This is a genomic window from Bacillus sp. DX4.1 (assembly GCF_030348195.1).
Lineage (GTDB): Bacteria > Bacillota > Bacilli > Bacillales > Bacillaceae_G > Bacillus_A.
Window position 1 is genome coordinate 445344 of record NZ_JAUCFT010000008.1, and the last position, 461373, is coordinate 906716.

337 protein-coding genes, 36 tRNA genes, 6 rRNA genes, 11 pseudogenes, 6 riboswitches and 1 other annotated feature (1 of these 397 cut by a window edge) are annotated in these 461373 nt (G+C 36.3%); of the genes and pseudogenes, 299 read left to right on the plus strand and 91 right to left on the minus strand.

All coding sequences use genetic code 11. From position 1 onward, the window contains the following. The first annotated feature begins 143 nt into the window (after positions 1-143). From mtnK to QUF99_RS05675, 3 genes are all read left to right on the plus strand, one after another. Positions 144-1373 (plus strand): S-methyl-5-thioribose kinase, encoded by a 1230-nt coding sequence (mtnK, locus tag QUF99_RS05665; RefSeq protein WP_289368974.1) that lies wholly within the window; start codon positions 144-146, stop codon positions 1371-1373. A gap of 13 nt (positions 1374-1386) precedes the next feature. Continuing rightward, positions 1387-2445 carry an S-methyl-5-thioribose-1-phosphate isomerase gene (mtnA, locus tag QUF99_RS05670; RefSeq protein WP_289368975.1) on the plus strand — a complete coding sequence of 353 codons (1059 nt, stop codon included), beginning with the start codon at positions 1387-1389 and terminating at the stop codon, positions 2443-2445. Positions 2446-2545: 100 nt separating this feature from the next. Further along, positions 2546-3187, plus strand: a complete 642-nt coding sequence (locus QUF99_RS05675; RefSeq protein ID WP_289368976.1) for an L-fuculose-phosphate aldolase — start codon at positions 2546-2548, stop codon at positions 3185-3187. Positions 3188-3246: 59 nt separating this feature from the next. On the opposite strand, the gene QUF99_RS05680 is transcribed toward QUF99_RS05675, so the two are convergent. Genes QUF99_RS05680 through QUF99_RS05690 form a run of 3 tightly spaced genes read right to left on the minus strand, consistent with a single transcriptional unit; the run spans position 3247 to position 6257 of the window. Beyond that, positions 3247-4251: a FecCD family ABC transporter permease gene (locus QUF99_RS05680; protein ID WP_289374575.1), complete on the minus strand. Its 1005-nt coding sequence runs from the start codon at positions 4249-4251 to the stop codon at positions 3247-3249. After that, positions 4251-5285: a FecCD family ABC transporter permease gene (locus tag QUF99_RS05685; RefSeq protein WP_289374576.1), complete on the minus strand. Its 1035-nt coding sequence runs from the start codon at positions 5283-5285 to the stop codon at positions 4251-4253. The genes QUF99_RS05680 and QUF99_RS05685 overlap by 1 nt, the downstream gene beginning before the upstream one ends. Positions 5286-5333: 48 nt before the next feature. Beyond that, the gene (locus QUF99_RS05690) at positions 5334-6257 is read right to left on the minus strand and encodes an iron-hydroxamate ABC transporter substrate-binding protein (protein ID WP_289368977.1); all 924 of its coding nucleotides are present in this window, start codon (positions 6255-6257) and stop codon (positions 5334-5336) included. A gap of 311 nt (positions 6258-6568) precedes the next feature. Between QUF99_RS05690 and QUF99_RS05695 the strand changes: the two genes are divergently transcribed. Both QUF99_RS05695 and QUF99_RS05700 read left to right on the plus strand, forming a co-directional pair. Further along, the gene (locus QUF99_RS05695; protein WP_289368978.1) at positions 6569-7618 is read left to right on the plus strand and encodes an NAD(P)/FAD-dependent oxidoreductase; all 1050 of its coding nucleotides are present in this window, start codon (positions 6569-6571) and stop codon (positions 7616-7618) included. A gap of 151 nt (positions 7619-7769) precedes the next feature. Further along, on the plus strand, positions 7770-8705 hold the full coding sequence (locus tag QUF99_RS05700; protein WP_289368979.1) for a DUF1963 domain-containing protein: 936 nt from the start codon (positions 7770-7772) through the stop codon (positions 8703-8705). A 299-nt stretch (positions 8706-9004) separates the two neighbouring features. On the opposite strand, the gene QUF99_RS05705 is transcribed toward QUF99_RS05700, so the two are convergent. Then, a complete protein-coding gene (locus QUF99_RS05705; protein ID WP_289368980.1) occupies positions 9005-9373 on the minus strand; it encodes a hypothetical protein in 369 nt (122 codons plus the stop codon). Positions 9374-9562: 189 nt separating this feature from the next. Between QUF99_RS05705 and QUF99_RS05710 the strand changes: the two genes are divergently transcribed. The 3 genes from QUF99_RS05710 (at position 9563) to QUF99_RS05720 (ending at position 12204) form a co-directional block, all read left to right on the plus strand. Further along, the gene (locus tag QUF99_RS05710) at positions 9563-9802 is read left to right on the plus strand and encodes a helix-turn-helix domain-containing protein (RefSeq protein WP_289374577.1); all 240 of its coding nucleotides are present in this window, start codon (positions 9563-9565) and stop codon (positions 9800-9802) included. A gap of 545 nt (positions 9803-10347) precedes the next feature. After that, a complete protein-coding gene (locus tag QUF99_RS05715; RefSeq protein WP_289368981.1) occupies positions 10348-11574 on the plus strand; it encodes an ATP-binding protein in 1227 nt (408 codons plus the stop codon). 249 nt (positions 11575-11823) lie between these two features. Continuing rightward, positions 11824-12204 carry a hypothetical protein gene (locus QUF99_RS05720; RefSeq protein ID WP_289368982.1) on the plus strand — a complete coding sequence of 127 codons (381 nt, stop codon included), beginning with the start codon at positions 11824-11826 and terminating at the stop codon, positions 12202-12204. 24 nt (positions 12205-12228) lie between these two features. Here QUF99_RS05720 and QUF99_RS05725 read toward each other — a convergent pair whose 3' ends face one another. Continuing rightward, on the minus strand, positions 12229-12861 hold the full coding sequence (locus QUF99_RS05725; RefSeq protein ID WP_289368983.1) for a cyclase family protein: 633 nt from the start codon (positions 12859-12861) through the stop codon (positions 12229-12231). Between the two features lie 91 nt (positions 12862-12952). Continuing rightward, positions 12953-13065, minus strand: a riboswitch (SAM riboswitch). Between the two features lie 153 nt (positions 13066-13218). Here QUF99_RS05725 and QUF99_RS05730 point away from each other — a divergent pair. The 3 genes from QUF99_RS05730 (at position 13219) to QUF99_RS05740 (ending at position 15897) form a co-directional block, all read left to right on the plus strand. Further along, complete coding sequence (locus QUF99_RS05730; RefSeq protein ID WP_289368984.1) at positions 13219-14328, plus strand: PRK06851 family protein; 1110 nt, start codon at positions 13219-13221, stop codon at positions 14326-14328. A 376-nt stretch (positions 14329-14704) separates the two neighbouring features. Beyond that, on the plus strand, positions 14705-15463 hold the full coding sequence (locus QUF99_RS05735) for a nucleotidyltransferase domain-containing protein (protein ID WP_289368985.1): 759 nt from the start codon (positions 14705-14707) through the stop codon (positions 15461-15463). Between the two features lie 32 nt (positions 15464-15495). Continuing rightward, positions 15496-15897: a (deoxy)nucleoside triphosphate pyrophosphohydrolase gene (locus tag QUF99_RS05740; protein WP_289368986.1), complete on the plus strand. Its 402-nt coding sequence runs from the start codon at positions 15496-15498 to the stop codon at positions 15895-15897. Here the strand turns inward: QUF99_RS05740 and QUF99_RS05745 are convergent. After that, complete coding sequence (locus tag QUF99_RS05745; RefSeq protein ID WP_289368987.1) at positions 15874-19029, minus strand: DUF3427 domain-containing protein; 3156 nt, start codon at positions 19027-19029, stop codon at positions 15874-15876. The genes QUF99_RS05740 and QUF99_RS05745 overlap by 24 nt on opposite strands. A 154-nt stretch (positions 19030-19183) precedes the next feature. Continuing rightward, positions 19184-20704, minus strand: a complete 1521-nt coding sequence (locus QUF99_RS05750; RefSeq protein WP_289368988.1) for an FAD-dependent oxidoreductase — start codon at positions 20702-20704, stop codon at positions 19184-19186. Between the two features lie 643 nt (positions 20705-21347). Between QUF99_RS05750 and desB the strand changes: the two genes are divergently transcribed. Further along, positions 21348-22433: a Delta(10) desaturase DesB gene (desB, locus tag QUF99_RS05755; RefSeq protein WP_289368989.1), complete on the plus strand. Its 1086-nt coding sequence runs from the start codon at positions 21348-21350 to the stop codon at positions 22431-22433. 71 nt (positions 22434-22504) lie between these two features. Here the strand turns inward: desB and QUF99_RS05760 are convergent, their stop codons facing one another. From QUF99_RS05760 to QUF99_RS05770, 3 genes are all read right to left on the minus strand, one after another. Beyond that, complete coding sequence (locus QUF99_RS05760; protein WP_289368990.1) at positions 22505-23197, minus strand: amino acid ABC transporter permease; 693 nt, start codon at positions 23195-23197, stop codon at positions 22505-22507. A 317-nt stretch (positions 23198-23514) separates the two neighbouring features. Next, a complete protein-coding gene (locus tag QUF99_RS05765) occupies positions 23515-24309 on the minus strand; it encodes an ABC transporter substrate-binding protein (RefSeq protein ID WP_289368991.1) in 795 nt (264 codons plus the stop codon). A 168-nt stretch (positions 24310-24477) separates the two neighbouring features. After that, positions 24478-25200: an amino acid ABC transporter ATP-binding protein gene (locus tag QUF99_RS05770; RefSeq protein WP_289368992.1), complete on the minus strand. Its 723-nt coding sequence runs from the start codon at positions 25198-25200 to the stop codon at positions 24478-24480. Between the two features lie 460 nt (positions 25201-25660). Here QUF99_RS05770 and QUF99_RS05775 point away from each other — a divergent pair. From QUF99_RS05775 to QUF99_RS05830, 12 genes and pseudogenes are all read left to right on the plus strand, one after another. Next, positions 25661-26545, plus strand: a pseudogene (locus QUF99_RS05775) (MSCRAMM family protein); the annotation flags it as partial. A gap of 241 nt (positions 26546-26786) precedes the next feature. Beyond that, positions 26787-27236, plus strand: coding sequence for an arginine repressor (gene argR / locus QUF99_RS05780; protein ID WP_289368993.1), 450 nt, complete (start codon positions 26787-26789; stop codon positions 27234-27236). Between the two features lie 427 nt (positions 27237-27663). Next, positions 27664-28896 carry an arginine deiminase gene (gene arcA, locus QUF99_RS05785; protein WP_289368995.1) on the plus strand — a complete coding sequence of 411 codons (1233 nt, stop codon included), beginning with the start codon at positions 27664-27666 and terminating at the stop codon, positions 28894-28896. Between the two features lie 30 nt (positions 28897-28926). Then, positions 28927-29925 (plus strand): ornithine carbamoyltransferase, encoded by a 999-nt coding sequence (gene argF / locus QUF99_RS05790; RefSeq protein WP_289368996.1) that lies wholly within the window; start codon positions 28927-28929, stop codon positions 29923-29925. A gap of 93 nt (positions 29926-30018) precedes the next feature. Then, the gene (arcD, locus tag QUF99_RS05795) at positions 30019-31434 is read left to right on the plus strand and encodes an arginine-ornithine antiporter (RefSeq protein WP_289368997.1); all 1416 of its coding nucleotides are present in this window, start codon (positions 30019-30021) and stop codon (positions 31432-31434) included. A 64-nt stretch (positions 31435-31498) separates the two neighbouring features. Then, a complete protein-coding gene (arcC, locus tag QUF99_RS05800) occupies positions 31499-32461 on the plus strand; it encodes a carbamate kinase (protein WP_289368999.1) in 963 nt (320 codons plus the stop codon). A 211-nt stretch (positions 32462-32672) separates the two neighbouring features. Beyond that, positions 32673-33362: a Crp/Fnr family transcriptional regulator gene (locus QUF99_RS05805; protein WP_289369000.1), complete on the plus strand. Its 690-nt coding sequence runs from the start codon at positions 32673-32675 to the stop codon at positions 33360-33362. Positions 33363-33746: 384 nt separating this feature from the next. Then, positions 33747-34418, plus strand: a complete 672-nt coding sequence (locus tag QUF99_RS05810) for an ABC transporter permease (RefSeq protein WP_289369001.1) — start codon at positions 33747-33749, stop codon at positions 34416-34418. A 374-nt stretch (positions 34419-34792) separates the two neighbouring features. Continuing rightward, entirely contained in the window at positions 34793-36457 is a 1665-nt protein-coding gene (locus QUF99_RS05815; protein ID WP_289369002.1) for a glycoside hydrolase family 13 protein, read from the plus strand. A gap of 188 nt (positions 36458-36645) precedes the next feature. Beyond that, positions 36646-38283, plus strand: coding sequence for a PTS transporter subunit IIBC (locus tag QUF99_RS05820; protein WP_289369003.1), 1638 nt, complete (start codon positions 36646-36648; stop codon positions 38281-38283). Between the two features lie 3 nt (positions 38284-38286). Beyond that, positions 38287-39078 carry an endonuclease/exonuclease/phosphatase family protein gene (locus QUF99_RS05825; protein ID WP_289369004.1) on the plus strand — a complete coding sequence of 264 codons (792 nt, stop codon included), beginning with the start codon at positions 38287-38289 and terminating at the stop codon, positions 39076-39078. Positions 39079-39385: 307 nt separating this feature from the next. Beyond that, positions 39386-42133, plus strand: a complete 2748-nt coding sequence (locus QUF99_RS05830) for a YhgE/Pip domain-containing protein (RefSeq protein ID WP_289369005.1) — start codon at positions 39386-39388, stop codon at positions 42131-42133. 169 nt (positions 42134-42302) lie between these two features. On the opposite strand, the gene QUF99_RS05835 is transcribed toward QUF99_RS05830, so the two are convergent. After that, positions 42303-44492 carry a DNA topoisomerase III gene (locus tag QUF99_RS05835; RefSeq protein ID WP_289369006.1) on the minus strand — a complete coding sequence of 730 codons (2190 nt, stop codon included), beginning with the start codon at positions 44490-44492 and terminating at the stop codon, positions 42303-42305. 428 nt (positions 44493-44920) lie between these two features. Between QUF99_RS05835 and QUF99_RS05840 the strand changes: the two genes are divergently transcribed. From QUF99_RS05840 to thiE, 6 genes are all read left to right on the plus strand, one after another. Further along, on the plus strand, positions 44921-45883 hold the full coding sequence (locus tag QUF99_RS05840) for an iron-siderophore ABC transporter substrate-binding protein (protein ID WP_289369007.1): 963 nt from the start codon (positions 44921-44923) through the stop codon (positions 45881-45883). Positions 45884-45917: 34 nt separating this feature from the next. Further along, a complete protein-coding gene (locus tag QUF99_RS05845) occupies positions 45918-46919 on the plus strand; it encodes a FecCD family ABC transporter permease (protein WP_289374578.1) in 1002 nt (333 codons plus the stop codon). Beyond that, positions 46912-47934: a FecCD family ABC transporter permease gene (locus tag QUF99_RS05850; RefSeq protein WP_289369008.1), complete on the plus strand. Its 1023-nt coding sequence runs from the start codon at positions 46912-46914 to the stop codon at positions 47932-47934. Before QUF99_RS05845 ends, QUF99_RS05850 begins: the two co-directional genes overlap by 8 nt. 16 nt (positions 47935-47950) lie before the next feature. Then, a complete protein-coding gene (locus QUF99_RS05855; RefSeq protein WP_289369009.1) occupies positions 47951-48754 on the plus strand; it encodes an ABC transporter ATP-binding protein in 804 nt (267 codons plus the stop codon). A gap of 447 nt (positions 48755-49201) precedes the next feature. Then, positions 49202-50011: a hydroxyethylthiazole kinase gene (gene thiM / locus QUF99_RS05860; protein WP_289369010.1), complete on the plus strand. Its 810-nt coding sequence runs from the start codon at positions 49202-49204 to the stop codon at positions 50009-50011. 15 nt (positions 50012-50026) lie between these two features. Then, positions 50027-50680, plus strand: coding sequence for a thiamine phosphate synthase (thiE, locus tag QUF99_RS05865; RefSeq protein WP_289369011.1), 654 nt, complete (start codon positions 50027-50029; stop codon positions 50678-50680). Between the two features lie 75 nt (positions 50681-50755). Here thiE and QUF99_RS05870 read toward each other — a convergent pair whose 3' ends face one another. Next, positions 50756-51181, minus strand: a complete 426-nt coding sequence (locus tag QUF99_RS05870; protein ID WP_289369012.1) for a VOC family protein — start codon at positions 51179-51181, stop codon at positions 50756-50758. Between the two features lie 263 nt (positions 51182-51444). Between QUF99_RS05870 and ilvA the strand changes: the two genes are divergently transcribed. Further along, positions 51445-52653, plus strand: a complete 1209-nt coding sequence (gene ilvA, locus QUF99_RS05875) for a threonine ammonia-lyase (RefSeq protein WP_289369013.1) — start codon at positions 51445-51447, stop codon at positions 52651-52653. Positions 52654-52737: 84 nt separating this feature from the next. On the opposite strand, the gene QUF99_RS05880 is transcribed toward ilvA, so the two are convergent. After that, positions 52738-54051 carry an anaerobic C4-dicarboxylate transporter family protein gene (locus QUF99_RS05880; RefSeq protein WP_289369014.1) on the minus strand — a complete coding sequence of 438 codons (1314 nt, stop codon included), beginning with the start codon at positions 54049-54051 and terminating at the stop codon, positions 52738-52740. Between the two features lie 1045 nt (positions 54052-55096). Then, positions 55097-55197: riboswitch (TPP riboswitch) on the plus strand. A gap of 103 nt (positions 55198-55300) precedes the next feature. Here QUF99_RS05880 and QUF99_RS05885 point away from each other — a divergent pair. From QUF99_RS05885 to QUF99_RS05905, 5 genes are all read left to right on the plus strand, one after another. Then, positions 55301-55621, plus strand: coding sequence for an MTH1187 family thiamine-binding protein (locus tag QUF99_RS05885; RefSeq protein WP_286123387.1), 321 nt, complete (start codon positions 55301-55303; stop codon positions 55619-55621). After that, on the plus strand, positions 55593-56369 hold the full coding sequence (locus tag QUF99_RS05890; protein WP_289369015.1) for an ABC transporter permease: 777 nt from the start codon (positions 55593-55595) through the stop codon (positions 56367-56369). Before QUF99_RS05885 ends, QUF99_RS05890 begins: the two co-directional genes overlap by 29 nt. Further along, positions 56366-57364: an ABC transporter substrate-binding protein gene (locus tag QUF99_RS05895; protein ID WP_289369016.1), complete on the plus strand. Its 999-nt coding sequence runs from the start codon at positions 56366-56368 to the stop codon at positions 57362-57364. The genes QUF99_RS05890 and QUF99_RS05895 overlap by 4 nt, the downstream gene beginning before the upstream one ends. Next, positions 57361-58110: an ABC transporter ATP-binding protein gene (locus QUF99_RS05900; protein WP_289369017.1), complete on the plus strand. Its 750-nt coding sequence runs from the start codon at positions 57361-57363 to the stop codon at positions 58108-58110. The genes QUF99_RS05895 and QUF99_RS05900 overlap by 4 nt, the downstream gene beginning before the upstream one ends. Before the next feature lie 425 nt (positions 58111-58535). Continuing rightward, on the plus strand, positions 58536-60089 hold the full coding sequence (locus tag QUF99_RS05905; RefSeq protein ID WP_289369018.1) for an ABC-F family ATP-binding cassette domain-containing protein: 1554 nt from the start codon (positions 58536-58538) through the stop codon (positions 60087-60089). A gap of 157 nt (positions 60090-60246) precedes the next feature. On the opposite strand, the gene QUF99_RS05910 is transcribed toward QUF99_RS05905, so the two are convergent. Next, positions 60247-60564 carry a hypothetical protein gene (locus tag QUF99_RS05910; RefSeq protein WP_289369019.1) on the minus strand — a complete coding sequence of 106 codons (318 nt, stop codon included), beginning with the start codon at positions 60562-60564 and terminating at the stop codon, positions 60247-60249. 289 nt (positions 60565-60853) lie between these two features. Then, a riboswitch (SAM riboswitch) is annotated at positions 60854-60972 on the plus strand. A gap of 86 nt (positions 60973-61058) precedes the next feature. On the opposite strand from QUF99_RS05910, the gene QUF99_RS05915 reads away from it, so the two are divergent. The 9 genes and pseudogenes from QUF99_RS05915 (at position 61059) to QUF99_RS05955 (ending at position 67057) form a co-directional block, all read left to right on the plus strand. Further along, a complete protein-coding gene (locus QUF99_RS05915) occupies positions 61059-61871 on the plus strand; it encodes a MetQ/NlpA family ABC transporter substrate-binding protein (RefSeq protein ID WP_289369020.1) in 813 nt (270 codons plus the stop codon). A gap of 12 nt (positions 61872-61883) precedes the next feature. Further along, on the plus strand, positions 61884-62924 hold the full coding sequence (locus QUF99_RS05920; protein WP_289369021.1) for a methionine ABC transporter ATP-binding protein: 1041 nt from the start codon (positions 61884-61886) through the stop codon (positions 62922-62924). Beyond that, complete coding sequence (locus QUF99_RS05925; RefSeq protein WP_289369022.1) at positions 62899-63567, plus strand: methionine ABC transporter permease; 669 nt, start codon at positions 62899-62901, stop codon at positions 63565-63567. The genes QUF99_RS05920 and QUF99_RS05925 overlap by 26 nt, the downstream gene beginning before the upstream one ends. An 88-nt stretch (positions 63568-63655) precedes the next feature. Then, positions 63656-64027: a DnaJ family domain-containing protein gene (locus QUF99_RS05930; protein WP_289369024.1), complete on the plus strand. Its 372-nt coding sequence runs from the start codon at positions 63656-63658 to the stop codon at positions 64025-64027. A 10-nt stretch (positions 64028-64037) separates the two neighbouring features. Further along, positions 64038-64365: pseudogene (locus QUF99_RS05935) on the plus strand (thioredoxin domain-containing protein). 205 nt (positions 64366-64570) lie between these two features. Continuing rightward, the gene (locus QUF99_RS05940; RefSeq protein WP_289369025.1) at positions 64571-64798 is read left to right on the plus strand and encodes a hypothetical protein; all 228 of its coding nucleotides are present in this window, start codon (positions 64571-64573) and stop codon (positions 64796-64798) included. Between the two features lie 179 nt (positions 64799-64977). Next, positions 64978-65118 (plus strand): histidine kinase, encoded by a 141-nt coding sequence (locus tag QUF99_RS05945; RefSeq protein WP_289369026.1) that lies wholly within the window; start codon positions 64978-64980, stop codon positions 65116-65118. Positions 65119-65200: 82 nt separating this feature from the next. Next, complete coding sequence (locus QUF99_RS05950) at positions 65201-65782, plus strand: TetR/AcrR family transcriptional regulator (RefSeq protein ID WP_286123400.1); 582 nt, start codon at positions 65201-65203, stop codon at positions 65780-65782. Positions 65783-65842: 60 nt separating this feature from the next. Continuing rightward, positions 65843-67057 carry an MFS transporter gene (locus tag QUF99_RS05955; RefSeq protein ID WP_289374579.1) on the plus strand — a complete coding sequence of 405 codons (1215 nt, stop codon included), beginning with the start codon at positions 65843-65845 and terminating at the stop codon, positions 67055-67057. Positions 67058-67320: 263 nt separating this feature from the next. Here QUF99_RS05955 and QUF99_RS05960 read toward each other — a convergent pair whose 3' ends face one another. Next, a complete protein-coding gene (locus QUF99_RS05960; protein ID WP_289369027.1) occupies positions 67321-68604 on the minus strand; it encodes an MFS transporter in 1284 nt (427 codons plus the stop codon). Between the two features lie 107 nt (positions 68605-68711). Then, positions 68712-70025 carry an alkaline phosphatase family protein gene (locus tag QUF99_RS05965; protein WP_289369029.1) on the minus strand — a complete coding sequence of 438 codons (1314 nt, stop codon included), beginning with the start codon at positions 70023-70025 and terminating at the stop codon, positions 68712-68714. A gap of 346 nt (positions 70026-70371) precedes the next feature. Between QUF99_RS05965 and QUF99_RS05970 the strand changes: the two genes are divergently transcribed. Together QUF99_RS05970 and proS are read left to right on the plus strand one after the other, a co-directional pair. After that, positions 70372-70656 carry a YesK-like family protein gene (locus QUF99_RS05970; protein ID WP_289369030.1) on the plus strand — a complete coding sequence of 95 codons (285 nt, stop codon included), beginning with the start codon at positions 70372-70374 and terminating at the stop codon, positions 70654-70656. Positions 70657-70758: 102 nt separating this feature from the next. Continuing rightward, positions 70759-70966 (plus strand) — a binding site (T-box leader). 42 nt (positions 70967-71008) lie between these two features. Continuing rightward, complete coding sequence (gene proS, locus QUF99_RS05975) at positions 71009-72439, plus strand: proline--tRNA ligase (protein WP_289369031.1); 1431 nt, start codon at positions 71009-71011, stop codon at positions 72437-72439. A 57-nt stretch (positions 72440-72496) separates the two neighbouring features. On the opposite strand, the pseudogene QUF99_RS05980 reads toward proS, so the two are convergent. After that, a pseudogene (locus QUF99_RS05980) lies at positions 72497-72648 on the minus strand (sortase domain-containing protein); the annotation flags it as partial. A gap of 285 nt (positions 72649-72933) precedes the next feature. On the opposite strand from QUF99_RS05980, the gene QUF99_RS05985 reads away from it, so the two are divergent. From QUF99_RS05985 to QUF99_RS06020, 8 genes are all read left to right on the plus strand, one after another. Beyond that, positions 72934-76017, plus strand: coding sequence for an SH3 domain-containing protein (locus QUF99_RS05985; protein WP_289369032.1), 3084 nt, complete (start codon positions 72934-72936; stop codon positions 76015-76017). 85 nt (positions 76018-76102) lie between these two features. After that, the gene (locus QUF99_RS05990) at positions 76103-76981 is read left to right on the plus strand and encodes an ROK family protein (RefSeq protein WP_289369034.1); all 879 of its coding nucleotides are present in this window, start codon (positions 76103-76105) and stop codon (positions 76979-76981) included. A gap of 128 nt (positions 76982-77109) precedes the next feature. After that, positions 77110-77706 carry a TerD family protein gene (locus QUF99_RS05995; RefSeq protein ID WP_289369035.1) on the plus strand — a complete coding sequence of 199 codons (597 nt, stop codon included), beginning with the start codon at positions 77110-77112 and terminating at the stop codon, positions 77704-77706. Between the two features lie 25 nt (positions 77707-77731). Continuing rightward, positions 77732-78316, plus strand: a complete 585-nt coding sequence (locus QUF99_RS06000; RefSeq protein ID WP_289369036.1) for a TerD family protein — start codon at positions 77732-77734, stop codon at positions 78314-78316. Between the two features lie 83 nt (positions 78317-78399). Continuing rightward, positions 78400-78978, plus strand: a complete 579-nt coding sequence (locus tag QUF99_RS06005; RefSeq protein WP_289369037.1) for a TerD family protein — start codon at positions 78400-78402, stop codon at positions 78976-78978. A gap of 71 nt (positions 78979-79049) precedes the next feature. Then, on the plus strand, positions 79050-79841 hold the full coding sequence (locus tag QUF99_RS06010) for a TerC family protein (protein WP_289369038.1): 792 nt from the start codon (positions 79050-79052) through the stop codon (positions 79839-79841). A gap of 129 nt (positions 79842-79970) precedes the next feature. Continuing rightward, complete coding sequence (locus QUF99_RS06015; RefSeq protein WP_289369039.1) at positions 79971-81602, plus strand: YceG family protein; 1632 nt, start codon at positions 79971-79973, stop codon at positions 81600-81602. A gap of 18 nt (positions 81603-81620) precedes the next feature. After that, positions 81621-82706, plus strand: a complete 1086-nt coding sequence (locus tag QUF99_RS06020) for a toxic anion resistance protein (protein ID WP_289369040.1) — start codon at positions 81621-81623, stop codon at positions 82704-82706. Positions 82707-82744: 38 nt separating this feature from the next. On the opposite strand, the gene QUF99_RS06025 is transcribed toward QUF99_RS06020, so the two are convergent. Beyond that, positions 82745-85411: a cation-translocating P-type ATPase gene (locus QUF99_RS06025; RefSeq protein WP_289369041.1), complete on the minus strand. Its 2667-nt coding sequence runs from the start codon at positions 85409-85411 to the stop codon at positions 82745-82747. Positions 85412-85604: 193 nt separating this feature from the next. After that, positions 85605-85829, minus strand: a complete 225-nt coding sequence (locus QUF99_RS06030; RefSeq protein WP_289369042.1) for a DUF1128 domain-containing protein — start codon at positions 85827-85829, stop codon at positions 85605-85607. A gap of 170 nt (positions 85830-85999) precedes the next feature. On the opposite strand from QUF99_RS06030, the gene QUF99_RS06035 reads away from it, so the two are divergent. The 3 genes from QUF99_RS06035 to QUF99_RS06045 all read left to right on the plus strand — a co-directional run bounded on the left by QUF99_RS06035 (position 86000) and on the right by QUF99_RS06045 (position 88008). Next, positions 86000-86464, plus strand: coding sequence for a low molecular weight protein-tyrosine-phosphatase (locus QUF99_RS06035; protein ID WP_289369043.1), 465 nt, complete (start codon positions 86000-86002; stop codon positions 86462-86464). Positions 86465-86667: 203 nt separating this feature from the next. Then, complete coding sequence (locus QUF99_RS06040; protein WP_289369044.1) at positions 86668-87132, plus strand: DUF4075 domain-containing protein; 465 nt, start codon at positions 86668-86670, stop codon at positions 87130-87132. 6 nt (positions 87133-87138) lie between these two features. Next, a complete protein-coding gene (locus QUF99_RS06045) occupies positions 87139-88008 on the plus strand; it encodes a YihY/virulence factor BrkB family protein (RefSeq protein ID WP_289369045.1) in 870 nt (289 codons plus the stop codon). A 182-nt stretch (positions 88009-88190) separates the two neighbouring features. Here QUF99_RS06045 and QUF99_RS06050 read toward each other — a convergent pair whose 3' ends face one another. After that, positions 88191-90116 (minus strand): heavy metal translocating P-type ATPase, encoded by a 1926-nt coding sequence (locus tag QUF99_RS06050; protein ID WP_289369046.1) that lies wholly within the window; start codon positions 90114-90116, stop codon positions 88191-88193. A 276-nt stretch (positions 90117-90392) separates the two neighbouring features. Here QUF99_RS06050 and QUF99_RS06055 point away from each other — a divergent pair, with 276 nt between their 5' ends. The 3 genes from QUF99_RS06055 (at position 90393) to lepB (ending at position 92988) form a co-directional block, all read left to right on the plus strand. Then, positions 90393-91340 (plus strand): DMT family transporter, encoded by a 948-nt coding sequence (locus QUF99_RS06055; RefSeq protein ID WP_289369047.1) that lies wholly within the window; start codon positions 90393-90395, stop codon positions 91338-91340. 275 nt (positions 91341-91615) lie between these two features. Next, positions 91616-92296, plus strand: a complete 681-nt coding sequence (locus tag QUF99_RS06060) for a lysoplasmalogenase (protein ID WP_289369048.1) — start codon at positions 91616-91618, stop codon at positions 92294-92296. 155 nt (positions 92297-92451) lie between these two features. After that, the gene (lepB, locus tag QUF99_RS06065) at positions 92452-92988 is read left to right on the plus strand and encodes a signal peptidase I (RefSeq protein WP_289369049.1); all 537 of its coding nucleotides are present in this window, start codon (positions 92452-92454) and stop codon (positions 92986-92988) included. Positions 92989-93043: 55 nt separating this feature from the next. Here lepB and QUF99_RS06070 read toward each other — a convergent pair whose 3' ends face one another. Then, positions 93044-95842, minus strand: a complete 2799-nt coding sequence (locus QUF99_RS06070; protein ID WP_289369050.1) for a dynamin family protein — start codon at positions 95840-95842, stop codon at positions 93044-93046. 366 nt (positions 95843-96208) lie between these two features. Between QUF99_RS06070 and QUF99_RS06075 the strand changes: the two genes are divergently transcribed. Beyond that, positions 96209-96808 carry a DedA family protein gene (locus tag QUF99_RS06075; protein WP_289369051.1) on the plus strand — a complete coding sequence of 200 codons (600 nt, stop codon included), beginning with the start codon at positions 96209-96211 and terminating at the stop codon, positions 96806-96808. A 10-nt stretch (positions 96809-96818) separates the two neighbouring features. On the opposite strand, the gene QUF99_RS06080 is transcribed toward QUF99_RS06075, so the two are convergent. From QUF99_RS06080 to QUF99_RS06090, 3 genes are all read right to left on the minus strand, one after another. Continuing rightward, on the minus strand, positions 96819-97247 hold the full coding sequence (locus QUF99_RS06080) for an EamA family transporter (RefSeq protein ID WP_289369052.1): 429 nt from the start codon (positions 97245-97247) through the stop codon (positions 96819-96821). Between the two features lie 433 nt (positions 97248-97680). Further along, positions 97681-97827 (minus strand): BH0509 family protein, encoded by a 147-nt coding sequence (locus tag QUF99_RS06085; RefSeq protein WP_000817786.1) that lies wholly within the window; start codon positions 97825-97827, stop codon positions 97681-97683. 155 nt (positions 97828-97982) lie between these two features. Next, positions 97983-98399, minus strand: a complete 417-nt coding sequence (locus QUF99_RS06090; protein ID WP_289369053.1) for a pyridoxamine 5'-phosphate oxidase family protein — start codon at positions 98397-98399, stop codon at positions 97983-97985. Positions 98400-98585: 186 nt separating this feature from the next. Between QUF99_RS06090 and cax the strand changes: the two genes are divergently transcribed. Both cax and QUF99_RS06100 read left to right on the plus strand, forming a co-directional pair. Beyond that, positions 98586-99641: a calcium/proton exchanger gene (gene cax, locus QUF99_RS06095; protein WP_289369054.1), complete on the plus strand. Its 1056-nt coding sequence runs from the start codon at positions 98586-98588 to the stop codon at positions 99639-99641. A gap of 386 nt (positions 99642-100027) precedes the next feature. After that, entirely contained in the window at positions 100028-100825 is a 798-nt protein-coding gene (locus QUF99_RS06100) for a YfkD famly protein (protein ID WP_289369055.1), read from the plus strand. A 49-nt stretch (positions 100826-100874) separates the two neighbouring features. Here the strand turns inward: QUF99_RS06100 and yfkAB are convergent, their stop codons facing one another. Beyond that, positions 100875-102002 carry a radical SAM/CxCxxxxC motif protein YfkAB gene (gene yfkAB, locus QUF99_RS06105; protein WP_289369056.1) on the minus strand — a complete coding sequence of 376 codons (1128 nt, stop codon included), beginning with the start codon at positions 102000-102002 and terminating at the stop codon, positions 100875-100877. A gap of 363 nt (positions 102003-102365) precedes the next feature. On the opposite strand from yfkAB, the gene QUF99_RS06110 reads away from it, so the two are divergent. Together QUF99_RS06110 and QUF99_RS06115 are read left to right on the plus strand one after the other, a co-directional pair. After that, positions 102366-102548, plus strand: a complete 183-nt coding sequence (locus QUF99_RS06110) for an SE1561 family protein (RefSeq protein WP_199667636.1) — start codon at positions 102366-102368, stop codon at positions 102546-102548. 450 nt (positions 102549-102998) lie between these two features. Then, entirely contained in the window at positions 102999-103985 is a 987-nt protein-coding gene (locus QUF99_RS06115; protein WP_289369057.1) for an NAD(P)-dependent alcohol dehydrogenase, read from the plus strand. A 259-nt stretch (positions 103986-104244) separates the two neighbouring features. Here the strand turns inward: QUF99_RS06115 and QUF99_RS06120 are convergent. Continuing rightward, positions 104245-104759 (minus strand): annotated as a pseudogene (locus QUF99_RS06120) (IS1595 family transposase); the annotation flags it as partial. A gap of 167 nt (positions 104760-104926) precedes the next feature. Here QUF99_RS06120 and fumA point away from each other — a divergent pair. The 4 genes from fumA to rlmD all read left to right on the plus strand — a co-directional run bounded on the left by fumA (position 104927) and on the right by rlmD (position 109831). Further along, complete coding sequence (gene fumA / locus QUF99_RS06125) at positions 104927-106450, plus strand: class I fumarate hydratase (RefSeq protein WP_289369059.1); 1524 nt, start codon at positions 104927-104929, stop codon at positions 106448-106450. A 285-nt stretch (positions 106451-106735) separates the two neighbouring features. Next, positions 106736-107518: a delta-lactam-biosynthetic de-N-acetylase gene (pdaA, locus tag QUF99_RS06130; RefSeq protein WP_289369060.1), complete on the plus strand. Its 783-nt coding sequence runs from the start codon at positions 106736-106738 to the stop codon at positions 107516-107518. Positions 107519-107577: 59 nt separating this feature from the next. Beyond that, positions 107578-108441, plus strand: coding sequence for a DNA-3-methyladenine glycosylase family protein (locus tag QUF99_RS06135; RefSeq protein ID WP_289369061.1), 864 nt, complete (start codon positions 107578-107580; stop codon positions 108439-108441). A 10-nt stretch (positions 108442-108451) separates the two neighbouring features. Next, positions 108452-109831 (plus strand): 23S rRNA (uracil(1939)-C(5))-methyltransferase RlmD, encoded by a 1380-nt coding sequence (gene rlmD / locus QUF99_RS06140; RefSeq protein WP_289369062.1) that lies wholly within the window; start codon positions 108452-108454, stop codon positions 109829-109831. A 131-nt stretch (positions 109832-109962) separates the two neighbouring features. Here rlmD and QUF99_RS06145 read toward each other — a convergent pair whose 3' ends face one another. Beyond that, positions 109963-111273 (minus strand): MFS transporter, encoded by a 1311-nt coding sequence (locus QUF99_RS06145; RefSeq protein WP_289369063.1) that lies wholly within the window; start codon positions 111271-111273, stop codon positions 109963-109965. A 502-nt stretch (positions 111274-111775) separates the two neighbouring features. On the opposite strand from QUF99_RS06145, the gene truA reads away from it, so the two are divergent. Next, the gene (gene truA / locus QUF99_RS06150) at positions 111776-112513 is read left to right on the plus strand and encodes a tRNA pseudouridine(38-40) synthase TruA (protein ID WP_289369064.1); all 738 of its coding nucleotides are present in this window, start codon (positions 111776-111778) and stop codon (positions 112511-112513) included. Positions 112514-112900: 387 nt separating this feature from the next. Here truA and QUF99_RS06155 read toward each other — a convergent pair whose 3' ends face one another. Continuing rightward, positions 112901-114319, minus strand: a complete 1419-nt coding sequence (locus QUF99_RS06155) for a sigma-54 interaction domain-containing protein (RefSeq protein ID WP_289369065.1) — start codon at positions 114317-114319, stop codon at positions 112901-112903. Between the two features lie 591 nt (positions 114320-114910). Between QUF99_RS06155 and QUF99_RS06160 the strand changes: the two genes are divergently transcribed. Continuing rightward, a complete protein-coding gene (locus QUF99_RS06160) occupies positions 114911-116332 on the plus strand; it encodes an amino acid permease (protein ID WP_289369066.1) in 1422 nt (473 codons plus the stop codon). A 235-nt stretch (positions 116333-116567) separates the two neighbouring features. On the opposite strand, the gene QUF99_RS06165 is transcribed toward QUF99_RS06160, so the two are convergent. Continuing rightward, positions 116568-116771, minus strand: coding sequence for a hypothetical protein (locus QUF99_RS06165; protein WP_289369067.1), 204 nt, complete (start codon positions 116769-116771; stop codon positions 116568-116570). Between the two features lie 154 nt (positions 116772-116925). Between QUF99_RS06165 and QUF99_RS06170 the strand changes: the two are divergent. After that, positions 116926-117889, plus strand: a pseudogene (locus QUF99_RS06170) (acetylornithine deacetylase); the annotation flags it as partial. 340 nt (positions 117890-118229) lie between these two features. Here the strand turns inward: QUF99_RS06170 and QUF99_RS06175 are convergent. Further along, positions 118230-118883: a DUF1232 domain-containing protein gene (locus QUF99_RS06175; protein WP_289369069.1), complete on the minus strand. Its 654-nt coding sequence runs from the start codon at positions 118881-118883 to the stop codon at positions 118230-118232. A 137-nt stretch (positions 118884-119020) separates the two neighbouring features. Between QUF99_RS06175 and QUF99_RS06180 the strand changes: the two genes are divergently transcribed. Continuing rightward, positions 119021-119632, plus strand: coding sequence for a manganese efflux pump (locus QUF99_RS06180; RefSeq protein WP_289369070.1), 612 nt, complete (start codon positions 119021-119023; stop codon positions 119630-119632). A gap of 117 nt (positions 119633-119749) precedes the next feature. Next, positions 119750-119908, plus strand: a complete 159-nt coding sequence (locus QUF99_RS06185) for a hypothetical protein (RefSeq protein WP_080743487.1) — start codon at positions 119750-119752, stop codon at positions 119906-119908. Positions 119909-119929: 21 nt separating this feature from the next. Here the strand turns inward: QUF99_RS06185 and QUF99_RS06190 are convergent, their stop codons facing one another. Continuing rightward, entirely contained in the window at positions 119930-120271 is a 342-nt protein-coding gene (locus QUF99_RS06190) for a DUF3969 family protein (protein WP_289369072.1), read from the minus strand. 227 nt (positions 120272-120498) lie between these two features. After that, entirely contained in the window at positions 120499-121428 is a 930-nt protein-coding gene (gene glsA, locus QUF99_RS06195) for a glutaminase A (RefSeq protein ID WP_289369073.1), read from the minus strand. A 437-nt stretch (positions 121429-121865) separates the two neighbouring features. Here glsA and nagE point away from each other — a divergent pair, with 437 nt between their 5' ends. The 7 genes from nagE to QUF99_RS06230 all read left to right on the plus strand — a co-directional run bounded on the left by nagE (position 121866) and on the right by QUF99_RS06230 (position 131920). Next, complete coding sequence (gene nagE, locus QUF99_RS06200) at positions 121866-123368, plus strand: N-acetylglucosamine-specific PTS transporter subunit IIBC (RefSeq protein WP_289369074.1); 1503 nt, start codon at positions 121866-121868, stop codon at positions 123366-123368. 288 nt (positions 123369-123656) lie between these two features. Beyond that, positions 123657-124841: a serine hydrolase domain-containing protein gene (locus tag QUF99_RS06205; protein ID WP_289369075.1), complete on the plus strand. Its 1185-nt coding sequence runs from the start codon at positions 123657-123659 to the stop codon at positions 124839-124841. A gap of 163 nt (positions 124842-125004) precedes the next feature. Further along, positions 125005-125655, plus strand: a complete 651-nt coding sequence (locus tag QUF99_RS06210; RefSeq protein WP_289369076.1) for a DsbA family oxidoreductase — start codon at positions 125005-125007, stop codon at positions 125653-125655. Between the two features lie 204 nt (positions 125656-125859). After that, positions 125860-126822, plus strand: coding sequence for an N-acetylmuramoyl-L-alanine amidase (locus QUF99_RS06215; protein ID WP_289369077.1), 963 nt, complete (start codon positions 125860-125862; stop codon positions 126820-126822). Positions 126823-127279: 457 nt separating this feature from the next. After that, complete coding sequence (gene pflB / locus QUF99_RS06220) at positions 127280-129529, plus strand: formate C-acetyltransferase (RefSeq protein WP_289369078.1); 2250 nt, start codon at positions 127280-127282, stop codon at positions 129527-129529. 66 nt (positions 129530-129595) lie between these two features. Continuing rightward, positions 129596-130327, plus strand: a complete 732-nt coding sequence (pflA, locus tag QUF99_RS06225) for a pyruvate formate-lyase-activating protein (RefSeq protein WP_289369079.1) — start codon at positions 129596-129598, stop codon at positions 130325-130327. A gap of 426 nt (positions 130328-130753) precedes the next feature. Beyond that, entirely contained in the window at positions 130754-131920 is a 1167-nt protein-coding gene (locus QUF99_RS06230; RefSeq protein WP_289369080.1) for a diglucosyl diacylglycerol synthase, read from the plus strand. A 400-nt stretch (positions 131921-132320) separates the two neighbouring features. Here the strand turns inward: QUF99_RS06230 and QUF99_RS06235 are convergent, their stop codons facing one another. The 4 genes from QUF99_RS06235 to QUF99_RS06250 all read right to left on the minus strand — a co-directional run bounded on the left by QUF99_RS06235 (position 132321) and on the right by QUF99_RS06250 (position 135925). Further along, positions 132321-132440 carry a YfhE family protein gene (locus QUF99_RS06235; RefSeq protein ID WP_286123447.1) on the minus strand — a complete coding sequence of 40 codons (120 nt, stop codon included), beginning with the start codon at positions 132438-132440 and terminating at the stop codon, positions 132321-132323. A 376-nt stretch (positions 132441-132816) separates the two neighbouring features. Next, positions 132817-133374, minus strand: a complete 558-nt coding sequence (locus tag QUF99_RS06240) for a GNAT family N-acetyltransferase (protein WP_289369082.1) — start codon at positions 133372-133374, stop codon at positions 132817-132819. 241 nt (positions 133375-133615) lie between these two features. After that, positions 133616-134746: an amidohydrolase gene (locus QUF99_RS06245; protein ID WP_289369083.1), complete on the minus strand. Its 1131-nt coding sequence runs from the start codon at positions 134744-134746 to the stop codon at positions 133616-133618. Between the two features lie 270 nt (positions 134747-135016). Next, positions 135017-135925 (minus strand): TIGR01777 family oxidoreductase, encoded by a 909-nt coding sequence (locus tag QUF99_RS06250; protein ID WP_289369084.1) that lies wholly within the window; start codon positions 135923-135925, stop codon positions 135017-135019. Between the two features lie 82 nt (positions 135926-136007). Here QUF99_RS06250 and recX point away from each other — a divergent pair, with 82 nt between their 5' ends. Together recX and QUF99_RS06260 are read left to right on the plus strand one after the other, a co-directional pair. After that, positions 136008-136820, plus strand: coding sequence for a recombination regulator RecX (gene recX, locus QUF99_RS06255; RefSeq protein ID WP_289369085.1), 813 nt, complete (start codon positions 136008-136010; stop codon positions 136818-136820). A 9-nt stretch (positions 136821-136829) separates the two neighbouring features. Next, complete coding sequence (locus tag QUF99_RS06260) at positions 136830-137147, plus strand: YfhH family protein (protein WP_289369086.1); 318 nt, start codon at positions 136830-136832, stop codon at positions 137145-137147. A gap of 62 nt (positions 137148-137209) precedes the next feature. Here QUF99_RS06260 and QUF99_RS06265 read toward each other — a convergent pair whose 3' ends face one another. Both QUF99_RS06265 and QUF99_RS06270 read right to left on the minus strand, forming a co-directional pair. Continuing rightward, positions 137210-137362 carry a YpzG family protein gene (locus tag QUF99_RS06265; RefSeq protein ID WP_289369088.1) on the minus strand — a complete coding sequence of 51 codons (153 nt, stop codon included), beginning with the start codon at positions 137360-137362 and terminating at the stop codon, positions 137210-137212. 58 nt (positions 137363-137420) lie between these two features. After that, a complete protein-coding gene (locus QUF99_RS06270) occupies positions 137421-137579 on the minus strand; it encodes a small, acid-soluble spore protein K (RefSeq protein ID WP_016112983.1) in 159 nt (52 codons plus the stop codon). Between the two features lie 223 nt (positions 137580-137802). Between QUF99_RS06270 and QUF99_RS06275 the strand changes: the two genes are divergently transcribed. Beyond that, complete coding sequence (locus tag QUF99_RS06275) at positions 137803-138069, plus strand: YfhJ family protein (protein WP_289369089.1); 267 nt, start codon at positions 137803-137805, stop codon at positions 138067-138069. Between the two features lie 30 nt (positions 138070-138099). On the opposite strand, the gene QUF99_RS06280 is transcribed toward QUF99_RS06275, so the two are convergent. Next, complete coding sequence (locus tag QUF99_RS06280) at positions 138100-139080, minus strand: metal-dependent hydrolase (RefSeq protein WP_289369090.1); 981 nt, start codon at positions 139078-139080, stop codon at positions 138100-138102. A gap of 152 nt (positions 139081-139232) precedes the next feature. On the opposite strand from QUF99_RS06280, the gene mutY reads away from it, so the two are divergent. Together mutY and QUF99_RS06290 are read left to right on the plus strand one after the other, a co-directional pair. Then, complete coding sequence (gene mutY, locus QUF99_RS06285; RefSeq protein WP_289369091.1) at positions 139233-140327, plus strand: A/G-specific adenine glycosylase; 1095 nt, start codon at positions 139233-139235, stop codon at positions 140325-140327. A gap of 115 nt (positions 140328-140442) precedes the next feature. Next, positions 140443-145722, plus strand: a complete 5280-nt coding sequence (locus QUF99_RS06290) for a lamin tail domain-containing metallophosphoesterase family protein (RefSeq protein WP_289369092.1) — start codon at positions 140443-140445, stop codon at positions 145720-145722. Positions 145723-145996: 274 nt separating this feature from the next. Here QUF99_RS06290 and QUF99_RS06295 read toward each other — a convergent pair whose 3' ends face one another. Next, positions 145997-146221, minus strand: a complete 225-nt coding sequence (locus QUF99_RS06295; RefSeq protein WP_289369093.1) for a hypothetical protein — start codon at positions 146219-146221, stop codon at positions 145997-145999. Between the two features lie 124 nt (positions 146222-146345). On the opposite strand from QUF99_RS06295, the gene QUF99_RS06300 reads away from it, so the two are divergent. The 4 genes from QUF99_RS06300 (at position 146346) to QUF99_RS06315 (ending at position 150214) form a co-directional block, all read left to right on the plus strand. Beyond that, complete coding sequence (locus QUF99_RS06300; protein WP_289369094.1) at positions 146346-146651, plus strand: gamma-type small acid-soluble spore protein; 306 nt, start codon at positions 146346-146348, stop codon at positions 146649-146651. A 384-nt stretch (positions 146652-147035) separates the two neighbouring features. After that, positions 147036-147290, plus strand: a complete 255-nt coding sequence (locus tag QUF99_RS06305) for a YgaB family protein (RefSeq protein ID WP_289369095.1) — start codon at positions 147036-147038, stop codon at positions 147288-147290. A gap of 261 nt (positions 147291-147551) precedes the next feature. Then, positions 147552-148082: a nucleoside tri-diphosphate phosphatase gene (gene ntdP, locus QUF99_RS06310; RefSeq protein ID WP_289369096.1), complete on the plus strand. Its 531-nt coding sequence runs from the start codon at positions 147552-147554 to the stop codon at positions 148080-148082. A 371-nt stretch (positions 148083-148453) separates the two neighbouring features. Next, the gene (locus QUF99_RS06315; RefSeq protein WP_289369097.1) at positions 148454-150214 is read left to right on the plus strand and encodes an ABC transporter ATP-binding protein; all 1761 of its coding nucleotides are present in this window, start codon (positions 148454-148456) and stop codon (positions 150212-150214) included. Between the two features lie 11 nt (positions 150215-150225). Here QUF99_RS06315 and QUF99_RS06320 read toward each other — a convergent pair whose 3' ends face one another. The 3 genes from QUF99_RS06320 to hemL form a co-directional block, all read right to left on the minus strand. After that, a complete protein-coding gene (locus QUF99_RS06320) occupies positions 150226-151314 on the minus strand; it encodes an aromatic acid exporter family protein (protein WP_289369099.1) in 1089 nt (362 codons plus the stop codon). A 659-nt stretch (positions 151315-151973) separates the two neighbouring features. Continuing rightward, complete coding sequence (locus QUF99_RS06325) at positions 151974-156410, minus strand: glutamate synthase-related protein (protein ID WP_289369101.1); 4437 nt, start codon at positions 156408-156410, stop codon at positions 151974-151976. Positions 156411-156621: 211 nt separating this feature from the next. Continuing rightward, positions 156622-157911: a glutamate-1-semialdehyde-2,1-aminomutase gene (gene hemL / locus QUF99_RS06330; protein WP_289369103.1), complete on the minus strand. Its 1290-nt coding sequence runs from the start codon at positions 157909-157911 to the stop codon at positions 156622-156624. A gap of 143 nt (positions 157912-158054) precedes the next feature. On the opposite strand from hemL, the gene QUF99_RS06335 reads away from it, so the two are divergent. From QUF99_RS06335 to perR, 6 genes are all read left to right on the plus strand, one after another. After that, positions 158055-159068 carry an ABC transporter ATP-binding protein gene (locus QUF99_RS06335; RefSeq protein ID WP_289369104.1) on the plus strand — a complete coding sequence of 338 codons (1014 nt, stop codon included), beginning with the start codon at positions 158055-158057 and terminating at the stop codon, positions 159066-159068. Beyond that, the gene (locus QUF99_RS06340) at positions 159061-159852 is read left to right on the plus strand and encodes an ABC transporter permease (protein WP_289369106.1); all 792 of its coding nucleotides are present in this window, start codon (positions 159061-159063) and stop codon (positions 159850-159852) included. The genes QUF99_RS06335 and QUF99_RS06340 overlap by 8 nt, the downstream gene beginning before the upstream one ends. Before the next feature lie 4 nt (positions 159853-159856). Beyond that, positions 159857-160642 (plus strand): ABC transporter permease, encoded by a 786-nt coding sequence (locus QUF99_RS06345; protein WP_289369107.1) that lies wholly within the window; start codon positions 159857-159859, stop codon positions 160640-160642. A 242-nt stretch (positions 160643-160884) separates the two neighbouring features. Then, positions 160885-161289, plus strand: a complete 405-nt coding sequence (locus tag QUF99_RS06350; protein WP_289369108.1) for a potassium channel family protein — start codon at positions 160885-160887, stop codon at positions 161287-161289. Between the two features lie 45 nt (positions 161290-161334). Continuing rightward, positions 161335-161790, plus strand: coding sequence for a thioredoxin-dependent thiol peroxidase (bcp, locus tag QUF99_RS06355; RefSeq protein WP_289369109.1), 456 nt, complete (start codon positions 161335-161337; stop codon positions 161788-161790). Positions 161791-162096: 306 nt separating this feature from the next. After that, on the plus strand, positions 162097-162525 hold the full coding sequence (perR, locus tag QUF99_RS06360) for a peroxide-responsive transcriptional repressor PerR (RefSeq protein WP_289369110.1): 429 nt from the start codon (positions 162097-162099) through the stop codon (positions 162523-162525). Positions 162526-162599: 74 nt separating this feature from the next. Here the strand turns inward: perR and QUF99_RS06365 are convergent, their stop codons facing one another. Then, the gene (locus QUF99_RS06365) at positions 162600-162956 is read right to left on the minus strand and encodes a YgzB family protein (protein WP_289369111.1); all 357 of its coding nucleotides are present in this window, start codon (positions 162954-162956) and stop codon (positions 162600-162602) included. Positions 162957-163329: 373 nt separating this feature from the next. Here QUF99_RS06365 and QUF99_RS06370 point away from each other — a divergent pair. The 32 genes from QUF99_RS06370 to QUF99_RS06525 all read left to right on the plus strand — a co-directional run bounded on the left by QUF99_RS06370 (position 163330) and on the right by QUF99_RS06525 (position 184700). Then, positions 163330-164881 (plus strand): 16S ribosomal RNA (locus QUF99_RS06370). A 142-nt stretch (positions 164882-165023) separates the two neighbouring features. Then, a 23S ribosomal RNA gene (locus QUF99_RS06375) occupies positions 165024-167945 on the plus strand. 100 nt (positions 167946-168045) lie between these two features. After that, a 5S ribosomal RNA gene (gene rrf, locus QUF99_RS06380) occupies positions 168046-168161 on the plus strand. The 16S, 23S and 5S rRNA genes sit together here with 15 tRNA genes alongside, the layout of an rRNA operon. 9 nt (positions 168162-168170) lie before the next feature. Then, positions 168171-168245 (plus strand) — tRNA-Asn (locus tag QUF99_RS06385). Between the two features lie 4 nt (positions 168246-168249). Further along, positions 168250-168341, plus strand: a tRNA-Ser gene (locus QUF99_RS06390). A gap of 10 nt (positions 168342-168351) precedes the next feature. Next, positions 168352-168426 (plus strand) — tRNA-Glu (locus QUF99_RS06395). A 4-nt stretch (positions 168427-168430) separates the two neighbouring features. Next, positions 168431-168506 (plus strand) — tRNA-Val (locus QUF99_RS06400). 24 nt (positions 168507-168530) lie between these two features. Beyond that, positions 168531-168607 (plus strand) — tRNA-Met (locus QUF99_RS06405). 2 nt (positions 168608-168609) lie between these two features. Further along, a tRNA-Asp gene (locus QUF99_RS06410) sits at positions 168610-168685 on the plus strand. Positions 168686-168695: 10 nt separating this feature from the next. Beyond that, positions 168696-168771: transfer RNA gene (locus QUF99_RS06415), tRNA-Phe, on the plus strand. A gap of 15 nt (positions 168772-168786) precedes the next feature. Then, positions 168787-168862: transfer RNA gene (locus QUF99_RS06420), tRNA-Thr, on the plus strand. 10 nt (positions 168863-168872) lie between these two features. Continuing rightward, positions 168873-168956: transfer RNA gene (locus QUF99_RS06425), tRNA-Tyr, on the plus strand. 14 nt (positions 168957-168970) lie between these two features. Further along, positions 168971-169044, plus strand: a tRNA-Trp gene (locus tag QUF99_RS06430). Between the two features lie 12 nt (positions 169045-169056). Continuing rightward, a tRNA-His gene (locus QUF99_RS06435) sits at positions 169057-169132 on the plus strand. Between the two features lie 64 nt (positions 169133-169196). Next, positions 169197-169271: transfer RNA gene (locus QUF99_RS06440), tRNA-Gln, on the plus strand. A 5-nt stretch (positions 169272-169276) separates the two neighbouring features. After that, a tRNA-Gly gene (locus QUF99_RS06445) sits at positions 169277-169351 on the plus strand. Between the two features lie 10 nt (positions 169352-169361). Next, positions 169362-169432, plus strand: a tRNA-Cys gene (locus QUF99_RS06450). 94 nt (positions 169433-169526) lie between these two features. Next, positions 169527-169609: transfer RNA gene (locus QUF99_RS06455), tRNA-Leu, on the plus strand. A gap of 428 nt (positions 169610-170037) precedes the next feature. Next, entirely contained in the window at positions 170038-170499 is a 462-nt protein-coding gene (locus QUF99_RS06460) for an NUDIX hydrolase (protein WP_289369112.1), read from the plus strand. Positions 170500-171081: 582 nt separating this feature from the next. Then, complete coding sequence (locus QUF99_RS06465; protein WP_289369114.1) at positions 171082-171672, plus strand: DUF6241 domain-containing protein; 591 nt, start codon at positions 171082-171084, stop codon at positions 171670-171672. Positions 171673-172830: 1158 nt separating this feature from the next. Beyond that, positions 172831-173607, plus strand: a complete 777-nt coding sequence (locus tag QUF99_RS06470) for a transglycosylase domain-containing protein (RefSeq protein WP_289369115.1) — start codon at positions 172831-172833, stop codon at positions 173605-173607. 191 nt (positions 173608-173798) lie between these two features. Beyond that, complete coding sequence (locus QUF99_RS06475; RefSeq protein ID WP_289369116.1) at positions 173799-174452, plus strand: DsbA family protein; 654 nt, start codon at positions 173799-173801, stop codon at positions 174450-174452. Positions 174453-174567: 115 nt separating this feature from the next. Continuing rightward, a tRNA-Gly gene (locus QUF99_RS06480) sits at positions 174568-174641 on the plus strand. Positions 174642-175010: 369 nt separating this feature from the next. After that, positions 175011-176150, plus strand: a complete 1140-nt coding sequence (gene queG / locus QUF99_RS06485) for a tRNA epoxyqueuosine(34) reductase QueG (protein ID WP_289369117.1) — start codon at positions 175011-175013, stop codon at positions 176148-176150. A gap of 47 nt (positions 176151-176197) precedes the next feature. Then, positions 176198-177085: an amidase domain-containing protein gene (locus QUF99_RS06490; RefSeq protein WP_289369118.1), complete on the plus strand. Its 888-nt coding sequence runs from the start codon at positions 176198-176200 to the stop codon at positions 177083-177085. A gap of 56 nt (positions 177086-177141) precedes the next feature. Beyond that, on the plus strand, positions 177142-177630 hold the full coding sequence (gene trmL / locus QUF99_RS06495; protein ID WP_286123479.1) for a tRNA (uridine(34)/cytosine(34)/5-carboxymethylaminomethyluridine(34)-2'-O)-methyltransferase TrmL: 489 nt from the start codon (positions 177142-177144) through the stop codon (positions 177628-177630). A gap of 165 nt (positions 177631-177795) precedes the next feature. Beyond that, positions 177796-178032: an EAL domain-containing protein gene (locus QUF99_RS06500; protein ID WP_289374784.1), complete on the plus strand. Its 237-nt coding sequence runs from the start codon at positions 177796-177798 to the stop codon at positions 178030-178032. A gap of 401 nt (positions 178033-178433) precedes the next feature. Further along, a complete protein-coding gene (locus QUF99_RS06505) occupies positions 178434-180329 on the plus strand; it encodes a PrkA family serine protein kinase (protein ID WP_289369119.1) in 1896 nt (631 codons plus the stop codon). Positions 180330-180818: 489 nt separating this feature from the next. Further along, a complete protein-coding gene (gene yhbH / locus QUF99_RS06510) occupies positions 180819-181994 on the plus strand; it encodes a sporulation protein YhbH (protein ID WP_289369120.1) in 1176 nt (391 codons plus the stop codon). A gap of 115 nt (positions 181995-182109) precedes the next feature. Further along, positions 182110-182334 (plus strand): hypothetical protein, encoded by a 225-nt coding sequence (locus QUF99_RS06515; protein ID WP_289374787.1) that lies wholly within the window; start codon positions 182110-182112, stop codon positions 182332-182334. Positions 182335-182576: 242 nt separating this feature from the next. Then, entirely contained in the window at positions 182577-183125 is a 549-nt protein-coding gene (locus QUF99_RS06520) for an NfeD family membrane protein (protein ID WP_289369121.1), read from the plus strand. Positions 183126-183137: 12 nt separating this feature from the next. Continuing rightward, positions 183138-184700, plus strand: a complete 1563-nt coding sequence (locus tag QUF99_RS06525) for a flotillin lipid rafts scaffold protein FloT (protein ID WP_289369122.1) — start codon at positions 183138-183140, stop codon at positions 184698-184700. A 193-nt stretch (positions 184701-184893) separates the two neighbouring features. Here QUF99_RS06525 and QUF99_RS06530 read toward each other — a convergent pair whose 3' ends face one another. The 3 genes from QUF99_RS06530 to QUF99_RS06540 all read right to left on the minus strand — a co-directional run bounded on the left by QUF99_RS06530 (position 184894) and on the right by QUF99_RS06540 (position 189183). After that, positions 184894-185835, minus strand: a complete 942-nt coding sequence (locus QUF99_RS06530; RefSeq protein WP_289369123.1) for a hypothetical protein — start codon at positions 185833-185835, stop codon at positions 184894-184896. Between the two features lie 80 nt (positions 185836-185915). Beyond that, positions 185916-187160, minus strand: coding sequence for a cation:proton antiporter (locus QUF99_RS06535; RefSeq protein ID WP_289369124.1), 1245 nt, complete (start codon positions 187158-187160; stop codon positions 185916-185918). Between the two features lie 244 nt (positions 187161-187404). Then, positions 187405-189183 carry an NAD(P)/FAD-dependent oxidoreductase gene (locus QUF99_RS06540; protein WP_289369125.1) on the minus strand — a complete coding sequence of 593 codons (1779 nt, stop codon included), beginning with the start codon at positions 189181-189183 and terminating at the stop codon, positions 187405-187407. 242 nt (positions 189184-189425) lie between these two features. On the opposite strand from QUF99_RS06540, the gene QUF99_RS06545 reads away from it, so the two are divergent. The 16 genes and pseudogenes from QUF99_RS06545 to QUF99_RS06620 form a co-directional block, all read left to right on the plus strand. Next, the gene (locus QUF99_RS06545) at positions 189426-190175 is read left to right on the plus strand and encodes a 4'-phosphopantetheinyl transferase superfamily protein (protein WP_289369126.1); all 750 of its coding nucleotides are present in this window, start codon (positions 189426-189428) and stop codon (positions 190173-190175) included. Between the two features lie 2 nt (positions 190176-190177). Next, on the plus strand, positions 190178-190855 hold the full coding sequence (locus tag QUF99_RS06550) for an MBL fold metallo-hydrolase (RefSeq protein WP_289369127.1): 678 nt from the start codon (positions 190178-190180) through the stop codon (positions 190853-190855). Between the two features lie 13 nt (positions 190856-190868). Further along, positions 190869-194177 carry an ACP S-malonyltransferase gene (fabD, locus tag QUF99_RS06555; protein ID WP_289369128.1) on the plus strand — a complete coding sequence of 1103 codons (3309 nt, stop codon included), beginning with the start codon at positions 190869-190871 and terminating at the stop codon, positions 194175-194177. 20 nt (positions 194178-194197) lie between these two features. Then, a complete protein-coding gene (locus QUF99_RS06560) occupies positions 194198-202054 on the plus strand; it encodes an SDR family NAD(P)-dependent oxidoreductase (protein WP_289369129.1) in 7857 nt (2618 codons plus the stop codon). After that, positions 202044-210107 (plus strand): SDR family NAD(P)-dependent oxidoreductase, encoded by an 8064-nt coding sequence (locus QUF99_RS06565; protein WP_289369130.1) that lies wholly within the window; start codon positions 202044-202046, stop codon positions 210105-210107. Before QUF99_RS06560 ends, QUF99_RS06565 begins: the two co-directional genes overlap by 11 nt. 51 nt (positions 210108-210158) lie before the next feature. Beyond that, positions 210159-221318, plus strand: coding sequence for an SDR family NAD(P)-dependent oxidoreductase (locus QUF99_RS06570; protein ID WP_289374580.1), 11160 nt, complete (start codon positions 210159-210161; stop codon positions 221316-221318). 31 nt (positions 221319-221349) lie between these two features. Continuing rightward, complete coding sequence (locus QUF99_RS06575) at positions 221350-232089, plus strand: SDR family NAD(P)-dependent oxidoreductase (RefSeq protein WP_289369131.1); 10740 nt, start codon at positions 221350-221352, stop codon at positions 232087-232089. After that, positions 232073-240733, plus strand: a complete 8661-nt coding sequence (locus tag QUF99_RS06580) for an SDR family NAD(P)-dependent oxidoreductase (protein ID WP_289369132.1) — start codon at positions 232073-232075, stop codon at positions 240731-240733. Before QUF99_RS06575 ends, QUF99_RS06580 begins: the two co-directional genes overlap by 17 nt. Then, complete coding sequence (locus QUF99_RS06585) at positions 240726-249368, plus strand: SDR family NAD(P)-dependent oxidoreductase (protein WP_289369133.1); 8643 nt, start codon at positions 240726-240728, stop codon at positions 249366-249368. The genes QUF99_RS06580 and QUF99_RS06585 overlap by 8 nt, the downstream gene beginning before the upstream one ends. A 152-nt stretch (positions 249369-249520) precedes the next feature. After that, positions 249521-250120, plus strand: coding sequence for a TetR/AcrR family transcriptional regulator (locus QUF99_RS06590; protein WP_289369134.1), 600 nt, complete (start codon positions 249521-249523; stop codon positions 250118-250120). Between the two features lie 20 nt (positions 250121-250140). Beyond that, positions 250141-253245, plus strand: a complete 3105-nt coding sequence (locus QUF99_RS06595) for an efflux RND transporter permease subunit (RefSeq protein WP_289369135.1) — start codon at positions 250141-250143, stop codon at positions 253243-253245. Between the two features lie 95 nt (positions 253246-253340). Then, positions 253341-254564 carry a cytochrome P450 gene (locus tag QUF99_RS06600; protein ID WP_289369136.1) on the plus strand — a complete coding sequence of 408 codons (1224 nt, stop codon included), beginning with the start codon at positions 253341-253343 and terminating at the stop codon, positions 254562-254564. Between the two features lie 100 nt (positions 254565-254664). After that, complete coding sequence (locus tag QUF99_RS06605) at positions 254665-255519, plus strand: ABC transporter ATP-binding protein (RefSeq protein ID WP_289369137.1); 855 nt, start codon at positions 254665-254667, stop codon at positions 255517-255519. After that, a complete protein-coding gene (locus QUF99_RS06610; RefSeq protein ID WP_289369138.1) occupies positions 255516-256223 on the plus strand; it encodes a fluoroquinolone export ABC transporter permease subunit in 708 nt (235 codons plus the stop codon). The genes QUF99_RS06605 and QUF99_RS06610 overlap by 4 nt, the downstream gene beginning before the upstream one ends. After that, a complete protein-coding gene (locus tag QUF99_RS06615; protein ID WP_289369139.1) occupies positions 256220-256942 on the plus strand; it encodes a hypothetical protein in 723 nt (240 codons plus the stop codon). Before QUF99_RS06610 ends, QUF99_RS06615 begins: the two co-directional genes overlap by 4 nt. 191 nt (positions 256943-257133) lie before the next feature. After that, positions 257134-257313 (plus strand): annotated as a pseudogene (locus QUF99_RS06620) (flotillin family protein); the annotation flags it as partial. A 31-nt stretch (positions 257314-257344) separates the two neighbouring features. Here QUF99_RS06620 and QUF99_RS06625 read toward each other — a convergent pair. Continuing rightward, complete coding sequence (locus tag QUF99_RS06625; RefSeq protein WP_289369140.1) at positions 257345-258166, minus strand: EcsC family protein; 822 nt, start codon at positions 258164-258166, stop codon at positions 257345-257347. Between the two features lie 471 nt (positions 258167-258637). Here QUF99_RS06625 and QUF99_RS06630 point away from each other — a divergent pair, with 471 nt between their 5' ends. The 3 genes from QUF99_RS06630 to QUF99_RS06640 all read left to right on the plus strand — a co-directional run bounded on the left by QUF99_RS06630 (position 258638) and on the right by QUF99_RS06640 (position 261736). Continuing rightward, on the plus strand, positions 258638-259327 hold the full coding sequence (locus QUF99_RS06630; RefSeq protein ID WP_289369141.1) for a DUF4274 domain-containing protein: 690 nt from the start codon (positions 258638-258640) through the stop codon (positions 259325-259327). A gap of 112 nt (positions 259328-259439) precedes the next feature. Continuing rightward, positions 259440-261044 (plus strand): ATP-binding protein, encoded by a 1605-nt coding sequence (locus QUF99_RS06635; RefSeq protein ID WP_483298590.1) that lies wholly within the window; start codon positions 259440-259442, stop codon positions 261042-261044. Then, positions 261044-261736, plus strand: a complete 693-nt coding sequence (locus tag QUF99_RS06640) for a response regulator (RefSeq protein WP_289369143.1) — start codon at positions 261044-261046, stop codon at positions 261734-261736. The genes QUF99_RS06635 and QUF99_RS06640 overlap by 1 nt, the downstream gene beginning before the upstream one ends. On the opposite strand, the gene QUF99_RS06645 is transcribed toward QUF99_RS06640, so the two are convergent. Continuing rightward, complete coding sequence (locus QUF99_RS06645; protein WP_289369144.1) at positions 261721-261999, minus strand: hypothetical protein; 279 nt, start codon at positions 261997-261999, stop codon at positions 261721-261723. The genes QUF99_RS06640 and QUF99_RS06645 overlap by 16 nt on opposite strands. Positions 262000-262049: 50 nt before the next feature. Continuing rightward, entirely contained in the window at positions 262050-263363 is a 1314-nt protein-coding gene (locus QUF99_RS06650) for a CitMHS family transporter (protein WP_289369145.1), read from the minus strand. 261 nt (positions 263364-263624) lie between these two features. On the opposite strand from QUF99_RS06650, the gene QUF99_RS06655 reads away from it, so the two are divergent. From QUF99_RS06655 to QUF99_RS06740, 18 genes are all read left to right on the plus strand, one after another. After that, positions 263625-263879 (plus strand): hypothetical protein, encoded by a 255-nt coding sequence (locus tag QUF99_RS06655; protein WP_289369146.1) that lies wholly within the window; start codon positions 263625-263627, stop codon positions 263877-263879. Between the two features lie 129 nt (positions 263880-264008). Further along, a complete protein-coding gene (locus QUF99_RS06660; protein WP_289369147.1) occupies positions 264009-264542 on the plus strand; it encodes a helix-turn-helix domain-containing protein in 534 nt (177 codons plus the stop codon). Positions 264543-264555: 13 nt separating this feature from the next. Then, positions 264556-265500, plus strand: coding sequence for an alpha/beta hydrolase family protein (locus QUF99_RS06665; protein WP_289369148.1), 945 nt, complete (start codon positions 264556-264558; stop codon positions 265498-265500). Next, complete coding sequence (locus tag QUF99_RS06670) at positions 265473-266276, plus strand: ankyrin repeat domain-containing protein (RefSeq protein ID WP_289369149.1); 804 nt, start codon at positions 265473-265475, stop codon at positions 266274-266276. Before QUF99_RS06665 ends, QUF99_RS06670 begins: the two co-directional genes overlap by 28 nt. Positions 266277-266820: 544 nt before the next feature. Next, positions 266821-267384 carry a glycerol-3-phosphate responsive antiterminator gene (locus QUF99_RS06675; RefSeq protein WP_289369150.1) on the plus strand — a complete coding sequence of 188 codons (564 nt, stop codon included), beginning with the start codon at positions 266821-266823 and terminating at the stop codon, positions 267382-267384. Then, entirely contained in the window at positions 267384-268481 is a 1098-nt protein-coding gene (locus tag QUF99_RS06680) for an ABC transporter ATP-binding protein (RefSeq protein ID WP_289369151.1), read from the plus strand. Before QUF99_RS06675 ends, QUF99_RS06680 begins: the two co-directional genes overlap by 1 nt. Further along, the gene (locus tag QUF99_RS06685; protein ID WP_289369152.1) at positions 268481-269413 is read left to right on the plus strand and encodes a carbohydrate ABC transporter permease; all 933 of its coding nucleotides are present in this window, start codon (positions 268481-268483) and stop codon (positions 269411-269413) included. Before QUF99_RS06680 ends, QUF99_RS06685 begins: the two co-directional genes overlap by 1 nt. After that, entirely contained in the window at positions 269410-270231 is an 822-nt protein-coding gene (locus tag QUF99_RS06690; protein ID WP_289369153.1) for a carbohydrate ABC transporter permease, read from the plus strand. Before QUF99_RS06685 ends, QUF99_RS06690 begins: the two co-directional genes overlap by 4 nt. 44 nt (positions 270232-270275) lie before the next feature. Further along, positions 270276-271652 (plus strand): ABC transporter substrate-binding protein, encoded by a 1377-nt coding sequence (locus tag QUF99_RS06695; RefSeq protein WP_289369154.1) that lies wholly within the window; start codon positions 270276-270278, stop codon positions 271650-271652. Positions 271653-272153: 501 nt separating this feature from the next. Then, positions 272154-272294 carry a hypothetical protein gene (locus QUF99_RS06700; RefSeq protein ID WP_289369155.1) on the plus strand — a complete coding sequence of 47 codons (141 nt, stop codon included), beginning with the start codon at positions 272154-272156 and terminating at the stop codon, positions 272292-272294. A gap of 196 nt (positions 272295-272490) precedes the next feature. After that, positions 272491-273162 carry a response regulator transcription factor gene (locus tag QUF99_RS06705; RefSeq protein WP_289369156.1) on the plus strand — a complete coding sequence of 224 codons (672 nt, stop codon included), beginning with the start codon at positions 272491-272493 and terminating at the stop codon, positions 273160-273162. Beyond that, positions 273159-274427: a sensor histidine kinase gene (locus QUF99_RS06710; protein ID WP_289369157.1), complete on the plus strand. Its 1269-nt coding sequence runs from the start codon at positions 273159-273161 to the stop codon at positions 274425-274427. The genes QUF99_RS06705 and QUF99_RS06710 overlap by 4 nt, the downstream gene beginning before the upstream one ends. Before the next feature lie 259 nt (positions 274428-274686). Further along, positions 274687-275472: a transporter gene (locus tag QUF99_RS06715; protein WP_289374581.1), complete on the plus strand. Its 786-nt coding sequence runs from the start codon at positions 274687-274689 to the stop codon at positions 275470-275472. A gap of 25 nt (positions 275473-275497) precedes the next feature. Next, positions 275498-276301 (plus strand): C39 family peptidase, encoded by an 804-nt coding sequence (locus tag QUF99_RS06720; RefSeq protein WP_483298591.1) that lies wholly within the window; start codon positions 275498-275500, stop codon positions 276299-276301. 898 nt (positions 276302-277199) lie between these two features. Further along, complete coding sequence (locus QUF99_RS06725; RefSeq protein ID WP_289369159.1) at positions 277200-278807, plus strand: sensor histidine kinase; 1608 nt, start codon at positions 277200-277202, stop codon at positions 278805-278807. Next, positions 278804-279511: a response regulator gene (locus tag QUF99_RS06730; RefSeq protein WP_289369160.1), complete on the plus strand. Its 708-nt coding sequence runs from the start codon at positions 278804-278806 to the stop codon at positions 279509-279511. Before QUF99_RS06725 ends, QUF99_RS06730 begins: the two co-directional genes overlap by 4 nt. A gap of 281 nt (positions 279512-279792) precedes the next feature. Continuing rightward, positions 279793-281139 (plus strand): 2-hydroxycarboxylate transporter family protein, encoded by a 1347-nt coding sequence (locus tag QUF99_RS06735; protein WP_289369161.1) that lies wholly within the window; start codon positions 279793-279795, stop codon positions 281137-281139. A gap of 65 nt (positions 281140-281204) precedes the next feature. Continuing rightward, entirely contained in the window at positions 281205-282416 is a 1212-nt protein-coding gene (locus QUF99_RS06740; protein ID WP_289369162.1) for an NAD(P)-dependent malic enzyme, read from the plus strand. 118 nt (positions 282417-282534) lie between these two features. On the opposite strand, the gene QUF99_RS06745 is transcribed toward QUF99_RS06740, so the two are convergent. Both QUF99_RS06745 and QUF99_RS06750 read right to left on the minus strand, forming a co-directional pair. Further along, complete coding sequence (locus tag QUF99_RS06745) at positions 282535-283074, minus strand: DUF4871 domain-containing protein (protein WP_289369163.1); 540 nt, start codon at positions 283072-283074, stop codon at positions 282535-282537. A gap of 110 nt (positions 283075-283184) precedes the next feature. Further along, positions 283185-284111: a DMT family transporter gene (locus QUF99_RS06750; protein ID WP_289369164.1), complete on the minus strand. Its 927-nt coding sequence runs from the start codon at positions 284109-284111 to the stop codon at positions 283185-283187. Positions 284112-284230: 119 nt separating this feature from the next. Between QUF99_RS06750 and pdxR the strand changes: the two genes are divergently transcribed. Next, complete coding sequence (pdxR, locus tag QUF99_RS06755; RefSeq protein ID WP_289369165.1) at positions 284231-285628, plus strand: MocR-like pyridoxine biosynthesis transcription factor PdxR; 1398 nt, start codon at positions 284231-284233, stop codon at positions 285626-285628. Between the two features lie 133 nt (positions 285629-285761). Here the strand turns inward: pdxR and QUF99_RS06760 are convergent, their stop codons facing one another. From QUF99_RS06760 to QUF99_RS06770, 3 genes are all read right to left on the minus strand, one after another. Then, a complete protein-coding gene (locus tag QUF99_RS06760; RefSeq protein ID WP_286123524.1) occupies positions 285762-286274 on the minus strand; it encodes a GNAT family N-acetyltransferase in 513 nt (170 codons plus the stop codon). Positions 286275-286537: 263 nt separating this feature from the next. Beyond that, positions 286538-287914: a sensor histidine kinase gene (locus QUF99_RS06765; protein ID WP_289369166.1), complete on the minus strand. Its 1377-nt coding sequence runs from the start codon at positions 287912-287914 to the stop codon at positions 286538-286540. A gap of 116 nt (positions 287915-288030) precedes the next feature. Continuing rightward, positions 288031-288702, minus strand: coding sequence for a response regulator transcription factor (locus QUF99_RS06770; RefSeq protein ID WP_289369167.1), 672 nt, complete (start codon positions 288700-288702; stop codon positions 288031-288033). A gap of 335 nt (positions 288703-289037) precedes the next feature. On the opposite strand from QUF99_RS06770, the gene QUF99_RS06775 reads away from it, so the two are divergent. Continuing rightward, positions 289038-289160 carry a hypothetical protein gene (locus QUF99_RS06775; protein WP_286123527.1) on the plus strand — a complete coding sequence of 41 codons (123 nt, stop codon included), beginning with the start codon at positions 289038-289040 and terminating at the stop codon, positions 289158-289160. Positions 289161-289944: 784 nt separating this feature from the next. Here QUF99_RS06775 and QUF99_RS06780 read toward each other — a convergent pair. Both QUF99_RS06780 and fdhD read right to left on the minus strand, forming a co-directional pair. After that, positions 289945-290451 carry a GNAT family N-acetyltransferase gene (locus tag QUF99_RS06780; protein ID WP_289369168.1) on the minus strand — a complete coding sequence of 169 codons (507 nt, stop codon included), beginning with the start codon at positions 290449-290451 and terminating at the stop codon, positions 289945-289947. Between the two features lie 400 nt (positions 290452-290851). Next, entirely contained in the window at positions 290852-291661 is an 810-nt protein-coding gene (fdhD, locus tag QUF99_RS06785; RefSeq protein WP_289369169.1) for a formate dehydrogenase accessory sulfurtransferase FdhD, read from the minus strand. 447 nt (positions 291662-292108) lie between these two features. On the opposite strand from fdhD, the gene fdhF reads away from it, so the two are divergent. The 17 genes from fdhF to QUF99_RS06870 all read left to right on the plus strand — a co-directional run bounded on the left by fdhF (position 292109) and on the right by QUF99_RS06870 (position 314764). Then, a complete protein-coding gene (gene fdhF / locus QUF99_RS06790) occupies positions 292109-295051 on the plus strand; it encodes a formate dehydrogenase subunit alpha (RefSeq protein ID WP_289369170.1) in 2943 nt (980 codons plus the stop codon). Between the two features lie 12 nt (positions 295052-295063). After that, positions 295064-295549 carry a helical membrane plugin domain-containing protein gene (locus QUF99_RS06795; protein ID WP_289369171.1) on the plus strand — a complete coding sequence of 162 codons (486 nt, stop codon included), beginning with the start codon at positions 295064-295066 and terminating at the stop codon, positions 295547-295549. Positions 295550-295897: 348 nt separating this feature from the next. Continuing rightward, on the plus strand, positions 295898-297769 hold the full coding sequence (locus QUF99_RS06800) for a glycerophosphodiester phosphodiesterase (RefSeq protein ID WP_289369172.1): 1872 nt from the start codon (positions 295898-295900) through the stop codon (positions 297767-297769). A 444-nt stretch (positions 297770-298213) separates the two neighbouring features. Continuing rightward, entirely contained in the window at positions 298214-299002 is a 789-nt protein-coding gene (locus QUF99_RS06805) for a DeoR/GlpR family DNA-binding transcription regulator (RefSeq protein WP_289369173.1), read from the plus strand. 166 nt (positions 299003-299168) lie between these two features. Further along, positions 299169-300035: a carbohydrate ABC transporter permease gene (locus QUF99_RS06810; RefSeq protein WP_098309009.1), complete on the plus strand. Its 867-nt coding sequence runs from the start codon at positions 299169-299171 to the stop codon at positions 300033-300035. 10 nt (positions 300036-300045) lie between these two features. Further along, positions 300046-300864 carry a carbohydrate ABC transporter permease gene (locus QUF99_RS06815; RefSeq protein WP_289374582.1) on the plus strand — a complete coding sequence of 273 codons (819 nt, stop codon included), beginning with the start codon at positions 300046-300048 and terminating at the stop codon, positions 300862-300864. A 24-nt stretch (positions 300865-300888) separates the two neighbouring features. Next, on the plus strand, positions 300889-302250 hold the full coding sequence (locus tag QUF99_RS06820) for an ABC transporter substrate-binding protein (protein WP_289369174.1): 1362 nt from the start codon (positions 300889-300891) through the stop codon (positions 302248-302250). Positions 302251-302348: 98 nt separating this feature from the next. Beyond that, positions 302349-303776 (plus strand): CehA/McbA family metallohydrolase, encoded by a 1428-nt coding sequence (locus tag QUF99_RS06825; protein ID WP_289369175.1) that lies wholly within the window; start codon positions 302349-302351, stop codon positions 303774-303776. Then, complete coding sequence (locus QUF99_RS06830) at positions 303769-304476, plus strand: HAD family hydrolase (RefSeq protein WP_289369176.1); 708 nt, start codon at positions 303769-303771, stop codon at positions 304474-304476. Before QUF99_RS06825 ends, QUF99_RS06830 begins: the two co-directional genes overlap by 8 nt. A gap of 68 nt (positions 304477-304544) precedes the next feature. Then, positions 304545-305645 carry an ABC transporter ATP-binding protein gene (locus tag QUF99_RS06835; protein ID WP_289369177.1) on the plus strand — a complete coding sequence of 367 codons (1101 nt, stop codon included), beginning with the start codon at positions 304545-304547 and terminating at the stop codon, positions 305643-305645. 662 nt (positions 305646-306307) lie between these two features. Then, positions 306308-307441, plus strand: a complete 1134-nt coding sequence (ald, locus tag QUF99_RS06840; RefSeq protein ID WP_289369178.1) for an alanine dehydrogenase — start codon at positions 306308-306310, stop codon at positions 307439-307441. A gap of 105 nt (positions 307442-307546) precedes the next feature. Next, on the plus strand, positions 307547-308962 hold the full coding sequence (locus QUF99_RS06845; RefSeq protein WP_289369179.1) for an amino acid permease: 1416 nt from the start codon (positions 307547-307549) through the stop codon (positions 308960-308962). Between the two features lie 703 nt (positions 308963-309665). Next, positions 309666-310043, plus strand: a complete 378-nt coding sequence (locus tag QUF99_RS06850) for an ArsR/SmtB family transcription factor (protein ID WP_289369180.1) — start codon at positions 309666-309668, stop codon at positions 310041-310043. Positions 310044-310070: 27 nt separating this feature from the next. Beyond that, positions 310071-312434, plus strand: a complete 2364-nt coding sequence (locus QUF99_RS06855) for a heavy metal translocating P-type ATPase (protein WP_289369181.1) — start codon at positions 310071-310073, stop codon at positions 312432-312434. Positions 312435-312813: 379 nt separating this feature from the next. Then, a complete protein-coding gene (locus tag QUF99_RS06860; protein WP_289369182.1) occupies positions 312814-313002 on the plus strand; it encodes a GNAT family N-acetyltransferase in 189 nt (62 codons plus the stop codon). Positions 313003-313113: 111 nt separating this feature from the next. Further along, a complete protein-coding gene (locus QUF99_RS06865; RefSeq protein WP_289369183.1) occupies positions 313114-314001 on the plus strand; it encodes a DMT family transporter in 888 nt (295 codons plus the stop codon). A gap of 406 nt (positions 314002-314407) precedes the next feature. Beyond that, positions 314408-314764: an ATPase gene (locus QUF99_RS06870; protein WP_289369184.1), complete on the plus strand. Its 357-nt coding sequence runs from the start codon at positions 314408-314410 to the stop codon at positions 314762-314764. 110 nt (positions 314765-314874) lie between these two features. Here QUF99_RS06870 and QUF99_RS06875 read toward each other — a convergent pair whose 3' ends face one another. Then, positions 314875-316338, minus strand: coding sequence for a nicotinate phosphoribosyltransferase (locus QUF99_RS06875; protein ID WP_289369185.1), 1464 nt, complete (start codon positions 316336-316338; stop codon positions 314875-314877). Positions 316339-316672: 334 nt separating this feature from the next. Between QUF99_RS06875 and QUF99_RS06880 the strand changes: the two genes are divergently transcribed. The 3 genes from QUF99_RS06880 to QUF99_RS06890 all read left to right on the plus strand — a co-directional run bounded on the left by QUF99_RS06880 (position 316673) and on the right by QUF99_RS06890 (position 319972). Beyond that, positions 316673-317950, plus strand: coding sequence for a tetratricopeptide repeat protein (locus QUF99_RS06880; RefSeq protein WP_289369186.1), 1278 nt, complete (start codon positions 316673-316675; stop codon positions 317948-317950). Further along, on the plus strand, positions 317947-318042 hold the full coding sequence (locus QUF99_RS06885) for an NprX family peptide pheromone (protein WP_289369187.1): 96 nt from the start codon (positions 317947-317949) through the stop codon (positions 318040-318042). The genes QUF99_RS06880 and QUF99_RS06885 overlap by 4 nt, the downstream gene beginning before the upstream one ends. Before the next feature lie 229 nt (positions 318043-318271). Next, on the plus strand, positions 318272-319972 hold the full coding sequence (locus QUF99_RS06890; protein ID WP_289369188.1) for a M4 family metallopeptidase: 1701 nt from the start codon (positions 318272-318274) through the stop codon (positions 319970-319972). A 50-nt stretch (positions 319973-320022) separates the two neighbouring features. Here QUF99_RS06890 and QUF99_RS06895 read toward each other — a convergent pair whose 3' ends face one another. Beyond that, on the minus strand, positions 320023-320571 hold the full coding sequence (locus QUF99_RS06895; RefSeq protein ID WP_289369189.1) for a TVP38/TMEM64 family protein: 549 nt from the start codon (positions 320569-320571) through the stop codon (positions 320023-320025). Positions 320572-320724: 153 nt separating this feature from the next. Here QUF99_RS06895 and QUF99_RS06900 point away from each other — a divergent pair, with 153 nt between their 5' ends. The 5 genes from QUF99_RS06900 to QUF99_RS06920 all read left to right on the plus strand — a co-directional run bounded on the left by QUF99_RS06900 (position 320725) and on the right by QUF99_RS06920 (position 324793). Then, positions 320725-321027 (plus strand): metal-sensing transcriptional repressor, encoded by a 303-nt coding sequence (locus QUF99_RS06900; protein ID WP_286123551.1) that lies wholly within the window; start codon positions 320725-320727, stop codon positions 321025-321027. A 16-nt stretch (positions 321028-321043) separates the two neighbouring features. Next, a complete protein-coding gene (locus QUF99_RS06905; protein WP_289369190.1) occupies positions 321044-323434 on the plus strand; it encodes a heavy metal translocating P-type ATPase in 2391 nt (796 codons plus the stop codon). Positions 323435-323602: 168 nt separating this feature from the next. Then, positions 323603-323806, plus strand: a complete 204-nt coding sequence (gene copZ / locus QUF99_RS06910) for a copper chaperone CopZ (protein ID WP_289369191.1) — start codon at positions 323603-323605, stop codon at positions 323804-323806. A 143-nt stretch (positions 323807-323949) separates the two neighbouring features. Continuing rightward, positions 323950-324468, plus strand: coding sequence for an RNase A-like domain-containing lipoprotein (locus QUF99_RS06915; RefSeq protein WP_289369192.1), 519 nt, complete (start codon positions 323950-323952; stop codon positions 324466-324468). Between the two features lie 52 nt (positions 324469-324520). After that, the gene (locus tag QUF99_RS06920; RefSeq protein WP_289369193.1) at positions 324521-324793 is read left to right on the plus strand and encodes a hypothetical protein; all 273 of its coding nucleotides are present in this window, start codon (positions 324521-324523) and stop codon (positions 324791-324793) included. A gap of 4 nt (positions 324794-324797) precedes the next feature. Here QUF99_RS06920 and QUF99_RS06925 read toward each other — a convergent pair whose 3' ends face one another. From QUF99_RS06925 to QUF99_RS06935, 3 genes are all read right to left on the minus strand, one after another. Further along, positions 324798-326051: a VanW family protein gene (locus QUF99_RS06925; protein WP_289369194.1), complete on the minus strand. Its 1254-nt coding sequence runs from the start codon at positions 326049-326051 to the stop codon at positions 324798-324800. Between the two features lie 294 nt (positions 326052-326345). Continuing rightward, positions 326346-327362 carry an LCP family glycopolymer transferase gene (locus tag QUF99_RS06930; protein WP_289374583.1) on the minus strand — a complete coding sequence of 339 codons (1017 nt, stop codon included), beginning with the start codon at positions 327360-327362 and terminating at the stop codon, positions 326346-326348. Between the two features lie 350 nt (positions 327363-327712). After that, a complete protein-coding gene (locus QUF99_RS06935) occupies positions 327713-328891 on the minus strand; it encodes a NupC/NupG family nucleoside CNT transporter (protein ID WP_289369195.1) in 1179 nt (392 codons plus the stop codon). Between the two features lie 91 nt (positions 328892-328982). On the opposite strand from QUF99_RS06935, the gene gloA2 reads away from it, so the two are divergent. The 3 genes from gloA2 (at position 328983) to aspA (ending at position 333134) form a co-directional block, all read left to right on the plus strand. Then, positions 328983-329369 carry an SMU1112c/YaeR family gloxylase I-like metalloprotein gene (gene gloA2 / locus QUF99_RS06940; RefSeq protein ID WP_289369196.1) on the plus strand — a complete coding sequence of 129 codons (387 nt, stop codon included), beginning with the start codon at positions 328983-328985 and terminating at the stop codon, positions 329367-329369. Between the two features lie 395 nt (positions 329370-329764). After that, positions 329765-331084, plus strand: coding sequence for a hemolysin family protein (locus QUF99_RS06945; protein ID WP_289369197.1), 1320 nt, complete (start codon positions 329765-329767; stop codon positions 331082-331084). Between the two features lie 619 nt (positions 331085-331703). Next, on the plus strand, positions 331704-333134 hold the full coding sequence (aspA, locus tag QUF99_RS06950) for an aspartate ammonia-lyase (protein WP_289369198.1): 1431 nt from the start codon (positions 331704-331706) through the stop codon (positions 333132-333134). Positions 333135-333293: 159 nt separating this feature from the next. Here aspA and QUF99_RS06955 read toward each other — a convergent pair whose 3' ends face one another. Further along, on the minus strand, positions 333294-334901 hold the full coding sequence (locus QUF99_RS06955; RefSeq protein WP_289369199.1) for a lactate permease LctP family transporter: 1608 nt from the start codon (positions 334899-334901) through the stop codon (positions 333294-333296). Positions 334902-335848: 947 nt separating this feature from the next. Here QUF99_RS06955 and QUF99_RS06960 point away from each other — a divergent pair. The 3 genes from QUF99_RS06960 (at position 335849) to QUF99_RS06970 (ending at position 336789) form a co-directional block, all read left to right on the plus strand. Then, positions 335849-336136, plus strand: coding sequence for an ArsR/SmtB family transcription factor (locus tag QUF99_RS06960; protein ID WP_289369200.1), 288 nt, complete (start codon positions 335849-335851; stop codon positions 336134-336136). A gap of 116 nt (positions 336137-336252) precedes the next feature. Further along, positions 336253-336432: an acid-soluble spore protein H gene (locus QUF99_RS06965; protein ID WP_289369201.1), complete on the plus strand. Its 180-nt coding sequence runs from the start codon at positions 336253-336255 to the stop codon at positions 336430-336432. 126 nt (positions 336433-336558) lie between these two features. Further along, positions 336559-336789, plus strand: coding sequence for a carbon-nitrogen hydrolase family protein (locus QUF99_RS06970; protein WP_289369202.1), 231 nt, complete (start codon positions 336559-336561; stop codon positions 336787-336789). A gap of 49 nt (positions 336790-336838) precedes the next feature. Here QUF99_RS06970 and QUF99_RS06975 read toward each other — a convergent pair whose 3' ends face one another. Together QUF99_RS06975 and QUF99_RS06980 are read right to left on the minus strand one after the other, a co-directional pair. Next, entirely contained in the window at positions 336839-338230 is a 1392-nt protein-coding gene (locus tag QUF99_RS06975) for a peptide MFS transporter (protein WP_289369203.1), read from the minus strand. 393 nt (positions 338231-338623) lie between these two features. Next, positions 338624-339589 carry an ABC transporter substrate-binding protein gene (locus tag QUF99_RS06980; protein WP_289369204.1) on the minus strand — a complete coding sequence of 322 codons (966 nt, stop codon included), beginning with the start codon at positions 339587-339589 and terminating at the stop codon, positions 338624-338626. Positions 339590-339763: 174 nt separating this feature from the next. On the opposite strand from QUF99_RS06980, the gene QUF99_RS06985 reads away from it, so the two are divergent. From QUF99_RS06985 to QUF99_RS06995, 3 genes are all read left to right on the plus strand, one after another. After that, positions 339764-340768, plus strand: a complete 1005-nt coding sequence (locus QUF99_RS06985; RefSeq protein ID WP_289369205.1) for a FecCD family ABC transporter permease — start codon at positions 339764-339766, stop codon at positions 340766-340768. After that, a complete protein-coding gene (locus tag QUF99_RS06990) occupies positions 340765-341823 on the plus strand; it encodes a FecCD family ABC transporter permease (protein ID WP_289369206.1) in 1059 nt (352 codons plus the stop codon). Before QUF99_RS06985 ends, QUF99_RS06990 begins: the two co-directional genes overlap by 4 nt. Positions 341824-342036: 213 nt before the next feature. Further along, entirely contained in the window at positions 342037-342864 is an 828-nt protein-coding gene (locus QUF99_RS06995) for an ABC transporter ATP-binding protein (RefSeq protein ID WP_289369207.1), read from the plus strand. A 259-nt stretch (positions 342865-343123) separates the two neighbouring features. Here QUF99_RS06995 and QUF99_RS07000 read toward each other — a convergent pair. Beyond that, positions 343124-343402: pseudogene (locus tag QUF99_RS07000) on the minus strand (SAM-dependent methyltransferase); the annotation flags it as partial. A 181-nt stretch (positions 343403-343583) separates the two neighbouring features. On the opposite strand from QUF99_RS07000, the gene QUF99_RS07005 reads away from it, so the two are divergent. After that, a complete protein-coding gene (locus QUF99_RS07005) occupies positions 343584-344774 on the plus strand; it encodes a glycine C-acetyltransferase (RefSeq protein ID WP_289369208.1) in 1191 nt (396 codons plus the stop codon). Positions 344775-344809: 35 nt separating this feature from the next. Next, positions 344810-345784: an L-threonine 3-dehydrogenase gene (locus QUF99_RS07010; RefSeq protein ID WP_289369209.1), complete on the plus strand. Its 975-nt coding sequence runs from the start codon at positions 344810-344812 to the stop codon at positions 345782-345784. Between the two features lie 88 nt (positions 345785-345872). Here QUF99_RS07010 and QUF99_RS07015 read toward each other — a convergent pair whose 3' ends face one another. The 4 genes from QUF99_RS07015 to QUF99_RS07030 form a co-directional block, all read right to left on the minus strand. Next, complete coding sequence (locus tag QUF99_RS07015; protein WP_289369210.1) at positions 345873-346151, minus strand: hypothetical protein; 279 nt, start codon at positions 346149-346151, stop codon at positions 345873-345875. 154 nt (positions 346152-346305) lie between these two features. Then, positions 346306-348189: a vWA domain-containing protein gene (locus QUF99_RS07020; protein ID WP_289369211.1), complete on the minus strand. Its 1884-nt coding sequence runs from the start codon at positions 348187-348189 to the stop codon at positions 346306-346308. A 3-nt stretch (positions 348190-348192) separates the two neighbouring features. Continuing rightward, complete coding sequence (locus QUF99_RS07025) at positions 348193-349086, minus strand: ATP-binding protein (RefSeq protein WP_289369212.1); 894 nt, start codon at positions 349084-349086, stop codon at positions 348193-348195. Positions 349087-349249: 163 nt separating this feature from the next. Then, positions 349250-350779 carry a cardiolipin synthase gene (locus QUF99_RS07030; protein ID WP_289369213.1) on the minus strand — a complete coding sequence of 510 codons (1530 nt, stop codon included), beginning with the start codon at positions 350777-350779 and terminating at the stop codon, positions 349250-349252. Positions 350780-351070: 291 nt separating this feature from the next. On the opposite strand from QUF99_RS07030, the gene QUF99_RS07035 reads away from it, so the two are divergent. Together QUF99_RS07035 and QUF99_RS07040 are read left to right on the plus strand one after the other, a co-directional pair. Beyond that, positions 351071-351313, plus strand: a complete 243-nt coding sequence (locus QUF99_RS07035) for a hypothetical protein (protein WP_289369214.1) — start codon at positions 351071-351073, stop codon at positions 351311-351313. Between the two features lie 90 nt (positions 351314-351403). Beyond that, positions 351404-351724 carry a hypothetical protein gene (locus QUF99_RS07040; RefSeq protein ID WP_289369215.1) on the plus strand — a complete coding sequence of 107 codons (321 nt, stop codon included), beginning with the start codon at positions 351404-351406 and terminating at the stop codon, positions 351722-351724. Positions 351725-352005: 281 nt separating this feature from the next. Here the strand turns inward: QUF99_RS07040 and QUF99_RS07045 are convergent, their stop codons facing one another. Further along, the gene (locus QUF99_RS07045; protein ID WP_289369216.1) at positions 352006-353430 is read right to left on the minus strand and encodes an amino acid permease; all 1425 of its coding nucleotides are present in this window, start codon (positions 353428-353430) and stop codon (positions 352006-352008) included. Positions 353431-353908: 478 nt separating this feature from the next. Here QUF99_RS07045 and treR point away from each other — a divergent pair, with 478 nt between their 5' ends. The 20 genes and pseudogenes from treR (at position 353909) to QUF99_RS07140 (ending at position 378377) form a co-directional block, all read left to right on the plus strand. Then, on the plus strand, positions 353909-354619 hold the full coding sequence (gene treR, locus QUF99_RS07050) for a trehalose operon repressor (RefSeq protein ID WP_289369217.1): 711 nt from the start codon (positions 353909-353911) through the stop codon (positions 354617-354619). A 373-nt stretch (positions 354620-354992) separates the two neighbouring features. Continuing rightward, a complete protein-coding gene (treP, locus tag QUF99_RS07055; RefSeq protein ID WP_289369218.1) occupies positions 354993-356420 on the plus strand; it encodes a PTS system trehalose-specific EIIBC component in 1428 nt (475 codons plus the stop codon). Between the two features lie 15 nt (positions 356421-356435). Continuing rightward, positions 356436-358094 (plus strand): alpha,alpha-phosphotrehalase, encoded by a 1659-nt coding sequence (treC, locus tag QUF99_RS07060; protein WP_289369219.1) that lies wholly within the window; start codon positions 356436-356438, stop codon positions 358092-358094. A gap of 669 nt (positions 358095-358763) precedes the next feature. Beyond that, entirely contained in the window at positions 358764-360596 is a 1833-nt protein-coding gene (locus QUF99_RS07065; protein ID WP_289369220.1) for a GAF domain-containing sensor histidine kinase, read from the plus strand. A gap of 1 nt (position 360597) precedes the next feature. Next, the gene (locus QUF99_RS07070) at positions 360598-361239 is read left to right on the plus strand and encodes a response regulator (RefSeq protein ID WP_289369221.1); all 642 of its coding nucleotides are present in this window, start codon (positions 360598-360600) and stop codon (positions 361237-361239) included. Positions 361240-361810: 571 nt separating this feature from the next. Next, a complete protein-coding gene (locus tag QUF99_RS07075) occupies positions 361811-366052 on the plus strand; it encodes a S8 family serine peptidase (protein WP_289369222.1) in 4242 nt (1413 codons plus the stop codon). 160 nt (positions 366053-366212) lie between these two features. After that, a complete protein-coding gene (locus QUF99_RS07080) occupies positions 366213-366812 on the plus strand; it encodes a TasA family protein (RefSeq protein WP_289369223.1) in 600 nt (199 codons plus the stop codon). A gap of 464 nt (positions 366813-367276) precedes the next feature. Continuing rightward, the gene (locus QUF99_RS07085) at positions 367277-368248 is read left to right on the plus strand and encodes a phosphotransferase enzyme family protein (RefSeq protein WP_289369224.1); all 972 of its coding nucleotides are present in this window, start codon (positions 367277-367279) and stop codon (positions 368246-368248) included. Between the two features lie 169 nt (positions 368249-368417). After that, the gene (locus tag QUF99_RS07090) at positions 368418-369878 is read left to right on the plus strand and encodes an alanine/glycine:cation symporter family protein (protein WP_289369225.1); all 1461 of its coding nucleotides are present in this window, start codon (positions 368418-368420) and stop codon (positions 369876-369878) included. Between the two features lie 138 nt (positions 369879-370016). After that, positions 370017-370745: an amino acid ABC transporter ATP-binding protein gene (locus tag QUF99_RS07095; protein ID WP_483298592.1), complete on the plus strand. Its 729-nt coding sequence runs from the start codon at positions 370017-370019 to the stop codon at positions 370743-370745. 12 nt (positions 370746-370757) lie between these two features. Next, a complete protein-coding gene (locus QUF99_RS07100; protein ID WP_289369227.1) occupies positions 370758-371591 on the plus strand; it encodes a glutamate ABC transporter substrate-binding protein in 834 nt (277 codons plus the stop codon). Positions 371592-371658: 67 nt separating this feature from the next. Then, complete coding sequence (locus QUF99_RS07105) at positions 371659-372315, plus strand: amino acid ABC transporter permease (RefSeq protein WP_289369228.1); 657 nt, start codon at positions 371659-371661, stop codon at positions 372313-372315. Next, complete coding sequence (locus QUF99_RS07110) at positions 372316-372960, plus strand: amino acid ABC transporter permease (protein ID WP_289369229.1); 645 nt, start codon at positions 372316-372318, stop codon at positions 372958-372960. Positions 372961-373311: 351 nt separating this feature from the next. Then, positions 373312-374736, plus strand: a complete 1425-nt coding sequence (locus tag QUF99_RS07115) for an amino acid permease (RefSeq protein ID WP_289369230.1) — start codon at positions 373312-373314, stop codon at positions 374734-374736. After that, entirely contained in the window at positions 374714-375091 is a 378-nt protein-coding gene (locus tag QUF99_RS07120; RefSeq protein ID WP_289369231.1) for an OsmC family protein, read from the plus strand. Before QUF99_RS07115 ends, QUF99_RS07120 begins: the two co-directional genes overlap by 23 nt. Further along, positions 375087-375215: pseudogene (locus QUF99_RS28485) on the plus strand (STAS domain-containing protein); the annotation flags it as partial. The gene QUF99_RS07120 and the pseudogene QUF99_RS28485, both read left to right, overlap by 5 nt. Before the next feature lie 113 nt (positions 375216-375328). Beyond that, entirely contained in the window at positions 375329-375751 is a 423-nt protein-coding gene (locus QUF99_RS07125; RefSeq protein ID WP_289369232.1) for a universal stress protein, read from the plus strand. A 143-nt stretch (positions 375752-375894) separates the two neighbouring features. Further along, a complete protein-coding gene (locus tag QUF99_RS07130; protein WP_289369233.1) occupies positions 375895-376014 on the plus strand; it encodes a DUF4027 family protein in 120 nt (39 codons plus the stop codon). A 268-nt stretch (positions 376015-376282) separates the two neighbouring features. Then, positions 376283-376741 carry a MarR family winged helix-turn-helix transcriptional regulator gene (locus tag QUF99_RS07135; RefSeq protein WP_289369234.1) on the plus strand — a complete coding sequence of 153 codons (459 nt, stop codon included), beginning with the start codon at positions 376283-376285 and terminating at the stop codon, positions 376739-376741. Between the two features lie 19 nt (positions 376742-376760). Then, positions 376761-378377: an MDR family MFS transporter gene (locus QUF99_RS07140; RefSeq protein ID WP_289369235.1), complete on the plus strand. Its 1617-nt coding sequence runs from the start codon at positions 376761-376763 to the stop codon at positions 378375-378377. Positions 378378-378429: 52 nt separating this feature from the next. Here the strand turns inward: QUF99_RS07140 and QUF99_RS07145 are convergent. Further along, positions 378430-379778, minus strand: a protein-coding gene (locus QUF99_RS07145; RefSeq protein WP_289368445.1) for an IS3 family transposase whose coding sequence is annotated in 2 segments (ribosomal slippage) — positions 378430-379322 and positions 379322-379778 — 1350 coding nt in all. Because the reading frame shifts where the segments join, the coding sequence is not laid out codon by codon here. A 180-nt stretch (positions 379779-379958) separates the two neighbouring features. Between QUF99_RS07145 and QUF99_RS07150 the strand changes: the two genes are divergently transcribed. The 9 genes from QUF99_RS07150 (at position 379959) to QUF99_RS07190 (ending at position 390953) form a co-directional block, all read left to right on the plus strand. Further along, on the plus strand, positions 379959-380930 hold the full coding sequence (locus QUF99_RS07150) for a LacI family DNA-binding transcriptional regulator (protein ID WP_289369236.1): 972 nt from the start codon (positions 379959-379961) through the stop codon (positions 380928-380930). 13 nt (positions 380931-380943) lie between these two features. After that, positions 380944-381840 carry a ribokinase gene (gene rbsK, locus QUF99_RS07155; protein ID WP_289369237.1) on the plus strand — a complete coding sequence of 299 codons (897 nt, stop codon included), beginning with the start codon at positions 380944-380946 and terminating at the stop codon, positions 381838-381840. Next, positions 381837-382232: a D-ribose pyranase gene (gene rbsD / locus QUF99_RS07160; protein ID WP_289369238.1), complete on the plus strand. Its 396-nt coding sequence runs from the start codon at positions 381837-381839 to the stop codon at positions 382230-382232. Before rbsK ends, rbsD begins: the two co-directional genes overlap by 4 nt. A gap of 18 nt (positions 382233-382250) precedes the next feature. Continuing rightward, entirely contained in the window at positions 382251-383735 is a 1485-nt protein-coding gene (locus QUF99_RS07165) for a sugar ABC transporter ATP-binding protein (protein WP_289369239.1), read from the plus strand. Between the two features lie 3 nt (positions 383736-383738). Continuing rightward, the gene (locus QUF99_RS07170; RefSeq protein ID WP_289369240.1) at positions 383739-384674 is read left to right on the plus strand and encodes an ABC transporter permease subunit; all 936 of its coding nucleotides are present in this window, start codon (positions 383739-383741) and stop codon (positions 384672-384674) included. A gap of 14 nt (positions 384675-384688) precedes the next feature. Next, positions 384689-385612 (plus strand): ribose ABC transporter substrate-binding protein RbsB, encoded by a 924-nt coding sequence (gene rbsB / locus QUF99_RS07175; protein ID WP_289369241.1) that lies wholly within the window; start codon positions 384689-384691, stop codon positions 385610-385612. A 34-nt stretch (positions 385613-385646) separates the two neighbouring features. Continuing rightward, positions 385647-386294 (plus strand): fructose-6-phosphate aldolase, encoded by a 648-nt coding sequence (fsa, locus tag QUF99_RS07180; protein ID WP_289369242.1) that lies wholly within the window; start codon positions 385647-385649, stop codon positions 386292-386294. Between the two features lie 408 nt (positions 386295-386702). Then, complete coding sequence (locus QUF99_RS07185) at positions 386703-389102, plus strand: immune inhibitor A (protein WP_289369243.1); 2400 nt, start codon at positions 386703-386705, stop codon at positions 389100-389102. A gap of 1008 nt (positions 389103-390110) precedes the next feature. Next, positions 390111-390953: an N-acetylmuramoyl-L-alanine amidase gene (locus tag QUF99_RS07190; protein ID WP_289369244.1), complete on the plus strand. Its 843-nt coding sequence runs from the start codon at positions 390111-390113 to the stop codon at positions 390951-390953. A 274-nt stretch (positions 390954-391227) separates the two neighbouring features. Here QUF99_RS07190 and QUF99_RS07195 read toward each other — a convergent pair whose 3' ends face one another. Beyond that, positions 391228-392373, minus strand: coding sequence for an MFS transporter (locus QUF99_RS07195; protein WP_289369245.1), 1146 nt, complete (start codon positions 392371-392373; stop codon positions 391228-391230). A gap of 219 nt (positions 392374-392592) precedes the next feature. Here QUF99_RS07195 and bdhA point away from each other — a divergent pair, with 219 nt between their 5' ends. Both bdhA and sph read left to right on the plus strand, forming a co-directional pair. Then, the gene (bdhA, locus tag QUF99_RS07200) at positions 392593-393645 is read left to right on the plus strand and encodes a (R,R)-butanediol dehydrogenase (RefSeq protein ID WP_289369246.1); all 1053 of its coding nucleotides are present in this window, start codon (positions 392593-392595) and stop codon (positions 393643-393645) included. A gap of 495 nt (positions 393646-394140) precedes the next feature. Beyond that, positions 394141-394830, plus strand: a pseudogene (sph, locus tag QUF99_RS07205) (sphingomyelin phosphodiesterase); the annotation flags it as partial. Positions 394831-395021: 191 nt separating this feature from the next. On the opposite strand, the gene QUF99_RS07210 reads toward sph, so the two are convergent. Beyond that, on the minus strand, positions 395022-395324 hold the full coding sequence (locus tag QUF99_RS07210) for an antibiotic biosynthesis monooxygenase family protein (RefSeq protein WP_289369247.1): 303 nt from the start codon (positions 395322-395324) through the stop codon (positions 395022-395024). A 550-nt stretch (positions 395325-395874) separates the two neighbouring features. On the opposite strand from QUF99_RS07210, the gene QUF99_RS07215 reads away from it, so the two are divergent. The 5 genes from QUF99_RS07215 to QUF99_RS07235 all read left to right on the plus strand — a co-directional run bounded on the left by QUF99_RS07215 (position 395875) and on the right by QUF99_RS07235 (position 400297). Further along, complete coding sequence (locus QUF99_RS07215) at positions 395875-397134, plus strand: 3D domain-containing protein (RefSeq protein WP_289369248.1); 1260 nt, start codon at positions 395875-395877, stop codon at positions 397132-397134. A 108-nt stretch (positions 397135-397242) separates the two neighbouring features. Then, positions 397243-397470, plus strand: a complete 228-nt coding sequence (locus QUF99_RS07220; protein ID WP_289369249.1) for a helix-turn-helix transcriptional regulator — start codon at positions 397243-397245, stop codon at positions 397468-397470. Next, a complete protein-coding gene (locus QUF99_RS07225; protein WP_289369250.1) occupies positions 397463-397936 on the plus strand; it encodes a DUF2178 domain-containing protein in 474 nt (157 codons plus the stop codon). The genes QUF99_RS07220 and QUF99_RS07225 overlap by 8 nt, the downstream gene beginning before the upstream one ends. Before the next feature lie 192 nt (positions 397937-398128). After that, positions 398129-399565, plus strand: coding sequence for a choice-of-anchor I domain-containing protein (locus tag QUF99_RS07230; protein WP_289369251.1), 1437 nt, complete (start codon positions 398129-398131; stop codon positions 399563-399565). A 96-nt stretch (positions 399566-399661) separates the two neighbouring features. Next, positions 399662-400297 (plus strand): class A sortase, encoded by a 636-nt coding sequence (locus tag QUF99_RS07235; protein ID WP_289369252.1) that lies wholly within the window; start codon positions 399662-399664, stop codon positions 400295-400297. Between the two features lie 33 nt (positions 400298-400330). On the opposite strand, the gene QUF99_RS07240 is transcribed toward QUF99_RS07235, so the two are convergent. Then, positions 400331-401716: a peptide MFS transporter gene (locus QUF99_RS07240; protein ID WP_289369253.1), complete on the minus strand. Its 1386-nt coding sequence runs from the start codon at positions 401714-401716 to the stop codon at positions 400331-400333. 708 nt (positions 401717-402424) lie between these two features. On the opposite strand from QUF99_RS07240, the gene QUF99_RS07245 reads away from it, so the two are divergent. Continuing rightward, positions 402425-404158 carry a DUF2339 domain-containing protein gene (locus tag QUF99_RS07245; protein ID WP_289369254.1) on the plus strand — a complete coding sequence of 578 codons (1734 nt, stop codon included), beginning with the start codon at positions 402425-402427 and terminating at the stop codon, positions 404156-404158. A gap of 177 nt (positions 404159-404335) precedes the next feature. Here the strand turns inward: QUF99_RS07245 and QUF99_RS07250 are convergent, their stop codons facing one another. Continuing rightward, positions 404336-405730, minus strand: coding sequence for an amino acid permease (locus QUF99_RS07250; RefSeq protein WP_289369255.1), 1395 nt, complete (start codon positions 405728-405730; stop codon positions 404336-404338). 278 nt (positions 405731-406008) lie between these two features. On the opposite strand from QUF99_RS07250, the gene QUF99_RS07255 reads away from it, so the two are divergent. After that, on the plus strand, positions 406009-407301 hold the full coding sequence (locus tag QUF99_RS07255; protein ID WP_289369256.1) for an NCS2 family permease: 1293 nt from the start codon (positions 406009-406011) through the stop codon (positions 407299-407301). Positions 407302-407350: 49 nt separating this feature from the next. Here the strand turns inward: QUF99_RS07255 and QUF99_RS07260 are convergent, their stop codons facing one another. Next, complete coding sequence (locus QUF99_RS07260; RefSeq protein WP_289369257.1) at positions 407351-407626, minus strand: hypothetical protein; 276 nt, start codon at positions 407624-407626, stop codon at positions 407351-407353. Between the two features lie 101 nt (positions 407627-407727). Between QUF99_RS07260 and QUF99_RS07265 the strand changes: the two genes are divergently transcribed. Both QUF99_RS07265 and QUF99_RS07270 read left to right on the plus strand, forming a co-directional pair. Further along, positions 407728-408483, plus strand: a complete 756-nt coding sequence (locus tag QUF99_RS07265; protein ID WP_289369258.1) for a prolipoprotein diacylglyceryl transferase — start codon at positions 407728-407730, stop codon at positions 408481-408483. Next, entirely contained in the window at positions 408473-409879 is a 1407-nt protein-coding gene (locus tag QUF99_RS07270) for a radical SAM protein (RefSeq protein WP_289369259.1), read from the plus strand. Before QUF99_RS07265 ends, QUF99_RS07270 begins: the two co-directional genes overlap by 11 nt. Before the next feature lie 63 nt (positions 409880-409942). Here the strand turns inward: QUF99_RS07270 and QUF99_RS07275 are convergent, their stop codons facing one another. From QUF99_RS07275 to QUF99_RS07310, 8 genes are all read right to left on the minus strand, one after another. Beyond that, positions 409943-410380: a GNAT family N-acetyltransferase gene (locus QUF99_RS07275; RefSeq protein ID WP_289369260.1), complete on the minus strand. Its 438-nt coding sequence runs from the start codon at positions 410378-410380 to the stop codon at positions 409943-409945. Positions 410381-410395: 15 nt separating this feature from the next. Next, on the minus strand, positions 410396-410629 hold the full coding sequence (locus QUF99_RS07280; protein ID WP_286123622.1) for a DUF4022 family protein: 234 nt from the start codon (positions 410627-410629) through the stop codon (positions 410396-410398). Positions 410630-410991: 362 nt separating this feature from the next. After that, the gene (locus QUF99_RS07285; protein ID WP_289369261.1) at positions 410992-412821 is read right to left on the minus strand and encodes a monovalent cation:proton antiporter family protein; all 1830 of its coding nucleotides are present in this window, start codon (positions 412819-412821) and stop codon (positions 410992-410994) included. 250 nt (positions 412822-413071) lie between these two features. Next, positions 413072-413383, minus strand: coding sequence for a cytochrome aa3 quinol oxidase subunit IV (gene qoxD / locus QUF99_RS07290; RefSeq protein ID WP_289369262.1), 312 nt, complete (start codon positions 413381-413383; stop codon positions 413072-413074). A 2-nt stretch (positions 413384-413385) separates the two neighbouring features. Further along, positions 413386-413988, minus strand: coding sequence for a cytochrome aa3 quinol oxidase subunit III (gene qoxC, locus QUF99_RS07295; protein ID WP_289369263.1), 603 nt, complete (start codon positions 413986-413988; stop codon positions 413386-413388). A gap of 13 nt (positions 413989-414001) precedes the next feature. After that, entirely contained in the window at positions 414002-415936 is a 1935-nt protein-coding gene (qoxB, locus tag QUF99_RS07300) for a cytochrome aa3 quinol oxidase subunit I (protein WP_289369264.1), read from the minus strand. 33 nt (positions 415937-415969) lie between these two features. Next, complete coding sequence (qoxA, locus tag QUF99_RS07305; protein WP_289369265.1) at positions 415970-416839, minus strand: cytochrome aa3 quinol oxidase subunit II; 870 nt, start codon at positions 416837-416839, stop codon at positions 415970-415972. A gap of 282 nt (positions 416840-417121) precedes the next feature. Continuing rightward, positions 417122-418540: an amino acid permease gene (locus tag QUF99_RS07310; protein ID WP_289369266.1), complete on the minus strand. Its 1419-nt coding sequence runs from the start codon at positions 418538-418540 to the stop codon at positions 417122-417124. 639 nt (positions 418541-419179) lie between these two features. Between QUF99_RS07310 and QUF99_RS07315 the strand changes: the two genes are divergently transcribed. The 8 genes and pseudogenes from QUF99_RS07315 to QUF99_RS07350 all read left to right on the plus strand — a co-directional run bounded on the left by QUF99_RS07315 (position 419180) and on the right by QUF99_RS07350 (position 425776). Further along, a complete protein-coding gene (locus tag QUF99_RS07315; protein WP_289369267.1) occupies positions 419180-419923 on the plus strand; it encodes a C39 family peptidase in 744 nt (247 codons plus the stop codon). A 152-nt stretch (positions 419924-420075) separates the two neighbouring features. After that, positions 420076-421251 (plus strand): amidohydrolase, encoded by a 1176-nt coding sequence (locus QUF99_RS07320; protein ID WP_289369268.1) that lies wholly within the window; start codon positions 420076-420078, stop codon positions 421249-421251. Position 421252: 1 nt separating this feature from the next. Then, positions 421253-421351 (plus strand): annotated as a pseudogene (locus QUF99_RS07325) (DUF3311 domain-containing protein); the annotation flags it as partial. 32 nt (positions 421352-421383) lie between these two features. Continuing rightward, positions 421384-421644, plus strand: a pseudogene (locus QUF99_RS07330) (sodium:solute symporter family protein); the annotation flags it as partial. A gap of 124 nt (positions 421645-421768) precedes the next feature. Then, complete coding sequence (locus tag QUF99_RS07335) at positions 421769-423238, plus strand: spore germination protein (protein WP_289369269.1); 1470 nt, start codon at positions 421769-421771, stop codon at positions 423236-423238. Between the two features lies 1 nt (position 423239). Next, positions 423240-424355, plus strand: coding sequence for a GerAB/ArcD/ProY family transporter (locus tag QUF99_RS07340; protein WP_289369270.1), 1116 nt, complete (start codon positions 423240-423242; stop codon positions 424353-424355). Continuing rightward, positions 424339-425517 (plus strand): Ger(x)C family spore germination protein, encoded by a 1179-nt coding sequence (locus tag QUF99_RS07345; protein WP_289369271.1) that lies wholly within the window; start codon positions 424339-424341, stop codon positions 425515-425517. The genes QUF99_RS07340 and QUF99_RS07345 overlap by 17 nt, the downstream gene beginning before the upstream one ends. A gap of 118 nt (positions 425518-425635) precedes the next feature. Then, on the plus strand, positions 425636-425776 hold the full coding sequence (locus tag QUF99_RS07350; protein WP_289369272.1) for a hypothetical protein: 141 nt from the start codon (positions 425636-425638) through the stop codon (positions 425774-425776). 337 nt (positions 425777-426113) lie between these two features. Here QUF99_RS07350 and QUF99_RS07355 read toward each other — a convergent pair whose 3' ends face one another. From QUF99_RS07355 to QUF99_RS07365, 3 genes are read right to left on the minus strand one after another with little or no spacing between them, the layout of a single operon-like run. Continuing rightward, on the minus strand, positions 426114-427514 hold the full coding sequence (locus tag QUF99_RS07355) for a nucleoside recognition domain-containing protein (RefSeq protein ID WP_289369273.1): 1401 nt from the start codon (positions 427512-427514) through the stop codon (positions 426114-426116). Then, positions 427492-428214: a FeoB small GTPase domain-containing protein gene (locus QUF99_RS07360; protein WP_289369274.1), complete on the minus strand. Its 723-nt coding sequence runs from the start codon at positions 428212-428214 to the stop codon at positions 427492-427494. The genes QUF99_RS07355 and QUF99_RS07360 overlap by 23 nt, the downstream gene beginning before the upstream one ends. Further along, positions 428211-428468 carry a FeoA family protein gene (locus QUF99_RS07365; protein WP_289369275.1) on the minus strand — a complete coding sequence of 86 codons (258 nt, stop codon included), beginning with the start codon at positions 428466-428468 and terminating at the stop codon, positions 428211-428213. The genes QUF99_RS07360 and QUF99_RS07365 overlap by 4 nt, the downstream gene beginning before the upstream one ends. A gap of 523 nt (positions 428469-428991) precedes the next feature. On the opposite strand from QUF99_RS07365, the gene QUF99_RS07370 reads away from it, so the two are divergent. The 3 genes from QUF99_RS07370 to pstA all read left to right on the plus strand — a co-directional run bounded on the left by QUF99_RS07370 (position 428992) and on the right by pstA (position 431772). Then, positions 428992-429888 (plus strand): phosphate ABC transporter substrate-binding protein PstS family protein, encoded by an 897-nt coding sequence (locus tag QUF99_RS07370; protein ID WP_289369276.1) that lies wholly within the window; start codon positions 428992-428994, stop codon positions 429886-429888. Between the two features lie 73 nt (positions 429889-429961). Beyond that, positions 429962-430852, plus strand: a complete 891-nt coding sequence (gene pstC / locus QUF99_RS07375; protein WP_289369277.1) for a phosphate ABC transporter permease subunit PstC — start codon at positions 429962-429964, stop codon at positions 430850-430852. A gap of 2 nt (positions 430853-430854) precedes the next feature. Continuing rightward, a complete protein-coding gene (gene pstA / locus QUF99_RS07380) occupies positions 430855-431772 on the plus strand; it encodes a phosphate ABC transporter permease PstA (RefSeq protein WP_289369278.1) in 918 nt (305 codons plus the stop codon). Between the two features lie 444 nt (positions 431773-432216). Here pstA and QUF99_RS07385 read toward each other — a convergent pair whose 3' ends face one another. Next, positions 432217-435261, minus strand: coding sequence for an efflux RND transporter permease subunit (locus tag QUF99_RS07385; RefSeq protein WP_289369279.1), 3045 nt, complete (start codon positions 435259-435261; stop codon positions 432217-432219). Between the two features lie 796 nt (positions 435262-436057). Between QUF99_RS07385 and QUF99_RS07390 the strand changes: the two genes are divergently transcribed. The 32 genes from QUF99_RS07390 to QUF99_RS07545 all read left to right on the plus strand — a co-directional run bounded on the left by QUF99_RS07390 (position 436058) and on the right by QUF99_RS07545 (position 450202). After that, positions 436058-437609 (plus strand): 16S ribosomal RNA (locus tag QUF99_RS07390). Positions 437610-437751: 142 nt separating this feature from the next. Further along, positions 437752-440673: ribosomal RNA gene (locus tag QUF99_RS07395) — 23S ribosomal RNA — on the plus strand. Between the two features lie 100 nt (positions 440674-440773). After that, positions 440774-440889: ribosomal RNA gene (gene rrf, locus QUF99_RS07400) — 5S ribosomal RNA — on the plus strand. Between the two features lie 5 nt (positions 440890-440894). Continuing rightward, positions 440895-440970, plus strand: a tRNA-Val gene (locus QUF99_RS07405). Positions 440971-440979: 9 nt separating this feature from the next. Next, a tRNA-Tyr gene (locus tag QUF99_RS07410) sits at positions 440980-441063 on the plus strand. Positions 441064-441084: 21 nt separating this feature from the next. After that, positions 441085-441159 (plus strand) — tRNA-Gln (locus QUF99_RS07415). Positions 441160-441164: 5 nt separating this feature from the next. Continuing rightward, a tRNA-Lys gene (locus QUF99_RS07420) sits at positions 441165-441240 on the plus strand. An 11-nt stretch (positions 441241-441251) separates the two neighbouring features. Beyond that, positions 441252-441332 (plus strand) — tRNA-Leu (locus tag QUF99_RS07425). A 29-nt stretch (positions 441333-441361) separates the two neighbouring features. Next, positions 441362-441436 (plus strand) — tRNA-Gly (locus tag QUF99_RS07430). Positions 441437-441452: 16 nt separating this feature from the next. Next, positions 441453-441541 (plus strand) — tRNA-Leu (locus tag QUF99_RS07435). 3 nt (positions 441542-441544) lie between these two features. Then, positions 441545-441618, plus strand: a tRNA-Arg gene (locus tag QUF99_RS07440). Positions 441619-441627: 9 nt separating this feature from the next. Continuing rightward, positions 441628-441701: transfer RNA gene (locus tag QUF99_RS07445), tRNA-Pro, on the plus strand. Between the two features lie 12 nt (positions 441702-441713). Continuing rightward, a tRNA-Ala gene (locus QUF99_RS07450) sits at positions 441714-441786 on the plus strand. A gap of 15 nt (positions 441787-441801) precedes the next feature. Further along, positions 441802-441894 (plus strand) — tRNA-Ser (locus tag QUF99_RS07455). 113 nt (positions 441895-442007) lie between these two features. Then, positions 442008-442100 (plus strand) — tRNA-Ser (locus QUF99_RS07460). A gap of 25 nt (positions 442101-442125) precedes the next feature. After that, positions 442126-442202, plus strand: a tRNA-Met gene (locus tag QUF99_RS07465). 2 nt (positions 442203-442204) lie between these two features. Beyond that, positions 442205-442280: transfer RNA gene (locus QUF99_RS07470), tRNA-Asp, on the plus strand. A gap of 6 nt (positions 442281-442286) precedes the next feature. Next, positions 442287-442362 (plus strand) — tRNA-Phe (locus QUF99_RS07475). Between the two features lie 15 nt (positions 442363-442377). Further along, positions 442378-442453, plus strand: a tRNA-Thr gene (locus QUF99_RS07480). A gap of 3 nt (positions 442454-442456) precedes the next feature. Next, positions 442457-442527, plus strand: a tRNA-Trp gene (locus QUF99_RS07485). A gap of 14 nt (positions 442528-442541) precedes the next feature. Then, positions 442542-442618 (plus strand) — tRNA-Ile (locus QUF99_RS07490). Positions 442619-442621: 3 nt separating this feature from the next. Then, a tRNA-Asn gene (locus QUF99_RS07495) sits at positions 442622-442696 on the plus strand. Between the two features lies 1 nt (position 442697). Then, positions 442698-442769 (plus strand) — tRNA-Glu (locus QUF99_RS07500). A 329-nt stretch (positions 442770-443098) separates the two neighbouring features. Then, on the plus strand, positions 443099-443806 hold the full coding sequence (locus QUF99_RS07505; RefSeq protein ID WP_289369280.1) for a 4'-phosphopantetheinyl transferase family protein: 708 nt from the start codon (positions 443099-443101) through the stop codon (positions 443804-443806). A 275-nt stretch (positions 443807-444081) separates the two neighbouring features. Next, entirely contained in the window at positions 444082-444663 is a 582-nt protein-coding gene (locus tag QUF99_RS07510; protein ID WP_289369281.1) for a TetR/AcrR family transcriptional regulator, read from the plus strand. A gap of 18 nt (positions 444664-444681) precedes the next feature. Further along, a complete protein-coding gene (locus tag QUF99_RS07515) occupies positions 444682-445386 on the plus strand; it encodes a hypothetical protein (RefSeq protein WP_289369282.1) in 705 nt (234 codons plus the stop codon). A 206-nt stretch (positions 445387-445592) separates the two neighbouring features. After that, positions 445593-446345: a DUF4097 family beta strand repeat-containing protein gene (locus QUF99_RS07520; RefSeq protein ID WP_289369283.1), complete on the plus strand. Its 753-nt coding sequence runs from the start codon at positions 445593-445595 to the stop codon at positions 446343-446345. A gap of 10 nt (positions 446346-446355) precedes the next feature. After that, positions 446356-446583, plus strand: a complete 228-nt coding sequence (locus tag QUF99_RS07525) for a hypothetical protein (protein ID WP_289369284.1) — start codon at positions 446356-446358, stop codon at positions 446581-446583. Positions 446584-446599: 16 nt separating this feature from the next. Further along, on the plus strand, positions 446600-446902 hold the full coding sequence (locus QUF99_RS07530) for a thioesterase II family protein (RefSeq protein WP_289369285.1): 303 nt from the start codon (positions 446600-446602) through the stop codon (positions 446900-446902). A gap of 23 nt (positions 446903-446925) precedes the next feature. Then, entirely contained in the window at positions 446926-447333 is a 408-nt protein-coding gene (locus QUF99_RS07535; RefSeq protein WP_289374584.1) for a thioesterase II family protein, read from the plus strand. Positions 447334-448028: 695 nt separating this feature from the next. Further along, positions 448029-448448, plus strand: coding sequence for a CBS domain-containing protein (locus QUF99_RS07540; protein ID WP_289369286.1), 420 nt, complete (start codon positions 448029-448031; stop codon positions 448446-448448). A gap of 602 nt (positions 448449-449050) precedes the next feature. After that, entirely contained in the window at positions 449051-450202 is a 1152-nt protein-coding gene (locus tag QUF99_RS07545; RefSeq protein ID WP_289369287.1) for a DUF3965 domain-containing protein, read from the plus strand. A 282-nt stretch (positions 450203-450484) separates the two neighbouring features. Here the strand turns inward: QUF99_RS07545 and QUF99_RS07550 are convergent, their stop codons facing one another. After that, the gene (locus QUF99_RS07550) at positions 450485-450823 is read right to left on the minus strand and encodes a hypothetical protein (protein WP_289369288.1); all 339 of its coding nucleotides are present in this window, start codon (positions 450821-450823) and stop codon (positions 450485-450487) included. 6 nt (positions 450824-450829) lie between these two features. Further along, positions 450830-451981 carry an SH3 domain-containing protein gene (locus QUF99_RS07555; protein ID WP_289369289.1) on the minus strand — a complete coding sequence of 384 codons (1152 nt, stop codon included), beginning with the start codon at positions 451979-451981 and terminating at the stop codon, positions 450830-450832. An 849-nt stretch (positions 451982-452830) separates the two neighbouring features. Next, positions 452831-452939: riboswitch (TPP riboswitch) on the plus strand. A 61-nt stretch (positions 452940-453000) separates the two neighbouring features. Continuing rightward, positions 453001-453103, plus strand: a riboswitch (TPP riboswitch). 182 nt (positions 453104-453285) lie between these two features. Between QUF99_RS07555 and tenA the strand changes: the two genes are divergently transcribed. The 10 genes from tenA (at position 453286) to thiD (ending at position 461208) form a co-directional block, all read left to right on the plus strand. Then, entirely contained in the window at positions 453286-453981 is a 696-nt protein-coding gene (gene tenA / locus QUF99_RS07560; protein WP_289369290.1) for a thiaminase II, read from the plus strand. Next, positions 453950-454699, plus strand: coding sequence for an ABC transporter ATP-binding protein (locus QUF99_RS07565; RefSeq protein WP_289369291.1), 750 nt, complete (start codon positions 453950-453952; stop codon positions 454697-454699). The genes tenA and QUF99_RS07565 overlap by 32 nt, the downstream gene beginning before the upstream one ends. Continuing rightward, positions 454696-455448, plus strand: a complete 753-nt coding sequence (locus QUF99_RS07570) for an ABC transporter permease (RefSeq protein ID WP_289369292.1) — start codon at positions 454696-454698, stop codon at positions 455446-455448. The genes QUF99_RS07565 and QUF99_RS07570 overlap by 4 nt, the downstream gene beginning before the upstream one ends. Beyond that, the gene (locus tag QUF99_RS07575; RefSeq protein ID WP_289369293.1) at positions 455445-456446 is read left to right on the plus strand and encodes an ABC transporter substrate-binding protein; all 1002 of its coding nucleotides are present in this window, start codon (positions 455445-455447) and stop codon (positions 456444-456446) included. Before QUF99_RS07570 ends, QUF99_RS07575 begins: the two co-directional genes overlap by 4 nt. Before the next feature lie 10 nt (positions 456447-456456). Then, positions 456457-457077 carry a thiazole tautomerase TenI gene (gene tenI, locus QUF99_RS07580; protein WP_289369294.1) on the plus strand — a complete coding sequence of 207 codons (621 nt, stop codon included), beginning with the start codon at positions 456457-456459 and terminating at the stop codon, positions 457075-457077. Beyond that, positions 457070-458194 carry a glycine oxidase ThiO gene (gene thiO, locus QUF99_RS07585; RefSeq protein ID WP_289369295.1) on the plus strand — a complete coding sequence of 375 codons (1125 nt, stop codon included), beginning with the start codon at positions 457070-457072 and terminating at the stop codon, positions 458192-458194. Before tenI ends, thiO begins: the two co-directional genes overlap by 8 nt. Positions 458195-458390: 196 nt before the next feature. Continuing rightward, positions 458391-458594, plus strand: a complete 204-nt coding sequence (gene thiS, locus QUF99_RS07590) for a sulfur carrier protein ThiS (protein ID WP_289369296.1) — start codon at positions 458391-458393, stop codon at positions 458592-458594. Positions 458595-458596: 2 nt separating this feature from the next. Next, positions 458597-459367 (plus strand): thiazole synthase, encoded by a 771-nt coding sequence (locus QUF99_RS07595; RefSeq protein ID WP_289369297.1) that lies wholly within the window; start codon positions 458597-458599, stop codon positions 459365-459367. After that, entirely contained in the window at positions 459360-460379 is a 1020-nt protein-coding gene (locus QUF99_RS07600) for a thiazole biosynthesis adenylyltransferase ThiF (RefSeq protein WP_289369298.1), read from the plus strand. Before QUF99_RS07595 ends, QUF99_RS07600 begins: the two co-directional genes overlap by 8 nt. Positions 460380-460395: 16 nt before the next feature. Further along, positions 460396-461208, plus strand: coding sequence for a bifunctional hydroxymethylpyrimidine kinase/phosphomethylpyrimidine kinase (thiD, locus tag QUF99_RS07605; RefSeq protein WP_289369299.1), 813 nt, complete (start codon positions 460396-460398; stop codon positions 461206-461208). Between the two features lie 94 nt (positions 461209-461302). Next, positions 461303-461373: riboswitch (cyclic di-AMP (ydaO/yuaA leader) on the plus strand; it runs 75 nt beyond the window's last position.

The following is a 461373-nucleotide window of genomic DNA, read 5'->3' on the forward strand; positions in this document are numbered from 1 at the left end:
AGCTATAATAAAAACGAGATATTCGTTTCAAACAAAATCTGATACAAAAAGAACAACGTATAACATAGATTGAACAAACACTTTCAATCTATTATTTTTACGTCTTTTAGAAAACGCTTACATTTAGTGTGGAGGGAGAAACCATGTCTAAGTTCACGAAGTATTTTTTAATGGAAGCTCATGATGTAATCGAGTATGTGAAAGAGAAGTTACCTGCATTTGAAAATGCACAAAACTTACGTTGCAAGGAAATCGGGGATGGCAATTTAAATTATGTGTTTCGTGTTTGGGATGAGGAGAATGGAACTTCTGTTATTGTGAAGCAAGCCGGGGATACGGCACGTATTTCGGATGAGTTTAAGTTGTCTACGAACCGGATTCGCATTGAGTCGGATGTGCTGCAGCTAGGGGGGAAGCTGGCACCTGGACTTGTGCCGGATGTGTATTTGTTTGATCGTGTGATGAACTGTTGTGTGATGGAGGATTTATCTGATCATACAATTTTGCGAACTGCACTTATGAATCATCAAGTGTTTCCGAAGCTTGCAGATGATTTGACGACGTTTATGGTGAACACACTTTTATTAACATCAGATGTGGTGATGAATCATAAAGAGAAGAAGGATCTTGTGAAAAATTATATCAATCCAGAGCTGTGTGGGATTACAGAAGATCTTGTGTACTCCGAACCGTTTACAGATCATAACAAGCGCAACGAGTTGTTTTCTTTAAATGAAGGCTGGATTCGGGAGCATATATATAGTGATGATGCATTTCGTATGGAAGTGGCGAAGCTAAAGTTTTCGTTTATGACGAATGCACAGGCGTTGCTTCATGGTGATTTACATACTGGGTCTGTATTTGTACGAAAGGATTCTACAAAGGTAATTGATCCAGAGTTTGCATTTTACGGACCAATGGGCTATGACATTGGAAACGTGATGGCCAACTTAATGTTTGCATGGGTAAATGCGGATGCAACGATGGCTGCTGGAGCAGAGAAAGATGCTTATATGAGCTGGTTAGAGTCTACGATTACAGATGTGATTGATCTATTTGGAACAAAGTTTTTAGAAGCTTGGGGCACTCATGTGACAGAAATCATGGCGAAAGAACCAGAATTTGATCGTTGGTATTTACAGTCTGTGTTAGAAGATACAGCGGCTGTGACGGGCTTAGAGTTAATTCGCCGTATTGTTGGATTAGCGAAGGTGAAGGATATTACATTAATTACAGATGACGAAGTTCGTGCAAGAGCAGAACGGATTTGCCTGCAAGCAGCGAAGGTGTTTATTTTACAAGCAAGTACGCACAAAACAGGCGCGGACTTTTTACAAACGTTAAAGGAACAAGCAGTACATAGCGCAAAGTAAGGGAGAGAAGATCATGTCAGAGCAATTGATACCGATTCAGTGGAAAGATGATGCTTTAGTTTTGTTAGATCAGACGCTATTACCGAATGAAGTTGTCTATGAATCTTTTACAACTGCTGAGGGTGTGTGGGATGCAATTCAAGTCATGAAAGTACGCGGGGCACCAGCAATTGGTGTTTCAGCAGCGTACGGTGTGTATCTAGGCGTGAAAGAAGCATCTGAAGATTCCATGGAATCTTTTATAAAAGAGGTGCAAAAGGTATGCGCTTATTTAGCGACATCAAGACCAACAGCGGTGAATTTATTTTGGGCGCTTGAGAGAATGGAGAGCGTGGCAAAAGAACATACTCATTTATCTATTGTAGATTTGAAAAATAGATTGTTAGAAGAAGCGAAAGCGATTCATAAAGAAGATGAAGAGATTAACCGCCAAATTGGTGAGCATGCATTAACGTTATTTCAAGATGGTATGGGCGTATTAACGCACTGTAATGCTGGAGCGCTTGCTACAACGAAATACGGAACAGCGACAGCACCGATGTATTTAGCGAAGGAAAAGGGCTGGGACTTAAAGATTTATTCTGATGAAACGCGGCCAAGATTGCAAGGGTCTACGCTAACGGCATTAGAATTGCAGCGAGCAGGGATTGATGTAACAGTGATTACCGATAATATGGCAGCGATGGTTATGTCACAAGGAAAGATTGATTCCGTAATTGTTGGTTGCGACCGCGTGGCAGCGAACGGTGATGTAGCGAATAAAATTGGAACGTTAGGTGTGTCAATTCTAGCGAAATATTATAACATTCCATTCTATGTAGCGGCACCGACACCAACAATTGATGTAAAAACAGAGACAGGAAAAGATATCCCAATTGAAGAGCGTGATGCTTCTGAGGTAATTAATCGTTTTGGACAATATTCAGCGCCAAAAGAAAGCAAAGTGTACAACCCAGCATTTGATGTAACGCCGCATGAGAATATTACGGCAATCATTACAGAAAAGGGGATTGTCCGTGCACCGTTTGCGGAGAATTTACAAAAATTATTACAGATGAGCTTGCACCACTGACACCGTTGCAGCAAGAATGTATGACGAGCTATAGAGAATATGGCACGATAGTCATGCTAGCAAACTAGCCGTAACAAGTCTCTTACCGAGGAGGATGTATATGTTACTACAACAAGAAAGAGAAGAAATTGTAGCGTACGGAAAGAAAATGATCGCTAGTGGATTAACAAAGGGGACTGGCGGTAATATTAGTATCTTTAATCGTGAACAGGGGCTTGTCGCGATAAGCCCAAGTGGTTTAGATTATTTTGAGACAAAAACTGAAGATGTAGTTGTTCTGAATTTAGATGGTGAGATTGTAGAAGGTGAGAGAAAGCCTTCAAGCGAACTAGATATGCATCTTATTTATTATAGAAAGCGTGAGGATATCAATGCGCTTGTGCACACTCATTCGCCTTATGCAAAAACAATTGCATCATTAGGATGGGAACTTCCAGCAGTATCTTACTTAATTGCTTTTGCAGGACCGAATGTACGCTGTGCACCTTATGAAACATTTGGAACGAGAGAATTAGCAGAAGCAGCATATGAGGGAATGGTAGATCGTCGTGCAGTTCTCCTTGCAAATCATGGATTAATTGCAGGCGGGCATAATATAAAAATGGCATTTACTGTTGCAGAGGAAATTGAATTTTGTGCGCAAATTTATTATCAAACGAAGTGTATTGGAGAACCAAAATTGTTGCCAGAGGAAGAAATGAAAACATTGGCGAAAAAGTTTGAAGGATATGGTCAACAATAAAACTAGTAATAAGAGAATAAAAAATCCCTCGAGAACAACTCCATTCTCAAGGGATTTTTCTATTTCTTCAACAACAAATACATAAAATAAGGAGCACCAATCAAAGCAACCATAATCCCCGCAGGAATACCACTTGGTTCAACGATATGACGGCCAATTGTATCAGCAAATAACAATAGCCATCCACCAATTAAAATGGCGACAGGGATGAAGAGTTGATGTCTAGGTCCTACTAAAGATTTGGCGATGTGAGGAGCCATGAGTCCGATAAAGGCGATTCCTCCTGTGACCGAAACGGCAGAAGCTGCTAAGGCAACGGCTGCTAAAAGGAGGGAGCGGCGTTCTTTTTCGAGTGCAACACCAACACCAATTGCCACATGTTCGTTAAGTGCAAGGAGGTTTAGTCGATTTGCTTTATAGAAAGTAAATGGAATCAGCACAGCTAACCACGGAAGGAGTGCTAAAACAAAGACCCAATCATCTCCCCAAATGTTTCCGGCGATCCATTTTGTGATAAAGTCTACTTTCGTGCGTTCAGCAGATGAAATCAGTACAATCATTGCGCCAGAAAGCGCGAATGAAAATCCAATGCCTGTTAATGTTAATCTTACAGGTTGAAGTCCAGCAGTTTTGCTGTATGAAAAGACATAGATGAGACAGGCAGTAATGAAAGCACCGATAAAAGCAATAAATGGTAGTAAATAAACAAATGAATCGGCTTGTATTGGAAAATATAAAAAGAAAATCGCAATTGCGACGCCTGCTCCGGAGTTAATGCCGATAATGCCAGGTTCAGCTAAATCATTTCGGGTAATGCCTTGTAATATAGTACCCGATAATGCAAGTGCCATACCCGCTAATAGTGTAATTACAATTCTAGGTAATCGAAGAGAAAATAAAATAAATTCTTCTTTAAACGTACCTTGACCAAGAAGGGTTGGTATCAGCCTATCGTAGGATAGAGAAGCATCCCCTAGGCCCATTCCGATTGCGATCGTAGCGATAATGAGTATGAGTAATGCCAATACAATGACGCGTTGTTTTTTTATTATAGATTGTTGAATCATGAGAATGCTCTTCCTCCTTTACGTACGATGAATAGGAAGAATGGTAGACCTATTATTGAGATAATCGCTGCGATTGGCGTTTCGTATGGAGCGTTAATTGTACGTCCAAGTGTATCCGCTAATAGCATGAGAGAGGCTCCGGCAATGGCAGACATCGGTATGACAAAACGATAGTCTGGTCCGACAATTGGACGAACCATGTGAGGAACCATTAAACCGATAAATGCCATGTTTCCAACAAGTGCGACAGAAGCACCAGCAAGTAGAATGATGACAACAAAAAGAATCGTTTTAATGAAGATGATCTTTTGACCTAATCCAACAGCTACTTCTTCACTTAGACTAAGAATAGTCAACTGTTTTGCAAATAAGAGGGCAATTAGGATACTAATTGAAATAACAGGAACGATGATTTGTAATTGACTCCATGAAGTTCCAATTACGCCTCCTGCAGTCCACATGGACACATCTTGTGAGATTTTAAAATAAATCCCGACTCCTTCTGAAATTGCGATTAAGAATGCAGAGACAGCAGCCCCAGCAAGGACAATTCGAAGAGGAGAAAGTCCGCCTTTTTTCATCATGCCGATTCCAAATACCATAATGGCTCCGACAGCTGCTCCGATAAAACAAGCAATCATCATATAAAAATAGTTTGCAGAAGGGATAAAGGCGATTGTAATTGCCAAGGCAGCATTGGCACCACCAGTTAGCCCGAGTAATCCTGGGTCTGCAAGTGGGTTTCGGGTTAGCCCTTGCATAATCGCACCAGAAACAGCGAGTCCAGCTCCTACAAAAATTGCTGCAATTTCACGTGGCAAGCGCAGTTCACGGATGACGGAGAGTTTTTCGCCGCTCGCGTTAGAAGTAAGTGCCATCCATACATCCTTCACCGTAGTATCTGCCGCTCCAAATACCATCGCAATCATAAAGATAATAAAGAACGCGAGGATACCAAAAATGAACTTATATATAAAGGAAGTGGAACGTAGATTATCTTTTTTCATCAGTTTCACATCTTTTCTTTTTATAGAATAAAGGAAGAGGAATTCTTATTTTAAGAATTCCTCTTCGTTGTATTATTTACCAAGAAAGCTTTTCTTAAAGAAATCTAATTGGAAATCTAATGTAAGTGGATCATTAAAGTAGAATTCTTTGTCATCTACTTCAAAAGCTTTATTGTTTTTAACTGCTGGAATGTTTTTATAGGATTCTGTTTCTTGGAATGAATTGTCTAATTTATTGTTTGTACTTATAATCATATAATCTCCAGCGTACTCAGGAAGAACTTCGGCAGATAATGCAAAGTAACCATCTTTTGCTGTTTTTTCTTTTACTTTTCCAGGCATTTTTAATTTCATTTCTTGATAAAGAATTTCTGTTCCATGGCCCCAGTTATCGCCGAGTACATAAAGTTGTTTGTCGAATTTGTTAAAAACAGAAACAGTTGTGTCTTCACCAATTTTTGCTTTAATATCTGTTCCTGCTGCAGCAGCACGTTTTTTGAAATCATCAACCCAAGCTTTTGCTTCTTTTTCTTTATTTAATAGTTTTCCAATTTCTAAGTGCTGTGTTAAGTAATCAACTTTTCCATATGTGTACGTTACAGTAGGAGCGATTTTCTTTAACTTATCGATGTTTTTAATGTTAGACAAACCAATGATTAAATCTGGATCTAGTTCAATAATTTTTTCAATATTTTCATCGGACACTTCTGCAACATCTTTTAACTCTTTTTCAAAACGTGGATTTATTTTAGACCATGAATCTACACCAACAAGATTTACGCCTAAAGACATTACGTTACCTGCGAATGAGGACAGGACAACAACGCGTTTTGGATTTGCGGGAACTTCAACTTTACCATTTTCAGATTGGTACGTAATCGTTCCTGATTTGTTTTCCTTTGCACTTGAATCGTTCTTCTTGTCTGTAGAGCCGTTACTACAAGCACTCATGACTAGCACGAATAGAACCGTGAGTGAAATGAATAGTTTTTTCATGTTGTATTCTCCTCTTAGAAAAGTTTATGTGATGCGTATGGCCGAATAATATGAGTGGTTTTTTTCATTGTAAATCTCTCGTAGTCATTTAGATTGTATACAATGAAATATCTATAATAGCAACTGTGTAAGCCATATAAAAATTGTTAATAGTTTACAAATTGATAATGATTATCAATATAGATTCTTTAATAATATAATTTCATCTTTTTCTATTGTCAATAGTTATTTTGATTGAAAATTAAAAAGAAAAAAGGTATATTTTACTGATAATGATAATCAATCGAATGGTGGCTGAGGAGTGAACGCAAATGAATCAAGAGGAATTATTTGATGTAACCGTGATTGGAGGAGGTCCGGCAGGGCTTTACTCAGCGTTTTATAGTGGACTTAGGGAAATGAAAACGAAGATAATTGAATTTCAACCACAATTAGGTGGGAAAATACATGTATATCCAGAGAAAATGATTTGGGATATTGGAGGGCAGCCACCTATTACGGGAGCAAAATTAATTGATCAGCTTGTGGAGCAAGGGCTAACATTTCATCCAGAAGTAGTATTGAACGAAAAAGTAGCGTCAATCACTCGGAATCAAGAGGGGATTTTTGTGTTAACAACTTCCTCCGGCCAAAAACATTTTTCAAAAACAGTTATTGTAGCTACGGGAAGTGGAATATTAAAACCGCAAAAGTTAGAAATAGAAGGTGCGGAGCGATTTGAAGTATCAAATTTAAATTACACAGTGAAATCTTTAAAGCATTTCAAAGATAAAATAGTCATTGTTTCAGGTGGAGGAAATTCTGCAATAGATTGGGCAAACGAATTAGAGCCTATTGCGAAAAAAGTTTATTTAACATATAGAAAAGATGCTTTAGCAGGTCATGAAGCACAAGTAACACAACTGATGAATAGTTCAGCTGTTTGTTTTTTGAATACGTCGATTACAAAACTTATTGCGTGTGAAAATCATGAAGCGATTGAACGTGTTGAACTGACGAATCATGAAACAGGAGAAATTTCGTATGTATCAATTGATGAGGTAATCATTAATCATGGTTATGAACGTGATATGACATTATTGGAGAATAGTGAACTAGATATTGCAATAGCAGATCATTATTATATTGCAGGTAATTCTATTAGCGAATCTTCGATACCTGGACTTTACGCCGCTGGAGATATTTTAAAGTACGAAGGGAAAGTGCATTTAATAGCTGGTGCTTTCCAAGATGCGGCAAATGCTGTAAATAAAGCAAAACAATTTATCGAGCCAAATGCAAGTGATCATGCAATGGTTTCTTCAAATAATGAAATGTTTAAACAGCGTAACCGAGAACTCGTTAAGCAAATGATGAAATAAAAGAAGCATATAGAGAAAAGAGCATTCGTAAAATAACGAATGCTCTTTTTTCTATGTTTTAATCGCTTACAGCGGTAGACGAAAGTGAAATTATGGTATGATTTTGTTAGTTGTATTTAACTGAAAATAACAATAATTAGGAGGGGAAGAAATGCTACCAAAAAATCTACAAATGGAATTAGATAATATTATAAAAGAGTACGGTCTTGAGGAAATAAAAGCTCAGCTTAACAAACATGCTGAAGCGAGTATTGAGCTTGTGCTAGGGGAACAAGAGAATTATGAAAAAATCGGTAACAGTAGAATTGCAGGATATCCAGATTTACCTTCTTCTATAGAATGGCCTTGTGATGAAGATGGGGAATATTGGACGTTTATTGCACAAATTAATTTGTCTGAACTTCCGCGAAATGTAGTAAATGAGCTACCTCAAGAAGGGATATTGTATTTTTTTCTAGGATTAGATGAGCCTGCTTACGATGTTGATCATAAAATCTTTTATTACAATGGCGATTTAAATGACCTACAAAAAACTCTTCCGCCAGAAGGTAAAGAAGAGATTGATTTTGAAAATAGAGATTTTATATCGCATCAAATTTCCTTTATAGCGAAGGTACATATACCATCTGAAAGTGAACTTGAAGAAATCCTATTAGAAGATTACGAAGATGTATATGAAATTTTATGTTATCATACTGATCGACTATGGGGGAATAGTGATACATACGCGGGTGACCCGAAAGAAGATGCTTACTTCTGTCGTAATGGATTAGAGGATTTGTTATTCCATTCTTACATGGAAGAAGAAGACCTTTTAAAAAAGATAGATAAAGTGGTTGCTGAAGGTAAAAAAGAATATGCAAAAACATTGGAAACTTGTGTGTTGCCACAATTAAGAGAATACAATTCTAATAAAGAAATGCATAAAAAGGGTATTGAGAATTGGCATTCCCTTATAAAAATAGGTTCTATAGATGAAGTAGGTATGTGTTGGTGGGATGCTGGAAATCTAGAATTCTTAATTGATACAAATGATTTAAAGAACAAGAATTTTTCTAATACATATGCTCATATTTTTACTAGTTAACCGGAATAAAGTTATCCGTAGTAAAAAAGAACAAGTAGAATGAACTTATGGAAGATAGTTCAATATCTTTCGTGATATATACAAACACCCAGTTACTTTTCTATTTTCAATAAGTAGAGAAGTAACTGGGTGTTTGCGTTTTGAATCCTGTTTTATCATTTTTACTACACCGGTTTCTTAGGTTCACGTCTTTTTGATGTATTTTCGAAAGAAGAGAATACGGAGACGTGAACTTTTTATTTGTAAATATCCCCAGAGTCCATGTAGCTTGTTCTGAATAAGTCGTGTCACTCAACAAATCATGCGGTTCCTTTTTCGCGGTGATTAGGAAATTGCTCATTTTGTATAGAAGCAATATATTGTTTCCCATGTCTTCTAGCGACTGCTTCTAGCATGTTACGTACACGTTTTGTAAGGTATCCTTGGTTTTGCAACGCTTCACAGTATGCATCATAATAAGCATATTTCGCCCACAGAAAGTCCTCCTGTTGGAATAAGAAATGGTTTGCGTACCATTCTCCAATTGTGTTGTAGTTAACATCTTCATTTGTATTCTCTGTTTGCTGAATAATACGATTCGGCAGAGCTTGAGATAACTTAGAAGCAGTGTGTTTTGTTTCAGACTGTAAAGATTGTTCTAATGTTGTAAGAATGTGATGCGTATTCATTTTTAACTCCCCTTTGTGTGAATGATGATTGTTATCTGTTTTTTAGGCTCACTATATTATTATACAATATCTGGTATGCTATCACCTGCATTTTGATTTGTATTTACAAAAACTTTTTATTTCATTTACAAAACTAAGTTATAATAAAGTGCGATGAATCATGTGGAAATAATAAAAAATAATAAAGGAATGACTCCATTGTATATAACGATAAAAGAAGCAGCGGAATATTTAAATCTTCCGGAATCTTATATTGAAGAATTAGTTCAGAAAAAGCGTATTCGAGCTTTGTATGACGGTGAGCAATATTTGCTTAATAAAGAACAATTCAATACGCACTTAGAGCAAATGGAAAAATATAAGCAGTTAGTGGAAGAAATATTAAATGAACCAATTCCAGAGGATATGGATGTGAAAGACGAAGACTAGATCATTTTGTATTCCTATATGAAATGTTATATGGTGTCATTTTTAAATACCGTTTTAAGATGTATAGGATAAACATCTTAAAACGGTATTTTCTTATGATGAAATAATCAACTTGAGTGAATGAAGGGCTAATATTATGCTAGGTATTGAAAAGAGCACTGCTATATAAATACAAATTAAAAAACCGAAATAAAACCCTTCTTTTTAGGCGGGAGAGAGCATCCGGCCGTGCATAGAAACGGTCAGATCCTTTTCCTGCCCCATGCCAAGTGAGAACAGAGAGAGAAAACGAGTGCAGGTCACCTGTTGTTATCCATAGCCACGGCTTATATGTCGAAAAAACAAAATGGATTTATATAGAAAAAGCAGTAGAATACTATATAGTTAGAGAATGCACGTACTTTGTGAGAGTAGCTGTATAATATAAGAATTTTAATATATTTAGACAGATGCATATTGTTCTGAAAGCAATTTCATAAGTATAATTTATAGCACTAGCAGGTGAGATGTAATATGCTGTTGCATTGCTTAAAAGGAGTATTCATATGAATAAGTTTCAAAGTTTGATTCAAGAAGAAAAGGAAGCTTTAAAGGTATTTTTAATATTATTTTATTTTATATTTTTGTTATATGACATTATATATTATTTTATATATCCTGCAATAGATATAAATGAGGCACAGATCGGATGGCCAGAAGGTGGATTGGGAATTGGAGTATATATTTTTATAGGTTCATTACTCCCAATTTCAATTTATCTCCAAAAAAGGAATCATACTTATTTTGTGAAATATTTATTTTTTATTGGGTATATGCTAATTGATTTGATTAATAATTTAATGATTTATTTACGCACGGATCGAGTATTTGAAAATGGAAACATAGTAGAGATGTTTTTCATACTTTTTGCACCAGTCTTTGTAAATAGAAAGTACTTTTGTTTAGTCTCTTTTGGTGTAATTGGCAAGTATGTTTTCTTTGCTTTATTATTATGGGATTTAAAAGTAGTCATTCCTCTTGTGCTATGCATCTTTTTTTTCGTTATTTCACGTTCTTTATTAAAGAGATTCCAATCGTATGTTAGCACAGTGGTGAAAGCATTGACGAATATCAAACAAACTGAAAATCTGGTACTAATCGGAAAAATGTCAACAGCAATTGGGCATGAAATTCGAAACCCATTAACCGCTTTAAAAGGATTTACTCAAATTCAAAAAGAACGTAATCCTGCTGATGTTGTTAGCTATGACATTATGTTACAAGAAATTGAGAGGATTAATGGAATTGTTAGTGAATTAATGTTACTTGGAAAGCCAAAACCAACAATGTATCAATTGTGTGATATGCAAAAGATTTTGTTATATGTTGTTCAATTGATGGAAAGTTATGCAATGCAATATGCTGTGAATATTCATATACAAATAGATGAGCCTTTACCTCATATAAATGGTGATGAAAAACAATTAAAGCAAGTTCTGTTAAATGTTATAAAAAATGGAATTGAATCTATGATGAGTGGCGGGAATTTAAAAATTCATGCGTATAAAACTGGTGAAGAAAACCTTTGTATTTGTATTCAAGACGAAGGGTGCGGTATGGATAGAGAGAAAATAAAGAAAATTGGTGAAGAGTTTTACACGACAAAGGAGAATGGAACAGGTCTTGGTCTAATGATTACATATAAAATTATTGAAGAACATCAAGGGGATATAAAAATTGAAAGTAGTGTAGGCATAGGAACAAAAGTTGAAATAATCTTACCGATTATATAATATATGAGAACAAGAGCACTTTGTCAGAAAAGTGCTCTTGTTGTGTAAATATAAACATTTTATAAAAGGTTCAAGAAGGCTTTTTTTTATAAAACACTTCGTTTATAATGAAGGAAAATATCGACATGTAGCATATAGCTAATGTACCGGTTTCAATGATTTAGATTTAAATAAAATTTGATTTTAAGTGAAAAAAGAGATGCGCACGCATCCTTTTTCTATGCTGATATTATGAAAGAGGTGGTATGGATGGAGTTAACATTATGGTCAAATGTATGTTTACACACAATTCAATTTCAAAAAGATGAAAAGAATTATATTGTAAAAGATACAGTTACAGGAGAAGCTTATAAAATGCCGCCGCTTTGTATTGATGCACTTGCGATGATGCGTGACGGATTTTTACTAGGGGAAATTGAAGAAAAGTTAAAGGAAGATTATCCAGAAGAAGAAGTGAATATTCTCGAATTTACGAGACAACTGTTAGAATTAGAGCTTGTTGGGATGGTTGATGGTGAAGAAATTATTTGTACGAAAAAGAAAGACAAAGATTATCTTTCATGGATCCGTCCTCGAATTGGACAGTTATTTTTGAATTGGAATAGAAAATATCGAAGCAGAGATCAATAATGGTCTCTGCTTTTTTGTGATGAACTAAAAGATAACGGCAAATGCTCTCGCGAAAGCACCGTCACTATTTTTAATTTTTAGAGGTGCTGCGGAAAAGAAGAAACGTTGCTTTCCAATCGCATCTAAATTTGTTAAGTTTTCGATTAAGTAAATATCATTCCCTAATAAAATATGATGGATAGGTGATGTTTCCGTTGTGACTTCATCTGGTGAAATGAAATCTAATCCAACAGATTTCACTTGTAATCGCACTAATTCTTCAGCAAGCTCTTCAGAGAGAGAGAATGCTTCTTCTGCATAAGCTTCTGTATTCCATTTTTCTGAGAGATTGGAATGAAAAATCACAATATCTCCTTCTTTCACTTCAACATCACGTAACACTTCTTTTGATAATTTTCTTTCTTGCACATGTGTTACATCAACGAGAATGGCTTCGCCTACAAACTGATCAAGCGGTAGTTGATCGATTGTTGTTGCTCCAGAAATAAAATGAGCGGGTGCATCACAATGTGTACCGACATGAACAACTGAATGAAAATCTGTTACTTGAAACCCGACTTCTTCCACGCTTGTAATCGGTTCTAGATGAATCGGTGGTGTTCCAGGAAATTGAGACATATTGTTTTCAAATGTTTGTGATAAATCGATAACTTTCATACCCGTATTCCTCCATTCGTGTTAGGTAAAAATAAAAAGCCCTTCTTTCAACCGAGAAAGAAGGGCTTTACATGCAGTTTTGTAAATTCATGTGTTATCTTCCAAAATGCAATACATTTTGCAGGATTTAGCACCTGTTCAGTTTGTATAAACTGAGGTTGCCGGGCTTCAAAGGGCCAGTCCCTCTGCCTCTCTCGATAAGAAGTTTTATTAAGTTTTAAAATTAAGAATTTTCGTTATTCTGATTGTAATTCATTTCCTTTTCTATTGCAAGATGAAAAAATAGGTGTTCACCCAATTGACGGGTGATGCATATTGTAGCTTATGTAAGTAAACTTCTGCAAAGGAGTGAGTGCAGTGACAGGGAGAATTTTAAATTATTATGCTGGTGGTAACACAGCGAGAGGTTTTTATAGCTTATATGAGGAAAATTTAATTGGGCTTGAAGGATTATTCATTTTAAAAGGCGGACCAGGGACAGGGAAATCATCATTGATGAAAGCGGTTGGCCGTGAATGGACTGAAAGAGGATATGATATTGAACTGCTACATTGTTCGTCTGATAATAACTCGATTGATGGCGTGATTATTCCAAAATTAAAAGTAGGGATTGTAGACGGCACCGCACCGCATGTTATTGAGCCGAAAGTGCCTGGCGTTGTGGAAGAATACGTAAACCTAGGAGCTGCTTGGGATTCAGAGAAATTGCGAAAGTATAAAGATGAAATTACACGTTATGTGTCAGAAGCAAGTGGTGCGTTCCAATCCGCGTATGCGTGTTTTCAAGAAGCGTTAGCGGTTCATGATGATTGGGAGAAAATTTATATTGATAATATTAATTTTCAAAAAGCGAATGAATTAACAGAAGAGCTCATTCAAAAACTGTTCGAGGATAAACAAGGGAAACATGCGGTTGTAAAACATCGTTTCTTAGGAGCGGCAACGCCAAAGGGTGCGGTTGATTTTGTTCCAAATTTAACAGAAGGTCTTCCGAATCGTTATTTTATAAAAGGGCGTCCAGGGTCTGGGAAATCAACGATGTTAAAAAAAATAGCAGTCGCAGCCGAAGAAAAAGGTTTTGATGTCGAGGTATATCATTGTGGATTTGATCCAAATAGCCTTGATATGATTATTGTAAGAGAATTAGGGTTTGCCATCTTTGATAGTACAGCACCGCATGAATATTTTCCGGTGCGAGAAGGCGATGAGATTATTGATATGTATGATCTTATTGTTACTCCGGGAACCGATGAAAAATACGCCACGGAAATTCGTGATGTTTCCATTCAATACAAGACCAAAATGAATGAAGCAATGTCTTTCTTAGCGAAAGCCAAAGCAGTACGAGATAAATTAGAGCATATCTATATCGCTGCGATGGATTTTACAAAGGTAGATGCCTATAAACAAGAAATACAGAGCGAGTTTGAGCGAATTGCCAAGCTTGTTGCTCAGGAGCAGAAATAGCGATAGCTGGACCACTTTTAAGGAGTGGTCCGTTTTGTATATAGAAAGCTGGATTCGGATTAGAATTTCCATAATCTTATATGGTATATTTTTCTAGATAAAAAAACGGTAGAAAATATATAAATACAAATTAAAAAACCGACATAAGACCCTTCTTTGTAGGTGGGAGAGAGCATTCGGCCATGCATAGAAGCGGTCAGACCATGGCAAGTGAAAACAAAGAGAGAAAACGAGTGCAGGTCACCTTTTGTTATCCATAGCCGCGGCTATATGTCGAAAAATCAAAATGGATTTATATAGTTTTCAACATAATGAAGGAATTCTATTATTTTTGTCGAATTTCCGGGGAAATGATCAGAAAATGAGAGTGATACATATGAAAGAGAAAATTCAATTTGAACTAGAGAGAATCGAGAAAGAGAATAACGTAAAAATCCTATTTGCAGTTGAATCAGGAAGCCGGGCATGGGGATTCCCATCGAAAGATAGTGATTATGATGTTCGTTTTGTATATATTCATCCAGTAGACTGGTATTTATCGATAAATGAAAAACGTGATGTCATTGAATACCCAATTAATGATGCTTTAGATATAAGTGGCTGGGATATTAGAAAAGCACTGCGGTTATTTGCAAAATCAAATCCAGCGCTATTAGAGTGGATTCGTTCTCCAATCTTTTATTCCAAGCAATCTGATTTTCCAGACCGCTTACAGGGGATGAGCGAAAATGATTTTGATCCAAAAGCAACGATTTATCACTACCTACATATGGCATCAAAAAATTATCGTGAATTTTTACAAGGTGAGAGAGTCAAATTGAAAAAATACTTCTACGTATTGCGCCCGATTTTAGCTTGTAAGTGGTTAGAAGAGAAAGGGACATTGCCACCGGTGGAGTTTGAGCGGTTGATAACTGAACTAACATTAGATTCAACAATCGTAAGTGAAATTGAAGATTTACTAGTAAAGAAAAAATCGGGTGTTGAGCTGGATGTTGGACCGAAAATTGTAGTATTAAATGAATTTTTAGAAGGGCAGATTACGTATTATGAGGAGTATGTGAAGGGGATTGAAAAAGGGATAGGAATAGATGTTGAGAAGTTGAATGTTTTGTTTCGGGATATGTTAAACTAGTAGGCGATAAATATATAATGAGGAGTAATAAAATGAAACAAGTTAAAGTTGTAGGAGCTATTATTCGAAATGAAGAGGGACTTATCTTATGTGCTTTACGATCTTCAGAGATGTCTTTACCTAACTTATGGGAATTTCCAGGTGGTAAGATTGAAGAAGGAGAGTCACCACAACAAACTTTAGTGAGAGAAATCCAAGAAGAGTTAGATTGCACAATTGAAGTTCATGGTTTTGTTGAAGAAGTGATGCATGAGTACCCTAACATAATTGTGAATTTATTAACGTATGAAGCAAAGATTACTGAAGGTAATCCAACAGCAAGAGAGCACGCCAAGCTAGAATGGTTAAGCCTTGACGAGCTCAAAACTTTAGAGTGGGCTCCTGCTGATATTCCAACAGTTGATAAATTATTATCGGATAAAGTCGGTAAATAAATTATTTGGCACGGGGTGGTGCAGTTTCCATTTAATGTTCATAGGTTTATCATTATGGCTACTTACGTAATCTACTTTACCTAAGTATACAAATGGAAGCGTCATCCCATGCATTTGGTTAAACTTTCGAACAAATAAATGGATGTGAATATCTTTTTCTTTATGGTAGATGTAATCTTTACCGCGTTCTGAACCATGACTTGTTTGATTTTGACTTTGCCAGTGGAAATGACCAGGATCAATAAAATAGTCGTGATAATGTAGATGATCTTCGATTTTTTCATCTTTATTTAAGTTGATAAATAATAAATAATGATTATGGACTCTACTAACACCTTCACGCCAAGTTCCTTCTTGAACCGCAGCGTTAAATAAGAAGATCAAATCATTTCTTGTATAATTTTGATAACGTATTAAACGCTCTCCTTGTTGAAGAAATTGGGTTGGTTGATAAGTACGACGATATTCAATTAATCCATACTCAATTCTTTCTTGAATCGCGGTTTTATTTTCTTTTAGAATAGATTGTAGTTCTAAAGGAATAATGAATGTTTCATTTTTTATATGTCCAAAACTCCACTTTTGTTTTTGGTAGGGTTCAGTTAGTTTTGACATGGCCCTTAAGATAAGATCTTTGTGCGTTTCACAATTGGTAGCTACATTAAATTGGTTTTCTAATTCTTTTAATACATCAGTAATAGCAATACAATTTTGTTTTAATGCAAGTCCCAATATAATAAATTCATAAGGCCATTTAAGTGGATACATATTTTCTAGCCGTTCACAAATTTCTATAGCATAGTTGTTTTGTAATAGTTTTTGATCTTCACTCGTTAGATCATTCATCTTCTCTTTTGTTTTTAACCATGATTTAAATTTGTTAATAAAGAACTGTAAGTTTGGTGCTTCTTCAATATATAAAAAATCAGCAATGCTAGGTGAACGACCGATGTCTTTTTTAAACTGATTGTAAATATCTTTTAACATAGCAATTGCATCCATGCGAATACTATCTATTTTATCTAATATTCTTTTTTGAGTAATAATGTCTAAGTCGACATATGAACCGCCGGGTAAATCTGCAAATTCTTGTTGAACAGCAATTCGAAGGCTGTCTTTGTCAAATGCTTTATGATTATGCTGGCCTGATAAAGCAAGAGGAACAATGAATGATTTTTGATGATTACCGATAAAATCAAGTATTGTAACAAATTCTTTATTATCGCTTTTACGTAAACCACGCCCCAATTGTTGAATGAAAATAGTTGGTGATTCTGTCGGGCGGAGAAATAGCACCATATTTAATTTTGGAATATCAATACCCTCATTAAAAATATCTACTGTAAATATGATTTGAAGCATATCTGTTTCATCTTCTAATCTTTCGATTACTTGACGGCGTGTATCTGGGGAATCATTGCCAGTTAAGTAAGTAGTATAATATCCTCGCTTATTAAATTCTTCACTCATATATTTGGCATGATCTATGTTGGTGCAGAAACCTAAGCATATAAGGCTATTTCCGCTGTATCCATATAAGTTCATCATGTTAATGATATAGTCTACACGTTCTTCATTTTTTAAAGCTCTTACAAGTAGGTTTTCATTATACAATCCATTGGTAAGAGAGATATCATTATAATTTATTGTGTCATCAGATACACCGAAATAATGAAAAGGAGCTAGTAGTTCTGCTTCAAGTGCATCTCTTAATCGGATTTCATAAACAACATTATGGTCACAGATTGCCAATACATCTTTACCATCTAAACGTTCTGGTGTTGCAGTTAATCCTAGTAAAAAGTCAGGATTAAAATAGTCTAATATTTTACGATATGTTTGTGCCTCGGCATGATGAAACTCATCTACAATAATGTAATCAAATGAGTTCCGAGAAAAATTGCTAAGTGTTTCATCACTAGATAGTGTTTGAACAGTTGAAAATAAAAAAGGGCTATCAAATTCCTTTTTAGTTCCTGTTAATAAACCACACCGAGCTGCATTTCCAAATACTTTTTCAAAAGTATGTTTTGCGCTTTGAAGTAACTCTTCTCTATGGGCTAAAAATAAAATTCGTTTCGGATTAAAATTTTTTACATCAAAGGCAGATAAGTAAGTTTTTCCGGTTCCAGTTGCCGCAATAACCACTCCTTTAGTTTTTCCAGATTTCCTAGTTTGGGAAAGAGCATGTAATGCATTCTTTTGCATGTTATTAGGAGATATACCGGTATGAGTATATTCATTTTGTTGCTCAGCGACCTTTGAAATATTAAAAGAACCGGATAGATCGGTTTTTCTATTCTGTAAAAATGCTTCATATTTTGAGAGTAGGTCATTATTTAAAGGTACAGCATGTGAGCTATCCCACATGAGGTTAAAACTCTTCTTTGCTTTGTGATAAATTGGAAGGTATGTTGTATCTGGAATTTTAACATTCCATTCATGTCCAGATTTTAAAGCAGCTTGTGATAAATTAGAAGAGCCTATAATAATTGTATTTAGATTTGAACATCTATGAAATAAATAAGCTTTTGTATGAAATGAATCATGACCAGAATCAAAAATTTTGACTTCTACATTAGAAAATTCTAGTAATTTTTTTAAAGCTTTAGCTTCAGTAATATTTAAATAAAATGAAGTTAGTATGCGAACCTTTTTACCTTGTCTTTCTAATTCTTGTAAAGGTTTAATCAACAACTGGAGTCCAGACCAGCGAATAAAACTTACCATAAAATCAATAGAATCTGAGGTGAGTATTTCAAATTTTAAAGATTTAAAGAAGTTTTGATTTTCTTTTTGATCATTCGAAATGAAATCAAGTTTTGATAAATAGAGCTCTTTATTAATTGGAAGTTGCTTATCGTCGTGACGATATAAAATAGATGACAATGGTAAATGTAAACTTTCCGTGTGTGGATGTATAATTTCAGTAATTTTAGAAGTTAAATTTAAAATCTCATCTATATTGGAACTTGTATATAATTGTTCAAACTTATCTCCTGTTTGTTTAGCTATATAATGAATAAGTGAATCAATGTATTCAGTAGGAGCTAAAGGGTGTTCAATATTGTTTTCAGGGTAATCTTTTTTTTGTTTCTTTAATTCTTCAAAAACGCTCTTAAGATTGTCCATACCTATCTCCCTAGTTGAAAATAATATAATTTATTGGTAATTTTATTCTCATTTTATCACGAAAAAGAAATAGTTTTATAAGGGCTGGCGTTTATATTGTTTAATGTTAAAACAAGTTATCCTCTTCACAAATATGAAGAGGATAACTTGTTTTCTATTCTATTTTTTTTAAATTTTTATCCGCTGGCCCCTCAATCACATCGCCATCAATCGAAAATCGTGATCCATGACAAGGACAATCCCACGTGCAATCACCGCCATTCCATTCCACCTCACAGCCAAGATGCGTACAAGTCGTGTCGACGATGTGTAGTTTTCCATCATCATCTTTATAAGCACCAGCACGCTTTCCATGTACTCTTACAACAGCACCTTCGCCATTTTCTAGGTCTTCTGGTTTGCGAAGAGCAAATTCTAATTTGCCTTCAATCAAATGTTTTGCGACATCCAGGTTTTGAGAAACAAATGTTTTAATATCTGGATCTGCATGGAATCGTGACGGAGCAAATAGTTCTTTGTAAGGGCTATCTACTTTTGTAATGGAAGCTTTCAGTAGTAGTGCTGCAGCTGTTCCAGTTGTCATGCCCCATTTTCGGTAACCTGTTGCGACGAATATGTTTGGGCTGTTTTCATTGATATGGCCGATGTAAGGAAGTTTATCTAGTGTGATTAAGTCCTGTGCTGACCATCTGTAAGGAATTTCATCTACTCCAAATGTGTCTTCTGCAAAAGAGTGCAGTGCTTCATAGTGCAGCATTGTGTTAATTCCTTGCCCCGTTTTATGACTTTCTCCGCCAATAAGAATGAGTTTTTCCCCATCCACTGTTGTGTAGCGTACGGAACGCTTTGGATTATCAATGTTTAAGTACATGCCCCCGGGATAGTCTTGTTTTGCTTTTATTGCGAGAACATAGGAGCGTTCGGCATACATTCTCGCAAAGAAAAAGCTGTTTGCATCATAAAATGGGAAATGTGAACAAGAGACTATATACCCACACGTGATGCGATGACCATCTTTTGTAATAACTTGTGGATAAAATCCTTTCTCTACATCGATTGCGGTTGTTTGCTCATAGATAATTCCACCAGCTTCAATAAATTGCTCTACAAGACTTTTTAAATAGCGAAGTGGATGGAATTGTGCTTGTTTTTTCATCACAAGTGCTGCTTGAATTGGGACAGGGAGGGAAATAGATTCGACGTATTCACAAGGGATATTTAGTTTTTTATAAGCTTCGTATTCTTTTGTCAACTTTCGAAGGTTCTCTGTATCGTTTGTATATAAGTAGGCATCTTCTTCGGTGAAGTCACAATCAATATTATGAGTTTGCACAGTTTTTTTTATAAATTGTAGTGCTTCGTCATTTGCTTCATAGTATAAACGGGCCTTATCGGCTCCAAAGTGATTCATAAGCTCATCATAAATGAGATCGTGTTGCGCTGTAATTTTTGCGGTTGTATGTCCCGTTGTTCCATTCAAAATGTTTCCAGAGTCAATTAAAGTAACATTCATACCTTCTTTTGCAAGCAAATAAGCGGTAGTAATTCCTGTAATTCCTCCGCCGATAATCGCAACTTCTGTTCTTATATTTTCTGATAGCTTAGGAAAAGTAGGCAGTGTAGTAGAATCTCGCCAGTACGGTTCCGGGAATTGGGGAAATGAATGTGTTTCCATAAGTATAATCCTCCTAGTTTAGATCAATGTGTTACTTAATTTTTCCAATTAATATAGAATTTATGTATATTGTTCTTAGTTCAGGAGAAGGAAAGGGTTTGATTTGCATAAAAGGAATTCATGAAGAATCTTTTGAAAATGCTAAAAATATTAAAATGTTTTTTCAAACGAAAAATTATTTTAATATAATAAAAAATGTTTTGTATTTTATAAATGCATTTTGGGAATATTCAATTTTATAAAGCGGAATTCATATTCATATATAAGGTATTCTTAAGTAAGGGTGGCTTTATTGTATGTGTAATTATTTATATATAGAGTGGATAGATGCCCATAAAATCTACGTTTTTCCTTTGGTGGAATACAAAGTAATTATAAAAATATAACCACATTTTATTACTAGGTCATAAAAGTTATTGACAATATGGAAAGTCTATTGATATGATTCATCATGTGGAAAGGTTGATAAAGAGTAAAAAGAGAAATGTTTTTCATTGATAATAAAAGCAAAAATGAGTGACAATAGAGTGAGTATGATTTACTTATTATAAATGCTTTTTGTAAGTACGTAGTGTTATCAATCTGGAAACAAGAATTGATTTATGCAAGTTGAGTAAGCTCGGCATAAGAAAGGGGCAAAAGGATGAAGGAGCTTCATACGTTTGGATGGTATGCAGCACGTGTATCGCCGCATTTGCCAAAAAAAGCATTTAAACCAGTTCCAACCCGTCTGTTTGGTGGACTGGCTTATTTACTTGTGGCAGTAGCTGGATTAGTAACGATTGGTTTATTCGATTTAAATGTGTGGGCAAATCTCGGGATTGCAATTGTTCTTGGGTTATGCTTTGCTTCACTTGGCTTTTTAGGACATGAAATTTTGCATGGTACAGTTGTGAGAAAAGCTTGGCTTCGCGACTTTTTAGGAGCGATTGCATTTATGCCGTTGTCTACTGGTCCAAAATTATGGAGAAAGTGGCATAATGCAACTCACCATGTGCATACGCAACATGAAGAGAATGATCCTGATGCTTGGCCGACGTTTGAAAAGTTAAAGAAGAGTAAATTTTTGAGCTGGGTATATCATTTGCCATTGCATGTGCGTTCTTTCTTTAGTTTTCTGTCTCTAACAATTCAATTTACATTGCATTCAACGCGGATGTTCTTTCATTTTATAAAAGAATTTAAGTCATCGAATCAAAAATCCGTATGGCTTCAACTTCTTTTGCCGTGGACAGTGTGGATTAGTTTACTATTTATTATGGGTCCTGGGAAGTGGTTTTTTGCTTATATCATTCCATTATTCATCGCAAACTTTATCGTAATGGGATATATTGCAACAAATCATCGCTTAAATCCAATCGTTCCTGTGAATGATCCACTAGCTAACTGTTTATCTGTAACAGTGCCGCGCTGGGTTGACGTTTTACATTTCAATTTCTCATATCATACAGAACATCATTTGTTCCCTGCTATGAGTTCAAAATATTATCCGTTAGTAAAAGAGAAGATTAAAGAAATGTGGCCGGAGCGTTATCATGAAATGCCAATGACGAAAGCAATGGTAGCGCTTTGGAACACGCCTCGTGTGTACTATCAAGGTAGTGAATTAATTGATCCTCATAGAGAACATTTCTACGGTTCTTTAGGGAATGGGTTAGACCCTCATAATATTTCCTATCGTCAGGAACACATTGAAGAACAGGAAGCTGTTAAAAAAGTGAATCAATGATTACTAAATAATAGTCTAGAAATCCTATAAAATAAAAGCAAGCTACAGAAAAAGTAGCTTGCTTTTTATTTTTAGAAAGAAACTGCTTTTTCTTTCTTCGTATTGACTTGCGTGGAATTATTTTGTTTACGCTGTAGTCGTTTTTCTAATTTGTTTACGAGATACGTAAACAAAAGTACGAGTGCAAGGTAATAGGTACCGACAACAATATACGTTTCTAATTGTTGGAAATTACCAGCAGCTATCGAGAGACCAGAGCCCCATAATTCAGGCATTCCTACGTATGCGACAAGCGAGGAATCTTTTAAACCAATAATAAATTGGTTGCCAAGCGGCGGGATAGAAAAGCGTAAAGCTTGTGGCAAAATGATGCGACGCATAGCGAGTGGGTAGGACATTCCTAAAGAACGTGCTGCCTCTAATTGCCCTCGGTCGACGGATTGAATGGAGCCACGAAAAATTTCTGTAATATATGCACCGTTATGAATCGCTAAGGCAATGGCACCTGCCCAAAATGGTGAGAAGACGATAACAGATGTAATACCAAAGTAAAGGATAGCGATTTGAACAATAAGTGGTGTGCCACGGATAACCGCGATATACACATTTGCAATGCTATTGAGCACTTTATTATTTGAAATACGAAAGAAGGCAAATAGAAGTCCAATTAACGAACCAAGAAGCAGTGAAGTTAATGTTAATTGCAGTGTAAGGACTACTGCTTTTAGAAAGGTTGGATACGTAGATACAAAGATTTCAATCATTACGGTCACCTCAATTTAAATAAATTATATTTTAGTAAATAGATGTAAATGCCCCACGGGTCAGGTGGGGCATCGCTTATTGAGTAAACATAGATCATTCTTTTTAAGGGTAATAAAGACTAAGTGATATAAGCACTTTCAAGTTATTAAAAGGATTGTGTCACTTTATCCCGCATTAACAGGCAGTAATACCCTCACCTCAAAGTTCAGCAAAAAGCAAAGAAGTTAGGTGGGGAATAAACTGCCTGTAAAAGCCCGATTCGTTCAACTAATGATCAGTCGGGATGGAGAAAACCCCTACTGATCAAAGTTTCACTTTATTTCGTCTGAGCTTCTTCCCCAAGAATATTACGACCAAACCATTTTTTACTAATTTTTTCATATGTGCCATCTTTAACGATTTCATCTAATGCTTTGTTAACTTTCTTCACCATTTCTTTATCATCTTTGCGAACCGCAATACCCATTTCATCAAGGTTCAACGGTTTGCCGGCTTCTTTTATATTGGATTTTCCCTCTTTTATCATGCGAAGACCTACCATTTGATCGGTAATAACAGCATCTACACGACCTGGCTCTAAGTCCATAAGAGCCGTAATATCGCTGTCGTATTCTGTAATTTGATCTGTATGCTTTTCAACAAGTGCTTTAAATGTGCTTGCTTTTACAACACCAATTTTTTTCCCTTTTAGATCTTCTGCTGAAGAGATAGCATTGTTCTTTTTGGCAACGAAAATTTGGGCGCCAGAGCGATAATATGGATTCGTAAAGTTAACGGCTTTTAAGCGCTCTTCTGTAATCGCCATACTTCCTAAAATTACATCATATTTTTTTGCTTTCAGTCCTTGAATTAATGTTTCCCAAGGATTTGTAACAGGAACAGGTTTCATGCCCATTTTTTTGGCAAGTGCTTCACCGATTTCAACATCAAAGCCGACGAGTTTTCCGTCATTTTCTTTATAATTAAAAGGTTTATATAAACCACTCATTGCATAGCGAAATTCTTTCTCTCCACTTGTCGAAGTTGAGCTACTTTCCTTACTACAGGCTCCCAGTATTAAAGATGTGCATAACGTAATCGCTGCAAAAACAGTAAACATTTTCTTTTTCATAAAGCCCCTCCTCTATATTTATCCTGCACATACGGGCAGTAAGGCCGTATTTTCAAGATGCTATGGAAAAATTTCTATGGGCGGGGAGGCTAATCTGCCCGTAAGCGTTTAAATCGTTCAACTGACCATCAGCGGCGAATGAAGAAACGTGTTAATGGAAGTTGCGTTTTATAAAATGTTTCGTAAAAACTGTTTTGCTCGTTCATTTGAGGGTGCTGAAAAAAATTGTTCTGGTGCTGTATCTTCCACAATTTGTCCATCATCCATAAAAATGACTCGATCCGCCACCTCTCGTGCAAAGTTCATTTCATGCGTAACAATTACCATTGTCATTCCTTCTTGAGCTAGATCTTTCATAACTTGTAATACTTCTCCAACAAGTTCGGGGTCAAGAGCCGATGTAGGCTCGTCGAACAGCATAATTTTTGGATTCATCGCAAGTGCTCTTGCGATTGCGACACGTTGTTTTTGACCACCAGATAAAAGGTGTGGCGTTACGTTCGCTTTATCTTGCAAGCCGACTTTTTCTAATAAGTCATTTCCAATTTCTCGAGCTTTTGTTTTTTCTAGTTTCTTAACGTGAATAGGTGCTTCTATGATGTTTTCTAATGAGGTCATATGAGGAAAGAGGTTAAAGTGCTGAAATACCATTCCAACATTTTCGCGGACTGTATTTAAGTTTGTATGCTTTGGATCAATTCGCTTTCCTTGTAAGTGTATTTCGCCTTCATCGTACATTTCTAAAAAATTGAGACAGCGGAGTAAAGTACTTTTCCCTGAACCGCTGGCACCGATTAAAACAACAACTTCTTTTTCCTTTACTTCTAAATTGACGCCTTTTAACACGTCTAGTGAGCCAAATGATTTTACTAGATTTTGAACCTGAATCATACCAATCCCCCAGTCAAAATTGTATTTTACAAATGCTGCCCCTTATTTCTGTTATTAGTCATAAAACGGCAAAACCCTTTATTTTTTGCGAAAAAACATTGTTTAGATGCAGAGGATACCGGAAAGGTTGGCCCATTTTTTACTATATAAATCCATTTTGATTTTTCAACATATAAACCGCGGCTATGGATAACAAAAGGTGACCTGCACTCGTTTTCTCTCTTTGTTTTCACTGTGTCTGGGGTAGGAAAAGGATCTGATCGCTTCTATGCATGGCCGGATGCTCTCTCCCACCTAAAAAGAAGGGGTTTATGTCGGTTTTTTAATTTGTATTTATATATGTACGACTTGCCGATAAGAGTATACGAGTAGGCCGTAAAGCTTAGAGTCTAAGGTAATAAGTTTTTATCTTAAATGATTGATGTTTGAATACATTTGTAATCTGTATGGGATAGTTATAGTAGGTAAGTACAAGTTAGTGGAAGTAGAAAGTTTACCAGGTTATAAGAAACTAGCAGAACCAGTATCATTCGAAATCAAAAAAGGAATGACAGAAGTTCTATCATTGAAAGTAGAAAACGAACTGTTAGATAAAGGAAATGTAGAAATTACAAAAGTGGACAAAGATAACAAATCACTGTTAGCAGGTGTAGTGTTTTCAGTTCAAGATGAAGCAGGAACTGAAATCACAAAAGTAACAACGAGTGAAGACGGAAGAGCAACAATTTCTGATTTATCTGTAGGTAAGTATAAGCTGGTAGAAGTAGAAAGTTTACCAGGTTATAAGAAATTAACAGAGCCAGTAACATTTGAAATTAAAAAAGGAATGACAGAAGTTTTACCATTGAAAGTAGAAAATGAAATGGTAGACAAAGGCTCTGTCGAAATTACAAAAGTTAATGCTGAAAGCAAGTCTGTATTACCTGGGGCTGTGTTTGAAGTTCGTGATCAAGACGGAAAAACAGTCATAAAAGTAACAACAGATAAAGCAGGAAAAGCAACAATTTCAGATTTACCTGCAGGTGATTACACACTTGTGGAAGTAGAGGCACCAACAGGATATGAAAAATTAACAGAGCCGATTTCAGTTAAAATTGAAAAAGGAATGGTAAATCCAGTTCAGTTAGAAGTTCTGAATAAATTGCTTCCAGGAGGATCAGGAACGGAAGAACCAGGAGGACCAGGAACAGAAGAACCAGGAAAACCTGGAACAACAGATCCAGTACAGCCTGAAAAACAATTACCAAAAACAGGACAGAAGTTACCTGTAGAACCATATATGGGAGCACTTCTTGTAATGATGAGTTTTGGGTTGCTTTTAGCAGGCCGAAGACGAAGCAAATAATTGAAGTTTAAAAGAGGGTATTCTCAAAGTATCGAATTACTTTGGGGATGCCCTCTTCTTCTATTAGAAAGTTATCTTAATAAAATTATGTACAGGAGAGAATATTTCATGGATTATAGATAAATTTGTTATAAAAAATATTTAAAACTATGAACGTTTCCGTAACATTTGTCTTCGTATCTTTTATATGAAAATTATAGCAAGATATAATAAAGTTATAATATTTGAAAGGGTGTCTTTTATGAAAAAGGAGAAAAGACAACAGTTAATTAAACAATTGGTGAGAGAGTATGAAATAGATACACAAGAGAAATTGCTAGAGTTGTTAGAGGAGCAAGGGGTATTAGTTACACAAGCAACTATTTCTCGAGATATTCATGAATTGAATTTAATAAAGGCAACCTCTTCAACAGGGATAGTAACATATAAGATTTTTACAGAAGATAGTCTACAAGTCGATATGCAGTTAAAGAAAAAGTTAAGAGAAGTTGTTGTAAAGATCGATTATGTAGATCAACTAACTATTATTAAAACAATGCCAGGTAATGCTCATGTGATTGGTGCTTTATTAGATTCTTTAAACTGGAAAGAAAAAGTAGGGTGTATATGTGGAAATGATACATGTCTTGTGATTTCTCAATCAAAAGCAGATAGGGAAATTTTGAAAGAGAGAATAAAGTTGATTATGTAAATGAGAAGACTGTTTCTAATTATAATTAGAAACAGTCTTTTTTATCCCGCTATTCGCGGGCAGTAATACCCCCACCTCAAATTTCTGCAGAAAGCAAAGGGGAAACTGCCCATGAAAGCCCGATTGGTTAGGGCTAATAATCAGCAGGGGATGAAGAAAACCCCCACTGATTGAAGTTTCACTTTATAAAGAATATAAAATTTTAATATAAAATAGTAAACCAGTATACATTTAATATACGTAATATACGGCTGTTATTTCATTTATGAGGTGAAATAACTTATAAAAATACGAACATATATATATTAAAAAAATAACCTGTGAAATATTTCACTTTAAAATGTTAGCGTTTTCACGGATGCGTATGTACATACCGTTTATTATGTAATTGTAAGGCAGCAAACAAATTTAAAAGGAGGTACAACAAATGAAACATCCGATACATGTTACTTCAGAAATTGGAGAGTTAGAAACGGTTTTACTAAAACGTCCTGGTAAAGAAGTTGAAAATTTGACACCAGAATTTTTACAGCAATTATTATTTGATGATATCCCATACTTACCAATTATTCAAAAAGAACATGATTATTTTGCACAAACATTACGCAATCGAGGTGTTGAGGTTCTTTATTTGGAGAAACTAGCAGCTGAAGCGTTAGTTGACAAAAAGCTTCGGGAAGAATTTGTTGATCGTATTTTAAAAGAAGGACAAGCAGATGTAAATGTTGCACACCAAACTTTAAAAGAATATTTACTTTCCTTTTCAAATGAAGAATTGATTCAAAAAATTATGGGTGGAGTGCGTAAAAGCGAAATTGAAACCAGTAAGAAAACACACCTTTACGAATTGATGGAGGATCATTATCCATTCTATTTGGATCCAATGCCGAATTTATATTTTACTCGGGATCCAGCAGCGACAATTGGTGACGGCTTAACTATTAACAAAATGAGAGAACCAGCACGTAGACGTGAATCATTATTTATGGAATATATTATTAAATATCATCCACGTTTTGCAAGTCATAATGTGCCGGTTTGGTTAGATCGTGACCATAAGTTTCCAATTGAAGGTGGCGACGAACTTATCTTAAATGATGAAGTAATTGCGATTGGAGTATCCGCTCGTACTTCTGCCAAAGCAATCGAACGCTTAGCAAAAAATTTATTTAGTCGTCAAGATAAAATTAAGAAGGTACTAGCAATAGAGATTCCAAAATGTCGTGCGTTTATGCACTTAGATACAGTATTTACAATGGTTGATTATGACAAATTTACGATTCATCCAGCTATTCAAGGTCCGAAGGGAAATATGAATATTTATATTTTAGAAAAAGGACAGGATGAAGAGACTCTCAAAATTACACACCGGACATCTTTAACTGAGGCTTTAAAAGAAGTATTAGGTTTAAGTGAATTAGTACTCATTCCTTGCGGAGGAGGAGATGTTATTGCTTCTGCTCGTGAACAATGGAGCGATGGGTCTAATACGTTAGCAATTGCACCGGGAGTAGTTGTTACATATGATCGCAATTATGTATCAAATTCTTTATTACGCGAGCATGGTATAGAAGTTATCGAAGTATTAAGCTCTGAATTGTCTCGCGGTCGTGGGGGTCCACGTTGTATGAGTATGCCAATCGTTCGAAAAGATATTTAGTACAAATAATAGAGAAGGTAGGGATGAATTATGTTAATGACAAAACCAAACTTAAAAGGAAGAAGTTTTCTTGCAGAAAAAGATTTTACGGAAGAAGAGTTGTTATACTTTCTTGATTTAGCAGCAGAATTAAAAGAAAAAAAGAAAAATGGCATCCCACATCGTTATTTAGCCGGTAAAAATGTTGCACTCTTATTTGAAAAAACTTCAACTCGTACACGCTGTGCATTTACAGTAGCATGTACGGATTTAGGTGCAAGTCCTGAGTATCTAGGTAAAAATGACATTCAGCTAGGAAAGAAAGAGTCTGTTGAAGATACAGCAAAAGTTTTAGGACGCATGTTTGATGGTATTGAATTCCGGGGATTTGAGCATTCTACAGTGAAATCTCTAGCAGAACATTCTGGTGTACCAGTATGGAATGGCTTAACGGATATGTGGCATCCAACCCAAACACTTGCAGATCTGTTAACAATAAAAGAACATGTAGGACACTTGAAAAACGTCAAACTGGTTTACGTTGGAGACGGACGTAACAATGTGGCCAATAGTTTATTAGTTGGTGGAGCGATTGTTGGAATGGAAGTACGTATTTGTTCCCCAGAATCATTATTGCCAGCACAGGAAATAATTGATATAGCGAAAAAATATAATGACCGCGTGATGGTAACAAGTAACATCGAAGAAGCTGTTGCAGGTGCAGACGTTATCTATACAGATGTATGGGTATCTATGGGGGAAGAAGATAAATTTGCTGAACGTATTGAACTTCTTCAGCCGTATCAAGTAAACATGAAAATGCTTAGAAAATCCGGAAATGAAAATGTGATTTTCTTACATTGTTTACCTGCATTTCATGATGTAGAAACGATGTATGGAGAGGAAACATACGAGAGATATGGATTGAAAGAAATGGAAGTAAGCGATGAAGTATTCCGCAGTGAGCATTCAAAAGTATTTGATCAAGCAGAAAATAGAATGCATACAATTAAAGCGGTTATGGCAGCTACTTTAGGAGATATGGAATAAAGAAGGAGGAGAATCTTCCTTCTTTATTCTCCCTTATACTATATAATTCACTATTTTTATCTATTCCTATCTTATAAAAGAGAGGTGAGTGTAATGGGTGAAGAAAAGAAACTAGGACTGTTTACTTTAACGGCTCTTGTTGTTGGTTCCATGATAGGTGGTGGAGCATTTAACTTAGCCAGTGATATGGCAAGAGGTGCCGGCGCGGGTGCCATTATTATTGGTTGGATTATAACAGGTATTGGTATGATCGCCCTTGGATTATCATTTCAAAACTTAACTGTTAAACGACCAGATTTAGATGGTGGCATTTTTAGTTATGCAAAAGCAGGATTTGGTAATTTTATGGGCTTTAACAGTGCATGGGGATATTGGTTGTCCGCTTGGCTTGGAAACGTAGCTTACGGTACATTGTTATTTTCATCACTCGGTTATTTTTTTCCAATCTTTGAAGGCGGTCAAAATGTAGCTTCGATTATTGGAGCGAGTATATTACTATGGTGTGTTCATATGCTAATTTTACGAGGTGTGCAATCAGCAGCACTTGTTAATTTAGTAACAACGATAGCAAAATTAGTCCCTGTTTTTGTGTTTATTATTGTAGGAATCTTTGCATTTCATATTGATATTTTCTTAGATGGATTTTGGGGACAAGGAGCTACTTTTTCCTGGGGATCAGTAGGGAGCCAAGTTAAGAGTACAATGCTTGTAACTCTTTGGGTATTTATCGGAGTAGAAGGTGCCGTTGTCCTATCAAGTCGTGCAAAAAGCCGAAGCGACGTTGGAAAAGCGACTGTCATTGGATTAATTGGTACTCTCATTATTTATATCCTACTTACATTATTATCTCTAGGCATCATGCAGCAAGCTGATGTTGCCAATCTGAAAAACCCAGGAATGGCATATATATTTGAAAGTGTTGTTGGGAAATGGGGAGCCATTTTTATTAACCTAGGTTTAGTTATTTCAGTATTAGGCGCCTGGTTAGGGTGGACTTTACTAGCATCTGAAATTCCGTATTTAGCTGCTAAAGACGGCGTATTTCCGAAATGGTTTGCGAAGGAAAATAAAAATAAAGCTCCTGTAAATTCTTTATGGTTAACAAATGGTTTAATTCAAGTCTTCTTGCTAACATTTGTTGTTTCAGATCAAGCATATAATTTTGCGTTTTCTCTCGCTTCCTCTGCCATTTTAATTCCGTATGCCTTTTCGGCATTCTATCAATTTAAGCATAGTTTACAATCTGAAGAAAAAGATCGAACAAAGAATATAGTAATTGGTTTGGTTGCGAGTGTTTATGGAATCTGGTTAGTTTATGCAGCTGGTTTAGATTATTTATTATTAACAATGACCTTATATGCACCAGGAATTTTCATCTTTTACAATGTTCAAAAACAAACGAATCCAAAACAAATATTTACTCGTGTTGAACTTGCTTCCTCTGTAGCCATTGGAGCGTTAGCGTTTTTTGCGATTTATGGATTGATTACAGGTAATATTACTTTTTAAATTAACGGAAGATGTCTTCTCTTATAAGATCTTGTAAACATGAAACCAATTGGAGGGATGAAGTATGAAACGGAGAAAAATCGTAGTTGCATTAGGAGGAAATGCTATACAATCTGGAAATCCTACTGCACAAGCACAACAAGAAGCATTGGAAAAAACAGCGGAACAACTTGTTAAAATTATGGAAAATGATGTGGATATTGTTATTGCACACGGAAATGGTCCGCAAGTAGGTAACATTTTATTGCAACAAAAAGCAGCGGATACGGAAAAAACACCTGCAATGCCATTAGATACTTGTGGTGCAATGAGCCAAGGAATGATTGGGTATTGGATGGAAAATGCGATTGAAAAGGCTTTGAAAAAGCGTAAAATAAAAAAAGATGTTGCGACGGTTATAACACGCGTTATTGTAGATGAAAAGGATGAGGCATTCGAAAATCCAACAAAACCAATTGGACCTTTTTATACAGAAGAGGAAGCAAGAAAGTTAATGGAAGAAACAAAAGCGGTATTTAAAGAAGATGCAGGACGTGGTTGGAGACGCGTTGTACCATCACCAAAGCCTGTGAGTATTCATGAGCATAAAATAATTAATTCTTTAGTGGAGGATGGAGATATAGTAATTGCTGTTGGAGGCGGAGGAATCCCGGTTATTGAATCAGAAGAGGGATTAAAAGGAACTGAGGCTGTTATTGATAAGGATTTTGCTGCTCAAAAACTAGCTGAATTAGTAGATGCCGATACACTTGTTATCTTAACTGCAGTTGATAATGTTTATATAAACTTTAATAAAACGGATCAAAAGAAATTAGAGGCTGTTACAGTTGATGAATTAGTACAATATATGCAGGATAATCAATTTGCTGCAGGAAGTATGCTCCCGAAAATTCAAGCTGCTATAAACTTTGCTAATACAGATCCAAAGCGAAAAACGATTATTACCTCACTAGAAAAAGTGTATGACGCATTAGAAGAAAATGCGGGTACTATTATTTCTAAGCAGGATGCATGTGTTTGTGTATAAAATACAAATCTTCCATCACTATTACCTTCCATATGTATAAAAAGAATGAAGTGATTTGCTTCATTCTTTTTATGTGCAAATTATTTTCCTATAACTAACGTTCATAAAGTATTCATGGGTAAATAAGGGGTTCGGAAACTAATTATGATAAAATAATTTTTGAAGGCGCTTTCTTTAAGTTTCACTCCGATATATAGAAAGAGGGAGTTTTATGAAAAGGCGAAACGTAGTTGAAGACTTGAAGCAATTTGAATTATTTACTCATTTAACAGATAAAAAATTGAAAAGTCTAACAGAACTCATCTATTGGCGAACCTATAAAAAGGGTCAATTTTTATTTCTAGAAGGTGATTCAAGGGAACGAATTTACTTTATGTTAGATGGATTTGTAAAATTAGAACGAGTCAATCAAAGTGGAAATTTATTATATGAGGACTATGTAAAGCGATTTTCTATGTTTCCTTATAGCGGTATGTTTACAGATGAGGCATATGATTATACGGCTGTAGCAATGACAGACGTAGATGTATATTATATTCCTACTATTATTTTTGAAGACATGGTTAAATCAAGCCGAAAACAGCTTATATACACTGTTCACCAATTATCTTCTATACTGAAAGCAAATGAAAGTCGTGTACAAAATATTACAATTCCAAATGCACAAGATCGTGTCATTCAGACGTTAAACTATTTAATGAACGATTTAGGAGAACAAGAGGGAGAAGAAATTGTAATTTCATGTCCATTCACAACAATCGAAATTTCTAAAATATCTGGAACGTCTCGTGAAACAGTTAGTGGAGTGTTAAAACAATTAAAAAATGATAGTATTGTTACAATGCTCGGTAAAAAAATTACAATACATGATCCAACATATTTTGAGGAAGTCTCGATGTGAAAACTTCATAAAGGTATTGTTACAATGATAATAAAATTGATTGTGAATTCTCCTTTTCATATTTATATATATATAAATCCATTTTGATTTTTCGACATATAGCCGCGGCTATGGATCACAAAAGGTGACCTGCACTCGTTTTCTCTCTTTGTTTTCACTATGTCTGGGGCATGAAAAGGATCTGACCGCTTCTATGCATGGCCAGATGCTCTCTCCCACCTAAAAAGAGGGGTTTTATGTCGGTTTTTTAATTTGTATTTATATAATTCAAGTTCTTTATATATTTATAAAGAACTTTTTTCATGTTATTTAATATAAAAAGATTGTATATTCCTGTACTGTTGGCTAAAATCGATAATAAAACAAAGGGGGAAGGAAAAGAGAATGATTCGGATTGAATATGATAGGTTAGTAGCCATTTTCTACAGTATAGGAGTATTACTATTAATAAAGATGCCAGGTGATAATGAGTCAATCGGAGAAAAGTTGTTCCAAACGTATAGTATTCCAGCAGATACGCATATTTATATGAATTATAAAATTTCTAATATATGGATTTCGTCGTTTGTATTACAGTTCATTTCTGTTCTATTTCTTGTGAAATGGCTGAAAACAAAGGACTCTAATTGGTTACAAAAAATAAATAAAATAAAAGTAACGACTGTGTGTGTAGTGATTATAGGAATGCCATTTTTTTTAAATAAAATGCTCCAAACTCTTGATAAAACATGGTATTACACAGGCAAAAAGGGGACAGAAGCAATCGAATACAAAAAGGAGGATAGTAAATGTACATTTGAGAAAAAGGGAGATAATATTGCGGGAAATTGTTTCATTACTTTAAAAAACTATCAAAATCATTCACAAGCATTACAGCTCGTTTTATATCAAGATGAAAATCAGAGAGTGCAGAGCTATCAAGTACCGAAACCTGTTTACTTACATCGACACGAAACAAAGAAATTTCAATTCCAAATTCCAGTTGCCTACGGAGAATCCAAATTAGAAAACAGGGCACCAAATATTAAATTACAGTTATTAAATGAAAAGCTTTAGGCTTAAAATTAGCTGATGAAAAAGTCAGTTTGTATAAACTGTAAAGAAGTTATATAGGAGAAACATTTACAAATGAAAAAGAAAATTGAACTTTAGTCATCCAAAATGTCCTTAGTAGTGAGACAAAATTGGATGACTTTTTATTTTACCCCGCTATTCGCGGGCAGTAAAACCTCCGCTGAACAAAATACCATTTTATGTAAGATTAACCATACTTACATGTCATTAATAAAATAGGAGTATTATTTCTTAGCTGAAAGTAGATATTTAATAGGAGTAACAAAATTCTCGTTGCAAACTCCTCATATTTTGTTATGATAGTGTTACGAAAACGTTTGCATGAATTCTTAAGAATGCAAAAGGAGAGAACTATTATGAATAAAACATGGTGGAAAGAAGCAGTAGCTTATCAAATTTATCCGCGGAGCTTTATGGATTCTAATGGCGATGGTATTGGAGATTTACAAGGTATTATTGCAAAGCTAGATTATTTAAAGGATTTAGGAATAGATGTGATTTGGATTTGTCCAATGTATAAATCGCCTAATGATGATAATGGCTATGATATTAGTGATTACCAAGATATTATGGATGAGTTTGGCACGATGGCTGATTTTGATAAGTTATTGGATGAAGTGCATAAACGTGGTATGAAGTTAATTATTGATTTAGTTATTAATCATACAAGTGATGAGCATCCCTGGTTTATTGAATCACGTTTTTCCAAAGACAATCCAAAGCGTGATTGGTATATTTGGCGCGATGGTAAAGACGGACAAGAACCGAATAACTGGGAAAGTATTTTTAGTGGTTCCGCTTGGGAATACGACGAGGCGACAGAGCAATATTTCTTACATTTATTCTCACGTAAGCAGCCGGATTTAAACTGGGAAAATAAAGAGGTTCGTGAGGCTTTATATGGCACTGTGAACTGGTGGTTAGATAAAGGAATTGATGGATTCCGTGTGGATGCAATTAGTCATATTAAAAAAGAAGAAGGCTTGCCCGATATGCCAAATCCAGAAGGGCTAAAATATGTACCTTCTTTTGATAAGCATATGAATGTAAACGGAATTCAACCTCTCTTAGAGGAATTGAAAGAGAGCACATTCTCAAAGTACGATATTATGACTGTTGGTGAGGCAAATGGTGTGAAGGTTGAAGATGCTGATCTTTGGGTTGGAGAAGAGAATGGTAAATTCAATATGGTATTCCAGTTTGAGCATTTAAGTTTATGGGATGCAGAAAAGAAAAAAGAACTTGATGTTGTGGAACTGAAAAAGGTATTAACAAAGTGGCAAAAAGGATTGGAAAATAAAGGGTGGAATGCGCTGTATATTGAAAATCATGATAAGCCACGTATTGTCTCTACATGGGGTGATGATAAAAAGTATTGGCGTGAAAGTGCAACGGCTTTAGGGGCAATGTACTTCTTTATGCACGGGACACCATTTATTTATCAAGGTCAAGAAATTGGAATGACAAACGTTCAGTTCCCAAATATTGAAGATTATGATGATGTTGCGATTAAGAACTTGTATCGTCAAAAGATCGAAGAAGGTGTATCACATCAAGAAATGATGGAAATTATTTGGGCATCTTGTCGTGATAATTCACGTACACCGATGCAGTGGAATGGTGAAATGAATGCTGGTTTTACAACAGGTACTCCATGGTTTGGAATGAATCCAAATTATGAAGACATTAATGTTCAAAAGCAGCAAACAGAGCAAGATTCTATTTTAAATTTCTATAAAAAGATGATCGCATTGAAAAAAGAGCATGACATATTCACTTATGGCACGTATGACTTAATTTTAGAGGATGATCCGCAAATTTATGCGTATACGCGTACGCTAAATGATGAAAAAGTTGTTGTAATCAGTAATATATCGAAAGAAGAAGCTGTGTTTAATGAGGATACTTTCACTATAAAACGCAAACGTTTGCTTTTAAATAACTATGAAGTAGCAGAACATGATGATATTACTTCAATCGCGTTAAAACCTTATGAAACAAGGATTTATCGTATTTCTTAATAAAAAAAGATGCTCTCGTAGCATCTTTTTTTATAAAAATAATAAATTTGTATTGCAATGTGAAAACGCTTTTATTAAAATAGATTTATGAAAACGATTGCGTAAAAAAAGAGATCGGTTTCAGAGTGAAAGGGAAATTATCATTTATATAATTAGGGAAGATAGAGTTAAAGGGGAGGAAGAGACAGATGAAAATTACTTCTTTTGATTTTTGGCAGAAGTTCGGGAAAGCGTTATTAGTAGTTGTAGCTGTTATGCCAGCTGCGGGTTTAATGATTTCCATTGGTAAACTCATTGGTATGTCTGCTGGTGATATGGCTTTTATCCATACAATTGCTAGAGTTATGGAAGATATCGGTTGGGCTATTATTACAAATCTTCATATTTTATTTGCAGTAGCAATTGGGGGATCTTGGGCGAAAGATCGTGCGGGCGGTGCATTCGCAGCGCTATTAGCATTCATCTTAACAAACAGAATTACAGGAGCTATATTTGGCGTAAACGCTGAAATGTTAGCGGATTCAAAAGCGAAGGTTTCTTCTTTATTAGCAGGGAATTTACTTGTAAAAGATTATTTCACTTCTGTGCTTGGTGCACCGGCATTAAACATGGGAGTATTCGTAGGGATTATTTCAGGTTTCTTAGGAGCTACATTATACAATAAATATTACAACTATAATAAATTACCACAGGCATTAGCATTCTTTAACGGAAAACGCTTCGTACCATTTGTAGTAATTGTCGGTTCTACAGTTATGGCAATTGTTTTATCGTTCGTATGGCCATTCATTCAAAGTGGATTAAATGAATTCGGTCGCTGGATTGCTGCTTCAAAAGATAGCGCACCAGTTGTTGCACCGTTTGTATACGGAACGCTAGAGCGTTTATTATTACCATTTGGATTACATCATATGTTAACGATTCCGATGAACTACACAGAACTTGGTGGCACGTACACGATGTTAACAGGTGCAAAGGCTGGTCAAATCGTTGCAGGGCAAGATCCATTATGGCTTGCATGGATTACTGATTTAAACAATTTAGTTGCAAATGGGGATATGAATGGATATAAGCAACTGTTAAATGATGTTGTTCCAGCTCGTTTCAAAGCAGGACAAGTAATTGGTTCTACAGCAGGATTAATCGGGATTGCATTTGCAATGTACCGTAACGTAGATAAAGAGAAACGCAGCAAATATAAACCAATGTTCTTATCGGCAGCATTAGCAGTATTCTTAACAGGTGTTACAGAGCCAATTGAGTTTATGTTCATGTTTATTGCACCGGTATTGTATGTTGTGTATGCGATTACAACAGGTTTAGCATTTGCATTAGCAGATTTAATTAACCTACGTGTTCATGCATTTGGTTTTATTGAGTTATTAACTCGTACACCAATGATGGTAAAAGCAGGATTAACGAGAGATTTAATTAACTTCGTTGTTGTATCAGCTGCATTCTTTGGCTTAAACTTTACATTGTTCAATTTCTTAATTAAGAAGATGAATTTGCCAACACCAGGACGTGCTGGTAACTATATCGAGAATGAAGATGAGTCTGAAGGTAGTACAGCAACTGGAAAAGAAGATTCATTAGCAACAGCGGTTATTGAAATGTTAGGCGGGAAAGATAACATTGCGGACGTAGATGCTTGTATGACTCGTTTACGTGTAACTGTAAAAGACTTAGATGGCGTTGCACCAGAAGTACAATGGAAGAAAAATGGCGCGCTTGGTTTAATTGTAAAAGACAAAGGTGTACAAGCTGTTTACGGTCCAAAAGCTGATGTGTTAAAGTCAGACATTCAAGATATTCTAGGTGTGTAACCAATGAGAGTATTAACGTTAAATTGTCATTCTTGGCAAGAAGAGAATCAAATGGAAAAAATAAAACATCTTGCTAAAACGATTCAAGAACAAGATTATGATGTGATTGCGTTGCAAGAAGTAAGTCAGTCTATTACAGCCGAAAATGTATGCGGTAACATGAAAAAAAATAATTTCGGACTTGTGTTGCTTGCAGAACTTGAGCAGCTAGGTGCAGAAGGTTATGATATTATTTGGGATTTCTCGCATATTGGCTATGACGTATATGAAGAAGGATTAGCGATTATAACGAAACATCCAATTGTGAAACAAGATTCCTTCTTTATATCAGAAAATATGAATACGAATTATTGGAAAACACGTAAAATTGTCAGTGCAACAATCTCTTATAAAGGTAAGAACATAACATTCTATTCTTGTCATCTTGGCTGGTGGAATGATGAAGAAGAATCATTTCAAGGACAAGTGGATCGTTTGATAAAGCAAGTGAATGAGAAAGAACTCTCTTTCTTAATGGGTGATTTTAATAACAACGCTCGTTTGCAAAGAGAAGGATATGATTATCTCATGCAACAGGGGCTCTATGACACATATGAATTAGCTAAGCAAAAAGATGAAGGAACAACCGTACAAGGGAATATTGCTGGCTGGGATGAAAATAAGAAAAACTTACGAATCGATCTTATTTTAAGTAACCAACCTATAGAAGTTATCTCTTCGGAAGTTATTTTTAATGATATGAATCGAAGCGTGATTTCGGATCACTTTGGAATTGAAGTAAAAATAAGTATATAAATAGAAGAAAATCCTCATAGCTACTCAAGGGCTATGGGGATTTTTTAATGAAGACAAGTATTTCCAAGACAAAATAGTTGTCTTTTTTATGACATTTCCTATATATTAGTTATTACTGAATGTAAAACCGAATTGGTCATTTTGTATTAATACTTTCATTTATTTATTATATAATGGAATGTATAAGGAATTTTGATGGGAATATAGTGCATTTTCGTTTAATCTCGGATAAAGGAAATGATATAATGGCAAAATGCATGTATCATTTTCACAAGAAAGAAAAATATATAATTAGGTGATAGCTTATATGAAACAAATATGGCGTATTTATACGACAGACTTACGGAATGTAGCAAAGCATTGGGCTGCAATTATTATTGTGTTAGGGCTTACGATTTTACCATCACTCTATGCGTGGTTTAATATTGAAGCTTCCTGGGATCCATATGGAAACACAAAGGATGTTCCAATCGCAGTTTCAAATGAAGATGTAGGATCAAACCTACGAGGGAAAGATATTAATATCGGGAATGAGATTATAGATTCATTAAAAGATAACAAGAATCTTGGTTGGAAGTTTGTTGATGAGGAGCAGGCAATTGATGGAGTGAAACACGGAGAGTATTATGCAAGTATTACGATTCCGAAAGACTTCTCTGAAAAAATTGCAACAGTCATTAGCGATAATCCACAAAAACCAGAACTTGAGTATTTTGTGAATGAAAAAGTGAACGCCATTGCACCGAAAATTACAGCAAAGGGTGCATCAGGTATAACCGAAGAGGTAAGTAAGAACTTCGTCAAAACAGCAAATGGTGAGATTTTTAAAATCTTCAATGACTTTGGAATCGATTTAGAAACAAGCTTACCAAGCATTGAGAAAGTAAAAGAGCTTGTTTTCAAGTTAGAAGCACAATTCCCAGAAATGTATAAGCTTGTTGATACGGCCTTAACAGATGCTGATAAAGCACAAGGGCTTGTGAAAACTGCGCAAGATACATTACCAACGGTGGAAAATGTGATTAAAGATGGACAGCAAATGACGAAGGATTTGGACGCGTTTTTTGCGAGAAATGGTCAAACGTTAGAAAATGCTCCTGGAGTAATAAAAAATAATTTAATAGTACTAAAAAAAGGAATGGATGGTGCAGCGTCCATTACTGATTTCCTGAAAAGTCCAGGTATTGATCTGAATATAGACCTTCCACAGTTTAATGGTGAAGGATATAAAGATATGGCACAAAAAATTGACCAAAGAGTAAATGGTGCACTCAACTCTATACGAGTGGGAACTGCGTATGTGCAAAGTGTTATGGATGGATTACAAAATGGAAAAATTGATCCAGATACTGCAAAGAAAAACATTGAAGATGTTTCTAATAATTTCCAAAGTCATATTGATAATGTCTCTTCTATTATTGATACTTTTACTGAATTGGAAAAGGTAGCACCAACTGATTCTGGTAAAAAGTTTTTTGGAGATAGAGCTAAGCATCTAACTGCCATTAAAAATTCTATGGATGATGTAAATAATAGAATTAAGCATGTTGGAGATTTAATTAGTACTGGTCAGGAAGTTAAGCAAGATGTGAGAGATGGCATTAGCAAAAAGTTGAATGACATCAATAGCTCAGTTGATCAATTTGAAAAAGACTATACTGCAACCTTTGTAGCAGATTTCCAAAAAGCAGTAAGCACAGCAGAACAGTTGAAAAATACAACTGAGGATGTAAAAAATGCAGCAGAAGACTTAAAAAATAAAGGTATAAATGGATTGGATGCTTCTAAAACAGCTTTAAATAGCTTAAATAGTCAATTTCAAGCAACTATAAATATGATTGATGATATGATACCTGTCTTAAATGATTTGAATAAAATTTTAGGTGATGTCAATAGCGATAAAAATGTTAATAATCAGATTGATAAGCTAAACAAAGTAAAAGCTGATCTTCAAAAAGGAATGGATTTAACGAATAAAGGAATTGCTGCCATTGATAAAGGGCAACAACCAGCAAAAGATGTAATCGAAAGTATCAACCAAGTATCAAAAAGTACTTCAGCACAATTAGGCGACATTTTAGCAAAATACGATTCTGAAATCGTTCCGAGTTTCAATGAGGCAATTGCAAAAACAAAACAAATGTCAAAAGACACATCAAAGATTTTAGGTGAAGCAAATAAAAGTCTTCCAGATGTGAAAAAGTTGTTAGAAGATTCATCAAAAGGATTAGTAGAAGGTACAAAGAAAGTTGAAGATGTAAAAGCAGAGATGCCAGCTACTGAGAAAAAGATTAAAGAACTAGCAGATAAAATTCGTGAATTTGAATCACAAGAGGATTTGAAGGACATTATACGCTTATTAAAAAATGATGTTGAAAAGCAAAGTGATTACTTTGCAAATCCAGTGAATTTAAAAGAAAATAAATTATTTGCGATGCCGAACTATGGATCAGCGATGTCACCGTTCTATACAGTGCTTGCACTATGGGTAGGAGCATTGTTAATGGTTTCGTTATTAACAGTAGAAGTACATGAGGAAGGCGCAAATTATAAGAGCCATGAGATTTACTTCGGACGTTTCTTAACATTTTTAACGATAGGTCTTGCACAGGCGTTTATCGTATCGATGGGGGATATATTCTTACTTGGTACGTACGTAGTTGATAAATTCTGGTTTGTGCTATTCAGTTTATTTATTAGTGCAGTCTTTGTTTGTATCGTATATTCGCTCGTTTCCGTTTTTGGAAACGTCGGAAAATCGATGGCAATTGTTTTACTTGTACTGCAAGTAGCTGGATCAGGCGGAACATTCCCGATTCAAATGACACCGGCGTTCTTCCAAGCGATTTATCCGTTCTTACCGTTTACGTATGCGATTAGTATCACTCGTGAAACAGTTGGCGGTATGCTTTGGGATATTGTATTACGAGATCTCCTCGTGTTGAGCGTCTTTATCGTAATTATGCTCATTATTGCATTAGTACTGAAAAAGCCGATTAACAAGTCGAGTGAAAAATTTGTTGAGAATGCAAAAGGAAGTAAAATCATTCATTGATGAAAAAGGTTTCTACCAAGTTTGGTAGAAACCTTTTGTTTATCCCGCACCAACGGACAGTAATATTCCGTGTGAAGAATCCATTTTGATCAATTTTTATTTAAAAACTACAAAAAGGGGCTATTCATAAAGATATTTAATCTTTATGAATAGCCCCTTAAATATGGGTTTAATCAAACTTCAATCCTTTTAATGCTTCTGCTAACGCATTATTCAGAGGCTCTTCTTGTTTCTGTTGTTGTTTCATATAATTTTGGACATAACGCTTATCTACTTTACCACCGGATTCTTTCTTGCGGCGTTCTTGGAATGAAGAAAGTTTCTCACGATAGCCGCATTTACATGCGAAGATTTGGCCGTTTCCTTCACCACGAAGTTCTAGTTTTTTCTTACACTGAGGGCAGCGTGCGTTTGTAGTACGGGATACATTTTTACGATGACCGCATTCACGATCTTGACATACAAGCATTTTGCCTTTTTTACCGTTTACTTCTAGCATCGGTTTGCCACAGTCTGGACAAGTTTTTGTTGAAATGTTGTCGTGTTTATATTTTTTATCGCTCGATTTAATTTCGGCAACAATTTCTTTTGTATAGTTTTTCATTTCTGAAATGAATACTTCTTTTTTTAATTTGCCATTTGCAATTGCATCAAGTTTTTGTTCCCACTCAGCAGTTAGTGTAGGGGATTTTAATTCTTCTGGTACTAAATCAAGTAACTGACGGCCTTTTGATGTAATGTGAATGTCTTTACCACGCTTTTCGAGTAAGAACGAATTGAATAGCTTGTCAATAATATCAGCACGTGTAGCAACAGTACCTAGTCCACCAGTTGATTTTAATGTGTCTGCAAGTTGTTTATTTTGCGTGCCCATGTACTTTGTAGGGTTTTCCATTGCCGAAAGTAATGTTGCCTCATTAAAGCGTGCAGGTGGTTTTGTTTGACCTGAAGTTTGTGCAATTAGTTTTACGTTTAATGTATCGTCTTTTTCGATGCGAGGTAAGATTTGTTCTTTTAAATCGTCTACTGCATCGTCATCTTCAAAGCGATTTTCATATACTTCTTTCCAGCCAGAATTAAGAATTGTTTTGCCACGTGCGACAAATTTTTCATCACCAATTTTTGAACGTAACGTTAGTTGTTCGTATTCGAAAGCTGGGAATAAAACTGCTAAGAAGCGTTTTACAACTAAATCGTAAATTTTACGTTCTCTATCTGTGAAAGCTGAGAAGTTTACATAACTTTCTGTTGGAATGATTGCATGGTGATCACTTACTTTACTATCATCAACAAATGTTTTAGAAGCTTTTATAGGTTTATTTAAAATCTTATTAGCTAAAGAACGATACTCTCCTATTCCGCACGCTTTCAGACGTTCTGGAAGTGTTCCTACGATGTCGGATGAGATGTAGCGCGAATCTGTACGAGGGTATGTTAATACTTTGTGTTGCTCATACAGTTTTTGCATAATATTTAACGTTTCTTTTGCAGAGTAACCAAAGATTTTATTCGCATCACGTTGCAGCTCTGTTAAGTCATAAAGACCAGGAGCAAACGACTTCTTAGGCTTTTTCTCAATTTCCACGACAATAGCATTTTGTTTGCCTAGTTTTTTCACAATCGCATCGGTTTTTTCTTTATCAAAACTACGACCATTGCCTTTAGCATCTTGCCAAGTCAGTTTTAACTTGTCTGTTGTTTGGGCTTCGATGCCGTAGTATGCTTGTGCTTTGAAATTTTTAATTTCGTCCTCACGGCCTGCAATCATCCCCACAGTAGGTGTTTGTACACGACCGCAGTTTAGTTGTGCATTGAATCGAGTGGTTAATGCACGTGTTGCGTTAAGACCGATATACCAGTCAGCTTCCGAACGTGCGACAGCTGAAGCATATAAATTGTCATATGCTTTACCAGGCTTCAAGTTTGCAAAGCCGTCTTTGATTGCTTTATCGGTAACAGATGAAATCCATAGACGTTTGATAGGTTTATTGATTTTAACTTTATCAATAATCCAACGAGCGACTAATTCTCCCTCTCTCCCTGCGTCTGTAGCCACAATTATTTCATTTACATCATTTCTAGTCAGTTGACTTTTAACGGCATTGAACTGTTTGCCAGTCTGCTTAATCACTGTCAATTTCAAACGTTCAGGTAGCATTGGCAAATCTTCTAGATTCCACTTTTTATATTTCACATCATAATTTTCTGGATCTGCTAATGTAACGAGATGCCCTAAAGCCCAAGTAACGATATATTTATTGCCCTCAAGATAACCATTTCCTTTTTTATCACACTTCAATACACGTGCAATATCACGTGCAACAGAAGGCTTCTCAGCAATTACAACACTTTTTGCCATATTTAAAACATCCTTTCAAGTTTCCGTAAGTTAAATATAGCATACATCCTTTTGGGATTCAGTTATGCCGAAGATTCTAGCCCATTGTTATCAATTAAATACTCTACATCTTTGACTAGTTAAGAGGGTGAAAGAAGTATCTAAAGGCCTTAAATAAGTATGTAAAAAGTAGTGATTAGAGAATTATCTCTAGTCACTACTTTTTTGAATGAAATGGAAGTTTTTAGATATATCGTATCGTACTCTGGTTTAGTTATAAAGATAAAAAATAGATATATACAATAAAAATACCAAAAAATTATTGACATTGATAATTATTTTCAATAACATTGGAAGTGGTTGTAATTTATGTAATTTTTTTAGACTCTCAATTGATAAAAATTCTCAATATAGAGAAGAAATAGGGAGAAATAGGGAGGAACTATTAGATGAAGAAAAAGTTATTATTTGTATTCATGGCAGTGTTCGCGATTTTCGCATTAGCTGCATGTGGATCTAAGGATGCTGCAAAGGAAAAAGGTAAGGAAGACACTGCAAGTGCAAAAGAAAGAGTTGTGACATACGAAGGTAAAGAAACAAAATTAAAAGATAAGGTAGAAAAAATTGTTGTAACTGATCATAACGTTGCTGAAATGTTAGCGGCATTAAATATTAAAGCAGTGGGTGTACCTACATATGCTGGAAAAGTAGCACCACAGTTAAAAGATGTTATGGGTGATGCAACTTCAATCGGTGAAAAAGGTCAACCGAACTTAGAAGCAATTTTAAAATTAAAACCAGATGTGATTTTTGTTGGCGACCATACAGATGATGCAAGCATGGCTAAATTACAGGATATTGCTCCAACAATCAAAATCATTGATAAAGAAGACAAATGGAGAGACAACCTTACCTTTATTGGCGATGTAGCAGGTAAGCAAAAAGAAGCAAAACAATTCATTGAAGATTTTGATCAAAGACTTGCAAAAGCAAAAACAGATTTAAAAGATGCTAAAGTTACAGAACAAACAGTTATGGCTGTTCGTGTTCGTGGTGGAAAAAGCATTATGGTATACGGTCCAAAATCGTATTTAAACATGGTACTTTATCATGAATTAGGCTTAAAAATGCCAAAAGAAATGGAAGCCGTAAAAGGTCAAGAAAAGATTTCAATTGAAAAACTTTCAGAGATCAATCCTGATCATTTATTTGTTCAGTTCGCAGAGATTGAAAACAGTCAAAATACAAAGATTTTAGACGAATTACAACAAAATCCAATTTGGTCTAAAATGAAAGCTTCTGAAAATAAACAAGTATATGTGAATGTAGTTGAACCACTTGTAAACGGTAAAACTGGTTTAACAGAAGATTTATTCTTAGATGCAGCTACAAAGAAATTACTAAAAAAATAATGTGGTGATCATGTTGAGTTTTAATGTCTCAAAGATACGAAGAATCGTTCCATTTATTATATTAATTGCCGCACCAATATGGGTGATTTTATCCCTTGTACTATCTGTATCATACGGGGCTAAAAATATTGATATGTCAACGATAATAAATGCATTCTTTCATTATGATACTAATAATATTAATCATGAAATCATATTATCTTCACGTATGCCAAGAGCTATAGGGGCGCTGTTAATCGGCGCCTTCTTAGCTATTTCAGGATCAATTATGCAAGGGATTACACGTAATCCACTTGCATCCCCTGCTATTATGGGAGTTTCAGATGGATCGGTATTTATGATTACGATGTGTATGATTTTTCTGCCGAATGCTTCATCTATTGAATTGATTTTATTCTCATTTTTGGGATCGGCATTAGGTGTTGCGATTGTGTTTGGTATTGCAAGTATTCTTCCAAATGGTTTTTCACCAGTACGCTTGGCGTTACTTGGTACAATTATTGGTACGTTTTTAAGCAGTCTTGCTGCTGGATTTTCGAGTTTTTTCCAGATTTCACAGAGTATTAGTTTTTGGTATAATTCAAGGCTAGATCAAATGGACCCACAGCTTATTAAAATTTCATTGCCATTTGCTGCGTTGGCTATTATAGCAGCTATTTGGTTATCAAAATCTATTACAATCCTATCTTTAGGAGATGAGATGTCTACGAATCTAGGACAGCGAACAACAATTATTAAAATTGTTGCTTCTGTTGTTGTAATGGTGTTGACTGGTGTTTCAGTTGCACTTGCTGGAAAAATTGCATTTATCGGTTTGATTATTCCGCACATTACAAGATTTTTAGCTGGATCAGATTATAAGTGGATTATCCCTTGTTCTGGTGTTTTAGGAGCTGTTTTCTTAACATTATCTGATGTATTAGCAAGATTCATTAATTACCCATTTGAAACACCGGTTGGTGTTATTATGGCATTTATGGGAGTACCATTCTTCCTCTACTTAGCAAGAACAAGAGGAGGAAAAAGCTATGTTTAAAACAGTAAATCGCAAATTTTTAACAAGTATAGTGGTTTCTTTATTCCTAATTTTATTTATTATCTATCTAGGTGTAACCAATGGTATGTTTGATATTCCTGTATATGACGTCTTTAGTACAATGTTTGGTTTTGGCAATGACCCTGACTTTGAGCTTGTATTGTTTAAACTTCGCTTACCCCGTATAATTATTGGCGCTTTAGTTGGTGCAGGACTTGGCTTAGCAGGTTTAGTGTTACAAGGGATATCAAGAAATGATTTAGCTGACCCAGGTATACTGGGTATTAATGCTGGGGCAGGGGCAGCGATTCTTGTTTTTGTATTCTATTTCCAATGGAATGTTGGTGGGTTAGAATCACTCGCAATGTTTTCTATGCCTTTATTTGCTTTAATCGGTGGACTATTTGCAGCTGTCCTTTTATATATGTTTACATGGAGAAAAGGCAGATTAGATTCAGAGCGATTTATTTTAGTCGGTATTGGATTAAACTTTGGTTTAGATGCAATTGCTCTATACTTTGGCATGAAATTGGAATCACATGAATACGAAAAAGCTCGTGCTTGGTTATCAGGAAGTATATGGAATGCGAATTGGGACTTTATATTAGCACTATTACCGTGGCTTTTAGTTTTCATTCCGATCATATGGTGGAGAGCAACAGTATTAGACTTATTCCAACTGGATGAGAACGGAGCGAAAAACTTAGGAGTTTCTGTTAATAAAGAAAAAGGCATTCTTCTTTTCTCCTGCGTTGCACTAGTAAGTGCTTGTGTAGCCGTTTCAGGTGGGATTAGTTTTGTTGGGTTATTAGCTCCCCATATTGCCAAAACTATGGTTGGAATTAAACATCGTTTGGCAATCCCAATTACAATGCTTATCGGTATGGTGCTAGTTCTAGGGTCTGATTTTATAGCACGGACGATTGTGCAACCTGCTGAAATTCCTTCTGGAGTTGTTCTATCTATAGTTGGTGTTCCGTATTTCGTTTATCTGCTATACAAATCTATGAAGTAAGGAGGCGATTGAGGTAATGAGTATTATTAAAGTAGAACAATTAGAAACTGGCTACGAAAAAAATACGATTTATAAGGATTTAACTTTAGAATTACCAAAAGGAAAAATAACGACAATTATTGGACCGAACGGTTGTGGTAAATCGACGTTATTAAAGACAATTGGCCGCATGTTAAAACCGACAAAAGGTCAGGTGTACCTAGATGGAAAAGACATGCAAAAAATCCATACGAGAGATATCTCAAAAAAATTATCTGTTTTATCACAAAACCCGGTCGCACCGTATGAGTTACAAGTAGAAGAGTTAATTGCGTATGGGCGTTATCCACACCGTAAAGGCTTTTATAGTTTAACAACGGAAGATAAAGAAATGATTGAGTGGGCATTAGAAAAAACAGGGTTATTACAATATCGATCAAGAGAAATTGGAAGCTTATCTGGTGGACAGCGTCAAAAAGTATGGTTGGCATTAGCGCTTGCACAGGATACGGATGTGTTGCTACTTGATGAACCGACAACTTTCCTTGATTTATGTCATCAAATTGAAATCCTAAATACCATTAGTGAGCTGAATTTAGAAGCGCACCGAACGATTGTTATGGTTTTACATGATATTAATCATGCTGCAAGATTTTCAGACCATATGATTGCGATGAAAGATGGAAAAGTGGTTGCAGAAGGTACGCCGTCTCTTATTATGAAAGAAGATGTATTGCGAGAACTTTTCCAAATTGATGCACGTATTATTAATGACCCTTATGATGGGGTACCAGTGTGCATCGGATATCAATCCATATCCGGATTATCTGTAGCGAAATAAAGCTTTTACTATATAAATACAAATTAAAAACCGACATAAAACTCTTCTTTTTAGGTGGGAGAGAGCATCCGGCCATGCATAGAAGCGGTCAGGTCATTTTCCTGCCCCAGACATAGTGAAAACAAAGAGAGAAAACGAGTGCAGGTCACCTTTTGTTATCCATAGTCGCGGCTATATGTCGAAAAATCAAAATAGATTTATATATATATTACTTTTTCTTATTCCTTGTCATTCTTTCGATACAGGAGTAGACTTTGAAATAAGTAGATAGAACATGGGAGTTTGCGGATGCAAACTGAGAGTACGGCTAAGCTGTCGTTGACCATTTGAACCTGTTGGGTAATGCCAGCGTAGGGAGAGTGTAAAAGCACATGTTAAGGCACTTTGCATACGCGAAGTGTCTTTTTGTTGTATCTCCCAATATTGAAACAAGGAGATGGAAAAGGAATGAAGATTCAAGAAATCGCAAAAGTAGTGGAAATAGTGAGAGAGTCTAATCCACTTGTGCATAATATTACGAATGTTGTTGTGACAAACTTTACGGCTAACGGTTTGCTTGCATTAGGAGCATCACCAGTGATGGCATATGCAAAAGAAGAAGTGGCGGAAATGGCTAGTATTGCGGGAGCACTTGTCTTAAATATGGGGACGCTTCGTCCAGAAGAAGTGGAAGCGATGATGATTGCCGGAAAATCAGCGAATTCACATGATGTACCTGTATTATTTGATCCAGTTGGCGCCGGGGCTACATCGTACCGAACAGAAGTAGCAAGACACATTCCAAGTGAAGTGAAATTAGCGATGATTCGCGGGAATGCAGCAGAAATTGCAAATGTTATTAATGAAAAGTGGGAGATTAAAGGTGTCGATGCAGGAGCTGGAAGTGGAGATGTTGTAGGAATTGCTAGGCAAGCAGCTGATGAGGTAGATACAGTTGCTGTGATTACCGGAAAAGAAGATATTGTAACAGATGGAGAGCGAACCGTTATCATTCGTAACGGTCATCCAATCTTAACGAAAGTAACAGGAACAGGCTGCTTATTAACATCTGTAATGGGGGCATTTGCAGCGGTTGAAAAAGATTATGTGAAGGCGGCAGTTGCAGCTTTAACGTTTTATGGCGTAGCAGCGGAAATTGCAGCAAGCAAAACAGTGGAGCAAGGACCAGGAAGTTTCCAAATTGAATTTCTCAATCAGTTAGCAAATGTTACTGCAGCTGATATTGAACAATATGGAAATGTAGAAGAAATTCGTTAAGAAGGGATGAGAAAAATGGCGCGCATTGATCAACAACATATATCCGAGTTGTTACAAGTGTATTTTATTATGGGGAGTAACAATTGCCAGAAAGATCCATTACAGGTATTGAAAGAAGCGCTCGATGGTGGAGTTACACTTTTTCAATTTCGTGAAAAAGGCGAAGGAGCGCTAACTGGGGAAGATAGATTTCAATTGGCAAAGCAACTACAAGCGCTCTGCAAAGAATATGATGTTCCTTTTATCGTGAATGATGATGTGGAATTAGCAATCGAACTGGATGCCGATGGTGTTCATGTTGGTCAAGATGATGAAGGAATTACGGTAGTACGTGAAAAAATGGGAGATAAGATTGTCGGTGTATCCGCTCATACAATAGAAGAAGCACGTTTTGCAATTACAAATGGTGCAGACTATTTAGGGGTCGGACCGATTTTTCCAACGAGCACAAAAGAGGATGCAAAAGCAGTTCAAGGAACGAATGGTCTTCATCGTTTTAGAGAAGCAGGTATTACGATACCGATTGTCGGCATTGGTGGAATTACAATTGAAAATGCGGCTTCAGTCGTTGGAGCAGGTGCAGATGGAGTATCGATTATTTCCGCAATTAGTTTAGCAGATTCTCCTTATAATAGTGCGAAGAGATTGGCTGAACAAGTGAAAAAATAATAAGTTGAAAAGCAAATTTATTTGTAGAGGACCCCTTCTTAATGCGAAGAAGGGGTTCTTTTTTATTGCAATTCATTATGCTTTAACTTGATCGACGATATCATCCATAGTCATTTCCGGATCTATTTGCATGGAAAGTGTTATAAGATAACCATCTGGGTCATTTAAAATAAGTTCGCGAGCATTCCATGGACGGTCAATGGGGCCTTCCACCACCTCTGCATTCATCTTATTTGCATTCTCGAAAAAACGATGAACATCTTCTACTGTAAAGTTTAGAACGATTCCTTTCTTATTAGATTCCTGATCATTTTTTTCTGATACCAACATTATGTCTTGATACTTCTTACCTCGAATATGAGCCATTACAATTCTGCCGTCTTTGTCTGGTAGCTCAAATACAGATTCAAAATTAAGAACATCTTTGTACCAGCTAAGTGAACTGTCCATATTACTTATTGAAAGCTTTACAAACAAAGGCATAGGATAAGATTCCATCATGCTTACACCCCTTTAACTTAAGATACAATTGAATATAAAATATCCCGTAACGAGAGAGTCAAGAATTTATTACTTATTTTCAGCATTTTAACAGTACTCCAACAGAAGTCCCCTTCTTCAAAGAACTCGTAAGAGTATTAAGGAGGGGTCATTCACACGGCCTAATTTGTGGTTAAACAGTTTTATTGTCACTCTACAGTATAAAACAAACCGTGCCGCTCAAACTAACCTGTATGAATCTATTTCGTTTCGGAGGCGACACCATGATTTCATTACAAAATATTATAGCCGCTCATGAAAAAATGAAAGGCATTGTACATACGACACCATTAGATTACTCAAGTACATTTAGCCAGTTATCACATAATGAAGTGTATTTGAAGCTTGAAAATCTACAAAAGACTGGTTCTTTTAAGGTGCGTGGTTCTTATAATAAAATGGTTTCTCTTGATAAAGGTGAATTGGATAATGGTGTAGTTGCAGCATCAGCTGGGAATCATGCGCAAGGAGTCGCCTATTCTAGTAATATGCTCGGCATTCCTTGTACGATTGTGATGCCAAAAGGTGCTCCGCTTAGTAAAGTGCTTGCGACAAAGCGATACGGTGCACATGTGGAGTTACAAGGTGATGTATTTGATGATGCGTTAGCTTATGCACTAGACTTAAAAGAACAAACAGGAGCGAAGTTTGTTCACCCGTTTGATGACGAATCCGTGATTGCTGGGCAAGGGACAGTTGGATTAGAAATATTGCAGCAGTTAGATGATGTGGATGCTGTTGTTTGTCCCGTTGGAGGCGGAGGATTGATTGCAGGTGTTGCGATGGCTATTAAAGAACAAAAGCCATCAGTAAAAATATATGGTGTACAAGCACTTGCTTGTCCCGGCATGAAGCAATCTTTACAAGAAAAGAAAGTCATTACAGTGGAATCCACGCCAACTATGGCAGATGGTATTGCAGTGAAAAGGCCAGGGGAGCTCACGTTTCAGCTTGTACAGCGTTACGTAGATGATATTTTTTGTGTGGATGAAATGGAAATTGCGAGAACGATGTTAATGCTACTTGAACGCAATAAGTTATTAGTAGAAGGATCAGGAGCTAGTTCGTTAGCTGCATTGCTGTATCAAAAAGTTCCTGTTCAAGGGAAAAAGGTTGTTTCGATTTTAAGTGGCGGTAATGTCGATGTAAACTTTATTACTCGTATTATTGAGCATGGAATGGTTGAAGCAGGGCGCTTTGTTCATATTGCAACAACAATTAAAGATAAACCAGGACATCTGCAGCATTTACTCGAAATTGTAACAAGTTTTGAAGCAAACGTACTGCATATTCATTTAGAGAGGATTGGAACAAAGGTGTTCCCAGGGTATGCACAGCTTTATTTATCGCTAGAAACGAAGGATAAAAATCATATTGAAGAAGTGTTAAGTGGGATAGAAAAGAAAGGATATAACGTGGAAATCATCGAATGAAAATTTAAACAAACGTTTGATTAAACTTTTAACACAAAAAGCACAAACCTTTTGTTATAAAAAGGTTTGTGCTTTTTGAATGATTTAAAACATGATTGAAATTAATAGCATACCAATTCCAATAGAGGCGAATGTTGCGACAAGACCGGGAATCATAAAGCTATGATTTAAAACATATTTTCCAATACGAGTCGTTCCTGTACGATCAAAGTTAATGGCAGCAACGATTGTTCCATAGTTTGGAATGAAGAAATAACCGTTTACTGCTGGGAACATTGCAATCAGTAGTGCTGGTGAAATGCCGAGTGACAATCCGAGGGGCATTAATGCACGGACTGTTGCAGCTTGACTGTACAGTAAAATAGATAAGATAAATAGTGCGATGGCGAATAACCAAGGTGCGCTTGTTACTAATTGCTGAATCGATCCTTGAATGATATTTAAGTTTCCGTTGAAGAATGTATCACCCATCCAAGCGATACCGAAAATTGCAACAACGGCTGTAGCTCCAGCCTTAAAGACGTTGCCAGACACAATGCTTTCTACATTTGGCTTACAGAAGATAATAATAAGGGCAGCAATTGTAAGCATGACCATTTCAATTGTGTAAGGCATCGATAGGCGAACCAATTTCCCATCTACCATCCAGCCTGGACGAAGTGCTTCAAATGAACCAAGAAGAACAACAAAAACTGTTGCGAATAAGAAAAGAAGAACGGATAGTTTTGCACCTTTTGTGCCGTTAAATGCTTTCTTTTCTTCGAGTTTAGGAATCATACCTTCTTTTAAACGCTGTAAGTATTCTGGATCTTCATTTAATTCTTTACCCATTTTGCTTGCAACGAAAGCTGCTAACATACAAGCAATAAATGTAGAAGGAATACTCACTTTTAAAATGTCTAGCAATGTGATTTGATAATCAGCTAGCATTGCTAGAAGTGCAACAGTTGCAGCAGAGATTGGACTTGCTGTAATTGCTTGCTGTGAGGCGATTACAGCAATCGACATCGGACGCTCTGGTCTAATTCCTGATTCGCGCGATACTTCTGCAATAACAGGGAGTACGGAATAGGCAACGTGACCAGTTCCTGCGCAAAATGTAAATAAATATGTCACAATTGGTGCGAAGAATGTAATACGCTTTGGATTTTTACGAAGTGCTTTTTCTGCAAGATGGACAAGATAATCCATTCCACCAGCAGCTTGTAGTGAACCAGCAGCTGTAATGACTGCTAAAATCATCAACATAACGTCAATTGGGGGAGCTGTAGGCTGTAGATGGAAGACGAATACGAGTATCGCCATACCAACACCGCCCATTACTCCTAGGCCAACACCGCCAAGGCGTGCACCGATAAAAATACAGAGTAGTAAGGTGATAAATTGTAGCCAAAACATAATAAAATACCTCCAAAATCCATATGGTAAGATATTTTTGAATAATTTAATTTGAATGATAATTATTAAATTAAACAAATGAAAGCTTTGTATATAAACCTTTTTAATTATATAACACATAAAAAGTAACATTCACTATATTTAGTGAAATTATTTTGAAAGAATAATCATTAAAATTAAATATTTTTATATAAAGATATAATAAAAAATGAAGATGATGTATAACTTATTCATCATGGAAGATCAATTTCTGAAAAGTGAGGAGAAGAAACGATAGAGGGTAAGAGGAAGAACAGCTAGTCAGTGACTGGATGATTTCAGTAAGTAGGATGTATATGCAAATAATCCCCTTTCTATTATCCGTATATAGAAAGGGGATTAAGAGAAATATGAGTTAGGAAAAACATAGAACTATATAAATCCATTTTGATTTTTCGACATATAGCCGCGGCTATGGATAACCAAAGGTGACCTGCACTCGTTTTCTCTCTTTGTTTTCACTATGTCTAGGGCAGGAAAAGGATCTGACCGCTTCTATGCATAGCCGGGTGCTCTCTTCCACCTAAAAAGAAGGGTTTTATGTCGGTTTTTTAATTTGTATTTATATAGATAGACGCCATATTTCGTATTTTAAATAGAATAAGATAAAGTGAAACTTTAATCAGTGGGGGTTTTCTTCATCCCCCACTGATTATTAGCCCTCACCAATCGGGCTTTTACGGACAGTTTATCCCCCACCTATCTTCTTTGGTTTCCTTAGAATCTTGGGGTGGGGGTATTACTGCCCGTTAATGCGGGATAAATCATTTTGGTCTTTAACAGTACTCTAACAGAAGTCCCCTTCCGCAAGCATGTGCAGGGCATGCCCAATGTTAAGGAGGGGGTCATTCACAGGTGGTTTTTTCTATTTAGTAGAGCATACGGACAGAATGAAGAAAAAGCTTTGATCGATTTGTTTCATTATATGTGTCATTGTTTAAAAAAAGAAAACAAGAAACATCTTATTTGTTTGTTTGAGAAAATAAATCATGCTACAATGAAAACGAATTAAGAACGGGGAGCCAATTGGCTGAGAGGATGCAAGAATGTATCGACCCTCAACCTGATCTGGATAATGCCAGCGTAGGGAGTTACTTAAAGTGATGTAAGCAAACGTTATTGTACAATAACTTGCATACAAGGCTTTCCTACGTAATCATAGGAAAGCCTTTTCTTTTTACTAAACATATTTTGCAAGGGGGATTTTAGTATGTCACAACAAGTTACGATTTCATTTTCAGTAGTACCACAAGCAAAAACGAAAGATTTATATGCCGTTGTTGATAAAGCAATTGAAGTTGTGCAACAATCTGGTGTTCGCTACGAAGTGGGAGCTATGGAAACAACACTGGAAGGAGAATTAGACGTACTTCTTGACGTAATTAAACGTGCACAACAAGCTTGCGTCGATGCTGGAGCAGAAGAAGTTATTACTTCTATTAAAATTCACTATCGTCCAAGTACTGGTGTATCAATTGATGAAAAAGTTTGGAAGTACCGTGATGAATATGCAAAACCAGAAGCGATCTAACATAACAATTACAACGATTTGGCTTATCCTTCTCATTGCTATATGGGAAGGATCTGTTTCATTATTTAAAATTGAACCATGGATTTTACCAAAGCCTTCTGCAATTGTACAAGAGCTTATTGGGATGAAGGATTTATTATTACCAAATACGGTGCAAACACTGCAAGAAGTCGTAATAGGATTGTTTTTTGCGATTCTACTTGGAACGAGTATTGCAATTATTATGGATGTTATTCCATTGTTTCGCATTTTAATTAATCCGTTACTCGTTATTTCGCAAACGATTCCGATTGTTGTGCTCGCGCCTTTGTTTATTATTTGGTTCGGATATGGAATGCTGCCAAAGGTGATGGTCGTTATTCTCGTCTGTTTCTTTCCAATTGCTCTTAGTATTTTAGAAGGCTTTCAAACAGTTGATAAAAACATGCTCAAGCTATTACAGACAATGCGTGCGACAAAATGGCAAGTGTATCAAAAGGTGAAATTTCCAGCGATCCTCCCATATTTTTTCTCAGGGTTGAAAATTGCCGTTACATATAGTGTGATGGGAGCAATTATTGGAGAATGGCTTGGGGCGAGCGAAGGATTAGGCGTTATGCTGACACGTGCAACGAAATCCTTTTTAACAGCTCGTGTATTTGGCATTGCAGCTATTATCGTAATGGTGACATTGCTCTTGTATTCTATCGTAGAATTTATGGCAAGACTAACAGCACCATGGGTATACAGAAGGGACGATAAAAAATGAAAAAAGGATTAAAAGTCATGCTAGCAGCTTTATTAGCAGTTGGCGTGGTCGGTTGTTCTTCAGCGAAGAAAGAAGAGAGTGCAGATAAAGAGAAGAAAGTAAAAGTTGTCTTAGACTGGTTTCCAAATACAAACCATACTGGTTTATATGTAGCGAAGACGAAAGATTATTATAAAAAGCAAGGCTTAGATGTGGAAATCATTCAGCCAGGAGATAACGTGTCTGCGGAACAAATGATTGCATCAGGGAAAGCAGATTTCGGTGTGAGCTATCAAGAAAATGTAACATCGGCTCGCGTTGAAGGGATTCCAGTTGTTTCAATTGGAGCAATTATTCAGCATAATACATCTGCTTTCGCTTCACTTAAAAAAGATAATATTACCTCTCCAAAAGACTTCGAAGGTAAACGTTATGGAGGCTGGGGTGCGCCAGCGGAAGAAGCAACGTTAAAAACAATTATGAATAAACATAATGCTGATTTTAGCAAAGTAGAGAAAATTGTTCTTGGCCAAACAGACTTCTTTAAATCGATTGGCCGCGATGCAGATTTTGAATGGATTTATTATGGCTGGGACGGCATTGAAGCAAAACGTCAAGGAAAAGAATTAAATACCGTGATGGTAAAAGATTTAGATCCAGCACTGGATTTTTATAGTCCTGTAATTATTACGAGTGAAAAACATACAAAACAAGATAAAGATTTTGTGAAAAAATTCATGACCGCAACAGCAGAAGGTTATAACTTTGCAATTAAAGAGCCGAAAGAAGCAGCTGATATTTTAATTAAAAATGTACCAGACATCAATAAAGAGTTAGTACAAGAAAGCCAAAAATGGTTAAGTACGAAATACCAAGACGATGCAAAAGCATGGGGAGTACAGAAGGAAGAAGTTTGGACGAACTACATGAATTTCTTACATGATAATAAAGTCATTAAAAAGAAAATTGATGTAAAAGATGCCTTTACAAATGAATTCCTTCCAAATGAAAAATGAACGGATTACAAATAAAAGATATTGTGAAAGCATTTGATGGGAAAAATGTGCTAGAAAAGATTAGTGCCTCCATACAAGAAGGAGAATTTGTCTCATTCGTCGGACCGAGTGGTTGCGGAAAAAGTACGTTATTAAATATGATTGCCAGTATTGAAGAGACAACTAGCGGTGAAGTGGTTTATAACGATGTGCCTGTTAAAAAGCAAGATATCGTAAGCTATATGCCGCAGCAAGATCTTCTCTTGCCATGGCGCTCTGCCTTGCAAAATATTGTTCTTCCCCTAGAGATTGATGGGAAAGCAAAGAAAGAGCGGCTCGCAGAAGGAATGGAAGCATTGAAGCAGTTTGGTCTTTCTGAATATGCGAACCACTATCCAGATGCGCTATCAGGTGGTATGCGTCAGCGTATTAGTTTCTTGCGTACCTACTTATGCGAAAAGCCTATTATGCTGCTTGATGAACCATTTGGTAAGCTAGATGCATTTACAAAAATGGAGGTGCATCGCTGGCTGCTAGATTCATGGCATCAAGAAAAACAAACGATTATTATGGTAACGCATGACTTAGATGAAGCGATTTTATTATCTGATCGTGTGTTTATTATGTCGCAACGACCAGCAACACTTGTAGGTGAGGTAAACGTAAACTTACCTCGTCCTCGTACGATGGATATGTTAACATCTCTGGAACTAAAAGAAGATAAAGCTGAAATTTTAGAGATATTAGCTCCTTATATGCGGAAGTAATGAAAGCCACTTAACAGTTTTTTGTATAATGACTGTTAAGTGGTTTTTTTGTTTGGAAGAAATTTTTAAAGAAAAAGATAGAAGGAAAGAGGAATAAAACAATTCATGACGAATAAAATATAAGAGTATGGAGCATGCTTATTATGTAACAATAATGACTTTTAAAGGAGTGAAAGGATAAGATGACTTTATCAACTGTTCTTCAAATGGTTTTAGCTTGATGCGGGAGAAGTCTGCCCATTTTTTAAGTTTAAGCCAAATTGAAGACAGCAGATAAAGAGCCTTAATCCTTTTTTACGATAATCAATTGTAATGGGTAAGGTGTGTTCACCTTACCCATTTTTATATATGAAATTAAATAATATCTTTATTTTTGCTGTTCTCTCTATTTGGCTTTTTATTCGAAGCAAAAAGGAGAGAATGAAATGAGTGTATTAACAGTAGAAAATCTTACGCATACGTACGGCGATAAAACAGTTTTTTATAATGCTTGTTTTCGATTATTAAAAGGTGAACATATTGGGCTTGTCGGAAGTAATGGAGCAGGGAAATCAACATTGCTTCGCCTTTTAACAGGAGAAATTTTACCGGATGCAGGGAAAATTGAATGGTTCCCGCATGTGAAAATTGGCTTTTTACAGCAGCACATTGATTTACAAGAAGGAACAACCATTGAGGAATATTTGCAAAGTGCATTTTCTCATTTATATACTGTCGAACGTGAAATGATGATAATTACCGAAAAGATGTCAGAAGCAACGGAATTAGAGAAGTTGTTAGTACAATATGGAGAATTACAAAGTATATTAGAGAGTTCCGATTTTTATCAAGTTCATACAAAGATAGAAGAAGTAGCAGCTGGATTAGGATTGTTCAATTTAGGTATGAACAAAGATGTTACGAAGCTAAGTGGTGGGCAACGTACAAAATTATTGTTAGGTAAACTACTCTTAGAGCAGCCACAAGTTTTACTATTAGATGAACCGACAAACTATTTAGATACAGTTCATATAGAGTGGTTAACATCTTATTTACGAGCGTATGAACATGCTTATATTGTTGTTTCGCATGATGAGATATTTTTAAATAAAATTACGAATGTAATTTATCATTTAGAGGGACAAAAGATAAACCGGTATACAGGAAAATATGAAGTGTTTTTACAAAGCTACCAACAACGTAAGCAACAATTACAAGCAGCGTACGAAAGACAACGAGAGGAAATTGGAAAATTAGAGGTTTTTATTCAAAAAAATAAAAATCGTAATGCAAAGCAAGCAAAAAGTCGTGAGAAAGTGTTAGACAAAATAAAAAGGATAGGAAAGCCTAACGCAGTACCACAGCTGCGCTTTCAGTTCCAAGTTCATACTGATCCGGTGAGCCGTATATTAGAAGCAAACCAAATACAAATTGGTTATACAGAACCGTTATTTCCACCGTTTGATTTACAAATAAAGCGAGGCGAAAAGATTGCGATTGTTGGTCATAATGGAATTGGAAAAACAACAATGTTAAAAACGTTACTTGGACAACTAGAACCGTTAAGTGGGACAGTTCAAATTGGAGAGCAGGTACAACCTGCATATTTTGCTCAAGAAGAGTTTGCAAAAGAAATTACACCACTTGAGCAAGTATGGTCAGGGCGGCCAGATATGAACCAGAAAGAAATTCGTCAATCTCTAGCAAAGTGTGGATTAAAGGAAGAGCATATACGTCAGCCTCTTAGCTCTTTAAGTGGTGGGGAGCAAACAAAAGTACGCTTATGTGAGCTTATGTTAATGAGGAGTAATGTTTTAATTTTAGATGAGCCAACGAATCATCTAGATGTGCATGCGAAAGAGGCATTAAAAGAAACATTAGAACAATATAAAGGAACAATTTTACTCGTTTCTCATGAACCTTCTTTTTATGAGTCTTGGGTGACTCGAGTTTGGGATATGGAGGAAATGAATGGACCTATTGAATTTACTAAAAAATAAGAGAGAAGCCTATTTAGGAACGCAATGTGAAAATCATAAATTATCTTAGTAAGAAGAAAAAGAAATCTATATCAATCCTTTTACACATCTTCTCTAACAGAAGCAGGGAAGAAAATAATAAAACAGCTACATTTCCATGTAGCTGTTTTATTACCTTTTAATGGTTTACTTGTAAACGTTCTTGAATAAATAATAGTAACTTGACGAGGCTGTCTTCTGTATAAATATCAAATTTTTGGCGATGAAATTCACCATGTTCGTTATAAAAAATAAGTTCGCCTTTACCAGTAGCTTCGTTTATCAACATATGAAAACTAAGTGGTGTAGCTACGATTGATCCGTTATCATCTCTTAAAAGGATTTGGCATAGTGTTCCCTGTTCTTCTTTCTCATATAAAAAATCGTAATGAAAGGATTGAGATAGTTTTTCTATCTGAGATAATAGTAGGGTTTGTATAGCTTGTTTTTCGTACATACAATGTAACCTCTTTTCGTTTGTCTGTATAGAGTATTTGCTGTTACTTAGTATATTAATTATGGGTATACCTTGTATATGATTATTGCTCAGCAGTTTTGACACTATTTCTAGGAATCATCAAATGAGAAATAAATCTCTTTACTTTAGTTGGAAAAACGATATTTGAAGAAAATAGAAATTATATTCAATATTCGTAAATAAAGTATATTCAGAAAAATAGTATTGACAAAATTTTTCGTAAGATTTACTATTAGTACCATAGTTTTTTAAAAATTTTATAAAAATACTCTTATCAAGAGTGGCGGAGGGACTGGCCCGATGATGCCCGGCAACCCAGCTCATAAATTTTATTATGAGCGAAGGTGCTAATTCCAGCAAAACGATTTTCGTTTTGGAAGATAAGAGAGGAGCCTATTTTATCTATTCGACACCTCTCTTATTAGAGAGGTGTTTTTTGTGTAGAAAAGAGAGAGATTGAGGAGGAATTGTATATGAAGAAGTTATTGTTAAGTATTGCAAGTGGAGCGGTATTACTATTAGGAGCATGTAGTGCCGATGCTGGGAGGGAAGCAAAAGCGCTGGATGAGAAGAAACTCATAGTCGGCGTAACGGGCGGACCGCATGAACAAATTTTTGAGAAGGTAAAAGAAGTAACGGCGAAAGATGGTTTGCAATTGGAATTAAAGGTGTTCAACGATTATGTAATGCCGAATGTATCGTTAGATGAAAAAGAAATTGATGTGAATAGTTTTCAAACGAAGACCTATTTCGATGACTTTAAAAAAGAACGAAAGATGAAATTAACAGCGGCGTTCTCGACTGTAACATTTCCAATGGGCGTATATTCCAAAGAAATTAAAGATGTAAAGGATTTAAAAGACGGAGATGCAATTGCGGTACCAAATGATCCAACAAATGAATTGCGTGCATTGAAATTGTTTGAAAAAGCAGGTGTCTTAAAAGTTGATCCAAAAGCAACAGAAAAAGCAACTGCAAAAGATGTGATTGAAAATCCAAAGAACTTAAAAATTGTTGAATTAGAAGCATCACAATTACCAACGCAGCTAAATGAAGTAAAAGCAGCGGCCATTAATACGAACTTTGCATTAGGTGCAAAACTAAATCCAGCGAAAGATTCTATTTTCCGAGAAGGAAAAGATTCACCGTATGTGAACTGGGTTGTTGTTCGTACGGAAAATAAAGACGATGCAGCTGTGAAAAAATTAAAGAAAGCTTATCAATCTAAAGAAGTGAAAGAGTTTATTGAGAAAAAATTCGATGGTTCTGTATTGCCGTCCTGGTAGGAGCTGATTACGATGATTGAATTGAAAAATGTATCCAAAATATTTACAACAAAAAAAGGAAAAGTCGAAGCTCTAAAACCAACTTCTCTAAAGGTGGAAAAAGGAGAAATATTCGGTATTATCGGTTACAGTGGTGCTGGTAAAAGTACATTAATCCGCTGTGTGAATGTATTAGAAAAACCGACTACAGGTCATGTAAATATAAACGGAAGTGATTTAACAACCTTATCTACAAAAGAGTTAGCAAAGGCAAGACAAAAAATCGGGATGATTTTTCAAGGATTTAATTTATTAAAAACAGTAACTGTGTATGAAAATATTGCCTTGCCTTTACGGCTTACGGGGATTTCGAAAACAGAAATTGAAAATAGGGTAGAAAAATATTTACGCATCGTCGGTCTTTTTGATCGAAAAGATGCCTATCCAAGTGAGCTTTCTGGTGGTCAAAAACAACGTGTTGCGATCGCACGTGCATTATCACATGAACCAGAAGTGTTGTTAAGTGATGAGGCGACAAGTGCGCTAGATCCCGAGACAACAGAGTCTATTTTAGATTTATTATTAGAGATCAATGAAAAAATAGGAATTACCATTTTATTGATTACACATGAAATGAATGTGATTCAGCGTATATGTGATCGCGTTGCTGTGATGGAGCATGGGGCAGTTGTAGAGAGTGGTACAGTAAAGGAGGTCTTTACAAATCCGCAACATGCAACGACGAAAAAATTTGTAAACAGTGCTTTTGCAGCCAAAATTCCAGCGGCATTACAATCGGAGCTAAAGGATACGGGTGAAATTGTGACACTCTCCTTCATCGGGAACTCTTCTGGTGAACCGGCACTTGCAGTAGCAACAAAACGATTCCAAGTGTATCCCAATATTTTATCTGGTAATATTACGCAGCTAAAACACGAGGCATATGGAAAGTTAATTGTTCATATGCAGGGAGAAAAAAGTGAAGTGCACCGAGCACTAGTGTTTTTACAGGAACAAGGAATCATCGTAGAAGGAGGCAGAGAAGAACATGGAAAGCAAATCCTTTTTGGCTGAATGGGGTACAATCATTTGGGAGGCAACCATTCAAACATTCCAAATGACATCTATCTCACTGCTCATATCTATCATTATTGCTTTACCGATTGGCGTAACGCTTGTCTTAACAAGACCAGGTGGTCAGCATGAGAATAAACTTGTATATCCTATTTTAAATACGATTATTAATATTATTCGATCTGTGCCATTTATTATTCTATTATTCTTTATTTTGCCATTTACAAAGCTCATCATGGGAACAACAATTGGAGTAAAAGGTGTAATTGTGCCGCTTGTTGTATTTACTGCTCCTTACATCGCACGTTTAATGGAAACAGCATTATTAGAAGTAGATCGTGGTGTGATTGAAGCATATCAAGCAATGGGAGTTTCCACTATAAAAATTATTTGGCACGTAATGGTTAGGGAGTCCCGTCCATCTCTTGTGCTCGGCTTGACAATTGCGACGATTGGATTAATTGGTGCAACAGCTATGGCTGGACTAGTAGGGGCTGGTGGACTTGGAGATTTAGCATATCGTTTTGGGCATTTACGATATGAGCCAGAAGTAATGTATGCAACAGTTTTTATTTTAATTATTCTTGTTCAAGGCCTGCAATCTTTTGGTAACGGGATTGCTAGGAAATTAAAAAAAGATTAATAGAAATGCGGTGTCTCTATCATAAGAGACACCGCATTTTAAATTTTCATGTAAAATAATAGTAAAAATAGGTAAAGGAGGGAATGACATGGATATTTTCTTGAGCCCTGCTGAGGAACGAATTCGTCAGGCAATAAATAATGGTGATTTTGATGATCTTCCTGGAAAAGGAAAACCGCTGCAACTAGAAGATCTTTCAATGGTACCCCCAGATCTTAGAATGAGCTACAAAATTTTGAAAAACGCTGGAATGATCCCAGCAGAGATGGAATTGCAAAAGGATATATTGAAAATAGAGGATCTAATCGCTTGTTGTTACGATGAAACGGAACGAGCAAAATTAAAAGAAGAGTTAACTGCAAAATCTCTTCGTTTTCAGCAGCTAATGGAAAAGCGGAAAATAAAAGGAACATCGTCTTTTCGTATGTATCAAGACCGATTGTTCCGTAAACTACGTTAAGAGGGACTGTATGAAAAAATTTCAGACGAAAGAAGAATTAGTGGCATATATTGAAGAAAAACAGTTGCTATTCTTATTTATCCCGCATTAATGGGCAGTAAAATCCCCACTGATTAAAGTTTCACTTTATAAAAACAGAAAACTGTGGTGTTTGTGATGTGAGGCTAGAGAAGGTGAGCGGTTTGCTGGAACAATATCAAGATGTGGAAGATATTGTCGTTTCATTGCAGGATATGAAAGAAATTTCAGCGAAGTATTTAGTATTTACAGCACCAATGGTCTTATTATTTTATGAAGGCAAAGAGATATTACGTGAATCACGTTTTATCCTGCATTAACGGGCAGTAAAACCCCCATCTCAAATTTCTGCAGAAAGCCAAGAAGTTAGGTGGGGGATAAACTGCCCATAAAAGCCCGATTGGTTAGGGCTAATAATCAGTGGGAGATGAAGAAAACCCCCACTGATTAAAGTTTCACTTTATTTCGTTAGAGAAGATAGATCGAAAGCTACAACTATTTCAATAGTGGAAGGAGGCGTTTTACATGGGAATTGCAATAGGTGCGTTGTTCATTTTTATTGTAATCGGAATGATTGCAAAAGAAGTCAGATCTAGTAAGCGTAAGCAAAAATTATATAAATCAGATACGGGCGATAGCTCGGCTACGACTTCTACACCGTTTTTCTTTGCGGGATCTGATAGTTCAAATGACTGCGGTAGCTCTTTTGGTGGAGACAGCGGTTCTTCTGGCGGCGATGGTGGCGGAGATTAATGTGTGATACGCTCTTTCAGGACGTATTTCTTTTTTAAACAAACGTTTGATTAGTAGACTTCAAACCGCATGGAATAAGCTAAACAAACGTTTGTTTAATATATTTCAAGTAGTAGACAATTATTTATGTAGTGTATATTATATAATACAGAAAAAACAATACTATAGGAGCAATGGGAATGGAAAAGAAACCAAAAGTAAAAAACAAAGGAAAAATGGCTCTATTTTTATTAGCAGCAGGAGCGGTAGTTATCGGTAAATTCGCATTCAAAGTGGGCATCATTCATACAATCCGTATGTGGTTTGAAAATATATTTTGACAGATTGGAATAGGGCCTCTTGTAATAGAGGTTCTATATTTGTTAATATTAGACTGAACGGTCGGTTTAGTGAGGTGTGCAAATGAGAAAAAGTGCAGAAGAAATAAAAAAAGAAATTGCTTATCAAGCAGAAGTGTTATTTTCACAAAAAGGCTATGCTGCAACATCTATGGAAGATATTTGTGAAATTACAGAGCGTAGTAAGGGCAGTATTTATTATCACTTTAAAAGTAAAGAAGAATTGTTCCTATTTGTGGTAAAACAACATACGTACGATTGGCTTGAAAAGTGGACAGAAAAAGAAAAGCAATATCGTACGAGTACCGAAAAATTATATGGTCTTGCTGAGTATCATGTAGAAGATACGCAACACCCTATATTTAGCGCGGTTGAAGAGTTTGTAACGAGTCAAGTTGTAAGCAAAGATATTATGGATGAAATGATAGCATTGACAAGAGAATCGTATCGTGTGTTTGAAACGTTAATTGAAGAAGGAATGGCATCAGGAGAATTCCGTCAAGATGATGTACGGGATCTTATGTATATCGTAAATGGTTTATTATCTGGCCTTGGTGTTCTTTACTACGAAGTAGATTCTACAGAAATGAAACGAATTTATAAAAAAGCAATTGATGTATTGTTACAAGGAATGGCAGCTGAATAATCAGCAGCTTTTCTTCTATATTAAAATAGACTGAACGGTCGGTTTAGAAAGTGGGGAGATATAATGAGAGATTTATTTAAAAATCGAGCATTTATGCTTGTTATGATTTCTGATATTTTACAGCAGTTTGCAATTTGGATTCGGAATATGGCACTTTTGTATTTTGTGATGGAACAAACAAATAATGATCCTGTTTCTGTTTCATTATTATCTGTTATGGAATATGCGCCAATTTTTATCTTTTCCTTTATCGGCGGAGCACTAGCAGATCGTTGGAACCCGAAGCGAACGATGGTGGCTGGAGATATGTTAAGTATGTTATCTATCGTTGGGATTGTCTTATTATTAAAAGTTGACTATTGGGAAGCTATATTTTTTATAACGTTTGTTTCAGCGGTCGTCGGCCAATTTTCACAACCTTCATCATCGCGTGTGTTTAAGCGTCATGTAGAAGAGAAACAAGTTGCAACCGCTATTGCAATGAGTCAAAGTTTACAGTCAATATTCCTTATTTTTGGGCCAGTTGTAGGGACAATTGTTTATACTCAGCTTGGACTTTTTGTTTCACTATATAGTTTAATTGGTTTATTTATGTTATCTGCTATCTGTCTTTCATTTTTGCCAAAGTGGATGGAAAAAGAAAAAACTGCACGCGTTTCATTATGGAATGATATAAAAGAAGGATGGAAATATGTTCTTCAAACAAAAAATCTATTGATGATTGCGATTGCTTTTTCTATTATTGGTTTAGCAGTTGGGTTAACACAACCACTAGAAGCGTTTCTTGTTATTGAGCGATTAGGGATGGAAAAGGAAGCTGTGCAATATTTAACAGCTGCTGATGGAATGGGTATGTTAATCGGAGGCGTGGTGGCAGCAGTATTTGCTTCGAAAGTAAATCCAAAAAAAATGTTTGTATTTGGTATGACAGTCTTGGCCATTTCGTTTCTTGTTGAGGGCCTATCTACATCGTTTTGGCTCACTAGTATGATGCGATTTGGAACAGGGATTTGTTTAGCATGCGTTAATATTGTTGTTGGAACGCTTATGATTCAAATGGTACCAGAAAATATGGTGGGGCGTGTAAATGGTACCATTTTACCGTTATTCATGGGTACCATGTTAATTGGAACCTCTTTAGCCGGAGGATTGAAGGAACTGACATCACTCATTGTTGTATTTTGTATAGCGATGCTTTTCATTGTACTTGCAATTTTACCAATATTACGAATGAACATGGGAGAAAAGCATGAGGCCGTGGTAAAGACGCTCTAAAATCTAATTTTAGCAGTACTTCAACAGAAGTCCTCTTCGTCAAGCCGTCAAGCGTGTGCAGGGAGTGGCCCGCTGGCAGGGAAGGGGATGAATGAGGGCCTTACTGCCTGTTAATGCGGGATAAATACAATCCGAGTTGAGCGCTTGCGTTCCGTTTAGCTGAAGTGTTAGGCACAATCGTTGATAAGTTGTTTCTATCTAAATATATAGAAGATGAAAATATAAAAAATGCCCCATTCATATAGAATGGGACATTTTTTATATTATAACGTTTCTGACTTTGGGGCAGGTGGTGTAACGGAAGCTACGTCTTCTGGTACGCGTGTTAATATAAATCCACCGATAATAAATAAAATGATAATGCTTAGTACACCAACATTTGTTTTCCCTGTTAGTTGAGTTGTTACACCCACTAGAACAGGACCCATAATAGCTGCAAATTTACCAAAGATATTGTAAAAACCGAAGAATTCATTAGCAGATTCTTTCGGTACAAGCTTCGCAAAATAAGAGCGACTTAATGCTTGAATACCACCTTGAGAAGTTGCGACAAGCATTGCTAAAATCCAAAAATCGAGTGTTGTTTTTAAAAAATAAGCGTATGCACAAATAATGATATAAATCATGATACCGATATATAACATTTTCTTTCCTTTGAATGTTTCAGACAGTTTCCCGTACAATAAGGCAAATGGACAAGCAACGATCTGCGTTACAAATAAAATGATAAGTAAGTTTGTCGCGCTTATACCAAGGTCCGTTCCATAAGCCGTGGACATTGTGATGATTGTATCGACACCATCAATATAGAAGAAGTAAGCAAGGAGAAATAAAAATACAGTTCGGTATTGACGGATGTTCTTAAATGTATGAGCTAAACGCTTAAAGCTCATTTTAATTGGTTTTGGATGACGTTCAATATAATGCATTTGTTCTACATTTTTGAGCATTGGAATCGTAAATAGTCCCCACCAAAGTGCTGTGATGGCAAATGAAATTTGACTTGCAATGCCGACAGATAATGGGATGGTTCCTTTTTGTGCCATAATAATAAGAGCGATGCAACCGATAAATGGTATCGTACTTCCAATATACCCTAATGCAAAGCCTCGTGTTGAAATACGATCCATTCTGTCTTCTGTTGTAACATCAACTAAAAATGCATCATAGAAAATATTTGCTCCGGCAAATCCAACTAAAGCAAGCATATAGCACCCTAGCAATAAGTACCACTGTGATGTTGGGACGACTGATAACATCGTTGTAAATATAATACCAAGTGCAAAAAAGAATGTGAAAAATCGTTTTTTAAACCCTTTATAATCGGCAATTGTACCAAGAATTGGGGCAAGAATAGAAATTAAAAGTGTAGAGAAAGAATTAGCATATCCCCAAAAAGCTGTTGAAGTTGCTCCAGCAATTCCAGCCTCTTTTGCGGCTGCTTTGAAATAAATCGGAAATAGTGCAGTTGTAATGACGAGCGAATATACCGAGTTTGCCCAGTCATACAATATCCAGCTCTTTTCTTGTCTGGACATTTTTTTCATATCACGTTCCTCCTCAAATTTGTTCTAACATTAGTGTACAAAATAAAAATCATAAAAAGAGAAGCAGAGGTAAGTTTTACGTAACTTTTACATATGTACATATTTCTTTACAATTGAAGTAAACCCTCTATCACAGTTCCATCTGTTTCACCAAGGTGTAATCCAAGCAATCGTGCAATGGTAGGTCCTTCGTCAATGAGACGCATATAGGGAATAACTGCTCCTGGGCGAATGCCTTTCCCAGCAGCCATAAAAATAGTTGCATAGTTTGGTTTTGTTGGAGAATAACCATGTGTCCCAAACGTATATTTTTTGCTAGAATCAACATCTTTTTTCGTGATTTCTTTTATCAAGTCTCCTGTATGGTTTTCTACAAAGTAATAGCCTTCTCTTGCTTCGAGCATAAAGAGACAATGGCCATCAGCTCCGCGTTCTTTTGCCTCTTCATCATGTAGTATAAATTCAATTCCGTTTTTCTTATCTTGGAGAAGTTCTTCAAGAAGCAGTTGCACAGCTTGAATGGTTTCAATATCATTTTTATCTTTTACATACACGTAAGCTGAACCATCACAGCTTTGGCAATATGCTTTCCAATCTGTTAATTTTCCTTTTGGATTAACGAAAATCAGTCCTTTTTGATGAAAAAGAACATTTAACTGAATGGCTTTATTCTCACTTAAAGCACTATGATCACCGAGGGCAATAATTGTACTTTCTTCGTATATATCACTATCTTTCAATGCTTGAATAATCTTTCCTAGTCTTTCGTCATGACGATGAATAGCGGCTGTCGTTTCGTCCGAAGAAAATCCATAATAATGCCGCTGTGTATCTAAATCTGTAAAGTGAACAAACATGACGTTAGGTTTTTTTGTTTGAATGGTATGTACAGCAGAAGCGAGAACGAAATCATCAAGCTCAGGCTGTGACAATCCATTTCTAATATGGCCAAAACGACGATTTAAATCTAGTTGATACCATGGACTTCCGCTAAATAATGAAACGAGAACTTGATTTTGCCACGGTCTGTTTGGAAAAATTTCTGGTAAGTTGTAGTCGATTTTTGCCCTACCTGTAACAGGCCATAGAAGTGCCGCAGTTGTTAATTTTGCTTTGCTTGCTTCGTCATATAAGGTGGTTCCTTTAATAGAACGGCGATACCAATGCCAATCAGGGGATTCCCTTCCAGGCTGCAGTAATGTATTACTTACAACACCATGTTTGACAGGGTAATTACCAGTTACAATGGTGGCGTGGCTTGGATAGGTAACGGAAGGATAAATCCCTTCTACTTTTCGGACAAGGGCGCCTCGCTCTATTAAAGAACGAAAATGAGGAAGTTTTTGTAGTATAGGAAAATCTAAAGCTGATAAACAGTCAAAAGATAAAATAATCACATGTTCCGTTAACGATTTGTCCATAGAATATACCTCCCATTTATATAGATACAAATTAAAAAAACGACATAAACTCCTTCTTTTTAGGTGGGAGAGAGCATCCGGCCATGCATAGAAGCGGTCAGATCCTTTTCCTGCTATGCCAAGTGAAAACAAAGAGAGAAAACGAGTACAGGTCACCTTTTGTTATCCATAGCCGCGGCTTATATGTCGAAAAATCAAAATGGAGTAATATATATAAAAGGTATTAATATATATTACTATTAATACCTGGTTATAAAAACTTGTTTTTGAAAAAAGTTTATTATTTATTTTTCGAATTTTCCAACATATAATAAGTATAAGGAAATGAATGGAAGGATGGAATATGATGAATGGATTTGAAACATTTTTTATTATTGGTGCTGTAACGATTCTTATTGTGTTTACTGTTTCTTTTTTATTAAAGAAACAATTTCCACATAGAAGATTTGATATTACATTTGCACTTATTTTAATGCTCCTCTGTTTTGTTTTCTTCCCCGTTACAGTTTTTGCGATTGGTGGCTGGGATGGAATGGGGTATGCGATTGCGTGTTTCTTTGTCTTATTAGGCACAATTATCGGTATGATTGCTCATCAATTTGTAAAACTGTTTCGGAATAAATACGTATAATTTCAGTATAAAACAGAAAAAAATGAAAAGAATATATAAATGAGGGAATTTTCTATTGTTTTAAAATAAATTTTATATTATGATATTTAACAAATTTATTTCGTTATAACGATGAAAAAGGATTAGTACATGTCACATCTTTTTGCAGAGAGAGAATCCGTTAGGCTGGGAGATTCTTAAAAGGCGATATGGAACCTACCTTTGCGTTCTGCATTTGCAGCGGGAATTTCCCGTTATCAAGAAGAGAGCATGTACAATTTATTTGTATATGAATCAGGGTGGTAACGCCGACAAAAGCTCGGTCCCTATTTGGGGACGCGGGCTTTTTTTATTTTCTAAAGGAGGCATAGATATGGCAAAAGAACAAGTAAAAGCGATTACAAAAATGGAAGAAGATTTTGCTCAGTGGTATACCGATATTGTAAAAAAAGCTGAGCTAGTTGATTATTCAAGTGTGAAAGGATGTATGATTTTACGTCCGTACGGATATGGATTATGGGAAAATATGCAGAAAGTGATGGATGAAAAGCTAAAAGAGTCTGGTCATGAAAATGTGTATATGCCAATGTTTATTCCAGAAAGTTTATTACAAAAAGAGAAAGATCATGTGGAAGGATTTGCACCGGAAGTAGCATGGGTCACACATGGAGGAGACGAGAAGTTAGCAGAACGTCTTTGTGTTCGTCCAACGTCAGAAACATTATTTTGCGAGCACTTTTCAAAAATTGTACAGTCTTATAATGATTTGCCGAAGTTATATAATCAATGGTGCTCAGTTGTCCGTTGGGAAAAAACGACAAGACCATTTCTTCGTACAACTGAATTTTTATGGCAAGAAGGTCATACGATTCATGAAACAGCAGAAGAGTCCCAGCGAGAAACACTGAATATTTTAAATCTATACGCTTCTTTCTGTGAAGATTATTTAGCAATTCCAGTTATTAAAGGACAAAAAACAGAGAAAGAAAAATTTGCAGGTGCAAAAGCAACGTATACGATTGAAAGTTTAATGCATGATGGAAAAGCGTTGCAAACAGGTACGTCCCATAACTTTGGTACAAATTTCTCTGAAGCATTTGATATTAAATTTTTGGATCGAAATGGGAAGTGGCAATATGCACACCAAACCTCTTGGGGGGTATCGACGAGAATGATCGGCGGACTTATTATGGTGCATGGAGATAATAACGGACTCGTTATGCCACCAAGAGTCGCGCCAGTACAAGTCATTATCGTACCAATTGCGCAGCATAAAGAAGGTGTGTTAGAAAAAGCAGCCGAGTTGCAAGGGCAAATTCAAAAAGTGGCCCGTGTAAAAATCGATGCAAGTAACAAAACACCGGGCTGGAAATTTAATGAGTACGAAATGAAAGGTGTACCAATTCGTTTAGAGGTTGGTCCAAAAGACATTGAAAGAAATCAGGTTGTGCTTGTAAGGCGGGATACGAAAGATAAAGAATTTGTATCAATGGATCAATTAGAAGAACGCATTACATCGTTACTTGATGAGATTCATCATTCTCTCTTACAAAAGGCAAAAGTATTTCGTGATGAAAACACATATAGCGTTACTACTTTTGAAGAAATGAAACAAGCTGCAGAGAAAAAGCAAGGCTTTATAAAAGCAATGTGGTGTGGCGAGCTTGCTTGTGAAGGAAAATTGAAAGAAGAGGCGGGCGTTTCATCGCGTTGTATGCCATTTGAACAAGAACAAGTAGCAGAGCACTGCGTGTGCTGCGGGAAAGAAGCAAAGCATATGGTGTATTGGGGGAAGGCTTATTAAACATTTCATGCACAAATAGTTAGCTTGTGCGGTTTGGAGATAATGTTTTTTCTTAATAAGCACCGCTTGGGTAATATATTGTTTTGGAGCGTTCCTGACATAATAAAATGGATAACAAGTTGTTATAGTTAAAGTTGGTTCATTTTTTTTACAATAACAGTACGATCATTTGCAGTCGTAATCCAAATTTTTTTTACTTGATATGTATAGAGGTTTTAAAATGGACCCTCATCTCGATTTGATAAAATTCGAGATGAGGGTCCATTTTACATACTGGTTCAAAAATATTTATCCCGCTATTCGCGGGATAGTAATACTCCCACCTCAAAGTTCTGCAAGAAGCAAAGAAGTTAGGTGGGGGGTAGTTTGTTTACAAAAGTTGAATAATTATATTTAGAAAATGAATGAAGGAGGATATGTTAAGATAAATAGTAGACTAATTTGTACTAAAGGAGGGTTGAAGGATATAACATCGTTTATATTCGGATAAGCATATGAAACAAACAACAAAACAAATCATAGCAGGTACATTTATAGCAACAGCAGCATCTTTTGTTTCCACTCATGCTTTTGCACAGGATGATAATTCAGCGACAGTAAATACAACAAATTTAAATATACGTCAACAACCTACAACACAAAGCCCAATTGTTGGGCATTTAAAGCAAGGGGAGACTGTAAAAGTTTTAGAGAAAGAAAAAGATTGGGCGAAAATTTCTCATGATGGGAAAGAAGGCTATGTTTCACTACAATTTTTAAAACTAGCAGGAACACAGACTCCAGTTGAAACGAACCAAGAACCAACCATTAATAGCGAACAAAAAGAAAATGGTATCGTTACAGCGACACGTTTAAATGTTCGGAATAGTCCTGTTTTAGGAAGTTCAATTCTTGGACATGTTACAAAAGGTGAAAAGGTAACAGTTTTAGGAAAAGCAAATGGTTGGGCAAAAGTTGAATATAAAGGAAAAGAAGGTTATATCTCGTTAGAGTTTGTGAAAATTAGTGAGAATGCGGAAGGATCAAAACCATCGGGATCAAAGCAACAACCAACTATTAATAGTGGTGCGCAAGAATCCGGAACAATTACCGCAACGAGTTTACGAGTGAGAAGTGAAGCGAATACAAGTAGCGCAATTCTAGGAAACTTAAAACAAGGTGAGAAAGTAACGATCTTAGGAAAAGCAAACGGCTGGGCGAAAATAAGCTATAAAGGAAAAGAAGGCCACATTTCGCTAGAGTTTGTGAAGATCGAAGCAGGAAACCAAGGAGAGAAACCTGGAGAAAATGTTACAGAGGAAAGTGGAACAATTACTGCAACAAGCTTACGAGTGAGAAGTGAAGCGAATACAAACAGCGCAATTCTAGGAAACTTAAAACAAGGTGAGAAAGTAACGATCTTAGGAAAAACAAACGGCTGGGCGAAAATAAGTTATAAAGGAAAAGAAGGCTACATTTCGCTAGAGTTTGTGAAGATCGAAGCAGGAAACCAAGGAGAGAAACCTGGAGAAAATGTTACAGAGGAAAGTGGAACAATTACCGCAACAAGCTTACGAGTGAGAAGTGAAGCGAATACAAGTAGTGCAATTCTAGGAAACTTAAAACAAGGTGAAAAAGTAACGATTTTAGGAAAAGCAAATGGCTGGGCGAAAATAAGCTATAAAGGAAAAGAAGGCTACATTTCGTTAGAGTTTGTGAAGATCGAAGCAGGAAACCAAGGAGAGAAACCTGGAGAAAATGTTACAGAGGAAAGTGGAACAATTACTGCAACGAGTTTACGAGTGAGAAGTGAAGCGAATACAAGCAGCGCAATTCTAGGAAACTTAAAACAAGGTGAGAAAGTAACGATTTTAGGAAAAACAAATGGCTGGGCGAAAATAAGCTATAAGGGAAAAGAAGGCTACATTTCGTTAGAGTTTGTGAAAATCGAAGCAGGAAACCAAGGAGAGAAACCTGGAGAAAATGTTACAGAGGAAAGTGGAACAATTACCGCAACAAGCTTACGAGTGAGAAGTGAAGCGAATACAAGTAGTGCAATTCTAGGAAACTTAAAACAAGGTGAAAAAGTAACGATTTTAGGAAAAGCAAACGGCTGGGCGAAAATAAGCTATAAAGGAAAAGAAGGCTACATTTCGTTAGAGTTTGTGAAGATTGGTAATGATTCTACAAATCCGACAAACCCTGGGGAAGTGACAGAAGAACGAGGAGTTGTAAATGCTTCGTTATTAAATGTTCGCAAAGGTCCATCTACCACAACGGCAACCATTGGTCATTTGAAAAATGGAGAAACTGTTACGATAATTGGCAAAGAGAATGGCTGGGCGAAAATTCGTTTTAATGGTGGTGAGGGCTATGTCTCATTACAATTTTTGAAAATAAAACAAGGCTCTTCGTCTTATGAAATTATTACTTCATCACAAAAGATTCAAAAATCGAATGAGGTAGAAGCTGAGCAAATTATGAACAATCTGAAAGAGGATGCTTATATTATGAGCGACGGTAAAGTTGTGAATATGAAGCAGGGATTTGTTCGTGCGAATGGTGTAATTAATATTTATGATATTGCGAATGGTAAGACCCTTACATATGTAAAAGGTGGGGCAGATTTGAAGTTTGTGAAAGTTGTAGGCAATCGTATCCATGTGAAAATCGATGGGTTAACTGGGTACGTGAATATGTATGATGTAACATTACATCCGACAATGACGGGTGCTGCAACATCATATTATTCAGCAAAAAATGGGAAATTATATCATTATGTATATAATCCTTCGACTGGAAAATATACAACGTATCAAATCGGTAATGCACCAAAACATTTAAAAGAAGGCGAACGTTATGAAGCGTTTGATAAAACACAAATCGGTGGACAAGATAGTTATCAATACTTTGAATATATGCCATTACGTGTAACTTCTTCATACACAGGAAAAGAAATAGATGATTTCTTACGTACAGTGCGTCCTGATAGTCCACTTATTGGATTGGGAAAATATTTTGTACAGGCAGCAGAAAAATATAAGATGAATGCAGGATACTTGTTATCTCATGCTATTTTAGAATCTGGATGGGGAACGAGTCATATTGCACAAGAAAAGAAAAACTTATTTGGATTTGGAGCGATAGACTCAGATCCATATAACGGAGCAGCTTCATTTAAAACATGGGAAGAAGGAATTGATTTCTGTGCAGCTTATATTGATAAGCACTATTTAGCGCCAAGCGGAAACACATATAATGGTGGAAATTTAGGTGATAAGTCTCAAGGTATGAATGTTATGTATGCAAGTGATGAAAACTGGGGACAACAGATTGCATCGCTTATGTATAGATTGGATGCAACGAATGGAAGTAAGGATTTAAATAAATACCGACTTGGAACATTAAAGGAAGGTTCAACAGTATACAAAAATTTAGCTGGTGATCAAAATGGTTCAGCTTCTCGTAATATAATGGTGGCTATTAAGCAAACAGTTCAAACGCCCTATGGTGCATATTATGAATTGGTTTCAGATGATACGGCATATAACAGTGTGTATGTAAAAGCTGGTTCTGTAAATCTTGCAAACTCTTATTAAAATAAAGTGAAGTTTTCATTAGCGGGGGCTTTACTGCCCGTTAATGTGGGATAACTCGATTCATACTGTTAGAAGGAGCGGCAGGATGAAAAAATACATTGCATTTGATGTTGGTGGTACACAGATTAAATATGGAATCGTTTCGGAAACAGGTATGTTATTGGAACATCAAGTTGTCTCAACAGAGGCTTCTTTAGGAGGCGAACAAATTGTTCACAAGCTAATTTGTTTGTCTCAAGAAGTAATGAAGCGGCATGCTATTTTTGGTGTTGGTATTAGTACAGCAGGAATTGTTGACATCAACAAGGGAATGATAACTGGCGGCGTGGATCATATTCCACGCTATGCTGGTATTCCGATTGTGAATAGGTTACAATACGCACTTAAAGTTCCTGTTACGATTGAAAATGATGTGAATTGTGCTGCACTCGGAGAAGTATGGCAAGGGGCAGGAAGACAGAAGAAAAATTTTATTATGCTTACACTTGGAACGGGAATTGGTGGAGCGATTGTTATTGATCATACATTATATCGAGGACATTCGTTTAGTGCTGGTGAATGGGGAAACATGTTAATAGAAGGAAAGCCATTTGAAGCAATCGCATCTATTTCAGGATTAATTCGTCTTGTGGAGAAATATAAGGGCGAAGGAAACTGGGATGGTAAAACAATTTTTCAGCTGTATGACGAGAATGATAAAGAAGTTGTGCAAGCTGTTGGAGTGTTCTTTAAATATTTAGCTATTGGGATTAGCAACCTTGCTTATATTTTCAATCCGCAAACGATTATTATTGGTGGAGGTATTACGGCAAGAGGTATAAAGTTTTTAGAAGAAGTGGAAGAAGGAGTGCAAAAGTATTTGCAGCCTGATTTTTATAGAAATTGCGAGATTACTCTTGCACACAATCGCAATCATGCTGGAATGATTGGTTCGATTTATCACTTCTTACACCAACATGAATAAATACAATGAATGTTTTCATATAATTGAAAATTTATTCTTTTTTTCAATCGACAAATAATGCTACAATATAGAAGAAGAATACAATATTTTCCCAGTAGGAAAATATCTTGAAGAAAGGAAGAAACTTCATGCCTATTATTTTAGAAAAAGGACAGAAGATTGATTTAACGAAAGGGCAACCAGGATTAATAAAATTACAGGTTGGCCTAGGATGGGATCCGATGGCACAGTCAGGTGGATTTTTATCTTCGTTACTTGGAAGCAAACCAAGCGTCGATTGTGATGCGTCTGTGGTTATGCTAGAAAATGATCGTTTTTTAAATAAGAATGATCTTGTTTATTTTGGAAATAAGCTATCTGCTTGTGGAAGCATTATTCATTCAGGTGATAATTTAACAGGTGAAGGTGCAGGCGATGACGAAACAGTGTTCGTAGAATTGCATAAAGTTCCAAGCCGTATTAATCGTTTAGTATTTGTTGTAAATATTTATGATTGTGTTAACCGTCGTCAAGATTTTGGCATGATTCAAAATGCGTATATTCGCATTCAAAATCCACAAACAGGTGAAGAATTAGCACGTTATAATTTATCAAACAATTACGCTGGAAAAACAACATTGGTTGCAGGAGAAATATACCGACAAGGAAATGATTGGAAGTTTTCTGCAGTTGGAGAAGGCACACAAGATAAAAATTTAAGCGAAATTGTATCGCGTTATCAATAATACTATTTTCAAGGAGGAATATTATATGGCAGCTATCTCGTTAAAAAAAGGACAAAAGGTAGACTTAACAAAAACAAACCCTGGTCTTTCTAAAGTTCTTGTTGGTCTTGGTTGGGATACAAACCGCTATGATGGACAACATGATTTCGATTTAGACGTTAGTATTTTCTTAGTAGGTGCAAACGGTAAAGTATCAGGTCAAGAAGATTTCGTTTTCTACAATAATCCAACAGGTGCAAATGGTTCGGTACAACATTTAGGAGATAACCGTACGGGCGATGGCGAAGGCGATGATGAAGCAATTAAAGTGGAATTAAATAATGTTCCTGCACATATTGAACGTATTTGCTTCACAATTACAATTTACGATGGAGAAGGTCGTAGCCAAAACTTCGGACAAGTATCTAACTCATTCGTACGTATTTTAGACGAAGAGAAAAATGCGGAGTTAATTCGTTACGATTTAGGAGAAGACTTCTCGATTGAAACTGCAGTTGTAGTCGGTGAATTATATCGTCATGCTGGTGACTGGAAATTCAATGCAATTGGAAGTGGATTCCAAGGCGGACTAGGTTCTTTATGTAACAACTTTGGTTTAGATGTTGAGTAATTAAGAAGAAACGTCCATCAGTGAAATTTTCATTTCGCTGATGGACACATTTTTACAAATCATAACATTAGAGGTGAATATACATGGTCATTCAATTGCAAAAAGGACAGAAAATTGATTTAGGCAAGACAAGCCCAGGTCTTACAAAAGCAGTTATCGGTCTTGGCTGGGATATTAAGGAATATGATGGTGGATCAGACTATGATTTAGATGCATCGGCCTTTTTATTAGATGCAAATGGTAAGTGTACGAAAGAAACAGACTTCATTTTCTATAACAACTTACAATCTCCTTGTGGATCGGTTTTACATACAGGTGACAACCGTACAGGTGAAGGGGACGGAGACGACGAGCAACTTGTTGTTGATTTAAGTAAAGTACCAGCGGATGTACACAAAATTGCAATTACAGTAACCATTTATGATGCAGAAGGCCGTAACCAAAACTTTGGACAGGTTGCCAATGCGTTTGCTCGTTTAGCAAACGAAGAGACAAATGAAGAGGTTCTCCGTTTCGATTTAGGGGAAGATTTCTCCATTGAAACAGCAGTTGTCTTTTGTGAATTATACCGTCATAATGGACAGTGGAAGTTCAACGCAGTAGGAAGTGGCTTCCAAGGTGGATTAGGTGCTCTTGTAAGAGCCTACGGCTTGGATGCATAAGAAGGGAACGAACTTCGTTTCCTTTTTTCGCCTTTCTATAAATCTAGCAAAGAATAGAGGTCAATGGTAGGATGAGTATTTTACAGGGAATTCTTGATACGTATGCCCAATTTTTTGATTTGGACATGTGGATTAGAGTATTGCAAGATCCTGTATCTTGGGGATTAATTGGTACACTTGTTGTGCTTGAAGGTTTATTATCTGCCGATAACGCACTTGTATTAGCTGTTATGGTAAAACATCTTCCAGAGAAAAAACGTAAAAAGGCATTATTTTATGGACTTATTGGTGCTTATGTTTTCCGCTTTATTGCGATTGGAATTGGGATGTTCTTAATCAAATTATGGTGGGTTAAAGTACTCGGAGCACTTTATCTTGCATGGCTATCAGTGAAGTACTTTATTGATAAGAGAAAAGGGAATAATGACGAGGAAGAGTCACATGAGATGAAGCAAGACAGTATTCTCTTTAGAATGTTTGGTGTTTTCTGGGGAACAGTTGTAATGGTTGAGTTAATGGATATTGCGTTCTCTGTAGATAGCGTTCTTGCAGCATTTGGTGTTTCCAATGAAGTTTGGATTCTACTATTAGGTGGAATGCTTGGTATTTTAATGATGCGTGGTATTGCAGGTGTATTCTTAAAATTACTAGAGCGTATTCCAGAGCTTGAAACGACAGCATATATTTTAATTCTAATTATTGCCACGAAAATGTTATTATCTGTATTCGGTATTGAAATTAGTCACATAGTTTTCTTTGTTATTTTAGTTATTGCATTTGCTGGTACATTTATTTTGCATTATATGCGAAATTCTGGACAAGCCCGTGAAGAGATTGCGGCTACTAAAAAAGAAGATAAATAATTGAAATGGGTGTGCTCGTTATACGAGCGCCCATTTTTTATAACCTAAAATCAAATGGGCAGTTTATAATAAAAGAGAAGGTCATTGGCCTTCAGAAAAAAAGTAAATGTTTTTTGGAGGTGAATTGTCGTGTTTTCGCGTTTTGCACTTCATCCACATGCACTAAAAGAAGAAGCAGATTTGAAACAATTTGAAATGATTTTAGAAAAACGGCCACATTATGAAATGGCAGAGAACAGTATGCAATTTAGTTATATTGCTTGTCGTATTCTTGGTGTTCCAAACGATGTAGATGAATATTTCAATGAACTTTTTGATTATAGTGAAGCAAAAGGAATTACTGTATTACATGAACAAAATTTAAATAAAGTGATTGATTCTGAGAAGCTTCAGCACATTCAAGAAATATTTACACTGCATCAAGAACAACCGAATGGTCTTACTGTAAACCGTCTTGTGGCACATTTGTCAGGAAAACAGTTATTACCGAAAGTAGAGAATCCTGATTTACAACATTATATCCATACAACCTTTATCTCTGTATTAAAATTGTATGAGAAGCAGCATAATCAATCATTAAAAACGGAAGGATTTCGTCGTTTTTTAATTGATATCATTAAATTAAGTGAGAACTACGTTGCAAAATGGTTTTCCACAATGAATTATAAGAAGCAAATGCCTCGCATCGTTTGGTACGGTGATGCAAAGGAAAGCCGTATATACTTCTTATATTTCCTTATTATGCTTGGTTGTGATGTTTTATATTATCATCCAGAAGGAAAAGATGGTTTTGAGAATGTTGATGAGGAAGAAAGAACATTCGTTATTTCTCATCCGGGCCATATTTCATTAGAGCCGTTTCCTGATAAACGACGTGAACGTGTTGCAACGGTAGCTTATCAAGCATCAAAAGAAATTGAACAAGTGCTTCATCATGATAATTCTCTATTGTACAAACCGTGGCAATTTCGTTCGTATACACCTGTTGCACGTACGTTAAAGACAACATATGATGAACTATTTTTAATTACGAAAGAAAAGGCATTTATTCGTCCGACATTCTTTGTCGAAAATAAACATATTTATATTCCATCTTTATTTGCAAAAGTGTCGGGTGTTTCAAAAAATGATAAAGAATATTTCCAACGCTTGAAGACAGTAACATCTTTTGATAACAGCTTGTTAATCAATACATTCCCATTTACAAAAGAACAAAAAGCAAACTTTCAATTTCATTATCGGGACGCATTAGACCGGGCTGGGAATCTTCATCCCGATCAGATTGTGAACAGTCATTGGTGGCCACATAAGCGTTTGCCTGAAGGGTTACAGCATGGAATTGCAGAAGCGATTATTCACACATGCGAAAGTGAACTTTGTAAGCCAGTTGGCAAGGAAACCAAGCAAGAGACAGCACTCTACGTATTTGCACAACTTTCGCAAATTCCACCAAAGATTTTAGAGCTACTAGAAAAATTTGATTACTCACAGGAAGTACCGAAAATCGTTGTATTTAACAATGAAAAGAGCGGTGAATTAACTCGTTCGGATGCGGTGGTATTACTATTTTTAAATCAAATTGGAATTGATGTTTTACATTTTAATCCGACAGGAAGAAATGATATTGAACCATATATTGAAGCAGGAGCATTTGATTCTCATTGGCTCGAAGAAGTAAGCTTTGATCTTGAATATCATGGTCCATCTTCATACAAAAATCTATCACAAACTATAAAAGGGCTATTCCGTCCGTTTTTATAAAGAAAGGAAGAATGACACATGAATAATAATCCAATCGTATTAGATCCAAAAACTGAATTAAATGAACAAACAGCTCAAGATGTTCGCTTGCAGCTTAGACAAGATACTGAAGTGCAACGTATTTATAATGGAGTAGATATTAAAGATCAATTAGAGTTAATTGAACTTGGAAAAGAACCTTCAATGGAGATTTCTCGTTTCGCAGATCAAATTTTACATACGATGTCTTTATCTAAGATAGAAGATTCTGGGGAGTTACTAAAGCAACTCGGTAAAATTATGGATAAATTTGATAGCAAAGATTTTGCGGAAGAAAAAAGTGGCTTTTTCTCTCGTATGTTTAAAAAAGCAGATAAAATGATTGAACAAATCTTTAGTAAGTATCAAACGATGGGCCGTGAAATGGATAAAGTATATGTGGAAATTACAAAATACCAAGATGAAATGAAGAAATCGATTGGTACGTTAGACGGTCTATATGAACAAAATTTAAAGTATTATTTAGACTTAGAGAAGTATGTCGTTGCAGGGGAAATGTTACTAGAGCGTCTGCAAACAGAACTAGTTCCAATGTATGAAGAACGAGTTCGTAACAACGATCAATTAGCAGGTATTGAATTAGAATCTCTGAGAAACTCTGTTGAAATTTTGGAGCAACGCATTGATGATTTAGAGAAAGCGCGTATGGTTGCTTTATTAACAGCACCACAAATTCGTATGATTCAACGTGGTAACAACAAATTAATCGGTAAAATTAATACGGCGTTTATTACGACAATCCCTATTTTTAAAAATGGTATCATTCAAGCGGTAAATGCAAAACGTCAAAAGCTTGTTGCAGACTCAATGGCGGAACTTGATCGTCGTACAAATGAGCTATTGAAGAAAAATGCCCAGAACATTGCAACACAAAGTGTAGAAGTAGCAAGATTATCTGGCTCTTCTAGCATTAAAATGGAAACACTTGAAGAGACATGGAATATTATTTCAAGGGGTATGCAAGAAACGCAGCAAATTGAAGAACAAAACAAACGTGAGCGTGAAGAAAGTCGTAAACGTATGGCTGATCTAACAGCGAATATAAAAAAAGAATTGCAAGGATAAGGTATGAAAAAGGCAATGAGGAGAATCCTCATTGCCTTTTAATTTTTCTTAAAGACTTTTACAATTTCGTTTACAACAAGTGGAATGATACTAAGCAATGCCACAAAAATCCAATCTTCTCCGGTTAAGGCGTGTACCCCAAATATATTGGCAAGCGCTGGAATAGAAATGATACAAATTTGCATCAGTACACCGATAAGGAAAGAAAAGACCAAATATTTATTTGTAAATAATCCAATTGAAAAGATTGATTTTGTAGTTGAGCGTAAGTTAAATGAGTGAACGAGTTGCGAAAAACTTAGTACGACAAACGCCATCGTTTGGGCATGTAGTAAAGCATCATCATCAATTTGAGATGGAAAGAGCGGGAAGATATCCGTATCCCCTGTATACAATTTTGCCCCAACGATAAAGGCTGTTAATGTAATAAGTCCAATTAAGATTCCGTTTAGAACAAGAAAAGGAATGCTGCCGCTAAATAAGCTTTCATTTGTACGACGAGGCTTTTCTTTCATTACGTCAGGATCTTCTCGATCAACGCCAAGCGATAATGCAGGCAGTGTATCTGTAATTAAATTGACCCATAAAATGTGAATCGGGCGAAGCGGTGTAGCCCAGCCGAGTAAAATGGCTAAAAATAGCGCAATGATTTCTCCAAGGTTACAAGAGAGTAAGAAAAGGATCGACTTTTTAATGTTGCGATAAATATTTCGTCCTTCCTCGACAGCTTTTACAATGGAGGAGAAGTTATCATCTGTTAGAACCATATCAGCTGCACCCTTGGCAACATCCGTTCCTGTAATCCCCATGGCAACGCCAATATCTGCTTGTTTTAAAGAGGGGGCATCGTTTACACCATCCCCTGTCATCGAAACAATATTTCCTTTTGTACGCAATGCCTTTACAATTTTCACTTTATGCTCAGGAGAAACGCGAGCAAAGACGTTTAAATGATTAATTTCGTTTGCTAGTTTTTCATCTGAAATACGATCTAATTCTGTTCCAATCATCACTTCTGATTTTTTTTCAGCAATGCCGAGTTCTTTTGCAATGGCAAAGGCAGTGTCTTTATGGTCTCCTGTAATCATAACCGTGCGAATCCCTGCTTTTTTACACTCTGTAATTGATGCTTGTACCTCTGTTCGAGGCGGATCAATCATACCAACAAGTCCAATAAAAACAAGATTTTCTTCGATGTGATCAAGGGTGATGTTTTGTGTATCATACTTTTTGAAAGCAAATGATAGCACTCGTAGGGCTTCTTGAGACATAGTATGAGCAGCTTGTAATATTTGTTGTTTATCTTCTTCAGTTAATGGTTGAATCGTATCATTGATAAAAATATGACTACAACGTGGTAAAAGTTTATCAATTGCTCCTTTTGTCATGCTGTAGCAGTTTTGATTGTATTGATGCAGTGTCGACATCATTTTGCGATCAGAGTCAAACGGTAATTCATTAACACGTCTATGTTCAAATTCGAGTGCATCCTTTTGAAGATGAAAGGCAGTTCCCGCAACAAGAAGAGCAATTTCTGTTGGATCACCGGTTTGTGATTCTGCCGTATAAGAAGCGTCGTTACATAAAATCATGTTTTCTAATAATAAGCGGTGCACATTATTATTTATGTTTAATTGTTCTAACTTATCGTATGTACCATCCCCATAAAAGTGGGTAACTGTCATTTTATTTTGTGTTAATGTACCAGTTTTATCTGAACAGATAATTGTAACAGATCCAAGTGCTTCGACGGCTGGAAGCTTACGAATGATGACGTTTTGTTTAATCATACGTTGCACACCAATCGCTAGAACGATAGATACGATAGCTGGTAATCCTTCTGGAATAGCTGCAACTGCTAAACTAATAGCGGTCATAAACATTTCTAATGTGTCCCGGCCTTGGAAAAATCCAATGAAGAACATAATGATACAAATACCAACAGCGACAAGACCTAAATACTTTCCGACTTGTGCTAAACTTTTTTGAAGAGGTGTTGCATCATCTTCTGCGTCATGTAAGAGCGTCGCGATTTTACCGATTTGTAATTTCATTCCGGTTTCAACAGCTACGCCAACACCGCGCCCATATGTAACGAGCGTTGACATAAATGCCATGTTTTTTTGATCGCCTAGTGGTATCTGCTCTTCATTTTGAAAAGACGGATGATACAGTGAATCTTTATCAACAGGAACGGATTCACCTGTTAAAGCAGACTCTTCAATTTTTAAGTTCGCTGTTTCGATGAGACGTAAGTCACAAGGGATATAACGTCCAGCATCAAGCATAACAATATCACCAGGGACAACATCTTCTGATGGGATTTCTTTTAATTCACCATCTCGTTTTACAATTGCCTTTGGTGTGGCCATCTTTTTTAATGCTTCTAAAGCTTGTTCGGCTTTCGATTCTTGAATGACACCGATTACAGCATTTAAGATAACAACAAGAGCGATAATACTAGCATCGGCCCATTCACCTACAAAGGCAGAAATGAGGGCGGCAATCAAAAGAACATAGACGAGAACGTCATTAACTTGGGCGAAAATACGTTGCCATAATGTTCGTTTTTGCTTCGTTGTTAGTTCATTTCGTCCATACTTTTTTAAACGACTTGAGACAATTTCTTCTGTCAAACCACGTTGTTCATTTGTTTCAAGTTCTCGTATTGTTTGATCTTTCGTCTTACTGTACCAATTGCTCATATTTAAGCACCTCCAGTAAATACAGTTGGCAATGGTAGTGTGGCAGTTACTTATGTGTAGTAAGTATCGGGATGTGAGGTCTATGGTGAGGTTCTATTTGTATTGTATCGTATTTAAAAATAGAAAGAAGAAAACGGAAGATTTGTCATGAATTTGTTGAAAATGAAAAAAGCCCCATATAGAGGGCTTTTCATTATTTTTTGATTAATGTACCTAATTCTTCTGTAATAGCCTGCATTTCGCTAATGCTAAATGTTTCACGCTTCATCACATGTTCAAAGATGTCTCGTAAATCTTCGTACATTTCTTCATTAAAGCTAGTAGCTCGCATTGCACCAGCGTTTACCATGCGTAATTTTTCTTTAATTGCTTCTACCATATATTCAACGTTTGCTTGCGACTTTACGGATAAATCCACGGATGTGTCCCCCTTTAGAATAACATAAGGCTATCTTAACATTTTTTATCATTTTCGTTAATGAAACTTTTCAATCATATTCAATTAGTAGGGATTTCCTTTATAATTAATATTTGGTTGTTTATACTATATGTATATATAAGAAATGTACACGAAGGGAAGAAACAAATATGGTTCAAGTATTATTTGTTTGTCTTGGAAACATTTGTCGTTCTCCAATGGCAGAAGCGATTTTTCGTGATCTTGTGAAGCGAGAGGGATTAGAAGATAAAATTCATATTGATTCAGCTGGAACAGGAGATTGGCATATCGGTCATCCACCTCATGAGGGAACACAAAAAATTTTAAAAGAAAATGAAGTCTCTTTTGAAGGAATTAAAGCACGTCAAGTAGAAAAAGAAGACTTAACAAAGTTTGATTATGTGATTGCCATGGACAACAAGAATATAGCGGATTTAGAAAGTTTAGGTCAAGGAGGAAGCTATATTGGGAGACTGTCCGATTTCGTTCCAGACGGTGACTGGACGGATGTTCCTGATCCTTATTTTACAGGGAACTTTCAAGAAGTATATAACCTTGTAACAGAAGGGTGTACAAAGTTGTTGACATTCATTTGTAATGAGCAAGGAATATGAGTGAGTTTAGAAAGAAATGCTTTCTAGTGCTTGTTCAAAAAGAAGGATAAAGGGAGCCAAGTAGTTCGAGTTGCGGAAGCTAGGAGGATACGGAGTGTAGATTGAACTACATGAGTGGCGAAGTAATGAAGAAATGCGACAGCTATCTTTACCGGACTTTTTGAACATCTTTTCTAACACAATAGACGAAAGGGTGAAGGAATATGGCAAAGAAAAATAATATAGCGCGTAACATTGCAATCGGTGTGGCAGCAGGTGTGGCTGTTTCTATGTTAAAGAAAGAAAACCGTGACAAAGTTAAAAATACAGCAGGAAAAGCAAAAACAAAAATGATCGAAATTGGCGAAAATGCAAAGATAAAAGAAAAAGTGCAGACTGTTACAGATAAAGGACGCGAACTTGCAGATTTCAATGTAGTAAAGGCAAAGGTAGCGGAAATTAAGAAATTAACACCGGCTGTTGTTGGAACATTAAAAGAAACGAAAGAAATTTTCAGTAAAAAGAAAGTAGAGCCAGCGGAAAAACCAGAAACAATCGAAATTCAAGCCATTGCTCCAGTAAAAGAAGAGTCTGAAGACGAAACAGAAGTAGATCCTGGTACAGTGCGAAAAAAAACTGAAGCGTTCATTGAGCTAAAACAGGATAAAGAAGAGAAGAAAAGCGTTTAGAGATATATGAAAAAATTCTTAGAAAAAGCAAGGGGAAATCGTGTGTATTCATTCGGAAAAGATTTGTATTACCGAACGATGCAAGATGATGTGGCGGGTTTAGCAGCACAGCTCGCTTATTTCTTCTTGCTTGCTATTTTTCCTGGACTTGTCTTTTTAATTACGCTTCTTGGATATATTCCCATCAAAACAGAGGATGTACTAGTGTTGTTAGAAGCTTATATACCTGACGATGCAATGAACTTAATTGAAGTGAATGTCGATAAAGTTGTAAATGAACAAAACGGTGGTTTATTATCCTTTGGTTTATTATCAATGCTATGGTTTGCTTCGAATGGGGTAAATGCAGTTATGAATGCATTTAACCGTGCCTATGATGTGAAAGAAACACGTTCTTTTATTGCGACGAGGGCTTTGTCTATCGTATTTACGTTAGCAATGATTTTTATGATTGTCTTTGCGTTAATTGTTCCTGTGTTTGGCCAAGTAATTGGGGCGGCAGTTTTTAAAGCGCTTGGTTTATCCGAGAGCTTTTCTATTGTGTGGAGTATTACGCGGTTAGTAGCCAGCTTTTTAGTGTTATTTGCTTTATTTAGCTTTCTATATACATTTGCACCCGATCGAAAGCTGAAGAGGAGAGAGGTTGTTTCGGGAGCGTTATTTGCAACGGTTGGATGGATTGTGGTATCGTACTCATTTGCATATTACGTAGATAAATTTGCACATTATGCTAATACATACGGTGGTCTTGGTGGTATTATCATTTTAATGTTATGGTTTTACTTAACAGCTTGGGTCATTTTACTTGGTGGGGAAATTAATGCATTACTGAATTTTTACCGAACGAGTGACAATAATTCCCGTAATGAAAAATAAGATTCTGTTCCATAATAAAAAGGAACAGGAGGGGAATAAAAATGAGTAATAATAAAAAAAATCATAATGATAAAAACCAACGTAAACAAAAAAGTAGCTCACAGCCGAAACATAAAACGAGCAGCAGTGCGAATGGTCATAATAGCTACCATTAAAAAAACGGGTTCCCAATGGGAGCCCGTTTAATTATTTCCTTTTAGTAATCGTAAGCCATTTAAAATAACAAGAATTGTACTTCCTTCATGACCGATAACGCCAAATGGCAGAGCTAAAAATTGTAGGAAGTTTGAGCAAATTAGCATCGCGATTACTGTTAATGAAAAGATAACGTTTTGTTTTACAATACGGTTCATTCGTTTAGATAAACGAATGGCCTGAGCAAGGCGAGAGAGTTCATTTTTCATAAGAACAACATCTGCTGTTTCTAAGGCTACGTCTGTTCCTTCTCCCATGGCAACACCAATACTTGCTGTAGCGAGGGCAGGAGCATCGTTAATACCGTCACCAACCATTGCTACCGTACCGTATTTCTCTTTTAATTGTTTAATCGTTTCTACTTTCATTTCTGGTAAGCATGATGCATAATATTCTTTTATGTTACTTTCAGTTGCGATTGCTTTAGCTGTTTGTTCATTATCACCAGTAATCATAATTGCTTCTACACCGAGACTCTGTAAATCGCGAATTGCGACAATGGTTTCTTGGCGCAGGGTATCTTTTAAGGCGATAAGACCAAGAATCCCTTCTTCATCGCCAATATATACGACTGTTTTTCCTTCTTGCTCAAGTGTAGTCGCGATACCATTATGAAATATTTTTGCTTCTTCGCCCATAAAATCTGCCTTTCCGATTTTATAGGCTTTATTGTCCAATACACCTTTTAAGCCAAATCCAGTTACATCCTCTACTTTTTCTGGTTTTGTTACTGTAATGTCATACGCATGTTTGGCATATTTGACGATTGATTCTGCAAGCGGATGTGTTGAATGACTCTCAATAGAAGCTGTAATATGCAATACTTCTTTCTCGGATATTTCCTCACGTACATATACGTCTGTTACAGCTGGTTTTCCTTGTGTTAATGTGCCTGTTTTATCAAAAGCAATTGCTTTTACAGAGGCGAGTCGCTCAAGGTGAATGCCGCCTTTAAATAAAATGCCGCTCCGTGCCCCGTTAGAAATAGCAGATAGTGTTGCTGGTGTAATCGATGCAACGAGCGCACAAGGAGATGCGACAACGAGTAAAATCATAGCGCGGTAAAATGTTTCATTCCAGTTCCAATCTAGTAAAAAATGAGGAACGAACATCATAAGAGCAACGATGATGAGTACAGCTTTTACATACGTACCTTCAAATTTTTCAATAAAAAGCTGCGATGGTGACTTTTCACTTTGAGCATTTTGAACGAGACGAATAATTTTTTGGAACAACGTTTGATCGCTTCGCTTTGTAATTTTAACTTCAATAGCACCGCGTAAATTCACAGTTCCAGCAAATACTTCATCACCAAATTTTTTCTCATTCGGGATTGGTTCCCCTGTAATTGCTGCTTCATCAATATTCGTTTCGCCATTGTGAATGATACCGTCAGCCGGGACACGTTCACCTGGTTTGATTAAGATGATGTCTTCAATTTGTAATTGACTTACTGGAATACGTTCTTCTTTTCCATGTGAAATACATAAAGCTTCTTCGGGTTGTAAATCAAGCAGTGCAGAAATTTCTTTTTGGCTTTTGTTTAATGTATAAGATTCCATTGCACCGCTTAATGCAAAGATAAATATTAGGATGGCACCCTCTGCCCAGTAGCCAATAATAGCGGCACCGATTGCTGCAAAGAGCATTAACATTTCAACGTTTAATTCTTTTTCTTCGATTGTATCTTCAATGCCTTCTTTGGCTTTTGCGTAGCCTCCGATTATATATGCAAGGATATATAAAACAATCCCAGCGATTTGCGCCTCACTTTTTGTTAATAACCAACCAGCTAAAATAAAAATACCTGATATAATCGCGAAAATAAGTTCATAATGTTTTTGTAATGTTTGCATCCAAGAAGAACTAGGCATGTTCTTTTTTGTTGGCAATGTTTTTACTTCTGAATTCATTGTTTCCCGCTCCTTTCACATTCTTATTGAGAAAAAGAATCAAAATCGAAACCCCTATAAAACGACGAAAGCTGCCATCCATATGGATAGCAGCATTTCTGAATAAACACAAAAATTTGTGAAATTATTTACTTTATAATTATTCTATATTATAGCATATGTTCCTACTTCATGATATGTTTTTGCTTAGATGAAAAATTGAAAAACTTGTCTTTTTAGTTTTCCTTTGGTATATATGAGTATTGTTCATAAAAAGGTCGGAAAGGAAGACAACAAGTGAAGACAGAAAGATTTTTTACCCATCCGATTGGTGTATTTATTGCTGCATTAGCAGCGACATTTCTCTGGGGCAGTGCATTTCCGTTTATTAAATTAAGTTATACTGAACTTGGAATTCAGCCTCATGAAGTAGGAGAGCAAATATTATTTGCTGGTTATCGTTTTTTCTTATCAGGTGTGATGCTCTTATTCTTTTTTAAAGCGTTAGGAAAAAATATGTACTTTAAAAAAGAAACGACGAAGCAACTGGTGCAAATCGGTTTGTTTCAAACGTTTCTACAATATGTATGTTTTTATATTGGCCTGAGTTATAGTTCGGGAATCGAAGGTGCTGTTATTTCAGGCACGTCATCCTTTTTTCAAATTTTAATGGCACATTTTTTGTATAAAGATGATGCGTTAAATATGAGGAAAATTATTGGCGTTTCGATTGGCTTCTGTGGTGTGATTCTTGTAAATATTCCAAGCGGACAGATGGAATTTCATTTTGGAATCGGGGAGTTACTACTTCTTGGTGCAGCGATGATGTATTCATACGGAAATATATTAGCAAAAGAAGGAAGTAAAACGTTAGATGTTGGCTATATGACAGCCTACCAAATGATCTTTGGGTCATTTGGGCTATTATGTATTGGTATTTTCCAAGTTGGATTTATGCCATTTGTGTTTAGTACGAAAGCGCTACTTATGTTGTTATATTTATCCTTCTTATCAGCGGCAGGCTTTTGTATATGGAATACGATTATGAAATATAATAAAGTCGGAAAAGTATCGATGTACATGTTCTTTATTCCAGTATTCGGTGTGTTATTATCCAGCATGATTTTAGGAGAAGCAATTCACTCATTCGTTTTAGTTGGTTTAGCATGTGTAGCAGCTGGCATTATTGTTGTAAACAGAACCCCTGCGGCGAAGCAAAAAGAGCAGGAGAAACAAGTAGTGTAAAAAGGAGAACGATTGCGTTCTTCTTTTTATTTTAGTACGTGTTCAAAAAGGAGGATAAAGAGAGCCGAGTAGTTCGAGGCGCGGAAGCCAGGAGGATACGGAGTGTAGATGGAACTACATGAGTACCGGAGTGGCGACGTAACGAAGAAATAGGACAGCTATCTTTACCGGACTTTTTGAACATCCTCTTTAGAAATTTTATAAGATAAACAGGAAAAGATGAGCTGTATCACGAAAAAAAATAAGAACTATACATTCATTGGGGAGAAATTTGTATGAACACACTATACATATTATTAATTGGGCAAACAATCTTATTTGTTTTTGGTGCCATATATGCAATGTGGCAGACAAAACAAACACTGAAAAATGAGTCGTTGCCTTTACCTATTCGGTTAATTCTTAGTTTTTCTTTAACAGGTGGTGCAGTATGGATGTGGTTGCAAGATCCAGCTGTAGAATATCGTCAATGGGTGGCGATCGGCATGACGTTATCCACGCTTGGGGATTTATTTATGGCAGGGCTCATTCCGTTTGGACATCGGCTAATTGGCGGTATGGTCACTTTTGCAATTGCACACTGCTTTTATGTGACGGCATTTTTACAAACGGGCATTTCATGGACAGGATTTTGGATTGGAATAGTAGCGTACGGCTTATTTTTAATCATTGGCTGGTTCTTTTTTATCCGCAATACAAAAAAAGATAAACTGTTTACGATTGGTGCACTTGTTTATGGTTTGTGGGTTGGTGGAATGGCATGTGTGGCATTTGCGTTATTCTACGCAAATAATGGAATGTGGTGGATACCAGCACTTGGTGGATTTCTATTTGTCATTTCTGATTTTATTATCGGTGTAACGGATATTGGTGGGCGTAAAGTGAAGTATGATCCGCTTTGGATTTGGTTGACATATGTTAGTGCACAGATGTGTATTATATATGTTGGAATTTGAAAAAAGGATAACTGCCCGTAAAAGCTCGATTGGTGAAGGCTAATAATCAGTGGGTCTTTTTTTTTAGGTAAATTAAGTGGAAAACTCACAGATAATATAGAATTTATTTACAGAAAGGCTTTATAATTGAGAAATGAGGGAGAAAGGGGAAATGGATGGAGAAGAAGAAGAGCCGTTTTCGTGAATTCTTTGAAATACTTGCTGTTGCATGTGTGCTCGCCTTTTTAGTGAAGATATTTGTGTTTTTTCCGACAACTGTACAAGGGGCATCTATGGGACCGACATTGCGAGACGGGGATAAAGTAATTATTAATAAGCTAGCAAAACGACTTGAAAGTTATGAGCGTAAAGATATTATTGTTGTGAAGACTGATAATTTTTATGTGAAGAGAATTGTTGGACTGCCAGGAGATGTAATTGAGATGAAAAATGATCAATTATATGTAAATCATCAATTGCAAAATGAACCTTACTTAGACAAAAATAAAAAACATGCAAAACAGCTCCTTATTAACTTAACAGAAGATTTTGGACCTATTACAATACCGAAAAATAAAATTTTTGTTATGGGGGATAATCGCTTAGTGAGCAGAGATAGCCGTAACGGTTTAGGTCTTATTCAAAAAAAAGAAGTGCTTGGAACATTAACAGCGATCTATTATCCATTTGATCATATGAAAATTGTAAATTAGAATATAAGAAAAAAACCAAGCAGTTGTTACGAGTTGCTTGGTTTTTTTCTTATATTTAAATGGTTGGTGCCTCATCAATTTCTACTTTTGAAGGGGAAGCCGCACCGTTTCTTTTTGTATTTATATTCAGCATAAATTTATATTGTAGTAGTTGTAATTCAAAAAGTGTTAAAGGGTCATGATAAATTTCTGGGTTTGTTTTTAGTTTCGTTAACGCATTTTCATCCTCGTGTATTTCGAGATGTGTTTCTTCTACGGTCTGTTTTAATATACTAAGAGGATTTTTAAAGAATATCATAATATCACGTTCTAATGCACTCTCAAATAATTCAAATTGTAAGAAAAACTGTTTTGTAATGGTAGTTGTTACATCTGTATAGTCTTCCGTTTCTATATAGTGTTTGTATTTTTTATAGAGCATTGCTTGATTTGTGTGCATATTCCCGAATAACTTTCCAGCACTTTTAAGTAAAAATTGTGTCGGTGTAAATCGAAGTAAAATATTTACTTCATCAATCTTTATTCGGTTTGTCATTCTAGTAACATCGCGGCGCCAATCATCAAGTAATTGGAAGTCGCATGGTAAACTAATACGCTCTTCTTCGTATAAAGTATTAAATGTTTCGCTCATCTCATCTAAGTAAGATTGACTATGAATAAATTCATTATGAGTCGATTCAATCCACTCTTGAATAGAATGAGTAAACTTAGGTAATATCACTTGCTGTAAGTGCTTCTGAATTCTTTCATTCATTGCTGTATTTACTTCTGCGTGAATTTGTTTAAAGTCGCTCTCTTCATGAATTAAATCGGAGCAACTTTGCAATAGCTCAGGAATTTGTTCTGTTAGATTATGTACAATTTCTTCTTTCGTTATACGATAAGATTCTGAGATGACACGAACCTTATCTTTTTCGATAGCAGTAAGGTTATTGATAAAACCATTTAGCTTCACTAAAATATGTTTATTCCAACGGATGGATTTTCCTAAGAGATTTTCTAGTTCCACTCGTTTATCTAAAAGATGCTTAATTGTTTTTTGCATAAACCATAATAGTTTTTCCATACGTTCTTTCTTTATATCTCTATAACTGAAGTTAGAGGTGATACATTCAGTCAAATCACTTAGTTGTTGACTACTTTCATATAAAGAAGAATAAGGAAATACTCGTGCATTCGGAAAGTGTGTACGGACAGTAGTCTCTGTTTCATTTACTATTCTACTTGCTGCTTCATCGCTAAAAATAGTATCGATCTTATTTAAAATAAAATTAACTTGTAGATCGGGTACCTGTTCTCGCATGTGTAGTAGTGTATCAAGTTCTTCATCAGTTAAAGTTGAAGAGGCACTTAGTACATATAATAGACTATCAGCCGCATGTAAATATTCAAATGTTGTATTTTCTTTATCGTTATTGTCATGAAGACTTGGCATAACCATGAATGACAATTTATTTTTACTTAAAAATCTACACGGTAGTTTAAACTCAATGCATCTCTTCTCCAATTCTGCTTTTTGAGGTATAGCCATCATTTCATAGAAATCATTGGAATTTGAAGTCTTTCTTATCTCTGTATCCGTGAATTCAGTAATTTCTGTATGGGTATTATCTTTAAAAACAATAGTGGTAGAAAGTGAGTCGCTTAATATATTTTCTCCTAATATAGAGTTAATAAAGGATGACTTACCATTCCCACTCCCCCCAGTTACAATCAGGTGCTGTACTTTTACATCGGAAAGTTCACGAACGAGTCGTGTGAAAGGAGTGTCCAATTCAACGTCATTCTTTTCGGCCCAGCCTATAATAGATTCAAAAAGTATTGCAACATTTTCTAGGTCATCTGTGTGATAATTTGAGCTGGAAAGGAGAACTTCAGCGCTTTTTACGATTAATGTATCTATACTGGAAGGTGAAATCTCATTCCAAGCTAATGCTACTGCAGACACAAATAAAGAATGATCTGGCTTCGTTAAGCTAAACCAATTTGTTAACAAGTCTGGAATAAGATCCTGTAAATCCTTCATCAAGTACTGTTCTGCAATTAATTCACAGTAGGTGTCTTGATAAAGAGCTGAAATTTCATCCCATGCATCATAGGAATCTACTTCGATATGTAAAAATAGATGATTAATTGTTTTGAGCCATACTAAATAGTTTGGTTCTGCCTTATAACTATTCCAAAGTGATGAGACGAGTTGTTTAAATTGAATTTTATCAATCGTATATAACACTTTTAGTGCTTCATAAAAGTATTTAGGTTCAATTGTTTTCGTAAATCCTTGATCAACATAGTTTGTTAGAATTTTAAACCACTGTAATGTTTCCGTTCGAATCCCTTCCTGAACAGCGAGCTCAATGGCATTGTTCCAATCCTGTTGTTTTTCATAAAAAGCACGAGCGATTGCTGTAATGTTTGGATAGTCTGGTTGCAGTGAAACAGCTTCTTTAATGATTTTGAAAGCGAGTTCTAATCGATTTTGCTCAATGTAAAGAGAGAGGAGTTGTAAGAAAACCTCCATCGTAAGGGTTTGATCTTTTCCATCAATCGATGTATAGATTTCTTCTGCTATTGAAAGCGAGCCAAGTTCAAAATGAGCATCTGCTATATTTTTTTGAGCCCATGGCATTAGGCCGTTATTTACTTTCTCCCATTTGAAAATAGCTGTTTCAAAGTCTTTATGATGATAATAAAATTCTCCTTGTGCAAAGCGAATATTAGATAGGTTAGAAGGCTCATTCTTTTCTTCATTTACATAAGCTTCTCCAAGAATTTGAAGAGTTTGATTGGTAGCCTGGTCTATTAAGAAAGTTTCATAATATATCTTTTTTATTAACTGTTTTTCCATTGTCATGTTTTTCCCCCTGTTTTATTTTGAAAATAATTTTCATGAAAGGGATAAGAATAGGTTTATGTGTAAAAGTGCGATAGTTACGGTTACCTGTATCAGTTCTCTTGAGAGTTAACCATTACTGATAGTAACTTCCCTTTATTGTAACAAAAATTCATGCTAGTAAAATTTCATTTTTCTTACAAATCCGAAACGGAATATGGACTTATATAAAAGAATAAACGGAATATAGTCTAATATAAAGCAAAAAAGATTAAAAGTAGAGTTCAATATAAAAACGATGTATAGTGAATACGTATACCATGTTTGCTTCACAGGGAGAGAGGGCACAATATGGAATAACAATCGTGCATAGGATGTGTCACCCGAATGGAACAACATATTGGTGAAATAATTGCGCACTATGGATATTTCGGAATTATTATAGCTCTTGCTGGCGGTATTGTGGGTCTTCCGATACCGGATGAGTTCTTACTCACATTTGTTGGTTATAATATTTCGAGAGGGAATATGTCAGGTTCAGCTGCCCTTCTAAGTGGAATGGCTGGTGCGCTACTTGGGATTACCTTAAGTTACCTACTTGGCTTGAAACTTGGATTTCCTGTGTTGAAAAAGTATGGTCCAAAGGTGCGAATTACAGAACAACAAATTGAAAAAACACATGTTTTATTTGAAAAATATGGTCCTTTTTTATTAATGATTGGATACTTTATACCAGGAGTTCGTCATTTGACAGCATACTTTGCTGGCATGTCAAATTTAACATTTTGGAAATTTTGTCTATATGCATACGTTGGTGCTTTCATTTGGATTAGCGTTTTTATTGGGCTTGGTTGGAAGCTTGGAGCGAAATGGCGCTTTGTTGAATATAGTTTTCATCATTATGGGATATGGATATTGATTATTTCGGCAGTGTTCGTGTTCATTATATGGTTGTACATAAGAAGACAAAAAAAACCGCTAATATAAGCGGTTTTTTTTAGCTGAAAGCAATAAATAGAACGCCAGCTGTAATACATACAACACCCATTCCAGTCATGAAATTTAATTTTTCTCCTAATATAATCATCGCAAGAATAATAGACAATACGACACTTAACTTATCTACAGGAGCTACTTGTGAAACCTTTCCTGTTTTTAGGGCAAGAAAATAAAATAACCAGGATGAAGCACCAGCTACACCACTTAAAGTAATAAATAGCAGTGCTTTTTTATTCATTAGGACGTCACCAATATTTTGAAACTTTCCTTGTATCATAATAACCCCGATCATGAATAGTGCCATGATGATGGAACGGACGGTTGTTGCAACATTGGCATCAATTCCGTCTAAACCGATTTTTCCAAAAATAGATACAAGTGCTGCAGCAATTGCTGATAATAATGCGAATAATAGCCATGAACTCATAGTAAAATTCCTCCATTCTTGTATCATTATACATGAAAATCATTCTCAAGCCTAAAGGTGGGATAGAGGACCTTTATCCCGCTATTCGCAGACAGTAATACCCCTACCTCAAAGCTCGGTGGGAGATGAAGAAAAACCCCACTGATCAAAGTTTCACTTTATAATATACTAATCTGGAGTTTCTCTATGAAAATAGTAAAAGCCCCTTTGTATAAACATACAAGGGGGCTTTCTATATAAATCCATTTTGATTTTTTGACATATGGCCGCGGCTGTGGATAACAAAAGGTGACCTGCACTCGTTTTCTCTCTTTGTTTTCACTTGGCATGGGGCAGGAAAAGGACCTGACCGCTTCTATGCATGGCCGGATGCTCTTTCCCACCTAAAAAGAAGGGTTTTATGTCGATTTTTTAATTTGTATTTATATATATGCTATTCTGCAATTTCTTCATATAAGAAGTACGTTACATTATAAATATGTTCCACTTCATCATCTGTCATGAATAATAGTTCGTCGCGCTCAATTCCTTTTTTCTTTTCAATAAACTCAATCATATTCTTCCGTTCTTCTCTTTTCATCATTTTTATTTCTCCTCCCAATCTGTTTTAATACAGTTTATTTAAGTTAATGCTATTATATAACAGAATCTTTAGAAAGTTCCAGCTTTTTTATGTTTTTTTGAAAAAGAACTTTTCGACAAAACAAACCCCTTTTGAAGGGGCTTGTTTTAAGATTATAGTCGCAAAAACTCCGGCTCCGTCGTACCAGCACTATCGATGTAGTAAATTGTATTTGGATTAATTTTTATAAGTACATAGTTTGGATCTTCAGCTCCAAGTAGCCAGCGTTTTAAGCTGTTAGTCCAAAATTTACTTTTTAATGTTGAATCTTCTTCAATAGAAGCGGTGCCTTCCACTTCAATATAATCTTCGTCCCAATTTTTCCCTTCTCTTCCGAGTAATACATGTACATTTGGATTTTGCTCAATATCCGATAGCTTTTTGGATTTACGATCTGTTGCTACGTATAATACAAAATCTTCATGAAAAAACATCATAAAAGAGCTATGTGGTTTATTCTCACGAACGGTAGCTAGTACGCCTGTTCTTTGTCCCTCAATGATGGTCGCAATTTTTTCTTTTAAATACATTTTTTAACCCCTCTCTATAATCCGAAATTTTTTTGCGAAACTTTTACTGCTTAAAATTTCTTGTGATCCTCTATACTTTTTTCTTCAATTGCATTTTTTAAACGTAATTGTGATGAAATGGGACAAGTTAGGAGAAGAATAATGATAATAATGGTGAGAAATAGATGCGATGAAAGGATGGAAAACATGTTCAATAAAATTTTTCTACTACTTGCACTTACTGGGGTTCCGCTTTCTATTCTTGGAAAAACGCTGCATTGGCCACAGACTATTATGTTTGCCGTATATTGTATAACAATTATTGCTCTTGCTGCTTTCATGGGAAGGGCGACGGAAAGTTTATCTATCGTGTCTGGACCAAGAATTGGTGGGTTATTAAATGCAACCTTTGGGAATGCAGTTGAACTTATTATTTCAATTTTTGCATTGCAAGCAGGATTAACAGAGGTCGTACTTGCTTCATTAACTGGTTCCGTTCTTGGGAACTTGTTATTAGTTGGTGGTCTTTCCTTTTTTGTAGGAGGACTCAAGTATAAAAGACAAAGCTTCAATATTTATGATGCAAGGCATAACTCTGCCTTACTAATATTTGCAGTTGTTGTAGCATTTGTTATTCCGGAAGTTTTTTCGATGAAGATGAGTATAGAGAAAACATACCAATTAAGTATTGGGGTTTCAATCATTATGATTGTCATGTATTTAGCGGCACTGTTTTTTAAACTCGTCACGCATCGCGGCGTATATCAGCATAAAAGTGATGAGGTAGAGCATGAGGAAGAGCCAGAATGGTCAAAAGGAAAAGCGTTGCTTATTTTAGCAATTGCAACGCTGGCAGTTGCCTATGTATCAGAGGCACTTGTTCATACATTCGAAACGGTTGCGAAATCATTTGGATGGTCGGAATTATTTATTGGGGTTATCATTGTTGCCATTGTTGGTAATGCTGCTGAACATGCCTCTGCGATTATTATGGCCTATAAGAATAAGGTGAATATTGCAGTTGAAATTGCGATTGGTTCTACATTGCAGGTTGCTATGTTTGTTGCTCCTGTACTCGTATTACTTTCGATGTTTTTCACAGTGAAAATGCCGCTTGTATTTACAATACCAGAACTCGTGGCGATGATTACAGCTGTCTTTTTAACAATTGCGATTTCAAACGATGGGGATACGAACTGGTTTGAAGGAGGAACATTATTAGCTGCTTATTTTATTATGGGAATTGGCTTCTATTTGTTATAAAAAATTTGGATAACAATATCAAGCAGAGAAAACAATAGAGATAGTACAACAGCTGTTCAAATGTTTTCTTTGGTCAGCGAATTGTATCCATTTTTATCCCGCTATTCGCGGGCAGTAAGACCCCACCTCAAGATTCAGAGAGAAACAAAGAAGATAGGTGTGGGATAACTGCCCGTAAAAGCCCGATTGGTGAGGGCTAATTATCAGTGGGGATGAAGAAATTCCCCACTGATAAAAGTTTCACTTTATCTCACTCTAACGGACAGTAAAACCACTAACAATAGAAAGAAGACAGTAGTCCGATTGGAGAGAGATAACTATGAGTGGGAGAGGAAGAAAGCTCCCGCTCATAAAAGTTTCACTTTATCTAGAAAGGAGTCAGGCAGGTGAAACGAGTATACAGCATATGTCTTTCAACTATGGTCTCGTTGATCTTATTATTTCCTTGCAGCAGTTTTGCAAAGACAACGGTAAATGTAAAAATGCCTTCATCTGTTTTAAATATTTCAAAGGATAATACGTATCCAAATGTGGAGCAGGATTTGCCGCGTTTACAGCCAAGTGAGCTCGCGAAAGAATTACTTAAAACATCATCAATCCGCATTGAAAATCCAGATTTAATTCGGATGTTCAATGAAACATCGATTTCAAATGCACCGCTTGCAGTGGGGTATAGAGCAAAAATTTATTTAGGACAGTGGCCTTTAAACTATGAATCACTAGAGACAACAATGAATTGGGAGTATAAACAGGTAAGTCGTAATGTTTATGACAACCGAGGGGTAGAACGATATTATCCGCTTCGTTACAAACAGGAATCACAGAAAATAGTCGAAGGTGGTTTAACTGCCTATATTAAAGATGCAGAAGATGTGAAAAAAATGATGTTGTTACAGGCAATGGAGAAAGTACAGTTGCCGCTTTCTTTTAAAACAACTATCGGTTACGGTACTGGGAATGCACGTGTATATAATATTAGTCCAAAACAACTTGGATATTTATATGCGTATACACCAGCGGTAAATGAAAAAGGAAAAGTTACATTTGGAGAAGTATATCTTGTTTTAAAAGGAAATCAAAAGAGGCTTCTTATTAAAAATATTACTTCACAAGGAATTGGGGCCTCTATTCCAATTCAGGATCATTTGTCCTTTAAATTTATATCTTCACCTCAGCCGCAATAAAGTAAACGAGCTAAAAAAAACGTCAGCGTATTCTGCTGACGTTTTGTAGTTAAATCGTAATATTCGTTTCTTTTGTTAAGAAGTCCTCGGTTGGATAGTAGCTGTTTTTTACAAGAATATTTGGTCCGAGACATTTTACGGCTGGACAATGACAGCTTAATGATTGTGCTGTTTTTGAACCGCTCCATTTGTCATATGCTTCTTGTAATGTGTTTGTTTGTACGTTACCAAGCAATGGAATATCCCCAAAGTCTGTTACGATAATATTGCCATCAAAAATATTTACATTTAAGCGAGAACGTCCATCTGGGTCATTACGAACTGTTACGTTTTTGCTTCCATGTAATTTTTGTAATGTAACTAAGTCACGCTCATCATCACTACATGCATAGAATGGCAATGTTCCAAATAGCATCCATACATTTTCATCGCGAATATTTAACAGATGCTCGATCGCACTTCGAATTTCATCTTTTGTTAAAATTTCAAGGTTGCTAGCGAAGTCACTTGGATACATTGGGTGTACTTCATGGCGCTTACAGCCCATTTCTTCAACGATTTGACGATGAATGTGTTCAATATGTGGTAATGTACGTTTATTTAACATTGTTTCCGCAGAAACGAGAACACCTGCGTCTGATAAAGCTTTACTATTTGTAATCATTCGTTTAAATAGCTTAGCACGTTGTTCGTAGGTTGGCTTGCGCTCCATCATTGCAAATCCACCTTCAACGAAATCATCAATCGTTCCCCAGTTATGTGAAATATGCAGTACATCTAAGTATGGAATAATTTGTTCGTAACGAGCTAAATCTATAGTTAGGTTTGAATTAATCTGAGTGCGAACGCCGCGTTCATGGGCATATTTTAAAAGTGGTGTCACATAGTTATCAACGGATTTCTTTGAAAGCATAGGTTCTCCGCCGGTAATACTTAAAGAACGTAAATGAGAAATCTCATCTAATCGTTTTAATAAAAGTTCAAGTGGGAGCGGATTTGGATCTTTCGGCTGTAGGGTGTAACCAACAGCGCAATGCTCACAGCGCATATTGCATAATGTTGTCGTTGTAAACTCAACATTTGTTAATAGTAATTTGCCGTACTCTTCAAGGTCCATATACGCTTCCCATGGATCGTAAGAAGGAGTAATCGGCTTCATTGTTTGTGATATACTCATCTGAAATACTCCTTTGACTGTTGAAATAACAATTTGTCCATTCTCTATAATAGAAGAAGATGAACATTTTATAAAGTGAAACTTTTCTTAGGGGGAGTTCTTCATCGTCTCATCTAACTTCTTTGCTTCATGCAGAAGATGGTATATTGCTCGTTAGTACGGGATAAAACGTTTTGACAAAGTTGACGTGAAAAATTCATTCCCGTATTATTCATTTTTCTTGTATAATAAAGTAAGCCTTCTAATAGCGAAGAAATTAATTTGCTTATTACGAATGGAATGAATCGGGTTTTATTGCGGAAAATCGCTTTTATGCCTGTTAAAACGGGACAACATAACTCGAATAAAAAGGAGAGTGCCCTTGTGGGAAAAGCTATTCAAGATAAAGATTCACAACTAGTATATTTAAAAGAACGTTTAAATATGTTTATTGAAGTAATTGATACGATTGAACCCGAAGAGGTAGAAGTAGAAGATGTAGATCGTCTTCTTGCAATGTTAGATGAATTAGAATTGAAATGTGAGCAATTTAAAAAAGATGAATAATATATTCAAAACGGTTATCGGGACTTTCTCGGTAGCCGTTTTTATATAGGTAGGTCCTTTTTTTAGCGTATATTGTAGAATTACCGATAAGTTATGTCGAATGGCCGATATATTGTAAAAATCGCTGATATATGAAGACATTCCGCCGATATATCGTGAAAATCAATGATGAATTGAAGTTGCAAATTGTAAAAAAAATAGGCTATGTTAAAGGGAAAGGTTGATTAATCATATTGGTGACGGGGTTTCCTATATCTTATGTAAATTTAAAAGAGTTTCTAAAGGTCACTTGGATATTTATGTTAAAATCAATATGATATTGTGAAAGTTTTCGCTTAAACTAACGGGATAGGATAGTTTAAGAACAGTTATTAAAGAGTGAAACCATTGTTCTATTTGTTCGTAGACATTCGTAGATATTAATGAATATAACGAATTGGAGGAGGACAAATGAAAGCAATTGTGTACACAAATTACGGTCCCCCTGATGTTCTTCAACTGAAAGAGATAGAAAAACCTACTCCTAAGGAAAATGAAATACTGGTAAAAGTAAAAGCGACAACCGTAACAGTAGCAGATATTCGGGTACGGAGATTTACTGTTCCACTCTCTTTTTGGCTGCCTGCTCGAATAACACTTGGTTTAAGACAACCTAAAAAAGTTATATTGGGGATGGAGTTAGCTGGTGAAGTTGAGTCAATAGGTAAAGATGTCAAGCTGTTTAAGGAAGGTGACCAGGTTTTTGCAGCATCACAAGTGGGTTTTGGTGCTTATGCCGAGTATAAGTGCCTGCCTGAAGATGGACCAGTATCTATTAAACCCTACAATATAACTTATGAGGAAGCTGCTGCCATTCCAATTGGGGCACGTACAGCATTGTACTATCTTAGAAAAGCTAACATTCAGAGTGGACAAAAGGTCCTTGTCTATGGAGCTTCAGGGAGTGTAGGAACTTATGCAGTACAAATTGCCAAGTATCTCGGAGCAAAAGTTACAGGGGTATGCAGTACCACGAATTTAGAATTGGTAAAATCTCTGGGAGCCGATAAGGTAATTGATTACACTGCAGAAGATTTTTCTAGTAATGGCGAGACTTATGATGTTATCTTTGAAGCGGTAGACAAGAGTTCGTTTTCAGCTTGTATGAAATCGCTAAAGAAGGACGGAACCTATCTAAATGCCACTGTACCGTTACCAGGTGTTCGAATGCTATGGACTAAATTGACAAGCAGCAAGAAACTAATATTGAGTCAAAATTCACCTGAAGATTCCGAAGCTCTAAACTTTCTCAAAGAACTTGTTGAAGCGGGGAAGTTAAAAGTGGTCATTGACAGATACTATGCGTTTGAGGAGATAGTTGAAGCTCATAGATATGTCGAGAGAGGACACAAGAAAGGAAATGTCGTTATAACTGTGGAACATAACAACAAATCCTAATAAATGAGGCACTATTCTATCAAAGATTAGGGCAGAGGAAATTCATTGGATGTATTCATTGAAAATCTATATAACAGGGAATCTGTTTATAGGTTAGGAAACCATGGAAACACAAAAGTGAGTTTTCAATTAAGATAACAATCAAGCTATCATTAAGCTAACGGGGGCTTTCGTGAAAAAAATGACAGTTAAATAATTGAGCTTGGAGGATAATTTTTCAAGCTTATTTTTAGTGTTCACCTGTTTTAGCTTCTTTCACTTAGAAGGCTGTGTTTCTAAGTCTTAACGTCTCTGCGGTTTCCCAAGTTCCGTGAACACTCGCTAAGATAAGCATTAGCTTTTTCTTGCTCAAATCGTTTTCAATTTTCCTATTGTCAAGGAACTGGAACCACACCAAATAAGCTGTAAATACTTCGTAGAAACACCATTAAATCGATTTATCCATTTCTTTAATCAGGAATGGTAATTATTAATATTGTTAAGATGATAAATTCCTTTCTTTACATATTCTTTCTTACTGCCATTTATGATAATTTGTTCCACATCGTTATTAGTTGAATAAGATTTATATGAATTATGAGCATCAGAAATAAGCACCGTATCATTTTGGAGATGTGATGTAAGAGCTAAATCAATTTGCTCAGTTAGAATTCTTCCTGAACCGACACGCCTTGATAATGTTGTTTTATTTCGGTCTCTTGCGACCAATACACAGACTTGTTCGTTGGAAATTCCTCTTTTTGAAGCTGAGCCACCACGTTTTCTTGATTTACGATTTATTCAACATCAACCAAGAACTTTAACATAGCCAAAAAATATATGAATATAGAGGATTTCCTGTTGTATTGAAATAGAAGGAATATAGAAAAAAGGGTATAATCAAATTGTGAAAAATTTTTTTTAGCGTTTTGATAGCGTTCACAATTGAGGGGGAAGTAACAATGGAAAAGCTTCAAGAAAGCATGTATCAACTAATTGTTGAAACATCGACGAACTTACCGAAGGATGTTCGCCGTGCAATTCAACGAGCAAAAGAGCGAGAAAGTGCAGGGACTCGTTCTGCGATGGCACTTGGCACCATTACAAACAATATTAAAATGGCAGATGATAATATCTCGCCAATTTGCCAGGATACAGGGATGCCAACTTTCAAAATTTACACACCAGTTGGCGTAAATCAATTACACATAAAAGAAGCCATTTATGGTGCGCTTGAGCAAGCGACAAAAAACGGAAAACTTCGTCCAAACTCTGTTGATTCACTTTTTGGCGACAATAGTGGGAACAACTTAGGACCAGGTACACCAGTCATTAAGTTTGAACAGTGGGAGAAAGACTATATTGATGCTCGTTTAATTTTAAAAGGGGGCGGCTGTGAGAATAAAAACATTCAATACAGCTTACCTTGCGAACTAGAAGGACTTGGACGAGCGGGCCGTGATTTAGAAGGGATTCGTAAATGTCTTCTTCACGCGGTATATCAAGCACAAGGACAAGGGTGTAGTGCAGGTGTAATCGGAGTCGGTATCGGGGGAGACCGCACATCAGGTTATGAGCTAGCAAAAAATCAATTATTCCGTACATTGGATGATGTAAATCCAATTCCAGAATTAGAGAAGCTTGAAGACTACGTATTAGAGAACGCCAATAAGCTTGGTATTGGAACAATGGGATTTGGCGGGGAAACGACTTTACTTGGTTGTAAAATCGGCGTATACAATCGTCTGCCAGCTAGTTTCTATGTGTCTGTTGCATACAATTGTTGGGCATATCGCCGCTTAGGGGTAAATATTCATCCGGAAACAGGTGAAATTATCGATTGGTTGTATCAAGAAGGCGAAGACACACTGGAGCAAGAAGCACAGCAAAACAATAATGAACAACGCGAAATTGTACTACAAGCGCCAATTACAGAAGAGCAAATTCGTGAGCTTCGCGTTGGTGATGTTGTTACAATTAACGGGATGATGTACACAGGTCGTGATGCAATTCACAAGCACTTAATGGATAACGATTGCCCTGTAGATTTAAATGGACAAGTCATTTATCACTGTGGTCCAGTTGTTGTTAAAGATGAAAATGAAAATTGGAAAATTAAAGCCGCAGGTCCAACGACAAGTATTCGTGAAGAGCCATACCAAGGCGATATTATGAAAAAGTTTGGTATTCGTGCGGTCATCGGTAAAGGCGGCATGGGTGCGAAAACATTAGCTGCACTCCATGAGCATGGCGGTGTATATTTAAATGCGATCGGCGGTGCCGCTCAGTATTATGCGGAATGTATTAAAGAAGTAAAAGACGTAGACTTCTTACAATTTGGTATTCCAGAAGCAATGTGGCATTTACGTATTGATGGATTTAAAGCAGTTGTAACGATGGATTCGCATGGTAAAAGCTTACATGCTGATGTCGATAAAACTTCACTTGAAAAATTAGCAGAGTTTAAAGAACCAGTATTTAAATAAAGTGAAACTTTAATCAGTGGTTTTTTCTGCATCCCCCACTGATTATTAGCCCTCACCAATCGCGCTTTTACGGGCAGTTTATCCCCCATCAAACTTCTTTGCTTTTTGCGGAACTTTGAGGTGGTGGGTATTACTGCCCGCAAATAGCGGGATAAGTGGGGAAAATGCATCTCAAATGATTTGAGGTGCATTTTTTTTGGTATATATGGAAAAACATTCTCAGCATGAAACAAATATTGAAAACAGAAACTACAGGTACGATTATATATGGAAAGGAGACTATTTATGAGGCATAAATGGTTATATATCGGTCTCATTTTTTCAATTATGATGGCACTTGTCCCAGTTTCGGCATTCGCTTATACAAATACACCCCATCATTGGGGGATTCCGCGCGCTAAAAATGAAACAGCACCAGATGCAGGAAAACTATATACAGAATTACTGCAAAAGAACGGTGGTTTTTATTTAGGTGATACAAAGAAAAAAGATATATATTTAACATTTGATAACGGGTATGAAAATGGGTATACAGAAAAAATTTTAGATGTACTGAAGGAAAAGAAAGTACCCGCAACCTTTTTTGTGACAGGGCATTATATAAAGACGCAAAAAGAACTATTACAAAGAATGGCGCAAGAAGGACATATTATTGGAAACCATTCCCGAAGCCATCCTGATTTTACGACAGTAAATGATGAAAAACTTCGTGAAGAACTGCAAAGTGTAACGGATGAGATTAAGAAGGTAACTGGACAAAAAGAAGTGAAATATGTACGTCCTCCTCGCGGTATTTTCAGTGAACGTACGCTAGCGCTTGCAAAAGAAATGGGCTACTATAACGTATTTTGGTCACTTGCTTTTCTTGATTGGAAGATAGATCAACAAAGAGGATGGCAATATGCACATAATAATGTTATGAATATGATTCATCCAGGATCTATTCTGTTGCTTCATGCGATATCAAAAGATAATGCAGAAGCACTTGCGAAAATCATTGATGATTTACGCGAGAAAGGGTATCATTTTAAAAGCCTAGATGATTTAGTAAAAGGCAATCAACCGTAAGCATGTATGCTTACGGTTTTCTCATGCTATAATGATGTGTAAAAAGGATGGGGAAATGTATGTGGAGCGAGCATGTTATGTTAGAATATCCATATCATTTTGACGAAGTGTTAAGGCGGCTATCTTTTGATCCGTTGAATGCTGTGAATTTAGAAGATAAAACAATTCAAGTCCCACTCATCGTAGATGGAGAACATATTGTTGTACGCGTGCAAGGAATTGGCACGCTTGAAAAGCCACAATTTTGGATTTCAAGCCAGATGGGTGAGCAAGAGCAAATTATGAAACGTATCTATTTAATTTTTCAATGGAATCAATCCTTTCATGATATGCAGAACCATTTTATAAACACATCATTACGTCCGCTTTTCGAAACATTTGCATATACACCACTTATTTTAGAGTTTGACTATTTTGCTTGTCTTCTCCGCTGCATTATTCATCAACAAGTCCATTTGAAATTTGCAACTACACTTACAGAACAATTTGTAAAAAGGTATGGAACAGAGAAGAATGGCGTTTTCTTTTTTCCAACACCTGAAAGGGTAGCAAATATTACAGTGGAAGAATTGCGAAATCAAAAGTTTAGTCAGCGAAAGGCTGAATACATCGTTGGACTTGCGAAACATATTGCGGAAGGTAAGTTACATTTAGAAGAACTAGAGGCAAAAACAGACCAAGAAGTAACAGCACAGCTATTGCCACTGCGAGGCATCGGTGTATGGACGGTACAAAACTTCTTACTGTTTGGGCTAGGGCGTCAAAATATGTTTCCGAAAGCGGATATCGGGCTTCAGCGTGCACTTCAAGGATTATTTCAATTAGAGAATAAACCGGATGACGCATTTTTAGAACAAATGAAACAAGAGTGTGAACCATACTGCAGTTATGCAGCGTTATATTTATGGAAAAGTATAGAGTAGAGGTGTAACAATGATACAAAAACAACATGAGAGTAAGTTGGAAGTTGGTCAAACGTTTCCTGTGACAATTAAACGTCTTGGGATTAACGGAGAGGGCGTTGGTTATTTCAAGAGACAAGTTGTCTTCATTCCAGGGGCATTACCAGGAGAGGAAGTAGTTGCAGAAACAACGAAAATTCAGCGTGGTTTTGCAGAAGCAAAAGTGAAAAAAATTCGTAAGGCGTCACCGCATCGTGTGAAGCCGCCATGTCCTGTATACGATGAATGCGGCGGTTGTCAGCTGCAACATTTAGAGTATCAAGAGCAGTTGAATCAAAAGCGTGATATTGTTGTACAAGCGTTTGAAAAGTATATGAACGGAAGTATGGAAGCGGATATTCGTCCGACACTTGGCATGGGAGATCCGTGGCATTATCGCAATAAAAGTCAATTGCAAGTAGGACGTAAAGACGAAAAAGTCATTACAGGGTTATACAAACAAAACTCACATCAATTAATTGATATTTCTCATTGTATGATTCAGCATAAAGCAACGAACGAAGCAACAAAAGTTGTAAAACGTATATTAGAAAAACTGAACATTTCTATTTACAATGAGAGAAAACAAAAAGGTCTGGTACGTACAATTGTGACACGTGCTGCGGTTCAAACAGGGGAAGTACAAGTCACATTAATTACAACAAAAGAAGAACTACCAAATAAAGATCAGTTTATCGCAGAAGTACAAAAACAGATGCCAAATGTCAAATCGATTATGCAAAACGTGAACTGGCGTAAAACATCTGTTATTTTCGGTGATAAAACATTCCGTTTAGCTGGAAAAGAAGTCATTCAAGAAACACTTGGTGATTTATCATTTGAATTATCAGCACGCGCTTTCTTCCAGTTGAATCCAGAACAAACAGTTGTTTTATATAATGAAGCGAAAAAAGCCGCTGCGTTAACAGGTACAGAAAAAATTGTTGATGCATATTGTGGCGTTGGTACAATCGGACTTTGGCTTGCAAATGATGCAGCGGAAGTACGCGGTATGGATGTCATTCCAGAAGCGATTGAAGATGCGAAGAAAAATGCGAAGCGTCATGGCATTACAAACACAAAGTATGAAGCTGGAAAAGCAGAACAATGGCTACCAAAATGGGTTAAAGAAGGCTGGCGTCCAGATGTAATCGTGGTTGATCCACCTCGCACAGGTTGTGATGACAAATTACTCGAAACAATTTTAAAAGTACAACCGAAAAAGGTTGTATATGTTTCTTGTAATCCTTCATCATTAGCGCGTGATGTGAAAGCATTGATGCAGAGCTATGAAGTGGAATATGTGCAGCCGGTTGATATGTTCCCACATACGGCGCATGTTGAAAATGTAGTTAAGCTTGTTAGAAAATAGGTTATCATCTAGTACACATATTCAATAAGTACGTATCGATACGATTTACTCTAAGAAAAATGAAATTAGCCCTCATACAGCATGAATCTGTGTGAGGGCTAATTTTAAAGGTGTAGTCTCCAACAATCTTATTATGTCCGTAACGAATCCACATGTACTTCCGCATTACTGCGAGCATAATAATACCAAATGATTCCTAAGCAAACGATATAGTAGAGAATAAATAAGTATAAAGCTGGACTTATACCTCCCAAGTTCTCAATTGACCAACCAAAAACTTTTGGAATAAAAAATCCACCGAATGCTCCGATGGCAGAGGCAAATCCGATAGCTGCCGGTGATTCAATCGGTCCAAAAATAATTGGAAACATTGTAAAAATAGAACCATTGACAATCCCCCCAGTAGCAAATAACACTAAGAAAGAGAGAAAAAATCCAAGAAAGCTTTTGGTTCCTTCGCTAATGAAGAAAATAACACTAAATACACCGATGACCATAATACCTACATCTATAAGAGAAACCCGTGCCCCTCCAAATCTATCTGCTAAATAGCCGCCGACAGGCCGCCCTAATGCTCCAAGAAGTGGTCCGAGAAACACTAACTGAAGAGCATTTATCTCTGGAAATTGTCCTTTTAGCAATAAAGGAAAAGCAGCTGAGTAGCCAATAAATGATCCAAACGACATGATATATAAAAGCATAATAAGATACATGTGTTTTCGTTGGAATACTTTCAACTGCTCAGACAATTTTGGCTTCTTAAGAGGTAGGTTGTTTATTCCAAACAGGGCTAGAAATGCAAAGATTATAATTGGAATGACCCATATAAAAGCTCCATTTTGCAACCACAGTCTAGTCGTTCCTACAGTTAAAGGCCTGCCTCCTAAAGGTCCAAAAAACGGTATTGTAATAATAAAAGGAATGACAAATTGGGCTACACTTACACCAAGATTTCCCAATCCGCCGTTAATTCCAAGAGCAGATCCTTGCTTTGCCTTCGGATAAAAAGGTCCAATTGCCGCCATTGATGAAGCAAAGTTTCCTCCTCCAAGTCCGCATAAAGCAGCAAAAATAGCCATTATAGTATAGGGGGTATCTGGATTTTTTAATGCCCATCCAATTCCAAACACAGGTACTAACAGGATAATAGTAGATAAAAAAGTCCAAGCTTTTCCTCCTAAATATGTTACACCGATAGAATAAAAAGGCCTGATTACTGCACCTGTTAATGCAGGAATGGCAGCCAAAGTATACACTTGATCAGTTGTATAATTAAACCCCGCATCAATTAGGTTTAATGATAATATGGACCATATTTGCCACACACAAAAGGCAATAAATAAATTAGCAATAGAAATCCATAAATTTCGATTCGCAATCTTTTTTCCCTTACTTTCCCAAAATTCAGGATTGTCAGGATTCCAATAGTTTGTTTCTTTCAAATGTCTTACCTCCCATTTCTGGTTAACACAAATATTTTTTGTAGGATGAAACGAATTCATACATAAAGTAAAGAGGTAGAAAAAAGACCCCTATACTAGGGGTCAAAGCTTAATAGTAGACAGCTTCTATTAAGGTTTGAATATCTCAACATTATGTAAAAATTACAAACGAATATTTATATTTCCGGAAAAGCACAGAACACAATCGCTATCGTGTTGCTGAACGTAATCGAAAAGCCTGCAAATCAGGCTTTCCCTACCGAACGAACAGAGGAATAGTTACGAATGTATATACACATCCATACTATCGGAGACAAGGACTTGCAGGAACACTTCTTCTATGTGTAGAATGTAGTGAAGCTTGTTAGAAAATAAACTACAATATGAAACGTAAGTAATAAAAAACATGATATTTTTTAGAATAAGGATATGTTCCCTCATACAGCAGAAGCCTGTGTGAGGGATTATATTTTATTCAGCCAATGAAAGTAAGGAGAATACAATGAACAATTATAAATTGACGATTCAATATGATGGTGGACGCTATAAGGGATGGCAAAGACTTGGTAATAACGATAATACCATTCAAGGAAAAATTGAAAGTGTATTATCAGAAATGGTCGGAAGAGACATCGAAATTATCGGTTGCAGCAGAACAGATGCTGGTGTACACGCTCTTAACCAAGTTGCTAATTTTATGATTGAGGAGAATTTGACGGAGCCTAAAGTTAAAAAGTATTTAAATCAATACTTGCCAAACGATATTAGTATTACTGATGTGAAGCTAGTTCCAGAGCGTTTTCATGCTCGCTATAACTCTAAAGCAAAAACGTATTTATATAAGATTTGGAATGAGGAACATACAAATCCATTTATGCGTAAATACAGCATGCATGTTGAAAAAAAGTTAAATATTGAAAGCATGAAAAAAGCAGCGCAATATTTGATCGGTTCACATGATTTTACTGCTTTTTCAAACGCTAAATCTAAGAAGAAGTCTATGGTTCGTGAAATATACATGCTCGATATAGTAGAAAATGAAGGTTTCATCCAAATTAGGGTGAGCGGAAACGGATTTCTTCACAATATGGTGAGAAAGATCGTTGGAGCGTTAGTAGAAGTTGGCTTAGGTCAGTTAGATGCTGAAGCAATACCACAAATTTTAGAGGCGAAACAACGAAACCAAATCAATTGTCTTGCTGATGCAAGTGGGCTGTACTTGGAAAAGGTTGATTTTTAGACAAATGGATGTAATTTATCCCGCATTAACGGGCAGTAAGACCCCCACCTCAAGATTCAGAGAGAAACGAGGAAGATAGGTGGGGGACAACTGCTCGTAAAAGCCCGATTCGTTCAACTAACCATCAGTGGGGGATGAAGAAACCCCCACTGATGGAAGTTTCACTTTATGTTGTAAACTCACTAGCATCCTATATGTTCCTACATACACCTTGGACATATCGAAAATGTTGTGCAGTTGGTGTAGATAGAAGCTAAATCAAAAAGAAAGAGCTAATAGCTCTTTCTTTTTTTGTTTGTATTTATAGAAAACGTAAAGAAATCAAGGTGATACATATATTTGATTCCTACAAGTTGTAATGGATTCATGGTAAATCAATAATTTTTTTTAACTGTTTAAATTATATTTTTTTAGTCGATATTGTAGGTTTTGCCTACTCAAGCCTAAAAACTTTGCTGTTTGTGAGATATTACCTTTATTTTCTTTAAGAACTTGATTGATGTATTCTTTTTCCATTTCTTTTATTGTATGCTTTAAAGTTTTAGACGCATCATTGGTAGTATCATTTGCATCCCGCCTCGTTAGAGGAGGATGAATGTTGAATTCGCTTTTGGTTAGGTCATAAAAACGTGTTGGAATATGGAGTGTTGTAATGATTTCCTCATCTTCTATTAAGTTCATAGCGCCTTCAATCATGTGTTCCAACTCTCTTATATTTCCAGGCCAATCGTGTTTATAGAAAAACTCTCTTACGTTATGATCCACCCCTTTTACCTTTAAGCCAAATTGGATATTATACTTTTCAATAAAATAATGAAGAAGAGTTAAGATATCTTCTTTTCTCTCTCTTAAAGGTGGAAGAAATAAAGTAACAACGCTTAATCTATAATATAGGTCTTTCCTTAATCGATTGTGTGTAATAGCTTCAACAGGATCTTCATTAATGGTTGCTATGATTCGAACATCTACTTCTTTTTCTTGTGCTCCGCCGATTCTTCGTATTGTTTTATCTTGTATAGCACGCAGTAATTTAGCTTGAAGAGCTGGACTTAATGAGTTAATTTCATCTAATAATAAAGTTCCTCCATTTGCTTCTTCAAATAAACCTGGTTTATCTATTGCACCTGTAAAAGCACCTTTGTTCGTGCCAAATAATAGGCTTTCCATTAGGGTTTCTGGTATAGCAGCACAGTTTTGCGAGATAAAAGGCTTTGCTGAACGGTGATTTTCATTATGAATGCTTTGTGCAAATAATTCTTTGCCAGTTCCCGTTTCTCCTACGATAAGTATGGAGGAAGAGGTACGTGTTACTTTTTTTGCTTCTGTAATGATGGATTGAATTGCTCTAGAATTACCTATTATATGATCAAAGGTAAACTTAGTACTTTGTTTCCGAGGAACATTTGTTTTAATCGTTTGCTTTAATTGGGTAATATCTTTTGAAATTTCAATAGCACCTTTAATTTTTCCATTTTCTATTATGGGAAAGGTATCATTAATTGTCGTAATCTCTTTTCCTTTATTATTAAAATAAGTTTGTTTTATGTTTTTTTTTGTTTTTCCAAGTTTTAGTGCCTCTATGAGAGTACTGCTTTTGTTCTCTTCAAATGCAAATACCTCTAAAGGATTTTTATGTAATACATCCCTACAATCCATCGATTCAATTTCCATCATTTTGCGATTATAGATTATCGTTTTACTTTCTTCATTAATAATGTGAATTCCAATATCAATTTCATTGAGTAAAGTTTCATATAGCATATTCATTTCAATTAATTTTTTGAAATTGATTTCTTTTGTATGCATGTACCATCTTCTCCTCGTTATATCTTATGAAGACTGACTTTTTATAATTTTATTAAAATTCTCATAAAATAGCAAAATTTTTTGCGCTTTTACGATTGGAAATTTTAAAATGATAGAAAAATTTTGCGCTTATTAAGATTTTTTTCGCACGAACTCCTAATTTTACATAGGAATTGAGGTTGGTATGTATCTTGCATTAATAGTAGTTGAAAGCTTTAAATTTAAAGATTAGGGGTGAGTTGAAAGTTTTATCCCGCTATTTGTGGGCAGTAAGACCCCCGCCTCAAAATTTAGAGAGAAACAAAGAAGATAGGTGGGAATAACTGCCCGTAAAAGCCCGATTGGTGAAGGTTAATTATCAGTGGGGGATGAAGAAAATCCCTGCTGAGTAAAGTTTCACTTTATGCTAATGCCAAGCAAATCATAAAAAAGTTTAAGAATTGATTATCGCGTTACGGTTTATTTCCGGTTTGTAGTAACAATGAAATATAAATGTACGCTATTATTTTTTATATTTTAAATTTCTTTTTCAGATTAATTTTTAAAGCGTTTACATTTATATGTTCTTGCAAAACCAAAAGGGGGATTTATATGACGAATCAAAATCAGGAATTAAAACGGGAGTTGAAAAGTCGACATTTATTTATGATTGCACTTGGAGGGGTTATTGGTACCGGACTTTTCTTGGGATCCGGTTATACAATCCATGAAGCTGGGCCGGGCGGGGCACTTGTAGCGTATCTTGTTGGGGGATTTGTTATGTATTTAACAATGCTCTGCCTTGGGGAATTGGCTGTTGCTATGCCTGATGCAGGATCTTATCAAACGTATGCTACAAAGCATATTTCGCCTGCAGTAGGTTACGTAGTGGGTTGGATGTCATGGTTAAACTGGTCTGCTACGATAGGGATTGAACTGATTGCAGTTAGTATCTTAATGAAACGCTGGTTTCCAGATGTATCATCTTGGATCTGGTGCGTAGTTTTTGCAGTGCTTCTTTTTGCTATTAATGCATTATCCTCACGGAGTTTTGCAGAGGTTGAGTTTTGGTTTGCAAGTATTAAAGTAATTACGATTATCGCATTTATTATTTTAGGCGGAGCAGCTATGTTTGGATTCCTAGATATGAAAGGAAATGAAACAGCACCAATGCTTTCTAACTTTACTGATCACGGGGGACTGTTTCCAAATGGGCTAACAGCTATTTTAATTACAATGATTGCCGTCAACTTTTCCTTCCAGGGAACAGAACTAGTTGGTATTGCGGCTGGAGAGAGTGAAAATCCGGAGAAAACAATTCCAAAAGCAATTAATAATACAGTTTGGCGTATATTAGTTTTCTTTGTACTTTCTATTTTTATACTTGCTGGGTTATTCCCTTGGCAACAAGCAGGGGTAGTAGAAAGTCCATTTGTAGTTGTATTTGATAAAATTGGTATTCCTTATGCAGCAGATGTTATAAACTTCGTTATTATCACAGCGGTATTATCAGTAGCAAATTCTGGCTTATATGCAACTTCTCGTATGCTTTGGTCTATGTCGAATCAAGGAATGATTAGTCCGATTTTTGGTAAATTATCCAAAAATGGTGTTCCAATTTATGCATTGATTGTAAGTACAATTTTTGGCTGTCTCTCTTTATTATGTGGTATTTATGCAGAGGATACAGTTTATTTATGGCTACTTTCTATTGCAGGATTTGGTGCAATACTGGTCTGGGCATCTATTGCTTTATCGAATCTTCTCGCTAGAAGAACGTACTTAAAGCAGGGCGGGGATATTAAGGATTTGAAATTTAAAACGCCGTTGTATCCGTATGTTCCGCTTCTTGCTTTTCTATTAAATATGACCGTAATTGTGAGTATGGCATTTATTCCAGAACAACGCATGGCATTGTATTGTGGTATTCCATTTATGATTGTTTGCTTACTGTTTTACCGTGTTACAAAAAATAAGAAAAGAAAAATGGAACATACTGAAAAAACGAATACAACAGAAGCACAAAGTTTATGATGAAATTTCAGGTGTGATTTGTACTCTTAGAAATAATTTTTTAAGATTTGAATAAAAATGAGTTGTTATGTAGTCAGATAGAATTCTACAAAATCAACTGGAATGAACCAATTGTATTTTCATGTAGAACATAGCGGACGAATAATAGGATACCATTGATGTTGAAATACAAATCAAAATGAAAAACGAGCTGATCAAATAGACAGCTCGTTTTTGCTATAAGATCGCGTCCACACTAAGAAGCTTGATCTCTTTTGATTTGTAGTTTAACAGTCCAAAACAAAGCAAGCATGATTGCTGCAACGCAACCACTAATTGTACCGATTAATTTTGAATAAGGAAGACTATTCATAGAACTATTAAGAAAACACATAACAGATAAGACAAATGGTAGAACATATAGTACGTGTAATACTTTTAGTCTCTTATCTCGAATCATATTTTTAACCCCTTTGTATTACTGATAATTTAATTATAACACAATTTTTACCAAGTCATATTATGGATATTAGAGAACTGTAAAATTGTAAACACTCTCTTTTTTTGTGAAAATATAAATGGGAACGTACTATGTATGCAAAGGGGAATTTGCAATGAATCAAAACATTTCACAGCTACTAGAACAAATTGATTTGCGAAAAGAAGAACTATTAGAACTAACAAAAACGTTGATCCATTTTGAAACACCAGCACCACCAGCAAGAAATACAAATGAGGCGCAGCAATTTGTTGCTGATTTTTTAACACAATGTGATTTTACAATTGATAAATGGGACGTGTATCCGAATGATCCAAATGTTGTTGGAGTGAAAAAAGGGACAGCAGGAGATTCTCATAAAAGCTTAATTATTAATGGACACATGGATGTAGCGGAAGTATCACAAGGTGAGAGTTGGGAGACTGGTCCATTTGAGCCGTTTGTGAGAGAGGGTTGGTTAGTTGGACGCGGGGCTGCAGATATGAAAGGTGGAATTGCAGGGGCATTGTTTGCGATTCAGCTTTTACAAGAAGCCGGGATTGAATTACCTGGGGATTTGATTTTCCAATCGGTGATTGGAGAAGAAGTGGGAGAAGCAGGAACGCTTCAATGTTGTAAGCGTGGATATGATGCTGATTTTGCGGTTGTTGTAGATACAAGTAATTTACATATGCAAGGGCAGGGCGGCGTGATTACAGGATGGATTACTGTAAAAAGTCCACAAACATTCCATGATGCAACGCGTAGACAAATGATTCATGCAGGTGGTCGTTTATTTGGAGCAAGTGCAATTGAAAAGATGTTGAAGATTGTACAAGGCTTACAAGAATTAGAACGGCACTGGGCGGTTATGAAAACATACGAAGGATATCCGTCAGGAACAACGACAATTAATCCAGCTGTGATTGAAGGCGGACGTCATGCTGTATTTGTGGCAGATGAATGCCGATTATGGATTACTGTTCATTTTTATCCGAATGAAACACATAGGCAGGTCGCTGAAGAAATTGAAGATTATATTGGCAGACTTGCGGCAGCTGATCCGTGGCTTCGTGAAAATCCACCACAGTTTGAGTGGAATGATTATTTTGAGAACGAAAGTAAGCCAGAGATTTTACATATATTAAGTCTATATAGTAATAAGTTGATAATTTTAAAAGATAATATTGAAATTAAAAAATACTTCAACTAACGAGTGTATTTCGTTCAATAAGATAACAAAAAGGACCGATTTTGGTCTTTTTTTGATTAAAAAATTACAGAGCCTTACAAAAAAGAAAAGAGCTACTTTAAAATTCATTCGAACTAGAATCTTGGCGCAGCTCTTTTTTACCCCGTACTAATGGGCAGTAATATACCCTCGCTTCAAAATTCTGATGGAAGCGGAGAAAAGTTTCATTTTACATACAATGTAATGCCCTACGTTTTTTTTCTTATTTGAGCTAATTTCTCTTTTGCCAATTCCACCGCAATTGCATCATCTAAATAACCAATTGGAAATATATAATCGGGGATAATGTCTGTTGATAAAACAAAATACAACAGAGCACTTCCGATAATTGCACGTTCTTTGAGCGGAATGGATTCTTTGCAGAATTGGTGATACATGTCTGCTAATTGCTCAATGAAAGGACCAGTGCTATCAATTTGTTGCAACTTTGTTGAGAAACTTTCGTGAATGAGTCGTTGGCCTTCTGATGTTTGCGCATATCGTTCATAATTTTCAAGCTCTTGTTTCACACGAGTTGTGGTGTACTCGAAATCAAATAAGTTGGAGGATTGCAGTGTCTGCTGAATGGCATCAATGGATGTGTACATATCCGTTTTCTCCTTCTTTGTCTGAGAAGAATCTGTGTACATCGCATCATATAAAACCTGTGGCGGAACTTGTAGACATTCTGCAAATTTTTGAAGGTGTTTTTGTTTTGCTTGTTGTTTGCCGTTAACGATTCTTGAAATGGTTGAAGGATCAATATCTGCAAGTATTCCTAATTGACGCATAGATAAGGCGCGTTCTTTTAACAATTTTTTTAATATCGTACCAAGTTGATCGTTTGTATTTTGAGTGGACATCATTTTGGCACTCCTTCTTGTTTCTAAAGTATTGAGGAAATGTTGAGTTGTTATTACAAGTATATGAAGCTGACAGGCACAGTTGCTCAACATTTGCATACGATGCAATAAAAAGTGACATGAAGGAGTGAGTATTGATGAATACGGCTAGTTTATTTTCAATTTTTCTCATTGGAGTTGCTTCAAATTTAGATAATGCTGGTGTAGGAATTGCATATGGTATTCGGAGGATTCGAATTTCTTGGTTAAATAATTTTATCATTGGTTTTTTTGGTTTTCTTTTCACCTTATTAGCGGGCTTTTTTGGGAATTGGATTTCATTGTTTATTTCAGACTTTATGGCAAATCTAATTGGAACGATTGTACTCGGTGTAATCGGAGTATTCATTTTGTGTCAGCCATTACTTAGTAAGCGAGAGGAGACGTCTCAGAAAAGTGAAAATATGTTCATCGGTATTTTACGTACTCCCGAAAGTGCTGATTTTGACGGATCAAAGACAATTGGTTTTTCTGAAGCCCTTGTACTTGGTGTTGCATTATCGATTAATAACATAGCCGGAGGATTTGATGCGGGGGTAACGAATCTAAACCTTTGGGCGACTGCTCTCGTTTCTGGATGTTTTAGCTTTATTTGTATTAGCGGTTTTTCATATATAGGGAAAAGATATTTAGCGGAGTATTTGGGGAAATGGGCAACAATCATAGCGGGTGCGTTACTTATTCTCATCGGAATCGATCAATTGTTGTAAAATAAGACCAAAAAACAATCTTCGAGTATTTCCCAGGAAAACCAACAAAAACTTGTATATGTCGACAGGCTTTCATTCATACTAACAGTGATTTCTTTTAAAGAAAGGGGTATGAATATGGGACGTGGTAAAGCTTTTGATCATAAGAAAAAGGGTCACGATCATCAACCACCAAAAGGTGCTCACATTCATAAAGATGTGAATGAGCATACGTTAGAAGAGGAAGAATTGCCTGTTAACATTGAAACGTATAAAAATAGTTTGAAAAAGCATTAAAGCACCTAGTATAGGTGCTTTTTAGCGTATATCTTCGATTAATTGCTCGGTTTCTTCATACATTCCGTATTCACTTAATACCTGAATACATAGCCACTTTAGTTCTTCAATACTTGGTTCGATTTCTTCTGGAATTACATGCTGGATATCTTCAAGTCCAATGCCAAAGTGAATGAGTTCAAGTACTTGGTCGTCAATATTTCGATCCATTAATAATTCTAATACTTCTAGATTGAATATGTATCGATAAGCCTCATCGAGTGAAACGACTTTCAGTTTTAAGCTTTCTACAATACCGAGTATAAAAAGAAGAATCGTTTTTTCAAGAACAGGTTGTTCCTCCATTTGAAAAATCAGCTTCATTTGTATCTGCACCTCCATCGCATAGCGCTAGGTTGTACTATACTATTCGGATGGGTGTAGCGAATATGCATAATAAGGTGAAACTTTTCTTAGTAGGGGACTTCATCCACCGCTGAGAAATAGCTCTGATTAATCGGGATTTTAGGGACAGTTTATTCCAAACGAACAGGCAATAAGGGTTCAATTGTTTTGAGCAAAATAAAAAGCGTCATCATGACGCTTCTTTTCTAAAAAATACTCCATCCTTCTTGCGCAGAAAGTAGTTCTAATAGTTTAAAGCCAGCGATACTATTTCCATTTGCGTCTAAAGCTGGTCCGAAAATACCGATACCCATTTCACCTTTTACACAGCCAAAAATCCCACCAGATACACCACTTTTTGCAGGGATTCCAACGCGAATTGCAAACTCACCAGATTCGTTGTACATGCCGCATGTTACCATAAATGTCTTACAAATTTTTGTGATGTGTTCTGGGATAATTTGTTTTTTCTGATACGGGTCGTAACCGTCCATTGCAAAGATTAAACCGATGCGTGCTAAGTCAATACAATTTACTTCAATTGCACATTGACGTGTGTATAAGTCCATTAGTTCTTCGATATCTCCATCGATAATGCCATTTTGCTTCATATAGTAACAAAGAGAACGGTTTAAGAAAGCTGTTTCTAGTTCAGAAATGGCAACTTTTGAAGAGTAATTAATTGAAGGATTGTCTGTAATATCACGTACAAAGCGGAGAATGCGTTCCATCTTTTCTTCATTACTATCTCCTGTAATCATACTTGTAACTGCTAATGCACCTGCGTTAATCATCGGATTAAGTGGTTTAGAAGAGCTTGTTGTTTCTAATTTAATAATAGAGTTGAATGGATCACCAGTTGGCTCCATTCCGACTTTAGAAAATAAATATTCCTCACCACGGTCTAGAAGGGCAAGAGCAAGTGTAATTACTTTTGAAATACTTTGAAGAGTAAAGAGTGTTTGTGAGCTGCCAGCATGGACATAATCTTTATCTTTATGATAAATAGCAATCCCTAAATCGTCTGGATTTGCATTTCCTAGTTCCGGGATATAAGTAGCAAGCTTACCTTTTTGTGTGTATGGTTTTACTTTGTTTAACAACTGTTGTAAGTTGTTTGTCTCGACGCACTGCATAGTACCAACGCTCCTATTTCTTTATCACTAAGTGTACTGTTCCCAATAAACTCGGAAATAAATAATAACATGAAAAAGTGGAATGATAAAATAAAACTTCGATGTAGCACGTAACAGCCTAATTGATGTAACGAATGATTAGTGAGGGATGAAGCGCCTCATTAGTGAAAATTTCGCGTTATCTCATGTGAATGAGCATTCCGTTTTTTACTTTGAAATGGTAAGGAATCAAAGAAGAAAAATAGAGGGGGATATTGCACTTTATATTCTAATTTTCCTTATAATACATACTGTTACAGAGATAAATTCCCAAAAAAAGTTCGTAAATAAAAGCTACACATCTATACAACTATATGTTATTATTATGTAACAGAAAGCGTTTTCTTAATTTGTTTTTATTGGCAACGATTTCATAAATTTGAATAGGGGGAATTAAAATGTTGCAGTTTTTACAACGTATTGGTAAAGCGTTAATGCTTCCAATCGCAGTATTACCAGCAGCAGGATTATTACTTCGTTTAGGTCAACCTGACGTGTTTGACATTCCTGTTATGGCACAAGCCGGTGCAGCAATTTTTGATAACTTAGCACTTATTTTTGCAATTGGTATTGCAATCGGTTTATCTGTTGATGGTAGCGGTGCTGCAGGTCTTTCAGGGGCGATTGGTTATCTTGTAATGAAAAATAGCATTGATGCACTTAGTAAAGGATATTCAACTGTAGAATTACAAGATAAATTAGGGAAAGTCCAAGATTTAATTGGCACAAATGCTAATTTGGATCCGTCTAAACTTGCAGACACAATGACACAAGTATCCAAGGCTGCCGAGTTATCGACAAAAGTTGATATGAAAGTACTAGGCGGTATTATCGTAGGTATTATTGCTGGGTTACTTTATAATAGATTCCATAAAATGAAACTTCCAGAATGGTTAGGATTCTTTGCTGGAAAACGTTTTGTTCCAATCATCACATCTGTTGTAATGCTAATATTAGGAATTTTATTTGCACAAATTTGGCCAACAATTCAAAGTGGTATTGATTCATTAGCTCACGGTATTGTTAACTTAGGAGCATTTGGTGCAGGCCTTTTTGGATTCTTAAACCGTTTATTAATTCCAATTGGTTTACACCATGTAATGAACACATATTTCTGGTTCGTATTTGGTGACTTTACAAATGCAGCAGGAAATGTTGTCAATGGTGATATTGCACGTTTCCTTGCAGGTGATAAATCAGCGGGTATGTTCATGACTGGCTTCTTCCCAGTAATGATGTTTGGTCTACCAGCAGCATGTTTCGCAATGATTGCAGCTGCTAAGCCAGAAAAGCGTAAAGCTGTTACAGGTATGTTAGCAGGTCTTGCATTGACTTCTTTTTTAACAGGTATTACAGAACCAATTGAATTCTCATTTATGTTCTTATCGCCGTTCTTATATGGTGTCCATGCTGTATTAACAGGTATTTCTTTATATGTAACAACCGCACTTGGTATTCATGACGGTTTCACATTTAGTGCAGGTGCAATTGATTACGGATTAAACTTTGGTATCGCAACAAAACCATTACTATTAGCGGGTATTGGCTTAATTTACGCAGCCATTTACTTCTTTGTATTCTATTTCTTAATTAAGAAATTCAATTTAAAAACACCAGGTCGTGAAGATGATGATGAGCTAGTAGAAGACGGAGATGCACCAGTTGCAGGATCTATTGGTGAAACTTACGTAGCGGCATTAGGCGGAAAAGAAAACTTAACAGTTATTGATAACTGTGCAACTCGTCTACGTCTACAAGTAAAAGATGCAAGTTTAGTAAGCGAACCAGCATTAAAACGCGCCGGTGCAAAAGGTGTTATGAAATTAAGTAATACAAGTGTACAGGTAATCGTTGGTACAAACGTTGAATCTGTAGCTGATGATATGAAAAAACACGTATAATTTATATTGAAAGAGGATGTCCTAAAAGATCGACGAAATCGGTCCTTTAGATGACATTCTCTTTTTTTGTTTGAAAATTCCAATGAAAATCTTACTTTTAGAAATTTTCTTTTTCTTTTTTTACATATCGATTGGTAATATGTTCATCACATGATACAGTAAGGATGACATAAAATGAAACTCCTATTAGTAGGAAAGAAAAGACTATGGAGTGTGGCCAGTAAAGCGATTGAATAACGATAAATAAGGGGAAAAAGTAACCATGAATAAAGAAAGGGTAATGTCGGTATGAAGTCTCAAAAACCGATTATATACATAAAAAGAACAGTCATTCTCAGTGTGTTGTTCGCACTTGTATATTTCGGATATACAAAAATTATTTCGCATAATAAAAAAGAGAGCGCGCTAAAAGCAGCAACAGAGATAAAGAAAGAAGCGGTACAAAAGAAACAGGAAAAACCTGCAGAGCAACCACAACAAGCTCAAGAGGCAGAACAGCCTGTTGAAGAAGGACCGCCACAAGAAATTAATGAAAATGCACAATTAGATGAGTATTTAAAGAGCAAAAATTTTAGTGGAACAGCAGTTGTTGTGAAAAATGGAAGAGTACTTCTGAATAAAGGATATGGACTTGCAAATAGAGAAAAAAATGTACCAAATAATTCAGATACAACATTCTACATTGGTTCGATTACAAAAGCCTTTGTAGCAACAGCTATTATGCAGCTAAAAGATCAAAATAAACTTCAAACAGAGGATACGGTAGCGAAATATATTCCTGATTTTCCACAAGGTGGTGAAATCAAATTAGCTCATCTTTTGACACATACGTCTGGTATTCCGGAATATGAGGCAGGAGCAGACCAAATTTCTCATGATGAGTTAGTGAAGCGGATTGGACAACAAAAACGTTTATTTAATCCAGGGGCAAAATGGAAGTATTCTGATTCCAATTACTCAGTACTTGCGTATATTGCGGAGAAGGTTAGTGGTCAACCGTTAGAAGAATATATTAAACAGCATATTTTTAATGTTGTAGGCATGAAGCATTCAGGCTTTGGTACGGAATTAGAGCAAACAAAATATCCTTCTACTGGCTATAAAATAAAAAATAATAATATGACAACACCGGCTATTCCAAATATGTCACAATTGTACGGATGCGGTGATATATATACTACTGCAAACGACTTATACTTATTTAATGAAGCGTTATTTTCAGGAAAATTAATTTCAAAAGAAAGTTATAATCAAATGTTTACAGGGGGTAAAAAAGACTACGGATTCGGGTGGTATGTGAATCCGGGAAGTTACTCTAATCATGGTGTAATGCCGGGATGGAACTGTTTAAATGGTTTTAGCAAAAACGGAAGTGTATATGTTGTGTTATTATCCAATATTCAAAATAACATTAAATCATTTGGTTCAGTGAATAATGATATTTATACGATGTTGCAGCAGATTGAAGTGTAGAAGGCTATCTTTTGAGATAGTCTTTTTATCATTTCAACCGAGAAGCCCCCCTCCTCTAAACGAAGTGAAGGTGGGGGTAGTTCAATGGAAAAGTATTAGAGTTGACACTAAACTAAGTTGTAACTATAATTATTACAACAAGAACAGTAAAGGAGAAGTTATTATGACATTAAAAATAAAAGTTTATTCGGATTATGTTTGTCCGTTTTGTTTTTTAGGAGAACAACCACTGCAAGAAGCAATCCACGGAAAAGATGTAGAGGTAGAATGGATGCCGTTTGAACTTAGACCATATCCAGCAGAGCGAATTGATCCATGGAACGAGCCAGATAAATTAGGAATGTTCCAAAGTACAATTATACCGTGGGCAGAGCAAATGGGCGTTGATATGAAACTGCCTCGACTTTCACCACATCCTTATACACATACTGCATTTGAAGGATATCAATTTGCAAAAGAACATGGAAAAGGAAATGAATATCAGCACCGTGTATTTGTGGCATTTTTCCAAGAAGAACGAAATATTGGTGAGATTGATGTGCTAGTAGAAATTGCTGGAGAAGTCGGATTAAATCAAGATGAATTTAAAAAAGCATTAGAAAATCGTACCTATAAAGCTGCTCATGAAAAAGCTGTACATCATGCGTACTATGAACAGGGTGTACAAGCTGTACCGACATTTATTATTGGCGATAGCGTTGTACAAGGTGTCAAAGATAAAAAAGCGTTAGAAGCAGTGATTGAACAAGAATTGAAAAAAGAAACGGCAACTATTTCAGAAGGAATGACATGCAACATAGATGGTTGTGAGTGATGGAAAAGCAGGTGCTAATAGCATCTGCTTTTTGTTGCGTTCTGATGAATTATAATTATTTCAATAAAGTGAAACTTTGATTAGTGGGAGTATTACTGCCCGCAAATAGCGGGATAAATTAGGATTAATTTGTAAGTGAGCGTTGCCACTTCTTTGTGTTCAAGCCTATGTATATGGCGAAAACAAAAAGAGGAGGCGCTTGAAATGAAGTATGTCATCACACCGCGATATTTACCTGTCCCAAGTAAAAGACGTTCTGGATTACAAATGGAGAAAGTTGCTTTTGTGGTTGCGCATGATACAGGAAATCCGAATGCAACAGCTGCTCAAAATGTATTGTATTATGAAAGATCCTGTAATGAGATGAGTGCATCTGCACATCTATTTGTTGATGATCGGGACATTATTGAATGTATACCAGCGTTAACAGCTAAGCCTGAAAAGGCATGGCATGTTAGATACGATGTTCAAAGTGATAATAACCGCTTTGGACAGAATGCAAATGATGCAGCAATCGGAGTGGAACTTTGCTATGGCACAAGTGGGAAGATTAATAATGAAGAAGCGTACTCGCGATATGTATCGATAATTGCATATATTTGTAATAGATTTTCTTTGCATCCTTCCGTCAGTTTAATTAGTCATAAAGAGCTAGACCCTTCGCGAAGAGAGGATCCACATACAGCTTTTGCCTACATGGGAAAGTCATGGGGAGAATTTGTGCAAGATGTAACGCGAGAATTTGAAGGAACATCCCCAGCAGTAACAGTACGTACAGGCATAGTTAAAATTGTAGCAGACTCTTTAAATGTTAGAAAAGAAGCAAGCTTCACCGCGCCAGTTGTAAAAGTTGTGCATAAAGGAGAACGCTATCAAGTATTCGGGGAAGAAAACGGCTTATATTGTGTTGGAACGAATGAATGGATTAGCACAAATTCACAATATGTGAAATTCTTTTCAGGTTCACAGCAAGTAGCCAATGAGCGTGTTAGAGTAGTCGAGATTGTAGCAGATTCATTATATGTAAGAAGCGCCCCTAGTTTTAACGCGCGAATTGTAAAGGTTGTGCACAAAGGAGAAAGCTATAAGGTGTATGGGGAAGAAAACGGTTTGTATTGCGTAGGAACAGATGAATGGATTAGTGCAAATTCAAAATATGTAAAGTGAAACTTTGATCAGTGGGGGGCTTTATCCCCCACTTAACTTCTTTGCTTTTTGCTGAACTTTGAGGTGGGGATATTACTGCCCGTTAATGCGGGGTAAAAGGTATTTCCAATTAATAATGAAAAAAGTGTGCCAAACAGGCACACTTTTTTACTATTCTGTTTCAAAATGACTATAACAGAATAGCAAGTAAGGGTATTACAGTTTACAACGGGTATGACTCTTCAAACTACATAATATGATTATATTATTATAATATCAAAAAAATACAATTAATTAAAGGGTAAATTTAGTAGATTTTTAAATGATGTTAATACTATGTGAATAGTAGTTTGCTCAACGTTTCACAAATGTGTCACAACTATCTCATTCACTTTTCAAAAAAAGTAGTATCCTAAATGTATAAGCTGTTATATAAAAATTCTTAGTCCTGTACTAATCAAAAATGGAGGAGATTAGGATGACTCAAGTATTAGAAACTGTAAAAAAAGCATGGACAAACTTTAAAGGTGAAAAATGGAAAGCAGAGATTGATGTTCGCGATTTCATTTTAAATAATGTAAACGTTTATGAAGGTGATGAGGCCTTCTTAGCTGGCGCAACAGAAGTAACGAAACAACTTTGGGATCAAGTAATGGATTTAACAGAACAAGAACGCGATAATGGTGGCGTTCTTGATATGGATACAAAAATTGTTTCTTCTATTACATCACATGACCCAGGATACTTAAATAAAGATATTGAAACAGTAGTTGGTTTCCAAACTGACAAACCATTCAAACGTTCTTTACAACCATACGGTGGTATTCGTATGGCAGAGCAAGCTTGTGAAGCTTACGGATATGAAATGGATAAAGAACTGAGCCGTATTTTCAGAGACTGGCGTAAAACGCATAACCAAGGTGTATTCGATGCATATACTCCGGAAATGAAATTGGCTCGTAAATCAGGTGTTATTACTGGTCTTCCAGATGCATATGGCCGTGGTCGTATTATCGGTGATTATCGCCGCGTTGCATTATACGGTGTAGATCGTTTAATCGAAGCAAAAAAAGCAGATTTGAATTTAACTGGCGGTGTAATGAGCGAAGATACAATGCGTCTACGTGAAGAGTTATCTGAGCAAATGCGCGCACTTCAAGAACTAAAACAAATGGCAGCTTCTCACGGTTTTGATATTTCTAAACCAGCAACAAATGCACAGGAAGCATTCCAATGGTTATACTTTGCATATCTTGCAGCAATTAAAGAACAAAATGGGGCAGCAATGAGCCTTGGTCGTACTTCTACATTCTTAGATATCTTCATTGAAAGAGATATCGAAAACGGTACTTTAACAGAAGAAGCAGCACAAGAAATTGTGGATCACTTCATTATGAAGTTACGTCTTGTAAAATTTGCAAGAACACCTGATTACAATGAATTATTCTCTGGTGACCCAACTTGGGTAACAGAATCTATTGGTGGTGTGGCACTCGATGGTCGTCCATTAGTAACGAAAAACTCATTCCGTTTCTTGCACACGTTAGATAATTTAGGTCCAGCACCAGAGCCAAACTTAACAGTTCTTTGGTCTAAACAATTACCACAGAATTTTAAAAACTACTGTGCGAAAATGTCTATTAATACATCTGCGATTCAATATGAAAATGATGACATTATGCGCCCAGAGTACGGCGATGACTATGGTATTGCTTGCTGTGTATCTGCAATGAGAATTGGTAAACAAATGCAATTCTTCGGAGCACGTGCAAACTTAGCAAAAGCGTTATTATACGCAATTAACGGCGGTAAAGATGAAAAATCAAAAGCGCAAATTGGACCTGAATTTGCACCAATTACTGCTGAAGTATTAGATTACGAAGAAGTTATGCGTAAATTCGATATGACAATGGAATGGTTAGCAGGTTTATACTTAAATACATTAAACGTAATTCATTACATGCATGATAAATATAGCTATGAACGTATTGAAATGGCACTTCATGATACTGATGTTCTTCGTACAATGGCAACAGGTATTGCTGGTTTATCTGTAGTAGCTGATTCTTTAAGTGCAATTAAATACGCAAAAGTAAAACCAATTCGTGATGAAAATGGCATTGCAGTTGACTTTGAAATCGAAGGTGACTTCCCTAAATACGGTAATAATGATGACCGTGTAGATGAAATTGCAGTAAGTCTTGTGAAAACATTTATGAACAAGCTTCGCAAACATAAAACATACCGTAATTCTGTTCATACAATGTCAATCTTAACGATCACATCTAACGTAGTGTATGGTAAGAAAACAGGTAACACTCCAGATGGTCGTCGTACTGGTGAGCCATTTGCACCAGGGGCAAACCCAATGCATGGTCGTGATACAAAAGGTGCATTAGCATCACTATTATCTGTTGCGAAATTACCATATGAAGATGCGCAAGATGGTATCTCTAACACATTCTCTATCATTCCAAAAGCACTTGGTAAAGAAGAAGATGTACAAATACGAAACTTAGTATCTATGCTAGATGGATATGCAGTTAAAGAAGGACATCACTTAAATATTAACGTATTTAACCGTGAAACATTAATGGATGCAATGGAACATCCTGAGAAATATCCACAATTAACAATTCGTGTATCTGGTTACGCTGTTAACTTCATTAAGTTAACTCGTGAACAACAAATTGATGTAATTAACCGTACAATGCATGAAAGCATGTAAGTAAAAAGTTTCCCTCTATTTTTAATAAAAATAGAGGGAGGCTGTTTCAATAAAGGAGGAAGTAACATGGTAAAGGGAAGAATTCATTCTGTAGAGTCTTGTGGTACTGTCGATGGCCCAGGAATTCGTTATGTAATATTTACACAAGGGTGTTTATTACGCTGTCAATATTGTCATAATGCTGATACGTGGGAAATTGGTAAAGGAAAAGAAATAACAGTTGAAGAAGTGATGCAGGATATTACATGTTACCTTCCCTTTATTGAAGCTTCTGATGGGGGCATTACGGTCAGTGGTGGGGAACCATTACTGCAGTTAGAATTTTTGACTGAGCTGTTTAAAAAATGTAAAGAAGTCGGTATTCATACGACAATCGATTCTTCAGGAGGATGCTATTCTGAAGAGCCAGAGTTCCAAAGAAAACTAGATATTTTAATGGACTATACAGATTTAGTTTTATTAGATTTAAAACATATCGATTCCAAGAAACATCGTAAATTAACAGGTAAACCGAATGAACATATTCTACAATTTGCTCGTTATTTATCTGAGAAACAGAAGCCGATATGGGTGCGGCATGTATTAGTTCCTGGGGTTACAGATAGTGAAGATGACTTACAAAGATTATCTAGCTTCATCCAAAGTCTTTCTAACGTAAAGAAAGTCGAAGTCTTACCATATCATAAGCTTGGTGTATATAAATGGGAAGCTCTTGGACATAAATATCCTCTTGAAGGAGTAGAGCCTCCAACAGAAAAAAGTGTTCAAAATGCAAAGCATATTTTACAAGCAGTCTAATCCGAATTCTGGATTAGACTTTTTATTTTCTTCTAGTTTCTCTTCTAATAAAATGTAGAGTATATAGGAAGAAAAGAGTATACTGAAAGTAGAATATCCATATTTTTGTAAAAAACAAGTGGATAACTTTACATAATTGTAAAGGGAAAATCAAATAGTAACAAGAATTAAGAAGTAGTATAATGAGTATCATTGAGTAAGGATCATTTGTAAGTTATTGCGAAAGCTCTTATAGGAAAGTATAATATAAAGATATGAGTACAGATAGGATTAAGGGGTCAATCTTATATGTTTTGCATATCCACGACAGGTACATAGCTAACATGAAAGTGTTGGAATCCAAACATGTAATTTTTTTAAGGAAAATGTTTTTCCTATTGTCGTATATGCAATATGGAAGAGCGAAAAAGCTAGGAGTGGATTTGTTTGATAAAAAACCCCAAGGTATTAATATTAACTGCACATTACGGTAATGGTCATGTGCAAGTAGCCAAAACATTAGCACAAACATTTCGACAAAAAGGAATTGAAGATGTGATCGTGTGTGACCTGTTTGGAGAGTCACATCCTGTCATAACGGATATTACAAAATATTTATACTTAAAAAGTTACACAATAGGTAAAGAACTGTATCGTTTATTTTATTACGGTGTAGAAAAGATTTATGATAAGAAAATTGCATCGTGGTATGCGAACTTTGGGAGAAAACGTTTAAAAGCACTATTACATGCGGAAAAACCAGATATTGTTATTAATACATTTCCAATTATTGCAGTACCAGAATTGAAAAAACAAACAGGCTTTTCAATTCCTGTTTATAATGTGTTAACAGATTTCTGTTTGCATAAAATATGGATTCATCGTGAAGTAGATCGTTACTTTGTCGCAACAGATTATGTGAAAAAAGTTATGGTTGAAATTGGTGTGCCTGCAGAGCAAATTGTAGAAACAGGGATTCCCATTCGTAAAAACTTTGAATCAATCATTAATCCAGAAATCCTGTATAATAAATATCATTTATCGCGTGAGAAAAAGATTTTACTTATTGTAGCAGGTGCTCATGGCGTATTAGGAAATGTGAAAGAATTATGTCAATCCTTTATGTCGGTTCCTAATCTTCAAACAGCTGTTGTCTGTGGGAAAAATGAAACTTTAAAACAAGAGTTATTAGAACTACAGGAACAAAAGCCTGAGGCATTAAAAGTATTTGGTTATGTAGAGAATATCGATGAGTTATTTCGTATTACCTCTTGTATGATTACGAAGCCAGGCGGCATTACATTAAGCGAAGCTGCGGCTTTGCAAGTACCTGTCATTTTATATAAACCAGTACCAGGACAAGAAAATGAAAATGCGATATATTTTGAAAAAAAAGGAGCCGCGGTTGTTATTCGCGAAGATGATGATATTTTTGCGAGAACAGAAGCATTATTACAAGATGATATGAGGCTCTTACAAATGAAAGAAGCAATAAAAAGCATTTATCGTCCAGAGCCAGCTTGCCATATCGTGGATGCGATTTTGGAAGAGAATCATGTACAGGTCAATCATATGCCAATTAAATCACCGGCTCTTGCACAATCTTTTACGTAATATGAAGCCCTCTTTACTGTTTTGAAAGAGGGTTTTTTGCTGTTTTTTAATGGTGGTAATACTAGAAAGAGATTGCACATTGGACAGGTAACAGAATTTATTTACTCATGGAAGTGTTACTTTATCCACAAAAGAATACGATTTCAATAGACGGTAAAATCGGAATATTAACAACGTTATCCACATTGTCCGCAATTTTCAGAAAACATATCCACAAATTGAACAGTGTATATGTGATTAGATTCTTATATATCCAAAAGGATGAATGAATTTATACACAATTCTATTAATTCTGTGGATAAAGTTTTCCACAGAAAAATACCCCTTCCGAAGAAGGGAGATACCTTTATCCTTTACTAATGGGCAGTAAGGCCCCCACTGATTAAAGTTTCATTTATGATTATATGCTTTTTGAACGGTAGCCTCCTGCACGATCTGCTTGCTTGAATGCTCGTTGATAGAGAACTTCTTGTGTACTAGATAATTTCTTTCTTGCTTTTTCGCGTCTTTTTTTCTCCATTACAATTCACCTCGTGTCATAAAGTCATTACCTATCGTTTCCAATGACACAGGGCGATATACATAAAAAAGTGAAACTTCCATTAGTGGGATTCTTCATTTGCCACTAATGGAAGTTTCACTTATTGGAATCTTACTGCCCGTTAGAACGAGGTAAACTAGTTCGCATATAATTTGTTATATATAAATCCATTTTGATTTTTCGACATATAGCCGCGGCTATGGATAACAAAAGGTGACCTGCACTCGTTTTCTCTCTTTGTTTTCACTATGTCTAGGGCAGGAAAAGGATCTGACCGCTTCTATGCATAAACGGATGCTCTCTCCCACCTAAAAAGAAGGGTTTTATGTCGGTTTTTTAATTTGTATTTATTATACTATGCTTCTTTTAAATGATGCGTATCTTGGAATGTAGTATCGCGCATTGTAGAAAGTGTATATTGGTCTTTTGGAATTTCATATAAGTTATATACTTCTTCATTTGCGTTAATTTGATCATAAACAGCTTTTCGCGTTTCATTTGCTAAGTTTACATATAGAAGTTTTTCAGCAGCTTTAATAGAGCGAATGTTTATTTTGCGAATACGCATAAAGATTGTTTCGATATCTAGTTCATAGAAAAGTTCGCTGAAAAAAGCATCTTTTGCTAATTTATTATACCCTTGGCCGTGGTATGGTTTGCCGAGCCATGTACCAAGAAATCCTGCCTTTTCTTGCACATCAAATAAAGTGATTGTGCCGATAGGATTTCCCCATTCATCTAAAATTGTACGTGAAATCAGTTCCCCACGCTCTTCAGCTTCAATTGTTTGTTTTGTTAAAAATAAAAACTCTTCATATGAATATGCTTTTTGACGCACAAAAGGGAAGACAGCAGGATCCACCATCAAATCGTATAGAACGTGGCTGTCGTGTAGGTCGCGTTTTTTTAACACACTAACTCCTCCTCGCATGAGGGTATCATGACGAAAAAGCACTCCACCCTCGAAATTTTTATATCAATCTTTAAAAAATTTCGGGGTGGGAATCGAACCCACTAGAACCAGTCTATAAAGCTGGTGGCGCACCATTTGCCTTCCCCATTCATCAATTTGAAATAAGCCATCACGACACAAATTGATTATGGTTTCATTCAGTTTATAATCGTATAATACTTTATCTAGTCAAAAAAATAAACTAGTTTTTTTTATTTTTTTTGTAAATTATTTTTCCATCGATTATTGTTAATACGGGCTTGGCTAAGTAGTGAAATGGGTGATGCGTCCAGAGGACAAGATCGGCATCTTTTCCAACTTCAATACTTCCAATTCTTCTCTCTAAACGTAAGTTTCGAGCTGGTAAAATTGTAATACCTTCTAAGGCTGTTTGTTCGTCTAATCCTTCTCGAACAGCGATTGCTGCACAAACATTTAAGTGCTGAATGGGGGTATACGGATGATCTGTTGTAATGGAAACTTCTATACCATGCTTTGATAAAATATGGTATGTATTCCATGATTTATTTTTCAGTTCAATTTTTGAACGGCGTGTTAACGTCGGGCCAACAGATACTTTTAAATTGTGGTTAGCGAGCTCTTTTACAATGAAGTGTCCTTCTGTGCAGTGTTCAATCCGTACATCAAGATTGAATTCTTTTGAAAAGCGAAGAGCGGAAAGAATATCATCTGCACGATGAGCATGGATTCGTACCGGGATTTCTCGGCGTAGTGCTTTTAGTATCGGCAACATTCGAAAATCAGCATCGTTTCGATAATGCTGTGCTTCGTAGAAAGATTCACGCAGTAAACCCATAATTCCCATACGAGTGATGGACTCTTTTGTACCATTACTATGAACTCGTTTCGGATTTTCTCCGAAGGCAATTTTTAGCCCCGCGGGTTCTTGAATAATCATATGATCGATACAATTTCCTGCGGTTTTAATTACACATGTTGTACCGCCGATAATGTTTTGACTTCCAGGCATAATATGAACAGTTGTAATTCCATTTTGAACCGCGTCTTGAAAAGCGATATCAAAAGGATGGATTCCATCTAAAGAACGGATATGTGGTGTTAATACTTCAGAAGTTTCATTAGCATCATTTCCAGCCCATCCGGTTCCTTCATCATATAGACCAAGATGTGTATGAACATCGATAAAGCCTGGTAAAAGGTGAAGAGCTCTTGCATCAATAACAGTCATTTCCTGAGTAGGCTCAATATACGGTTCTACCGCAACAATCTTTTCATGCTCAACCAATACATCTCCTTGAAACTTGGAAGAGGTAATGGGGTATACAATGGCTTGTTTAAGTAGTATTTTCATAGAAACCTCATTTCCATTAACAGGTAATCCTTAGGCTATATAAATACAAATTAAAAAACCGACATAAAACCCTTCTTTTTAGGTGGGAGAGAGCATCCGGCCATGCATAGAAGCGATCAGATCCTTTTCCTGCCCCAGACACAGTGAAAACAAAGAGAGAAAACGAGTGCAGGTCACCTTTTGTTATCCATAGCCGCGGCTTATATGTCGAAAAATCAAAATGGATTTATAGAGTAAGTAGAACAATTCGAATGAATCACTTCAGAAGTACTACTGTTTATGCAATATAATATTTTGTAATGCCTGTTTTAATGTTGGAAAAGAATGCTGATATCCATGTTGCACGGCTTTATCAGGCAAAACATGCTGTCCTTGTAACACAAGCATACTCATTTCTCCTAATAAAGTTTGCAATGCAAATGCTGGAACAGGAAGCCAATGGGGACGATGCATAACACTGGCAATCATTTTTCCAAACTCTTTCATTGTTGCAGGCTCTGGAGCTGTAATGTTGAGAGGACCTTCTATTTCTTTTGTTTCTATTGCAAAATGAATCATACGAATGGCATCATCAAGATGAATCCAGGAAAGCCACTGATTACCTGAACCAATTGTTCCGCCACTAAATAATTGATAGGGAAGCAGCATTTTTGGAAGGGCTCCACCATCTTTTCCAAGAACAATGCCAAAGCGTGTATATACAGTTCGAATTCCGAGAGAAATAGCTTGATCTGCTTCTTTCTCCCATAATTTCACCGTGGTTGCTAAAAAATCATTTCCATATTCTCTACTTTGTTCTGTAAAGCTTTTTGTCTCAGATGTACCATAATAGCCAATTGCACTGGCGTTAATAAAAGTATGGGGCTTCGTTTGCATTGTTTGTAATTGATGAATGAGACCTTTTGTTGTGTGAATCCGGCTCGTTATAATATTGTCTTTCTGTTGTTTTGTCCAGCGACCATTATTAATAGGCTCTCCAGCTAGATTAATAACAACATCAACAGAAGAGAGAGGAAATGTGCTCGAAGTGGCATCCCATTGTACGTATTGGATATTGGATTTGGTAGTATTGTTACGTGCTTGCCGGGTGAGAATATAAATTGTATGTCCTTTCATGCTTAAAAACTGAGATAATGGCTTGCCGATAAATCCAGTTCCTCCAGAAATTGCGATATTCAACAGAAATTCCTCCTCATTATATATATTCTTGAAAATCAAAAATGTTCCACAACTATGTTAAAATAGTAGCGAGGTGAAATATATGGCTGTCATTACAAAAATAGAAGTACAGAAACGAACGAAAGAACGATTTAACGTTTATATTGATAAAGGACAAGGGGAAGAATACGGCTTTAGTGTGAATCAAGTTACGTTGATAAAACATGGTTTACAAAAAGGGTTAGAGTTTGATGACGTAGAACTAGCAAATATTTTGTACAATGAAGAAGTACAAAAGGCATATTTGCAAGCAATTTCCTACTTATCCTACCAAATGAGAACGAAACAGGAAGTAGAAGAGCATCTACGAAAAAAAGAAATAGGACAAGCCATCATCTCTGAAGTTACTTCGAAATTATTACATGACCACTATATTAATGATAAAGAGTACGCAATTTCTTATGTGCGAACTCATAGTAATGTGAATCAAAAGGGTCCGACTGTTATTAGGCGTGAACTTTTTGGTAAAGGTGTCCAAGATGTTATTATTACTCATAGTTTACAAGAATATTCGAAAGAGAAGCAAATAGAGAATGCCTTGGTGCTTGTAGAGAAAAAGAAAAAGTCCTATCAAAAGCATTCATTTTTACAAATGAAACAAAAGCTAGAAGAAATGCTAGTTCGTAAAGGATATAGTCGTGATGTGATTCAAATTTGTTTAGAAGAATTGAAGGATGAAAAGGATGACTCGCAGCAGCAAGAAGCATTGATATATCATGGGAACAAGTATCATGAGAAGCATAAAAAGCATGATGGCTGGATGTATGAAAATAAGATGAAACAAGCATTATATCGAAAAGGATTTACTATTGAAGAAATAGAGACATTTTTACAAATGAAACGTGAAGAGGGATGAGGGAAAATGATGAATATGCCAAAACGGTATAGTGAGATGACACCACATGAGCTGAGAGAGGAAATTGGCATTTTAAAAGAACAGGCAGTGAAAGCAGAACAGCTCGGTATTGTAAATGAATTTGATGTGTTGATGAGAAAAATGGCAATGGCTCGTGCTTATATGACAGATATAAACGCCTTTCAGGTTGGTGAAACGTATGAACTTATAGAAGAGCCAGGAGTAGTATTTACCATTACGTATTTTAATGGTGTATTTGCTTGGGGACACAAACAAAATGAAACAGAGGAAATTGGTATTCCTATTTCGCTATTGCAAAAGAAATAAAAACCAGAGAGCCTTGGCTGCTCTGGTTTTCACTTTTCGTAGTTGGTAAAGGAGATAGGCAATTAAACTTGGCGTTTTCTCATCTCATTCGCCAAAATAATGAGAGACTGGGTTTGTTGCGTCTGTCCATTTACTTGCGCTTTCGCATGTTTCGGACGTGCCCACGTAGGGTTGAATGATTCAGAACGACGGTCTAAATGATTACGATAGCTCATCTTTATCACCTCGTGTAGGAAGTTAATTGCAATAATCTTTGATAACTGACTATTTGTGTTACTCTTCCTGATGATTTGCAGCACGCATACGTTCTTGTGGGTGCGTGTTAATTGTGCCGTTCGGTCTCTTCGAAGCAAAACGAGCTTTTGCTTTCGTTGGACCTTCGATTTTGCTGTTATTTTTTGATTCAGACCAAAATTCGGCTTGTCTACCCAAGAAGAACGCCCCCTCATTACAAATTGATACTCACTAAGAAGTATCACTTATAGAATGTGCAAAATAGAAGAAAATATCCTTTAGAAATAAAGTGGAATTCTTCTCAGCGATGAGGACTCTTATAGGCAGTTTATCCCCCGCCTAACTTCTTTGATCCTTTGGGGGTATTATTGTCCGTTAGTGCGGGATAAAGTACAGAAATGAATAAAAGGAGCAATAGATCATGAATGATATATATGAAATATTAACAAAAGAGTTGCTTGAAAAAAACAGCTTTCTTTCTTACTCTCAAGCACGTGCATGGATTGAATTATTATGGGAGGATTTTCAAGCGACGTATGCAAAGTCTGGTCGTTACCAAGGTGAAGAAATGACAGAGCAAGTTGTAAGAGCATGGATTAACAATCATGGTGAACGCCTTCATGAAATTCGCACAAACAATCCGAAATATAGTCATTTAATTAATCGAGAAGATCATTTGAAGCATTAAAGAAAAGCGACCATATTGGGTCGCTTTTCTTTAATGAGGAATCAATTCCAATTTTTTACGCAGCTTTTCTTCACTAAAAATCCAGCCTGTATAGGAACTAATGATATTTAAGTTTTGATCAAGTTGGACGATTGCGACAAACGGATAATAAGCTTTACTTCGATAGCGGAGATCAATGAAACGAACTTCATAATAATCGTCATAGTCGAAAATATCCCAGCGATATACAGGTGAAAAAGATAAAAAGGCAGAAATGTTTTCATCTTTTTGCGCCGCTCGAATGATCTCATTATCTGGAAGTGGAATGCGTTCAAATTTGTCGTGTACCATAATATGTCCGCGGTGCCAACGAGCCACATAATAGTGTTTTTTTGTTACAATTGCTAAATGATAGTGATAGAAGCGATAAGAAGGAGAAATAATGACTTCTTCTACATCCTCAAACCGTTTGTAAACAACGCTTTTTACATTTTGTCTCATCATAACCCGGCCAATGTAGTAGACAAACATTAATATATACGCCGCTAAAGTGGTATATCCTTTATGAGAGCCGACAAGCATGCAAGCGATAGCGAGTATATGGATAAAGAAAATCACGGCATCGAATGTATTAATTACACCTAATGCAACCCACTTTTTTGTAAAAGGCCGCAATGCCTGTGTACCATAAGCATTAAAAATATCAACAAACACATGAAGAAAGATCGCAATAAATGACCAAAGGAGAAGATGAAGATAAGGTGCCTCTGGAAAGAATGCAAATGCAATTCCGCTGATAAGGAAGGACCAAAACATAACAGCAGGAATTGAATGGGTAATTCCGCGGTGATTGCGTATATATTTTGCGTTATTACGCAGTTTTAAGACAGTATCAATATCAGGAATATTAGAGCCAGCAATCGTTGCAAGCATGACTGCTTGCGGTCCAAAATCACTTTGACTAATAGCTGGGTCTAATGTTGCTAAACCACCTAATGTTACGCCCATAACAAGGTGAGTGGCTGTGTCCATGAACAAACACCTCCGTTTTTTTATTAATGTAACTCTTTTTATTCGATATCACAAGGCTTTTGCCTGCTATTTCTTTACACCATCTTACTTAAATTTTTTCCTAAAATCTTTATAATAGTACGTATATGCAAAAAAAATGAGGGGGATCAAGTTTGACACTTGAAATATTAGACGATTTTAACATAGAGCAGTTTCAGCATGATTTAATTAGTTGGTTTGAAAAAGAACAGCGTGACTTACCATGGCGTAAAAATAAAGACCCGTATCGAGTTTGGGTTTCTGAAATTATGTTGCAGCAAACACGGGTGGAAGCGGTAAAACCATATTACGCAAATTTTATGGGAAAGTTCCCAACGCTAGAAGCATTGGCAGATGCTGATGATGAAGAAGTGTTAAAAGCATGGGAAGGTCTTGGCTATTATTCCAGAGCACGAAATTTACATGCAGCAGTAAAAGAAGTAAAAGAAGAATATGGCGGAAAAGTGCCAAATGACGTGAAAAAAATTGAAAAATTAAAAGGTGTTGGACCGTATACAAAAGGTGCGATTTTAAGTATTGCATATGGGATACCAGAGCCAGCTGTAGACGGAAATGTAATGCGTGTTTTATCGCGTATTTTATCAATTTGGGACGATATTGCGAAACCAAAAACACGAAAAATATTTGAAGATATTGTACGTGAAATCATTTCAAAGGATAATCCATCTTATTTTAACCAAGGTTTAATGGAGTTAGGCGCACTTATTTGTATTCCGAAAAGCCCAGCTTGTTTGCTTTGTCCGGTTCGTGAGCATTGCCGCGGACATGCAGAGGGTGTGCAAAAAGAATTGCCGGTTAAAAGTAAGGCGAAAGCACCGAAAATGGTGCCGCTTGTTGCAGGTGTGTTGCAAAACGACGATGGGAGTTATGTGATTAACAAAAGACCGAGTACAGGCTTACTTGCGAACATGTGGGAATTTCCTAACGTTGAAATCAGCGAAGGAATCCGAAATCATAAACAACAGCTTACTGATTATATGAAAGAGAATTTTTCTCTTGCCGTTTCAATTGATGAATACGCAATGAATGTACAGCATACGTTTACACACCGTACGTGGGATGTTTTTGTGTTTTATGGAAGGGTAAAAGATCCTATTGTGGAAACCGATACATTAAAAGTTGTATCCCTAGAAGCGTTTGAACAATTACCATTTTCAAAATCACATCGAACGATTTATGAAGAATGCGTTAAAAAACTCCAGTCTTAATGGCTGGAGTTTTTTCGGCATAAACATAACAATTTCTTACAAAAATTTCATATTCCCTTAACAAACGACAAATAAAATGAAAGTTGTAATGAAAATTTTAAAAGGGGGATAGGACATGTTTAAAAAAGCAATTCGCTCAGCTGTTGTAGCAACTTTTTTACTCCAAACGTTAGCCGGACCGGCTCACATTACTTTTGCAGAGGAGAAGAATCAACATCAATCAGTTCTCATTTCGGAAGTTCAATATACGGATGAGTTCCGCTATATTGAGTTGTATAATTCATCAACTAAAGTATTAGATATGAGCAAGGTTCAACTGAAGGTAAATGGAAAAGAGTTAATGTTTAAAAATGAAAAGGAAAAACAATCTTTGCAACCAAAAGAAACGAAGTTAATTTTATTTGGAAATAAAACAGTTAATGAGGTAAATGAGCACTATAAGACAGGAATAAAAGAAGATCAAGTATTATTTGCTTCCGATGACATAAGTGACGAACAAATCAAGGTGGAAGTAACAGATGAGCAAAATAAAACAGTAGATGTTCTTGAGGCGCGCAAAACGAATACTGATCATTCGATTCATTCTTTTTGGAATGATACAAAGAAAGAAATAAAAAATGAAATGCCATCACCTGGAACTTATACGATAGTACCATCACAGGAAAATGAAAAAACAACTACAGATCCCGCGAAAAAGGAATCCACACAACCAGAATCCAAGGAAAATACAGAGAAGCAACCCATTACAGCAGATCAAAATAAAAATGAAAAGCCACATCAAGAAACATCACATGTACCAAAAACAAAAGTGAATGCACGAGAAGATTTACCGATCGAATTTCAGCTAGCAAGCACATATGACGGTGCGAAAGTAAACGTTGTGTATCAAAGCGCTTCACAGTTGTTAGTAAAGAAACAAGAAATGAAAAAAGGTGAGAATAATGTATATTCTACCGTTGTTCCAAAACTAGATATTTGGTCCGATACGTTTACATATTGGTTTGAAATTGAACAAAATGGAAAAGTTACTGTATTTCCAGAAAAAGAACGATATGCAAGCACTATTCAGCATCAAGCAGAAGATTATACAAGGAATAGGACAGTCATGATTACTGAACTAATGCCTGATACGATAAATGTAAATGGGAAAGATGGATATGAATTAATAGAGATATACAACAATTCAAGTGAAGCAATACAATTAAAAGATTATAAGCTTATTTATAAGTATTCGGAAACTGGAAGTGAAGATTGGAATTTTACAGAAAATACGACGATTCCATCGAAAGGAACGGCAGTGTTTTGGATTAAAAATGAAGGTAATGCAACATTATCAAAGCAAGACTTTATTCAAGTTTACGGTGGAAATATAAAAGAAGAACAGGTGATTCAAATTGAAACAGATGGAATGTCTAATAGCGGCGGAAGAACCATTCAATTTGCTGATCAGTATGGAACTGTTTTATCGTCTGCAACATATGAAAAGGCGGATGTAAAAGTTGATCAAAGTGTTGCTTACTCATATGGGCCTGGACAAGTAGAAATGCATAAAGTGGGTTTATTTGAAAAAGGAACACCTGGATTACAAGTGCCATTTCAAGTACCGCTAGAGCCAGTAAAGCAACCGGAACAAGGTGAAATTACGATTGAGCATACAGCACCAGCTACTCATACAGAGAAAGAAGACCTCGCTATTACAGCAACCATTAAGGGTGGAGAAAATGTTCAAAATGTAGCTGTCTTGTATACGCAAGATGGAAAACTAGCATATAAAAAAATTCAGATGAATAAAGAAGGGGATGGAGATGTTTATAAGGCGACGATTCCAGCAAAAGAGTTATGGGGGAACTCGTTATTTTATAAAATTGTCGTGCAAGGCAATCAAAAAACAATTGAAAAGTCTTATGAAACAAAAATTGAGCATGCAAAAATAGATTCGCAAAGCATACCGCCATTTTTAATTACCGAAGTGACTCCAGATACGACGAATGTTGGGAAAGCAGATGGCTATGAATTTATTGAAGTGTATAACAATAGCAAGCAAGATATTAATTTTAAGGATTATACGATTCGATATCGTTATCCATCTGAAGGGCCAGAGGGAGATTTAATTTGGGGTTCTACTCTAGATGATGTTGTAATTCCATCAGGACAATCCCTCGTATTTTGGATTATAAACGGTGAAAACAATGAGAAAACGGTAGTTGATTTTAATAAACAATTTGGTGCGAACTTAGTAGAAAATAAAAATATTGTTAGAATATACTCAAATGGAATGGCGAATGGAAGCTCCCGTGGCATTATTGTAGCAACGAAGACGGGGAAAGAAATTGCAGCTGCATACTATAATGATCAAGCAAGCCCAGCAGATGTGAAAGAGAATAAGGGAATTCTATATCGATATCCACAAGATGGCTCACAGATGATGCAAAAAGTTAGTGGTGCAGAGCATAACGCATCACCCGGAACTGTTTTAGAAGGACAAGTTCCAGCTGAACGAGTTGCTTTGAAAGAGGATACGATTGCACCGACAATTTCACATAAAGCGGTAACAGAGCCAATCGCTGAATTTCAAGATCATAAATTGACTTTTGGCGTTCTTGATAACGAACAAGTTAAAGCCGTAAAGTTATATTATAAGACGAATCCCAATGCAGAATATAAAGCTGAAAACTTAGTAGAAGATCGCGTGGATAAAAAATATCATTATACCATTTACTCACCTGAATTAATTGGAAAAGAAAATATAACATATTACGTGGAAGCTTCTGATGGCATTAATGTAGTGAAAAGTGATACGTATACCGTTCAAATTGCTGGAGAGAAAGACAAAGGGCCACTTCGTTTAAATGTAAAAGATGATGAAGTACTGGCAAATCAAGCTTTATTAAAAGGAACTTCTTTATCGGTCAGCCCAGAACAAGTTTCTCTTTCGGTGGATGGGAAAAAAGTAGAGACGAATACGTATCGTGCTTTAGAAAAACCTGCCTATTTTGCTTTTGATGTAAAGCAGACAGATTTATATTTTAAAAATGCAGTAACGATTGGAAACGAAGTATTGCGCATATTTGATGATACGTATAGTGATTACATCACATTAACTGTAAAAATTGATCAATCAAAAATTAAATATAACGAACCATTAAAAATCGATATTCGGTCTGGAACGAAAACGTCTCCATTTGATGATAGAGAAGAAGAGAACAAAGATGATTTTTATGTGAAGAATGTTCGTCTTGTGTTAGCAGATGGCACGACGTTATATGATCCGAATTTTGCAAATCCAAATCAAGAATTATCAGTTGGAGATGGTGATACATCAACACCAGTGTTTACATTTGGCTTCCAAGTTCCAGAAGACAAATTTATTTCAAATGCGTATTTATGGGATACAAAACAAGTAAAGGATGGAAAGCATCGAATTGCAGTGGAAGATGGTGTGAATAAAGAAGCCGCTGCAAATGTAAAAGTAGATAATACACCACCACAACTTTCTACTACTGTACAAAATGGGAAAAAATATAAAGGGAAAATTCCAATCGATGTAACAGCTACGGATGACATAGCGGGAGTGAAAAATAAAAAGGTTATATTGGACGGGAAAGAAATTATAACTCCTTATGAAACATCATCTGGGCAATTAGCTGCAGGTAAGCATGAGTTACATGTAGAAGCAGAGGATCAAGTGGGAAATCGGCAAGAAAAAACAATTGTATTTGAGACATGGGCAGAAGATCCAACAGATCCAACTCCAATCACTCCAAAAGATGGAGAAGAAAATGTGAGTACAAATGCTACGCTTGAGGCGAAAGTAACCGATCCGACGAACGATGCAATGAAAGTAACATTCTATAAAGGGTATACTTACAAGCCAAATCAAACGGACCGCATGGAAATCACAGAAAACGCTATAGAACACGAACCACCGCAAGCTTTTGAAGTAAGTGGAGAGAAGAATTTTAATCAAGATCAATTAAGTAAAATCAGTAAAAAAGATGGGGAATATTATACAACAGAATCGATAGAGAAGTTTCCATATCATCGTTTTGATGTGTCAGTTGCCGATGATGTAAAGAATGATGATAAAGTAGAAGTGAAGTGGTATGGTCATTCTTTAGAAGGAAGAAAAGTAACAATGTATGCTTGGAATTATACGAACAATAAGTGGACGGAACTTACATCTAAAATCGCTGGTGATAAAGACTTTGAATTAAAAGGTACTGCCGTAGCGAAAGAATATGTGAAGGATAAGAAAGTAAGTGTAATCGTACAAGACCAAATTCCAAGTTCACCAGATAAATTCGACTATACATTTGTATGGATGTCAGATACGCAGTATTATGCTGAAAGCTATCCGCACATTTATAAAAGTCAGGTAGATTGGATTGCAGCGCAAAAAAAACCATTGAATATTCAATATGTATTCCATACAGGGGATCTTGTTGATAAATCCTATCAAGAGTTCCAATGGCAGCGTGCAGATGAATATATGAAAGTGCTTGAAAATGCGAATGTACCGTATGGTGTATTAGCTGGAAATCATGATGTGAACCATAAAGATGAAGATTATACAGCGTACTCAAAATATTTTGGAGACTGGCGTTTTAAAGATAAGCCATATTACGGTGAAAGTTATAAGGATAATCGTGGTCATTATGATTTGATTTCAGCAAAAGGTAATGACTTTATTATGATATATATGGGATGGGGTGTTACAGATGAAGATATTCAATGGGTGAAGGACGTATTGCAGAAATATCCAAATCGAAAAGCGATTTTATCATTCCATGAATATTTACTTGTATCTGGTAATCGGAGCCCAATCGGTGACAAAATTTTTAATGAAGTAGTTAAGCCGAATAAGAATATTTTAGCGGTATTAAGTGGACATTATCATGATAGTGAAACGTTAGTTGATGAAATTGATGACGATGGAGATGGCGTAGCAGATCGTAAAGTATATCAAATGTTGGCAGATTATCAAGGTGGTCCAGAGGGTGGACAAGGTTATATGCGCCTTTTACAATTTGATACAACGGCAAACAAAATGTATGTTAAAACATACTCTCCTTATTTAAATGAATATAATTTCTATAAACCAGAAGAATATCCAGGTAAAGATGAATTTGAACTTGATGTCGATCTAAAACCTGCAGTAAAACAAGTTGCAACGGATTACGTAGAAGTAAATGTATATACAAATGAAGTGATTGGTAAAGATGACTTTGTTGCAAACTGGCGTAATGCAAAAGTAAAATGGGAGAACTTAAAGGAAAATACGACGTATCATTGGTATATAAAAGCAGAGGATCGTTATGGCGGTCAAGTGACTTCACCAGTTTGGTCATTCACAACAGGAAAGAAAACATGGAGATGGAACGTGTTCCCCAATTAGGGAACACGTTTTTTACATGCAATAGAAGTCCTCTTCCTCAAGCACGTGCAGGGCATAGCACAGGTGATAAGGAGAGGATGAATGTTGGTTGTGCATAGCACGAAGCTTCTATTTCCTTTTTATCCCGCTATTTGCGAGCAGCAATACCCTCACCTCAAAGTTCGGCAAGAAGCAAAGAAGTCAGATAGGGGATAAATCGCCCGTAAAAGCTTGATTGGTGAGGGCTAATGATTAGTGGGGGATGAAGAACCCTCCCACTGATCAAAGTTTCACTTTATTCGCAAGAAATTTTCGTACCATGCGTCCAATTAGCTTCGTTTCTTTGAAGACCGCCTCGTGATTCAATTTCTTTTATAATTTCTTTGTAGACGGTTTGGCCTTCGACGTTTAAATAAGGCATGATTTGCTGTAAGGAATGATGAAAGTAAGCTAATTCATCTTTCTCCCACTTTTCTTTTGAAATCATAGATAGTTCTGTCATATCGCGTCCAACGTACATGGTCACACCTCCATCATCTGTAGTTTGAATGAGCTGTTAAAGATATATGCGCTAATTTAAAAATATTTTTACGGATATCTTTTGGCAAGATTGGTTACATTATTTGTTGTGGAGGTGAGAAAAGATGAACAAAAAACAACAAGGCTACAATAAAACAACTTCTGGTGCTAGCATTCAAAGTGCGAAACAACAAAACGCTAGCTATGGTACAGAATTTGCAACTGAGACAAATGTGCAAGCAGTAAAACAACAAAATGCACAAGCTGAAGCGAAAAAATCACAAGCTTCTAGTGCTAGTCTTCAAAGTGCACAACAACAAAATGCTAGCTATGGTACAGAGTTTGCAACTGAAACAAACGTGCAGCAAGTAAAACAACAAAATGCACAATCAGCAGCGAAAAAATCACAAGCTTCTAGTAATAATCAGTAACAAAGAAAAACACTCCTCGGCTCAAGAGGAGTGTTTTCTTTGTTATATTTCAATGGGATTTTTACCTACTTGGAATGAAAAAAATACAGCACAACAGGGAAGGATTATTACTTCTAGAGTTTTTGAGAGGCGACATAACTTCTAATAAGTCAACAAATGTAGTCAAAGGAGATGTAAGGGGAATATCCGAAACTATGTAATAGAGGAAGTTCAAAAAGTCCGGTAAAGATAGCTGCCCTATTTCTTCGTTACGTCGCCAGTCCGGTACTCATGTAGTTCCATCTACACTCCGTATCCTCCTGGCTTCCGTGCCTCGAACTGCTCGGCTCTCTTTATCCTCCTTTTTGAACACATACTAATAGATATATTAAAAGGGGGTAAACGATGAATTCATTTGATAAGTTGGTAGGAGAGCAGTTGCAAACAATGGATGAATTGTTGAAGTTACAAGCACATTTAGAGAAGTACCAACAGATCGAAACGAGTAAACAAGAAGAGCAGGATAAGAAAGATTTGCATTTTATTCGTCAAGAAATACATAAGACAGAGCGGGCTTTAAAGCTGTTACATGAAAAATTTGAACAGCAAACAAATGAAGTAATTCATTCTTTTGAAACTGAAAAAGTGAGTTCGAACTAAGAGGCGATGTTATATATCGGCTCTTTAGTTGTGAATGCTCCCCCTTTAACACTCTAACAAGCTGTTGAAGAGGGAGGTTTTTGTCATTGAGCTATGCCTACACATACTGGAGAAAAGGGGATTCCATCGGTTTAGTTTTAAAATTTTGACAAAAACGTTATAATAGAAAAAAAGTGAATTCGGCTCAATGTATTTTTAAAAAGGACTATAATAGATAGGACAACTTTAGAAGAGAGTTCACAGTGAAAGAAGGGAGCATGTATGGGATTTCCAAAAGAAGGAGAAAAAGTACAAATACATAGTTATAAACATAATGGCTCCATTCATAGAATGTGGGAAGAGACTACGATTTTAAAAGGGACACAAAGTCTTGTAATTGGTGCAAATGATCGAACTGTCGTAACGGAATCAGATGGCCGAACATGGATTACTCGTGAGCCTGCCATCTGTTATTTTCATGCGAACTATTGGTTTAATGTCATCGGGATGTTAAGACAAGAGGGTGTATACTATTATTGTAATTTAAGCTCTCCATTTGCATATGACTCTGAAGCGTTAAAGTATATTGACTATGATTTGGACATTAAAGTATATCCAGATATGACATATACACTTTTAGATGAAGATGAGTATGAGAAGCATAGCCAGCTTATGAATTACCCTGCTGTAATCGATCCGATTCTAAAGCGAAATGTAGCGTGCTTAACACAGTGGATTCATCAAAGAAAAGGACCGTTTGCACCAGATTTTGTTGACATGTGGTATGAACGGTATTTAATGTATAGGGATTAGAGCAGACCTGCAGGGAAATTCCCGCAGGTTTGTCCTATTAAAGAGGACGTTCAAAAAGTCCGGTAAAGATAGCTTTCGCATTTCTTCGTTGCATCGCCAGTCCAGTACTCATGTAGTTCCATCTACACGTCGTATCCTCCTGGCTTCTGCGCCTCGAACTGCTCGGCTCTCTTTATCCTCCTGTTTGAACAGGTATTTTTAGAGGAAGTTCAAAAAGTCCGGTAAAGAGAGCTTTCGCATTTCTTCGTTGCATCGCCAGTCCGGTACGCATGTAGTTCCATCTACACTTCGTATCCTCCTGGCGTCCGCGCCTCGGACTGCTCGGCTCTCTTTATCCTCCTGTTTGAACACGCACTTAAAGGGGGAACTGTATGGAAGGTATAAAACGATATTTGCAATTTGTGAGGCCATACCGGTGGCTCATTGCAATCACAATTATTATTGGGTTGATTAAGTTTGGTATTCCGCTTATTATGCCATGGTTATTAAAATACATTATTGATGATGTAATTCAAGGAGGGGGATCTCTTCAAGAAAAAACATCGCAATTAGTAACGGCAGTTGGAATTGCCTTTTTTATTTTTGCAGTACTTAGACCGCCAGTTGAATATTATCGTCAATATTTTGCACAACGTATCGGGAATACAGTGCTATACGATTTACGAAAATATATATTTGGTCATTTGCAAAAGTTAAGCTTACGCTATTATTCGAATACAAAAACAGGTGAAATTATTTCGCGTGTGATTCATGATGTAGAACAGACAAAGGATTTTGTTATTACGGGACTCATGAATGTCTGGTTGGATACAGCAACTATCTTTATTGCAATTGCAGTTATGTTTTCGATGAACATAAAGCTAACGCTTGTTGCGTTATTAATTTTGCCAATCTATGTTGTGGCGGTGAAATATTTTTTCGGACGTCTTCGAAAATTAACGAAAGAGCGTTCGCAAGCATTGGCAGCGATGCAAGGTTATTTACATGAACGTATTCAAGGGATGCAAGTGACGCGTAGTTTTGCATTAGAAGAATATGAAAAAGGACAGTTTGAAGAGAAAAATAATGATTTTTTAACGAAAGCATTAACACATACAAGTTGGACGGCACGAACATTTTCTACAGTCAATACATTAACGGATTTAGGTCCGCTCCTTGTCATTGCGTTTGCAGCATATGAGGTTATTCAAGGCTCCATAACACTTGGAACGATGGTTGCTTTTGTTGGATATATGGATAGTTTGTATAGTCCACTCCGTCGCCTTGTGAATTCTTCTACGACATTGACACAGTCATTTGCTTCAATGGATCGGGTTTTTGAGTTGCTAGACGAAAAATATGATATTGTGAATACTCCAAATGCAATAGAGCAAAAAAAGTTACAGGGTGAAATTGTCTTTGATCAAGTTTCTTTTCGTTATAATGCAGATGAGCAAGATGTATTACATCACCTTTCTTTTTCAATTGAGCCAGGAGAGAAAGTTGCACTCGTTGGAGCGAGCGGTGGAGGAAAATCATCACTTGCCAGTTTGATTCCGCGCTTTTATGATGTTTCAAGCGGCGCAATTTATGTAGATGGTATTGATGTGAGGAATTATGATGTAAGAAATTTACGTAGTCATATAGGCATTGTGTTACAAGATAATATTTTGTTTAGTGATACAATTCAAGCTAATATTTTATATGGGAATCCGAAAGCTATAGAGGAAGAGGTAATTGCTGCAGCCAAAGCAGCACAAATTCATGATTTTATTACGAATTTGCCAGAAGGCTATGATACAGTCGTTGGAGAAAGAGGCGTGAAATTGTCTGGCGGACAAAGGCAGCGCGTAGCGATTGCACGTGTGTTCTTGAAAAACCCATCCTTGCTTATATTAGATGAGGCAACGTCGGCCTTAGACTTGGAGAATGAACGACATATTCAAGAAGCTTTGCAAACATTAGCTTTTGATCGTACGACGATTATCATTGCTCATAGATTAGCTACGATTACGCATGTAGATACAATCATTTATATAGAAGATGGTGCAATTAAAGAAAAGGGATCTCATGAGCAATTAATGCAAAAACGAGGGTTTTATTATAATTTATATCAAATTCAACATATAACAGAAACAGCCCCTTCATCATGAAAGGGCTGTTTTTATTCATCTTCTTTTTTTTCTTCAATTCGTAGTTCATCTTTTGGACTGTGGTAGGTATAAAAGCTATCTACAAGTAAATCTAAATGTTCCACTTCTTCACTGTAGTTAATAATAGATGAGATAAGAGGAAAGAGGTGTAACCATATGGTATATGATTCTTCATCATCCTTGTTTTGATAGTCCATAAATATATCAATAAGTTCTTGTTTGCCAGTCTCTATTTCATCAAGCATTTCAATAGATTGTTGTTTTTTTGCCTTACCAATAAATTTTAATAAGACTTGTTCATGATAATGCGTTAATGAATCAAGTTCGTTCTGAATGGATTCTTGAAATGATTCTGGCATATATCGTAATTCGTTTTCAGTGCGATGTAATGCCTTTAGCAGACTTAAAGCACGACTTGTTGTAGCTAACATTTGTCTAAATAAGACGAGTTTACGAATTTTTGCAAATTGCACTTTCTTCGTATAACTTCTTTCTTCTTTATAAAGTAAGTAGTAATGATTTAATTTAATCATTTTTTCTTTCATACGATCGATATCTGTTTTTAGCGTTGTAAAATCAGAAGCTTGCCTGCTGTTCATACGAATCCATTTCACAATTTCTTCTGTATTATCAACAATGCGATGATACAGCTTCGTTTCGTATTTCGGTGGCATAAAGACTAAGTTTACAAGTGAAGCTGCAATAATTCCGGTCATAATGGTTGCAAAGCGGAGTAAAGCAAAATCAAAGAAATTATTTCCTTGATATTCCATAATCGCAATGACCGTTACTAAAGCAATTGATATTGTGTTTTCTAAACGTAATTGTAGTGTGAGAGCAATAACTAATATACAAGTTAATCCAATAATAAAAGGATTGTTTCCAAAAGCAAAAGCAAAAGCAATAGCGAATACAGCACCGATTACGTTCGCTTGAATTTGTTCCAGTGCTGTCAAATATGAGCGGTATACAGAGGGCTGTACAGCAAAAATTGCTGAAATCCCTGCAAATACTGGACTCGGCAGATGGAGCAAGATACAAGCAAATAAAGCTAATGTAATGGCAATACCGGTTTTTAAAATGCGAGCACCAAGTTTCATACCCTTTTTAATATCCTTTCTCTTGTCATAATGAATGTACAACATGATACTATACATTCATTACAATATGTTAGCAAGTGATATTTTAGTGGAAGTTCAAAAAGTCCGGTAAAGATAGCTGTCGCATTTCTTCGTTACGTTACCAGTCCGGTACTCATGTAGTTCCAGCTACACTCCGTATCCTCCTGGCTTCCGTGCCTCGAACTGCTCGGCTCTCTTTATCCTCCTTTTTGAACACGTATTTTTAGTGGAAGTTCAAAAATTCCGGTAAAGATAGCTGTCGCATTTCTTCGTTACGTTACCAGTCCGGTACTCATGTAGTTCCAGCTACACTCCGTATCCCTCCTGGCTTCCGTGCCTCGAACTGCTCGGCTCTCTTTATCCTCCTTTTTGAACATAGTGGAAGTTCAAAAATTCCGGTAAAGATAGCTGTCGCATTTCTTCGTTGCATCGCCAGTCTGGTACTCATGTAGTTCCAGCTACACTCCGTATCCTCCTGGCTTCTGCGCCTCGAACTGCTCGGCTCTCTTTATCCTCCGTTTGAACACATACTTTTAGTGAAAAAACCTGCTGAATTTCAGCAGGTTTTCAAATTGTTATTATAGATTACTATGTGATGCTCGCTTCGTCAATTGTTAACAGCGGTAAATCGTAGTGCATCATTCAGTTGAAATAGATGGATCCGCTTGTTCTCTTTTTGGAATGACTTCATAAAAGTGAAGTGGAATGTCATCTAACAATGGTGTTAAGAAAGCAACTTCTTCAAATTGTTCATGCTCATTTAATACACGAATATAGTCTAATAATAATTCTGTGACGTCTGATTTTCCGTTTTTGCTAAGTGGACGCAATGTAACATTCGCCCCTTTTGCAATTCTTTTTTGTAAAGCGGATTCTGTTAAGCCAAGTTCTGGTTGATGACGTAAGTAGACAACACCGCCAGTCATACCAGCACAAATCCAAGGACCAGGATCGCCAAGGACAACAGCGCGCCCATTTGTCATATATTCAAAAGCAAAGCCTTTTATATTCGCATGAACCCCAAGATTACCGTGCTCTTTTTCTCGAAGTGGTTTTGTGATTCTACCCCCAATAATCATATCGGCTCCAGATAGGCGGATGCCAGCGCGGGCATCTGCATTTCCTTGTGCGTATAATGCTCCTTTTTGAGCACCGTATCCAAATCCTTTTCCGACAGAACCGTTATAGTATGCGCCATCTTTTCCTCTTGCTTTTGTAATATAAATGCCACCGCCAAACGACGTTTTTCCGATGCCATCTTGTGCGCCACCATTTACGTGAATAAATAAATTTTCACTATTATAAGCACCTAATCCGTTTCCAGGAACCGAACCATTTGTATATTTTAATGTAATTGGTTCAAGCACACTGTTTTCGTATAATTTACTACGGATACGGTAGCAAGATTCCAGGCCGCCCATAACGCGTTGCTCTACACCAACTCCAACTAGTTCTTTTGACTGGAATGAAGAGGCGGCTGCACTATGTTTCTGCTGGTGCGTTTCTGTTACGTCATAAGGTGTTTGGTTGATCGTTTGTAGTAAATTTTGTAAATCTAATAGCTGTGTTCCGCGTATTTGTTCTAGCAAATCGGAACGACCGACAATTTCTTGTAAATTTGTATAACCAAGTTGGCCTGTTAAACGTTTGAGTTCTGTGCCAAAGGTAGTAAATAAATGCAATAATCCCCCTACAGCAAGTTCAAATTGGCGGGGAACAAAGCGGCGCAGGCCGTGTTCTTTCGCTTGTGCTTCTGACTCAATTTGCGTTGCAATACCGACGTGACATGTATCTAAGTGACAGCCGCGACATGTTGTACAACCAATTGCAATCATGGAAAGGGTACCAAAGCCAATACGATTTGCACCTAGAAGCATAATTTTTAATGCATCATTTACACTACGAATACCGCCGTCTGCCCAAATTTCTACATTGTGTCTCATATCGGCCTCTAATAGAGCGTTATGAGCAGCTTTTACGCCAATTTCAACTGGAAGACCGACGTGCTGTAAGGCGTGAATACGTGCAGCACCTGTTCCCCCATCGAATCCACTAATATTAATAAAATCAGCACCAGCTTTCGCAGTCCCTACGGCAATGGTTCCAATATTCGGAACGACAGGAACTTTAACAGCGACTTGTGCGTGTTGGTTAGCTGTTTTAATTTCCGTAATAATCTGTGCTAAGTCTTCAATTGAATAAATATCATGATTATTGGAAGGAGAGATTAAATCTGAACCAATTGTTGCATTTCGGGCTTCTGCAATTTTGGAAGTTACTTTTGATCCAGGTAAATGTCCACCTTCACCCGGTTTTGCGCCTTGCCCAATTTTTATTTCAATTAAATTCGATGAGTTTAACAGTTCTGCATTCACACCAAAGCGCCCTGATGCAATTTGTTGTCCGCGTGTATGCGGATATTTGCCAATCATATCTTTAATTTCTCCGCCCTCACCGTTTAAACTAATCATATTAAGGCGATTCGCGGCTTCTGCGTAAGCACGGAAGGCAATTTCGTTTTGGGAACCGAATGACATGGAACTAATAATAAATGGCAAGTTATGTTTTTTTATGTGAATGGAAACACGTTCAGTTGGCACAGGTTGATTCGCCTTTTTTATTTGGAGAAGATGACGAATTGAAATTGGATTTTTGTCTTCTAATTCCGCCAGTTTTTCACGGTAATCATCGTAAGTATTTCCTTTTGCGATATCACCAATTGCTTTCCAAACGCGTGGGAAAATATGAAACGTTTTTCTCATTCTCACCTTTGGATCATTATAATCAAGTGCCCGTGCTTTTGCGTCTTCTGCTAGAGAATCGAGTGAAAATGCTAATGCATCGGATCCTAAAAAGTTCGTGATTTGTAATGTGTGTGCAATTTCCTCATGTAGGCCAATAGAAGAGAAGAGACGACCGTAGCCGCGCAATTCATGAATTCCAATGGTTGAAATGACCTTTTCTAGTCCTTTATTTAAGGCAGTGTATAAGTTAACAATTGGCTTTGTCGTTCCGTCATTTACAGTTGCAAACATTAAGTATGGATTAATAACATCAGCACCTAAACCATATAGTGTAACAATATCGTGTAAGGAGCGAAGGGCACCCGATCTTATCACAATGGAGCATTTCCGTCTTACTTTATTCTGCGTTAGTTCTTGATGTACTTTTGCTGTAATTAAATGTGGATCAATCCATAATTGATCATTTTGATGCGACTTTGCATCATCTAGTAATAAAAGAGAGGCTCCTTTTTTTATAGCTGTCACTGCTTCTGCACTAATCCGGTTTAGTGCATGATCTAAAGTTTCTGATGCTGTAAAGGTAACAGATAATGTATAAACAGCGCTATGGGTTGCAAATAGGCGTACGAGTTGTTCGTATGTTACTGTTTCTACATCTTCAGTTGCTAATTGTCCTAGTTCACCTTCCAGGACAATTGGAGATAGAAGTTCAGTGACAAAGGATGGTTCAGTTTGACCGGATAAACTCGGACGCTCTCCTAGCACTGTACGTGTAGAAAAGTGTTCAACTTCTCGGTCGCGGTCAATTGCTGGATTTGTAACGACAGCAACGCTTTCTTTTATAAAATCAGCGATGTTTCGTCTGTCGGTATCAAGTGCGGCAAGCGGGGCATCATGTCCGAGTGAACGAATGGGTTCTACGCCTTTCGTTGCCATTTGCTCAAGAAGCTGGATATGTTCACGGTCCCAGCCGAAAGCTACATATTGCTCTGTTTCAACTTGGGAAATGTTAGATAAATCTTTCAATTTATCTACACTAGCTGTAGATAAATTGAAATGATAGTTTGTAAAGTCAATGCGTTGTCTCAAACGTTTATATACTTCTTTTTGGTATGATTCATATTCATATAGCACAAGAGTACCTTGATCATCCCATTTCAATCCGACTTTTTCTCCAGGAGCGAGTGATTTTGGTTCTGCTACATATTCAGCTGGTGAGACAACACCCGGCTCAGAAGAAAAGATATAGGAGCTTTCGGTTTCAACTTTCCAAACGGGTCGTAATCCGAGCGAATCTACACTAAAAACCGCTTCATCTTTATAGCGTGAAATGATGCCAGCTGGTCCTTGTGCAAAATGTCCCCATGCCTCACGGATATACGTATATAAGTCTTGCATATGTGGTTCGTATAATTTGATTTCATTAATAATAGGTGGAAATAATACATCCATCGCTTCAAATAGGCTATAGTTGTAGTTTACGAGAAGTGTTTCTAAGGTGCGGTTTAAATCTTGAGAGTCACTGCCTCCAGCAGTAAGTGGTACATCAATCATTTCAGCTTGGTCACGTAATTTGGCAATTGTGTTAATTTCGCCATTATGTCCAAGGGAGCTAAATGGTTGCACACGAAAAAAGTTAGATAATGTGTTTGTTGAATAGCGGTTATGTCCAAGTGTCATTGTTGATGCAATGAGCGGATGTTGTAAGTCATCATAGTATGCAACAAGTGTATCGCCAGCTCCAAGAACTTTGTAAACAACATGATCATGGCTTAATGAAGCCACATGGACTGCTTCATTTTCTTCAATTGTAATGGTTAAAGAAAATAGTGCTTGATCCATATTTTCTTTTGCTGTTTCTGAAAGGATAGCAACTTGCCAAAATACAGGCTCTTCTTGTTTGCCCAGAGGGCCAAGAGCATCAGAATTTATAACATCCTCACTTTCGAAGATAATTGTGAAGTTTTCATTTTGTAATTTTGTACGAATCTCACTTTGTAAATCAGCCGGATTTCCTTTCTTATTTAGAAAAAAATGTCCAACGATAAAGTGGGGATGATCCACAATCGCTGGATTATATCCGCTGTTGTTTAACTTTTTTTTCCAAAGAGCTTTCGGTAAATCGATATGAACCCCAATGCCGTCACCTTCGCCATTAATAAAGCCAGCGCGATGATTCATTTTTACAAGCGATTGTATACATAAATCGATATTTTCTTTTGTTGGAACATTTTTCTTCTCCATAACGGAAACGATTCCACAGGCATCGTGTTCTGCGTTTGCATAATTTCGAAATAAAGACGGTGTCCATTTATTTGTATTGTTAGGCATCCGTCAATCCCCCCTTTGATATAAAATTAGCAATAATCTAACTATTCAAGACGTAAATTGCCTTGTAGACAATGAAACAACAAACGTGAACATTAAAAAAGCGAATAATTATGAATAATTATACTATTAATACGAAATTTATGAAATAGAAAAAAGAAAAAAATAGAGGAGAGCCTCTATTTTTTTCTTTTTATCAAGTATTTCATTGGGATTATGCTAAAGAAGCAAATGCTCTGCCAACAGCTTCAATTGTATATTCGATATCTTCTTTTGTATGTTCTGTTGTTAAGAACCATGCTTCATATTTAGAGGGAGCTAAGTTGATTCCTTCATGAAGCATAAGCTTAAAGAACTTACCAAACATCTCACCGTCTGTATTTTTTGCAGTATCATAATCGTCTATTGTATCTGTTGTGAAGTAGACCGTTAATGCACCTTTTAGGCGATTTATTGTAATATCGATGTTATGTTTTTCTGCTTGCTCTAGAATACCTTTTTCAAGCATTGCGCCAAGCTCGTCTAATTTTTCATATAAACCTTCTTGTTGCAGCACTTCTAAGCATGCAATGCCTGCTGACATAGAAGCTGGGTTTCCAGCCATTGTACCAGCTTGGTAAGCAGGTCCGAGCGGAGCAACTTGTTCCATAATTTCTTTCTTACCACCGTATGCACCGATTGGAAGACCGCCGCCGATTACTTTACCAAGTGCTGTTAAGTCAGGTGTTACACCAAGTAAGTCTTGAGCGCCACCATACATAAAGCGGAAAGCTGTAATCACTTCATCATAAATGACTAATGCGCCGGCCTTGTGAACAAGTTCGTTTACTTTTTCAAGGAAGCCAGGTTTCGGCTCTACAATTCCGAAGTTCCCAACGATTGGTTCTACAAGAATGGCAGCTACTTCATGTCCCCATTTATCTAATGCTTCTTTTAATGTTTCTACATTATTAAATGGAACTGTAATTACTTCTTGAGCGATGCTTTGTGGTACACCAGCAGAATCCGGAGTACCAAGTGTGGAAGGACCAGAACCAGCTGCTACAAGTACTAAGTCAGAATGGCCATGGTAGCAACCAGCAAATTTCATAATTTTTGTGCGACCTGTATAAGCACGGGCCACACGAATTGTTGTCATAACAGATTCAGTACCAGAGTTCACGAAACGAACTTTATCTAATGCAGGCATTGCCTCTTTTAACATTTTTGCAAATTTTACTTCTAGTGCTGTTGGTGTTCCGTATAATACACCATTTTCAGCAGCTGTTTTGATTGCTTCTGTTACATGAGGGTGAGCATGCCCTGTAATGATTGGGCCATATGCTGCTAAGTAATCGATATATTTGTTACCATCTACATCCCAGAAATAAGCACCTTTCCCGCGTTCCATTGCAACAGGTGAACCGCCACCAACTGCTTTGAAAGAACGAGAAGGGCTGTTTACACCACCAACGATATGTTCTAATGCTTCTTTATGTAATGCTTCTGATTTTGTGAAATTCACTACAATTCATCTCCTTACAAAAATCTATCTATTATTCTAACATGTTTTTTACAAAGAGTGCGTGTCCTGAAAGACGTATTGTTTGTGATAGGAAGGGCAGTTGGGTAAACTATTCGTTGTGGTATTTAGGAAGGGGGCCGATTATGGATTCGGTTATTGAGGTAAAAGGATTGCGTAAAGAGTTTACATCATACTCAAGCCGTGCAGGCTTAAAAGGAGCTTTTCGTGATTTATTAAATCGTAATTATAAAATTGTGCCAGCAGTAAATGATGTTTCGTTTACTGTGAAACAAGGTGAAATGGTTGGTTACATTGGTGAAAATGGTGCTGGTAAATCGACTACGATCAAAATGTTAACTGGGATTTTAACACCAACGTCCGGTCAGATTACAGTAAATGGTATGAATCCGCATAAACAACGAGAAGAATTTGTAAGAACAATTGGTGTTGTATTTGGTCAGCGTTCACAGCTTTGGTGGGATATTGCAGTACAAGAGTCATTTCGTTTATTAAAGAAAGTATATGGTGTATCGGATAGGCAATATAAAGAACATATGGAGCATGTCATTGAAACGCTAGATATTGGTCCCTTGTTAGATAAACCAGTGCGTAAATTATCGCTCGGCCAGCGGATGCGTTGTGAATTAGCAGCGGCGTTAATTCATAATCCACCGTTACTGTTTTTAGATGAACCAACAATTGGACTAGATGTCCTTGTAAAATTGAAAATCCGTGAATTTCTAAAAGAAATGAATGAGCGTTATAAAACAACAATTTTATTAACGACACATGATATTACAGATATTGAAGCGTTATGTGAGCGCGTCATTATGCTGGATGAAGGAAATATTATGTACGATGGCTCATTAGAAAAACTTCGTTCACAGTGGGGAGCAGAAAAAGAAATACATTTTCAATTTATAGCACCAGTCTCCTATCAGCAGCTATCAATGGTGATGCCGGATAATAACGTAGCTTGGTCACAGGGGAAAGAGGAGAATACATGGATTGCGAAAATCCCGAACGAAGAAGTTATCATTTCAATGCTTATTTCAAAAGTAGTCCAAGCTTTTCAAATTAAAGACTTAAGAATTAACGAAGTATCAACAGAAGAAATTATTCGCAACATTTATGAAGAGGGTATGATCCATGGGTAAGTACATCGAAATGATTCGTATTCGGTTTTTAATGATGCTTGCCTACCGAACGAATTATTACAGTGGAATCTTAATTTATACAATTAACATCGGAGCTTATTATTTTCTATGGCAAGCAATTTATAGCGGAAAAGGGAATATTGAAAGCTTATCGATTTCTCAAATGACAACATATATTGCAATTGCATGGATGGCTCGTGCTTTTTATTTTAATAATATCGATAGAGAAATTGCGATGGAAATTCAGGAGGGACGTGTAGCGGTTGAATTAATCCGTCCATACAACTACTTAGGAATGAAAGTAATGCAAGGACTTGGAGAAGGGATATTTCGCTTCGCCTTCTTTTCTATTCCAGGTATGGTTATCGTTACGCTTCTATTTTCATTGCAAATTACAACAAACTTTCAAACCTGGCTTTATTTTTTCCTATCGTTAGTCTTTAGTTTTATCATTAATACACAAATTAATTTAATGACGGGGATGCTTACATTTTTCTTATTTAACAATAGTGGAATTATGTATGCAAAGCGCGTTGTCATTGATTTATTTTCAGGATTATTGTTACCGATTAGTTTCTATCCTCTATGGGCACAAAAAGCAATGGTGTTCTTGCCGTTTCAAGCAATCAGCTACATTCCAAGTATGATTTTCTCAGAAGGAATACAAGGGAGTGCACTGTATCAGGCTTTATTATTTCAAATGATTTGGTCAGTAGTCCTTATTATTCCAATCGTACTTATGTGGAAAACAGCGAGAAAACGATTGATTGTACAAGGGGGATAAGGAGATGTTATATATAAAGCTGTTTTTACAGTATGCAAGCCAATATATAAAAACAAAATTAGAATATCGCGGTGATTTTATCATCGGGTTATTATCTGATTTACTGCTACAAGCTGTAAACTTAATTTTTATTCTTGTTGTTTTTGGGCATACACAATCATTGAAAGGTTGGAGTAGAGAAGAGGTTATTTTTATATATGGCTTTTTCTTAGTTCCGTTTGCTATTTTCTCTGCGTTCTTTAATATATGGGATTTTAATGATCGTTACATTATTAAAGGAGAGATGGATCGCATTTTAACGAGACCGATTCATAGTCTGTTTCAAATTATATTAGAGCGTATGGAACTGGAATCTTTAATTGGTGCAGTGACAGGGATCGTTGTAATGGGATATGCAGCGGTGCAATTACAGTTATCCTTTTATTGGTACGATTTCTTTCTATTCATATTGATGGTAGCTGGCGGGGCACTTGTATATGGAGGAATCTTTATAACACTCGCAAGTATTGGTTTTTGGTCAGATGCGAAAAGTTCCATTATGCCACTCATGTACAACATTGGGAATTACGGGCGTTATCCAGTAAATATTTATAATCGTGTCATTCGCTTTATTTTAACATTTGTATTACCGTTTGCCTTTGTTGGTGTATATCCTGCTGCTTATTTTCTTAGAAAAACAGAATGGAACAGTTATGCATTTGCGACACCGGTCGTTGGCGTGATTTGTTTTACGATTGCATTAACGCTTTGGAATGTAGGCGTAAAAAAATACCGCGGTGCGGGGAATTAATGAAGGGTTAATTTACTATATATACATGTTCAAAAAGGAGGATAAAGGGAGCCGAGCAGTTCGAGGCGTGGAAGCCAGGAGGATAGAAAGTGTAGATGGAACTACATGAGTACCGGATTGGCGAAGTAACGAAGAAATAGGGCAGCTATCTGTACCGGATTTTTTGAACATCATATATATTGCCCGGTAACTTTGGGATAAATAGGTCTTTGTCCTCATACATATAAGATGAGGTGGGGGACATGTTGTGGGGACTTATTTTATTAATTGCAGCGATTGCTGTTTTAAGAAGCATTCAATTGTTATGGAACTCAGCTGTGGAATCAAAGCGTTTCTTTTCATTCTATAATTTAGCTTCGCTCTTTCTTATTTATACAACGGTACTTATTGCATTTGGATTAAGTTATGTTGTGTTAGAAGAAACGGGTTTAGCTGTGCTAAGAGAAGATGGAGCAGAGCTAACGGTTCGTTCTTTTCATCTTGTAGAAGTATGCCTATACTTTAGTGCAGTAACATTATTATCAGTTGGATATGGAGACGTAACCCCGATTGGAATTGGACGCTGGATTGCAATTGTTGAAGCGTTGATTGGATATACATTACCATTTGCTTTTGTAGTTCGAACGGTGATGGAAAATGAAAAATAAGATAACATTTGTTATAGTAAAAGGAAAAGGTAAGGAGTGATAAAAATGGTTGCACTAGGAGAAATAGCACCAGATTTTACACTAGAAGGAAGTAATGGCGAGCAAATCAAGTTGTCCGATTTTCACGGCAAACATGTTGTATTGTATTTTTATCCGAAAGATATGACACCAGGATGTACGACAGAAGCATGTGATTTTCGTGACGCGTACGGGTTGTTTCAAGAGAAAGATACGGTTATTTTTGGGGTAAGTCCAGACCCAGCAAATAGACATTTAAAATTTATTGAAAAGCACGATTTACCATTTGTACTTTTAATCGATGAAGATCATAAAGTGGCAGAACTATATGATGTTTGGAAATTAAAGAAGAACTTTGGAAAAGAGTATATGGGAATCGAGCGCTCTACATTCCTTATTAATAAAGACGGCGAGCTTGTAAAAGAGTGGCGTAAAGTGAAAGTAAAAGGCCATGTAGAGGAAATTCTTTCTTATATAAAATAAGATACTTGTTCGAAAGGGATAAAAAATAATGATGGATTATGAGGCATATGCCTATACCCTTTTGCTGGTGTTCCATATATTAAAAGAGTAGGGCATACCTCCTCAGGTGATAGTATTTCAAGTGCGAGTTTTCGCACTTTTTTATGTGCAAATGTATAAATAGGGGACAGATTTACATAAGAATAAGTGTGATCCAAAAATAAACTACATAGTTATAGTAGAAATATTGACGATTGAAAAGAAAAGGAGTACACTCTTTATAAGAATTATAAAATAATAATCCGTATAGAATCGGGGTGCATGACGGTGGTCAAAGAAGAATTAAAAGAAGCGCTAGAAATGCTGAAAAATACGGGTGTACGCATAACTCCACAGCGTCATGCTATTTTAGAGTACCTTGTGGAATCTATGACGCACCCAACAGCGGATGAAATTTATAAAGCGTTAGAAGGTAAGTTTCCAAATATGAGCGTTGCGACTGTCTATAATAACCTACGTGTATTTAAAGAAGTCGGGCTTGTAAAGGAATTAACTTACGGAGACGCTTCAAGTAGATTTGATTATGTTACAAGTCAACATTACCATGTGATTTGTGAAGACTGTGGTAAAATTGTTGATTTTCCTTATGTAGGTTTGGAAAAAATTGAAGATGAAGCTGCGAAAACAACGGGCTTTGTTATTAATAGTCATCGTTTAGAGATTTATGGTGTATGTCCAGAATGTCATAAGGCATAATATATAATAAAGAAAGAGGCTGGTGAAAATTATCAGCCTCTTTCTTTATTATATGGAAATGGTACATGTCCTGTTTAAGCTTTGTAACTTTTTCTATTATACTTCTCATCAAACTCTTTTCCTTCTAAATTTCGATCAAGCGTTAATGGCTGATTACAATGCATGCATGCATCTACGCGTCCAAGTATTTTGGTTGGTTTATTACAGCTTGGACAAATAATTTGTACGGTTTTTGTAGATAACATTCCAATCCAAAAGTAGACAACTGTACTAGCGATAACAGCTAAAAAGCCAACCATCATAAAAGTTGTCATGATAATAATATTCTCACGGAAAAATACGCCTAAGTATGCAATGAAGAGGCCGATAAATACTAAACTTAATGCAAAGGTTCGAATTTTATTGATCTTGTTAGAATACTTAATCCCCATTCCCATCACGCTCCTATAGCAACAATATAACATACAATTTAGAATCTTTGGTTAAAAAGAAAGGTACTATATTGAAATTGTAGAAATTGTAGAAATTGTAGAAATGGGAAGAAGTAAAACGGGATGTGAAATTTTTTTATAAAAAGTATTGACCCTATATATTCAGCATGATATATTAATAACCGTCGCTGATGCGAAACAACAGAAAGCAGAAAGCGAAAAACAAAATGAAAAACTTAGTTGACATCAAAAAACAAAGATGTTAACATAAGGAAGTCGCTAATCGAGCGGCAAACAAGTTCTTTGAAAACTGAACGAAACAAACAACGTGCAACGTCAATTTTTATTTTTTATGATGCTAGACAAACTAACTTTATTGGAGAGTTTGATCCTGGCTCAGGATGAACGCTGGCGGCGTGCCTAATACATGCAAGTCGAGCGAATGGATTAAGAGCTTGCTCTTATGAAGTTAGCGGCGGACGGGTGAGTAACACGTGGGTAACCTGCCTACAAGACTGGGATAACTCCGGGAAACCGGGGCTAATACCGGATAACATTTTGCACTGCATGGTGCGAAATTGAAAGGCGGCTTCGGCTGTCACTTGTAGATGGACCTGCGTCGCATTAGCTAGTTGGTGAGGTAACGGCTCACCAAGGCAACGATGCGTAGCCGACCTGAGAGGGTGATCGGCCACACTGGGACTGAGACACGGCCCAGACTCCTACGGGAGGCAGCAGTAGGGAATCTTCCGCAATGGACGAAAGTCTGACGGAGCAACGCCGCGTGAGTGATGAAGGCTTTCGGGTCGTAAAACTCTGTTGTTAGGGAAGAACAAGTGCTAGTTGAATAAGCTGGCACCTTGACGGTACCTAACCAGAAAGCCACGGCTAACTACGTGCCAGCAGCCGCGGTAATACGTAGGTGGCAAGCGTTATCCGGAATTATTGGGCGTAAAGCGCGCGCAGGTGGTTTCTTAAGTCTGATGTGAAAGCCCACGGCTCAACCGTGGAGGGTCATTGGAAACTGGGAGACTTGAGTGCAGAAGAGGAAAGTGGAATTCCATGTGTAGCGGTGAAATGCGTAGAGATATGGAGGAACACCAGTGGCGAAGGCGACTTTCTGGTCTGTAACTGACACTGAGGCGCGAAAGCGTGGGGAGCAAACAGGATTAGATACCCTGGTAGTCCACGCCGTAAACGATGAGTGCTAAGTGTTAGAGGGTTTCCGCCCTTTAGTGCTGAAGTTAACGCATTAAGCACTCCGCCTGGGGAGTACGGCCGCAAGGCTGAAACTCAAAGGAATTGACGGGGGCCCGCACAAGCGGTGGAGCATGTGGTTTAATTCGAAGCAACGCGAAGAACCTTACCAGGTCTTGACATCCTTTGAAAACCCTAGAGATAGGGCTTCCCCTTCGGGGGCAAAGTGACAGGTGGTGCATGGTTGTCGTCAGCTCGTGTCGTGAGATGTTGGGTTAAGTCCCGCAACGAGCGCAACCCTTGATCTTAGTTGCCAGCATTTAGTTGGGCACTCTAAGGTGACTGCCGGTGACAAACCGGAGGAAGGTGGGGATGACGTCAAATCATCATGCCCCTTATGACCTGGGCTACACACGTGCTACAATGGACGGTACAAAGAGCTGCAAGACCGCGAGGTGGAGCTAATCTCATAAAACCGTTCTCAGTTCGGATTGTAGGCTGCAACTCGCCTACATGAAGCTGGAATCGCTAGTAATCGCGGATCAGCATGCCGCGGTGAATACGTTCCCGGGCCTTGTACACACCGCCCGTCACACCACGAGAGTTTGTAACACCCGAAGTCGGTGGGGTAACCTTTATGGAGCCAGCCGCCTAAGGTGGGACAGATGATTGGGGTGAAGTCGTAACAAGGTAGCCGTATCGGAAGGTGCGGCTGGATCACCTCCTTTCTATGGAGAATTGATGAACGCAGTTCATCAATATACGTTGACTTGTTTCGTTTCGTTCAGTTTTGAGAGAACTAAATCTCTCGAAATGTATGTTCTTTGAAAACTAGATAACAGTGTAGCTCATATTTTTTTAATTAATTTTGGTTAAGTTAGAAAGGGCGCACGGTGGATGCCTTGACACTAGGAGTCGATGAAGGACGGGACTAACGCCGATATGCTTCGGGGAGCTGTAAGTAAGCTTTGATCCGAAGATTTCCGAATGGGGAAACCCACTATACGTAATGGTATGGTATCCTTACCTGAATACATAGGGTATGGAAGACAGACCCAGGGAACTGAAACATCTAAGTACCTGGAGGAAGAGAAAGCAAATGCGATTTCCTGAGTAGCGGCGAGCGAAACGGAATCTAGCCCAAACCAAGAGGCTTGCCTCTTGGGGTTGTAGGACATTCTATACGGAGTTACAAAGGAACGGGGTAGACGAAGCAGCCTGGAAAGGCTCGTCATAGAAGGTAACAACCCTGTAGTCGAAACTTCGTTCCCTCTTGAATGTATCCTGAGTACGGCGGAACACGTGAAATTCCGTCGGAATCTGGGAGGACCATCTCCCAAGGCTAAATACTCCCTAGTGATCGATAGTGAACCAGTACCGTGAGGGAAAGGTGAAAAGCACCCCGGAAGGGGAGTGAAAGAGATCCTGAAACCGTGTGCCTACAAATAGTCAGAGCCCGTTAATGGGTGATGGCGTGCCTTTTGTAGAATGAACCGGCGAGTTACGATCCCGTGCAAGGTTAAGCTGAAGAGGCGGAGCCGTAGCGAAAGCGAGTCTGAATAGGGCGTTTAGTACGTGGTCGTAGACCCGAAACCAGGTGATCTACCCATGTCCAGGGTGAAGTTCAGGTAACACTGAATGGAGGCCCGAACCCACGCACGTTGAAAAGTGCGGGGATGAGGTGTGGGTAGCGGAGAAATTCCAATCGAACCTGGAGATAGCTGGTTCTCCCCGAAATAGCTTTAGGGCTAGCCTTAAGTGTAAGAGTCTTGGAGGTAGAGCACTGATTGAACTAGGGGTCCTCATCGGATTACCGAATTCAGTCAAACTCCGAATGCCAATGACTTATCCTTAGGAGTCAGACTGCGAGTGATAAGATCCGTAGTCAAAAGGGAAACAGCCCAGACCGCCAGCTAAGGTCCCAAAGTGTGTATTAAGTGGAAAAGGATGTGGAGTTGCTTAGACAACTAGGATGTTGGCTTAGAAGCAGCCACCATTTAAAGAGTGCGTAATAGCTCACTAGTCGAGTGACTCTGCGCCGAAAATGTACCGGGGCTAAATACACCACCGAAGCTGCGGATTGATACCTATGGTATCAGTGGTAGGGGAGCGTTCTAAGGGCAGTGAAGTCAGACCGTAAGGACTGGTGGAGCGCTTAGAAGTGAGAATGCCGGTATGAGTAGCGAAAGACGGGTGAGAATCCCGTCCACCGAATGCCTAAGGTTTCCTGAGGAAGGCTCGTCCGCTCAGGGTTAGTCAGGACCTAAGCCGAGGCCGACAGGCGTAGGCGATGGACAACAGGTTGATATTCCTGTACCACCTCTTTATCGTTTGAGCAATGGAGGGACGCAGAAGGATAGAAGAAGCGTGCGATTGGTTGTGCACGTCCAAGCAGTTAGGCTGATAAGTAGGCAAATCCGCTTATCGTGAAGGCTGAGCTGTGATGGGGAAGCTCCTTATGGAGCGAAGTCTTTGATTCCCCGCTGCCAAGAAAAGCTTCTAGCGAGATAAAAGGTGCCTGTACCGCAAACCGACACAGGTAGGCGAGGAGAGAATCCTAAGGTGTGCGAGAGAACTCTGGTTAAGGAACTCGGCAAAATGACCCCGTAACTTCGGGAGAAGGGGTGCTTTCTTAACGGAAAGCCGCAGTGAATAGGCCCAAGCGACTGTTTAGCAAAAACACAGGTCTCTGCGAAGCCGTAAGGCGAAGTATAGGGGCTGACACCTGCCCGGTGCTGGAAGGTTAAGGAGAGGGGTTAGCGCAAGCGAAGCTCTGAACTGAAGCCCCAGTAAACGGCGGCCGTAACTATAACGGTCCTAAGGTAGCGAAATTCCTTGTCGGGTAAGTTCCGACCCGCACGAAAGGTGTAACGATTTGGGCACTGTCTCAACCAGAGACTCGGTGAAATTATAGTACCTGTGAAGATGCAGGTTACCCGCGACAGGACGGAAAGACCCCGTGGAGCTTTACTGTAGCCTGATATTGAATTTTGGTACAGTTTGTACAGGATAGGCGGGAGCCATTGAAACCGGAGCGCTAGCTTCGGTGGAGGCGCTGGTGGGATACCGCCCTGACTGTATTGAAATTCTAACCTACGGGTCTCATCGACCCGGGAGACAGTGTCAGGTGGGCAGTTTGACTGGGGCGGTCGCCTCCTAAAGTGTAACGGAGGCGCCCAAAGGTTCCCTCAGAATGGTTGGAAATCATTCGTAGAGTGCAAAGGCATAAGGGAGCTTGACTGCGAGACCTACAAGTCGAGCAGGGACGAAAGTCGGGCTTAGTGATCCGGTGGTTCCGCATGGAAGGGCCATCGCTCAACGGATAAAAGCTACCCCGGGGATAACAGGCTTATCTCCCCCAAGAGTCCACATCGACGGGGAGGTTTGGCACCTCGATGTCGGCTCATCGCATCCTGGGGCTGTAGTCGGTCCCAAGGGTTGGGCTGTTCGCCCATTAAAGCGGTACGCGAGCTGGGTTCAGAACGTCGTGAGACAGTTCGGTCCCTATCCGTCGTGGGCGCAGGAAATTTGAGAGGAGCTGTCCTTAGTACGAGAGGACCGGGATGGACGCACCGCTGGTGTACCAGTTGTTCTGCCAAGGGCATAGCTGGGTAGCTATGTGCGGAAGGGATAAGTGCTGAAAGCATCTAAGCATGAAGCCCCCCTCAAGATGAGATTTCCCATAGCGTAAGCTAGTAAGATCCCTGAAAGATGATCAGGTTGATAGGTTCGAGGTGGAAGCATGGTGACATGTGGAGCTGACGAATACTAATAGATCGAGGACTTAACCATATAATATGAAGCAATGTTATCTAGTTTTGAGAGAATATAAAAAACTTGTTGACTTTTTAAATCAATCAAGTATAATAATGATTGTCTCAAATGAATATAGTCTGGTAATGATGGCAGAGAGGTCACACCCGTTCCCATACCGAACACGGAAGTTAAGCTCTCTAGCGCCGATGGTAGTTGGGACCTTGTCCCTGTGAGAGTAGGACGTTGCCAGGCTAACATTATTCCGCAGTAGCTCAGCGGTAGAGCTATCGGCTGTTAACCGATCGGTCGTAGGTTCGATTCCTACCTGCGGAGCCATGATGGAGAGCTGTCCGAGTTGGCCGAAGGAGCACGATTGGAAATCGTGTATACGTCATAAGCGTATCAAGGGTTCGAATCCCTTGCTCTCCGCCATAACATTTTTGGCCCGTTGGTCAAGTGGTTAAGACACCGCCCTTTCACGGCGGTAACACGGGTTCGAATCCCGTACGGGTCACCACTTTGGAGGATTAGCTCAGCTGGGAGAGCACCTGCCTTACAAGCAGGGGGTCGGCGGTTCGATCCCGTCATCCTCCACCATATAAAATATATGAATAGTAACGTCGCGGGGTGGAGCAGTCTGGTAGCTCGTCGGGCTCATAACCCGAAGGTCGCAGGTTCAAATCCTGTCCCCGCAACCAATGGTCCCGTGGTGTAGTGGTTAACATGCCTGCCTGTCACGCAGGAGATCGCCGGTTCGACCCCGGTCGGGACCGCCATTTATTTTTTGGCTCGGTAGCTCAGTCGGTAGAGCAGAGGACTGAAAATCCTCGTGTCGGCGGTTCGATTCCGTCCCGAGCCACCATTTTCAACTAAATATGCCGGCTTAGCTCAATTGGTAGAGCAACTGACTTGTAATCAGTAGGTTGGGGGTTCAAGTCCTCTAGCCGGCACCATGTAAGTTTCGGAGGGGTAGCGAAGTGGCTAAACGCGGCGGACTGTAAATCCGCTCCTTCGGGTTCGGCAGTTCGAATCTGCCCCCCTCCACCATTTATATTTTATATAGGGGCATAGTTTAAAGGTAGAACAGAGGTCTCCAAAACCTCCAGTGTGGGTTCAATTCCTACTGCCCCTGCCAAAACACACCATGGCGGTTGTGGCGAAGTGGTTAACGCACCGGATTGTGGCTCCGGCATTCGTGGGTTCGATTCCCATCAGTCGCCCCATTTTTATTTTAAATATTTACAAATAAAATAATGGTTACACACATATAATGTATTAAAACTTCGGTGGGCTATAGCCAAGCGGTAAGGCAACGGACTTTGACTCCGTCATGCGCTGGTTCGAATCCAGCTAGCCCAGCCATTCTTGCGGAAGTAGTTCAGTGGTAGAATACAACCTTGCCAAGGTTGGGGTCGCGGGTTCGAATCCCGTCTTCCGCTCCAAGTTTAATACGGCGGCATAGCCAAGTGGTAAGGCAGAGGTCTGCAAAACCTTTACCACCGGTTCGAATCCGGTTGCCGCCTTTTTTATTATCTAGATATGGTGAAATTAGTAGACGAGTACAACTTAAAGAAGTAGTGCAATACTAAGTTCGTTATGTCGAATTTTTTATATTTTGCCTGAGTGGTGGAATGGCAGACACGCCGGACTCAAAATCCGGTGCCTTCACGGGCGTGTGGGTTCGACCCCCACCTCAGGTATCTAGTAAACAAGGCCTCGTATTTAATTATACGAGGCCTTGTTTTATTTTCTCACACATTACTTCTGGGAAGCTTGAGAGAAAATAGATCGTAAAGCAAAGCCTTCGTCTCTTGTGATGTACGATGAAGAGATCACTTTTCTCTCAATAACTTTGGAAACGAAGAAATAGCAAAATTATTCGAATCAGGAGATCCCAAAGAGAAGTAGAGACTTCGAAATAACCTGAAAGTAAGACGAGAGAAATCTGGTCTTATTTATATCCCACTATTTACGGGCAGTAATACCCCCTACCTTAAAGTTCGGCAGGAAGTAAAGAAAGTTAGGTGGAGGATGAAAATTCATATACTAAAAGGGATGTTATAGTGTCTGAAGAATATTAATATATATTACAACTTAAATGTTATTGATATTCTCTGGAGGATGAAAGATGGAACATACACCACCTAAACATATTATTGCAGTCTCTGCTTATATCACGAACAAAAACAATGAAATTCTTTTAACACAGGTTCAGTGGAGAGCTGATACATGGGAAATGCCTGGTGGACAGGTAGAAGAGGGAGAAGCACTTGATCAGGCAGTCTGTAGAGAAGCACTTGAAGAAACAGGTCTTATTGTAGAACCTATTGGAATAACAGGTGTTTATTATAATGCATCAAAGCATATTCTAGTAGTTGTATTTAAGGCGGAGTATGTTAGTGGAGAAATAAAAACACCACCTGAAGAAATAAAGGAAGCAAAATTTGTTGCGTTAAATGAAAGTAATATTGACGAATACATAACACGCCCTCATATGAAGTCGAGGACACTGGATGCTATGAAGGCAAAGAATTTTACCCCATATGAAACTTGGAAAGTAGATCCTTATAATTTGATGGCAAGATTATAAAAAGAAGTAAGGTTTTTGGGTGTGCGTATATTTTATTTTAGTTCCTTAAGGACTGGCCGTTTGATCTTATATCAAACAACCAGTCCTTTTCGTTTATCCCGCTATTTGCGGGCAGTAATACCCCCATCTCAAAGTTCAGTAAAAAGCAAAGAAGTTAGTTGGGAGATAAACTGCTCGTAAAAGCCCGATTGGTGAGAGCTAATAATCAGCGGGAGATGAAGAAAACCCGTACATATTAAAGTTTTACTTTATTATGTACGAGTATTGGTACTGCCTGATTACCTGAACATGTTGTTAAAGAAGCTAACGGTAAACATAGAGACCCATTAATTAGTATTGTCCTCAAGTTGAGCAAACGAAACCTTCCCTATTATGAATATCACGAAAAAACACTCCGATATTGAATAGCTTTTAACATGCATTCTGCTATTTTCGACACCACATACTTTGAGATTAAGGTTTAATTATAACTATTGTTGGAAAATTAATCATGAATTTCCTGATATTATGTATAAAACATATTATTTGCTATAATATGTCTTATACATAATATTTAAAAATTTTAAAATAGGAGAAGAGATTATGAAAAAAAAGTTATTGTACTGGGTGGGCTCAATTGTTGGTTTAGCTCTTGTAGGATTTGGAATATTTTATGGATTAACGGCTACATCTACTATAAGCGTGGAAAAAGAATCTGTTTCCTCTGAAGCAGTAAAAGAAAAAAAAGAAGAACTAGCATCGGAGGAAAAAGATTTACAAGAAAATACAGCACAGATTGAAGGCGTTGATTTACAATTAAATATTGATAACAGCTCACCCGAATCGGCAGTTATGGCAGCTATGCATAAAATGACTCACCAAAAAGTACGTGCACAAGAAAAATGGGGCGCAATTCCAATGACTAAGCAAGGTGCAGATATCATATATAATATCGTCGCTCAAAGCTCATTCAAGGAGAAAGATAGATTATTACAAATTGCTGAAAGATGGAAGAATCGTGATTTTAGTCAAGTATCAGATGACCATAATTTCTTTTGGACTTTTGATGGAGGAACAATCGGAAAAGCGTATGGTATACTGAATACTTCAGAAGAAAGAACCTTCGCAAGTAATAACTTTGGTGAAGAAATGACTGGGAAGTTAGTTAAATCTGGTGATCTTTCAGCTAAATAATGAAATAACTTAGTAAAGAAATAGAAAGTGAAGCAAAATGAACTTATATAAATACAAATTAAAAAACTGACATAAAACCCTTCTTTTTAGGTGGGAGAGAGCATCCGGCTATGCATAGAAGCGGTCAGATCCTTTTCCTGCCCAGACATAGTGAAAACAAAGAGAGAAAACGAGTGCAGGTCACCTTTTGTTATCCATAGCCGCGGCTTATATGTCGAAAAATCAAAATGGATTTATATAAGAAAGTAATTTATTGTTTACATTATCGCAATACATAGTAGATATTGAGGATGTATTTTTTTGTATTCATTAAGGACGAGTTGTTTGATCCCGGATCAAACAACTCGTCCTTTTTATCCCGCTATTTGCGGGCAGCAATACCCCGCCTCAAAGTTCTGCAAGGAGCAAAGAAGTTAGGTGGGGGGGAAACTACCCGTAAAAGCCCGACTGGTCAGGGCTAATGATCAGTGGAGGACCCACTGATCAAAGTTTCACTTTATGTATAGTGTGGACGCGGGGACGTCTAATATGCTGTTAGAACGGATAGGCTAGGAGAATAAGTGATTATCCACTGTATTGGGCCATCAGCCCCTATTGAATTACAGGTAGAGAGGTTTTATATGTTGATAAAAAGAACGTTCGTTTGGTATGATATCTATATTGTTCTAATGGAGAGTGAAAAGTGTTATTTCAACCTTTAAGATATTTTGGTAAGGGAAAAGTTTGTATTATGTTATATCAATACAAATTAAAAAGCCGGCATAAAGCCCTTCTTTTTAGGTGGAAGAGAGCATCCGACCATGCATAGAAGCGGTCAGATCCTTTTCCTGCCCAGACATAGTGAAAACAAAGAGAGAAAACGAGTGCAGGTCACCTTTTGTTATCCATAGCCGCGGCTATATGTCGAAAAATCAAAATGGATTTATATAGAAAGCACTTAAAGGTCAAGAAAATCCAAAGTGATATAATAGAATAATAGATACAGTATATTGACATTTTTGAATGAGTAGGAGTCTACAGTTGTTTGTGCTAAAATATATATTTTATAACTTACAACATTGTAAGGTAGGTGTAAGAGAAATCGATGGGATCTTCCGCACATTAAGGGTATTTTTAAGATAAGAACCATACATGCTGTAAAGAAAAGAGGTGTGCACGATGAAAGAACGAGTACTGTCTAGAGTAAACTATCATCAACGGGTTTCATTCAATCCAATTGCAAAGTTTTTTTATAAAGCTATCATTTTACTATTATTATTAAGTTGTACATTATTATTTATCGGAAATGCAATGGTTGAACGAAGTAATATTAGCAAGTTACATGTACCTGCTAAATTTGAAGTGCCAGATTCATTAGCTCACGCATTTATTGCGACAGAAGATAAACGATTTTATCATCATAACGGTTTAGACTATATAGCAATTGTTCGGGCTTCAATTGAAAATATAAAAGCTGGTGGCGTTGTACAAGGTGGAAGTACAATTACACAGCAGCTTTCTAAAAATGCTTTTTTATCAAATGAACGTACATTTTCTCGTAAATGGAAAGAAATTTTTTATACAAAAAAAATTGAACGCACATATACAAAAGATGAAATTGTAAAATTATATGTGAGCAATATTTATTATGGAGAAGGTGCATGGGGAATTAAGAAAGCAGCGCAGCTATACTTTGGTAAAAAGGTGAATCAATTAACACTAAGCGAGAGTGCAATGATGGCTGCTGTCGTAAAAGCCCCTTCTTATTATTCACCTGTTCAGAATTATGATAAAGCGGTAGAAAGACGGAATGTCGTTTTAAAATTGATGGAGAGAGAAGGCTATATTAGCCATGCTGAATATGAACAAGCAACAAGTGAAAAATTAGTGATTCGTCATGATATTAAAGCGGAGCACCCGGTACAAAAAGTTGCTCGTGAAAAGCTTGTAAGTTAAAAACTAAGTTCCATATGGAACTTAGTTTTTTTTATGAATAAAGCAGTTAGAATCGAGACACAATATTGACACAATTTCCATGTTTTTGGCGATTTTGTGAGCGTGCTCATTGCGCGACTTATATAAGTATTGATATCATGTGTAATGTGTACAACAATGTATACAGAATATGAATTTAAAGAGGAATGTATATGAAATCATCAAACAAAATTATGGTTCTTGGCGTTGTTTTTTCTATCGCAGTACTGATCATAATTGGAACAATTGTGTACAGTATTATAAATGATAAAAAAGATAAAGGAAATGAAATGTTTGCGTACTCTACGCAGCAATCATTAGGAAAAAAAGATGCTCCGATTAAGATTGTTGAATTTGGCGATTTTAAATGCCCAGCTTGCCGAACATGGGATACAACGGTATTACCTCGTTTAAAAGAAGAGTATATCGATAAAGGGAAAGTACAGTTTTATTTTATTAACTTCCCATTCATCGGAAAAGATTCTAAGCTAGGAGCAGCGGCTGGTGAGGCAATTTATAAACAAAATCCAGAAGCGTTTTGGAAGTTCTATGATGAAATATACCAAAATCAAAAAAGTGATAAAGAAGAATGGATTACAGAAGAACTGCTTGTGAATATGGTGAAGGAAAAACTTCCAAATATTGATGTGGAACAGTTCAAAAAAGATATGCATAGTAAAGAAATGAAAGATAAAGTACAGAAAGATCTTGATCGTGCATTGAAACTAAAAGTACAAGGTGCACCTTCAGTATATGTAAATGGCGAGCTTGCAAACCCGGATTATGATAGTATGAAAGCAGCAATCGAAAAAGAATTGAAAAAGTGATGAGTATTCATCACTTTTTTTTCGTCTTTTTTCGACAAAGTTCTTGCTTCAGATTTTTGTACATGCTATACTATTTTACATAAGTTAACCGAAAATTTATAATTTCTTCATATTTGCGGGTGTAGTTTAGTGGTAAAACAAGAGCCTTCCAAGCTCTGGTCGAGGGTTCGATTCCCTTCACCCGCTCCAAATATCATTTTATATTCTCATAACAATTTGTTATCAACGCAGTGTTTCGTTTCTTAGATAAACGAAGCATTGCGTTTTTTAATGTTTGTAAATGAGTATTATATGCGAGAATAGAAATAAGGAATACTATTAGAAGATGTTCAAAAAGTCCGGTAAAGATAGCGGCCCTATTTCTTCGTTACGTCGCCACTTCGGTACTCATGTAGTTACATCTACACTTCGTATCCTCGTGGCTTCCGTGCCTCGAACTGCTCGGCTCTCTTTATTCTTCTTTTTGAACACGTACTATTACCAAGTGAATTGCTAACCATCAGTAGGTGACTACTTGTTAGATGAGGTATATGTATTCATCTTAGAAGGAGGCAAAGCATGGATTTTGAACAATTAAAACAAGATATAATTGCATATAGTAAAACGATCGGAATAGATAAAATAGGTTTTGCGAGTGCTTCACCATTTGAAGAATTAAAACAACGCTTAATTCAGCAACAGCAATTAAATTATCAATCCGGTTTTGAAGAATCAGATATTGAAAAAAGAACAAATCCGCAGCTATTATTGCCAGGTGCAAAATCTATTATTGCGATTGCATTAGCGTACCCGTCAAAGCTGAAAAATGCCCCGCTCAGTAAGCGCGGAGAACGCCGTGGTATTTTTTGCCGTGCTTCTTGGGGACAAGATTACCATCTTGTTTTACGTGATCGGTTACAGAAATTAGAAGCTTATTTAATCGAAAAATTACCTGATATAGAAGTGAAATCAATGGTTGATACGGGAGAATTAAGTGATCGAGCTGTTTCAGAACGAGCTGGTATTGGGTGGAGTGCAAAGAACTGTGCTATTATTACGCCGGAATTTGGTTCTTACGTGTATTTAGGTGAAATGATTACTAATGTTCCCTTTCCGCCGGATCAGCCAATTGAAGACCAATGTGGCAGCTGTACAAAATGCATTGATATTTGTCCGACAGGTGCACTTATACAAGGAGGACAATTAGATTCAAAAAAATGTATTGCCTTTTTAACACAAACAAAGGGTTTTCTTCCAGAAGAATATCGAGAGAAAATTGGAAATCGGATTTATGGTTGTGATACGTGCCAAACAGTTTGTCCGAAAAATAAAGGAAAAGATTTTCATAATCATCCAGAGATGGAACCGAACTTAGAGCTTGTTAAACCACTTTTAACACCGCTTTTAACGATTAGTAATCGTGATTTTAAAGAGAAATACGGCATTATGTCTGGATCATGGCGAGGGAAAAAGCCCCTCCAACGAAATGCGATTTTGGCTCTTGCTCATTTCAAAGAGACAGCAGCGATTCCAGATTTAGTTGGGGTTATGAAAGATGATCCTCGTCCTGTAATTCGTGGAACGGCAGCATGGGCGTTAGGGAAAATCGGCGGTGAAGGTGTTCAAGAAGCAATTGAAAAAGCGATGGAACGTGAGACGGATGAAGAGGTCCTTCATGAAATGCACCGAGGAATCGAATTGTTAGCCGAGAAAAAATAGCAGATTATGTCTCTTTTCTTCATATTGTAATAGGGGAGGGAGACGCTATGCTTGTAAAACAAAAGCTTAAAGAACAGATGCAACAATTTTTATCGTATATAACAGGTAAACGTATCAATGAGAATGAGGTTCCCGCGGATTTATTGCAAGTACTACAGCGGAAAAAGAACTTGTTTCAAAATCGTGAGGCTGAAATTGTAAAGGCAACTGCAGATGTCTCTTTTATTAGACAGATGAACAGTAAGCAATATCAAGAAGTCGATTATCAAGTTCATTTAAAAAATTTAATTCTTCACCATGAATTATTTTATGTTGAAGAAGAGAAATTGGAAAGACGCATTCGCATGAAAGATGGGTGTATTGTAGAAGATAAAGCGATTGAACATCAGGTAGAAGAAGTGCAAAGTGAAACACTGGAGCGAGAGGTAACGAAAGGACAATATGCCTCGTATCATTATAACCGCTTAGAAGCAGTCAAATATGCGGAACTCTGGTGGGATGAGCGTAATCCGGCGTATCGTAATTTCCCTGATAATTGTACAAATTTTGTTTCACAGTGTCTTCATGAGGGTGAAACGCCAATGAGTGGATATCCTAACATTCGAAAAGGATGGTGGCAAAGGCAGAATCAGTGGAGCTGGAGCTGGGCAGTTGCCCACTCATTTTATTGGTATTTATCAGGGGCTACAACAGGACTACGCGCTAAACAGGTAGAAAAACCAGAGGATCTTATACTTGGCGATGTGATTGCTTATGATTTTGAAGATGATGGGCGATGGAATCATACGACGATTGTTGTGGCAAAAGATGCGAATGGTATGCCACTTGTGAATGCACATTCAGCTGACAGTCGCCGGCGCTATTGGAATTATGAAGATTCCAGTAAATATACGCCGCAAATGAAATACAAATTTTTTCATATTATTAATGGGTAGAGATTTTTCACTCAAATGGTATAATACGTAGTAGAGAAAAGATTGAGGTGAATATCGTGGGAGTACATGTTGTTTTATATCAACCAGAGATTCCAGCAAATACAGGAAATATTGCACGTACTTGTGCAGCAACTGGAACAGAGTTACATTTAATTCGACCGCTTGGATTTTCAACCGATGATAAGATGCTAAAACGTGCGGGTCTAGACTATTGGGAACACGTGAAAATTACGTATTATGATTCGATTGAAGAGTTTTATGAAAAAAATAAAGACGGTGAATTCTTCTATTTAACAAAGTATGGTGAAAAAGCACATACAGCGTTTAATTATAGTAATGCTGAGAAAGATTATTATTTTGTATTTGGAAGAGAAACAAACGGATTGCCTGCAAACGTAATTGAAGAGAACTTTGATCATTGCTTACGTATCCCAATGACAGATAAAGTGCGTTCTTTAAATTTATCAAATACTGCAGCGATTTTAATCTATGAAGCATTCCGTCAACAAAATTACCCAGGTTTAGATTTACAAATTGTGTACTAAAAGCCGTCATTTGACGGCTTTTTTTATAGCGTGCCCAGCTAAGCTGGGCACTGTTTACTGGTGAAAGTCCAGTCTAGGTAAGAACCAAGTCGCCTAGTAGCTGACAGACAACTGGTGGAGAAATCCTAAGGTTGGAGCTCTGTGACAAAGTGACTTCTAGTAGAAGTGCGAGCGAAAGAGTTAGGAAAAGGGAACTATCAGTTTTATTGTAGCGGATTAAACGTTCATCGTGTATTAGAGAGAAATGAGTTTTCATTATGTTATCAGCAACAAATTAATATTATGACAGAAGCGATGACAGGTATGGAAGCTTTGCTTCGTTGGAATAATGAGGAGCTTCCCCCACCTAACTTCTTTACTGCCTGTCTAACTTTGAGGTGGGGTATTACTGCCCGCCAATAGCGGAATAAAAAACAACAAAAAGTGATGGGCATATGCTCATCACTTTTTGTTTGTACCTGGTTTATCGTTATATCCTGATGTGAAAATTGCAGTGAGAAATGTGAGTGAGACACCCAAAATTAATAATAATTTCATGCCAATCCCCCCTTTTTAAATTCAAGCTTAGTTAGCCGGACAGTTGAATCTTATGTAGATTCTGCAGAGGTAAATAAGAGATCAAATCAGTAGAATGGATAGAAATTTCTCCATCACTTACATTATACCGAATTTTCTTTTAATTTTGGAATAAAATTTATAGCGTTTGTGAGAGATTTCATTTTGATTCACAAGAATGTTTAAGGACATCCTCGCATACCTTTTATAATAATCCGATTGAACAAGGAGATGGGGGAGGAGCTATAATGGATATTTTAAAGAAAATTGAGCAGCATCGAGAAGCAGAAGAACGTTTACAATGGGAAGGTACGTTTGCTGAGTATTTGGAGCTTGTAAAAGAAAGACCATGGGTGGCACAAACAGCACACTCTCGCATTTATAATATGATCAAAGATGCTGGAATTGAAGAAGTAGAAGGTAGAAGAAAATATAACTTTTTTAGCAATCAATTATTTGGATTAGAGGATGCATTAGAGCGCCTTGTTGAAGAATATTTTCATCCGTCTGCCAAACGTTTAGATGTTAGAAAGCGAATTTTATTACTAATGGGTCCAGTTAGCGGTGGGAAATCGACGTTAGTTACTATATTAAAACGAGGTCTAGAGACGTATTCGCGTACAGATCGCGGAGCCATTTTTGCTATAAAAGGGTGCCCGATGCATGAAGATCCTCTTCATTTAATACCACATCATTTACGGAATGATTTTTATGATGAGTACAATGTAAGAATTGAAGGGAACTTGTCGCCATTAAATGTGATGCGTTTAGAAAAAGAATATGGTGGAAGAATTGAAGATGTTATTGTAGAGCGTATCTTCTTCTCAGAAGATCGTCGGACGGGAATTGGTACATTTAGTCCTTCTGATCCGAAGTCACAAGATATTGCTGATTTAACAGGTAGTATTGATTTTTCAACGATTGCAGAATATGGTTCAGAATCTGATCCACGTGCGTACCGTTTTGATGGAGAATTAAATAAAGCAAATCGCGGCATGATGGAATTTCAAGAGATGTTAAAGTGTGATGAGAAGTTTTTATGGCATTTATTATCTCTTACACAGGAAGGGAATTTTAAAGCAGGGCGATTTGCACTTATTTCAGCAGATGAGTTGATTGTAGCTCATACAAATGAAACAGAATATCGTTCTTTTATTTCGAATAAGAAAAATGAAGCTTTGCATTCACGAATTATCGTGATGCCAGTGCCATATAATTTACGTGCTAGTGAAGAAGAGCATATTTATGAAAAGATGATTCAAGAAAGTGATGTTTCCAATGTGCATATTGCACCGCATACACTTCGCGTTGCAGCAATGTTTACGATTTTAACACGTTTAAAAGATTCAAAACGTCCAGACATTGATTTACTTAAGAAGATGCGTTTATATGATGGAGAGATGGTGGAAGGCTATAATACGATTGACGTAGAAGAACTGCAGCGTGAATATCAAGATGAAGGTATGCATGGTATTGATCCACGTTACGTAATCAATCGTATTTCTTCAACTATTATTCGAAAAGAAGTGCCATCTATTAACGCGCTTGATGTATTACGCTCTTTAAAGGATGGTTTAGATCAACATGCATCTATTAGTAATGAAGATCGAGAGCGTTATATGAATTTCATTTCACTCGCACGGAAAGAATACGATGAAATTGCGAAGAAAGAAGTACAAAAAGCGTTCGTGTATTCATATGAAGAATCGGCTAAGACGCTTATGGATAATTATTTAGATAACGTTGAAGCGTATTGCAATAAATCGAAATTACGCGATCTGTTAACAGGAGAAGAAATGAGTCCAGATGAAAAGCTCATGCGCTCCATTGAAGAACAAATTGGTATTTCAGAAAATGCAAAGAAAGCTTTCCGTGAAGAAATCTTGATCCGCATTTCTGCGTATGCTCGTAAAGGAAAACGTTTTGACTATAACTCACACGAACGTCTTCGTGAAGCGATTCAGAAAAAACTATTTGCTGATTTGAAAGACGTTGTGAAGATTACAACATCAACAAAAACACCAGATGAAAATCAGCTGAAGAAAATTAATGAAGTGGTGGCATGCTTAATCAATGATCATGGCTATAATTCTACATCAGCAAACGAATTGCTGCGTTATGTAGGGAGCTTGCTGAATCGATAGTTTGATAATAAAACGCTGTCTCTTTTTAAAACGAGGCAGCGTTTTTGTATCTATCCCAGTCTAATGGATAGCAATTCCTCATTGATGAAAGCAGCGCTTCATATATAGGCTTGTCCAAACATAATAAATTAAGATGCAATTCCATGAATTTATTGTCAATTATTTTTCTAATGTGCATATGATAGAGTAACCAACCATTCATACAGAAAAAAGTCAACACAATACAATATGTTGCAGAGCGAAAAAGTGTGCAACAATTCATTGTGTTTCTTTCGTATCAGCTGAAGAATTTTGATTTCTATATCTTCGCTAAGAATGTTCGGAGTGACATGTAAAACTGCTATTCGTACACTTATGATTCAATGAAACAAGTAAGTTCTAATGAACAGTTATTTTTCATCTATTTTTGTTGTATGATCATAACCTCAAAGTCAGATATTACTATCTGTTAAAACGGAATAAAGAAAAATACAGTAAGGAGGGAAAGGGATGGGCGAAGAAAACCAAAATAATTATACAGTGTCACAGGAAAACTGGTCCCTCCATCGCAAAGGACATGACGATCAACAACGCCATCAAGAAAAGGTACAAGAAGCGATTAAAAGCAATCTACCAGACCTTGTGACAGAAGAAAGTATTGTTATGTCTAATGGTAAGGATGTTGTAAAAATACCAATTCGTTCTTTAGATGAGTATAAAATTAGGTATAACTATGATAAGAACAAACATGTTGGTCAAGGAACTGGAGATAGTAAAGTTGGCGATGTAGTCGCAAGAGATGGATCAGGTGGTCAAAAGCAGAAGGGAGCAGGAAAAGGGCAAGGGGCAGGAGATGCAGCTGGGGAAGATTATTATGAAGCGGAAGTGTCTATTTTAGAATTGGAGCAAGCATTCTTCAAAGAGTTAAAGCTTCCTAACTTAAAGCAGAAAGAGATGGATGAAAATCGCATTGAACATATTGAATTTAACGACATTAGAAAAACGGGTCTATGGGGAAACATTGATAAAAAACGGACGATGATATCAGCCTATAAACGAAATGCGATGAGTGGAAAGCCATCTTTCCATCCGATTCATCGAGAAGATTTGAAATTCCGAACATGGAATGAAGTGTTAAAGCCAGAATCGAAAGCGGTTGTATTAGCAATGATGGATACGAGTGGATCGATGGGAATTTGGGAGAAGTATATGGCACGCAGCTTCTTCTTTTGGATGACGCGCTTTTTGCGCACAAAGTATGAAACGGTAGATATTGAATTCATTGCTCATCATACCGAAGCGAAGGTTGTTACGGAAGAAGAGTTCTTCTCAAAAGGAGAGAGTGGCGGAACGATATGTTCTTCTGTTTATAGGAAAGCACTTGAGCTCATTAACGGAAAGTATTCGCCGGAACGTTATAATATCTATCCATTCCACTTTTCAGATGGAGATAATTTAACATCGGATAACGCTCGTTGTGTGAAGCTTGTGCAAGAATTAATGAAGGTATCCAGTATGTTTGGATATGGAGAAGTGAACCAGTACAATCGTCACAGTACGCTAATGTCAGCCTACAAGAATATTAAAGATGAGAATTTTCGCTATTATATTTTAAAACAGAAGGCCGATGTATTTCATGCGATGAAGAGCTTTTTTAAAGAAGAATCAGATGAGAAAATGGCATAGCCCCTTTTAAAGGGGTTTTTGTTATGATAATAAAAGAAGGAAAAGTATCTCATATTCCCCGTAAGTATATACTGTTGTAGGAGTATACATGCGTTTTTTAAAGAGGGATTATCTAGTGTACATAAGTTTGATTTCACATATTGAAGAAGTTGCTGGGTTCATTGCAGAAAGAAATAAAGAACCCATTCATCATGAATCAGATATGCAAAATTACGTTGCGTATGGACAAACTGATGGAAACATGATTAAAGGTAAATATATAGTGAAACCAGGGAAATATTATTTATATGTATATAAATTTGATAACGGAAATGGAGCATATTCGATAAAAGTAAAATGATTGCAATTCCAATGTATATATAACTTTACTTTTTATGTAAAATAGTATATTATATGGATATACAATATAACGGTTATTTTTTAGGAGGAGCCTGTCACCATAGGCTCCTCCTGTTCTTTTTTAGGGACCTGCCATACAGGCTTTTATCTGAAAAATAACTGAAAATTAGGAAAAATAATCATTGAAAGAGGTGAGGCATACATATAGAAAAGAGGGCTGTAATAATGAGAGGGGGATAAGGAATGATCTTATTTGGTTATCCACTTGAAACAATTTATTTATATGGATTTATCATAAGCGCTGTGCTTACCGTTATTTATATCTTTTTTGGTGATATATTCGAATCAATATTTAGTTTTTCAAGCGGTCCTACATCTATTTTTACGATACTGCTTAGCTTTTTAGCAATGCTTTGCGGTTTTAGTTATATAGGAGAATATTTATTCTCTTGGAATAGTATCGTTATTTTTATTCTTTCTTTTTGCATATCTTTTATTGGGGTTTTTACGATGAAGATATTAATCTTAAAGCCGATCGCAGAATCCGAACAAAATACAGTGCAGCGCATGGATGATTTTATTGGCTGCCGGGGTGAAGTAATTATCACGATACCGAAAGAAGGTTTTGGTGAAGTATTAATTTCTTCACAATTTGGAAGTAATGCGATACCAGCAAAGACAATCGGAAAGAAAGATATTTTGCAAGGAACACAAGTTATAATCGAGGAAGTTCAAGATGGTGTTTTGCTTGTACAAAACATCGCTTATTCTTTAAAAAAACCAAAATTATAAGGGGGAATTTAAATGATTCCATTAATTATCGGTGGTGTCTTACTCGCAATCTTACTTTTACTTATTTTGGTATTTATTACAAAATATCGCACAGTTGGTCCAGATGAAGCATTGATTGTTACGGGGAACTGGCTTGGTGGTGGGAAAAATCTTGTGACAACAGAGGATGGAAAGAAGATTAAAATTATTCGCGGCGGTGGTACATTTGTTGTACCAATTATGCAACGAGCAGAACCACTTAGTTTATTAAACTATAAATTAGAAGTGGGAACACGTGATACGTATACGAAGCAAGGTGTGCCTGTGACGGTAAATGGTGTTTCAATTATTAAAGTTGGTTCTACAATTGAAGAAGTATCAACAGCAGCTGAGCAATACTTAGGAAAAGAAACAGAAGAATTAAAAGTAGAGGCGAAAGAGGTATTAGAAGGTCATTTACGTGCCATCTTATCTTCAATGACCGTAGAGGATGCTTACAGCAATAGAGAGCAATTTGCGCAAAAGGTACATGAAGTGGCTTCGACTGATTTGAAAAAGATGGGCCTTCGCATCGTTTCCTTTACGATTAAAGAAATTATGGACAAAAATGGTTACTTAGATGCGCTTGGTCAGCCACAGATCGCAACAGTTAAGCGTGATGCTACAATTGCGAACGCAGAACGTGAAAAAGAAGCACGCATTGAAACAGCACGTGCGGAAAAAGAAGCGAAAGAAGCTGAATACCAACGCGACGCACAAATTGCAGAAGCAGAAAAACATAAAGAATTAAAAGTCCAATCTTACAAGAGAGAGCAAGAACAAGCACGTGCGGATGCAGATCTTTCTTATGAGCTGCAACAAGCGAAAGCACAACAAGGTGTTACAGAAGAACAAATGCGCGTTAAAATTATTGAGCGTGAAAAGCAAATTGAATTAGAAGAAAAAGAAATTGCACGTCGTGAAAAGCAATACGACGCAGAAGTGAAGAAAAAAGCAGATGCAGATCGATATGCAGTTGAGCAATCAGCAGAAGCGGAGAAAGTAAAACAAATTAAAAAGGCAGACGCAGAGCAATATAAAATTGAAGCGGAAGCAAAAGCACGTGCGGAAGAAGTTCGTGTAGAAGGTTTAGCAAGAGCTGAAATTGAAAAAGCACAAGGTCAAGCGAAAGCAGAAGTTGAAAAGGCACAAGGTACAGCACAAGCAGACGTTATTCGATTAAAAGGTTTAGCAGAAGCAGAAGCAAAACAAAAAATTGCCGAAGCATTCGAGTTATACGGTCAAGCGGCAATTATGGATATGGTCCTTAAAATGCTTCCAAGTTATGCAAAAGAAATTGCAAGCCCACTTAGCAACATTGATAAAATCACTGTTGTCGATACAGGCGGCGGTGGTAAAAACAGCGGTGCTGGAAAAGTAGCAGGCTATGCAACTGATTTAATGGCAACGATGCAGGAAACATTAAAAGCATCTTCTGGTATTGATCTAAAAGAGCTATTGGAGGGCTTTGCTGGAAAAGGTGCCGTGCAACAGGCTGTGAATGACAAACCTGTTGTGCAAGGAAAGGGCACAGAACAAAAAAAGAAAACTGAGTAAACGAAGAAATTCTTGAAATAAATTATAAATAATATTTTTATATATGAAGATATCCTTTTGACAAAAGAATGTGATTATATGTAAAAATATATTAATAAAAAGATAATTTCTTTTTATTAATATACAATCTAGACTCTATCATAAGTTTTTAGATAGGGTCTAGATGAATACAGAAACAGAAATGTTGTTGATTTTATGAAATTTTATGTATATGTCCTGTGCCTATATCTAGGCCTAATGCATTATTGTCAATTTTCCAATCAATTGAGGGATTCGTTGTACCGACTGGTAATTCATTCCATTTTGTTACATTCTGATGATGCTTACACCAAAGACTCCACAATTGCGGTTGGGTTTCTAATTTTGTTTGAAATAAATGATAACTATAATTAGCTGCATGTTTTATATTATCTTTCTGCAAAATATAAAAATGTGGATAAGCAGTTAGACGAGATAATCCTTCTTCATTTCTATCGCTAATTAGTATACACATGGGCTTTTTTGAGAAATATATTAATTTAAATACATTAATTTTCATCTTCACCATGGAAGATAGGTGTTTAATATTAATAATATCGTAAGTTTCATTCGATTTAATGCTATCGTCTAAACATAGTATAATGCTTTCTCCTTTGTTCATTTTTTTTAAAAATGTAGTACTGGTACAAATTTTTTCTGAAAGAATGTCTTTTACAGGATAAATTTTTCTGCATTCCTTCCATATTGCTAATCGCTTTTCCTTATTATAGGTATCTATATCAGTTGAAATATGTAAAGAATCAATATTAACCAATTTAGTTAGGTAATAAGGGATATATCGATAATCTCCAAAATGATATGTTGCAAAAATGCCACCTTCATCAATGCATTTTTTAATATGTGTAAAACCTACAATTTCTTTAAACCCTTCAAATAGAATAGGGGTATGACAATATTTATCTTGAATAAAATTATAAACTCGATAGTCTTTCCAAATATTAAATATATCTTTGGTTGTGTAAGTATTTAAAGGAAGAAATTCTTTGGAAATATTAGTTAGTGTCATGAAATTTTGAAAACTAGATCCCATTTGTTTTTCATAAATAATTTCAGCATCAATATATTTATTTGCTATATAGTCTAAGGATTTAAACATGTTGAACATCGCTCCTATTGCATGTTTTTATAATTTACATAGTTGTAAAAGTTTTAGGTAGGAATCTTTATTTGTGTTCGTTATACTATGTGTGTCTTTTCTATCTCATAACTTTGTTTATTCTTTTGGAAGTACATAGATATTTTAAATAAAGGAGAGGTAAAGATGGTTGTAATAATTGCAATAAGAAATAGTATACAGTAGTCATTATTAGAAATGAGCTTACTGGTCAAACCTATATTTGCAAATATCAGTATCATCAATCCTCTTGCATTCATTAGTGCTCCTATAGCACTTGATTGATTCCAATTGAATCCTATCATTTTGCTATAAAGCATGCATGAAAAGTATTTGGTTGTAAAAGCAATTAGGATGAAAAGAGCAATTGTTCCGTAACTATACCCTTTTGTAAGATTATTCAAATCTACATTAAATCCAGATAATACAAAAAAGATCGGAATAAATAGAGTGTTTACTAGGCCTGATAACTTCGTATTTAAGTCTGTGTTTATTTTTGTGTTTCTTGGCATAATGAGCCCAGCAATAAACCCCCCAAAAATACAATGTAAACCAATTTTTTCAGTTATTAAACTACTTATTAAAAATACTAGAATAAACAGAGGGAATAATTCAGTATATTCTTTCAAAAATCTTGAGGTTAGAAATGCTATAATAGGTTTAATAATAAAAAACATAACCAGCAGGTAAAAAATCATGTAAAATAGTATGTTAATATCGTTTAATGAAAAATTAAATTTTGATAGTGCTATAATGATAGGTAGTAATATCCAAGCGATAGCATCATCTATACTTGCACTTAAAACTACTGTTTTACCTAGGGAAGTATTTATCATTTTATATTGATCTAATATTCTTACTAAAACTGGGAAAGCTGTGATGGATATACTCGCCGCCATGAAAAGAGCGTATACCAATTGAGAAGTAAGTTTGATTTCTAAATCATAATAAAAATTCCAACTAAATAAAAAAATAGCAATAAAGGTAGGGATAATACCGAATAAAGCTAATTTTATGGCTATGTTGAATTCTTTTGGTGCTATAGGTTCTTTTCCAACATGTGTTCCAATCAGAAACATATACAAAGATATTCCTAATTGGCTTAATAAATATAAAGTTTCTTTATTATCATCTTTAAAAATTACTGTTTGTAACTCTGGAAATACGGTCCCTAAAAAAGTAGGCCCTATTATCACCCCGCCAATCATTTCTCCTACTACTTTGGGTTGACCAACTAGTTTTGCTAAAAAACCCATTAATTGTGAAACTAAAAGAATTAATGACAGACTTATTAAAAAGATAAACAAAGACAACACTCTCCTTTATATACAAAATCAAGCATAGAAAATTTAATATTAAATTTAAATTGTGTACAAGACAACTAGAAGTTTTTGGTGTTTGTAATTATATTTGAAAGGCATTTTTTGAATTGAATGTTGCTGAGAGAAATAAAAATACATTTGTTAAAATATAATTCTTCCAAATACCAAATAGAAAAGGCTAATTTAAAATAGACTTACTTTTAAATTAGCCTTTTTAAATTATATAAACTTAATTTGTTTTATGATGACGTTTACGCTTAAAACTAAATGTATTTATTAGTTTATATAGAGTTGTGCTTACCCCGTCAAATGCATAAGCCATAAAAAAGAAAATCATCATCATGGGTGCAGCCATTCGCATGCTTAAAGGAGATAATTCATGTTCCTTCGGGAAAAATTTTTGTGGATTTTGAAACTCAACAGAAATATCAATTGTATTTTTTTTATGCCCCCAAGGAAGTAACCATAATTTGGGTAGGGACGGAGTAACTGCTTTTAAAGCTGAGAGTTTTACGTTGTTATCTAGTCGCCAACGTGCACGCTCAGCAAGTCTTTTTTGAAGGAAGCTTTGAATTTTTTGAACCCTCGAAGGTGATAAACTATGCCATGGTTTCATCTGAGAGTAATAGAGATGCTTTTGTAATTTTTGACGAATTTTTTTATTAGATTCAGATTCATTCATAGTATCACCATCGGTTTTTACAAGCCAATGTGTTAACCACCAACGATTTTTAAGAGCTGCTGTAAACATAATGCTATCTAATAAATGAGACAATATGAAGAAACGACTGTCTTCGATTGCTGTAGTGTATTTCTCCTTAATAACATTGCGCATCATTAGCCAATCTTGTTTAGTTGCACGATTTACTAGATCAATATAATCTGTATCAAGATTATTGTGACGTAAGTCCTGTTCAATAATATTAGTAGTATGCCAAGAAGTTACTAGTGAAAGAGAAATACCTTGACTATAATAGGCATCGATAATAGAGGCCGCATCTCCTAATATTCCATAACGTTTCGGGCTGACAAATGTATCGGTCAAATATTGAATATCTTTATACATCCGAAATTCCAACATATTATCTTGCTTGAGTACGTTTTTTAATAAAGGATAACGATTAATAATATTCCAAAATTTCTCCTTTGGTTTCTCCCCTTCAGGTGGCATTCGCTGATCAAAGGTTACTCCTATACTAATTCGGTTATTAGCAAGCCGAATAATCCACATCCAGTACCCTTTTCCCCATAGGTGACATGTATGATTATTACGAGAAGAATTACTTCCGCTAGAATATTTATATATCCACTCATTTCCGAAAAGGTCATCTGTGATTCCTTCAAATTGCGCCCAAACGGCAGTTGTTTGGAAATCGTCTTTAAAGTCAACGGCATGGTTAAATTTCCGTGCTAATAAGCGATTTCTTCCTGAGCAGTCAATGACCCACTTGGTTCGAGTGATTCTTTTTTCTTTGCTAAGCCGACATAGCCATTGAACATCATGATAATCGCTATTATCGTAAAAAATAACATCTTGAACACGCCCTGAATCGAAAAAAGTAATATTAGTATGTGCATGAACTTTTGCACGGAGTAGATCTTCAGCTTCAGGTCTAACTAATTGTTTATCATAGTACATACTACGATATAGTTTATTGTTTGGTAATTCATTATACCAGTTAGATTGTGTAGTAAAGGCCCACTCTGTTTTATTTTTAAAGCTAGTAGAATTCTCCATACCGTAAGTAAACCACACACCATCTTTTGGATAAGAAGTCTGTAAAAATTCGTCCAGTTCGCCAATTGTTCTTAGGAATGTATTACTGAAAACTAACAAAGATTCCCCTACTTTATAGCTTCGTTTTTGATGAATGATATCATCAATAATTGTCACCTTTATACCACGTTTAGCGATTTGAAGTGCATTAAGCAGTCCTATAATGCCGGCACCAATTATGGTTACCTCTGTTTCAGCGGGTTCATTAATGGTTTTTTTCTCTGAATTCATAATTAATTATCCACCTTTTACATTTTTTGAATTTAAATATCCAGATAATGTAACTTTATCATCCTTTCTGAAAAATGCAAACAATTTATTGTTTTAATTTACTAAAAAATAAAATTAATGTAAAAAAAGAGAGAATTATGTTTTTTCTTGTTGTAAAAAAAGGAAAAAAAATATAAAATAGACAAGTATTTGGAAGAAAATTCTTTTTATAAACATTTTTTGTAAGAGAGGATAGAGTAATATTGGAAAATAACGAAAATTCCAATTTTTTATCATTTCAATTTGATAGTGGAATTGTTTTAGAGAGAGCCGTTAAAGTATTTGGAGCACATCTAGCCATTTGTAATGTTCCAGAAGTAAAGCTTTTAGAAAATATAAATGTACTACATCCTGTGGAGAAGTGGTATTACAATAGTCTCAAATTTACTAAAAAGAAAAATAGCTATTTATTAGGACGATACGTTGCGAAGAAAGCAATTTCGAAATTAGTAGATGAAGAAGATTACACTAGTATATTAGTTAATAAGGGGATTTTTAATCAACCTATTGTGACATATGAACAGCAACCTAATATTCAAGTGAGTATTACGCACTGTAAATGTATGGGGGCAGCAATTGCCTTTCCTGAAGAGCATCCTATGGGAATTGATGTAGAGAGTATTCATGCTAGTAAACGCTCTGTATTAGAAAATCAAATGACAAAGTCTGAAATTAAAGTAATAAATATGTTTGCATATTCTGAGGGGAAGGATCAAATGCTTACTGTGATATGGACAGTGAAGGAAGCTTTATCTAAAATTTTAAGGAGTGGTCTGATGATTCCTTTTGATCTTTTAGAAGTAGAGAGTATTGAGTTTGAAAATGGTCAATTTACCAGTACTTTTACAAACTTCACACAGTATAAGGCAATTTCGTTTCGGATAAAAGATTATATATTTTCAATTGTCTATCCTAAGAAGACACGATTAACAATATTAAATTTAAGGTGCTAATTATGCTCAAAACATATGAAGTAATTCCATTAAAATTAAATAGACTAAATTTCCGAAATTATAGCTATATTATTGTTGATAATGATACTAAATATGCTTCTATCATTGATCCAGCTTGGGATTTTGAACAAATTATTTCTATAATTAACACACTTGACGTTACATTAATAAATATTTTACTGACACATTCTCACTTTGATCATATAAATATGGTGAAGCCGTTGTTAGAAAGATTTGATTGCCAAGTGTATATGTCACAGAGAGAAATTGAGTTTTATAATTTTGAATGTAAAAATTTGAATAAATTAAATGATTTTGACCTAATTAAGCTAGGAAAGACTGATATTTGTTGTTTACTTACTCCAGGTCACACAGCTGGTAGCATGTGTTTTTTATTAGAGGATAGCATTTTTACAGGTGATACTGTTTTTATTGAAGGATGTGGTATATGTAGTGGAGCAGGTGGATCAGCAGAAGAGATGTTTGAGAGTTTTCGAAATATAAGCAAAATAGTACCATCACATGTTTCAGTTTTTCCAGGACATTCTTATGGAAAAGAGCCGGGCTGTTCTTTTGAATATGTCAAAAAGCAAAATATTTACTTTCATCTTAATAAAAAAGAGTATTTTGTGAAATTCAGGATGCGTAAAAATCAAAAAGGCTTATTTGATTTTAAATAAAGGGGTGAATTTGATGGGAAATGATGTTGTTTTTATGTTTTCAGGACAAGGGTCACAGTATTATCAAATGGGAGAGCGATTATTTACTCAAAATGTCACCTTTCGTGATACCATGATTCGGCTAGATCGTATCGTTAAAGAGGTGGTTGAAGAATCTATTATTAACCATATTTACAATAAGAAAAAAAAGATAACAGATGTATTTGATAGATTACTTTATACACATCCTGCAATTTTTATGGTTGAATATTCATTAGCTCAAGTGCTATTAAGAGATGGAGTCGAACCAAATTTTGTTTTAGGGACAAGTTTAGGAGAATTTTCAGCAGCAGCAATTGCTGGAATTATAAATGTTGAGGACGCATTAGGTACTATTGTAAAGCAAGCACAATTAATTGAGCAATCTTGTGAGCGTGGTGGTATGCTAGCTGTCTTGAATTCTCCTTCTTTGTTTAAAGAACCTTTCATATATCAAAATAGTGAACTTGTCTCAATTAATTATGATTCTCATTTTGTACTTGCGGGAGAAAGGGAGAAAATAGATAAAATTCAACAATATTTAGAAGAAAGAGGAATTATAGTTCAGAGACTTCCGGTATCATATGGATTTCATTCAGGTGCATTAGATAATGCGGCATTTTCTTGTAAAGAATTCCTACATAACAAATCATTTAAGCTCCCACAAAAGAATTTTATATCTTGTTTATATGGAAAAGAACTTTCACATATCGATTCAAATTACTTTTGGGATGTAGTTAGAAAGCCAATCAAATTTTCAGAATCAATTGGTCATCTTGAAGAGAAGGGCGATCATATTTATTTGGATATAGGACCAACTGGAACATTAGCTAGTTTTGCTAAGCATCATTTAGGCAAAGAATCACAATCTCAAACCTTCACGATAATGAATCATTTCCGAACAGAAATTACAAAACTAGAACAGTTAAAAAAAATAAATTTTGCAACTAAAAGAGAAAGGAATAAAGAAAATATGCGAGCATTTGTATTCCCAGGTCAAGGGTCACAAAAAATAGGAATGGGCGAAAATCTATTTGATCAATTTAAAGATTTAGTAGCTAAGGCTGACCATATTTTAGGGTATTCTATTAAAGAATTATGCTTGAAAGATCCTAATAAAGTATTGAGTCAAACGCAGTATACCCAGCCAGCACTATATGTGGTTAATGCTCTTCATTATTTAAAAAAGATTGAAGAAGATGGTAGGAAACCAGACTTTGTAGCTGGTCATAGTTTAGGAGAATATAATGCCTTGTTTGCTGCTGGTGCTTTTAATTTTGAGACTGGTTTGAAACTAGTTCAAAAAAGAGGAGAATTAATGAGCCGAATATTAGGCGGAGGGATGGCAGCTGTTATTGGAATGAAAGAGGAGGAAATCAAGAAAATTCTTCGAGACAACAACTTGAATAGTATTGATATTGTTAATTATAATACTCCTTCTCAAATTGTTATTGCTGGTCCTAAAAAAGATATTGAGTATGCACAATCAATTTTTGAAGCTGCTGGTGCTAATATGTTTATAGTATTACGGGTAAGTGGTGCATTTCATTCGCGTTATATGAGTGAAATGGCTGATGAATTCGCTGAATACTTAAATGATTTTAATTTTCAAGAGATTCAAATACCTGTTATTTCAAACGTATATGCTCGTCCATATAATGTAGATATAAAAAAGCATTTAATTAAACAACTTAACCATCCTGTAAAATGGACTGAAAGTATTAGATATCTTATAGCTTATGATCAAATTCAAATAGAAGAGATAGGTCCTGGTAATGTTCTTACTAAATTAGTGGCGGCTATTCAGAAAGAAGCAAAACCATTAATTTTGCCTAAGGAAGAATTAACCGCTTCACAACAAATAGATTCTAAAAAAGAGGGTCTTTCTATTAATGTAACTTCTACTGATAAAGGCTATGTTCGTTCCACTTTAGATTCTAGAACAGAGGAAAGAAATTTCATAACAGTGAATTCTTTAGGAAGTAAAGAATTTAAAAAAGACTATAACGTTAAATATCCTTATGTTGCTGGTGCGATGTATCGTGGGGTGGCTTCTGCAAATTTGGTTGTTAAAATGGGTAAGTCTGGTATGATAGGATATTTTGGAACAGGTGGTTTAAAAATGTCTGAGATTGAAGAGGCAATTACTTATATTAAATACCACTTAAGCGATGGGCAAGCATATGGTATGAATTTGTTATCAAACCCTAATAATCCTAAAAAAGAAGAGGATTTAGTAGATTTATTAATTAAGCATGATGTAAAAAATGTAGAAGCAGCCGCATATATCAACATTAATTCTGCACTAGTTCGTTATCGTGCATACGGATTAAAAAGAAACAAAAATGGAAAAGTCATTGTTAATAATCGTATTCTTACTAAAATATCACGTCCAGAAGTTGCAGCTGCATTTTTAAGTCCTGCTCCGGAACGGATTGTAAACAAACTTTTAGAAGAAAAGATAATTTCAAGAGAACAAGCTGAAATGCTTAAGGAGATTCCAATGGCGGATGATATTTGTGCAGAAGCGGATTCAGGTGGGCATACAGATCATGGAGTTGCATTTGTATTATTGCCAGGTATTTTACGCTTACGTGATAGTATGATGCAAAAATATAAATATGAAAAGCAAGTAAGAGTTGGTGCGGCGGGAGGAATCGGTACTCCTGATTCGGCGGCAGCGGCCTTTGTTCTTGGAGCGGATTTTATACTCACAGGTTCAATTAATCAGTGTACAGTAGAGGCGGGAACTAGTGATGCTGTAAAAGATTTACTAAATCAAATGGATATTCAGGATACAGAATCAGCACCTGCTGGAGACATGTTTGAAATTGGCGCTCGTATTCAAGTGCTCCGGAAAGGGTTATTTTTCCCGGCACGAGCAAATAAATTATATGACTTATATCGTCAATACAATTCTTTAGAAGAAATAGATGATAAAACTGCAAAACAAATTCAAGAAAGATATTTCAGAAAAAGTTTTGATGAAATTTATGAAGAAGCAAAAAGGTATACAAGATCAGAAGTAATCGAAAAAGCAGAGCGCAGTCCAAAGAGTAAAATGGCCTTGATTTTTAGATGGTATTTTAAGCATACTTCACACTTGGCGTTAAGTGGAAGTGAGCAACAAAAAGTAGATTATCAAATTCATACTGGACCTGCACTTGGAGACTTTAATAGGTGGGTGGAAGGTACTGAATTAGAAAATTGGAGAAAACGTCATGTTGATGATATTGCTGAAAAAATAATGCAAGGAACAGCAAAATTATTAAATGACCGTTATGAAAGTTTTATCTTGAAATAGTGTTATTAGGGGGAGAATTAATGCAAGAAAATGCAAATGATATTGCGATTGTTGGTATAGCTTGTCGTTTTCCAGGTGCGAATAACCATTACGAATTTTGGGATAATTTAAAGAACGGTGTCAATTCTATTGGAGAAATTCCAAGGGATAAATGGGATGTTAATCAGCACTTCTCTTCCAATATTCATGAACCTAACAAGATGAACATTAGATCAATTGGGGCTATTGATGGGACAAATTTATTTGATAATAGTTTTTTTAATATTTCTCCTCGTGAAGCTAAAATCATGGATCCCCAACAAAGAATATTTTTAGAAGAAACCTGGCATTGTATTGAGGATTCTGGTATTTCATTAAAAACACTACAGCAAGGTGTTACATCTGTTTTTGCTGGGTTAATATTAAGTGACTATCGGAAGGTTTTAACAGAGTCGGGGATTGATGTTGATCCCTATATGGCATTAGGGACATACGAGTCTGTATTGGCAAATCGTATTTCATACATGTTTAACTTTAAGGGGAATACTCTACCAATCAATGCAGCATGCGCTTCTTCTCTTGTGGCAATTCATGAAGCGAAAAAATCTTTACAAATAGGAGAATGCGATTATGCATTGGCAGGAGGAATTAACTTAGCGCTTGATCCATGGAGATATTTAATTTACAGCAAATCTAGAATGCTCAGCCCAGATGGCCAGTGTAAGACATTTGATAAGGATGCTAATGGATTTGTTCCTGGTGAGGGTGTAGGAGTTCTCTTATTACAACGTTTAAATGACGCGATTAAGCAAAGGAACCATATATACGGGATTTTGAAAGGCTCTAGTGTTAATCATGTTGGAAAATCTTTATCTATTACGGCTCCCAGTGTCGAAGCCCAGAAAAATTTAATTTTAAAATCTTATTCGGATGCACAAATTTCTCCAGACATGGTATCGTACGTCGAAGCTCATGGAACTGGGACTTCATTAGGAGACCCGATTGAAGTAGAAGCACTTACTCAAGCATTTCGAGAGTTCACAGATCAAACACAATTTTGTCATATTGGCTCTGTTAAGACAAACATTGGACATTTAGAATCAGCAGCTGGTGTAGCGGGGATAATAAAAGTTTTAATGATGATGCGAGAAAAGAAAATCGCTCCAACGTTAAATATAAACAAATTGAATCCTATTATAGATTTTGAACGTTCACCGTTTCGGGTAACAACAGAATTGGCAAATTGGGAAACTTCTAAAGATGATATACCAATCCGTGCAAGTGTAAGTTCGTTTGGTTTTTCTGGTGTGAATAGTCACGCTATTCTTGAAGAATATATTGAACAGCCTTATCAGCAGCAGGAGGAAGAAACAGAGCACCTTTTTGTACTTTCAGCTAAAAATGTTGATAGTTTAAATAAACAAATTAGGGTATGGAGAACTTTTGTAGAATCAGATGATTTTAAAACGAAACGTTTACAAGATGTGTGTACAACTTTGTTAATGGGGAGAGAGAATTTTGCCTACAGATATGGTACTAGGATAAGGAATAAGGAAGAGCTAGTAACATTTCTGCAAAAATCCAATCAAGTTTATTCTAATAAAAATAATAAGTTATGGAGCTTATGTATTGGAGAATTACAATGGGAAGGCTACAAAGATATTCAATACTTTGCAGAGATGAATGATGTATTTAAGGGATATTTAAATAATACTTTGATTTTATTAAATGATAAAAATTTTAATCGCAAAAAATGGAAGAAGGATTTAATTCCCTTATATTCATTTGTAGCTAACTATGCTTATGCATGTACTTTAATAGAGCTAGGATTTTCACCTAGCATGATTACAAGTAAAGGGAACGGGCTATGGGTTAGTCTTGCTATTAGTAACATGATGAAGGTAATAGATATTTTAGCTGTCTTGAAAGGACAGAAAGAAGTAGAACACATAAAGTTGTCTCGTCCGAGCATTCCATTTTATGACTCGGTTAATTCTCAAATGATTCTTCCTTACTATTTTAATAAAACATATTTGCAGTTATTACGACAGGAATTGCTGAAGAATCAAGATGAGTATTTGAAGTTTTTTGCTCATTATATAGAGAAAGCACGTCTTTTAATTACAAGCCAATATACATTTAAAAGGTGTATTTATGAATGGGATAAAGTAATCAAAGAATACTATAAAGTTACAGCTATTGAAATGCTATATGATGATACATTACTTCAATCTAATTATGAGGAAAAGTGTACAGAAAAATTGTTGTTAATGATAGTTGTTATGCATTCTTTATATAAAATGAGCCAAAAGTGGAGTTTAATAGAAAAACAATCATTCTATCACGAAGCATTTTATGAATTATTGAATTTGGTTATAGATGATGTTATGGAAAAGGAGCTATTCCTACAATTTTTAACAGATTCTGCCTCTAAAGAGCAAGAAATTTTGGAGACACTAAACAGGAAGCAAAATCAAATGAATACGAAACATTCGTATTCTTACATTAAGAAACAAAATGAAGGTATTAGTGAAATTAAGGATACTTATGAATGGATAACAAATGTAATTGAAAATGAAAATATATTAATCGGCGAGGATACAAAGTGTTTAGAATTCGGTAGAAAAGATAGCAGTGTACTACAAAATCAAACTACTTTTGTAGAGAATTTTGATTTCAAGAACATTGTACTTCAATTATGGCTTTTAGGTATGGACGTCAAATGGGATAAACTCTTTTCAGAAAAATCATTTAGTAAAGTGTCATTGCCAGTGTACAGTTATTCGCGCGATTCATTTTTGATATCTGCTCAACAAAGGCAAGTAGCATCGGACTCAGAGGAAAGGGCCTCTTTGAAGGATGAGTGTGTTAGCATGTACCACCAAGGAGCATGGCAATTAGATATTAATGAAAATGTGAGGGATTATAATCTTTCCAAGGAAATCGTTTTAATTTTTGATAATAATACCAATTTATTTGAGGAATTGAAAGCTAACACATCTGCAAGGGTAATCCTTGTGAGACCAGGGACAAGTTTTGGAAAAAAAGAAGAGTTCATTTATGAGTTAAATCCTGAACATAAAGAAGATTATTATGAACTATTAAGCGATTTAGAACAATATGATCTGTTACCTTCTAAAATTGTATCTTGTTGGTCTGATGGAAGCTTTAGCTGTGAAGAGAAAATTCTTCTTAATCATCTTAATAAAGGGCTTTATTCTATATTTCATCTCACAAAAGCTTTATTAAAACAAAAATACAAATGGGATATAAAATTGTTATATCTTTTTAAGGCAAACCAAGAACACCCACAACCACAACATGCGGCATTAAGTGGATATTTCAGAACAATTCGTTTAGAAAATCCGAATTTTGAATTTAAAAGTATTCAAGTTACAAATATTACGGATTCTTTTAATTTGTGTGATTTGATTTGTAAAGAATTTTCTATTGAGGATGACATATCTAATGAGATTCGTTATGTAGGGGACAAGCGTTGGAGTAAATGTCTTAAACAAGTAGATATCGATAGTCGATCTACAAGTTCGTTACATTTAAAAAGAGATGGAGCATACCTTATTACTGGAGGAACAGGTGAACTAGGATTTATTACAGCAAAATATCTAGTACAAAAAGCTAATCTAAATTTAGTATTAACAGGACGCACCCCATTGAATGAAAAAAAATTAATAAAGATTAGGCAACTTGAGGCACTTGGGGCACAGGTTCTTTATATTCAAGCTGATATTTCAAAGAAAGAAGATGTTAGAAAACTCGTTGAGCAAACAAAAACAAAATTCCAGCGAATATATGGTGTGGTGCATGCAGCTGGTATATATCATAGTGGCTTAATTTTACAAAAGACAGAAGTCGAAATGGAAAAAGTATTAGCACCAAAGTTTTGGGGAACTGTCTATCTCGATGAATACACGAAGAATGAGCCCTTGGAATTTTTTATTATGTTTTCTTCTATTGCTGGTGTGGTAGGAGATGTGGGGCTTAGTGACTATGCATATGGCAATAGCTTTCTGGATCATTATGCAGAGTGGCGTACTCAATTGCGCGAGCAAGGAAAACGAGTCGGTAAAACATTATCTATTAGTTGGCCATTTTGGCAAGATGGTGGGATGCAGCTTACCGATACTGTGAGAAAACAGTTTTTAATAAAAACAGGACTTGAAGCTCTTCCTACGATAAAAGGTCTAGAATTTTTCGAGAAATTAGCTTTTCAGCACGATATTTCTCATTGTTTAGTGAGTTATGGTCATGAAGATAAAATAAGAGCATTTTTAAACCAAAGTTTCGAAAAAGGAAAGATAGTACAGAAACACTCAAAAGTGTCAGTGAATAAAAAAAATTTATATAAAAAAACAGTAGGTTTTTTAAAGGAAATTATTGGAAAAGAAATCGGTTTGGCCGTGGATCAAGTCAATGAACAGACTACTTTTGAGGAGTACGGTATAGATTCAATTATGATTCATCAGTTTAATTCACAACTAGAAAAAGAACTTGGTTCAATTTCTAAGACTCTGTTTTTTGAATACAACTGTTTAGCAGCTTTAACAAATTACTTTATAGAGAATCATGTTGAATTATTAGCTGAATATTTTCAGTTGGATCAAGAAGAAGATGTTAGTTCACAAGAAGAGTGTGGAATTAAAGAGTTTGATCAAATCGACTCAATTAATCGGGATGGCACTAAAGATATGAAATATAAGGAGCAAAATAGTATCAATATTAAAAATAATGATAATGATATTGCTATCATTGGTATTAGTGGGCAATATCCAGGTGCGGATAATATTGCAGAATATTGGGATAATCTTGCTTCTGGAAAAGACTGTATTACAGAGATTCCAGGTAATAGATGGAACTATCATGATTATTATAATCCTAATCCTGAAAGGGGAAATGAAGGGAAGATATATTGTAAATGGGGAGGCTTTATTACAGATGCAGATAAATTTGATCCGTTATTTTTTAACTTGTCTCCACGTGAAGCGGAAATTATGGATCCTCAAGAGAGATTGTTTTTACAGGCAGTTTGGTCAACTTTAGAAGATGCTGGATATGCTCCGAGCCAAATTCACAAATATATCGAAAATAAGGAGAAAGCTGATATTGGTGTATTTGTTGGTACTACTACTAACTCCTACCAATCGCTCGGTATAGAAGCGTGGAGTAAGGGGCATGCGCTTATTCCACATTCTTTACCTTGGTCTATAGCTAATCGAATTTCTTATATTCTCAATTTCCATGGTCCAAGTATGCCGGTTGATACAGCTTGTTCCTCTTCTCTCTCAGCAATTCATCTTGCATGTGAAAGTTTAAAAAATGGAGAAAGTAAAATGGCGATTGCTGGTGGAGTTAATTTACTTTTACACCCAGCAGAATATGTCTTCAGATGTCAAAAACGTATGCTTTCTCAAATTGGAAGGTGTCATAGTTTTGGAGATGAGGCTGATGGTTACGTACCAGGAGAAGGGATAGGAGCAGTTTTGTTAAAGCCAATTTCTGCGGCAAAAGCAGATGGAGATCATATTTATGCTGTTATTAAAGGGACATCCATTAATCATGGTGGGAGAACGAATGGCTATACTGTACCAAATCCCAAAGCACAAGCAAGTGTTATTAAACAAGCTCTGCAAAAAGCTAAGATTGACCCTCGAACTATTACTTATATTGAAGCACATGGAACGGGGACTTCGTTGGGAGATCCAATTGAGATTAATGGTTTGACTCAAGCGTTTGGTGAGTATACACAAGACAAACAATATTGTTCAATTGGTTCAGTCAAATCCAATATTGGGCACCTTGAATCGGCAGCGGGAATTTCAGGTTTAACTAAAATTATCTTGCAGATGAAGAACAAACAGTTAGTCCCTTCTCTTCATTCCAAACAGATAAATAAAAATATTGATATAAATAAAACTCCATTTTATATACAACAGGATCTAGAATATTGGAAGCAGCCTATAATTGAAAAAGAGGGAAAGGTAAAAACCTATCCTCGTCGAGCTGGAATTAGTTCCTTTGGAGCAGGTGGGACCAATGTTCATGTGATTTTAGAAGAGTATGAAACATCGCTTTTATCTAAGGTGAATAGCAATGAGCAGAGCCCGCAAATCATTGTTCTATCTGCTAAAGATGAGAATAGGTTAAAAGTTTATGCCAATGCACTTTATGATTTTCTGGATCAAGAGATGATGACTGTCTCTAATGAACAAACTGATGAAAAAGATATTATCATGAAATTACAACAGAGTTTGTTAACAATAATTGCGGATATTATCCAAATAAAAGAGATAGAGTGCGAGAGCACAGAATTGAGTGAATATTTTATTGACCCTGTCGATGTAAAACAATTTGCTGAGAGAATTAACGAAAAATTTAACTTGGCAATCACACCTTCTGTGTTTTCAGAGTATAACGAATTGCCAGATCTTGCGAAGTATTTGTACAAAGAGTATAAAAGGGAAATTTCCTCTTATTATGAAATTATTCCCATGAATATGAAGCAAGGAGAAAGGATAGATTGTTTGAATCTTGCTGACCTCGCTTATACTTTGCAGATTGGTAGAGAAGCAATGGAACAGCGACTAGCAATAGTTGTTTCTAGTATATATGAATTGAAAGAGAAGTTATTGAGTTTCTTTAAAGGTGGAAATAGTATACAGAATCTATATACTAGCTATTTGACACGAGACCCAGCCAAGTTTGAATTGTTTACGAAGGGAAGAGCAGGAAAAAATTTCATACAAATACTTATTAATGAACGGGATTTCAACAAATTGGCACAGCTTTGGGTAATAGGAGTAGATATAGATTGGCAAGGTTTATATTTTAAGAATTTGCCTAAACGAATTTCTTTACCAACATATCCTTTTGAGAAAGAAACTTATTGGTTGGTAAATCCAGAGGAGTATAGAAAAACAAATATAAATGAAGTAAAGAAAACGCATCCACTGATTGGAAGTAATACATCAACTTTCTACAAACAAAGGTTTAGTACAAAGTTACAAGGGGACGAGAATTATTTAAAGGATCATGTGGTAGTAAATGAAAAGGTTCTTCCAGGTGTTGTGATGATTGAAATGGCACGTGCTGCAGGGGGGATTTCAGGAGAATGCAAGGTGAGAAAAATTAAAAATGTCACTTGGTCTCAACGTATTGTTGTATCAGATGATGGTCAGGAAATTAATATCTCCATGTCCCCTGATGAAACTGGAGCAAGTTATGAGGTCACATCTTTAGATGAAGAAAATCGTGTTATTGTTCATTCTGAAGGTAGGATAGAGTTCGAATCTGAAAATAGGAGCTCATTTGAAGTTATTGACCTTGAATCAATTAAAAATAGATGTTTTAAAGTGAAAAGTAAATCAGAATGCTATCAACAATTTGAGGATATGGGTTTGAAATATGGACCAAGCTTCCGAACAATTCAATCTATTGCATGTGGAAAAAGAGAGGCGCTTTCCTATTTGATATTACCTGATAATTTGGAAAATGAGTTAGATAGTTTATTATTAAATCCTTCTTTAATGGATGGAGCATTACAGTCATTTATTGGACTGATAGATGACCAAAGCTTGGCTGGAACTACAATTCTTCCGTTTTCCATTGGAAGTGTCGAGCTCTTAAGTCCTTTGAAGAAGCAGTGTTATTCATATGTTGAATTACAGGGAACAGGTTTTACTAAAGGTATTAATAAAATCAATATAAAAATTGTTGATAAAGAAGGAAAGGTTCTTGTGAGAATTAAAGACTTTTCATTACGTGAATTTCGCAAAGAAGGCAATCGACGTGGTAATATACTGGAATTATTTAGAAAGCTAGAACGCGGTGAACTAAGTGTCCATGAGGTTGAGTTACTAGCGGAGGGATATTATGAGGAATAATTTTAGCAGTAGAGATATCTTAGAAAAGATAAAAAGGCACCAAATTTCGCCTGAAGAAGGTGCTGAATTATATGGGAATTTACAAAAAGAATTCCAATATTCTCATATGAAATTGAAAGCTAAAGAGAAAAACCCAATATACTATTGCACGAATTGGGAAAAATCACAGGTTAAACAAAACTCCAGTGATAAAAAAATGATAGGTTGGACACTTATTTTTGATGATAATGAAAGCTTGTTTCACGAATGGAGAGAATCCAGAAAGGGTGACAAGGAACAAGTTATTCTTGTCACCCCAGCTGAACGATATCAAGTTTTAGATGATGGAAGATATCGAATGAACCCAACTAAACAACAAGACTATCAATTGTTATTAGCTGAGTTGGAGAGTCGTGGCCAAATGCCAAATCGAATTATCCATAATTGGTCAAAAACTGAAAAAAATTCTAGTGATGTGAACATGTTTTATTCTGTTTTTTATCTTATTCAAATCTTAACGAGCCAGAAAAGTGCTCAACAAGTAGAAATATTGTACTTGTATTCTACTCAGGGGGATGAGATTCGACCTCAATGTGCGGCTATAAGTGGATTTGCTAAAGCGGTGCGTTTAGAAAATCCAAACTTTTTAATTAAAACCGTGGAATTGCATTCTATATCTCAGTTTACTTATGCTCCTTCTGAAATATGCGAAATTGCACTAGATGAATTTGAAAGAGAAAATTTAAAATTATCAGTTCGTTATGAAAATGGTATACGCTATGCTAAGAATTTACTAAGATATCAACCTACTAAGGTGAATAAAAAGACTGGATTGAAAAAAAACGGTGTGTATTTAATCACAGGTGGAATAGGTGGATTAGGACTAATTTTTGCCGAGTATTTGGCAGATAAAGTAAAGGCTAAGTTAGTTCTTGCTGGTCGCTCACCATTAACTCCTGAGACAAAACGTAAATTAGAAGAGTTAGAAGTATTAGGGGCAGAGGTACTCTATGTTCAGACAGATATAACGAATATAGATGCTGTGATGAAACTTATAGATGAAACGAAATATCGCTTTGGACAAATTCATGGCGTTATTCATAGCGCAGGTGTAATTCAAGATTCTTTTGTTTTAAAGAAAACACAAAAAGAAATCAAACAAGTATTAGCACCTAAATTGTACGGGACATTAAACCTTGATGAAGCAACCAAGAATGAAAATTTAGACTTCTTTGTTTTGTTCTCCTCCATTACAGCATTAATTGGTAACGTAGGACAAAGCGATTATGCTTATGCTAACAGTTTTATGGACTACTTTGTTGAAGTGAGGAGAAAGAAAAATCATCCTGGTAAAAGTCTATCTCTTAATTGGCCGTTCTGGAAAAGTGGAGGAATGAAAATTAGTCCTGAATCTATTGACTATATGAAAAGTACAACAGGGCTTAGTCCATTAAGTACAGACGTAGGTCTTGAAGCTTTTGAAGAGGGGATACAATCTTCAATCTCGCAATTATTAGTAGTTGAAGGTGACACGGATAAGATAGAAAGAGCTTTTGCTATGGAAGAGGAAAGTAAAGGAAAAGAACAAAGTATGGATCATGAAACAATTTCACTAGATTTGGACAAGCTCCAAGGTAAAACTGTTACGTATCTCAAGAATATTCTTTCTAAGGAGATTAAGTTACCAGTACATAAAATAGATGCTAGGGAAGCACTAGAAAAGTATGGCATTGATTCTGTAATGGTAATGAACTTAACGAGGGAGTTGGAAAAATACTTTGGTGAATTGTCTAAGACATTATTTTTTGAGTACCAAACTATAAATGAGTTAGCAACTTATTTTGTAGAAAATCATCGAAAACGAATTGTGAAAACATTAGGAACTGAAATTAACTTACCTATAAAAAAGCATATTGAAGAAAAGCGCAATGAAGTAAAAAAGCAGCGTGTGTTAAAACGTAGTCAATTTCTTCAGAATCAAGAGGAAGATTTGAGAAAAAAAGTTACAGGGCTTTATGAAAATGAAATAGCGATTATTGGTGTTAGTGGACGCTATCCAATGGCTAATAATTTGGAGGAATACTGGAGAAACTTACAAAGTGGAAAAGATTGTATTACTGAGATTCCATTCGAACGTTGGGATTATCGAAAACACTTTGATTCCGATAAACGGCAACAGGGAAAAGCCTATGGAAAATGGGGAGGATTTATTAATGATGTAGATAAATTTGATCCTTTATTTTTTAATATCTCTCCTCGTGAAGCAGAATCAATGGATCCGCAAGAACGATTGTTTCTAGAGACGGCCTGGCAGACCATAGAAGATGCAGGATATATTAAGAAAGATCTAGGTGAAATTGATAAAATTGGGGTATACGTAGGGGTAATGTATGGACATTATCAGCTTTATGGAGCAGAGGAAGCGTTGAAAAATATGGATTTTGTACCGTCTTCTTCATTTGCTTCAATAGCTAATCGGATTTCTTATCATATGAATTTTCGAGGACCGAGCATGGCGGTAGACACTATGTGTTCATCTTCCTTAACCTCTATCCATCTTGCTTGTGAAAGCATTCGTAACGGGGAGTGTGAAGTAGCTATCGCTGGGGGAGTGAATGTATCTATTCATCCTAATAAATATCTACAATTAAGTAAGGGGAATTTTCTTTCCACTGATGGACGTTGTCGTAGTTTTGGAGAGGCGGGGGACGGCTATGTTCCAGGAGAAGGAGTTGGGGCAGTCCTTTTAAAGCCATTGAACAAAGCAATAAAAGATGGGGATTATATTTATGCTGTTATTAAAGGAACTTCTCTTAACCATGGAGGAAAAACGAATGGTTATACTGTACCAAATCCAAATGCTCAAGCGGATTTGATCCTTAAAACTTTAAAAAAAGCAGACGTTAATCCGAGAACAATTAGTTATATAGAAGCGCATGGTACAGGAACATCCTTAGGAGACCCAATTGAAATTACTGGGTTAAGTAAAGCGTTTAGTACCTTCAACAATGAGAAATCTTATTGTGCGATTGGATCTGTTAAATCTAACATTGGTCATCTGGAATCAGCAGCAGGGATTGCAGCTCTTACTAAAGTTTTGTTACAGATGAAATTTAAACAAATGGTACCTTCGATTCATTCAAATATTGTGAATCCGAATATTAATTTTGAAGGTTCTCCATTTTATATTCAGCATCAATTAGAAGAATGGAAACAACCGGTGATTGAAGAGGAGAATGGATTAAGGACATATCCAAGAAGAGCGGGGATAAGTTCTTTTGGTGCTGGAGGTTCAAATGCACATCTTATCATAGAAGAATACCACAACGAACATCGTTTATCAGCTAGTTCTGTTGAAAAGGATAATGAACCAAGGATTTTTGTTCTATCCGCAAAGACTGAAGAACAATTGTATCAATATATCCAACTTTATATTGAATTTTTGAAGAATACATCTATTTCTCTATGCGATCTGACGTACACCTTGCAGGTGGGGCGAGAAGAAATGGAAGAGCGGCTTGCAATTGTTATATTAAGTAAACAAGAATTAATAGAGAAACTTTGTGAATTTGCGTTAGGAAAAGAAGCTATTGATGGAGTATACCGGGGGAATATTAAGGATAATCAAAACACAAGAGGCCTTCTTGTAGAAGGTGAAGAAGGCAAGGAGTTTATTCGTTTAATTGTTACGAAGCGAAAATTTTCTAAGCTGGCTACCCTTTGGACATTAGGTGAAGATATTGATTGGGATTTTCTGTATGTGGATGAAATACCACATCGCATTTCGCTTCCAGTTTATCCGTTTGCTCGTGAACAATATTGGGTTCCACAGGTAGAGAATATTAGTATGAAAAACATTATGAATCAGGAAAAAATAAGTACAATTCATCCACTTCTTGACTCGAATGAATCGACTTTACAAGAACAATGTTTTAAAAAAGTATTTAATCGAAATTCTCTGTTTCTAAGAGACTATTTAGTAGACGAAGAAAAAATCATCCCAAGTTTAGTATGTTTGGAAATGGCGAGAGCTGCAGGGGATATTGCTAATCCCAATCAGCAGGTTACCAAACTCAAAGATATGGTATGGTCACAGCCGCTTTCATTAAAACAAGACACTCAAGAGGTATGGATTCATCTACATCCTGATGAAAAGCAAGTATCTTATGAAATTAGCACTAAGCTTGGTAGTAAGCGAATTGCTCATGTCCAAGGGAAATTAATTTATGAGGAACATTCAAATCAGTTTGGCAAAAAAATTAACTTTGATGAAATTCAATTGAGGCTTAAAGAAAAAAAGAATAGAGAAGAGTGTTATTCTTCATTAGCTGCTCATCATTTACAATATGGTAAAGAGCTTCAGGTGATAGAAGAGTTGCATATAAATGAAAAAGAAGCTTTATCGCAGTTACAGTATACAAGAAACGAGGATATTGGCGAGTTTGAATTACATCCGGCTCTAATGGAAGGAGCAATTCAAACAGCTTTTGCATTGGCAATTCATTCAGAGAAAGTGTCGGCTCATCCATACTTATTGTACGCTCTAGATGAAGTGGAAATCATAAGACCTTTATCAGAAAAGTGTTATGCTCATGTCATAATGGATAGTGAGGATGCAATTAAGAAATTTAATATTTATTTATATGATGGCAAAGGCAATCTAGCAATTGTTATGAAACAACTACAATTAGTCGCCACTCATAAAGTAGAAGAAAACGTATCTTCAGATTTTCGTATTTTATCTAAAGACTGGAAAGAATCTGTAGATGAACAAATCATTGAGACCCCTTCGATGGGGGTGCTAATTATGATTGTAAATGAAGAAAGTTATTTATTTGCTAATAACCTAAAGAACATATTACCTGGGATAGAAGGGATCATTCTTCACCAGAAAGAGCTGCAAGGAACGAATGTTTTGAACATAGATTCACAAAAAATAAAACAATGTATTGGTTTAATTGATTTATCAGATATGTACAGTAGTTCTGTTGAAAAATGCAGCGGCAATATAAATAAAATCGTTCTATTGCAAGAATTGATAAAGAATGTGCAATATGATTCAGTTTTTATATTGCATCTTACACAAGGTTTACAGGATTTTAAAGAAGAACAATCTACTCTTGCCGGAGCAGATATTGCCGGTTTAATTAAAATGCTAGGTGCTGAATATAAAAAAGTACGAGCGAAAACTGTGGATGTCGATGTATCTTTAGCAGACTCAGATGTCTTGAAAAAGATTATTGCAGATGAAATTATGATGGATTCTTTAGAAAGTGAAGTTTGTTATCGGTCCGGTAAGAGATATGTACCATATATGAAGGAAAATATAGCAAAGAAACATGCGATGTCAATGCTCGAGGTAGATTGTGACAAAGTATTTGTTGTAACAGGAGGGATGCGTGGTATAGGTGCGGAAATTGCTAGGTATTTAGTAAAGAAAGGAGCACGAAAACTAGTTTTAATGGGAGTACAACCGCTCCCATCGCGCAGTCAGTGGCACTCTATGTTAAATGAATCAAACGTGGCTACTAGTATGAGGGATAGACTAAATCTCGTACTTGATTTAGAAAAACAAGGTATACAAGTTGAGGTATACACAGGTTCTTTAACTGATGAACAAAAATTACGTATCTTTTTCAATCGAATTAGAGAACAGATAGGGGAAATTGGTGGTGTAGTTCATTGTGCAGGATTAGCGCTTGAACATGAGCCGGCTTTTATTAAGAAAAAAAGCGAGGATATTTCTAAGGTTTTTGAACCGAAAATAATAGGAGTCCAAACACTACACGAAATATTTGCAGAGGATCAATTGAATTTTTTTGTTCTCTTTTCTTCTGTATCGGCATTAATTCCAAAATTAGGTGTAGGGGTTAGTGATTACGCGACTGCTAATTCTTTTATGGATTATTTCGTTACATATCAACATCGTATGGGAAAAACTTTTTATAAATCTATTAACTGGCCTAGTTGGAAAGAGGTTGGAATCGGAGAAGTAAAAAGTTTTGCGTATCAGCAGACGGGCTTGCTAGCTCACATTACTGAGGACGGCCTATCGATGTTTGATCAAGTAATGAAATTACCACATGCTTTATGTACACCATGTATGGTAGATTCAGATCGATTTAATATAGAAACTCTATTGTGGCTTAATCCCCAAAAAGAACAGGAGTCTTCGAAATCGGCATTACAGAAAAATGTAATAACAAAGCATCTTAATCCTTCACAAGAAGTACTGATTACAAAAGAATGGCTTAAGGAATTCTTTTCTAAAGAGTTAAGAATTCCAATAGAAAGATTAGATGAAAATACTGACTTTGGAGACTTTGGGGTAGATTCTATTCTACTTATAGATTTAGTACGTGGAGTAGAAGAACGGCTAAATATGGATCTAGATCCATCAATTTTTTTAGAATATCCTACATTAACATTACTTAGCGGTTATTTGATAGAAAATCATAAGGGAAATGTAAGAAACGATAGAAAAGAAAGTACAATATTTGTAAATGAGATGGAAGAGTCTAAGGCTAGGGAGATATCTAAGTTGAGTTCAACTCAGAAAGTTGGAACATCGCAGTTTCTAATTAAACCAGTAAAAGAATTGAAGCCTTATGCAGACCATACTTTTAAACGATTCAACACTACTTCGTCAAACGAAAATGCTTCGGAGAAGGTAGCTGTAATTGGTATAGGGTGTCATTTTCCAGGAGCAAAAGATAAAGAATCTTTTTGGGAGAATCTTTCCACAGGGCAAAGTAAAATCACTGAAGTTCCTCAATCGCGTTGGGGTGTAGAACGTTTCTATGCTCCAGATTATCAAGATGGGAAAAGTATTAGTAAGTGGGGCGGCTTTATTGAGGATATCGAATATTTTGATCCTAAATATTTTAACTTTAGAGTTGAAGATGCTCCTCAAATTGATCCATTAATTCGTCAATTTTTAGAAGTTAGCACACAGACTTTACGAGATGCAGGTTATGAACAAAAAGAATTAGCGAATAGGAAAGTTGGAGTATTTGTAGGTTCACGGGTAGCAGACTACTCATCACGTATTACCAAATTACAAAAGAGCAGTATTATTGGTATTGGTCAAAATTTTATTGGCGCACACTTATCTCACTTTTTTAATTTTAAAGGTCCTAATATTGTAATTGACACAGCTTGTTCTTCTTCATTAGTAAGTATTCATTTAGCGTGTAAAAGTTTGATGACAGGAGAATCTGATATTGCACTGGCTGGCGGTGTCGATATTTTATTAGATGAAAATCCGTATTTGATACTAAGTGAAGCTCGTGCTCTTTCGCCAGATGGAAAATGTCATACGTTTGATGCTAAGGCAAATGGATTTGTGCCTGGTGAAGGTTGTGGAGCTGTACTGTTAAAGCCGTTAGAGCGAGCAATAAAAGATGGCGATCAAATCTATGCGGTTATTGATGCTTCAGCTATTAATAATGATGGACGTACTATGGGCGTAACAACACCCAATGGTGAAGAACAGCAAACGGTAATTAAAGAAGCGTTACGAATCGGAAAAATCAATCCATCTTCTATTAGTTATATTGAAACGCATGGGACAGGAACAATGATTGGGGATCCAATTGAATTGAAATCCCTAACCAAAGTGTTTCGTGAATTTACAAAGGAGAAGCGGTTCTGTGGAGTAGGAAGTGTAAAAACTAATATTGGTCACCTTTTAAGTGCAGCAGGTATTGCGAGTTTTATTAAAGTAGTACTTTCTTTATATCATAAAAAGATTCCACCTACTTTAAATTGCGAGACTCCAAACAAGAGATTTGAATTTTCGGAATCCCCTTTTTATCCGAATGTTCATCTGAGTGATTGGGAGCAACGAGAAGGGATACGCCGTGCAGGGATTAGCTCTTTTGGTTTTGGTGGAACGAATGCCCATATCATTGTTAGTGAAATAGATCAGCAATTAATAAGTGGATATAAACAAAAAAGAACATCCTTGTCACCAGTGAAATTTAATCGTACTTATTATTGGTTGGATAAGGAAGATATTATCTCAAAAGGAGAGGGGAATCTTCCTTCATTATTTGAATTTGAAATGAGTTAAAAGGAAGTGGTATATGTGGATCATCTTAATAATATCCAATGTAATATTATTGTGAAAAATGACAATTTTATATTGCGTGATCATCAGGTTCATCAAGTTCGAATTATGCCAGGAGTTACTTTTTTAGACCTAATATATAATATTTTGAAGAAAAAGGGATTTCCGCTTGAGCAATTAGAATTGCGGAATATTCTTTTTAAAGAAGCGGTCGCAACAACAGAATCTTATGATAAGAAGTTATTGATTAGTATAAAAAAAGAAGAGGACTCCAAATCATGGAAGGTTATTGCTCGAAGTAAAAAAGTAAAAAATAATCATGATTTAGAAGAAAATTGGATACAAAACCTCGAATGTGAAATTCATTTAGTTGATAAAGAAAGTATGAACCGGATTGATATTGAAGGGTTAAAACGGCAGGCGTTTGAATCTGGAGATATGGATAAAGTGTATGCATTAGCAAGGGAAATGGGAATTCATCATTATGAATTTATGAAGGGATTAGGGACTTTATATAAAGGAAGACAGTTTCTTCTCGCAGAAGTTTCGTTGAGTCCATTGGCTCAAAAATATTTAAACCAGTTTTATTTGCATCCTGCTCATCTGGATTGTTCCACTTTGATACCATTTTTACATGATCAAAATATTGATTCATCAGCACCTTTTATTCCATTATATATTGAAGCGTTTCGTGCTTCTGGTAGGTTAGGAAAAAAATGTTATGTATATGTAAGTCAACCAGAAAAAGGTGGATTAGAAAAAGATATTATAGCCAATAATTATGAAATATACAATATAGATGGCGAGAAAATTGCTTCTTTTAAAAAGCTATCGGCTAAACGAATTCGTTTTAAAAAATTAATTACTAGATTTCAAGGGGAAGACGAGATAGTTGAGGTGAAAAGAGATAATCAGTATCTAATACAGCAAAATTCCGAAGAGAAACGTAAGTCGCTTACAATTGAAGATGACCTACGTAGGATGATTGCAAATGTACAAAATAAATCTGTAGAAGAAATTAGTGTAGAAGTAGCATTTTATGATCAAGGCTTAGATTCTACAAATCTATTGGATATAGTCAAACAAGTTGAACAGAAAATTAATACTCAACTATATCCAACTTTATTATTTGAATATAATAATATTAAAGAATTAACAGTCTATCTGACTCAAGAATATGGAGAACAATATAAAGCTTATCTTGAGAATAATCAGGAAGAGGCAATTTTAGGGAAAGCTAAACCTGAAGAGGAAGATGAAATAATTAGGATAAAAAGAGATACTCAACCTATAATCGAGCAGAATGTCGAAGGGCAACATAAGTCACTTACAATTGAAGATGACCTACGTAGGATGATTGCAAATGTACAAAATAAATCTGTAGAAGAAATTAGTGTAGAAGTAGCATTTTATGATCAAGGCTTAGATTCTACAAATCTATTGGATATAGTCAAACAAGTTGAACAGAAAATTAATACTCAACTATATCCAACTTTATTATTTGAATATAATAATATTAAAGAATTAACAGTCTATCTGACTCAAGAATATGGAGAACAATATAAAGCTTATCTTGAGAATAATCAGGAAGAGATAATTTCAGAGAGAGCTATATCAAAATTAAAATTGAAACAGATTGAAGAGAATTCACATTCTCTTCAATCTAATCGTGTTATGGATATTGCTATTATTGGATTAGCAGGTAAATATCCGCAATCCCCTAATATAGATGATTTTTGGGGAAATATAGTAGCGGGGGAGGATTGTATTACAGAAGTACCTAAAGATCATTGGGATTTTAATTTACATTATGATGCGAATCCAACAACCAGTGATAAAACATATAGTAAATGGGGAGGATTTATTTCTGATGTTGATAAGTTTGATCCACTCTTTTTTGGAATTGCTCCAAGAGAAGCTGAGATGTTGGATCCTCAGTTACGATTAATGTTAGAGACTGCTTGGCATACAGTAGAAGATGCTGGGTATACACCTGAAAAACTTTCTTCTCAAAAAGTGGGAGTGTATGTTGGAGTCATGAATAATGATTATACTTGGGTAGCTGCAGAAAGTTTTTTTCACACAGATCAATTTACAAGCCCAGGAAACTATAATCACGAGATTGCAAATCGTATTTCCTACTGTATGAATTTGCAAGGACCTAGTTTAACACTGGAAACAGCTTGTTCTTCATCATTAACAGCTATTCATATGGCAAGAAATGCAATTATGAATGGAGAATGTAATGTTGCATTAGCAGGCGGAGTTAACTTAAGTTTGCATCCGAGTAAGTATATGATGTTGAGTCAAATGAAGATTCTATCTTCTGACAATAAAGAAAAGACTTTTGATGAGAAGGCAGATGGATATGTACCTGGTGAAGGAGTGGGGATGGTTTTACTCAAATCATTAGAAGAAGCTATAAAGGATGGAGATCATATCTATGGAGTCATTAAAGGGTCTGCTATTAATCACTCTGGTTCAGGAGCAGGACATCATGTTCCGAATATAAAAGCTTTAGCCCAAGTAGCAAAAGAAAGTGTAGAACAGGCAAAGATACATCCTGAGCAAATTACATATATTGAGACACATGGCTCGGGTACTGTACTGGGGGATCCACTAGAATTAAAAGCCCTAGCTAAAGCTTTTGGGGATTTTACTGATAAAAAGGGCTTTTGTGCTCTGGGATCTAAAGCAAATTTAGGACATCTTGAAGCAGCATCAGGAATTTGTTCGTTGACAAAAGTATTATTAAGTATGAAATACAAGAAGATATTGAAGTGTAGCAATGTTGAAAATGTTAACCCAGCTATTACGCTCAATGATTATCCGTTTTATATTCCAGTAACAACAAAAGAATGGGAACATTCAGAGAGATCCAGGATAGCTGCAATTAACTCTTTTGGAATAGGTGGTTCTAATTCTTTTATGATTATAGAAGAGTTTTTGGGAAAGGAAATTGATCTAGACTGTTACGAACAAATACCACCACAATTAATTGTTCTTTCAGCACGAAAAGAAGATAGATTACGGGCATATGTGAAAAAATTTATAAATTTCTTAGCTAAAGAAGAGAATAGATTAACTGGGAGTGCCGCAAATTATTTTTTAACTAGAATGGCCTATACATTACAAACAGGACGCAAGCCTTTAAAAGAACGATTAGTTATTGTAACATCCAATTTACAGGATTTGTATGATAAATTACTAAAATATTATTTAGGAAATACAGAAATTGAGGGAGTACATTGTGGAAGTGTAAAAAAAGATGGAGGTTTGTTTTTCAAAAAACAAGATCAAATATTAAATAGCAATCCAGCTCATCTTGCTGAACTATGGATAAATGGAGAAGATGTAAAGTGGGACGAATTATATTCAAATATTCCGCAGCGCCTTTCATTACCAACGTATCCATTTTCTAGGAAACGCTACTGGGTTTCAAAGGAGCGTCATTCAACGCATAGTTCGATAAAAAAAGAAGAGGGGATGGAGAAAAAAGCTATGCTTGAGAAAGTTTTCACACCATCTAAAGCAGTATATCTTCGTAACGTATGGGAGAAACAAAGGTTAGAATCGGAATATCCTAAAGAAAACTTTGAAGGAACTATACTTTTATTCGATACGATTGAAGATAGACGAGATATGTTGCTTGAACGGGTTTCGAGCCAATTAGGAAAAGTAAGGGTTATTTTAGTAAAACCGAGCAATGAATACAGAAATCTCGGACAAGATACTTTTGAATTACGCCCTAATCAATTAAGTGATTATGAACAGTTAATAACTACGTTGAAATATCAAGGTTTATTTCCAAACAACATTTTATATTTGTGGTCTCAACACGAGTCTATTGATGAGGCAGAGATGTCAACTAGTGGGTTAGAGAGAGGAATCTATTCAGTATTTTTCCTTACTCAAACATTGATGAAACAAAAGGTAAATAAAAATATTAAGCTTCTATATACGTATATTCAAAATCAAGAGCAAAAACAACCAATTTATGCAGCGTTAGGAGGATTTTTTAAAACGCTTCATATAGAAAATCCGAATTTTCTATATAAGAAGATAGAATTAGATACATCCTATCAAGAATCAGTCCTGTTACAATTGCTGTTAGATGAGATAAGAATAAAAGATACAAAATTTGAAATTCGATATACGGAAAGAGAACGCTATGTACAAGAATTACAGCCATTTCATATGGATAACATACAATCTTCTTTGTTAAGAAAGAATGGAGTTTATCTTATTACAGGTGGTTTAGGCGAGATTGGATGCATCTTTGCTCGTTATCTTGCACAGGAAGTTAAAGCGAGGTTAGTTTTAACGGGGCGATCTGATTGTACAAATGATATAGAGTTCAAACTACAAGAGATTAGAGATTTGGGTGCAGAAGTAATGTATGTTAAAGCAGACATCTCAAATCAAGAAGATGTAAAAAAACTTATAAGCCAAGTTAAATCTGTATATGGTGAGCTTCATGGTGTTATTCATAGTGCGGGTGTAATTAGAGATGCGCTTGTTATTCAGAAAACAGCCTTAGATATACAAGCTGTATTAGCTCCAAAAGTTCATGGAACTATTTATTTAGATGAAGCAACGAAGGATGAGTGCATTGATTTCTTCGTTCTGTTTTCTTCGACTGCTGGAATGATGGGGAATATTGGACAAGCGGATTACGCTTTTGCTAACAGTTTTATGAATCATTACGCTGTGAGGAGAGAAGAGATGCACAAAAATCGTAAGCGTCATGGGAAAACGCTCTCGATTAACTGGCCGCTATGGCGTAACGGTGGAATGAAGGTGAATGAAGAAACTAAAAATAGTATGTTTGAAACTTATGGCATGTCCCCTATGAATACAGAGACAGGGCTCTACGCATTTAACAAAGGATTAAAGATTTCTGATAGTTATTTTGCAGTAATTGAGGGAGATGGAGAAAAATTCTTAAGAATGGTAGGGAATAATAAAGAAGTATCTTACTCTATGCAAGAGGATAAATTAATAACCGAAGTAGATCCTAAAAATTTACAAGCTAGTATAGAAAAAGATTTATTTTCTATTATTTCTAGTGTACTGAAAATTGATGAAGATGATATTGAAGTTGATACAGAAATGAGGGAGTTTGGCTTCGATTCCATTCTGTTAACCAAATTTAGTGAAGAATTGAGTAATAAATATAATCAAAACATTTTACCATCTATTTTCTTTGAACATGCTACTCTACAATCTTTAATTCAATATTTAGCAAAGGAGTACAAAGGGGAGATGATAGAGTATTATCAAGAAAGTCTCCAAGTTTCTCGGAAAGTTTCGAAACGAGAAGCTAGTATCAAATCTATGGATATTATAGAAGAAGACCGACAGGGAGAAGTGATAGCAGAGCCAATAGCTATTGTCGGAATAAGCGGTATGATGCCTCAGGCAGATGATTTAGAGAGTTTTTGGAAAAACATTGAACAAGGAAAAGATTTAATTACAGAAATACCAAACGATCGCTGGAGCTGGAAAGAGTATTGTGATGAACAGACAGAATATCATAAAACTAACTCTAAGTGGGGAGGTTTTATGAATAATATTGATAAGTTCGACCCGTTATTCTTTGGGATTTCCCCAAGAGAAGCAGAACTAATGGATCCTCAACAGCGCATTTTTATGGAAACGACATGGAAAACAATTGAAGATGCGGGTTATAAGGCTTCTGATTTATCTGGAACAAATACAGGATTATTTGTAGGCGTAGGTACTTCAGATTACCATGAGCTTATTCAAAATAATGTTTCTGAAATTAGTCCACAAGCGACAATAGGAACATCTCATTGCATTTTAGCAAATCGTATTTCGTACTTTCTGAATATCCATGGTCCAAGTGAGCCGATTGATACCGCGTGTTCTAGCTCAATCGTTGCGATTCATAGAGCAGTAGAAGCTATTCGAAACGGAAATTGTCAAATGGCCATTGCTGGAGGGATTAATATAATAGCAAGTCCAACGCTAAATACATCTTTTGCAAAGGCTGGGATGTTAGCTAAGGACGGTAAATGTAAAACATTTGATAATACAGCAAATGGATATGTCAGAGGAGAGGGAGTTGGAGCCCTTTTCTTAAAACCATTAAGTAAAGCGAAGGCAGATGGAGACCATATATATGCTGTAATTAAAGGAACAGCAGTCAATCACGGAGGGCGTGCAAACTCGTTGACCGCTCCTAATCCCATTGCTCAAAAAGAAGTTTTGGTTAAATCCTACAAGGAAGCGAAGGTTGATCCTACAACTATAAGCTATATTGAAGCGCATGGAACAGGAACGGCTCTTGGAGATCCGATTGAAATTAATGGACTTAAAAAGGCATTTGCTCAATTGTATAAAGAGTGGGGGAAACCATTATCTAAGAAGCCCCACTGTGGATTAGGATCAGTCAAAACAAATATTGGACATTTGGAAACTGCAGCTGGAATTGCAGGAGTTTTAAAAGTGATATTATCCATGAAACACAAGAAAATTCCAGGTAATATCCATTTGAATGAATTAAATGAATATATTGAATTGGAAAGCAGTCCGTTCTATGTTGTGAAGGAGACTCAGGATTGGGAACGTTTAAGAGATAGTGATAATAAAGAAGTGTTACGAAGAGCAGGGGTGAGCTCTTTTGGGTTTGGTGGCGTCAATGCACATGTTGTAATAGAGGAATATGAACAGCCAGCGGAGTCTATTGTACAGGGACAAGAACCACACATAATCATATTATCTGCTAAAAAAGAAGCGAACTTACAAGAGTATGCAAAAAAATTAGCTTATTTTTTACAGCATACAAAAGAGTCGATAGATTTAAATGCTATAGCTTATACTCTTCAAATCGGGCGGGAGCCAATGGAAGAGCGTTTAGCTTTAGTAGTTAGTACTGTTGAAGAACTTAAGGAGAAATTATATCAATACGTTCAAGGAAATAAGGAAGTCACGGGTATTTATCGAGGGAATGTGAAAAATAGTAAACTTAAAAATTTACTTTCTGGTAGAGCGGCAGAAGAATTTATAAAAATAATCATTGATGATCAGGATTATGCTAGATTAGCAGTGCTTTGGGTTTCTGGATTGGAGTTTGATTGGAGATTATTATACAAAGATTCTTCTCTTCAGCGTATATCGCTGCCAACTTATCCGTTTACTCGAGAAAGTTATTGGATTCCAATAGAAGCTCAAGAAAGTTATAACCAAAAAAGTTTAGCTTTACATCCGTTAGTGGATAACGTGAATATAAAACAAAGCTTAGATCAAGGGATAGTATTTTATAAAAATTTGCAACGTTCCGATATTATTGTTCAGGATCATCAATTAAAAGATCAGCCAATATTACCTGGGGTAGGGTATTTAGAGATGGCATATGCGGCTGTTTCTCAGCTTAATGAAGAAAAGCCATATAATATATCAAATGTTACTTGGTTGAAACCAATCTTAGTCGAGGATCGTAAAGAAGTTCAAATTGCAATTAAAGAAGATAAAGGATGCCTGAAATATGAAATCAAAACTCAGGAACAAGGAGAATCAATTATTCATGGAAGGGGAGATATTGAACCTGCGTCCCCTACCAATTATGAATATAGTGTGTCTATTCATGATATAAAGGCCAAGTGTAAAGAAAAAGTGGATAAAGAAACTTTTTACCATAAATTCTTAGAATTTGGATTGTACTATGGTTCCTATTTCCAAGGTGTACAAGAGGTCTGGATTGGAGAGGGGGAAGCACTGAGTTCAATTGCTTTACCATCTCAATTCAAACGAGAAAAGTCAATGTATACTCTACATCCAACTATAATGGATTCTGCATTACAAACAATGGCGAGTCTAATCTTTAAAAAAGGTAAAAAAGAAAAACTGAAATTACCATTCTCTGTAAAAAAGGTCGAGGTTTTTCAGGATTTAAAAAATGAAGGATATGCTTATGTACAAGAAATAGAACCAAATCATTTCCATATCGCTATTTTAGATGAAAATGGCAATATTTGTATCAAACTTCATGATGTGGTTATAAAGGAGATGAAAGATTCATTACAAAATCTTTTCTATACAACAAAATGGAAGCCAGAACCTTTAGTATTGGAACGAACAGAACAATATACTGGGAAAGCGGTCATTATACATCCGCAGCAAAGCTTAGGATTAGAACAAGCACTATTCGATGCCCATACTTCTCAAGAAGTTTATCAAATTCAATTGGGTAAGCAGACAAGGAAAATTGATGAATATGTTTGGGAATTGCAAGTAGATGATCCCTATGCTGTTGAAAAACTCGGTAGTATTTTGGAAGAGATAAATACGATTTACTATCTCGGTGGAATTCAAGCAATAGATAGTGATATCCACGACTTGGCTGAATTGGAAGCCAGTCAAGAAAGAGGAATAATCTCACTGTTTAGATTGATAAAATTATTGAAAAAACAAGGTTTGAAGGAAAAACAGGTTCAAATAAAGGTTATTACAAATAATGTGCATAAAATCATGAATGAAACTATTATTCCTCCTTATGCAGCAAGTTTATTTGGGTTTACAAAATCGTTGGTGAAAGAATATCCCAATTGGTCTATTAGTTGTATTGATCTCGACCTAGAGGAAAATAATATGGAATCTTTAGCGGGTCATATTCTGATAGAGCCAGGTAGTTCGAATGGAAGTGAAGTAGTAATTCGAGAGGGAGTACGTTATATACAAAGTGTCGAGCCAATTCATCTACCGGTAACGAGTGAAATTCCTTTTACAAATAATGGCGTATATATGATTTTAGGGGGAGCAGGCGGTATCGGACTAGAGTTGAGTAAATATTTAATGGAAACAGTACAGGCAAAAGTAATTTTGATAGGAAGAAGCTCATTAACAAAAGAGAAAGAAGAAAAAATAGCTAACATCGAGAAGTATGGTGGAAAAGTTATGTATCTTCAGGCAGATGCCACTGATTTAATAAGCATGACTAAAGCTGTTAACGAAGCAAACAAAGCATTTGGTAACATTGATGGGATAATTCATTCGGCTCTTGTGTTACATGATAAGACAATTGATTATATGGAAGAAGAAACTTTACGTAAAGTTCTTGCTCCGAAAGTGACAGGAAGTGTGAATTTTTATAAGGCATTACAGAAACAAAAATTAGATTTTATAATGTTCTTTTCATCCGCACAATCTTTACTGGGTGGTATAGGTCAAAGTAATTATGCAGCGGCATCAACTTTTAAAGACGCTTTTGCACATTATTTAAGTCATTATGAAAAATGTCCAGTTAAACTGATTAATTGGGGATTTTGGGGACAGGTAGGTGTTGTAGCTACAGAAGAGTATAACGAAAAATTGGAATTAAATGGTGTTGGTTCTATCCAATCTCATGAAGGAATAGATGCAATACAAAGGATTTTAACACACCCTGTTATTCAAGTTATGCCATTTAAGGGGACTAAATCTTTATTAAAATCTATAGATGTTCAATTACAAAATCAAGTTGAAATTTATCCAATGAAAGTTCCATCTTTACTTGAAACTACCGTGAAGCAGACAAAGACTCTGTTACCGGATGTAACAAAAATTTATCAACATCAACAGACTATGCGACAGCTTAAAAGTTTTGCCCAACATTTAGTGCTATCGGCTTTTCAGCGAATGGGCGCATTTCATCGAAGTGAAGAGTATTATCATAAGGAAAAACTAAAACAAAAATTAGGAATTATTCCAACTTATAAACGTCTGTATGAGGCTTTATTAAGTATTTTAGTTGAGGCTGATTTTATTACAATCATAGATCAGAATATTTTCACTACGAAGCGTTTAGAAAGTCCTGAAATCAAAAAAAATATTAATAATATACAGGGTTTCAAAAGCAATTTAGTATGTACACATCCTGAGCTTGAAGCTCATGTGAATTTAATGGATGTATGTGTTGATGCTTATCCATCTGTGCTAACTGGAAAACAAAAATCTATGGAAATTATGTTTCCGGAAGGCTCTACTTCTTTAGTTGAGAAAATCTATAAAGGAAATGAAAGTGCTGATTATAACAATCTTATTGTAGGCAAAATCATACAAAGCTATGTTGAACAACGTCTTGCTCGTAATCCACAGGATAAAATTAGAATTTTAGAAGTGGGAGCGGGGACCGGGGGAACAAGTCATTTTGTATTAGAAGCCATTTCAAAATATAAAAATAATATCGAATACTTATTTACCGATGTTTCACGAGGCTTTACCCATCATAGTGAGAGAGTATTTGGAGAAAGGTATCCATTTATTGAGTTTAAAGTACTTGATATTGAAAATAACCCTGAGCAGCAAGGTTTTGAATTGAATAGTATTGATGTCATGTTTGGTAGCAATGTCATGCATGCTACGAAGGAAATTAACAATACTTTAAATCAAACTAAGAAATTACTTAAAGCCAATGGCCTCATTGTAATAAATGAAGTTACGCAAGCACAAGATTTTCTAACGTTAACGTTTGGACTAGCTGATGGTTGGTGGTTATATGAAGATGAACACTATCGTTTAAAAGATTCACCATTACTTAGTCCGACTACATGGAAATCATTGCTCGCTTTCAATGGTTTTAAGAAAGTGAAAGAAGTTAATTTTTCTGATGAGTTCATCGGAGAGTGGGACCAAAGTGTTATTGTAGCTGAAAGTGATGGTCAAGTAGTTATAAATACTTTTGATCAGGAAAATCAAAAGCAACACGTGAGAAAGTTTTCATTGGAAAATAAATTAGATGCTATATTACCTAAAAAAGGTGTGAAACAAGTACATTTGCAATCTGATTTACTGGAAAAAACAAGAGAGTATCTTATTAAGAAATTTGCACAAATATTGAAAATGAATAACGACATGATAGACAGTAAAGCGACTTTTGAAAGATACGGAGTAGATTCTCTTGTAAGTATGGAAATTAACAGATGTCTTGAACAAGAATTTGGTAAACTTCCTTCCACCTTATTGTTTGAATATATGACTATCGAGAAACTTAGTAAATATTTTATCTCGGAGCATGCTGAGCGTTTGCAAGAGATATTAAATTCGGAATTAGTAGGTGTTATGGAAGCGGATGAAATTTTTCAAAGTATCGATGAGGTTGCAACGACTCATGAGGAAGGAAATGAAGGAAATCTACCTTTAGATAATATCGGAGATCTGGTGGATAGCCTATCGGATGATGAGGTGGATATGTGGTTAAGTAAATTAATATAAATTTGAATGGAAGAACCAAAGGAGGAACAATATGGGGAATTCAGAAGGCATTCAAAAAAGGCAATTACTTAAACAACTTCTTGCAAAAGTACCTCTAACTAATTCTGCTAAAGATATAGCAATTATTGGTGTAAGTGGACAATATCCCATGGCAGAAACATTGGATGTTTTTTGGGATAATTTGAAGGAAGGTAAAAATTGTATTACCGAAGTTCCAAAAGATCGCTGGGATTGGGAAGGTTATTACCTTCCTGATTCTAGGGAACAAGGAACGAGTTATAGTAAATGGGGGGGGTTTATTAAAGATATTGATAAATTTGACCCATGGTTTTTCCAGATTACGCCCAAAGAAGCCGAGGAAATGGATCCGCAGGAAAGACTATTTTTACAAACAGCGTGGGCTGTGTTAGAGGATGCAGGAGTGACCCGGGAATCACTTACTGAGGAGAATGAAAAGGTGGGTGTCTTTGTAGGAGTTATGAATAACTTCTATACGCGTCATGGAGGAAATTCGGCATATTGGTCAATAGCCAATCGTATTTCCTATTTTTTCAACTTTCAAGGACCAAGCATCACGGTAGATACAGCTTGTTCTTCTTCTTTGACAGCGATTCATTTAGCATGTGAAAGCCTTAAAAAAGGCGAATGTCATACCGCCATTGCCGGGGGGGTCAACTTGATTGTCCATCCAGAGCATTATAACAATTTGTCTCAAATGAACATGCTATCAAAAGGTGAGAAATGTAGAGCATTTGGTGCTGAAGCAGATGGTTTTGTTGACGGAGAAGGAGTAGGGGCAGTCTTATTAAAAACAGTGGAAAAAGCTATTGCAGATGGAGACCATATTTATGCGGTTATTAAAGGGACTTCCATTAATGCAGGTGGGAAAACGAGTGGTTACACTGTACCTAACCCTAATGCACAAGCAAACCTAATTAAAGAAGCGTTAGAGAATGCACAAGTTGATCCAGCTACAATCTCTTATGTTGAAGCTCATGGTACAGGTACATCATTAGGAGACCCAATTGAAATTGCTGGGCTAACAAAAGCTTTTCAAATGAAAAAATATAAACCAGCTTTTTGTGCAATAGGATCTGTTAAATCTAATATTGGTCATTTGGAATCAGCAGCTGGAATCGCGGGTTTAACGAAAGTACTATGTCAAATGAAACATAAACAGCTAGTTCCTTCTCTCCATTCAGAACAATTGAATCCTAATATTGCTTTTGAAGAAACGCCTTTTTATGTACAGCGTAAATTATCTGAATGGAAACAGCCTATAGTGGAGAGTAATGGTAAACGTAAGATTCTCCCAAGAAGGGCAAGTATTAGCTCGTTTGGAGCAGGAGGAGCGAATGCACATCTTATTTTAGAAGAACATGAAGAAAGCTCTTACTCTTATCATAATGAAGCATATTTGATTTTGCTCTCCGCTAAAGATAAAGAAAGACTACGGGATTATGCTTATAATTTGCAAGTCTTTTTAGAGCGTTATGCTAAACCACTTAATCTTGCTGATATTGCGTATACTTTGCAAGTTGGTCGCGAGGAGATGGAAGAAAGATTAGCAATTGTGACTGATAATAAAGAATCGTTACAAGAGTTGCTTAAGCAATTTTATAAGGGTGAGGATGCACCTGACCTTTATTGTAGTAACGTTACAAAATCACAAATACAACAGGAAATGGTAGAAGAATATATTAAACAAAATAATGTAAAAGGACTTGCAGAACTTTGGGTTTGTGGTGCAACTATTAATTGGACAAATTTTTATAAAGAAAGAAAACTAAAGAAAATTTCTCTTCCTACTTATCCTTTTGCTAAAGAACGGTATTGGGTAGCTGGCAAAGAGGAAAACGTTACAAATCAAAAATCAGAAAAGTTACATCCTTTGATTGACCGTAATGTTTCAATATTGGGAGAACAAAAGTTTACGTTAGGTTTAGCTAACCAAGAATTTTATATAAAAGACCATAAAGTGTTTGGTAAAGAAATTTTACCGGGTACTATAATTTTAGAAATGGCAAGGGCGGCTGGCAATTTGTCAGTTGATAAAACAGTGCGTGTAATTAAGAATGTAATTTGGAATACGCCAATTACCTCTTCTTTAGATAATCAAGGATTCGTACTAGGGGATGTAGCAATTAGTTTATATTCAACCGAAGAAGGAATTGACTATGAGGTATGGAGTTCGGATAAAGGAATTAAAAAGGTACTTCATGCTCGAGGACAAATGTTTTATGAGTTAGAGAATACAGATGAAATATTGGATCTTAAAACTATTGAGTCTCGTTGTAAAAATATAAAGGATAGGGAAGAATGCTATCATTTATTTCAAAGAGCAAACTTAAATTACGGTCCGAGTTTTCAAACAATTCAACGTTTATACTTGAGTCGGAGCGAAGCACTTTCTGCTTTACAATTACCAGCTCATTTAAAAGAGAGCTTTTCTTCTTTTGAGTTACATCCTTCTTTGCTAGATGGAGCACTCCAAACGGTCATGGGACTTATAGTGAATGTTGAAGGGGAACAAGAACTAACCTATCTTCCTGTTTCTCTAGGAGAATTGGAGATCTTACAACCATTGAATGAGAAATGTTATGCCTATGTGACTTGGAAAGAGGAACAGCCTGCCCCTAAAACAAAAATTAAGACATTTATGATTCAGCTTGTAAATGAAGTAGGACAAGTTTTAGTGAATATTAAGGATTTTTCTGTTGCAGCACTCCAAAGAAAAAGGTCGAATACACGAGAATCAGAGGTTGCATATTTACATGGGGTATGGAAGAAAAATGAATTAAAGCATAATGTGAAATATGCTAAAGTATCTGGCAATATACTATTGTTCGATACAGATAATGAGATGCGAAATAAGTTATATGAACAGTCCGAATGTCCAGAAGAATTAAAGGTTATTTTAGTAAAACAAGGGGAACAGTTTAATAAATTAGAAGGTGGAGCGTATCAAATAAATCCTGAGGACCCTGAAGATTATGAAAGGCTATTCCGTTTTCTTAAAGAAGAAAATCTGATGCCGAGTTACATTCTTCATCTATGGGCACAAAATGATTTTGAAAAAAATTTAGAAAAGCAACTTAACCAAAGTGTATATTCCATTTTTTATTTGAGTCAAGTAATAATGGCTCAAAAATTACAGGATAATATATCCCTTGTATATGTATATCCATCATTACAAGGGGCAGTTCAACCACAATATGCGGCCTTAGGTGCCCTAATAAAAACAATTCAACTAGAGAGCTCGATATTAGTTGCCAAAACAATAGAGATTGATGATTCTAAGATGCAATCTTTTCAACTTTCTGATCTTTTATTTGCTGAATTAGTAATGGACAATACTAAAGAGACGGAAATTAAATATGATTCAAATCAGCGATTTGTTAAAGTATTACAAGAATGGATACCCCAAGAAATAAATGAGCCAGTGGCTTTTCGAAAAAACGGAGTATATATCATTACTGGCGGTACAGGGGGACTTGGCTTTCTTTTTGCTAAACATTTAGCAGAACGAGTTCAAGCTAAGTTAATACTCGTGGGACGCTCTGAATTGAACTCTGAAAAAGAACAACAAGTGCGAGAACTTGAAAATTTGGGTGCAGAGGTGCTTTATATTTCAGCTGATGTTTCAAAACAAGATGAAACAGCTAAGTTAATTAAACAAGTGAAGGGGCGTTTTAAGCACATTCACGGTGTAATTCATAGTGCTGGGGTTACTCGAGATGCGTTTGTACACAAGAAAACAAAAAAAAATATGAAAGATGTATTGGCTCCTAAAGTATACGGAACGGTATGGATCGATGAATATACTAAGGAGGAAAAACTCGATTTCTTTGCTTTATTCTCTTCTCTTGCAGGAGAACTAGGAAATGTAGGACAAGCAGACTATGCCTATGCAAATAGCTTTATGGATTATTTTGCGATACTACGAGAACTAAAAAGAGAAAAACAACAACGATTTGGCAAAACACTTTCTATCAACTGGCCTTTTTGGGAGCAGGGTGGAATGAAGTTTGATCGTGATTCTCAACAGTGGATGGAGAATATACTTGGCATTGTTCCGTTACAAACAGAGAATGGAATACGAGCATTTGAAGAAGGGTTAAAGAATCATGTTTCACAATTCATTGTTCTAGAAGGAAAGAAACAAAAGATAATGGAAGGTTTGAAGAACAGGAATGCAAGAAATGTTTGGGTACAGGATGAGAAAGGATTAGAGAAACGAGAGAGAATTCAAATGCAAAAACAAGTAGAACAATATTTAAAAGAAATATTATCTATAGAAACAAAAATACCTGTATCAAGAATCATTGCTGAGGAACCTTTTGAAAAATATGGTATTGATTCGGTTATCATTATGCGTATGATACATCATCTGGAGAAACAGTTTGGTGAATTATCTAAAACATTGTATTTTGAATACCAGTCAATTAAAGAACTATCTAATTATTTTATTAAAAATCATAAACAAAATTTAATGGATTTATTTGGTGTAACTTTTGACAATAATTTAAAAACGGAGCATGTATACCGTCAATCCATTTCTAAGTCAAAGTATAGTCAGGAAAAATTCGGAAAAGAAAATGATAGGAAAGAAGAGATTGCTATCATTGGTGTAAGTGGAAGATACCCAATGGCTGATAATTTAGAAGAGTTTTGGAGAGTACTTAAAAATGGTAAAGACTGTATTACAGAAGTCCCTGAGGATCGATGGGATTATCGGCAATATTTTAAAGCAGGAGAGAAGACGGTTGGTAAGAGTTATACGAAATGGGGAGGATTTATTAATGATATAGATAAATTCGATTCACTATTCTTTAATATTTCCCCAAGAGAGGCTAAATTATTGGATCCTCAAGAACGTTTATTCTTAGAAACGGTTTGGCATACTTTAGAGGATGCTGGGTATAAGAAAAGTCAATTAGATAATGAGAATGTTGGGGTATTTGTTGGAGTAATGTATGGACAGTACCAATTGTTTGGTGCTGAAGAGCAAGTAAAAGGAAATTTTGTCCTTCCAAACTCTTCTTATGCATCTATTGCGAATCGTGTATCATATTATTTTAATTTCCATGGACCGAGTATTGCATTAGATACCATGTGTTCTTCGTCTCTCACTGCAATTCACTTGGCGGTGAGTAGCCTTCAAAATGGAGAGAGTAATCTTGCGATTGCAGGAGGAGTAAATATTACAGTTCATCCTAGTAAATATCTTCAGCTTAGTGAAGCGAATTTTGCTTCTAGTGATGGACGCTGTCGTAGCTTCGGAGAAGGTGGAGATGGCTATGTTCCTGGAGAAGGTGTAGGAGCTGTACTTTTAAAACCACTTAGACAGGCAGTTGCGGATGGAGATCATATCTATGGTGTAATCAAAGCCAGCACTTTAAATCATGGCGGCAAAACGAATGGATATACTGTACCTAATCCGAATGCTCAAGGAAAACTGATTACAGAAGCATTAGCAAAGGCAAAGGTTTCTGCAAGTGATATTAGTTATGTTGAAGCTCATGGAACAGGAACTTCATTAGGGGACCCAATTGAAATTACAGGATTAATGCAAGCCTATGGCAAAGGGAATAAAAAGCAATTTTGTTCTATCGGTTCGGTCAAATCTAATATTGGACATCTAGAATCTGCAGCAGGAATTGCAGCTCTTACCAAAGTATTATTGCAAATGAAGTATAAACAACTAGTTCCATCCATTCATTCAGGAAAATTAAATCCAAATATTAACTTTTTAAATTCACCGTTTCGTGTCCAATGCTCATTAGAGGAATGGAAACAGCCGATTGATATAAAAAGTGGAAAAGAGATAAAGATTCCTAGAATAGCAGGAATTAGTTCATTCGGAGCTGGAGGTGCTAACGCTCACCTTATTGTTCAGGAACACCACAATCAACCAGAAAAAATGATAGTAAAAGATGAGCCACAAGTGTTAGTGCTATCTGCAAAGAATGTAGAACAACTTAAAATTTATGCTTCAAATGTGGCGGAATTTTTAGAAAAAAACAAACCAGACATTCGAGCGGAAAAAACAGCTTTAATAGTACGGATTAAACAGGACTTATTAAATATGTTATCTGAAATATTGCATGTAGAAATAGAGGACATTGATAGTAATGAGAGCTTGACGGACTACGGAGTTGATCTTGTTAAATTTACTGCTTTTACCGATGTTATTAATCAAACATATCATATTAAGAGCGATCCTATGATTTGTACTGAATATTTGTCACTAGAGGATTTATCGCAACAGCTGTATCAAGATCATAGAGAAATTTTGAATAATTATTATCAAAAGAAAGTTCCTAGCGAAGAGAGCACAAAAGGTTTAAGAGATTCAGCTAGCCTTTCTGATATTGCATACACATTCCAAGTTGGTCGGGAAGCATTGGAAGCACGAATGGCGATAATCGCTTCTAGTAAAGAAGAGTTGAAATATAAATTAATACAATTTTATGAGGAAGATGATACAGCAGAAAATATTTATAGAGGAAACATTAATACAAAAACAAAGATTATGTCTCTTTTATCCAATGAGGATAGACAAAGTATGATCCAAAAGTGGATAGAACGAAGAGAACTTAGTAAGCTCGCAGAAGTGTGGGTAAATGGGATAGATATTGATTGGCATAAATTATCACAGGGACATAGAGAGAAGTGTTCAGTCCCAGTGTATCCGTTTAAAAAGGAACGGCATTGGATTAAAAGAATGAAGAATAGATCGATAGAAACAGTTAATAGTGAATTGACAGTAATGTATCCACTTATTGACAAGATTGATCCTGAATTGAGCTTACATACAAAAGGTGTTGTTTATAAGAAAAAAATAAAAAACAATGATTCAATTGTTCATGACCATAAAGTACAGAATCAGCTCATTTTGCCTGGGGTAGCTCATTTAGAAATGGTTTTAGAAGCACTACAGCAAGTAAAAAAGAAAAATAACTACAGTCTATCTAATGTTACTTGGCTGCAACCTATTATTGTGGATGGAGACGAAAAGGAGATTCATATTGTCATTAAAGAAGATAGTGGGTATTTGAAATATGAGATTCAAAGCTTTAATGACGAACAGTGTATTATTTATTCTAAAGGAGAATTGATTCTTAATAAACTATCAGATATTCAAGAAGAGGAATTTGTTGAAATAGAAAAAATTAAAGTAAGAGCAACTCGACAAATGAATCACCAAGAGTTATATCAAAGCTTTAAAAAAGTAGGGATTAACTACGGAGGATATTTTCAAGGTGTAGAGCATATCTGGGGAAATAATGACGAGGCTTTAGGAATATTGCGTATTTCGGATGTTTTCGAAAATGGAAAAGAACTGTATACATTGCATCCGACATTGATGGACGGGGCACTGCAAACAATCGCCGGGATTCTAAGTAGCAATAATGAGTTGAAACTTCCTTATGCCATAGGGAAAGTGGAGATAAAGCGAGTGTTATCTGAGTCTGGTTATGCTTATGTAAGAGTGGCTGGTAAAAATCGCTATAACATAATGTTATTAGATGAAACGGGTAGAGTTTGTATTAAATTGCATGAAGTTACTGTTCGGCCATTGAAAAGAAGTATTGAAGTACCTGAAATTTCTCATGATTTTTATTATAAGCCAAGTTGGAAGCCAGCTCCTTTAACAAAGCAGCCAGAATCAATTGTAGCCAATAAAGTCCTTATTATTGCTCCACATGAAAGTGCCGGACTCGCGGATGATTTGGCAAAAGTGCATGAGTCAAGTGAGGTTTATTATATTCAGCTAGGAGATGAATATAAACAACATTCACAGCGAAGCTGGGAAATAAAAACGGATGATCCTGAATCTTTCAGTAGATGCATGCAACAAATGTATGATATTGAGTTAATTTATTTTCTTGGTGGAATTCAAGTTGAAGAGGCTGAAATTGAAAATCTTACAAAATTAAATCAGAGCCAAGAAGAAGGAGTTTTAAGTTTATTTAGACTTCTCAAGGCATTAAGTGAACAGGGTTATTCTCAGAAAAGGCTTGAATTAAAAGTTATTACAAATAATGTATATCAGCTTATGGGGGATGAAATCACAATTCCATATTCTTCAAGTCTTCACGGGCTAACCAAATCTATGATGAAAGAGTATAAGAACTGGAATATTCATTATATTGACATTGATTTGTATCCATTTATTAATGGTACTTTATTGGAAGAACAAAACAAAATAATTCAATTAATTCTTGCAGAATCGATTGAAAATAAAGCCGAAGAGGTGCTGCTACGCAATGATAGGAGGTACGTTCGATCTCTTACACAAGTTTTACTACCAGCTAGTGAGAAAAGTGTCTTTAAATATCAAGGAGTCTACCTAATTCTAGGAGGCGCTGGTGGTATTGGACTTGAGTTAAGTCGCTACCTAGTAGAGCAAGTGGATGCAAGAATCGTGTTAATTGGACGTAGTAAATTGAATGCAGAGAAAAAGGAGAAGATTGCTAAAATTGAGTCCAAAGGCGGAAAAGTTTGCTACCTACAGGCAGACGCAACGAATTTAGCAAGCATGAAAGAGGCAGTTAGAAAAGCAAAAACATATTTTGGAAATATTAATGGTGTCATTCATTCTGCTATTGTTCTTCAAGATTGTAAACTGGAAAATATGGACGAACAGACTTTCCGTTCAGTCTTAAATCCTAAGGTACAAGGAAGTGTTATTCTTCATCAAGCATTACAAGGAGAAGTACTTGACTTTATGACATTCTTCTCTTCTGCACAATCTTTTGTAGGGAATGCTGGTCAGAGCAACTATGCAGCTGCATGTACTTTCAAAGATGCTTTTGCACACTATCTTAAACAGAAGGAAAGCTATCCTATTAAGATCATGAATTGGGGATATTGGGGTAGCGTAGGAATAGTAGCTACTAAAAAATATAATGAACGCTTAGCGAAGCAAGGGATATATTCCATCTCAGTAGAAGAAGGTATGGGAGCTGTTGAACGTTTGCTTAGTAATCCAATAAATCAAATCATGGCAATGAAAGCGGATGAAAAAGTATTAGAGAAAATCGGTATAGATGGTAAACATTCAAATGTACAACATCTTAAGGAAATGACAGCAATACTTGACTTGACTAAGAAACCTGTGATGAATAGTGCTAGTAAACAGCAGATGAAGAAAGCATTTAGTCAACTTAAGCAATTAAATAGACTTCTATTACTAAATGCATTTCAAAAAATGGGTGTTTTTTATCAAAATGGAGAACAATATCATATAGAAGATTTGTCTAAGCAGCTTGGGATTACGCTAAGTTATACACGGTTATTCAAGGCTTTATTAAACATTATGGCTAGAGCTGGATTTATAACAATAGAGGATTCTGTAGTATGCACGACAACAATGGTTGATAATAGTAATACAAAAAATAAATTGCAAAATTTAGAGCAGAAACGAAATGATTTAATATCTGTCCCAGAAATTAATGCACATGTAAATTTATTATGGGTTTGCTTTCAATATTATCCTGACATATTAAGAGGGAATATTGCAGCTACAGATATCTTATTCCCTGAATCATCTATGGAGTTAGTAGAAGGAATTTATCAAAAGAATGCTTCGGCCGATTACTTTAATCAACTGGTAGCCTGGGGACTTCGTTCTTATATTGAAAGAAGAACAGAAACTATGAAAGATAATGAGAAAATTAAAATTCTTGAAATTGGTGCGGGAACAGGGGGAACTAGCTCTGTAGTATTTAAAGAAATTCATGAATATGGCGACTGTTTACAATATGACTACACTGATATATCACCAAGCTTTACGAAATATGGAAAGAAAGTATATGGTGCTGCCAATCCTTTTGTCCAATTTAAACTACTAAATATTGAAAAAGATATTAAAGAACAAGGATATATATTAGGTCAATATGATGTGATTATTGCTACAAATGTGCTGCATGCTACGAAACGATTACAACATACACTAGAAAATATAAAAATGCTTTTAAAAACGAATGGTTGGATTATTATTAATGAAGCCACTATTGTTGATGATTTTGCAACCTTAACTTTTGGATTATTAGAAGGTTGGTGGCTGTATGATGATCTAGAAATGCGATTACCAGATTCTCCACTTCTTAGTGAAGAAATGTGGAAACAAAATTTGAAGCAAGTCGGATTTGAGAAAATAATAAATTTAGAGCCATTAGAGGAAGGACGTAATGGTCTTGTTCAAAATATTATAATTGGAGAAAGTAGTGGAATAATAGAAACTGTTAAACGGGATTTAAATAAGCAATTTATTTCGAAAGGAGATAAGTTCCAAGCACACCAAACTTCAAAACAAGTCATTCAGGAAGTAACAGTAGTACAAGAGAACCTAGTAAAACCATCCAGAATGACATTAGAAGAGCAACTGCATATAGTTGAGGAAAAAATACTTTCTGATGTGGCTAGCACTTTAGAAATTAATAAGACAGAAATCCAATTGGAAAGACCTTTTTCGGACTATGGTGTGGATTCTATTACAGGTTTAGAACTAATTAAAAATATTAACGAAACCTTTGGCGTTGCTCTCAAAACTACAGTCTTATTTGATTACAACAATATAAAAGATTTGGCAGCGTATATATATCATGAATATAAAGAATGTTTATCTCTAGTTTTTTCAGATAAATTTGTGAAAAAAGAATTTGATGAGGATTTAGATTTATTAGATAGATTAGTAGCTGATGAATTAACTGTTGATGAGGCCTATCAATTAATGGGGTGGAAGTATGAAGAGAGACATTAAAGAAATTTTGAGAATGGTAAAATGTGGTGAAATATCACCGGAACAAGGGAAACAATTAATGCAAAATATGAGTCAGAAGAATCAATCAATTATAAGTGACGATACTTTCCTGCGAGATAGAAAAGAGAACGAATATATGTCCTCGGTACATAGTGATTTTGTACACAAAACAGTTGTATTAGATAAACCGGGTAATATTTCTGATATTCAGATTAGCACCATAGATTTAAGTGATCCAGCTGAGAAAGAGGTACAAATCCTTGTTAAGGCATTTTCATTAAATTTTGGTGATTTATTGTGTGTAAAGGGATTATATCCTACCATGCCAGATTATCCATTTTCACCAGGATTTGAAATTTCTGGAGTAGTAGTTAAAACAGGAGCTGGAGTCACTCGAGTTAAAGCGGGAGACGAAGTGATTGGGTTAATGGGAGAACGCTTGGGTGGCCAAAGTTTGATAGTAAACACTGATGAGTCTTTTGTCGTCAAAAAACCAAAGAATATCACTCATGAAGAAGCATGTTCATTTCCTATTGTATACCTTACTATGCAACACGTGTTTGATAAGGCAATGATTAAAAAAGGGGAAAAAGTTCTTATTCAAACAGCAACAGGAGGTACAGGATTAATTGCAGTACAAATGGCATTTCTTCAAGGAGCTGAAATTTATGCGACAGCAGGTTCACAAGAAAAATTAGATTACCTTAGAAAAATGGGGGTTAAGCATCTTATTAATTATCGTGAGGAAGATTTTGCAGAAAAAGTTTTAGAAATGACAAATGGTCATGGTATTGATGTTCTCATTAATACTCTATCAGGAGATGCGATTCAAAAGGGACTAGAAATTCTAGCCCCTCAGGGTCGCTATCTTGAAATTGCGATGACTGGTTTAAAATCCGCCAAGCATATAGATCTATCTTATTTAGTAAACAATCAGACTTTTTATAGTGTTGATATGCGAAAGTTAATGTTAAATAAAAAGCAGGCAACGATACAATACCTAGATCGTATGTATGAAGTGTTGGAAAAAGGTAGCATTAAACCTACAGTTGATAAAGTATTTTCTTTCTCTGAAATCCAAAAAGCTTACCGTTATTTGGAAAACAGAAAGAATATTGGGAAAGTGGTCGTGACAACACCTCTTTCTTATTGGAATCATCAAACAAAGATAATGCTAAGTAATGAGAAATGTGTAAAAAATAGAGAGAAAATGATAGTGGATAGTCAGAGAGAGGTCGCTATTATTGGTATGTCTTGTCGTTTTCCGGGTGCAAAAAATAAAGATGAATTTTGGAACAATTTAGCTAATGGCGTTAGCTCAATTAAAGAAGTTCCAAAGGAACGTTGGGATTCTAAAGCTTATTACGATCCGGATTTAAAAAAATTAGATAAAACAAATTGTAAGTGGGGCGGGTTTTTAGAGGATATTGATCAATTTGATAGTTTGTTTTTTAACATTTCTGGAAAGGAAGCAGAATTGAGTGACCCTCAGCAACGCCTTCTATTAGAAGAAAGTTGGAATGCTTTAGAAGATGCAGGGTATGCAAATGATTATATTGGTAATAAAAAATGTTCAGTGTTTGTTGGTATTAGTAACGGTGATTATGTAGATAAAATGAATGAATTAGGGGTTCCGAAAGAAGCTCAATCATTTTGGGGAAACCATAATTCTGTATCTGTAGCAAGAATCTCATATTTTCTTAACCTTAAAGGACCAAGTATTGCTATCGATACAGCGTGTTCATCGGCTTTAGTCAGTACTCATATGGGATGTCAAAGCATTGCGTCAGGAGAAAGTGAATTGGTACTGACTGGAGGAGCTTTTATCAATGTTACACCTAAGTTTTTTATTGCTTCGAGCAATGCTAATATGCTTTCACCAGAAGGAAAAAGTGCAGCTTTTGATAATAACGCAAATGGATTTGTTCCTGGAGAAGGAGTCGTAATGTTTGTATTAAAACCTTTAGACGCAGCCTTGGAAGATGGTGATCACATCTATGGTGTCATTAAAAGTTCTGGAACTAACCAAGATGGAAGAACAAATGGTATCACAGCACCAAGTACGATTTCACAAACAGAACTGGAACAATTCGTATACGAGAAAGGCAATATTAATCCCGAAACTATTACTTATGTAGAAACGCATGGAACTAGTACTAAATTAGGTGATCCCATTGAAATTGAAGCGTTAACTAATGCATTTTGTAAGTACACAGATAAGAAGCAATATTGTGCAATAGGTTCTGTAAAAACGAACATTGGTCATGCTGCTACAGCAGCCGGAGGGGCCAGCTTAGCCAAGGTTTTGTTATCCCTAAAGCATAAAAAAATTCCACCTTCACTTAATTTTTGCACACCAAATGAACATATTGATTTTGAGAGTAGTCCATTTTATGTGAATTCAGAACTAAAGGATTGGAAGGTAGAACCGGGAGAGAAAAGAAGAGCAGCAATTAGTTCTTTTGGATTTAGTGGTACGAATGCTCATCTAGTAATTGAAGAGCCACCCCAAAAAACTTTATCTAATTCTTCTGAAGGATTGTATTTCGTTCCATTTTCTGCACGGAACGAAGACGCATTACAACAACAATTGCAGAACCTTAGGAGCTGGTTAGAGAAAGAATCGGCATGTTCGATTGGAGATCTTTGTTATACCTTGCTAGTGGGAAGAAAACATTTTGCCGTTCGTTCAGCTTTACTTGTAAGAAATATTGCTGAATTAAAACAGAAATTAGTTGATCTTTGTGAGAATAAAAATATAAGCAATTACCTTATTTCTGATCGAAAAAAATCTTCTCATAAAGAAAATGCTCTAGCAAAAGAGATGGGAGAAAAATTGATAAGAGAATTTAAAGAAGAGAACGTAAAAGGAGAGAAATATAAAGAAAAACTTTGGTCCTTACTCGAATTGTACGTGAATGGATATAAACTAGATTGGAACAAGTTTTACGAAGGTAGCAATTATCAGCGACTCCCATTACCTACTTATCCTTTCTCTTATCAACGTTTTTGGTTAAATCAGGAAAATGAAACGATAGTTAATAGTACAATTCAAGAATCGATACAGTCTCAAAGAGAATGGCTACATCCTTTGATTGAAAAAAACAATTCAGATCTAGAAGAGTATAAGTTTACTACAAAAATGACAGGTGATGAATTTTATCTTTCGGACCATATAATAAATAAAGAGAAGGTTCTTCCAGGTGTAGCTTATATTGAAATGATACGAGCTGCTGGTGAATTAGTAGGAAAAAGAAAAGTTAAAAAAATCAAAAATCTGGTGTGGAAGAGCCCGATTAAAGTTTATTCTTCTTCACAAGATATTCATATTAAGTTGCATCCACGTCAAACTGATGTTCAATACGAAATATTTAGCGGAGAAAATGAAAAAAGGACAATCCATCATCATGGGAAATTCATATTTGAAAATGATGATGTACAACCTGAGCGGATTAATATAGATAGTGTTATGCAAAGATGTGAAAAATTAATTGACGGACATGAAATGTACAATTTAATCACTCAGCGGAATCTTCATTTAGGCTCTAGTTTTCAAGTAATACAAGAAAGGTTTGGAAACAATAAGGAATTTGTATCAACAATCCAACTTCCACAAAAATTAATTGATGGAAGTGATAAATTTGAGCTGCATCCTTCTCTTATGGATGGAGCATTTCAAACCGCATTATTAGGAAAAGGATATAAAGAATTATATGTTCCGTTTTCTATAGATGAAGTAGAAATATTTCGAAATTTAAAAAATGCTTATTATGTTTATGCGATATGTACAAAAGATACTGAAGGCAAGTTAGGGAAATTTGATATTTATATTTTAGACGAGACTGGGCAAGTCTTAGTAAAAATAAAAGATTTTATAGCTAAACCATTTTTTGGTGAGAAGGAAGCGTCCTCTCCCTTATATTTCAAGAATGTATGGGAACCAGTAAAACTAAAGAGTAGCGGGGATATGGCACCTTTAGAAAAGATAATTATTTTTGATGAAAGTGAAGAACTTTGGAATAGTGTAAGGGGTAATTCTTCATCGATTATTTTGGTTAAGCGTGGTAATGGCTACCAAAAAATTAGTGATCAAATGTATGTTATTGATCCTAGTTGTGAAAGTGATTATGTGAGATTAATTCAAACGTTAAAAGAAGAAGATTTATTCCCAAAGCATATTCTTTATCTTTGGGCGAATGGAAATAGAAGTGAAAATAATGAAAGCATTGAGGAGGAGCTCAATCGAGGAATTTATTCGGTATTTTTTTTAACTAAAGCATTGATGTCTGAATCTCTCATAGAGCAGGTGCAATTTATATATACCTATGCACAGAAAAATGGACTTTCTAAACCAATACAGGCAGCGCTAAGTGGATTTTTTAAGTCGGTGCGTATTGAAAATAGTAAATTTATATGTCAATCAATAGCTCTAGAAACTTATTCAAAATCAGATATATTAGAGAGAGTATTGCCAGAATTAGAAGATACTTCAGAATCCTTAGAAGTTCGTTATGTAAATGGACAACGTTTCGTGAAGTTTATGCGAGAATTTCAATTTAAGGAAGAAGAGAAAAATACTTTGCCATGGAGACAGAAAGGGGTGTATCTGATAACTGGTGGCCTTGGTGGTATTGGCTTTTTATTTGCCCAGTATCTAGCCAAAGAATTTAAAGCAAAACTTGTGCTGGTAGGTCGTTCAGATTTAACCTCCGACAAGAAGGCAAGGCTAGAGGAACTTATTTCTTATGGAGCGGAAATTCTATATATAAAAGCGGATATTTCTAAGCGCCAAGAAGTAGAAAGCTTAATCTCAAAAACAAAAGAACAATATTATGAAATTCATGGTATTCTTCATTGTGCTGGCGTAATTCGTGATGCCATTATAAAGAAAAAAACGAATGAGCAAATAACACAAGTATTAGCTCCTAAAATTTTTGGAACGATTTGGCTAGATGAAGCAACGAAAAATGAAAAACTTGATTTGTTTGTATTATTTTCTTCCACCACCGCTGTAATTGGAAACATTGGTCAAAGCGATTATGCATATGCGAATGCTTTTATGGATCAATTTTCGGAAAGCCGTGAGCAATTAGTGAAAGCTTCACATAGATTTGGCAGAACACTTTCTATTAATTGGCCATTGTGGAAAGAAGGTGGCATGAAAATGGATAAGTCTATGGAAAAACTAATGACGAAAACAATAGGAATGATGCCACTAAGAACAGCAACTGGGATATATGCTGTCGAACAAGGCTTAATACACTCAGAAAACCAGTTTGTCATTCTTCAAGGAGCAAGAGATAAGATGAAAAAATTAGTCGGTGATATGGGGTGTTCTACTAATACTAAAGATAATGCTTCTACTTATCAGCCGACAGAGGGAACTATTCAAAATGAAAATTCATTAATAGAAAAGTTGCAGCAAGATCTTATTGAAATAGTAGCAGATATTTTGAAAATTAATCAGCAAGATATTTACTTAGATGAAGAAATGAGTGAATTCGGTTTTGATTCCTTATCTTTAACTGATTTAAGTAATAAGATAAATGAAAGATTTAATATTGAGATTATACCTGCTATTTTCTTTGAATATTCAAGATTAGATTCTGTAGTCGATTATTTAATAGAAGAATATAGTGAGCAAATTGTTCAATGCTATACAGGAGAGCGAGTTCAGACAGAATCTGTATTGCCTGAGAAGCCGGAGGATCCGCCTGTTCAATCGTCTGAATTATTGATTGGTGGGACTATTTCTACTAAAGAGCTTCATAGAGAAGAGACTATAAAAACTAAAGAAGAGAAACAAATGGAAATTTTAGAACCTGTAGCTATTATTGGAATGAGTGGTATTATGCCACAATCAGAGGATTTAGATGTTTTTTGGAAACACCTTGTGAAAGAGAAAGATCTTATCAGTGAAATTCCTAATGATCGTTGGGATTGGAAAGAATTGTATGGTGATCCGGTTTCAGGTTCTAACAAGACAAATATTAAATGGGGCGGATTCATGGGGGATATTGACAAATTTGATAGTTTGTTCTTTGGAATTTCTCCTAAAGAGGCAGAACTAATGGATCCTCAACAAAGGATTCTCATGGAAAATGTATGGAAAACAATTGAAGATGCAGGATATAAAGCATCTGAGTTATCTGGAACAAGAACAGGGATCTTTATTGGAGTTTCAAGTTCAGATTATGGAGATTTACAAACTCAAAGTGAAATTCAGGCTCAGACTTCTACAGGAATGTCACATTGTATCTTAACAAATCGAATTTCTTACCTACTTAATTTACATGGACCAAGTGAACCTATTGATACAGCGTGTTCCAGTTCACTAGTTGCTATTCATCGGGCGATAGAGCAAATTCAAAATGGAGAATGCGAATTAGCAATTGCAGGTGGTATTAATGTCATCGCAAGTCCTACATTATACCTCTCTTTTAATAAGGCTGGTATGCTCTGTGAGGATGGCAGATGTAAAACCTTTGATAAGGATGCTAATGGTTATGTAAGAGGAGAAGGCGTAGGTACGTTACTTTTAAAACCACTAAGTAGAGCAGAGGCTGATGGAGATCATATTTATGGTGTAATTAAAGGAAGTGCTGTTAATCATGGAGGGCGTGCTAACTCCTTGACGGCACCTAATCCTAATGCACAAGCAGATTTAATTATCCGTGCATGGAGAAAAGCGAAAGTTGATCCATCTACCGCATCTTATATTGAAACTCATGGAACTGGAACAGCTTTGGGAGATCCTATTGAAATTAATGGTCTAAAAAAAGCCTTTAATCAGTTGTATAAAGAATGGGGAAAATCAGTATCGGAGGAGAAAAAATGCGGAATTGGTTCAGTGAAAACGAATATTGGTCATATAGAGGCTGCGGCTGGAATTGCAGGTATTTGTAAAGTTCTGTTGGCTATGAAGAATAATGTTCTTCCCGCTAGCATTCATTACAAAGAACTAAATCCTTATATTAAGCTTGAAGATAGTCCATTCTATATTGTGAATAAAACTACTCCGTGGAAACAAATAAGAGATGAGCATAGTCGAATTATTCCAAGAAGAGCAGGAATTAGTTCTTTTGGCTTCGGAGGGGTCAATGCCCATATTGTAATTGAAGAATATCAAAAACCTTCTAATAAGCAAGAGGTTGTGACTCATGAATCGCAAATTATTATTTTATCAGCTAAGAATGAGGAATGCCTTAAAGAATATGCACGTAATATTGTTACCTCAATACAAGAAAATTATAGTTTAGAAGACATTGCTTATACATTACAAATTGGTAGAGAATCAATGGAAGAGAGATTAGCTGTAATTGTTGACAATAAGGAAGAACTGAAAGAAAGATTAACAAAGTATTGTGAGGGAAATAAGGAGATTCCTCATTTTTATCATGGAACTGTAACAGTTCAACAAGCAAAACGAATGGGAAAAGAAGGGGAAGGCCGAGAATATATCGAGGCGAGAATCAGAGAAAAAGATTATATGGAATTGTCTCAACTCTGGATAGTTGGAGCAGAAATTGATTGGGGTTTATTACATAGTGAAGGCAGTCCAAAGAGAATTTCGCTAGCAACTTATCCATTTGAGCGGGTATGCCATTGGGTTTCAGAGCGTAAGGTAAGGCATTTATTTGAAAAACAAGAAGAGGGAACAATAGATAGACATCCTTTAATTGATCAAAATATTTCGACCTTATTAGAAACTAAATTTATGAAATGTTTGCAAAGAGATACATTTTATTTAAAAGATCATGTAGTTCAGGGGAAAGAGACCCTTCCGGGCGTGGCTTATTTAGAGATGGCATATGCAGCAGGTACTGCCGTAGCTGAAAAAAGTGTGCAGAAGATTACTAATGTTATTTGGACACAACCTATTATTTTGGAAGATGATGGTGAACGGGATATTTATATTAAATTTAATAAGAATGCAGAAAATACTAGTTATGAAATATATAGTATGCAAAGTGATAATAAAATGACTCTACATTCACAAGGAAATCTTGAATTTGAATCTCCAAATGTAGTCACGCAACAAGAATTTGTTGACCTGGCCAATATTCGTGAAGAATGTAAGCAATCGAAAGAAGGAGAAGAGTGTTATCAGTTGTTTCAAAAAATAGGATTAACTTATGGAACGAGCTTTAAGGGTATTAAAAAGTTGTACCATAATGAGAGGGAATGTTTATCGTATATTGAATTGCCTAAAGTGATGGAGAGAAGTCTAGAGGACTTTGTATTACACCCTTCATTAATGGATGCAGCAATTCAATCTGTTATAGGTCTTCTGGGCCATAAACAATCTGAAACATTGTATTTACCATTTGGAATAGGTGAATTAGAAATATTAAATGAACTAACATCTAACTGTTATGCGTATATTGCTCTTTGCAACCAACCGACATCGTCAGACGCTTATAAATTTAATATTAAGATTACAGATGAGAATGGAAAAGTACTCATAAACATTAAAGAACTGTTAGTTTATCCTTTTCAACGACAATCAACTTTTACAACTACTAAATCGGTAAATCAGAATGATAAAAAAAGTGTAATTATGGAAATATTGCAGAAGGTGGAGAATGGTGAGTTGCACCCTGATAAGGCAAATAAGTTGATGGAGGACTTGTTACATGCATAAAAAACAATTAAGTCAAAAAGAAATTATTAAAATGGTACAAAATAGTGAATTATCTTCTCAAGAAGGATTTACATTAATTGAAGAATTGATGAAAACTAATCAAGGAGAAGCAACTCTGTATTATAAAAATATTTGGGAGAAATCCAATGAGGAGCCTGATTTAGGCTCCTCGGCATTAGGGAATATTTTGATTTTTGGTCTTCCTGGACAAAAACTTGATATTATAAAAGATCAAATTATAAAGCAAGTTGATTTTTCAACAATATTTGTGGTAAACCCAGGAACTAAATTTGAAAAACAAGAAAATAATACGTATGTAATTGATCCAAATAATGAAGCTGACTATCGTCGATTGTTTCAAGAACTTGCAGAACATAAGCGTATGCCGCAGACTATTGTTCATCAGTGGTCACATCAGAGCTTTTCCATTCAGGAAACAGAGATCCATTCGCAACTAACGAATAGTATTTACTCTTTATTTTATATAAGTAAAGCACTAATAGGGCGGTCAATTGTTAGTCGAACAAACGTTTTGTATGTATACCCTCAAAGCCGAGAAGATTTAATGCCACAATATGCTGGGGTAAGTGGCTTTGCTAAATCACTAATGAAAGAAAATCCTAATATTTTTATTAAAACAGTAGCAATAGATAGTAATTCTATAAAAGAATATAGCGACTTTTTAATTAGTGAGATGCAATTGGCTTTTGATTCTATAGAAGTAAAATATGAAAATGATAAAAGATTGGTTAGACACTTAAAAGAATTTATGCCAAAGGCACCACTGCAAGATGAATTACCACTTCAAGAATATGGTGTTTATGTAATCACAGGTGGTACTGGTGGAATCGGCATGTTATTTGCAAAATATTTAGCACAAAAAGTGAAAGCAAGGCTCATATTAGTTGGTCGTTCTCAATTAAATGGAGAGAAAGAAGAACAGTTAGAAGAGTTAAGGTCATTAGGTGCAGAAGTTGTTTATATTCAGGCTGATATTTCAAAGCGTGAAGATGTAGAGAAATTGATAATTGAAACAAAATCTTTGTTTCAGGTAATTAATGGAATTATTCATAGTGCTGGTGTAACACGTGATTCTTTTGTTTTAAAAAAGAATCAAGAAGAAATAGAAGCAGTATTAGCATCTAAAGTATACGGGACTATTTGGTTGGATGAAGTTACTAAATTTCAAAATTTAGATTTTTTTATTATGTTTTCTTCGATAGCTGCGGAGCTAGGGAATACAGGACAAACTGATTATGCTTATGCAAATAGTTTCATGGATCATTTCGCTGAACGTCGAGAAGATATGAAAAATATGATGATGCGTTCTGGAAAAACGCTCTCTATTAATTGGCCGCTATGGCAAGAGGGTGGTATGCGAGTAGATGTACATTCACAAAAGTTATTGAGTCAAATTAGTGGGCTTAAATCACTTAATACGAAAAAGGGCTATCAAGCTTTTGAAACGATTTTAAGTGAAGGTGATTCCCAAATAATGGTGTTGCTAGGCGAGAAAAATAAAATAGATAATATTATTAATCTCAAGCAAGATAAAATGCAAGAAGAATTAATCGATAATAAAAATAACGTGAAATTATCAAAAATTAATAAAAATGAGTTACTTGAAAAAACAGCAATCTATTTTAGAAATGTTTTATCTAAAGAAACAAAAGTTCCCGCACATAAAATACGCATGGAAGAACCTTTTGAAAAATATGGAATTGACTCTATGATTATTATAAATTTAACCAGAGAGTTAGAGAAAGATTTTGGGAAATTATCTAAAACTTTGTTTTTTGAGTATCAAAATTTGCATGATTTATCTAATTATTTCGCGATTAATTATTCACAGGTTTTGGTGGAAAAATTAGGAATATCTATTCTGGATAAAGCGGATGGGAAGCAAATGCAGAATCCTATTTATGAAGCAAAAAAAGAAGAAAAAGAAGAAAAAGGAAGGGGGAATAAAGAAATTAACACAATGCAAGAGCAAGGTGATATAGCTATTATTGGTATTAACGGACGTTATCCAATGGCCCAAACTCTTGATGAGTTCTGGGAAGTATTAAAGACGGGAAGAGATTGTATTACTGAAATTCCAGGAGAACGTTGGGATTACCATAAATACTATGAACCAAGTCAAAAGAAACAAGGGAAAACATACAGTAAGTGGGGAGGGTTCATCAAAGATATAGATAAATTTGATCCGCTGTTTTTTAATATTTCCCCAAAAGAAGCAGAGATGATGGATCCACAAGAACGATTATTTTTAGAAACAGTATGGCATACTATTGAAGACGCTGGTTATACGAGAAAACGTCTTGAACAAGATAAAATAGGGGTATTTGTTGGAGTGATGTACGGTCAATATCAATTATATGGTGCGGATAAAGAGCAGCAGGAGAATGGTTTCATTCCTACTTCTTCATATGCGTCTATTGCGAATCGCGTATCTTATTATTTTAATTTTCATGGTCCAAGCATAGCAATAGATACAATGTGTTCTTCGTCTCTGACTGCTATTCATTTAGCATGTACAAGTATTCGCAAGGGAGAGAGTAATTTAGCGATTGCAGGAGGAGTTAATGTAACAGCACATCCAAATAAGTATTTACAATTAAGTGCAGGAAATTTTACAGCTAGTGATGGACGCTGCCGCAGTTTTGGAGAAGGTGGGGACGGCTATGTTCCAGGTGAAGGGGTCGGAGCAGTCTTACTTAAGTCACTTGATCAAGCAATTGAGGATGGGGACTACATTTACGGCATTATTAAAGGAAGCGCCTTGAATCATGGAGGGAAGACAAATGGATATACAGTGCCAAATCCAAATGCACAAGCAGACTTGATTAAAGAAGCTTTCAAAGATGCAAATATTTCTCCGAATATAATTAGTTATTTAGAAGCTCATGGAACAGGAACTTCTTTAGGGGATCCGATTGAAATTACAGGACTAATGAAGGCTTTTCAAGATCAGACATTAAAAAAGCAAAGTTGTCCTATTGGTTCGGTAAAATCTAATATTGGACATTTAGAATCTGCAGCAGGAATTGCTGCACTAACAAAAGTATTACTGCAAATGAAACATAGGCAGATAGTACCTTCTATTCATTCAGAACGCTTAAATCCTAATATTAATTTTGTGGAATCACCATTTTACGTACCATCTAATTTGGCAGAGTGGAAGCAACCGGTTGTAATAGAGGGGAATAAACCGAAAAAGCTACCTCGAATTGCAGGAATTAGTTCTTTTGGTGCTGGAGGAGCAAATGCCCATATTATTATACAAGAGTATAATAATGAAACAGTTGTAGTAGAGAAAAAGGAAGATCCGCAGTTAATTCTGCTATCTGCTAAAAATAAAGAAAGACTGGTAGAACTCGCTTCTCAACTAATATATTTTTTAGGAGATAATAATTTTATCAATGAAAATTATTTTGATGAAGTGACTATTATAGAGAAACTAAAAAAAGATATAGCTCAAGTTGTTGCAGAGATGATGAACATTTGTGTTGAGGAACTTGATCTTGAGGAAAATGTCATAGAGTATGCCTTAAACCCTATTAATTTAAATAGGCTCGCTCAATCGATTAGTCAAACTTATAACATTGAGGTTAACCCTTCCATTTTCTCTGAAAATTCATCAGTTCATGTAATGACAAAACAATTATTTAAGGAATATAAGCAAGTATTTGCTGATTACTATGGTTTAAATATAATAAAAAATATGAATGTTAAGAAAAAACACAACTTGAATTTTGCAGATATTGCTTATACTTTACAGATTGGAAGAGAGGCGATGGATGAGAGATTAGCTCTTGTGGCGTCTAATATACAAGAGCTAATAGATAAATTGACCCAATATTGTCAAGGTAAGAATGCAATTGACAGTTTATATGAAGGAAATGTTCGAGATATTTCGAGATCTGCGGATCTATTTACAGGAGAATCTGGGGAATTATTTTTACGTACTATTACTGAAAATAAAGAACTTGTGAAGTTAGCTGAGCTTTGGCTATCTGATGTTCAAATTAATTGGCAATCATTGTATGAAGTGGGAGTCAAAAGAATTCATCTTCCTCTTTATCCATTTGCTAGGGAACGTTATTGGGTACCAGTGATAGAAAAACAAGGACCAATTGAAAGACTTCATCCGTTGATTGAACGAAATATTTCAACATTAAGTGATATTAAATTTGCTACAAAATTATATGACAGTGAAGAATATGTAGAAGATTGTATGATTAATAATCAGAAAGTACTTCCAGCTCTTACAGCGTTAGAGATGGCATTTGCAGCTGGGAATCTTGTAAGTAAGCAAACTGTTCGAAAAGTAAAAGATGTAGTATGGGGAGAACTTCTTACGTTAGATAAAAATGCTTTAGATATGGAGATTAACTTATATTTAAATCAAGATACTGTAGAATTTGAAGTAACTAGCGTTGATGAAGAAGACATTATCTCAGTATCTACGCAAGGAATATTATCTTATCAAGAACAGCAGAAGTTAGCAGTAGAACAACTAAATATTCAAGGAATTAAGGAACGTTGTTTGCATGCTTATAATAAACAAGAGGTTTATAATTTACTACAAAAGCATGCTATTACTTATGGAACTAACTATCAAGTTATTCAAGAGCTAAGCTTAGGAAAGAGAGAAGCAATTGCACGCTTAGAAATTTCAGAATATCAAGTAGATGAGTTAGCTGATTTTATGCTTCATCCAGCATTGCTAGAGGGGATATTACAATGTATAAATGGATGGATGAATCAAACTGGACAAACTAGCTATTATCTTCCTTATAAAGTGAAGGAAGTAGAAGTTATGCAACGTGTAACAAGTAAGCACTTCTTTGTTTATGTAAAATGTGTTGAAAATGTAGCGGACAATAGTCAAGCATTCCATATAAAACTTTTGGATGAAAAGGGTCAAATGATTATCATGATGAAACACTTCATTGTAAGGCCAATGGAGGTACAAACTATAAAAGAATATACAGAACAAGGAATAATCATAGATCATTTACTTTCAGTTGAAAAATTAAAAAAATTAGTTGAACAAGATATTCAAAAAGCAGCTGCGAAAATTTTGAAGGTGAATCCAGAAAGATTTGATGTGAATAGTGAGTTCGATGAGTTTGGTTTCGATTCTGTAGGTTTAAAAGATTATGCGGATCAATTAAGCGAGATTTATAGGGTTGATATTTCGCCAACTGTATTCTTCGCGACATCCAGTATTCGTAGATTAACTGAGCACTTGCTTACAGAATTTGAACATGAGGTTAGAAACTACTATGAGGGATCATTTGAACATGGGAATAATTCAAAAGAGAAGGGAAAGGTTATTGTTAACAAGTCTTTACCTTCATTATCTAAGCGCTATGAAAATAGGGGAAGAAACCGTTTCGGAAAAAATAGTGAGCCAATTGCTATTATTGGTATGAGTGGTACATTTCCTAAGTCGAAGGATCTTAATGAATTTTGGGCGTATTTGGAATCAGAAACCAATTTAATTACAGAAATCCCTCATGATCGTTGGGATTGGCGTGATTATCATGAAGACTATGTTGATGGGAATATTAAAACTAAGTCTAAGTGGGGAGGTTTTGTTCCAGATGTAGATAAATTTGATCCGCGCTTTTTCAAAATTTCTCCACATGAAGCAGAGATGATGGATCCACAGCAACGTATGTTCATAGAAATTGTTTGGAAGACTATTGAAGATAGTGGGTATAGATCATCTGATTTGTCTGGAAGAAATATTGGTATTTTCGCTGGAGTTCAGTTTAGTGATTATCAGAAGATGCTTGCCAGCGAAGGAGAGCTTAATGCTCAGATGGGGCTCGGAAATGAACATTCTATTTTGGTAAATAGAATTTCTTACCTCTTTAATTTTCATGGACCAAGTGAGCCGTATAATACAGCCTGTGCAAGTGCCGGAACAGCTATTCATCGCGCGGTAAATTCGATTCGTACGGGAGAATGTGAAATGGCGATTGCAGGGGGTGTGTGTCTAAATTTAGCACCTTATACCATGATTAGTTCAGATCAATTAGGTATTTTGTCCCCGGATGGAAAATGTAAAACTTTAGATAAGGATGCGAATGGTTATGTAAAAGGAGAAGGCGTTGCTGCTATTTTATTAAAACCATTAAGCAAAGCTATCGAAGATCATGATAATATTCATGCTGTTATTAGGGGGACTGCAGTGAACCACGGTGGTAAAGCAACGTCTTTAACTGCCCCGAATCCTCAGGCACAATCGGCATTATTAGTTAAAGCGTATGAGGAAGCTAATATTGATATGGAAACTGTAGGTTACCTGGAACTTCATGGGACAGGAACTGAATTGGGTGATCCTGTAGAGATTGAGGGAATCAAGAATGCGTTTAAACAGTTATCAACTAATAGACGGAATCCAACTACCAAACAATATTATTGCGGACTAGGTTCAGTAAAAACAAATATTGGACATTTAGAGCCAGCCTCAGGCATTGCTGGTTTATTAAAAGTAGTCTTATCAATGAAACACAAAAAATTACCAGGCATGTTACATTTGAACAATGTGAATCCTTATGTGAATATAAGAAATTCACCTTTCTATATCGTAGATAAGACTCAAAATTGGAACAGAATGAAAGATGAAGATGGGGATGAGATTCCACTCCGTGCGGGTATTAGTTCTTTTGGATTTGGTGGAGCAAACTCTCATGTGGTATTAGAAGAATATGTACGAAAATCATATGTAGCAGAATTGAAAGAACCCAAAGTTTTTGTATTATCTGCTAAAAATATAGAAAGACTCAAAGAATATGCTCAGCGCATCATTCAATATCTAGAACAAGAATTTTCTGAACAGCCAGATCAATCTTTTACTGATCTAATTTATACTTTCCAAGTTGGAAGAGAAGAAATGACAGAACGTTTGGCATGTGTAGTATCTAGCGTAACCGAATTAGTTGATTATCTTCACAATTTTGTTGCTGGACATATTGACATGGAAAAAATGTATATTAGTAATAAACAAGATGTGAAAAAAGAGAATATTTCTCTGAATGAGTTAGGCAAAACTAAGATAGATATCGAAGAGCTAGCGAATGGTAAAGAGTGGGATAGAATAGCGAAGTTCTGGGTTAGAGGAGGAGAAATAGATTGGAACTTAATCTATGGTGAATTCAAACCACACCGTATGTCTTTACCAACTTATCCATTTTCTCGAGAACGCTATTGGGCACCAAAAGATAACAAAGTAAATATGATATCTATTAAGAAAAAGTCGAAAACTATAGGGAAAACAAAAAGAGAAGAAGGCGGCTTCTTTGGTGTTTTATCACCATTACAAAGCCGTATAGAATCTGAAGGAATAGAAGAAATAGCAGCTACAGAAGAGGTTGGTTTAAGTAAAAAATCAAAAGAAGTAGATAGTAATTTCCTTGAAGAGTTAAAAGTAATATTTGCAGATATACTTAAATTGAATAAAGGTGAGGTGCATGAGGACTACAATGTAGAAGAATATGGTGTCGACTCTGTAATTTCTTCTATAATTGTACAAAGAATTCAAGAGAAGTATAGTATTTCTATTCCTTTGTCTGCGATAGCAGAGTATCCAACACTTAATGAATTAACACAATTTGTCGAAGGCATAGTAATAAGTGAAGGAGGAGTATCGCGAAATTCACCAATGAAACCAAAACGCAAAGTCACATTTACAAAGCCAATAGAGAATACAATGAAAAAACAAAAATTACCACCAGAGCTTATCCCGTTGAATGCAACAGGAGCTTATCAAAATGCATTTTTTGTTCACGGTGGACCAGGATTGGCAGCTTTCTATAATAATTTATCAAAAACTTTAGGAAATGATTACCCAGTTTATGTGTTCCAAGCTAAGGGTGTTGACGGAAAAACTATGCCTAGAAACTTTGAAGAGATGGTTTCGCATTACATGCACTGTATAAGAATGGTTCAACCAAAAGGACCATATGTAATTGGTGGTTATTCCTTTGGAGGAATTATAGCTTTTGAAATGGCACAACGCTTTATGCGCCAGGGTGAAGAAGTGTCGAAGTTAATTATCTTTGATACTTTTCCACCTGATCCTGAGGCGAATGAGATTTTCTACTCTAATAGTGATCCTAATAACGCATTCTTTAAATTGATGATGGGTAACGAATTTGCAAATGCTCGAAAAAATAAAGCAGCATTAATTTTACCTAAGGACTTACAGGGTATTCATCCATTTTTGCATATTTCTCATATAGCTCAACTTGCCAAACAAAGAGGAGGAAATCCACTTCCAGTTGAAGAGATTTATAATTTTATTACAGGTGCTTGTCGACTCAATGATTATGCTGGAGCTACTTATGACACTTATAAGCCTCAAGCCTACTATGGAGATGTATTATATTTTAAAGCTACAGATGGTTTTGTTGGAGAAGACAATTGGATGGGATTAGATCCTGTCAATGTGTATAAGGATTATGATTACACAGGGCCTTGGCGTAAATGGGTGAAAGGAGATATGGATATTATTCAAGTTCCTTGTGACCACTTTAATATTTTAGAAGAGCCTTCCTTATCTATTGTTAAACGATTTATTCAAGCAAGTTTGTATTTAAAAACTGAAATCGAATATTAATTTATGTGCTTAAAAAGCCTATATCTAATAGATATGGGCTTTTTTGTAAAAAAAGTTGACAAAAAAAGTAAAAGTAAGATAAAATAAACCTGTAACCTATATGACCCAATTTTTTTTTCGTTCATACATTTTTAGAAAGAAAGGGGAGTAAGATGCCAAAAGCATTTACAGAGAGAGAGAAAGAAATTATTCGTAAAGATTTATTGGAAAAGGCGAAGGAATTTATGTCTATTTATGGCATTAACAAAACAGGGATTGGTGATTTAACAAGAGCTGTAGGTATCTCAAAAGGAGCCTTTTATTCCTTTTATAATTCAAAAGAAGAACTTTTTTTAGAAGTTCTAGAAAAATTCGAGAAAGAATTTTATGATCAATTATTTGAGGAGGGGTTCCAATCCGATAAAACACCGAAAGAGAATTTTAAAGAATTTTTTAAGAAAAGTTTATCTATTGTAGAAACAAATCCAATAATGAAAAGGTTGAATAACGAAGAACTTAAACATTTTTTACGTAAGTTGCCAGAGGAAAGGATACAAAATCATAGCAACCGGGATTTTAATCTGATTCTTCAGTTTGTTAATAAAGAAAAAGAAAAAGGGCATATTAAAGAGTACGATTCTCAAGCTATTGCGGGAGTAATTAGAAGCATATTTTTTATTTCACTACATAGAGAAGATTTTGTTAAAGAGGCGTATCCTCAGACAATAGATTTATTAATAGATATGGTTACTAGTTACTTAACTCAAGAATAAATATAGCTGTGGGGTGTGAAATGATTAAGTTGACAGACTTTTCAATGAAAAATGTAGCGGCGGTAATAATAATTATTATTATGTTGATCGGGGGAGGTTTTTATATGACCTCGACCTTGAAAATTGAGAGATTGCCAGATGTCTCTTTGCCCTACGTTACAGTAACTACCCAGTATTTAGCTCCACCCGATGAAATTGTAGAACAAATTACAGAGCCTTTGGAGAAAGCTGCATTAGGAATGGAAGGGGTAAAAAGTGTCAGCTCTACTTCTAGTGATAACTTTTCTTTAGTATCAATTGAATTAGAACCAGGAAAGAATCCAAAAGACCTAAAAAAAGATATGGAGAGTGCATTAAATAGTGTAAAGTTACCAGCAAAAGCTGAACCACAAGTTTCCACTATTACTGTTTCATCTTTACCAGTCTATACACTATCCGTTTATAGCGATAAATTGAATGAAAAAGAATTAAAAGATATCTACGATGAAGTTATTCTTCCTAAATTAAATTCTATTAAGGGTATGGAGCGTGTAGAAGTACTAGGAATGAGAGATGAAGTTCTTTCCATTAAATTGAATGCTGATGCACTTGAACAGCATGGACTAAGCCCAACGCAAGTATCTGAAATGGTTAAAGGATCTCTTGTATCTGCTCCAGTTGGAGCTGTTAATGTAATGAGTGATACAGAAGTCGTTCGGGTTAAGGGCGATGTTCAAACGGTTGAAAAATTAAAGACGTTAAAATTTATGACACCAACGGGTCAGTCTATTCAATTAAATAATATTGCTGAAGTGTCTATATCTAATGATTCTAAAACTATAGCACGTTTTAATGGAAAAGCAGCAATAGGGATTAATTTATATAAGACAAAAGATACAAATTCTGTTGAGTTTGCAGAAAAAATAGATAGTTCTGTAAAGAAATGGAAGGCAGACCTATCAGATGTTAAGTTTTATACTGTTTTGAATGATGCAACAGAGGTTAAAGAATCTATTCAAGGGATGATTCAAGAAGGGTCATTAGGAGCAATTCTAGCATCTTTAATGATTTTGCTCTTTTTGAAAAATATTAGGATGACATTGATAGTACTCGTATCGATTCCTCTATCAATCGTCACTACATTATTATTTATGGCACCTCTTAATATTACTTTAAATATTATGACTCTAGGAGGAATGATTATTGCTATTGGTCGTGTGGTAGATGATAGTATAGTAGTTATAGAGAATATCTATCGTCAATTACAACGGGCTCAAGAACGTAATGAATCTGTCATTAAATTTGCTACAAAGCAGGTTTCGTCTGCGATTACGTCTTCTACATTGACAACTGTAGCTGTATTTGCACCAATTGGATTTGTAACAGGAATTGTAGGTGAAGTGTTTCGACCATTTGCTTTAACGTTAGTATGTGCCTTAATGGCATCTTTACTTGTAGCACTTACTGTTATTCCAATGTTAGCGAAACTAATGGTGATGAGAGATAAAAAGATTGTATACCATGATAATAAGCTTAGTCCGATGACTTTAGCGTATAAACGTACGCTTGTGTGGTCTTTGAATAATCGTTTTAAAACTTTGGGGAGTGTAGCATTGATATTTATCTTATCTGTCGTATTTATTACTCCACAATTGCCAGTTTCATTTTTACCTGAGGCACAAAAAGATAAAAGCATGAAGATTCACATTGATATGCCAAAAGGAACATCATTAGAAGAAACGAACAACAGAATTCAGGAAATTGAAAGGAATTTAAAGGAAGAAAAAGATGTAAAAGGACATGCAACATATGATTATCTTAATGCTATTGTTGGCTATCGTGATGAAGAGGTTGATAGATTTTCATATAAAGCAACCATATTTGCTGAGTATAGTGATGATACTAATGCCACGCCTGCTATTGAGAGAACGAAAAATAGTATTTCTAAATTGCTTCCTGAAGGCTCAAACGTGCAAGTAATTCTTATTGCAAGCGATCAAGAATCAGCGGCAGCAACATCACATTTTTCTTATGTTCTTAAAGGAGAAAATAATGAGAAATTAGAAAAAGCAGCTACTATGGTAGAAAATAAAATGAAAGAGCACTCAGAATTATCTGATGTAAAAAACCACGCAGGTGAATCTAAGCAAGAGATTGAGATTAATGTAAATAACGATAAAGCACAAGAAAATGGTCTTGATTCTGGGCAGGTTATGTATATGGTTAGAAGTTGGATTGCAGAAGAGCAACTTACTTCATCTAAACTAGATAACAATAACTATAAAACAAAAGTGTATATAGATCCTAAATATAAAGATAGTGTTAAAAAGATTGGAGAATTATTACTAGTAAGTCCGGCAGGTAAAACTATGAAATTAAATGAAGTTGCTGATTTAAAACAAGTAACTGCACCATCAGCAATTTCTAGAGAAAATCAAGTTCGGACAGTTACAGTAAGTGCAAAAATTGATGTTGAAGACAAAGCGGGAGTGAGTAAAAAGATTGAAGGTGAGCTTGATAAACTTGATTTTCCTTCTGGGGTAACTGGGGAGCAAAAAGGAGTATCAAATGAGATTGATGAAGGATTTATACAGATGTTTGTAGCAATGGGAGCATCAATTTTTATTGTTTATCTTGTAATGGTACTTACTTTTGGTAATGCTGGCGCACCATTTGCTATTCTATTTTCATTACCACTTGCGGTAATCGGTGGTCTACTTGGGCTGCTAGTTACATCTGAGTCAATCAATGTTACTTCTTTAATTGGATTTTTAATGTTGATTGGTATTGTGGTAACGAATGCTATTGTATTGATAGATCGGGTACAGCAATTACGAGGGAGTGGATACTCTGTTAGAGAAGCCTTGATTGAGGCTGGCACAACACGGTTGAGACCAATTATAATGACGGCAGGTGCAACCATTATAGCACTTTTACCACTAGCGTTTGGAATGTCAAAAGGAACTTTAATTTCTAAAGGATTAGCAGTTGTTGTAATTGGTGGTTTAACTACCTCTACCTTGTTGACTTTAGTAGTAGTTCCATGCATTTACGAATTGATTGAAATTTTTAAAAATGGAATAAGTAGATTATTTAAAAAACGTTCTGGTAATGATCCTAACGAAAAAATGTCGATAGATAAATAAAACAGGACAGATTCTAATTTTTAAAATTCTATTGATTGTATTCCATCTTTATATTATTAAATACACTTATAGATACTTAAGGGGGACAAAAAAACATGAGTATTGCTGTCGATTTAAATAATCCTACACTATTTTTTAACGAGGAATTCTTTCAAAATCCATATCAGACTTATCGTGAATTGTTAAAAATGGGAGATATGAGCTTTGTAAATTTATATGGAGGTATGTGGTATCTGGCGAGCTATGATGTAATTACTGAGGTAATAACTGATAAGCGTGTATCTCATGACAATCTTCCATTCTTAGCAATGCAATTTACTCAGGAGCAGCAAATTGCATTGTCGGAATTTTTCAGGCTTAATAAACTTTGGTTAATTCATGCTGCTGACAAAGAACACAGACGTTATAGAACACTTCTTTCAAAAGCTTTTGGATTAGCTATGAAAGGAATAGGAAAAGAAATTGAAGCGATTGTTAATGAGCTTATTGATCGAGTAATTGATAAAGGGCAAATGGATTTTATCAAAGATTTCGCTTACTTATTACCTGGGATGGTAATTTCTAAAATGATTGGTATTCCTATGAAAGACCTAGATTTGGTTGTGAAGTCTTCTGATTTATCTTCTCAAGTATTTGGTTCTACTCAAGCTAATTTTGAAATGGCTCTTGAAGCACAGCGCAAATTAGTGGAACTAGATGCATATTTAAAGGCACTTATTGAAGAGAGAATGAATCAGCCTAAAGATGATTTATTAAGTTATCTTTTAAGTGTTGATGACAATGGAGATAAACTAACTGTTGAAGAGATTGCTGCTCAATGTGCTGCATTATTGTTTGGGGGACATGAAACTACAAGGAATTTATTAGGAAACGGATTATTAGCACTTATTAAAAATCCAAATCAAATGGAAGAATTGAGAAAAAACCCAAAATTAATTAAAACGGCAGTTCCAGAAATGCTTCGTTATGATAGTCCTGTTCAGTTCACTGTACGTGCTGTTGTAGAAGATATGGAGGTTCAGGGTCAAAAAATACCGGCAGGTTCACCTATTCTATTTTGTTTTGGTTCTGCTAATCATGACCCTAATAAATTTAATAATCCTGAAAGATTTGATATTAAACGTAATGAATCTCGTAATCTATCTTTTGGCATGGGAGCACATTCATGTACGGGCGCACAACTTGCACTTATGGAAGGAGAAATTGCATTTAATACATTATTAAAGAGGATCCCTGATATAAAATTAGTCAATAATACACCAAATTGGCATTATAATGCTGGTTTTAGAGGATTAAAAGATCTTCATATTACTTTCTAAAATCTAAATGGTGTTTTGTAAGATTAAAATAATCGGAATAATGCGTTTTTAATGAAGATTAAAAATGCATTATTCCATTTTTATAAAGGAGATAATAATCATGATTAATGTCAATGATCTATATTTTACTTATCCGGGTCAAGAAAAAGAAACGATAAAAGGGATGAACTTTTCTGTTGATCACGGAGAAATTTTTGGCTTTCTGGGTCCTTCAGGTGCCGGAAAAAGTACTGTGCAAAAAATAATTATCGGAATTTTGAAACGTTACAATGGGAATGTGAATGTATTAGGAAAAGAAATAGGGGACAGTAATTCAGACATTTATGAGAAAATAGGGGTTTCTTTTGAACTGCCTAATTTATATATTAAGTTTTCTGCTTTGGAAAACCTTAATTTTTTTCGTTCTTTTTATTCTGGAGAAACAGAAGAACCTATGAGATTACTTGAAATGGTAGGACTTGAAAAGTATGCTAATAATAAAGTATCTAGCTTCTCTAAAGGTATGAAAATGAGATTGAATTTTGCACGTTCGCTTTTAAATAAACCAAATCTTATTTTTTTAGATGAACCTACATCGGGTCTTGATCCTATTAATTCTAAAAGAATAACAGAAATTATTCTTCAAAAAAAGAGAGAGGGAAAGACAATTTTCTTAACAACTCATAATATGAGTGTGGCAGAAGAGATTTGTGATCGAGTTGCTTTTGTTGTGGACGGGAAAATTAGTTTAATTGATTCTCCTCGAGAGTTGAAATTGAAATATGGAAGGAAAAATTTACGTATAGAATATAAAGTAGGTAGTGAGAATAAAACATTTGAATTCAACTTGGATGACATTGGTAATAATTCGCAATTTTTGCATTTAATACGGAATAATAAAATAGAGCGTATGCACACTCAAGAAGCAACACTTCAGGACATTTTTATTGAAGTGACCGGAAGGAGTTTACTATGAGACTCTTATCTGCTGTTAAATACGATATAATTTCTCAATTTAGACACGGATTTTACTATGCCTATTTATTTGTGACAATTTTGTATATTGTTCTTTTAAGACTTTTGCCAGATGGGATTAGAACAAGTGTAGAAACTTTGGTGCTTTTTTCTGATCCAGTTGTACTTGGCTTTTATTTTATAGGTGGGATTGTTCTTTTGGAGAAAGCTCAAAACACATTAGATAGTTTATTTGTTACACCGTTTAGAGTCCATGAGTATATTACTTCTAAAATTATTTCCTTAACACTTTTAACGGTGGTTGCAAGCTTTGTAGTTGCTGGATTTACAAGAGATTCTGGCTTTGCTCCAATTCCTATGCTAATTGGAGTAACATTAAGTTCAATTTTTTTTACACTTCTTGGATTTGCGATAGTAGTACGTTCGAAATCCGTAAATAGTTATCTTTTAATTTCACCAGCATATACCCTGGTTTTCTTTTTACCGGTATTAGATTACATAAATATTTTTAAAACACCTTTATTCCATATCATACCAACATATCCAGCCTTGGTCCTCATTGATGGCGGGGGAGGAAACTTATCATTGTTTACGATGTTGTATTCAATTACGATAATAATTATTTGGATAATTATTGCTTATATTTGGGCATATCAGTCATTTTATAAATATATTATATTGAAGATAGGGGGAGGGGGGAATTGAGAAAATTAGTAGCTTTATCCCTTGGAGATCTTAAAAATATTACCCGTGATGCTATGTTAATTGTAGCAATTTTTGCTCCAATTGCTCTTGCTTTATTTGTCAAATTTACATTTCCATTTATAACTCAAACTGCATATGAAATGTTCTCTTTAAATCTTATAGAGCACTATGAATTTATTATGAGTTTTCTTATTCTACTGTCGCCTTTTATGGTAGGAGTAATGGCAGGATTAATGCTACTTGATGAACAAGATGAGAATATATTAGCATATATTGCAGTAACACCACTGTCTAAGTTAAAATATTTAATGTATCGTTTACTAAGTCCAATAGTTATTAGTTTTATTTTAACCCTTTTTATTCTGTTATTTACAGGAATAGTACAATTTAAGTATCAATTACTACCGATTGCTTTAATGGTGGCTTTAGAGGCACCAATTATGGCTTTGTTTTTAAGTAACTTTGCTAATAATAAAGTTGAAGGACTTGCAATAACTAAAGGAGCAGGAGTTATACTTTTTGCTCCACTAGTGGGTTATTTTATTACAGAAAAATGGAATTTAATTGCTGGAGTATTTCCGACATATTGGATTTCAAAAATATTTGTAGCAAGCTATGATAGTACACATAATTATATAATTTATATGATAATAGGGTTTATCGTTCATGGATTATATATTTTCTTTCTATTAAATAGATTTAACTACAAACAAACCTAATGATTAGATACGATACACGTATTCTTTTGTTAGACTGTGTAAAAAGACTTAATCTAGGTCTTTTTAGATGTCTACTTAATGTAAGGACTTAAATAAACTTTGTCCTTATTAACTATTTTAACACTAAAAAGAAAAGCGTTAAAAATTTAGAATTGTGTGTTTGATAAATAATTATAGTTATGATTTTTAACAGGATTCCAAGTTATGCTACAAATCTAATGGCAACAATGCAAGAAACATTAAAAGCATCTTCTGGTATTGATCTAAAAGAGTTATTGGAGGGCTTTGCTGGAAAAGGTGCCGTGCAACAGGCTGTGAATGACAAACCTGTTGTGCAAGTAGTAGAAGAAAAGGATAATAGTGAAAAATAATAAAAGAAGGCCCCTAGCATTAGGGGCTCTTCTACATATGTTCAGAAATAATAGGCGTTTCTTTAGAAGTATGATTCATTTCTTCTAATCTGTCTAACACTCTTCTTTTCTTATAGAGCATTTTACCTACTTCCGCGATTTCTTCAATTGTTTTTCGGTTTAAGTAAGCACCAAAAATCATTCCAGCAACAGGAATCATTTGAAATAATTTTTTCCAGCCGTAATTGTCACGATAAACAGTAAATACTTCGCGCCATGATTTAATTTGTGACATACTATCATCGTGATCGGAACGAGCATCAAAATATTTTAATTCATGAAGAATCGTTTGTTTTCCCACAATATCAGATGAAGAGAATTGTAAGCACTTTACGATGAAAAGTCGTTCTTGAACATCTTCAGGATTATAGCCATAACAAATTGCGATTTCTTGTAACACATTTAGTGACATGCTTAAAACTGCAGGGATATCAATTGCTAGTGTGAAGATGCCACCAAATCCAGTTGTAGCTCCTTGTGCAGTTGCAACTGATTTTCTGTTTTCAATAATTTTATCGACGATTGTATCCATCTCACTTAAAGGGAAATTTTGAACATCTTCTAGTGAAACGGCATTTTCAAATTTCTTTAAAGTTGTTTCCGGATGAATTAAATATTTGCTTCCAGAGTTGAGATATTGAATGAGTTCATCTAGTAAAACATTAATTTTTTTATGTATAAACTTTGGAGTTAACTTATCAAGAATAGCAAACGGGATTTTCCCCCATTTTTCAAAGAACCAAAGGTCTTCTTGGTCTTTCTCCCATTTTTCAATGTGTGCGATTTCTTCTAATAAAAGCTGTTTGGACTCCATCTTTTCCCTGCTTTCCTATAACCGTTTCTTTCTATTTTACTGGATATTTTTTGAATAATAAATAAAATAAAGCATCCGGCCATGCATAGAAGCGATCAGATCCTTTTCCTGCCCCATGCCAAGTGAGGAGAAAGAGAGAAAACGAGTGCAGGTCACCTTTTGTTATCTATAGTCGTGGCTATATGTCGAAAAATCAAAATGGATTTATATACTTTCTTATTCGTTTAACTTCATTGCAACGTTTTTTCCATTTACAAATACCTCAGCTACAGCTACTACAACTTCCATCATTTTCTCATGGCTTATCACGTTAGATGACAGAGAAATTACAGGATTGTCAGGTAGGATGCCTTGTATAGGAAGTAGATATGCTAGTACAATAAAATAGATATATAAGTTATGTAGAGCTGGTTTATTTTTATATGTCAGTATTTTCTGTGAAAAAATTGTAATTTGAAAGTGGTGGATTCAGTGAATCTATTGTTTGAAGCAATAAAGAATAAAAATCTTGAACAATTAATAAAAGCGATTCCAATGGTGGATATAGATGAACAAGATCAGTTTGGAAGAACGCCTTTGCATTATGCAATTGTAAAAAAGGCTCCTATTGAAATATTTGAAAGATTAATAGCTTTTGGGGCGAACCCAAATATAACAGATCGTCTACACGAGTCAGTACTTACTAAAGCGATTAAGTTTAATAATAAGCAAGCTGTGCAATGTTTAATGGGAAATGGAGTAGAACTCAATCATCCGAATGGGATCAAATGTACACCTTGGTTTCAGGCAAGACATACTCCAGAATTAGCTGATTTATTATTAGAAACAAAAGGAGCTATCCGATTGAAACTAACGGAAAGTGAACAAGCCATTATTGAAGATTGTCTGTATAGAGAGACTGCTGAAACAAATGCTTATTTTTATAAATTGAATACACCAGAATTACTACATGCTTTTGTTTTACATTTTAATTGGGATGCTGATTTACAGCCGATGGAAATGGTATTACAACACGCTAATTGCCAGGAGATTACTGCTATTGAAATGTTTGAATTAGTAGATGGATATTATTGGATGGAACAGAAAAATAGTAATGATGAGGAACGGCAGTATGTAGCTTTTGTACAGCGTATTTTAAGTAGGTTTCCTAATATATTATAAGTTTTGGGGAGTTTTTATCTCGTACAAATTAGCAACGTTTTCTCTACTTAGGGAGGTTTGACTTTATACGTAGTGTAAAAAGTAATCTGCAATAAAAGTTAGGGGAATGGTTTTGAAATTTAAAAAATTAAAGTTACAGTCAAGAATTACATTGTTTATCGGTACACTTATTCTCTTTGTTATCGTTCTAACAAGTTTTCTTTTTTACTATATATTGTCTGAAACAGTGGAAGAGCAAACTGGTAAAAGGGCGTTACATGTTGCCAAAGCGGTCGCTACCATACCTGAAATTCATGAGGCGTTTCAGACAGAAGATCCATCTGTTATTATTCAGCCAATTGTTGAAAAAATACGAGTGGAAACAGATGCGGAATTTATCGTTGTAGGGAATACAGAGGGAATCCGTTATGCCCATCCTGTACGGGACAGAATTGGAGAAGAAATGGTTGGGGGCGATAACAAAGGGGTTTTAGAGGATGGAAAGTCGTATATTTCAAAGGCGACTGGGACGTTAGGTCCTTCTTTACGAGGGAAGGTGCCCATTCGTGATCAAGAAAATCATATTATCGGGGTCGTATCTGTCGGGTTTTCAATGGAGGATATTCATGACGTAGCGGAAGCATATGGAAATCGAGTGTTGTGGATTGCTGTAGTTGGATTAGTAATCGGAATAATTGGTTCTATGTATTTGGCGAGGAGTATAAAAAAATTAATGTTTGGGCTGGAACCAGAGGAGATTTCATCCCTGTACGAGGAACGCAGTGCTGTCATTCAATCTGTTCGTGAAGGAATTATGGTAATAGATAAAGAGGGTTGCATTAATCTAGTCAATCAAGCAGCTTATGAGATTCTTTCGTTAGAAAAAAAGCAAAATATAATTGGGGATTCTATTTTAAAAATTATCCCGAATACCTCTATATTAGAAGTGCTCCGAACGGGAGAAGAGCAATTAGACCGGCAATTGGATATAAAAGGGCAAGCTGTTATTGCAAATCGATTACCTATCATAGTAGGAAATGTAGTAATTGGAGTTGTGTCTAGCTTTCGATTAAAGTCAGAAATGGATCAATTGACAGAAGAATTATCTCAAGCAAAACGATATACAGAGGCACTTCGGGCACAGGCACATGAGTATAACAATCTTTTGTATACGCTATCAGGGCTTATTCAATTAGAATCTTATGATGAAGCGATGGAGCTCATTCATAAAGAAACAGCAGTGTATCAAGAATTTGTTCAGTTTATTATGGAGCGTATACAAAACCCATGGTTAGGTGGAATCTTAATTGGATTTTATAACCGAGCGAGAGAGCTAAAAATTGATTTTATTTTAGATCGTGAGAGTAGTTTACAAAAGCTAGGTTCTCATATTGATAGTAATCACGTTGTTTCTATTTTAGGGAACCTAATTACGAATGCTTTTGAAGCGACGGAAAATAATCATGAAAATGAGAAAAGAGTAAGACTGTTTGTAACAGATATGGGTGAAGAGATTGTGATTGAAATTGAGGATTCAGGTTTAGGCGTTGATGATACATTAATTGCATACATATTTAATCGGGGTTTTTCTACAAAAGAAGGGGAGAAACGAGGCTATGGATTAGCCAAAGTAAATGAGTTAGTTGAGGAGTTACATGGAAGTATTGCGATTGAAAAAGGGGACTTAGGCGGTGCATTATTTATTGTCGCATTGCCGAAAGAAAGTGGGGAATTGTAATGTCTGAGGGGATTGAAGTGTTAATTGTAGAAGATGATGTTCGCATCGCAGAAATTCATCGTCGTTTCACTGAAAAAGTGGGGGGCTTTAAAGTGATTGGCACTGCGACAACAGGAGAACAAGCGAAAGAATGGTTAGAGCTTGTATCGCCGCAACTTGTTTTATTAGATGTGTATTTACCTGATATGCAAGGAACGGAACTCGTTACATATATTCGTCAAAATCTACATGAAACAGATGTGATTATGATTACAGCGGCATCGGAAGTAGAAGTTGTCCATCACGCACTGCGCGGTGGAGTAGCGGATTACATTGTAAAGCCACTTATGTTTGATCGTTTTAAAAAGAGTTTAGAAAACTATCAAAAGAAAATAATGCAATTCAAACAAAATCAGCAATTGTCACCGGATCAAATTGAACATTTATGGTTTAAAGGACAGGCGGAAAATAGTCCAGGTGGTTATGCCCCAAAAGGAATTGATCCTTTGACATTAAATAAAATTATTAAGTATGTCTCTAAAGTAGGAGCGGAAGGAATTACAGCGGAAATGCTCAGCCTAGAGGCGGGTGTAAGTCGATCAACTGCAAGGCGTTACTTAGAGCATTTAATTTCTGAAAAGAAAATTTATGCGGAGCTTATATATGGAAATGTGGGTAGACCAGAACGAAGATATTTTCAAGTTTCTTCATAAAAGTATAAAAAGTAGAGATTTCTATAGTCTCTACTTTTATGCTGAAAAGAGAGAAGAACTTTTTGTTGCTTCGGATTTTTATCTAAGTCTTTGATCCATAAAGGTCTCAGATAAGCCAGCAAGCCAGTGACACATAAAGAACCAAGCAGCCAGCCGATGGATAATCCTGTTAAGGAGAGTATATAGCCAGCTAGGCTCCCTAGAATGAGTAATAAAAGATTGGATAATACCATATTACGGCCTTCTTTCTGATTCATAATCACTGAAAAAACGAAACTCCTTTAAAAGAAGTTTCGTTAGATATAGTTCTTTCTCAAAAACTTATTGGAATGACACCTGTAATGATGGCAACAACTAGCATGACCATTGTCGTACCAACTGCCCATAATAATGTAAAACGTTGATGTTCACCAAAATCAACTTTTGCCATACCAACTAATAAATACGTTGAAGCAACGAGTGGGCTTAATAAATGAACGGGTTGCCCGAGTAAGGAAGCACGTCCCATTTCAGCGGCACTAATTCCGTAAGTTGCAGCAGCCTTTGTTAGGATAGGTAATACCCCAAAGTAAAATGCATCATTAGACATAAAAAAGGTAAATGGCATACTTATAATAGCAGTAATAATTGGTAATTGAGGTCCGAGTGCATCAGGAATAAGGGTGACTAAGCCATTAGCCATTGCATCGACCATTTTTGTTCCCGATAAAATTCCTGTGAAAATCCCAGCTGCAAATACTAGAGAAACGACTGCAAGAACGTTTCCTGCATGAGAAGCAATCCGTTCTTTTTGCTCTTCTATGCTAGGGTAATTAATCATAACTGCAATTGCAAAAGCAACTGTAAATAAGACTGGAAGAGGCATAAGCTCCATAATGAGACAAACGAGCAGTGTCAATGTTAATAAAAAGTTGATCCATAATAACTTTGGACGCTTATAGCTGTATTCTTCCACCGTTGCTGCTTGCTCGTTCATGATTGCTTTTTCTTTCTGTGTGTACTGTATATCAACAATCCCTAAGCGTCTTCGTTCTTTTTTTCCAAGGAAGTACGCAACGAAAATTACCCATATCGCTCCGCCAATCATCGCGGGAATAAGTGGTGTAAATACTTGTGAGGCATCAAGGCTAAGTGAACTCATTACTCTGGCGGTTGGTCCGCCCCATGGAGTAATGTTGGTAATCCCCGCTCCTAGCATAACAACTCCAGCTAAAATAAGTGGATTCATTCCAAGGCGCTTATAGAGCGGGTACATCGCAGATATTGTAATCATATAAGTTGTCGTACCGTCGCCATCTAAAGAAACAATAATAGTAAGAATTGCAGTACCAACGACAATTTTTAACGGATCACCTTTTACAACATTTAAGATTTTTGTAATAATCGGGTCAAATAAACCGCTATCAATCATAATGCCAAAATATAAAATTGCGAACATAAGCATAATACCAGTTGGTGCTAAATTTTTAATTCCTTCTAGCATCATCGGTCCTAAATCAGCGTAAAAACCCCCAATTAACGCAAATACAATTGGAATCAATATTAATGCAACTAACGCTGACATACGTTTCGTCATAATTAAAAACATAAACACAAATACCATTACAAACCCCAGTGTAGCTAACATGTAATCTCCCCCCTCATAAATGATTACGCTTTCAAAATAAGTTAAATTTTCAGAAAACTAAATCATTAAAGTAATCATAAAGGATGAAATACATGTGGTAAATAATTAGGGAAATAAAGTTATTAAAAGCATAATTTTTATTTTGTTCATATTGTTTATGGTTTCTTATTTCGAATTTTTAAAAAGATAAACCATTGTTTATAAGAGTGGTAGAATAAATGGGAAAATGGAGAAGCGTGAAGTAAGGAGTAGATATTTTAGATGAAAGCAATCATTGAAGAGATTTATAGTCCATGTACGGGTAAAGTGGAAGAAGTGTTAGTTGATGAATCATCTTACGTATATGAATGGGAGAAATTAGTTATAGTTCGGAAGAATGATGGAACTTTAAAAAAGATAGCGGTAGGCATTAGCGGTCATATACGGTCTGTAAATATAGATGTTGGACAGGAAGTCAATGTAAATACAATGCTATGTAGTTTAGAAGATGATCGTGTTATTACAGGATGCGAATAAAAAAGTGTGTAGATGTAGCTACACACTTTTTTTATTGCCTGTTAAAGTAGAATAAATTTGTAATCGTTCATTTTTGTTCTCGTTTTTGATAATATAAGCATAAGATATATTAGGAGAGAAGGGTTATACATGAAAGAAAATAAAATGGAGTTATTACTTCATCCAATCCGATTTCAATTAGTTCAAGAATTCATGGGTGGTGAGAAGCTAACCGCAAAACATCTTGCAGAAAAATTGCCTCATATTCCACAGGCGACATTATATAGGCATTTAGATAAATTAATGAGTTCGCAAATTTTATTAGTTGTAGAGGAAAAACAAATTCGCGGTACGATTGAAAAATTGTACGTTTTAAATGGAAGCATGGCTCGCATGTCACAAAATGATATAAAGGATTTGACGAAAGAAGAGCATATGCAATATTTTATGATGTTTATTACTGGGCTTACAGCTAAGTTTAAAGACTATTTACAGCAAGAGGAGATTGATTTTGAAAAAGATGGAACGGGATACACACAGGCGAGTTTATATATGAGTGATGAAGAATTTTTAACGTTCGTAAAAGAACTAAATGAAGTCTTTATGAAAGCATACGGACGTAAGCCATCACCAGAAAGAAGACGAAGAACCATTTCAACGATTATCATTCCTGAAAAAGGATGAAGGGAGAATAAAAATGGGGAAAGAATTGTTTGTGACGATTGAAAGTGTTTTTTCGCTTCAAGGAACATTAACAATTCCCGAACATTACGCTGCAACGTATCCGGCAATTTTATTAATCAGTGGTACTGGAAAAGGAGATCGTGACGGAAATACACGTGGTTTCCAATTAAACTTGTATAAAGAATTAGCGGAGTATTTTACATCTTTAGGGTTTACTGTGCTTCGTTACGATAAACGAGGTACTCATAAAAGCAAGGGTGATTACTATAAAGCAGGAGTAACAGAGTTTATTGATGATGCTGTTGCGTGTGTCAGATTTTTAAAAGAGCATCCTTATATAGATCCAAAACGAATTATTATTGCTGGACATAGTGAAGGAGCTTTACTTGCACCAGCTGTATCTGTAAGAGAATCGGTTGCTGGATTATTGCTGCTTGCTGGCGCAGCAGGACCATCAAAAGACTTATTTCCAAGGCAGATAGAGATGGCGGCCTCAGAATTAGAAACAGCTTCAGGATTTATAGGTTGGTTATCTAAAGTGTGTAAGCTTCCGCATCGTATGAAACAGAAAAATGAAGCGCTTATAAACAAAGTACAGTATTCACAGAAGCCTGTTATACGAATAAAAGGTGCAAAAGTGAATGCAAAATGGCTACGAGAACAGTTACAATATAATGTAGTTACGTATTTAGAGCAAGTATCTTGTCCTGTTTTAGCGATTACTGGAGACAATGATATACAAGTGCCACCTGAACATGCTAAACTAATTGCCGCATACGTAAAAGGCGAAGCTGAATGGCACATCATTCCAAACATGAACCATATCTTGAGAAAGTATGAATGTAAGCATACGATGATTCGATTAATGAAGGAATATAAGGGGCTTATGGATAAATCTATTGAAGAAGAGGTGTTACATGTGATGAGGGAATGGTTAGAAAAACATTATCTTTCATAGGAGCTGTAGTTGTGAAAAAAAGTAAAATGTTATTGTTTATGTTACTAGGACTTTTTATTGTGATGGCAGCGTGCGAAGAGCAAGAGGAAGCTAAACCAAAAACAAAACCAGTTCAAGTAAAACATGAAAAGAAGAAAGAAGAGAAAAAGGGCGAAAATTTGATGGATAAGCAATTACTGCTTTCTGCAACCCTTGGTGATACAGAAACAGTTTTGAAATTGATTAAAGACGGGGCAAACATAAATGTAATAGGGGAACAAGGAGAAACGCCGATAATGGCAGCAACGTATCATAATCATATGGAGACAGTAAAAGCACTGATTGAAGCTGGTGCAGATATTCAATTACAGGATAAAAATAAAGATAATCCGTTTCTTTATGCGAGTGCAGAAGGCTATTTAGAAATTGTTAAACTAACAATTGAAGCAGGGACGAATACAAAAGAAACAAATCGCTATGGTACAGCACTCATTCCAGCAGCTGAGAGAGGTCATGTCGAAGTTGTAAGAGAATTATTAACTCGTACAGATATCGATGTGAATTATATAAATGATCTTGGTTGGACAGCTTTACTAGAAGCAATTGTCCTTGGGAATGGCAGCGAGAATCATAAGCGAGTTATTCAATTACTTATTGAAAACGGGGCGGATGTAAACATGCCAGATCGTGAAGGTGTTACACCACTTCAGCATGCAGAAAAAAGAGGATTTAAAGAAATGGAAACGATGCTAAGGACAGCAGGAGCAAATGAAATAACAAAACAGCCTACACCATAATGTATGCTGCTATAAAAGGGAGATAAGGGATCAAAATAATGATGAAACCTTATCTCTTTTTATATATTCATACTGATATTTCCTCGATTCATCATTGATTTAACTCTATTGCTACTTAATACCTGTTTACGAAAATCTGAGCCACTGCAACTACAATTTTCATCATTTTTTTTATTTCTTATGTTTAGCATAAAGAAACAAGGAAGATGTAACTATTGATGAGGTGACACGAAAATAAAAGCGCTGTCACGAAAGTGTTACTTGTAATATGTAAAATTTACTATGGTAATAATTAACATATAGTTAACACCCCGTTTACAAAACGTCAAAACTAACTTAATAAATAAGTACTATAGTAAAGGTAACAAAATAACTTGGGTAGAGAACATTTGAGAACACCCGCTTACATAAAAAGATCTGTTTACATTTCTTAAATGGACTCTAGTTTGTAGAGTGAAAATTAGGAGGAGATCGTTCTATGTAAATTGGTGTTTTTTGTTTTGCCTACATGTATTGACAATATGTGAAAAGTTGGTGAAAAACAATGTTTAAGGAACCTTATATCGCGATGATAAAAGATTGGAACAAGTATAAATCATATCGGAATTTACCTAAAACAGTCTTCCTTATGACGGGTTCGATGCTTGAATTACCAGAGCATGTATATGAATTGCAGAAGAATGGACATGATGTATTTCTGCATTGTGATTTTATACAAGGGTTGAATACGAACACAGAGGAAGCATTGTTATATATTCATGAGGTAATTGGTGCTCAAGGCATTATTTCAACGAAAGGTTCTACCATTAGAAATGCAAATAAAGTTGGGTTACAGACAATTCAACGTATTTTTATTGTGGATACGCTATCGCTTACGAAATCAATTGAAAATTGTAAAGGGACGCGGCCGAGTGCGGTAGAAATCATGCCAGGAATTATGCCTTCGATTATTAGGAAGCTAGTAGAGGAATTAGATTTTCCTATTATTGCGGGTGGATTAATCCAAACGAAAGAAGATGCAGAGGTTGCCATTAAAGCCGGAGCGAGTGCGATTTCGACAAGTCATTGTCAAGTGTGGGCACAGGAACAAAAGAGGAGTGCAAACTAATGATTGAATTAAGAGACGTTTCAAAGGTTTATAAAAATGCAAAGGAAATAGCAGTTGAAGGTGTTTCGGTACAGATTAAAAAAGGAGAGTTCTTTGTTCTAGTTGGGCCTTCTGGGTGCGGGAAAAGTACATTGCTACGAATGGTTGCAGGTTTAGAGGAAATTACTTCTGGAGAGTTATGTATTAGTGAAAAGGTCGCGAATGATCTAGAACCGAAAGATCGTAATTTATCAATGGTATTTCAAAATTATGCTTTATATCCACATCTGTCTGTAGAAGAAAATATTCTTTTTGGATTGAAAATACGAAAGATTCCGAAGGAAGAACGAAAAAAACGATTGATGGAAGCGGTAGAAATGGTTGGGCTTACGGAATATATAAAATCGAAGCCAGGTCAATTATCTGGTGGGCAACGACAACGTGTTGCACTAGCTCGAGCAATTGTCAGCCAAGCACCAATTTGTTTAATGGATGAGCCACTTTCTAATTTGGACGCGAAATTACGTGCGCAAATGCGTTTTGAAATTCGAGAAATTCAGCAGCGGCTAGGTATTACGATGGTTTATGTAACACATGATCAAATTGAAGCGATGACGATGGGTGATCGCATTATGGTGTTAAACAAGGGAAGTATACAACAAGTAGGAACACCACTTGATATATACAATTATCCCGCAAATGAATTTGTTGCAGGTTTTATCGGTTCACCTTCTATGAATATTGGAGATGGGGAAATGGATAAAGAAACAGGCGTATTGCACGTTGATGGATTACAAATTCCAATGTCCCCAGGACAGTTGCAACAGTTACCAGAGTCAAAAGTACGTTTAGGAATTCGTCCTGAACATATTCTATTAGCTGAGGATGGACAAGAAGTTACACTTCAATCTGTAGAAGTATTAGGAAATGAATCGATTTTAAATTTCGTAGTAAATGAGAAAACATGGAGTGCAAAAGTAATTGGACAGCTTATTTTAAAAAGAGGTGACAAAGTAAAATTACAATTTCCCAAAGAGAAACTATGTTTCTTTCATAACGATACAAATGAAAGGATTCGATTGATAGCGGAAGAAGAGTTGAAGGTGGTGGCGAAATAATGATTGAGGTAGGAAAATTACCAGTTCAAACTGACGTCCCAAGAAAGAGGGCGCTATGGAGCCGGACGCGAGATTTACGAACAGGCCTATTATTTTTAGCACCATCTATTTTGTTATTTGCAATCTTTCTTTTTTATCCATTGTTTCGAACCATTTACTATAGCTTCTATTTAACAGATGTGCACGGAGAGGCTAATTTGTTTGTCGGGCTTGAAAACTACCAATATTTATTGTCTGATCCAGCCTTTTATAAAAGTGTAAAATCTACTTTGTTATTTGTCTTGTATACAGTACCAACTAGTATTTTATTTGCTTTGTTTCTTGCATTAATTGCAAATGAGAAAGTAAAAGGGATCGGAGTATTTCGCGTGTTATTTTCTTCGACAATGGGAATTTCAGTAGCCGCAAGTGCAGTGATTTGGCTATTTTTATTCCATCCTAGTGTTGGTTTATTTAATAACATACTAAGTTCTATGAATCTTCCTGCAATTGCATGGTTAACAAGTCCGGATTGGGCGCTATTTTCTGTATCTATTACAACGGTTTGGGTGAACACAGGATTCGCATTCTTGGTTATATTAGGCGGTTTACAAAACATTGATACATCTTTATATGAAAGTGCATCTATTGATGGTGCTAGCTATTTGTATAAGCTTCACCGAGTTACATTACCGATGTTATCTCCAACACTATTTTTTATTATCACAGTTACTTTAATAAGTGCATTTCAAAGCTTTGGACAAATTGATATTTTAACGCATGGTGGACCGAATGATGCAACAAATTTAATCGTGTACTCCATCTATAAAGAAGCTTTTGCAAATCATCAATTTGGTACAGCAAGTGCACAAGCAATGGTACTATTTATTTTCATTTTCGTTGCTACTTTACTTCAATTTAAGTTTGCAGAGAGAAAGGTGCATTATAAATGATTATGAAAACGTGGAAACAACAACTTCTTCTCTATACGCTGCTTATTATAAGTGCAGCACTGGTCTTTTTTCCAGTTCTGTATGCGTTCTTGTTAGGGTTTATGACGCCGGAAGATATTCAAATGCGGCGGGTATTCCCGACACAATTTACGTTTGATAACTTCGTACATATTTTTAATAAAGTACCACTGTTTTCTTATTTATATAATAGCTTCATCGTTTCAACGGTTGTGATGGTTGGCCAGCTTGTTGTATCCAGCTTAGCCGCTTATGCATTTGTCTTTTTACATTTTAAAGGAAGAAATTTCATCTTCTTTCTGTTTATTTCAACTATGCTTATCCCATGGGAAGCAACGATGGTACCAAACTTTTTAACGGTGCAACAGTTCGGATGGATTAATACATTTACGGGGATGACGGTTCCATTTTTTGCAACGGCATTTGGGATTTTCTTGTTACGGCAGCATTTTATGACGCTTCCAAATGAGTTGAAAGAAGCTGCTTTTATCGAAGGAATTGGGCATACGAAGTTTTTATTCCGTATCGTTGTGCCATATTGTAAAACGAGTTTTATTACGTTAGGTGTATATAGCTTTTTATCGACATGGAATATGTATTTATGGCCATTGCTTATTACAAATGATGAAAGAATTAGGACTGTACAAATTGGTGTGAAACAGCTCCAATCACAGGAAGTTGCGACAGATTGGGGCAGTGTGATGGCGGGTGTTACTGTAATTGTCATTCCAACGTTAATTTTACTGTTTTTAGGACAAAAACAGCTGCAACAGGGGTTAACAAAAGGCGCGATTAAATAAGTAGATAACATGCTTTATTATATAAATGAAAAGGTGGGATTAAGATGAGATTTTGGAAAAAAGGTGCCGCTGTTATGATGGCAGCGACTATGGCTTTATCGGCAGCAGCTTGTTCAAGTAGCAAAACAGAAGGGAAATCTGAAGCAAAAGAAAAAGTAGCTTCAGTAGAAAAGAATGGGGATAAAACGGTGATCCGTTTTTGGCATGCGATGGGTGGAAAAACACAGGGTGTGTTAGACGGAATTGTTGCGGACTATAATAAGTCACAGAATAAGTATGAGATAAAAGCTGAATTTCAAGGATCTTATGAAGAGTCTTTAACGAAATTTAAAAATATAACAGCATCGAAAGAATCACCAGCGCTTGTTCAATCTAGTGAAATTACGACAAAATATATGATTGATAGTAAAAAAATTACGCCGATTGATAGCTGGATAAAAAAAGATAAATATGATACATCAAAATTAGAAAAAGCGATTACAAACTATTACTCAGTTGATGGAAAAATGTATTCCATGCCATTTAACTCATCTACGCCGGTATTAATTTATAATAAAGACGCCTTTAAAAAAGCTGGTTTAGATCCAGAAAAAGCTCCGAAAACATATGCCGAGTTAAAAGAGGCAGCGAAAAAGTTAACGGTTAAAGAAGGCGAAAGTGTAAAACAGTATGGTTTTTCGATGCTGAATTACGGATGGTTCTTTGAAGAATTGTTAGCAACACAAGGTGGTTTATATGTGGATAAAGAAAACGGGCGTAAAGATGCAGCAACGAAAGCTGTATTCAATGGAAAAGAAGGACAAAAAGTATTTGGTTTACTAGATGAGATGAACAAAGCTGGTACACTTGGCAAATATGGAGCAAGTTGGGACGATGTTCGTGCGGCTTTCCAATCTGGACAAGTTGCGATGTATTTAGACTCTTCAGCCGGTGTTCGTGACGTAATTAATGCATCTAAATTTGATGTAGGTGTTGCTTACATTCCATACCCAGAGGATGTAAAACAAAACGGAGTTGTCATTGGCGGAGCATCATTATGGATGACAAATATGGTCGCTGAAGAAACGCAAAAAGGTGCTTGGGACTTTATGAAATATTTGACGAAACCAGATGTACAAGCGAAATGGCATACGGAAACAGGTTACTTTTCAATCAATCCAGATGCCTATAAAGAGCCTTTAGCGAAAGAGCAGCATGAAAAGTATCCACAGTTAAAAGTAACTGTAGACCAGCTACAAGCAACAAAATCCTCTGTCGCAACACAAGGTGCGCTTATTAGTGTATTCCCTGAATCACGCGATGCAGTTGTAAAAGCGTTAGAAGCAATGTACGAAGGGAAAAGCAGTAAAGAAGCGCTAGATGAAGCTGCCAAAGCAACGGATCGTGCCATTAGTATTTCGAATCGCACAAGTCAAAAATAAAGTGAAACTTTGATTAGTGGGGGGAATACTGCCCGTTAATGCGGAATAAACAAAAACCGTATCCTTATACAGGGTACGGTTTTTGTATTAGGGAGATAAGGGATCAAAAGAATGAGGAAACCTTATCTCTTTTTATGTGATTGTATAGTTTATAATGATTTTTCCTCGTTTCATTATTGATTTAACTCCATTGCTACTTGTTTGCCGCTTACGAAAACCTCGATTACTGCTACTACAACTTCCATCATTTTTTTCATCTCTCATCTCTCCTTATATGTTGTTTCATTTCTTACTTTAAGTATATTCAAAAGCAAGCTTTGTAACTATTGAATAAGGTGACATGAGGATTACAGTGTTGTAAGGCACAGTTTTTGCATTTTAAAAACTTATTTTTTTAAGGGAAAGTTAAGGAATAGACTTCATAATAAGCCTTACTTACAGAATAATGATGAATAAGAAGGTGAAAAATAATTGTGAAAAAATGGTAATGATGTCATAATTATGCCAATGAGTACAGCACAAAGGGTTGTGAAAAATACAAGTATTCAAACCGTATATGTGCAAGTGAGCAGTGAAGAAAAGCTAAACATTGTTATGTCTCAGATTCAAAGTAAGTTAGCTAGTATGTTTCCAAATAAGTAAGAAAATTATAGTGTATTTAGTCAAAAAGATTTAGTAGATACGATGAGTTCAGTAACGAGATGATAGAAAGCGATCGTATATTGCGGCCGCTTTCTTTTGCTAGTATAAAGGTAAGTAAAAAGAATTTTTTTCTGATAGAAGATTTACTTGATGTAAGGAACGAATTCTTATGGATGATGAAAGGTGAGAAAGCAATATGCGCTTATTAGTAGTGGAAGATCATGCTTCTTTACTAGAATCAATTACACAAATTTTACGTGATGAGTTTGTAGTCGATACGGCAATGAATGGAGAAGATGGATTATTTTTGGCACTCCAAAATATTTATGATGTAATCCTTCTTGATGTAATGTTACCAGGAATGGATGGATTTGAAGTCATTCAACGAATACGGAGCGAAAAGATTGAAACACCAGTGTTATTTTTGACTGCCAAAGATTCTTTAGAAGATCGAGTGAAAGGATTAGATTTTGGAGGCGATGATTATTTAATAAAGCCATTTCAAGCGCCTGAGCTAAAAGCGAGAATCCGTGCCTTATTAAGAAGAAGCGGCAGTTTAACAACAAAGCAAACGATGCGATATCGAGGTATTGAATTGTTTGGAAAAGAAAAAGACATTCAAGTAGATGGGAAAGCAATCAAGTTAACATTAAAGCAATATGAGCTATTAGAGTACTTGATCCAAAATAGCGAGAAAATTTTGATGCGTGAACAAATTTTTGACCGTATTTGGGGATTTGATTCTGATACAACCGTAGCGATCGTCGAAGTATACGTGCATCATCTTCGGAAAAAATTAGAGCCATTTGGTTATCAGAAAGATATTCAAACCGTTCGTGGGATTGGATATATATTAAAGGCACAATGAAGAGGGGGAGCATGTTTCAAAAAACACGCATTCGTCTTACAATTTTAAATTCATTAGTGTTTATCATATTGATTGGAGTATTAGGGAGTATTATCTATGTCTATACATATAATCGTATTTATAGTGGCGTAGATAATTCAATAGAAATGTTTAAAGAAAAAGTGATAAAAGATACTAGGGGGATTCAGAGAGAATTTGCTTTCAATAAAAATCTTCGTATTGGGGATCCGCGTATTACTGTATTCGTATGGAATGAAAAGCAGAAGTTAATAGAGATGAAGCCTAGGTTTCCTGAACCGAATTTTTATGAAGAGCATGGTTCAAAGTTTTTTCCGAAAAAGTTTAAGGATTTTCAGGATATCGAAATAAATGGAAAAAGCTTTAGAACGTGGGCAATTCAGAGGGACATTAAATCTGAAAAAGTAACTGTTCAATTTGTGTATGATGCAACCGCTGAAAGAGATATGTTGCACACATTATTGCTGATTCTTATAGTTGGATGCAGTATAGGTAGCTTATGTGCAATTGGAATCGGTTTTTTCTTAGCTGGAAAGGCCCTTGTACCCATTCGTAATTCTTGGGAGAAACAGCAACAGTTTGTCTCTGATGCATCACATGAATTAAGAACGCCGCTAGCAGTCATCCAATCGAAAACAGATGTATTGTTTCAATCTCCTTCTGCTACCATAGAAGATAAGGCAATTGATATTTCTACAATTTCTAAGGAGTGTAGAAGGTTATCAAAGCTCGTCGCAAATCTATTATTGTTAGCACGTTCGGATTCGAATCAAATTGAAATGGATAAAAAGATATTTGCATTAGATGAATTACTAAAAGAAGTGATAGATCCTTATACGGAAATTGCTGCTTATCAAGAAAAACAGATGACATTACAAGTAGCCCCTACCATTTCCTTTATGGGAGATAGGGAGCGAATTCATCAAATGATTGTAATTTTATTAGATAATGCCATGAAATATACAGAATATGGAGGGGGTATTGAGCTAACTTGTACGCAAACGAGTAATTTAATTACGTTACAAGTGAAAGATAATGGAGTGGGGATAAGAGAAGAAGATATTCCGAAAGTGTTTGATCGCTTTTATCAGGGAGATAAAGCAAGGACAAAATCAGAAGGAGCTGGATTAGGTTTGTCAATTGCTAATTGGATTGTAAAAAAACACCACGGGAAAATAAAAGTAGAGAGTAAAGTTGGTAAAGGTACTTGTTTTGAAGTAGTGTTTCCAAAAAATCAACGAGTATAAAAGAAATTTGAGACGATCTTGTTTTTACAAGGTCGTCTTTTTTTAAGGGAAAGCTAAGGATTTTTTTTCATAATAGATTATATCAGGAATGTGAAAGGTATATTTGGAGATTCGTTACAATGTTTTGTAAGGGAAATCTTTTTTTGTGATGTAGACAAAATGAAAAGGAAAATAGATCGTGGAAATTACAGTTTAAGAAATATGAAGGGGGAGAGAAGATTTGGAAAAGAAAAAGATATTGTCGGCACTTTTCATCGGAATGCTGAGTTTAAGTGTAATGGGAGGAGCATCTGTTTCTACAGCGTCAAAAGGAAAAACAAACTTTTCCCAGCGCAGTAGTGAACAAATGAATCATGGAGAGATACATGAGGCACATACGAAAGAAAAAGCGCAAAATTTAGGAATTGAAACCGAAGGAAAAGAGCTACTTACTTTAGAGAAAGAGATTCATGAAACGGAAGTAGACCAAGAAGCGCAGCAATTAGGTATTTCCATTGAAGACAAAGATGTTGGGGGCCTTTCAGAAGAAATCTATGAAGAAAAGGTAAAACAAGAAGCGGAAAAGCTTGGGATAAAAATAGACAATACAACCATCGTAGATTTAATAAAAAAAATTAATGCGGTGAAAATAAATGATGAAGCAGATAAACTTGGTGTTTCAAAAGAAGGAAAAGAAATAGATGAAATTGCGGAAGCGATTTATGGCACAAAGGTAAGGAGTAAAGCAGCAGAGCTTGGGATTTCGGAGAAAGGAAAAGATATAGAAGGGTTAGCGAAAGCAGTATATGAGGCGGAAATTCAAACAGAGGCAAAGAAATTTCATATCGACCTCTATGGTAAAGATATTTATCAAGTGTTGCGAGAAATAAATGAGCAAAAAGTAATACAAGTAGCAGAGGAACTTGGCATAGATAGAACAAATACAAGTACTCAGGAATTAGCGGGGAAAATTAAAAACGAGCAGCCTGAGAAGTTACAAGAGCTTACATTTTCACCTTGGATACAAACGGATGCGGATGCATTTTATTATTATTTAACCAATTGATAAGGGTGTGGAAGTAGGAGGAATGATGCAAAATAAAAAGAAGATTTATAAATATGGGATCGTATTAGGGGCATTTGTTTTGATTGGTGGGTATATGAAAGGTTACGATATATTACATGTAAACAAACATATTTTAAATCAAGTTGTTCAAAAGAAAAATGATATAGACAAACTTGTAAATCCAGTATCACAAGATAAAAAGATAGCGGCATCTGCGCCTGTCCAAGAAGAGAAAATATTGCTTTCAAACGTACCATTTATTCAACAATTACCAGAGCTTGAAAGAGGTTGTGAAGTAACCAGTTTGGCGATGCTGTTGCAGTACGCGGGTGCTTCCGTAGATAAGATGGAGCTTGCGAATGAAATACCGAAAGTTGCATTTTCAAAAGGTGGTGTACGTGGGAATCCAAATGAAGGGTTCGTGGGAAATATTTATACTTTTTCTGAGTCAGGATATGGTGTGTATCATGAACCGCTCTTTCAATTAGCGAGCAAATATTTATCTAATAAAGCTGTTGATTTAACAGGAGAAAATATAAATAAAATTTATGAGAATGTGAAAGAATGGGCCCCAGTTGTCATGATTACAAATGCAACGTATGCCCCGTTAGATGAAGGTGAATTTGATACATGGGAAACAGATGCAGGCAAAGTCTCCATTACGTACAATGAACATTGCGTTCTCCTTGTCGGATATGATAGTGAGTCGGTGTATATTCATGATCCACTGAGCGATACCCCGAATGTAAGTGTTCCACGCGAAAATTTTGAACAAGCATGGGTGCAAATGGGAAGTCAGGCCATTAGTTATGTACCGGATTCCAAATGAATAAAATCCATATTAGGTAATGAATAAGTTATTTGAAATCTTGTTAAAACATTGCTAGTTGAAATAATCCACTGGGATAAATGAATATACGGACCATAAAGAAAGCTTCGTAAAAAGTATTTTTAACAAGAGAAAATAATGTCTTTACTCATTGCTTTTATGTTTTCAATAAGAAAAATGAGAGGGAATCAACATCATGAATATGTTGATTCCCTCTCATTTTTAAGTTTTTATTACAAAAGGGAGATAAGGGATCAAAACAATGATAAAACCTTATCTCTTTTTATGTGTTTATATATTCCATACTAATTTTTCCTCGCGTCATTATTTGTTTAGCTCCATTGCTACTTGCTTTCCATTTACTAAAACTTCAACCACTGCTACGACAACTTCCATCACTTTTTTCATCTCTCATCTCTCCCTTGTTTGTTGTTTTATTTCTTACTTTTAGTATAGATGAGAGTGCATAGATTAACTATCGAAGTAGGTGACAGAGAGATTACAGTGTTGTAAGAATAAACTGCCCGTAAATAGCGGGATAAATGGAGATTGTGGAACTATATAAATACAAATGAAAAAACGGAAATAAACCCCTTCTTTTTAGGTGGGAGAGAGCATCCGTTCATGCATAGAAGCGGTCAGATCCTTTTCCTGTCCCATGCCAAGCGAAAACAAAGAGAGAAAACGAGTGCAGGTCACCTTTTGTTATCCATAGCCGCGGCTTATATGTCGAAAAAACAAAATGGATTTATATAGTAGATAAGGCACTCATTTTCATATGCAACAAAAAAAAAGAAAAGCTGCAAGTAATGATAGAGAAATTTATAGGATAATGGCATAAAATAAGTAAGGTAGATTTCAAATATAGTACAGAAGAAATAAGGGAGACAATGAAGGGATGCGGAAAAGAAAAGAACTGTTAAGTTTATGGAAAACGATAACATTGTTAGTATGCACCGTTGTCGCACTTTCTTTGCTTGTAACAGATATATTGATTAGTCATAATGTTGAGCGTACGACAGAAGAAAGCCAAGCAGAAAAAGCAAAAACGATTGCTCGTATTGTAGCAAATTCACCGCTTGTAATTGAAGCTTTAATGGGAAGACAAGATGTTTCTGAAATTCAAGCATATACGAATCGACTTTTAAAAAATACAGATGTTCAATTTATTGTGGTTATGGATATGAATGGAATCCGAAAATCTCATCCCAATCCTCAAAAAATCGGTCACCATTTTGTTGGGGGAGATGAAGGCGTAGCCTTGAAAGGAAAAGAACACGTATCAATGGCAGAAGGAACATTAGGAATTTCCATGCGCGTGTTTGTACCGATCTTTTCTGACACGAGAGAACAAATTGGTGCGGTCGCTGTTGGAATTTCCGCTGAGAATGTGCATGAGAAGATAAAAGAGAGCAGACACATTATTTATATTGGTGTTGGCGTAGGAATTTTAGTTGGGATAATGGGTGCTATTTTATTAGCTAGACATATTAAAAAAATTTTATTTGGTCTCGAACCTAGTGAAATTTCCAAAATTTTAGAAGAACGGAATACGATGCTACAATCTATAAAAGAAGGCGTTATTGCTGTTGATAAGGAGGCGAGGGTTACTTTAATCAATAACGAAGCAAAACGGTTATTTAAGAAAAGTGGAATTGAGGAAGACTTTATTGGCAAAGATGTTGAGAAGTATATGCCTAATTCTTGTATAAAAGAGGTATTACAAACGGGTGAAGCACAATTACATGAAGAACAGAACCTTTACGGAGTTACAATTGTTACGAATCGAGTTCCTTTATATGTTAAAGGAGAAATTGTTGGTGCTATTGCAACATTTCGTGATAAAACAGAGATTAGGCAATTGGCAGAACAGTTAACTGATATTCGTCTTTATGCTGAAGCATTGCGGGCACAATCTCATGAATTTATGAATAAGATGCATGTCGTATTAGGACTTACGCATATGAAGCATTATGAACAATTAGAAACTTATATTAGCAATATGGTTTCGGAACATCAATATGAAATTGGCGGTGTGATGCGAAAAATAAAAAATCCTGTATTTGCAGGATTTATGCTTGGCAAACTTAGTTACGCAAGGGAAAAGAATATACAACTTATTGTAAGCGAAGATTCTTTTTTGCCAGAGCCGGATGATGAGAGTATTATTCATGAACTGATTACAATTGTAGGGAATTTAATCGATAATGCATTAGATGCGGTGATGAACTGTGAACGGAAGCAAGTACATGTTTCTATTCATTATCAGGATAAGTTAATTATTACAGTACAAGATACAGGAAATGGAATTCGAAAAGATGAAATTGACAAAGTATTCGTCAAAGGATATTCCACAAAAGGAGAAAATCGAGGGTATGGCTTATATCTTGTAAATGATAGTCTAAAGCAAATAAATGGAAACATCCATGTCGATTCACTATTAGGAAAAGGAACAACAATAACAATTGAAATACCATACAAAAGTAGGGACGAGATAGGAACATGATCAAAGTTTTGATTGTAGAAGATGATCCGATGGTAGCGATGTTAAATAAGCATTATTTAGAGCAAGTGGGCGGATTTGAGCTTGTTCATGTAGCTAATTCTGTGAAAGAAGCAGTAGAAATACTAGAGAAATCGCCTGTAGATTTCATACTGCTTGATATTTTTATGCCTGGTGATACAGGGTTTGAATTGTTAATGCATATTCGGAATCAGGAAAAAGAAATTGATGTTATGATGATTTCAGCTGTGCATGATATGGGGAGTATTAAAAAAGCACTGCAATATGGAGTTGTCGATTATTTAATTAAACCATTTACATTTGAAAGATTTAAGGAAGCATTAACTGTATATCGAGAGAAGTTTACATTTATGAAAGTACAGCAGAACATTAACCAATCTGAACTAGATGCATTGATTTTACAAAAAGAAAAAGTAGAATCTCATGTAAATAAAGAACTTCCAAAAGGATTAACAAAACAAACATTGCAGTTGATTTGGAAGCAAATAGAATTGCTACGTGGACAAGCATTTACAACAGATGAAATGGCACAATTAGTTGGAATCTCAAGGGTATCTATTCGTAAATATGTATTGTTTTTAACTGAAATTGGGGCATTAGAAAATGAAATGGTCTATCAACATGTGGGAAGACCAGTAAGTAAACTGCGTTGCATCGATGAAAACAAAATACATTTGTATGTATAAGTGTATGTTCAAAAAGGAGGATAAAGAGAGCCGAGCAGTTCGAGGCACGGAAGCCAGGAGGATACGGAGTGTAGATGGAACTACATGAGTACCGGACTGGCGACGTAACGAAGAAATAGGGCGGCTATCTTTACCGGACTTTTTGAAATCCCTGTATAAGCGGCTTATGTAAGCCGCTTATACTTTTTTTAATTACAAAAGTAGTTACAAAACTTACAAAACCTATTTTTAATATTGAAAGCGTTTTAATATTGTAAATAAGAATATAAGGGGGTGCCTGTATGGGGATTCAAAATAAAGTGGAAACGGTATCATTCGTGGAAACGGCAGAGCCAAAACACGAATCTTTCGTTTCTAAGATCATGAATATTAAAATTGGTGTTATACCTTTACCATTATATCTCGTGTTAGCGGCTATTATTTATGGAGCATCTGTATATAATAAATTGCCTGCTGATATGATTGGTGGATTTGCAGTCATTATGATTATGGGGATTTTCCTAGGGGATATTGGAATGAGAATCCCAATTTTAAAAAATATTGGCGGACCAGCAATTCTCTCATTATTTATTCCGTCATTACTGGTGTTCTTTAATTGGATGAACCCAGCTTCAATGGAAGCAGCAACGATGTTAATGAAAAAATCGAACTTTTTATATTTATATATTTCTTGTTTAGTAGTAGGAAGTATTTTAGGAATGAACCGCAAAGTGTTAGTACAAGGATTTATTCGGATGTTTATCCCGTTAGTTGTAGGGACACTGGCTTCAATTGCGGTTGGATTATTAGTCGGATCATTATTTGGATTTGAAATGAAGCATACATTCTTCTTTATCATTGTACCAATTGTGAGTGGTGGTATAGGAGAAGGGATTTTACCACTTTCATTAGCTTATAGTGACATTCTAAATGAATCATCAGCAACATTTGTATCCCAGCTCATTCCTGCAGCAATTATTGGGAATATGTTTGCCATTGTCAGTGCAGGATATATGAAACGTTTAGGTGAAAAAAGACCGGAACTTAGCGGTAATGGTGTATTAGTAAAAACAGATAATCAAGCAGAATTATTAAAAGAACAAAATACAGAAAAACCGATTGATTTCTCATTAATGGGAGCAGGTTTGTTAATTGCATGTACATTCTTTATCTTTGGTGGATTTGCTTCTAAATTTATTGGCATTCCAGGAGCAATTATTATGATCTTTTCGGCAGCACTTGTGAAGTACTTTAAATTAATGCCAGCAAAAATGGAACAGGGAGCATTTCATTTATATAAGTTTATTTCCAAAAACTTAACGTGGCCATTAATGGTTGGTTTAGGATTGTTATACATTCCATTAAAAGATGTAGCAACTGTTCTTTCAGTTGGATATGTTGTTGTGTGTGCATCAGTTGTACTTACAATGATAACGTCTGGTTATCTTGTTGGTAAGGTGATGAAAATGTACCCAGTTGAATCTGCCATTGTAACAGGATGTCATAGCGGATTAGGTGGCACAGGCGATGTTGCAATTTTATCAGCTTCAAACCGTATGGAGTTGATGCCATTTGCACAAATTTCAACTCGTTTAGGCGGTGCAGCAATGGTTGTAACAGCGACAATTTTATTAAAAATGTTTTCGTAATGTACTAGATAAGCTAGCTATGTTTTGACATAGCTAGCTTGTCAAATTAGGGGGAGTTTATTGATATGTTAGAAAGTCAAATTAATGAGCGATCATTATTACTTCATAAAGAATTAGTAGGGAAAATTGAAATTACCAGTAAAGTAGAGGTTAACACAGCGGACGATTTAAGTTTGACGTATACACCGGGGGTAGCTGAATCTTGTAAGGCAATTGCGGCAGATGAAGAAACAGCTTATGACTATACAGCACGCGGTAATATGGTTGCGGTTGTTTCAGACGGAACGGCAGTACTTGGGTTAGGTGATATTGGACCGAAAGCAGCTATGCCGGTTATGGAAGGGAAATGTATTTTATTTAAAAAGTTTGCGAATGTAGATGCATTCCCGCTTTGTCTTGGAACGAAAGACGTAGATGAAATCGTTACCATTGTGAAAAATTTAGAGCCGACATTTGCAGGAATTAATTTAGAAGATATTGCGGCACCACGCTGTTTTGAAATTGAAAAGCGATTAAAAGAAGAAACAAATATTCCGGTGTTTCATGATGATCAACATGGAACAGCAATCGTTGTATTGGCAGCGGTTATTAACGCTTTAAAAGTTGTTAACAAGCAGATGGATAAAGTGAAATTTGTCATTAATGGTGCCGGTTCTGCAGGAATTGCAATTGGAAAATTGTTATTAAAAGCTGGTGCACAGCATATTACGTTAGTGAGTCTAGAAGGAATTGTTTGTGAAGGGGAAGCATGGATGAATCCAGCTCAAATTGAGATTGCAAAAGGAACAAACCGTGAATGTATGCGTGGAACGTTAAAAGAAGCAATTGATGGTGCGGATGTGTTTATTGGAGTATCTGCTCCGAATGTATTAACAAAAGAGCTTGTGAAGACAATGAATGAAGCATCAATCGTGTTTGCGATGGCAAATCCAGTTCCAGAGATATACCCAGAGGATGCACTACAAGCTGGAGCAGCGGTCGTCGGAACAGGTCGTTCTGATTACCCAAACCAAGTGAACAATGTGCTAGCATTCCCAGGTATATTCCGAGGTGCATTAGATGTACGGGCAACGGATGTTACGGAGGAAATGAAATTAGCTGCAGCATATGGAATCGCTAACATCATTACGGATGAAGAACGAAACGCAAATTATGTGATTCCAAATCCACTAGACAAGAGTGTCGTACCAAGCGTGGCAGCTGCAGTAGCAAAAGCCGCGATTGAATCAGGAGTGGCACAAATAACAAAGTTGCCAAGTTATTCTATAGAAAAATAATAAAAAGCAATGTCTTTTTTTGAAAAGACACTACTTTGGGGAGAGATAAGGGATCAAAACAATGATGAACCTTATCTCTTTTTGTCTTCCTTTTTAAACAAGTACTATAAGGAAAAAATTACAGATTGTCACCTTTCTCTACATTTATAACGATTTGTTCATAAAATTTCTCACCAATATATGCATTTAAGAGCCATAAGCCTGGGGATGGGAGTGACATGAGTATAGGGATTTCTTTTGTAGTTGAATCAATCATAGTGGGAGCAGTCCAAGTTCGTTCGGAGGTTTCATTTTGAAAGATTACAGGAGTAGGTGCTGTAGATCCTTGTTTCAGAGCGATGACGGATAATTTGCCAGATGGCATCATTGGATCGAGGAAGAACCACATTTGTTTATTTGGTTCATTCGCAATCCAAGTACCATCTGCAATCGCAACTTTTCCTTCGATTCCTTTTAAAGGTACTTTTCCTTCTACAAAGGAAGGACTTTCCTGCCAATTGACATCTTTTAAGACACTAAGGTGAAAGAAGGTGGGAGCATTATTTTGAGGTTTCACTGTTTCAATGGTTTCCTTTACTGGTGATTTGGTTTCTTGTTGTAGTGTAGTACAGCCAGCGATGAGACAGGAGAAAAGTAGAACAATTCCGATTTTTTTCATCTTGCCACGCTCCTATTTTTAGTTGTTATTTCATTATATTTGCTAGGAGACAAGACAATTCCTTTAATCAATGAAAGAGGCCATAATAAACTTATGGCCTCTTTTATTGATTAAATTTGTTCAGTTGTGAATGTAGTTTGCGTTTCTTTTTCAGGCATTGTTAAGAAAATTACAGAGATGACAATACATACACCACCTAGTAGCTGATATGCCCCGAAAGATTCGTTTAGCCAAGTGATTGAAACGATAGCCGCTACAAGCGGTTCAATACTCGATAGAATACTTGTCTCTGTTGCTGATAAATATTTCAGACTGCCGATATAAAGAAGGAAGGACAGTGTTCCGCTTATAATAATAAGAATCAGCATAGAGGACGTATGGAATGTAAGAGTTTGTGAAAGGTGTTCCCATTCGAAGGATCGATTACAAATAAGAAGTGCGATTCCTCCAATTAACATGCCCCAGCCAATAATGAGAGTCGTGCCCCACTGTTTAATAAGTGAAGCAGGATGAAGTGTATAAAAAGCAAAGCCAATTGCGGTTGAAATTCCAAAGGTAATAGCTTCTTTAGATAAAACAATATTTTCGATGGAACCATTTGTAATGATAAAATATGTGCCTGTCAGTGCTGCTACGATGGCTAGTACTTGCATGGTAGAGGGTAATTTTTTATGTTGCACTACAACATAAATTGTAATGAGAACCGGACCTAGAAATTGAAACAGGGTAGCGGTAACGGCATTACTAATATGAACGGTTTCAATAAAGACATATTGTGCTCCCAGCATGCCAAGAATAGCGAAAATGACAAGTTGCATCCAGTGGCGTGGGTGCTGCCATATACGAAATATGTTTTGTTTTTTTGCCATTAAGAAACATAAAATAAAGACGCCAGCTAGTAATAAGCGGATTGTTAAAAAGTTGATAGAGGATAACTCGGTATGTTGAAAGAGCCACTGGATCATTGGACCTGATAATCCCCATAAAGTAGCTCCTGTAATAATCATAATGAGACCAAGTCTTCTGTTATTGTTCATTATTATGATGTTCCTTTCTGTAATTGATTTTTTAAGATTTACATGATAAAAGGTATTATATAGAATTTCTGGTACTGTAAAAAGTATCAGTTTTTCATTTTATAAAGGGGTCAGATAGTATGTTAGAATTAACACCAAATTTGAGTGTGGAGAAAAAGTCTCCCTTATATGTACAGTTATATGAGTATATAAAGACAGAAATAAAAAATGGAGAAATCCCTCCCTTTACAAAGCTTCCTGCAAAAAGAAAGTTAGCTGTATATTTACAGGTAAGTAAAAATACAGTAGAAGCAGCTTATGAACAACTCCTTGCAGAGGGTTATATTGAATCTATTTCAAGAAGGGGATATTTTGTGTGTGAAATTGAACAAATGATGCGCGCAATGGAGAAAGAAGAGTCTGTAAGGGAAATCCCGTATAGAAAACAGGAATATAAATTTGATTTTACGCAAACTGGTGTAGATGCAAATTCATTTCCGTTTTCTATATACCGAAAAATTACAAATGAGGTATGGCAACTAGAAAATAAAGAGTTGTTATTTCTTGGTCATCCACAAGGGGAAGTAAGTCTTCGTGAAGAGATTGCAACATATTTATATGAGTCAAGAGGTGTACGTTGTTCAGCGAGCCAAATTGTAATAGGAGCTGGAACACAGTTTTTAATAAGAATTCTGTTTCAGTTGCTGAAAGGAAGTTGTTTTGCAGTTGAAAATCCAGGGTATCACCGCAAACTGGTTGCCTTTGAGCAAGGGGAAGAAAATGTTCATATGCTTTCGCTCGATGAGGATGGTATTTGTATTCCATATTTAGAAGACAGTGGTGCAGATGTCGTGTTTGTAACCCCATCTCATCAATTTCCATGTGGAATGATTATGCCAATTACAAGGCGTATGCAGCTGCTTCATTGGGCACGGCAAAGGAATGGACGATATATTATAGAAGATGACTATGATAGTGAATTTCGTTACTCTGGAAAACCAATACCAGCATTACAAGGACTGGATACAGAAGGAACCGTGATTTATATGGGGACTCTTTCAAAAGCACTGCTTCCATCACTCAGGATGAGTTACATGGTGCTTCCGAAACAATTGATCGAACTGTATCAGAAGCAATATCTGTTCTATACACAAAGCGTTTCACGAATTGATCAAGAAATCATTAGAAGGTTTCTAAAAGAAGGACATTGGGAAAAGCATATTCATAAGATGAGGGTTGTCTATCGGAAAAAGAGAGATGCTCTTGTTGTAGCAATTGAAAAATATTTTTCTACTAAGGTCGAAGTAATTGGCGAAGATTCGGGTTTGCACATCTTATTAAAGGTCCATAATGGGATGTTAGAAGAAGAATTAATAGAAAGAGCGGCGGTAAGCAGTATAAAAGTATATCCTGTTTCTACGTATTATAAAGAAGAAACAAGTGATGGAAATACAGTCTTACTGGGATTTGCCATTTTATCAGAGCAAGAGATAGAAGAAGCAATTCAGCTGCTATATAAGGCATGGTTTGGCAGGTAAAGTGAAACTTCCATCAGTTATGGATTTCTTCATCCATAACTGATGGAAGGCTCTCACTAATTGGAATCTTACTGCCTGTTTGAAATGAATAGAAGGTAATAAAAAAATCCTCAATTATGTGAGGATTTTCTTATTATTTTTCTTTATCTAAAAATAAAACCATATGCTCTTCATCCCAATATTGACCGTTATATTTTAGTGAACGCTCTTGTACACCAAAAGTTTTAAAGCCTAATGATTCATATAGTTTTTTCGCGCCATCATTTCCGACAACAACATCAAGTATGATTTGCTCTACTTCTAATTTCTTTGCTAAGTCAATACATGCTTTAATAAGAGATTTTCCAGCACCAAGCCCACGTGCTTTTGGTGATACATATACAGAACCGATTTTTGCTTTATGTCCTTGTTTTACGTATGGTTTCGTTTCCAGTGTCGCAACTCCGATTAGCGTATCCCCTTTAAATGCACCAAGGGTATAGTTTTCGTCTTGTGCTAACTTTTGTGCTTTATATTCAATGGGGCATTCTTTATTAATAATATCTTCGTAAGAAGAACTAAAAGCCTCAGGGTTCTGTTTTAATCCTTCTACACGAAGTTCTAAATAAATTTCTGCTTCTTGTTTTGTTAATACATGAATTTCCAATCGTATCACACTCCAAATCTTTGACAGTTGTAGTTACATTGTATATTGAAATAGTAATAATTTCAAAAAGATAGCTCTTCTTATTAATATTTTAATGTGTTTGTTAATAATTTGCGAATAAATATTAGCTAGTAACATAATAAAATGAAACTTCGTTTAGCATATTTTTAGCTCACACAATTGGGGTCTTACTGCCCTTAGAGCGGGAGTCACCAACAGTGGTTCAATAGAGAGACTGCTGGTGATATTACGTAAAATCTATATTATTCGATCGGTAATTCAATGATAAATTCTGTTCCGATTCCTAGCTCACTTTTTACTTGAATAGAACCGTTATGTAACTCAATAATTTCTTTTGCAACAGCTAGACCAATTCCTTTGCCTCCTGTTGCACGAGTCCGTGATTTATCGACTCGATAAAAACGATCAAAAATGTGCGGGATATGTTCCTTTGGAATACCTTCTCCTTCATCTTGCACACATATAGAAAAAGTATGCTCACTTATAAATACATGTATTGTAATAGCTGATTTTTCGGGAGAGTGTTGATAGGCATTGTGTAATATATTCAACATGACTTGTTCCATTCGGCGTTCGTCTATACAAACATCAAGTGCACCTTCAAAACTGAACATAATATTCATTTGCTTTTTTGCAAATGTTGTTCTTGTTTTTTCAATCATTCGTTCTAAAAAGGGCTGCAAAGGAACCTTCTGTTTTTTTATAATAAATTGATGTTGTTCGAGCTGGACAAGGTCGAATAAATCTTGAACGAGTTCTGTTACACTATCTGTTTCATCTTCAATAATTTGCAAATATTCATCGCGTTCTTCTTTAGATAAGGAGTCTCTCTTTGCTACTTTTGCATAACCTTTTACATATGTAAGCGGGGTTAGAAGTTCATGAGCAACACTTGCTAGAAATTCATCGCGCTCTTTTTTCATATAGGTTAATTCATTTGATAATTCTTCAATTGTTGTTGCCAAACTACCAAGTTCATCTTTTCGTTTAATCCCTAATTTAATGGGCTTATTTAACTTTAACATTTTTTCTGTTGCTCTTTTCATTTTAATGAGAGGATCAGTAAGTACACGGGAAAAAATAAAAACAGAAATAGTTGTTAAAAGAAGGGTTAGTACACCAATAATAATAAATTGTTGTGTTAAACGAAGAATCATTTTTTCTAAGAAAGCTGTATCTAAAAACATATGTACATAGCCAGTTACTTGATTATTTATAATAATGGGACTGGCTGTTGAAATGAACTTTGATGTTTTCCAATTTTTTTCAATCATCGTTCCATCTCTAGAAATAGACTGTGTTTTGCAAGGGAGTTGCTTCAGCATTTCTTCTGTAACAGAATCAGAAGAAGAAAGAATTTTCCCATTAACATCTGTTATGACTAATTTTGTATCGGAATTAGAGTGAGATTCCATTGCTGTAGCATGCTCAAAGGCCCGTGGCCCATACCGTCTTTCAATAAAGTTACGGTAGCGATTCCCTTTTTCTAATAAGGCTGTTGTTTCTTCATCTATACGCATTTTTGTGAGACTTGTATAAAAGGATACAAAGGCTATCGTTTCAATACATAAAGATAAAATTAAAAAGTACGTACCTATCTTGAGGGAAAGTTTGTTCATTTTTCACCATACCTTAATCCCGCTCCAACGGGCAGTAATATCCTTACCTCAACAGCAAAGAAGTTTGGGGGATGAAGAAAATCCCCACTGCTGGAAGTTTTACTGTATCGTTACTATCATTCGTTCTTCCACTTATATCCTACTTTATAGATTGTCTCTAAATATTGTTCAACAGGAAAATCTTTTTTTCTTAATTTATCCCGAATATTGCGAATGTGTGAATCGACGGTACGATATTCAATATCCGTTTGATAACCCCATATTTTTTCAATTAAGTCATCGCGGCTATAAGCACGGTTTGGATTTTGTAAAAAAAGCCCAAGCAGTGAAAACTCGATAGGAGTCAGTGAAATCTTTTCATTGTAAACAGTAACGGTATGCTTGGTTTTATCCCATTCAATGCCATTGAAGCTAATAAAACCATCTTTTTTCGTTCGACGCAATACCGTTTCAATGCGAGCGACTAACACTTGTTCATCAAAAGGTTTTGTAATATAATCATCGGCTCCAATTGTAAGTCCCTTTACCATATCGTAGTTTTGATTACGTGCTGTTAGCATAATAATCGGTACATTACTCATTTGCCTGATTTGAAAACATGTATCCCATCCATCTATATCAGGCATCATGACATCTAACAAAATAATATCAAAGTCTTTTTGTTGGACAAGCTCAAGAGCTTCTAAGCCAGAAGTTGTTTTCATGCAAAAATAACCACGTGGGCTTAAAAATAAATCTAATAGACGCAACATGCGTTCTTCATCATCAACTAATAAAATTTTTGTCATCGTATTGTACACCTCAAAACATTCATTCTGTATCCATAGTTTACATGAAAATGAGAAAAAACTCTGTTTATGAGATTTAATCATAAAGTATTTTTTTGTGCAGAAGCAATTGCCATAAAAAATGCACTACTTTTGCACAACTCTTTTTTATAATAGAAAACGTAGCGACACAAATACCCTATGTTGCGACATAACGTCATGTCATTTTATTTATAAAATGACAATTCCATTCTATTGTGTATGTGAGATATTGGGGATTTTCGTATTCACCTCGCATCGAATAAGGAAATTTTCCTATCTCACACTTTTTTTGATGTTATAAAGGGGACTTACAAATGAATCAAAAAGAAGAACGTTTGAAAAAAGAAAAGCAGGATCGTAATGCAGCGGTTATGTGTATTGCAGTATCTATGCTGATTATCGTGACATGCGCAAATAAATTTTTCGGAATTCTATAGATCATAGAAAAACTCGTTGTTTCAGTTTCAGGAAACAACGAGTTTTTTATTATGTTGTCTATGTAAGAGGCTTATGATGAACGTACAATTCAATCTGAAAAAGAAAAGGAGCTAATCGGGAATTCTGGATTAGCTTCCTAAGGGAATAAGGGATGAAAAAATGATAGAAGGCTTAAACAATAAACCAAGGAAGAAGAGCTAAAAATGTTGTGACAACAACTGTACCACAAACTAACAAGATAAGATGTTTGTGCTGTTTCATGTCAAAACTCCTCCAATTATTGATTTAATTTCAATACAACAGATTTTCCGTTTAGCATTACTTCTACAATTGCTCCGATTACTTCTATCATTTTTTTCATCGCTTATCTCTCCTTATTGTTATTATATATTTCTAGTATAGCGAAATAGGGTGTGCAAGACGATCGATAAAGGTGACATGAACATTACATTATTGTAAGAAAACATACCTTGGTGAAGAATTATCCCGCTATTCGCGGGCAGAGATCCCCACCTCAAGATTCAGAGAGAAACAAAGAAGATAGGTGGAGGATAACTGCCCGTAAAAGCCCGATTGGTGAGGGCTAATTATCAGTGGGGGATGAAGAAAATCCCCACTGATAAAAGTTTTACTTTATCTTGTAGCGGTAAACGAAGTCATATGTTATACAATGTGTAATAATATCCCGCTATTCGCGGGCAGTAAAACCCCCACTGATTAAAGTTTCCCTTTATATTGAATACTTTGTATAAGAATTTGTAGTGATTTTACTTTTTCATACAATTAATCGTTTAAAAATAAAACCATATGTTCTTCATCCCAATATTGATCATTATGTTTCAAGGACCGTTCTTGTACGCCGTATGTTTGGAAACCAAGTGACTCATATAATTTTTTCGCAGCTGTATTTCCGATGACAACATCAAGCATGAGCTGTTCTACATGTAATTTATGGGCATTTTCAATAATCGCTTTGATTAATGCACGTCCCGCTCCAAGACCGCGAGCTTTTGGTGATACGTAAACAGAGCCAATTTTTGCTTTATGTTCTTGCTTTATAAATGGTTTCGTTTCCAAAGTAGCGATTCCAATTAAATCATTATCTTTAAATACACCGAGTGTACGTTTATCTGGATTATCCAAACGTTTTGCCATTGCAGCAACAGGGTCTGCTTGTTTTAGTACATCTTCATAAGAGGAACTAAAAGCTTCTGGATTTTGAATTAATCCTTCTACACAAACTTGTAAATAGATCTTAGCATCTTCTTTTGTTAATAAACGAATTTCCATGCAGGTGACCTCCTAAGTTTATCCCGCTCTATAGGGCAGCAGACACTCCGCTCCAATGTTTGAAGCAAGGAGATGGCTGACCGTAAGAGTCCGATTGGTGGAATTTTCTCAACTGATATAAATTCCGCTTTATACTTCATTAGAGCTTTGTTTACAAAGCGAATATATTCTGTACTCATTCCATCTTAATTTGTAAAAGAATGAGAAGATATATGTGGTGAAGAGCGTATCTTCATTTGTTCTGCTATTGGTGAAGACTAATCGTCGGTGGAGATGAAAAAAATCTCTACTGTTGAAAGTTTCACTTTGTGTAATGAAATTATATATTAACTTTATTAACTATTCAACAGTTAAATATATTACATTTTCATAACTAAAAAATGACCCCTTTGTATAGGAGTCATTTTGTCTCTGCTATATATCCTTCAATCCGACTTGGGTGCGTATAAATATTACAAGATCCATTTCGAATAAAACCAACAACAGTAATACCTAAATCGTTAGCGAGTTGTAACGCTAATTTCGTTGGGGCCGATTTGGAAAGAACAATTTCACAACCAATTTTAGAAACCTTTAATAAAATTTCAGATGAGATGCGACCGCTAAATGCAATAATTTTTCCTTTGACGGGGATATCATTACGTAAACAATGACCATATATTTTGTCTAATGCGTTATGTCTTCCAATATCCATTCTTGATACGAGAATGTTATTTCGGTCACAAAGAGCTGTATTATGGACCCCACCTGTTTGACGAAATGTAGTAGAAGATTGCTGTAAGTTATTCATTAAATGAAAGCATTCTTCAGGAGTAATCGTTACATGTATATGATCCAATTTTTTTGCTTTTGCTGCATCATTTATAAAAACAAAGCCTTGTCTACTTTTCCCGCAGCAAGAAGTAACATATCGTTTATTATATAAGGTTTGATAGAGTGGATTGATTTTTGATGTTGTAACATGTACGAAACCTTTTTCCTTCTGTATCCATAACTCATCGATATGTTTATAAGAAGTTATAATCCCTTCAGAAATTAAAAAACCTACTACCATATCTTCAATATAATCTGGAGTACATACAACTGTTACATATTCTTCCCCGTTTAATTTAATTGTCACAGGATATTCTGTAACAATTTCATCTTCTTGTTCAAGAAATGGTCCAGCTTGATAACGTACCATTTTACATGTTTCTTGGACAGGCCCCATACGATTTCCCCCTTTATCCCGCTATTTGCGGGCAGTAAGGCCTCCACCTCAAGATTCCGAGAGAAGCAAAGAAGATAGGTGGGGGATAAACTGCCCGTAAAATCCCGATTTGTTCAATTTTTCTCAGTGGGGGATGAAGAACCACCACTGAGAAAAATTTTACTTTATATGTATTTTTCTCTCTATTCATCATAAAACAACAAGAAAAGAAAAGCATCTGTTATATACTTAGTAGAAGATTTTTTGGTTATTATTGTATATGTAAGATATAATAGAATGGTAGAATATATATCAATTGTAGGCTTTCGGAGTAAACCTTATAGCATCTAGAATCGGCTTCTAAGATATGTTTTTAACATGAGCGTTTCAACAAAGAACGTATAGCAATTCAGTTTTGAAAACGTATTCAAAACGTATTGTACAGTTGAGTGTAAGGAGAGGGAAACTATGGTAGAACAGACAGTTCGTGTGACCATTGATGGAACAGAATTTTTTTCATCTGATGAAAAAACGATACTGCAGTTATTTAACGAAAGTGATTTAGAGCATCCGCAAATTTGTCATGTACCAGAAGTAGATCCAATTCAAACTTGTGATACATGTATTGTGGAAGTGAATGGCAAGTTGATGCGTGCCTGCTCAACAAAATTAGAAGATGGCATGCATATCGAAAGAAAATCAGCGCGTGCTAAAGAAGCACAAACGGAAGCGATGGATCGAATATTAGAGAACCATTTATTGTATTGTACAGTATGTGATAATAATAATGGTAACTGTAAAGTTCATAATACGGTACATATGATGGAGATTGAAGAGCAGAAATATCCATATGAACCGAAAGTCAGTGCTTCTGAAGTGGACATGTCTCATCCATTTTATCGTTATGATCCAAACCAATGTATTGCCTGTGGTCAATGCGTAGAAGTATGTCAAAATTTACAGGTGAATGAAACTTTATCAATTGATTGGAGCTTAGATCGCCCACGTGTTATTTGGGATAGCGGTGTGAGTATTGATGATTCATCTTGCGTTAGTTGTGGACAATGTGTAACAGTTTGTCCTTGTAACGCGTTAATGGAAAAATCCATGCTGGGGGAAGCTGGATTTATGACTGGTTTGAAATCAGATGTGTTAGATCCAATGATTGATTTTGTTAAAGATGTAGAACCGGGATATAGTAGCATTTTAGCGGTATCAGAAGTTGAAGCAGCAATGCGTGAAACGAAGATAAATAAAACAAAAACAGTTTGTACATTTTGTGGTGTTGGTTGTTCGTTTGAAGTTTGGACAAAAGACCGTCAAATTTTGAAAGTGCAGCCTGTATCAGATGCACCAGTAAATGGAATTTCTACATGTGTAAAAGGGAAGTTTGGCTGGGACTTTATGAACAGTGAAGACCGCATCACAAAACCATTGATTCGCCAAGGTGACATGTTTGTTGAAGCAACATGGGAAGAAGCTTTAGAGGTCGTTGCGTCTAATATGCAGCATATTAAAGAAGAACATGGTAGCAATGCCTTTGGATTTATTTCTTCTTCGAAAGTAACGAATGAAGAGAACTATTTAATGCAAAAGCTTGCTCGTCAAATATATGGAACAAATAACGTTGATAACTGTTCCCGTTACTGTCAATCACCAGCAAGCGATGGCTTAACAAAAACTGTTGGTATAGGTGGTGACACTGGGACAGTGAAAGATATTGCGGAAGCTGGCCTTGTCATTATTGTCGGTGCGAATCCAACAGAGGGACATCCAGTACTTGCAACCCGCGTGAAACGTGCTCATAAATTACATGAACAAAAGTTAATTGTGGCTGACCTTCGTAAACATGAAATGGCAGAGCGTGCTGACATGTTCGTTCATCCAAGTCAAGGAACAGATTATGTCTGGCTTGCAGGTGTAACAAAATATATTATTGATCAAGGCTGGCATGATAAAAAATTCTTAGACGAAAATGTGAAGAACTTTGATGAATATAGCAAAATGTTAGAGAAATATACACTTGATTATACGGAAAACATTACAGGTATTTCGAAAGAGACACTAAAAGAAATGGCTCGTATGGTATACGAAGCAGATGGTACTTGTATACTTTGGGGTATGGGTGTTACGCAAAATACAGGAGGTAGTACAACATCTGCAGCCATTTCAAACTTACTTCTTGTAACAGGTAACTATCGTCGTCCTGGTGCAGGAGCATATCCACTGCGCGGACATAATAACGTGCAGGGCGCTTGTGATATGGCAACATTGCCAAACGTGCTTCCTGGTTACCAAGCAGTATCAGATGATGCACTGCGCGCAAAATTTGAAAAAGCATATGGGACTACAATTCCGAAAGAGCCGGGATTAAATAACATTGCAATGCTTGCTGCAGCAGAAGAAGGAAAACTGCGTGGTATGTATGTAATGGGAGAAGAAATGGCGTTAGTTGATTCCAATGCGAATCATGTGCAACACATTTTAGGTAATCTTGATTTTCTTGTCGTTCAAGACATGTTCTTATCAAAAACAGCACGTTTTGCTGATGTTATTTTACCAGCGGCACCAAGTTTAGAAAAAGAAGGGACATTTACGAATACAGAGCGTCGTATTCAGCGTCTATATGAAGTTATGAAACCACTTGGCGATTCTAAACCGGACTGGTGGATTTTACAAAAAGTAGCTCGTGCACTTGGCGGAGATTGGAATTATGAAAATCCAAGTGAAATTATGGATGAAATTGCATCACTTGCACCGTTTTATTCTCAAGCAACATACGACCGCTTAGAAGGATGGAATAGTTTATGTTGGGGTAGTCATGATGGTAGTGATACACCAATATTATATGCGGATGGCTTTAATTTCCCTGATAAAAAAGCACGTCTATCATTGGATGAATGGGTTCCAGCAGTTGTAGCGCCGGAAGACTACGATTTACTATTAAATAATGGTCGTATGCTTGAACATTTCCATGAAGGAAATATGACCAATAAATCAACAGGTATTTTATCTAAGCTTTCGGATGTATTTGTTGAGATTTCACCAGAGCTTGCACAGAAACGTAATGTGAAAGATGGCGGCCTTGTGGAACTTGCATCACCGTTTGGAAAAATAAAAGTACAGGCATTAGTTACAGACCGCGTTACAGGAAAAGAACTGTATTTACCTATGCATGCGACAGTGAATGAAGAAGCAATTAATATTTTAACGGGAACAGCAACAGATATTTACACATGCACACCAGCCTATAAACAAACGAAAGTGAAAATGCGTGTACTGCGTGAAAAAGGAAAACGCCCGCTTCCTGCTTCAAACCCAAGAGATAAAAAACGTCATCCACAAAATGGTGTTGAAATTGAGCAAAAATGGCAACGAAAACAATACGTATCACTTGTGGATCAGGACTAGGGGGCGAAGAATGTGGCAAAAGAAATTACATTGATTCAAAAGAAAGTTATAACAGAAGAAGTAAAGAAGCAACAGTTATCAGATGAGTTGTTAACACAATTTGCTGAGAACCGAGAAGCAGTGGAAGAAACGATGCAATTGTTAGCTGGGTTGCAACAAGCTGGTCTATTAGATGCTGCAATTAGTTTACTAGCTGCGAAAGAGGATGTTTCTAAAATTGCCGTAGAGCAACTGAATCGTGAACCGGTAAAAAATGCATTAAATAATATGATGGGGGCAGGAGAAGCGTTATCTTCTGTAGACCCAGAAGTGACTAAGCAAGTGACATCTAGTTTAGTTACAGGTTTACAATTTGCAACAGAGGAATTAAAAAAAGGCAGAAAAATAAAGATTATGGATTTCTTTAAAGTGTTAAAGGATCCAGATATAAATAGAGCGATTACATTTGGTTTTAACTTTTTAAAAGCGTTTGGGCAAGAGTTAGAAGAGAAGAAATAATAAGGAAAGAGCAATGGATATGGAATCCATTGCTCTTTTTCATATATGTATAAGAGTGTTCATGTTAAGCGGAATATATTATTATTAAGAGCATGGATTCCGGATATATATAAATCCATTTTGATTTTTCGACATATAGCCGCGGCTATGGATAATAAAAGGTGACCTGCACTCGTTTTCTCTCTTTGTTTTCACTGTGTCTGGGGCAGGAAAAGGATCTGACCGCCTCTATGCATGGCCGGATGCTCTCTCCCACCTAAAAAGAAGGGTTTTATGTCGGTTTTTTAATTTGTATTTGTATAGAATATGGGATCCTTCTCAAATATAGTTTTAGAATTTGGAGGATATATGCTACACCGTAAAAGACTATCTATACCAGGAGTAATGGGACATTCCTTTCAAACAGTAAGATTTGCTTTTGGGAATGTATTAGCGTTTCAACTCGTTTATAAACTGTTAGCGGCAATTGTGTTTATCCCGCTATTCGGTATGATGTTTAACAAGTTATTATATTTGGGCGGTTATGCGCATGCGACAAATGAAGAGTTACTCGCATTTTTGAAAACGCCATATGGCATTGCGGCAATTTTGGTTTTATCGATACTGGCACTTTTCCTCATTTTTACGGAGTTTGCAGTGCTCATTATGATTTCGTATTTTGCACATAAACGGCAGAAGGTGCGATTACGTCCTATTTTATATAAAACGGTAACGTATTTACCTTCTTTTTTCACATATTGCTTACCAGGATTTATTTTATATGTTGTTGTTTTACTACCTCTTTTAAGCATCGGTTATAAGTCCGCATTGATTCCCGAAATTCAAATTCCAAATTTCATTACGGGAGAATTGTTTAAAACAACAATGGGGCAAGTAGGGTACTATACTTTTTTTGCGGTAGTAACGTACCTAAATCTTCGTTGGATTTTCGTTCTTCCTATTATTGTGTTAGAAGGCAAGACGTTTCGCGTTGCTGCACGTAAAAGTGCAATTCTTGTGAAAGAAAGCTTTTTTAAAGTCGTTTTATTTTTAATTGGATTCTTTATATCAATTGGGATTGTGTTTCTATTCTTTACAGGTATTTATCTCTTGTTATTGTGGGCATTATATTATGCTACAAATCCAGAAGGTACATTTGCATTGCTCGCAGAATCAACTTTATCCGTATTTCTAACGAGTACCTTATATGTACTTAGTTTTATCGTAACGCCGTTCTATATTATGGCGTTAACTCGCTTGTATTTACAGAAGGTTTCGGTTGAAGAAGTTTTACTAGAAGAAGGATTAGATTATTCGAAAACAAAGGCAGATAAATTCTTCTTTAAAAAGCATCGTTTGAAATTTATTGGTGTATATATTGGCGGTGTTCTTGTAGCTGGAATGGTTGTTGCTTTTATCGTGGCGTTTATTACGAACACGTATAAAGAGCCGGTTATTATGGCACATCGTGGCTATATTTCTAAAGGAGTAGAGAATACGAAAGAGGCAGTGCAAGGAGCGATTGATGCAAAAGCAGATTACGCTGAAATTGATGTCTTGCAAACAAAAGATGGCGAGTTGGCAGTGATACACGATTTGAAATTAAAGCGTCTTGCCAATGCGAATGTACATGTATCGGATTTAACGATGGATGAGCTTCGACAGCTTACATTGAATCAAGATGGATTTTCAGGGGGAATTAGTACACTTGATGAGATCATTAAGCTTGCGAAAGGAAAAATCAAGCTTAATATAGAAGTAAAGTTGCACGGAAATGAGAAAGATTTTGTAAAGAAGGTTTTAAAAACAATCGAGAAAAACGACTTTGAAAAGCAATGTATCATTCAAACATTACATTATCCACTCATTAAAGAATTTAAACGTGCAAATCCTGATATAAAAGTAGGATATGTATTATATGCAAGTGTAGCAAATTTGAAATATATTCAAGCGGATTTTTATGTGGTAGAGGAGTATATGCTGAATGATCGTTTAGTAAAATCAGCTCGAAAGCTAAATAAGCCGATTTATGTATGGACTGTAAATGATATGGAAAATTTAAAGAAATATTATAAGCTCAATGTGGATGGGGTTATTACAGACTATCCAGAGGATGCAAAAGAAACGATAAAGATGTTAAAAGAACAAGAAGATGCTGAAACGGATATGTTTGATAAAATTACAGAAACGACGGAAGATTTATTTTCAAAATTATTTATGAGCTACCCGGCTGCTGGTTAAATACCAGTAGCTTATTTTGTGTAAAATAATATGCTTCTAAAATATTAGAGGAATCCTAAAGTGTATATGTATATAAGTGTAAGTGTTAACGGAAGTACATTATCATAAAAAGATTGGGTACAGATTAGCTAGTAGGGCTTCTAATTAGAATATGGTCCTCTGCTCAAATATAGTTTGCGCATTGGGAGGAAGATATGTTATTCCATGGAAGATGAGACATTGCCTTCAAACTATACGATTTGCCTTTTAGAATGTTTTAGATGAAATTGTTGTCTAGTTACTGCTAGTTACACTATACTTTAAGTAAATGAGTAAAGATGAACTGAAGAAAGATAATTTTTTAATACTGCTATAGATGATGTTATTTTAAAGGTATCACTCTAGTCTTTATAAGGGTTTTTAGAACTATGTATATTTTGTGTAATACGAAGAGGTGTTAATTGAATGAAATCCTATACACAATTTGAACGAAGAAAATACATACTTGATGAGTTAGAAAAATACAATCGAGTGATGGTAAATGATTTAGCTAAGGTGTTAAATGTTACCACAGAAACAATTCGAAGAGATTTAGATATGATGCATAAGGAAGGTAAGCTTACGAAAATACATGGTGGTGCAGTTAAGAAAAAAGATCATACTATTGAATTTTATTTTGACAAACGTCGATCTGAGAATATTGAAGAAAAACGAAAAATTGCTATGGAAGCAAGTAAATTAGTAGAAGATAATGATATTATTGCAATTGAAATTGGCACGACTACAATGCAAATTTTGGATTTTATACATGACAAAAAGAACTTGACGATCCTAACAAACTCAATACCAGCTGTTAATAAAGTTATTGAGCTTAAAGAACACTATGATTCATTTGATTGTAAATTAATAGTCTTTGGTGGAATGCTAAATTCCAATTCATTAGCATTGTCTGGAGACATGATGCTAAACTATCTTGACCACTTCACTGTTAATAAATTATTTGCTTCGTGTGATGGAATTTCTTTAGAAAAGGAACTGACATGTTCGTATATTGAGGACGCGCAAGTTTTTCAGCAGTTAAAGAAAAATGCAAAACAAGTTGTGATGATGATAGATGAGTCAAAGTTTAATTTAACAAAGTTTTATAAAAGCGGAAATTTTGATGATATAGATGCACTATATACAAATGCTAAACTCGATGAAGCATGGCAAAACGTCCTAATAAGTAAAGGAATTGAAGTAATAACAGTATAGAAAGAAAATCTTAAAGTAGACTATTTCTTAGTGAGGTGAGAAATAGTCTACTTTTTTGTTAATATGTTGTTTTGCTTTGTTGTTATGTTGATTTTACAATTCGTTAACATAATAACAACATTGTGTTAATAATGTGCCCGTACAATATGAATTAGGAGGTGCAAGAATGCAAATAAAATTATCAAAAGCTGTGTTCTTTTTATTACCGGTTGGAATACCTCTAATATTGTTTTGGATCATTCCGAATTTATTTAGTTTAGGTATTAGTTTTACAGACTGGGATTTCATGACTAGTGACTTTAATTTTGTTGGTTTAGATAACTATATTAATTTGTTTACACAGGATTCTTTTATACAGGCATTGTTAAATACTCTTTATTTTGGAATTGGGACAGTCGTTCCAACGATTGTATTAGGTTTAGGTTTCGCATTGTTCTTCCGAAAGAAGTTCAGAGGCTCTGCAATTTATCAATTAATGATTTTTTCACCTTGGGTAACACCAACGGTAGCTGTATCCATTGTATGGTCACTTCTATATGAACCTCAATATGGAGCTATCAATAAGGTGCTAGAATTTTTCGGGATACCGGGTTTGGACTGGCTGAAGAGTAGTGATACAGCGATGCTAGCGGTCATTATTGTAACGGTATGGAAATTAGTTGGATGGACGATGCTTTTCTATATCGGTGCACTAGAGAAAGTACCAGATAGCTTGTATGAAGCTGCTAGTATTGATGGAGCAAATTCATGGCAGAAATTTCGAAATGTAACACTACCGATGGTTTCACCAACAACCTTCTTCTTAGTTGTTGTCAATATAATTACTTCGGTGCAGGCTTATGATCAAATTAAAATTTTAACACAAGGTGGACCGAGTGGTTCGACACGAACGTTACTTTATTTATTCTTCCAACAAGCGTTTGAACAGTTCGATATGGGGTCTGCAACGGCAATTGCATTTATTATATTAATCATTACAATCCTACTATCCGTTATAAACAAGATAATAGGTGACAAGTGGGTGAACTATTAAGATGAATAATATGAAGAAGACGCCATTAATTCTAAAGCATATCTTTTTGGCTTTATCAAGTATCTTGTTTGTCTTTCCATTCATATGGATGGTACTTGGTTCGTTTAAAACATCCAGTGAAGTATTACAAGGAGGTTTTTGGCCTAAGGAATTCCACTGGGAAAATTATCGTCAAGTATTAGACATTCTTCCATTTAACACGTATATATTTAATAGTTTTTATACCTCTTTCCTTATTACTGTATATGTACTTGTTTCGTCTGCACTCTTTGCTTATATGTTGGCATTTTATAAGTTCAAAGGGAAGAACTTGACATTTAGTGTTGTCATGGCAACGTACATGATTCCTGGAGCTGTATCGTATGTTCCGGTATATGTGATGTTAGGAAAAACGGACTTACTTAATTCGCATTTTGGATACATTATTACTATGGCTGTTAGTGTATTCGGTATTTTCTATTTAAAACAGTCATTCCACAAGGTTGGTTATGAAACAGTAGAAGCAGCCAAAATTGATGGAGCAAGTGATTGGCGTATTCTTTGGAAGATTATTTTTCCAATGACGAAATCATCATTTGTAACACTAGGTTTGGTTACATTTATTGGGAATTACAATAATTATATTTGGCCAGCTCTTATATTGAATGATGGCAACAAAAAATTAATTACTAACGGAATTGCTGATTATTTCATTAATAGTTCCTTAGGCCGAGATTGGTCGCACATTATGGTTGCAAGTACAATCGCTACAGTGCCACTCTTAATCGTATTTTTAGTTTTACAAAAATGGTTCCTCTCAGGTGTTACTGATTCAGGAATAAAAGGTTAACTAAATATAAAGGAGATATTCGGGATGAGAAAATTATTAATGCTTTTAACGATTTTGTCATTATTTGTTGGTGCGCTTGCAGGCTGTTCAGGTGGAAAAGGAAATACTGTCAAAGTAAGTAAAGAAGGGGATAAGATTGTTGTTCCGTTTATTAATGGCGTAGGTGGTTCACTTGCAGACCAAGTAGATAAGATTGTCGAGGAATACAATAAAAGTCAAGACAAGTATGTAGTGAAAACAACAAAAGCAGGTAACTACGATGAGTCTTATCAAAAGCTTCAAAGTGGATTTGCAGCGAATAACCAAGAGGCAATTGCATTGTTAGGTTCAGACGTCATTCAAGAATATGCTAAGAAAAAGTTAATTGTACCTCTAGATCAATATGTTAAAGATGATAAGCAATTTAACAAAGAAGATTATGGAAAAGGTTTTATGAATCAAGCAACAATTGATGGGAAATTATATGGGATTCCTTTTTACGGTACAACTCAAGTTTTTTATTACAATAAAAAAGTGTTAGCGGAAAATGGCTTTACACCTGACGATTTAAAGACGTGGGAAGGTGTAGAAAAAGTAGCGAAAAAAGTAGCAAAACGTGACGCAAGTGGAAATGTCACATACGCAGGTTGGATGCCAATGTGGGGTACGTCAAACTTAATTGACGCGGTTCGCAGTGCTGGCGGAAATGTTTTAAGTGAAGATGGAACAAAAGTATTAATCAACGATGACACTTGGGTTACAGTATGGGAAAAATTCCGTACATGGCTTCATGAAGATAAAATTATGAAGATTAATTCAGGTGGAACTGGATGGGAATATTGGGATAAAACAATCATTGATTTAGTTGAAGGTAGAACGTTAGGATATACAGGCTCATCTGGTGACCAAGGATTTGTTTTTAAATCGTTAGGTAAAGGAATGACTGAGCAAGAACGTCTTGACACATTTGGAGCAGTACCACAACCAGCTTGGGGTAATAATAAACCAGCGCCAAAATTAGAAAGTTATTTATTCACATTAACGAGAAATATTGATCCAGAAGTAGCAAAAGGTGCATATGACTTTATGAAATTTGCTACAAGCACTGAGAAAACGGCTGAATGGTCAATGGCAACAGGCTATATCCCTGTTCGTAACCATGTAACAGATTATGGTCCTTATGCTGAATTTGTTAAAAAACAACCACAAGCAGTAGTTCCATTAGAGCAAGCTAATAAATATGGAGTTGCGCCATTTACAGATCCAACAGGTGGTAAAATCAATGACGCATTAAATGTAGCTAAGGATAAAGTAGAAATTGAAGGAATCCCTGCAAAACAAGCATTGGATGAGGCTGCTAAAATTGCACAGGAAGAATTGGATAAAGTTCTGAAAAAGAAGAAATAAACTTATGTATTACTTTGAAGAGAAACGTGAGGTGCTTTTGAAGCAAAGAAGCACCTCTATGATTCTATAATTAAAATATAGAAAAAGGTGTGGGAATCATGATTGAAATGAAAAGTACCTTGACTCTTTCTCCATTCGTAAAAAATAAACATTGTTTTCTCATGGATTCAAACAATATTGTCAATTTTACATTAACTATTGATCAAGGAGTCAGTCGGAAAATCCCGCTTTTATTAATCTTGAGAGACTCTAGAGGTTGTGTGCGTATACAGTATCAAACACCAATTGTTGACGAAAAACTGGTTGTCGCAAAAGATCCAAAGTTTTGTTCAGCCGGTTGTGTTGGAGGGGAAATACCGTCTGGTAATTGGGAATTAGAAGTAGTGTATACTCCTCATTGTGCAGATAAAGCACTAAAATTTACCGGAAGAAAAGTTGACTATACAGTAAATATATTGGTGAATGACGAGGTAGAGCGAGAATACAATCGAGAGCATTTTTGCAAAGAAAATGTTTTTATTGATGAACATGATTTTGAAAAAGTAGTGAATGAAGAGCATCGTTGGTACAAAGGAGATTTTCATGTACACACAAATTTAACAGATGGCGAGATAGATGACGAACTGGCAATGAGTGTATGTGAAAAACAAGAGTTGGATTTTTTATATGCGACGGAACACAATATTGTCATGCCATCTTATCAAAAAGGAAGCACATTGATTATACCATCTATGGAACTTACAACTCCTTATGGTCATTACAATATGTTCGGCATGAAGGAGTACGTTAACTTTACAGAGCATTTGGATGAATCGTTTAACGCCAAAAGTATGAATGAACTATTTTCTCTCATGAAAGAAAAAGGCTACTTAATTAGTGTGAATCATCCATTTATGAAGCCTTGGACGAACCAAATTAATATTAACCTAGAAAATGTCCATACAATGGAAATCATGTGTGATCCAACTTATAAAAAAAGCAAACCATCTACTTTAGAAGCTTTAAATTTTTTCGATCAAATATGGTTAAATGGTCTTAAAATCTGGGGCATAGGAGGAAGTGATTCTCATTTACATCCATCCAAAACGTTCCCAGGATCTAAAGACCCATCAATTTATGGCGACCCAGGAACATATGTATTATGTAATAGTTTATCTATTAAAAATTTAAATGATGCTATCCAAAGAGGCAGAATTTATTTTTCTCGATTTAGAAAATTAGAGATAGATATTCAAAACGAAGGTGAAACCATTTATGTCGGTGATGGGGCTAAAGGAAATATTCATTATAACATTTATACAGATAAGCCTTGCGAGTGGAGGTTGATTGTGAATGGTCAAATTATCGAAAAAGAATTTGGCAGCCACGTAACCTTTGACTTTTATTTAAATGAAGGAGCATATGCCAGAGTTGAGGGATGGGAAGATGATGAATTAGTAGCGTTTATAAATCCTATTCATAATAACGTTGGGCATAAGAATATTAAAACATGGCATGAAGTTTTAGGGGGATTAGAAGGTGAATAAAGGAATTATTTTTGATAAAGATGGAACACTAATACAGCTAGATTCTGTTTGGTACAAAATTGTTCATCGTGTGCTAGATGATATATTTCAAATGTATCCAAATGAAAAAAGTAAACGAAATGACTACCTAAAGATTATTGGTATGAGTGATAACGATTTTGAGAGTACCAGTTTACTAGCTTGTCGTACAAATTACTTTATTGCGGCTGCATGGTTTTCGCTGTTAGAAAATCAAAATGTGAATAAAGAGAATTTTATTTGTGATGTATGTGCATTATTCAAAAAACACTCTACAGCAGATGATCTCGTATTTACAGAAGTGGAAGGTGCAAAGGAAACATTAAAATATTTAAAAGACCATGAATATGTAATTGGAGTTGTTACAGCAGACGACGTTGATGCAGCTATTCATTCACTTAAAATGACGGGATTATATGATTATGTGGATTTTTTAGGTGCAGATGATGGTGTTAATAAAACAAAACCTGAAAGTGATTTTTATCATATATTCAAGGAGAAATTTTCACTGGCTGAAGAAGATGTGTTAATGGTAGGAGATACAATAACAGACGTTAAATTTGCAAGAAATAGCAACATTAAAGTGGTGGGTGTTCTGTCAGGTGCGAGCAGGAAGGAAGATTTAGAAGGAAAAGCTGATTATATTTTAGACAGTATGAAGGAGATTTCAAAAGTTTTATAAAACAACTGTGTGATTAATATTGTCGATAACAGCATCTTTAAAAATAGCTAAAATTATAGGAGGCAATTATGGCTCAGCTATCATTCAAAAATATTTATAAGAAATATGATCATGATGTGACTATCGTAAAAGATTTTAATCTAGAAGTGAATGATGGAGAATTTATCGTTTTGGTTGGACCTTCAGGATGCGGAAAATCAACGACATTACGTATGATTGCAGGACTTGAGGAAATTTCAGACGGAGACTTTTATATTGATGGAAAACGTGTGAACGATGTGACACCGAAAGACCGAGATATTGCAATGGTTTTTCAAAGCTACGCTCTTTATCCGCATATGACAGTTTATGATAACATGGCGTTCGGTTTAAAATTGCGAAAATATAGTAAAAATGAGATTGACCAACGTGTGAAACATGCAGCACAAATTCTTGGGCTTGAGAAATATTTAGACCGAAAACCAGCAGCGCTTTCAGGTGGACAGCGTCAGCGTGTTGCGTTAGGTCGAGCGATTGTTCGAAATGCAAAAGTCTTCTTAATGGACGAGCCATTGTCAAACTTAGATGCGAAGCTACGCGTTCAAATGCGTGCCGAGATTACAAAATTACATCAACAGCTGCAAACAACAACTGTATATGTCACACATGACCAAATAGAAGCTATGACGATGGCAACACGCTTAGTTGTGCTCAAGGATGGTATCATACAACAAGTCGGTACACCTAAAGAAGTCTATGACAAACCAGAGAATGTATTTGTCGGAGGATTTATTGGATCTCCTGGAATGAATTTTTTCAAAGGGACAGTAACAGAAAGTACGGTTATGATTGATAAATGGAAAATTGAAGTTCCAGAAGAGAAGATGAAAAGTTTGCGAAACAAAGGGTATGTCAATAAAGAAATCATCATAGGGATACGTCCAGAAGACTTTTATTATGGAAAAGCAATTTCAGCCTTACCTTATAATGCAAAAGTAACGGTGACGATTGATGTAGCAGAATTAATGGGGGCAGAAACATATCTTTATTCCAATATCAATGGCCAATCCTTTGTTGCACGTGTTGACGCCTCTGCTGATGTGCATAGTCAATCAAAGATGGATCTAGTTTTGAATATGGACAAAGTTCATTATTTTGATTCTGAAACTGAAAAACGAATTGTTTTATAGATTATTCCATTATTAAGTCATCAACACTTTGATGGAATAAATTTCATTGGGCTTATCCAAAACAGGGATAAGCCTTTGTTGTTGATTAACTTCTTTAATTTTTAACATGTTTGTTTTGTATAAATACAAGTTGAAAAACTGACATAAAAAACCCCTTTCTTTTTAGATGGACGAGAGTATCCGGCCATACATAGAAGCGGTCAAATCCTTTTTCTGCCCCATGCCAAGTTAAAACAAGGAGAGAAAACGAGTACAGGTTACCTTTTGTTCTTTATAGCAGCGACTTATATGTTGAAAAATCAAAATGGATTTATATAAAAAGAATATAGTTCTAAAATATTACAGGGAATAGGAAGTATATATGTATGCGTTATTGGTGGGTTTTCCACATTGTTATATTATTGTCAAATAATATATGATTCAAATGCAGTTCTAAAGAGTATAATAAAAATAGAATAACAAGAAACGAAAATATATGAAATCCCCTTACAGAACAAAGTTTATATATTTATACTATTCTAAATATATAAACTTTTTATAATTCAGTATGTTAGCGTTTTCATAACTTTAAAGCTATGTTAGAATAAGGACATAAGTTATTAATTATTATAAAAAGAAAAAAGAATTCCTTTTTTCTGTTAATTATAAGGGGGCATTTCATTATGCGTATTGGAGTACCAACAGAAATTAAAAACAACGAAAACCGTGTGGCAATGACACCAGCTGGTGTTGTACATTTAGTTCGTAACAATCACGAAGTATTCATTCAAAAGGGTGCAGGTCTAGGATCTGGTTTTACAGATGCTGAGTATGTTGAAGCAGGAGCAAAACTTGCTGATACAGCTGAAGAAGCTTGGAACATGGATATGGTTATGAAAGTTAAGGAACCAATTGAAAGCGAATACAAACATTTCAGCGAAGGTTTAATCTTATTCACATATTTACACTTAGCTCCGGAACCAGAATTAACAAAAGCTTTAATTGAAAAGAAAGTTGTAGCAATCGCTTACGAAACAGTACAATTAGACAATCGTTCTTTACCACTATTAGCACCTATGAGTGAAGTAGCTGGTCGTATGTCTGCACAAATCGGTGCACAATTCCTTGAGAAAAACAAAGGCGGTAAAGGTATCTTACTAGCAGGCGTTCCAGGAGTAAAACGCGGTAAAGTAACAATTATCGGTGGTGGACAAGCTGGTACAAATGCTGCTAAAATTGCAGTTGGACTAGGTGCGGATGTAACAATCATTGACTTAAGTGCAGAACGCCTTCGTCAATTAGATGACATTTTCGGTAACCAAGTGAAAACGTTAATGTCTAATCCTTACAATATTGCACAAGCTGTAAAAGAATCTGATCTTGTCATTGGTGCAGTATTAATTCCAGGTGCAAAAGCTCCAAAACTTGTTACAGAAGAAATGATTAAATCAATGGAGCCAGGTTCTGTTGTAGTAGATATCGCAATCGATCAAGGCGGTATTTTTGAAACAACTGATCGCATTACAACTCATGATAACCCAACTTATGAAAAACATGGCGTTGTTCACTATGCAGTTGCAAACATGCCTGGTGCGGTTCCACGTACATCTACACTTGCATTAACAAACGTAACAGTACCATATGCAGTACAAATTGCAAACAAAGGCTACAAACAAGCTTGCTTAACAAACTCTGCGTTATTAAAAGGTATTAACACATTAGACGGCTATGTAACATTTGAAGCAGTTGCAGAAGCTCACGGTGTAGAATACAAAGGTGCAAAAGAATTATTAGAAACAGAAGCCGTATCTTGCTAATTGTAGCATTGTACTAAATTAAAAATCGAACAATATTTCATACAATATGATAAGAGCTAAGAGAGATGACCTCTTAGCTCTTCTTAGTAAAAGGGGGCATACATCGTGGCCAACCTATTTAAAAAGAAATCCGTTACGCAATTGTTAGGGGAAAGTAAGAGTAAGACTTTGTCGAAGACTTTAGGGGCATTCGATCTAACAATGCTAGGGATTGGTGCGATAATCGGTACAGGAGTTCTTGTATTAACTGGATTAGTAGCAGCAAGAGATGCTGGTCCAGCTGTCATTTTTTCATTTATGATTGCAGCAATTGTTTGTGGTTTTGCAGCTTTATGTTATGCAGAAGTTGCTTCCGCGCTTCCGGTCTCGGGTAGTGTGTACACATATTCATACGCAACAATTGGTGAGTTTGTAGCCCATTTAATGGGATGGACGTTGTTATCGGTATACGTCGTAACAACAGCAGCAGTAGCTGGTGGATGGACGGGTTACTTCCATAACTTAGTGAGTGGATTTGGATTAGAAATTCCAAAAGCACTGTTAACGATTCCATCACAAGGTGGTATTGTTAACTTACCAGCAGTTATCATTACACTGGTGTTAACATTGTTATTATCACGTGGTACGAAAGAAAGTAAGCGCGTGAATAATGCAATGGTATTAATTAAAATTAGTATTGTTGTATTATTTATTGCAGTTGGTGTATTCTATGTAAAGCCAGAAAACTGGGTACCATTTGCGCCATACGGTTTAAGTGGGGTCTTTGCCGGAGGAGCAGCAGTATTCTTTGCCTTCTTAGGCTTTGATGCGTTAGCAACTTCAGCAGAAGAAGTGAAAAATCCACAGCGAGACCTACCAATTGGTATTATTGCTTCGTTAGTCATTTGTACAATCATCTATGTTGCCGTTTGTCTAGTTATGACTGGTATGGTTTCTTATAAAGAATTAGATGTACCAGAAGCGATGGCTTACGTACTAGAAGTTGTAGGACAAGATAAAGTAGCGGGTATTATTGCGATTGGAGCTGTAATTGGTATTATGGCTGTAATTTTCGCTTACATCTATGCAACAACACGCGTATTTTTTGCAATGAGTCGTGACGGCTTATTACCGAAATCTTTTGCGAAAATCAACAAGAAAACAGAAGCACCAACGTTTTCAACTTGGTTAACAGGGATCGGTAGTGCTTTAATTGCTGGATTTGTCGATTTAAAAGAATTGTCAAACTTAGCGAATATTGGAGCGCTACTAACATTTGCGATGGTTGGTGTAACGGTTATCATCCTTCGTAAAACCCATCCAAAATTACAACGTGGATTTATGGTTCCACTTGTACCAATCTTACCGATTATTTCAGTCGCATGCTGTCTATTCTTAATGTTTAATTTACCGTTACAAACATGGATATACTTCGGCGTTTGGTTGGCGATTGGTATAGTCGTATACTTTGGGTATTCGAAAAAACACAGTCATCTAAAAGAAGACGAAAGTTCGCAAGATAGCTTAAAAGAAGCTAATTAAGGGATATAGATTTGAGCCTTGTGCGTTGGGGAGCGCGCAAGGCTTTTTTGTTTTGTAAAAGGAAAAAAGGGATAACTTGTAGGATTTTGTATTTTGCAATTTATCCCGCATTAATGGGCAGTAAAACTCCCACTCATTAAAGTTTCACTTTGTCGCTCTAAACGTTTTGATCATAGAAATCAAGATGGGAAATTAGGTTTCGTTTAAGCGTTGATGCAGTTAAAGCTGAATAGGTGCAAGAAAGGAGGATGTGCTAAAGAGTCAATTTTTTAGCGAACATCCTCGTTTTATGTGTACCTATGATTTAGGGCTCATATATATAAATCCATTTTGATTTTTCGATATATAAGCCGCAGCTATGGATAACAAAAGGTGACCTGCACTCGTTTTCTCTCTTTGTTTTCACTGTGTCTGGGGCAGGAAAAGGATCTGACCGCTTCTATGCATGGCCGGATGCTCTCTCCCACCTAAAAAGAAGGGTTTTATGTCGGTTTTTTAATTTGTATTTATATAGAACGATTTTGAATGAAGAGTTTAAAGTAGGCCGAAAATACGTTATATACTTGTATGATTTGAAATGTGCACAAAATGTTCGGAAAATTTAGTGTAGATTTCATTGACATATATGAATGGGCGCTCATATAATAAAAGTATAAAATATATGAATGATTGTTCATATGTTCGAATAAAGAGGTGAGCTATAATGGCTGAAAATAAAGTAGAAGCATGTCAGGAAGCATGTTCTCAAACAATTATTCATGAAGAAATCATTGATCAAGTAAAACAAACGATTCCAGCTGACGAAAGCTTAAGCAAAGTGGCAGAGTTATTTAAAGTATTAGGCGACCGCACGCGTACACGTATTTTACACGCTTTATTTGAAGCAGAAATGTGCGTATGTGATTTAGCTTATTTACTCGGAATGACACAATCATCTATTTCGCATCAATTGCGTGTTTTAAAGCAAGCAAAGCTTGTAAGAAATCGTAAAGAGGGGAAGGTTGTCTATTATTCATTAGCTGACCATCACGTAATCCGTATCTTTGAGCAAGCATTTGAACACGTAAACGAAGAAGAATAAAAAAGAAAAGCACAAGGAGGGAGAAAGATGGCAGAGGCACTCGTGAAACGAAAACTTGTGTTAGAAGGATTAGATTGTGCCAACTGTGCGATGAAAATTGAAAAAGGCGTTGGCGAGTTAGAAGGTGTATCCTCTTGTTCGGTTAACTTTGTAACAAAGACGATGACAGTAGAAGCAGATCAAAATAAAGAAAACAATGTGATCGCTGAAGCAAAGCAGCTTGTTACGAAACTAGAACCGCATATTCAGGTCCAAGAAGATCAAAAAATAAAGTCGGCAAAGGAAATTTTCCTTTTAGAAGGATTAGATTGTGCCAATTGTGCAATGAAAATTGAAACAAAGGTAAAGGAAATGCCGGGAGTCTCAGCAGCAAATGTTGATTTTGTTTCCAAGAAATTAAAAGTTGAAGTTGTAAGTAAAAAAGAGCTTGAAGAAACAGTACAGAACATCAAAAATATTGTGCATAAACTAGAGCCAGATGTAAACGTAGTGCGAGAAGAAGAGAGGAAAGATCATGGACATAGCCATGATCATGGGGAAGGAAATGTTAAGAAAATGCTGTGGCGTTTATCGATTGGTGCAGTTGTAACAGGGATTGCTGCACTTGCTGGATTGCCGCAAATGGTGACAATTCCCCTCTTTGTGATTGCATATCTTATAATTGGTGGAGATATTGTTTGGCGGGCTGTGAGAAATATAACACGCGGCCAAGTGTTTGATGAAAACTTTTTAATGGCGATTGCAACGCTTGGAGCATTTGCAATTAAAGAATATCCAGAAGCAGTTGCGGTTATGCTCTTTTACCAAGTCGGTGAATTATTCCAAAGTGTTGCTGTGAATCGTTCTCGAAAATCAATTAGCTCGTTAATGGATATTCGCCCTGATTATGCGAACATAAAAGTAGGGCAAGAAACAAAACAAGTATTACCAGAAGAAGTACAAATTGGAGACCTTATCATTGTAAAACCGGGTGAGAGAGTACCGTTAGATGGAAAAGTAATTGAAGGAACATCAATGGTAGATACTTCAGCGTTAACAGGTGAATCTGTACCTCGTGAAGTGGAAGTAGGGAATGATGTATTAAGTGGTTTCGTTAACCAAAATGGTGTGTTAACAATTGAGGTTACAAAAGAATTTGGTGAATCTACTGTATCAAAAATTTTAGACCTAGTACAAAATGCAAGCAGCCGAAAAGCACCGACAGAAAACTTTATTACGAAATTTGCACGTTACTATACACCGGTTGTTGTTATTACAGCAGCGGCACTTGCGTTTATTCCGCCTCTCATTTTAGAAGGCGCAACATTCTCTGATTGGATTTACCGTGCGTTAGTATTCCTTGTTATTTCTTGTCCGTGTGCATTAGTTGTTTCCATTCCCCTAGGATTCTTTGGGGGGATTGGTGGGGCATCAAAAAGCGGTATTTTAATAAAAGGAAGCAACTATTTAGAGGCATTAAATGATGTGACACATATCGTATTTGATAAAACAGGAACATTAACAAAAGGTGTCTTTAAAGTAACAATGATGGAGCCAAACGGTGCAACTACGCAAGAAGAGCTCCTTGAATATGCTGCATTTGCAGAAGTGTATTCAAATCATCCGATTGCACAATCCATTCGAAGTGCTTATGGGAAAGCAATTGATGAAAATGTAATCGAAGACTACAATGAAATTTCCGGCCATGGTACGGTTGTAAAAGTAAATGGTAAAGAAATATTTGCTGGTAACGCAAAATTAATGAAAAAAGAAAATATTGCATTCCAGCAGCCGCAGACTGTAGGGACACTTGTTCATGTTGCTGTAGATGGCACGTATGCAGGATATATCGTCATTTCAGATGAAGTGAAAGAGGACTCTAAACAAGCGATCAAAATGCTAAAAGAACTTGGGATTAAGAAAACAGTGATGTTAACAGGTGATGCGAAGTTAGTTGGAGAAGCCGTTGGAAAACAGCTTGGTTTAGATGAAGTGCATGCTGAATTACTACCACAACAAAAAGTAGAAGAAATTGAAAAAATTGATGCAGCAAAACATGCAAAAGAAAAAATTGCATTCGTTGGTGATGGTATTAACGATACGCCAGTATTAGCTAGAGCAGACGTTGGGATTGCAATGGGTGGCCTAGGTTCTGATGCAGCAATTGAAGCGGCTGATATTGTTATCATGACGGATGAACCTTCTAAAATTGCAACAGCTGTCAAAATTGCAAAACGTACGCGTAGCATTGTATGGCAAAACATTATCTTTGCACTAGGAGTAAAAGGACTTGTTTTATTACTCGGTGCATTCGGCATTGCAACGATGTGGGAAGCTGTTTTCTCCGATGTTGGTGTTACACTACTCGCTGTATTAAATGCGATGCGCGTGTTGCGAGTGAAAGGTTTGTAAAATAAGAAGAGAAGCGAAAAGTTAAACATACTATAATGATTAGAGGGTACTACGTTCAATATAAGAGCGTATATCCTCTTTCTTTTTATATGATAAAACTTTGATATATCTATGGAAGGATACATCTGAAATGTATAGAATATTCAGTTGTTAATGTGGGATAAAATAATTAATTTGGTAAAGAAGAAATAAACAGCAAAATCTTTTTTGTTTCTACCGATAATGATAAATTATGTTAACTTTACATGGGTAAGTTCTAAAATTATTATTTTAAATATTGTGAATAAATATTAAAATAAATGATGGGAGGGAGAGTTATGGGATTACAAATTATAAATAATGAGAATCAAAGGTTAGTAGCTGAATTTTTTATTAAGCATTGGGGAAGTCATCAAATAAGATTATAGGTTTAATTACTTATGTTATTGATAATGATGAATGCGAAATTATTTCTTTAGATAATGTCCTTGAAAATAAAGGGATTGGATCTTCATTGTTAAGAAAAGTAAAAGAAATAGCAAAATCATTAGATACAATAGTCAAGACTCCAAATAATAGACAGGGTTAAAAAATCCCGGGTTGAGCCGACAGCTAATGTCTGTATTCAAAAGGTGTATCGCAAATCTAATAAATTACGAAATATTTTAAAAGCTAAAGAAAGACTAACGAGGGAATAGAGATGAGAATACAATTAAAAGCTGATTTAATGCTACTAATGATTACATTTTTTTGGGGTGCGTCCATCTTACTTACAAAAATTGGTCTCGATTACATACCAGAATATAATTTAATCGCATTACGTTTTATTATTGCTTTTCTTTTGTCAGGCATAGTATTTTACAAGCACCTAATCAAAATTGACTTTAAGACTATAAAATATGCTTTTATATTAGCTTCTATTTTGTTTATAGTTTATGTTTTTGCGACTTTTGGTACAAAGTATACATCTGTTTCTAATGCTGGTTTCTTAATGAGTCTCACAGTCATATTTATTCCAGTATTATCATCTATATTTTTAAAGCAAAGGCCTGAAAAAAAAGTTGTATTGGGAATTGTTTTAACCATAGTAGGAATAGGACTATTAACATTAAATAGCCAATTAAAGATAGGTGATGGTGATATATTATGTATTTTATGTGCTTTATTTTATGCAGTTCATATCATCGTTACTGGAACAATGACTAAGCATGTTAATTCAATTATCCTGGGAGTTTTACAACTTGGTTTCGTTGGCCTATTTAGTATCATTTTCTCAATGTTTATGGAAACACCAAAACTTCCTGACACTTCCGAATCATGGTTTTCAATCTTAGCATTAAGCATATTTTGTACAGCAATAGCTTTCATTGTTCAAATAATTGCACAGCAATATACCAGTCCTACACATACGGGTCTTATTTTTTCATTAGAACCTGTTTTTTCAGCAGGTTTTGCTTTCTTTTTCACAGGTGAAACTCTCACATTGAAAGGTTACTTAGGTGCAACACTCTTATTATTAAGTGTATTAATTGCTGAACTAGATTTTAAAAGTTTATTAAAACTAAATTATAAGAAAAATATAGAATAGATATTTTATCACGGTACATAAAAATACATCTACGTTGAGAATATTCATTTGTATCATTCTAATTTACATAACCTAGATTTACTTCTGATAATGATCGGTTATGTAAACCTATCATGTGTACGGTATATATTAATTGAATACAAAGAAAAAGCTATATTTCTATATCTCTACGTAATATAGAAATATAGCTTTTTTCATTCGAAGACAACAAATCAAATGTGTGACATAGATTTCTTGCAACAAAACTATATTAAAAACTGTGAAATCATAATTCGCAGATTACTATTTTTTCATTTTTAAAACAAATTGGTGAATTGATTTAGACCGTTTTAATAAAGCATTGCATACTATGGAATTGTAATCTGCAGATTACTAATCTTTTGATTTAATTGGAGGTGAATTTAAAATGCCTTTCACTACTGGTCCAATTGAAAACGTAGGAAATCAACCTGCTAATGCAAATAGAGCTAGGGTTAAAATCCTCAATCGTACTGGAGGTCCACTTACTGGGGTAGTTAGATCTTTTAGACTTGACGGTACAAGAACATTAATCGAACAGATAAACTTTAATGTGGCTGCTAATGCTTCTAATCTTGTAACTCTAAGTTTAGTTCACTCTACTTTGGGACAAGCGCTTCAATACGAAGTTGAAATTGTTCCTAATCAAAACGGTGGATTATACAGTGTTTACGGAGTAACAGCTGGTGGCGTTATTATTACTGCACAACGAGTATTGCACTCAGAATTAACGCAGATTCTTTAGTTTTAAGAAAGGGGTTGGGTACCTAAAAGGTGTCCAACCCCTTTAATTGTCGATAATTATATGTTATGTCCTCTTTAAAATTCAGGTCTTAATAACAATCGCTTCTCTTTTTATTTTTTGATATTATTTGAAATTTGATCTCGCACAGTTTGAATATAATTCATTTTATGATCCCAACACATTTGGCTTAGATCAACGGGATATTCTTCAGGGTTAAGCGTTCGTGTATATTCTTCCCAAAATAGTGCTAAACTGCTTTTTGCATAGGCTTGAATCTCTAGTATATCAGGTAATTCATACGTTCTTTTACCATGTATGAAAATATCATGGTGTAGCTCACGTGCTTCAAAGTTCGTCACAAATTTACTAATGTACGTATGAACCGGGTGGAACATTTTTAACCGTTCTTCTTGTTGTGGTACTTCTGTTTCTAAAGCGATATAATCCCCTTCTGTATGTTGATTTAAGCGATTAATAATACGATATACACGCTTTAATCCTGGTGTTGTAATCTTTTCAGGATTGGAAGAAATTTTGATTGTATCGTTTAACGTTCCATCTTCATCTTCAATGGCCACCAATTTATAAACAGCACCTAATGCGGGCTGCTCAAATGATGTAATGAGCTTTGTTCCCACACCCCACACATCGATTTTTGATCCCTGTGATTTTAAATGCATAATCGTATATTCATCTAAATCGCTAGAAGCAATAATTTTTGTGTTTGTAAATCCTGCGTCATCAAGCAGTTTTCGTGCTTCTTTTGATAAATATGCCATATCGCCACTATCAAGACGAATCCCGTAAAAATTAATACGATCGCCAAATTCTTTCGCAATGCGAATTGCATTTGGCACACCAGATTTTAAAGTGTCATAGGTATCAACGAGAAAAACGCATTTCTCATGTGTTTCCGCGTATTTTTTAAAGGCAACATATTCGTCACGATATGCTTGGACAAACGAATGAGCATGAGTACCTGCCACTGGAATGCCAAACCGTTTTCCTGCACGGACGTTACTTGTAGAAGAAAATCCCCCGATAAAGGCTGCGCGTGTCCCCCAAAGGGCAGCGTCGAATTCATGGGCACGACGTGTACCGAATTCCAGTAGTTCATCATTGTTCGCTGCATGCTTCATTCGAGCAGCTTTTGTAGCAATTAATGTTTGGTAATTCACAATGTTCAACAAAGCAGTTTCAATAATTTGAGCTTCTCCAAGCGGTGCATCAACACGCAGGAGTGGTTCATTGTTAAAAATAACTTCGCCTTCTATCATGCTGCGAATCGTTCCAGTAAACTTCATATTTTGTAAATAATGTAGAAATTCTTCCTCAAATTGAAGCTCTGTTAAATAAGCGATATCACTTTCGGTGAAACGAAAATTTTCTATGTACTCGATAATTTTTTCAAGGCCAGCAAAAAGGGCATAACCATTTTCAAATGGAAGCTTCCGGAAATATAAATCAAAAACAGAGCGGCGATTATGAATGCCGTCTTTCCAATACGTATAAGCCATATTAATTTGATATAAATCTGTATGTAAGGCGTAACTATCGTCTTTATAATGATTCATTGCGAAAAACACCTCCGTAATTTGGTTATAGTATAACAATTTTTACTAGTTTATGCCAAAGAAGATCCTTTTAGTAAGAAGGATCTTCTTTGGTTTATCGTGCGGAAAATTCAGATATTATTAGACTGAATATAATCATCCACACCATTGATCAAGTAAAAAGTATAGTCAAGTCAGTGAAAAACCTTTTCTAATATAAAATTTGGTTGTTTGGATTGGAATAAAGCTCTTTTATTGAAAAAAATATATAGAAAATTTGCATTTATCAATTTATATTTTTACCATTTTTATGTATTATTAGAGTAGTGAGGGGAAATGAGAATGGAGGAGGACAATGCAACAAACTTTAGAAAAAATTGGCAAACAAGTTTTTTATAAGCGACTTCAGCAAAAAATGACGCAAGAAGAATTATGTCAGGGCATTTGTTCCGTCTCATATTTAAGTAAAATTGAAAATGGAAAGATCGAAGCGTCGGAAGAAATTTTACAGCTGCTTTGTGTGAAATTAGAGATTGCTGTTTCTGATTTGAGAGATGTAGAAGCGGAAGTGAAAGAGAAGCTGGATGACTGGTTAAACGCATTAGTTCATTTGGATAAGCAACAGGTTGAACGCATATACAACGAACTGCAATCTGAAATGCAGCATGTTGTAGATTTTGAAATCATAAATTATTATAAGCTTCTTTATACACGTTATTTAATTATAAAAAGGGATCTTCCAGCGCTTGAAGAGGAACTAGAGAACTTGAAAAAGATGTATAAAAAGTATTCTCCGTTTCAGAAGTTGTTGTATATGTATAGTAAGGCGTTGGCATATTGCTTGCAGTATAAGTTTAAAGATGGCTTAGATTACTTACTTAAAACTGAAGTGATAGCAAAAGAGTTGAGTTATTATGAAACAGGGATTTATTATAATATAGCGCTCGCATATAGTCACTTGGAAATCCCGCACCTTGCACTTCATTTTGCGAATGTTGCACTAGAAGGATTTCGAAATGAGTATAAATTCAGATATGTAATTAATTGTCAAATTATTATTGCGTTAAGCTATACGGAAAAGGGACAGTATGAAGAAGCTTTAAAGATGTATAAAGGTATACTAAGAGAATCAGATTCTTTTGCTGAAAAAGATTCAATTCTAGCTATTACGTTAAGTAATATTGGAAATATTTATTATAAAAAAAATCAATACGAAGAAGCAAAAGAATACTACTCAAAAAGTTTACAATATCAAAGGCAAGAGGATTTAAATTATATTGATACGTTATATGAGATGGCGTTGCAATGTATTAATCTTGGACAATTAGAGGAAGCTAAAGGATGGATTGATAAAGGGATTGTAGCTGCTAAGCAGGAAGAGAGATTTAATACAAAATTGTATTTGCTTCTCATGCTCAGGTATAAGTATTTTGAAGAAACAAAAGCATATAAAGCATTTTTAGAAACGGAAGCAATTCCCTTTTTTAAAGTTGCAGGAAATAAGAAAGAATTAAAGAAAGCTTATATGGAACTTGCTGAATACTTTGACGAGCTGTCAGATTTAAAGGAAAGTAATCGGTATTATAAACTTGTTATTGAAGTGCTAGAAGATTATAAGGAGGAATACGAATGAAAAAAGTATTGGATGGATTGTTAATGATTGGGTTATTGTTTACTGCGATGGGTGGAATTCAACAATATACAAGTAAACCTGATATTTATTGATATTTATAGCGCGAAAATAAATTAGCTTAAAGAGTAAATATAGAACAAATATTGAGAAAGGCCCTTTCCATTTTGGAAAGGGCCTTTCTCAATATTTGTTCCGCAAAATTCTACAAAAGTTGAGAAAAGATTTATTTTACTTTTTAGTATATTAATAGTGGGAACCTAATGCTAATATAAAATTACTCTTTTTTAAATTTTCAAAAAACATTATTAGGGGGAAGGTTATATGAAAAAGAAAAGTTTAGCATTTGTATTAGCAGCAGGAATGGCAGTTACGACATTTGGAGGGACAAGCTCTGCGTTTGCAGATTCAAAGAATGTACTCTCTACGAAAAAGTATAATGAGGCGGTACAGTCACCTGAATTTATTTCTGGTGATTTGACTGGTGCATCTGGGAAGAAAGCAGAATCTGTCGTTTTTGATTATTTAAATGCGGCAAAACAAGATTATAAGCTAGGGGAAAAGAGTGCGGAGGATTCCTTTAAAGTAAAACAAGTAACAAAGGATTCTGTAGGTGATGCGACAGTTGTACGTTTACAGCAAGTATATGAAGGAATACCTGTATGGGGATCTACTCAACTAGCACACGTTGGAAAAGATGGTGCGCTAAAAGTGCTATCTGGAACAGTAGCACCTGATTTGGACAAAAAGGAAAAATTAAAAAAACAAAATAAGATTGAAGGTAAAAAAGCGATTGAAATTGCACAGCAAGATTTAGGGTTAACTCCGAAATATGAAGTAGAACCATCAGCAGATTTATATGTATATCAAAATGGTGAAGAAGCAACTTACGCGTATGTTGTGAAGTTGAACTTCTTAGACCCAGAACCAGGGAACTATTATTATTTCATTGAAGCAGATAGCGGAAAAGTGTTAAATAAATACAATACAATTGGTCATGTAACAAATGAAAATAAAGCTCCACTTAAACCGGAAGCTGCTAAGCAAGAGGAAAAAGCTGCTGTAAAACCTGTAACAGGAACAAATAAAGTAGGAACAGGTAAAGGGGTATTAGGAGATACAAAATCTATTAATACAACATTATCTGGATCTAGTTACTACTTACAAGACAATACACGCGGTGCAACGATCTTCACATATGATGCGAAAAATCGTTCTACGCTGCCTGGAACATTATGGGCGGACACAGATAATATTTTCAATGCGAGCCGTGATGCAGCAGCAGTAGATGCTCATTACTATGCTGGTGTAACGTATGATTATTATAAAAATACGTTTAACAGAAACTCTATCAATAATGCTGGGGCGCCGTTAAAATCAACGGTTCATTACGGAAGCAATTACAATAATGCATTCTGGAATGGCTCGCAAATGGTATATGGAGATGGAGATGGATCTACATTTGTAGCGTTATCTGGTGGAGTAGATGTAATTGGGCATGAATTAACACATGCTGTTACAGAATATAGTTCAAATCTTATTTATCAAAATGAGTCCGGAGCATTAAATGAAGCGATTTCTGATGTTTTTGGTACTTTAGTAGAATACTATGATAATCGTAATCCAGATTGGGAAGTAGGAGAAGATATTTATACGCCTGGTCAAGCTGGAGATGCACTTCGCTCTATGAGTGATCCAGCGAAGTATGGTGATCCTGATCATTATTCTAAACGTTATACAGGATCTAGCGATAATGGTGGTGTTCATACGAACAGCGGTATTATTAACAAAGCTGCTTATTTACTAGCGAATGGTGGTACACATTACGGCGTAACAGTGAACGGTATTGGTAAAGATAAAGTAGGAGCAATTTATTATCGTGCAAATACAGTATATTTCACGGAATCTACTACATTTAGCCAAGCTCGTGCTGGTTTAGTACAAGCTGCTGCTGATTTATACGGTGCAAACTCTGCGGAAGTTACAGCGGTGAAGCAATCGTATGATGCAGTTGGTGTAAAATAAGTTTCACTCCCCTTAAGGGACAATAAAAAAGGAGCAGATGCTCCTTTTTTTTATTGTTTCTTCCACTTTTTCCATATATAAAATAGTCCGAGACAACCTGCAACCGTTATAATCCACTTTGCTTCCTTTGTTCCATTCATTACATGATAAGCAGAATAAACTTCAATGAGCAATGCGGGTATTTTCCCTATTGTACTGGCGATACTGAAAGAGAGCAGTGACATTTTTCCTAAAGCTGCAAATAGTGTAACGATACCTGATGGAATAAATGGAACAAATCGAAACGATAAGACAAGTAAAAAGGCTTCTTTTCCTTGTACGTAAAGGAGACGTTCTACTTTTGGATAATGGTTTATTTTTTTTTGGGCGAATTTTTGAAGCCCTAATCGATAGAAATAAAAGGAGATAATTGCTCCTAACACTTCCCCAACAATTGAAATGATTGTCCCATCGGTTAACCCGAAAAGTTGTATGTTAATTGCTGTTAAGAAGATGCTCGGAATAAAACCAGCGAGGCTGATGATGATATTGAATAGGATGCTAAGTGGAATTGCAATACTGTAATGATCTGTGAGAAAAGAGTGGATGATTTCTTGCATTAGTTTAAGTCCTTTGCCTTTTTTAGCATTACATCACATTTTACCTATAGAGGCAAGAGTGGAATTAATTATAATTATAAATTTTTTACAGTTAAAAACTTGCAAAAATATACCCCTTACGGGTATAATGTATACATGATGGGGGGTATATAAATGGATCATTGTTCAAATGAAGAAAAAATGGTTCCGCGAACGGACGAAGAAATTGATAGGGTTGTAAAGCGTTTAAAACGTATTGAAGGCCAAGTGCGCGGTATACAGAAGATGATTGAAGAAAATCGGTATTGTGTGGATGTCCTTATACAAATTTCTGCAGTACAGGCAGCTTTAAATAAAGTAGGTTTTTCATTGATGGAGCGTCACACAAGCCATTGTGTGGCAAAAGCAATTCAAGAAGGGAATGGAGACGAGTCGATTCAAGAATTAATGAAAGTCATCAAACAGTTCTCGAAATAGAAAGGAGATGAACTGTATGAGTAGTGTGAAACAGATAACGGTTGGTATCGATGGAATGACATGTTCAGCTTGTTCTGCCAGAATTGAAAAAGTGTTAAATAAGCTAGATGGTGTAGAAGTAAATGTGAATTTAGCGATGGAGCAAGCGACAGTTCAATATGATACGGGTGAACAATCTGTGGAGACAATTACGAATCGAATTGAGAAACTGGGATATGAAGTTCGAACGAAAAAAGTGAATTTAGACATTGAAGGAATGACATGCGCTGCATGTTCAAATCGGATTGAAAAAGTAATTGGTAAAATGGAAGGAATCGAAAGTGTTACTGTTAATCTGGCGATGAACACCGCAACAATCGTATATAAAGATGGTATTATTACCATTCCAGCCATTTTAGAGAAAATAACGAAACTTGGTTATAAAGGAAAACCTCAAGAAGAGACTGGGTCTAATAAAAAAGAAGAACAATTAAAAGAGAAACGAAAACAGCTATTTCTTTCTATTTTGTTATCATTACCACTTCTTTATACAATGGTTGCACATATGCCATTTGAGACGGGGCTACTCGTACCGCACTTTTTAATGAATCCATGGGTACAATTATTATTTGCAACTCCGGTACAATTTTATATCGGCTCGCAGTTTTATATCGGTGCATACCGATCACTGCGAAATAAAAGTGCGAATATGGATGTACTGGTTGTACTCGGTACATCAGCGGCATATTTTTACAGCTTATATGAAGGTTTGAAAACATTGCAAAACCCATCGTATTCACCGCAGCTTTATTTTGAAACGAGTGCAGTGTTAATTACATTAATTCTGGTCGGAAAATATTTTGAAGCTGTTGCAAAGGGAAGAACGACAGAAGCGATTTCAAAATTATTAAGCTTACAAGCAAAAGAAGCGTTAGTCATTCGAGATGGGAATGAAATGTTAATCCCAATTGAAAATGTTGTTATCGGTGATACAATTATTGTCAAACCAGGTGGAAAGATACCTGTCGATGGTATAGTTTTATCCGGTACTTCATCTGTTGATGAAGCGATGATCACAGGTGAATCTATTCCAGTCGATAAGCAGTCTGGAGATACTTTAATTGGAGCAACCATTAATAAGAATGGCACATTAACAATGCGTGCAGAAAAAATTGGAAAAGATACAGCGCTTGCAAGTATTATAAAAATCGTTGAAGAAGCCCAAGGATCAAAAGCACCTATTCAACGTATGGCAGATACAATTTCTGGTATATTTGTTCCGATAGTTGTTGCTGTTGCGGCTATTGCTTTTCTAATCTGGTATTTTGGGATCACTCCGCATGACTTACCGCAATCTCTTGAAGTTGCCATTGCAGTGTTAGTCATTGCTTGTCCTTGTGCATTAGGACTTGCAACGCCTACCTCTATTATGGTTGGAACTGGAAAAGGGGCAGAGAAAGGAATTCTTTTCAAAGGTGGAGAGTATTTAGAAGCAACACATAAAATTAACGCCGTTTTATTAGATAAAACGGGCACTGTTACGAAGGGGAGACCGGAAGTAACGGATGTGATGAGCTTACAAGATGATATGCTCCTACTTGCTGCTTCTGCAGAAAATGTTTCGGAACATCCACTTGCTTCTGCAATTGTAGAATATGGAAAACAAAACAATATCGCCCTCTTACCTGTAGAAGAGTTTCGCGCGGTACCTGGACACGGTATTGAAGCAAATATAGATGGAAAACAAGTCGTAATTGGAACACGAAAATTAATGAGTGAACATAGCATCGATATGGCAACATATGAGCAAGCAATGAGTGAGCTTGAAGCGGATGGAAAAACGGTCATGCTTGTAGCTATTTCGGGTCAGTTTACAGGGATGATTTCCGTTGCTGACACGATTAAAGAAAGCTCAAAAGAAGCCATTCATACAATGCAATCTGCTGGAATCGATGTTTATATGGTAACAGGAGACAATAAGCGAACTGCTGAAGCGATTGCAAAGCAAGTCGGTATTGACCATGTATATGCAGAAGTATTGCCACAACAAAAAGCTGATATTGTAGAGCAATTGCAAGAGCAAGGAAAGCGTGTAGCAATGGTTGGTGATGGCATTAATGATGCGCCAGCACTTGCGAAAGCGAATATCGGTATGGCGATTGGAACAGGGGCAGATGTAGCAATTGAAGCTGCAGATGTCACATTAGTTGGAGGTGACTTAGGTCATATTCCACAAGCGATTGATTTAAGCCAAAAGACGATGAAAAATATTCGTCAAAACCTATTTTGGGCATTATTCTATAACGCGATTGGTATACCGATTGCTGCAAGTGGTTTATTAGAACCGTGGGTAGCTGGAGCTGCTATGGCATTTAGCTCTGTATCTGTTGTGACAAATGCACTTCGATTGAAACGCGTGAAAATATAAAGAGAATCCTATCGTAGTGATGTGATTTTTCAAGTTCACATCGATAGATAAAATTATACGAATTTAGGTACTTACGGGTGGTTTATCTTATACTGAGTTTCCTTACTTTGCGGATCATACTGCCCGTTTATGCGAGATAGATAAAATTTATTAAGGAGGAATACAAAAATGACTGTAACATTAAATGTACAAGGAATGACATGTAATCATTGTAAAATGGCGGTAACAAATACACTGCAAGAATTAGCGGGTGTAAAAAACGTAGAAGTTGAACTGCAAGCAGGTACAGTAGCAGTTGAATATGATGAAAAAATGGTAAAAGTGGAACAATTAAAGGATGCAATTGAAGAACAAGGTTACGATATTGTGTAAGAGAAACTTCCATCAGTGGGAGTACCCGTTAATGCGGGATAAATAAGACAAAGCGTGTGGAACTTTATCGTTCTACACGCTTTTTTCTATGTGAAATTGACTTTTTTTTAAGTTACGATAATAATCATGAAAGAGGTGATATGATGAAACGATTATGGAGTATTTTCTTTAGTGCAATGCTGGCGATGATTCTCATCTTAAGCGGTTGTTCAGGACAAGAACAGAAAAAAACGAGTCCGAAAGAGAACAATTCAACATCGGTAGAAAAAATTAGTGATAATATTTTAGACGAGATGGAAGGGCCACCGAAAAATGGTCATACGATAGAACGTCATGTTGGAAAAACAGAAGATCAGTTAAAAGAAAGATTGCGTACAGATAAAGTATCGGCTGCAAGTACATACTACGATAAAGAAACAGCAACAAAAGCTGTTAAAGACAGTTTGAAGCAACACGAGAAGGAAATTGAGAATTGGTTAAAGAATTCTAAAGAAAATCGTCTTGTACTAAATACGAGGCACGCATTTCCAGTTGGAAAAACAGTGCTTAAGCGAGACATGCGTGTACAAGATAAGCTTGTGAATACAGTTACGGTTTTAGCAAGAGATAAAGCGGGTTCATTAGGCTTTAAAATTATTACTTCTTATCCTTCAGATAAGTAAGGCTAACGGTATCTACAGAGTTCGTGATAAATAAGAAAGGGGGAGTAGTAGCATGTATTCAACACTTCAATACTTTCTAAAAGCATACTGTACGTTAAGTGTGCATGAAGAAGAAATACTATCTGTAATGAAAGAGTTTATTGAACAAGAGGAACGAGAAACCATCGAGAAATTGCGATATGAATTGTTACACATGCAGCAGCAAGAAGCATGGGAAGAAGGGTGTTTATTAGCAGCTAAACAGGGAAACCGTATTTGGTCCCTAGAAGAAACGAAAGAACATATGGAGGTATTTGTAAGTTTGCTGCAAAACAAAAAGGCGTGATATTTCACGCCTTTTTGTATGTGCTTTTTGAAATTTGACCGTTCGAGATAATTTGACCGTTTTGCGTTACCTTTTTATATGTGACAGCAGTAATCCTATTATCAGTATTACTGATAACTTGCGATGAAACTTCTACGTTTTTGCCAGTTGGTGTGCCAAAAATACGTGCTGTTACGCTACCACCATTAGAAAATGCTTGAATGTAAATATGTTTACCGGTATTGTTTTTAAATTTTAAATCTGGACCGTAATCAGCAACGGCTGCATCTTGCCCAAGCGGTAAGTAATGAACAGGTAATGAGTGATTACTACGTGCAACAACTCCTAAGTCAGCACGTAATACAGCGCCATATAGTGTACTACTAACTTGGCAAACACCACCACCAGCACTTTGTTCGACTTTTCCATTTACAAATACTGCGGCTGATTTGTAGCCGTGTGCTGCATCTGTAATACCGACGCGTCCATTGAAGCTGAATGTTTCATCAGGTGCTACAAGTGCACCGCTTAAAGTGTTAGCTGACTTTTGAACATTGAAGGATTGATTACCATTTCGACCAGCCATAGGAGTAGAGTATTCAGCGATAACGTCTGTAATTCCCATCTTCTGTATATCTTCTGTAGTTCGTTCTGGTTTTATAGAAGCAATCGGAAGCTGAATATTTTGTGTGCCGGTAATGATAGCTTTTGTTGTTAACTCTTTTAGCTTATCTTTATCAACTTTTTCACCATCTTGACTTTGACTAATGTTAATTACTGTTCCTGAGACAGTTAAATCCGCATTCACAGGTTGCTTTAAGAGCTCGTTATATTTTTCTTGCATAAATGCATCAAATGTTGCTGTATTTAACTGTGGTTCTAGCTTATACTGGCGTTTCAATTCACCATTTTCAGCTTTCTTTCTTATTTTATAACGATCAATAATGCCGCCTTTTTGTTCTTTAAAGATGTTGTCAACAATATCTGTTTCTCTATATTCCATACCTAGGTCTTTCCATGTATAAGTTTGTGTATTGCCTTGGAGAGTATAGTTAAGCAATTTTTTTTGTAATTCGTTCCCTTTTTGGTGAATAATTGCTTGAACTTCTTTTTTGCTTTTACCATCAAGTGAAATACCTTCAAATGTAGTGTGTGGTAACACAGCTGTATCAAGTTGTTTGTTCAAATTTGATACATATTGATAACCACCAATTCCACCTGCACAGAGTAATATTCCGCCTGCAATGGTAGACCCAATAACTAAATTGCGTAGCTTCATTTATTTCCCTCCCCAAAAAGCAAATATGTAAAGTCATATATATTCGGTCTTTAACGTATGAATGATGAAAATAGTATTACATATGTACTAGTATACTATTATTTCCAGAAAAATCGTAATGTTTTTATAAAACTTGTTACTATTTTGTAACAAAAGTCTATTTTCTTATAAGGGAATAAAAGGAAGGTTTGTTACTATTGTATTATAAATTATCAGAAAATTCAAAGTTGTTTTGCGATTTTTTTCAATAAGCGTAGATGAAAAATAAAAGGGCCGTTGTTCACGGCCCTTTTATTATAACTTTTTATGTTCAGTTTTATCTGTAACACCGAGATGCTGTTTTAATGTCTTTGATATGTCCTGTACGCTTTTTTCTTCAGGAACATAGTAGTAGATGCCGTTTATATATTTATCGTCACCTTTTACTTGAAGCTTGTCCATCCTTAAGCTTGAACCCATCATATTTTTTGTAATTGTCATGATGTCATCAAAGGTTAAGTTTGTTTTTAAATCGTGATCAACTGCATCTAATAAATCCTCAATTTTATTAATAGAATTTATAGATAATGCCTTTTCAGCAATCGCTTCTAAAATAAGTTGTTGGCGCTGTCCACGCATATAATCGCTATCAATGTGACGAGTTCTTGCTAAAGCAAGAGCTTCTTCGCCATTTAAGTGTTGAAGGCCTTTTTTGAGGTGAATCGCATTCGGTTCATCTTTACTATTTTGCTCTGTAAATTCAACAGGGACATTCACATCAATACCACCAAGAGAATCCACAATATTTATAAAGGATTTAAAGTTGAATTTAACATAGTAGTCAACAGGAACATTTAAAAAGTTTTCAACTGTATCAATTGTGCTATCAACACCCCCAAATACGTGAGCATGTGTAATTTTATCTTGTTTTCCACGTGATTTAATATATACGCGAGAGTCACGTGGTATGCTTACAAGTTTTACCGATTTATCATTTTTATTAATTGTGGCAAGTAATAGTGCATCTGTACGTGTCGCACTACCGTAAGATTTTTCGCGGATATCGCTTTCGTCCACACCCATAATGAGAACGGAAATATTATCTGTCATTGGTTTAACAGCTTTCTCGCGTTTATCAGATTTATCTCCTCTGCTCAGCTCAGAATATGCATTATTTACAATAGATTTTGCTTTACTGTATATATGGGAGAAATAGCCTCCACCACCAATCGCTACAATAAGTAATGGAATTAGAATAAACCATAGTAGACGTCTCTTTTTAGATCGCCTGTCTGAGGTTCTTTTATGTTTTTCTGTATCAGATTTCATTATCTAGTTCTCCTTTAGGTAATTCAATTTGTATATTTTTGTATAAGCTGCAGACAAGGCACATCTTTTATTTTCCAAAAATACGATAATCTTTCACTTGAAATGAAAATGAAAGATAGGAAAAGGGTGACTACATCTAAGTACGGCATATAAAGTGAGACTTCCATCATCCTACTGATGGAAAGCTTTCAACAATCGGAACCTTCCTGCCCGTTAGAGCGGACAAAAAATATTGTACGACAAATAGAAGGCGTTGTACATGTATAAAAAATAGATGTCTCGATTATTTATGAGACATCTAAGGGTATTTTATACAAAAAGGACCAAGAAGAAAAGGATTAAATTTTACCGGCTTATAGCATAATGCTAACAATAATTGCAGATAAAATACTGACGAGTGTAGCCCCGTATAGTAGTTTTAAACCGAAGCGAGCGACGACATTTCCTTGTTCTTCGTTTAATCCTTTTACGGCACCAGAAATAATTCCAATGGAAGAGAAATTTGCAAATGATACAAGAAAGACTGAAATAATACCCACTGTACGCGGAGAGAGTGTGCCTGCTAGTTTACCTAAGTCCATCATAGCGACAAACTCATTTGTCACAAGCTTTGTAGCCATAATACTTCCTGCTGCTACGATTTCTTTAGTTGGCACACCGATAAGAAAGGCAATGGGGGAGAAGGCATACCCGAGCAACTGCTGAAATGTAATTCCAAAAATAATATGGAATAAATCATTAATACAGCTGATTAGGGCAACAAATCCAATTAGCATTGCACTGACGACAACAGCAACGCGAAATCCATCTAAAATGTATTCGCCTAACATTTCAAAGAAAGTTTGTTTCTCTTCTTTAATTTCTAAAATATCTTCTTCCTCTTTCACATCGTACGGATTAATGATGAGTACGATAATAAAGCCGCTAAATAAATTCAAGACAAGAGCGGTTACGACATATTTTGGTTCAATCATTGTCATATAAGCACCGACGATTGACATAGATACAGTAGACATCGCAGAAGCACAAAGTGTATAAAGGCGATGCCTTGGAATTTGACCAAGCTGTTTCTTTACAGTAATAAATACTTCTGATTGTCCTACAATAGCTGATGCAACAGCGTTATAAGACTCCAGTTTTCCAAGCCCGTTTATTTTACTGAGGAAAAAACCAATCCAGCGAATACAGAACGGTAGGATTTTGAAATGCTGTAAAATACCAATTAAAACAGAAATAAATACAATTGGTAGTAGTACATTTAAAAAGAAAGGCATTTCTCCTTTATTAGCGATACCACCAAATACGAAGTTTATGCCGGACGCAGCGTAATCCAATAATTTCGTAAACAAATTAGAAACAGTTGTAACAAGTACGAGACCAATCTGTGTATTTAATAGTAAGTAAGTTAAAATTAACTGTATAATAAGCATAATGAAAATGGGTTTGAACTTAATACGCTTTTTATTGTTACTTGCAATGAAAGCAAGAAAGAAAACAACGACAAGACCGAGAAAAAAAGTAATAAATTTCATAGTAATCCTCCTCAAGAGATGTTCTGTTACATAGGTTTTTCATTTCGAAGGAGAATATGCACGTTCGGTAAAGAAAGGGATGGATTAGGGAATGAATATAGTTAAAGTGCATCATATTGCAATTATTTGTTCGGACTATCAAAAATCTAAGGATTTTTATACAAATATATTAGGATTTAAAGTGTTAAATGAAGTATATAGGGAAGAAAGGGATTCATATAAATTGGATTTATGTGTAGGAGAGCAGTATCAAATTGAATTATTCTCATTTCCAAATCCTCCAAAACGACCAAGTTTTCCGGAAGCGGCTGGTCTGAGGCATTTAGCTTTTGCAGTTACTGACATACAGGAAGCTGTTCAACATTTACGACAATGCGGAGTAGAGACAGAGCCGATTCGCGTGGATGAAATAACGGGGAAACAATTTGTATTTTTTCAAGATCCAGATGATTTACCATTAGAATTGTACGAGCACTAAAAATTGGCGAAATTTATATAGGTTTGCTCCCTAATAAATGAAGAAAATAAAAACAAAGTAAAACCTTCATTAGTGGGAGGTTTTTTATCCCGCTATTTGAGGGCAGTAATACCTCCACCTCAAAGTTCAGCAAAAAGTAAAGAAGTTGGGCGGGGGATAAACTGCCCGTAAAAGCCCGATTGGTGGGGGCTAATAATCAGTGGGGATGAAGAACCCCCCCACTGATAGAAGTTTCACTTTATCTCGCCTACATGGGAAATCCTGTTAACTAGACTTTTGCGGGCAGTTCTCTCAAACATAACATCTTTAAGGGAGCTTACCACTTGTTAGAGTGACGGGGAAACTTCTTTTCAAAAGGAGGTGTAACTTTAGCTGAAGAAAGCTAAAGGTGTTCTTTGGAAATTACTAAATTGATGATGGTGGCTATTCTAATTGGACTAACTGGTTTTTTTGTGGCAATTGAATTTGCGATTATAAAAGTACGCAGCAGTCGTATTGATCAGCTTGTGGGAGAAAAAAAACGGGGGGCACTGGCAGCCAAGAAAGTGATTTCAAATTTAGATGGATATTTATCAGCTTGTCAGCTTGGAATCACAATTACAGCTCTAGGGCTAGGTTGGTTAGGTGAACCAACTATAAAGCACTTATTAGAGCCATTATTCTTAAGGATGGAACTCTCGCCTGCAATTGCAAGTACAGTATCTTTTATCATTTCATTTGCAGTCATTACATTTTTACATGTTGTCATTGGTGAATTAGCACCGAAAACATTTGCCATTCAAAAGGCGGAGCAAGTAAGCCTGTTATTATCTCAGCCGCTCATTTATTTTTATCGCATTATGTATCCGTTTATTTGGGTGTTAAATGGAGCAGCTCGCCTTGTGGCAAGTATGTTTGGATTACATCCAGCTTCTGAGCATGAAGTTGCACATTCAGAAGAAGAGTTACGACTTATTTTATCGGAGAGTTATGAAAGCGGTGAAATTAATCAAGCCGAGTTTAAATATGTAAATAATATTTTTGAATTTGATAATCGTTTAGCAAAAGAAATTATGGTGCCGCGTACTGAAATTGTCGGTTTATATGAAGACGAGCCTTTTGAGACACATATGAAAGTGATTGGGCAAGAAAAGTATACAAGGTATCCTGTATTTGGAGAAGATAAAGACGAAATCATTGGAATGGTAAATGTAAAAGATTTATTTATTCGTTATATGAGTGATGACCAAAAAGAGGAGTGGACCATCGCACCGTATACAAGACCTGTCATTGAAGTGATGGAAAACATTCCAATTCATGATTTGTTACTGCAAATGCAAAAAAAGAGAATCCCGTTTGCAATTTTATATGATGAATATGGAGGAACGGCAGGGATTGTTACACTTGAAGATATTTTGGAAGAAATTGTTGGTGAAATTCGGGATGAGTACGACGAAGATGAATATCCACCAGTTCAACATATAAGTGATACATGTAAAATTGTTGACGGGAAAGTGCTAATAAGTGAAGTGAATGATTTATTTGGCTTACATTTAGTTGCTGATGATGTAGATACAATTGGCGGTTGGTTAATGACGCAAAAACAGACAGTTGCAGAGGGCGATATCATCGATACAAGCGGTTGGATTTTCACAGTTCTTGAAAAAGATTCACATCAAATCAAGCGAGTTGAAATAAAAAGAGCTGAACCAGAAGGGAAAGCAATTGCTTTGTGAAGTGTATCATATATAAAGGCGTGTGTTTAGCTATAACTGTATTCATAACCTGTAACGAACGGGAGGAATACTTTTTATCCCGCTATTTGCGGGCAGTAAAAGTCCGATTGGTGAGGGCTAATAATCAGTGGGCGATGAAGTCCCCACTGATTGAAGTTTCCCTTTATTATATAAATCCATTTTGATTTTTCGACATATAAGCCGCGGCTATGGATAACAAAAGGTGACCTGCACTCGTTTTCTCTCTTTGTTTTCACTGTGTCTGGGGCAGGAAAAGGATCTGACCGCTGGCCGGATGCTCTCTCCCACCTAAAAAGAAAGGCTTTATGTCGGTTTTTTAATTTGTATTTATATAGACTGCGTTCTTACCGTTCGTTAATTATAATTTACTTTTACAGAAAAATATTATTGTTTGCGCTTTCAAAATAGGTGCTATATAGTGAAAGGAGATAAGGACACTTTTTTCTTGCTAAAAATAATATTTTCATAGAGAAGAGTGTTTTTAGGTCATCAACCAGATTGAACTACTCCCGCCTATTTGTTGATGCTATACATATTCACACAAATTGGGGAGGGAGTTTTCTTGGCCAAAAATGATAAAAAGTATAGGTGATGGAACATGATAGCAACAAAAGACATTCGTATTGAAAAAGATTTTTTAGGTGAAAAAGAAGTACCAGTTGCAGCTTATTATGGCGTACAAACGTTGCGAGCTGTAGAAAATTTTCCAATTACAGGGTATCGTCTTCATACGTCATTAATTACGGCAATGGCTATCGTAAAAAAAGCAGCAGCACTTGCAAATATGGAGACAGGTTATTTACATGCAAATATTGGGGAAGAAATTGCAAAAGCTGCTCAGGAAATTATTGAAGGAAAATTCCATGATCAGTTTATTGTGGATCCAATTCAAGGCGGTGCAGGAACTTCTATTAATATGAATACAAATGAAGTCATTGCAAACCGTGCTCTTGAGCAGATGGGATATGAAAAAGGAAACTATGCGACAATTAGTCCAAATACGCATGTCAATATGGCACAGTCAACAAACGATGCATTCCCAACAGGTATTCATATTGCAGTGCTTATGATGTTAGAAGAACTTCTAGTTACAATGGAAGAACTTCATGGTGCATTTACTGATAAAGCAAAAGAATTTGACCATGTCATTAAAATGGGGCGTACGCACTTACAAGATGCAGTACCAATTCGACTGGGGCAAGAATTTGAGGCATATAGCCGCGTGCTTGGTCGTGATATAAAACGTATTAGGCAGTCTCGCCAACACTTATATGAAGTGAATATGGGGGCGACAGCTGTTGGAACAGGATTAAATGCAAACCCAACTTATATTAAGAATGTTGTGGAACATTTAGCCGCTATTAGTGGATTCCCACTCGTTGGTGCAGAACATTTAGTAGATGCAACGCAAAATACAGATGCATATACAGAAGTATCTGCCGCGTTAAAAGTATGTATGATGAACATGTCTAAAATTTCAAATGACCTACGAGTTATGGCATCGGGTCCACGCGTTGGTTTAGCGGAAATTCAATTACCAGCTCGTCAGCCAGGTTCGTCTATTATGCCAGGTAAAGTAAATCCGGTTATGGCAGAAGTGGTTAATCAAGTTGCCTTCCAAGTGATTGGAAATGACCATACAATATGCTTAGCGTCAGAAGCGGGACAATTAGAATTAAATGTAATGGAGCCAGTATTGGTGTTTAACTTAATTCAGTCCATTAGCATTATGAACAACGCATTCCGTGTGTTCCGTGAATATTGTATTGAAGGTATTACTGCAAATGAAGAATTGTTAAAACAATATGTTGAGAAAAGCGTTGGAATTATTACGGCGGTGAATCCTCATATTGGATATGAAAAAGCTTCTCGTATTGCTCGTGAAGCGATTGCGACAGGGAAATCAGTTCGTGAGCTTTGCTTAGAATATGGTGTGCTAACAGAAGAAGAATTGGATATTATTTTGGATCCGTATGAAATGACGCACCCTGAAATTGCGGGAGCCGCGTTGTTAAAGAATAAAAAGTAATGATAAAAAAGACCGATGAAGCGAATCGGTCTTTTTTTCGTATAAAAGTAGGAATCAATTGGAATTAGTGAAGTGCTATATCTTAGTGAATGGCTAGAAAGAAGAAGGAAATAAAAAACGATCCCTATGCAAGGGATCGTTTCCATATTTTAAGAAATATTAAATGAAAAATTGAAGTAAGCTAATTACGGCCAAGAACATTAAACTATATTTCATTGTTGTTTTAAATAGAACGGATTCTTTACCAACTAATCCAACTGCTGCACAAGCAACTGCTACGGATTGCGGTGATACCATTTTTGCCATTGTACCGCCGACTACGTTTAGAGCAACAAGGGTAGATGGTACGATATCTAATTGAGCTGCAGTTACTGCTTGAAGCGGTGCGAATAAAGAACCACTTGATACTACTGAACCAGTTATGAATACGCCGATCCAACCTAGGATTGGAGATAAGATTGGGAACGTATCGCCAGTAGATGATAAGGCTAGTCCAAGAGTAGAAGACATACCAGAGTAGTTTGTTACATATGCTAATGCAATTACGCTACAAATTGTGTAAATTGGAGCTTTTAACTCTTTTAATGTTTCAATAGCTAATTCTTTTATTAAATTTCCTTTTGCACGGTATACAAGAAGAGATACGATAATTGCTAGTACAATTGCAGTAGTTGTAGATGAAAATACATCTAGTTTGAAAATAGCTGCAAATGGTGTATCTGCATTTACAATTGGTGTTGTTTTAATAACTTGGTTGTGCAAACCAGGAACTTGAATATTCCATACTAAGCTTCCTAATGCACCATCTGGAGCGAATAAACCTTTAATAGCTTTTAAATTAAAGATTGTTACAAATGCAGTTAAGAATGCAAATGGTGACCATGCATATAAAATTTGTTTCATTGTATAACTATGTTTTTCTGCTTGTTTTGTTTCAGTTTTAGCTGAAGATTTTGGCTGCCATACACGTAAGAATAATGCTAATGAGATCATGCTGACAACAGCTGCGAAAATATCAGTAAGTTCTGCACCAAGGAAATATGTTACAACGAATTGAGTAATGGCGAAAGAACCACCACTGACAAGAATACCTTGCCAAGTTTCTTTAATTCCTTTGAACCCGCCTACCATTGCAACAAGTAAGAATGGTAATACAAAGCTAATGAAAGGTAATAATGTAACTGTTTGACGACCAACAGTTAATGCATCTATTTGAGTTAATTGTGCTGGTACTGTAACTGGAATACCCATTGCACCCATTGCACCACCGGCAATGTTCGCAACTAAACAGATACCTGCTGCTTTTAATGGATCAAAGCCCATACCTACAAGTAATGCTGCTGTAATGGCAACTGGTACACCAAAACCTGCTGCGCCCTCTAAGAAAGCACCGAAGGAATAAGCGATTAATAATACTTGAAGGCGAGGATCGCTTGTAATGCTTGAAATACTGTCACGAATAACATTGAATTGCTCAGTTTTTACAGTTAATTTGTAAAGGAAAATTGCTGCGATAACAATTGTACAAATTGGATAAAATCCAGCAGCTACACCAAACGCAGCTGATGACACTGCCATAGTTGCAGGCATTTTGTAAACAAATACAGCAAGAATAATTGCTAAAATTACGCTATAAAGTCCTGATAAATATCCTTTGATTTTAAATACTGTTAAGCAAAGGATGAAGAATAAGATTGGCAGGGCAGCTACAAGCGCTGATAACCAAATATTGTTTAACGGGTCATAAACATGTGTCCAAGTATTCATAATAATGACAACTCCTATCTATAATATGTGAAAGCATTCACATTTAATTGTGAAATAATTCACAAGCATCTTACATTGCTTAGTATATTCTCGTTCAACACTATTGTCAACGTAGAAAAGTATATTTATTCCATAATAATGTTAACTGTAAAAAATCCGCTACATTTTGTCCACAAATTGGGAAATGAATAAAAGACGGAATGTTCGTATACTCTTGTAGGTATGAGAGCGTTCCGCCTTTTATTTATCCATATATTCCCTCATATTTCCGTACGTCATGGATCCTACATGTTTAAACTGAATGATTCCTTTTGTATCAATTATATAGGAGGTTGTGGATAATCGTTCAACTAAGTGCAATACTAATAAGGCATACTATTAACCAATTTTTTATCCCGCTATTCGCGGACAGTAATATCGCCCCTCAAAATTCGGCAGGAAGCAAAGAAGTTAGGTGGGGGATAAACTGCCCATAAAGGCCCAATTGATGAGGGAGAATGATTAGTGGGAGATGAAGAAAACTCCCATTGATCAAAGTTTCACTTTGTTATGAATCCTCTATATTGACAAAGTTCAACTATTTTCACCGTGACAAAGTAATTTTTATAGGTCAAAAGCCTAAAAAATCTACTTCCACACATAATTAAAAAACAATATTTTACAATATTATTGAGGCAAGTAAAGCTGAACAAAAAATATAACAAAAATGTTGAGAAAACAGCGTTTGGAAGCAAAGTATTCCTATCTGTATGTTTTGCTTTTTCACTAAGTCGTGTAGTATAATATTCAGAATCAGCAAGGGTTTTTCCTGAATTGTATGTTGATAAAAGGAGGAAAATATTTTTATTATTTTAGGTTGATAAAGTTGTGTCGTAACAGGAAATATAAAAACAAATATATAACAATATATAAAGAGAAAATAAAATAGAAAAAATGAGGGGAACTTTATGAATCAAAATCAATTTGATTGTCGTATTTCAGAAGATGATGTACAAATGTTACGAGCGCTAGCTCATCCACTTCGCCTTCGTTTAGTGATGGAGCTTATGCAGCGCGGAACTTGTAACGTAACACAATTGCAAGAAATATTAGAAATCCCGCAATCTACCGTTTCACAACATTTGACGAAATTAAAGCAAAACAAAGTTGTTCGTTTTGAAAGACGTGGCTTAGAAGTTTATTATCAAGTACACAATGACAAAGTGAGCGAAGTTGTAAAGACATTATTTTCATAAAATTTGAATATTTAAGAGAAGGCGTGTAGAAATATACGCCTTTTTATTATGGAATATATTTCAAAGAGATATGACAAGATAAAAAGGAGTGTAATAAACAGAAGGAGGGATACTGAATGGATTTGAAGCGAGTCAAGCAAATTCTATCATCTTCCAGCAGAATTGATGTTACCTATCATGGCGTACCTGTATGGATTGAAAGCTGTGATGAGGCGAGTGGAACTGCCGATGTGTATGATGTAAAAGTTCCACATGAAACAGTACAAGTGAATGTTACAGCATTAGAAGAGCAATAAAAAAAGCGGAAGTTAGCTTTCAAAGGCTAACTTCCACTTTTTGTTTATCCCACATTAGCGGGCAGTAATACCACTACTGTGAAAAGTTTCACTTTATGATGAGAACATAAAGATAAATGTAGAAATATGTCTTTTTATAGCGGCAGCTTTATTAGTAATCCAATGGGAGAAATTATTTGTTCTTTAGGTGAAGGGGAAGACATGTTAATTCAAAAAATTGATACAAATGAAATTAAAAATACTCGTAATCTTCTTCAATTTTTGAGAGATCGTCGCACGGATACATATATGCCGTTGCTAAAAAAACAAATAAGAAGACTGAAGAACGTGGTAGTAGCTCCATTAGATACACAGTAAAAAAGAGTCCATCTGAGATGGACTCTTTTTTCTGTCTGCGTTTTTTTATTTACTCCATCATATGTGCAATTTTTTTAGAGAACAGAAGAAGTACAAAGCCTAGTACAATAACGATAATACCAATGCTTGCGAATACTTCTAAATATCCTAGAGATTGCGTGAAAGCAGCTAATGCACCTGCTAGGTAGTTTGCCATACCTGAACCAGCTAACCAAACACCCATTAATAAAGATGCTAATTTGACAGGAGCAATTGCACTTACCATTGATAGACCGATTGGTGATAAGAAGAGCTCACCAATTGTATGGAACATATATGTGATAACGATGAATAATAAATTTGCTTTGGCAGTAATATGAGCTTCATCACTTCCAGTTTTCAGAACAGCCAATGTTAAAACGAGATAGCCGATTCCTAGTAAGATCATACCAAATGCCATTTTTGTTGGAACTTTTAAATCGCCGCGTTTCGTTTTAGATAGTTTCATCCATAACATAGACACAAATGGTGCGAACAGTACGATAAATGCTGGGTTAACAGATTGGAACCAAGATGTTGGAACTTCCCATCCGAAAATTGTACGATCCACAAATGTGTTTGTATATAGTGTTAAAGAGCTACCTGCTTGTTCAAAGCCTGCCCAGAAGAAAACAACGAAACAAGTTAAAATGATAATTGCCCAAGTACGGTTTTTCTCTTGTTTTGTTAAAGGTTTTTTCTCAACTACTGCTGCATTTTTGTCTTTAGATTTTTTACCAAGTACTACTGTTCCTGCATCACCAAGGTAACGAGGAGCTAATAAGTTGAAGAAAATTTGTCCAACAATCATACCAATACAAGCAGCTAAGAAGCCATATTTGTAACCCATTACCATAACGCCATCAATGCTTGTTTTAAAGAAATCTTCTGCTAGGAAGCCACAAATAAGTGGTGCAAAGAAAGCCCCTACATTGATACCCATGTAAAAAATTGTGAAGGCACTGTCACGGCGTGAATCATTTTTACCGTAAAGTTCACCTAGAAGTGTAGAAATATTTGGTTTGAAGAATCCATTACCAATAACTAATAGTGTTAATCCTAAAAATAGTCCTGTTTTTGTATTCATTGAAAAGAGAACGAAGTTACCAGCGGCCATGATAATACCACCAAGGGTAATGGCATGACGTCTTGTAATGAAATGGTCAGTTAACCAACCACCGATAATCGGTGTGAAATATACTAATGCTGTGAAAATTCCGTATAATTGCACTGCGAATGCTTTATCAAATCCAAGTCCTCCGCTTACAACAGTCGTTGTTAAATAAAGAACTAAAAGCCCACGCATTCCATAGTAACTAAATCTTTCCCACATTTCTGTTAAGAACAACAAATATAATCCAGGTGGATGTTTCTTTGGTGACTGTTGTTCTCCAGCTTTGTCTAATTTTAAAGCTGCATCCATTTTGCTTCCCCCTAATCCTATATAGCGGATATTTATGTAATTATTGTAATTCACAAAATATTTAGAAGTCAATAGAATTATATGGAAATAGAAATAAAATTCCTTATATAATCGCTTTAAACTTCGATCGTTGTTTTATTTTCCCCTAAAAATTTGATAATAAGCGTTTTCAAATGCATTATTTCAGTTCTGAAAGAAAATAAAAGAATGATTAATCTGAAAATTTAGAATGAAATAACTTTTCGGAAATAAAGAATATATCTACTAGTTATTTTTATAATATAACATATAGGAAATAAAAATACAAAATGAAATAATGTGAAACTTCCGTGAAAACGGAATAAAAAACAGCTCCAGAAAGGGGAGCTGTTTTAGAAAGGTATAAAGAAAGTATTATTTTACAAAGCGTTTTTCAATATCATCTAGCAATAAGTTCGCAGCCATTACACCACCAGCTGTATTCCAGATAACATCGTCAACTTTGTATGCTTTGCCGTTTTTCACAGCGTTTAAGTTTTTGAATAGAGGATCGTTCGTATATTCTTTCTCTAATTCAGAACCTTTTTTCTCATTTCCTTTGTCGAATGTGAAGTAGAATAATACATCGCCATCCATTGCAGAAATACGTTCTTTCGATACGTTACGTTCTGCAAAATCGTTTTTATTTTGATCACCGGGACGTTTGAAACCAAGCTCTTTTAAGATGACACCAGAGAATGTATCCCCGTGATAAATACGGACATCACCAGGCATGAAGCGAACCATAGAAATTTCTTGGTTGACTTTATCTCCAAGTTTTCCTTTTAAGTCTTTCATACGTTTTGCGTAATCATCTAAGACCTTTTGACCTTCTTTTTCTTTGTTTAATACCTTTGCATAAAATTTAAAGTTATCTTTCCATTCGCCACGTAATGTTTCAGCGTATACAGTAGGGGCAATGGCTTTTAACTGCTCGTACACTTTTTCATGTCGCATTTTATTTCCGATGATTAAATCTGGTTTTAAAGATGCGATTGTTTCCACATTCACTTGACCTTCATTACCAACGACTTTTACATCTTTCATTTTATCTTCAATATGTGGATACCATGGGTTACCAGTCCAAGATTGTACAGCACCAACTGGTTTGACACCAAGAGTAAGTAAGGCTTCCGTTCCTTCATTTGTTAAAATGACAACGCGTTTTGGGTTAGCAGGAACTTCTGTTTTCCCCATTGCATGTTCGATAGTAATCATTTCTTTTTTGTCTTCTTTTTTTGGCTCTGCTTTGTTGTCTGATTTACCACATGCACCTAAAAGAAGTGTAAATGATAGTACGAATGCAAATAACGCAAACGATTTTTGTTTGATGAAATTCATTATGTATCCTCCTATATATTGAGAATAATTTTCATTATCAAGAATGATGTTAAATCTTTATAATTAGATTGTCAATGGTTAAAATTGAGAATAATTATTAATTTCAATTGACAACCAGAATTGAGGTACAATACACTAGCAACGTATCATTATGCATTGAAGGAGAAACGCTGCATGCTATTAAAAACAAATCAAGCAAAATGGATTGGACTATTTGTTGGAATCATTGCAGTTATGACTTGTATTTGGGGGAGTATTATTTTCGGGTATACAAATACGAGCTGGAGGTTAGCACTGGATGCTTTCTTCCATTTTAATGGTTCTAATGAACATATTATTATTCAAAATGTACGTCTTCCCCGTGCGCTTATTGCAGCTAGTGTTGGTGCTAGTCTAGCCATCTCAGGTTGCTTTATGCAAACTTTAACAAAGAATCCGCTTGCTGCTCCAGACTTTATTGGATTAAACTCAGGGGCTGCCTTTTTCATTGTCGTAGCGATTGTTATTTTTTCCGTGACATCTTTATCTGCGTTTACGTGGATTGCTTTTTTAGGGGCGGCGTTAGCCGCAGTACTTGTATTTGCTTCTAGTTCTTTAGGAAAAGAAGGGACAACTCCGCTCAAGTTAACATTAGCAGGGGTAGCGATTAGTGCTCTATTTTCTTCCTTAACACAAGGATTGCTCGTGTTAAATGAAAAAGCATTAGAAGAAGTACTGTTTTGGCTTGCTGGTTCTGTACAAGGTAGAAAGCTAGAGGTATTACAATCTGTATTTCCATACTTATTGTTTGGATGGATGGCTTCTCTTATGATGGCAGGAAAAGTGAATACGCTTATGATGGGAGAAGATGTAGCGAAAGGTCTTGGACAACGAACGGTGATGATGAAGTCCTTTGTGATGGTAATCATTGTTCTATTATCTGGTGGGGCGGTTGCTGTTGCAGGTCCAATTGGATTTGTTGGAATTATTACTCCTCACTTTGCAAGAGCTCTTGTTGGTGTAGATCATCGCTGGAGAGTTCCATATAGCGGTTTACTAGGCGCTATTTTATTATTACTTGCAGATATCGCTGCACGGTATATCATTATGCCGCAAGAAGTTCCAGTAGGGGTAATGACAGCATTTATTGGTGCACCATTCTTTATTTATATTGCACGTAAGAGAGGACTTAGCAAATGAAAAAGTATATTCCGTTTCGTATAGGAAAAGACGGCCTCTCGTTTTTAATGTACAAACGAGCTTGTCTCGTCTTATTCAGTCTGTTAGCCTTGCTGCTCGTTTTATTTTTTGCGAGTGCAGGTATGGGAGATATGAAAATAGCTCCGTACGATGTATGGCGAGCGTTAATTGGCAGCGGTGACGCGATGTCGAATATGGTTGTGAATCAGTTTCGCATGCCCCGTATTTTAATTGCGATTCTTGTAGGAATTGCTCTTGCTGTAGCCGGCTGTATTTTACAAGGGCTCGTTCGAAATCCACTTGCTTCTCCTGATATTATCGGGATTACAGGTGGTGCGAGTGTAGCGGTTGTACTATTTCTTGCTCTATTTAGTGATAAGAATAATGCATTAACAGTAAGCATTCATTATATGCCACTAGCCGCCTTTGTTGGTGCAACGATTGTTGCATTTCTTGTATATTTATTTGCTTGGCGAAATGATGGATTGTCAGCGGTCAGTCTTGTTTTAATTGGTGTGGGATTTTGGGCGCTGACAAAGGCAGCAACAACATTATTTATGCTGTTAGCACCTATTTATCAAGCGAGTCAAGCCAATGTGTGGATTACCGGTACTGTTTACGGATCTTCATGGCAAAATGTTCAGGTGTTAGCACCTTGGGTTCTTATTTTGACAGTGATTGCTTTTGTTGCTGCTAGGCATTTAAATGCGCAAGAACTTGGAGATGATATCTCTGTTGGACTTGGAATTCGTTTAACAAAATCACGTTTTTTCCTATTGCTACTTAGTACAGCATTAATTGGAGGAGCGGTAGCGTTTGCAGGTGGAATCGGATTTGTTGGTTTAATGGCACCGCATATTTCAAGAAGGTTAGTTGGTTCTTTATACGGCGCATTACTTCCAGTTGCGGCTATCGTTGGTGCTATTTTAGTACTTGCAGCAGATCTAATTGGACGCACAGTCTTTGCACCGCTTGAAGTTCCTGCTGGTGTCTTTACATCAGCAATCGGTGCTCCGTATTTTATTTATTTACTTTATAAGAGTCGTAATTCATAAAGTGAAACTTTGATCAGTGGGGGGCATCCCCACTGATCATTAGTCCTCACGAATCGGGCTTTTACGAGCAGTTTATCCCCCACCTAACTTTCTTTGCTTCTTGCAGAACTTTGGGGTGGGGGTATTACTGCACGCAAATAGAGGGATAAAGGTAAAGAAAAATATACATTGGCAGTTCTGACGTTACTGTCTACTAAAATGGAGTAAAGGAAGATGAGTATGCCAAAAGCATTAGAGACAAAATTATTAACATTGTCATATGGTGAAACAATTATTATTGACGAATTAAATCTCGAAATTCCTAAAGGAAAGATTACGATTTTTATCGGTTCTAACGGGTGTGGGAAATCAACTTTACTACGCTCGCTTGCTCGTTTATTAAAACCAACCTCTGGTGATATTTTGTTAGAAGATCAGGCAATTCAAAACATGCAAACGAAGCAAATCGCTCGGCAAATGGCGATTTTGCCGCAAGGACCACAAGCGCCAGAAGGTCTTACGGTGATGCAACTGGTGAAACAAGGACGTTATCCATACCAAACATGGCTCAAACAATGGTCAGAAAAAGATGAAGAAATGGTGCGGAAGGCACTTGAAGCGACCAGAATGACTGAATTTGCTGAACGCGATGTTCATGCACTTTCTGGCGGACAACGTCAGCGCGCTTGGATTGCAATGACTCTTGCGCAAGATACAGATATTATTTTACTAGACGAACCAACGACATACTTAGATATGACGCATCAAATTGAAGTGCTTGACTTGCTATTTGAACTAAATGAAACAGAGCAGCGCACAATTGTTATGGTATTGCATGATTTAAACTTAGCGTGCCGCTATGCCGATAACATTGTAGCCATTCAAGATAAGCAGATTTATGCACAAGGAAAACCAGAAGAAGTGATTGATTGTAAATTAGTTCGTGATGTATTCCGTATGGATTGTCAAATTACAACGGATCCGTTGTTTGGAACGCCACTATGTATTCCACATGGAAAAGGAAGATGTTTACTTCCACAGGCAGCACAAATATCAAGATAGGGAAGCGATGAATTTTCATCGCTTTTTTATTTTGTACAAGAAAAGAGGAGGAAGAGGGGAATACGCAGTCTATATAAATCCATGTTGACTTTTCGACATATAGCCGCGGCTATGGATAACAAGAGGTGACCTGCACTCGTTTTCTCTCTTTGTTTTCACTGTGTCTGGGGCAGGAAAAGGATCTGACCGCTTCTATGCATGGCCGGATGCTCTCTCCCATCTAAAAAGAAGGATTTTATGTCGGTTTTTTAATTTGTATTTATATACGCGTATATTCTTCTTCATTTTGAAAATGCTGTAGTTCCGGTGTGGCTTCTCGTGAACTCGTAATCGTAAAATCAGCTTGCTGCAGGGAAGTAAAGTATTGCTCAATGGTGCGATGATATTTGATCACTTCTTGATCAATCCATGGTTCTACACGTTTGCCATTTTTAAAATAATCATCAATGAGCCAGCTTGTTCGTTTACTACTCGCTTGTAAACTTTCAAAAGAAGAGGTGATAACAGGATGCTGAACGCTAAATGTGAAAGTACCATCTATCAAAATTTAGATAATCATGATAGATTTCTTTTGTTACATCATATATAATTATTCATTGTAAGCGTTTTCTTTAAGCTATTTTTCTATAATAAATTAAAAAAACGTGTTAAGCTAGTAGAGGAATTATTGGCATTATTAAGATAATAATCCGCTTACATGAACGATAGGAGGCTTCACAATGTCTAGTAAAACACTCGCAAACTTTTTAGAAGAAAATTTAGAGGATTTAAAATCAAAGGGACTTTATAACGTGATTGACCCGCTAGAAAGTCCAAATGGACCAATCATTACAATCGGCGGGAAAGAATATATTAACTTATCTTCAAATAACTATCTTGGTTTAGCGACAGACAATCGTTTGCAAGAAGCAGCAATTGGTGCTATTCATAAATATGGCGTTGGTGCAGGTGCAGTTCGTACAATTAACGGTACACTGGATTTGCATATCAAATTAGAAGAAACAATTGCGAAATTTAAACATACAGAAGCAGCAATCGCATATCAATCTGGATTTAATTGTAATATGGCAGCGATTTCAGCTGTTATGGATAAAAATGATGCGATCCTTTCTGATGAATTAAATCATGCATCTATCATTGATGGTAGCCGTTTATCCAGAGCGAAGATTATCGTTTATAAACATTCCGATATGGAAGATTTACGTAAAAAAGCCATCGAAGCGAAAGAATCCGGTCTTTACAATAAATTAATGGTTATTACAGATGGCGTATTCTCAATGGATGGTGACGTTGCGAAACTACCAGAAATTGTTGAGATTGCGGAAGAACTAGATTTAATGACATATGTTGATGATGCGCATGGTTCAGGAGTACTTGGAAAAGGTGCAGGTACAGTGAAGCACTTCGGCCTTTCGGATAAAGTAGATTTCCAAATTGGTACACTATCGAAAGCCATTGGTGTTGTCGGAGGATATGTGGCAGGTAAGCAAAATTTAATCGATTGGTTAAAAGTTCGTTCACGTCCATTCTTATTCTCAACAGCGTTAACGCCAGCGGACGCGGCAGCATGCATGCGATCCATTGAAATTTTAATGGAGAGTACAGAATTACATGATCGTCTATGGGAAAACGGACGCTACTTAAAACAAGGATTAAAAGAACTGGGCTTTAACATTGGGGAAAGTGAAACACCGATTACTCCTTGCATTATTGGTGATGAAGTAGTAACACAAGAGTTTAGTAGACGTTTAAATGAAGAAGGCGTGTACGCAAAATCAATTGTGTTCCCGACTGTAGCAAAAGGAAAAGGTCGTGTTCGTAACATGCCAACAGCGGCTCATACGAAAGAAATGTTAGATGAAGCAATTCGTACGTATGAAAAAGTGGGTAAAGAAATGGAGATTATTTAATACATTTACATCTTTTGAAAGCTTGCAAATGAGGAGTGGGGAAAATGAAAAAAATTCTAGTAACCGGTTCTTTAGGGCAGATTGGTTCTGAACTTGTAATGAAACTTCGTGATGTATATGGCGCATCAAACGTTATTGCGACAGATATCCGTGAGACGGATAGTGAAGTTGTAAAATCTGGTCCATTTGAAACGTTAGATGTAACAGATGGTCAAAAACTACATGATATTGCGAAACGTAATGAAGTGGATACGATTATTCATTTAGCAGCTTTACTTTCAGCAACAGCAGAAAAAAATCCGTTATTTGCTTGGAATTTAAATATGGGCGGACTTGTAAATGCATTAGAAGCAGCACGTGAATTAAACTGTAAATTTTTCACGCCAAGTTCCATTGGTGCATTTGGTCCAACAACGCCAAAAGATAATACACCACAAGACACGATTCAACGTCCAACTACGATGTATGGGGTAAACAAAGTAGCTGGGGAACTTTTATGTGATTACTATCATCAAAAATTTGGTGTCGATACGCGTGGCGTACGTTTCCCAGGTTTAATTTCTTATGTTGCTCCTCCTGGAGGCGGCACAACAGATTATGCGGTTGAAATTTATTATGAAGCAATTAAAAAAGGTTCTTACACCTCTTACATTGCAGAAGGTACACACATGGATATGATGTATATGCCAGATGCACTGCAAGCAATTGTTTCATTAATGGAAGCAGATCCAAGTAAATTAAAACATCGCAACGCTTTTAACATTACGGCAATGAGCTTTGAGCCAGAACAAATTGCTGCAGCCATTCGTAAACATATTCCAACGTTTACAATGGATTACGCTGTTGATCCAGCTCGTCAAACCATTGCTGATAGCTGGCCAAACTCAATCGATGCAACAGCAGCGAAAAACGAGTGGGGCTTTAAAGCAGACTACGATTTAGATAAAATGACAGCTGATATGCTTGCAAAGTTAAAAAAAAAGTTAACAGCTGAGTTAGTGCTTAGTTAATGAAAAAAGAGCCGATTCAATTCTTCTTTGAATCGGCTCTTTTTGTCAGCATACCTAAACATAGTCTAGATACGAATAAGTTTTCTCGTTATATAGACTTTACCTTATTCGTATCTAGACTTCTTGGTTCGGTGTTAGCTTCAGGGTATTGTTGTTCCGTTTCTTCATATTGTTTTTCATATTCGTAGCTAAATGCTTTATGTGTTTTTTGATCTTTCTCCCAAGGAGTCGATTTTCCTAACTTTCTGTTAATGGAAGAACCGTAAGGACCTTCAGGAAACTCTTCGGGAATGACATATTCATGTCTTGCTTCAGCAGCTGTAAAATCCGTATATTGTTCATCCTTTTTTGGGGACAAATGAAACATCCTTTCAAATATATTTGATAGTAGACCTCTTCCTTAATATACCCCAAAAAATTTCTATGAATTTTTCATTTCCTTTTATCGGCGCTTTTTTAAATATATCGACCGCTCGACAAATAACGACTAAAAAAACAGGGGCCGAACAGGCCCCTGTTTGCTATTCAATCGTCTTCAGTAATAATTTCTTCAATAACGGCTTAATCTTCAATCGTAAGTCCTCAGCGTGATTCGCAACTAAGAAGTGATGGTTATAAATATTTTTCATCAATTGATAGGTTGCTTCTTTTGCTTCGCCTTCTTCAATGAAAATTCCGATGACTTCCATGCCCCTTTTACGCGCGAGTTTTACCGCTTCGTGTGTATCTAAAATACCATCTTGTTGATAGTCTAATGCAGATGGTTCACCGTCTGTAAATACGAGCAAGAATTTATGTTTCTCTGGTCGTTTTGCAAGCTTTTCAGAAACAATGCGAATAATGTAACCATCACGGTTATCTTCTTCTTCACGAAGCTGCATAATTTCTGGTCCAACGCTTGGAAGAGTTGAATTTTTGTACGTTACGACTTCATGAATCACGTTTGGTTTGTCTTCCGGTGTAGCACTAGAAGCATCTTCCCAAAATCCACTAATGGCATGCGGGATTTTTAATGATTTTAGTGCCTCGTGGAATAGAACAACACTTTTTTTCGTTTCTTCCATTTTGTTGTACATGGAACCAGAGCAGTCGACTAATAGCTGAAAGGCAACGTCAAGTTCTTGTGATTCTTGCCCTTTTTTATAAAACATGCGCGGTTGTTTTTCTGTATAAATACGTAGAAATTTCTTGCGAAGTCTGCCGTAGTATTTATCAGCATTTGCGTTTGTTTTATTTTCAATTGTTTTCTCAATAATTTTCTTTAATTCTTTTACATCTTTATTAATGACGGATTTAATGGCTTGATAGTCTTTCTTTTCATCATGATTTGTCTTGCGAGCTTCTTTAAATATATGTGATGCACCAGCGTTATATTTACCGTATGCACCTTCACTTTGGCTAGAAGCATGGGACGCTTTAGCATCTTCTGCATCAGCTTGATCAAAGTTTGACTGCGTACTTTTTTGTGACGTACCTTGCACAGAGGCAAGTGCTTGATCACTATCGTCAGACTCACGAGCTGTATCGCCCATCATATTTGTCTTTGTACCGCTTTCTAATTCAAAGCGTAAAAAGTTTTCATTTTCGTTATTTTTATTTTCACGATGCCATGTAGAAAAGCTTTCATTAATTTTGTTTTTATTATCATCGTCATCCACAATTTGTACATCGTCATTTGCTAAATCCTCGACACGACCGTCTTTTTCCTCTGCAATGACAGGTAAGTAGAGTGGTGCGAGTCCGAAGTAGTTGTTAAGCATATCATTTTTAAGTGATTCTTCTAAGCGATAACGAATCTTTTCAACAACATACATTGTATCTTCTGTACTGCGTGCTTGAAACGCTTCATGTAAAATGGCTTCGATTTGCTCGAAATGTTCATTGTTAAACATTTCATATTTATCACTCGTTAATGAAATATAGCATAAGCAAAAGAGACGATCCCCATGATAATTACGAACGCGGTTGATTTCATTTTGTGAGCTGAAATAGTTGCGATACATTTCTTTTCGGCGTCCGAAAACATATTTCGTACCAGGACGAAGCCCTTTCACAATTTCTTCGACTCGTAAATCTTCTAACAGAACAAATAATTGTGTTAAAAACTTTTTAAGAGGAGATTCTTGTAATTCGATTGCATAAGAACGAATTAATTTCATGTCCGAGTAATGTTTATTGCCGAGTGCTTTTAAAAATACTTCGCTTTTTAATCCGATTACGGTGTCCGCTTCTTTTCGATCGTCCCAAAAGTGACTGATGACAACTTTTTTTTCGATTTCGTCGTAATATGCTTTATAACCATATTCTAAGTAGGCATCGTCTTCTTTTAGAAGGGCATACATTAAATTTTCCATTTGAAGAAACAGCGACGCATCGATTTTTTTGTCACTAAAAATTTGTCTCATGAATTATCCCTCAAAGAAATAACTTTCTGCTAATTCACGGACAGTCATTTGTTCGGTTTCATCACTTAACTTGGCAATAATGCTTCGTTCAATTGCACGCATAACAGGGATATATACGCTTAAATCACATGCATCAATAATACCGCGAATACTTGCTGCTTCTTCACTTACACGACCGTCACGAGCGAGTGGCATAAGGTCGCTGGCAAATGCAACAAACTTTTCAATCGTTGCAACGTCTTGTAATTTAGATTCAGATAATAGTAATTCTTTTAATGTTTCACCTTGAATATAAGGAACTTCAATGATAACAAAGCGGTTTTTTAACGCTTCGTTCAGTTCGCTTGTTCCAACATAACCTTCGTTAATTGCAGCAATAACGCGGTATTCTTCATCTCCGTATACAACCTGTTGTGTAAATGGATTCGTAATCATTTTACGGTAATCTAGTGCACCGTGTAGAAGAGGTAGTGTTTCTGGTTTCGCCATATTGATTTCATCGATATATAGGAAATGACCATTTTTCATTGCTTTCATAAGAGGGCCATCAACAAATGCAACTTCAGATGCTCCGTCTTTTGTTTGTAAGGTATTGTACCCTAAAATACCTTCGACATCTAAATCAACAGAACAGTTAATACTGTGCATCGGTTTTTGGAATAAGGAAGATAGTGTTTCTGCAAGCACCGTTTTTCCGCTTCCAGTTGGTCCTTTTAATAGAATGTTTTTACCAAGAAGAAGTGCCGTAATCGCATCTTCCATAATGCTGCTATCGGATGCTTTATATATTTTTGTTCCGATTAAATGTGCATTTTCACCAGCTACTTGTTTATTTTTTTCGTGAATTGTTGCTAGTTGCTGCTTTAAATCAGCATGTATATGAAATTGTTCTAACATGTATTTCCCACCTAACATTATTTTCATAAAGTAAACAATACATCTTATGATAACGTGTTTTAATAGGGGATGCAAAGAAAAGGAGAGGGAGACAGAAGTGAGAAAAGTACGTCATTATAAAAGAAAAAAGTAATCAAGTTTGTTTTGATTACTTTTTAGAAATCTACAGCAAAGGTGAGATGAGTCGCATCAGTGACTCAAGTATTCTTTTTCGAATACTTCGCTTTTGAAATAAATCCCATTTAATTTCTATGGAATCTTCAAAATCTTGCTCGAAATCACGCTTTATATCTAAAACCGTTGTAGATTCATATAGTATTGCAATAAGCTCATAATTAAGTTCAAAGCTACGAATATCCATATTTGCTGTACCAATTGTTGCGATCTTATCATCAACAAGTACAATTTTGGCGTGCATAAATCCATCTTTATAGTGGTAAATTGATGCTCCTGCTTTTAACAATGGGGTAAAGTAGGATTGAGATGCTTGGTCACTAATAACACTGTCACTTTTTCCTGGATATAGAATGCGGACATCAATTCCAGCAGTTGCACTTAAACGTAGTAATGTTAATGTTTCTTGATCTGGAATGAAGTATGGAGTTGCAATCCAAATTGATTTTTTTGCAGATCCCATAACTGTTAATAGAGCATTACGAATACTTGTATCATCTGAGCTTGGTCCACTTGCGACGATTTGAACGGCGCCTTCTGCCTGATGAACTCCTTGACCTGGAAAATAGTTTCTGTTCATAAATGGATCCCAAGAATAATTGTTTAAACCGCTAGAGGCGTAGAGCCAATCTTCTAGAAAAACAGCTTGTAATTTATATAATGCTTTTCCTTCTATTTTTAAATGACTATCGCGCCAAATAGGAAACTTTTTAGAACGACCGAGATATTCATCACCAACGTTGAGCCCACCTGTAAAACCAATTACTCCATCTACAATAACGATTTTACGGTGGTTACGATAATTTACTGTTTCAAGTAGCCATGGTGAAAGAATAGAATCAAATTCGACAACCTCAATTCCTGCCTCTTTCATAGGTTTTAAGAAGCGATTTCGTAGTGTATTGCTTCCAAGCCCATCATAAAGAAAGCGTACGATAACACCGTCTTTTGCTTTTTTTATTAATGCATCTCGAATTTTCGTACCGATCTCATCTGAGCGATAAATATAGTATTGAATATGAATGTGATGCTGTGCGCTTGCGATAGCTTGTATGATTTCAGTAAATGTTTCTTCTCCGTTTGTTAATAACGTTGTTGCTGTTTCATTTGCGACAGGACCACCGCCAAATTTTTGTACAACCTTGGTTAAATAGGTAGACCGCTCATTTAACGAGGAAGGAAGTGATACATCTAGGTGCTTGCCCGCTAAAAGCTCACGGAATACATTTCTCTTTTCCTCTGCACGATGTAAATGCTTTTTTCGTCTCCAGCGGCTTCTTCCGAAAAGTAAGTACAATAGTACACCTATTGCGGGAAGGAGCGCTAATACTAAAAACCACGCTAATGTACTTTGTGGTGAACGATTCTCAATAAAAATAACGAAGGAAATCCCTACAACAGTGATGGGCCATAGTACACCAACAAAAGTGTATAACGATATGCTGGATCTATTTAAGAGCATGAGAGCAATTGCTACAATTGTAAATACAAATAGTAATTGAACAACACGATTTTTCATATGTATAAATTTCACCTATTCTTTCTTATGTATACGCTTTATATGAACGAGCTATCAGCTTCTTGAGTGGAAGCTATCTTTATTATAAACCGTTTTATTTTTTTGCACCAATATAGACATTTTGCCCATGCCTTCCACATTTGTCCCACATAACGTATATTATTACGCCTTTATCTCCTACCTCAAAATTCAGCAAAAGCAAAGAAGTTAGGTGAGGGCTGATAATCAGTGGGATGAAGAAAATCCTCATTGATTAAAGTTTCACTTTATATGAAAAGGAGTGTGAATGATATGCATAGAGTAAGCCGTCCATTTGGTGGTTTTGGACACGGGGGTGGCTTTGGGCATGGTGGTTTTCATGGAGGTATTGGGCGTCCACCATTTTTTGGGGGTGGATTCTTCCCAGGATTTGTAGCTGGCGCTTTGCTTAGCCCTGCTTTTGGTTATGGTGGATATGGTTATCCATATTACTCAGATTATCCATACTATACGGATTATCAGGATTATCCGTATTATTCATACAGCACATATTGATGAAAGTGGAAAGAACAGAAGTACTCATGCCTTTCGTATTTGTCCTGCGTATGGTAGTAAATAATCAATACAAAAGGAGATGAAGATAAAATGAATGATATAAGGAATCATGGTGGACATCACCACAATCACCATGGCGGGCATCACCACAATCACCATGGTGGACATTATCATGATCACCATCACGGCCATCACCACGGTGGAGGTTGGGGAAGCTGGGGGGGCGGTTCCTTTTTCCCAGGTGGCGCTTTTGCAGGAGGAGTAGTAGGAGGTCTTGCAGGTAGTGCATTAACGAGCGGTGGAGGATACTATCCAGCGCCTTATCCAGTGTCCTATCCAGCACCGTACCCAACAACTTATCCGGTGACATACCCGTCTGCTTATCCATATCCCCCATATGGGAGATATTAATAAGCGATATAGATATGAATACAAAAAATAGGGAAGAAAAAACAGGCTGGAGCAGCCTGTTTTTATTATCTCGAATGTAAACTAATGAATAAAATACTATCTTTAATTGTCATGTTATTAATGGGGGATTTTCTATCGTCTTGTTAGCTCAAAAAGACTATCATGTTTAACAACATAAAAGTAACTAATCTAAAGGCTCTATGCCATCTTTATAGAAAGAAAGGGAGTTGCCAGCTAAAAATCCATTGTAAGTGGAATGTAGCTGGCAGCTCCCTTTTGTGTTAGCTTGCTCTTTTATTTGGTTGTTCTGGTACGGATGTTGGTGAGTTTTTCATAAGAATTGGATAGAGAATAAGTCCTAGTACAAATAACCCGATACCTAAGAAAAATGTTTTTAAATCAGCTGTTCCTGTTTTGATCACCCAAATGGAATATAGGAAGGCTAATATTGTAATGATACCGTCTTTTATTCGAGAACCTGGCATTACATCATATGTTTCCCCTGTAATAACAAGTTTTAGCTGATATAGAGTGGAAACAAGATATGGAATTAAATAAGCTAACGTTGCAACAACAATGGCAAAGTTATATGCTTCTGAAACAGTACCAGATATTGTTGAAAACAAGAAAAATTGCGTCATAATATTTGTAATAAGCAATGATTTTGAAGGACTTCCTTTTTTATTTGTTTTTCCAAATAATTTTGGGAAAAGTCCGTTCTTCGCTGCCTGATAAGGAACTTCTGCGCTAACGACAATCCAGCCGACAGTAGAGCCAAATAATGATACAAGTGCTAATAGAGCCATAATATAGGCGCCTTTACTGCCGATTGCGAGATTTAAAGCATCTACTAACGGTTTTTGTGATTCTTTTAAAGCGTCTTGCGGAAGAGCACCCATTGTTAATAATGTGATTGCCATGTAAATTAGGAGTGCAATGATCAATCCGAAAATCGTTGCTTTTTTCACGTCTCGTTGCGATTTTGCTCTGTTAGAAAGCATGACCGCTGATTCAATACCGATAAATGCCCAAAGTGTTGCAATGGCAGCAGCATTTATTTGTCCGCCAAGCGGAATTGATTTTCCAGCTTCATTCATAAAGGTTTGGCCATCACCGAAATTAGATGCATTAAAAATAAATAAGGTAATGACAATGAACATTGTAAATCCAATAATCTTTGCGATTGTTGCGAGAAGATTCATGTTACCAGCGCGATCAATGTTTTGCGAAAGAATATATTGAATGCCCCATAGCATCATGCTACATACAGCAAATGTTAGGCATTTTCCAAGTTCTAAGGAAAAACCGTTTATAGTAAAGAGAATTTGCTTACTTTGTAAAACTGGGAAAAATGTAGATAAATATCCTGCAAATGAAATAATAACAGAAGCAGTTGCAGCCCAGTTCGCTGCCCAATATCCCCAAGCCATACTATATCCAGCAACTTTACCTGTCTTCGGTGATTTAAACATCGCTTGTGCGTAACTTTGTGGGCCAGCTTTTAACTCTGGTTTACGTATGGCAAGATTTCCGAATACAAGTGCAATCATAAATACACCAAGTCCTGTAATAGTCCATGCAAGTGTAGATCCCATCGGGCCTGATACGTGTGCTAAATTTGCCGGAAGCATAAACACGCCGCCACCAACCATATTTCCAACAACAAATGCTGTTAAAATCCATAAACCCCATTTTTTCATTTCCATGATTGTATAACTCCTTTGTAGTAGTTTTGTTTATTCATCATTTTTTTACTCCACATTTGTGGAAGTTTCACTTTATCTAGCGTTTTTTGAAAACAAAAAAGAGCCATGTAGATAAAAAATACCTACATGGCTCTTTGCCTAACGTAGGTACAATGGGAATAACCCTTGTACCTACGCGTAAATTTTTCCGCTAGGTTTCAAGGGTTTACGTATGATGATGATGTTTTTGTGCAAATGTAACTACAGTTGTATAAGTAAGCATAGTTCTTTGCTCCCTTTCTCCTCTGATTTTGAAATTAGTATACTACATGTTTTTTTAAATGAAAAGAAAAATATAAAAATCTTTATAAAAATGCGGATTATTGACTAAATATTTATATGTATTTTTCTGGTATTGGAAAATAAGTGAGAGATTGGAATGAATTTCTGACATGCTATAATACAAATAGAAAAAGAAGGTGACAAGGGGTTATTTAAAATGATGAGTAAGTATGAGCAAATCTATAGCGATATAAGCAACTTAATTGATAATCGTAAGTTAAAAGAAGGAAATAAAATTCCGTCTGAAACGGAATTAATGAAGCAGTACGAAGCGAGCAGAGGTACGGTAAGAAAAGCTGTAGATTTATTGCAGGAACGCGGGTTTGTACAGAAAATTCACGGCAAAGGTGTTTTTGTTTTAAAGCGAAAAAATATTGAATTTAACTTTGGAGGTATTGTAAGTTTTCAAGAGGAAAATGAACGTCTTGGCCGCCACTGCATAACAAATGTGGTAGAAATGGAACAAATTCACGCAGCAAAAGAGGTTGCGAAGTTATTGAATGTGAAAACGAAAACGACAATTGACCGTATTAAACGTGTTCGAAATATTGATGGAGAAAATGTAATTTTAGATGTGAACTATTTTGTAGTGGAACATATTCCAGGGCTGACAAAAGAAATTGCTGAAAAATCCATTTATAAATACATTGAAAAAGAATTAGAATTACATATTAGTTATGCACAGCGCGTCATTGAAGTACAGCCTTGTACAGAGGATGATCGCAATTATTTAGATTTAAATGGAACAGACTACGTTGTCGTTGTAAAAAACTTTACGCACTTATATGATGGTAGCCAATTTGAATATACGGAATCACGTCACCGCCTTGATATTTTTCATTTTTCTGATGTGGCGCGGAGAAAATAAAGTGAAACGATCCCCTACCTATCTTCTGTATTTTTTGAATCTTGAGGTAGGGGCTTACTGCTTGTTAATAAAGGGGAAGGAGATGAAACGAAAACTGTTTCATCTCTTTTTTATATGGCTCTTACGGGAAGTAAGACTCAATCACTGATTATTAGTTGAACGAATCGGTCCTTTACGGACAGTTTATCCCCCACCTAACTTCTTTGCTTTTTGCTGAACTTTAAGGTGGGGGTATTACTACCCATTAATGCGGGATAAAAGTTTCACAGTATAAAAAAATCACATACTCGTATATACGAGTATTGACTAACTTATATATACGAGTTAATATGTAAGTGTAAACGTTATCAAAAAAAGAAAAGAGGGACGGGAAATGGGGAAAGACTATCGGAAAGCAGCAGAAGAAGTGCTGCAATATATTGGTGGTAAAGATAATATCGAACAAGCAGCGCATTGCGTAACAAGGCTTCGCATCGCTTTAAAAGATGAAAGTAAAATAGATGGCGAGAAACTGCAAGCGGTTTCTTTAGTGAAAGGTGCGTTTCATAACGCTGGGGTATTTCAGATTGTAATTGGTCCAGGAGATGTGGATCGTGTATATGCAGAATTGATAACGCTTGCAGGTATGCAGGAAGCAACAGTAGCGGATGTAAAGGATTCAGGGAATCAAAAATTAAATCCAATGCAAAAGTTTGTAAAAGTATTTTCTGATGTCTTTATGCCAATTTTACCGGCAATTGTAACAGCTGGTTTGCTGATGGGGATTAATAATTTATTAGGTGCAAAGGATTTATTTTTTGATGGCAAAAATTTATTAGAAGTATACCCGAACTTAGGCGGATTATGGGATTTAATTAATATGATGGCCAATACGGCATTCGTGTTCTTACCAGCACTTGTTGGTTGGTCGGCAACGAAACGGTTTGGCGGTAGTCCGATACTTGGGATTGTTATGGGATTAATGTTAGTACACCCTGATTTATTAAATGCTTGGAACTACGGAAAAGCAGCGGCAGGACTTGATGGACAAAAGATTGAGTACTTTGACATTTTAGGACTTTTCAAAATTGAAAAAGTAGGATATCAAGGACAAATTTTACCGATTTTAGTAGCGGCGTTTGTATTAAGTAAGGTTGAGATTTTCCTTAAGAAACGCGTACCAAATGCCATTCAATTATTGGTTGTTCCGATTACAACGATTGTTGTAACAGGCGTGTTAGCATTAGGAGTTATTGGACCAGTTACGCGTCATATTGGAGATTTATTAACAAATGGTTTAGTTGGTGTTTATGAAACAGTTCCTACTTTAGGAGCAATATTATTTGGAGCATTATACGCACCGTTAGTCATTACCGGCATGCATCATATGTTTATTGCAATTGACTTACAGTTAATTTCACAAAATGGTGGTACGTTCATTTGGCCGATGATTGCACTTTCAAATATTGCACAAGGTAGCGCAGCGCTGGCGATGTTCTGGATCTCAAAAAATCAAAATGATAAAAGCATGGCATCAACATCAGCAATCTCCGCGTATTTCGGTATCACGGAGCCCGCGATGTTCGGTGTAAACTTACGAAATAAATTCCCATTTTATGCAGCGATTACAGGATCGGCAATTGCGGCGGTGTTTATTACATTAAATGGTGTGTTAGCACCAGCTATCGGAATTGGTGGGTTACCAGCATTTATTTCTATCATTCCGAAATCGATTCCAATGTTTGCTGTTGGAATGGTAATCGCAGCTTTAGTTCCATTTGTTTTAACATGGTTATTCGCAAAACGAGCACAAAAGAAATAGAGGAGGTAGTGCAGCATGAAAGATTGGCACAAAAGCGTTGTCTATCAAATTTATCCGAAAAGTTTTAATAGCTATTACAATAAAGAAACAGGCGATATAAAAGGCGTTACAGAGAAACTAGATTATTTAAAAGAGTTAGGGGTCGATTACATTTGGTTAACCCCCATTTACCACTCACCGCAACATGATAATGGGTATGATGTGAGCGATTATTATGCTATAGATCCGTCTTACGGAACGATGGAAGAGTTTGAAGAACTTCTAGTGGAAGCGAAAAAACGTGAAATTGATATTATGCTTGATATTGTCGTAAACCATAGCTCAACGGAACATAAATGGTTTAAAGAGGCGAGTCAAGGTAAAAATAGCCCGTATCGTGACTTCTATATATGGCGTGATGAAAAGAATAATTGGCAGTCTAAATTTGGCGGGTCTGCTTGGGAGTATGATGAAAAAACAGAGCAATATTATTTGCATCTATTTGATAAAACACAAGCCGATTTAAATTGGGAAAATGAAAAACTTCGAGAAGAAGTATACGAGATGATGCGCTTTTGGCTTGAAAAAGGGGTTAAAGGATTCCGCCTTGATGTGATTAACTTAATTTCAAAAGATCAGCGTTTTTTAGATGACGAAGGAACAGTGGCTACTAGTGATGGACGTAAATACTATATAGATGGACCGCGTGTTCATGAATATTTACAAGAAATGAATCGTGAAGTATTTGAAGGAAAAGATGTAATTACGGTTGGAGAAATGTCATCTACAACAATTGATAATTGTATTAAGTATTCGAATCCAGAGCGTAAGGAATTAAGTATGACATTTAGCTTTCATCATTTAAAAGTAGACTATCCAAATGGAGATAAGTGGACGAAAGCAGATTTTGATTTTGTGAAATTAAAAGAAATTATGTCAAATTGGCAAGTTGAGATGCAGCAGAGCGGGGGATGGAATGCGTTGTTCTGGTGCAATCACGATCAGCCTCGCATTGTTTCTCGTTTTGGTGAGGATAAACAGTACCGAAATGAATCTGCCAAAATGTTAGCAACTGCGATGCATATGTTGCAAGGAACGCCTTATATTTATCAAGGTGAAGAAATTGGAATGACGAATCCAGGTTTTGACGACATTGAACAGTATCGTGATGTAGAATCGTTAAATATATACAAAATGAAACGAGCAGAGGGGATGTCGAAAGAAGAGATTATTGAGATTTTACAGCAAAAATCTCGTGATAATTCGCGTACTCCTATGCAGTGGAATAGGGAAGCAAATGCTGGTTTTACAACAAGTACGCCTTGGATTGCGGTTGCAGAGAATTACAAAGAGGTTAATGTAGAAAAAGCACTAAAAGATAAAGAGTCTGTTTTTTATCACTATAAAAAATTAATTGACCTTAGAAAAAAATATGATGTAATTACAGATGGTAAATATGAAATCATAGATATGAATCATCCGAATATTTGGGTGTATAATCGCACGTTAGATAATGAAGTATTGCTTGTTATAAATAATTTTTATGAAGAAACAATAACATATTCCGTACCAGAAGAAGTCAGAGTAAATGGAATGAAGCAAGAAATATTAATATCAAATTATGAGGATTCAGGTGAAGACATTAGAAATCTTGTATTGAGACCGTATGAATCTATCGTGTATCGCTATATATAAATGCAAATTAAAAAACCGACATAAAACCCTTCTTTTTAGGTGGAAGAGAGCATCCGGCCATGCATAGAAGCGGTCAGATCCTTTTCCTGCCCCATGCGAAGTGAAAACAAAGAGAGAAAACGAGTGCAGGTCACCTTTTGTTATTCATAGCCGCGGCTATATGTCGAAAAATCAAAATGGATTTATATAGTAAATAATTGTAATTAGGCTGCCCGGAAATTTTGGGCAGCCTTTTCTTTAAAGATAAAAATAATATGCGGTGTATTATTTGTACGAATTCAATAGTTCTATGTTTGTATTCATTTATTCCTAGTAGGGGTTCTATGAGCTATTTTTAGAAAGTAGAATGGAGATTTGTTTTAATCGAATCAACAGTTTTTTGATTCAATTGAAGATAGTTTTGAACAAAAAGCATATTTGTACTAGAAATAAAAGTAGTAATACATACATCTTTTGTTCTATAGAGATTACGACAAATGGCGTTTATAATTACACCATTTGATTGATAGAAAATGTAAGAAGAAGGATTTATACTAGTCTTGTGTCTTGCCTGTTTAGGTGTAGCACACAGCCGGTGATTGGCTAGTGGGATTTTCCCATTTTGCCAGTGCCGGTTTTTTATTGGATAATAGAGGGAATATATTCTTTATAAAGAAAGAAGGGAATGTTTTGAAAAAGGTAGACTCTATTTTTATGAAAGAACAAGTGGCTAGTTTTTATCTTTATTTTATTTCTTTTCTTGGTTTGATTTCTATAAGTATTTCCTTATTTGAATTTCAAATCCCTTCTCACCCAACAATACTTGTATTGCTATTGATATTTATGGGGATTGCTGAGTATTTTCCTGTACGATTTTGGAGAGGGACTAGTTCTCTTAACTTTTCAATTATTTACGCTATGAGTTGGCAGTTTGGAATACATATAACTGTTATCACTCTTGTATTTGTTACGTTAATTATTCATTTACTTCGCCGTTCGCCAATGCAAAGAATGCTATTTAATAGTACTCAGCATGCTCTTAGCTTGCTCTTGGCAGAATGGTTTTCTAATGAATGTATGTCTTTATTGATTAGCGGAATGAACATGTCCGTCCTGTATGAGAGATTAGTATTTTTGTTATTGTTCTGCATGTTTTTTTGTTTTTTCAACAACCGTTTTTACGATTTGTTAATGGTACTTCTTCCTCAGCCGTATTCGATACGTCAGTGGTACAAAAAAACCGTAACGGTATTTCTTTGTGAAACTTTTGGTTTATGTTACGCTGCTCTTATGCACATCTTAGTTAGTAAATATAGTGTTGAGATAAACGAGATTACAGTGCTGTTCTTCTTTTTTCCACTTGTAGCAATTTCAGTCATCAGCTCTTTCTCTGTGCGAATACGGATGGAAAAAGAACGGTTATATGAATTGTTTCTTATTACAACGGAGATAAGTCGTGGGCTATCTGGAGGGAACTTGAAGCATATAAAACAATCACTTAAAGGTTTTTTTGGAATACAAGCATATGTAATATGGACAAAAGATGATGGAGACTGGAATCTTCTATTAAAGGATGGTAAATTAAATTCTGGTATTTCTAATTATTCAGATGCATATGGAGCGTTTGAGGAAATATCCAAAAATGTTGTTTTTAATGATTGGAAAACTGGTATGGCTCCTGGGGATGAAGTGTTTGACGATGTTATACGTTCGCTTGTATATTTTCCTCTTATTGTAAATAACGAATTGGTTGGGATGTTTGTTGCAGGAAAAAGTAGAAATGCGGGTTTTTTTCCGGAAGATGTGCAGTCTTTAGCGACGTTTTCTAACCAATTAGCTAACGTAGTTAAAACAAGGATACTCATTTCTGAACAGGAAAAAAGAATGATTTTGGAAGAAAGAAATCGAATTGCACGCGAAATTCACGATGGTATCGCACAAGCGTTGGCCGGAGTAATATTCCAACTAGAATCCGCCCAGAAAAAATACTGTGATAAACCAATTGAGATGCAGCAAGTAGTGGAGAAAAGTATAAGGAAATTAAGGTCAAGCTTAGGGGAAATTCGCTATTCTATTTATGCTTTAAAGCCGTATCCAACGCAACAATTAGGACTCAAGCAAGCGATCGCAAGTAAAATAAAATCTTTAAAACAAGAATACGAACTAGACATTAGATACCATGAAAGAGGACACTCTCGAACACTCAGTCTTTCTAAAGAAAGAGCCATTTTTGATACTTTCCAAGAGAGTTTGCAGAACATTGTTAAGCATGCACAAGCGGAAAAAGTTAGTGTTCTGTTAAGCTATCAGCGTGAGCACGTACTTTTAAAGGTGAAGGATGACGGAATTGGCTTTTCTCTATTTGAATCCATGGTTAAAACGAAGTGTGAGCCACATTATGGTATATTACATATGAATGAACAAGCGGAACAGCTGGGGGCTACTTTACAGATTGATAGTTCTGTAGGGAAAGGAACAGAAATTACACTGTTAATTCCAGATTCACAAACAAGGGGTGCGTAAAATGATTAAAATATTAGTAGTGGATGATCATGCTTTCTTACGGGACGCAATTCGTAGCATACTAGAGCTTGAATCCGATATGAGAGTAGTTGGAGAAGCGGTCTCTGGAGACGAGGTATTGGAGAAAGTCGAGGAATGCAGACCAGATTGTATTTTGATGGACATCAACCTGCCTGGAAAAAATGGAATTGAAGCCACGTCGCTGGTGAAAAAACAGTATCCAACTTGCCGAGTGCTCGTTTTGACTATGTATGAGCATGATGAGTATTTAATGGACGCGCTTCAGGCTGGTGCTGATGGTTATTTATTGAAGGATTCATCATCGGATCAAGTAGTGGCAGCAATTCGAATGTTATATCAAGGCGATTCAGTTATTCATCCGCGCATGACTAAAAAGCTAATTACGTATCATCAGCAACAAATGAAATCAGAACCAAAAGAAAATGAGCTGACAGAACGCGAAAAGGAAATTCTCTTTGAATTGGTCAAGGGTCTTAGTAATAAAGAAATTGCTGAAGCTCTATATATTAGTGACAAGACAGTTAAAATTCACATCAATAAAATTTTCAAAAAGCTAAATGTAAAGAGTCGTTCGCAAGCAGTGATTTATGCGGTTCGAAATCAACTGGTTCCGTTGGACTAAAGAAAAAATACTTAAAAGTTTAAAAGAACTATCGTGTTTCTTTATTCTATATAAATCCATTTTGATTTTTCGACATATAGCTGCGGCTATGGATAACAAAAAGTGACCTGCACTCGTTTTCTCTCTTTGTTTTCACTTGGCATGGGGCAGGAAAAGGATCTGACCGCTTCTACGCATGGCCGGATGCTCTCTCCCACCTAAAAAGAAGGGGTTTATGTCGGTTTTTTAATTTGTATGTATATATATTACAAAGAATAAAGAACAAGATAGTTCTTTTGTACTATGTAGATAGAGAGTCATTAGAACAAAAATACTCCTTTTGTTTAATTTTCAGAAAAATAAAAATATGAAATAATATGTAAATAGAATCATAGTTTAATATTTTTAGGAATCCATATTGTAAAAACTTGGGTGAAAACAATTATAGGGAGGGGCTTCATGTCAAAAAAGGATTGGGAATGTATGGACGACTATATTGATAGAATTGTCAATACTGAAAAATCAGAATATTCATAAGAGTATTAATGGAGTTTAGAGAAAAAATAATTTTGTAATCATAAGGAGATGCCATATGAAAAGAGGGAAATTTGGAAAGGTTCTCATTGGAACGTTAACTGTTGGTATGCTATTGTCTCAAGGGATTCCATACAACGTATTGGCAGAAAACGCAAACACATCTAATTTAACTGGAATTGCTGATGCAAATTCTGTATTGAAAGGACTCACAAAGGAGCAGCGTAATGCTTTGAAAACACTAGATGCAAGACCGGATTTTGTTATTTCACCAGGTATCAATACAGCAAGTCCTGAGAAAATGAATGTGATTGTAGAATTCAAGCAGGCTCCTGCTAAAATTGAGGTACTAAAACAAGCAGCTAAAGGAAAAAAACTAGCTCTTTCTACTGCTGAACAAAAGGTGGAAGCGTCTCATAAAGAATTTGGATCTGCACTGGAGCAGCTTCAAAAAAAGAAAGATGCAGGGAAGGACTTTAAATCTGCAGAGATTATAAGAGAATACAAGAATGCTTTCAATGGTGTAGCCATGACCCTACCTGGCAATATAATTGAAGATTTAGTTCGCTCTGGTACTGTAAAGCGCGTATGGGAAGATCAGGAGATCAAAATTGACCTGCCAAAAGAATCAGCTAAGGCTGCTATACAGCCGAAAATGGCTGATAGTGTACCACAAATTGGTGTGGACAAGCTGCACGCTGAAAAAATAACAGGTAAAGGAATTAAGGTAGGGGTATTAGATACAGGCATCGATTATAACCACCCTGATTTAAAAGATGCATATAAAGGATATCGTACAATGCAAGGGGAATTTCCAAACAAAGTAGATCCAAACGCTGTAAAAGGGTGGGACTTTGTTAATAATGATGCTGATCCGATGGAAACAACATATAAAGACTGGCAAAATTCAGGAGGGAATCCTGAATTCAATAATGGAAGTGCGTATTATACATCTCACGGCACACATGTAGCAGGAACAATTGCTGCGGATAAGAAAAATACAGTAGATTACGCTGTCCAAGGGGTAGCCCCTGATGTAGATTTGTATGCATATCGTGTACTGGGTCCTTATGGAAGTGGTCAACTAAATGGTATTCTTGCCGCAATTGACAAAGCAGTGAAAGATGACATGGATGTTATTAACTTGTCATTAGGAAGTGCCATTAATGATCCTTTATATCCTACTTCTGTGGCGTTGAACAACGCGATGTTAGCTGGTGTTGTAGCAGTTGTGGCGGCAGGAAATAATGGTCCAGAAGCAGGGACTCTTGGTTCACCTAGTGCGGCGGCACTTCCGATTACAGTTGGAGCAAGCGACGCTGCGATGACAATTCCAATGTTTTCGGCTGATGCAGGTGATTTGCATGTGGATAAGATGATGCTACTTGGAAAAAGCTTTACTGATAAGCTTGAGGAATTAAAAGGGCAATCATTACCTGTTGTATATGCAGGACTTGGGAAATCAGGCGATTTTACGGGGAAAGATGTAAAAGGAAAGCTGGCACTCATCGGGCGTGGTGAGATTACATTTGATGAAAAAATTAAAAATGCTAAGGAAGCAGGCGCAAAAGCTGTGATTGTGTACAACAATGTGGATGGTGAAATTACAAGCTACCTCGGAGAAAGTACATCATCTATTCCATCTTTCCGCTTAACGAAAGCAGATGGTGAGAAATTACAAGTGAAAGCTGTACAAGGAGATGTATCTTTAACATTCGGAGAACTAAGTAATACAAAAACAGAGGGAGATCACTTAGCTGATTTTAGTTCACGAGGTCCTGCAAATAAAACAGATGATATTAAACCGGATATTGTAGCGCCAGGTGTTTCTATTTTCTCTACTGTACCTGAATATATAAATGATCCAAAAGATGGCGACAATTATCCGGTAGCGTATGGGCGGATGTCGGGTACATCCATGGCGACTCCTCATACTGCGGGGGTAGCAGCATTGATCTTACAGGAACATCCAAACTATAGTCCGTTTGACGTAAAAGAGGCGCTTATGAATACAGCAGTTGATTTAAAAGAAGAGCGCTCTGTATTTGAAGTAGGATCAGGAAGAATTGATGCTTATCATGCAGTTCATGCAGATACATCGATCGAAGTTATCGATAAAACGTCAAACATTGTAAATGATGAAAAAGTAGAAATTGAAGAAAAAACGGGCTCTATTGCATTCGGTTATAAAAATCAATCGGCAAATTCGCCAGTTAAAGATAACCGAAAAGTTATGATTAAAAACAACAATCAAACAGAAGAAAAAGAGTTCAAATTAGAAGTAGAGTTTTCACCAACGAGTGTAGGTGTGCAGGATGCAGAAAAAAATGGTGTGAAATTGAATGTACAAGATTCTATTAAAGTAGCACCGGGTACATCCGGAGAAATTCATCCTGAAATTCTCATTCCAGAAAACGCAGAACTCGGCAGATATGAGGGATATATCCATATCTCGAATAAAAACAATGAAAACGAAACATACCAAATTCCGTTTGCGGTTCGCTTAATGGAACCAGGAATTAAATCTGTAGATTTATCTAGAGATGCGATGGCAACAGACCGAAGTAACTTCCACCAATATATGCTAGCACCATTTTCACCATTGGCATTTACATTGAACAGCCCAATGGAAACAATTGATGCGGTTGTTAAGGATCGAAAAACAGGAAAAGCATTAGGTATTGCAGGAACACTGGACGCAAGCAGATTCACTCCGAATGTCGAGTATCATATGCTCAGGGGTATGTCCGATTTTGTATTCCCATTTACAGGTGATCCTAACCAACCAATTGGGGATAAACCTGTCACGTTGCCTGATGGGGATTACGAACTTGACTTCGTTGGATATGATAAAGAAGGAAATTCTTATACAAAAGGCGATAGCTTGATCATTGACAATGTTAAACCTGAAATGAAATTCACTGATGTACAACCTGGTATTCATGAGGTAAATGAATCAATGTTCCAAGAGGAAGATGGTCAGCGGGCATTATGGGTTCATGGTAATATTTATGACTCTACGGTGGATGCATTAAAGGCAAAAGGTCTTCCGTATGATCAAAAAGCCAATTCAATTCTATATTATCAAAACTCCTCTTTTCCGTCAGGTTGGTTGAAGACAATTCAAGCAAACGGTGATTTTAAATTTGGAATACTTCCAGAGGAAATAAATAAACCGTTAAATTTAAGGTTATTTGGATATGACACTGCGACTGCAGGGAATATAAGGAACGGATTTAAAGATTACACCTTTGTTAAAGAAGGAACAGAATACGCTGCTCCAAGCTATGACAAAGATAAAATGAAGTTAGGAGAAAAAATTACTTTAACTTTAAATCTAAATAACGTAAAACAACTTATGTCAGGTACATTTGAGGTTCCTTATAACAAACAGCTGTTTAAATTTACAGACGTCAAACCAAATCCAGCGCTTACGGAATATGCAACACAACATGGATTAAATCTAAAATTAGAAAGTCCGATTATAAATCCAGAGGGAACTGTTGAAAATAAAGTAAAAGTTGGCGCATCCTTAGAAGGAACAGAATTTAAAGGCTTAGATGGAGACACACCGTTTTTAGATGTTACATTCGAAATGACGAGTGATGAATACTATAGTGAATTATATTCATTTGGAGCAAATAAATTCTCTTATACAAAATCTAGTGTATCAGAAGCTGTTGAGATTCCTATTTTTAAAGATAAATCCTTTGTTGTTGTTCCAAAACATTCAGTGGTTGTAGGAGATATTTTTCCAGAAGCATTCTTGAATGAACAGGGGTATTTAAGTAAGAACGACTACACAAAGCTGGGAGCAAAAGTGTACGTTGTTGCCAAGGATGGAAAGAAACATACAGGAACGATCAATGAAAATGGGTATTTTGAAATTCACAATGTTCCTGTAAGTGATAAAGAACTCGATATTATTGTGGAGATGCCGGGGCATTTGACGAGTAAATTCACAACAAAGATAGGTAAAATGCTGGACGGAGAATTAGTGGGACAAAATTATAGAGTTCATATGGATAAAAGCCTTGCAGGTGATGTAAACGGCGATAAAATGGTGGATATTCAAGATGCTAGAGTTGCAGCTCTAGCATATGAAAAAGAAAAAGTGTCTGTAAAAGACGGTGATATCAACCAAGATGGTGTTGTGAACGAAACAGACATTCGTTTTATCGAGAAGAACTTCTTGAAAAAGGGCTCGGATGCCAAAGCGAATCAGAAACCAAAAGAAAATATTGGACCAGTGACATTAGAGAAAATCTTGCGTTCGATTGGATTAGAACCGAACAAATAAGCAAGGATAACTCCTGATGTGAAATTCAGAGGGGGGGATGGAGAACCCCCCACTTTGATTAAAGTTTCACTTTATATGGGGGAAGCATCCATTGATGTTATGGAATTCATATATAATTTATAATCTGAATTTTAGGAATATTAAAGGGGGGATTTTTCAAATGGGTTTTAAGAAAAAGCTTGGTATGAGTGCTATGACTGCAGCTCTTGGTTTATCTTTAATTGGGGGAGGAACGTATGCGTACTTCAGTGATAAAGAAGTATCACAAAACACGTTTGCAGCTGGTACTTTAGACTTAAGTGTTGATCCTACAGTTGTTATCAACGTCGACAACATTAAGCCGGGGGATGAAATGGAGCGCGGTTTTCAACTTGTCAATAAAGGTACTTTAAAGATAGGAGACGTGAAGCTTCTTACTGATTACACTGTAACAGATGCTAAAGGAGATAATGGAAACGCTGATTTCGGTGATCACATCCGCGTCGATTTCTTATGGAATTTGGATAAAAATACAGTGCCTATATGGTCTACTACATTGTCTGAATTGAAGAAAGCTACGCAAAACGGAAGCGTTCCTGACCTTGTACAAAAAGGTATTGTAGATCGAGAAGGAAACGGACTTGCTCCTGGTGATGATGATACTTTCTATGTGATGTTTACATTCGTAGACAATGGTGAAGATCAAAATGTATTTCAAGGAGACGCATTGAATTTGAATTGGACATTCAACTCAATGCAAACAGAAGGTGAGGACAAGTAAGTTTGAGTATTATCGTTCTTAAAAAAGAACAATATATATAAATCCAAATTAAAAAACCGACATAAAGCCCTTCTTTTTAGGTGGGAGAGAGCATCCGTTTATGCATAGAAGCGGTCAGATCCTTTTCCTGCCCCATGCCAAGTGAAAACAAAGAGAGAAAACGAGTGTAGGTCACCTTTTGTTATCTGTAGCCGCGGCTTATATGTCGAAAAAATCAAAATGGATTTATATAATAAGAAATTGAAGGGATATATTCTTAATAGAGTTATATTTTTGGCTGTGATTCAAACACTTTCTGGATAACTTCTTTCAAATATTGTACAGATTGATTTTGTAAATCAATCTGTTTTTTTGTGGTCAACTTTTATCTATAGATAGGATCTAAACTTTTTAATTGTATTCATAGCAGTACTTTTCATGTTTATAGCGAATTAAGTAAGGGATATATATAGGAGGGATTAAGTATGGAAATAGCTGTAGAACGAGTGTTTACAAATGAGATTTTAGAAGAGGCAGCAAATTTATTTAACGTTACAGTGGAAGAAACTTCGCTTGGAGATTTTGAAAACTATATTTTTCGCGCAAAAGATGGGAGCGGGATCTTCTATGTATTAAGGTTAACGCACTCCACACATCGCACTGAAGAACAAGTAGAAGCAGAATTAGAATTCTTACGTTATGTTGCGGGGAATGGTGCTAAAGTTGCAGCGCCATATCATTCAAAATCTAAAAAACTTGTAGAAACGATACAAGCGGAAGATGGAACGAGTTTTTATGTTTCCCTTTTTGCGTATGCAAAGGGTGAACGAGTAAATGATGAAACATCAATTTACTGGGGGAACGATCTTTTTGAAGCATGGGGCAAAGCAATTGGTCAGCTTCATCGCCTTACAATTGATTATCCAAAAACGGAATATCGAGATACGTGGGAAGTAGAAGAAAAAGCAATTATTGATGAATTAGATGATGAAAAGGTGCAAAGTATTGCTTATGTATTAATTGAAGAAATAAAGGCTCTTCAAATGGAAAAAACAACATTTGGTCTTATTCATGGTGATATTCATCAAGGGAATTTTCATTATGATGGTAAAGAGTTAACGATTTTTGATTTTGATGATGCTACCTATAATTACTTTATTCACGATTTGGCAATGCTTATCTATTATTCAGTTCTTTCAACAAAATGGACTGATGAAGAGAAAACACATTTTGCACGTAAACAATTAAACGTATTACGAAAAGGATATGAACTAGAACATACATTAGAGGAAAGCTGGTATGAATCGTTACCACTATTTTTACGTCTTCGTGATGTCGGTTTGTATGGTACGATTCAGAAAAAATTCAAAGGGAAAGAAATGCCAGAAAAGTTTCAGAAACTAGCAGATACACTTTATAAAAGAATTATTAAGCAAGAAACAATTGTGAATATATAATACAGGTGATATAAAACAGAGTGTATAAATGGAACATACACTCTGTTTTTTTATACAAAAATATGTTTATTTTATCAAAATAATATTGTCATAGGTTGCTTGTTTCTTATATAATTTTTGTATATTCAGAAAATTCTTTATAAATAAGGTAATAGGGAGGGGAAATGCATTGGAAGCTTTCGTAAACTGGTTGAATAATATCGTATGGAGTCCTGCACTTGTTTATTTATGTTTAGGAGTAGGTTTATATTTTTCAATACGAACGAGATTTCTACAAGTCCGGCATGTAGGTGAAATGGTGAGACTTACATTTCAAGGAGAAAAGTCGGAAGCGGGTGTTTCTTCATTCCAAGCGCTAGCACTTTCATTATCCGGGCGCGTTGGAACAGGGAATATCGCTGGTGTAGCAACGGCAATTGCATTTGGTGGACCAGGAGCTGTGTTCTGGATGTGGGCTGTTGCCTTTTTAGGAGCAGGATCTGCTTATGTAGAATCGACACTTGCCCAAATATACAAAACGAAGCATCAAGGTCAATTCCGAGGTGGACCCGCTTACTACATTGAAAAAGGTTTAGGAGTTAAGTGGTATGCCCTCGTGTTTGTTGCTGCGACAATTCTTGCAACTGGAACGTTACTACCGGGTGTTCAAGCGAATAGTATTGCTGTAAGTTTGGAAACGGCTTTTGGTATTAATACATCTGTATCAGGAGCAGTATTAGTTGGTGCATTAGCACTTATTATTTTTGGCGGGGTTAAGCGTATTGTTAACGTAGCACAGGTCGTTGTACCATTTATGGCAATTGGATATATTCTTGTTGCTTGCGTAATTGTGTTTATGAATATTGAAAAATTACCAGAAGCGTTCATGCTAATTATAAAAAGTGCATTTGCATTAGAAGCTGCTTTTGGAGGAATTATTGGTTTAGCAATTTCTTGGGGAGTAAAACGTGGTATTTATTCGAACGAGGCTGGGCAAGGAACAGGCCCGCATGCTGCGGCAGCGGCGGAAGTATCCCATCCAGCAAAACAAGGTCTTGTGCAAGCATTTTCCGTTTACATTGATACATTATTTGTTTGTTCAGCAACGGCGTTTATGATGATTATTACGGGCATGTATAACGTATTTGATGCAAGCGGAAAAAACTTTATTGTAAATAAACTGAATGGTGCACAGCCAGGTCCTGGGTATACACAGGCTGCGGTAGAATCTGTATTTCCTGGATTTGGAAACGGTTTCGTTGCCATTTCTCTTCTGTTCTTTGCATTTACAACAATTATGGCGTATTACTACATTGCTGAAACAAATATCGCGTATTTAAATCGTGATAAAGATCGCCCATGGATGTCATTTGTATTAAAGGTTGTTTTCTTAGGAGTTGTATTCTACGGCTGTGTGAAAACGGCAGCAACTGCTTGGGCTCTTGGTGATATTGGTGTAGGAATTATGGCATGGGTCAACATCATTGCAATCATACTCTTACAAAAACCAGCATTACTTGCACTGAAAGACTATGAAAAGCAGAAGAAAGAAGGAAAAGATCCTGTATTTGATCCGCAAGAGCTTGGAATCAAAAATGCTGATTTCTGGGAGCATGAATACGGAAAAGATAAGAAAGAGGAAGTGTCATAAAACAGATAGAAAACGAGAAGCAAAGGGAATTTCCCTTTGCTTTTTTTATGTTCAAAATAGCTTGGTAGGTTATTTTTTAAGATGCTTTTGCATATACAAAGAGTGTACAGGCTAATTTTAGGAGTAAGGGGGATTAGGTTGATTATTTTTCGCAATGTAACTAAATATTATGGCAGCTTCCAAGTCTTAAAAAATATTAATCTTCAAGTCCAAAAAGGGGAAGTAGTTGTAATTGTCGGTCCGTCAGGATCAGGGAAAAGTACACTGTTGCGCTGTATAAACCAACTAGAAACTGTAACAGAAGGAGAACTATTGGTGCAGGATATGGAGGTACATAAACCAAAAATAGATGCGAATCAACTACGCCGAAATATCGGAATGGTATTTCAGCATTTTTATTTATACCCGCACAAAACAGTACTCCAAAATATTACGCTTGCGCCAATAAAAGTTCGTGATATTTCCAAAGACGAAGCTGAGAAAACAGCGATGTTTTATTTAGAGAAGGTAGGCATTCCAGAGAAAGCAGCAGCATATCCACATCAACTGTCTGGAGGACAGCAGCAACGTGTAGCAATTGCGAGAGGCTTAGCGATGAAGCCTCAGATTATGTTGTTTGACGAACCGACATCTGCACTTGACCCTGAAATGATTGGTGAAGTATTAGATGTCATGAAAACGTTGGCAAAAGAAGGAATGACGATGGTTGTTGTGACACATGAGATGGGATTTGCACGTGAGGTCGCAGATCGTATTTTATTCATGGATGAAGGACAAATCATTGAGGATACTACGCCGGCAGATTTTTTTACAAATCCAAAGCAAGAAAGAGCAAAGTTGTTTTTAAGTCGCGTTTTAAATCATTAAAGGGGGAGTATCATGATTAAAGTGAAAAAACTGTTTACGCTTATTGTATTTGCTTGTCTATTTACGCTCATTATTGCTGGATGCGGGAGTAAGAAAGAAGAAACAAAAGAAACAACTAATAATGAACAGGGCGGCGTAGTTGAGCAAATTAAAAAACGTGGCAAGCTAGTCGTTGGTGTAAAGCATGATACAAATTTATTTGGTTTGAAAGATCCATCGACTGGGAAAGTAGAAGGATTCGATATTGATGTAGCAAAGGCGCTTGCAAAAAAAATTCTTGGGGATGAAAACAAATTAGAATTAAAAGAAGTTACTTCTAAAACGCGTATTCCAATGCTGAAAAATGGTGATATTGATGCCATTATCGCAACGATGACGATTACAGAAGAACGTAAAAAAGAAGTTGATTTTTCAGATGTGTATTTTAAAGCGGGTCAGTCGTTACTTGTGAAAAAGGGCAGTAAAATTAAAAGCGTTGATGATGTGAAAAAAGGTGTGAAAGTATTGGCTGTAAAAGGCTCTACTTCTACAAATAACATTCGTCAAAAGTCACCGGAAGCAACGGTACTAGAATTTGAAAACTATAGTGAAGCATTTACAGCATTAAAAGCAGGACAAGGTGATGTGCTTACAACAGATAATGCGATTTTATATGGAATGGCAAAACAAGATTCGAACTATCAAGTTGTTGGGAAAATCTTTACAGATGAACCATATGGAATTGCTGTTCAAAAAGGAGCAACTGATTTAACAAAAGCGGTGAATGATTTATTAAAAGAAATGAAAGCAAACGGAGAATACGACAAGCTATATGAAAAATGGATTGGTGAAAAGCCAGAGAAGTGATATAGAGGATCGAGTAAGAGGATGAGAAGTACTCATCCTCTTCTTGTAAAGAAAGAGGGGGGAGCACTTGCTTGACTTTTCTATTCTCTCAAACAATCTAGATTTATATTTAGAAGGATTTAAATATACAGTGATGTCCAGTGTTGTTGCATTGATTGGTAGTTTCATTCTTGGCATCATAATGGCAGTGATGCGAATTGCGCCTATTCGGATTCTGAATTGGCTAGGTACAGCCTATGTAGAGTTTATTCGGAATATCCCGCTAGTTTTAATAGCCTTTGCTTTTTATTTTGCTTTTCCAGTACTGGGCGTGACACTAAATGGCTTTGTTGCTGGTACTGCCGCACTTACTATATATACCGCGGCTTTTATTGCAGAGGCAATTCGCGCAGGAATTTTATCAGTTCCGAAAGGGCAGATGGAAGCAGCACGTTCTTCCGGTCTAACTTATGTACAAGCGATGTATTATGTTGTTTTACCCCAAGCGATAAAAATAGTGATTCCACCGCTTGGGAACCAATTTCTTAATTTAGTGAAAAACTCCTCTATACTAGGGATTATTGCTGGTACGGATTTAATGTACCAAGGTGATTTAATCTCTACAAGAACATTTGTTACATTTGATGTATATATATTTGTCGGTATGTTTTATTTACTTTTAACTGTTCCGCTTAGCATGGGTGTTCGTTATTTAGAGAAACGCTTGGCGAAGGGAGCGGTGTAAATGGATTTTCAGGGTGCCTATACAGGAGATCATTTTTTATTTTTACTAAAAGGACTACTTGTTACGTTAGAAATCGCTGTTGTAGCCATTTTACTTAGTTTTATCATTGGTAGTGTAATCGGTACGTTGCGATATACGAAAATACCGAGTGTATCACCCGTACTTGCCTTTATTGTTGAAATTATTCGTAATTTACCGCTTCTTTTGATTATTTTCTTTACGTACTTTGCATTGCCAGAGGCCGGATTGAAATTAGAGATTACAACAGCGGCTATTGTAGCTTTAACGATATTTGAAGCGGCGATGATCTCAGAAATTGTTCGCAGCGGTTTATTATCGATTGAGAAGGGGCAAATTGAAGCAGCGCGTGCTTCCGGGCTAACCTATGTACAAACGCTTCGGTACATTATTTTACCGCAAGCTTTAAGACGAATGGTACCGCCTCTTGTGAGTCAATTTATCTCTTTGTTAAAAGATACATCATTAGCTGTCGTTATTTCATTGCCAGAACTTATGCACAATGCTCAAATTATTAATGGACAAAATGTTAACTATATGATTCCGACATTTATACTTGTTGCTTGTATGTATTTTGTAGTTAACTACAGCTTATCGCTTGTTTCTAGAAGGTTAGAAAGCCGTTAACTCTTACATGTAATAATATGTAAGAGTTTTTTCTGTCACGTACGAATAAAAGAAGGGAAGAGATCTAACTTTTTTTGAATTTTATTTATCCCGCTATTCGCGGGCAGTAATACCCCCCACCTCAAAGTTTGGCAGGAAGCGAAGAAGTTAGGTGAGGAATAAACTGTCCGTAAAAGCCCGATGGGTGAGGGCTAATGATCAGTGGGGGATGTAGAAATCCCTTCACTGAGAAAAATATCATTTTATCAGAAAAGTTTTAATTTTATATAGAAATTGTAACCGTTTTCGTGTATATTTTTATTAATCAGAAAATTTTAAAAGATATAGAGGGTACTTTAGGGGAGGATTACGATGCAGCAAACAACAAATGAGCAGTTACATCGTACGATGAAGAGTAGACACTTATTTATGATAGCGCTTGGAGGCGTTATCGGAACAGGGTTTTTCCTTGGATCGGGATATACAATTAACCAGGCAGGACCAGGAGGAGCAATTCTTTCTTATTTAGTAGGCGGATTTATTATGTATTTAACGATGCTTTGCCTTGGTGAACTAACGGTTGCGATGCCAGTTTCTGGTTCGTTCCAAAAATATGCGACGAAGTTTATCGGACCTGGAACAGGGTTTATGATCGGCTGGTTATACTGGCTTGGATGGGCAGTGACAGTTGGTTTAGAGTTAACATCAATTGGTTTAATGATGAAAAGATGGTTTCCATCTGTAGACGTATGGGTATGGTGTCTTGTATTCGGCTTAATTTTATATATGTCTAATGCTATCTCAGCAAAAAGCTATGCTGAGTTAGAATTTTGGTTCTCGAGTATTAAAGTTGTGACGATTATTGCATTTGTTCTTCTTGGAGGCAGTGCATTGTTTGGATTTTTACCGTATGACGGCAAAGAAGCAGCACCGCTGTTCTCTAACTTTGTAAGTGATGGGGGATTGTTCCCGAATGGACTAGCAGCTGTGCTTCTAACAATGATTACGGTCAACTTTTCATTCCAAGGCACAGAATTAATCGGGATTGCGGCAGGAGAGAGTAAAGAACCGGAAAAAACAATTCCACGTGCAATTCGCAATACAGTATGGCGTATTATGTTGTTCTTTATTTTAACGATGACGATTTTAGTAGGATTAATCTCATGGAAAGATGCAGGAGTTATTGAAAGTCCATTCGTCGTTGTTTTTGATAAAATTGGTATTCCATATGCAGCGGATATTATGAACTTCGTTATTATTACTGCTTTATTATCTGTAGCAAACTCAGGATTATATGCAGCAACTCGTATATTATGGTCACTTGCAAATGAAGGAATGGCACCAACTACTTTCAAAAAGGTAAATAAACGAGGTATTCCTATTACAGCATTAGTAGTAACAATTGCCGTTGCTGGATTATCACTACTAACAAGTATTTTCGCGGAAAGTACAGTGTATATTTACTTATTATCAATTGCAGGTTTGTCAGCTGTAGCAAGTTGGATTATTATTGCACTTTCTCAAATCAAATTTAGACAACAGTATGTGAAACAAGGCGGAAAAATAGAAGATTTAAAATATAAAACACCGTTATACCCAATTGTTCCGATTTTAGCGCTTATTACAAATAGCGTTGTTGTTATTAGTTTAGCGTTTATTCCAGAACAACGTATGGCATTATATTGCGGGATTCCATTTATCATTTTCTGCTATGTGTATTATTATATAAATGAGAAGCGGAAGAAAGTGACGAAAGTGGAGACGGGACAAGCTTATGAAATTAACAATCAAACATGATGATATTAGGGCGGAGCTTTCGCATGGACACTTGCAGATTGGAAAAGAAAACGGATATACACCGTTAGAACTACTTATTGCCTCCATTGCGGGTTGCAGTGCGATTGTGTTTCGGACGATTTTAGAAAAAAAGCGTATTACGTATGATGAATTTACGATTGAAACTGAGATTGGAAGAAGTGAAGTTTTGCCAAGACCAGTGACGAACGTCCATTTGCACTATAAAATAAAAGCAGATGGCATAGCGCAGGAGAAGTTAGAAAAAGCATTAGAGCTTGCTGTGAAGAACTGTACGATTGCACAATCCGTAAAGGATAGCATAAAGATTACAGAGACAATTGAATTACTAGGATGATTCTGTTGTGGCAGCGATTGATAAAGTAGTTATGAAGTATGAGCAAAATGGTGTGAAAGTACATGTAGTCGGGCTAAATGAGCGTAGTGAACAGCTTGTTAAGAAATTAGCTTCTTATAATTAAGAAAGAAGAGATTATCCAAGCTGCTCGTCATTTATGTAATATCCCTTTCGGATAACCGAAAGGGATATTTTTGTATTATAATACGAGTATGACTACGAAAGGGGTTTCAACATATGTACAAGCAGATGATACTGGCATGTGATGGTTCAGAACATGCGTTGCGTGCGGCAAAGCATGCAGTACACATTGCCAAATTCAGTAAGGAAGCAAAAGTTGAAGTTGTATATGTAGTAGATGGCAGAACGGCAAAATCAGATATTATACAGGGTCAAACGGATATAGAAACGATTTCTGCTAGTAGAAAAGATAGATTAAAAGAAATAGAAGTTTTATTACAGCGAGAAGAAGTTTTTTATAAGACAACGATTTTACATGGCGATCCAGGTGACACACTGGTCCAATATATAAACACAGGAGATATTGATCTTGTGGTTCTTGGTAGTAGAGGATTAAACACATTGCAAGAAATGGTGCTAGGCAGTGTAAGTCATAAAGTAGCGAAACGTGTGAAATGTCCGGTGATGATTGTGAAGTAACAGACAGCAGAAATGTTGTCTGTTTTTTAGTAGAGAAAAATCTTACAATATTGTAAGACTGTTGTCAGCTAATTCGATGTTATGGAAAGTCTTCTATTGATACAATAAAAACATCAAGTCGATTAGTGCAGGAGGATAAAGAAATGAAGGAATATCAAGACGTAGTATATAGCCAAATTGTTAGTGTCATTTGTTTAGGTGGTTTTGTGGGCTCTATTTTATTAGCCATTACTGTGAAACTGTTTCAGCAGCTATTTCTGTAATATAGATTTTATAAGTGGAAAGGGATTGATTCTTATATACTGCCCAAAAATAGTAACAGGTATAATTGAAAAATAGCCTCCTGCATCGGGATATATGCAAGAGGCTATTTTTGTTCTTCTCATTCCCCATGAATTTCGCCACAAATTATACAACTTCGCGACAAAATTGTAAACGTTTTTATAAATAAAAAGTGTTGACGGAATTGGTTAGAGATATTAATATTTAAATACGTTAAATATTTCATTGTTGAAATAAGAGGTGGATAACATGCAAAATGATATGACTCATATTGATAAAATTCAAGCTCTAACATTTTCTATAGGAAAAAAAATGCAAACGGAGTTACTAGAACAGTTGCAAGCATCAGGGCTTACACCACCGCAGTTTTATATTTTAAAAATTTTAGATCATTATGGTGCTTCGAGAGCGACAAAGCTCGCAAAGAAAATGTATGTAAAACCAAGCGCAATTACAGTGATGATTGATCGTTTAATTGATCAAGAATTAGTGTCACGTTATCATGACGAAAATGATCGACGTGTTGTTGTAATTGAGCTAACGACGAAGGGGAAAGATGTATTAGAAGAGGCAATGATTGCTCGCAATCAACACATTGCAAAATACTTTTCACAATTAGAATTACAAGAGAGAGAAGATTTACTACGCTTGTTTGAAAAGTTAGAAGCAATTATTTGCGGGGCATCTGAGAAAAAAGAGGCAAACTAAATGGAATTGAGGAGATTACATGGAACAACAAGCAAATCAAAATAGAAAACTGTTGTTAATTGGTTTAGTAATTGCGATGTTATTTGCTGCATTAGACGGCACAATTGTCGGTACAGCAATGCCGCGCATCGTCGGTGAACTAGGCGGATTAAGTTTAATGACATGGTTAACAACAGCTTATATGTTAACATCAACGACGGTTGTACCAATTGCTGGTAAGTTAGCTGATTTATTAGGACGCCGTAACGTATATATAACAGGATTAATTATCTTTATGGTTGGTTCCGCGCTGTGCGGTATGGCAAATGGTATGACTGAGTTAATTATTTTCCGTGGTATTCAAGGCCTTGGCGGCGGTATTATGATGCCAATGGCAATGATTATTATCGGGGATATGTTTACAGGGAAAGAACGTGCAAAATGGCAGGGGATTTTCGGGGCACTTTACGGTCTTGCTTCTGTAGTCGGGCCACAAGTGGGTGGCTGGATTGTTGATGCTGTCAACTGGAGATGGGTATTTTACATTAACTTACCAGTTGGTATTTTAGCGACGATCTTTATTGCTATGGGCTTAAAAGGACATACAAAAACTGGTCCGATTAAAATCGATATCGCTGGTATTTTCACAATGATTCTTGGTGTTGTAAGTTTATTACTTGCATTAACATTTGGCGGGAAAAACTATGCGTGGGATTCTTGGCAAATCATTGGATTGTTTGCACTTGCTATCATCGGTATCGTGAGCTTCATTATTGTTGAAACAAAAGCAGAAGAACCGATTTTACCAATGCATTTCTTTAAAAACCGTACATTTACACTATTAAATGCGATTGGTTTCTTTATGAGTATCGGAATGTTTGGGGCAATTATGTTTGTACCATTCTTTATGCAAGGAATTGTCGGCGTAAGTGCTGCTGAATCTGGAACGATTATGACACCAATGATGATTACGATGATTGTAATGAGTATTATCGGTGGTCAGCTTGTGTTAAAAGTAGGGGTAAAACCACAAATTATTACAGGCATGCTCATTATGGCTGGTGGCTTTGGGCTATTAACAACAATGGATATGCATACAACAAAACTTATCGCAACATCTTATATGATGCTCATTGGTTTAGGAATGGGGCTTGTTATGCCTACATTAACATTAGCATTACAAGAAAGCTTCCCGAAAAAAGATCTTGGCGTTGTAACATCTTCCAGCCAATTTTTCCGTCAAATCGGAGGGACATTCGGGATTACGATTTTAGGTTCGATTATGAATAACACCTCAGGTACAACATTGACAAATAAATTAGTACCTGTACTGGATACGTTCCCAGCAGAGGCGGGACAAATGGTCACGAAGTTTAAAGATATGATCCATACAGATCCACAAGGTTTATATTCTATGTTGTTTAGTCCAGAAGCGTTAAAACAAATGCCGGAAGCAATTTCGAATACTATTGTACCTATTTTAAAAACATCTTTAGTAGGTTCACTTCATAGTGTATTTATGACAGGATTAGTCTTTATTGTAGTTGGTGCGGTATTTACAATTTTCTTACAGAAAATTAAGCTTTCTGATCGTAAAAAAGAAGAAAAACAATCTACTAAAGAAGATGAAAAAGATACGAATGTGTCTTATTCATAAAGAGAAGAAGCATCGCCTTATTGAAGTGAACCCAAAAAGTTAGACACATATTTTAAGCAGCTAATGAGGAATGCGTTCTGTATTGTACAGGGCTCATTCCTTTTAATTTTGTTTTAATTCGGTCATTATTGTAGTAGTGAATATATTTTTCTAATTCTAATTTAAAATGTTCCATGCTTTCGAACTCTTGTAAGTAGAGTAATTCAGACTTTAATAAGCCAAAGAAATTTTCGATGACTGCGTTATCTAAACAATTCCCTTTACGAGACATACTTTGTGTAATTCCTTTTTCTTTCAATACATGTTGGTATTCCTTCATTTGATAGTGCCATCCCTGATCCGAGTGGAGGATAGGAAATTCACCATCTTTTAATTGTTGAAAAGCCTTATCCAACATCTTTGAGACTAATGGGTAAACAGGACGTTTCTCTACGTTATACGCAATAATTTCACCATTATATAAATCAAGTATCGGGGATAAATATAACTTCTCACCATGTATGTGAAATTCTGTCACATCTGTAACCCATTTCTCATTTGGTTTCGTTGCTCCAAAATCACGTTTTAGTATGTTTGGTGCAATATTACCAACTTTCCCACGATATGAGCGATACTTCTTCATACGGACAAGAGATTTTAAATTCATTTCGCTCATTAAGCGACGAACTGTTTTGTGATTTAATATGATACCTTGATTGCGTAATGTCCACGTAATACGACGATAGCCATATCGACCTTGGTGCTTATGAAAAATCTGTTGGATCATTTCTTTCACTTCGTGATATTTATCTGGGCGATCCATTCGTTTCACCCAGTAATAATAGGTACTGCGCGGAATATCAGCGACTTTTACTAAGTCAATGACTTTAAATTCGTGCCTCAACTCATAAATTATTTGCGCTTTGTCTTGTTCTGTGACTTTTCCTTTTCTTGAATTAAGGCATGTAACTTTTTTAAATACGCATTCTCCATACGTAATCTCTCAATTTCCGCTTTTAATGCTTCTTCTGATCCTTCTACTTGTTGATTGTTCTCTGGCTTCTTTTTCATAGGTGGACGCCCCTTTTCCTTTGGTTGAAGAGCGTCAATCCCTTGTGTTTCAAATAAATGTTTCCACTTCCACACAGTGCTAGAAGTAGGAATATTAAATACCGTAGTGGCTTCTGCGATGGACGCTCCCATCTCGTTTATAAATTTAAGTACGTCCATTTTAAACTCAACAGAGTAATTTGTATATGTCTTTTGAAGACCTGCCAATCCATGTTTTCGAAACTTAGCTACCCATTTTTTTAACATCGTCATATCTACACTATGTTTTTGAGCTATATCTTTAAAGGATTCTATGCCGTTAAGATAAGCGGTAACTGAAGATAATTTGACTTCTAAAGAGTATTTCGTCATAAAAAAATTGCACCTCCAATTGTTAGTCGTGTCTAACAATTGGGGTGCAGTTCATTATGGCGGTGCTTTTTTTGTAAAGTATAACACGATGGCTTTTTTAGACAGAAATGATTGACGTATTTTCGCAAATGCGTTATATTATCTTGTGTAAACGGTTACACGAAATGGAGAGGTAAGAGAATGAGTACGATTAAAGACGTTGCGAAGTTAGCGGGAGTATCTGTTGCGACCGTTTCCAGAGTGCTAAATAAGAATGGGTACGTTCACGAGGATACGTTGAAAAAGGTGGAGCGTGCAATTGAAATGTTAGATTATAAACCGAGCACAGTAGCACGTTCGCTATACAATAAAAAATCCCGTCTAATCGGTTTGGTTGTTCCAAATATCGTGAATCCATTCTTTCCAGAAGTTGCACGTGCCGTAGAAGACGTAGCACATAAGCAAGGGTACACGGTTGTATTATGTAATTCGGATGAAAGTTTAGAAAAAGAAAAACAATATATTGATGTGCTCAGGCAAAATAATGTAGATGGATTTATTGTGGCAACGAATCCACAAAACAGTAGTAATTATATGAACTTAGCTGTGCCGATTGTAGCGATTGACCGCATGTTTAATGAACGTATTCCGACAGTGTATGCGGACAACTATGCAGGAAGTCAAGAAGCTACAAGGCTATTGCTGGAAAAAGGATGCACACATATTGCACATATTCGTGGACCACGTGATGTCAGTACAGCAAATGAACGTTTTGAAGGGTTTATTGATGTCATTACGAAAAACAACCTTTCGTACATGATTGCTGAAAGTACATTTGATCCCGTTGACAGTGAACGCGTGACAAAGGAATTGCTAGAAGAGTATCCACATATTGATGGTATTGTAGCCGGAAATGATCTCATTGCAATAGGCGCAGTGAAAGCGGCGTTGCAAAAAGGGATATCAATTCCGAATGATTTACAAATTATCGGATTTGATGGTGTTTCTTTAACTGAAATGATGTATCCATCTATTACAACAGTTGCACAACCTATTTATGAAATGGGGAAGATTGCTACAGAGTTACTAATGCAACAGATGGAAGGTAGCTCATTACAAACAGAACATTATCGTTTACCGATTAAAATTATAGAACGAAATACAACGAAGTAAGGAGATAAGATATATGCCAAATATTGCAGTAGTAGGCAGTATTTCCATGGATTTAGTCGCGGTTTCGAAAAAGCGACCAAAAGCAGGAGAAACCGTTATTGGAGAAGCCTTTCACACGGTGCCTGGTGGAAAAGGGGCAAATCAAGCCGTTGCAGCAGCAAGATTAGGTGCAAATGTGGCAATGGTTGGAGCTATAGGTGATGATGCTTACGGTAAGATTGTTAGCGATAATTTAGAGAATGAACATATTTTTATTGATTATGTGGAACCGGTTACAGGTGAAACGACAGGAATTGCTCATATCGTGTTAGCAGAAGAAGATAACAGTATTGTCGTTGTGCAAGGTGCAAACCGTCTTGTGAATGAACAGGTTGTGGATCGGGCAAAAGACCTTCTTGTAAAAGCGGATATGGTTGTACTTCAACTCGAGATTCCATTAGAAACAGTAAAATATGTCCTGCACATTTGTGAAGAGCATAAAATTCCGGTGATGTTAAATCCTGCTCCGGCACAAGTATTGCCAGAGGATGTTTTAGAAAAAGCAACGTATATTACACCAAACGAACATGAATGTCGCATTGTATTAGATGATTTTACTTCACCACTTGAAGAGTTGCTGGCAAAATATTCAAACAAATTATTGATGACAGAAGGCGGGAGCGGGGTTCGCTTTCATAATGGTACAGAGATTGTTCACGTACCAAGTATTTCTGTTGAAGTAGTGGATACAACAGGAGCTGGTGATACATTTAACGGTGCGTTAGCAGTTGCGCTTTCAGAAGGAGAAACACTACAAAAAGCAATTCGCTTTGCTAATATTGCTGGTGGTCTTTCCGTAACAAAGCTTGGTGCACAGGGCGGCATGCCAACGAGAGGGAGAATGAGAGAAGTGCAGGTGATTGTCGGATGAAAAGGCATGGTGTATTAAATAGCGAAATTGCAGCGGTACTTGCGTCGCTTGGTCATACAGACAAGATTGTCATTGCGGATTGCGGTCTACCAGTCCCTGAGGGTGTAAAACGAATAGATTTAGCAGTCGAACTTGGGAAACCATCTTTTTTAGATGTATTACAAGTTGTAGCAGATGATATGGCAGTTGAAAAGTTAACATTAGCAGAAGAGATTACAGCGCATAATGCAGAAGTAAAGCTAGAGGTTGAAGCACGTTTGAAAGATGCTGCTTCTGAATATGTATCGCATGAGCAGTTTAAAGAACTTACGAAGCAGGCGAAAGTTGTGATTCGTACAGGAGAAGCAACGCCATATGCCAATGTCATTTTACACGCAGGCGTGATTTTTTAATAAAGGGATGTGATGGGGATGCGTATTGAAATGAAAAATATTTCAAAGGCGTTCAATGGCAATCCTGTTTTGAAAAACGCACAGTTTTGTATTGAAGCAGGAGAAGTCCATGCACTTATGGGAGAAAACGGAGCGGGAAAATCAACGCTCATGAAAATTTTAACGGGTGTTTATACGAGAGATGGTGGCCAAGTCACGATTGATGGAGAAGAACGTACATTTAAAAATGCGAAAGAAGCAGAAGAATACGGCATTGCTTTTATTCATCAAGAACTGAACATACTACCGAATTTAACAGTTGCTGAAAATATGTTTCTTGGAAAAGAGCTTATGTATGGCAAAACAGGAATTTTGCGTACACGTCAAATGAATGGGATAGCGCAGCAACAGCTGGCAAATCTTGGCCTTCATGTAAAAGGATCTATGCTTGCCAGTGCATTGTCTGTTGGGCAACAGCAAATTATTGAAATTGGCAAAGCATTAATGACAAACGCGAGTGTCATTATTATGGACGAGCCTACAGCCGCTTTGACAGATCGAGAAATTGAAACGCTCTTTACGGTTATTAACAAATTGCGTAAAGAAGGTGTATCGTTCGTTTATATTTCTCACCGCATGGAGGAAATTTTTTCTATATGTGATGCAATTACAATTTTACGTGATGGAGATTATGTCGGAACGCGATTGATTCCTGAAACATCGTTTGATGAAGTTGTTAGTATGATGGTGGGTCGAAGTATTGGCGAGCGCTATCCAGAACGTGATGCTGCAATTGGAGAAGTTATATTTGAAATGCGTAACGGCACGAAGAAAGGTAAGTTTGAAAATGTTTCGTTTCAAGTTCGAAAAGGTGAAATTCTTGGCGTTGCCGGATTAATGGGAGCAGGCCGCACGGATATTATGAAAGCTATTTTCGGATACGAGCCGTTAGATTCAGGACAAATCTTTATGAATGGCCGAGAAGTTACGATTGATAGCCCGCTTGATGCAATACGGCAGCGGATTGCATTTATTACAGAGGACAGAAAATCAGAAGGACTTGTATTAGATTTTTCTATTCGTGAAAATTTAGCATTGCCAAACTTGGGGAGCCTTTCGAAAGGTAGCGTGATGGATAAACAAACGGAAGAGCAGTTTACAGCGGATATGATGAAGCTCCTAAATGTAAAAGCAGCAAATGGAGAACAGGCTGTCAAATCACTTTCCGGTGGGAATCAACAAAAAGTTGTCATTGCAAAATGGCTCGGGATTCATCCGCAGCTATTGATTTTAGATGAACCAACACGAGGCGTCGATGTTGGAGCAAAAAAAGAAATTTACTCGATTATGAACAAGCTTACAAGCCAAGGGGATGCAATCATTATGGTTTCATCTGAATTACCAGAAGTATTGGGGATGAGTGATCGTATCCTTGTCATTCATGAAGGAAAAGTAGGCGGGATTTTAGAGAAAGATAAGGCAACGCAAGAGTCGATTATGGCATTAGCAACAGGGGGAGAATAAGTCATGGCTAAAAAGGGGAATGTATTGCAACAACTCGGTTCGTTAATCGGATTAGCACTTATTGTAGTAGTTATTACAGTATTAAATCCATCGTTTATTGAGATACCAAACTTATTAAATATTTTACGCCAAGTATCTATTAATGCACTAATTGCTTTTGGAATGACCTTTGTAATTTTAGCAGGGGGTATTGACTTATCGGTAGGTTCTATTTTAGCATTATCAAGTGCACTTGTTGCTGGGATGATGGCAAGTGGCATGGATCCGTTCCTTGCAATGACAGTTGGATTATTAGCGGGTCTTGTAATGGGAATTGTAAACGGTATCATCATTGCGAAAGGAAAAGTGGCACCATTTATCGCAACATTAGCAACGATGACCATTTTTCGTGGGCTGACGCTTGTTTATATGGACGGACGTCCGATCACTGGTCTTGGGGATCACTTAGCATTCCAAATGTTTGGTCGTGGTTACTTCTTCGGTATTCCTGTACCAGCTGTAACGATGATGATTGCTTTTGCTGCACTATACTTTATTTTAAAGAAAACAACGTTTGGCCGCCGTACCTTTGCAATTGGTGGGAATGAAGAAGCGGCAGCATTATCAGGTATTCATGTAACGCGTATGAAAGTAATGATTTACGGTCTTTCTGGAATTCTGGCAGCGCTTGCGGGTATCGTGTTAACATCACGTTTAGACTCTGCACAGCCAACTGCCGGTTCTTCTTACGAATTGGATGCAATCGCTGCAGTCGTACTAGGAGGAACAAGTCTTTCTGGTGGAAGAGGTTGGATTGTCGGCACATTCATTGGTGTACTCATCATCGGTGTATTGAATAACGGCTTAAACTTATTAGGAGTATCTTCTTTCTTCCAACAAGTTGTAAAAGGACTTGTTATCTTACTTGCTGTATTAATTGATCGTCGAAAAGAAGCGTAATGGAGGGACAATTCATGAAAAAATGGTTACTTGTACTCGTTGCACTCATGATGGTAATCACTGCTGGTTGTTCGATGGAACCGCCAGAATGGGCAAAGGATTCTAGCGATAAAGGTCGAAATAACAACATTAAAGTTGGATTTTCTGTTTCCACTTTAAACAATCCATTTTTCGTCACGTTGAAAAAAGGTGCAGAAAAGAAAGCGAAAGACAGTGGTATTGAGTTGATTGCGGTCGATGCACAAAATGATGCAGCAAAGCAAACAAACGATGTCGAAGATTTAATTCAAAAAGGTGTTGATGTAATTGTTATTAACCCAACGGATTCAGATGCTGTCGCATCAGCAGTAAGCGCAGCCAATGCAGCAAACATTCCTGTTATTACAGTAGACCGCGTTGCAAACTCTGGGAAAGTTGTTTCACACATTGCTTCTAATAACGTAGAAGGTGGCAAAATGGCTGGTGACTACATTCGTGGACTTGTTGGTGAAGGTGCAAATGTTGCTGAGCTAGAAGGGATTCCTGGTTCTTCTGCAGCTCGTGAGCGTGGGGAAGGATTCCATAAAGTAGCTGACAAGGGGTTGAAAGTGGCTGCTAAGCAAGCGGCAGATTTTGACCGTGCCAAAGGTTTATCGGTTATGGAAAACATTCTACAGGCAAATAATGATATAAAAGCAGTATTTGCTCATAACGATGAAATGGCATTAGGTGCACTAGAAGCATTGAAATCTGCTGGAAAAACAGATGTTATTGTTGTTGGATTTGATGCAACTGATGATGCTGTAAAAGCGGTTAATGACGGTCGTATGGCAGCAACTGTTGCACAAAAACCAGAGTTAATTGGAGAGAAGGCGATGGAAACAGCAAAACAGGTGAGCCAAGGCAAAAAAGTGTCGAAATTTATTCCGATTGAATTAGAGCTTATTAAGAAAAAATAAATATAAATCCAAATTTGGAAAGGAAGAAAAACAAATGAAATTCTTTATCGATACAGCAAACATTAATGAAATTAAAGAGGCAAATGAACTAGGAGTATTAGCAGGTGTAACAACAAATCCATCACTTGTAGCAAAAGAAGGCGTAGACTTCCATGAACGTATTCGTGAAATTTGCAGCGTTGTAGAAGGTCCTGTAAGTGCAGAAGTTATTAGCTTAGAAGCAGACAAAATGATTGAAGAAGGAAAAGAGTTAGCAAAAATTGCTCCAAACGTTGTTGTAAAAGTACCAATGACAAAAGAAGGCTTAAAAGCAGTAAAAGCATTCTCTGACCTAGGAATTCGTACGAACGTAACATTAGTATTCTCAGCTGTACAAGCATTGCTTGCAGCACGCGCTGGTGCAACGTACGTATCTCCATTCTTAGGCCGCTTAGATGATATCGGTCATAATGGTATAGACTTAATTCGCCAAATCGCTGACATCTTTGTAATTCACGGCATCCCAACAGAAATTATTGCAGCATCTGTACGCCACAGCGTTCACGTAACAGAAGCAGCATTAAACGGTGCACACATTGCAACAATCCCAGCAAATGTAATTGGAGCGTTAGTAAAACATCCATTAACAGATCAAGGAATTGAGAAATTCTTAGCAGATTGGGATAAATCACAAGGAAAATAAAGTGAAATTTTCATCAGTGGGGGGCTTCGTCTCCCACTGATGACTAGCCCTGACCAATCGGGTATTAACGGACAGTTATCCACCTGTACTTTTTCGAATCGGGGTCTTACTGCTCATTAATGCAGGATAAATCATGTTTTTGAGGATTCCCTAAAAGTAGCTAATTTGCTGCTTTTAGGGAATCTTTTTATTTTTGACAGAAAAATAAAAAGATTCAGTATGTAATTATGCATAATCTCTTTTCTATTTCAATATTTAGTTATTTAATAGCAATAATAGACTTTTTGTATTGAGGGAAAAGAGAGGAGGATATGTAAGAACGGTAGCTATTTTTTATTTTTCAGCATTTCTACTTTTAATTATTCGAATTTTTAGTTTTATGAAAATGGAAATTGAGGAGGGAATACATTGAAGAAAAAAACACCATTTAGAGTTTTTTCTGCATTGGCAATTACAACTTTATTAAGTTGTTCGTTTACTATTGGAGGACAATCTGCTTTTGCAGAAACAACTGCAAAATCTAGTAGTAAAAATCCAACTACTCCAATTGATGAAAACTTAATTCAAGAGGAGCGCTTGGCTGAAGCTTTAAAAGAGCGGGGAATGATTCATCCATCAGCATCGAAAGAAGAGACGAAAAAGGCTGTGGAGCAATATATTGAAAACAAGAAAGGCGATCAATCGAATAAAGAAGTACTTCCAGGTGATTCTGCTAAAGAAGCATCTGATTTTGTAAAACAAGAGAAAGAAACAAAAATGGAAGAAAAAGAAAAAGTGAAGAATCCGGTACAAAGTGGAAGACCAGAGCAAATGCCTTCAGCAAGTAAAAAACAGCTAAATGGAAAAGTGCCGACGACTCCTGCTAAGCAAGTACCGTATAACGGAGCTGTTCGCACAGATAAAGTGCTTGTGCTACTTGTGGAATTTAGTGATTATAAACATAACAACATTGATCAAACATCTGGATATATGTATTCTAAAGATTTCAGCAGAGAGCATTATCAAAAGATGTTATTTGGTAATGAACCATTTACATTATTTGATGGATCAAAAGTAAAAACATTTAAGCAATATTATGAAGAACAATCTGGTAGTAGCTATACAACAGATGGTTATGTAACAGAATGGTTAACTGTCCCAGGGAAGGCAACAGATTACGGGGCAGATGCGAAGAGTGGTCATGATAATAAGGGACCAAAAGGACCTCGTGACCTTGTGAAAGAGGCATTAAAAGCGGCAGCTGATAAAGGATTAGATTTATCTCAGTTCGACCAGTTTGACCGTTATGATACGAATCGTGATGGCAACCAAAATGAGCCAGACGGTGTTATCGATCATTTAATGGTCATTCATGCTGGTGTTGGACAAGAAGCAGGTGGCGGTAAATTAGGTGATAATGCGATTTGGTCACATCGTTCAAAATTAGCAAGAGATCCAGTAGCAATTGAAGGAACAAAATCAAAAGTTTCAAACTGGGGTGGAAAAGTAGCTGCGCATGACTACACAATCGAACCTGAGGACGGTGCAGTTGGTGTGTTTGCTCATGAATTCGGTCATGATCTTGGTTTACCAGATGAGTATGATACAAAATATACAGGGAATGGATCACCTGTTGAAGCATGGTCATTAATGAGTGGCGGTAGCTGGACAGGGAAGATCGCTGGAACAGAACCGACAAGTTTTTCACCGCAAAATAAAGATTTCTTACAAAAAAATATGGGCGGTAACTGGGCGAATATTATAGAAGTAGATTACGATAAAATAAAGCGTGGTGTAGGAGTGCCTACCTATATCGATCAAAGTGTTACAAAATCGAATCGTCCAGGTCTTGTACGTGTGAATTTACCTGGAAAAAGCATTGAAACAATTAAACCAGCATTTGGAAAGAAAACATACTATAGTACAAGAGGCGACGATATTCATACAACATTAGAAACACCGTTGTTTGATTTAACAAAAGCTGGGGCAGCGAAATTTGATTACAAAGCAAATTATGAGCTTGAAGCAGAATGTGATTTTGTAGAAGTACATGCGGTTACAGAAGATGGAACGAAAATATTACTTGATAAACTGGGCGGTAAAGTTGTAAAGGATGATATGGATACGACAGAAGGAAAATGGATTGATAAATCATATGATTTAAGTCAATTCAAAGGAAAAAAAGTAAAATTACAATTTGACTACATTACAGATCCAGCTGTAGCATATAAGGGATTTGCAGTGGATAACACAATATTAACAGTAGACGGAAACGTAACATTCTCTGATGATGCAGAAGGACAAGCAAAAATGAAATTAAATGGATTTGTCGTTTCTGACGGAACAGAAATGAAATCACATTACTATTATTTAGAGTGGAGAAACTATGCTGGTTCAGATAATGGATTAAAAGCAGGTAGAGGTCCAGCATATAATACAGGTCTTGTTGTTTGGTATGCAGACGATAGCTTTAAAGATAATTGGGTAGGTCAGCACCCTGGTGAAGGATTCCTTGGTGTTGTTGATTCTCATCCAGAAGTGGTTGTTGGAACTTTAAGTGATAAACCGGTAATTGGAAAAACAGGATATCAAGTTGCTGATGCGGCATTCTCATTCGATCAAACACCAGCATGGAGTGTAAACTCAAGCGTACGTGGTCAATTTAATTATGCAGGTTTACCGGGTGTTACAACATTTGATGATTCTAAAGTGTACAGCAACAGCCAAATTCCAGATGCAGGCCGTAAAGTTCCACAATTAGGACTGAAGTTCCAAGTCGTTGGACAAGCGGATGACAAATCTGCAGGTGCAGTTTGGATTCGTCGTTAATAGATTGGTAGTGTAAGTGAAATAAAAAAGTACATTCTTCATATGGAGAATGTGCTTTTTTCTATTATACATCAGGTTACTGCTTTAGTAGGATAGCTTGAGGATTACAGAAAAAGGATATTTATCCCGCATTAACGGGCAGTAATACTCTCACCTCAAATTTCTGCAGAAAGCAAAGAAGTTAGATGGAGGATGAAGAAAACCCCCACTGATTAAAGTTTCACTTTATCAAAGAGTGTAGAGAAAAGAAATATTTCCGGGGAAATTGTCGAGATATAGTTGGTATTTGTGTACTTTTTCTACAAAAAATGAGAGGATGTTGCTTTTATCCCGCTATTTTCGGGCAGTAGTACCTCCACCACAAAGTTCGGTAGGAAGTAAAGAAGTTAGGTGGGGAATGAAGAAAACCCACTGATCAAAGGTTCACTTTATACTAAGTTTACTTGCTATTGTCATAGAATTTAGTGGGTTAAATTCAGGATTAAACACAAAGAAAATTGATGGAAATATTCATTATTTACAGCAATTTGAATGGTTCTTAGAAATGTATGAGGATGAGAAGTATAGAAGACTGTTTTCAACGAATTATAACGTGTGCCCCCTATTTGCAAAGTAGCATCCGAACGAGGTTACTAGTAAATAATAAAAAAGAATAAGAGAAGCTACTAAAATTGTTAGATAAAAATAGGAGGCAATGAGTGTATCAAGTGCGCTTTTTAATTATATTATAATGATATAAAGATGATAAATGTCACTTATTTCTTTTAGAAGGAATATGAAAATACATATATTTTCAATACTTGCTAATTTTGTGGTATGAAAAAATAATTATTATAAAAAAGCAAGAATATGTATTGATTTTGCCTTTTATTTTAAGTAAAATTCAAAAGGATCAATAATGATAGCGATAGTTTAATAGTTTGATTTTAGGTAAGGGAAAATTATTTTTAGTAGATGCAGAGTATAAGGAATAATTATGAGGTTGTAAACAAAGGGAGAGTAGAGTAAGTGACAGCATTGAGAAATTTATCAATCTATGTAAAGGCTAGTATCGTTCTATTATGTTTTGCTTGTATTTATTTTGTTATGCCAACAACACATGCAAGTGCAGAAACTGTGAAAATTTATATTGATCCAGGTCATGGTGGAACGGATACAGGAGCTGTTGGAAATGGTTTGCGAGAAAAGGACTTAACATTAGATATTGCCTTGCGTATTCGTAACATTTTAAATGCAGAGTATACGGGTCATGAAATTAGAATGAGCCGTACAAGTGATGTGTATCCTACGCTAACACAGAGAACAACTGACGCGAATAATTGGGGAGCGGATTTCTTCTTATCTGTACATATTAATAGTGGTGGTGGCTCGGGTTATGAAGATTATAGTTATCCAAATGCAGGAGCGCCAACTACGACTTATCAAAATTTAATTCATCAAGAAATAATGAAGATAACTGATTTTAATGATAGAGGAATAAAGACAAATAATTTCCATGTGTTAAGAGAGACGAATATGCCGGCAGTATTAACTGAAAATGGATTTATTGATCGGGCGGAAGATGCTCAAAAATTAAGCAATCCAACATTTAGAGAACAACTTGCAAGAGGGCATGTAAACGGTTTAGTAAAAGCATTTGGTTTACAAAAGAAAACGTTCTTAATTCGTGTGAAACCAGTAGAGTTATATTATTATAATAAACCTGATTGGAATGCAAGAGCTGGTACTGTGAAACAAGGTGATGTCTTTACTGTTGTGGAAACGTTAACTGTGGATGGTTCGAAAATGTACAAGTTAAAATCAGGAAACTACATAACTGCTAATCCGGCGTATGTTGAAGTTTTACAATAAAGAGTATATATATATAAATTAAAAAAACGACATAAAACCCTTCTTTTTAGGTGGGAGAGAGCATCTGGCCATGCATAGAAGCGGTCAGATCCTTTTCCTGTCCGATGCCAAGTGGAAACAAAAAGAGAAAATGAGTGCAAGTCACCTTTTGTTATCCATAGCCGCGGCTTATATGTCGAAAAATCAAAATGGATTTATATAAAAAATAGACAGCTTTCTAGCTGTCTATTTTTTATATGGACTGTGTCATATACATGAAAATAGTAAATACATATTATTGTAGCTTTAACCTCCCTCTCACATATAACATCGAAGCAAACGTAAGCAAGAAGGCTGTTCCAATCACAAAGCTTACACTCGGTGATGCTCCAATCGCCCCAACTATAAATGATCCAGCGACAACACCTAAGGAGAAGAATGCGTAGAATAATCCGAATGCTTTTCCTCGGTTGTCTTCTGTTGTATTTTCAACAAGTAGGGCATTAATAGAAGGAAAGAGGATTGCAAATCCAATTCCATAAATGATCATGACAACAAAGAGCATGCCTTTTGTTGTAAATATGCCAAGTAAAGATAATGCTAGAGCCATTACTGCAATGCCAATTACCATCATTTTTTGACGGTTAAAGCGATCGTATATTCGATTTGTTGGTAGTAAGAAGAAGAGGATTGCGGTAATCCCAAAGACACTTAGCATCATGCCTGTTGTAGATGCTTTGAGTGCTAATGCTTCTACTTTCATCGGTAGCATATACGTTACAATTCCTTGTGAGAACATTAATGTAAAGGCTCCGAGATATGCTTGTAATAATGGTTCGGATTTTAGTAATCCAAGCATATCTTCTTTGTTCATCATTTGCGTTCGTGATTTATCTTTTCTTGTAATATGATTTGGCAGCAAGAAAAGCGAGATGATTGTACCGAGTACCATTAAGATAGAAATTGTAATGAAGACCCACTCTATGCCTGCTCTTGCTTTCATAATTCCGCTGAAAGCAGGACCAACGATAGCTGCTGTTCCGACAGCAGCACCAGATAAAGCCATTGCTTTCCCTTGTCTTGTTGATTTTGTTTGTTTGGATAAGAAAGTAAAGGCGGCTGGTATTAAGAAACCGTCGCTAAATCCATGCAGAAAGCGAACGATAATCAGTTGTTCGCCGCTTTGGACAACGGTATACAATAAGACTATGAGACTCGTAATTCCCATACTTATATAAAGAACTTTTTTTGCTCCAAATTTATCAACAGATGCACCTGCGATAATATTGCCGATCATATTGGCAAACGAGTACATTCCAATGACAAGGCCAATAATAAGAGGCGTTCCCCCAAGACTCTGTGCGTAAGTACTCATAATTGGTAATTGTGAAAATGTATCGAAAAAAGCCACGATAACAATAAAATAAATGAAATATTTCAAGCGATGTTCACCTCTCCTATGCTATTATGGCATAATGCGAATTTCACCTGCAATGAAATTGAATTAACAGATGTGGAAAAAAGTACAAAGTGACAAAATGATGAACATTTATTGTTAAAATTTAGTGGAATTTGTGTTTTGAAATATTTGGATAAAAGTATTATAATAGTTTTATAAACTTCACCAGGTTAAGTATATACATAGAAAGGGATGCATAAAATGAAAGCATTACTATGGTACAATCAACGTGATGTACGAGTAGAAGAAGTTCCAGAACCAACTGTACGATCAGGAGCAGTAAAAATCAAAATCAAATGGTGTGGTATCTGTGGAACGGATTTGCATGAATATTTAGCAGGACCTATTTTTATTCCAACAGAGGAACATCCACTAACACATGTAAAAGCACCTGTTATTTTAGGTCATGAGTTTAGTGGTGAAGTTGTTGAAATCGGTGAAGGTGTTACCAATCATAAAGTAGGAGACCGCGTTGTTGTGGAACCTATTTATTCTTGTGGTAAATGTGAAGCTTGTAAACATGGACATTATAATGTTTGTGAACAACTTGTCTTCCACGGTCTTGGTGGAGATGGTGGTGGCTTCTCTGAATATACTGTTGTACCTGAAGATATGGTTCACCATATCCCAGATGAAATGACATATGAACAAGGTGCACTTGTAGAACCAGCAGCAGTTGCAGTTCATGCAGTGCGTCAAAGTAAATTAAAAGAGGGCGAAGCTGTAGCTGTATTCGGCTGTGGACCAATTGGACTTCTTGTTATCCAGGCAGCAAAAGCAGCTGGTGCAACTCCTGTTATTGCAGTTGAACTTTCTAAAGAACGCCAAGAATTAGCGAAATTAGCAGGTGCTGATTACGTATTAAATCCAGCTACACAAGATGTGCTGCAAGAAATTCGTAACTTAACAGATGGTGCTGGTGTAAATGTTAGTTTCGAAGTAACAGGTGTTGAAGTTGTACTTCGCCAAGCAATTGAAAGTACACGCTTTGAAGGACAAACTGTTATTGTCAGCGTATGGGAAAAAGACGCTAAAATCACTCCAAACAACTTAGTGCTAAAAGAAAAAGAAGTTGTTGGTATCCTTGGATATCGTCATATCTTCCCAGCAGTTATTAAATTAATTAGCTCTGGTCAAATTCAAGCAGAGAAATTAATTACGAAAAAAATTACAGTGGATCAAGTTGTAGAAGAAGGATTTGAAGCGCTTGTAAAAGATAAAAATCAAGTGAAAATTCTTGTTTCACCTAAATAAGATAATAAGTAGACAAAGTAGCCTCTTTCTAGAAAATAGAAGGGGCTATTTTTTTTATAAATAGAAAAGTGATAGACTTTCTTTTGACTATATAAATACAAATTAAAAAACCGACATAAAACCCTTCTTTTTAGGTGGGAGAGAGCATCCGGTCATGCATAAGGGGCGGTCAGATCCTTTTCCTGCCCCATGCCAAGTGAAAACGAGTGCAGGTCACCTTTTGTTATCCATAGCCGCGGCTTATATGTCGAAAAATCAAAATGGATTTATATAGCTGTTTCTTTGTATAAAGTTAACCCTTTTCTATTACAATTCAATTGAATCATATTATTATATTCACAATGTATAGAGTTATAATAATATTAACATTTATATATTTTAATTTAATGATAGAAATTTCTTGAAGGGTGGATATTCTAAGCGTAGGTTAACCAATTGACATCATAGGATCCTAACTACATGTTCTAAATAACTTAACTATAAATGGAGGATTTTAACGGAAGTGAATGGGACAAGACATTAGGTTATTATTCATCAAAAGTCCCAGAAGATGGTGGAGTTTCGATCGTTAGTAAATGGCCCATTGTTGAAAAAATTTAATATGTTTTTGAAAAAGGATGTGGACCAGACGGCCAATCAAATAAAGGGTTTGTATATGCAAAGATTAAGAAAAATGATCGCTTTGTTCATGTCATTGGTACACACTTACAAGCAGAAGATAAACTGTGTTGGCCAACATCACCATCATCTGTGCGTACTGCACAATTGAAAGAGGTACAAGAATTTATTAAAAATAAAAATATCCCAGTGGATGAATATGTGTTAATTGGTGTAGATCTGAATGTCAATAAAATAAATAGCGGAAATCCCAATGATGCTGGTAATACATCTGAATACGCTTCTATGTTTAGAACATTACATGCGAATGTCCCTTCTTATACAGGACATACAGCAACTTGGGATGCCAAGACCAATAGTATTGCAAAATATAACTTCCCAACCGCACCAGCGGAATATTTAGATTATATTATTGTGGATAAAGACCACGCTCAGCCTGAATATGTGGATAATAAAGTGTTGAAACCGAAATCACCAGAGTGGTCGGTTTCTTCTTGGTTGCAAACATATACGTATGATGATTATTCTGATCATTATCCAGTAGAGGCAACCATTTCTATGAAATAGTTACAAAAGTTCCTTCGATTCAGAAGGGACTTTTTTGTGTAGAAAAAGGAAAATACCGTTTTCTTTCTAAATTATTCGTTTAACACACGATTTATTTCATACACATGTCATTCGTTTATATTGTCAAGAAAAGAAGGTATATAATAAATAGTAGAAAGCCCCCTGCTGTAATTTTACAGCAAGTTGCTTTCTTAATATGGATATTTCACATGAGAAGCATTGGACTTGGAAGAGAGAATATAACTCTGGAATTGTTGATTCCAAGTTACCGTAGTTGCTTCTTTTTTTTGAGAAATCCATTCATGGTAATCTTCTTGTGTCTTCCATAGCATACGAATCATATATTCGTTCCCATGTTCGGTACGTTTGGTGCGGGAAAATTCTAGATTAATAAAGCCATATGTGCCAGAAGATGGATAGTAGTTTTGTAGAGAATGTATCATTTTAGTTTCATGGCCAAATTTCATATGAAGGAGTTTTGTAACAATAAACATGATTGCACCTCTTTTTTTATTTGTAGTGAATGAAAGTTGATATTCTATTTTAGTCATCGTGTATAAATATTATACTATTCTGAAAATTTAAAGTAAATAAAAGGAAGACGACATTTTTTTACAAATAGACGGATATTTATGAAATAAAAAAGATGTATCCTCATTTCTGCTCGTTAATGCGGGATAAAGATAACTCTTTCGTCTTATAGGAATAAAATTGTTAGTACACCGACAATGACACAATAGAAAGAGAAGTATTTTAGTATGTAGTTGTGGTAATTTGTTGTTTGCTGTCAAATGATTGTTTTTAGTCATAGTCACATTCTGTAGCATTTGACAATCTTTTCAATCTCCTGTAATCTGTTGTTTCTAATATTCAAATCTTATTTCAAATAAGATTTACACATGTACAATTTGTTAAAAGTTAAGAATTCATTACATTTTTTAGGTTATTTTCATTATTTTTCATGAAAAATAAACTGTATTTAATGAGTTTGTAAACAAACTGTAAAATAAATCATGTATAACTGTAAGAGAAGGGAGTCGGATTATGAACTATTTTAAGCGTATCAGTAGTCTAGTATTAGCAGGAATTATTTGTCTTTCTAGTACAGTCGCTGTAAAAGCTGAGTCAAACGACGAGAAATTAGACAACATGCAACAGCAATTGCAGCAGAATAACAATGATATTCAGCAAAAGGAACAAGAAAAGCAAGCTGTTAATAAGGAAATTCAAGGTATCGAAAACGAACTACATAGTTTAAATAATACAATTACAAAAAATAAAGAAGAGCAGGGTGCTCTTCAACGTAAAATCGATGAAACGCACAAACAAATTGAGCAAAAAAAGAAGGAGATTATCGTTTTAGAGGATAAAGTCCTTGCTCGTAAAGATATTATGAGAAAACGTATGGTCTCTGTTCAAAATAGCTCAAATACGAGTTTAGTAGTAGAAGTTGTTGTAGAATCAAAAAATTTCGCTGATTTCTTACAACGTATGAATGCAGTTTCTACGATTCTAGAAGCAGATAAAGAAATTTTACATCTACAAGAGCAGGATCTTCGTCAAATTGAAGCAGATAAAAAAGTAATTGACGAAAAAGAGGAATCTTTAGGAGTAGACAAACAAAAATTAGCAAAAGCACAAGCTGACTTGCAAGAAAACTTGAAGAAACGTCAAGAAAATTTACAAGTTGTGCAAGCGAAATATAATCAAGTTGCAAGTCAAATTAACCTTGCTGAACAAGAAAAAGCAAAAATCGAAACGGATATGAAAAATGTACAAGAAACAATTGCACGTGAACAAGAAGCTGCGAGAGTAGCTGAAGAAGCTCGTGTAAAAGCAGAGCAAGAAGCGAAAGTTGCCAGAGAAGAAGAAGCAAAGGCAAGAGAAGAAGCGAAAGCTGACAAGCAGCCAGCACCAGCTCCTCAGCCAACTGCACCTGAGAGCAATAGTAAACCAGAGCCAGCTGCTCCTCAGCCAGATTCTAAGCCATCTCCAGGTGGACGTGAAATTTATGTAGAAGCGACTGCTTATACAGCTGATCCATTAGAAAATGGCTATAAACCAGGAGAACATGTGCATTCTGCAATGGGACATGACTTAACTGCAAACCCAGGAATGAAGTTAATTGCTGTCGATCCAAGGGTTATTCCATTAGGTTCTCGTGTATATGTTGAAGGTTATGGAACAGCAATTGCTGGAGATACTGGTGGCGATATTAAAGGACATAGAATTGATGTGTTAATGCCAGATAAGGGTTCATCTAGTGCTTGGGGTAGAAAACAAGTTCGTGTAGTAATTTTATAATTTGAAACAAAATCCAACTTTACATGTTGTAAGGTTGGATTTTTTAAAAAACAAAATGTTAAGTTGAGTTTACATTTTGTGAAGTTTAGCATACAATGATGGTGAGAGGTGGTAAATTTGACCATTTGCAACAGAGTAAAGGAACTGCGAGCTCGTTTTAACTTTACACAAAGCATATTAGCTGAAAAGGTTGGCGTAACGCGGCAAACAATTGCAGCAATTGAAAAGGGTGATTACGTTCCATCGTTATTATTAGCACTGACGATTTGTGATGTGTTTGATTTAAAGATGGAGGATGTGTTTATTTTAAATAAGGAGGGAGAAGAGGATGAATAGGATTGTTCTTTCGTATGTGGTGAATGTGTTGTTGATTGGATTGGCCAGTTGGGCGTTTATCGAACTCTATTATGCTGTTATGGAACTTGCCAATATCATTCGAACTGAGAAAGTACCATTTGAGGTATCAATAAATGCGATACCGTTCTTAGTGCTATTGATTGTAGCGGTTGTATCAACGTTCTTTTACAAAGTACAAAAGAAAAAATATAAATCCTTATCATTTTGGATGTATCCTTTATTGTTTCCACAGGAGGATGAACGTGAGAAAGTAATTACTGCGAAAGCGTGTCGTACTACTTTTATTTCATTGTGGTATGTTTTACCTTGTGCTATTGGATTCTTGACTTTTTCTCCTGTTGTAAATTTATATCTTCCAGAATACCCACTATATATCTTGTTTTTTATTTTCTTTATTCAAATGACGGTATTTCATGTTTCACTATACCGAAATAAAATTGCTTAAAGACGTGCGGCGCACGTCTTTTTTATCCCGCTATTTGAGGACAATAATACCCCATTGATCAAAGTTTCACTTTCTGTCTACCATGCTATAATGCATCCTATTTTTTACAAAACCTTAATGAATACAACGGTAAGGGTTTACAAATGGTTTTTATGATAGACATAGATGTATCGAACAAGGGGGATTGGAGAAATGAAAAAAGCATTGTTATGCAGTGGTATGATCGCAAGTATAATCTGGACAGATAATCCTGTAAGTGCGGAAATGATAGACAAGGACCCGCAGCAGTTCGTGAATAAAATGGAGGTTTTGCCAAAGGGAAGCCTTTCTAATCCAGCGTATCGTGAGAAAGTGGAACAGATGGTGACGAGCTTTATTAGTAAAAAACATAAGGATACCAAAATTGATCGAGTTGCTTCATTTCAAATGCCAAGCGGGAAGGCCGAAATTACAGCGTCTACACCTGACGGTAATACATTAGTTGTTACGGAAGCGGACTTAGGACAAATTCGTATCCTATCGATTGCAGATTTAGAGAATATAAAAGTGCTAGGGGCCGTGAGTTTTAAAGAAATTCATTCAGAAGCAGAAGTAACGAGTGTAACTGTTACACCAGATGGTAAATATGCATTGGCTGCTTTTCGGAATGAGGATAACTTATATCATGCAAATAAAGGACAAGTAGCGGTGATAGATTTAGCAGTGCATCAAGTTGTGAAAACATATGAAGTAGGCGTAGGGCCGGATTCGGTGGCGTTATCAGCAGATGGGAGAACGCTTATTATTTGTAATGAAGATGAAGAAAATGATCCAAATGATGATAATGAAGTAAATATGAAAAAAACAAAGCGTCCAGGAAGTATTTCAATAATTACATTCCCTAATGGCGATGTATTACACGGGGAGCATGTAGAACTTTCACTTGATATGAGTCACGTCGGTAACGGAGCAATCTATAAGCATGACCCGCAACCAGAGTATGTAGCAATTAGTCCAAAAGGGGACAAGGCAGCTATTACCTTACAAGAAAATAATGCAGTGGCAATTGTAAATATCGCAGAAAAACGGATTGAGAATATATTTGGTCTTGGGACGACAACACATAAAGCTGATGTGAAAAAGGATGGTGTTGTATCGTTTCAAGATGATATGACAGCACGCTTAGAGCCAGATGGTGTAACGTGGGATCCATCTGGACGATTTTTAATTACCGCTAATGAAGGGGACCTTGATAAAAATGAATTCAAAGATGATGTGAAATCAGGTGGAAGAAATATTTCTGTGTGGAGTCCAGCTGGATCTCTTGTGTACGATAGTATGCATCTCATTGATGAAAAAGTAGCAGCAGCTGGTTTATATCCTGATACCCGAAGCGAAAATCGCGGAAGTGAAGTAGAAAATGTAGCTACTGGTATAATAAAAGGAAATCCAATTTTAGCAGTGGCTGCTGAAAGAGCAAATGCGGTATTGTTTTTCGATATGACTATCCCAATGTTCCCGGTTTATATCGGACTTGGACCATCAGCTGGAGCAGCACCAGAAGGGATTCATAAAATAAATAATCGGGATCTATTTGTGAGTGCAGATGAAGTGGATGGTGTTTTGAGCTTTTATCATATAAATCAATAAATTTCATTTCCTTTCGGTATTATACTTGTACATATTGCAATCTTATTTTATCATTTTATATAGAAGTAAGATGCTGTAGGGGAAAGGATTTGAAGAATGAATAAGCGAAAAGTGTATAGTATACTAGCAATCGTTCTATTTGTTACAGGTGGCGTGCTAATTGGTAAGCCATTTTATGACGGATATAAGGCGGAAAAGAAGCAAACAGCTAATGTGCAAACTGTTCAGAAGATGGAATATCAACAACAAGAAACAAAGTTTGTGGATGCTTCTCAAATTGAACAACCAGATTTAGCGGAAGTAGCGAATGCATCATTAGATCAGAAACAAGTAATTGGGCGCATATCTATTCCAAGTATTTCATTAGAAATGCCAATTTTAAATGCTTCAACTGAGAAGAACTTATTATCAGGAGCAGCAACTGTAAAAGATAAGCAAGAAATGGGAAAAGGAAATTATGCGTTAGCAGGACATAATATGTCAAAAAAAGGTGTCTTGTTTAGCGACTTATCAACATTAAAAAAGGAAGACAAAATTTATTTGTATGATAATGAGAATAAATATGAGTATACTGTTAAAAGTGTTTCAGAAGTAACACCTGATAAGTGGGAAGTTGTTGAAGATCACGGGAAAGATGAAGTAACGCTTGTTACATGCGTGTCTGTGTTAGATAATTCGAAGCGCTATGTTGTCGCTGGAGATTTTGTACAGGCGAAGAAAATAAACGGTTAATAAAAAAGATGAGGGATTTTTCCCTCATCTTTTTTAGTCCATCCATTTTACTAATTTTTTTGAAATTGATAATAAGACACAGCCTAAGAAAATGGCTACAGCTCCAATGACAGCAAATACTTCTGAATATCCAAGTGAAGTTGTAAAGCTAGCTAGTTGGCCACCTAAAATGTTAGCCACGCCGGTACTTGCTAACCAAACGCCCATTAGTAAAGAGGCAAGTTTGACTGGTGCAAGGGAACTAACCATTGATAATCCGACAGGGGATAAGAACAATTCACCTAACGTGTGAAATAAGTACGTAAAGACGATAAAGAGTAAGTTTGCTTGTTCTGTAATATTGTGCTCGTTACTACCTGTTTTTAATGTGGCAATGACAAGAATCATATAACCGATTCCGAGTAGAATCATACCGAGTCCCATTTTGGTTGGGATTTTTAAATCACCACGTTTGGTTGTAGCAAGTTTTGCCCATAGTGCTGAAATAATAGGTGCAAGTAAAATAATAAACAATGGGTTGACCGATTGGAACCAAGATGTTGGAACTTCCCATCCGAACACAGAACGATCGACAAATTTGTTTGTATATAATGTTAATGAGCTACCAGCTTGTTCAAAGCCAGCCCAGAAGAAGACAACGAAGCAAGTTAAGATAACAATAACTGCTGTATGCTGTTTTTCTTTTTTTGTTAAGGGTGTATTACCAGCTGTTTGGTTGCCTGATGTTGTTTGTAAATCTCTTGTCGGTTTTTTACCGATATCGCCAAGGAATCGATTAGATAGTGTTGTGAATAAAATTTGTCCAATAATCATACCGATTGAAGCAGCTAAGAAGCCGTAGCGGAAACCGTAATGAACAACACCGTCTACTGTTGTTTTGAATAAATTTTCTGATAAAAACCCGCAAACGAGTGGAGCTAAAAATGAACCAACGTTAATACCCATATAGAAAATCGTAAATGCACTATCACGCTTTGGATCATGTTCTTCATACAGCTCTCCAACAAGCGTAGAAATATTTGGTTTGAAGAAACCGTTACCGATAATAATAAGCGCTAATCCGAGGTATAGTCCGACTTGGTTTTGCAAGGAAAATAGTGTAAGGTTCCCGATTGCCATTGCAATACCACCTATAGTAATGGCTAAGCGTCTACCAAGAAAACGGTCTGTTAAGAATCCACCGATTAATGGTGTGAAATAACAAGCTCCTGTATAAAAGCCGTAGATAGAAAGTGCCCAGCCTGTACTAAACCCAAGACCACCGCTTACTAAAGCAGTTGTTAAATATAGTGTTAATAATCCTCGTAATCCATAGTAACTAAATCTTTCCCACATTTCTGTAAAGAAGAGTAAGTATAAACCTGGAGGATGCTTCTTGTTTTTTTGTTGTTTTTTCTCAAGTTGTATCGCTGATTCCATATTTGTTCCCTCCTGACAAAAACAAAAACAAAGTTAATAGTTTTATATGTTTAATAGTTTACTTTATTAACTATTGAAAGTCAATAAAGGTCGATTTTTCAGAAGAAATAGGAAACCATAAGTATATAAATACAAAGTAAAAAACCGGCATAAAACCCTTCTTTTTAGGTGGGAGAGAGCATCCGGCCATGCATAGAAGCGGTCAGATCCTTTTCCTGCCCCAGACACAGTGAAAACAAAGAGAGAAAACGAGTACAGGACACCTTTTGTTATCCATAGCCGCGGTTTATATGTCGAAAAATCAAAATGGATTTATATAGATATAGAAGAAGGTATTTTTTTATGATAGATTATGGACTATGTTTGCCTAGAGTAATGGGTAGAAAGCCCTCCTATGAGAGAGGGAAGTTTCACTTTATATGTTTTGTTGTAGCAGGAAATGAGGTTATAAAGAGGTCTATAAAGACAAAAAAATACACCACTTTCGGACTAGTAATATACCAATAAGTATAGTGTTTTTAAGAACAAAAACACTGCTCATATCTCTTTAATTGTACAGAGTAAAAAGAGTTTTTTCATAGACGAGGGAAAATTCATACAGAATTTTCTTAAAGAATGAATAGATTAAGAGTATGATATAGATAATTGATAATTTTACCAATAGGGTGGATATCGATTTTTAAGCAGCATGATTAAAGGAGGGAGCGAATGAAACAGGATCTTAACAAAAAAATAGAAGCGCTTGAAACAGCAATTGATACGATCCAAGAGGCGCTTTATGAGTTAAAGGTACAGCAAAAGGCAATGGAAGAAGAACAGGTCCAGGTAATTGAACTGAACAAACAGGAGCCTACTGAACAGGAGCAAGAAGTCAATATTACGGTGCCGACTGTGCAACAAGAAGAGAACAGCGTTACGCAAGGAAGCAAAGAAAAATTAGAAGTGAAACAAGTAGATATATCTGCTTTTAAGCCCGAGCCGTTTGATATTATAAAATTTTGTCAAACATGGTTACCACGTATTTTCGTTGCCATTATGTTGCTGGGAGTCATCTGGTTATTTAAAGCAGGGGTAGATACAGGGTTACTTACACCACCAATCCGCATCATATTTGGTACTTTGTTATCAGTTGGTTTGTTTTATATAGGTGATAAACAAATGAAACAGGAGCGCCAAGCACTCGGGTTAGTACTAGTTGGAGGGAGTATTACAGGTATTGTTTTAACGACATTTGCTGCACATTACCTGTATAACTTCTTTCCTGCAAGTATCGCATTTGTATTGAATATTATTTGGATTGTAATGGGTATTTACTTTGCCAAAAGATATCAATCAGAATATCTTGCTATATTTGTAGCGGTGGGTGCCTTTTTCGTTCCGTTCTTATTAAATAGCACAACACCGAACCCATTTATATTCTTTGGATATGAGACAGTATTAACAATTAGTTTATTGTGGCATGCGTATAAAAATCGGTATAAATATTTATACATGATCTCTTACGGTGTTTCTGTATTTGTAACGTTTATCTTTTTCGCTGTTATGTCAATAGGATTAGGACATTTGCAAGGGCAATTAACAATTGTTTATGGGCTTATTCATTTTATACTTTTCTGGCATATGTATATAGACCGACAGTTTATTTACCAGCAGAGAATTGCAATATTTAGTGTCAATGCTCTCTTTTTTATTATGGCGATTGCCAAAATTCCAGACTTTACAACATGGGGGTTATTTATTAGTACAATTCTACATTTAGTTATGTTTGCAGCTGAATATATGAAAAATAAGAAGTCACCATTTACAGATTTTTTATTCGGCCTTGCGATGGGATCGTTTAGTTTAGCAATTTTATATGAATGTAGTCTAGTAAATGCAGCAATTGTGTTAATGTTACAAGGATTCCTTGGTGTTGCTACTTCTGTGAAATTGAAGCAAGAAATTAAGTTGTATATCAGTGCTGTCATTTATGCGATTGGTATGATTCAAACAATTGCAAGTCCATTTGATACATTTATGTCAGCAGCCTTTGTTGCACATCTTATATTAATTGGAACATTTTATTACGGAATGATTAAAGCGAAACAAATGTTGCAGCATTTCGGAAAACAAGTGTACTCTATTACGTTGTATGGTTTTATGGTACTTGTATTTATTACAATTACTAGAATAGGTGAGCTTCTTTCTACAAATGGCAGTATCATTAACGTATCTGTATCACTTTTCTGGATGATATACGCATTAATTTTAGTTTGGTTTGGACGGAATAGAAGAATGAATGAAATATTATATGCGGGATTAGTCGTATTAGTAGTGACGGTTGGAAAATTATTTTTCCTAGATTTACCAGAAGTATCTATGCTGATTCGGGCAATATTATTCTTGCTTGTTGGTGGATTAGGAATTGTCATTTCTAGAATGTTTTTCTCAAAAGAAAAATAGTAGTGATAAAAAAGCAATCCATTTTGGATTGCTTTTTTTATTGTTTTTTCAGGGAACCTTGGTTCTTTGTAAATTAAATAAGAAATTTGTTGGAAAATATTTGTGTAACAAATTAAAATCCCTTCCTTATTTCAAGGAAGGGATCTATGCTTATAAAAGTTTCATAGAGAGTACAAGTCATCCAACTTTTGAAGGGGATTTTGATGTATCTGTTTTATGAAATCCCTTCATGTAATATACAACCACTAATGCAACTAACCAAATCGGCCCAACAATTAAAGCGATACGTGTATCGGTGGAATAGGCCATAATTCCTAACACTAGAGAAAGAAAGCCCAGTGAAAGATAAGAACTTAATGGATACAACGGCATTTTATACGTTAATTTTTGTACCGATTGTGCTGATAATCCACGGCGGAAGCGTATTTGTGTTACTAAAATAATGCCCCATGTCCAAATTGCTCCGAATGTTGAAATACTTGTGAGCCACGTAAATACTTTTGCTGGAACGAGATAGTTTAAAATAACACCAACGAGTAAGACAAAAGCAGTTGCTAAAATTCCCTTGCTTGGAATGCCATTTTTATTTAAACGACCGAACTTTTCAGGTGCCTTTTTCTGCTGTGCCAATGTGAATAACATACGGCCTGTACTAAATAGACCGCCGTTGCAAGAAGAAAGTGCTGCTGTTAAGACAACGAAGTTAATGATCCCAGCTGCTTTTGCAATTCCAATTTGTTGGAAGGTTAATACAAATGGGCTTCCTTTTTCGCCAATCTCATTCCACGGATAAATCGCCATTATGACGAACAGTGCACCGACGTAGAAAAGTAAAATACGCCAAAATACGTTATCAATTGCTTTTGCTAGTGTCTTCTTTGGATTTTGTGCTTCTCCTGCTGTGACACCAATGAGTTCAACTCCTAAGTAAGCGAATAAAACCATTTGTAGAGATAGAAGTAGTCCAGAAACACCATTTGGGAACCATCCGTTATGTGACCAAAGGTTTGAAATTCCTGTTGCTACGCCACCGTTGCCGAAGCCGAATATAATAATTCCTGCACCAACTACAATCATACAGATAATTGTGACAATTTTGATTAAAGCAAACCAAAATTCAAGCTCACCGAATACTTTTACAGATAGAAAATTGAATGCAGTCATTAATATGAGAGCCATCAACGCCCAAATCCAGCGTGGAATGTCTGGGAACCAAAACTCCATATAAATACCAGCGGCAGTAATTTCAGCCATGCAAGTAACAACCCATAAAAACCAATAGTTCCACCCAGTGATATAACCTGCTAGTGGGCCTAAATAATCATGTGCATATTTACTAAAGGAACCGGCAACTGGTTGTTCAATTGCCATCTCACCAAGGGCACGCATAATGAAAAAGATAACAAGGCCAGCAATCATATAAGCTAGTAAAATAGAAGGTCCAGCTAGTTTAATAGCAGTAGCAGATCCTAAAAATAAACCAACTCCGATGGCAGACCCGAGTGACATCAATGTAATGTGTCGTTGTTTTAAACCGCGGTTTAAAGTTTCTGGTTTGTTTGTGTGCTTCATAAAAAGCCTCCTTGTAGAATGAAAAATATTTGAATGCGTTTGCAACATATGAAACTATTTTAAATTATAAAACATTTAGCGCTGTTATGCTACAAAAAACAACAAGATTCGCTGTACTATATCTGGAAATATTAAAACTAAACTTAAAATTCGAACTATTAGTGAGTATATTGACTCTTCTTTTTATTGATTGGTAAGATTAAGTATTACATTTTCTCGCATAATAGTACGAAAAGAATGTGTGATAACAATTCATCGTGTAGGAAGGGTACCTAAGTATGTTCCAATTACAAAAGTATAATACCTCTGTGAAGCAAGAGATTCTAGCTGGTATCACAACGTTTTTTACATTTGCGTATATTCTCGTCATCAATCCCAAAATATTGTCTGATGCAGGTGTACCCTTTGATCAAGCATTTACGGCAACAATTATTGCAACAGTTGTCGGAACATTATGTATGGCATTTTTAGCGAATTATCCGATTGTCATTGCTCCTGCAATGGGAATGAATGCGTACTTTGCCTATTCGGTTGTGCAGCAAGCGGAGGGCATTACATATGTCATTGCATTTTCTGCAGTATTCGTAACAGGTATTATTTTTCTTTTACTATCGTTTACATCATTTCGTCAAAAGCTCATTGTGGCGATTCCAGATAGTTTAAAACATGCGATTGCAGGTGGAATTGGTTTATTTATTGCTTTTATTGGTCTTCGCTTATCTGGTATTATTGTTGATCATCCATCTAATTTAGTTACAATGGGAGATTTTCATTCACCAGCGGTTATATTAACGCTAATTGGTTTGGCATTGGCTGCAATATTGATGGCATTACGTGTGAGTGGCGCTCTATTTATTAGTATGGTTGTAACAGGCATCATTGCCTTTTTTTCAGGGCAACTTAAATTTGAAGATAAGCTTGTAGCACTTCCGCATTTACCAGAAGGACTCATTGTTTCAAATCCAATTACTGCAGTTTCTGATGTGATTGAATATGGACTATATGGTGTTGTATTCTCATTTTTACTCGTTCTTTTATTTGATACAACAGGAGCATTGCTCGGGCTTATTAAACAAGCGGGTTTAAATGCAGATAACGCCGAAAAACGTTTTGGTAAAGCGTTTATTGCCGATGCAATCGGTGGTACGACAGGAGCGGTGTTTGGAACAAGTCCGACGGCCGCAACAATTGAATCTTCCGCTGGGATTGCAGCGGGTGGTAAGACAGGATTAACAGGTATAGTGGTAATCTGTTTAACAATTGTGACCGCATTTTTTAGTCCTGTCATTTCTTCATTATCAAGTGTAGCGGCAATTACAGCCCCTTCATTAATTATTGTTGGTAGTCTAATGGCACAAAGTATTCGTGATATCAACTGGAATGAATTTGAAGATGCATTACCAGCATTCTTAATTTTTGTAGGAATCCCGTTAACATCCAGTATTGCAAATGGGATTGCACTTGGGTTTTTAATTTATCCAATCTTAAAGATCGTGAAAGGGAAAGGGAAGGAAGTTCATCCGCTTCTTTATTTCTTTGCCATTTTGTTTGGGTGTCATTTATTTTTATAATGAAATAGAAAAACCTTCCGTACATATGGAAGGTTTTTTGCTTTTAGGCTTATGCAGAGAATATCAAGAATCCACCGCAAATAATAAAGAGTACGAATCCTAGGATAAACGGTGTGCTAATAATTCCTAATACAATAAAAGGGTTCCCTCGGTATGCTTCATATCCTCCCCATGATAGTAAAGAAATTACTACAATAACAAATGCAATATCAATCCAACGAATAAGAAAGACAAATAATAGAATGAGGGCTAGAAATGTAACAGCAAATCCAATCATCCACTGTTGAAAAGGACGAGTTTTTTTAGGGGAGTTTGCATCATTCATAAAATCCCTCCATAAAATTCAGAATTGTTTTATAATAAATAATATTTTACAATATATGTATGGTTAAAGGAAGAGAATAGATGTGAGAAAGGTATAATTATATGGATTTTCCAGTTTATTTACATGTATTTGGAATGAAACTACATCCACATGCTATTTTCGAATCTCTGGGCATGTTTATCGGGTTCCGCTTCTATTTAAAAAGTCGCCGAAAAGAAAAGATTCCAGAAGCGAAAGCGCTATTCATCTTTTTAGGTGCTATATTTGGCGCTTTTCTTGGTGCCATTCTTTTGGCGACGTTTGAGCATCTTCTTCAGGCGCAGAGAGTAATAACAGAGAATGGCTGGCAAGGCTTGATTCAGGGGAAAACCATTGTAGGCGGTTTACTTGGCGGGCTTATTGGTGTAGAAAGTGTGAAAAAAATGGTCGGTCATACAGAATCAACAGGAGATGATATGGTTATTCCACTCGTGCTCGGAATTGCAATTGGGAGAATTGGTTGTTTTTTAACTGGTATTGGAGATGAAACGGTAGGCATACAAACAACATGGCCAGTTGGAATTGATTTTGGAGATGGAATATTTAGGCATCCAACACAATTATATGAGATGGGCTTTTTATTTATCATTATGATTTGCTGCATTTGGCTAAGTAGATACAAACCGTGGGACGGCTTCATTTTTCAAGCTTTTATGTTGGCATATTTAACTTTTCGTTTTTGGGTTGAATGGCTAAAGCCAACAGATAAGTTATATGTGCAGTTAAGTGCGATTCAATGGGCTTGTATTCTTGGCGTTTGTTATTACGTGGTGTTAGTCATAAAAAAGAGAAGAGGGGAAAGACAGCATGCCAAATAGAGACTATTTATATTATGACTTAACAAGTAGTGTATGTTCTAAATGCTTACGGAAAGTAGAAGCAAAAATCATTATACAAAATGAGAAAGTCTATCTGATAAAGCATTGTATGCTGCATGGCCGAGAAAAAGTGCTTATTTCAACAGACATTGCTTACTATAAGCAATGTCGTGAGTTTATTAAGCCAAGCGAAATGCCGTATCGCTGGAATACGCCTATAAAATATGGTTGTCCCTACGACTGTGGGCTCTGTCCAGATCATGAACAGCATAGCTGTTTAAGTATTATTGAAATTACAGATGCATGCAATTTACAGTGCCCAATTTGTTATGCGGAATCATCACCCAAACGGACAACATGGAGAACAGTTGAGCACGTAGAGATGATGTTAGATGCAGTTGTAAAAAATGAAAAAAATCCAGATGTTGTTCAAATTAGCGGTGGTGAGCCAACTCTTCATCCTCATTTCTTTGATATATTAACGATTGCAAAACAAAAACCGATTAAACATATTATGATTAATACGAATGGTTTACGAATTGCACAAGATATTACATTTGTTGAAAAACTAGCAAAATATACGCCTGGATTTGAAATATATTTACAGTTTGATAGTTTTGAGAAAGAAGCGCTCCAAGAACTACGCGGAGCGGATTTACGAGAAATAAGAAGAAAAGCGATTGAGAAATTAAATGAATATAATATTTCTACAACCCTTGTCGTTACATTGAAAAAAGGAGTGAATGATAAAGAAATAGGAGAGATATTACAATACGCAGTACAACAAAAATGTGTACGAGGTGTTACATTTCAGCCAATTCAACAAGCGGGACGAACAGAAGATTATGATCCTGAAACGAATCGATTGACCTTAAGTGAAGTAAGACAAATGATTATTGAACAATCTTCTTTATTTACAGATGATGATATCATTCCGGTTCCTTGTCATCCAGATAGTTTGGCGATGGGATATGCATTAAAGTTAAATGGATCGATTTTTCCACTGACAAGTATGATTGACCGAAACATTTTATTAGAGGGGAACCGTAATACGATTGTTTTCGAAAATGATGATCAATTAAAAGGGCAAATTTTTAAGTTATTTAGTTTAAATCATTCACCACAAAGTGGCTATGATTCATTAAAAGAATTATTGTGCTGTTTACCGAAAGTGAGCTTTCCGACAGGTATTGGCTATGAAAATGTATTTCGTGTGTTAATTATGAAATTTATGGATAATTATGATTTAGATATACGTTCTGTCAAAAAATCATGTGTACATATTGTACATCCAGATGGAAGAATTATTCCATTTGATACGTATAATTTGTTTTATCGAGATGAGAAGGAAGAATATTTAAAAGAGCTACAAGAAGAGAGAGTGATTATAAAGTAAAGCTTCCCTCAAGTAAGGCGATAAGTAAAATCCCACTTCTATAGGCATGAAGTGGGATTTCATTTATAACGATTTATACATTACTTTATGAGGTCCGATTGGTGGCAGATCAAATATTTCACCGTACCCTTGAAATCCTAGTCGCGAATAGTAATCTGTAACAGTAATTCTTGCATTACACCATAGGATCTGTGCTTGGCATTTTTGTAGTATTTCTTCAGCACTATGAATTAATGAGCTGCCAACGCATTGTTTTTGAAAAGCGGGCACTGTCGCCATTCCTCTTAAACGATAATGATGGTCCCCTTGTAAGGAAGGGTGTGATTCATGAGAAAAGGAAGCGATGCTAATTAGTTCGTTGTGTAGAAAGGCACCAAGATGAAACGAATTTTTTTCGTAATCAGACGAATATTTACAGTCTTCTATACTTTGCTTTGGTCTTAAAATAGTTTTCCTCAGTTTATATGTTTGAGAGGCATCAATCAGCTGGATCTCGATCATATAAATACTCCTTTCTTATACTGCTTTATCGATAAGTTGTATAAAGAAATAGGCTGGTGCAACACAAAGGCCTAATATACTACATGTACCAATAAGGAGAGAAAGAAAGATACAAAAGTATTTCGTACCATTTGGTTTCTTCCAACCATAACTAAAAATTTCAATGCTTATACCAATAAGAATAATAGCAACAAGTACTTCTGCCAATAAAAAAAGAGCTAAAGTTGAAATGGACATATCGTGATTCATCCCCGTATTACATGATAGTAATATTTTACCATGATAAAATAAGAATATTAATAAATTTTTTGGGGGTATTAAGATCTATATAAATACAAATTAAAAAACCGACATAAAACCCTTCTTTTTAGGTGGGAGAGAGCATCCGTTCATGCATAGAAGCGGTTAGTTCCTTTTCCTACCCCAGACATAGTGAAAACAAAGAGAGAAAACGAGTGCAGGTCACCTTTTGTTATCCATAGCCGCGGCTTATATGTCGAAAAATCAAAATGGATTCATATAGGGTACGAAGGGGGGATTATTACGCAATTTCCCTTCAGCGTATGTATAAAAAAAGTCCCCCTTTCGCTTTTGAAAGGGGAAACTTTCTACTATTCTAGTATGCTTTTCATTGTATCAATATGTTCTTTTGAGCCTGTTACGAGGAGTGTATCTCCATGTTGTAATTTTGTATCACCGTGTGGTACTACTGCTTTATTACCACGGTAAATTTGAATGATGAGCACATCACCTAAGAATGGAAGGCGACGAAGTGGTAAACCGTTATATATATTGTTACGTAATTCCACTTCACGCACTGTTTCATTTGCTGTTGTAATTAAACGGACGAGACTAGGTTTATCAATGAGTGCACGCAGTAAAATTCGCGTCGAGTTAATGGTTGAGAACACTGCAATATGTTCTTGCGTTGCTTTTTCTTGCAGAAGAGGATCTTCGACACTTGCAATGACGTGTTCAACATCTAATTCTTTTGCATGCCCCGCTAATAAAAGGTTTTGTTCATCATCACTTGTTGCAACAACAACTCGATCTGCATCAAACGCTTTTTGTTCTTCTAATGCCTCGATAGAAATTGTATCTAATTTTACAATTGGGAAGTCATGAGAGATTACTTCTTCTGTATTTACTTTATTTTGACGCATCATGTAAAGTGTTACATCGTAATCTTCTCTCTTTAAATCAAGTGATAACGGAAGTGTAATACGACTTGCACCAATAATAGAAACTTTTGGCTTTGGTATTTCTACTTTTGGAAACATCTTTTTAAATAGTACAGGTGCAAAAATACATGTAATTACTGCACTCAAAATAAGTGAAGCAGAAAGACTAGGACTAATAATATTTAATTTTTCACCGATTTGTGCTGCTGCGATTACTAATGATAATGTTGATGTTAATAAAATAGCACTACCTAATACGATGTTACGAGGGTACCATTTCTGCAGTACAAGCGACGGTAATAATTTTGAGATAAACAGTCCAACAATTAATATTGGAATCATGAGCATACTAGAAGGCTCTTTAAAAATAGACCATACTTCTAAATTCACACCAACCATAACGAAGAAAATTGGGATAAAGAAACCATATCCGATGGAATCTAGTTTTTCAACCATATCTTCATTTGGTGATAGTAAGGATACGAGCACACCTGCTAAAAAGGCCCCTAAAATGTTTTCTGCACCAACGGATTCCGATAATCCAACAAGAATTAAAATGAGTGCAAAAACAGCTCGTGTATCAATTTGAACACTTCCGGCCTTTAAGCTTTCTAAGTATGGAATATTTTTAAAGCGTCTTGCAACAAAGTAAATCACAATACCTGCGCCAAATAGAACGAGAAGAAGCCACATGCTCTGACCGCTTTCGGAGTTTAATCCGACAAACACAGCCAATAGAATCATCGTAACTAAGTCAGCGATAACAGCGACTAATAAAATAATCTGACCGATTGCTGTTTTTCCTAAATTGTTTTCTTTTAGTGTTGGTACAACAACACCTAAAGAAATGGTTGAAATAATTAATGTCATAAACATGGCATTATCTACAAAGCCAAGCCATACGAATACAAGAGATAGGGCATAGGATAATACGAAAATAAATAAAAAGATAATACTTGCTACTTGGAAAGTATTTGGTTCATTTTTCGTATTCTTTTTCCCTTTTTGTTTAAAGATTGAAAAGTCAATTTCTAAACCGCTTAAGAACATTAAGAAAATAAATCCTAACGTTGATAAGACTTGGAGCCACATATCCGGCTCGATAACATTAAATCCACTTTTTCCTACAAAAATTCCTGCGATGATTTCTGCAACGACGACAGGAATTGCTTTTAACTTAAAGCGTTGCAGCAAAAGAGGAACGAAAAATGCGATTGCGACGACAATCATAAGTGATAGAACAGAAGAATGTTGTTCCATAGCGTTCTCTCCCTTCAAAATATATAGTACTTATTTTAGCCATATTATAGGAAGAAAAGCAATGCATATGAATTCGATTCCATAAAGAAAGAGTTTTCTTAACATTTGTCACAATAAGTATAGTTTACATTTTTATTCTTTATTTTCCTTGATATGTATATAAGGGTTTGACTTATTGCATAAGGAAGGGAAGAGGGAAGAATAAAAAAAGTCTGCTGGGACAATGTCCTAGCAGACTTTTGAAAGTATGTTACATAGAGAAGAAAATCCAAACCGTACCACCAACAGTTACTGCAGCGATGAAAAAGCTGAATACCATTGTGATCGTTTGTGCTGTACCTTCTCCTTCTTTCATGTGCATAAACATAACTAATTGTAATGCTGCTTGTGCCACTGCCATTGCAATAATACTTGTTAAGATTGTTGAAAGTGGCAAACTTGTATATAACGCTACGTATAAAGCAAGGAACGTTAATGCAAGTGATAAAATAAATCCGAAAACGTGTGACCACGGAAAACCACTATGAGCGTGTCCGTTCGCTTGTGTATTGTTTTGTCCCATTATTACGCCACCATCCCGTTCAAGTAAACTAGTGTGTAAATGAAGATCCAAACAACATCAAGGAAATGCCAGTATAAGCTGATAATAAATACTTTACGAGCTGTAACTGGTGTTAGTCCTCGTTTTAAAATTTGGAAAATAACACAAGTTGCCCAGATGATACCAGCTGTTACGTGGGCACCGTGTGTTCCAAGAAGAACGAAGAATCCAGATAAGAAACCGCTTGTTTGGATTGTTGCGCCTTCTGCAACATAAGCCATAAATTCTTCAACCTCGAAGAAAAGGAAGCCTGCACCTAAAAGTAAGGTGAAAATGAACCAAGCTAACGTAGCTTTTTGATTGTGTTTACGCATTTCATGAATTGCGATACCACATGTAAAACTACTTGTTAAAAGTAGGAGTGTTTGAATTAAAAGTGTTTTTAGTTCAAACAGCTGAGCTGGAGTAGGACCATCGGCCGTACGACCAGCAAGTACTAGGTAAGAGGCGAAAAGCGTTGCAAATAGCACGATTTCAGCCCCAAGGAAAATCCAAAACCCTAAAATATTCAATCTGCTTTGTTCGGATTGATATTCTAGAGGTAAGCTTTTATCTAAAGCTGCCATTTCGTTTCACCTCTCATGCAACATGTTCTGTCTTTTTAATTTCGTCTACGCTAACGTAATATCCGTCGTCGTAATCAAACGAGCGCCAGATCATACAAGCTAACATACCGATACCACCAACAATTGCTAACCAGAACCAGCTAAATATTAATGCAAAACCTGCAAGACCGATAAAACAAGACATAATGATTGGAACACCAGAATTGCTTGGCATATGAATTGGTGTTAATTCATCCGCTTTTGGCGTAATAGATTGACCAGTTTTCTTCATGTGCCATAGTATATCGCTCTCTGTGATTTCTGGTAATTTTGCAAAGTTATAATGCTGTACTGGAGATTGAGTTGCCCATTCAAGCGTTCTGCCATCCCAAGGGTCTCCAGTTGTATCGCGCTCACCATGGCGTGCGCTCCAAACTACGTTATAGCATAAGAATAGGAATCCGATACCCATCATTAGTGCACCAACAGATGAAATTTGGTTTAATAGGTTCCATCCTAGGTTCTCAGAGTATGTGTACATACGACGTGTCATACCGTCTAGACCTAAGAAATACATTGGAATGAAACATACGTTGTATCCAATCATAAAGAACCAGAATGTCCATTTTCCTAGTCGTTCATTTAACATGTGACCAGTCATTTTTGGGTACCAGAATGTAAATCCTGCAAGCATCGCAAATACAGTTCCGCAAATTAAAACGTTGTGGAAATGGGCAACTAGGAAGTAGCTGTTATGGTATTGATAGTCAGCTGCTGCCATTGCAAGCATAACACCTGTAACTCCACCGATTACAAAGTTTGGAATAAATGATAATGTCCAAAGCATTGGAACTGTGAAACGAATACGTCCTTTATAAAGCGTAAACAACCAGTTAAAGATTTTAACACCGGTTGGAATCGAAATCGCCATTGTCGAAATCGAGAAGAATGAGTTAACTGCTGGACCTGCACCCATTGTAAAGAAGTGATGCAGCCATACAAGACCACTTAAGATTGCGATTGCGACCATTGAGTACACCATTGCACTGTAACCGAATAGACGTTTACGAGAAAATGTACTTACAATCTCAGAGAAAATACCGAATGCCGGTAAAATAACAATATATACTTCAGGGTGACCCCATACCCAGAATAGGTTAGCCCAGAGCATTGGCATACCGCCGCTCGCCATCGTAAAGAAGTGAGCATCAAATAGACGATCGAATGTCATTAATGCAAGAGCAACTGTTAATACTGGGAAAGCAAAGAGAATGATGACACATGTAACTAAAATAGACCATGTAAACATTGGCATTTGCATTAATTTCATGCCTGGCGCACGCATTTTTAAGATTGTAACAAGGAAGTTAACCCCTGTCATCAGCGTACCGAGACCAGAAATCTGTAATGCAATTGCATAAAAGTTGTTTCCTACGCCAGGACTAAACTCTGTACCAGCCATTGGGAAGTAAGATGTCCATCCGGCGTCTGGAGAACCACCGATAACGAAGGCGATGTTGAATAACATTGCTCCAATAAAGAATAACCAAAAACTTAATGCATTTAAGAATGGAAATGCAACGTCACGTGCCCCAATTTGAAGAGGTACAACAACGTTCATTAATCCCATAACAAATGGCATTGCCATAAAGATAATCATAACTGTACCGTGTGTTGTAAAGATACCGTTATAGTGTTCAGCGTTTAAATACGTTGTATCTGGGAATGTTAATTGTGCACGGATCATTAAACCATCCATACCACCACGGAATAACATTAAAACTGCCGATATAATATACATTATACCGATTTTCTTATGGTCAACAGACGTTAACCATTCATCCCAAAGCCATCTCCATTTTTTGTACTTTGTCAGTACGAAAAGGATTGCTAATGTCACAAGAACAATAGAGGCGTCAGCTCCGTAAATAATCGGATCACCTGTGACAAAAAATTCATCAAGCTTCACTGTGTTCACTCCAATCTGTTGGAATAGTAGCTATTACTTATTTGTGTAGTAGTTATAATCACAATATTCAAGTGATTTCGGATCTACATAACTTAAGTGGTGACTAGAGAATGTCATACGCCCTACTACACCAGGTTTAATAATTTCATTGTATTTTTCTTCTGTCAGTGGTTTAGCAGTTTCTTTTACTTCTTTTACCCACTTGTCATAATTTTCTTGTGTTTTTGCTTCGAGCTCAAACTCCATGTGAGTAAATCCTTCACCAGAGAAGTTTGCGCTACGACCAAGGTAAGAACCTGGTTTATCAGCTTGTAAATATAAATCCATGATCATGCCATCCATTGTGTACTTCATACCACCAAGTTCTGGAATCCAGAAGGCGTTCATTGGGCCTACAGATGTCAGCTTAAATTGGATTGGTACACCAGCTGGTACGTTCAAATAGTTAACGGTTTCAATTTTTTCCTCTGGGTAACTGAATAACCATTTCCAGTTGGCAGATGTAACATAAATTTCAACTGGTTTAAGATCTTTTGATTGTTCTGGCACTTTTTCCGTTGCATATGTTGCTTTGACCGTTGGAATTGCTAGTGCAATAACGATAATAACAGGGAAAATAGTCCAGATAACTTCTAAAAGAGTATTACCGTGTATATCAGGTGGCTCATAGTCCATATTATCTGGTTTTTCACGGTAACGAATCAAAATGATTGTAAACAAAACGAATACGATAACAATGATCGATAGTAGAAGTATGAATGACCAAACAATCAAATCATACTGTTGTTTTGCAACAGGTCCTTGTGGATTTAATACTGCGATTTTCTCACATCCACCGAGGAACAAGAGTAATGATAGCGGAAGAAGTGAAGCCAACTTCCAAGACGCTTTCTTTAGTTGCACGATTGAAAATCTCCTTTCTCCTTGGATTGAAACTATGCCAATAAAACAATATAAACCTATTAATTTATATAAGGCAATAGTTTTCGTGATATTGTTAAAAAATAGACACAAATGCACACTATTTACAGTGAATATCATTTGTAACTTGATAACATTGTAAACTATTTTCCGTGCTAAATCTTGATTGTAAAAATTTTAAGATAAATAAAGTTATACCAAAATACCCAAAAAATAGAAAGAGCTATCTTATCATAAGGTAAGATAGCGTAATATTCTTTATATTTAGTTTACTTCCTGTGTAATGTTTTGTTGCTCTTTAAATGTGACAACTTTTTTATATTTAATTTGATACAAGATGTAACAAATAATCATAAATGGAATCCCACAATAAAGAGCGATACGTTGATCTGGAATAAAGGCTAAACTTACGAATGTAACGAAGTTTAAAGAGAATGCTAAAATTGGAACGATTGGGTATAGCGGTGTACGATATTTTAAATCTTTTATATTTCCACCATTCTGAATAAATTTTCTTCGGAAGAAAAATTGTGAAGCTGCAATCGACATCCAGACGACAACAGCTGCCATTGCAGCGATAGATGTTAGTACTAAAAAGACAGTATCAGCTGCGAAAATACTCGTTAAAAGTGAAAGACTTGCAAATATAAGGCTGAAAATTAAAGCGTTTAATGGTACACCCTTTTTCGTTAGTTTTGCAAATCTAGGGCTAGCCATTCCTTGTTTTGACATGGCCCAAAGCATACGTGAATTGGCATATAATCCTGAGTTTGCTACAGATAGCACAGCGGTAATGATAACAAAATTCATAATGTCTGCTGCATATGGGATGCCAACTGTATCAAAGACGAGCACGAATGGACTTTCTACAAGGTTGGCTTCTTGCCATGGAAGCAAGCCAACAACTACTGCAATTGCTAATACGAAAAAGAATAGAGTACGCCAAATTGTATTTTTAATTGCTTTCGGAATTGTTTTTTCTGGCTGCTCACTTTCACCTGCTGCAATCCCGATTAATTCGGTTCCTTGGAATGAATAATTCACGGTAATCATTGTAAATAGAACAGCTAGTACACTGTTTGGAAATAATCCACCATTGTCTGTGAAATTATGAAGCATTGGTGCTGGTTTTCCGTTGAAATCTAAGAGTCCAAACATAACAGCGCCTCCAAGTATAATGAAAACAACAATTGTTGAGACTTTTATACTGGCAAACCAAAACTCTGCTTCTGCGTATGTTTTTGCGGATAAAGCATTTATAATGAAGAGGATTGCTGCAAACGTAACACACCAAATCCATGAAGAAACATCTGGAAACCAGCGTTTCATTAAAATACTAACGGTTGTGAGTTCAACACCGACTGTAACAGCCCAGTTCAACCAATACATCCAACCGACAACAAATCCAAAACCAGGTGAAATAAATCGGCTTGCATAGCTTTGAAATGAACCTGCTTCTGGCATGGCAACGGATAGTTCACCCAGACAGAGCATCGTTAAATACATAACAAAACCACCAACTAAGAAAGCAAGGATGGCCCCACCAGGACCAGCGTTGTGAACAATTTGTCCTGACCCCATAAATAGCCCAGTACCAATGACACCACCAAGTGCAATCATAAAGAGATGTCTACTTTTCATCGTACGCTGTAATCCAGTTTGCTGATTTTCTGTTTGATTCATATTCCCTTCACCCCATACTTTTTATCTTGTTTGTTTTGCTCGATGGACAAAGTAGCTTGTCGAGCTTGCATCATTTCACTAATCATCAGTGGGGGATGAAAAACTTACTGATAGAAGTTTTACTTTATTCGACCCTAATAAGTAATATGAGATGCACATATTAGTGGCAATAAGAAAACAACTATGATTAGTTTCACTTGATTAAGTATTTCATGCATGTAAGAAATATTTTTCTATATAAATACAAATTAAAAAACCGACATAAACCCCTTCTTTTTAGGTGGAAGAGAGCATCTGGCCATGCATAGAAGCGGTCAGATCCTTTTCCTGCCCCATACCAAGTGAAAACAAAGAGAGAAAACGAGTGCAGGTCACCTTTTGTTATTCATAGCCGCGGCTATATGTCGAAAAATCAAAATGGATTTATATGCATGTCACATAAACATTTTTAATTCTACCAAAATATTCTGAAAATGTATATTCGTTTTTCTTTCTATTAAAAATAATTAGAATCTTACGTGAAAATACTAGGGACCAATTTTCATAATCTTTCTAGCAAACTAGCAGGAAGAAAGGTACAATAAAAGGAGTATGGTTTTGAAAAGAATGAGAAAATAATGATGTAATGGAGTTTGGTATATGTTCAGGAAAGTCAAATATATATGTATTTTAGGAATTGTAATTGTTGTCGGTGTAGCGTGTAGTAAAGATGCTAGGGGTGTCGTTGCAGCAGGGAAAAATAAAATTTTCCAAAAGACACAAGAACTACGTGTAGATTTTTTGTTTGATATGAAGGAAACAGCTATGATTGAAAATGTTCCATTTATAAAACAACTTCCTGAGTTACAAAGAGGTTGTGAGGTCACAAGTTTAGCGATGCTACTACAGTATAAAGGCGTACAAGTAGATAAGATGAAGCTTGCGAGTGAAATAAATCGTGTTCCATTTAAAGAAAACAATCTTCGTGGCAATCCGCATGAAGGATTTGTTGGAAATATTTACACGAAATCTGAGCCTGGCTACGGTGTATATCATGAACCGATTTTTGAACTTGCAGAAAGATACGTGCCTGAAAAAACGATTGATTTAACAGGAAGAGATATCGAGGATATATATAAGGTGATTAGTTCAGGTTCACCAGTATGGGTCATTGCAAATACAACGTTTCAGTCGTTAGCAGAAGATAGCTTTGAGACGTGGAATACAAATACAGGAGATTTGAAAATTACATATTATGAGCATAGCGCTATAATTGTTGGATATGATCAGAACTTTATATATATAAATGATCCACTGGCTAACACGCCAAGTAAAAAAGTATCACGTGCTCAATTCGAGAAGGCATGGGAGCAAATGGGGAAACAAGCGATTACTATTCTATAAAAATAAGAAGCTATCTATAATTGGGTAGCTTTTTATTTTTTTGTATAAATATAAAATGACATTCAATAGAAACAATTTTCGGAATATTGTTTCTTTTAGTAGGAGTCCACGCTATAATATTACTTAACTTGGTGAAGAAAGGAAGATGAAGGATGGATGTAGCAGAAGAAATTTTTCTCTCAAAAGATCAATTAATAGAATGGAGAAGACATTTTCATATGTATCCAGAACTGTCTTTTCAAGAAGAAAAAACCTCTCAGTTTGTATATGACATACTTCAAACAATCCCTCATCTAGAAGTTTCAAGACCAACAAAGTATAGCATTATGGCAAGATTAATTGGCAAACAGCCAGGTAAGACGATTGCGATTCGAGCTGATATGGATGCACTCCCGATTCAAGAAGAAAATCATTTTGAGTTTGTTTCTACATATTCAGGAGTGATGCACGCCTGTGGGCATGATGGACATATTGCGATGCTCCTTGGTACCGTGCATGCACTGGTAGGACAACGAGAAAAAGTTCATGGGGAAATCCGCTTTTTGTTTCAACATGCAGAAGAAAATTTCCCAGGCGGTGCACAAGAGATGGTTGCAGCAGGCGTGATGGAAAATGTTTACTGTATTATTGGCGCACATCTTTGGGCTTCACTGGAAGTTGGAAAAGTTGGAATCATTTATGGTCCAGCGATGGCAGCACCTGATGTCTTTAAAATTACAATAGAAGGGAAAGGTGGTCATGCAGGTATTCCACATGAAACGATAGACAGCATTGCGATTGGTACGCAAGTCGTTTCACAGCTTCAGCAAATTGTATCTCGTCTTACTGATCCGTTAGATTCTCTCGTCTTGTCTGTAACGCAGTTTCATGCGGGTACAACGCATAATGTGATTCCGGAACAGGCTAAGATTGAAGGGACAGTTAGAAGTTTGAAACATGAATTGCGAGAAAAAACGGCTGAGAGAATCGAAAAGATTACGAAAAGTATTACCGAAGCGTACGGAGCGTCGTATACATTTTCATATGAATATGGATATCGGCCGGTTGTCAATGATGAACAGATTACGAAGCATGTAGAGCGTGCAGCGTTGCAATTGTATGGAAGAGAAAAAGTGGTTCGCTTGCAGCCGACAATGGCTGGAGAAGATTTTTCAGCTTTTTTACAGAAGGCGCCGGGAACATTCTTCTTTATTGGTGCTGGTAATAAAGAAAAGGGAATTGTATATCCACATCACCATCCGCGTTTTACGATTGACGAAGATGCTTTACCAATCGGGGTAGAAGTTTTTGTTTCATCCGTCTTAAACTTTATGCGAAAAGGAGAATAAGATGAGGAAAATACATATACTAGCACTTATTCCAGTTCTTTGTTTAGTTGTTGGGCCAGTGTTTACAACTTCAGTTACTCCTTATGTATTGGCTCGGCCCTGCGAATAAGGTGGATTCACAATGACGGCACTTATCATTATTACGGAGTATTCCAGCCAATGTTTGAAGCAGTAGAAGCGGCAAAATCAGGATTTCTAGCTTTACCTGAACAAGGAATGAGTATTTCTTGGTTTGTTTCTACTATTATATTAACAGCGTTAGGATTTTATATGTGGCTACATACATTTGCTTCTGCATTTTTCGCAAAAAGTGAAAAAGTTTTTCGGAAAAATGCTACGATTATGCCGTTGTATTCTTTAGTGTTATTGTTTGTGTTCTTTGCTGGATTCAGCTATAAAAGTTTCACTTTAAAGAAGCTATCTCACTTTGGAGAGATAGCTTCTTTGTATTGCATACATTTTCCCAATATGGAGAAATATAACGATAACATCTTTAGAGGAAAGTTAGGTGAGAGAGATGACCAATTTAGAAGCAAACTTATCTGCCATTACACAATCTATTCGAGAAACGTTGCAGTCGCCCAATGATTTAACTGTGCGAGAGTTTGCACTTTTTGGTTCATCTACTCGGTGTGCGGTTGTTTTTCTATGCGGACTTACAGATAAAGATTTAATTTATCAACTTGTTATCCGTCCTTTGCAACAAGAAGAGATTCCAAATAAAGTACCGGTTATGCAAACGTTATTAGACAGATTTATTTCTGTAGGTGAAGTAAGTACAGTAAAGACATTCCCAGATGTTATTAATTCCGTTTTAGTAGGGGATGCTGTTGTTTTAATTGATGGGATACCTAACGCATTAGTGATAAATGGTCGGGCGTGGGAAAGAAGAAGTTTGGAGGCACCGATCACAGAAAATATCATTCGAGGCCCTAAAATAGGACTTACTGAGGATATTGCAACGAATAAAATGTTAATTCGCCGTGATTTGCGTGATCCAAAACTTCGTTTTCAATCTTACATTATGGGGAAACGGTCTCAAAAGGAAGTTACATTAATTTATATTGAAGACGTAATTAACCCCTACATTGTGACAGAATTAACTCGGCGATTGGAGTCGATTGAAACTGATGTGATATTGGACTCTGGAAAGATTGAGCAATTATTGGAGGATAATAACATGTCTCCGTTTCCACAATTTTTAAATACAGAAAGGCCAGACAGAGCAGTAGCTGCCTTAGCGAAAGGGAAGGCGGTCATTTTAGTAGATGGATCGCCGTTTGCAGTTATCGCTCCTATGGTCATTGTGGATATTTTTCAATCCCCAGAAGATCATTATGAAAGATGGATTATCGGTACTTTACTAAGAGGGCTTCGTATTATGGCTGGACTTATGGCGATTTTACTTCCAGCTGTATATGTTGCGCTAGTCTCGTATCATCAAGGGCTTATTCCATCTAATTTGGCATATTCAATTGCTGGAGCAAGAGAAGGAGTACCATTTCCTGCCTATATTGAAACCATTATTATGACGTTGACAATGGAGCTAATAAGAGAAGCTGGCCTTCGTTTGCCGAAGCAAATCGGACAAACTGTTGGGATTGTGGGAGGGCTTGTCATTGGAGAAGCTGCAGTAAGCGCTGGGATTGTCAATCCTTTTATGGTTATTATTATAGCCGTTACGGCTATTGCTACATTCTCTCTCCCTGTTTATAGCGTAACGATAACGTTTCGTTTTTTACTATTTGCATTTATTTTAGCGGCTACTATGTTTGGGTTATATGGAATTATTTTGGCGTTAATTGCATTGGCGATCCATATGACCAATTTAAAAAGTGTTGGCGTACCATATTTTACGCCGTTAGCTCCTGCTTTTTATAAAGATTGGAAAGAAGAAGTGGTACTGTTACCGAGGGCAATGTTAAAGACGAGACCAGAATATTTGCAGACGAAAGATAAAACATTACATTCAAAGGAGAGGGAATAAATTGAAACCGTTTGAATACGGAGATGAAGAAATTGGATCTCGGGAGTTAACCTTTGCAGTAAGTTCGGTCATTATTGGTACAGGAGCGCTTTCGATGCCTCGCGTAATTGCAGAAAAAACGCTTTTCACAGACGGATGGTTGATTTTGTTTCTTGGAGGGGTGATTTGTGCATTTGTGGCTTGGTTTATTGCAAAGGTAGCAATTTTATTTCCGCAACAAACGTTTTTTCAATATACAGGTGCATACTTATCAAAGCCGGTAGCATTCATAGTCACAAGTATTATGGTTTTAACGTTTGCTGGAATTACTGCGTATCAGGCGCGAGCAATTTCAATTATTTCGCAAACATATTTATTTGGTAAAACGCCTATTGAACTTTTATCATTTTTTTACTTACTTGTCGTTATCTACGGAGTGAGTGGTTCTAGAGCAGCATTACTTCGTCTTAACTTGTTATTCTTGCCAATTGTAGTGTGTGCCATTTTTGCTTTGTCGTTATTAAATATAAATTTAATGGATTCTCATAATTTAATGCCCTTTTTCCAAACAAAATGGAGCCAATATGCCATCGGAATGAAAGAATCGATATTTACATTTATTGGGTTTGAGATAGTGTTATTTTATTCTTCGCTTATAAATCAAAAAGACAAAATACCTTTAGCTGCTGCAAAGGGAGTGATGATTACCAATTTATTATATATTCTCATGTATCTCACTTGTATTACCGTTTTTTCTTATACTACAACTAAAAGTCTCACATATCCCGTTATTGAATTAGGGAAGGAAATTGAAATAGGTGGAGGATTTTTAGAACGTTTTGATGCGATTTTCTTTACGACTTGGATTGTTACAATTTTTACTACTACTGCTATGTATTATGATATCGCAGTAATGAGTTTTTGTTCCATGTTTCCTTCTATTAAAAAGAAGACATTTATTTTTGTAAGTGCACCGATTATTTATTTGCTTAATGTGCTTCCTGAAAATGTTGCGAAGTTAACTCAATATGGTGTCTACTTAGCTTGGGTTGATATGGCGTGCATTATCCTTGTCCCTACGCTTGTTCTCATTATTTATAAAATAAAAGGGAGTAAGAAGAATGAAACACCTTCATAAGTTTGTTTACTGCATCATTTTGTTTCTATGTCTTAGTGGATGTGCAGAACGAAAGGAAATTGAAGAGAGAGGCTTTGTTGTAGGGGTGGCTTTTGATGTTGCAAAGGAAGCAGCGGAAGAAAGTGAATCAAAAAAGCCTCCTTTTATGAAAGGAACGTATCAACTTGTCTTACCGAGTGCATTGGCACAACAAGGTGGGAAAACTGATGGAGATAATTATATTAATATTAGTGCGATAGGCGATAGCATTTTTGGACAAATTCGAGAAATCTCTAAGAAAATAAGTCGATCCTTATTTTTTCCTCATATTCAAATTCTTGTCTTTTCAAAAGATTTATTACAGCATCCGTTTGTTTTAGAACAAACGTTAGATGTCTTTTTTCGTGACCATGAAATGAGAAGGAATATTCGGATTTTTGTCTCAAAAGACCGAGCGGAAGGTATTTTGAAACAAAGCTCGAAACCAGAAAATTTACCAGCGAAGTATATTGATCTGTTAGCGGATCATGCTGACAGTAATGCATACATGTTAGAAGCGATTCGCATTGGAGACATACAAGAAATGATGACCGCTAAAAGAAGTTTTGTTCTTCCGATTTTACAATTAACAAAACAAGGTGTGAAACTGGAGGGAGCTGCTGTATTTAAAGGGAAAAATAATAAATTGCTCGGTCTTTTAAGCGGAAAAGATACGCAAGGATTAAACTATATAATTGGAGAGAAAGCGAGTGGTTTTGTGACCATTCGGAAAGAGGAGGAAACGGTTACGTATGAAATTCATAAGCTAAGGCGCAAAATACACGCTTCTTTTGCAGATCCTCGTCATCCGAAGTTTACAATTGATATTTATCCTGAAGGTATACTAGCAGAGGTATATTTGGGAGGGGATGGAAAGATGTGGAGTGGGGAACAACTGAATACACATATCTCTCAAGAGATGAAAAAAATAACTATGATGACGATTAAGAAAGTGCAAAAAGGTTTTAAAACGGATGTTCTTGGATTAGGAGATTATTATAAACGACATAATTACAAGGAGTGGAAAAAGATAGAAAATAACTGGGATCGAGGAGAAAACTATTTTACGAAGAGCAAAATAGTTGTTCGGGTTCATCCTAGGGTAGAACATTCAGGTTCTTTAATACCGAAAGGTGGGCAGTAAAGCGAAACATTCATCAGTGACGGGGCTTCATCTCCCATCTCTTACTTTGATTTCTTTAAAACATTGAAAAAAAGTTTTACTGCCGCTAAGGTGGATAAATAGAAGGGGAGCTAGTTATATGAAGATGCCTTCGACTCTTGCAATTGTAGGTACCATTTTGATGGGCATTATCCCATACGGTTTTTATTTTATTAGTAAGAAAATAAAGAAACATGGTGCGCAGCCGTGGGAAGATTCAAATGAAAAAGGAAACCCGTAGTTTGGGTTTCCTTTTCATTTATCCCGCTATTTGCGGGCAGTAGCCACCCCGTCTCAAGACTCGAAAAATGCGGCGGGGATAACTGCCCGTAAAAGCCTGATTGGTGAGAACTATATAAATCCATTTTGATTTTTCGACATATAAGCCGCGGCTATGGATAACAAAAGGTGACCTGCACTCGTTTTCTCTCTTTGTTTTCACTATGTCTGGGGCAGGAAAAGGATCTGACCGCTTCTATGCATGGCCGGATGCTCTTTCCCACCTAAAAAGAAAGGTTTTATGTCGGTTTTTTAATTTGTATTTATATAATCATCAGTGGGGGATGAAGCTCTCCACTTTATACAAGCCCTAACCAATGTACCAATTGCGTAGAGAGGAATGTAACAACAATGGCGATAACGGTAGGGATTGCAAACGCAAGAAATGTCCACTTTGGACTTTTTGTTTCTTTATATATGTTAACTAATGTTGTTCCACATGGGAAATGAAGAAGGGAGAACAACATCGTATTTAACGCAGTTAACCAAGTCCAGCCGTGATCAAGGAACAACTGTTTAATTTGTGACATATCGTCTATTTCTGTTAAGGAACCTGTTGATAAATAAGCCATTAATAAAATTGGAATAACGATTTCATTGGCCGGCAGTCCAAGTATGAATGCCGCTAGAATAAATCCATCTAGTCCAAGTAGGTTTGCGAATGGATCTAAGAAATTTACAAAGTACATGAGCAGGCTTGTGTCACCAACATATACATTTGCTAGCACCCAAGTTAATACAGCAGCAGGCGCAGCGACGATAACAGCGCGTTTTAAAACATATAGCGACTTATCGAGAGTGGCGCGTACAATCGTATTCCATATTTTTGGTTTTCGATATGGTGGTAATTCTAATGTATAGTGGGTAGGTACGCCTTTTAAAGCAGTTTTAGATAAAACCCAAGATACAGATAATGTTACGATAATACCGATAACAACCATTCCGACTACAACACCTGATGTAACAAGCGTTTGCATGCCGCCTGTGTACCCGGCAGCCATAAATAATGACGCCATTAATATTAATGTAGGCCAGCGACCGTTACATGGAACAAAGTTGTTTGTTAAAATTGCCAGCATACGCTCGCGCGGAGATTCAATAATACGCGTCGACATAATGGCAGCCGCGTTACAACCGAAGCCCATTGCCATTGTTAACGATTGTTTTCCATGAGCACCAGCACGTTTAAACAGGCGATCCATATTAAAAGCGACACGTGGTAAGTAGCCATAGTTTTCCAATAAGGCAAACATGGGGAAGAAGATGGCCATCGGCGGTAACATAACACTAATAACGGCACCTGTACCGCGGAATAGACCAAGAATTAAAACACCATGTATCCACTCAGGTGCATTCATAGCTTGGAACCATGCTGTTAAATGGCCTTCTGCCCAGCCGAAAAATTCAGCGATTTTATCAGATGGAACGTTAGCTCCAGCAATTGTAAGATAAAAAAGAATAGCTAAAATTCCGAGCATAATAGGGAATCCGAATATAGGAGAAGTGAAAATTTTATCCAGCTTCTCTGAACGATATAATTTATCTGTATTGGTATATTGAACAGCTTCTTTACAAATGCCAGCAGAAGTTCGATAAATATCACCAACAATATCGTCACGAATATCATCTTTTGTAAGTGTTTGAGCATGTTGAATAATATGATCTAATGGAAGAGATTTACTGGCTGAGTGAGATTCCATTTATGACAACCTCCCTTACAAGCGGCTCTTTATGATGCTTTTGGAGTGCAGCTAGAAAATTTTTATCCCCATCTAATATACGAAGTGCGATCCAACGTGCAGGATAAGTATCTCCAAACACTTTATGAATTTGTGGTTCTAATTCTTGAATCATACCTTCAATTTTTTCATTATAAGTAATTTGAATTGGTGTAGGGATCAATTTTTTATTTGCTACTTTTGTTATTACAGTTAGTAAATGACCGATACCGACTCGATTCCGCGCTGAGATTTTAACAACAGGAACTCCAAGAGATTTCGCTAATCTTTTCTCATCAATGACAATTCCTTTTTTCTCTGCTTCATCTATTAAGTTAATACAAACGACAACGTCTTTTGTCATTTCCATGACTTGTAATGCTAAGTTTAAATTTCTTTCCATTGCCGTTGCATCTATAACAACAACCGTTACATCGGGCTTCTCAAAAATGATATAATCTCGTGCTACTTCCTCATCTGCAGAATTCGAATAAAGGGAGTATGTTCCTGGTAAATCAATTACTGTATACATATTTCCGTTATGTTCATATTCGCCTTCTGCTTTCAATACTGTTTTTCCGGTCCAGTTTCCAGTATGTTGTTTTAACCCTGTTAATGTATTGAATAATGTACTTTTTCCGGTATTGGGATTTCCTGCTAGTGCAATGCGATGATTTATCATCGTACATCATCTCCTATTAATCTCCCGAATATAAGGGAACTTTCCTCACTTCGCAGTGCAATGGTTGTATTGCTCACTTGATATGCAATTGGATCTCCGAGCGGGCTTTTTTGCAATACTTTAATTGTAGCTCCGGGAATAAAACCTAAATCCAATAAACGACGTTTCATAGTTCCTTCTAAATGTATCATCTCAATTTGTACAAACTGCCCGGTTTGAAAACTTGAAAGGGGTTCGGTATTAGCTGTTACCATAAAAGTTACCTCTCCTCTATATTTTTAGTATTGGTTTAAAATGTTTACCAAGGGAAACTTTTTGTTATTAATATAGTAGACTACATTGGATGATGTTGTCAATTGGTACTTTAAAAATATTCAAATATTTTTAGAATTGTTCCAATTTATTTTGTTGTGTCTAAAAATATTAATGAATTTATTTGAGAAAAAGGGGAAGTTTAAGGGTACAAGTTCAAAAAGTGATGGGTTTTGTAAATGTATTTTTAACATTGGTAGCAAAAAAGAAGGTTTTATTTACAATAAATTTACATTGTTAAAAATAAATTTACATTTTGGGGCGTTTTGAGTGAAATTGTTTTGTTTTTTTATTAAAAAGAAAGGAATGGCATAGGTTTTGCGGCATATTTTCACTCTTTACTTAAATTTAAAAATTGCTTAACACTAACATAATATTATTGTCCTACAATGAATTTGTATTCGAAAGAAGTAGAGGAATGTGAAAAAGCGATAATTCACGATAATTCAAATGGGGGTACAAGACATGGTTATGAAAAAAGGTTTCAAGTTTTCGTTGGCGGCATTAATGGTTGCAGGTGCTTTAGCAGGTTGTGGAAAAGCAGGAAGTACTGATAACAAAGAAACTGCTAAAAATAATGATACAAAACAAGAACTATCTGGTACGATTGCAGCAGCTGGTTCTACAGCTCTTCAACCTCTTGCGGATGAAGCTGCGAAAAGATTCCAAGAGAAGAACCCAAAAGTATCCATTCAAGTTCAAGGTGGCGGTAGTGGAACAGGGATTAACCAAGTAGCTTCCGGTGCGGTTCAAATTGGTAACTCTGATGTTCCAGCTGCAGATAAAATAAAAGAACCAGAAAAGGCGAAAGAATTAGTAGATAACAAAGTGGCGGGTATTGCGTTTGCGCTTGTTGTAAATAAAGATGTGAAGGTTGATAACTTAACTGTGAAACAAGTTCAAGATATCTTCACTGGTAAAGTTACAAATTGGAAAGAAGTAGGCGGTAAAGATGAGAAAATCAATGTAGTTAACCGCCCAGCAGCTTCTGGTACACGTGCTACATTTGAAAAAACAGTTATGAAAGATGCAAAGATCAATGATGGAACAGGTACAACGCAAGATTCTAACGGTGCGGTAGAACAAGCAATTAATTCTACGCCAGGTTCAATCAGCTACCTTGCAATGTCTTACATGGTAGGCGATAAGAAAGGTACATTACAAACTGTAAAAATTGATGGAGCAGAGCCGAAAGTTGAAAATATTTCTTCTGGAAAATACCCATTCTGGTCTTACGAGTACATGGTAACAAAAGGTGAAGCGAAAGAAGCTACAAAAGCTTATATTGACTATGTAAAAGGTACAGAATTTGAAAAACAAGTTGAAGATATGGGTTATATTCCAATGTCTAAATTAAAATAATTGTAATTTAATGGGGCTGGCTGCGAGGCCAGTCTTGTTCATTTCAATCTATAAAGTGGGGTTATGTCCTGTGATGAAGGGGAAAAAACAAATTAACTACGTAAAAAGTGAATATATAGGAAGATCACTTGTTACGTTTTGCGGTATATTTATTGTTATTGTTACGTTAGCGATTATTGGATTCATTTGCGGAAAAGGAATTCAATCTTTTACGCAAAGTGGTATTTCTATTTCTGAAGTTTTGACATCAACGACATGGAGCCCGAATGCTGATAAGGGATCGTTCGGTGCGGTTATTTTTATCGTCGGTTCAACACTCGTTTCAATAGGAGCGGTAGTTATCAGTGCACCAATTGGTCTAGCTCTAGCGATATTTATGAATCTAATTTCACCGAAGTTTGGGAATAAAGTATTAAAGCCTGTTTTAGAATTATTAGTCGGAATTCCTTCCGTTGTATACGGGTTACTAGGGGTTACAATTTTAGTACCTCTTTTACGTGATACATTTGGCGGTGTTGGTTTTAGTTTAATTGCGGGTATTATAGTCTTAAGTATTATGATTTTGCCGACAATTGCCAGTATTGCTTCTGATGCAATTCGTTCTGTTCCGTTTGACTATTTAGAAGCCTCTTATGGTTTAGGGTCAACGAAATGGCAAGCGATTAGTCGTGTCATTGTTCCAGCTGCCAAAAAAGGTATTTTAACAGGAGTTGTTCTAGGGTTAGCGCGTGCTTTCGGAGAAGCGTTAGCGGTTCAAATGGTAATTGGGAATACGATTAAACTACCTGAAAGTATATATAGTCCAACGGCAACGTTGACAGGGATTTTAACGATGGATATGACCAATACATTAAATGGAACGGCTTGGAATAATGCGTTATGGACATTGGCAATGATTTTACTTGTTATTTCTTTCTTATTTATTGTAGTGATTCGAGCAATTGGCCAAAGAGGTGAACGATAACGATGAATGCAAGAACGGTAAACAATATTTGGACTGGTATTTTATATGCAATAGCGGCGTTTGTGGTAGCTTTACTTGTTTTTCTAGTATACGAAATTCTGCAAAAGGGCTGGGGGTTTTGGGATCCAAGTTTCTTATTTGGAGAACCAAGTAATATAAAAGCAGGAGGCGGTATTGGTCCGCAATTATTTAATTCTTCCTATATGCTTGTTATTACACTTATTATTTCGATTCCGTTAGGTTTAGGAGCAGGGATTTATCTTGCGGAATATGCAAAGCAAGGGCGGTTTTTAAGTTTTATCCGTCTGTGTATTGAAACAATGGCATCATTGCCTTCTATAGTTGTTGGTTTATTCGGTTTGTTAGTATTTGTTACCATGACAGGCTGGGGCTACACAGTAATAGGTGGTGCGCTTGCTTTAACAATTTTAAATTTACCAGGTTTAACACGCGTTTGTGAAAGTGCGATTACAGAAGTTCCGCCAAATGTAAAAGAAGCAAGTCTTGGGCTTGGTGCAACAAAATGGCAGACGATTGTTCGTATTATTCTTCCAACTTCTTTACCACAAATTATTACAGGGGTAATTTTAGCGGCTGGGCGTATATTTGGGGAAGCGGCTGCGTTAATTTATACAGCGGGATTAACATCGCCAATTTTAAACTCTGCAGCAGATTTTTCAAGTCCAGCACATCCATTAAACCCATTTCGACCAGCTGAAACGTTAGCGGTTCATATTTGGAAGTTAAATTCTGAGGGGATTATTCCTGATGCGAAGTTAATTGCAACAAAATCAGCGGCGGTATTAATCATTATGGTGTTGCTCTTTAATATCATCGCTCGTTTTACTGCATCTGTACTTCATAAACATTTCACTGGAACGAAAAAGTCTCGCAAAACAACGAAAACAAAAGTAGCTTAATCTCTTCTACCTTAATATTAATAAAAGGCTCTCTGCTTACTAGAAAAGCAGAGGGCCTTTTTGTTTGGCTGTGTTAAATCACTGCATTGATATTAGAATCAACAGAATGAGTGTTTTGTGGTATAGGTAAGGTTGAAAATGATGCAATTACATATGGTAGTGATTAACTATAAAGTGAAACTTTAATCAGTGGGGGGCTTCATTCCCACTGATTATTAACCCTCACCAATTGGGCTTTTACGGACAGTTTATCCCCCGCCTAACTTCTTTGCTTTTTGCTGAATTTTGAGGTGGGGGTATTACTGTCTGCAAATAGCGGGATAAAATTATAATTATATTAATAGTAGAAACAAAAAAATGAGGATGTCCCAAAAGTAGCTGAATAGCTACTTTTAGAGACATCCTTTTTTAAAAACAATATAAAAAGAAAACGTTTTGATTTTGTTAAGCTTTTGGAGTCTCTACATAAGAGTTTACTTGTCGTCTTGTTCGTCTTTTTTTACCGATCTTATCTAATAATTCGTACATAACAGGAACGACGATGAGAGTGAGTATAGTTGAAACAGCTAAGCCACCGATTACAACAACAGCTAAACTTTTAGATACCATGCTGCCAGATTGTGATTGACCGAATAACAATGGCAACATTGCTACTATCGTTGTAATAGCGGTCATAATAATTGGACGTAGCCTTGTGGAACCTGCTTCTAATAAGGCTTCTCGCGCTGTCATACCGTGTTTTTGGTTTTGTTGGACACGTTCTATTAATACAATGGCATTCGTAACAACGATACCGATTAGCATTAATGCACCGATTAATGCGTTTAAATCGACCGGTGTTCTTGAAATGATTAATCCTAAAATACCGCCAACAGCAGCTAATGGAAGGGAGAATAAAATTGCAAACGGTGCACGTGCTTGCCCGAAAGTGATGACCATAATTAAGTATACAATCCCGATTGCAATCCCCATTATCTTAAATAAGTCTGTAAAGCTTTCCTGCATAGATTCAGTTGCACCAGCAACGGTAACCTTTGCTCCATTTGGTAAGTCTAATTCTTTAATGGCTTTGTTTACTTCTGTATTTACTTTACTTAAATCGTCGTCTGTTGCTTCAGCGCTTATTTGAATTGTTTCTTTTCCATCCTTATGGAAGATTTCTGTTTGTAGTTGTTTTTCTGAAATGGATGCGATGTCTTTTAAAGAAATAGACCCACTTACAGGTGATAAAATGTTTGAGTTAAGAATATCATCTTTCTTATTTATATGTTCTTGTTTATGTTCCAACATAAGGGTTGCTTTTTCTTCATCAATTGAAATTTGTCCAATTGGTGATTTCTTCATAAGTAATGAAACTTGTTGTCCTACTGTTTCTGGTGTTAATCCTGCTTGTTCTGCTTTTGCTTGATCAATGTGAAGTTGCCATTCTTTTTTAGATTCTTCTACATTTGATTTTACTTTGGAGAGACTGTCTATACTTTTTAGTTTCGTTCCAACAATATCAGCAGCCTTTTTTAAATCAGTATCATTGTTTGCTGTAACGTTAAATTGTAAGTTGCTTCCACCGCCGAAACTAGAAAAACTTGTTTTTGTATAATCAAATTCGGTTGGTTCAAAAGTTTGCTGTTCTTTTTTTAGTTTCTCAATATATTGATCGATATCGGTACCTTTTTTAAATGCAACAAATATAGTAGCAAGGTTATTTTTCGTTGTTTGTCCCCACTGTGCATCCTCAGCGCTTGAACCTATTCGTAAGCTTACATCCGTTACATCACTGTTAGAAAGTAATTTTTTTTCAAAATCAAAAGCTTGTTGTTTCTTTGTTTCAGTATCGTAATTCGTTGGAAATGTCATACTAATATTTAGCATCGTATCGTCGTCGGATTTTATGTTTGCTTTTGGTAGCAATACGTAAGCTGTGATTGATCCAGCGAATAATAAGAAAGAAGTGAATAAAATAATAAACTTATGTGAAAGCGCCCATTTTAAAATAGCGATATAACGTGTTGAAGATCTGGGACTTCGTTGTTTTGTTTTTTTGAGCAGTAAAAATGCCATAAGCGGAACAACTGTTAATGCAACGAGTAAAGAAGAAAGTATTGAGTATACAACTGCTAATACCATAGGTAACATAAATTCGCCAATTGCACCTGATATAAGGCCGATTGGTAAAAAGACAGCGACTGTTGTTAAGGTAGAAGAAGTAATAGCAACTGCGACTTCTTTTGTAGCATTCAGAATGACGTCTTTTGAAAAGGCATCTTTTTGTAAACGCCGGAAAATATTTTCTATGACAACGATACTATCATCTACAAGACGCCCGACAGCAACCGCTAAACCACCTAAAGTTAAAATGTTTAACGTAATATTAGATTGATCGAGTAAAAAGAGTGTCAGTAAAATAGATAATGGAATGCTGACAACAGCAATTAACGTTGTACGAATATTACGTAAAAAAACTAAAATAATAAATGTCGCAGCAATTGCGCCAAGAATTACTTCCTTGCCCATGCTCATAACAGCATTTTCAACTTGTTCGTGAGTAGATGCCAGCAATTTAATAGTGAAATTATCTTTATATTTTTTGCTGATATCCTTCACCTTTTTATCAATTTCTTTTCCGATTGCCACTGCATTTGCGCTTGGTTCTTTCATGATAACTAACCCCACGCCGTCTTCTCCGTTAACATGTGAAATTGCATCGGAATGTTGCTTTAGTTCTACTTGAGCAATATCCTGTAATTTTACCTGTGGCGTAAGAGTGATATTCTTCATTTCGTCGATATTTTTAATATCCCCAATGACACGAAGTGAGTACTCCTCATTGTTTATAGTGATTTGGCCAGCGGGAGTTGAAGTTTCTTTTCCTTGCAAAGCGGCCAATACTTGCTGGGTTGTCACGTTTTTGTTTTTCATTTCTGTTGGATCTAATGCGATAGAAAGCTCAGTTGTTGATTTTCCGTAATACATAACGTTAGCAACACCATCAATATTTTCGAGTTGTGGGATAATCTCTTTTTCGATTTGTTTTTCATCTGTTTTTGTAAAACCGTTCTCTTTTTGAATAGTGATCTGTGCGAGTGGAATCATAGAAGTATTAAGTTGGCTTACGACCGGTTTCGTAATTTCTTTTGGTAAAGTAACAGCATTGGTGATTTTTTCGACCTCACGCGCTGCATCTTTCATATTAGCTTTAGATGTATAAGCAATATCGATACGCGATAAACCTTCGTGTGTAGAAGAAGTAATTGTATCAACATGTTCCAAATTACGGAATTGTTTTTCGAGAGGTTCTGTTACTTCTTTTGCCATCGTTTCAGCATCTAGCCCTTGAGACAATGTGGTGATGGTTACCGCAGGGTTATCGATACTTGGTAGAAACTCCATCGGTAATTTGGAACCGGAATAAACGCCAAGTATAGAGATGAGCAAAACCATGATGATAATAGCGGCCCGGTTTTTTAATGAAAACCTTGTCAATCTTTCCATAAAGTAATTCCTCCATATATAATGTTTTTTGCCTACTGCTTTACTATATAGCAAATGAATAACGAGTAGAGTTAAGAATATGTAAAATATTTCTAAATAAATTCTTAAGACGATCATTTTTTCAATAAGAAACGATTCTTCTTAATACGGATTGAAAAGAAGTCTTCGATGATAGCCGAAGCGGGAGGAGGTATGAGATATAAATCTAAATTAAAAAACCGACATAAGGCCTTTCTTTTTAGGTGGGAGAGAGCATCCGGCCATGCATAGAAGCGGTCAGATCCTTTTCCTGCCCCAGACACAGTGAAAACAAAGAGAGAAAACGAGTGCAGGTCACCTTTTGTTATCCATAGCCGCGGCTATATGGCGAAAAATCAAAATGGATTTATAGAGATGGTCTAATCTCTTGGTGGGAGAATGGTTGTATTTTGTTCACTTGTTGTGTTCTTCTATAAAGTAGAAGGGATGCTTATTTTGCGTGAACCAATGGAAGATACTCTTTAGAAAACCTAAGTGTGTATTATAATAAAAGTCACGTTTATGAGGTTTAAAAAACATTTCATATATTTTTCAAAAAAGCACTTGCAGTTTTAAAAATGGAATGATATATTAATAAACGTCGCTGATGCGAAACAGCAGAAAGCGAAAAGAAATAAAAGATTATGTTGACATTGAATAACTGAAATGCTAACATGAAAAAGTCGCTACTGAGTGACAGACAAGTTCTTTGAAAACTGAACGAAACAAACAACGTGCAACGTCAATTTTTATTTTTATGATGCTAGACAAACTAACTTTATTGGAGAGTTTGATCCTGGCTCAGGATGAACGCTGGCGGCGTGCCTAATACATGCAAGTCGAGCGAATGGATTAAGAGCTTGCTCTTATGAAGTTAGCGGCGGACGGGTGAGTAACACGTGGGTAACCTGCCTACAAGACTGGGATAACTCCGGGAAACCGGGGCTAATACCGGATAACATTTTGCACTGCATGGTGCGAAATTGAAAGGCGGCTTCGGCTGTCACTTGTAGATGGACCTGCGTCGCATTAGCTAGTTGGTGAGGTAACGGCTCACCAAGGCAACGATGCGTAGCCGACCTGAGAGGGTGATCGGCCACACTGGGACTGAGACACGGCCCAGACTCCTACGGGAGGCAGCAGTAGGGAATCTTCCGCAATGGACGAAAGTCTGACGGAGCAACGCCGCGTGAGTGATGAAGGCTTTCGGGTCGTAAAACTCTGTTGTTAGGGAAGAACAAGTGCTAGTTGAATAAGCTGGCACCTTGACGGTACCTAACCAGAAAGCCACGGCTAACTACGTGCCAGCAGCCGCGGTAATACGTAGGTGGCAAGCGTTATCCGGAATTATTGGGCGTAAAGCGCGCGCAGGTGGTTTCTTAAGTCTGATGTGAAAGCCCACGGCTCAACCGTGGAGGGTCATTGGAAACTGGGAGACTTGAGTGCAGAAGAGGAAAGTGGAATTCCATGTGTAGCGGTGAAATGCGTAGAGATATGGAGGAACACCAGTGGCGAAGGCGACTTTCTGGTCTGTAACTGACACTGAGGCGCGAAAGCGTGGGGAGCAAACAGGATTAGATACCCTGGTAGTCCACGCCGTAAACGATGAGTGCTAAGTGTTAGAGGGTTTCCGCCCTTTAGTGCTGAAGTTAACGCATTAAGCACTCCGCCTGGGGAGTACGGCCGCAAGGCTGAAACTCAAAGGAATTGACGGGGGCCCGCACAAGCGGTGGAGCATGTGGTTTAATTCGAAGCAACGCGAAGAACCTTACCAGGTCTTGACATCCTTTGAAAACCCTAGAGATAGGGCTTCCCCTTCGGGGGCAAAGTGACAGGTGGTGCATGGTTGTCGTCAGCTCGTGTCGTGAGATGTTGGGTTAAGTCCCGCAACGAGCGCAACCCTTGATCTTAGTTGCCAGCATTTAGTTGGGCACTCTAAGGTGACTGCCGGTGACAAACCGGAGGAAGGTGGGGATGACGTCAAATCATCATGCCCCTTATGACCTGGGCTACACACGTGCTACAATGGACGGTACAAAGAGCTGCAAGACCGCGAGGTGGAGCTAATCTCATAAAACCGTTCTCAGTTCGGATTGTAGGCTGCAACTCGCCTACATGAAGCTGGAATCGCTAGTAATCGCGGATCAGCATGCCGCGGTGAATACGTTCCCGGGCCTTGTACACACCGCCCGTCACACCACGAGAGTTTGTAACACCCGAAGTCGGTGGGGTAACCTTTATGGAGCCAGCCGCCTAAGGTGGGACAGATGATTGGGGTGAAGTCGTAACAAGGTAGCCGTATCGGAAGGTGCGGCTGGATCACCTCCTTTCTATGGAGAATTGATGAACGCAGTTCATCAATATACGTTGACTTGTTTCGTTTCGTTCAGTTTTGAGAGAACTAAATCTCTCGAAATGTATGTTCTTTGAAAACTAGATAACAGTGTAGCTCATATTTTTTTAATTAATTTTGGTTAAGTTAGAAAGGGCGCACGGTGGATGCCTTGACACTAGGAGTCGATGAAGGACGGGACTAACGCCGATATGCTTCGGGGAGCTGTAAGTAAGCTTTGATCCGAAGATTTCCGAATGGGGAAACCCACTATACGTAATGGTATGGTATCCTTACCTGAATACATAGGGTATGGAAGACAGACCCAGGGAACTGAAACATCTAAGTACCTGGAGGAAGAGAAAGCAAATGCGATTTCCTGAGTAGCGGCGAGCGAAACGGAATCTAGCCCAAACCAAGAGGCTTGCCTCTTGGGGTTGTAGGACATTCTATACGGAGTTACAAAGGAACGGGGTAGACGAAGCAGCCTGGAAAGGCTCGTCATAGAAGGTAACAACCCTGTAGTCGAAACTTCGTTCCCTCTTGAATGTATCCTGAGTACGGCGGAACACGTGAAATTCCGTCGGAATCTGGGAGGACCATCTCCCAAGGCTAAATACTCCCTAGTGATCGATAGTGAACCAGTACCGTGAGGGAAAGGTGAAAAGCACCCCGGAAGGGGAGTGAAAGAGATCCTGAAACCGTGTGCCTACAAATAGTCAGAGCCCGTTAATGGGTGATGGCGTGCCTTTTGTAGAATGAACCGGCGAGTTACGATCCCGTGCGAGGTTAAGCTGAAGAGGCGGAGCCGTAGCGAAAGCGAGTCTGAATAGGGCGTTTAGTACGTGGTCGTAGACCCGAAACCAGGTGATCTACCCATGTCCAGGGTGAAGTTCAGGTAACACTGAATGGAGGCCCGAACCCACGCACGTTGAAAAGTGCGGGGATGAGGTGTGGGTAGCGGAGAAATTCCAATCGAACCTGGAGATAGCTGGTTCTCCCCGAAATAGCTTTAGGGCTAGCCTTAAGTGTAAGAGTCTTGGAGGTAGAGCACTGATTGAACTAGGGGTCCTCATCGGATTACCGAATTCAGTCAAACTCCGAATGCCAATGACTTATCCTTAGGAGTCAGACTGCGAGTGATAAGATCCGTAGTCAAAAGGGAAACAGCCCAGACCGCCAGCTAAGGTCCCAAAGTGTGTATTAAGTGGAAAAGGATGTGGAGTTGCTTAGACAACTAGGATGTTGGCTTAGAAGCAGCCACCATTTAAAGAGTGCGTAATAGCTCACTAGTCGAGTGACTCTGCGCCGAAAATGTACCGGGGCTAAATACACCACCGAAGCTGCGGATTGATACCTATGGTATCAGTGGTAGGGGAGCGTTCTAAGGGCAGTGAAGTCAGACCGTAAGGACTGGTGGAGCGCTTAGAAGTGAGAATGCCGGTATGAGTAGCGAAAGACGGGTGAGAATCCCGTCCACCGAATGCCTAAGGTTTCCTGAGGAAGGCTCGTCCGCTCAGGGTTAGTCAGGACCTAAGCCGAGGCCGACAGGCGTAGGCGATGGACAACAGGTTGATATTCCTGTACCACCTCTTTATCGTTTGAGCAATGGAGGGACGCAGAAGGATAGAAGAAGCGTGCGATTGGTTGTGCACGTCCAAGCAGTTAGGCTGATAAGTAGGCAAATCCGCTTATCGTGAAGGCTGAGCTGTGATGGGGAAGCTCCTTATGGAGCGAAGTCTTTGATTCCCCGCTGCCAAGAAAAGCTTCTAGCGAGATAAAAGGTGCCTGTACCGCAAACCGACACAGGTAGGCGAGGAGAGAATCCTAAGGTGTGCGAGAGAACTCTGGTTAAGGAACTCGGCAAAATGACCCCGTAACTTCGGGAGAAGGGGTGCTTTCTTAACGGAAAGCCGCAGTGAATAGGCCCAAGCGACTGTTTAGCAAAAACACAGGTCTCTGCGAAGCCGTAAGGCGAAGTATAGGGGCTGACACCTGCCCGGTGCTGGAAGGTTAAGGAGAGGGGTTAGCGCAAGCGAAGCTCTGAACTGAAGCCCCAGTAAACGGCGGCCGTAACTATAACGGTCCTAAGGTAGCGAAATTCCTTGTCGGGTAAGTTCCGACCCGCACGAAAGGTGTAACGATTTGGGCACTGTCTCAACCAGAGACTCGGTGAAATTATAGTACCTGTGAAGATGCAGGTTACCCGCGACAGGACGGAAAGACCCCGTGGAGCTTTACTGTAGCCTGATATTGAATTTTGGTACAGTTTGTACAGGATAGGCGGGAGCCATTGAAACCGGAGCGCTAGCTTCGGTGGAGGCGCTGGTGGGATACCGCCCTGACTGTATTGAAATTCTAACCTACGGGTCTCATCGACCCGGGAGACAGTGTCAGGTGGGCAGTTTGACTGGGGCGGTCGCCTCCTAAAGTGTAACGGAGGCGCCCAAAGGTTCCCTCAGAATGGTTGGAAATCATTCGTAGAGTGCAAAGGCATAAGGGAGCTTGACTGCGAGACCTACAAGTCGAGCAGGGACGAAAGTCGGGCTTAGTGATCCGGTGGTTCCGCATGGAAGGGCCATCGCTCAACGGATAAAAGCTACCCCGGGGATAACAGGCTTATCTCCCCCAAGAGTCCACATCGACGGGGAGGTTTGGCACCTCGATGTCGGCTCATCGCATCCTGGGGCTGTAGTCGGTCCCAAGGGTTGGGCTGTTCGCCCATTAAAGCGGTACGCGAGCTGGGTTCAGAACGTCGTGAGACAGTTCGGTCCCTATCCGTCGTGGGCGCAGGAAATTTGAGAGGAGCTGTCCTTAGTACGAGAGGACCGGGATGGACGCACCGCTGGTGTACCAGTTGTTCTGCCAAGGGCATAGCTGGGTAGCTATGTGCGGAAGGGATAAGTGCTGAAAGCATCTAAGCATGAAGCCCCCCTCAAGATGAGATTTCCCATAGCGTAAGCTAGTAAGATCCCTGAAAGATGATCAGGTTGATAGGTTCGAGGTGGAAGCATGGTGACATGTGGAGCTGACGAATACTAATAGATCGAGGACTTAACCATATAATATGAAGCAATGTTATCTAGTTTTGAGAGAACATGAAAAACTTGTTGACTTTTTATTTCAATCAGGTATAATAGTGTTTGTCTTAAAAGAATATAGTCTGGTAATGATGGCAGAGAGGCCACACCCGTTCCCATACCGAACACGGAAGTTAAGCTCTCTAGCGCCGAGGGTAGTTGGGACCTTGTCCCTGTGAGAGTAGGACGTTGCCAGGCAAAGTGGAGGATTAGCTCAGCTGGGAGAGCACCTGCCTTACAAGCAGGGGGTCGGCGGTTCGATCCCGTCATCCTCCACCATATTATGTCGGAGGGGTAGCGAAGTGGCTAAACGCGGCGGACTGTAAATCCGCTCCTTCGGGTTCGGCAGTTCGAATCTGCCCCCCTCCACCATTTTTACAATTTCTTAATTAATGGGCTATAGCCAAGCGGTAAGGCAACGGACTTTGACTCCGTCATGCGCTGGTTCGAATCCAGCTAGCCCAGCCATTTAAGAGCCATTAGCTCAGTTGGTAGAGCATCTGACTTTTAATCAGAGGGTCGAAGGTTCGAATCCTTCATGGCTCACCATTTTAAATTTTGCGGGTGTGGCGGAATTGGCAGACGCACCAGACTTAGGATCTGGCGCCTTTGGCGTGGGGGTTCGACTCCCTTCACCCGCACTTTTAATCTAATAACTCATACATGTCTTGCGGAAGTAGTTCAGTGGTAGAATACAACCTTGCCAAGGTTGGGGTCGCGGGTTCGAATCCCGTCTTCCGCTCCAATTTCCAGTATGACATGCCGGGGTGGCGGAACAGGCAGACGCACAGGACTTAAAATCCTGCGGTGGGTGACCACCGTGCGGGTTCGACCCCCGCCCTCGGCACCATATGCGCCCGTAGCTCAATTGGATAGAGCGTTTGACTACGGATCAAAAGGTTAGGGGTTCGAGTCCTCTCGGGCGCGCTTTATTAACGGGAAGTGGCTCAGCTTGGTAGAGCACCTGGTTTGGGACCAGGGGGTCGCAGGTTCGAATCCTGTCTTCCCGATAGTTTTAACATGGGGCCTTAGCTCAGCTGGGAGAGCGCCTGCCTTGCACGCAGGAGGTCAGCGGTTCGATCCCGCTAGGCTCCACTTTAATATGAATATGGAGGAATACCCAAGTCTGGCTGAAGGGATCGGTCTTGAAAACCGACAGGCGGCGAGAGCCGTGCGGGGGTTCGAATCCCTCTTCCTCCTCCATTTATTTTAAAGAAAAATTTTTATTATCAAGGGCTACTAGCTCATCGGGAGTATAACCCGAAATTCATAAATTGAAATTACTATATAGTGATTTCGCTAAGATTCACTTTCACGGAGGAATACCCAAGTCTGGCTGAAGGGATCGGTCTTGAAAACCGACAGGCGGTGAGAGCCGTGCGGGGGTTCGAATCCCTCTTCCTCCTCCATTTTTCTAAAAGAATATTGTATCGTCGCGGGGTGGAGCAGTCTGGTAGCTCGTCGGGCTCATAACCCGAAGGTCGCAGGTTCAAATCCTGTCCCCGCAACCAATGGTCCCGTGGTGTAGTGGTTAACATGCCTGCCTGTCACGCAGGAGATCGCCGGTTCGACCCCGGTCGGGACCGCCATTTTTTGGCTCGGTAGCTCAGTCGGTAGAGCAGAGGACTGAAAATCCTCGTGTCGGCGGTTCGATTCCGTCCCGAGCCACCATTTCTACATAAACATGCCGGCTTAGCTCAATTGGTAGAGCAACTGACTTGTAATCAGTAGGTTGGGGGTTCAAGTCCTCTAGCCGGCACCACTTAGGGGCATAGTTTAAAGGTAGAACAGAGGTCTCCAAAACCTCCAGTGTGGGTTCAATTCCTACTGCCCCTGTATTGAAAAGTTAAGGGCCTATAGCTCAGCTGGTTAGAGCGCACGCCTGATAAGCGTGAGGTCGATGGTTCGAGTCCATTTAGGCCCACCATATTCCGCAGTAGCTCAGTGGTAGAGCTATCGGCTGTTAACCGATCGGTCGTAGGTTCGAGTCCTACCTGCGGAGCCATGGCCCGTTGGTCAAGCGGTTAAGACACCGCCCTTTCACGGCGGTAACACGGGTTCGAATCCCGTACGGGTCATAGATTTTAAAGCCGTCAGAAATGTTGATTTAACAACATTTCTGACGGCTTTTTTGTTTTGACTCAGCGATTGACTCGAATTTTAGGATTTCAGCAAATTCATAAATTAGCCGTGATTTTTTCACCTTCTGTTACTTGTACTTTTTGGGAGTTTCTAAAATATGGTATACTCTACTTGTGAGAGTGGAGTACCCATCTTAGAAATTTTGATTCTAATGGTTGTGCTCTTTTTTTGTGTCAACACATTCTTCATTTGTTCTAACTATATAAATCCATTTGGATTTTTGGTAAAAAGACAGAGAGAGAAAAAATGAATGGAGGCATATTTTATGATTTTAATTGTAAAAATGGATATCAACAATTACGACCTTGCCACTTTAATGAGGCTGTTGCCTCTTTTAGAACAAGAGACGCAATTGCAAGTATCTCGTTTTCAAATGCCTGAGGACAAAAAGCGAACTCTTCTCGGTAATTATGTAGCGAAGTGCTTAATCGCACGATATACCCAGCAAAATATAGAACACGTACATTTTACGACTAATGCATATGGTAAAAAGACAGTACAAAAAAGTCCTATTTCATTTAATCTTTCTCATGCTGGTAAATGGGTCGTGATTGCCTTATCAACAAATGAGTCAATTGGTGTTGATGTTGAAAAGATGGAACCAATTGATATTTGGGAGGTTGCGACATTCTTTAGCATAGCAGAACAACGGTATTTAAAAGGATTAGTGGGAGAAGAAGCAGAGCATGCATTTTATCGTATATGGACAGCGAAAGAAAGCTTTTTGAAATGTATTGGTAGGGGATTAAGTCAACCGCTAGATACATTTATAGTTCCGCTTCACTCTTCCGCTCAGCCACAATCAATTGAAAGTGCAACTGTATACAGTAATACTATTCAAGTATATTCATTTCAAATTGATTCTGAACACTGGTGTAGTATTAGTACAAATGACTTCAAATTTCCGGTAGACATAATGACCTTATCTAAGGATTTTTCAGTCTTAACAAGTGAACAGATGAAGATGAAATAGCCTTAGGATCATCCTCAAATTGGCAACCCATATTGCTATTTTGGATCAAGGGAAAGTCATGAAAGAATTTACGATGAGCACCCTTCGTGAAAGCGGTGTTGATTTAGAGGATTATTTTCTAACAATGTTGCATGCATAAATCTTCAAAGAATATTTACTATCCACTTAACTATTATTTTTTTTTGTAATATAATGAACTTATGACTCTAAAAATTTTTAAAGTCATAAATATACGTAAGCAAATGCAATTTAAATAGGAAAGAGTGGAGAAAAATATGGCTAGAGGATTTACAACAGAAGAAAAAGCGAAAATTAAGGAGAACCTACTAAAAGAATGCGAAAAAAGCTGGGTTGAGTACGGTTACAAGAAAACGAACATTGACTTGTTATGTGCAAAAGTAGGCATTTCAAAAGGAGCGTTCTACATTTTCTATCAAACAAAAGAACAGTTATTCTGTGATGTCATGGATCAGATGCAAGAACGGTTGATTCGTTACATGAATGATGAAATTACCCGCAATCCTACAAAAGAAGGGTTCATGAATGGGTTCAAAAAAATGTATCAAGAATATGGAAAAGGAAACTGGGTGAGAAATTTAACTAGTCCGGAGTTTGTTGTTCTTCTAAACAAACTGCCTAAAGAGCGTTTGGAAAATCACAATCCAGATTACACCATTTTTATATTAAGAGATGCCATCGAAAAAAGTCATTTGGTCTTAAAAGTATCAGAACAAAAAGTGATTGGAACTTTGTCAGCTTTGTTAGCAATTTTAGGGAGTAAGGATTCCTTAGGCTACGACCATTATGAAGTCTTTGAATTATTGCTTCATAGTGTTATTGATGAATTATTTGAATAATGAATTTGAAGGGAGTATGTGAAAAATCTCGTTGCAATTGAGCTGAAAAAAATTAATCTAAAAAACCAATTCTTAGTTTTGCTCTTATGTAATTTATTGATTCTTTTTTTAAGCGTTACTTTAAAAATATTAGTACCAAATCAAATTGAAATGGTTTCCCAGAATGGGGCAGCACTTCCTGCAGTCCAGCTAGAAACAATGACAATTATTGATACTTTGATAAAAGCTGTCTTCATTGTATGGGAAGCCGTTTTGCTTGCTGAGATGATTGTTGCAGAGTTTAAAACCAAAACTGCACTTATGTTCTATACGTATCCTGTTAAGATCACTAAAATTATTTTGGCTAAATTGCTTATTATTTTAAGCATGATGTTTGGATATATGCTGTTGTCTGAGGTTTTTCAAAATAGTGCATTCTATGTTCTTGGTTTGTTTGTACCATCAATGGGTTATCAAATGAATGTAAGCATGTTGCCAGCTATTTTTGTAACAACAATTGCGGGTCTGTTATTAGGGCTGATTTCCTTGTGTGTGGGAATTATGTATCGTTCAACAGTTGGAACTGTGGTGACATCTATTTTGATATTATGTGTGGTTACTTCCGCAGCGGCCGGTCCTGGGGGAATGATTTCTAAAGTTTCAGTTGCACTAGTCCTAGGGGGGGGAGGTTTGATTTCGGGTGGATACGCCCTCAAAAAGATTGCGAAAGAAGAATTGGTTTAGGGGGAATGATTAAAATATAAAGAGGTGTTGTATTTGGGTAAGGCATATAAAGTGAGTTCCGCACAAATTAGATGACAATCTTTTGTGTCAATACGATGGGAGCAAGTAAACCAGTAGAAATCATATCTACTATTTCATATACAATCATTTCTTGAGTACTGCTCAAGAAATATTTGAAGGCAAAGAAAGAAGGGAATGAAGGCCAAATGAAAACAGCAACACTAGAAAACATGCAATTCGTGTTGGAAAGGCATTACATTTCAGCCTCATTAAAAAATATAGACATTTACTTGGAAAGAGGCTTGTTAGACATTCAAACAGAAGATAGGGAAGACATTTATGTCGGATACTATTTATCTAATAAAGACAGAGAAAAATCATTTACCTATAAATCTAGTATTGTAGGACAAACATTATATGTGCAGTTGAAACGTAAAAATGTATTTGTGCCATTTAACTTTTTTGATGGTCTTGTATTGAAAATCCGTATTCCTAAATATTACCGTGAAAATATCAATATCGCTACTGCAACGGGAAAAATTTTCGTGACACAACAGCAGGCACATTTTAATGAATGTGTTGTTAAATCTACAACTGGTAATATTTCTTTGCTTGAAGTGGATGCTAATCGACTAACTGTAACGTCGACTACAGGAAACATTCACGTAAAAACGCCTCGTTCCCAAGGGTTTGATAATAATCGGTTTAAGGTAAAAACTACTGCTGGAAAAGTGGTAATTGATGCGATGAACCTCTACCATACAATGGATGTGAAATCTGTAACCGGAGATATTGTTCTAGGCATAGATAGTCAACTTACCAGCTACGATATCCATTTTAAAAGTATTTCTGGGCGCATGCCTGCAACAAGTATTAAGACGGCCAGCTCTGAAGCTTGTCAAATATATGTAAATACAGTATCGGGCAATATTTTGTTCGAAAAATTTAATAGAGAATAGGAGTTTTATTATGCCTTCATTACAATCATTTATGCCTCAAATTGATGAATCAACTAGACATTTAGGAAATATGATTTTTCTGGGATTTGGTGGTGTTTGTATTTTAATTGGTCTGTTTGTAATGCTTATCAATCGTCGAAACAGTACCAAAATCAGAAGAAATATTGGATTAGGTTTACTAATAGTAGGCTTTTTGTCGCTAGTGAATAATTTAACGCAATTACTATATTGGAATTAAGGAGGTATATAAGTAAATGACAGAAGCTGTATGGGTGTGTCTTCCTCACGCTGCAGGGAATGGCAACTATTATCGTGATTTATTGTCAGCTAACTTTTCAGTGTTAGGCGTTGATTATCCCGGTCACGGTAGTCGGATTCATGAAGCACTTTGTACAGATATGAAGCAATTGTTAGACGATGTGGAACAAATGATAAAAAATCAGTGGGAAAAGCTAGAAGGAAAGCGTATTTTCTTTTTTGGTCATAGTATGGGCGGTGTGGTCGCTTATGAGGTTGCTAAGCGCTTAGAAAAAAACAATTTTCCATTGAAGGTTTAGTCATTTCTTCTAAAGCTTCTCCAATATATGATTTAGAGCATCGTGTTTCTTATCAACGAAATAAAGATGAAATGGACGATATGTTGCGAAATTTAGGTGGTACTCCTGCAGAAGTGTTGGAACATGAAGAATTATGTGAATTGGTTAAGGAAATCTTGTTTGCAGATTTAAGTACTTTGCACTCTTATCAAGCATTAAGCGTACGAACAAGGGAGGAAGTGGTACCTTTAAATATTCCAATTTACTTGTTGTATGGAACAGAAGATGTGGTAAGTGCTGAAAGTATGGAAAGTTGGGCATGCTATACTCATTTTCCATGTCAGATGCTACAATTGCAGGGGAATCATTTCTACTTTATGGAAAGTAAGAATGCTTTTGAAGCAATACTTCAAGATATTTCACGAAAAAATCACATCGAAGTATTCGTCTGAATGAAAGCTTATAATAAAGAAGCCGTTAAATGCCAACTTGAAAAAGGCGCTTAATGAATTTTTTGAAGATAGAGGTCGGTATCCTTTTTGGATGATGAAGTACACTTTTATTGCTATATAAATACAAATTAAAAAACCGACATTAAACCCTTCTTTTTAGGTGGGAGAGAGCATCTGGCCATGCATAGAAGCGGTCAGATCCTTTTCCTGCCCCATGCCATGCCAAGTGAAAACAAAGGTGCAGGTCACCTTTTGTTATCCATAGCCGCGGCTTATATGTCGAACAATCAAAATGGATTTATATATATTTTGCTATTTCCTTTGCGCTTGTATTATTAAAACAGAGACGAATGTGTTGTTATATCAACGATTTTTTATTATTCAGTAGATGTAATTTAGCAATTGTTTTTCTTTTTTAGATTCCGTACAAGTCCTTACAACCTTAACTTGCGCTATCTACATAGTTTTCGTTATTTTCAAATTTGCTATTGAAATTCTCTTTATAACGGAAGTTATTGGGAAAGGATTTGATGAGTCCCGTATGGATCATAATGAAAGAGTCAGCAATTTGCTGGCTCTTTTTTCTTGAGGAAAAAATCATGTAAGAGTTCAATTCTTTCTTAACATATCATGTGAAATAAATAAAGGGAATTTGGAAAAGCTATAGTATGTATAAAAGGAGGGAATAGAATCGCATGACAACAGTAAAAGAACTTATGAGTACCGATATTGTACAATGTACGCCGCTAGATAATGTATATGAAGCGGCTGTGAAAATGAAAGAAGAAGCGGTTGGTATGATTCCGGTTGTAGAAAATAATACAGTAGTTGGTCTTGTTACAGATCGTGATTTAGTTGTACGTGGAATTGCGGAGAAACATCCGGGCTCTAATAAAATTACAAATGTGATGACCACGGATATAGTTTCAGTATCCCCTAACGATCCCATTGAAAAGGCAACAGAGTTAATGGCACGACATCAAGTAAGAAGACTACCAGTAGTAGAAAACGGGCAACTTATTGGGATGTTAGCACTAGGTGATTTAGCAGTAACAGAACAAGCGGATGATCAAGCTGGATTTGCTTTAAGTGAGATATCAGAGCATACAGAATAAAGAGTGAGTCTTAACACTTTTTCAAAGGAAATAACCTATATAAGTACAAATTAAAAAACCGACATAGAACCCTTCTTTTTAGGTGGGAGAGAGCATCTGGCCATGCATAGAAGCGGTCAGATCCTTTTCCTGCCCCATGCTAAGTGAAAACAAAGAGAGAAAACGAGTATAGGTCACCTGTTGTTATTCATAGCCGCGGCTATATGTCGAAAAATCAAAATGGATTTATATAGCGTTTCTAGGTATCGAATGATAGTGTGTCGGATACCTTTTACTAACACTACATAGCCAAAAAATTGTTAGTATTATGTATCCGAAATGCTATACTGGGCATATGTAAGAGCGTCTAGTCCTGTGCCTTCAATTTATTCAACCAAACATCAGAGGGAAATAAAAGACATCGATGAAACTCTTTAATTTATTTCAATTTCATTTGAAGTTTTGTTAACAACTCTTCTTATTAACGTTTAAAATTATGAAAGTGCTATACTAGTAAATATAAATTCTATGCATGGTTTTTAATATGATGATAGTAATAATTAAGATATAAGCTGTTAAATTTTTAGGTGCTTTACATATATAAAAAATGGAGGGGGAATTATATGAGGGCTGTACAGAGCAATCCTAATTGGAATTTGGTTACGGATGCGTATGTTGAACCAGATAATTTTGCGGATTTATTTTCTTTACTTGTACCTGCTCGTCCAAAAGGTGAAGGGAAAGATAGAACAATTTTAGCATGGAAAGAAAAAGAATTTTATAAAAAAGACAATTTAGCTCCATTTATCTTATATGGAATGAATAAAGTGAAGGACTTGCCACAATTTCATAAAGATGAAATACCAACTTTGGTTCGAATTGTTCGTTTATGTCAGGAAATCGGATGGTATAAAGAAGCCTATACATTTATGGTAAGTCAAAGATTAGATGAATTTGTACATACATCAATGGAATATGAAACATGGGATATTTTGACACAAGTTGTAGCTTGGAATTATTTAATTATAAAATATAGAGTCGGTGAATTAGAAATTAAAGACGTAATGATTTGGGAAAGAATTAAATTTAATGAAGAATGTATTGAAAAATGTAATAAACTATTGTTTCATAAAGAAATGATGGAGCTTACATTCTTTTATCTATGTAAGCAGGCAAAAACATTATCAAAAGAACAACTAGATCAAGATATGATGAGCTTAGCAGTATACTGTAATAAATATGTTTATGATTTATACATATTTGACTTATTAAAAAAATATCGTAAGTGTACTGATTTTTTAACATACTATGGACCTAGTCGTTCTGTTATTGCATGTCAAAGAGCTGTAATTGCTCAAATCTCTGATCGTCTTAATCCGTTAAAAACAACGCATGTGGATGATTATTTATATGTAATGAAAGAAATGATGGAGCATATGTCGTTTGAGTTTATGGATAGATACGAGAATTTCATTGGAAAGCTGTTATCATATGTACCATTTTTTGAAATGATCCAAGTTCCACAACATGCTTATTATTGTGAAGAGTTGATGTATATTTGTAAGGGAATTGAATACAAAGAAGAAATGCTACGTAATTATATATTTATACAATTGCATGATTGTTTGCCATCATTTATTAAACAATTTTTAAAAAATAAGCGTTATGCAACCATTCATGATATTTTATTTTATTGGTGTGATGATGAACAGAGAATGGGTTTAGAGAAGAAATATAATTTGAGCTTTATTTATGAGCGATATGCTTGTGGATAGCAGCTCTATCTATATGAATTAAAAATAAAAGGATCTCATTTCAAATGAGATCCTTTTATATAAATACAAATTAAAAAACCGAAATAAAACCCTTCTTTTTAGGTGGGAGAGAGCATCCGGCCATGCATAGAAGCGGTCAGATCCTTTTCCAGTCCAGACATAGTGAAAACAAAGAGAGAAAACGAGTGCAGGTGACCTTTTGTTTTCCATAGCCGCGGCTATATGTCGAAAAATCAAAATGGATTTATATATTTTTAATAATCGGTGTATAGCATTCACTCTCTATGTTTCTTGTTGTTGTTTCTTACGATGGTAGTCAGGCACGTATATATACTGGGATACAACAAGTAGAATGGCCATAAAAAATACAGGGAATATAGCAGATTTATGTAAGCCGCTAGAAATCACATTTGTGATAAAACTACTTAGGATAAAAAATGCAGTATACACATGAGAAATTTGTTGTTTTAAGCGGATTTTGAATGCTTCCATCAAAATTTCAAACGTAACAAATAAGATGGTGATAACTAAGAAGACAACATTTGTATTGTAAATTAATAAACAATAAATTAGACCCAAAAAAGCTAGATATTCAATAATTAATGAGATATTACGTGGCATACGATATTACCGAACTAAGTAAGGCAGTGGGTCAACTGCGTTTGTTTTTTCAAAATTCCATTCACCGTTATGTAATTCAAAATGGAGATGTTGTCCAAAAGAATGACCTGTATTTCCCATATGGCCTAATAATTGCCCCATTTGAACTTGATCACCAGCTTGTACAGCACGATCTTTCAGATGAGCATAAACCGTTGTATATAATTTTTCTTTTATGTGATGAGTAACAAATACGACGTTACCATAGCTTGCAGAATAGTAGGATTTCAAAACTGTACCTGCAGCCGCAGCTTGAATAGAAACATCTCCAGGAGCTGCAATATCCACACCATAATGCATTTGTTCCCAACTAATATCGAATGTTGAGCTAACTTTACCTTGAGCAGGGAATTTGAAAACAGCTGGAATGGAAGGAGTATCCTGCTTTGCTTGTGGTTGTTTTTGTAGTATATAATGTTGTGCGACATATCCATAACCGGAGCCAAAACGAATTTTATACCAAGTACCCACTGTTTCTACCACTTGTACTTGGGTACCATTTTGTAAAGAGCCAATTGCGGTGGTGTTTGTTCCTGCACCACTACGGACTTTTAATGTAGGTGCTGCAACATAATAGGAAGGTGCACCTTGTACAGTCATACCTTTTACTAATGGTTGTGAACCACTAGATACAAAGTCCCTCTTCACGTATCCTACTTTTCCATTGTGAGAGATTTGATACCAATCGCCATGTGTTCCTTGAATGGTAATGAATTTACCATTTGGTAATACATCAAGAATAGAAGAGTGTGTATTAGGTTCAGAACGAACGTTTAGTGCATTTGCATTTACAATATATTGGTTGTTAAGCTGAGCTGGTTTTGTAAGTGAAATATCATTCTTTTTTATGTAACCAGTTTTATCTTGTACGTTTACCTTATACCAATCTTGTATTGTTTCAAGAATTGTAACGGGTGTGTTATATGTAATACTGGCAATTGAATCACCATTCACTTCAGCATTTTGATATAACTCTACTGTCTCTGTTGTTACATATCCAATTTTTTCTGTCGGCTTTTGTTGGGCTGCTGCAGTATGCATGTTTACCTCAGTCATGGACGGAAGCAAGGAAGTCACTGCAACAGTAGCCGCCGTAAAAGCTGTAGCTTTCATTTTCATTTAATAATGGACCCCCTCATAGGATGTATTATTACATTGTTGATTATATATAAATACAAATGAAAAAACCGACATAAACCCCTTCTTTTTAGGTGGGAGAGAGCATCCGGCCATGCATAGAAGCGGTCAGATCCTTTTCCTGCCCAGACATAGTGAAAACAAAGAGAGAAAACGAGTGCAGGTCACTTTTTGTTATCCATAGCCGCGGCTATATGTCGAAAAATCAAAATGGATTTATATAGTATAAAGATATAATATTTGTGCGTTGTTTACATCAATGTAATAAGATTAAAAACCTTTTTTAATTGTATAGAAATATATTAAAAGGATAACAGATTTATAATGATTAGGAAATGCATGGGAGATATTGGCGTTTTATGAACATACAATTTGTTTTTATAATAATATATAGTGGGATTTTCATCAGTAGAGCGGCTTTTACCTATTAATGGTGAGCCATGCCATGAGGTTTTACGGGCGTGACGACCATGGAGATTCCTTTATGTATCATATATATAAATACAAATGAAAAAACCGACATAAACCCCTTCTTTTTAGGTGGGAGAGAGCATCGGCCATGCATAGAAGCGGTCAGATCCTTTTCCTGCCCAGACATAGTGAAAACAAAGAGAGAAAACGAGTGCAGGTCACCTTTTATTATCCATAGCCGCGGCTTATATGTCGATAAATCAAAATGGATTTATATATCATATAGACCATTCGTGTAGCATAAAGTGAAACTTTAATCAGTGGGGGTATTACTGCCCGCAAATAGCGGGATAAATTAGGTCGTAGGTTAAAACAGTTGCTGATGATTGATGACAGTGTTATACTGACTATGTTAATTTAATATTGTGCTAGGAGAGCTGGTGTTGCCGGCTGAGAGTAAGACCGAGAGTCTTTGATCCTTTCACCTGATCTAGATTATGCTAGCGTAGGGAAGCAACTTGGACATGAATGTTAGGTCCCCGTTTCTTTATGTTAAGAAACGGGGATTTTTTATTTGAAAATTTTATAGAGAAAACCACTAGGGGTGCTGTGAATGCTGAGAGAGGATTAATCCTTAACCCTTACAAACCTGATCTAGGTAATACTAGCGAAGGGAAGTGGAACGACAAATAGATGCTCATTTATTTGCTGTACCCACTTCTTATATATTAGGAGTGGTTTTTTTATTTTTCCGGATCTAATGGGCAGTAAATCTCCATCTCCAAGTCATGAGTAATCAAAGAAAAGAGGGGAAACCTGCCCACTGATAGAAGTTGCAGTGTACATAAATAGGTATAAAGGAAGGGGAAGTATAAATGAAATTTTGTGAGAGGTTATTTGAAACCGTGCAACCTGTTTGGGAGAAAAGTCATAATCATCCGTTTGTGACTGGAATGGGTGATGGTACATTAGAAAAAGATAAATTCCAATATTACATCATACAAGATTACTTATATTTGCTAGATTATGCAAAACTATATGCAATTGGAGTTGTAAAAGCGACAAATCCACAAATCATGGCAAAGTTTGCTGAGCAAATAGATGGGATTTTAAATGGAGAAATGTCTATTCATAAGCAGTATGCAAAACGTCTCGGTATTTCTGCCCAAGAGATGGAACAAGCAAAACCATCCGCTAAAAATTTAGCGTATACGAACTATATGATGTCAGTATCACAAAATGGTACACTTGCCGAATTAATTGCAGCGCTCCTTCCATGTATGTGGAGTTATTGGGAAATTGGAAAGCGTTTAAATGATATGCCAGGAGCGAGAGATCATGAATTTTTTGGTGAATGGATTCAAGGATATAGCTCAGAAGAGTACGGAAACCTTTGTACTTGGTTAATGGATTTATTAAATGATTTAGCTATTGGAAAACCTGAACAAGAACTAGCTCGTTTAGAAGAGATTTTCTTATATTCCAGCCGCTTTGAATATTTATTCTGGGATATGGCCTATCGTAAGGAGATGTGGGGTTTTGAGGAGCAAGAGCATACTACAGTTTCATAATGTTTCCTTTCATTATGATGAAAAGCCAATCATAAATAGTCTTAATGCTAACATACAAGAAAAAGAGTTTGTTAGCATCATTGGACCGAGTGGCTGTGGCAAAAGTACATTATTTCGTCTTATTACAGGATTAGAAGAACCGATGGCTGGAACGATTCAACTGACAGAAACAACAAGTCATCCTGTAGGATATATGCCACAAAAAGATATGCTTTTACCATGGAGAACCATTATTGAAAATGCAGCGCTGCCGCTAGAGTGTCAGGGGATAAAGAAAAAAGAAGCTCATACACAGGCAAAGGCGCTTTTAGAACAATTTGGTTTGCAAGGATATGAGAAAAAATATCCGAAAGACTTATCAGGTGGTATGCGGCAGCGTGTTTCATTTATTAGAACGCTATTAACTGGCGGCGAAGTTTTATTATTAGATGAGCCATTTAGTGCACTGGATGCATTAACGAAGGCCACATTGCAAGAATGGCTGTTTGAACAATGGAAACATTGGCAAAAAACGATTCTATTTATTACGCATGATGTGGAAGAAGCGCTTTACCTTTCCAATCGAATTTTTGTTGTGACGGAGCAACCTATCACAACTTTGACAGAGCGTGTTGTTCCACTTGGAGCTGATCGTTCAAGAAAAGATTTGTATAAGCCGGAAATATTAGATTTAAAAGATGAGCTGCTTGGTATGCTGCAAAGGCAGGTGCTCGTATGAAGCGTGTTACAGAATTTTTACCTGCGCTGATTGTGAGCAGTATTTTACTTGTTAGCTGGGAAGTGGGAGCTAGGATTGTAGATGAGATGTACATATTGCCATCTCCAACTGCAATTCTAGCTAAAATGTGGGCTTTACGTGACATATTACTGACTGTTCATTTACCAGCGACGCTATACGTAGTATTGATAGGAGTTGTAATTTCTATCGTGTTAGGTGTTGGGGTAGCGATAGTAATGAATGCGAGTACATGGATGGAGAGAGCATTTTATCCGCTTTTAGTTGCTTCACAAACAATTCCAATTACAGCGCTAGCGCCATTATTCGTTTTATGGTTTGGTTATTCGATTTGGAGCAAAGTAATTGTTACCGTTTTGATTACGTTTTTCCCGATTGCGGTAAATACGTACGATGGTCTGCGCAGTACGAAAAAGGAATGGGAAGAGCTGTTAGTTACATACGGTGCAACGAAAAAAGATATATTTCTAAAGTTAAAGTTGTCATCTGCACTCCCATACTTTTTCTCGGCTTTAAAAATCGCGGTGCCACTTAGTGTAATTGGTGCTGCGATCGGTGAGTGGCTTGGTGCACAAGCTGGACTTGGATACTTTAGTAAGCGAATGATGACGCAGTTAGACGGAGCAGGTGTATTTGCACCGATTGTATTGTTATCATTGCTTGCTATTTTCTTTGTGTTACTTGTTTCTATGTTAGAAAAGAAATTTATTAGTTGGAGGAAACATTCATGAAATTATTCAAACGCATCTTTGTGTTTACACTATTAGTTGCAATGATTGCAGGATGTTCTAGCAATTCATCATCAGAGAAGAAAAAAGCTGAAAAAGAAGTAACAGTTATGCTCGATTGGTATCCAAATGCGGTTCATAGCTTTATCTATACGGCAATTGAAAAAGGATACTTTAAAGAAGAAGGAGTGAAAGTTAATATCAAATTTCCTTCTAATCCAACAGATCCATTAACGTTAGCGGCAGCAGGAAAAGTAACAGTTGGTTTATATTATCAGCCGGATGTTGTCATTGCAAGAGCCAATGAACAAATACCAGTGAAATCAATTGGGGCTGTTGTGCGCTCACCATTAAACCGTGTTGTATCGTTAAAATCAGCTGGAATTACTTCACCAAAAGATTTAGAAGGAAAGACAGTTGGTTATTCTGGAACACCTTTAAGTGAGGAATATTTAAAAACGATGGTAAAAGAAGATGGTGGTAATCCAGATAACGTAAAAGTAGTAGATGTTGGGTTTGATTTAGTACCAGCGCTAATTACGAAAAAAGTAGATGCTGTAACAGGGGCATACATTAACCATGAAGTTCCTGTTATGCGTCATGAAGGTCATGAGCCAGCGGACTTTAATCCAGCTGATTATGGCGTTCCGAATTATCATGAGCTTGTTTTTGTAACAGGTGATAAAACGTTGAAAAAAGATAAAGAAGCGTTACAAGCATTTTTACGCGGTGCAAAAAAAGGATATGATTTCATGAAGAAAAATCCAGATGAAGCACTCAATATTTTATTAGATCATCAAGAAAAAGAAAACTTCCCACTTGTTCCAGAAGTTGAAAAAGAGAGTATGAAAATTTTATTAGAAAAAATGGAAACGAAAGATGAGCCGTTTTTATCAGATACAAAAGAGTCATGGGAAAAACAAAATAAATGGCTGAAAGAAAAAGGTATGACAAAAGAAATCGTTCCTGCAAACGAATTATTCGAAAACATTTTAAAGTAGGCGAATGAATATGAAAGACGAGCTCCATGTTATCTCGAATGGTCAGATGACATTCAAAGAGTTAGCGAATGTAGCGATGCAAATTGAGAGTGAGATTGATTATTTGCATATTCGTGAGCGTGAAAAAAGTACGAAAGAATTATATGAAGGTGTGGCGGAGCTCCTAAAAGGGGGCTTTCCCGCTTCTAAGCTTGTAATTAATGATCGAATCGATATTGCCATACTTTTAAACATTCCACGCGTGCAATTAGGATACAGAAGTGCTGATGTCAGGTCTGTGAAAGAAAAATTTTCTTATTTACATGTTGGTTATTCTGTACATTCTCTAGAAGAAGCGATAACTGCCTTCAAAAATGGAGCAGATTCACTTGTTTATGGGCATATATTTCCGACAAGCTGTAAGAAAGGTGTTCCAGCAAGAGGGCTAGAAGAAATTTCAGATATGGCAAGACGGTTAACGATACCCATTACAGCAATTGGAGGGATAACGCCTCAAAATACAGCGAACGTACTTCAAGCTGGTGTAACTGGCATTGCAGTTATGTCTGGAATTGTAAGTGATCGAGATCCGTATGAGCAAGCAAGATTATACAAGGAAACAATAAGAAAGTGGGCGGGAAATCATGAGTAAGATATATGATGTAGCCATTATTGGCGGTGGTGTAATTGGTAGTTCAGTTGCACACTTTCTAGCGGAAAGAGGTTACCGAGTAGCAATTGTTGAAAAGCAAAGGATTGCATCTGAAGCTTCTAAGGCGGCTGCGGGTTTACTCGGTGTACAAGCGGAGTGGGATGAATACGATCCGCTGTTTGAACTTGCTAGAAAAAGCCGTGTGATGTTTCCAAATCTTGCAGAAGCTTTACGTGAAAAAACGGGTATTGATATTGGGTATGAAGAAAAAGGGATTTATCGTATTGCTCAAAATGAAAATGAGAGGGCGAGGTTGCTTCACATCATGAAGTGGCAGCAGCAAATAGGAGAAGCGTCCCATTTTATTTCTGGGGAGCAGCTTCGTGACAAAGAGCCCTATCTATCTCCTTCCATTATTGGGGCGGTGTATCATCCAAAAGATGGTCATGTCATTGCACCAGATCTTACCAATGCGTTTGCGCACTCTGCCGCGATATCTGGTGCAGATCTATATGAACAAACAGAAGTATTTGATATTCAAATGGAAAAGAATCGCGTAACTGGAATTGTTACGAATGAAGGTACGATTTTATGTGAAAAAGTAGTGATTGCTGGTGGTTCTTGGAGTACAAAGCTACTCCACTATTTTAAGAAAGACTGGGGTACATATCCTGTAAAAGGAGAAGTTGTTGCCGTGCATAGCCGTAAGCCGCTTTTACAAGCGCCTATTTTTCAAGAGCGGTTTTATATCGCACCGAAACGTGGCGGACGCTATGTAATTGGGGCAACGATGAAGCCTCATACCTTTAATAAATCTGTACAACCGGAAAGTATTACGGCGATATTAGAGCGTGCTTACACGATTCTACCAGCCTTAAAAGAAGCGGAATGGGAAAGCACCTGGGCTGGATTACGTCCGCAATCGAATCACGAGATGCCGTATATGGGGACACATGAAGAAATAAAAGGTCTATATGCTTGTACCGGTCATTACCGAAACGGAATTTTACTAAGTCCAGTTTCTGGTCAATATATGGCTGATTTAATAGAAGAAAAGCAAGGGAATCATTTGCTAGATTCATTGCTTTCTAAATCGATTGATATAAATCCAAATTAAAAAACCGACATAAAACCCTTCTTTTTAAGGTGGGAGAGAGCATCCGGCCATGCATAGAAGCGGTTAGATCCTTTTCCTGCCCCAGACATAGTGAAAACAAAGAGAGAAAACGAGTGCAGGTCACCTTTTGTTATCCATAGCCGCGGCTTATATGTCGAAAAATCAAAATGGATTTATATAGAAAGGGGATGGAAGTTTGAACTTAAAAATTAACGGCAAGCAAGTAGAGGTGCCAGGTGATATAAAAACAGTAGCAGGATTGCTGACACATCTAAGCTTAGATACAAAAATTGTTGTAGTAGAACGTAACCAAGATATTTTGCAAAAAGAAGACCATCCAGATACATCTGTTTTTGATGGAGACCAAATTGAGATTGTAACTTTTGTAGGAGGCGGTTGATTATGTTAAACATTGGACCATTTACTTTTCATTCTAGACTTTTATTAGGAACAGGGAAATTTTCTGACTTTGATGTGCAACGAAAAGCAATTGAAGTATCAGAGGCAGAAATTTTAACATTTGCGGTGCGTCGCATGGATATCTTTGATGCGGATCAACCGAATTTACTAGAAAAAATTGATGTGAAAAAATATACGTTACTTCCAAATACAGCGGGAGCAAAAAATGCTGAAGAAGCAGTGCGTATTGCAAGGTTAGCAAAAGCATCTGGACTTTGTGACATGATAAAAGTAGAGGTTATCGGTGATGCTCAAACATTATTACCGGACCCTGTTGAAACGTTAAAAGCATCTGAAATGTTATTGGAAGAAGGATTTATTGTTCTTCCTTATACGTCTGATGATGTTGTATTAGCGCGTAAATTACAAGAACTAGGCGTGCACGCGATTATGCCAGGTGCGTCACCAATCGGTTCAGGACTTGGTATTGTAAATCCACTCAACCTAAGCTTTATCATTGAGCAGGCGACGGTACCTGTTATTGTTGATGCTGGTATCGGTAGCCCAGCTGACGCAGCATTTGCGATGGAATTAGGAGCAGATGGTGTTTTATTAAATACAGCTGTATCTGGTGCGAAAGATCCTGTCAAAATGGCAGAAGCAATGAAATTAGGTATTCATGCTGGTCGTTTAGGTTTCGAAGCAGGACGTATTGCCCGTAAACGCTGTGCAACAGCAAGTAGTCCATTAGAAGGAATGAGCGTAGTTGAATAATCGATATTCTCGACAAGAGTTATTTTCTCCTATTGGGGAAAGAGGCCAGCAAAAAATAGGAGAAAAACATGTGCTAATTATCGGTGCAGGAGCACTTGGTAGTGCAAACGCCGAGATGCTTGTTCGAGCTGGTGTTGGTAAAGTAACGATTGTTGATCGCGACTATATTGATTGGAGTAATTTACAACGTCAGCAGCTGTACTGTGAAGCAGATGTGGAAAATAATCTTCCAAAGGCAGTGGCCGCAAAACGGCGCTTGCAAGCGATTAATAGCCATGTGGCTGTAGAGGCATATGTGCAAGATGTAACAGCGGAAGAATTAGAACAGCTTATTACAAATGTGGACGTAATGATTGATGCAACTGATAACTTTGAAACGCGTTTTATTGTAAATGATATATCACAAAAACATTCAATTCCATGGGTTTACGGGGCATGTGTAGGTAGCTATGGTCTTTCTTATACGATTTTACCAGGAAAGACGCCATGTCTATCTTGTTTATTACAATCGATCCCACTTGGCGGAGCAACATGTGATACAGCAGGTATAATTTCACCTGCTGTATCACATGTTGTTTCCCATCAAGTAACGGAAACTCTTAAAATGTTAGTAGAGGATTATGAAGCTCTTCGCGACGGGCTTGTATCGTTTGATGTATGGAAAAATGAATATTCATGCATGAATGTTCAAAAGCTGCGAAAACAGAATTGCCCATCGTGTGGTGAGGAGGCAATCTATCCGTATTTAAGCAAAGAGAATACATCTAAAACAGCTGTTCTATGTGGAAGAAATACGGTTCAAATTCGTCCTCCCCATAAAGAGAAACTTGATTTTGACCGGTATAAAGGGATGTTGCAAGATCGTGTGGCTGATTTAACAGTAAATCCATACTTATTATCATTTTCTGTTGATGGAAAGAGATTGGTAGCGTTCCAAGACGGGCGTGTTCTCGTACATGGAACGAAGGATATGATAGAAGCAAAAACAATTTATCATCGTTATTTTGGATAGAAAAAGGGTGAGTGAGATGAAAGTGAATAAAGCATTAACGATTGCTGGATCTGATAGCGGTGGCGGCGCAGGCATCCAAGCTGACTTAAAAACGTTCCAAGAACTCGGTGTGTACGGAATGACAGCCATTACTGCGATTACCGCACAAAATACGCTCGGTGTACAGGGCGTGTACCCTGTTGCAATTGAGGGCATTCAGGAGCAATTACATTCGATTGGTACAGACTTAACACCGGATGCCGTCAAACTAGGTATGCTATTTAGTAGTGAGATTATTGATGTTGTTGCAGAAAATATTAAGAAATTTGATTGGAATAATATTGTACTAGATCCTGTTATGATAGCGAAAGGCGGGGCATCGCTCTTACAACAAGAAGCGGTTCAAGCATTGAAAGAGCATTTATTGCCAATCGCAACGGTAGTCACTCCAAATGTACCAGAAGCGGAAGTGTTAACTGGAATGGAGATTCATAATATTGAAGATAGTAAACAGGCTGCGAAAGTATTGCATGAGTTAGGAGCGAAGTATGTTCTCATGAAAGGTGGTCATGCGGCATATCAAGGCGATGAAGTCATCGATTTATTATTTGATGGCGAGAAGTTTATTGAGTACAGAAGTGAACGAATTTATTCAAAACAAACACATGGTAGTGGTTGCACATTTGCATCCGCTGTAACAGCAGGACTCGCAAAAGGATATCGTATTGAAGAGGCAGTTCAAGAAGCGAAAAGTTTTATTAGTATAGCGATAGAACAGCGGTTGAATATTGGAAGTGGTCATGGCCCGACGAATCATTTTGCATATAAACGTCAGGAAATACATGTATAAATATGTATACTTTGGTAGGGGAGCCAGTTGTAAAACTGGCTTTTTTTGTTGTTTACTTTTTCCAAAATTAGGAGTAATATAGCAGCCAGAATCTATTTTTAGAACGCTGAGTCCAGGTAATGGAGCGGGGGAACCAAACTGTGCATTGTCACTAGGGGTGAGTCT

Excerpts from the sequence above, each read along its gene's own strand:
- mtnK (WP_289368974.1), top strand. The coding sequence starts at position 144 with ATGTCTAAGTTCACGAAGTATTTTTTAATGGAAGCTCATGATGTAATC.
- mtnA (WP_289368975.1), top strand. The coding sequence starts at position 1,387 with ATGTCAGAGCAATTGATACCGATTCAGTGGAAAGATGATGCTTTAGTT.
- QUF99_RS05675 (WP_289368976.1), top strand. The coding sequence starts at position 2,546 with ATGTTACTACAACAAGAAAGAGAAGAAATTGTAGCGTACGGAAAGAAA.
- QUF99_RS05690 (WP_289368977.1), bottom strand. The coding sequence starts at position 6,257 with ATGAAAAAACTATTCATTTCACTCACGGTTCTATTCGTGCTAGTCATG.
- QUF99_RS05695 (WP_289368978.1), top strand. The coding sequence starts at position 6,569 with ATGAATCAAGAGGAATTATTTGATGTAACCGTGATTGGAGGAGGTCCG.
- QUF99_RS05700 (WP_289368979.1), top strand. The coding sequence starts at position 7,770 with ATGCTACCAAAAAATCTACAAATGGAATTAGATAATATTATAAAAGAG.
- QUF99_RS05705 (WP_289368980.1), bottom strand. The coding sequence starts at position 9,373 with ATGAATACGCATCACATTCTTACAACATTAGAACAATCTTTACAGTCT.
- QUF99_RS05710 (WP_289374577.1), top strand. The coding sequence starts at position 9,563 with ATGACTCCATTGTATATAACGATAAAAGAAGCAGCGGAATATTTAAAT.
- QUF99_RS05715 (WP_289368981.1), top strand. The coding sequence starts at position 10,348 with ATGAATAAGTTTCAAAGTTTGATTCAAGAAGAAAAGGAAGCTTTAAAG.
- QUF99_RS05720 (WP_289368982.1), top strand. The coding sequence starts at position 11,824 with ATGGAGTTAACATTATGGTCAAATGTATGTTTACACACAATTCAATTT.
- QUF99_RS05725 (WP_289368983.1), bottom strand. The coding sequence starts at position 12,861 with ATGAAAGTTATCGATTTATCACAAACATTTGAAAACAATATGTCTCAA.
- QUF99_RS05735 (WP_289368985.1), top strand. The coding sequence starts at position 14,705 with ATGAAAGAGAAAATTCAATTTGAACTAGAGAGAATCGAGAAAGAGAAT.
- QUF99_RS05740 (WP_289368986.1), top strand. The coding sequence starts at position 15,496 with ATGAAACAAGTTAAAGTTGTAGGAGCTATTATTCGAAATGAAGAGGGA.
- QUF99_RS05745 (WP_289368987.1), bottom strand. The coding sequence starts at position 19,029 with ATGGACAATCTTAAGAGCGTTTTTGAAGAATTAAAGAAACAAAAAAAA.
- QUF99_RS05750 (WP_289368988.1), bottom strand. The coding sequence starts at position 20,704 with ATGGAAACACATTCATTTCCCCAATTCCCGGAACCGTACTGGCGAGAT.
- desB (WP_289368989.1), top strand. The coding sequence starts at position 21,348 with ATGAAGGAGCTTCATACGTTTGGATGGTATGCAGCACGTGTATCGCCG.
- QUF99_RS05760 (WP_289368990.1), bottom strand. The coding sequence starts at position 23,197 with ATGATTGAAATCTTTGTATCTACGTATCCAACCTTTCTAAAAGCAGTA.
- QUF99_RS05765 (WP_289368991.1), bottom strand. The coding sequence starts at position 24,309 with ATGAAAAAGAAAATGTTTACTGTTTTTGCAGCGATTACGTTATGCACA.
- QUF99_RS05770 (WP_289368992.1), bottom strand. The coding sequence starts at position 25,200 with ATGATTCAGGTTCAAAATCTAGTAAAATCATTTGGCTCACTAGACGTG.
- argR (WP_289368993.1), top strand. The coding sequence starts at position 26,787 with ATGAAAAAGGAGAAAAGACAACAGTTAATTAAACAATTGGTGAGAGAG.
- arcA (WP_289368995.1), top strand. The coding sequence starts at position 27,664 with ATGAAACATCCGATACATGTTACTTCAGAAATTGGAGAGTTAGAAACG.
- argF (WP_289368996.1), top strand. The coding sequence starts at position 28,927 with ATGTTAATGACAAAACCAAACTTAAAAGGAAGAAGTTTTCTTGCAGAA.
- arcD (WP_289368997.1), top strand. The coding sequence starts at position 30,019 with ATGGGTGAAGAAAAGAAACTAGGACTGTTTACTTTAACGGCTCTTGTT.
- arcC (WP_289368999.1), top strand. The coding sequence starts at position 31,499 with ATGAAACGGAGAAAAATCGTAGTTGCATTAGGAGGAAATGCTATACAA.
- QUF99_RS05805 (WP_289369000.1), top strand. The coding sequence starts at position 32,673 with ATGAAAAGGCGAAACGTAGTTGAAGACTTGAAGCAATTTGAATTATTT.
- QUF99_RS05810 (WP_289369001.1), top strand. The coding sequence starts at position 33,747 with ATGATTCGGATTGAATATGATAGGTTAGTAGCCATTTTCTACAGTATA.
- QUF99_RS05815 (WP_289369002.1), top strand. The coding sequence starts at position 34,793 with ATGAATAAAACATGGTGGAAAGAAGCAGTAGCTTATCAAATTTATCCG.
- QUF99_RS05820 (WP_289369003.1), top strand. The coding sequence starts at position 36,646 with ATGAAAATTACTTCTTTTGATTTTTGGCAGAAGTTCGGGAAAGCGTTA.
- QUF99_RS05825 (WP_289369004.1), top strand. The coding sequence starts at position 38,287 with ATGAGAGTATTAACGTTAAATTGTCATTCTTGGCAAGAAGAGAATCAA.
- QUF99_RS05830 (WP_289369005.1), top strand. The coding sequence starts at position 39,386 with ATGAAACAAATATGGCGTATTTATACGACAGACTTACGGAATGTAGCA.
- QUF99_RS05835 (WP_289369006.1), bottom strand. The coding sequence starts at position 44,492 with ATGGCAAAAAGTGTTGTAATTGCTGAGAAGCCTTCTGTTGCACGTGAT.
- QUF99_RS05840 (WP_289369007.1), top strand. The coding sequence starts at position 44,921 with ATGAAGAAAAAGTTATTATTTGTATTCATGGCAGTGTTCGCGATTTTC.
- QUF99_RS05850 (WP_289369008.1), top strand. The coding sequence starts at position 46,912 with ATGTTTAAAACAGTAAATCGCAAATTTTTAACAAGTATAGTGGTTTCT.
- QUF99_RS05855 (WP_289369009.1), top strand. The coding sequence starts at position 47,951 with ATGAGTATTATTAAAGTAGAACAATTAGAAACTGGCTACGAAAAAAAT.
- thiM (WP_289369010.1), top strand. The coding sequence starts at position 49,202 with ATGAAGATTCAAGAAATCGCAAAAGTAGTGGAAATAGTGAGAGAGTCT.
- thiE (WP_289369011.1), top strand. The coding sequence starts at position 50,027 with ATGGCGCGCATTGATCAACAACATATATCCGAGTTGTTACAAGTGTAT.
- QUF99_RS05870 (WP_289369012.1), bottom strand. The coding sequence starts at position 51,181 with ATGATGGAATCTTATCCTATGCCTTTGTTTGTAAAGCTTTCAATAAGT.
- ilvA (WP_289369013.1), top strand. The coding sequence starts at position 51,445 with ATGATTTCATTACAAAATATTATAGCCGCTCATGAAAAAATGAAAGGC.
- QUF99_RS05880 (WP_289369014.1), bottom strand. The coding sequence starts at position 54,051 with ATGTTTTGGCTACAATTTATCACCTTACTACTCTGTATTTTTATCGGT.
- QUF99_RS05885 (WP_286123387.1), top strand. The coding sequence starts at position 55,301 with ATGTCACAACAAGTTACGATTTCATTTTCAGTAGTACCACAAGCAAAA.
- QUF99_RS05890 (WP_289369015.1), top strand. The coding sequence starts at position 55,593 with ATGAATATGCAAAACCAGAAGCGATCTAACATAACAATTACAACGATT.
- QUF99_RS05895 (WP_289369016.1), top strand. The coding sequence starts at position 56,366 with ATGAAAAAAGGATTAAAAGTCATGCTAGCAGCTTTATTAGCAGTTGGC.
- QUF99_RS05900 (WP_289369017.1), top strand. The coding sequence starts at position 57,361 with ATGAACGGATTACAAATAAAAGATATTGTGAAAGCATTTGATGGGAAA.
- QUF99_RS05905 (WP_289369018.1), top strand. The coding sequence starts at position 58,536 with ATGAGTGTATTAACAGTAGAAAATCTTACGCATACGTACGGCGATAAA.
- QUF99_RS05910 (WP_289369019.1), bottom strand. The coding sequence starts at position 60,564 with ATGTACGAAAAACAAGCTATACAAACCCTACTATTATCTCAGATAGAA.
- QUF99_RS05915 (WP_289369020.1), top strand. The coding sequence starts at position 61,059 with ATGAAGAAGTTATTGTTAAGTATTGCAAGTGGAGCGGTATTACTATTA.
- QUF99_RS05920 (WP_289369021.1), top strand. The coding sequence starts at position 61,884 with ATGATTGAATTGAAAAATGTATCCAAAATATTTACAACAAAAAAAGGA.
- QUF99_RS05925 (WP_289369022.1), top strand. The coding sequence starts at position 62,899 with ATGGAAAGCAAATCCTTTTTGGCTGAATGGGGTACAATCATTTGGGAG.
- QUF99_RS05930 (WP_289369024.1), top strand. The coding sequence starts at position 63,656 with ATGGATATTTTCTTGAGCCCTGCTGAGGAACGAATTCGTCAGGCAATA.
- QUF99_RS05940 (WP_289369025.1), top strand. The coding sequence starts at position 64,571 with ATGGGAATTGCAATAGGTGCGTTGTTCATTTTTATTGTAATCGGAATG.
- QUF99_RS05945 (WP_289369026.1), top strand. The coding sequence starts at position 64,978 with ATGGAAAAGAAACCAAAAGTAAAAAACAAAGGAAAAATGGCTCTATTT.
- QUF99_RS05950 (WP_286123400.1), top strand. The coding sequence starts at position 65,201 with ATGAGAAAAAGTGCAGAAGAAATAAAAAAAGAAATTGCTTATCAAGCA.
- QUF99_RS05960 (WP_289369027.1), bottom strand. The coding sequence starts at position 68,604 with ATGAAAAAAATGTCCAGACAAGAAAAGAGCTGGATATTGTATGACTGG.
- QUF99_RS05965 (WP_289369029.1), bottom strand. The coding sequence starts at position 70,025 with ATGGACAAATCGTTAACGGAACATGTGATTATTTTATCTTTTGACTGT.
- QUF99_RS05970 (WP_289369030.1), top strand. The coding sequence starts at position 70,372 with ATGAATGGATTTGAAACATTTTTTATTATTGGTGCTGTAACGATTCTT.
- proS (WP_289369031.1), top strand. The coding sequence starts at position 71,009 with ATGGCAAAAGAACAAGTAAAAGCGATTACAAAAATGGAAGAAGATTTT.
- QUF99_RS05985 (WP_289369032.1), top strand. The coding sequence starts at position 72,934 with ATGAAACAAACAACAAAACAAATCATAGCAGGTACATTTATAGCAACA.
- QUF99_RS05990 (WP_289369034.1), top strand. The coding sequence starts at position 76,103 with ATGAAAAAATACATTGCATTTGATGTTGGTGGTACACAGATTAAATAT.
- QUF99_RS05995 (WP_289369035.1), top strand. The coding sequence starts at position 77,110 with ATGCCTATTATTTTAGAAAAAGGACAGAAGATTGATTTAACGAAAGGG.
- QUF99_RS06000 (WP_289369036.1), top strand. The coding sequence starts at position 77,732 with ATGGCAGCTATCTCGTTAAAAAAAGGACAAAAGGTAGACTTAACAAAA.
- QUF99_RS06005 (WP_289369037.1), top strand. The coding sequence starts at position 78,400 with ATGGTCATTCAATTGCAAAAAGGACAGAAAATTGATTTAGGCAAGACA.
- QUF99_RS06010 (WP_289369038.1), top strand. The coding sequence starts at position 79,050 with ATGAGTATTTTACAGGGAATTCTTGATACGTATGCCCAATTTTTTGAT.
- QUF99_RS06020 (WP_289369040.1), top strand. The coding sequence starts at position 81,621 with ATGAATAATAATCCAATCGTATTAGATCCAAAAACTGAATTAAATGAA.
- QUF99_RS06025 (WP_289369041.1), bottom strand. The coding sequence starts at position 85,411 with ATGAGCAATTGGTACAGTAAGACGAAAGATCAAACAATACGAGAACTT.
- QUF99_RS06035 (WP_289369043.1), top strand. The coding sequence starts at position 86,000 with ATGGTTCAAGTATTATTTGTTTGTCTTGGAAACATTTGTCGTTCTCCA.
- QUF99_RS06040 (WP_289369044.1), top strand. The coding sequence starts at position 86,668 with ATGGCAAAGAAAAATAATATAGCGCGTAACATTGCAATCGGTGTGGCA.
- QUF99_RS06045 (WP_289369045.1), top strand. The coding sequence starts at position 87,139 with ATGAAAAAATTCTTAGAAAAAGCAAGGGGAAATCGTGTGTATTCATTC.
- QUF99_RS06050 (WP_289369046.1), bottom strand. The coding sequence starts at position 90,116 with ATGAATTCAGAAGTAAAAACATTGCCAACAAAAAAGAACATGCCTAGT.
- QUF99_RS06060 (WP_289369048.1), top strand. The coding sequence starts at position 91,616 with ATGAACACACTATACATATTATTAATTGGGCAAACAATCTTATTTGTT.
- lepB (WP_289369049.1), top strand. The coding sequence starts at position 92,452 with ATGGAGAAGAAGAAGAGCCGTTTTCGTGAATTCTTTGAAATACTTGCT.
- QUF99_RS06070 (WP_289369050.1), bottom strand. The coding sequence starts at position 95,842 with ATGACAATGGAAAAACAGTTAATAAAAAAGATATATTATGAAACTTTC.
- QUF99_RS06075 (WP_289369051.1), top strand. The coding sequence starts at position 96,209 with ATGGAACAACATATTGGTGAAATAATTGCGCACTATGGATATTTCGGA.
- QUF99_RS06080 (WP_289369052.1), bottom strand. The coding sequence starts at position 97,247 with ATGAGTTCATGGCTATTATTCGCATTATTATCAGCAATTGCTGCAGCA.
- QUF99_RS06085 (WP_000817786.1), bottom strand. The coding sequence starts at position 97,827 with ATGAAAAGAGAAGAACGGAAGAATATGATTGAGTTTATTGAAAAGAAA.
- QUF99_RS06090 (WP_289369053.1), bottom strand. The coding sequence starts at position 98,399 with ATGTATTTAAAAGAAAAAATTGCGACCATCATTGAGGGACAAAGAACA.
- cax (WP_289369054.1), top strand. The coding sequence starts at position 98,586 with ATGTTCAATAAAATTTTTCTACTACTTGCACTTACTGGGGTTCCGCTT.
- yfkAB (WP_289369056.1), bottom strand. The coding sequence starts at position 102,002 with ATGAGTATATCACAAACAATGAAGCCGATTACTCCTTCTTACGATCCA.
- QUF99_RS06115 (WP_289369057.1), top strand. The coding sequence starts at position 102,999 with ATGAAAGCAATTGTGTACACAAATTACGGTCCCCCTGATGTTCTTCAA.
- fumA (WP_289369059.1), top strand. The coding sequence starts at position 104,927 with ATGGAAAAGCTTCAAGAAAGCATGTATCAACTAATTGTTGAAACATCG.
- pdaA (WP_289369060.1), top strand. The coding sequence starts at position 106,736 with ATGAGGCATAAATGGTTATATATCGGTCTCATTTTTTCAATTATGATG.
- QUF99_RS06135 (WP_289369061.1), top strand. The coding sequence starts at position 107,578 with ATGTGGAGCGAGCATGTTATGTTAGAATATCCATATCATTTTGACGAA.
- rlmD (WP_289369062.1), top strand. The coding sequence starts at position 108,452 with ATGATACAAAAACAACATGAGAGTAAGTTGGAAGTTGGTCAAACGTTT.
- truA (WP_289369064.1), top strand. The coding sequence starts at position 111,776 with ATGAACAATTATAAATTGACGATTCAATATGATGGTGGACGCTATAAG.
- QUF99_RS06155 (WP_289369065.1), bottom strand. The coding sequence starts at position 114,319 with ATGCATACAAAAGAAATCAATTTCAAAAAATTAATTGAAATGAATATG.
- QUF99_RS06160 (WP_289369066.1), top strand. The coding sequence starts at position 114,911 with ATGACGAATCAAAATCAGGAATTAAAACGGGAGTTGAAAAGTCGACAT.
- QUF99_RS06165 (WP_289369067.1), bottom strand. The coding sequence starts at position 116,771 with ATGATTCGAGATAAGAGACTAAAAGTATTACACGTACTATATGTTCTA.
- QUF99_RS06175 (WP_289369069.1), bottom strand. The coding sequence starts at position 118,883 with ATGTCCACTCAAAATACAAACGATCAACTTGGTACGATATTAAAAAAA.
- QUF99_RS06180 (WP_289369070.1), top strand. The coding sequence starts at position 119,021 with ATGAATACGGCTAGTTTATTTTCAATTTTTCTCATTGGAGTTGCTTCA.
- QUF99_RS06185 (WP_080743487.1), top strand. The coding sequence starts at position 119,750 with ATGGGACGTGGTAAAGCTTTTGATCATAAGAAAAAGGGTCACGATCAT.
- QUF99_RS06190 (WP_289369072.1), bottom strand. The coding sequence starts at position 120,271 with ATGAAGCTGATTTTTCAAATGGAGGAACAACCTGTTCTTGAAAAAACG.
- glsA (WP_289369073.1), bottom strand. The coding sequence starts at position 121,428 with ATGCAGTGCGTCGAGACAAACAACTTACAACAGTTGTTAAACAAAGTA.
- nagE (WP_289369074.1), top strand. The coding sequence starts at position 121,866 with ATGTTGCAGTTTTTACAACGTATTGGTAAAGCGTTAATGCTTCCAATC.
- QUF99_RS06205 (WP_289369075.1), top strand. The coding sequence starts at position 123,657 with ATGAAGTCTCAAAAACCGATTATATACATAAAAAGAACAGTCATTCTC.
- QUF99_RS06210 (WP_289369076.1), top strand. The coding sequence starts at position 125,005 with ATGACATTAAAAATAAAAGTTTATTCGGATTATGTTTGTCCGTTTTGT.
- QUF99_RS06215 (WP_289369077.1), top strand. The coding sequence starts at position 125,860 with ATGAAGTATGTCATCACACCGCGATATTTACCTGTCCCAAGTAAAAGA.
- pflB (WP_289369078.1), top strand. The coding sequence starts at position 127,280 with ATGACTCAAGTATTAGAAACTGTAAAAAAAGCATGGACAAACTTTAAA.
- pflA (WP_289369079.1), top strand. The coding sequence starts at position 129,596 with ATGGTAAAGGGAAGAATTCATTCTGTAGAGTCTTGTGGTACTGTCGAT.
- QUF99_RS06235 (WP_286123447.1), bottom strand. The coding sequence starts at position 132,440 with ATGGAGAAAAAAAGACGCGAAAAAGCAAGAAAGAAATTATCTAGTACA.
- QUF99_RS06245 (WP_289369083.1), bottom strand. The coding sequence starts at position 134,746 with ATGAAAATACTACTTAAACAAGCCATTGTATACCCCATTACCTCTTCC.
- recX (WP_289369085.1), top strand. The coding sequence starts at position 136,008 with ATGGCTGTCATTACAAAAATAGAAGTACAGAAACGAACGAAAGAACGA.
- QUF99_RS06260 (WP_289369086.1), top strand. The coding sequence starts at position 136,830 with ATGAATATGCCAAAACGGTATAGTGAGATGACACCACATGAGCTGAGA.
- QUF99_RS06265 (WP_289369088.1), bottom strand. The coding sequence starts at position 137,362 with ATGAGCTATCGTAATCATTTAGACCGTCGTTCTGAATCATTCAACCCT.
- QUF99_RS06275 (WP_289369089.1), top strand. The coding sequence starts at position 137,803 with ATGAATGATATATATGAAATATTAACAAAAGAGTTGCTTGAAAAAAAC.
- QUF99_RS06280 (WP_289369090.1), bottom strand. The coding sequence starts at position 139,080 with ATGGACACAGCCACTCACCTTGTTATGGGCGTAACATTAGGTGGTTTA.
- QUF99_RS06290 (WP_289369092.1), top strand. The coding sequence starts at position 140,443 with ATGTTTAAAAAAGCAATTCGCTCAGCTGTTGTAGCAACTTTTTTACTC.
- QUF99_RS06295 (WP_289369093.1), bottom strand. The coding sequence starts at position 146,221 with ATGTACGTTGGACGCGATATGACAGAACTATCTATGATTTCAAAAGAA.
- QUF99_RS06300 (WP_289369094.1), top strand. The coding sequence starts at position 146,346 with ATGAACAAAAAACAACAAGGCTACAATAAAACAACTTCTGGTGCTAGC.
- QUF99_RS06305 (WP_289369095.1), top strand. The coding sequence starts at position 147,036 with ATGAATTCATTTGATAAGTTGGTAGGAGAGCAGTTGCAAACAATGGAT.
- ntdP (WP_289369096.1), top strand. The coding sequence starts at position 147,552 with ATGGGATTTCCAAAAGAAGGAGAAAAAGTACAAATACATAGTTATAAA.
- QUF99_RS06315 (WP_289369097.1), top strand. The coding sequence starts at position 148,454 with ATGGAAGGTATAAAACGATATTTGCAATTTGTGAGGCCATACCGGTGG.
- QUF99_RS06320 (WP_289369099.1), bottom strand. The coding sequence starts at position 151,314 with ATGAAACTTGGTGCTCGCATTTTAAAAACCGGTATTGCCATTACATTA.
- QUF99_RS06325 (WP_289369101.1), bottom strand. The coding sequence starts at position 156,410 with ATGCCTAACAATACAAATAAATGGACACCGTCTTTATTTCGAAATTAT.
- QUF99_RS06335 (WP_289369104.1), top strand. The coding sequence starts at position 158,055 with ATGGATTCGGTTATTGAGGTAAAAGGATTGCGTAAAGAGTTTACATCA.
- QUF99_RS06340 (WP_289369106.1), top strand. The coding sequence starts at position 159,061 with ATGGGTAAGTACATCGAAATGATTCGTATTCGGTTTTTAATGATGCTT.
- QUF99_RS06345 (WP_289369107.1), top strand. The coding sequence starts at position 159,857 with ATGTTATATATAAAGCTGTTTTTACAGTATGCAAGCCAATATATAAAA.
- QUF99_RS06350 (WP_289369108.1), top strand. The coding sequence starts at position 160,885 with ATGTTGTGGGGACTTATTTTATTAATTGCAGCGATTGCTGTTTTAAGA.
- bcp (WP_289369109.1), top strand. The coding sequence starts at position 161,335 with ATGGTTGCACTAGGAGAAATAGCACCAGATTTTACACTAGAAGGAAGT.
- QUF99_RS06365 (WP_289369111.1), bottom strand. The coding sequence starts at position 162,956 with ATGGGGATTAAGTATTCTAACAAGATCAATAAAATTCGAACCTTTGCA.
- QUF99_RS06460 (WP_289369112.1), top strand. The coding sequence starts at position 170,038 with ATGGAACATACACCACCTAAACATATTATTGCAGTCTCTGCTTATATC.
- QUF99_RS06465 (WP_289369114.1), top strand. The coding sequence starts at position 171,082 with ATGAAAAAAAAGTTATTGTACTGGGTGGGCTCAATTGTTGGTTTAGCT.
- QUF99_RS06470 (WP_289369115.1), top strand. The coding sequence starts at position 172,831 with ATGAAAGAACGAGTACTGTCTAGAGTAAACTATCATCAACGGGTTTCA.
- QUF99_RS06475 (WP_289369116.1), top strand. The coding sequence starts at position 173,799 with ATGAAATCATCAAACAAAATTATGGTTCTTGGCGTTGTTTTTTCTATC.
- queG (WP_289369117.1), top strand. The coding sequence starts at position 175,011 with ATGGATTTTGAACAATTAAAACAAGATATAATTGCATATAGTAAAACG.
- QUF99_RS06490 (WP_289369118.1), top strand. The coding sequence starts at position 176,198 with ATGCTTGTAAAACAAAAGCTTAAAGAACAGATGCAACAATTTTTATCG.
- QUF99_RS06505 (WP_289369119.1), top strand. The coding sequence starts at position 178,434 with ATGGATATTTTAAAGAAAATTGAGCAGCATCGAGAAGCAGAAGAACGT.
- yhbH (WP_289369120.1), top strand. The coding sequence starts at position 180,819 with ATGGGCGAAGAAAACCAAAATAATTATACAGTGTCACAGGAAAACTGG.
- QUF99_RS06520 (WP_289369121.1), top strand. The coding sequence starts at position 182,577 with ATGATCTTATTTGGTTATCCACTTGAAACAATTTATTTATATGGATTT.
- QUF99_RS06525 (WP_289369122.1), top strand. The coding sequence starts at position 183,138 with ATGATTCCATTAATTATCGGTGGTGTCTTACTCGCAATCTTACTTTTA.
- QUF99_RS06530 (WP_289369123.1), bottom strand. The coding sequence starts at position 185,835 with ATGTTTAAATCCTTAGACTATATAGCAAATAAATATATTGATGCTGAA.
- QUF99_RS06540 (WP_289369125.1), bottom strand. The coding sequence starts at position 189,183 with ATGAATTCAGAGAAAAAAACCATTAATGAACCCGCTGAAACAGAGGTA.
- QUF99_RS06550 (WP_289369127.1), top strand. The coding sequence starts at position 190,178 with ATGCTCAAAACATATGAAGTAATTCCATTAAAATTAAATAGACTAAAT.
- fabD (WP_289369128.1), top strand. The coding sequence starts at position 190,869 with ATGGGAAATGATGTTGTTTTTATGTTTTCAGGACAAGGGTCACAGTAT.
- QUF99_RS06560 (WP_289369129.1), top strand. The coding sequence starts at position 194,198 with ATGCAAGAAAATGCAAATGATATTGCGATTGTTGGTATAGCTTGTCGT.
- QUF99_RS06565 (WP_289369130.1), top strand. The coding sequence starts at position 202,044 with ATGAGGAATAATTTTAGCAGTAGAGATATCTTAGAAAAGATAAAAAGG.
- QUF99_RS06575 (WP_289369131.1), top strand. The coding sequence starts at position 221,350 with ATGGGGAATTCAGAAGGCATTCAAAAAAGGCAATTACTTAAACAACTT.
- QUF99_RS06580 (WP_289369132.1), top strand. The coding sequence starts at position 232,073 with ATGAAGAGAGACATTAAAGAAATTTTGAGAATGGTAAAATGTGGTGAA.
- QUF99_RS06585 (WP_289369133.1), top strand. The coding sequence starts at position 240,726 with ATGCATAAAAAACAATTAAGTCAAAAAGAAATTATTAAAATGGTACAA.
- QUF99_RS06590 (WP_289369134.1), top strand. The coding sequence starts at position 249,521 with ATGCCAAAAGCATTTACAGAGAGAGAGAAAGAAATTATTCGTAAAGAT.
- QUF99_RS06595 (WP_289369135.1), top strand. The coding sequence starts at position 250,141 with ATGATTAAGTTGACAGACTTTTCAATGAAAAATGTAGCGGCGGTAATA.
- QUF99_RS06600 (WP_289369136.1), top strand. The coding sequence starts at position 253,341 with ATGAGTATTGCTGTCGATTTAAATAATCCTACACTATTTTTTAACGAG.
- QUF99_RS06605 (WP_289369137.1), top strand. The coding sequence starts at position 254,665 with ATGATTAATGTCAATGATCTATATTTTACTTATCCGGGTCAAGAAAAA.
- QUF99_RS06610 (WP_289369138.1), top strand. The coding sequence starts at position 255,516 with ATGAGACTCTTATCTGCTGTTAAATACGATATAATTTCTCAATTTAGA.
- QUF99_RS06625 (WP_289369140.1), bottom strand. The coding sequence starts at position 258,166 with ATGGAGTCCAAACAGCTTTTATTAGAAGAAATCGCACACATTGAAAAA.
- QUF99_RS06640 (WP_289369143.1), top strand. The coding sequence starts at position 261,044 with ATGTCTGAGGGGATTGAAGTGTTAATTGTAGAAGATGATGTTCGCATC.
- QUF99_RS06650 (WP_289369145.1), bottom strand. The coding sequence starts at position 263,363 with ATGTTAGCTACACTGGGGTTTGTAATGGTATTTGTGTTTATGTTTTTA.
- QUF99_RS06655 (WP_289369146.1), top strand. The coding sequence starts at position 263,625 with ATGAAAGCAATCATTGAAGAGATTTATAGTCCATGTACGGGTAAAGTG.
- QUF99_RS06660 (WP_289369147.1), top strand. The coding sequence starts at position 264,009 with ATGAAAGAAAATAAAATGGAGTTATTACTTCATCCAATCCGATTTCAA.
- QUF99_RS06665 (WP_289369148.1), top strand. The coding sequence starts at position 264,556 with ATGGGGAAAGAATTGTTTGTGACGATTGAAAGTGTTTTTTCGCTTCAA.
- QUF99_RS06670 (WP_289369149.1), top strand. The coding sequence starts at position 265,473 with ATGGTTAGAAAAACATTATCTTTCATAGGAGCTGTAGTTGTGAAAAAA.
- QUF99_RS06675 (WP_289369150.1), top strand. The coding sequence starts at position 266,821 with ATGTTTAAGGAACCTTATATCGCGATGATAAAAGATTGGAACAAGTAT.
- QUF99_RS06680 (WP_289369151.1), top strand. The coding sequence starts at position 267,384 with ATGATTGAATTAAGAGACGTTTCAAAGGTTTATAAAAATGCAAAGGAA.
- QUF99_RS06685 (WP_289369152.1), top strand. The coding sequence starts at position 268,481 with ATGATTGAGGTAGGAAAATTACCAGTTCAAACTGACGTCCCAAGAAAG.
- QUF99_RS06690 (WP_289369153.1), top strand. The coding sequence starts at position 269,410 with ATGATTATGAAAACGTGGAAACAACAACTTCTTCTCTATACGCTGCTT.
- QUF99_RS06695 (WP_289369154.1), top strand. The coding sequence starts at position 270,276 with ATGAGATTTTGGAAAAAAGGTGCCGCTGTTATGATGGCAGCGACTATG.
- QUF99_RS06700 (WP_289369155.1), top strand. The coding sequence starts at position 272,154 with ATGCCAATGAGTACAGCACAAAGGGTTGTGAAAAATACAAGTATTCAA.
- QUF99_RS06705 (WP_289369156.1), top strand. The coding sequence starts at position 272,491 with ATGCGCTTATTAGTAGTGGAAGATCATGCTTCTTTACTAGAATCAATT.
- QUF99_RS06710 (WP_289369157.1), top strand. The coding sequence starts at position 273,159 with ATGAAGAGGGGGAGCATGTTTCAAAAAACACGCATTCGTCTTACAATT.
- QUF99_RS06715 (WP_289374581.1), top strand. The coding sequence starts at position 274,687 with ATGCTGAGTTTAAGTGTAATGGGAGGAGCATCTGTTTCTACAGCGTCA.
- QUF99_RS06720 (WP_483298591.1), top strand. The coding sequence starts at position 275,498 with ATGCAAAATAAAAAGAAGATTTATAAATATGGGATCGTATTAGGGGCA.
- QUF99_RS06725 (WP_289369159.1), top strand. The coding sequence starts at position 277,200 with ATGCGGAAAAGAAAAGAACTGTTAAGTTTATGGAAAACGATAACATTG.
- QUF99_RS06730 (WP_289369160.1), top strand. The coding sequence starts at position 278,804 with ATGATCAAAGTTTTGATTGTAGAAGATGATCCGATGGTAGCGATGTTA.
- QUF99_RS06735 (WP_289369161.1), top strand. The coding sequence starts at position 279,793 with ATGGGGATTCAAAATAAAGTGGAAACGGTATCATTCGTGGAAACGGCA.
- QUF99_RS06740 (WP_289369162.1), top strand. The coding sequence starts at position 281,205 with ATGTTAGAAAGTCAAATTAATGAGCGATCATTATTACTTCATAAAGAA.
- QUF99_RS06745 (WP_289369163.1), bottom strand. The coding sequence starts at position 283,074 with ATGAAAAAAATCGGAATTGTTCTACTTTTCTCCTGTCTCATCGCTGGC.
- QUF99_RS06750 (WP_289369164.1), bottom strand. The coding sequence starts at position 284,111 with ATGAACAATAACAGAAGACTTGGTCTCATTATGATTATTACAGGAGCT.
- pdxR (WP_289369165.1), top strand. The coding sequence starts at position 284,231 with ATGTTAGAATTAACACCAAATTTGAGTGTGGAGAAAAAGTCTCCCTTA.
- QUF99_RS06765 (WP_289369166.1), bottom strand. The coding sequence starts at position 287,914 with ATGAACAAACTTTCCCTCAAGATAGGTACGTACTTTTTAATTTTATCT.
- QUF99_RS06770 (WP_289369167.1), bottom strand. The coding sequence starts at position 288,702 with ATGACAAAAATTTTATTAGTTGATGATGAAGAACGCATGTTGCGTCTA.
- QUF99_RS06775 (WP_286123527.1), top strand. The coding sequence starts at position 289,038 with ATGAATCAAAAAGAAGAACGTTTGAAAAAAGAAAAGCAGGATCGTAAT.
- QUF99_RS06780 (WP_289369168.1), bottom strand. The coding sequence starts at position 290,451 with ATGGAAATTCGTTTATTAACAAAAGAAGATGCTAAGATCTATTTACAA.
- fdhD (WP_289369169.1), bottom strand. The coding sequence starts at position 291,661 with ATGGGGCCTGTCCAAGAAACATGTAAAATGGTACGTTATCAAGCTGGA.
- fdhF (WP_289369170.1), top strand. The coding sequence starts at position 292,109 with ATGGTAGAACAGACAGTTCGTGTGACCATTGATGGAACAGAATTTTTT.
- QUF99_RS06800 (WP_289369172.1), top strand. The coding sequence starts at position 295,898 with ATGCTACACCGTAAAAGACTATCTATACCAGGAGTAATGGGACATTCC.
- QUF99_RS06805 (WP_289369173.1), top strand. The coding sequence starts at position 298,214 with ATGAAATCCTATACACAATTTGAACGAAGAAAATACATACTTGATGAG.
- QUF99_RS06810 (WP_098309009.1), top strand. The coding sequence starts at position 299,169 with ATGCAAATAAAATTATCAAAAGCTGTGTTCTTTTTATTACCGGTTGGA.
- QUF99_RS06815 (WP_289374582.1), top strand. The coding sequence starts at position 300,046 with ATGAAGAAGACGCCATTAATTCTAAAGCATATCTTTTTGGCTTTATCA.
- QUF99_RS06820 (WP_289369174.1), top strand. The coding sequence starts at position 300,889 with ATGAGAAAATTATTAATGCTTTTAACGATTTTGTCATTATTTGTTGGT.
- QUF99_RS06825 (WP_289369175.1), top strand. The coding sequence starts at position 302,349 with ATGATTGAAATGAAAAGTACCTTGACTCTTTCTCCATTCGTAAAAAAT.
- QUF99_RS06835 (WP_289369177.1), top strand. The coding sequence starts at position 304,545 with ATGGCTCAGCTATCATTCAAAAATATTTATAAGAAATATGATCATGAT.
- ald (WP_289369178.1), top strand. The coding sequence starts at position 306,308 with ATGCGTATTGGAGTACCAACAGAAATTAAAAACAACGAAAACCGTGTG.
- QUF99_RS06850 (WP_289369180.1), top strand. The coding sequence starts at position 309,666 with ATGGCTGAAAATAAAGTAGAAGCATGTCAGGAAGCATGTTCTCAAACA.
- QUF99_RS06855 (WP_289369181.1), top strand. The coding sequence starts at position 310,071 with ATGGCAGAGGCACTCGTGAAACGAAAACTTGTGTTAGAAGGATTAGAT.
- QUF99_RS06865 (WP_289369183.1), top strand. The coding sequence starts at position 313,114 with ATGAGAATACAATTAAAAGCTGATTTAATGCTACTAATGATTACATTT.
- QUF99_RS06870 (WP_289369184.1), top strand. The coding sequence starts at position 314,408 with ATGCCTTTCACTACTGGTCCAATTGAAAACGTAGGAAATCAACCTGCT.
- QUF99_RS06875 (WP_289369185.1), bottom strand. The coding sequence starts at position 316,338 with ATGAATCATTATAAAGACGATAGTTACGCCTTACATACAGATTTATAT.
- QUF99_RS06880 (WP_289369186.1), top strand. The coding sequence starts at position 316,673 with ATGCAACAAACTTTAGAAAAAATTGGCAAACAAGTTTTTTATAAGCGA.
- QUF99_RS06885 (WP_289369187.1), top strand. The coding sequence starts at position 317,947 with ATGAAAAAAGTATTGGATGGATTGTTAATGATTGGGTTATTGTTTACT.
- QUF99_RS06890 (WP_289369188.1), top strand. The coding sequence starts at position 318,272 with ATGAAAAAGAAAAGTTTAGCATTTGTATTAGCAGCAGGAATGGCAGTT.
- QUF99_RS06895 (WP_289369189.1), bottom strand. The coding sequence starts at position 320,571 with ATGCAAGAAATCATCCACTCTTTTCTCACAGATCATTACAGTATTGCA.
- QUF99_RS06900 (WP_286123551.1), top strand. The coding sequence starts at position 320,725 with ATGGATCATTGTTCAAATGAAGAAAAAATGGTTCCGCGAACGGACGAA.
- QUF99_RS06905 (WP_289369190.1), top strand. The coding sequence starts at position 321,044 with ATGAGTAGTGTGAAACAGATAACGGTTGGTATCGATGGAATGACATGT.
- copZ (WP_289369191.1), top strand. The coding sequence starts at position 323,603 with ATGACTGTAACATTAAATGTACAAGGAATGACATGTAATCATTGTAAA.
- QUF99_RS06915 (WP_289369192.1), top strand. The coding sequence starts at position 323,950 with ATGAAACGATTATGGAGTATTTTCTTTAGTGCAATGCTGGCGATGATT.
- QUF99_RS06920 (WP_289369193.1), top strand. The coding sequence starts at position 324,521 with ATGTATTCAACACTTCAATACTTTCTAAAAGCATACTGTACGTTAAGT.
- QUF99_RS06925 (WP_289369194.1), bottom strand. The coding sequence starts at position 326,051 with ATGAAGCTACGCAATTTAGTTATTGGGTCTACCATTGCAGGCGGAATA.
- QUF99_RS06935 (WP_289369195.1), bottom strand. The coding sequence starts at position 328,891 with ATGAAATTTATTACTTTTTTTCTCGGTCTTGTCGTTGTTTTCTTTCTT.
- gloA2 (WP_289369196.1), top strand. The coding sequence starts at position 328,983 with ATGAATATAGTTAAAGTGCATCATATTGCAATTATTTGTTCGGACTAT.
- aspA (WP_289369198.1), top strand. The coding sequence starts at position 331,704 with ATGATAGCAACAAAAGACATTCGTATTGAAAAAGATTTTTTAGGTGAA.
- QUF99_RS06955 (WP_289369199.1), bottom strand. The coding sequence starts at position 334,901 with ATGAATACTTGGACACATGTTTATGACCCGTTAAACAATATTTGGTTA.
- QUF99_RS06960 (WP_289369200.1), top strand. The coding sequence starts at position 335,849 with ATGAATCAAAATCAATTTGATTGTCGTATTTCAGAAGATGATGTACAA.
- QUF99_RS06965 (WP_289369201.1), top strand. The coding sequence starts at position 336,253 with ATGGATTTGAAGCGAGTCAAGCAAATTCTATCATCTTCCAGCAGAATT.
- QUF99_RS06970 (WP_289369202.1), top strand. The coding sequence starts at position 336,559 with ATGTCTTTTTATAGCGGCAGCTTTATTAGTAATCCAATGGGAGAAATT.
- QUF99_RS06975 (WP_289369203.1), bottom strand. The coding sequence starts at position 338,230 with ATGGATGCAGCTTTAAAATTAGACAAAGCTGGAGAACAACAGTCACCA.
- QUF99_RS06980 (WP_289369204.1), bottom strand. The coding sequence starts at position 339,589 with ATGAATTTCATCAAACAAAAATCGTTTGCGTTATTTGCATTCGTACTA.
- QUF99_RS06985 (WP_289369205.1), top strand. The coding sequence starts at position 339,764 with ATGCTATTAAAAACAAATCAAGCAAAATGGATTGGACTATTTGTTGGA.
- QUF99_RS06990 (WP_289369206.1), top strand. The coding sequence starts at position 340,765 with ATGAAAAAGTATATTCCGTTTCGTATAGGAAAAGACGGCCTCTCGTTT.
- QUF99_RS06995 (WP_289369207.1), top strand. The coding sequence starts at position 342,037 with ATGAGTATGCCAAAAGCATTAGAGACAAAATTATTAACATTGTCATAT.
- QUF99_RS07005 (WP_289369208.1), top strand. The coding sequence starts at position 343,584 with ATGTCTAGTAAAACACTCGCAAACTTTTTAGAAGAAAATTTAGAGGAT.
- QUF99_RS07015 (WP_289369210.1), bottom strand. The coding sequence starts at position 346,151 with ATGTTTCATTTGTCCCCAAAAAAGGATGAACAATATACGGATTTTACA.
- QUF99_RS07020 (WP_289369211.1), bottom strand. The coding sequence starts at position 348,189 with ATGAGACAAATTTTTAGTGACAAAAAAATCGATGCGTCGCTGTTTCTT.
- QUF99_RS07025 (WP_289369212.1), bottom strand. The coding sequence starts at position 349,086 with ATGTTAGAACAATTTCATATACATGCTGATTTAAAGCAGCAACTAGCA.
- QUF99_RS07030 (WP_289369213.1), bottom strand. The coding sequence starts at position 350,779 with ATGAAAAATCGTGTTGTTCAATTACTATTTGTATTTACAATTGTAGCA.
- QUF99_RS07035 (WP_289369214.1), top strand. The coding sequence starts at position 351,071 with ATGCATAGAGTAAGCCGTCCATTTGGTGGTTTTGGACACGGGGGTGGC.
- QUF99_RS07040 (WP_289369215.1), top strand. The coding sequence starts at position 351,404 with ATGAATGATATAAGGAATCATGGTGGACATCACCACAATCACCATGGC.
- QUF99_RS07045 (WP_289369216.1), bottom strand. The coding sequence starts at position 353,430 with ATGGAAATGAAAAAATGGGGTTTATGGATTTTAACAGCATTTGTTGTT.
- treR (WP_289369217.1), top strand. The coding sequence starts at position 353,909 with ATGATGAGTAAGTATGAGCAAATCTATAGCGATATAAGCAACTTAATT.
- treP (WP_289369218.1), top strand. The coding sequence starts at position 354,993 with ATGGGGAAAGACTATCGGAAAGCAGCAGAAGAAGTGCTGCAATATATT.
- treC (WP_289369219.1), top strand. The coding sequence starts at position 356,436 with ATGAAAGATTGGCACAAAAGCGTTGTCTATCAAATTTATCCGAAAAGT.
- QUF99_RS07070 (WP_289369221.1), top strand. The coding sequence starts at position 360,598 with ATGATTAAAATATTAGTAGTGGATGATCATGCTTTCTTACGGGACGCA.
- QUF99_RS07075 (WP_289369222.1), top strand. The coding sequence starts at position 361,811 with ATGAAAAGAGGGAAATTTGGAAAGGTTCTCATTGGAACGTTAACTGTT.
- QUF99_RS07080 (WP_289369223.1), top strand. The coding sequence starts at position 366,213 with ATGGGTTTTAAGAAAAAGCTTGGTATGAGTGCTATGACTGCAGCTCTT.
- QUF99_RS07085 (WP_289369224.1), top strand. The coding sequence starts at position 367,277 with ATGGAAATAGCTGTAGAACGAGTGTTTACAAATGAGATTTTAGAAGAG.
- QUF99_RS07100 (WP_289369227.1), top strand. The coding sequence starts at position 370,758 with ATGATTAAAGTGAAAAAACTGTTTACGCTTATTGTATTTGCTTGTCTA.
- QUF99_RS07110 (WP_289369229.1), top strand. The coding sequence starts at position 372,316 with ATGGATTTTCAGGGTGCCTATACAGGAGATCATTTTTTATTTTTACTA.
- QUF99_RS07115 (WP_289369230.1), top strand. The coding sequence starts at position 373,312 with ATGCAGCAAACAACAAATGAGCAGTTACATCGTACGATGAAGAGTAGA.
- QUF99_RS07120 (WP_289369231.1), top strand. The coding sequence starts at position 374,714 with ATGAAATTAACAATCAAACATGATGATATTAGGGCGGAGCTTTCGCAT.
- QUF99_RS07125 (WP_289369232.1), top strand. The coding sequence starts at position 375,329 with ATGTACAAGCAGATGATACTGGCATGTGATGGTTCAGAACATGCGTTG.
- QUF99_RS07130 (WP_289369233.1), top strand. The coding sequence starts at position 375,895 with ATGAAGGAATATCAAGACGTAGTATATAGCCAAATTGTTAGTGTCATT.
- QUF99_RS07135 (WP_289369234.1), top strand. The coding sequence starts at position 376,283 with ATGCAAAATGATATGACTCATATTGATAAAATTCAAGCTCTAACATTT.
- QUF99_RS07140 (WP_289369235.1), top strand. The coding sequence starts at position 376,761 with ATGGAACAACAAGCAAATCAAAATAGAAAACTGTTGTTAATTGGTTTA.
- QUF99_RS07150 (WP_289369236.1), top strand. The coding sequence starts at position 379,959 with ATGAGTACGATTAAAGACGTTGCGAAGTTAGCGGGAGTATCTGTTGCG.
- rbsK (WP_289369237.1), top strand. The coding sequence starts at position 380,944 with ATGCCAAATATTGCAGTAGTAGGCAGTATTTCCATGGATTTAGTCGCG.
- rbsD (WP_289369238.1), top strand. The coding sequence starts at position 381,837 with ATGAAAAGGCATGGTGTATTAAATAGCGAAATTGCAGCGGTACTTGCG.
- QUF99_RS07165 (WP_289369239.1), top strand. The coding sequence starts at position 382,251 with ATGCGTATTGAAATGAAAAATATTTCAAAGGCGTTCAATGGCAATCCT.
- QUF99_RS07170 (WP_289369240.1), top strand. The coding sequence starts at position 383,739 with ATGGCTAAAAAGGGGAATGTATTGCAACAACTCGGTTCGTTAATCGGA.
- rbsB (WP_289369241.1), top strand. The coding sequence starts at position 384,689 with ATGAAAAAATGGTTACTTGTACTCGTTGCACTCATGATGGTAATCACT.
- fsa (WP_289369242.1), top strand. The coding sequence starts at position 385,647 with ATGAAATTCTTTATCGATACAGCAAACATTAATGAAATTAAAGAGGCA.
- bdhA (WP_289369246.1), top strand. The coding sequence starts at position 392,593 with ATGAAAGCATTACTATGGTACAATCAACGTGATGTACGAGTAGAAGAA.
- QUF99_RS07210 (WP_289369247.1), bottom strand. The coding sequence starts at position 395,324 with ATGTTTATTGTTACAAAACTCCTTCATATGAAATTTGGCCATGAAACT.
- QUF99_RS07215 (WP_289369248.1), top strand. The coding sequence starts at position 395,875 with ATGAACTATTTTAAGCGTATCAGTAGTCTAGTATTAGCAGGAATTATT.
- QUF99_RS07225 (WP_289369250.1), top strand. The coding sequence starts at position 397,463 with ATGAATAGGATTGTTCTTTCGTATGTGGTGAATGTGTTGTTGATTGGA.
- QUF99_RS07230 (WP_289369251.1), top strand. The coding sequence starts at position 398,129 with ATGAAAAAAGCATTGTTATGCAGTGGTATGATCGCAAGTATAATCTGG.
- QUF99_RS07235 (WP_289369252.1), top strand. The coding sequence starts at position 399,662 with ATGAATAAGCGAAAAGTGTATAGTATACTAGCAATCGTTCTATTTGTT.
- QUF99_RS07240 (WP_289369253.1), bottom strand. The coding sequence starts at position 401,716 with ATGGAATCAGCGATACAACTTGAGAAAAAACAACAAAAAAACAAGAAG.
- QUF99_RS07245 (WP_289369254.1), top strand. The coding sequence starts at position 402,425 with ATGAAACAGGATCTTAACAAAAAAATAGAAGCGCTTGAAACAGCAATT.
- QUF99_RS07250 (WP_289369255.1), bottom strand. The coding sequence starts at position 405,730 with ATGAAGCACACAAACAAACCAGAAACTTTAAACCGCGGTTTAAAACAA.
- QUF99_RS07255 (WP_289369256.1), top strand. The coding sequence starts at position 406,009 with ATGTTCCAATTACAAAAGTATAATACCTCTGTGAAGCAAGAGATTCTA.
- QUF99_RS07260 (WP_289369257.1), bottom strand. The coding sequence starts at position 407,626 with ATGAATGATGCAAACTCCCCTAAAAAAACTCGTCCTTTTCAACAGTGG.
- QUF99_RS07265 (WP_289369258.1), top strand. The coding sequence starts at position 407,728 with ATGGATTTTCCAGTTTATTTACATGTATTTGGAATGAAACTACATCCA.
- QUF99_RS07270 (WP_289369259.1), top strand. The coding sequence starts at position 408,473 with ATGCCAAATAGAGACTATTTATATTATGACTTAACAAGTAGTGTATGT.
- QUF99_RS07275 (WP_289369260.1), bottom strand. The coding sequence starts at position 410,380 with ATGATCGAGATCCAGCTGATTGATGCCTCTCAAACATATAAACTGAGG.
- QUF99_RS07280 (WP_286123622.1), bottom strand. The coding sequence starts at position 410,629 with ATGAATCACGATATGTCCATTTCAACTTTAGCTCTTTTTTTATTGGCA.
- QUF99_RS07285 (WP_289369261.1), bottom strand. The coding sequence starts at position 412,821 with ATGGAACAACATTCTTCTGTTCTATCACTTATGATTGTCGTCGCAATC.
- qoxD (WP_289369262.1), bottom strand. The coding sequence starts at position 413,383 with ATGGGACAAAACAATACACAAGCGAACGGACACGCTCATAGTGGTTTT.
- qoxC (WP_289369263.1), bottom strand. The coding sequence starts at position 413,988 with ATGGCAGCTTTAGATAAAAGCTTACCTCTAGAATATCAATCCGAACAA.
- QUF99_RS07310 (WP_289369266.1), bottom strand. The coding sequence starts at position 418,540 with ATGAATCAAACAGAAAATCAGCAAACTGGATTACAGCGTACGATGAAA.
- QUF99_RS07315 (WP_289369267.1), top strand. The coding sequence starts at position 419,180 with ATGTTCAGGAAAGTCAAATATATATGTATTTTAGGAATTGTAATTGTT.
- QUF99_RS07320 (WP_289369268.1), top strand. The coding sequence starts at position 420,076 with ATGGATGTAGCAGAAGAAATTTTTCTCTCAAAAGATCAATTAATAGAA.
- QUF99_RS07335 (WP_289369269.1), top strand. The coding sequence starts at position 421,769 with ATGACCAATTTAGAAGCAAACTTATCTGCCATTACACAATCTATTCGA.
- QUF99_RS07345 (WP_289369271.1), top strand. The coding sequence starts at position 424,339 with ATGAAACACCTTCATAAGTTTGTTTACTGCATCATTTTGTTTCTATGT.
- QUF99_RS07350 (WP_289369272.1), top strand. The coding sequence starts at position 425,636 with ATGAAGATGCCTTCGACTCTTGCAATTGTAGGTACCATTTTGATGGGC.
- QUF99_RS07355 (WP_289369273.1), bottom strand. The coding sequence starts at position 427,514 with ATGGAATCTCACTCAGCCAGTAAATCTCTTCCATTAGATCATATTATT.
- QUF99_RS07360 (WP_289369274.1), bottom strand. The coding sequence starts at position 428,214 with ATGATAAATCATCGCATTGCACTAGCAGGAAATCCCAATACCGGAAAA.
- QUF99_RS07365 (WP_289369275.1), bottom strand. The coding sequence starts at position 428,468 with ATGGTAACAGCTAATACCGAACCCCTTTCAAGTTTTCAAACCGGGCAG.
- QUF99_RS07370 (WP_289369276.1), top strand. The coding sequence starts at position 428,992 with ATGGTTATGAAAAAAGGTTTCAAGTTTTCGTTGGCGGCATTAATGGTT.
- pstC (WP_289369277.1), top strand. The coding sequence starts at position 429,962 with ATGAAGGGGAAAAAACAAATTAACTACGTAAAAAGTGAATATATAGGA.
- pstA (WP_289369278.1), top strand. The coding sequence starts at position 430,855 with ATGAATGCAAGAACGGTAAACAATATTTGGACTGGTATTTTATATGCA.
- QUF99_RS07385 (WP_289369279.1), bottom strand. The coding sequence starts at position 435,261 with ATGGAAAGATTGACAAGGTTTTCATTAAAAAACCGGGCCGCTATTATC.
- QUF99_RS07505 (WP_289369280.1), top strand. The coding sequence starts at position 443,099 with ATGATTTTAATTGTAAAAATGGATATCAACAATTACGACCTTGCCACT.
- QUF99_RS07510 (WP_289369281.1), top strand. The coding sequence starts at position 444,082 with ATGGCTAGAGGATTTACAACAGAAGAAAAAGCGAAAATTAAGGAGAAC.
- QUF99_RS07520 (WP_289369283.1), top strand. The coding sequence starts at position 445,593 with ATGAAAACAGCAACACTAGAAAACATGCAATTCGTGTTGGAAAGGCAT.
- QUF99_RS07525 (WP_289369284.1), top strand. The coding sequence starts at position 446,356 with ATGCCTTCATTACAATCATTTATGCCTCAAATTGATGAATCAACTAGA.
- QUF99_RS07530 (WP_289369285.1), top strand. The coding sequence starts at position 446,600 with ATGACAGAAGCTGTATGGGTGTGTCTTCCTCACGCTGCAGGGAATGGC.
- QUF99_RS07540 (WP_289369286.1), top strand. The coding sequence starts at position 448,029 with ATGACAACAGTAAAAGAACTTATGAGTACCGATATTGTACAATGTACG.
- QUF99_RS07545 (WP_289369287.1), top strand. The coding sequence starts at position 449,051 with ATGAGGGCTGTACAGAGCAATCCTAATTGGAATTTGGTTACGGATGCG.
- QUF99_RS07550 (WP_289369288.1), bottom strand. The coding sequence starts at position 450,823 with ATGCCACGTAATATCTCATTAATTATTGAATATCTAGCTTTTTTGGGT.
- QUF99_RS07555 (WP_289369289.1), bottom strand. The coding sequence starts at position 451,981 with ATGAAAATGAAAGCTACAGCTTTTACGGCGGCTACTGTTGCAGTGACT.
- tenA (WP_289369290.1), top strand. The coding sequence starts at position 453,286 with ATGAAATTTTGTGAGAGGTTATTTGAAACCGTGCAACCTGTTTGGGAG.
- QUF99_RS07570 (WP_289369292.1), top strand. The coding sequence starts at position 454,696 with ATGAAGCGTGTTACAGAATTTTTACCTGCGCTGATTGTGAGCAGTATT.
- QUF99_RS07575 (WP_289369293.1), top strand. The coding sequence starts at position 455,445 with ATGAAATTATTCAAACGCATCTTTGTGTTTACACTATTAGTTGCAATG.
- tenI (WP_289369294.1), top strand. The coding sequence starts at position 456,457 with ATGAAAGACGAGCTCCATGTTATCTCGAATGGTCAGATGACATTCAAA.
- thiO (WP_289369295.1), top strand. The coding sequence starts at position 457,070 with ATGAGTAAGATATATGATGTAGCCATTATTGGCGGTGGTGTAATTGGT.
- QUF99_RS07595 (WP_289369297.1), top strand. The coding sequence starts at position 458,597 with ATGTTAAACATTGGACCATTTACTTTTCATTCTAGACTTTTATTAGGA.
- thiD (WP_289369299.1), top strand. The coding sequence starts at position 460,396 with ATGAAAGTGAATAAAGCATTAACGATTGCTGGATCTGATAGCGGTGGC.